This window comes from Paenibacillus sp. FSL R7-0331, from assembly GCF_000758645.1.
GTDB classification, from domain to species: domain Bacteria; phylum Bacillota; class Bacilli; order Paenibacillales; family Paenibacillaceae; genus Paenibacillus_AQ; species Paenibacillus_AQ camerounensis.
The window spans coordinates 5,250,455-5,711,827 of sequence record NZ_CP009284.1; the positions used below are offsets into that span (position 1 = coordinate 5,250,455).

Here is a 461,373-nt window from a genome sequence, read left to right on the forward strand (position 1 = left end):
TACAGTTGGTAAGCGTAAGGAGCTGCTTGTTCTGCATTAGGATCAAGGACGCGTTGCCAAGCGAAAGCAAAATCGTTAGCAGTTACAGCGTCGCCGTTGCTCCATTTGGAGTCACGAAGATGGAAAGTGTACACGAGGCCGTCAGCGGAAATATCCCAGGATTCTGCAACGCCTTCTTCAGCTTGTCCTGTTTCTGCATTTTGACGGGTAAGTCCTTCATACATCAATTTCAGAATAGCATTGGATGTGCTATCTTGAGCTTGTTGCGGGTCAAAAGTTGGAGGCTCGGAGCTCAAGTTAATTTTGAGCGTTTGGTCAGCAGCCAGCTTTTCACCACCGGTGTTACCTGTGTTCGTTCCAGCATTGTCACTTGGCGCATTAGTCGCCGCTGCGTTGCCGCTGTTTGCATTGTTGTTACCGCCGCAGCCAGCAAGCACTGTGCCGATAACAAGAACCAATGCAATCATGAGCAATAGACTTTTACTCTTCTTCATCTAGCAGTTCCCCCTAAATAGAATGTGGTATATGGTTTATGATTATACAACCAGTGGTCAAAAAAATCTAGAGCAATATTTTCTGAAAACACATTTTTTTTAAAAACAGAAAATTTTGTGACAGTGACGCTTCACCGGAGCAGCGGAACATTACATCGCTTGTGATATGTATTGTATAAGGACAATGATCTGAAAAAGAATGTACAGAACGCCTAAAAAAAAGAACGCGAGCCGCCAAACCGCCCGGAATAAGCGCCTTCCGTCAACCTTTCCCTTAAGGCGGTTCTGGGCACCGCCAATCAGTCCGGCGGATATTAATACAATAAGCAGTATAAAATAAAACCCGAATCGCGCATCAAACAGAAGATTAAATAAAGCAGAAACAGAAAGCAATAAAAATAAGGTTGTCACATCCATTGCCAGCATTAACGTTCGTTTTCTGTCCTTTTTCAGCCCTGTTCCGATAAAATAGACAATTAAAAAAGGAACAACCGGAATGACTCCCAATGTTACAAATGAATTTTGCAGCAGCTCCAATCAGCTTCACCTCTCTCTCGCACTCATGCCTTCGACAAGCTGGCAAATCCAGCGGTGCAGTGGAACCTGAATCCCCCGGCGCTCAGCCAAATCCACAATACTACCGTTAATCCAGCGGATTTCAGTCTGCCTTCCGGCAAGCACATCGGCCAGCATCGAGGAGATATTCCCCGAAGTTGCACGGCACACCTCGGTAATATGCTCCCAGGCATCCTCCTGGTAGGTAATACCGCAGGCATCATACACAGCAACTGCTTCGGCGTAGAGCTCCTTCATCAGCTGAACCCGCTGACGGGAGGCCAGCAGCTCGCCATTCTGTATGCGCCACAACGCGGTAAGCGGATTAATTACGGCATTGATCAAGAGCTTCCGGTAAATCAGGGTATTCACTTTGTTCGACATAGAGGCGGAGAATCCTGCTGTTAAGAGTGCATCCGTGAAACTTTCCGCCGCCTCCTCCAGAGACAGCTTGTCCGTTTCAGCAATAGTATGACCATCTGTTTCCTGCCCTATGTATACTTCTCCTCTGCCGGAATGAATAACCTCTGTTAATGTTTTCCGTTTGGCCGCTTCTGTAGTTACAGCCGCCCAGACTGAGGCATGCGGCAGCAGCTGCCGGAGCTTTTCTAAATGTCCGTAACCGTTTTGAAAGCAGACCGCCTGCAGCCTGCAGTCCTTCAAGGGCTTCAGCATATCCGGCAGCGCCTGGTGGAATGCCTGTTGCTTGAGCGTCACCGCTACCCAATCACCGGGCTCACACAGATATATTCCCGCAAAATCCTCTGCCGCGAAAGCAGTGAAGCTAGTTCCGGGAACAAATACAGGATCTGTTCCGTCCTCATAGCTGACAGTTAATCCATCCCTCTGGAGGGCAGCAGACTGTTCCCTGCTCCGGCACCATAATCTGACGTCATAGCCGGCATGGATAAGCTTTCCTGCAAGCAGCAAGCCCATTGATCCCGCTCCGATTATATCTATTTTCACGCCGCTTAGCCATCCTTCCAATAATTTCCCTCATTATAGCCTGCTGCTGACCCTAATTGCAAAAAAAATAAAAGCCGCTCAACGCTTGCCTTCCGGCAATCGTCTGCAGCTTCTACAGGAAAGATATTTACTCCATTCGTTCCAGATTTCCGTTTGCATCCATTTTAAATCTTGTTTTCAGCTCTTCTTCTTCTTCATTAAGGAACGCGAGTCTGCGTGCCCGGTCCATAATCTGAATTAGAGCCTTGTAATCATCGTTTACAACCCTGTAATCGCTCTGGGCCAGATTCACCTCTTTGGACAGCCGCTCATTCTCTGACCGCAGCTCCAGCAGCTCATCCTCTTTATCCCTGAGATCGCGCTCCAGCATTTTGAGCTGGCGGCCTGCCTCCTGAAAGGTACCCTTCCACTGTCTCAAAAACCGGATGACTGCATCAATGGAGAGTGAGCTTTCATTTAAGTTGTCACTTCGACCGTATTCTTCTTCAATGTCCCCCAGAATCAGGCCGGCTACCTGCGCTCCTCTGTTTACCGGCTGCTTTTTCAGATAACTCCGCTTCTGGCGCTGGCCTTTAGCGATACCGATGGCATCCTCATAGCTTTTCCGGACACAGCTGTTCCAGCGGAAACCGCAGGCTGCCGAGGTTCTGCCGATCTTTTCCCCTACCTCTTCAAAAGCAGCAAGCTGAGTACTGCCCTCCCGGATATGACGCAGTGTTATTTCGGCCAATATCAAATCATCTTCCGCACTCCAAGCATCCTGTCTAACGGCTGTCATAAAGCCTAACCCTCCTAACAACATCTTAAAATAACCATCCTCATAACCGGCAGCTCCGCCGGATAGTGAATAGGATAAAAGCTGCTTACTCCATTTCTATGCCTCTGCTAGAGTTCATAGAATCTATTTGATACTAAATTGTATTTCCATTTTGTTTACACCTCATACGCAGAACGCTATATTTTTCCATCGAAAGAATATGTCAATTGCAAAAATCATAATTATTATAAAAATGTACATTTTTTTCAATGAATTCGTTTACAGTTTTTTATGCGGCAGGTATAATAGATCCAAAGAAGCACTTTTCGGGAATCATTTCTAAGAAGGGGGATACTCTCTTGGACCGTATGTTCCGCGTATTGGGATTCTTCACGCTTACCATCGGGCTTATGGCCTTCGCTGGCGGCTTAACGGAAATGGCTCTGCTCTTCTTTTTACAAACCGCATTCTTTGTTGTACTGGGTTATATGAAATTTACGGAGAAGACGTATATTCTGCTCTTCTGGGGCTATATGATCGTAACCTTCACGGGCTTTAGCTACTGGACGGTCTTCCAGATGGGGCTGCCGCTGTAACTTTTGCAACAGATCATACTGAGGTGCTCCTTTATAAAGGAACACCTCCTCTTTTTGAGGGTCCGTTCGGGGTTCCTGCAAGGGACCTGAGCCAACTTCCACGCCAAGGCCCCACTTTGTGGGGTTATTTTGTGTGCGGCTGCAGGAAAACAGGGTATGATATTTTAACAGGACAAAACATAGTAATAGTACATACGGGTCTATTCTGCAAAAGGTGGTGGTGTAGTGCTCTCCCGCAACAAGGCAATCCGAAGGTTCGTATTCCTGATCATCCTCATCTCAGTTACTGTACTTCTGCCTCCCCGGGCAGCTTACCCTTCAGCAGGCAACGGCACCGCAGCCGCCCCTCCTCTCTCCTTCCCGGATAATGAAGAGACACGCAGGCTGCTGGAAAAGACACTGTCATCTGCCGAAATCGAAAAAGAAATCGCCAGAATTACTGCTGAGCAAGCCGTTCTGGAGGAGAAAGCAGCAGAGCTGACAAAACAGGCTGCTGTCAAACAAGCTGCAATATCCGGCCAGCAGGAGCGTGCAGGTGCCATTGTCCGTTCTTATTATATGGGTGAAAGGGACGGGCTGCTCTCGGCTGTGCTGTCAGCCAAAAGCATCGGCCGGGTGCTCGCCCTGTATGATTATTACGAGATTATTATCAGGCAGGACCATGATATTCTAAGGCAGTATGAAGGGGAGTACAAGGATCTGAAGGCCACACTTTCGGCTGCAGAGCGCAGCTCAAGAGAGCTGGAGGAACTAAAAAGCGCGCTTGTGGAGCAGCAGGTACGGGTGGCCGCATTGAACGAGGAGATAGAAGGCGGCATCAGGGCAAGCAGTGATCCTGAAAGCATGAGTGCGCTCCTGAATGAATTCACGAAATACTGGGAGAACATCGGCCTGCACGAGGTAAAAACTTATTTCAAGGCGCTCTCTTCGGCCATGAACCGGCTGCCCCAGTTCATACAGGGGCGTGACGGTATTCTCACCCGCAAGGGAATGACCTATAATCTGGCCCTGAAGGAAGAGGATCTGAACGAATTCCTGGTTTCACAAAACAAACTATTTGAAGGTTTTAGCTTCAGGTTCGAAAACGGCAGTGTTATCGCCTCCGGCTCAAGCGGCGGCTTGACGCTTACCCTAACCGGCCGTTACAGCATACAGGAGGAGCCGGTTAACGGCCTGATGTTCCACATCGACAGTGTAGTGTTTAACGGTCTCGAGCTGCCGGAAACGACCCGCCGGGACCTTGAGGATGAATTCGACCTCGGCTTCTATCCCGGCAAAATAGTCTCTTTCCTGCATGCTACCGAGGTAGAAAGCAAAGACGGCGTGCTGTATGTGAAGCTGTCCATTTCATTCTGAGTCCAGTCCCGTTGCTGCTGTATACTCTGCTGCGTCCAGCTTGCCGGTCAGCAGCAGGGTAACCGCATCGGAAACGGCATCCCAGCTGAGCCCGTCCGGCTGTGCAGTAACATCCTCCTCCGCTATGAGGAGGTTTATGTCAAACGGAAGGCCGGCAATCTCCGGCTGCGCCGGGTTGTACAGCTCCTCCAGCGCCGGCAGCCGGTTCGTATTCTCCAACCATTCCAGCTGTGCCGTAGCAGAGGTTATATAGGCCAGCCAGTTGACTGCGGTTTCCGGGTTCGCCGAGCCTGCAGGGAGTGCAAAAAAACGGCTTTGCATCGCTTCATATATGGTGCCGGACTTAGCCGGCGCCTTGACCGACAGCGAAGCATTGCCGTTCTTCTGCCATTCGGACAAGGGAAGGACTGCCAGCGCCAGCTTACCGCTCTGAAGCATATCCCATAGTTCCGTATTGAAGCGGCTGCTTAGATAAAAATAACTGCGGGCCACCTGTACCCAGTCCAGCGCAGGGGTATAGTCCCCATTCATGCTTAGCCCCATACTTTCCAGCAGAGCAGAGAAACCGTAAGCATTGCGGCTGTCCATGGCCAGCAGGTACTTCTCAGTGCCCGGCTCCTCCTCCTGTTCCTGCTGCCCCCGCAGCTGATTCAGCAGCCCGCCCCATTCTTCCAGACTTTCCGGCGGTTCGGCAAAGCCCAATTCAGCCAGCCTTTGCGGTGAATACACCAGTACATAAGGATCTATATCCAGCGGAATTCCCCAGTTATAACCGTTCCACTGCATTTGCGGAATCAGCACCGTCAGCGGCACACTGCCCGGCACACTCTGATATACATCTACCGGCAGCAGATATCCGCGCGTTGCCAGGTCTGCAATATTCCGCCCGTCGGTCATAATAATGTCGGGGCTCTCCATAGTCGCCAGCTCCGTTTTGAGCATAGCAGCATTTTCTTCATTGTCCACATTGCTGATAAACACCTGGATTCCGGTTGAAAGTGTAAAGTTGCTGCTGATCCGCTGCAGCGCCTTAAGCTCCCCGCTGCTCATGGATACCCGGATGTTCAGGCTGGTTACATTATTTTTGTCTCCGGAATCCGGCTGCTCGGACAGCCTCTGTGGCTGTCTCGGCGGGTAGTCCCCTTCGGCGGTATCCAGCTCCATGCTTGGCGACAAGCTTGTCAGCGCCAGCAGCAATACCGCGAACAGCAGCCAATAGTTTTTGCGTTTAAGCATGTTTCTGTCCCTCCCGGCTAATCGTTCCTTCCCCATTTTACCAGATGTTGCGGTGGTTGTCTTTCGGCTTTGAAAACGTTCTCTTTCTATTATATATGTTATGGGGCGGAGGTACCGTTTAAACCTGAACACCCTCTTTCGGGATTGGCCGTGACTCCGGAGAATGTTTGGACTTCCGGCCGCTGTTGTCTGCAGATTTCTTCATTTAACCGCTGTCCGCAGTGGAAATCCGCAGACAAAGGCGGACGCTTCCGCTCCTCAAGTTCCAAAATTCCCCTCCGCCACTTTTCCCTTATAGTATTTTCAAGTCCAAACCGGAACCCCGCCCCGTGCGGGGGCGGGCAGGCAAAAGCCGGGAGGAAAGTTTCCTCCCGGCTTTTGTGTATGCAGTCACGGGCTTTGGCCCGGGGGCTGCATGTATTTACAGCAGATCGGCAGCCAGCTGGGCCAGGCGGGAACGCTCGCCCTTTTCAAGAGTAATATGGCCGCTGATGCCCTCCTGCTTGAACTTTTCAACGATATAGCTGAGACCGTTGCTGGCCGCATCCAGATACGGATGGTCAATCTGCTCAGGGTCACCCATCAGGATAACTTTACTGCCTTCACCGGCACGGGAGACGATGGTCTTCACCTCATGGCGGGAGAGATTCTGCGCCTCATCGATAATGATGAACTGCGACGGGATGGAACGTCCGCGGATATAGGTGAGCGCCTCGACCTGGATACTGCCCAGGCCCATCAGGATTTTATCTATATCCCCGGCTTTTTTGGTATCGAACAGGAATTCAAGGTTATCATAAATCGGCTGCATCCATGGCCGGAGCTTCTCATCCTTCTCACCGGGCAGATAACCGATATCCTTCCCCATCGGAACTACGGGACGGGCGATCAGCAGCTTTTTGTAGCGGTGCTCATCTTCTACCTTAAACAGTCCGGCCGCCAGGGCCAGCAGCGTCTTGCCTGTACCCGCCTTGCCGGTAATAGTAACGAGCGGGATGTCCTCATTCAAGAGCAGTTCAAGCGCCATCCGCTGCTGGGCGTTACGGGCGCTGATGCCCCACACTGCGTCGTTGCCGAGATATAGCGGCTCAAGCCTTGAAGCATCTCCGTTTACTTTTAGTAAAGCTGACTTGCCGCTGCCGATCTCATCCTTCAGAATAACAAATTCATGCGGATACAGCTTAAACGATAAGTTCAGCTGCTTCACGGACAAGGAGCGGTTGCTGTAATATTCATCAATCAGTGAAGGATGAACCAGCAGGGACTGATAGCCGGAATAGAGCTCATTCAGATCACCCGTGCGGTCGGACAGATAGTCCTCCGGCGTTATTCCAAGCACATCCGCTTTTATGCGGACGAGTACATCTTTACTGACGAGTACCACAGGACGTGGTTCAGCTTTTTCATTCTCCTCCAGGAGATAATTAAGCGCCACAGCCAATATCCGGTTATCATTCGAGACTTCCCCGAACATCTCCTGTACCTTTACGAAGCTGCGGTGGTTCAGTTCCACCTTCAGCGTGCCTCCATGCTCAAGCACTACACCACTGTGTAAGTGACCCAGCTCACGGAGTCCGTCTAACAAGCGTGACACGGTGCGGGCGTTGCGGCCGATTTCATCGGCGTTGCGCTTCTTGGAGTCGATTTCTTCCAGAACTACAGCCGGAATGACTACTTCATTCTCCTTAAACGCAAAAATCGAATTGGGGTCGTGCAAGAGCACGTTAGTGTCCAGTACAAATATCTTTTTCATGATATCCCCTCCACAGCGCCTGGTTTGATTGATCATACATAACTCTTTTCAGCAAGGGCAACATAAGGTAAAGTACTGATTTTGGACTGAAAGGAGTATTTCATATGAGAAAATCAATGTGTCTGTTGCTGGTACTGCTGCTGCTGACAAGCTGCGGTATCGCTAATAAAGAGTCATCACCCTCTCCTCAGAGTAAACAATCGCCTGAAGCGTTAAGCAGCCAGGGGAAGCATGAGGTGCAGAAGCTGTCAAATGACAACGGCACAAGCCTCAATAACAGCGGACAACCTTCTGACGTACAGGACAGCGGTGATGTTGCACTGAAGGATCACTTCGAGCAGCTGGCCAAAAGAGTTCCAGGTGTAAACGGAGCCCACTGTGTCGTAATGAACAAACTTGCCGTAGTCGGCATTGATGTTGACGGGGCACTTACGCGCTCCCGGGTAGGAAGCATTAAATATTCAGTAGCCGAGGCAATCCGCAAGGACCCCCGCGGCGTCAAGGCACTGGTCACAGCCGATATGGATCTGTCGGGCCGGCTGAAGGATATGAGCCGGCATATCTCGCAGGGCAACCCTATTTCCGGCTTCGCCTCAGAAATGGCGGACATCATCGGCCGGATTATCCCGCAGCTTCCCGAGGATACTAAACCCCAGAACAACAATCAGTAGAAGCTTCGCCGCTGAATCACTCCCTTATATTGGTATAAAGAGTGGACAAAAAAAGCCTAGTGAGGTTATCACTGGGCTTTTTGCATGGCGGCAAACACTTGTCCGTCCAGCTTCTCAGCCGCACGCGCGTCGTATACCTTTGCATATCTCGGGGCGGACTCAAGCATTGCGCCGTAGAACAGCGCATTACGGACCGCTTCAATTTCAATGTCAAAGCAGCACATCTTAAAAGGCACATCCTGCAGCGGATCCTGTCTCACAGCAGCACGCCCGTTAATCGCATGAACGGTACCCTCGCCAAATACTGTGATTGTCACAAGCGGATTGACCTTCATGTTATTTACCAGTCTAGAGCGGTGATCGACCGCCAGGCGCACGACAGAAGGGCTCACGGCATAAATCCAGGATATGGCCGTAGACGTAGGCCCTCCGGATTCCGCATCTACTGTGTTAAGAAGAACAAATGTTTCCGATTGCAGCATGGATAGCAGGGTTTCATTGAGCTGAGCAACGGCTTCGGACATAAGTACAGGCCCCCTATGCGGCAAATGTGCATTCAATTTATTATATTATAGCACACGCGCAAACTTGCATTCAATTTCGAGATGTTACCATACCGTGCTCAGGGTGTCCCGGATGGATCTGCAACTCCCGCCAGCGTACTCTGCAGGCTTTTCTTCGCATTCTCCAGCTCTGTATCGTTAATATATACATACGGGCTGCGCCAGGTTCCTGTCACCGGCACGAAAGCAATATTCTCTTTGGAAATCTTCCAGTAAGTAGCAATCATGCTCTTGATCTGCTCATTCTCAATATCGGTTGTCAGATTGCTGCCGACGGCATCCATTACATTGCCGATTTTGAGCACACCGCCCAGCGACTGCATCTGTCCGACCAGACCGTTCAGCACCTCGTTCTGGCGCTTGTTACGGTCAAAGTCATCTGAAGCCGCCGTCTTAGGGCTGCAGTTGGATTTGCGGTAGCGTACATAATCGAGCGCGTCATCGCCGTTCAGCTGGGCCGGACCTTTTGTAAGATTGATATCCGTGCCGTCTACACTGTCGGTATAACACATATCCGCACTGATGTTCACATCTACCCCGCCAAGCTCATCAACAATATCGCGGAAGCCCTGAAAATCAAGCACCGTGACATAGTCGATATCAATATCCAGATATTTGCCCATCATCGTCTTCATCTCATCCTTGGCAGAGATACCTGAGCTATCCTCTTTACCCTTAAACCGGGCGTAATACGCATTGATTTTATTCTTCTTATAGCCGCTAAGCTCCACATAGGTATCCCGGGGCAGTGAAACAACGGTTGCTGACTCTGTCTTCGGATTAAGTGCGACCACCATAATCACATCCGTCAGATTGGAGGGATGCTGCGGACGGTTGTCAGTGCCAAGCAGCAGCATGGTCAGCGGCTTTGCGGAGGCAAGCTGTCCGCTGTCAACAGCCTGGTCCGTCCCAAAGCCGCCCTTCTCAAACTTATAGTACAGATATCCGGCGTACCCGAGTCCGCCAACCACTACAACCAGCAGCAGCATCAGAAGCATTCTGGTTAGTCTTGCAAAAAAGCCGCGTTTTTTAGTTTTTTTCTTATTTGTTTTGGTTTGCGGGGCAGTCCGGTTCTGTTGTCCTCTGTTCCCCTGTGGTCCGTTTGATCTTGGAGGCAGGCTTCCCTTGCTGTTATTCATAATGGAGTAAAGTCCTTTTCAGTTCACATGGATTTTGGTTCAAGCTACTAAATAGACGAGATACGGATGCAAAAGTTGCGGTTACCGGAGTTTGTCACCTGCTGCAGCCTTCTTCCGTTTCTGCCGGGCTTCCACCAGATAGCGGACCCGTACCAGCAGCATAAGCCCCACTGCGACCAGCAGGCACTGAATAATTGGCAGCTTGTCGTGCTGAAAGATCAGCAGCATGCCGGAGCCAAGGGCCATCATCAGATAGAGCACGATTTCCTTGCCGAACGGGAGCTTCTGATTAACACGGAAGACACGGTTATACACATAAGTCAGCAAAACAAAAATGACGATATAAGCGACTATCGGATGATCAGCGAACCAGCTCTGCATAGCCTGTCACTCCTCTTCGGATCTAAAGATCGCTTACATTATATCATCCCTGCCCATATTAATCCTAAAATTTGAGCAATTGCCAAAGGACATAACAAAGCCGCCGGATTAATCATCCGGCGGCATGAATGGTCAGCTTAAGCCTGGCTTGCTTGAGCCTGCTTACGCTGTTTTTCTACACGCTCGCGCTCACCCTTGTTCAGGATCTTTTTACGAAGGCGAACAGATTTAGGAGTGATTTCACAATATTCATCATCGTTCAGGTACTCAAGTGCACCTTCCAGCGAGAACATACGTGGAGTTTTCATTTTTACCGTTTCATCCTTTGTAGCGGAGCGCACGTTAGTCAGTGCTTTTTCCTTACAAATATTAACGATAATATCATTATCGCGGGTATGCTCACCGACGATCATACCTTCATAAATGTCAGTCCCCGGCTCCAGGAAGAGGATACCGCGGTCTTCAACACCCATCATGCCGTAGAATGTCGTTGTTCCGGTTTCGCTGGATACCAGCACACCCTGGTGACGTCCGCCAACCTGGCCGCCGATCAGCGGAGCATAGCTGTCGAACGCATGGTTCATTACGCCGTATCCGCGGGTCAGTGTCAGGAAGTGTGTATTGTAGCCGATCAGGCCGCGTGCAGGGATCAGGAATTCCAGACGTACCTGGCCAGTACCGTTGTTGATCATGTTAACCATTTCGGCTTTGCGTGTTCCAAGACTTTCCATAACGGAACCCATGCTCTCTTCCGGAATATCAATCAGCAGGCGCTCAAGCGGCTCCATCTTGGCCCCGTCGATTTCCTTCACGATAACTTCAGGCTTGGAAACCTGCATCTCATAGCCTTCACGGCGCATATTCTCAATCAGAATCCCGAGGTGAAGCTCACCGCGTCCGGATACGATAAAGGCATCAGGGCTGTCAGTTTCATCTACGCGCAAGCTGACATCCGTTTCAAGCTCTTTGAACAGACGCTCGCGAAGTTTACGGGAAGTTACCCATTTACCTTCTTTACCTGCGAACGGGCTGTTGTTCACGAGGAAGGTCATTTGCATAGTAGGCTCATCGATCTTCAGAACCGGCAATGCTTCCGGGTTAGCCGGATCGGCAATCGTTTCACCGATGTTGATGTCCTTGATACCGGCAATCGCAACGATATCACCTGCGCCGGCTTCTTCGGTTTCAACACGCTTCAGGCCCTGGAAGCCAAACAGCTTCTCAATACGGGCAGTCTTACTCTTGCCGTCACGCATAATTACCGTTACGGACTGGCCTTGCTTAATCACGCCGCGGTTAACACGTCCAACAGCAATACGTCCCAGATATTCATTGTAATCCATCAGGGTTACGAGGAACTGCAGCGGCTCGTCAACTTTTTCGGTTGGTGACGGGATGTACTTAGTGATGGTGTCGTAAAGAGCCTGCATGTTATCGTCCTGCTTCTCAGGATCAAGGCTTGATGTACCGTTAAGTGCGGATGCATACACAACCGGGAATTCCAGCTGTTCATCATTTGCTTCAAGCTCAATAAACAGATCCAGAACTTCGTCGATAACTTCCTTCGGACGGGCAGCCGGACGGTCAATTTTGTTCACAACAACGATTGGAGTCAGATTCTGCTCCAGCGCTTTGCGCAGAACGAACTTCGTCTGTGGCATGCAGCCTTCATAAGCATCAACAACGAGCAGTACGCCGTCAACCATCTTCATAATCCGTTCCACTTCGCCGCCGAAGTCAGCATGTCCCGGGGTATCTACGATGTTGATCAGAAATTCTTTATAGGTAATGGCAGTATTTTTGGCAAGGATAGTGATTCCGCGTTCCCGCTCCAGATCGTTGGAGTCCATTGCACGTTCCTGCAGGGTTTCGTGGGCGCTGAAAATACCGGATTGCTGCAGCAGCTGATCGACAAGTGTTGTTTTACCATGGTCAACGTGGGCAATAATCGCGATATTGCGGATTTCTGTTCTTGAATGCATGATTTGTATCCAAATCCTCTCATTTATCAAATTAAAAATGTTTAAATTCATGACTTCTCACGGCAATCTCACAAAAGAAGCGCCTGGCAGAAAGCCGACGCTCCAACATTTCTTAATTCTATAGTGAAAGTACCATGAAAAGCAAGTCTTTTTATGAAAAAACGATTTCCAGCTCCGTGTAAATTTTCTAATTTGATTTGCTTGATTACCAGCCGCCATTCCATTTTTTACGGCTTCCCTGCTTCCTGCGGCCAAGCATCAGCCAGATTCCGGCAGCAACCAGTAAAATGCCGAGCAGATAGAACACTCCAGTGCCAATCATACTGAACACCAGCAGCACCAGGCTCAGCACACCGAGAATGACTGCAGCTGCTGTAATGCCGCCGTTCCGGGCGGGAGAATAAAAAGCATATTCATAGAGACCGACAGCTACGCCAAGCAGAAGCACCGGCCACAGATGGCGCATGTATCCCCAGCCCCAAGTATTGCAGAAGCCCAGCAGAAGCCCGTACACCGTCAGGATACCGGCGGGAATCAGCACAGCAGCTGAGGCGCGGCGGCTGAAGAATAGCACATGCAGGAACAGGCCTGGAATCAGAATTACGAGCGGCCACAGGGCCCGTCCGAGAAATCCGAATACCCCCAGCTTTCCAAACAAGATGATCAGGCCGGCGGCGGCAATGAATATCCCCAGTTTCATGTCTTTATTTGATGACAATGTTCACCCATCCCTTCAAAGTTCACTTCTTTACGCTGGATTCCAATTATATTTTAGCTGAAACAGCCATAAAACGCCATCATTCCGCAGCTTTTTCCCGGCGGAAAACCGCGCTTCCCTAAGAAAAGCAAAAAGGCTGCACCCAAGCTTATCCAGCTTCAGGCACAGCCTCCATTATTCCCGCTTCCGTTCAGGCCGATACCAGCCTTTTCCTGAATACGCCTGTCAAAACAACAATGATGCCCAGCGCAACCGGCAGAAGCGTATGATAGGACGGCAGGAAGAACGAGACCACCAGCCCAAACTTGGCATCCTGCAGCAGCATGTCCCCCGCCGTATGGGCGAGAATAAATGCACCGATGTAGACCAGAACCGGAAAACGGTGCAGCCAATTGACGATAATTCCGCTTCCCCAGACGACAATCGGAATACTAAGCATGATTCCGATGACAATCAGGGAAAGATCCCCCTTAGCAACTCCGGCAATGGCCAATACATTATCGAGGCTCATGATGAAGTCTGCGAGCAGAATCGTACGGATCGATTTCCATACACTTGAGCCCTCATCGCGTACAGTGACCTCGTCCTCCTCATCCAGCAGCAGCTTGAAGGCAATCCACAGCAGCAGAATCCCCCCGCCCGCCTGAATAAAGGGGATTTTGAGCAGCAGTACAGCCGCGAACGTCAGCACGCATCGCAGAGCCACTGCTCCTGCCGCCCCCCACCAGACCGCCATTTTCCGGTGCTTCTCCGGCAGATTTTTGCTGGCCATCGCGATCACCATCGCATTGTCTCCGCTCAGCACAAGATTGATCATCAGAATTTCCCCAAGTAAAACTATTGAATCCATAAGCTTCTTACCTCCCCGGACTACATGTATTACATGTATGTCCACAGCGGGCAAGCTATGCTTCCTGTCCTATTATTTCTGCTTATCCGGATTAGAGCCTAGAACCATTCCTCCTGCAGCCCCGGCTGGGCGGGCACAAGATCATGCGGCTTCTCGTCACCATAAGGTGTGATGATAACCGTCTCGGTTCCTGCAACCGCTTCATCCAGCCGTGCTGCATATCCGGGCAGTGTAGCCTCAATTTTATCAATAATCCGCAGGTTGGGATTGGTTGTGGGCGATTTCGGAACAAACAGGGTGCAGCAGTCCTCATAAGGCAGAATCGACAGGTCATAGGTTCCGATTCTCTGCGAAAGCCCCACAATATCGCTCTTATCCATCATCACAAGCGGACGGAGCAGCGGAAGTGCGGTGGCCCTGCCGATAACATTCATGCTGGACAAGGTCTGGCTGGCCACCTGCCCCAGGCTGTCTCCCGTTACAATAGCCAGCGCACTCTCGCGCTCAGCCAGCCGGGTGGTAATTCTCAGCATCGCCCGCCGCATCAGCGTAATGATCAGGTTGTCCTGCCCGATTCCGGTAAAAGAGGTCTGCACCTCGGTGAACGGCACCAGATGCAGCTTTATGACGCCGGCGTAACGCGACAGTACACGCGCCAGATCCACCACCTTCTGGCGGGCCAGCTCGCTTGTGTAAGGATAGCTGTAGAAGTGGACACACTCGACCTCAAGCCCCCGGCGCATTGAGGACCAGGCAGCTACCGGACTGTCGATTCCGCCGGAGAGTAGCAGCATAGCCTTGCCGTTCGTTCCCAGCGGAAATCCGCCGACTCCGTCAATCTGGTCACAGAATATATAGGTTGCCCCCTCACGGATCTCCAGCTTCAGCTCAAGCTCCGGCGACTTCACATCAACCAGCAGCCCGGGATAACCCTGCAGCAGCGGTGTGGCAATCAGCTTATTCATTTCAATCGAGCCGTGCGGGAAGTCTTTCCATACACGGCGCGCGCTAACCTTGAAGGTTGTCCCCTGCGGCGGGGCAATAATCTCAAGGAATTCCCGGCTGGCTTCCAGAATCTCATTGAAATCCGAACGGGCAACCTTGACCGGGCTGATTGAAGCAATGCCGAACACGTTCTTCAGCGCCTCTGCCAGCTCATGTGCCGGCTCTCCGTTCAGCGTGACATAGATCCGCCCGAATTCTTTGCTTAGTACAGCCTCCGGATAAGGCTTCACCATTTCTTTAACATGACGCAGCACCGTCTTTTCAAACCGGTTGCGGTTTTTACCCTTCAGCATAAACTCCCCGAAGCGCAGCAGCAGCATATCGGCATAATCTATACTGCTTCCGCGGCCTGCCCCGGAAGCAGTTCCATTCTCTCTCATTATTTATTCCTGCCTCTCTCCACTAGCTTTAATGCTTGCACTGCAGCCAGCAGCGCCTGTTCCAGAGCTGCGATATCCGCAGCTGTATGAGTGTCGCCCAGACTGATCCGTACCCCGCCGAGCGCGGCAGAGGAATCCCTGCCCATAGCAAGCAGAATGCGGCTCGGCTCGGCCAGCCTTGAAGAGCAGGCAGACCGGGTTGAGACGGTCATCCCCAGCTCTTCCAGCTTGCGGGCCATTACTTCACCGTTAACAGCCGGATAGGAAAAATGCACGATATGCGGCGCCCCGCTATATGTGCTGTTCACCGTAAACTCCGGAATACCGGACACAAAATCCAGCAGCCGGTTCCGCAGCGGTGTAACCTGCTTACTATACGTTACTCTATTTTCTGCACTCATCCGTACTGCTTTGGCAGAAGCGACGATTGCGGCTGTGTTCTCCGTTCCCGCCCGGTACCCCAGCTCCTGCGATCCGCCGGTTAGCAGCGGAAACAGTGCAACGCCCTCTCTGACATACAGTATGCCTACACCGCGCGGACCGCGGAGCTTATGGGCAGACAGGCTGTACAGGTCGGCCTGCCATTCCTTCAGCTCTGTTGCCAGCTTACCAAAGCCCTGCACGCCATCCACATGGAACAGCGTGCGGTGGTTGGCTGCCTTAACCAGCCGCCCGATTTCCGCAAGCGGCTGTACAGCGCCGGTCTCATTGTTGACATGCATCACGCTGACCAGGACGGTATCCCGCCGGACAGCAGCGGCAATCCCGGCCGGATCTGCTACGCCATTGCTGTCAGGAGCCACAAAAGTAACCTCCCAGCCCAGTGCCTGCAGCTGCAGGCAGCTTTCGTACACAGAAGGATGCTCGATCTGCGTGGTAACAATGTGGCGCCCCCGGCCCTGATACTGCAGGGCCGCTCCTTTTACCGCCAGGTTGTTGCTTTCGGTTGCTCCCGAAGTGAACAGAATCTCCTGCGGCGTTACCCCAAGAGCAGCTGCACAGACCTCTCTGGAACGTGTCAGCAGCCTCGCGGCTTCTGTCCCGGCCCGGTGCAGCGAGGATGGATTCGCATAAATAAGCCTCATGATCTGCTCCATCGTCTGTACAACCTCCTCATACGGCGGGCTTGCAGCAGCATAATCCCAATACAGCATATATTTAAGTTCTCCTTTGTTAGGGTCGGTTAATCCATTCATGCGGTACATAGAGACCTATAGAATACCTTATTGTGTAATTCTTATAAAGCCTGTAAGCAAAAAAAGGACCAAACGTCAGGCCCGCCAGTGAGTTCCGGCAGCTTTCGTTTGATCCTGTTATTATAGCGCGTATTCAGCACGGGCGCGTTCAATTTTAGCGATATAGGCCTGAGTTTCCTTCGGAAGCTGGCCCAGCTTCTCCATCAGCTCTTCATCATTACTTACACCGAGCTTATTTACCCGGCCCGGACCTGCATTATAAGCGGCCAGCGCCATCTTCTCTTCTCCGTCATAACGCTTCAGCTGGTAGGATAAGTAACGCACGCCTCCGTCGATATTCTGGGCAGGGTCAAAGGGGTCAGAGACACCCAGCCCGTTCGCGGTTCCATCCATCAGCTGCATTAGCCCTTTGGCTCCCGCCGACGAAACGACATTCGGATTAAAGGAGGACTCGGTATCAATAACCGCCTTAATCAGATCGGCCGGCACGCCGTATTTGGCGCTTGCCGTCTGTATCAGCTCCTCATAGTCCGTTGGCACAGTCTCTTCGGTTCCTGAGGAGATACTGCTGTAGCCTATGCCAGTCGCCCCAAGCTGCTGCCAGATCAGGCTGCTCATTGCTGTAGCACCGGCTTCCAGGGTACTGCTGCCCCCCGCAGACTGCCGGGCAGCCTGGCTGAGCATCGCGGCAAATTCGGCTTTTGTGGAGCCCGAGGCTTCTGCTGTGCTATTGCTGCCTGACTGGCCAATTGCTGAGCTGCTGCGCAGATTCACCCATTTCAGCTGTCCAAGCCCGTTTGCTGCCGCTGATTCTATACTCATGCTGTACAACCTTCTTTCCGGTTCAATCTTTATATGATCTCCTGGTATATAGAGGCTCTATTTAAAATTTTAGATACGCCTATATTTTACAATTCATTTTCAGTAAATGCTATATACAGACCGCAAAAAACAGACTTCCGACCCTTATAGATAGGTCTAAAAGCCTGTTTCGATTTGGACTATTGAGGTTCAGAGCAGCTATCTGGCAAAGGGAATCATTACAAAATAGCTTAGAGCAGATACAATTCCCAGCCCCATTGCCCAGGCCCCTGCTGTCTTCTGCCCGCGGGAATAGGCATAATAACCAAGCACAGCAGCGATCGGGCCCGCTATAATGGACCAGATGAACAGCGAAACAATTCCAAAACCGAGGGCAACATAGCCCATTTGCTTACTGTCACTATGCTCACCAGCTGTGTCCCGGACCTCTGTGCTGCTGTCAGCCGTTCTCTGCGGACGCACAAGCGGCGGGCTCACTTCGGCAGCATATTCTTCCTGATGAGAAGGATCCATTCTGGGGTAATCTACCCTGCTGCGCGGACGGAGAATCACCTTTCTGCGCACAGCCCGCTCCTGCTTGCTTTCTTCTTTGTTCGAGTCCATCGGATGTCCTCCTATTCGCCCGGCTTAAAGGTCAGACAGCAGGTTGCGGATGAAGTACCGGCATTGTCCTGATGATTCTGAAAGGTCATCTCCTCGGCAAACTCCTCCTTGAAGCTGCTCCCTGCATGCTTGTCGATCTCAATGACGATTTCCTCGGCCCTGCATTCATTTTGAGAGCCCCAATAATGGCAATTGCTGACGCTGCATCTTACAAGCGGTTTGGCGTTTGACATTTTATCATCACCTCAGGATCATTATGTCCGCGCGTCCTGATCTGTATGCGGCTGATCACCAGCAAAAAGAGACCGTCCCTGCCATATTTTCTATGGCAGACACAGTCCCATGCTCTGTTAAATATTCAGTTAAAATGTAGCTCCGACCGCTCAGGCTACACCTGATTTTTATACCTGATTTTGCATCCGCTTTTCAGTCAGGTAATCATTCTCATAGTAGCTGAGATCGTCCCGAAGCTCTTCATATACCTTGGTAATTTCCATGATGATATCGCGCGCTTGACGGACTGGCTTTTTACGGAAACGGATGGCATCCTGGCCTGTGTAGGCGTAGCGTCCGTCTTCGGAGTAGCTTTCATTTTTAGGATAAAAGAAGTTGTTCACTCCATAGTGATATACGTTGTAAAGCGCTTTTTGCGCAAATTCCTCATCAAACGTAGCACGGCGCAAAGCAACCCCGAGCTTCTCGTAAGACATTTCGGAGAAGACCAGCAGATGGCGGAGATCAGACAGGAAACCTTGATAGAATGCCGCTGCTTCCTCATCTTCTTCGGTTACGAGCTGAGGCAATGCATGAGTATTCAGGAATAGCTCCATTTTTCCGATTACGGATTTAAGTTTGTCTCTCGTCGATTCACATAATTTCTGCACATTAGCTGCTGACATGGCGGTTGCTCCCCCTTATTAGTCCTTGCTGTTATGTTAGTCCTTTTTGATATTATAACAAAATCTTTACCGATGCACCTCAACGATGACCGGACCGCTCCTTAGCGGGAGATTTTGTTGCAATATCAAAAAGCTGTTCAAGCGGTTTATTCCTTTTGATATTATAACAAAATCTTTACCGATGCACCTCAATGATGACCGGACCGCTCCTTAGCGGGCGATTTTGTTGCAATATCAAGAAGCTGTTCAAGCGGTTTAGTCCTTTTTGATATTATAACAAAATCTTTACCGATGCACCTCAACGATGACCGGACCGCTCCTTAGCGGGTGATTTTGTTGCAATATCAAGAAGCTGTTCAAGCGGTTTATTCCTTTTGATATTATCACAAAAACATGGGACACGTCATCCTTTTCTCCGATGCATAAAAGCGGCGCGCTCTTCTAAACCTACAGCTATACGATACCTTGAAGGAGCGCAAAATATGTCACGAAAAAATGTAACAGTTGCCGGTCTGCTGACCGCTGCGTTTACCGTCGTCCTGCTTACCTTTCTGCTGCGCCCGTCTGAGGAAGCAAAGCTGAAGCAGGCTGCAATTCCTGCCGTTCCCAATCCCGCACAGGAAAAAACGGTTAAAAAAGCCTCACTCGTGCAGGATGTCAGCGCTACCGATCATTTAAACCGGACGGATGTAAGTAAACATCTGCGGACGATGCTGTCCGAGACCCATGGTGCTTCCCCTCATGATATTTCAGCATATGCCAAGCGCCTGCAGCAGGGACACGGGCATATCACCATGCTGATGTGGATCGATTACCGGACCCGGAAGACCAGCACCTTTAAATCCGGTCTGCCGGAAGGCACCGATCAGGAGAATAAGCAGCTGCTGAAATACCTGGATACAGCAAAAGCCGCAATCAAAGGGCACCAGTCGTACGAATCCCCTTCCTTTATTATCGGCGATAAAAAGTATTACTTTACGGCTCAGCGTGACCGGGAAGGCAATATCGGCGTCATCGCCCTGATCAGCCAGAATATTCTGAACCGTGTAGCCGATCATCAGCTCAAAAACCTGCGGCTGATTCCTTATCCGAAGGAAGGCAAATACCGGGTGGAATCGGTCCATGCCGACACCTTGCAGGATATTACGGTCAAGACCGGACATGACAATGAGAACGCCAGCCATTTTTACGAGAATGAAATTGTTGTGCGGTTCAAGAATGGCCATCCCACCCCTGCACAGCTGCAGACCATAACAGCCGACATCCGCTGCAAAGAGCCGCGTAAGCTGGGTTATGCCTATATTTTCCGTTCAGAAAAAATGAACTACTCGCAGCTCAAAACTTATTTTTCATCCAAATGGAGTCCTGAGTATACTGAGCCGCACTATATGTATTTAACCAATGATACTGTATACGAAAATAACAGCGACGGGGTAATTACGCCGAATGATCTGCTGTTCTCCACCTACCAGTGGAATCTGCCGGCTATTGAAACCGAACAGGGCTGGAAGTTATCCAAGGGCAGCAAGGAAGTGATTGTCGCTGTGGTGGATACCGGTGTCCAGGCTGCACATCCTGATCTGCAGGGCCAGCTGCTGGCCGGATACAACGCCATCTCGAGCGGTTCTGCACCGGACGACGATGTGGGACACGGAACGCATGTAACCGGCATTATAGGGGCTATTATCAACAATGAGGAGGGTGTGGCCGGCATCAGCTGGTACAACAAGATTCTTCCGGTAAAAGCGCTAGACAACTCAGGGGCAGGAACCACCTATTCCGTTGCCGAAGGCATCATCTGGGCTGCCGACAACGGTGCTAAGGTAATCAACCTGAGCCTGGGCAACTATGCCGATTCGCAGTTTTTGCATGATGCCATTAAGTATGCTTATGACCGCGATGTGGTCATTGTCTCAGCTGCGGGGAACGATAATACAGAACGCCCCGGTTATCCGGCTGCCTACGAGGAGGTTATCGCTGTCGCTGCCACCAATTCATACGGCGAGAGAGCGTCTTTCTCCAATTACGGCGATTACATTGATGTTGCCGCTCCCGGTGAAAGCATAGCAAGCACATATCCGGACAACCAGTACGCCGCCCTTTCAGGGACGTCCATGGCTAGTCCGCATGTAGCCGCGCTGGCCGGGCTCATCCGTTCGCTGAATCCGGCTCTAAGCAACAAGGAGGTCATGGAGCTGATGACCGCAAATAGCGTTGACCTTGGAGATGCCGGCCATGACAAATATTACGGCTGGGGCCAGGTTGATATTTATAAGACACTGCAGGCTGCAGGCGGACAGGATGTCCCGCTGCAGCTGTACCCCCAGCATGTCGGCCGGGAGCTGAAGAACATGCAGCAGCACACAGGTACAGCAGATTGAATAATACCGCATCCCGGCAGCTGCCCAGATCATGCTTTGGGGTCAGCTCTAAGATGCTCTGTCAGCAGCTGCAGAAACAGCCTTAGCCCCTGCTCCATATCGTCCTCCGTCATCTGCGAATAGCAGAGCCGGATATGGTGGGAGGCAACCTCGCCGGAGTAACAGACATCGCCCGGCAGAAAAGAAACGCCCGCTTGCTCAGCCTGTGTGCGCAGCTTAACGATTCCCTCTGCCGCAGGCAGCTGCAGCCACAGGTTCAGGCCGCCCTCCGGCACATTCCAGGTCACTCCCGGCGGGGCGTATTGCCGCAGCAGTCTTACTGCCTTCTCCATCCGGCTGCGGAGGGATATCCGCAGCTGCGCTGCATAAGCATCATACCTGCGGGCAATGAACGGCAGCACCGCCCGCTGGTTCAGCAGGGGACTGCCCAGATCGCTGGCCGATTTGGCGGCAATCAGCCTGGAGAGGATATTGCCTCCGGCGGCTACACAGGCAATCCGGCAGCCGGGCGCAATGACTTTGCTGAAGCTTTTCATATAGACTACATGCCCCTCGGTGTCCATTGATTTGATTGGCGGCGGAGGCGGCTTGCGGAAATACAGGTCACTGAACGGATCATCCTCGACAATCAGACAGCGGTAGCTTCTGGCCAATTCCAGCAGCCGCTGTCTTCTTGTCATGCTCATTGTCACACCGCTCGGGTTTTGAAAAGCCGGATTTGTATAAATCACCTTCGGCGGGTGCCTGTCACAAAGTCTTGTCAGCACATCCACCCTCATACCCTCACCGTCCATCGGCACGAAGATCATCTCTGCTCCCCGTCCGGCAAACACATCGATTGCTCCTGTATAGCTTGGAGCCTCCAGGTATACGGTATCTCCGGGACCGACGAAGGTCCTGGCCACCAGATCAATTCCCTGCTGGGAACCGCTCGTAATCATGATATCGGAGGAATGCACGTCTACTCCCCGGCTGTGCAGATGCCGGTGCATGACTTCACGGAGCTCGGCATCCCCCTGAAAATTACCGTACGAAGCCATTAACTCAGGCTGGTCCGTTACAAGTCTGGACATTGTTTTCCCGATAAAGTCCAGCGGAAGCAGCTCTGCGTGAATGGCTGCAAGATGAAACGGATATTTCACGCCTGAGAAGTCAAAATTCCGCCAAAGCTGGGCCCGCGGCAAAAAATCATCATATCCGTCCTGCCACTCCGTGCCGGATTGCTGCCCGAGATGCGGCCTGCGGGCGACAAAGCAGCCTTGTCCCTGGCTGCAGATGATATGGCCGCGGCTTTCCAGATCGTCATAGGCTTTGCTTACCGTAACCTGGCTGACTTTCAGGGAAGCCGCCAGACCGCGGACGGAAGGAAGCCGCGCTCCCGGCTGCAGAAGACCGGAGGTGATACGCTGAGCCAGCGTCTCGCTGATCTGCTGCGGCAGGGATTTGCTGCTGCTGCGGATTAAATCGATATGCATCTGCCTGCCTCCCAACTGTTATATTCGTCGCTTTACTGTTATACCGCTATGCCGTTATGATACAACAAAATTCAACTGCGGGGAGATATATTTCTATGAAGATCCGTTACGCCGGGATGACTCATCATCTCGGATCATCAGCCGTTCGCGACATCCTTAAGGTTACTCAAGGCAAAGATATTATTTCGCTGGCCGGCGGGCTGCCGGCAGAAGAGCTTTTCCCGCTGGAAGCGGTGCGTGATGCTTATAACCGTGCCCTCTCGGGCAGCGCTTCCTCGCTGCAGTACGGGCTTACCGAAGGCTATGCTCCGCTGCGTGAAGCGGTAGCTGCAAGACTTGGGCGTCAGGGCATTCCGGTTCAGGCCGGCGATATGCTGCTTACCACAGGCTCCCAGCAGGCAATCGACCTGTTCTGCAAGGTGCTGCTTGATCCGGGGGATAAGGTGCTGGTTGAAGCTCCGACTTATCTGGCTGCCCTGCAGGTGCTCCACTCCTACCAGGCTGAGCTCATTACAGTAGATAGCGATGAATCGGGGATGCTGCCCGATCATCTGGAGGAGCTGCTGAAGCTGCACCAGCCTAAGGTGCTCTATACCGTTCCTACCTTTAACAATCCATCCGGAAGCAGCTGGAGCAGAGAGCGCCGGGAGCGGACTGTTGAATTATGCCGGCGTTATAATGTACTGATCCTTGAAGATAATCCTTACGGAGAGATTGCATTCGACGAAACTCCCGGCGCCTATCCACCCGCAATGGCAGCCATCGACAGAAATTCCGGTGAAGACCCGTGTGTAGTATACACCGGAACCTTTTCCAAAATTGTCGCACCGGCTCTGCGCACCGGCTGGATCACCGGTCCTTCCGGGCTAATCAGCGTCATCGCCAAAGCTAAACAGGCTGCCGACCTGCACTCCAGCGCTATTGATCAGCGCGCCCTGCATGAACTGCTTCTGCACTTCGACATCGAGGCTCATATCCGCCTCATCTCACGCGAGTACAACGCGCGGATGAAGCTGCTGGCAGGTGAGCTCAGCGGAGAGTGCTGGAAGAATGTCAGCTTCCACGAGCCGCGCGGCGGGATGTTCCTGTGGCTGAAGCTGTCTGAGGGCATAGATACCGCCAAGCTGCTGCCTTTCGCGGTAGAACAGGGCGTTGCCTTCGTGCCGGGAGAGGTGTTCTATGCCGCATCCCCGCTGAGAAATGCCATGCGCCTCAACTTCACCCACACACCGCCTGAGCTGCTGCCGTCTGCTGTACGGCGGCTGGAGAAGGCGCTGGAGAACTACCGGATGTCGGTAGCCGGGGCAGTCGGCACACTGGCTTAAACAGGCTCTGGAGAGGTACTGCTGCTGAGATACTAAGCTGACCTTGAGACACAGCAAGACGGACTTCAATGACACCTTTAACCTCAGTATGCCCCCCGCACGCATATCAAAGAACATAGAAAAGCGGCCCTCCACAGGAGGGCCGCTAGCTTGTCGTATATAAGCTTCATAAGTAGCTATATCAGTCACAATAGGTTGTCAGTTAGGAAAGTTTGCCGTAAGCCGGGTTCTGTGCTCGTTGTGGTTCGTACGGGAACAACCCTCCCACCATAAGCGACAATCATCTATCTAGGCCGTACATTACTGCACAGCTCCAGCGACCAACCTAGACACGCCTCAGGCGAAGGCTGCCCTTCCGGTTAAGGAAGTGCTGTGTCTCATTAGGTCTTGCTCCAGATGGGGTTTACCAGGAACGAAGTCACCAGCGTTCCTCGGGGTCTCTTACACCTCGGTTCCATCCTTGCCTGTGCCGCCCGAAAGCGGCCATCGGCGGTCCATTTCTGTGGCACTATCCTTCGGCTCGCGCCGACTGGACGTTATCCAGCACCCTGCCTTGTGGAGCCCGGACTTTCCTCCCGCGGCAAGCCGCCGGCGATTGTCTGTCAAACTTCCCGAACAACATTGTATATTATACAGACTTGCACCAGCCTGCACAAGTACAAATAAAAGGATTCTAGAGGAATCTGAACGGCTCTGTGCCGATTTCCGAAGCAAAGACTGTTGTATCATACTTATGCCCGGTCAGCTTGCCGCTCATAAACTCCGCTACCTTGAGCTTCATAATCTTCTCGGCATTATGGCCCGGATCAATCAGTGTAATCCCGGCCAGGTAAGCGTCCTGTGCGGTATGGTAATCAATATCACCCGTTACCAGCACATCGGCTCCTTTAAAAATAGCACTGTTATAATACTTAGCCCCCGAGCCGCCCATTACAGCGGCCTTGCGGATTTTGCGGTTCAAGTCGCCGACAACACGGACATGCTCCACGTCCAGTCCTTTTTTGACCGTTTCGATGAATTCCCCGAGTGTTACCGGCTCCTCAAGCTTGCCTACCCGGCCAAGCCCAAAGCTGCGGCCTTTAAGATCCATCGAATAGAGATCATAAGCAACCTCTTCATAAGGATGCGCCTTCAGCATCGCCTGCACCACCTTGTTGCGGACAGACAGCGGCACAATCGTTTCGATGCGGATTTCCTCGGCCCGCTCCATTTTGCCGGCTTCACCGATATAAGGGTCCGAGCCTTCGCGCGGCACAAACGTACCATAGCCCTCTATGTTGAAGCTGCAGTGGCTGTAATTGCCGATCCAGCCCGCACCTGCGTTCAGGATCGCATCCAGTACCTTCTGATGATGGTCCTTTGGAACGAACACGACCAGCTTGGACAGCTGATCCGTATGAATATCCTTGATCGGCGCACCGCCTACAATACCCAGCGCTTCAGCCATCCAGTCATTCATCCCGCCTTCAGCCACATCAAGGTTGGTGTGGCTGATATAGACGGCAATATCGTTTTTAATCAGCTTTTCGTATAGTTTACCCATAGGGGTGTCAGTCTGAATTCCTTTGATCGGCCGGAAAATAATCGCATGATGCGCAATAATCAGATTGCAGCCTTTGGCAACCGCTTCGTCCACGACTGCATCGTTTACATCAAGCGCAACCAGTACACCGGTAATTTCCTTTTGCAGGCTGCCAAGCTGCAAGCCCACATTATCCCATTCCTCTGCCAGATGCTTCGGGGCAAGCTGCTCCATATAGCTGATTACCGTCTGTCCTTTGGCAAACATTCCAGCACCTCCGAAATTCTCTTGATCTGCGTCCGGATTGCATTCCGCTTCTCTTCTGCCGATTCCAGCTCAGAACGGGACAGTGAAGCCAATATTCCCTCCAGCTTGGTGATCTCACCCTGCCATTTGGAAAAGAACACCGCATTCGGTCTCTCCAGCAGCCAAGGACCCATCTGCAGCAGCAGCTCCGGACTCAACACGGCGCCGCCCGGCAGCACACGCTCAAGATACAGCTGCTCATTTGTCAGTCCGAAGGCCTGTCCTTCAGGCAGCGCAGTCAGCACTTCATACGTTTTTCCATCCTCCTCGAGGATATGCTCGGTAGTGACCACCCAGCCGTTATTCAGCAGCCAGCGGCGCAGAATATCCTCGCCGACATTCGGCTGCAGCGCCAGGGTCTTAACACCCTCCAGCTTACCGAGCACCCGGCCGCGTTCAAGAATGGCTGCGATCAGCGATCCGCCCATGCCGGCGATTGTGATACAGTCCGCTTCACCGGGTTCCAGCACTTCCAGGCCGTCACCTCGGCGGACGGCTATTCTTGCGCCTAATCCGGCTTCTGCAACGCCTTTGCGCGCCGCATCATACGGACCGGGATTTACTTCACCGGCAATTGCAGAGACAGCTTTGCCGCTCTCGACAGCAGCTACCGGAAGCAGTGCGTGATCAGAGCCGATATCGGCGAGTCTGCTTCCTTCCGGCACCTGTTCCAGCAGAAGCTGCAGCCGGTCTGATAATTTTACTTTGTTCATGATGCCACCCACGTTATCCATTTTTTTCGGAAAATAAACAGCAGAGCCAGCCCCGCCGCAATCTTCACTATCAGTAACAGCGATACCCAGTCCGGAAAGCCCTCTCTTAGCCACAGCGCATCAACTTCCGGCATTAACCACAATGAAACCCCGACACCCAGATAGACGCCTGACACGCCGCTCACCTTGTGATAGAGCAGCCAGCTCAGCCACACCATGATTACACACAGCGGCAGCCAGAGCAGCTCAAGCTCCAGCATGGACGCCTCAGGACGCATCTGTCCGGAGAATCCGGCATACAGGAGTGCCCAGAAGGCTATTCCGCAGTAATGCAGCAATCCGATCCGCAGCATGAAGCCCAGCGCACTCCAGAGCAGCCCGCACGCGGCTATCAGCAGAGGCCGCCAGAAATCAGGATCAAGGTTATGCAGGGCAATCAGCCACAAGCCGAAGCCGAGTGTCAGGATGCTGCCGACTCCGGCCAGCAGCAGGCTGATGCTCTGGTTCCGGTCCCGGTAAATAGCCGAATACCCGTAACAGACGACTAAGACACATAGTGCCGTTGCAAGTTGCAAAGGCCAGGGAAAAACGCTAAAATAAAGACTAATCATGAAAATCAAGGAAATTATTCCAAAACCAAACAGCCATATTTTGATGCTTCCCTGCTGCAGATTTTGCAGTGACACCGGATTACTGTCCTTGATTTTATCCTCGTCATTATAAAGGTTACTCAGGAAATCACAGTATTGCTCCGGCAGCAGCTTGCTTCTTCTCCAGTATTGAATCTCTTTAATAATGGTCTCACGTTTTTCCAGATTCAACGCCCGATCCCCCATTTCCCCCTGGTGCTTAGGCTGTTCTTAAGCGCAAAGGACCTCCTGCCGCCGTGCAGCAGAAGGTCCGGGTATAGTACATCTATTCGAGGAAATCCTTAAGCCGTTTGCTGCGGCTCGGATGACGCAGCTTGCGCAGCGCCTTGGCTTCGATCTGACGAATCCGCTCACGGGTTACGCCAAATACCTTGCCTACTTCCTCTAGTGTTCTTGTCCGTCCGTCATCCAGACCGAAACGGAGTCTAAGCACGTTCTCTTCACGCTCGGTGAGCGTGTCCAGTACATCCTCCAGCTGTTCCTTCAGCAGCTCATAAGCAGCTGCATCCGCAGGCGCCAGCGCCTCCTGATCCTCAATGAAATCGCCCAGATGCGAGTCATCCTCTTCCCCGATCGGTGTTTCCAGCGATACCGGCTCTTGAGCAATCTTCATGATTTCTCTGACCTTCTCCACGGTCAGTTCCATCTCTGCAGCAATTTCCTCCGGCGACGGCTCGCGTCCCAGTTCCTGCAGCAGCTGGCGGGAGACACGGATCAGCTTGTTGATCGTCTCAACCATATGCACCGGAATACGGATCGTGCGGGCCTGGTCGGCAATTGCACGGGTGATCGCCTGGCGGATCCACCATGTGGCATAGGTACTGAATTTGAAGCCTTTGTTGTGGTCGAACTTTTCAACCGCTTTGATCAGACCCATGTTGCCCTCCTGAATCAGATCCAGGAACAGCATGCCGCGTCCGACATAACGCTTGGCGATACTTACAACGAGACGGAGGTTGGCTTCCGCCAGACGGCGCTTCGCTTCCTCGTCACCGTTCTTGATGCGCATGGCCAGCTCTACTTCATCATCCGCAGAGAGCAGGGGCACACGGCCGATTTCCTTCAGATACATCCGGACAGGGTCGTTAATTTTGATTCCTGGCGGAAGCGACAAGTCGTCGTCAAAGCTGAAATCATCACTATCGTTATTCTCACTGTCCTCCCCCTGACGCAGCGGAGAGCCTTCATCCTCGTTATCATTAACCACTTCAATCCCGTGATCGCTGAGCTGCTCGTAGAACTCCTCCATCTGCTCGGGGTCCTGATCAAACGGCGACAGTTTCTCCATGATATCTTTGTAATTCAGAGATGATCTTTTTTTACCTTGTTCAATAAGCTGGTCCTTAACCTGATCCAGAGTAAATTCTGCTTCCAGTTCAGTATGCTGATCGTTCGCCATAATTCGACTCCCTCCTCCCTAGGTACATCCTGTCAGTTCCTCATTGTCTCTCTAGGGTTATAATCTCACTTGCTATTTGTGCCGCACGCAAAAAGTCACCGGATTTCTCCGCTTGAATCATCTCTTCACGCTTCTGCTCCATCTTGCGCTGTACAGGGTATTTTCTCACTTCACGGATGCAGTCATCCAGAACCTGCGTGTTCCAGTCCGGAGGGGTGTCCATCATGGATATTGCCGTAGCGGTTTTCTCCAGACGGTCATCCTGAAGCGATGATAGAAACCGGCTGATGCCGGGTGGTTTGCCTTGCGCGTAGTAGGCATATAGATAAGCGGCAATTGCCGCATGATCATCGATGTTGAACTCTTCTCCGAGGCGTTCGCCCACATAGGCGGCAGCATCCGGGTCCTGTATCATTAATGACAGCAGTCTCCGTTCTGCAGCATGATAAGCGGGGAGCAAAGCCGGTGTTTGCACCTGCCCTTTTTTATGCCTACCATTATTCCACCTTTTGTCGTTATTATCCCCTTCAGGCATGTTTTTTTGCATCGATGCCCGGAGTAAGTTGCAGTCCTGCTTCAGGCTGTCATAGGACAGCTCCAGCTCGGAGGATATTTCCCGCAAATATACTTCCCGCTCGGTTGAGGATTGCAGGGTGGCAATAATCTGCAGCGCCTCCTTGACATAGGCGATTTTGCCGTCTTCCTCTAGGAGTATATGGTTTTTTTTCAGATATATAAGCTTAAATTTTATGGCTGAGACCGCTGAATCAATGATCCGCTCCATGAAGCTCTCCCCGCCGTGACGGGAGATAAATTCATCAGGGTCCATTCCGCCCGGCAGTACGGCCACCTTCACACGCAGCCCGCTTTCCTCCAGCATCGGGATTGCTTTCAGCGCTGCTGCTTGTCCCGCCTTGTCGCCGTCATAGGAGAGCACAATCTCGTCTCCCAGACTTTTCATCAGTGCTACATGGCTTTCTGTAAGAGACGTGCCCATAGTAGCCACACCGTTATGCACCCCTGCTTCCCAGGCCGAAATGACATCGCCGTATCCTTCAAACAGGACAATTTGCCGCGTTTTGCGGATGGATGCTTTGGACTGGTGCAGATTGTACAAAATCCGGCTTTTGTTAAATATTCTGCTCTCCGCGGAATTCAGATACTTTGGCTGTCCGTCTCCGAGGATTCTTCCGGCAAAAGCAACCACCTTGCCCATCCGGTTCGCAATCGGAAAAATGATCCGTCCGCGGAAGCGGTCAATGTAGCCTTTGCCTTCACCTCTGGCAGACAGCAGCCCGCCCTTTTCCATTTCAGCAAGATCAAACCCGCGTTTTTCCAGGAATTGCAGCAGCGTATCCCAGCGGTCCGGAGCAAACCCGATCTGAAACTGGTCAATCATTTTGTCGCTGAAGTTCCGGGATCTCAAATAATTCATTGCGGCTGTGCCGTATTCCGTATTCTTCAGCAGAAAATGATAAAACTTTGCCGACAATTCATAAGCTGAAATCAGCCGGTCCCGTTCAGGATCCGGGGGAGACAGTGTTCCGCCCTTACCCTCGGGAACAGCAATATCACTTTCTTCCGCCATTATTCTGACTGCTTCGGGGAAGGAGAGTCCTTCGATTTCCATCCTGAATTTGATGGCATTTCCGCCCATGCCGCAGCCAAAGCAATGAAATACTCCCCGGTCAGGGGTTACTGTGAAGGAAGGGGATTTCTCCGAGTGGAACGGGCAGAGGCCCCATAAATATTTCCCCTGCTTGGTGAGATGGACAACCTTGCTGACGGTTTCTACAATATCATGCCGCGCCAGCACGCTCTCGATAACTTCTTCCGGAATATTACCGTGTCCGCTTGCCACTTTTAGCCACCTTCATCTCTTATACAAATAAATATAATTCGCTATAGCTGCACATTCTCCTGCAAAAGTGTTAAAAGTTTTGTCAGTTTATGTTGAAAAAGATTTTTCTCCTCGGCGGTGATCGCTTTTGGCCCTTTGGAATACTGTCCGCGCCTGCGTTCCACTGCTCTGGCATGCCTGCCTTCCAGCATAAAATCCATCTTGGAATCCTCATATTCCTGTCCGCGGTTCGACAGCACCCGGCAGCGTTTGCCCAGCGCCAATGCAGCCAGACCGTAATCCTGGGTAACCACGATATCCCCGGCAATAATATGATTGGCGATATAAAGATCGGCGCTGTCTGCTCCGCGGTCAACCTGAACTACCGTAACACCCTCTTCCGCCTGAAGCACATGATCATAGGAAGAGACCATGAGAACAGGTACGCCAAAGGTATGGGCGCAGGCGATAATTTCTTTTTTGACCGGACAAGCGTCCCCGTCGACTACAATTTTCATTCTTTGGGACTTTTCCATTGCCACCACCAGGTTCCTGTGTAATATATATACGCTTTACGCAAACCGAAATCCTTCTTTCGATAAAGCATAAATACGGAACGGATGTCAACTTACGCATTGGCACCGTTCCGTATATTTATACCCCAAACCATCGATCTATACCATAGTTCACACAAAATCACAACATTTTTTAGGCGAACGGCTTAAAAAAGTGATTCTACAGCAAATGAATTACCACACCAGCTTGCCGAAATCGGCAAAGGACCGGGAGTCCGCATCCACACCTGCCAGCAGCGCAAGACGGTTCGAACGGATTTGCTCGTCCTCAGCCATGACCATTACGGAATCAAAGAATCCGGTGACGGCATCCTTCAGACCGGACAGAATCCGGAGTGCTTCAGCGGCATCACGGGCTGATAGTGCTTGCTGGTACGGCTCATGAATACCCTGCCATGTCTCATACAGCTTCACTTCGGCATTTTCCTTCAGCAGAGAAGGCTGGATAGCGACACCCTCTGCAGCTTTGGCTGCCAAATTACTGACGCGGGTCAGGGAATCAACGGTAATTTTAAAATCATCCTGAGTACTTACAGCTTCTGTAAGCGCACGGCTTCTGCCGACAACATCTACGATATCGTCAAATCCTGCAGCCGTCACAGCTTCTACGACATCGTAGCGGATATTGTCGTCAGACAACAGGCGCTTCACACGAAGGCCGAAGAACTCGTACAGGTTATTACGCAGTTCAGGGGCAAAATGTTTCTCTCCGCGCAAACTTTCATGTACTTCCACTGCCGCAGTGAAAATTTCCTGCAAGCTGACAGGCAGCTTATGCTCCAGCAGCATCTGCACAATTCCTGCTGCCTGACGGCGCAGTGCGTAAGGGTCCTGGGAGCCGGTCGGGATTACTCCAATGGAAAAGCTTCCGACGATCGTATCAATTTTATCGGCCAGGCTGACCACCAGCCCTGCTTCAGTCGATGGCACGCTGTCTCCGGCAAAACGCGGCTGGTAGTGCTCGAAGATTCCTTTTGCCACATTCTCGGCTTCTCCGGCTTTGCGGGCGTAGTCCTCACCCATCGTACCCTGCAGCTCAGGGAATTCACCTACCATTTGCGTTACCAGATCGAATTTGCAGATGTCTGCAGTACGGCTGACTTCTGCAGCAGCAGCGGGAGAGAGTCCAAGTTTAGCGGCAAGACGGTCAGCAATAGCCCGTATTCTGCGTACTTTGTCGCCGATGCTTCCCAGCTCCACCTGATAGACGATCGATTCCAGCTTAGCCAGAGCATCGCTGATCTGCAGCTTCTGGTCTTCCTCATAGAAGAACTTGGCATCCGACAGGCGGGCGCGCAGTACCTTCTCATTTCCTTTTGCAATGACATCAAGCGACTCGGCATTACCGTTACGCACCGTTACAAAGAACGGAAGCAGCTTGCCCGCACTGTCCAGTACAGGGAAATAACGCTGATGCTCACGCATCGAGGTAATCAGCACATCCTGGGGAATATTGAGGAAAGATTCATCGAAGGTGCCGAACAGGACCGTCGGTGTCTCCACCAGGAACAGAACCTCCTCCAGCAGATCTTCTTTAATCGCGATAGTCCATTCTTTGTCTGCCGCCAGCTTGTTGATCTGGTTCAGAATCAGCTCTTCGCGTTCCTTCACATCCACCAGTACATGCTGCGCACGCAGCGCTTCAACATAATCTGCCGGCTGGGCAATGACGGTCTCTGTACCCAGGAAACGGTGTCCGCGGCTCACATTACCTGCTTTAACACCGGTAATTTCCAGATTAATAATCTCCTGGCCGAACAATGCTACCAGCCAGCGGATCGGACGGACAAATTTGAAATCATACGCGCCCCAGCGCATATTTTTTGGAAATGTCATCGCGTTCACAATACCGGTAAGCCCCTCACTAAGCAGGGAGGAAGTTTCAACACCGTCACTGTTCTTGGTCGCATAGATGTATTCAACGCCTGCCAGCTCTTTGAAGGTAAATTGTTCAGGCTCTACTCCCTGGCTGCGGGCAAAACCAAGCGCCGCCTTGCTCCAGTCACCGTTTGCATCAAGTGCGATTTTACGCGAAGGGCCTTTTACCTCTTCACTGACATCGGCCTGCTTCTCGGCAGCATCCTTTACCAGTACAGACAGTCTGCGCGGTGTGGCATAAGCCGTTACTCCGCCGTGCTCAATGCGTGAAGCTTCCAGCCATTTGGCCGTTCTCTCCTGAAGCTGCTCCATCGCCGCCCGGATAAAGCGGGCCGGAATTTCCTCAAGTCCGATCTCGAACAAAATATCTTTAGACATGCTCAGCACCCTCTTTCTTCAGCAGCGGGAAGCCCAGCTTCTCGCGTTCCTCCATATACGTCGCAGCAACGGTACGGGCCAGATTGCGCACTCTTGTAATAAAGCCGGTCCGTTCCGTTACACTGATCGCTCCGCGCGCATCCAAAAGGTTGAAGGTATGCGAGCATTTCAGCACATAATCATAGGCCGGGAATACCAGATGGTCATCCATCGCTCTGCGCGCTTCCTGTTCGTAAGTGTTAAACAGGGTAAAGAGCATCTGCACATCCGATACTTCAAAAGTATACGTGGAATGCTCGACCTCGGGCTGATGGAACACATCCCCGTAAGTCACTCCGTCTACCCACTCCAGGTCGAACACATTTTCCTTTTCCTGAATGTAGGAAGCCAGACGCTCCATACCGTAAGTAATTTCAACAGCTACCGGACTGGTCTCAATTCCGCCGACCTGCTGGAAGTAAGTGAACTGCGTGATTTCCATTCCGTCCAGCCACACTTCCCAGCCAAGGCCTGCACAGCCCAGCGACGGATTCTCCCAGTTATCTTCAACAAAACGGATGTCATGCAAAAGAGGATCTACTCCCAGCGCCTTCAGACTGTCCAGATATAGCTCCTGAATGTTGTCCGGCGAAGGCTTGATAATGACCTGGAACTGGTGATGCTGGTACAAACGGTTTGGATTCTCGCCATAACGGCCGTCCGACGGGCGGCGGGAAGGCTCCACATAAGCTACCTTCCAAGGCTCTGGTCCCAGTGAGCGCAAAAACGTCATAGGGTTCATCGTTCCCGCCCCTTTTTCCGTATCGTACGGCTGGACGAGAATACAATTCTGTTCTGCCCAGAACTGCTGCAGCGTTAAGATCATCTGCTGAAAATTCATACTACCGACTCCTTCGCTTTACAAGTTTGTTGGCATTGCTGCCGTAAGGCTTTTTACTGTGCCGCGATGGAGGCGGCGTTCTTCTATGCTGCAGTACCGGGACAGATCCCTGATACTGCATGCAAAAAAGCTCCCGCCCCCATGCCTGATAATCCAGACATAGGGACGAGAGCTTAACATATACTCCCGCGGTTCCACCCTACTTGATTACGTACCGCATTGCCGGCTGCTATATGCACCGCTGCAACACGAATAGACGAAACCCACTTTTCATTCTGCCGAATCCGTACTCCCGGGTGCCTTGTTCATGAACCTTGTGCTACCGGGCTTCCACTCCCCCCGGCTCGCTTAAGCAGCAAATGCGTTCATTACTTTCCCGATCCCTGCACGTCTCTGAGGCTTCAGAGCTACACCGGCATCTAATTACAAAAGAAACTGTTCCCATAGTAACGGAAAATTCGGGATTCGTCAAATATTGTATTTATCCAGCTGGTCGAGGAAGCCCTGTGACTTCAGCCTCAGCCCGAGCTGGGCATCCATAAAGGCGCGCATTACGGTCTTCAGCTCGCTGCGGGTCGCTTCCTTTACATCGACATTGCCGAGGCGTGTCAGGTCAAGGGCAGCGAACAGGCGCAGGAGCTTCAGGGCACGCGGAGAAATTTCCATCGCCGGCGGATCATTGTGCCTGCAGCTGCGGCATAAGACGCCGCCGAGCCGCGGACTGATCCGCAGCTCTTCATCAGGCTTTTCCCGCCCGCAGACGATACACTGATCCAGCTCCGGTCCGTACCCTGCGGCCTGCAGTATTTTCATCTCGAATACATTAATAATGATGCCCGGTTCCTTGTCTTCCTCCAGTGCACTAAGACATGCCGACAGCTGGCGGAACCAGAAGCTGCCGGTCTCCTCGTCATGCAATACACGGTCCAGCAGCTCGCAGGCGTATGAAGCATACGCCGCTTTGATCAGGTCTGTCCGCAGCCCGTGACGGGACTGAATAATTTCCCCTGCGTTCAGGGTACCCAGTCCCCCGTTGTTGCGGAAAAATACAAATTCGCCGGTTGTAAACAGCTGGATCAGCGCAGCATGGCGGCTCTTGACCTTTTTGGCGCCGCGAACGAGAACGCCTACTTTGCCGGCGTTCTCGGTGCAAAGCGTAATGATGGCGTTCCCTTCGCCGTAATCCATACTGCGGATGACGATCCCTTCCACCCTGTGTAGCATGCCTCTTCCCCCAACCATCCGGCAAGCAACCAGTCTTTACTCTGCTTCTTCATCAAGAACCTGCTCTTCCTCCGCAATCAGCGGTCCGCCCGCCTCCAGCGGATCTGCGGCTTGCCTATACAGCAGATATGCATCGACATCTCCAGTCATTGCAAAATACTTCCACGAAAAGTCTCGCATTCGTATTCATCCTTTCTTCGGAAACACGATGTCTCTTCAGAACTAGGATGTGCGCTGTGCTGAGGTTTATCCTTGCAATTCCTGCCATAACAGCCGCGGATACAGAATTATAGGTCTTTGTGGAAGCCTAAATCGCGCAGAACGCGGTCCTGGTTGCGCCAGTCTTTTTTCACTTTTACCCATAGCTCCAAGAAAATCTTCGATCCCAGCAGGTTCTGGATATCCGTGCGGGCCCGTCTGCCGACTTCCTTCAGAAGCGCCCCCTGCTTGCCGATAATAATTCCCTTCTGCGAATCGCGCTCTACAAAAATAATTGCACTGATATGCACTACCCCGTTCGGCTCAACACGCATATCCTCTATACCTACCGCAATGGAATGCGGCACCTCTTCGCGGGTCATGTGAAGGATCTTCTCACGAATCAGCTCGGCGCAGACGAATTGCTCCGGATGGTCTGTTACCTGATCCTCAGGATAATACTGCGGCCCTTCCGGCAGATACTTAGAAATCTGTTCCAGCAGGGTGTTTACGTTGCTGCCAACCTTAGCGGAAATCGGAACGATTTCAGCAAACGTATGCAGCTTGTTGTATTCCGTAATCAGCGGAAGCAGTACTTCAGGCTCGATTTTGTCAATCTTGTTCATAACCAAAATTACAGGTGTCTTAACCTCTTTCAATTGCTCAGCGATAAAACGGTCACCGCCGCCCATCCCTTCCGAAGCATCCACCAGGAACAGCACAGCCTCTACTTCATGCAGGGTGCTGAGCGCCGTCTGGTTCATGTAGTCACCCAGCTTGGACTGTCTTTTATGAATACCCGGCGTGTCCAGGAACACAATCTGCGAATTGTTCGCTGTGTACACCCCGTGGATTTTGTTGCGCGTTGTCTGGGGCTTGTCCGACATAATGGCGATTTTTTGCCCAATCACCTGGTTCATTAGTGTTGATTTACCTACATTTGGTCTGCCGATAATAGCGACAAATCCTGATTTGAATTTCATATGATCTTCCCTTTCGTGTTAAAACAAAAATTAAAAAGCTTGAAACCTTTTTTCGATCCCCTAAATCCCCCTTACCCAAGGGGGACCCCAAGGGCCCCGGCCCTCTGGACACCCGGAAATAGGCGTTTTAGCAGTTATCGGCGCTTCGAACAGACATTTAGCGCTATGAGCGCTTTCGTTCCCTGCGGGAACACGCTGGACTGTTGGTGCTCGGGATAGTGAGTGAGCAGATTTGAGCGTTTAGAGCAGACACTTGTGCTTGCATCACTTTCGTTCCCTGCGGGAACACGCTGGATAGCGGTGCTCGGGATATTAGTTAACTAATCAAACCTTTTGTCCTCCCATCCTACTCAAGGGAGCACTCAGCGATACCAGGATATTAGTCAACTAACATAACGGTTTTTTGTGTGCTTTTTAGCTAGGCCGGGATTAGTGTAAATGGCAAGCCGAACAACACAGCTTTAACTGTATTTTGTACAATTATTTAAGCCCGAACCAGGTGTTTTACCGGTTTAGCTGTATTCTGTGCAGTTATTTTTGGACATTTGAGCGTTTTCGGTCAAAAAACAGCAATATAGTTGCACAAACTGCAGTTAATCTCAGCTGCAGGCAAATATAACTTGGTTTAGTTGTACAAAGTGCAGCTAAACTGGAATGTCAGCGATCCGGCAGGCAGCAGTTGCCCAGATAATAATAACCAGCCAGATAATAACCGGCCAGGCAGCAACTAGCGGGGTAATAACCAGCCAGCAACCGGCCAGTCTATTCGGGCGCCTGCCCCTGCTCCAGATCGGCGGTCGTAAACGCGCCAGGCAGCAAATCACGCACGGTTGTCTCCACAATGTCACCTTTCAGGTTGCCGAGGATCACCTTCATATCAGGGCCGCAGAGCTCTACCATTACCTGGCGGCAGACGCCGCAAGGGGAGACAGGCCCGTCTGTATCTGCAACAACTGCGATCGCCTGGAAGGTGCCCGGCTTGTGGCCGTCCGCGACAGCACGGAACAGCGCGGTCCGTTCGCCGCAGTTAGTCGGGCCGTAGGCGGCATTCTCAATATTACAGCCGTGGTGGACATGACCGTCCTGATCCAGCAGGGCTGCGCCGACGCCAAAACGGGAATACGGTATATATGCATTGGTTCTGGCCTTAATCGCTTCCTGGAGAAGTAGAGCAGATTCCATAGTGGCCCTCCTAAAGGTTTGTTCAGCATATGACACTTTTTCATGTTCAATTATATAGTTTTGCCGGCGTTAACGATTTGCATTATATTACGGGTTAATCCCGCTTCGTAAGCCTTCACTTACCTTGTGATCAGCAAGGCGCTGCCGGTCTACACACCATGAAATTCCGGCACACCCGCAATAATGCTGCACAGCGGCCTCATGCAAGATGGCGGAGGGCACATATGCCGGTCCGCCTCAGGCTTTGGCTGAAGTTGTAAACTGATTATGACATAAATCCTGTGATCCAGTCCATCACCGGATGATAAAAAACGTAGATTCCCACAATAACGGCAAAAACCGCCGTAAGCAGCACAGCTCCTGCGGCGGTATCTTTGGCGGTCTTAGCCAGGGGATGAATATCCGGCGACACCAGATCAATCGTCGCTTCAATTGCTGTATTCAGCAGTTCTGTGCTCAGTACAAGCGTTATTGCCAGCAGCAGCAGTATCCAGCTTAAAGGAGGAAGCCTGAAAAACGCCGCAGCGGCAAGCACCGCTACAGCCAGAACGCTATGCACCTTCATATTCAGCTCAGATTTGAACGCGGAGGCAATGCCGTGCGCTGCAAACCGGAATGAATGCCAGAATTTTTTGTGGCCTACCGCCGTATTTTTGGCCATTAGCGGGTTAACCCAACCTGCGCCAGTACATGCTCCTGTTTGGACATCATTTCAGCCTCTGATTCGGCATCCTGATGGTCATAGCCCAGCAGATGCAGGAAGCCGTGAACGAACAGGAAGCCAAGCTCCCGCTCCAGGGAATGGCCGTATTCCTCAGCCTGCTCCTTAGCCCGTGTAACAGAGATAATAATGTCCCCCAGCGAATTCGGAACCTCCCCGTATTCATCATCATCAAAAGCATATATAATCTCCGGCTCGTCCTCTCCCGCCTCGTTCATGGCAAAGGACAGCACGTCTGTCGGACGGTCGATTCCCCGGTACTCCCGGTTCAGCTCATGTATCCGCTCATTGTCAACAAAAGTGAGATCTACCTCACCCTTTTCAACCCCTTCGGCTTCGCCTGCTTTTTGCAGAATGCTGTCCAGGAGCGCTATCAGAGCATCCGTTATCTCGTATTCTTCCTGCTCGTTGTTCCAGTTGATGGCCAGACTCATGTTGTAGCCGCCCCTTCCTCTTTCTTCGGTTTTTTCACTTCTTCAGGATATTCGATCCGCGAGTGAAAAATCCCCATGACCGTCTCTTTGAGCGTCCGGGCAATAATGTCCAGCTCTTTGATCGTCAGGTCACATTCATCAAACTGGTGGTCGTCCAGCCTGCTTTTAATTATCTTTTCAATCATCGTTTCTACCTGAACAACAGTAGGCTTGCGGAGTGAGCGGACCGCTGCTTCCACACTGTCGGCGATACCAACCACAGCGGCTTCCTTGGATTGCGCCTTCGGCCCAGGATAACGGAAATCCTCTTCGGTGAAGTCAGGCGTGACACCCTTTTCCTCCGCGATCTTAAGCGCCTTATGATAAAAATAATGCAGGAACGTCGTGCCGTGATGCTGCTCGGCTATGTCGCGGATCGGCTTGGGCAGCTTGTACTCCTTCTGCATCTCCACCCCGTCACGGGCATGCGCTACAATGATGGATTTGCTGAGCGCCGGCTCAATCGAATCATGCGGATTCTCCATATTGTTCTGATTCTCAATAAAATAAAACGGCCGCTTCGTCTTGCCGATGTCGTGGTAATAGGAGCCTACCCTGCACAGCAGACCGTCTGCTCCAATTGCTTCCGCCGCCGCTTCCGACAGATTGCCGACCATTACGCTGTGATGATAGGTTCCCGGCGTTTCTGTAAGCAGCTTGCGCAGCAGCGGATGATTCGGATTAGACAGCTCAACCAGCTTCAGCGCTGACAAGATCCCGAAGGTGGCCTCGAAGAACGGCATCAGCCCGATTACAAGCACTGCTGTCAGCAGCCCGCCGGCAAAAGCAAAGCCAAGCGAATACAAGGTCTGCGTATCATTCCAGCCCCCCCCGCCGAGCAGCTTCAGCATAAACACAGTGACTGTGCCGAATAAGGAAACCATGATTCCGCCCTTAAGCAGTGTGGAACGCTGGCCTGCGCGGTGGGTGGCAAATATAGCAACATACGATACTACCAGGGCAAAGAAGCCGAAGTTAAAATCAAATACGGTATTCTGCTGCACATTCAGAATAATGCTCGCCAGCACACTGAACAGGATGGAGCAGAAATAGGCCAGGGTCATATCCAGCAGCATGGCTATCAGCATTGCCCCGATGGCGACCGGAGCCAGGAAACCTACGTAGTAGCGGACATCGGTCTGCAGGAAGGCAGCCAGCTTCATAGTAATCATGGTGATAACAAAAACAAGCACCAGCATCAGGAGCTGCGAGTTGTTGTACTTGAATCCCGAGCTGGCTGCGCCTCCGGAGTACCGGATAAACACCATCAGCCCCGCTGAGAGCATGACCGACAGCAGCAGCAGGCCGAACTGCGGCCAGTAATTGACCTCATTGCTCAGCAGTCCGTTCTCGTCCAGCAGTGTGTACAGCTCAGGGGTAATCGTCTCGCCTTTGGCTACCAGCACATCGCCCTGTTCAATAAATACATCCGGCGTGTTCTCACGGGCTTCGACCTTGGCTTCTTTCGTCGCTTCCTCATCAAAAAATTTATTAGGCATAATAACCAGCCGGACCAGCTCCTGAGTCACCTCGCGGGCTGTGCGCTGGCTGAGCGAGCTGACGCTGACCTGCTCCGCCACCTTGGCGCGGGCGGTCTGGGCATCGACAATCTGGTCATTCATCAGCTTGATGACAATCTCCCGGGCAACCTGCTTCATCTCAATGATATCCTGGGTAGTCAGCCGCGGAATTTTGATATAAGTCTCTTCAGGAATAGTGTAAGCCTGTTCAGCAATGCCGGTCTGGATCTCCTCCAGGAGCGTATCTGAATAGGTACCGGCGTTGCGGCTGGAATTAATAAAGCTCTGTACAAAATCATTGGCCCGCTGCGGGATAACATCCTTGTAAATGCCGATCTTGTCACTTTGCGAGATCAGATCATCCTGATTCAGGCTGTCGATCCGGTCCAGCAGCAAAGTAACCAGGCTGTCCGCCCTGATCGGTATGATGGCATATTTGTTCTGTACACCCTCTGCCGCAGCTTCCTGGGCCTTAAGCTTGGCTTTGTTATCCAAGATCTGCTTGGGAGCCGTAATCTCTTTGGCGCTGGTAGTATTCACTTTGATATCATAACGTTTCGGCAGCAGGTCAGACGACAGGCTGAAGTAGAAGACCAGCCCCAGGAACAGGAAAAGAGCATAGCGCGTCAACGCGCTATACTTCCATCCGGTATTGCTGTATACGAATCCGCTTAGTTTCGATGGTTGCTTTGAAGCCATGAGGACAGTCCCCTTTGTTAGTCGAGGTTTTCGGCAGAGCGGTCATAGGCTACGATAATCTTCTGCACCAGAGAATGCCTTACAACATCCTGTTCCGCAAAATAGACAAAGCCGAGTTCTTCAATGCCGGATAAAATCGCCTTAGCTTCGATTAATCCTGATTTCTTGCCGCGCGGCAGGTCGATCTGGGTAACGTCACCGGTGATGACCATCTTAGAGCCAAAGCCGAGCCGGGTCAGGAACATCTTCATTTGTTCAGGCGTCGTATTCTGGGCTTCATCCAGGATGATGAAAGAATCGTCGAGTGTACGTCCGCGCATATAAGCAAGCGGTGCAATCTCAATTAGTCCCCGCTCAAGCGCCTTAGCCACCTGATCAGGCCCCATAACGTCGTATAACGCGTCGTAGAGCGGCCGGAGGTACGGATCAACCTTCTCCTGCAGATCGCCCGGCAGAAAGCCCAGGCTTTCGCCTGCTTCTACAGCTGGGCGGGTGAGCACGATCCGCTTGACAGAGCCTTCTTTGAGGGCCGAAACGGCCAGCACTACCGCGAGGTAGGTCTTACCTGTTCCCGCAGGGCCGATGCCGAAGACGATGTCGCGTTTCTTGATCGTAGTCACGTAATGCTTCTGGCCGATGGTCTTGACACGGATCGGCTTGCCGCGGAAGGTGGTTGTAATTTCACCTTTGAACAGATCCAGCAGCTGGTCGGCGCGGAATTCCTTCGCCAGCTCCACAGCATACTGAATATCGCGTTCGCTGAGGATGTAACCGCTGCGGATCAGCGACAGCAGAACATTGAACAGCTGCTCCAGCATGTCCACCTCACGCTCTGCCCCGCGGATCGTAATTTCTGCTTCCCGAGAGTCAATCACTGCCGGAATTTCACTTTCGATGATCTTGAGAAATCCATCCTGCGGGCCGAACAGCGATTGCGCTTCTCCCGCATTTTGCAAAGATATACGTATGCTTGCAGTCTGTTCTGACAAGTAGCCTCATTCTCCTCAGTTGTTTACTATCGGAAGTTCTTCCGCAATTCTCTCTTCCACCTCAAACAGCACTTTCATATAAACTTTACCATTGTCTTTCTTCTCATGCAAAATTTTTTGACTTTTAATGGTGCTGTCGGTGCCGTAACGGGCTAAAATATCGCTTTTTGCCCTTGCAATTCCTTCCGCTCTAGCTTCTTCCGCCGTCTTTACCGCAGACGTATACTCCACTTCCAGCTCCTTCTCTGTCATAACCCCGAGAGGCAGCTGCAGAGATCTCCAGGACAGCATATTGCTCTCAGTCAGCGTGCGGGATTTACTGAAGCCCGAGCTGCCGTAGCCCCATAGCTGAACCGCCCAGTCTCCGAGGACAAGATAAGTCCGGTCCTTCCGCTCTCCTGTATAGGAGCTGCCGCTGGTCTTAAGCGGAACCTCGATATTATATTCATGCCAGACAAGGCCCTTCACCTCGCCCTTGGCGACAACGTATTCTATGTTTTCCTCATCACCCAATGCGCCGGAAATGAGGATTTGCCCTTTTTTGACCCGGGAATTGATGCCGACGACCGGCCGGCCCTGCTCGGCATAAATCCCTGTAACGACCGCATCTGTCCTGCTGATCAGATGCCGCTGGCTCAGCAGCGGGCGGTTTTCCGGCTGATCCGCCTCTACAATATGGATCGTGATGCTCGTCCCGGTCCGCTCCACACCGATCCAGGAAATACCCGGCACCCGGGAGATTAGCCTCTTGGAGAGCTTGTCCGGCTCATCCATGCGCCAGATCCACTGGAACGGATAAATCCCCTCCTGCCGCGCGGCTGCCAGCAGATCATCTGAGGCGATACGCTGGTTCCCATCGACCCGGACCGTCCATACCATTGAGCAGAACAGCAGAATCATCACCCCGAACAGCAGGATGCCTGCAGAAAAAAGCTTGCGTCTCCACAGCCTCGCCAGCCGGAAGGGGAGACCGTTTCTGGCGGTAACGTGCATACGGCAGCCTGTACTTTTCAAAATCGGCCGGAGGCGGAAAAAGTCATCCAGCAGCAAATTCAGGGAAGCGCCGTCCCCTGCAGGCTTCACTTCCCAGATGACGATGCCTTCTGCGGCTACGGCATTGATAAATTTCTCCACCGCAGGTCCCGTCACATGCAGTGTAACGAACCCCCGCAGCACTGACAGAGGCGGCTCTTTCATGTTTTCTCCTCGCTTCCCTTGTATCTGATTTCTCCGATAACGCCTTCTACGGCCAGCTCCTGGCCGAGAATGTTGCGGATTTTCAGCTCACGGCCGGAAATTTCAAGCGCCCCTTTGGCTAAAGCGATAGTCAGCAGGGCGGACGAAAAATGCAGCACACCGCGGTGATTCTCAATATACAGCTCTTTATTGCCGATCAGGGTGATCCGGGGCAGCTCCTGCAGTACATCCTGCGGAAGATCCAGTACCCCGTTTGTCCATCCCCGCAGCCTGCGGCCAATACGGGTCATATGTAGACTTCTCCCCCTTCCTGCCTTCTGTACACCTTATGCGGCACTGCAGCTTTTTATGAGAATTACTCACACGGATGTTTAGAAATACGGTCCGGTAATCCTGGCGAGACCCAATATATGCAAAAAGCCTCCAGACCCTGTGAGTAGGGTCCGAAGGCTTAGCTTCATGCACTATGGCTCTTACCGCCCGATAGCGGCTATGTTTACTGCAGCTTATTATCTTCTGGTTGAATGCGGCCTCCGCGAGCGCGGGGGACCGAGAATTTCTGCCCAGACGAGTCCGTTACGCAGCGCCTGGCGGCTGCCGCCAGCACTGCCCGGAAGCGGAGAAGCAGCAGCCATGCCATGCTCCAGGGACGCTACAGGCCCTTCTGCGCCCTTTTCCAGCCCGTAAGCCGCTATTCCATCATAAGCAGCCTGAAGACGCTCCAGCTCGCGCTGCATCCGTTCTGTACGGACCTGCACGCTGTCCTCCTGGTCTCCCGGCTGCTCGTAAGACATTCCCTCACCCGTCTCATAATCAGGAGTAGGTACATGCGGAGGCTCCTGCCAGGCTGGTGCAAGCTCATGCTCATGCTGCTCTGACGAAGCGCTGGCCGCCGGGCCGTTGTCCGGTGAAGGGAAGCCGCTGCCGGTTGCGGCAGGACGCGCCGCACTGCCGTCAGGCTCTGGACGCCGGCCTCTGCGCATCGGCTGGTCATCACCCCTGCCGCCAAAGGTCGGCATTCCGCCGCTTGCATTAGGTTTTTTCTTGTTTTTGGCCGCTTTATTCACATTGGTGAAGATTGCGACCAGAATAATCACGGCAATATAAATCAGACTGCCCATGGGATCTCACATCCCCTTATTTATTGGTCGGACGGTTGTGATCGTCCCCGTCATTCGTTTTACCGAGTGAGCCGCGCATCTGCGTGTCCGCTTCGATATTCTTGAGATTCATATAATCCATAACACCAAGCTGTCCGGAACGCAGCGCTTCCGCCATAGCCAGCGGTACCCGGGATTCCGATTCGACAACGAGCGCCTTCATTTCGACAACCTTTGCCTTCATCTCCTGCTCATGGGCAACAGCCATCGCTCTGCGTTCCTCGGCTTTCGCCTGGGCGATGCGTTTATCCGCTTCAGCCTGCTCAGTCTGCAGGTATGCCCCGATATTTTTGCCGACATCAACGTCCGCAATATCAATCGAGAGAATTTCAAAAGCCGTACCGGAGTCAAGCCCCTTCGACAAAACAGTCCGGGAAATCGAGTCCGGGTTCTCCAGCACGTCTTTGTGTGAATTACTGGAGCCTACTGTTGTAACGATACCTTCCCCGACACGGGCAATAATCGTTTCCTCACCCGCACCGCCGACCAGCCGGTCGATGTTGGCCCGGACCGTTACCCGTGCTTTTACCTTTACCTCAATCCCGTTCCGGGCTACTGCAGCAACAATCGGCGTTTCAATGACACGCGGGTTAACACTCATCTGCACCGCCAGCAGCACGTCACGTCCGGCCAGGTCAATAGCCGCTGCGCGTGTAAACTCAAGCGGAATATTGGCCCGCTGCGCCGCGATCAGCGCATTAACGACCCGGTCAACGTTACCTCCGGCGAGGTAATGGCTTTCGAGCTGATTAATATTGAGCCCCAGTCCGGCTTTGATAGCCTTAATCAGAGGATTAACAATCCGGCTCGGCGTAACCCGGCGCAGTCTCATCGCCACCAGCGTAATAATGCTGATTTTCACGCCGGATGCCCATGCAGAAATCCATAGCATAACCGGGAAGAAGCTGAAGAACACACTCAACACAATGATCACAACAACCGCGATCAGCAAAATAGGAATCAAAGAAGCTTCACCCATACCTGTTCCCAACCTCCGTTAACATTTTTTCAAAACCAAATCAAGAGCCATTCATTGCCGTCTAACGGACAGCAAGGTTATTCAATCATTTCCTTGACGACCACACGCCCGCCCTCCACCTTCACGACGGAAACGGGGCGTTCAGAGCTGATAAAGCTGCCTTCGGTGACTACATCCACCCGTTCTCCGCTGAATACCGCAGTTCCCGCCGGCCGGAGCGGAGTGACGCTCATTCCCGCTGCGCCGATAAGGTTTAGCCTTTCCATTGCAGGTACAAAACCTTCTTCTTTGGTCAGACTCTCATGGAGAATAAACCGGTTCCAGATGCCGCGTTCCTTAAATATTACCACCACGACCGCAATGACTACCGCCGCAGCGGCAAATGCGATCCCGAGATTCAAGAGGGCATGCGTGTAGCTGAAGGCTGCCCGTACAACCCCCGCAATCAGACAGATGGAACCAAGCAATCCGAGAATCCCAAAGCTGGGGACAAAGAGCTCCAGGACAAGCATGACCAGCCCGAGAATGAACAGCAGCCATGTCTCCGCTCCCGCAAAGCCTGCCACATAGTTACCGAAGAAATACAGGGCGAAGGCCAAAGTCCCGATGATACCCGGAACGCCGAAGCCCGGCACTAGCAGCTCGATGACAATGCCGGCAATCCCGACAAAGAGCAGAATGGTCATTACAACCGGATTGGTCAGAAAATGCGACATTTTCTCAGCGCCTGTCTGCTGAACGTGAAAGATGTCGTCAGTCGAGTAGCCCAGCCAGGCCACCGCCTCTTCCGGTGTTGCCGCCAGATGCTCGGCATATCCCGCCTTCAGCGCCTCATCACTGGTCAGTGCAATAATCTGCCCTGCCGTTTTGCTCACGCCAAGCTCAGGCTTGTTCACCACCAGGTTCACATCCATCATTCCTGCAGCAATGTCAGGATCACGGCCGTTCAGCGCGGCTGCCCCCACCATTTTCGATTTCCAATAAGAATTCATCTTGGCGTCATCCACGCTGTTCCCGTTCATATCCACCAGCGAAGCCGCACCGATCATGCTCCCGGGCTTCATAATAATGGTGTCCGCGTTCAGCGCTATGTAACTTCCTGCCGACGCAGCGTCGCCTTTAATATAGGCGGTAACCGGAATCTCACTGTCTCTGACCATTGTTCCAATCTGCTCGGCCGAGTTCACCAGACCTCCCGGCGTATCAATCGTAAGCACGATCAGAACAGCGCCGTAGTTCGCCGCCTCTGCAAATCCGCGCTCCAGAAAGCTCTGCAGGCCGCGTTCAATCTCCTGGTCTACCGGAATAATAAAAACGGGGCCGCTTTTGGCAACTCCGGCCTGCCTGTCTGTTGTTCCGGATGCTCCGGCCATAACCGGTATGCACAGCAACAGCAGCAGCATAGCGGCAGTGCAGGATACAATCATTTTCCGGAATCTGCTCATATTTGAACCTCCCCTCACTCATGATAACCCAATTCATACTCCTAGTACGCCTTTTTCAGGCAATCCGTTTCAAAATATGACTCCACGCTGCCGGATATAAAAAAAGGGACAACGGTAAGCATATGCTTAGCCTTTGTCCCCTGAAAATGAAAAACACCCCTTATACAAGGGGTGTCAGCGCTATATTATTGCAGAAATTGCAGAACCGCCTGGTTCACAAGTTTACCATCGGCGCGACCTTTGACTTTAGGCATCAGTGCGCTCATGACCTTACCCATATCACTTTTCGAAGAAGCACCGGTTTCCTGGACGGTCTGCTGTACAATTACTTTAATTTCTTCTTCGGAAAGCTGCGCAGGAAGATACTTAATGATAATCTCGATTTCTGCCTTCGTATTCGCGGCAAGCTCTTCACGACCCGCTGATTCAAATTCTTGGAGGGCATCTTTGCGCTGTTTGATTTCACGACTAAGGATATCAAGCACTTCGTTGTCGTCTAATGTTCTCTTTAATTCTATTTCAGAATAATTTATCGTAGAACGAACCATTCGAATGGTGGAGAGTCTGAACTTGTCCTTACTCTTCATCGCTTGCTTCATATCTTCGTTCAATCGTTCGCTAAGATTCATGACTCGGTAATCCTCCTAAAACTTTCTCTTACGAGCAGCCTCAGACTTCTTCTTGCGCTTAACGCTTGGCTTCTCATAATGCTTGCGTTTCTTCACCTCAGCCAAGACACCATCTTTAGCGATGGAACGTTTAAAGCGACGAAGTGCAGCATCAATTGTCTCGTTTTTACGAACTTTCGTTTCAGACACCAGTTTTCCCTCCCTCCGACCAGACCGTCCAAGAGCATAACACGGTTCATCAACTTTCATTATAGGTCAAACCGAAATAAGGTGTCAACCTTCGTGTTATTCTTTTTTCTGGCAGGCGGTCTGTTATTGGATACAGCACTATGCGTGTGAATCCGAAATACCGACGAGGGCGCCCAGCTTGGCACCGCCAATCAGGTGGTAATGAAGATGCGGCACTGCCTGTCCGCTATCGGGTCCGCAGTTGTTAATCAAGCGGTATCCGGTCTCAGCAACGCCAAGCTCTACAGCGATCTGCTGGGCCACCGCATGAATCTCGCCGATCAGCGGAAGATCCTCTGCAGTCACATCATTCATCGAAGCAATGAACTTCTTGGGAATGATAAGCACATGCACCGGTGCCGCAGGCTGAATGTCATGAAATGCCAGAATGCGTTCGTTCTCAAACACTTTTTTTGAAGGTATGGTGCCCTCAATGATTTTGCTAAAAACAGTTTCCAATACAACACCTCCTTCTAAAGGTTGTGTAGAGCGGCGATGCTTGAATAAGCAGCAAAACCTGTTACCGTACAGGCGAATGATCACGATGGATACAGGCCTGCCCGGTCGGAATGTCCGGCCTTCTCCGCTATATTATTTTATGTGTCTTATCATACAGGATTTTTGGGCAATACGAAAGCTGCTGTAAACCAGTTTACAGGAGGTCATTCCGGCAGGGATTGCCGATGATGATAATGAGGGGGGCTTAGCAGATGCGGATCATCCATTTTTCTATAATAACGCATCATTTAGACGGGTTTAGCCCGATACGCTAACACCTCCTACTGGCACGCCTGCTGCCTTGCTGCTGAAGGACAACTGTATTAGGTACAGTACAGCATCCAGGCCACAAGCAAACTGTATTAGGTACAGCGGAAGATAATCCGTTAATGGCCGGTAGACAAAAAAAAAGAAACACCCTATCAGCTGAAAGGCTGATTCGGCGGCGAACGTATGAAAAGGAGTACATCCCGGTCATACGTCCGCCGAGGTGTTTCTAAATGATGTCGGCTTAGCTGTATTATAACAGGGGCATGATGGTGTCTCTGTGATCGACATCACATCAAACCCCCGGTTTCACATTTTTTCCAAAAGAATGTGCGATCCCCCGCCTCCCTGCTCGGCAGGCACCACAATCAGCTTACGCGGCAGCCTGGCCCGGAGCTCCGGAACATGGCTGATAATGCCGACGGACAGCTGGTCATTGTGCAGCTTTTCAAGGGATGTAATCACCGTATCCAGCAGGTCAGGGTCCAGAGTGCCGAAGCCCTCGTCCAGGAAAAAGAACTGCAGCGGATACTGTCCGCGGAGCTGAATCTGCGCCGATAGGGCAAGCGCCAGAGACAGTGAGGTCAGGAAGGTCTCTCCCCCGGACAGAGTCGAGACCGGACGGCGGACGCCCCCGTTCCCGTCGTCACGGATCACAAAGCCTCCGCCGGAGTCCACTTCCAGCGCGTAACGCTGCTTGGACAGAAACCGCAGCCGCTGCGACGCTGCCTGGCAGACCTGCATCAGCTGCTCCTCGGCAATATACTCGACAAAGGCATTGCCGCGCAGGACCGTCTGCAGCTTCGACAGGCGGTCCTGCAGCGCAGCGTGGCCGATCCGCTGTCCCTCAAGCTCCATCCAGCGAATATGGCGCTGCTGCAGATCCTCCAGATCCCGCTCGGCCCGTGCCCGGCTGCGCAGCGCTTCCTCATCGTCCTCCCTGCACTGGCGAAGTACAGCCTGGCTCTCCTGCCACTCCTCCGTACTGAGGGCTGCACCCTGCAGCTTCCCGGCTATGCTCCGCAGCTGCAGGTTCACTTCAGCCTCTTCCTCGCGGTGTCTACGCACGCTCATCATCGCAGCATTCCGCTCCTCAGGCGGCAGTGCCGCAGCCTCAACCTCAGCTGCTGAAGCAAAAGGCGATGACCCCAGGCTCTCTTGCCAGCGTGCAGATGCTTCATTGTAATGCTCCCCGGCTGACTCAGCCGCCTGACGGGCAATCGCCGCTTCCTTGAGCTCATGCTGCGCCTTCTCGGCTGCCTGACGGTGGCTCAGCCTGCTCCGTTCAAGCGCAGCCTGCAGCTCCTGCAGCTGCCGCTCACATTCAGCAAGCAGCTCCGCAGCAGCACGGCCGCCTGTCCACTGCTGCAGGCGCTCCGCCTTCTCGCGCTCCAGCGCTTCCTTGCCTTCCAGCTGGGCGTGTAAGTGAGCCAGCTCCTTATCCAGACCGGAGATTTCCTCCTGCAGTGCTTGAACGGCAACGCTTTTGTCATCCAGAAATTTCACGCTGATCTCCAGACGGCCCCGGATCTCCTCCGCCTGCTCATCCTTAAGCAGCACCGCACGGTAAGCAGCCTCCGCCTCATCCACCGCCAGTCCGGGAAACAGCTCGGCCCACTCCCGGTGCAGACTGTCCGCCTGACCTGCCAGCTCCCGAGCTTTACTCACCAGCCCGCCCAGCCAGGCTGCTTCTGCTTCTACGGCAGCCTCCTCCTTATGGCACAGTTGCTGCTGCTCCTGCATGGCCCGCTGCCACTGCGCAGCATCGCTGCGCAGACTGCCGGAGCGGGCTTTGCAGCCGGCCAGCCTGTCTTCCAGCTCTGTCAGCAGGCTGGCCTGCAGCGTCTCGTCTGCCCCCGGCGCGGAATGCAGACTAGCAGCGCTAAGCTGCTCCAGACCGGCTGCAGCCGGAAGCTCCGGCATGCTCTCGCCGTACACCTGCGCGAGCCACGCTCCGTCCTGTTCCAGCAGGCTGCGGAACAGGTGGCGTGTATCCAGCGCCTGTCTGGCCAGCAGGCGCACATGCTCCAGCCGGCCGGCCAGCTCATCGTCCCCGCCGCCGTCCTGGACGGACGCAGGCGAGGGGTGATGTTCGCTGCCGCAGACCGGGCAAGGCAGCCCGCTTTGGAGTTCACCGGCGAGTGCCAGAGAGAGCCGGTGAACCTCCTGCTCTTTGCGCGCGGCTTCCAGCGCGCCGCCGTGCTGCTCCAGGCGCACGGCGGCCTCTCCTGCGGCGGCTTCCGCAGCCCGCAGGTCCTCCAGGTGCAGCGCGGCTGCGGCGACCAGCCCGCCGCGCTGCACGGCCAGCTCTTGCCGCCGGCCTCCGGCTGCGGCAAGGCGCGCCTCTGCGGCGGCGAGCACCGCCGCGCGGCCCTGGCGCTCGCGCTCAGCCGAGTCCCGCTGGGTCTCGGCTGAGCGCAGCCCCTGCAGTCTCTGCATCGCTTCCTGCAGAGACTGCCGTTCCTGGGAGCGGACCGCCAGCGGCAGCAGGCTCTGCTGCAGCTCCTGCTGCTTCTTTTGGCCGCGGGCCAAAAGCTCCCGCTCCCGGTTCATCCGCTCCTGCGCGGCAGCAAGCCCGCTGGAGACCGCCTCGCGGCGCTCCAGCACGGCGGCGCGCTCCCGGCGAAGCCCCCCGAGCTCGGCTTCGAGCTCGAGGGCACGCCGGTAGGTGCCGGCGTACTCGCGCAGGGCCGGCTCCTCCGCCTGCAGCGCAGCCTGTGCAGCCGCTTCAGCCGCAGCAAGCTCTGCCGCTGCCCGTTCGGCGGAAGCGGCCTGTACCTCCTGGCCCTCCGCACGGGCCAGCCGGCTCTTCCAGGCGGCTTCCGCGCTGCGCCAGGCAGTCAGCACAGGCAGCCGCTGTCCGGCCTCGTCAGCCTGGCCGAGCTTCTGCTCCAGGAGGAGAATGCCCTCCTCCCGGGCAGCCAGCTCCTGCCGCTTGGCCTCACGGCGGGTACGCTCCTCCTGCAGCTCGCGGATCTTCGCGAAGCGTTCAGAACGCTCCTGCGCCTGCTCCAGCAGCTTGCGGCACTCTTCTGCGCGGCGGCCTGCTTCCTGCAGCCTCGCTTCAGCCGCCTCAATATCCGCTTTGCCGGCGCTGCCGAGCCCCTGCTGCTCAGCCTCCAGCGCGCGCAGCGCCGCTTCATTATCCTTGACCCTGCGGCTGAGCTTCAGAGCCAGCTGGTCCCCGTACTGCTCCAGGTGGAAGAGCCGCTGAAGCATCTGCCTGCGGTCGACACCCCGCAGGGACAGGAACTCGGCGAATTTCCCCTGCGGCAGCACAACAGCCCGGGTGAAATCATCCATCTTGAGCCCGATATGCTCCTCCACACAGCGCGTAACATCAGCCAGCTTGTCAGCCAGGACATGATCCCCGTCTTCAGTAAGCTCGACAAAGCGGCTGATCGTATTGCTGACCGACTGCTCGCCGGTGCGTTTGAACTTCCGCTCCACCCTGAAGCGGCGTGGACCGGCTGAGGATACAAGCTCAAAGGTAAAAGCAACGCTGAGCTGGTCCTCCGAATGGTTCATAATGCCCTGTGTCCCGTTCACGGCACGCTCCACCTTGCCGTACATCGCCAGCGTAATGGCATCCAGCAGGCTGGACTTCCCGCTGCCGGTCGGGCCGAAAATCCCGAACAGCCCCGTTTCAGTCAGGCTGGCAAAATCAATCTCCTGCTGCTCCCTGTAGCTCTGCAGCCCGGACAGCTTCAATAGAATCGGCTTCACGTCAGCCCACCTCGCCTTCCTCCGGCTGGCGCCGGTCCTCTTCTTCCGCCAGCTCCAGGAACAGCCGGACCAGACTGTCGTCCGGCTCGGCCCCTCCGGTCTGGCGCTGGTAGAACTTACGGAACAGCTCCTGCACCGGCATGCGCGAGCGGGCGGACTGCTCCAGCTCCAGCTCCATCTGCGGGTACACCGGCCGGATGTGAATAATGCCTTCCCGCGCCTTGCGCAGCCGCTGGATATCATTCAGGGACATTGCCTCAGTCAACTTGAGCTCCAGATCAATAAAAGCATTGGCATCGCGCCCTTCATCCAGCCAGCTGTATACCTCCTCCAGTCCCCCGGATGACTTCCAGTTGACCAGCGGACGGCCACAGCTCAGATAAATCTCCTTAAATTCAGGCTCTCCCCCGGGTGCAACATCCACCATTGTTACTGACTTGGCCTGTCCCGCTTCGGAAAAGCTGTACGCCAGCGGAGACCCGCTGTAACGGATCATGCCGTCGCCCTTCACGCGCTGGGCGCGGTGCAGATGCCCAAGCGCTGTATATTGTGCGCCGCAGGACAGCGCAGACGGATCTACTGTATAAGCGCCGCCAACCTGGATCGGGCGCTCCGAATCACTCTCAACGCCGCCCAGCACATAAATATGGCTCATCGCAAGATTGACGGTCTGGGGAGTGAACTCTCTGCCCAGCAGCTGCATCAGCCTGCCGACTCTGGCGCTGTAAGCCAGCCGCAGCTCATCCTCTCCGCTCTCTCCGGCCAGCAGCTCGCCAAGCCGGGCCTCCGAGGGGTAGGGGAGGGCGGCGATTTTGGCAATTTCGCCTGTCCGCACCGCATGCACTGTAACCGGCTCCGATGTAGGCATACCAACCAGTGTAATTCCCTGCCGGCGCACGAGCGGGGAGACAGAGGCTACACGCTCAGGCTGATCATGGTTGCCCGAGATGACCACAAGCGGCCGGCCGCCTGCCGTCAGTCTTGCCGCCGCATCGTAGAACAGCTGCTCTGCCGCTGCAGGAGGATTAACTGAGTCATAGACATCTCCCGCCATCATTATAAGATCAGCCTGCTCGGAATCGGCAATGTCTACCAGCTCATCAATGAACTGCTCCTGCTCCTTCTGCCTGCTCCGTCCTTCCAGCGTACGGCCCAAGTGCCAGTCGCCTGTATGCAAAATGCGCATTTTACGCCTCTTTCCCCGCCAACCTGCGGTAATCATAGATTAATAGAGTCACAACTAGTTGTTATACCCTTCGAAAACTACAGCCTGACAGCATGCCCGCCGTCAAAAAAGTATAACCAGACCTCACTGACCGGCTCGCCGGTTATGTCATACAGCGCTTTGCTGTACAGCTCAAGCTGGAACCGGTATTTCTCCTTCAGGCTGCCGAGTCCGCCCTGATGCTCCAGAACGGCATCTGTTTTGTAATCGATCAGAATCAGCCGCCCGTCCTCGCGGAACAGGCAGTCGATAACCCCTTGGATCAGCACAGCTTCCGCAAGTGCACCGGCACCGGATTCCGGAGCTTCCAGCGCCGTCCGGTCATAATAATCAAGTCCCTCATAAGCCTCGCCGGCCGGAACCATATAGCTGAACGGCTGCTCTCTGCGTGTCCATTCCGCCCCGGACAGTCTCTTTCCGAGTTCACTGGAATAAAAGCTTTCCACTTCGCCCAGCTCCACCGCTTCCGCCTGCTCCCCGCTTAGAACAGCTATCCGGACAAGGCGAGCCAGCACCGCTTCAAGAACCGTACGGTCAACAGGCCCATCCAGCGGAACATGCTGCATGACTGTATGGTAGGCTGTACCGCGCTCCGCGCCGGTCAGTCCCCGTTTCTCCATAAACTTGGGACGGCGCAGCTGCAGGCTGTCCGTACGTGCAGTCTGTCCCTTGCCCCGGACGGTTCCGGCTGCAGCCCGTTCCTCCAGCAGATCGAAAGACGGCTGATCCTGTAAGGACAGCATGGATTTGAGCTCCGTGACTGAGGTCTTCGCCGGAATGGCGGAAGCGGCGGCCAGCGGATACTCCCACTGCAGCCTGGCGGCGATCTCGCCGGCGGCCGGTGTACTATAAGCCGTAACCGTCTTGCCTTTGCGCAGCGCTTCGAGCACCTGCCGCTTCTCTTCATTCTTGGCTGAATCTTCTTCTCCAGCCGTATAAGTGCTTGAGCTTAATGCCGCGGCGTTCTGCACAGAAATGCTCCAGTTGGAGCTGTCACTGTGCAAGACCGTTGATCCGGCCCCCTCTACGCCTGCCAGCTTACGCAAAACCGCTGCAGCGGGGTGACGGATCAGCGCCGGACCGACCCAATCCAGATAGCTGCGGCCTCTGGCCAGCAGATGGTCGGCCAGCAGCAGCTCCCCGCGGCTCTGCGTACCCGCCCATGAGGATACGGTCCGGGGGACATCACGCAATGTGCCGACGAGAATCATCTTGTCTCTCGGCCGGGTCAGGCCCACATAGAGCACACGCATCTCCTCGGCCAGCAGCTCAAGCCGGGAGCGCCGGTTGATTGCCAGAAAAGGGAGCGTCGGGTAGCTGACTCTCGTCTCCCGCTCCACAAAACGCGGTCCAAAGCCAAGCTCCTTGTGCATCAGGAACGGGGAATGCAGATCCTGGCGGTTGAACTGCTTGGCCATCCCTGCAATGAAAACAACCGGGAATTCCAGACCCTTGGACTTGTGTATGGTCATGATGCTCACCCCGCCGGCCTCTTCTCCGCTTCCTCCGGCAACCCCGAGATCACCCCCGTTGTCCCGCAGCCGGTTGATAAAGACGAGGAAGCGGAACAAACCGCGCGCCGTGGTATCCTTCTCGAACTGTACAGCCCGGTCATACAGCGCCTTAAGGTTATTCTGGCGCTGGAAGCCGCCGGGCAATCCGCCGGCCCACTCCAGATATCCGCTTTCCCCGTAGATGCGCCAGATCAGGGCACTCAGGCTGCCCTGCCGGGCGGCATCACGCCAGCCTTCCAGCTGCATGAGGAAATGCTTCAGCTTCGCATGCAGCCCCGGTGCAATCTGCATAACTGCCTCCGCAGCAGCATCTCCATGGACAGACTGCTGCTGCGCAGCTGCTGTCTCCGCCTGCACTCGTCCGGCATCTGACCGTTCCATTTGCCCGCCATATCCCACCTCTGCGAATTCCTCATCCGGCGCAAGGCCAGTGTAATCAAGTACAGGCTTACCTGTATTCCCTATACCAGTTGCCGCCAAAAGCGCATCATAGAATGTTCCGTTGCTGCACAGACGCACCTCCGCCAGCTGCTCCTCGGTCAGGCCGACAACCGGCGAGCGCAGGACACCGGCGAGCGGAATATCCTGGCTCGGATTATCCACAATCTGCAGCAGCGCAAGAGCGATCTCCACCTCGGTGGCCTGGAAATAACCCTTGTTCTGGTCACCGAAGGCCGGAATACCTTCCAGGCGCAGTTCCTCGATCAGGAGCGGCGTCCAGATCCGGGCAGAGCGCAGCAGAATCACAATGTCGCCGTATACGACCGGACGCATCAGCTTCTGCGATTTATCATAGATCAGGAGCGGTGCGCCTCCGGCCATTCCGGTCATCTGCTGGATGCGCCGGGCAATGGCCCGCGCCTCAAGCTGGGCTGTCTCACTTTCGGCCGCTTCATTCTCCTGTGCCGGGAGCTCCCCGTCCTCACCAGACTCCCCGGCATGTGCGCCGGAAGAAGTCCCCCGGTCAATCAGCAGCAGCTCCGGAGCAAAGTACGTGTCGGGTCCCTTATCGGCAGCTCCGGGAAAGTTAGCCCCGTACACCAGCTCGGCACGCTCATCATAGCTGATCTCGGCAACGGTCTTGTCCATAATCTGCCGGAAAATCATATTGACCGCACTCACGACCTCCATCCGGCTGCGGAAATTCCGGGCCAGGTCAATGACCATCCCGCCGGCGCCGCTTGTTGCTCCGGTTCTGTTACCGCCTGCGGTATCCTCAATACCCTTCTTCCTGCCTTCACCGCCCGCGTCTCCCGCAGAGCTGTAGCTGTTGTACTTGTCCAGGAACAGCCCCGGCTCCGCCAGCCGGAAGCGGTAAATGCTCTGCTTCATATCACCGACCATAAAGCGGTTGCCCGGCGCTTCACGCGAGATCAGCCGCACAATTTCTTCCTGTACACTGTTCGTATCCTGATATTCGTCAAGCAGCACTTCATCAAACTGCGCCCGGTACTCCATTGCTGCATCGGAAGGCAAGGAGCTGCCCGGCCTGGAATCCGAATGGCGCAGGATCTGCAGGCAGTAGTGCTCCAGATCGCTGAAATCAACAAGTCCCCGTCCGGCCTTCTCTATACGGTAGCGCTCGCCGAAGGTGATCACCGTCTCTGCCAGCTCATTCATCAGCGGAGCCGCTGTATGCAGCTCTGCCAGAAAGGCATCCGCCGGACGCCCGAACAGGGATTTCTGCAAATCAAGCAGACTCTTCTTCACGTTGTCGCGCAGCTCCTTGACCATCTCCTGCAGAGCCGGATCGGTTGAATCCTTACGGCAGGCCTTCAGCTTGCCGAAATAGACTTCTACAAAGACATCATACAGCTCTGCCCAGGGCCGTGAGGCTACAGCCTCCTGCATCCCGCGTACCATTGCCAGATCCTCGGCCAGATTATCCGCATACGGCGCCGGACCGCCGGGCTGCAGGGAAATCTCCTGTGCCTGGACCAGCTGGCTTACAGCTCCGTCCAGCGTCAGCCTGGCTTCCGCCAGAATGCTCTGCACCCATTGCGTCTGTCCAAGGCTTGCGGTATCCGGGAGCGCAAACTCAGCCGCAGTGTCCCGCAGCCATTGATCAGGCCACGGATGGCTGCGTGAAAAATCATGCAGCCGCTGCACCAGCGCATGCACCGCATCGTCACTGCGCTCCCCGCTGAACCAGTCGGCCAGCTGAACAAACACACTGTCTTCTCCGTCCTCCGTCATTTCACCGTACTTCTCCTCCAGCAGCTCTTCCAGCAGCTCCTGGCGCATCATCTCCGCTTCATGCTCATTGAGAATCCGGAAGCCGGGATCAATCGGGATCAGCTGATAATAGCGACGGATGACCTCAAGGCAAAAGGAGTGCAGAGTCGTAATCGAAGCTCTGCCTAGCAGGGCAAGCTGGCGCCGCAGATGGCCTTCGTCCCCGCGTTCCTCATCTGCTGCGGATTCTGTCTCCTCCAGCTTCTTTTCCAATGCTTCACGGATCCGCTGGCGCATTTCTGACGCTGCCGCTTTGGTAAACGTAGCCACCAGCAGACGGTCCACACTGAAGCCGGTCTGCGCGCTGCTGATTTTGCGGATAATCCGCTCTACCAGCACAGCCGTTTTGCCGGAGCCTGCCGCCGCCGCTACCAGTATATCGTCGCCGCTCTCAGCAATGGCCCGCCACTGGTCATCGCTCCAAAAGCTGCCCTCGGGCTTGGGTTCCAGTTCGGTTCTGTTTCTCACGCGTTTTCTCCTCCTTTGCGGGACAGCAGGTCCCAGACGGCATCCTTGGCCGGTTTGCCCAGATTGTTGTAGCCGTTCCCTTCAACCGCTTCATCGAACTGGCACACAGGGCGGAACGAACAGAAGGTGCAGGCAGTCTCCTGCTGAATCCGGTACGGCTGGATGGCAACATCCCCTTCCGTAATACGTGTTCCGATCTCGGTAATGTTGCTGCGTACAGCCGACAAAAGATGTCCCCACTGCTCAGGCGTTGCAACAGACGCACTGCTGTAGAAGCTCCCGTCACTTTTCAGCGCTACCGGCACTATGGACGAATGCCCTTTATCCAGTGTTGTATCCATCAGGGACACGACCTCACGGTCTGCTGTCAATAGCCCCTTCATTTTGAAGCGTTTGAGCAGCTCCTGCGCTGCCTGTTCGGAATTTAGCCCGTTCGGCGATGACAGCAGCGGATCATGCACATGAAAATATAAAGTTCCCGCAGGGAGGGCTGCCTTGCCAAGCCACTGCTCAGAATACGTAAGCAGCACGTCGAGATAGGTCAGCATCTGCAGCGACAGCCCGTAATAAACCTCATGCAGCTTAAGATCCTTCTGGCTGGACTTGTAATCAATGACCCGCAGCAGCACACCCTGCTCGCTGTCCGCCATATCCACCCGGTCAATCCTGCCCACGACTTCCATAATGCAGCCGTTAGGCAGTGTAATTCTCAGCGGAGGCAGCTCCTTGCCCGGTCCAAAATCAAGCTCCAGCCCGGCCAGCTCAAAGCTGCCCCGGCGGGCATGCTCACCGAGAATAACGGAGGCCCGTCCTACAATATTCTTCAGCTTGCGGGAAATATAGCCGTACCGCTTAGTGCTCATCAGAATCTCACCCTGCAGCAGCGGAGACAGCTTATCCACTGTCGCTCCCGCCTCACGGCGGCATTCCTCTGCAGACATACTGCCCCAGCCTCTGCCCTGCTCCTGCAGCCGTTTGGCCATGTCACTCAGCGCAGCATGGAATAGCTGGCCGATATCAGGAGCCTGCAGCTTGTACAGCTGGCGCTCCCTCAGCCTTAAACCGTATGAGGCAAAATGGGAGAACGAGCAGGCGACAAACTTTTCCATCCGCGAGACACTCCCGCGCAGTGTGGAGCCGCCATACAGCCTCAGGCTGGTCTCACGCCGCAGCGGAATCCCGCTGTTGCGGTAGAACAATGATCCGAGCAGACGCTCTAGCGGCAGCCGGCGCTCCTCACTGCCGCTGATGTACCAGTTATAGACATCCCACCACATCCCGGGAATCTCAACACCCTGTTTCCAGTGCCGCAGCTGCATTATCAGCATGCGCAGTGTCTGCTCCCGCTGTCCGATGAAGCCGAGGTGACGTGCTTCTCCCCGCGGATCGTCCGGGTGAAGCCCTGAAGGAAAGCCGGACATGACCTGTTCGCTCAAAGCATCAGGGAACAGGACGTGAAGCTGGCGGATAATCTCAGAAGGCAACAACGCTTTGCCCTCTTCATCCGCAGTGGCATAGCTGATCCACAGCCTGCAGCTGGCTGTCGTAAGTGCATTATAAATAAGAAACCGCTCGTCAAGCAGCTTGCGTGAAGCTCCGGGAGCCAGCTCCATTCCGGCATTCTCCAGCAGCATCCGTTCGCCCTCAGACAGAATTCCGTCCTCTTTGAACTGCGCAGGAACGACACCTTCATTGAATCCAAGCAAAAAGGCGTACTTCACGCCTGTAGTCCGGGTCCGGTCCATCGTTCCGACCAGCACCTGATCCAGAGACGGCGGAACAAGCCCCATCTTGAGTTCGGTAAGGCCGGTTTCCAGCACTCCGGCGAACAGCTCAAACTCCAGCCGCTCGTCGCCCATCATCTCGGCAATCTGGTCCAGCAGTTCAAGCACCGCATCCCACAGCTGGCTGTGCTCACGGGCAAGGGCGGGCTCCCCCCGTTCCAGAGCAGCGGCACTACGCTGCTCCAGCTTGCGGGCAATGTCCGCCTCCTGCAGAAGAAGATATACCGCAGTACACAGCTCAAGCCCGCTGCGGCTTTTCTTCACTCTTTTCTCAAAAGCATAGAGCGGTCCCGTAATGGCCTCCCGGCAGGCTTCCATCTTCGCCAGCAGCGCCTCATCCACAGCTCTGGCCCCTTCCAGCGTGAGGCTCGGTATTCCCTTCCACGGTTTGCCGTTAGTCCAGCGGTAGCCCTGGATGCCGCAGGCAAGCACATAGTTCTCAAGCCGGTCCATATCCTCCCGGGTCAGGCTGCCGTCAGCCGGCAGCAGCAGCTCCGTCTTCACGCAGCGGAATACATCCTCGTAACGCCAGCGGCGGCGCACGATATCAAGTGCGGAGCGGACAAATTCCGCCAGCGGATGATGCAGCTCGCTGGCCTTCTGGTCAAGGAAAAACGGAATGCCGTAATCATTAAACAAAGGGGCAATCAGCGACTCATAGTCGCTGATGCTCCGCATGAATACAGCCATCTCTCCATACCTGGCCCCTTCCTCGCGGGCAAGCCTGAGCATTTCGCGCAGCGCGCCCTCAACCTCTGTCCGGCGGGAGGAGGCTGCACTTAGAGACAGCTCACTGCTTACTTGTTCAGCGCCGCCGGTCCACTTCCATCGCCGTCCGTAGCCGCGTTCCAGATGGGCAAGGGCGGGGCTGCCTGCAAACCGCGGCAGCACAGGCGGGGCAAGCAGCTCGTCCCACACTTCAAGGCCGGCCTCCTCCGCCATTCCGCGCAGCTTGATATACGTAACAGCCGGGGGATGGAACAGCTCCAGCTCATGCGGCTGCAGCCCCGGCGGATAAATTTTATCTAAGGTCAGCGCTACTGTTACACTAGAGGCATGGAGCATAATCTCCCGCAGCACTACTAATTCCTGCGGGGTAAAGCCATGGAAGCTATCCACCCAGACTTCGGCTCCGCGGATATAGGAGGAGTCCTGAATATGGGCGGCAAGCTCAGCCAGCCTGTCCTCTTCGTCGATGTACAGTCCTGCCATCTCCCGTTCGAGATCGCTGAATACAAGCTGGAGATCATCCAGCTTGCCTGCCAGTATCGGACTGCCCGGCGAGGAGTCCCGCATTCTGGACAGCTGCTCCTCCAAGTCACTGGTCCCGAGGCAGCAACGCTTCAGCTCTGTATGCAGGCTGCTCAGCCGCTCGATGAAGCCGGGCCGGTCGCCGGAAGCGCCAAACAGCTTGAGCTCCTCCTTGCGGCGGCTGATAATTTTGTAGAGCAGCATTTTTTTGCCCTCTTCACTGATCGGCAGGCCGGCGCTGCCTCCGGTCTCCTGCTTCACCCGGTAAGCCAGGCGTGAGAAGCTGAGTGTCTGTGCCCGCAGGCTGCCCTTTGCCTTTCCCGTATCCAGCAGTCCGCGCTCTGCACTGAATGAGCCCTGCTCCGGAACCAGCATAATCAGCGGAGCACCCAGCGGCTCCTTCTCCAGCCTGGAGGAAATCTCCTCCCGGATTTTTGTTGTCTTGCCGCTGCCCGAGCGGCCTAGCAAAAAGCGTACCGTCATTGCAGTAGACTCCTTCCGTTTCACAGATTCAGCGCATCCGCACAAATCCAAGTTACATTCGTCCCAACATTATAGCATATTTACCCCCTGCATAACAGAACGTACGTTTGCCATTGTTTTCAAATCTTCATTGTCCCCTGCGGATAACACAACAAATACCCCTGCATAGCAGAGCCGTAACATGGGTGCTGAATTAGGTAATTTGAAGAAAATCCCGAGAACTTATACATCCTTTACGATCCAAAAAGACTGCACGCCATGCCGGCGGCAGTCTCCTGATTTCATTATTCTAAACTAATAATATAAAAGGCTTGAATTTGCTAGTTTTTCTGCAGTAAGGCGCCCAGCCACTCCTGTGCCTCCGCTTCTTCAGCGAATACATTGCCCGGACAGCCGTACACCTTTTTGGTGGAAAGAGCCGTTACCGGTTTATACAGGGCGAGCAGCTTCGAGCTGGCAGTTACAACCGCGATTCCGGCACAGCTGCGCGCAATCAGCCCCTTATGCGACTTGCACCAGTCCATATACAGCCTGGTCACCTCACGCTCAGGGCGTTCCCCGCGCTCTCCCTTCTGAATCATGATCAGCGCGAACCTGGAATTTCCTGCCAGAAGCTTTTCCCAGTATGCAATATATTCATCGACAGTCTCCCGGTCGAACTGATCTCCCAGATTAATCGTAACCAGCGGCCATGCGGATTCATCCAAAACAATTGCCATTGCTGTACCCTCCCGTAGTTAAGATGAGATGCGGAACCCTGCCGTGTCCTGCTGCAGTCTCCACAGCCGCGCGTACAGCCCGTCTGCTGCCAGCAGCTCCTCATGTCTGCCCTGCTGCACCATTACTCCTTGCTCAAGCACGATGATATTATCCGCCCCGCGGATAGTCTTCAGGCGGTGGGCAATAACAATTACTGTCCGTCCCAGGATCAGCGAGTTGACAGCCTTTTGAATTTCCGCCTCGTTCTGCGGATCAAGCGAAGCTGTGGCTTCATCCAGCAGAACAATCGGCGCATCCTTCAATATTGCCCGGGCAATGGACAGCCGCTGCTTCTCACCGCCGGAGAGCGTGCTTCCTCCCTCACCAACCGGCGTTTCATAGCCCTGCGGCAGCTTACTGATAAAATCATGGCAGCGTGCCTTTGTAGCCGCCCGGATAATGTCCTCGCGCGTTGCGCCCGGCCGTCCGAACGCGATATTATTAGCGATCGTATCCTGGAAGAGGTACACATCCTGAAAGACAACCGATACCGCCTTGAGCAGATGCTCCGGATCAATGCCGCTCAGCTTACGGCCGCCCAGGTAAACAGCACCTTCATCCGGGTCATAGAACCTTGAGATCAGCCGCAGAACGGTGCTTTTTCCGCTGCCTGAAGGACCAACAATTGCTGTCAATGCCCCCTGCGGCAGGACAAAGCTCAGATTATTAAGCACCTTCGTCTCTCCATAGCCGAAGGATACATTCTCGAAGGTAACCGTGCTGTCTGAGGGAAGCGGCCCGGTGTCCCCAGTCATCACCGGCTCCTGCAGCAGCTTGACAATCCTTTCCCCGGCCTGCTCGTTATAACGAAATTCCGCATAATTGGTCAGTGCGGAGGTCAGCGGATCATAGATGCGCGTACCAACAATAAGGAACACGGCAAACTGCAGGACACCAAGACTTCCGCCCAGCAGCAGCTGGACGCCGGCATACACCAGAAGCGGCAGCCCGGCCCGGAGCAGACCGACTGCCGTTAGTACGACAGGACCAAAAATCCCCTCCAGCCGGATGCTCTCCTTCATCAACCTCCTGAATGCCGTATCCAACCTGGCGAAACGCTCCCCGGTCAGATTATAAGCCTTCATAACGCGGATACCGTTCAAGTATTCCTGCAGCCGGTTGGCTGCGTTCAGCTTGGCCCGCATATGTGAGCTGCCGAGCCTGCGCTGCAGTCTGGATGTCAGGAGTATCAGCAGCAGGGCAACCGGCAGCGCTGCGAACATGGAGAGAGCCATCCGCCAGTCCAGAAGCAGCATGCCGGCCAGCGCAAAGACCGGAAGTACAAAAGCGCCGGCCAGCTGCGGCAGCAGATGGGAGATTCCTGTCTCAACCAGAGTATAGTCACCCATCATCATGTTGGCCAGATCACCCGGATCGCGGCGGTACAGAACTCCAAGCGGCAGCTTGCGCAGATGCTCGGCCAGTCCGGCCCTGCCCTCGGCAGCGACATTGTAGGCGCCGCGGTAAGCAGCACGGTAAGCAGGAATTTCGCTCAAGAATATGAGCAGGGCCGTTCCTGCCAGTCCGGCACAGAGCCACCACAGCCGCTCAATCTGCAGTACGGCTCCCGGTGTTATGTATGGCTCAAATATCAGCCGGACCGCTTCAATTACAAGTGCAAACGGAAATACGGCAACCAGATTGCCCAATAGTGAAAACAGCACCGGCTTCAGCAGCTGCCGGGGCTTGCCGGCTGTAATATTATGCAGTACCTTCATGCTCTGCCCCTCCCCGTTCCATCTGCCACTCATCAGCGCCCAGATAAGCCTGCCACATCCCCGCATACAGGCCGTTCCGGGCGACGAGTGCCCCATGATCACCGCGCTCGGCAATTTCTCCGTCCTGCAGCACAAGAATCTGCCCGGCATCACGTATGGAAGACAGCCTGTGCGCAATAACCAGCACGGTTTTGCCGCGCATCAGCTCACTCAGGGCAAGCTGCATCTTATGCTCGTTCTCCGGATCGGCAAAAGCAGTCGCCTCATCAAGCACGAGCACCGGCGCATTCCGCAGAATCGCCCTGGCTACGGCAACCCGCTGCTCTTCGCCGCCGGACAGATAAACGCCGCCCTCGCCGATCAGCGTCTGGTAGCCCTGCGGCAGCCGGCTGATAAAATCATCGCACTGGGCTGCACGCGCTGCGGCTTCAACCTCCGCCTGGGTAGCTCCGGGGCGGCCTACCGCAATATTTTCATACAGCGTATCGTAGAAAAGAAACGTTTCCTGGAATACAAAAGCCACGGTATCCATCAGCTCATGGATTGCCATATTGCGGATATCCACCCCTCCGATGAAAATGGCCCCCGCACCCGGGTCCCAGAAGCGCGGCACCAGACTGGCGACAGTCGACTTGCCTGAGCCGGAAGGGCCGACAAGCGCGGTAACCTTTCCCTGCTCGGCAAGGAATGAAATATGCTTCAGTGCTTCTCCGCCCTTCCCGTCCTCATGATAGGAAAAGCTTACATCAGCGAATTCAATGCTATAGCCCTGTGGCGACTGTGGGGCCGTTGTCTCCGGTACAGGCCGGCGGGACAGCAGATCATCCATCCGCCGCACCCCTTCACCGATATCCCGGGTGCTGGAGGCCAGCATCAGCAGCTTGTACAGCGGCCCGGAAACGCCCGGCGCCATCACCAGGAAGAACAGAAGCAGCAAAGCAACGGACTGTGAATCCGGCTCACGCCGCAGAAGCAGGATTCCTGCCGGCAGAATGAACACGAACAGGGAGGCCAGCAGTGTTTTGAACGCAATATAACCATTCTGGAAGCGGTCTGTGAACGCCAGGCAATTATCGCGGTAGCTGGCCATATCCCCATAGAATTTACGGAACGAGTGTACTGTCTGCCCGAACACCTTGACTGCTGGCATTCCCCGCACATACTGTACGGCAGAGGTATTAATCTGCTCCAGTGCTTCATGATACGCTCTGACCCTGTCCCGGCCCTTGCCGCCTGCCATCAGCGAAGCCTGAATGATAAAGCCGAGTACAATCGGCAGCAGACAGGCAACGGCCAGCAGCGGGCTCAGCCAGAACATGATGCCGATCATCAGCACGGTAGTCACCGCCGCACTGATCAGATCGGGAAGCTGGTGGGCGATAAAGGTTTCCACCTTTTCCACATTCTGCTCCAGCGTTTTTTTGACAGCTCCGGTGGAGGTGCCGTTCAGGTAACCGAGCGGCAGCCTGCCCAGATGCTCCGTCATCCTGATGCGCAAATTGTACTGAATCCGGAAAGCTGCAAGATGTGAGCACATAATGCCGCAGTAAGAGGTAATTAGGCCTAGAACAAGTCCCGACAGCGCTACACCTCCCCACCAGATCATCGTTTTCCCGTCTATTCCGCCTGGTGCCGCAGCATGGCGCAGCAGCTCGGCGAGAATGAAATATACCGAGATAAAAGGCACAAGCATCAGCACAGCGCTGGCAGATGAGAACAGCCCGGAGCAGAGCAGCAGCCCTCTTTTCTCACCGGCAATTTCCAGCAGCCTCAGCAGGCCTGTTTTGGTTCTGGTCTTGCCCACAGCTTCTCCCCCCATTCTTCAGAAATACATCCGCAAGAAGTGCATTGAGAATTATTCTCTGTGAACAAGTGTAGGCCAGCCGCTCCCTCCGGTACTACCCATTACGGGAGCTTTAACGCTCAAATCAGGAGTATTTCGGCGCATTACGCCGGCTGCTGACTGCATATTCACCAGGGCTTGTCCCGAATCTTTTACGGAAGGCTGCTGCAAAATGGCTGATATTCCCATATCCGACCTGTGCCGCTGCCTCACTCACGCTCATTCTCCCCTGCTCCAGCAGGCGGTGGGCATGCTGCAGCCGCTGCTCAATTACATAGGCATGCACCGTTGAGCCGAACATTTCCTTAAAGCCCTTTTTGAGCTTGAATTCATTAAGGCAGACCAGGCGGGACAAGCCGGCTAATGTAGGAGGCTGGGCGTAATCGCGCTGCAGCAGCTCTTTTGCCAGATGAAGGCTCCGGATATCCTCCCTGGACAGCTTGATCCCCGCAGGAATCCGCTCAGCTTCATACAACGATTCATTCAGGTATACAGCGAACAGCTCAAGCATCTTCCCCTCCAGATACAGTTTCCGCACCCCGCCGCTGTACGAACAGTCCGCAATCTGCGCCAGAAGCTGGCGGACCGCCGGTGTGATTTTATTTTTGGCAAAAAGAGCGCCGTCACTGCCCCCGAGCCCCAGCCGCCCGTCCCCGCTCATTCCCTCTGTCATCCGGCCGTAATGCTCCGGACTCATATCAATGCTGAGAAACCGGTAGCGTGCATCCCGCACATATCGGCAGCTCTCCGTTCTCCCGCCCCCGTTCAGCAGCGCAATCTCATCCTGCTCAATAGCGAAGGCGTCCCCCGTCAGCGAGGTTCCCCATTCAATTCCGTCCCCCAGGCAAAAAACCAGCTCCGTGCGCGGAGTCTTGAACTCACCGTTCGCCTCCATGTTGCGGTTAAACATAAGGTTAAAATCCGTCATCTGGATATGCCCCTGGCTGAGCAGGCTTTTGCAGCTTCCGCTTCCCAGCTCTTCAGGCGGGATGATCTCAAAATGGCTTCCGTCCAGACGGTACGTATGCTCGTAGCCATCGCAGAGCAGCGTTTTGTGCGCATCTATCCGTTCGTGGCCGCTGATGCTGCTGCCGGTTTGGTTCAACATGTTGTTCGCCTCCTTTTGTTAGGGCTAATTATATATGATAGTGAGAATGATTATCAATTGGATGATGGACGGATTGCTGTAAAAGAAAAAGAGTACCCTGGGGTACTCTCATGTAAAGTGGTCATATTCCAGCTTCCCCCGCCTTTTACAGGGGTACGCTGAATCAAAGGCATTTTTCCCTTTGATTTCTCCCTTTAGCCCGCGGCAGCCGGAAATCAGCGCCGTCCGCATCAGCTCATTATTTCTTGCTGCGCACCTCAAAGATCGCAAACTTCAGATAGTGGCCCTCGTCCACGCCGAGAATCTGCGGATGGTCCTTGCCGGCAGCCCGCCACTCGATCAGTCTCAGCACCTTGCCGGCATCCTTCGCCGCTTCGGCGATGGTGTCCAGGAACAGCTGCGGCTGCATGTGGTATGAGCAGCTTGCGGTTACCAGGTAGCCGCCCTCGTTAACCAGCTTCATGCCGTGCAGGTTGATGTCTTTGTATCCGCGGCAGGCTCCGGCAACGGCGCTTTTCGTTTTGGCAAAAGCAGGCGGGTCCAGGATGACGACATCCCAGGTGCGTCCGCCACCCGCTGTCATCGGCTTAGCCGTATCTGTCTTGACAGCCGGCTTGCCTCCAGGAACAGCCTCCGTTTTACCCGTTGCCCGCTCCGAACGCTCCTCCAGCCCTTTTACCTGATTACGCAGGAACGCAAACGCATCGTCCACAACGAACTCTACACGGTCCGTGAATCCGTTAATTTCAACGTTGGCCTTGGCGCTTTCAATCGCATGGGCAGAAACGTCAAGACAGGTCACCTTCTTCGCCCCGTATTTGCAGGCATGCAGCGTGAAGCTGCCCGTATGGGCGAAGCATTCCAGCACGGTCGCGCCGTCCCAGTAAGGGAAGGTAACCGGCTTGCCGCTCTTGTTCACCGGCAAGGTCTGCGTAGAACCGTCCTCTGCCTGTACTTCCTGCAGCGTAATCCCGCTGCGTCCGCCCCAGCCGTTCATCAGCGGAGCAATTGACGCACGGTTCTCGCGCTGGTCGAAGAAATAGCCGGTCTTCTGGCCTTCTTCAATATCGACAATGACCTTCAGTCCGTTCTCGCTAACTGTGATATGACGCGGGCACTCACCATACAGTACGCCGGTTCTCTGTTCAAGCCCTTCCAGCTCGCGGACCGAGACATCGCTGCGCTCATAGATGCCCTGCGGCTGCATAACCTGCACGAGCGCTTCAACAATCTCGTCCCGGCACTTGTCCATCCCCAGCGTGAGCAGCTGCACCACCAGCACATCTCCGAAGCGGTCGATGATCAGGCCTGGCAGAAAATCCGCCTCCCCGTAGACGAAGCGGTATGCATCCGCTCCCGGCAGGAACCGTTCCCGGTGCTGCAGGCAGCCCGTAAAGCGTTCGACGAAGAAGGCCGTGTCCATTGCAGCCAGCGGGGACTGCGACACAATCCTCACCCGGATCTGCGATGCCGGATTGTAATATCCGGTAGCCAGATATCTTCCCTGATGATTAAGCACATCCACCAGACTGCCGGCCTGCGGCTCCCCGTCCACTGAAGCTACTTCGCTGGCGAATACCCACGGGTGGGCCTGCTCCAGTCTTTTTTTGCGGTTTCGTTCCAGAATAACCGATGCCAATGACTTCAACTCCCTGTTCCTCTTGTAAATTTCATACATGTCCACTGCATTGCTTTCATATATTGGTGTACAACCCCCGTCCAAAGGAGCATGTCCTTATGATCCGTGACCTGCTGTTCCCTGTCATATACGGTCTTGTCATTTTTCTTGCCGGCATGAAGCTGATGGAAGCTGCGCTGGCCAAGCTCGCCGGCCCGCTGCTTACACGGAGCCTGCATAAGGCTACATCTACGCCGCTAAAAGGCCTTATCGCCAGCAGCCTGCTGTCGGCGCTGCTGCAGAGCAGCACCGCTGTAACCGTGCTGACCATCGGCATGGTCAATGCCGGGCTGCTCACCTATGCGCGTACGCTCGGCATTATTCTCGGCAGCAACATCGGCACCTGCCTGACCACCGAGCTGATCGGACTGCAGATCAGCTCGGCTGCCGCGCCGCTGCTCACGGCGGCGCTCTGCCTGTGGGCCGCTGCCGTCATCCTTGGCGAGCTGCCGCCCTTCGCCTGGCGTGCAGCCGAGGCCTGCCGCGCCGCCTCCGGCCCGCTTCAGTTCATCAGCCTGGCCGTAGCCGGCTTTGCACTGGTGCTATGGGGCATCGCCGTCATGCAGTCGGTCGGCCCCGCGCTTGAAACCAGCGGCCTGTTCCGCTGGTTCCTGAACCATGCGGCAACCAGCGCCCTGTGGGGGCTTGCCGCCGGAGCCTGCCTGACCGCGATGCTGCACAGCAGCGCTGCGGTCATCGGGATGGCAATGGGCCTGGCTTCCGCCAGCACCATGCCGCCCGAGATCGGGATCGCCATTGTGCTGGGCGCGAATGTCGGCACCTGTGTCACCGCCGTCATCGCCTCCATCGGCGGCTCAGCCTCCGGCAAGTTCGTCGCCGGCTCGCATGTGGCGCTCAACGTCGGCGGCGCCCTGCTGTTCCTGCCGTTTATCGGCCCGCTGCAGAGCATATCCGCTTCTTTCGGCGGCGGCCCCGCCTCCCAACTCGCTCATGCGCAGACGATCTTTAATGTCGTCTGCTCACTGGCCGTCCTGCCGCTGTGCTATCTGCCCCTCTGGTCCAGAGTCGAGCAGCGGCTCAGCCGCACTTAAGGCTTAGTCTGCCGAATCAGGCAGACTGAAAAGCAGCGGTTCTCCCACAACAGGAGAATCGCTGTATTATTATACTTCAAACTGCCCTGCGATACTAATTCATTCTCTTATCTTCTGACCCACGATACTAATCTATTCTCTTCTATTCTCTACCCGCAGTCATCAGAAGATACTATAGAACCTCGATCCGTCATAAAACGTAACGATCAGCGTTACCGCAGCCAGTGACAGCAGCAGCCCCATTGCGATATAATCGCTCCGGCTAAACGGCCTGCCTGTGTACCAGGTCCGCTTCCTGCCGCTGCCGAAGCCGCGCAGCTCCATAGCGGTGCTGATCTTCTCAATCCGCTCAATGCTTGAGAGAATTAGCGGCAGCAGGATGGACACGATATTCTTCAGGCGCTGTGACAGCTTCTCCTTGCGGGACAGATCGATCCCCCTGGCCTGTGCGGAGAACGAAATATTCTCGTAATCCCGCTGGATGTCGGGAATGTAGCGCAGTGCCAGTGATACCGAATACGCAATTTTATAGTTAACACCAATCCGGTTCAAGGATGCCGCGAACTCACTTGGATCTGTCGCCAGCAGGAACAGCAGCGCCATGGGAATGACTACAGCGTATTTCAGTGCAATGTTAAACTGGTAGAATAATTGCTCCGCCGTGACGGTGTAACGCCCGCCCAAATGGAACAGATCATGGCGTGTACCGTAAACCTGTGTTCCTTCCAAGGGAGAGAAGAGAAAGATCGCCAGATGGTTGAGCAGGAAAAAGATCAGAATAAAATACAGTACAAAAGCATAATCCGCAAACTTCACTTTTGAGATCCGGAAAACGGCTAGACTGACCAGCAGCATCACTATCAGGCATCTCGTATCATAAGTAATCATTGCCGACAGCGACCAGACGATAAAGCAGATCAGCTTGGCTGCTCCGCTCAGACGGTGCACCGGCGAATCCTGCCGGGTAAAGGTTAGCATCCGGGCTCTCATCCGCGGCGCACCCCCCTGTCAAAAGCAATAAAGGTACGCACCAGCTCCTCCGGCTTCCGCAGCCCTGCCTTCAGCGCCAGGGTATACAGCGACGTCTCCCGCAGATTGGCCTTTTCTACTATAGACCGGTCCGTCAAAATCCGCTCGGGACGGTCATCAGCCAGCTTCTTCCCGTCCGCCAGCACAACCGTCCGCTGCGCATACTCCAGCATCAGATGCATGTCGTGCGTAATCATAATTACGGTTATCCCCCGGCTGCCAAGGCCCTGCAGAAACTCCATCATCTCATTATAATGCCGGTAGTCCTGGCCGGCGGTAGGCTCATCCAGAATGATAATTTCCGGCTCCAGCACCAGAATGGAAGCGATTGTAACCCGCTTCTTCTGTCCGTAGCTCAATGCTGACACCGGCCATTCGCGGAATTCATGCAGGCCGCAGATTTTAAGTACATTATAGACCCGTTCCCGGATTCTTTCCTCCGGCACTCCCCTCAGCTTAAGACCGAAGGCCACCTCATCGTACAGCAGCGTCTTTGAGATCATGTGGTTTGGATTCTGCATCACAAACCCGATGCGCTCCGCCCGCTCCCGGATTGAATCCCGGCTGATATCCCGGCCGTTCAGCCGGATGCTGCCTGACGCCGGCTTATAGAAGCCGCAGATCAGCTTGGAAACCGTTGATTTCCCTGCCCCGTTCCTGCCGGCGATGGCGAGCATCTCGCCCCGGTTAACAGTCAGCGACAGCCGGTGCAGAACCTCTGCCTTCTCATCATAGCCGAAGGAAATCTCCTTAAGCTCAAGCAGCGGTTCGGCTGCAGCGCTCTCCGGCTGCTTCCCGCGCCCGTCCATCCAGCGCTGGAGCGGCCCGGCCGCCCCCTCCATCTGCAGAAGCTCCAGATGCTCAGGCCTCATCTCAGGCGTAACGGTTACTCCGGAATACCGGAGCGCCGTCAGATACAGCGGCTCGCGCAGACCTGCTTCGCCCAGCAGGCGTGAGCTTAACAGCTCGGCAGGCGGCAGATCGGCAACAATGGCCCCGTCGTTCATGACGATAATCCGGTCAACTGCCCGGTGCAGCACTTCCTCCAGCCGGTGTTCGATAATAATGACGGTTTTGCCGGTTTCCTGCTGCAGCCGGTGTATCAGTTCAATGGTCTTGGTGCCGGTATACGGGTCCAGGCTGGCAAGAGGCTCATCAAACAGCAAAATATCCACATTACCTGCCAGCACTCCGGCCAGCATCGTCTTCTGCTTCTGCCCGCCGGAGAGCTCCTGCGGCGACGCCAGCAGCAGCTCTCCAATGCCTACAGCATCCGCTGCAGCTGTCACCCGTTCATTCATTTCTGCCGGAGATACCGCTCCGTTCTCCAGCACAAAAGCGATATCCTCCCCTACAGTCAGCCCGACAAATTGCCCGTCCGGGTCCTGCAGTACTGTGCCTACTGCTTGTGACATCGCAGCAATACTCCGCTCTCCGGGTGCTTGCCCAGCAATACGCAGGCTACCCTCCGACTCCCCGGGATAATAGAAGGGGATCAGCCCGTTGATGCAGTGGGCCAGCGTGCTCTTCCCGCAGCCGGAAGGCCCGACGATAAGTACCTTCTCCCCCTCCCTGATGCTCAGATTAATGCCGCGCAGCGTAGGCTCCTGCTGGGTACGGTAAGTGAAGCTGAAATCTGTAAACTCAATAACGGTATTATTCATATCTGTAATCTTCCTCTTCAGCTGATTCATGTATGCCTGCTTCTGTCTTCTCTTATTTCAACAGAAAAGCCGGTGATTGTCACCGGCTTTTCTGTCAGCTCTTCAATTAGCTCAGCTTGCGCAGGCTTCCCTGCTTGGTCCGCGTCTTGGCATAGGCCACTGCGAGCAGTGTACCGATAACCGCTACCGTAACGATATTTGCCGCTCCCGCAGCCAGTCCTTGCGTATATACCTTATTTGCCGGCTCAGCATAGATCAGAATATCCAGCGTCGGCGCAACTGCGAACCAGGCAATAGCATTGGCAACAATCTGGGCCAGATTGAAGCGGATGATTTCTCTTTTACCGAATACACCGTCCTGAATGGAAATACCGGCAACCAGCAGGCCGATAATCAGTCCAACCAGCCCCGAAGAGATGACCCAGCTGAACCAGGGCGAGCCGTAGAAAATAAAATCCTTCAGCGTGTGCCCGATCAGTCCGATCAACAGCCCCGCTACAGGTCCATATAGGAGCGAGAACACTGCAAGCAGCGCGTAGGTAGTCTCAATGTTCGTATTCGGAATACCGGTAGGAATCGAGCCAAATCTTCCCAAAATCACGAACAAGGCTGAACCAATCCCGACCGCTACAATGGATCTGATAGATAATAATTCTTTTTTCGCCATTTGCTTCATCTCCCTGAATTGGATTTGTATCATTTGTTATGTATTTTTTAGAATTATACATCGGATTACTTGGTTTTACTATGGCTTTAAGCAAAAAAAATCTGCAAAGCGCTGTAACAGCAGCTCTGCAGATTTGCGTGAGGGTTTATTTTACAGTGACCGATACTGTTATGGTCTTGTTATTCCATTTTCCTTTGATGGACGTTGTTCCTTTGCCCACCGCTGTAATCATACCGGAAGCATTCACCTTCGCTACAGAAGGCTTCGAGCTGGTCCAGACTACGCTGCCGGTAACAATAGCTGTTCTTCCGGTATCATAAAGCGCTGTTGCAACAACGCTCTGTGAAGCGCCGGCGGCAAGCGTCAGCTTCGTTTCATTCACAGTCAGCTTAGTCAGCTTAGGTACCACATTAACCTTTACAGTAGCAGCAATGCCCTGATAGGAGCCGGTCATAGTTGCCGTACCTTCAGCCACGGCCTTGACGGTTGTTCCCTTCACAGTTGCCACCGCCGGATTTGAGGACTCCCAGTTCATTGCACCGGAGAAGTTCGCCGACTTGCCGTTTGCAAAATATCCGGTTACTTTGATCGCCTTGGAGGCTTTGAGGTTCAGGTCCACTGTGGCAGGCTCAACGACCAGCTTCACAACCTTCTGCTCAATGGTCACCGGAATGCTGATTGTTTTGTTGGAATACGTTCCTTTAAGTGTAGCCGAGCCTTTGGTCAGGCCTTTAATGACCTTGCCGTTTGCAGTCTGCCTGATGACCGCATTGGTTCCGCTAACCTCCCAGGTAATCGTGCTTGTAACATCAACCTCGTCACCGTTCTCAAGCACAGCATTTACTGAAGGAAGCGGCTGCTCTTCACCGATTACGAGACCCAGCGCATCCTCAGGCCCGATCAGCACCAGCACTTTATTTTGTACAGTAACCTTTACTTCAACACTTTTACCGCGGATCGGGGAAACCGTCCCGGAGGAGACATTACCCTCCTTAATCTTACCTGTAAGAGTAACGGTACCCGCTTTGACAGCGGCAAGCTTGCCATCCTTGATCTCTGCTACCTCTTCATTGGCTGAGGTCCATTCGATTTCCTGGCTAATCTCAAGCTTCGTGCCGTCCAGCTTCGTTCCGCTGACCTTCGGCAGGCTGACGCTGTCCGCTGTATAGATTTCCAGTTCGGACTTATCGAGACTCAGCTCCGTAAGGGTTGGCAGTACGGTCACCTTCAGGGTCTTGCTGACACCGAGGTTCTCCGCCTTAATAACCGCCGAGCCCACCGCTTTACCGGTAACTGTAGCAGCCGAAGCATCCTTCGTTACGGTTGCCGCCAGCAGGTTATCAGACGTCCAGGTTGCACCTGCAGACTGGTTTTGCGTGGAATTCACAGCATTTCGCATTTCTGCTTTTATTTGCAGGCTCTCCCCCATGAAAAGCGTCTGATCCTCGGAAGGAGTCAGCAGAATCGCTTCATAAGGTGCACGCACATACACATCCACAGATTTGGATACACCAAGGTATTTCGCTGTAATTACAGCCTTACCTGTTCCCACTACCGTGATTGTACCGGCATCTACTGTTGCAACACTTTCGCTGGAGCTGGTCCATTCCGCCAGGTCGGCAATATCCTTTTCAGGACTATTTTCAGTCGCCTTGGTTGCAGCAGTCAATTCTACCGGGCTGTCGCCGACCAGCAGCTCAAGCTCCTTGACAACCACCTTATTTTCTTTCAAGACAATTGCCGAATAAGGCAGCTCTACCTTAGCTTTAAAAGTAGCGGTCAAGCCCTTGTACTTGGCGGTAACCGTCGCTGTTCCTTCACCAACCAGAGTAATCTGGCCGTCATCAACGGTCAGAACACCTGTATTGGAGCTGCTCCAGTCTGCATCCTGCGAGACATCTTTAACCGTTGTAGCGGATTGTCCGCCTGTTGCTTTGGCTTTGACGAGCAGTGTTTCTTCACTGTCACCTAATTTATAGTTCCCGTCGGAGCTGCGCTCCAGAGTGAGATCTTTGAAAGGATGGGTAACGGACACCTCAAGGGTGGCTACCGCATTAAGATACGTAGCAGTAATCATTGCCGTACCTGTATCTACCGGTGTCAACAGCCCGTTAACTACCTTGACTGCATTTGTATTTGAGGATACCCAGGTTGAAGCTGCGGTCACATCCTTTTTGGAGGAAGACCCTTCAATGTTGGCATACACTTTAAGCTGTTTCGGGGTTTGTCCAACCGTAAGTTCCACTTTGGCCGAGCTGTCAAAATCAATTGAGTTGGTATCGCCTGCAGCCGCAAAGACGTTTACCGGAAAAGCTGCGGCAGTCAGCAATATCATAATGAGGAGCATCTTTGTCATTTTCCTGTACACAGTCATCTGTTCTCTCCTTAGGCAGTAAGATTATCGGTGGTCATTACCACACTCTTCCACTATATCGACAATTACGCCTGAAGTGTTTACCCTAATTTCAGTTAATTTTCAGAATGGAGGTAATTCAGGACTTTATAACTAGATAGCTTATGCGGTAAAAAAATGTTCCAGCATCGACATCGCCTTTTGTAAAATAGGCACATTATTTGCGTACAGCCTGCTCTTTCCCCGCTCCCAGGCAGCATCTGCATCATGCCATTCCACCGCATTGATCTCTTCAGCTTGGGCTTTGGTGGTCCCGCCTACCGCCTCTACCAGAAAGTAATGCACCTCTTTATCCACTGTTCCATAGGTGCGGTGCTCATACGTATATTTGATAATATCAATCGGGGCTCTGATTATGCCGACAGCGCCGGTCTCCTCGCGGATCTCCCGCAGAGCTGTGTCCTCTACCGTCTCGCCGTCCTCCATCTTCCCCTTTGGCAGCGCCACCTTGCCGTAACGGTCCACGATCAGCTGTATCTCCAGACCCTCTCTGCCCCGCCGGTACACCACGCCGCCCGCCGAAATTTGCTTATGCGCCATGTTCATAGCTCCTTAACATTGTAATCGCCTACTATCCTATGAGATGTTCCTGTGAAAGCGCTCCGGGGCCAATCCGCCCTTATCACTTCTTACCCTTTTTTCGGAATTCGGGCGCAGGCTCTCTGTTAAATCCGCCCTCACCGTTGTTCCTTGGCATCCCGTCCCAAACAGCAACAAGGACTTCACCTCCGGCGGGAAATGAAATCCTTGCTTGATAGGATACGTTATGTTAGCAGACGATATATGCGGAATAATTATAGTCTGTACAACAGAATGCATAGTACACGGGTTTAAAATCAAGCACAAAATACAGTAGAATCCAATATCCGGCCCGATTGAACAATATCTATTACACATTGATGATCCTGTCAGCCCGGTCAGTCTAGTTCGCAGTCTGGTGCAGCGCAGTCCGGCTGATGCTAACCAGCTCGCCCTTGCATTCGTTAATGCCCGCTTCAGTAATCTTTACCTGGCAGAGCTCACCCTGCAGCGAATCATCGCCGCCGAAGAACACCTGCAGGTAGTTGTCGCTGAAGCCGTGCTGGATGCTGCGTCCCGGCGCATCCTTGGCTGAGCGTTCGGCGATGACCGATACCGTCTTGCCGACGAACTTGCGGGCGTAGTCCAGCTGCATCTCCTCGGAGAGATCAATCAGCTGCTGTACGCGGACGTTCTTGATCTCCTCGTCGATCTGGTTAAGCATCCGCGCAGCTGGAGTACCAGTCCGCTTGGAGTAAGGGAATACATGCATTTCGGAGTAATTCACAGCCTTCATGAAGTCATATCCGGCGCGGAACATTTCGTCCGTCTCGCCCGGGAAGCCGACGATAACGTCCGTAGTGATGCCTACGTCCGGCATCGCCTGGCGGATCAGCTGCATTTTGGCATAATACTCTTCCGTAGTGTATTTACGGCGCATCGTCTTGAGCACCTCATTATGGCCGGCCTGCAGCGGAATATGCAGATGACGGCACATTTTGGTGCTGCGGTTCAGCACCTCCAGCAGCTTCTCATCGATCTGGCTGGCTTCAATCGAGCTGATGCGTACGCGTTCCAGCCCATCCACCTTATCCAGCTCCCAGAGCAGGTCGGCCAGGCGGTAGTTGTCCAGATCATCGCCGTAGCCGCCGGTGTGAATACCGGTCAGTACGAACTCCTTGTAGCCAGCCTCAACCAGCTGATGCGCCTGAGCGACAATCGATTTCGGATCACGGCTGCGTGACAGCCCGCGCGACCACGGAATGATGCAGAAGGTGCAGAAGTTGTTGCAGCCGTCCTGAATTTTCATGAACGCACGTGTCCGGTCAGCAAAGCCCGGCACATCCAGCTCTTCAAATTCACGGGTCTTCATGATGTTGCGTACCGCATTTACCGGCTGGCGCGACTCCTGAATATTCTTAACGTGGGTCATGATATGCTCACGGTCCTGGTTGCCGATGACCAGATCGACGCCGGGAATATCCAGAATCTCACCCGGTGAAGTCTGCGCATAGCAGCCCGTTACAGCGACAATTGCTTCCGGGTTGCGGCGTACGGCGCGGCGGATCATCTGGCGGCTCTTTTTGTCACCTGTGTTCGTCACCGTACAGGTGTTAATCAGGTATACATCGGCATTCCCCTCGAAATCCACCTGCTCGTAGCCTTCATTTTTGAACAGCTGCCAGATGGCTTCAGTGTCATAGAAATTAACCTTACAACCTAAAGTATAAAATGCTACGGATGGCATTGCTTAAGCTCCCCCCATTTCTCCGGATTCATATAAAATACAGGCTGCAGCAACCATGCCGGCTGTCTCGCAGCGCAGGATACGGCGTCCTAGTCCTACAGATACTGCCCCGGCAGCTTCAGCCGCCTGGCATTCCTCCGGACTGAACCCGCCTTCAGGGCCGACCACGACCATCACTTTGCCCTGGGAATCCGGAGATAATCCGGCAACCCAAGGTGCTGCGGCGCTGCGCAGCTGCAAGCCTTCTTCTTTTTCATAGCAGAAGTAGACGGCATCATATCCGCTGAAGCTCTGAAGCAGCTGCTTCCAGCTAAGCGGAGACAGAACGTCCGGAACGATATTGCGGTGTGCCTGCTCGGCAGCCTCTTTACAAATCTTGCGCCAGCGTTCGAGCCGCTTGCCCTCCTTGCGTTCATCGTATTGTACGATCGTGCGCTCTGAGTGGAAGGGAGCAAAGGCTACGGCACCGATCTCGGTGCATTTCTGGATCACGGTCTCCAGCTTGTCGCCTTTGGGCAGGCTCTGTGCCACCGTGATCTGGATGCGCGGCTCATGGGTCATTTCCAGCGCCTCTACAATATTCACGACAATCTCGCCGATTTCAATGGAAGCAATCTCCGTCAGAGCTTCACGGGACACTCCGTCACTGACAATCAGCTTGTCTCCGGCCTTGCCGCGCATCACCTTGGCAATGTGGCGTGCGTCCTCGCCGCCGATGCTCACCTGCTCTGCGCCGAACTGCTCCGGGCTTACAAAATAACGCTGCATAGTTTAGCCTCATTCTATTAATATTCAGTAAAATGCTGTTACCCAAAAAAACATATTCCATCATACAACGTTTGCCCGGCTGTGACCAGCCCTGTTAAACTCCGGAGTACCCGAACAGACCGGTAAACATCCGGAAAAAGTCACTTCCCATTTGCGAGGCCCAGGCAAACAACGGTTCAATCGTATATCCGCGCAGTCCGGGAATAAAGATGATCAGCAGAAAGAGAAAAACAGTCCACTGCTCATACTGCTGCAGCTTGCCGCGTATCGGACGCGGTGCGATATCCTCCACGATCCGGTAACCGTCCAGCGGCGGCAGCGGAATCAGGTTAAACAGGAAAAGGAAAAAGTTAAACGGAATAAACATATTGAAGAAAATATATATCGCTTTCAGTAATTGATCATTGGTAATGGACTCCATAACACCTGTAGCAAAAAGAACTGCATAGATCAGCGCGCCCAAAATACCAAGCAAAAAGTTACTCAGCGGACCGGCAGCCGATACAACTACGCCCATCAGCCGCGGACGGCTGAAGTTATCCCGGTTCACCGGAACCGGACGCGCCCAGCCGAAGCCGGCAATAAGCAGCAGAATAATCCCGAACAGATCGAAATGCACCGCAGGGTTCAGCGTCATACGGCCCAGCAGCCTCGCGGTCGGATCGCCAAATTTGTTGGCAAAATAAGCGTGGGCAAATTCATGCACCGTAAATGCGATCACAATGGTAATCAGAAAAAACGGAAGCTGCTGCAGGGGATAAATTAGTATCTGATCCAGAAAATCCATCTCTACCTCTTTCCGGCTGTAATGGCCACCCAGTCTTCTTCACGGGTAATTTCAATAATCTCAAAACCGGAGGCCTCAAGCGCCTGTGACACCAGGCCTTCCTTATCCTTATAAATACCGGAGGTGATATAGATCCCGCCCGGCTGAAGCGCACGGTATACATCATCCGTGAACAGCACCAGAATTTCTGCCAGGATATTGGCGACGATAAGCTTCACAGGCAATGTAACGCCAAGGCTTGCATCCGCCGGTCCGGCCTTCTCTGCTGCTCCGGTATAGCCGGGTCTCGCCGCAGGCCACATATCCCCGGCAGCCGTATCAGCTGCACCTTCGCCTCCAAGCAGCGTAAGCAGATCGCTCTCTTTTACCGTTACCGAGGACTGCAGCCTGTTCAGCTCCACATTCTCCCGCGCACTTTCGACAGCAACCGGATCAAGATCAAGGGCCAGCACATTCCCCGCACCGAGCAGAACTGCGCCTACCGCAAGAATCCCTGAGCCGGTCCCTACGTCAATGACCTCCTCGCCGCCGCTGATATGCTTCTCCAGCGCACGCAGGCACAGCGCCGTAGTCGGATGCGTTCCTGTTCCGAAGGCCATGCCGGGATCAATTTCGATAATCTTTTCATCCGGGCCCGCTGGTGTATACTCCTCCCAGGTCGGCTTGATCGTCAGACGGTCCGACACACGAAGCGGCTTGAAGTAAGCCTTCCAGGCGTGCGCCCATTCCTCATCGTCTACCGTTTTCCAGGAGATCAGCGCTTTGCCGGGATCAATCCCGAATTCACGCAGCTCCTCAACCCGCGGTGCCACCTCATTAATAACGTCATCCATAGATACATTTTCAGCGTAATAGCCTTTGATTACAGCCTCGCCAGGAGGAATATCGTTCAGCGGCTCATCGTATAATTCACCGTACCGGGTATTTCTGACTTTATCAAGTGTTCCCGATTCCTCGATCGAAACACCGCCTGCTCCGGCCTCATACAGCAGATTGGAAATCATCTCCTGTGCCTCTTCTGTTGTATGTACCGTCAGTTCATGCCATAACATGTGTGTGGGTCCTCCTAAAATATGATCCAGTTATTCAACATTATTCAGTATACCATTTCTACCGCAGGAAGCGCCAAAACTGCGTAAGCAATACAAATGCACATTCTATTCTTTCCGGCAAAAGCAGTCCATAGTATGATCATTTACCATCCCGGAAGCCTGCATAAAAGCATAACAGATCGTAGAGCCGACGAACTTCATGCCCTTTTTTGTCAGCGCCTTACTCATAGCATCAGAGTGCGCCGTGGTTGCCGGCACCTCAGCCCGCGTCTTCCAGCCGTTAACAACCGGTTCTCCGCCAACAAAGCTCCACAGATAATCCGAAAAACTGCCCTCTTCGCGGCAAATCTCATGATAGACCTTAGCATTCTGCACAATAGCATTAACCTTAAGGCGGTTGCGGATGATTCCGGTGTCCTGCAGCAGCGCTTCTATTTTTGAATCGTCATAATGGATAATCCGGTGCGGGTCAAAACTGTCGAATACCTTGCGGCAGTGCTCCCGCTTCTTCAGCACCGTGTACCAGCTAAGCCCGGCCTGCATGCCTTCCAGCATCAGCAGCTCGAACAGCTTCTGGTCATCGTGCAGGGGACTGCCCCATTCGTTATCATGATAGTCAATATACAGCGGATCTTCATTGACCCAGGCACAGCGAGTTTTTTCCAATCGGTTTCTCCCCTTTTTGCCCCGACAGGCGATAGTTCGGCAATGCGTACTGGTCCAACGATAATGGATCGGGCTGAAAAAAGCTACCCTGCAGCTTTTAATTTATATGCGCAAAAAAGCCGCCCGTCCCTGCTGCCAGGGTAGCGAACGGCTTTAATTTGATTGTGTATATCTTTTCTTGGATGTCGGTATAAGATTAAGGCTGCAGCTGCACCCGGGTCTCCCGCTCGGGCTCATCTGTGGTGTAATAGAACATGTATATGGAGGCTTCTGTTCCTTTGAAATCCTTATACACATCAATCGCCTTGTTATTTCCGTCGGCCGCAAAGTTGATTGTAACCGGCCTGCCTATAATCCGGTCTTTGCCAAGATTAATGTGAGTCTGATTGACTCCGCCAAAGCGGGCATTCTCGCTCTCCGTTTCAACGTAGAGATCATTACCTTCCATGTAATACGTCCACTTCACTGGATAGCCGCCGGTGTCACGGATTATGGACTGCTTCTCAGCCGAAATATCTGTCAGCTGAAGTGGTGTCTTATCCTCAGAGTGAGTAGTAACCTTGTAGCTGCCGACGAAGGTAACCGGCGTTTCCGGTGTCACCTCAAGATCTGCAGGCCGCTCAAAGCGCATTGTCATGAGCTTGGGCTCATCCTTGGGTGACCTGTATTGACTTCCCTCCAGCGTCCTGCCGTCAACTTCAAGCGCATATTTATAATACGGAATTTGCGGATAGTCTCCGTTTACCCGGATGGAGACACGGATCTGCGTCGGCGTAATGATCATGTTCTCAATCGTATTCGCCGTATCACCCGGCTCCAGCGGCTGATTCAGATCGATTTTGACCGTACCGCTCTCCATCTGCTGCTTACTCAGCTTCAGGTCGAAGGACCACGGACCGGTAATATTCTGCGCAAGCTTGGTATATTGCAGTTTATAGGCGGTATCTCCGGCGGGAACGGCTGCCGTGTTGAACGTCTGCCTCATCGTGTACTCGCCGTTATCGCCCGGTGTGCCGAAGGTACCTCCAGGGAGTGAGCGAATCTCATTTCCGTTCCGGTAAGCAATAATCTGCGGAAACGTCCAGTCCTTTGCTTCCGGCTGATCAAAAATCACTGCAGAGGACAGCAGCAGCTTATCTTCACTCTGTACAAAGGGCTGAACCTCAAGTGTCTGCATTCCTTCTTGTCCGACCGGGAAGCGCTGAAGCGCCTGTGATCCGATGTCCAGCTGAATGTCCTGCTCCGCGTAAGTAAAGGACTGTACAGCAGTGGCTGTCAATGTAACGGCAGCCTCCGATTTTTGCGGCGTCCAGTCACTTTCGAAGTAACCATTATAACGGCTATTTACATCATCCCACTGCAGATAGGTATATTCCCCTTCACTGCTTTTTCCATGTTCATCTTTTAATGAGAGCTCCTGCAAATTCCAGAACTGCCCATCCGCTTCAGCTCCTGCCTCCAGACTATAGAGAATGACCGTCCGGTTATCATCCACAATTGCGGTGCGCAGTGTCATTGTCACTCCATCAATAGTGACTGACTGCCCAAGCTGCTGGCCCAGATTCTGCGAAAGCGCCGTTTGAATCCCTTCCTTACCGTGCAGCAGATTTCCCCAGTCATGCTGAATGGCAGCATATACCGGGGCGGCAGCGAGCAGCAAGCCGAGCGAAGCGGCAACCGTAACTTTGCGCCAGCTTCTCCTCCTGTACGAGCCTGCGGACTCAGCCGAGCTGATACCCTGAGGCATAGCATGATCCGCCTGCTCTATCCGGCTCCACATTCCCTCAAAATCCGGGTAGCTTATCATATCCTCATCACTTAACTGACGCTCGAGCATAACTTCCAGCTTCTTCATGGCGTACACCTCTCCATTCGTCATTTTTAAATCCTGCTTCAAGCAGAATTCCCCTCATCATTTTAATGCCCTTGTGCTGCCTAGATTTTGCCGTCCCTACTGGTATGGACAGGGCTTCCGCGATTTCAGCCAGACTGAAATCATGCATATACCTCAGTGTCAGCACCGCCCGGATCTTGGCTGGAAGCCTGGACATATAGCCCGCCCATTCCTGCGCCGTCTCCTTCTGTTCGACCAGCCTTTCTACCGGCTCTTCACTTTTCGCGCTGCCCCACAAATGCAGATTCTGCGCAATTTTCTGCCGCAGGCTTTGTGAACGTTTCAAGTGGTTAAGGCAGGTATTGACTGTAATTTTCATGATCCATGCCTTGAGATGCTCCACACACTGCCAATCGCTGCGGAAGAGGGTAATAAATATCTCCTGGCACAGGTCTTCAGCATCTGACGCATCCTGTACCATATAGTAGCAGGTACGGTATACCGTCTTGCTGTAGGCTTCGAATAATTCACGGTTGCTTTGCACCCTTAATCCTCCCTTCTTGAATAAGTCTGTCTAATAGACAATCCGTCCGCCTGAAAGGTTCATTTCTTGAGCATAAATAATCAGCGTCAGGCTGATCAAAAAAAGCGCGGCCCCTGCGGACCGCGCTTCTCTTTATCCATTATTCAGCCGGCCGCTTCCACCGGCCACAGGTATTTCCGCTCCAGTTCTTCAGCAGCTAAAGGCTTGCTGTAATAATACCCCTGAATATCCCGGCAGCCGCTGTCCACCAGAATATCCAGCTGCTCCTTCGTCTCAATGCCTTCGGCAATCACCTGCATTCTGAGATGCTCCGCCATAGTCAGGATAGTCGCCACAATGGCCCGGTCATGGCTGCTGTCCGTGATGCCGCTGATAAACGAACGGTCAATCTTCACCTTATGGATAGGATAAAGCTTCAGATAACCCAGCGAGCTGTAGCCGGTTCCGAAATCATCCAGACTGATCCGAACCCCGCTCTTTACCAGATCATTCAGAATGGCGCTCGCTCTTGAAGCATCCATCATCATGCTCTCGGTTATTTCCAGCTCAAGATACTCGGGAGCCAGCCCCGTTTCCCGGAGAATATCGCGAATATCCTCAAGAAGATTATATTGAAGAAACTGCTGCGACGATAAATTGACGGCTACCGGAATGAGCGGGCCACCCGCATCATGCCACTGCCGCATCTGCCGGCAGGCCTCCCGCAGGACAAAGTTCCCAAGCTCAACGATCCGCCCGGTCACTTCAGCTGCGGAAATGAACATGCCGGGTCCGAGCAGGCCTTTTACCGGATGATTCCAGCGCACAAGCGCCTCAACCCCGATAATCTGCTCATTATCCGCCGTACGGATCTGCGGCTGATAATGCACCGTAAACTCACCGCGCTCCAGCCCTTTACGAAGGTCCGATTCCAGCTCCAGCTGCTCCATAATTTGTCCGTTCAGATCGTCCGAGAAAAACTGGTAATCGTTTCTGCCGTTTTTTTTCACCTCATACATGGCTGTCCCCGCATTTTTGAGCAGTTCTTCCGCATTCTGGCCATGACTGGGATAAAAGGAAATGCCGATGCTCGCTGTAACGTAAATATCCCGCCCCTTGAGATGCATCGGCTGTTTGATTGCGGCCATCATCTGTTCGGTAATATCGGTCACATTCATTTTTTCCCGCGAGAAGCGGCAGAGTAGTGCGAACTCATCGCCCTCCAGCCTTGCCAGCGTCATCCGCTCATTGAGCACATTGTCCAGAATCCGGCTGCTCATCTCCTGCAGGAACAGATCGCCGTACAGATGACCAAGGGTATCATTAATCAGCTTGAAGCGGTCAAAATCCATAACAAGCACGGCAAAAGGCTGCTGCCCTTCCTGATGATCCTCAATCGTCTGTGTCACCAGCTGGTCGAACATCCGGCGGTTCGGAAGCCCGGTCAGCTCATCATGAAAGATAAGATACCGGGTCTGCTCCTTGGCCTGCTTTTCCTCCGTGATGTCCCGGGCGATGACATATATACCTGCGACCTGCCCGTCAACCATAACCGGAGATATATTGATACTGATGTCCACCTTCTGTCCGCTTCTGTGTGTTATCGCTGTCTCATAGCTGACCTGCTCACCGGCAAGGGACTGGATGAACATATCCCGGATCGGCTGCTGATCCTCTGCTGTAATAATATTCAGCATGGAGGTGAGGGGCCGCTCTTTAAATTCCTTGCTGCTGATTCCCGTAATTGCAGTAGCTGCAGGATTGGAGCCGATAATACGCAGATTGAGATCAATCGAGACAATAGCATCCTGGTTATTTTCGTAGAGTGATCTGTACCATTTTTCATTGATCAGCAGCTCTGTGTCTTTTCTTGAGAAGCGTCGTGAAATATAAACTCCGATAATAGACATACCCAGAGTAAACAGCGTGCCTCCGGCAATGACGTAGGCAAGCCATTTCTGGTCCAGCACCACCCCGGTGTTAAGCCACGACCGGTTCTCCGGCTCAAAGGTTGCCCCAAGCATGCCCGTATAGTGCATCCCGACAATAGCGAGGCCCATGACCAGGGCACTGAGGAGCTTTTTCCTCTGGCCTACTGCTTTACGGTTCATCATGATTTGTGAAGACAGCCCCAGCGCAACAACTGATGCTATCAGGGCAACGGCAAAGGACAGGATAACATAATCTGCCCGATAAGATATGCCGATCTGCATGGCGAACATGCCAATGTAATGCATACCGAATATACCGCAAGCAAGCAATAGCCCGCTCATCAATAGCGGAATCAGCCCCCGCCTGAAGTGGCTGATAACAATCAGGGCAACCAGCGAGGCAACAACTGCCACCAGAACGGACAGCAGAACCACCATCAGGTTATAAGCAACCGCTACAGGCAGCTTCAGAGCCAGCATGCCGACAAAATGCATAGACCAGATGCCCATTCCCATGATGACCGCGCCAAATACAATCCAAAATGCACGCCGCCGGCCTTTGGATATCCCCACTATGCCGGCTAACTCCAATACCGTGTAGGAGGCTGCAACAGCAATTAAATATGAAAAAAACACAAGCAGCTTGTCATGACTTCCATGCATATGCATGTGCTCCATGACCTCATCCCCCTTCAAACCATTCCAACCAGACTGGCAATATTCTAGAATTTATACAATTTAATATTATATCGGTTAATTTGACCGGAAACCTGATAACTTCCCTGTAAATTAGCAACAAATAGAAGCTGCTGTATCCTGCGGCAAGGGACAGCAGCTTTATATGAAAGCGCGGTAAGGCTGATTTATTACGCAGGGGATAGTTTTCCGTGAAAAAAGCAGCATGGTTTCCCCGCTCCGGAGGCTCCCACGCTGCCGTATCTTTGTACTCAGATAATATTCATAACTTCACGGGCCTGTGTATCGAGCTCGCTGGCCGAGGCTGCAATAGCTGTGAACTCCTGCAGGGCTACTTCAATCTGCTTCTGGCTCTCTTTTACACTTTCCTGAACATGCTCCAATCCGTCAGACATCCGGCTGATTTCATCGGTGATGGCCTTCACGCTCTCGCGCACCTCGCCTATGGAATCCTGCACCAGACCCGAAAGCTTCCGGACCTCCTTGGCGACTACATCGAAGCCCCGGCCGAATTCTCCGGCATGGGCTGCTTCAATTGCCGCATTAAGCGCCAGCAGATGTGTCTGCGAGGCAATGTCGCGGATCGTCTGCACGACACCTTGAATATCAACGGCTTTATTCTGCAGATTCAACAGGATATTGGTGTTTTCATCCGATACACCTGCGATATTGTTGATGCTGAGCAGCATTTCCCGGCTGCGTTCAATTCCCTGCTCCGCCCGCCGGTTCAGACCGTCTGCCATACCCTGCATCTGCTCAACCACGCTGTTCACATTGGTCTGCCGGTGAGTAATATTGGTCGCAACCTTGGTTACTCCAATAACATGCTGATTGGCATCGTCAAAAATAGGCATATATGTTGCTTCGAGCCACACTGTGTTCCCTTCAGAATCCATTCGTTCAATCTTATCCTGAAAGCTGGTACCGGAAAGCAGGTTCTGCCAGAAATGTTCATAGTCCGGACTGTCCACAAATTCGGGAAAGCACAGCTCACGGTGATACATCCCGTACATATCCTCAGATCTGTACTTCATCGAACCGGCAAACACTTCGTTAACATACGCCACTCTGCGATCCAGACCAAAGCGGATCAGGGCGAGATTTTTTTCCAGCGCTTTAACGACCAGCGCATCTGTAACTGCCTGGACTGATACATTCTCCATTATACTATCTCCCCGTGCGGCTCAAATTAAACTATACAGCTTTCTTAATTTCGTCAGGTATATTCCATATTAACAGCAAAATGGACATCATGGATTACAAGTTTGCTGAAACAGAGGTTGAATTGAAAATACACCTTACTTCTTAGGCCCGTAGTCTCCCAGCTTAAGTCCCCACACCGAATCTTTCACGTAAGCCGCCGCCTCCTGCAGGCCGGGAAGCCGCCGATCTTGCGGATAATGCTGCTCCAGATACATAACGAATACACGTCGCAGGCCGATTTCAGCATCGAGCTTGTTATATTCGTTCGGCTGCTTCTCCAGCTCCTCAATAGCCTGCTCCCATTTCTCCAATTCTTCAGGAACAGAGCGGCCTTCCGAGACGCTTTCCGCAAGCCCCCGAAGTTCACGGTATGCGCGTTTAACTTTGGACGAATAGATCTGCTTGTGATTCAAAAAGGTGAGCAGCCCCACCAGCAGCACCAGCCCTGCCCATAAAATAAAGGTGTTCATTACAATCCCTCCGGCTCCTGCATGTCCCTTTCATTATACACGCCGGAACAGCAAAAAACCCCACAATCTGCGGGGTTTTTTGCTCTTAGCCTGAAACGCCATTTGCTACATCTTTTTAATGATTTTATTCAGCTGCCGTTTGTCAGCCTCCTGCGAGCGTTCCAGCGCTTCCAGATCATCATGGTCAGCTTCCGCAGCCGCAAACTGGACATCCTCCAGCTTAGCTTCGTAAAGCATTTTCTGCTTGTCGGTTTTGGAGACAATATTGGAATTCTCTCTGTCCATAACAGATACCGCCCTTCTGGTACTTAAGTATTGGATTACTGCACGTTCAAATCATACCGCCGGCCTCTTCAATGATAGATAATGCCTGGTGGTAAGAATCCGCGTCTACAATCACAGTCAGCAGAATATTTCTGCCGGTCGGTCCTCCGTCTCCGCCATGACTCATTCCGCTTGCGCTGGTATGTGCAGCCGACAAAATACCCGAGTGAGCGCTTACTGCAGTCATAGAATCCATGCTGGCCAGATTGCCTGTTACCGGGTTAACGGCATTTTGCAGGCTGCCTCCGTCAAACCGGGTGAACCGGTCGATGGACATCTCAGTCACACGTAATGCCGCAAGCTTACGAGAGACCCCTTCAGCCTCTTCAGGAGCTTTAAAATAGGCGAGTATATTTTTTTCATACAAGGGAAATCCCTGCTTTCCTCCTGATATGCCAAGCTGGCTTTTTTATTTTGGATAAAAGCTTTCTGATTTATGCGTGATGTTTATGTTTAATCTTTAGCAGCAGGAAAAATATGTTTGCGACTGGTTGCACTTTTTTCCTACTAGCACTCTCGGATTTTTCTTCTTATATTAACCATTAATTACATAAAAGCGAAAAGGAGGTTCACATAATTACATAAAAATACATTTTCATTACTTTTGACTCATTAGAATAGTCGCTTTTTTGTAATTCACTATGTTATAAAACCTCACTCACCTATCTCATATTAAAACATTCATTTGCACCTTATAGTTCTTTTTACCGATTTTTCGGTCTGATTCCGCATGCACACATATCATATTTCACATCATCCGTGAGATTCTATTTTATGATCATCATAATTTTTAACTGGATTTTACATTTTACCAATGGTAGAATCTTCTTAATATTTTTCCTACCTGCTTGGACGGAAATAAATAATAGGTTACTAGAAAGGAGAATCCTACTACTGTCTTTGGCGGGAAAAATGTAATTGTATCAGTACACATACACATCTGGAGGGGATTACTTTTGGAGTGGAATAAACTACCTCGCAAGCTGTCAATCATCACCTTGTCACTGGGAGTGACAGCAGGCATGATTCCAGGAGCGGCCTTTGCCGCCCGCGGCTCGCAGACGCTATCATCGACTGATTCTTTTACCTCTATTACACAGACATCCAATCAGACGTATATTTCACCACAGATTAACACCAAATCTTCTAATGATGTCCGCGTTATCGTGCAATTGAGCGGCCAGCCTGCAGCAGTAGGCAAATATGCAGCCAAGCAAGGAATCTCCGCCCTCTCCAAGACAGCTACGGAAGCTGCCGTAAAGAGCCAGCAATCCGAGGTACTTGATAAAGCCGATGCTCTCGGCATTGACCTTACCGTTAACTACCAGTACAACACCGTACTGAACGGCTTCGAGATTTCCGTTCCGGCTAATGAAATTCCGAAGCTGGCCAAAATCTCCGGCGTCACCTCCATTTATCCGAACAGCACCTGGTATGCACTGCCTGATGAGACTGTTACAGAGGCCACTTACAGAAATGATAACGCTCCGCTGGAGCAGATTCATGCTGATTGGGCTGCTAATCAGGGGATTACAGGCGCAGGGCTGAAAGTCGGCGTTATTGACACCGGTGTTGACTACCTTCATCCGGATATTGCCCCTGCCTATAAAGGCGGTTATGACTCCTTTTATCAGGATGAAGATCCATATGAAGAAGTGCCCTTGACGAAGGAAGAAGACCCGTATGAGACGGGATATGCCGGAACCTCTCACGGTACACATGTCTCGGGAACGATCATCGGACAATATGCCGCAAAAGGCGATGTTGCCCAAAAAGGAGTAGCACCTGGCGCAGAGCTCTACGCATATAAGGTTCTGGGACGCAATCTTGACGATCCAAGCACTTCTTCCGGTTCATCCGCTCAGGTTATTGACGGAATTGAGCATGCGGTGAAGGACGGCATGGATGTCATCAACCTTTCTCTCGGCTCGGACTCCGAAAAGGATGTGAATTCTCCCGATTCAATCGCGATTAATAACGCAGTGCTCTCGGGAGTTGTAGCCGTTATTGCCAACGGTAACAACGGGGAAGCGGGCTATTTCTCGCTTGGATCTCCTGCAGCTGCGCAGCTGGCTATCTCGGTTGGTGCTGTAACCAGTCCAATCAAAGCCTTCTCAGGCGGATTTAAAGCGGAAATTGCAAATTCGGTAACTACTGTTACCTATTCTGAGTATTACGATTTCCATGTAATGGCTTACGAGCTCGGAAATTATAATTTTACCGATATTATCGGCACCGAGCCGGTTGAAGTCGTATACGCTGACCTGGGTACGGAAGACGATTATCCGGAACGTGACATCTCCGGCTCTATTGTCCTGCTGTCCCGCGGTGATCTGGCCTTTGTCGATAAAATCGCTATCGCTAAAGAGCACGGGGCTAAGGCTGTTGTAATCTTTAACGGTAATGCTGCTAACTCAGAGGCTATTCTTTCTGAGAGCATCAAAGACCGTGACGGATTCATCGGCAGCAACCTCGGTGACGGATATGACTATATTCCAACCTTTGATATCGAAGGCTCCAAGGGTCGTGCACTGGCCAAAGCCATCCTTGCGAATGACGGTAAGCCTGTCTACTTCACCGTCGGGGATGAGTATAAGCAGACGATGACTGCAGGTGATGAAATAACCTACTTCTCCTCCATGGGTCCTAACGTGGACGGAAACCTCAGCATCAAGCCTGATATTGTCGCTCCTGGTGACGGTGTATTGTCGACCTATCCGGCCTATGGCGGAGATTACACCCAAGCATACCACCGCAGCAGCGGTACCAGTATGGCTACTCCGCACGTTGCGGGCTTGTCACTTCTGATCAAACAGGCACATCCGGATTACACACCGTTTGATGTCCGTGCCGCTCTGGCCAATACTGCAGACCAGCTCCTTTACAAAGGCGCTCCAGAGGATCTGTATATTCAAGGTCCAGGCCGGGCAAATGTTGAGAATGCCATCAAGACACCGGCACTGCTTCTGGCCGTAGAACCCATTACGATCCTTGACAAAAATTACGCGGCACAGAATATTACCAATTATAATCCTTCCACCAGCTTTGGAACTCTGTTGCCTGGTGCAACTGCTTCCAGAGAACTGCAGCTTAAGAACGTCAGCAACAGCGGAGTTGATTACACCGCCTCTGTAGTCTGGAACTACGACGATCTTGAGAATGTAACTGCAACACTGGATAAAGCAACCGTGACAGCTGCTGCCTACGGCACTTCCAATTTCAATCTGACCGTTAACGTTGCAGCTGATACTGAACCGCAGATGCTGCAAGGTAATGTTGTTCTGGAAGCACCGGGACAGCCTACCCTGCACTTGCCGTTCGCTATTAACGTTGATGAAACTACAGAGCAGCCTGACTGGGGTACAGGTATCCAGGAAGCTGAGATCACAACACCGGTTGTTTATAACAACTCCGGTACTGTCCTCAACTACAAGCTGAAGGCAGAAGACATCAACTATTATGAAGTAGATCTGGTTGGCATGGACGATAAGACCAAAGGCTACTACCAGATTGCCGCTACCGACTCCCATGACAAATATTTCGAACCGGGTGATTATTCCACTGTTATCACTGCCACATATCATCCTTATGATAGCGAAGGAGATCCAATTGTTGATGCAAACGGCAATCCGGCTGTTGCTTATCTGACAGAAGGGGTGTACAAGCTCCAGGTGCTGGGTATCAACGCTGAGGATAATTCCAAGCTGCCTATCAAGATTGACCAGTACAATGATGATTTCTACACTACCTACACCTCATTCCGCTTTATTAACCAGCCGGCTCCAAGCTCAGGAAACGGAGGCAATAACGGCGGCGGTGGAGGTATAGTAACACCAGTAACTCCGGCTGCTCCGGCTGCTGCTGCACTGATTGAAGAAGGCACAACTTCGGTTACTCTGACTCCGACGACAACATCCAAGGACAGTGTAACAACAGTAACAGTGACTGACTCAGCCCTGACTGCAGCGCTGGCTAATGCTGCTGCTTCCAAAACAGCTGTAGTGCTCTCATTGCCTGCCACAACAGACACAGCAGTTGAACTGAGCCTGACTGCAGCACAGGTAACCCAGCTGGCAGGTATTCATGCCGACAGTACCTTTGTAGTTACAGCCAACGGTTCAGCTGTCGCTCTGCCGGTATCCCTGCTGAAGTCAGCACCTGCAGGCCAGAACTTCAAGCTTGACATCAAGCAGGCTCCTGAAGCCGCAAGCAGATTGACTTCCGGCATTGCCGGTTCAACAGTAATCGGAACTCCGGTTACGTATGAAGCATCTTGGTCTACTGCTACAGGCAGCACCTACTTGAATACACCAACCAACCTCTTCATTAAGAGATCCTTTACTGTACCAGGCGCCATTCAGCCGAATACTGCAGGTGTTCTCTTTGAAGATAACGGCGTTGTAACGCCAGTTGCTTCGGTGTTCACACCACAGGCAGACGGAAAAACAATTGTTACCGTAAGCCGTCCAGGTTTCTCAACGTATGCCGCAGTCAGCAAGCCTGCCGCAGCATTCACAGATATCGCTGCTTCATCATCAGCTGAAGCTATTCAGACTCTGGCTAACAAGCTGATCATCCAGGGCACTTCGGCAACAACCTTCTCACCGAAGAGCAGCCTGACCCGTGCGGAATTCACCGCTCTCTTGACCCGTGCACTCGGACTGCGTACAGATGCCAGTGTTACCTTCACTGATGTAAGCTCCACTGCATGGTATGCCCAGGATGTGGCTGCCGCTTCCAAAGCCGGTCTGATTCTTGGCATCGGCAACGGAAAATTTGCGCCAACCCAGAATGTAACCCGCCAGGAGCTGGCAGTAATTCTGGATAGAGCACTCAAATTAACCGGAACTGAATTGAAGAGCACAAATCCTTCCTTCACAACGTATACAGACAGCGCAAAAGTTGCTCCTTACGCGAAGGATAGCCTGCAAACCCTGTCTGCAGCCGGCATCGTCGGCAGCGATACAGGCTCCAGCTTCAACCCGGTTGCTCCGGCAACCCGTGAAGCAGCTGCTGGCGCTCTGTACCAGCTTCTTAACAAGATCGGCCTGATCGAGTAGAAGAGTAGCACTTAAATCTATACAGGCCGCTACCAGCCTCTAAAGAGGCTGGTAGCGGCCTGCAATGCAAAAGGATCGTGCAGAGGCCAACTGGCCCTGCACGATCCTTTTTGTATGCACTTCTATCAAAAAATCCCCGGCTCCGCGTCAATAAGCGGGGCCGGGGATTAATTCAAGCTCATGTGAAAAACTTAGTCACCGCGAAAGGCACGCTTCACACGGTCAAAGAAGGACTGCTCCTGCTCGTGCGTGTTCTCCCCGTTGTAGGAGGCGAACTGGCGGAGCAGGTCCTTCTGCTCCTCACTCAGCTTGCTTGGCGTCACCACAACGACCCTCACATGCTGGTCGCCTGTGCCGCTGCCGCGCAGATGTGGAACTCCCTTGCCTCTCAGGCGGAAGAAGGTACCTGTCTGTGTTCCTGCAGGAATCTTCAGCTTCACCTTTTCAGTCAGGGTAGGAATTTCAATCTCATCACCAAGCGCCGCCTGGGCGAAGGTCAACGGAACCTCGCACATGATATCATCGTTCTCGCGCACGAAGAACTCATGGTTCTTCACGCGGATAACAATATACAGGTCTCCGGCAGGGCCGCCGCGTGTACCGCCCTCTCCTTCACCGGTCATGCGCAGCTGTGCGCCGTCATCTACGCCGGCTGGAATACGTACGTGAATCTTGCGCTGCTTCTTAACCTTGCCCTGGCCTGCGCAGGTCGAACATTTCTCTTTAATAATTTTGCCTGTGCCGCTGCAATGGGAGCAGGGACGGCGGTTGCGCATCTGTCCAAGCGGGGTATTCTGTACGAATTCCTGCTGGCCGCTGCCGTGGCAGACGGAGCAGGTCTCCGGCTTCGTGCCCGGCTTAGCCCCGGAGCCAAAGCAGGTATCGCAGGACTCCGTACGCGGAATCGTAATATCGGTTTCTTTGCCGAATACCGCTTCCTTGAATTCAATGGTCATTGTGTACTGCAAATCGCCGCCGCGCTGCGGGGCATTCGGATCACGGCGTCCGCCGCCTCCGCCGAAGAACATATCGAAGATATCTCCAAGTCCGCCGCCGAAATCTCCGCCGCCAAAGCCGCCGCCCATACCCTGATTAGGATCGATATGACCGTACTGGTCATAACGGGCCCGCTGCTGGCCGTCGCTCAGCACGTCGTAAGCTTCCTTCACTTCCTTGAACTTGGCTTCAGCATCACTGGCCTTGTTAACGTCCGGGTGATACTGGCGCGCCAGCTTACGGTAGGCCTTCTTTATTTCATCGTCAGATGCATCTCTTCCGAGACCCAGCACCTCATAAAAATCGCGTTTATCTGCCACTGCTTTCACCTCCGTACATCAGTACTCAATTCCCCTGTAACATGTTAAAAGGAAAGCCAAAACACGGGATGCCCCGGTCTTGACCTTCCCTTCGTACAGAATAAACTTATCGTTTAAGGTTACCCTTGATTCTTCTCGTCGTCAACAACCTCATAGTCAGCGTCAACAACATTATCCTTTTTAGCGCCTTCCGGAGCCCCTTCAGCACCTTGCTGCTCTTGTGCAGCCTGTTCATACAGCTTCACAGACAGCTGCTGTACAATCTCGTTAAGTGCTTCTGTAGCTGCGTTGATTTCTTCGAGGTTGTCGGTTTCCAGAACCGCTTTTACCTTGTCCTTAGCAGCATTAGCTTTTTCGATTTCGGAAGCATCTACTTTATCGCCAAGATCCTTGATGACTTTATCTGTGGAATACACGAGCTGGTCAGCGTTGTTCTTCGCTTCAACCAGTTCTTTACGCTTGCGGTCTTCCTCAGCGTGCAGCTCGGCATCCTTCATCATCTGTTCAACTTCAGCATCACTCAGGCCGCTCGAAGAAGTGATCGTGATCTTCTGGCTCTTGTTCGTGCCTTTGTCTGTTGCCGATACGTTAACGATACCGTTGGCATCGATGTCAAAAGTAACCTCGATCTGCGGTACACCGCGCGGTGCCGGCGGAATCTCGTTCAGCATAAAGCGTCCGAGTGTCTTATTGCCGTTCGCCATTTGGCGCTCACCCTGCAATACGTGAATTTCCACGCTTGGCTGGTTGTCGGCAAAGGTCGAGAAGACCTGGGATTTGCTTGTAGGAATAGTAGTGTTACGCTCAATCATCTTGGTGAACACGCCGCCTGCAGTTTCGATACCGAGGGACAGCGGAGTTACGTCGAGCAGTACCACGTCTTTTACATCACCGGTCAATACGCCTGCTTGAACAGCAGCACCCAGGGCTACTACTTCGTCCGGGTTAACACCTTTGTGCGGGTCTTTGCCTGTAAGCTTCTTAATCGCATCCTGTACGGCAGGAATACGCGTGGAACCGCCGACCAGTACGATTCTGTTCAGGTCAGCAGGAGTCATGCCTGCATCGCTAAGCGCCTGGCGTGTTGGTCCCAGTGTGCGTTCTACCAGAACTGCTGTCAGCTCGTCGAACTTAGCACGGGTAAGGTTAACTTCCAAGTGCTGAGGCACGCCGTCAACAACCGTGATAAACGGAAGTGATACAGTTGTAGTCAGGACACCTGACAATTCTTTTTTCGCTTTTTCTGCAGCATCCTTCAGACGTTGTACAGCAGCTTTGTCCTTGCTCAGGTCAATGCCCTGCTCCTTCTTGAATTCAGCAACAAGGTAATCCATAACAAGCTGGTCGAAATCATCGCCGCCCAGACGGTTGTCACCGCTGGTAGCTTTAACTTCGAAGAAACCGTCGCCCAGCTCAAGGATCGATACGTCAAATGTACCGCCGCCCAGGTCATATACGAGGATGGTCTGGTCTTCGGATTTCTCAAGGCCGTATGCCAGAGCTGCTGCAGTCGGCTCGTTCACGATACGCAGCACTTCAAGGCCTGCAATTTTACCTGCGTCCTTAGTCGCTTGACGCTGGCTGTCATTGAAGTATGCCGGAACTGTAATAACCGCCTGGGTAACAGTCTGTCCCAGATAAGCTTCAGCATCGGATTTCAGCTTCTGCAGAATCATCGCCGAGATCTCTTGTGCAGAGTAGTCTTTACCGTCGATGCTTTCTTTGTGGCTCGTACCCATATGACGCTTAATAGAAGCGATGGTACGGTCAGGATTCGTAATAGCCTGGCGTTTTGCTGTTTCGCCGACGATGCGCTCGCCGTCTTTCTTGAAGCCTACAACCGATGGGGTTGTACGCGCGCCTTCCGGATTCGGAATAACGACGGCTTCGCCGCCTTCCATAACGGCAACGCAAGAGTTGGTGGTTCCAAGGTCAATCCCGATAACTTTACTCACTGTAATGTGCCTCCTCAAAAATGGTTATGGAGCTCATGCTCCAGCATATTAATCATTAGGTTGGTTGTACTTAAATTTAGAAGAAATATATAGACAGACTACATGCTGACTTTGACCATGGCCGGACGAAGAACCTTATCCTTCAGGAGATAGCCCTTCTGGACCTCTTCCGTCACGATGCCTTCCTCGTACTCCTCGCTCTCAACCTGCATAATCGCCTGATGATATTCAGGGTTGAATGGCTGCCCTACTGTTTCCATCGCTGTGAGGCCCTCAGACTTCAATACACCTTCAAGCTGACGGAAAATCATGTTGATGCCTTTGGTAAAAGCCTCGGATTCGGCATTGCCCGGAGCAGTAACCAGTGCACGCTCAAAATTGTCGAGTACCGGAAGCAACTCAGTAACGAGCTTGGAGGTAGCATACTGTGCCAGCTCTTCCTTCTCCTTCTGCGTACGGCGGCGGAAGTTATCGAAATCAGCCTGTACACGCAATGTGCGGGCCTGGGCCTCTTCTGCCAGCTCCTGGAGGCGCTTCACAGCTTCACCGCCGCCTGAAGCCTCCTCGAAGTCCGCCGTGTTCTCTACTGCGGCTTCAGCCTCATCGGCTGCCAGTGTTTCATTTACCGCTTCGTCTTTCAGTTCATTCGGTTCTTGCATCTGTTCCTCTTTCAAGTTGTCTTCACCTCCTTCATATTATTCACGCAAATCAATTACACTCTGTTCACTTATACCAGTGTGCCAGCATCGCTGTCAAATCCCGGGATAAAATCCCGAGGATGCCCATCACACGGGCGTATTCCATCCGGGTCGGACCCAGAATGCCGATACTGCCCAGTGCCTTGCCGTCCAGTGAATAAGTAGCTGTGATCAAGCTGCAGTGGGCAAAGGCCTCATGCTTATTCTCCGTCCCGATACGGACCTGTATTCCGGTCCCGCCGGATACGGGGGACAGCATCTTCAGCAGAGTCGGCGTCTCTTCGAGCAGATCAAGGATCGTCTTGACCTTGTCGACATCCTTGAACTCCGGCTGGGTCAGCATATTCGCTGCCCCGCTCAGATAGATGCGCTGGTCATGATCGCTTTCGAGCGCCTGGTCAAGCACCTGCATTAATTCTTCATAGTGAGAGATATGACGCTGCATTTCCTCACCCAGCTCGGAATAGAGCTGGCTCTTCAGCTTATAGAGCGGTACATTCACCAGCTTGCTGTTAAGCAGATTGACAACCTTCTCCATTTCGGAGAGCGAAATCTCCGGCGGAATCTGAACTGTACGGTTCTCTACCTGACCGGTGCTGGTAACGATAATGGCCACGGCATTATTGCCGTCAAGCGGAAGCAGCTGAAAATGGCGCAATGAAGTATGAAAAACCTCCGGTCCCAGAAGGATGGAAGTGTAATTCGTCATATTGGAAAGAATCATGGCCGCATGCTGGATAACCTGCTCGGTAGCATTCAGCTTCTCAGCGAAAAAAGCGCGAATCGTGCCCATTTCTGCTGTTCCTGCGGAATTCCACGGCACCAGATGGTCCACATAATAACGGTAGCCTTTATGAGAAGGAATTCTTCCAGCCGATGTATGCGGCTGCTCCAGATAACCTAACTCCTCCAGATCGGCCATTTCATTACGGATGGTTGCCGGGCTATAGCCCACATCGCCCCGTTTGGAGATGCTGCGTGAGCCTACCGGCTCAGCAGAAGATATATAATCATCTACAATAGCATTGAGGATCATTCTCTGGCGTTCAGTTAACATGTTATTCCCTCCTATCGGCTGCGGCTCCGATTCGTTAGCACTCTACTCAGATGAGTGCTAACCACTAATACAAAAATACCAAACTGACCTCAGCATTGTCAAGTCAGTTTCACTGCGGATTTGGATTATAGGCGCAGCCTTATTTAAATCCCATATTCCGTTAATAACTGCAACCTCCATCTTCAACTTCCGTCTGAATATAGTAGGAAAGGGGTTAAACCACATGAAATGGAAAATCTCCATATTGATTATCCTGCCGGTTATGCTGCTTCTTGCCGGTGCTGCTTTGTTTTATGAGAGAGAGACTGGCAGAGAGGACAACTGCTTTTACGGTGAAGTGGATTATATCTCTGTATTGCAGTGGGATGGTGTTGTCTATCAGGAGGATTATGCCAATCCGGCCAAGGAGCAGATCAAAGGTAACCGGCTGGGGGAAATCTCTTACCGTAAAGCCGATCATCAGTGTCCACGGGATGAGATGCTTGACGGCGATTCCACGCTGCTTGAGGCCGGTACAGCGCTGTATGAGGTAACCGGGTATAAGGCATCCGCCCGCTTATGGGCAGGCGACAGGCTGTTTATAGCCCACAGCAATCCGGAAGCCGTTACCCTGAACGATCTGCTTGATATCTCTGGTAAAATTACAGCGGTCCGCTTCATCAGCGGAATGGACGGAACCACCCGTCTGATGGACTTCACACCGGAGGCTGCCGGGCTTTTTATACAAGAGTATCCCAAATCGGAATACATTTCGTTTGATCAGCTATATAAGGATACTAAAGGCTGGGTCGGCGATAAATACTGGCTCGAAATCGAGCTGAAGGACGGCTCCTCCTTGACCATCGTTTATAATACGCTATCCCGATCCTTTAATCCTCCAGCTTACGCTACCCCGGAGCTTGCCGGGCTTATAGAGCAGCAGCGCAAGCTGATCTATGCCAAGTAAACTTAAAAAAAGCCGCTGCTCCCAGGAATAGATCTCCTGACGGACAGCGGCTTATATTGTTACACGGCAGAATTCGGCTGCCTGATTAATCCAGTCTCTTCATCACTGCAATTTCATCGCAGGCATGCTGCTTCTTGCAGTTAACACAATCCGTCCAGACCTTCTCCGGAAAAATCTCCTTCTCCACCACAGTGAATCCGTTTCTGAGAAAGAAATCGACTGCATACGTCAGCGCCATAATCTTAGGAATGCCTTGACGTCTTGCTTCTTCAGTCAGCTTCTCCAGAATCATCGAACCGACACCCTTACCCTTGCCTTCATCGCGCAAGCCGATGGAACGGACTTCAACGAGATCATTTCCGAGTCTAAACAACGAGCCACAGCCCACGAACATACCGTCAATTTCAGCGATGACGAACTGGTCGATCTGGCGGGTCAGTGCCTGCCTGGAACGGGGGAGCATAATTCCGCGCTGGGCGTACTCCTCTATCATTAAATACAGCGGCTCCACATCCTCCACCGTAGCAATTCTGCATATTACCTTAGATTCTCCCGCAGGAGCCGACTGGCGGATCATTTCCGTCTTGACAAGCACTATAACTCACCCCTCGTTGTTAATATGAATAAATATACAACATGGTGAATTACAATTCAAGGGGTATTATAAAATTAAACCTCTGTTAAAAGTCCGACAAATTCTCCAAAAACATCATTGCCGAACAGGATTCCCTGCTTGCTCAGCCGGTAGGTGCCATCCGTATGCTCCAGCAGCCCGGCATGCAGCAATTTATGCAGCGACGCACCAAAAATATCCTCCAGTGTCTTGCCGAACTGGGCCTGGAATGCACTGCCTGATACCCCGGCGCGCATGCGCAGGCCGACCATCATAAAGTCCTCCATCGCCTCCTGCTCCGTGATTTCAAAGGAGTCCAGACGCGGCAGCCCGCTGCGCGAAGCTTCATTATAGGGATTCACACCCTTGATATTGATATGCCGCTGACGCTTAACATATCCGTGTGCCCCTGCACCAAGGCCGTAATAATCTTCGTTACGCCAGTACGTTACATTATGACGGCTCTCCATGCCCGGCTTGGCAAAATTACTGATCTCATACTGGATATAACCCGCTTTCTCCATTTCAGACATGAGCAGCAGGTACATTTCCAGCTCATCCTCTTCGCTGGGCAGAGGCAACTTATTTTTATTGAATAAGGTATGGAAAAGCGTATTCTCCTCTACCTTCAGGCTATAGATTGAATAATGCGGCAGATTCAGCTCCAGCGCTTTGCGGATACTCTCTTTAAGCATGTCTACGGTCTGGTTCGGCAGCCCGAACATCAGATCAACCGACAGGTTATCAAGCCCAACACTGCGCGCATTCTCCAGACTGCGGTAGACATCATCAACATTATGAATACGTCCAATCCCGCTCAGCAGTTCATTCTGGAATGCCTGAACGCCGAAGCTGACCCGGTTAACCCCGCCTTCTTTCATTATTGTAAGCTTCTCAATGTCCGTTGTGCCCGGGTTAGCCTCCATCGAGAATTCAATATTGTCATCCCACAGCGGGAAATGCCGGCGGACCGACGCCAGGAAATAGGCCATTTCATCGGGCTTGAGCACAGTCGGCGTTCCCCCGCCGACAAAGATCGTCTTAATCACACCCGGCGGAGTCTGCTGTACGGTCAGCTCCATTTCGCGGTCAAGCGCATGCAGATACTCCATCACCGGCTGGTCCTTCAGGACATAGGAATTGAAATCACAGTAAAAGCATTTATTCGTGCAAAACGGAATATGAATATACACGGCCTCAGGGGGACGGCCATTGTTATGAGCTGTCATAGCTGTCTCCTTTAAATGTTAATAGTGTCTGCATATATAGCCAGAAAAGGGAAGCCGTCAGGCTTCCCTACAGTGTCTCATTACTGATTCATTGGTGCACTCCGCAGCAGGGAGTCCCTATAACCTATTTACTCGTCGATCTTCAGAACCGCCATGAACGCTTCCTGCGGCACCTCTACACTGCCGACCTGCTTCATGCGCTTCTTCCCTTCCTTCTGCTTCTCCAGCAGCTTCCGCTTACGGGAAATGTCACCGCCGTAGCATTTGGCCAGGACGTTCTTACGCATCGCCTTAACGGTCTCACGGGCCACAACCTTTGTTCCGACCGATGCCTGGATCGGCACCTCGAACATTTGCCGTGGAATGATACCGCGCAGCTTTTCACAGATAATGCGGCCGCGGTTGTAGGCACGGTCACGGTGGACAATGAACGACAGGGCATCAACCTGCTCGTTGTTCAAGAGAATATCCATTTTCACCAGATTGGACTGGCGGTAGCCGGAAATCTCATAGTCGAAGGAAGCATAGCCCTTTGTGCCTGATTTCAGCTGGTCAAAGAAATCATATACGATTTCCGATAGTGGAATCTGGTAAGTAATGGTTACCCGGTTGGTATCCAGATACTCCATATTCACGAATTCCCCGCGCTTGTTCTGACAAAGCTCCATTACGGTACCTACGTAATCATTCGGGACAATTACTGCAGCTTTGACATAAGGCTCTTCTACATAATCGATGGTACCGATCTCCGGATAGTTCGACGGGTTGTCAATCTGCAGCATTTCGCCGTTGGTCAGCATAATCCGGTAAATAACGCTTGGTGCAGTCGTAATCAGCGGGAGATTGAACTCGCGCTCAATGCGCTCCTGAATAATCTCCATGTGCAGCAGCCCAAGGAATCCGCAGCGGAAGCCGAAGCCCAGGGCGCTTGAACTCTCCGGCTCGAAGCTTAGCGAGGCGTCATTCAGCTGGAGCTTCTCAAGCGCTTCACGCAGATCATTGTAATCCGAGGTTTCAATCGGATACAGACCGCAATATACCATCGGATTGATCTTGCGGTAACCCGGCAGCGGCTCCGGTGTCGGATTCTTAGCATCTGTTACCGTATCCCCGACGCGGGTATCGCCGACATGCTTGATACCGGCAACGATGAAGCCTACATCCCCGATGTTAAGCTCGTCCACAATCGTCATACGCGGCATGAAGGAACCGACTTCGATAACCTCGAATACTTTTTCAGTAGCCATCATTTTGATCTTTGATCCGGCGCGGATCTTACCGTCGATAACGCGGACATAGACGATAACGCCCTTGTACGGATCGTAATGGGAGTCAAATATCAGCGCCTTCAGCGGATCTTCGGCAGTACCGGTAGGAGCCGGAACTTGTTTCACTACCTGCTCCAGGATTTCCTTAATCCCGATGCCCGCTTTGGCTGAAGCAAGCACAGCCTCACTGGCGTCTAGTCCGATTACATCCTCAATCTCCTGCTTGACCCGCTCCGGGTCGGCACTCGGCAGGTCAATCTTGTTAATGACCGGCAGAATCTCCAGATTGTTATCCAGCGCAAGGTATACGTTAGCCAGTGTCTGCGCTTCAATCCCCTGGGCAGCATCAACAACCAGCAGTGCTCCTTCACAGGCAGCAAGGCTTCGGGAGACCTCATAAGTGAAGTCGACGTGTCCCGGAGTATCAATCAGGTTGAGCAAATACTCCTGGCCGTCATCAGCCTTGTAAGTCAGGCGTACAGCCTGCAGCTTAATGGTGATCCCGCGTTCACGCTCCAGATCCATCTGATCCAGCACCTGCTCCTGCATTTCGCGTGAGCTGAGTGCGCCCGTATATTCAAGAATACGGTCGGCCAGAGTCGATTTACCATGGTCTATATGTGCAATAATCGAGAAATTGCGGATTTGTTGTTGTCTTTTCTGAACGTCAGTCATTCCTTACCCCCACAGACAGCCTTATGTTAATCCACTCATTATACCAGTACGCGCTTCCCCCATCAATCCCGTTCAGCCGGGAAAGTAAAGAAAGCAGCGCACAGCCCCGCAATAAGCATTGCGGTTATGCAACAAATGACAAGTAGAAACGGCTATGCCGTCCTTCTGAGAAGGCGGTAACCGTTCCTGCGAGAAATATAAGGATTATTGATAGCGTAAAACATATAAATTCTTATATTTCAAAAAAGCCCCTTCTGAGGCCTTTCGTCCTTGCAGCGTAACTAATCGGCAGAGTCGAACAGGGAGACAATCCAGCGGATGCTTTTCTGCGAAGCCTGCTGGAGCAGACCGGCTGTCTTATCCGCAAGCACATCAATGCCCGGCTGCTGATCTCCGGGGATCAGCAGCTGTTCCGGGGTCAGCGTATTATAGTCCTGCACCTCCTGCTGCGGCAGTGTACTGCCGCCGGCAGAAGTCTGGGCTGTAGACTGCGGCTGGACCGCAGGAAGTGCCGTATAGGCGCCGGTCACCGGATCAACGGCAACCGGCACATAGACATAGGCCGGGCTGCTCTGCACGTTCACGGTGCCAGCAGCAGCAGCTTGCCCCGCCTGCTGCCCCCCTATTGCTCCGTTCCAGCCCGGAGCTACCGTCTCCGTCCTAGCTGTGCCGCTGCCGCCGAACTGCAGACCTATCAATATGCCGATACCCGCCCACACGCCGATCACAACCAGTTTTTTGCCGAAACGGGACATGTCCAGCCCACTCCTTTCTCCCTCTCTTGTTAATAAGGTTCTATGTTACTCAGTGCTATCTTCCGAACCGCCGCTCTTGTCAGGTGCAGCAGCTTTTTCCGCATCATGGCTGCTCCAGTATACATCAGCAATCGCATCAGCCAGAACATCAGCCGTCCGCTTCAGCTCCTCAGCACTATTGTCGATTCCGCCGACTTCTATTAATACACTGTTAGGTGAAAGAGACTGGTTATACTCTCCATTATTGCCGTTGCCGGAGGACTTCCCCCAGATGCCGCGCGAGAGGCCCGGATAATTTTTTTCCAGCAGCTGATGAATGGAATTGGCGAAGGCTTCGTTTTTCTTCCAGTCCTTATTGGCATGCCCGAGAATAAAGTACACCTGTGCATAACTTTTTCCATCAATAACTGCTGTCGTTTTGCCGTGCCGCTGTGAGTCACGGTGGATATCGATCAGCTCGGTCATTTCCTGGTTAGCTGCCATTGCCGCCTTAATAGTGATCCGGGAATATTTATAAGAAAAGTTCCAGTTGTAATCCGGTACTTCGGTTGCATAATCATCCTTTGCATGAACCGTTCCGATCCCGCGCTGCTCCAGCCTGTCAGTGATATAGGAGCCTACCAGCAGCACATTTTTGGCTGGGGAGGCGGAGCTGGGATTTTCACTTTCTGCTCCCAGCAGCGGATTATAGGCTTCACGCGGATGGGAATGGTAGACGAGCACCCGTTTAATAGAGGTATCCTCCGTCGCACCGCTGTCCCGGCCGGCTCCGCCGCTGCTGCCCTGTTCTGCAGAAATACCGTTATCCGGCGCAGCTGTCGGCTGAGGCTGTACCACAGAGTCACCGGCAGGCTTGTCCGGCTCCGGATCAGCATCAGTATCCTTGGCAGGATCAGCAGTGCCGGCTCCGGGATCATCCGACTCCCCGCCGGCCAGCTCATCCGTACCAGGATGATAATCGGCAGGAGCACCTGCCGTTCCGCCTGAACCTTCCCGCAGCAGGAAGGGGTCATCGGCGGCAAGGCCCGGCACCTCGCGCGACAGCAGGCTTTTTGGATTGCCGGGATCAACGCTTGTCAGCATCCGGAATACAAAGGAAGTTACTTTGGGCGCTGAGAAGGCTGATGCCTCTCCGTTTTTCGGCAAATGCGGCACCTCCATCCCCAGCAGTTCCATAAAGAATCCGCTGGACAATGAAGACGCCAGCCCTTTCATAGAAGGAACAGGTGATGTATTCAGCTTCGTTCCGGCCAGTCCGCCGGCGCCAAGCAGCATGAAAAAAACAAGTGAACCTCCGGCCAGCAGCAGCATTGTTCTCCCCAGCGACAGAACGTCCAGCAGTTTTCCGCGCAGCCTGCCGATATTCCATAGCTGAAACCATTTTCTGTTCATTATTGTTATGTCCTCCTCCAGCCCTCTGTAATCTCTTATATTTCAAATCTATGAGCAGGAAGAGAATAGTAGAACTCAAAGAGATGGATTAATAGAGCATAACGCCAAGCCAGCCGTTGTCTCCTGTCCGGGCAGACATAGAAACCGGCACATAAAAGCCCGGACAAGCTGCCGCCGTGGCTGCTTATCCGGGCCGTCCGTTGTACACCGGGTCAGTGGGTATATGCGCCGACATTTCCAGGGTCAACTGCATCATGCAGCGCAGCATTCAGGCCGCTGGCAACAATGTTGGCAATTTCTTCAATGAATTCATCAATTTCCTTCGGGGTGACAATGAGGTCATGCCCGAGGGGCTCCAGCACCTCTTTTACCAGCTGCAGCCGTTCCTGCTCCGAGATATCGTCCAGCATGCCCATGATCTCCTTGGTGTGTGCTCCTCCATCGCCCATCTGGCCGAAATGATTGCTCATCATCTCCAGTACGTTATTAACAATCGTCGAAGCATAGCAGACTGTAGGCACGCCGATAGCAATGCATGGAACTCCCAGAATCTCTTTGGTCAGCCCGCGGCGCTTGTTGCCGATGCCTGAACCGGGGTGAATGCCGATATCGGCAATCTGAATCGTCGTGTTAATCCGTTCAAGCGAGCGGGAGGCCAGTGCATCAATAGCAATGATCAGATCAGGCTTGGTGCGGTCTACAATTCCCTGAACAACCTCACTGGACTCAATGCCGGTCAGGCCTAGCACCCCCGGAGCGATTGCGCTGACATTACGGTACCCCGGAGAGACCTGGTCAGGTACAAGCTCATAGAATTGGCGGGTAATCAGTGCATTCTCCACTACCAGCGGTCCCAAGGAATCGGGCGTTACATTCCAGTTGCCGAGACCGACAATCAATACGGAAGAATCCTTGTTGATGCCGATCCGGGTAAGGAACTGCTCGAATTCGCGGGCGAATACAACCGATACCTTCTGCTGAAGCCCGGTATCCCCGCCGCGCAGCGCCGGAACCTCCAGTGTTACATAGTTCCCGAGCGCCCGCCCGATCGCCTGGGAGCCTGCAGCAGTAGCCACGCCAAGCCGTGTGACCTTAATACCGCCCGCTTCTTCTACCTCTTCATTCACACCTGGTATAGGCGTTTTCTGCGGCCCCTGGGCAATTTCCTTGGCTTCTACCGCAAGGTCCGTGCGTACTGAATACAGCTGAAGATCCAGTTCCATCCTAGTTCAGCCTCCTAAAAGTTTTGTGAGCATACGCTTCATTGAGGGAGCCTCGTTCAAAACTCACTTCGGAAGCATATGCTTAAGTTTTGTGAGCATAGTGTGCGGGAGAAGCGCGGTGTTTATGCAAAAGGGTATGGATAAATCGTACAGCCAAGCAAACTTTAGGCTGTTATATGCCGCAAGACACACAGCATAGCCTTCTTCCTGTATCGTGCGGGGTAGCCGCAGGCTTTTTCAATAGCTTTTAGTGTTGCATTTTGCCCCCCGGCATGCTAAGATATTTTAAGTTGTGAATCATTTGTTGATTTCGAATGTCTTCCAGGAGGTGAATGCAATGCCAAATATCAAATCCGCGGTTAAACGCGTCAAGACGATCGAGAAACGTCGTGCTTTGAACGCTTCCCAGAAGTCCGCGCTTCGTACAGCTGTGAAAACTGCTGATGTAGCTCTGACTGGAACGGAAGTTGAAACTGCTCAAGCTGCTATCCAAGCTGCTTCCAAAAAGCTGGACAAGGCCGTAACTAAAGGTCTGGTTCATAAAAATGCGGCTGCCCGCAAAAAATCCCGCTTGGCGAAGAAATTGAACGCTCTTAAGGCTCAAGCCTAATTAGCGACTTTCATAGTGAGCACTATAAGAACCTGACCGATATGCTGCATACGGTTAGGTTTTTTTGTGTCTTCTATCCATCGTGCTTACCTGCAAAAAAACAGAGCCTGCCTTACCCGCTGAACAGGCGGATAAAGTCAGGCTCTTGGGTTGCCCCTGGGCCGGACACCGTATTGAACGGCAACATACCGGCATTATGCCCCAAGGCGCAGCATAAACATCTCCAGCCCGAGCACCTTGTCGATGGCTCCGGTCTTCATCTGGTAATCAAGGTCAGCCAGGCCGCTCAAAATCTGCCGCAGCCGCCGGCTGTCGAACTTGCGGGCCTGCTCACCGGCCAGCTTGACAGCATAAGGGTGTACTCCGATTTGTGAAGCAATCTGCGCCTGCGAATAGCTGAGTGCAGAAAGGTCCTTAACCTGCAGAATAATCCGGAACTGCCGGGCAATCAGTGCGGCAATCTTGATCGGCTCCTCGCGCTGCTTCAGCAGCTCATACAGCGTACCAAGCGCCTTATCCAGGCGCAGATTCGCAATATCCTCCACCAGCGTGAATACATTCTGTTCCGTGCCGCGGTGAACCAGGCTTTCCACCGCTGCGGCATCCACTGTTCCGCCGGCTCCGGCGAACAGTGACAGCTTGTCCATCTCCGCAGAAAGGCCCTGCAGACCGGTGCCTGCACTGGCTACCAATATCTCAGCAGTTCCCGGCGCGACCGAACAGCCGCGGTCCTTGAAGCCCTTCTCAACCCAGCGCAGCAGCTCTTCCGCACCGAGCGGGTTGAATGCCAGCACTGTCCCGGCGGCTTTCGCCGCCTTGACGATCTTTTTGCGCTCATCCAGCTTATCATTATTCACAAGGAACACAATGACGCTAAAGTCGGCAGGAGACTGTATATAATCGCTTAGCAGCTCAACGCGGTGCTCAATCTTGGCACTCTCCTTACCGGCAGTGAACAGCGAGCCATCCCGCACCAGCAGCAGCTTGCGCTCCACCATGAACGGAACAGTCTCCGCCTCCTCCACTACCGCCTGAACAGGCGTCTCTGACAGATCAAAGGGAATTACTGCAAAGTCACGGTCCTCTTTGGCGATCAGATGATCCTCCAGGAAGGCCGCAAATTCATTCATCCGGAATTTTTCACTGCCGTAAAGCACGTATAGCGGTGAAATTTTTCCTTGTTTAATGTCCTTGGCCGCCGCTTTGGCATCCATCCTGCCACTTCCTTTTCCAATTCAATTCAGTAAAATCATCAGATGCATACGTTTCTTTAGTTTAACAGAAAATGCGCTGCATAGGTTGTGCATAATGCTTTTAGCAGCTACCTGAATGTTCATGACCCCACCCTGGCATCCGTGAAAGTTCACAGGCGGGCGGCCGGCGCAAAAATACAAAAACGGAGCAACCTCGGCAGCCAGGGCCAAAGTTGCTCCGTTTCAGCGGCGCATCTATATAAACGACGAAAGGAAAAGGCTCTAGAAACCCCGCTTCCGCCGGTCATACCGATGAATCTCGCAAATCCTGTAATTCCTGTCCTCATACCATAGCATATTCGGGGTACCCCCAAAACGTTCCAATCCACAATTATTTATTGGCCGGAGCCGTGCTGGCCGGTGACGGGCCCGCACTCGCCGGACTGGCCGGCGAAGCAGACGGCAGGGCAGATGCCGGAGCAGCAGGCGCTGAATACACCTCAGTAACCTCTGTACCGTCCTGCATAGTCACATAAGTGAATTGCAGGCTGTCCCCCGACCAGGAACCAGATACCCAGGCCCCATCCAGCGGCAGCGAAGTCACCGCTGTCCGTTCTTCCGCCTGTCCTCCGGCGGGCAGGCTGTAGATTACCAGCTGCTGTCCGGCAAGCTCGGCAGCATAACGCCCGTCCGGAGAGCTCCATGACCCGTGAGGTGATACAAGCGCCGGCAGAATCCCCATAACACCTGCCTCCTGAGCAGCAGGAGGCTGCTGCGGATCCTGCGCAGGTGTGTCAGCCGTATCTGCAGGTGCATTAGCAGCACTGCCGCCGAATATCCGGGCGTCCTGCGCGTTATTGTTATTGCCGTTATTGCCACTTCCCCCTCTGGCATCAGCCCTTGGAGCAGGCGTTGCCGCTTGCGTGCTGCGAGTAACCGGAGTGTCCCGCTTGGCTGAAGCAGCTTTATCCGTAGCAGCAGGCGCACTTGCCTCTGCTGCCGGTACCGTGTCAGCCGCAGCCGGAGCAGCGGTATCTGCCGCCCCGCCGTCGGCGGCATCTGCAGATTCAGTAGCCTGAATCTCCATCTGGTACAGTGACGCACCTCCGGCTTCATCTCCGGTTGCAGCCGTATCCGCGTTTTCCGTTGCCATCTTGCTCAGCGGCTCACTGCTTGAGGCTGTATCAGCCGCCTGATTCAGCGACATCTCCACATCAGCCGACGGCAGGCTGTCCGGCATTTTAAACACTGCGAACAGCAATATAATGGCCGCAGCAACTGCACCTATGCCTGTCCGCGTTGCCATGGAAGCTGCTCTGGAGGTACCTTTTGCAGCTTTACCGTGCATATTCTTGCGTGTCATCGGAATGACCTTGCCTTCTTCCGGGGCTTCTGCACTTGAACTCTTAACTCCGGAGTCTATTCTCTCAAGCTGAGGCAGAATCGAGTCAACCAGACTAAAAGGAGGCTTAATATCCGGCAGCTGCTCCAGTTGCTCAGAGAGCATAGTCAGCCGGTCAAAGACTTCCGCGCAGGAAGGACAATTATCGATATGGCGGTACATTTCCACAGTCTCTTCGGGACTGAGATCATGATCCAGATAGCGGTGCATCCATTCCGTCACCTCCGTACACTTCATCCTGATACACCACCTTTCTGATACTCCTGAAGTCTATTTTGCAGCTGTTGCCTGGCCCTGAACAGGTAAGATTTCACCGTGTTGAGCGGCAGGTCGAGGCAGTCTGCAATCTCGTTGTAAGAAAAATCCTGCAAATACCTTAGTACAATCACCGTCCGGTGATGCTCTGGGAGCTGGTCAATGGCCTCGCGGATATCCTCCGCCAGATAACCGGACATGACCTCGCGCTCTACATTATGTTTATTATCCTGGAACACCATTTCGTGCTCATCGATAGAAACAGTAGGCTTCGATCTCCTGAATTTGTCAATACAGATGTTGGTTACGATCCGCTGAACCCATGTTTTGAACTGGGCCTTTTCCTCATAGGAATTGATTTTGGTATACACTCTGATAAGCGCTTCCTGTGATGCATCCAAAGCATCCTGTTCATTATGCAAAATGTAGAAAGCCGTCTTATACACATGTCCTTCAATTTCCCGCAATAGGGTGATTAGAGCGTCGCGATCGCCCGCTTGAGCGGCTCTGATGAGTCCCTGCTCCACCACGAAGGTTCCCCCTCTCTATGCAATCTTACTGACGCGCAAGACTGCTGATTTGTTGCAAGCCTGTAATCATTATTTTAAAGATGCCAAACTTTACATAATACGTCTTGAACCTCCACCGGTTCCGTTCCGGGGCAAGTCCGTAAACCGCCCATAATCCTTACTAAGCATACAAGGGAAGCGCTGAATCTTCAAATACTCTTTTACAGAAGTTTATGACAAAAATGAAATCAAACAGGCTGCCCGTCAGGTACGCTTACCCGGAGACAGCCTGATTTATTTATACATTATAGTAGTGCACAGCATCAGTACAGCGTAGTTGTCCTTGCCGTCGTCATCCACCACATAGATTTCCCCCTGTTCAAAAAGCTGCGGATTACTATGGTTACGGTGCAATCTGTACAATAGTCCTGCTGTCACCCTGCAGCCCCGGACCGCAGAGATAATCTGCACATACTCAGCCTCTTCTTCATTATTCGTACGGTACAGCGTCCTGTGCTTGTCATTCCCGGGCATAGCGGCCCCCTCCGTCTTCAGGGACATTCTCCTGATCATCAGCAGACTGCCTGCTGCTGTCTTTGTAAGTATTGCCCGGAATCGGAGGAAAGCATCACTATTTCATTTAGATGTAGGGAAAAAATAAAACTGCCCCACCTTATAGAGAGGCGGGACAGTTCAAGTGATTATTTGTTACAGGCCTTTTACCTCTTTGTACTTAGCTACATACTGCGCAGCCAGCTCCGTAATCTGGTCGTAGCGGCCTTCTTTGGCCGGAGCAGTCAGGTTGCCGCCGATTCCCACAGCGATACAGCCGTTCGCGATCCATTTGCCCATGTTGTTCAGATCTACACCGCCGGTAGGCATGATGTTAACATGCGGCATCGGGCCTTTGACTGCCTTAACATAATCCGGTCCGAAGGCGCTGCCAGGGAACAGCTTCAGCACATCCACGCCAAGCTTCAGTGCTTCCTTCATTTCGTTAAGCGTCATACAGCCCGGCATGTAAGGAATACCATAGAGATTACACATCTTAGCCGTTTCTTCTTCAAAAGAAGGGCTGACCACAAATTCGGACCCTGCCAGAATCGCAATCCGGGCTGTCAGCGGATCAAGTACAGTACCTGCGCCGATTACAGCACGGCTGCCATACTCAGCCACCAGGCGTTTGATCGCCACATCCGCATCCGGAGTCGTAAAGGTAACCTCGATATTCGTCAATCCGCCCTCGATACAGGCAGCCGACATTTTAAAGGCATCATCAGCGTTGTCAGCACGGATAACCGCTACTACACCGACAGAGGTAAGGTTTTGCAATACTTTTATTTTCTTCATCTTAAACGTCCTCTCTTAATAAATACGTAATATAAAACAGGTGTACATCATAGAACATTTATTTAGATAAACTATTTTATCTCATTTACTAACACACTTACGAAAGCTTCTATGGAAATAGTAATAATAATCCTGCAAACAGTCAATACGTTTTTTATTCAAACGGAGGATAGCCGCTTTAAATCTAAGAAAAACCCTTATAAATAAAGGTTTTTTTCTTTTGTTACATTTTTGCGCCGAAAATTCATACCGTTAAATGAGCGTTGGCTTATTGAACAAAACCGATTTATGTGATAATTTCAAGTTACTAATCATTATACAGGGAATCTCAGGATTGCCCTGGGGAGGAATATGAAGATGAGCAAACAACTAAGCGCCGTCACTTTTGGCGAGCCGATGGCGATGTTTTATGCGAATGAAGCAGGACCGCTGCATGAGGCAACCTCGTTCTCAAAGGCGCTGGCCGGAGCAGAAAGCAATGTAGCAACCGGTCTGTCCCGCCTCGAACACACAACAGGATATGTTACCAAGCTGGGCGAAGACAATTTCGGGCAATTCATTGCCATGGCCCTGAACAAAGAAAATATTGATACAGACAGCATCACCTATACCAAGGAAGCTCCTACCGGAATGCTGATCAAATCCAAGGTGCTGACCGGAGACCCTAAGGTTGAATATTTCCGCAAAAACTCCGCCGCGTCCAAGCTGAGCCTGGCAGACTTCGATGAGGCTTATTTTGCTTCCGCCGGCCATCTGCATGTAACCAGCATTTCTTCCGCACTCTCGAAGACCTGTCATGAGTTCTCTCTGCATGCTATGGAATTTATGAAAAAGAACGGTAAAACCGTCTCTCTCGATCCGAACCTGCGCCCGACCCTGTGGCCTGACAAGGAAACTATGGTAGCTACCATCAATGATCTCGCCACCCGCTGTGACTGGTTCCTGCCGGGCCTGGGTGAAGGCAAAATTTTGACCGGCCTTGAAACACCGGAGGAAATTGCCGCCTACTATCTGGAACGCGGGGTATCCCTCGTAGTAATTAAGCTGGGCCCTGAAGGCGCTTACTACAAAACCTCTGCCGGAGCAGAAGGCTATGTGGACGGCTTCAAGGTAGAAGAGGTTGTCGATACAGTAGGTGCGGGTGACGGCTTCGCCGTTGGCGTAATCAGTGCCATGCTGGAAAAGCTTACTGTAGCTGAAGCCGTACGCCGCGGTAATGCCATCGGCGCGCTGGCCGTAATGTCTCCCGGAGACATGGACGGACTGCCGACCCGCGGCAAGCTGGAGAGCTTCATGGGCGCCGGCGTATAAAGGTTACTGCTGACGGCACGCAGAAGAGCAATCATTCATTTGTAAAAACAGGAGTGTTCCAGCGGCGTTATGCCGGGAGCACTCCTGTTTGTTTATGGCTTTTACAGCGATAGTTAGTTGAGCGGATGGACTGCAGTTAGTGGGATTTTTCCCTCTATTCACCCGCAAACTGACCATCTGCTGCTCACTTAAAGGGATTTTTCCCTTTATTCACTCACAAACTGACCATCTACCGCTTACTTAGTGGGATTTTTCCCTCTATTCACCCGCAAACTGACCATCTGCTGCTCACTTAAAGGGATTTTTCCCTCTATTCACTCGCAGACTGGCCATCTGCCGCTCACTTAAAGGGATTTTTCCCTTTATTCACACGCAAACTGACCATCTGCTGCTCACTTAAAGGGATTTTTCCCTTTATTCACCCGCAAACTGGCCATCTGCTGCTCACTTAAAGGGATTTTCCCCTCTATTCACCCGCAAACTGGCCATCTACCGCTTACTTAGTGGGATTTTTCCCTTTATTCACTCACAAACTGGCCATCTACCGCTTACTTAGTGGGATTTTTCCCTTTATTCACACGCAAACTGACCATCTACCGCTTACTTAGTGGGATTTTTCCCTCTATTCACCCGCAAACTGGCCATCTACCGCTTACTTAGTGGGATTTTTCCCTCTATTCAAGCCAAGCTACTCCATACACCCCGTACTCACGCAGCGTTCTCACAGGTATGTAGCCTGCCCAAGCAACACTACTCCACGCAAACTTCCGAATCGCAAGAGTCATAGAACTCAAAAAAGAAGGAAGCTACGCTCCCCTCCATAAGCAACCTCTAAACTTGTCCAGCGCAACCTTTGGCACAGGCAGTTCAGCTCGAAAATCCAGGCCTAGCCTGGCACTGGGAGAATAAACCGTTTTACTCCAACTTCTTTACACCGGAGGCTGTACAGACTGTCCCTGCTGAAGCGCAGGCGGAAAGCGGTACGTAATCGGAACCGCAGCATCCTGATCCTCGATCAGCGATAACATGATCTTCGCGGCCTGCATGCCCATTTCGTAAGCCGGCTGGCGGATCGTTGTAATCGCCGGATTGTAGATCAGGGCAAACTCGGCATCATCAATGCCGATAACAGACAGACGGCCGGGAATGGCGACAGCGTGGCGGTTCGCATATTTCAGAATCTCGCCCAGCACAAGGTCATTGGCGGCAATCAGCGCCGTCGGCGGCTGCGGACCGTTCAACAGCTCATCCAGCGCAGCCGAGATCTGCTCTCTGGGTACGCTGCACATATAACGCTCATTCAGCGGCAGACCGGCCTCCTCCATCGCCTTCTTATAGCCGCTCATCCGTTCCTTGCGCGGGGTAATTGCGTTCTCCCCGAGCGGCAGGGACAGGATGGCGATAGCCTCATGACCGTTACGGGTCAGCTCCTTGACCGCTGTCTTGACGGCCATTTCATTGTCCAGTAGCAGGCTCTGGGTCGTTACCCCTTCAACCAGCCGGTCCATGAACACAAGCGGATACTCCGCCTCTATCAGCCGTGTATAAGCCGCAGACTGGTGACCCGTCGGAAAAATAATCAGCCCGTCCACCTGACGAGCCACCAGCGTCTCCACGTATGTGTTTTCCTTATCCGAGTTCTCGTCGGCATTGCAGATAATGACCTGGATGCCGCGGCGCTGCAGCTCATTCTCTATCGCCCGGATGCACTGGATTGACAGCGAATAGTCGATATTGGCGACAATGATGCCGACCATGTGCGTACGGTTCTGCTTGAGGCTGCGGGCCAGGCCGTTCGGCTGATAATTCAGTTCCTCGATCACATCGGCAATCCGGTTCTTGGTTGCTTCGCTCATGTATTTAAACCGTTTATTCAAAAATTGTGAGACTGTGCTCTTTGAGACTCCCGCCTTCTGGGCAACATCCTCAATCGTCAGTTTTTTCATCTTTTCCGCTCCACTCCGCATAAAAAAGCCATACCTTTGATATTATCAAAAGTATAGCTTTTTTTTAGTAAATTATCCAGATGAAATGAACTAAAGTTTTTTCTTTATTGTGGAGGCATCGATCTTCTCCCCGTGTTCATCATACCACCAGTCATAAAACCATTGCTCACCTGTGGCCATACTGATATCCACTGTCCGTTTTTCACCGTTAACCTCATAATGAGCCACATAATAATCTTCCTCAGTAGTAATGGACAGCTCACCGTAATGCACTTTGGTTGGCCGCTTTTTCTTTTCTGTAGTAACTGTTTCTGGAAGCACATCACTCTTCCCGGTTGTTATTTCGTACAGCTTGCTGTGCTGAATAAAACCGCCATTCCCGTCCTCTTTATAATCAACCAGCAGCAGCTCATTCCGATCCGGATCAGCAGCAATAAATGCATGATCAAGACTATAATCAGAGGAATTGAATGTAAAGAGATCAAACGGAACAGTCACTTCTCCTGCAGAGGCTTTTCTGAGATCCAGTGCAGATATTTTACCGGGACTATGCTGTTTTACCTCCCCGACCGTATAAGCCCCATTTGTAAATACCAGATAATCTCCCGCACTGAAAAGATATCCCAGGGCAAAATAGGTCTGTGCACCGCCCGCATACAAAGGAAATGTATATAGTCTTTGGGCGGATTCTGCAGACAGATCGGTATGGCCCTTAGGAGTCAGATAGAGAGCATAAGGCTCTGTATTCCGGGTATATCCGGGTCTGAGGTAATCGGCCTTAGGGGGCGGCGGTGACCAGACAATCCCCAGTGGAGTCTCCACTGCCTGTGCGGATCTCTCGTCCCTGTCGATTGGCAGTGACATCACATACTTCAATCCGCCAAGCTCAAAATTCACCTTGCTGAAGTATCCCGAACTCCTCTGCGCAGCAGGTGAAGGAGAAGGAGCGGCCGGTACAGATGGCTGGACTGCAGCACCACTTTTGTTGTTCCAAATGGCCAGCGGACCATCCCCGCTTTCTTTCCCGCCGCCCGCAAGCGGCCACAGCAGCACACCAAGCAGCAGCACTGCTGTCACTCCAGCAATACCAATGCGCCTGCGCATAATAACCTTTCCCGCCCCGTTACGGCGCTCAGCGGCAAGCTCGATCCGGGCCATCAGCTGCGGGGTGAACCCGTCTTCCGCGAACGGACTGCGTCCGGCCTCCCGGTACCATTCAGGCTGTTCTGTCATTACTTTTCCTGCGTTTTCTGCCTGTCTGTGCTTCATCGCTCATCCTCCTCCAGCGCTTTTCTCATTTTCTCCCTGGCCCGGGACAGCCGGGATTTTACAGTTCCTTCCGCTACTCCGAGCAGAGCCGCCATTTCTGCAGTGGACAATCCCTGCTGAATCTCCAGCACCAGCACCTCCCTGTGCTTATCCGGCAGCTCCATAATCAGCTCCCAGATGCGGTTAACATACTGCTTGCTCAGCGCTTCTTTTTCTGCAGACCCTGCTTGTCCGGGAGTATGGCGTTTCCCCAGCGGAATAAAACGGTGCCAGAAGCTGTTGCGTCTCCAGCTGAATGCACTGTTGCGGGTAATCGTCAGCAGCCAGGTTTTCAGGGTGGCACTGCCCCGGTATTTGGCGATATTGCGGTGCGCCTTCAGGAACACCTCCTGGCTGATGTCATTCGCCTGCTCCCGGCTGCCGGTCAGAAAATATGCATAATTCCACACATCCCGCCCGTAAGTCTCCATCATTTCCCGCAGCGTCATGGACGGCGCATAGGCTACGGCGTAAGGCAATTCTTCACTGTGCATCTTCACTCTCACCTCTTTGGTCAATAAGACTCTCCGGCCTGCATTTGGTTCCCTCAATCTTCCAAAAATATATTTAGTCCTTAAACACCGAAAAAAAATTGTAATTAAAACTTAAAATAAATTGTTTTTTAAGTTAATTCTAACGTTTTCTTGCGTTGTATCCTGTGTAATACAGGAATATAATAACAGTATTCAGGCATAAGCTGCTGTGTTGTACAGCAAAAACGGGGGATTATTGTGGCAAACAAAAAAGTAACACTGACCCATATCGCCAAGGCGCTCGGGCTGTCTCCGGTATCAGTCAGCAGGGCGCTGGCGGATCAGGGAGGCATCAGCGAGGAAATGAAGGCCAAGATTGTGGAAAAAGCAGCGGAGATGGGCTATATCCGTCCCCGTAAAGCCGCTCCTCCGAAAATTTTGGTGCTGCACCAGAAGCCCTACCAGCATGACAACAGCAATTTTAGCTATAAGGTTCAGGGGATCGAGAAGGCGCTGCAGCAGGCCGATACGGATTACAGCATTGAATTTGTCGATAAGGAGCACCAGAGCAGGCTGGCCTTGCCCTACCGTTTAAGTAAAGGCTACAAGTTCGACGGGGTTATTTTTATCGGCAGATTTAACAGTGACTATATTTCCTTTATTCATAAGCAGATTCCGGCGCTGATTCTGTATGTGGGGTACTCACCGGCCTATGATTTCGACAGTGTGTGGTTCAGCTTCCTCCATGCCGGATACAAGCAGTGCCAGTATCTGATTGACCGTGGACACCGCAATATCGGTTTTGTTGGAAACCTTAGCGCATACCGCAACAAGGAAAAGAAAACAGGCATCACCTCCGCACTGGAGGAGCATGGCCTGCCGGCTGGCGGGGCGATTTTTTGGGAGCGTGATGATGCACTTGGGAGCAGGCTGTCCGGGCTGATTGCCGGAGGCGGGCTGCCGACCGCTTTTATCTGTGAGCATGACTTCGCGGCTATAGAGCTGATCCGTCTGCTGCAGGAGCGCGGGATTAAGGTGCCGGAGGACGTTTCCATTCTCAGCAGCGGCAACACGGAGATATCCGCTCTTTCAACCCCTCCGCTTACTACAATGGATCTCAATATCGGTTACTCCTGCCAGAGGGTGGTAGCCACACTGCTCAGCCGGATTGCCGATCCGCAGAAGCCTGCGGAGAATATTGCTGTGCTTAGCACTTTTGTGGAAAGAGAATCCGTAAGGAGCATCTGAGACAGGCAGGTGTATTTTCAAAAGGTGGGATGCCAAATGAACTCCTCTATATTGCTGCGTTTCTTCAAAGCCCGCAAGACTGATTATCTGATCGGATTTTCTTTTATGTTCGCCGCCTCCTTCATTCAGACGCTTTTTCCTAAAGTGCTGGGCCACGCAGTGGATTTAATGAAGGTCAGCGGCTTTGACACCCGGGAGGTGCTGCAGCAGGTGCTGTGGATGGTGCTGATTGCCGCCGGTGTGTTCACCTGCACTTTTTTATGGAGAAATATCATTATCAAAAGCGCGCGCAACCTCGAATGTTACCTGCGTGAAGAGCTGGTCCGGCACTATCTGAAGCTCTCTCCCTCTTTTTATAACAGCCGCAAGACAGGCGACCTGATCGCTTATGCCATCAATGACATCTCTGCGGTACGGATGACGTTCGGTCCTGCTACGGCGATGTCGTTCAACGGCATTGTGATCTGCTGCTCCTCCATTTACTTCATGTTCGCTACAGTTGATCCCCGCCTGACCCTGGCTACGCTTGCCCCATTGCCTTTTATCATTGTGATTATGCTGTTCAGCAGCCGTAAGGTTCAGACCCGGTTCAGAGTGGTCCAGCAGCAGTTCGGTGCCGTGTCCGGTAAGGTTCAGGAGAATATCTCCGGTATCCGTGTCATCAAAGCTTATGTGCAGGAACGTTCGGAGATGGAGCGCTTCAGTCAGCTGAGCAGCCGGATGAAGCAGGCTAATCTGGATCTGATCCGTGTCTCTGCTGCGCTGCCGGCGATGATTGAATTCGGCTTTGCCGTCTGTTTTGTCATTAATTTAGTCTATGGCAGCCGTCTGGTCATGCGCGGGGACATCAGTGTTGGTGATTTCGTCGCTTTTAACGGGTATTTGAGCCTGATCATCAGCCCCATCGTATCCATCGGCAAAATCGTCACTACCATTCAGCGCGGCATTGCTTCTCTTGGCAGATTGTATGAAGTGCTGCGGGTGCAGCCTGACATTACGGATAAGCCGCTGGCGATCCAGAATCAGCTTCAAGGTGAAGTTGAGCTTCGTAATCTGACCTTCTGTTACGATGGCTCGGATACGCCGGCCCTGCGCAACATCTCGTTCAGACTCCCTAAGGGACATAGTCTGGGCATCATCGGCCGGACCGGCTCAGGCAAAAGCACACTCGCCTCGCTGCTCTTCCGCTTCTACAATGTGGAGCCCGGGCAGATCAGCCTGGACTGCAAGGATATCAACGATTACAGGGTTGAGGCGCTGCGCGGAGGAATGGGATACGTGCCGCAGGACAGCTTTGTTTTTGCCGCTACCGTTAAGGATAACATCGCCTTTTTCAAGGATAGCTATAGTGATGCCCAGGTCAGGCAGGCGGCTAAATCCGCACTGATTGCGGACAGTATTAACAGCTTTCCTGACGGCTATGATACGATTCTCGGGGAACGCGGCGTCAATCTGTCCGGCGGACAAAAGCAGCGGCTGGCCATCGCCCGCGCCCTGGTCAGTGATCCGGCCATTCTGATTCTAGATGATGCGCTGTCGGCAGTGGATAGCGTGACGGAAGGGCAGATTCTGGCGAACCTTAAGCAGATCCGTGCAGGCAAAACCAATATTCTGATCTCGCACCGTATCTCGTCGATTAAGGAAGCCGATGAGATTATTGTGCTCGACAAAGGGATTATCGCCGAACGCGGGACGCATGAACAGCTGCTTACGAAAGGAGGCCTGTACTTTGATATCTACACCGAACAGCATGAAGAAGGAGATCACTCCGCGCCCCAAAAAGCCTGAATCAGGCGCAGCTAAGCTGCTGATGCGGCTATCCGCCCCTTATACATTCCAGCTCCTCCTGGCCTGTGTCTGCGTCATTATTGTCAATGCGGCTTTTCTGGTCCAGCCGTTGCTGCTGCAGCGGGTCATTGACCATTTTCTGATCGGCGGTGCGGCAGAGCATGGTCTTGACTCCATTCTTGGCCTGGCTTTGCTGTATCTGCTGGTGTCGGCGGCAGGCTCCGGCTTTGCTTATCTGCAGGCGCTGATTGTCGCCAAAGCAGGTCAGAGCCTGATCCATGATCTGCGGGTCAGAGTGTTCGGCATTATCGAGCGGCTGCCGCTGTCCTTTCTGGACCGGACCTCGTCCGGCCGGCTCATTACCCGTGCGACGAATGACACCGCAGAGGTCAGCGACCTGTATACCGATGTCATCATTTCACTCGTTAAGGATGTCCTGCTGCTGATCGGCATCATCTACGCCATGCTGATGCTCAGCCCGCAGCTTACACTTGTTTCTTTTACCGTTATTCCAGTGATCGTGTTACTGGTCCTGTTTATCAAAAACAAAATCAAAAAGAACTTCTTCCACATGAAGCATTACATCGGCCAGATTAACGGCTTTATTGCCGAAAGTGTTGCAGGAATGCGGGTCATCCAGATATTCCGTGCGGAAAAAGAGAAGGAGGAGCAGTTCCTGAAGCTGAACGGGGATTACTTCCGGACCACGCTGATCCAGGTGCGGCTCAACAGCATCCTGAAGCCCGCATCAGATATGTTCCAGAGTCTGGCGATTGCCATCCTCGTCTGGTTCAGTGTCGGCCAAATCTCCGGAGGTGTGCTGCAAATCGGTGTGCTGTATGCGTTCACGACCTATATCAGGCAGTTTTTTGCCCCGATTTCTGATCTGGCTGACAAATATACCTCCATTCAATCGGCACTGGTGTCTACGGAGCGCATTGAGGAGCTGATCCGCGAGGAGGAACGGCTGGAGCAGCCTGAGAGCGGAGTCGCTGTAGAGCGGCTGGACGGAACCATTGAATTCCGCCATGTCTGGTTTGCCTACAACGATACCGACTGGGTGCTGAAGGACGTAAGCTTTATAATCCGCAAAGGGCAGACGGCAGCATTCATCGGCGAGACCGGTGCGGGCAAGACAACCATCATCAGTCTGATTAACGGCTTTTACCAGGTGCAAAAGGGAGAAATCCTCATCGACGGCGTCAATGTGGATGCTATGCGGCTGGATGATCTGCGGCGGAACATTTCCGTCGTGCTGCAGGATGTTTTCCTGTTCTCCGGCACGATCCGCGATAATATTACGCTGGGGGATGAGATCGCGGAAGAGACCGTGCAGCATGCGCTGCAGGCCTCCTGCGCCATTGAGTTCGTGCAGGATTACCCCGGCGGCATCAACGAGCCGGTTACCGAGCGGGGCGGGACACTGTCTGCCGGTCAGCGGCAGCTGATCTCCTTCGCCCGGGCGATTGCCCATGATCCGGCGATCTTCGTGCTGGATGAAGCTACCGCGAACATCGATACCCGCACGGAAAAGCTGATCCAGCAGGCCATTGACAACGTGGCCCGCGAGCGCACCACGCTAATCATCGCCCACCGGCTGTCCACCATCGCCGGAGCCGACCTGATCATCGCGATGAAGAACGGTCGGGTCGCCGAATCCGGGCCGCCGCGCAAGCTGCTGGAGCAGGAGGGCTATTATGCCCGGCTGCTGAGGGAGAGCCGGTCGCATGTGGCGAGTTCTTGAGGCTCGCAGCAGCTTCATAGCTGGCGGTACAGAGAGCGAAGCGCTCTCTGTATGTGGGTGGTTCACCGACATTAACGGGATATATACCGTTAATAGGCTGAAGGCGGATGGTTCAACCGGCATTAACACGTCCTTAAATTGTTCTCCCATCTAGTTCCTCTAATAAATCCAGTCTATTTCTAGCCTGTAACGGTTACTCCTCTACCTATGCACATAGTCTCCTTGTCTCCCTGTGTAGCACCCGCCTATCCCTGTAGGTTCGGAGTAGCCAGATTTATTCCTCCCCCTCCCCAACCAGCTTATGCCGCACTCTAATCCCATCCTCCTCCACCCTAAGCTGCACCTCCCCGTGCAGATCCGTCCGGAACACCTCTGCCTCTGCTTCCTCCAGCCGCTCCAGCACCCCGGCATTCGGATGCCCGTACAGATTGTTGACTCCTGCTGAGATTACTGCGGTAGCAGGTTTCCAGAACTCCAGCCAGGCTGCGCCTGTTGAGGTTTTACTGCCGTGATGGGCGACTTTCAGCATATCAACAGGTCCGGCTTCCCGGATACCTGCCTGCTGTGCAGCCTGAATAATATCCTCTTCCGCTTCTTCATCCATATCTCCAGTAAAAAGAAAGCTGCGGCCGCTCATCTCCAGCCGGAACACTACCGACTCATGATTCTGCTCCTTAACTACCGGAAGCAGCGGCTGCTCCTCCTCTGGTTCCGGCCGGAGAAAATAAAGCTTCGTCGCCTTATCCGGAGCCAGCACCATTCCCTGCTGCACAGCGTACAGCCGGACGCCCTTGGCAAGGGCCGTGCTCATCAGCTTGCTGTAAGGCTCCGTATCTGCCAAGGTTCCGTTGAACAGCAGCGCCGACACCGGGATTCCCTCCAGTACGGCCTGCAGCCCGCCCGCATGATCCTGGTCGCCGTGGGTCAGGATTACGGCGTCCAGCCGGTGTATACCCCTTTGCTTCAGTAAGGGTAGCAGCGTTTTGGCTCCTACCTCGAACGGGCTGCGGCGGATACGCCACTCTTCCTTGTTCCCGAAGCTTACCGTTCCGCCGCCGTCGACCAGGATGTGAGCCCCTTGCGGTGTAGTGATCAGGATACTGTCACCCTGCCCTACATCCAGATAGCTTATGGCTCCGGCACCATTCAGCTTTTCTGCGTAATAGCCCTTATACAGCAGCAAAGCCAGCGCAGCTGCGCACAGCATGGCTGCGTAACGGCTGCCGCGCAGCCCGGCTTGGACTCCGACTTGAGACGGATGCGCAGAGGCATCGCGGACTCCCCCTGCTCCCGGCTGCTCCAGCTCTGCCAGGGGTCTGGTCTCGTCCTCCATATATTGCGGGGCAAACCTCGCCTCTCTCCGCTGCTTAAGTACATACAGCAGGCCATAGAGCAGCGCGTAATAGACACATATCCATAGCAGGGACGGTGAGGCCCAGATCAGCACACCTGCCGTAAATCCGTTCACCCATTCCACTGCCCTAAACGTCCAATTGTTTAGCAGCTCCGCAGCTCCTGCAACCGTAACCGCCGCAGTATTCCAGATCCGGCCAAGCAGCAGGGCCAGCGTTCCAAGCGGCAGCACTAGAAAAGTAATAAAGGGCACAAGCAGCAGATTAGCGATAAAGGAGAGCAGTGAGAACTGGTTAAAGTAATACACCGTCAGCGGAAAAGACACCAGCTGTGCAATCAGTGTTACTGTTACAGAACTGCCAAGCCATTTGGGCAGCCTGCTGAATAACGGCGTTGCCAGCGGCGTGTAGATCATAAGCCCGGCCGTAACCAGAAATGACAGCTGGAAGCTGACGCTGAGCAGCATATACGGATTCCAGACCAGCATCATCAGCGCCGATGCAGCCAGAATATTCAGTCCGTCCTTGAGCAGGCCGAGCCTTGCAGCGAGCAGGGCAATCATACTCATGATTCCTGCTCGCACAATGGACGGCCCCGCGCCGGACAGCAGCACATATACCGGAACCAGAAGCAGGGTGACCGTTAGCGCGGTTTCCCTTGTAACACGCAGGCGCCGCAGCAGAAACAGAATCACTCCTACATACACAGCAACATGCATACCGGAAATGGCCAGAATATGCGTCAGCCCCAGCTGTGAGAACTGCTTAAACGTCTCGGGATCGAGATCGTCCTGTATACCGATTACAAGCCCCTTCATATATCCGGCATGCGGCTCCTGAAACAAGCGGTCCATTTCAGCACCAAGCGCAGCCCGCGCGGCATCATTCCAGCGTAAAATGCTGGAGAGCTCCCATGACACGGGAGCTACAGCCGTCACACTAGCCGTGCCTTCCCCTTTCAGCAGCCAGTGAACCTGCTGCGTCTGCAGATATGCACGATAGTCGAATCCGCCAAAATTCCGCGCAATTGCAGGCAGGCCCAGTTCCCCCTGAACGGTTACCCGGTCGCCTCGCTGCCACTGTGCCGCCAGTGCAATTTCACTCTCCGCCTGGAGCTTGATCTGCACAGCAATAAGTTCGCCCGCCGGATTAGTGCCTACATTGTCCCCGTGGCCAATATCTCCCTGGGCATCGCTGCCTTCTCTTGCCTGCTCTATAACGGATTCTCCATCGTCTTGTCCCAGCTTCTCCCCTCCAATCTGCGCCAGCTTCAGCGTAAAATCCACCCGGTCCCCGTCCCGCTCCACCGGGGATACAATCACACCTTCAGCTGTTAGATATGTCTCGTTCAGCCCGGCTTCCGGCCGGCCCAGCGCCGCCGGCAGCAGGCTGACATTCCGTGCCTCTGTCCATTCCCAATACAGCGCTGCTGCAGCCAGAGCCAGTACAAACACAGCCGCCGTCCGCCAGCTGATCCCCCCGCTGACCGCCCAGATCACAAGCAGCAGCAGGCAGGCGGATATACCGGCCAGAAGACTGTAGCCTGAAAACAGGCAGCCTGCCGCACTGCCGGCAACCCAACAGACGGTGAAGCCCAAAAGCGGCCTTCTATTCATTTCCTTCCCTCCCTATGTAATCTGCAGACAGCAAAAAGAACCCCCGCTGCGCAATTCATGCGCGAGCAGAGGTTCTTCCCCTGTTGCTTGCCTTATTCAGTTACCTTATCCGGTACTCCCGGGTTACTCCGATACCGTAATCATCGTTTCCTTCGGCGGCTCGTAGTTCTCCAATTGACGGAATATAATCCCTTTGGAGCCCAGCATCGCCTCGACCTTTTTCATATCCTTGCGGTAAGGACGCAGATAGACAATCTCAACAATACCGCTGTTGGCCAGCATATTGGCACAGGTCCAGCACGGCTCATCCGTCACGTACACGGTACTGCCCTCCCGGTCACTCCGGTCGGTGAAGAGCAACAGGTTCTGCTCGGCATGAATCGTGCGGATGCAGCGCTGCTTCATAACCATCGTTTCCACGCCTCCGACAAGCTCCCGTTCATACTGCTCAGAGACCATACACCCGGCTTCGGAGCAATCCGGCACACCCATCGGCGCCCCGTTATATGCCGTTCCCAGCAGCTTCTTGCCCTGCACCAGCACAGCACCGACATGCCGGCGGGGGCAGCGTGAACGGGTGGAGACCATGCAGGCAATGTCCATGAAATATGTATCCCAGTTTTTGCGGTAGGCCACAGTCATCAGTGTTTCTCCACTTTCTCTTCTTAGTTGTTCACTATTGTAACACACTGTGGCACTGTTTCAATATGATAAAGCGGGTTCCTTACCTGCTCTGCTGAAAAGGCTGTCTTCTCAGCTCCTTCGGCCGCAATCCGTTCTTCTTCGCCTGAGCGTGCCAGAAGGAATGGGTGGCAGCCAGACGCCAGGCGATGCGCGGAAAGTTGGGCTGGATGAACAGGGATTCTGCGCTGCTTCGCGCATGAATAGCGGCTGAGAGCTGATGCATGGCCTTGCCGAGATTCTTGAGCGGGCCTTTACCGAGCGGTACCTGGCTCAAGGATTTGAACATCTCACCGGCTCCGTGCCCGACAGCCATCCCGAAGCGGAAGCCTGAGCGGCTGCACCAGTTACGTACAATATCGGCAGCAATCTTGCACTGATGCCCTTCATAGAATCCATTATTAATCAATGCATAGACGATAAGGTCCGGATTGCCCTGCTTAGACTGCCGGTACTGTTCGAATTCAACCAGCATCCGCAGCAGGTGCGAGGGGATTGCGTCAAAATAAAGCGGAAACGCCAGCACCAGCACATCCGCCTCATTCAGCTCATCGTATTGCTCAGGCTTCAGCGGCTTTACATTAACGCGGTACACACTAAGCTCATTGCCTTCAGCAATGAGCGGCTTCAGCTTTTCCAGCAGAATGCCGGAGTTGCTCACCCCGCCCTTGGGACTCCCGTTAACCAGCGCAATTCTCATCACTGTACCTCCTTAAGGCTGACAAGCGTGTCGTGAAAAGAAACAGTGTAGCCGGACGCATCCAGATTAAGCGCATTGGCCCCTACCAGAGACTGTGCCGTCTCGCGCTCTGCCCCGGTCATCCCTTCCCCGTAAAAATGAACCGTGAATCTGATCTGGCGCTCATACCGCTGCTGATGATGGGTTTCTCCGTTTTTGGTCGTGAAATAGGGCAGAACATACGGCAGTGTGCGGTTCAAAACATTGCTGACAAACGGGCTGTATCCCCCGTACACGTTACGGCTGATTAAGACAAACTCTTCACAGGCAGCGAGCCGTTCGCCCATATGCTTATAAGAATCCTTCAGCACACAGGTGCCCGGAGTGCGGACCCAGCAGCCGAAGCAGCCTACACAATGACGGATGTCCCCCTCCATTCCGATCACTTCATCGGTTTCACTGCAGAACCCGCTAAGCCATGCATCATATTCCGGTTCCGCCAGATCATGAACGATTAATCTCATCTTCAGTTCCTCCTGATTGAAGAATGACTTGCCATACCTCCTGCCAATTCCCCGAATAACGGATGCCGCTGCTGGACTGCAGGGATGCCACCCCGTGGACAAGCGACCAGTAGGCCATCAGCATTTGGCCGTCCCGCTCAGGCGGCAGCCCTAGGCTACGGAACAGCCGGCAGCCGGTCGTCCTGAACACCGCAAATGGCGGATACGCCGGAGCATCCGCTTCTCCTCCGTCCACCTGAATCGTGATACCCGACTGAAAGAACAGGAAAGGAAGATAAGCCGGATGCTGCCCGAAAAAAGCAATATAGGCTGTCCCCAGCTTTTCCATCGCTGACATCGGCTCTGCCTGCCCTTCGACTGAAGCTTGCAGAGAGGCTGTAAACTGCGCAGTGACATGCTCCCCCATGGCTGCCAGAAGCTGCTGAACATCCTTGAAGTGACCATACGGAGCTGCGTGGCTGACCCCGCATTTAGCTGCAACCTTACGCAGGGAAAATCCGCCCAGACCCTCCTCATTAATTAACTCAATACCGGTTTCAATCAATGTGTTTCTTAAATCGCCATGATGATAGGGTCTCTGCTTCAAAGGTAAAACTCCTTTTTCTAAACTTTACACTGTAAATATACCCTTTCCATCTTTCCAGTGTCAAGATTAAATTTTCCACTATATTCCACACATCCCGGGGAAACGCAGTATGGCTCCTCTGTTCTACTGGGAGGCCGGCATCCTATCTGCAAGAAACATCAGACCTGTATAAGCCCGTAACTGTATACTTTCTAATCGGTTAAAAAACAACCAGCGCCTCCAGCTTCTCCAGCATCTTCGGACCGATCCCCTTCACCTTGCCCAAGTCAGTTAAGCTGTGAAACGCTCCCTTGCTGTTCCGGTAATCGATGATCGCCTGTGCCTTCTTCTCCCCGACCCCGGGCAAGTCCATCAGCGCAGCAGCATCAGCAGTATTCACATTAATTCTGCCGTCAGCGGCTACAGCACTACTCGCTGCCCCGCCTGCTGCCGCAGCTCCAGCCACTCCGTCATCTCCCGCTGCTTCGCCTGCCGCCGCAGCTCCAGTTACTCCGTCATCTCCCGCTGCCCCACCTACTACCGCAGTTCCAGTTACTCCGTCATCTCCCGCTGCCCCGCTTGGCGCCACAGCCCCGGCCACTCCGTCATCTACCGCTGTTACCGGTCCGGCCGTAGTCTCATTGGCCCTCCCTGCAGAAGCCATGCCGGCGGTTCCGTTCTCCACACCCAGCGCCTGCGCCATTCCGGCATTCAGCGTTTCCCAGCCGGCTATGCCTTCAGCCTGCCTGTGATCTGCAGACCAGACTAATCCGCCGCCCAGCAGCACCGCAGCAATTATACTGCCGATCATTCTTTTACTCATCAAAAGCCCTCCTTCAATTAGAGCTGAATATAGCTACTGCTCTTTTGCTCAGCATGCATTCACAAGGCTAAATGGAAATTCTCCACCTGATTCTTGCTTATGATCGCAAAAGGAGGCATTAGCGGGAAAAAGTCCAATTATTGCTCCAGATTCTCCCTGTGAGAGGTATATCGTTCAATATAGATGGTGTTCTTCCAGCTAATTATCAGAAATGTTAACGTTTGATCAGATTAGGTGGAGGAAATCTAACTAATATTCGGAGCCGCATGTCCAATTCAGCTTATACGTTCCGTGCAAGATCATATCAGCTTCAACCATCTGCAATATTATTCAATAACTTGTTGAAAACCTGTCATTTGTCCAAGACTCGCATGCATACATTTAACGAAGAGTATTCCTGTAAGCCCAGCAACATAAGAAAGGAGGTTACCACAGGATGAAAGTGGGATTTATCGGAACAGGCAGCATGGGCGGTCTGCTCATCGACACCTTTCTTCGTTCGGGAGCACTTGATCCCTGCGATGTGCTGGCCAGCAACCGCAGCCCCGGCAAGCTGCTGGAACTTCAGAAGCTTCATCCCGGAATCAGCATATGTGAAAGTAATACAGAGACCGCAGCAGGCAGCGATATCGTCTTTTTATGCGTTAAACCCCTGCAGTTCAAAATGCTTGCTGAAGAAATTGCCCCCAGTCTGCGCAGAGAGCAGATCATCGTCTCTATCACAAGCCCCGTCCAGCTTCATCATCTGGAATCCGTGCTGCCGTCCAAAATTGCCAAGATTATTCCCAGCATCACCCATTCCGTCAAGAGCGGGACTTCTCTTTGCATCTTCGGAAGCAGATTAAATAAAAAAGACAGGCTGTCCCTGCTCCGGCTTTTCTCTTGCATTAGCGTGCCGGCGGAAATCCCTGAGAGCCATACCCGGATTGCCTCTGATTTCTCCAGCTGCGGTCCGGCGTTTCTAAGCTACTTTTTGGAACGGTGGATTGAAGCGGCTGTTGAAGCGACCGGCATTGACGAGGCACTGGTCAGCCGGCTGGCCGGTGAAATGCTGCTCGGCACCGGCAGGCTGCTGACAGAAGGCTCGTTCACTCCCCAGGAGCTGCAGGAGCGGGTCGCCGTCCGCGGCGGCATTACAGCAGAAGCGCTGAACCATCTGCGAATCAGCCTTGAAGGTGTGTTTGAGCGGCTGATTACAACTACACATGACAAGTATGATGAGGATGTGCTCCGGCTGGATGATCTGTTCGGCCGCAGCGGGATTACCCAGGGCCCGCTGGACCGGTAAACTTATTGCAGTAAGCGGAAATACTAGACAAAAACCCGCAGCACGGATTGCTCCGTAGCTGCGGGTAGAGTTGCGTTCTTCGCTTAACCCACTACAATATTTACAAGCTTGCCCGGCACCGCAATAATTTTGCGGACGGTTTTGCCTTCTACAGCAGACTGCACGTTCGGCAGAGCCAGTGCATGCTCTTCCATCTCTTGCTTGCCCATCTCTGCGGCTACCAGTGCGCGCTGTACAATCTTGCCGTTCACCTGTACAACAATTTCCACTTCGGCATCCACTGTCCAGGCTTCGTCATAAGACGGCCAAGGCACATAGCTGATGCTTCCCTCGTGACCCAGCAGCTGCCACAGCTCTTCAGCAATATGCGGTGCCAGCGGCGCCAGCATCTGCACGAAGTGCTCTGCCGCTTCTTTGGACAAGGTATCCTGCTTATAAGCATCGTTGGTGAAGATCATCAGCTGGCTGATCGCTGTGTTGAAGCGCAAGCCTTCGAAGTCCTCCCCAACTTTTTTCAGCGTCTTGTGCCAGGTCCGTTTGAACTCGTCGCTTCCGCCATCCGGTGTAATTTTGCTGCTCAGGCTGCCGTCTTCATTAACGAACAGGCGCCATACACGGGACAGGAAGCGGTGAACGCCTTCCACACCTTTTTCATTCCAAGGCTTGGTGGCTTCCAGCGGTCCCATGAACATTTCATACACACGCAGGGTGTCCGCACCATAAGCCTCGACGATTTCGTCAGGGTTAATAACGTTGCCGCGCGATTTACTCATTTTCTCGTTGTTGTTGCCCAGGATCATGCCCTGGTTCACCAGCTTGTGGAACGGTTCTTTGGTGTCTACTACACCGATATCGTACAGCACCTTGTGCCAGAAGCGGGCATACAGCAGATGAAGCACCGCATGCTCGGCACCGCCGATATACAGGTCAACCGGCAGCCACTCTTTCTGCAGCTCAGGCGAACACAGCTCTTTATCATTATGCGGATCGATATACCGCAGGTAGTACCAGCAGCTGCCGGCCCATTGCGGCATCGTGTTGGTCTCGCGGCGGGCCTTCATGCCAGTCTCCGGATCAACGGTTTCCACCCATTCGGTAACATTAGCCAGCGGGGATTCACCTGTGCCTGAAGGCTTGATGGCATCTACATCCGGCAGCATCAGCGGCAGCTGGTCCACAGGCACAGTTTTCATTGTGCCGTCCTCCAGATGGAGAATCGGAATCGGCTCGCCCCAGTAGCGCTGGCGGCTGAACAGCCAGTCGCGCAGGCGATAGGTTACCTTGCCCTTGCCGCTGCCCTGTTCTTCCAGCCAGGAGATCATCTTAGCCATAGCTTCTTTATTGTCCAGGCCGTTCAGGAAATCAGAGTTCACATGCGGGCCGTCGCCGCTGAATGCTTCTTCCTGGACATTGCCGCCCTGCACAACTTCAATGATATCGAGGCCGAACTGCTTCGCGAATTCCCAGTCACGGGTGTCATGGCCCGGAACAGCCATAATCGCCCCGGTTCCGTATCCGGCAAGTACATAATCAGCAATCCAGACAGGCACCTTAGCACCATTAACCGGATTAATAGCATAAGCGCCGGTAAATACGCCGCTCTTCTCTTTTGCCAGATCCGTACGCTCCAGATCGCTCTTGCGGGCTGCTTTGTCACGGTATTCCGCTACGGCAGCAGCCTGCGCTTCCGTGGTAATCACATCCACCAGCTTATGCTCTGGTGCCAGTACACAATAGCTTGCGCCGAACAGTGTATCCGGGCGGGTGGTGAACACTTCCAGGCTTGCATCATGGCCGTCGATCGCAAAGTTGACTTCCGCACCGGTCGATTTGCCGATCCAGTTGCGCTGCATATCCTTGATGCTCTCTTCCCAGTCCAGCTCATCCAGGTCCTCGAGCAGGCGTTCCGCATACTCGGTAATTTTCAGAATCCACTGACGCATCGGTCTGCGCACAACAGGGTGGCCGCCGCGCTCGCTTTTGCCGTCGATAACCTCTTCATTTGCCAGTACCGTTCCCAGCGCCTCACACCAGTTCACCGATACCTCAGCCACATAAGCCAGACCGCGGTTATACAGCTGGATGAATATCCACTGGGTCCATTTATAGTATTCCGGATCGGTGGTGCTGATCTCGCGGTCCCAGTCATAGGAGAAGCCCAATGACTTGATCTGGCGGCGGAAATTGTCAATATTCTTGAAGGTGATGTCACGCGGATGCTGACCGGTATCCATGGCGTACTGCTCTGCCGGAAGGCCAAAGGCATCCCAGCCCATCGGATGAAGCACATTATAACCGCGCATCCGTTTGTAACGGGAGATAATATCGGTTGCTGTGTAGCCTTCAGGATGCCCTACATGCAGGCCCGCACCTGATGGATACGGGAACATATCCAGTGCGTAGAATTTCGGTTTATCCGCATCTTTACCTGTCTTGAAGGTTTTGTTCTCATCCCAGAACTTTTGCCATTTCGGCTCAATGGTCTGGGCGCGGTAGCCGGCTCCGGCCACCGTAGTTGTCTGGTTCTCACTCATCTTGTTCTCCTCCTTGGAGTTACAGCTGCTGTACTTTTCAAACAAAAAAACCTCCCATCCCCAGCGTATTAACGCTAGGGACGAGAGGTCTGAATTCCCGTGGTACCACCCTAGTTAGCGGCCGGACATGCTATGTCTGCCACTCACTTTGACACCCTTTACCGGGGGTGAGGCGACGGCGGTTCACTCGCGGACCTGCAATTCTTGCAGAAGCCTGCGGCTTGCGCCATTACTCCGAGGTGAGTTCATCCGCTCCGTTAACCGGCTTGCACCTGTACACCGGCTCTCTGAGCTAACGTTCTGCGAACTAATACTCCTCATCATCGACAGCTATTTCGTAATGCTAATCGTAATATTACACAATATTATATACAACTTTCTTGTCTATAGTCAACGTTTTTGCCGCCTATGCCGCCTTCCGGCGGATATAATAGGTAAAGAGGTGTTGAATAACCACCTTTCCGGCGGCAAAAACAGGCACTGCAAGAATTAACCCGATCATACCGGCCACCTCCCCGCCGACCAGCAGGGCAAAAATAATCAGCAGCGGATGCAAATGCAGCCTCCGGCCCACCACCTGCGGAGATATCACATTGCTCTCCAGCATCTGACACAGCGTATTTACAACCGCTACCAGCAGCACCAGCCGCAGCGAGATCGTCGTCGCCATGACAATGGCGGGCGCAGCCCCGAGAAACGGCCCCATATACGGGACAATGTTAAACACAGCAACCACACAGGCAAACAGAAGGGCGTAAGGCATACCCACAATCACGTAGCCTATATACGCCAGCACGCCGATAATCAGGCAGACGAGAATCTGGCCGCGGATGTAATTCCCGAGCGCATCATCGATATCCTTCAGCAGCTTCACAATCGACCTGCGGCGGGAGCGGGGCAGACAGGATACCACCGTCCGTTCGAACACGTCGAAGTCTTTTAGAATATAGAACACCAGGAACGGTACGATAAAAGCGTTGAACAGCAGACCGATTGTAGATCCGATATTATCGAGAAAATGGGAAATCCCGCCGGCCAGCCTGTTCTCCAGCTGAAAAAACCAGTTGTTCATCCCTGTCTCCACTCCCGGCGGAATCAGCTTCGTATTCATGCTGCGCATCAGCCCCTGGGCATGCAGAGTCATTTCCGGCAGATGCTCATTCAGCTCCTCAAGCTGCTCGATGAACATCGGAATCAGGTTGATGGCGATAACAACGATTGTGGTCAAGAATACGGTATAGATCAGCAGCACCGCGACACTTCGCGGCATTTTCCGTCCGGCCAGCATACTGACCACCGGATTCAGAACGTAAGATATAATCATCGCAGCCAGAAACGGCGCTAGAATGGCTTTTAAAAATACAAAAATCCCCTGCAGCATCGGACGGAGCAGCCAGACAAAATATAGGATAATCAGCCCAAGCAGCACACCAGTCATCCAGCGGAACCACTTGCTCTGCGACCATTGCTCCAAGATAAACACCTCCTTAGTACACACCCTACATTAAAAAGCCCGCCATTATCCGGACAGGCTTCGTAGATAAGTATATGTACACGGAGATAAAAATAACCGCCGCTCCAGTCAAACCGAAGATAAGCATAATACTATGAAAAAAAGCGCCAAAAACCCTCAGCATTCTGTATGCTGAAAGGAAATTGACGCTTAAAAAGCACGTAAAATCAGGAGGATGCGTGGATTTGCGGGAAATCCTGAGCAATTTCTTCGCCTGAGAACAGATCGTCAAGCGAGCTGAGCGTGCCGTCTTCTTCAACCTGATAAACCGACATTTTTTCACCATTGACCGTTAGTTCAATAAAACAGCCCCAGCAATAGAACTGGTGTGAACCAATCTTGCCGATATCCTTGGAGTTGCAGTTTGGACACTTCATATCATACATTCCACCTATCCGTTAACAATATTAATGGCTTTCTGTAGCCGTTCTTCGCTCATCGCGGGAACCAGTACGGCATTCTCCCCAATGGACATCTCTTCAGAACAAGGCAGCCATTTGCGGCCTTCGATCAAATCCGTTACAAGCCCGTCACTGATTTCCAGCGCTACTATTGTATTTCCCAACTTCTGGTCAAAATAAACATCGGATATTCGCCCAAGATTACTTCCTGATGTAGTCAGGACCTTCAGATCCTTCAGTTTGTTCTTTCCCAAAAGAAAAGTATATGGTATATGGTCAGTGTCGGCCTTAATAATCGACTCTTTACTGCGAATCATGACAGCATCTTCGCCATAAGCGACAATATCTTCCCATGCCACAACTTTCACATGACTGGAAAAAAATGATTTGCTTTCCAGTTCAATACCCGTAATATTCCATTTTGAATCCAGTGCACAATCGACAAGCTTGCCGACTTCGTTACCTTCTTCAACTTCATATACAGTGAGGCCGATCAAATCCTGAAGTTTCAATGCCAAGGCCTCCTATTATGTACCAAAACAGCGTAGAGCTGAAGCAAACCCTAGCTCTATTTACGCAGCCGTTTCAGAATGGTTTCAACTTTTTGGGCAACGTAATCCATTTCTTCCTTAGTATTACCCAAACCAGAGCTAAATCGAATCGCCGAGTTCAAAAGTTCTGAAGGAAGTTTCATAGCCTGCAGAACATGTGAAATTTCCAGTGAACCGGAAGTACAGGCCGACCCGCTCGCAGCGGCAATCCGTTCCATATCCAGGTTCATCAGCATCACATCTGTCCCTGCCCCGGGGAAGCTGATATTCAGTATGCCCGGCAAAAAATGCTGCGGATTGCCGTTGACCGTATAGCTGTCTTGTCCAATCCGCTTGTCCAGCTCACCGAGCAGTGTGCTGCGCAGCTGCAGCGCCTTCCCCCGGCGCTCCTCAAGCCCCTGCACCGCCAGCTCAACCGCCTTGGCAAAGCCGGCCGCACCGGCCAGGCTTTCGGTACCGGCCCGCCTGCCGCGCTCTTGCAGGCCCCCGTGCTGCCTTGGATGCAGCGGCGCCCCGCGCCGCACATACAGGCCGCCGATACCCTGCGGACCGTTGATTTTGTGTGCAGTGAAGCTCATGTAATCCACCGGCAGCTCACGCAGATTAAACGGCACCATGCCGAGGGCTTGTACAGCATCAACATGGAACAGGGCTCCCCGTTCAGCTGCCAGCCTGCCGATTTCCTCAATCGGCTGAACCGTTCCAACCTCATTATTGGCGAACATCACACTAATTAGTACCGTGTCTTCCCTCAGGGCCGCCTCAACATCCGAAGCCGACACCCTTCCTGTGGAATCTGCCGGAAGATAGGTGATGGAGTAGCCCTGCCGCTCCAGTTGCTCGCAGGTATGCAGGACCGCATGATGCTCTATAGCAGTAGTTATGATATGTTTACCTTTGTGCGCTGTGGCAGCCGCAGCCCCCAGTAGGGCGAGGTTATCACTTTCCGTACCTCCGCTGGTAAACACCCATTCATCCGGCGCACAGCCCAAAAAGCCCGCGATAGTATCGCGCGCGCCGTTAACAATTCTTTTGGCGGAACGTCCGGAATGATGAACACTGGACGCATTACCGTATTCTTCAGTCAGTATATGGTACATGACCTTGGCCACCTCCGGATGAACCGGCGTTGAGGCGGCGTGGTCCAAATAGATGGATTTCATACTGTTTTCTCCGCTTCTTATATTAGAATTCAGGATTTCTTAAGGCTTCTCGATTATACTGCTGAATGCGGTCTTTTACCACCCGGTAAAGAACACAATATTGTAACATGTATCAACGGGCATATCCCCTAAAAACACTGGTTTGATGTATAGAAATATATGGGTCCGCTAATAGTATTTAAAAGCTTATTTTAGAGCCCTAATTCTTCCAGCCTGTCCGCAAGCTCCTGCTCGGAAATGACCTCAATACCGTTTCTCCGCAGCAGGGCGGCGGTAACACCCTCACCGGGGATTTTTACACCTGTAAATTCGCCGTTATAGATCATGACACTTCCGCAGGATGGGCTGTTTGATTTGAGCACTACGGTGGACACGCCGAATTGGAGCGCAGTATCCAGAGTAATACGTGCTCCCTCCAGATACATCGCGGTAACCTCTTTTCCTGAGCGGTCTATTACCTTGGCTCTGCCGTCCAGCACATCCCTGCCAGTCCCGCCGACAATTTCGGCCGGTTCCCGCGGCGTTGCGAACCCGCCCAGCAGCTCGGGGCAGACTGCAACCGCCTGTCCGCCGTCAAAGAGCGTCTTCAGACTCTTTTCCAGACAATCTGTACCATTATATCTGACTTTCATTCCTGCCAGACAGGAGCTTACCAGAATCACAGTATTTCCCCCTTCTCTTATCTGCACTTCACGTATACATACAGCATGAATTATAATAACAAATAGTTTTGGCGTAAATAGGAGGCTGATCGGACATGTGCGGAAGATATACCATTACTGTAACCTTGGACGAATTGATGCTGCGTTATTTTATAGAGGGTAGTCCGCTGATTAACTACTCGCCCAAGTATAATGCCGCACCGGTACAGCAGATTCCTGCAGTTATTCATGACGGCAGGCGCAACAGGCTGGGCGAGCTCCGCTGGGGACTGGTCCCTTCATGGGCTAAAGATGACCGTATCGGCAGCAAGATGATCAATGCGCGCGCTGAAACGTTGCTGGAGAAACCTGCATTTAAAGGACTGATTCCTTCGCGGCGCTGCATCATTCCTGTAGACGGCTTCTATGAATGGAAGCAGCTTCAGGGCGGCAAGCAGCCGATGCGGATTACGCTGCGGGACCGCAGTATTTTTTCACTGGCAGGATTGTATGATATACGGGTCGATGCTGACGGCAACCGGCTCAGCACCTGCACCATTATCACGACCGAAGCGAACAGTCTTATGGCTGACATTCATAATAGGATGCCGGTTATTCTTTCACCCGGGGCTGAAGCGTTTTGGCTTGACCGCAGCAACAAGGATATCCCTTCCCTGCTTCGGCTGCTTAAGCCTTACGATGCCGCTCAAATGACGGCTTACCCCGTATCCGCGGCAGTAGGCAATGTAAGAAATGATTACCCGGAGCTTGTTAAGGAAGCCTGAGCGTATACCCGCGGCTGCATAATTTTTCAGGGAGTGCTCTTTTGGAGAGTTTCAATTTTTACGCATTATGTACTAAACTACATAGATACCATTATGACTTACTGGTCATGTACAATCTGATACCCTATCAGCAGAAACATTACAACTTTGTCAAATATCATTTTTCGCGAGTAAACAGCAAAGCGTTGGTTTAATAAAACTCATAGTATTTCTTTCAAACAGCGTATAGTAAGGAGACCTTATTTTGCAAAATTCAAAACTTCAACAGGCGATCTCTGAAGGAGCTCTGCTTGAGATTCATCTGATTAGCGGTGAAACATACAAAGGCACAGGCGAAAAAGGCCACACAGCAAACTCCTTCGAGTTCAAGACTGATGCGGGTCTGTTAACGCTGCCGTTCTGGACCATTAAGCGATACAAAAGATTATAATCCCGGATCCTGCATCTCTGCAGCCATACCCTCCACACATCCTTCCTCCTAAATATTACGCCTCAAGTGACCCATGCATCTCCTCCCGAGCTTTCAGCAGACAAAAAATACCCCGCCGACAACGGCAGGGCTTCAAGAGGGACATGAACGAACGTTACATACTTTTGGGGATATTCATAGTTTAGCAGCGGTTTGTTTCCGGAATGTCACGTACAGGTAAGAACACGGTAAATTTCCTATTAAGAAGCCCAGGATAAATATTGATGTGGGCATTTACAAGGGGCTGCCGTTCTTCTTTTTGTGCTGCCTTGCTCTGGCTAATGTTGTCCCTTGCGAAAAGGACCAGAGCGGACTTTTGGAAATGCCGATCTGCTGGGAAGTGTAAATCCCCGTATGTCCTGAGAATAAATAACTCACAAGACAGGCAATAAAGAAGTATACCGCCCCGTCTCCCCCAAATAATTCAATGCCCATCAGAAAGCAGGCAATTGGCGTATTGGCGGCACCGCAAAACACGGCGATGAACCCGAGCGCGGCCAGAAAAGGGCCGTAGAGGTGCAGCAGCCCTGCTAACGAATGCCCCAATGTGGCTCCAATTGCAAATAAAGGAGTAACCTCCCCGCCCTGAAAGCCGGCTCCAAGCGTCAATGAAGTAAAGACCAGCTTACCCATAAAAGCAAACGGCGTGACCTCCCCGGTAAACGAATCCTCAATCAGAGGCAGCCCCAGCCCGAGATAATCTCTTGTTCCCAGAGCATATACCAGAATAATGATCACTATACCGCCGGCGGCGCTTTTCAGCACAGGATTACGGAACAGGTAGGTGTACCCCTTTTTCAGCGCATGCGTCAGTTCACTGAACAGTACGCTTGCCAGCCCGAACAGGACAGAGGCCAGCACTACCTTGAGCAGCACAGGCACAGAAAGCGCTGGTATCTCGCCGATCGGATAGTGCAGATGTGTAACACCCCAGAGTGAAGCTGCCGTGAGATTTCCGGTAAAGCTGGCAATAAACGCCGGAATAAGCGCCTCCTGGCTGATCAGCCCGATTGCAAGCACCTCAAGGCCGAATACGGTTCCTGCCAATGGTGTCCCAAAAATCGAACCAAATCCGCCGCTGATCCCGAGAATAAGCAGAATTCTCCGGTCGGCAGGCTTCACCCTGAGCATTCTTCCGAACCACTCGGCCAGACTTCCGCCCATCTGCACCGCTGTCCCCTCCCGCCCGGCAGAGCCGCCGAACAGATGGGTGATCAGTGTGCCGATCAATACAAGCGGAGCCATTCTCAGCGGTATGGCCTCACTTGCGTTATGCACCTGCTCCAGAATCAGGTTATTCCCCTTCGCGCTGCTGCCCCCGTACTTGGAATAGAGCAGGCTGACCAGCGCCCCTCCAAGCGGAAGCAGGAACAGCAGCCATGGATTAGCGATCCTGACTCCGCTCACGTAATCCAGACTTTTCAGAAAAAAAGCAGATGCTGTACCGGCGAGCACTCCCACTCCGCTGCCCAGTATCACCCATTTGAGCAGAGTGCTTATTGCTGCGGCAAACCACCATTTTTCAGTTCTATCAGACCATCGTTGCTTCCACCGGGCCATTGCCTTTCTTCCCTCCATGGTAAAATTAAGGATATAAAAAAATAGACTCCTACCAGGAAAAGTGCTTCGCTGGTAGGAGTCATTAGCCTCGCGGCAGTTAATGGCGAACTCCATCGCCCTTATCTTCGTGTACTATTGTAATATTTTGTTAGGGAAACGTCAACGCTCAAGACTTAGCGTGAGCGCCTCCCTGGCCAACTTGCGAAACTTCTAAGCTGTTTTTTCGTAATTCATTACAGTGAGGTGTTTATCACAACTTAAAGGAGTTGGAGAATATGGTAATCTTCGCTTTTCTTTTTGTGCTCCTTGCACTACTGAATATATTCTTTCCGGCATTAGGGTGGCACATGCGTTATGGTTGGATGATAAAAGGGGACAGCGAACCCAGTGATGCTTACCTTATGATGAGTAGAATAAGCAGTGTTATCGTCCTTATCATTTTTTTAATCTTCTTTTTGCCGTCAATGTTTAGTTAACAGATTATCTAAATGAATGGTGTATCTCCATATAACAAAGCAACCTCACCATGCAGCAGATCTTAGCTCCTGTTAAATATAGAACATGTAATTATCAGCTTTACTCTCTTCTTTATAATTAATCAGGTCAGACAATGTAGTCGAATCAAGCACGTCTGCGATGCTGTCACGGATACGCAGCCAGAGGTTGCGTTTGGCCGGGTCGTCCTCTTCTGTGAAATCGACCGGTGAAATCGGCCCTTCCAGCACCCGGATAATATCTCCGGCGGTGATGGTAGCTGAATCGCGGGACAGAATATATCCGCCGTAGGCTCCGCGGATGCTTTTTACCAGTCCGGCATTGCGCAGCGGCGCAATCAGCTGCTCCAGATAATGCTCGGACAGGCCGTTTTTCTCGGCAATGCTTTTCAGGGAGGTTGGGCCCTCGCCGAATTTCAGGGCAAGCTCCATCATAATGGTTAATCCGTAACGTCCTTTTGTTGATATTTTCAAAGGGGCACCTCTTTCGGTTTAATTGCTGCAGTTGTAGTTCACAATAAGCTAAGAAGACATTATGAGAAATGTCATATCAACGTATTCCGATGTTTGCTCTATGCTTATGTTATCATATCTGCGGACACATTTGCAGCGTAAAAGTCTTTTTTTTGGCGGAATGTTCGCCAGTGGTGGACAAATTGTCAAAATCTCCGCTGTTTCTGTACCAAATTCCTCTGTTCCCAGGCAGTTTTAGGGTAGACAGGTATGTTATAATACGAAATGAGCCGGGTGTTCAGTTTAGATAACCGGTATTTTGTGCATAGAAAATGGTGATTGGAATGACAAAGGCTAAACAGGATACACGTGTCGTCGTCGGCATGTCCGGGGGAGTCGATTCCTCCGTTACGGCGCTTCTGCTCAAACAGCAGGGTTATGACGTCATCGGCATCTTTATGAAAAACTGGGATGATACCGACGAATTCGGAGTATGTACTGCCGAGACCGACGCTGAGGATGTGCGCCGTGTGTGTGAGCAGATTGATATTCCTTACTATACCGTTAATTTTGAAAAGGAATACTTCGATAAAGTTTTTTCCTATTTCCTTGATGAATATAAGGCTGGCCGGACACCTAACCCGGATGTCATGTGCAACCGGGAGATCAAGTTCGGGGAATTCCTGAACAAGGCGCTCCAGCTCGGTGCGGATTATGTGGCAACCGGCCACTACGCGCGTGTAGTTGAAGAAGACGGTCTGTTCAAGCTGCTGCGCGGCGTAGACAACAATAAGGATCAGACCTATTTCCTGAACGCGCTGAACCAGAGCCAGCTGTCGAAGGCCATGTTCCCGATTGGCCATCTGCCGAAGCCGGAAGTACGGAGAATTGCTGAAGGAGCCGGCCTGTATACTGCTAAGAAAAAAGACAGCACCGGCGTCTGCTTCATCGGCGAACGTAACTTCCGCGAATTCCTCAGCCAGTATCTGCCGGCACAGTCCGGCGATATGGTCGATATTGCCACCGGCGAAGTCAAAGGCCGACATGACGGCCTGATGTACTACACATTGGGACAGCGGCAGGGGCTGGGAATCGGAGGCTCCGGTAACGGTGAGCCCTGGTTCGTTGCCGAGAAGGACCTTGAGAAGAATATTCTGTACGTTGTACAGGGAGACAAGCACCACAGCCTGTACTCCACCAGCCTGATTGCTTCGGGCATCAACTGGATTGACGGACAGGTACTTTCGCCTGGTGATGCTCCGCTGAAATGCTCAGCCAAATTCCGCTACCGCCAGCCCGACCAGGGTGTTACATTGACTGCACGGGAAGACGGCAGCCTGGATGTTCTGTTTGATGTGCCGCAGAAGGCTATCACTCCAGGGCAGGCGGTTGTATTCTACCAGGGCGAGCAGTGTCTGGGCGGCGGAACGATTGAAGCAGCGAAGAAGGTTGTGCCGCAGCCGCAGGGGTAATCCTTGCCCTGTAGCTATAGTCTGCATAAGCTGCAATATCAGCAAGAGCACAAAAATCCCTTTGGCGTATGCCAAAGGGATTTTTGTTATTGAATCTGCTCAATACAGACTACTGCTGGAATGACTTATTTTGCTGCAATCCCTTTATCAGCGGATACGGCAAGTTCATTAAGATAGATTCCGGTTCCATCACCGATAGCGTAGTTCAGGACACGGTTGTTAACCGGTACAAGCGCAGCGCGGTACAGGGTTGGGAACACAGGAATTTCTTCAACCATCAGCGCCTGCCATTCTTTGTAGATTTCTTTACGTTTCTCTACATCAAATGCCGCTTCAGATACACCCTCTGCCATCAGACGGTCACTCTCATCATTCGCATAACGCGGGAAGTTATAAATAGCATCGCGGCCGTAGAGTCCTTGCGGATCAACGTCGATACCCACTGTCCAAGCACCCTGGTAGACGTCAACCGAAGGATCATCTTCACCATTACTGCCTACACGGTCATAGAAAGTATTGAACTCAACCATTTCCAGCGTGACATTCAGGCCGATTGCTTTCCAGGATTGCACATAATATTGGGCCAGCGGCTCAGCAATATCCGAACCGGTCATAGAAATGAAATTGATAGTCAACGGAGTACCGTCCGGATTGGTCCGGAATTCACCGTTCATTTTGAAGCCTGCATCCTCAAGTGTCTTCTTTGCTGCTTCCGGATCATAAGGCATACCAGGATTGCTGTCATCATGGAATTCAGGATGGGATGGCGGAATCAGTGTTGTTGCATTCCAGCGCAGGCCATGGTAGAAGTTTTTGCCGACAGCATCATTATCAACTGCCTGCCACATTGCTTTACGCAGAGCTACATTTCCCATTTTGGCATTTGGATCAGGTGCAACTACACTTTTCGCTGCGTCCCATTTACCAAGCTTGAAGCCGATATACGTATAAGCGCGGTCAACTGCACCAAGATATTCCACGTTAGACAGACCCGAGTTATCAGGGAACTGGTCAATCGGGAAGCTGTCGACCAGATCGATGTTTCCAGCTTTAAGCTCCTGCACAACTGTAGTTGGAGGAACAACCTTCAACACAACTTTATCCAGCTTAGGAGCACCGCGCCAGTAGTCTTCATTCTTAACATAGACAACAGATTCACCCGGTACAATGCTTTCCACTTTAAACGGACCGAAGCCGATTGGCTTCTGACGGACCTCAGGGGAAGCAGAGATTTTGGCTACATCCATATTTCCAAAGATGTGCTTAGCCAGCGGATAAGACCAGATACTGCCTGTCAGCAGGGAAGGCGTAGATTTGACATAAGTGATTTCCAGTTGCTTCTCGTTAAGAACCTTAATCCCGGAGATCGTTTTTGCAGTGCCGGCATGATACTCTTCCATTCCGACAATGTTGGTGAAGTCAGAGCCGTAACGCGGACCGTCATAAGCCGGATTACCGATGACTTCATGGGCAAACAGCCAGTCTTCAGCGGTCACAGGCTGGCCGTCATGCCAGTTCACATTGTCCCGGATAGTAAAGGTAAAGGTACGACCGTCTTCGGAGACTTCATAGGTTGCTGCTCCGTCATTGGTGTATACATAGTTCTTATCCCAAGTCAGCAGGCCTTCATCAAACCATTCAAGAACCTTGGAATCCGGATTCCCGGAATAGAAGTTAAAGTTCAGCGTTCCTTCAAAAGGAGTATCAGATACAAGGCCATAGTTGAGTGTTCCGCCTTCAATCGCTTCACCCTGATTCGTCTTAACATTACTGAAATCTGCGATGTTGTACAGCCCGTCCTCTGATGCAGGTGCAGTTGTAGGAGCGGCAGTAGCAGCAGCATCTGTAGCGGCAGTGGTTGCTGAAGGCTTAGCAGCCTCATTGTTGCCGGAGCCGCAGGCAGTTACTGCGAGCGACAGGACCAGCATCAGGCTGACCAGCATGGTCTTTGCGGTTTTTCTTTTTGTCATACTTGTTTCTTCCTCCCTTATATTTATCCTTTTCTTTGTCTTGCGTCCGTCGCACGCTTCAGCGCCTGACCGACATTATTTATACTCAACATCAACACCAGGATCAGCAGTGATGCGGGTAACCAAATCCACCATCTGGACTGCAGAGTCTGCGGGTTGCGGGCATAGCTGACAAGCGTACCCAGACTCGGTGTGCTTTCGGGAAATCCGAAGCCAAGGAAGGATAACCCCGACTCAAGCCCGATGTTAGCTGCAAGATTCAGCGTCATCGTTACGATGATAATCGAACTGAGGTTCGGCATCACCTGCTTAAAGATAATCTTAAGATGGGAAGAGCCGAGTGTACGGGAAGCCTGGACATATTCGAGCTCTTTCTCCTGCAGTGTCTTGGAACGGATCAGCCTGGCGATCCCCATCCACAGGAATGCTGTCATAATGAGCGAAAAGGTCAATGTGTTGTATTTCGGAACGGCTGTTACAAAAGCAATGACCATCATCAGCATCGGCAGAATCATGAAAAAGTCGACCAGACGCATGAACAGATTATCAATAATGCCGCCGAAGTATCCGGAAACCAGCCCGACCGTAATTCCGATAGCCCCGGTCATCAGGGTGACCATAATACCGATACTCAGCGAGTTGCGTGTGCCGATAATAAGCTGTCCGAATACATCACGGCCGCCGTAATCGGTACCCAGCCAGAACTTGGCGGAAGGCTTTTTATATAGAGAGAACAGATCAACCTTTACAATTTCCTGCTGGTTGAGGAACAGGGCAGTCCCGAACACTCCGAGAAAGACCAGAGCCAGAAAGATCAGGGAAGTCAGTGCCAGCTTATCTCTAAAAATTTCCCGCCAGATAATGCTCCAGCCTGACGGGCTTTTTTCGATATTGTGCGGGAGCGGGAGCTCAGCGCTTGAGTTTGCCATTTCATTTCACCTCAGTATAGGTTCTGATCCTTATTTAATCCGGATGCGCGGATCAACAATGCTTAATATGATGTCAGACAGCAGGGAACCGACGATGGTAGCAATCCCATACAGCAGCACTATCGCCGTCACCACGGTGAAATCGCGGATGACGATCGAGCCCAGGAACAGCTGTCCCATGCCGGGATAACTGAAGATGCTCTCTACAAAGATGGTTCCTCCGATGAGCCCTGTCAGCTCATATCCGAAAAAGGCGGCTATCGGCAGCAGTGAGTTCCGCAGAATGTGGCGGTTATACACCCGCGATTCAGAAGCTCCCTTTGCTCTGGCGGTAAGAATGAAATCCTTCTGCTTCGTATCAATAATCTCGTTACGCAGATACTGGACCGTACCTACAGTCGTAATTAAAGCGATAGATAAGGCCGGCAGCAGCAAATGATAAATTTTGTCGAGTACATAGCTGAAGCTTCCTGGAACCGCACCTGGCGATACGCTTCCCCCGGTCGGAAACCAGGAGAAATAGAAGCCGAACATCCAGAGCATTACAAGCGCTACAATAAACAGGGGAGCAGCGAATCCGATATAGGTATAGCCGGTAATCAGGCGGTCACCCCATGTATCATTGAAGCGTCCGCTGAGGATGCCAAGCGGGATGGCAATCAGATATGTAAGAATCAGTGTAGCCAGCGACAGCCACAGGGTGTTCATCATCCGCTGGCCGATCAGCTCGGTCACCGGCATTTTGAAGTTGAAGGACTGGCCCAGATCGCCTTGGACAGCATTGCTGATCCAGTTCCAGTATTGGATGTGCCAAGGATCATTCAGACCCAGCCTTTCCCGCATTGCCTCAATCGCTGCCGGATCAATATTCGGATCAAGCATCCCGGTAAGTGCATCGCCCGGCATAGCTTTGGCCATCAGGAATACAAGAATACTCAACAGAAATACCTGGGGAATCATAATTAACAATCTTCGTACAATAATCTTCCACATACGTCTCAACCTTTCTCGGGCATAGCCACCATATGGGTATCGGAAATGGATCGTAACGGGTAAGCCAGGCCGCCCTGATCAAAGTGGCTCCGGTAGGCGTTGTCGTACTCTTCACTTACGGACCGGCGGAAAACATTCCGTTCCTCACGCTGTAGAGGATCGATGTCCGGAATTGCGGCGATGAGACGCTTGGTATAAATATGCCGGGGATTGTCAAAAATATCCTCAGGGGTCCCTTCCTCAACATGGCGCCCCTTGTACATAATGCCGATACGGTCACACATATGCCGGATAATACCGAGATCGTGGCTGATGAACAAATACGTCAAATTCAGCTCCTTCTGTATATCCCGCAGGAAGTTCAGCACCTGCGCCTGAACCGATACGTCAAGTGCCGAGACAGGCTCATCGGCAATAATCAGCTTGGGCTTCAAGGCAATCGCCCGGGCTATTCCGATACGCTGGCGCTGGCCGCCGGAGAATTCATGCGGATATTTAAGAACATTGTCCGCACTAAGTCCGACCTGCTCCAGCAGCTCCTGCACCTTCCGCATTTCCTCCTGCGGGGACAGCTTCTCGAAATTGCGCAGCGGCTCGGCGATAATATCCATTACGCGTTTCTTTGGATTGAGTGAGGAGTACGGATCCTGGAAGATCATTTGCACATCGCGGCGGACATTGTTCTGCTTGCGTACACCTTTGGAAGCCAGATCTGCACCTTCGAACAAAATGCTGCCGCCTGTAATCTGATTAAGGCCGATAATAGCGCGGCCGGTAGTTGTTTTGCCTGAACCGGATTCACCGACAAGACCGTAGGTCTGGCCGGCCTCAATTGAAAGGTTGACACGGTCAACCGCCTTAACCTCGCCAACCTGGCGGCTGAACAGCCCGCCCCTGATCGGAAAGTGAACCTGCAGATCTTTAACTTCAAGCAATGCCATCGGTGCCTACCTCCTCCGCGCTCTCCGGGAAATGAAAATGTCTGTAGCAGGTGCAGCGGACAAAGTGGCCCGGAGCAATTTCGTGAAGCTGCGGATTCTCCTCATGCGCAGAAGCATCAATCCAAGGCGTTCTTCCAGCAAAGCGGCAGCCAGTGCGCGGCAGGTTCTTGAGCGAAGGCACAATCCCCTGAATAACGTGCAGCCTTGACTTCACTTCTTTTACAGTAGGAATGGAATTGAACAGGGATCTTGTGTACGGATGCTGCGGATTAGAGGTAAGTGTGTAAATATCGGCAATCTCTACGATTTGGCCTGCGTACATAACGGCCACACGGTCGGCCATTTCACTGACAACCCCGAGATCATGGGTGATAAGGATAATGCCTGCCTGCATATCCTCCTTAAGCTTTTTGATCAGCTCAAGAATCTGCAGTTGAATGGTTACATCCAATGCCGTTGTAGGTTCGTCGGCAAGCAGCAGCTGCGGTCCGTTTGCAATCGCGATAGCGATGATAACCCGCTGGCGCATACCGCCGGATAATTCATAAGGGTATTGATGGTATGTATGTTCAGGGCGGGGGATGCCCACTTTGGTCAACAGATCAAGCACCTTTTCTTTTCTCTGTTTCTTGGAGAGGCCTGTATCATGAAGCAGCAGGACTTCATCGATCTGGCTGCCTATAATCATCAGCGGATTCAATGCAGCCAAAGGGTCCTGAAAAATCATCGACATTTCCTTGCCGCGGACCTTATTCAGCATGCCGGGGGACATTTGGACAATATCCTGTCCTTTGTAATTTACTTTCCCTTCAATTCTTGCCTTTGTGTGCAGCCCCATTATAGAGAAAGCAAGGGCGCTCTTGCCCGACCCCGATTCTCCTACGATAGCCAGAATCTCATTCTTCTTCACCGTGAGCGTCACATCATCAACTGCAGCGTAATAATGATCTGCAATTCTGAAGGATGTCGTTAAATTCTCAATCCGAAGTAAGTCTTCACTCAAATTCATCACCCTAACACCAGGATTTTTAGTTGGACGGGACATTTATGTTACATACAGTAACCCCACCAAAGAACTATAGATTATAATTTAGGATTATTATGGAAGCAATCCCTGAATGTTAGAGTTTATTCTAATTGACTCATGGTAAATTATCAATCTTTTTTCTATAAAAAAATATTTTCATGTCAATTAATATGACAAATACGACAAAATCCGACTTCAGAGTCAGGGTATTTCGTCATTTTTTTCATTTATTTTGCATATCAGCATGAGGTAAAGATAAGCAGTAGAGCAAAAGCCGCAAGCCCGAATGTACCGGAACCTGCGGCTTTTGGTTCTAAGACTTAGACAGCATTAAGGCTCCAGCCCCCATGCCAGTGTACCGTTCAAGTACAGCGGCACGCGTTCCCAGTCTGTGAACGAGGTTTTGGACGGATCATATGAATAGTCGCCGGCTTCGTTATAATTACTCCAGTCGGTTTTATTGATGCGGAGCTGGATTTCCCCGGTGTTGGCTCCCGGAGCCAGGCTTCCCGCACCTGCTGTAAAAGATATTTCCACATAATAATCCGCTCCCGTTGCCGCAGGAGTAAGCTTCACAAAACTTCCGAGCACATTGCTTCCGCCCAGTGTCGCATAATCCACATTAAACTGCTGGTCTTTCTCGCCGTCGATCGTGTAATAATAGCGCAGCTTCACATCCTTGAGCGCCACCGAAGTTGTTCCGTTGTTCACGATCCGCAGTTGCGGCCGGAACTGGCTATCCCCCGGATTCATATCACTGGTCTTGTACTGTACCACCAGATCTCCTACGGTCGGAATAGGTACCGCTGCCGGCTTGACGCTCACCTCCGGAGAATCCGGGCTCGTTCCGACACTGTTAGAGGCACTGATGACGTAATAATAAGTCGTTCCGTTCACTACAGTATTGTCACTGTAAGTAGCCTGCGTAACCGAAGCCACATTCGTGTAGGGGCCTCCGCTCGTAACCGCACGTTTCACAGTATAGCTGTCCGCACCGTTTACCTTATTCCAGCTGAGCAGAGCGCTGTTGTCACCTGCAGCCGCATTAGGCTTGGACGGAGCTTTGGGAGCTGCCGGCTCTACCGGTCCGTTACTTTTGTTAATCAGCCGGTCATATTCGGCATAGGCTGTTGCCATATCTACCTGCGACCAGAAACGGTGGTAGGTAAATTCGGGTGCTCCGTTATCCCATTGCTTGGTAACGGTGTTGTAAGAGGTATTGTATTTATCCAGCAGATACTGCCAATCGGGATCATTCACAATATCCGGACGGATATCTGTATAGCTGGCATAGACTCCGCTTCCACCCTTGGCAGGGTCAGAAGGTACTGTAGCACTGCCCGGAATCGTATTACCCTGTCCGAACGTCCCTGTCCAGCCGCTTGGGAAATAGACTTCCTTGGTGAAGTAACGGAAATAATCGCCGCGGCTCTCCGTTGTCGCAATACCTACACCGTCGTTATAGCCCCAGGCGGTATCCAGCAGGGATTTAGCCAGCTGCTGCGCCTGCCCGCCAAGAGCGGTATAGCTGCCGTGCTCAGCCTGTGTACCGGCTGCAAAGAAGGTAAGCGCCTTAATATAACTGCCAAGCACACCGGTATCCTGGCTTGGGTTCTTCGTAACGGCCTTTAAATTACTGTTGCCGTCGCTGCCCGCGAAGCTTGTCCAAGTATCCGGCTGGCCCGTCCACTCCACATTTCCGGGAATCCAGAACTCTCCCGGAGCAGCCACTGTAGCTACCTGCGGATTGTCTCCGCCGAGAATGCGGTTGCCCGCACTGTCCAGATAATAACCCTCTGCATCTGTCACCGGTCTGCTTCCGGCAAAAGCATAATCCGAAGACCAGTCCACCCAGTTCTCTATAACCTGTTTGGCCATCTGGAAGTTCTCAGAGGAAGTATCTCCGCTTGAAGCGAGAATATAATACAGCTCTGCTACGCGCTCAACACTCCACGCCTGCATCCCGAACCAGTTGTTGGACGGGGGATCATGATAGACCGGAGCATCGTCATAGGCCATGCCGTAGAAAGTGCTCGTACCGGCAGGATAAGCTTTATAAGCGCCGTCATAGCTGTTGGTTGCACCGCCGGCGATTGCACCTTCGGCAGATTGCAGCCAGGTATAGAATTCCAGCTGGCGCTTCAGGGAATTGCTCCAATCCTGTCCGGCCGTGGCCGAGGACGGAACAAGTCCTCCATCCGGATCAGAAAGCGCATAGGCGGCAACTACATTCTGATAGCCCTGATGCGCATGGCTGGCACCGATTCTCCAGGCCCAGTTCCCGGTTGAGCCGAGTCCGCCGCCCCAGGCTGTGTACCAGGCGAGCAGGTATTGGTTGGAGTCCTTGCCGGTTCCCGCTTCGGGAGTTCCGTCAGCGGCGCTGCCAACCTTCTGGAAATATTTATCGTACATGCCATACCGGAGATAATCGCCCATCTTCTTAGCCTTATTCAGATAAACGGTATTGTTGTAGCCGAGCTCCTTGGCCCAGTACATCGCCTGCACAGCCCGCGCATCAGCATCAGTGGCATTGGTGTAGCGCCACTGGGCGGAAGGCACGCTGCTCTCTTTGGTGAACAGGCTCATGAAGCCTTCATTCGTTTTACCGAATGCTTTGTTGTCCTGGGATGGATGCGGGACTGCTTCCCACACGGATTCCTGCTCGCCCCGCTGAAAAGTATTTACATAGGCAGCAGTATGGGACGGATTGAGCAGGTTACCAAATCCGTACCAGTTGTCCACGTCCACCAGCCAATGCATCAGGTAGGTCTGATTGTTGCCGTAAGCCGCCTTCAGCTCGGCATCAAGCGGGTCCTTCCCTGCCGTATACTTGCCGCTTAGCAGGCTGGGATACTGATCCGGCTGGGCATATTCAGAGGCATATGTGGCCGGGCTGTTCGGATTGTAAAAGCTCATTGTCGGCTGCTCCTGCACGCCATCGCCTTCATTTACCGGGATAATATACTTCTCCATATTGTCCCAGGCTTCTTCCAGATTGCCCCAGTCCCCGGTATGGTAGCCATACAGAACTTCGAGCCACATCCAGTAGCTGTAGGCTTCCGAGGTCGTCATATGCCCGTAATCGGGTGCTTCGCTCATCAGCGTCTCTACTGCATGGTAGGGGATACCCTCTGCTGAGAAGTACCCGTTAACCGGATCCTTCAGTTGGGCGTACAATTGCAGAAACCGTGTCTCTTCCGCCGAAGCGGCTTTGACGGTTTGAGGACCCACGGTAATCAGACCGCTGACAAGGGAGAGAAACAGAATCGAGGACATGATAAAGGAAATAGGCTTTTTACATAAGCTCAATTTCATCATTGTAGGCAAGCTTCCTCTCTTAGATAAATTATGGTTCTAGTCCCCAGACAAGTGCTCCGTCACGGTACAATGTCACCTTGCTCCATTCAGCAAAAGCTTGCTGTGTACCGCTGTAGGAATAATCATCACTTTCGTTATAGCTGCTCCAGTCCGTCTTATTGGTACGCGCCTGAATTTCTCCGCTGTTGCCTCCGGCAGCAATACTTCCCGCACCCGCGCCAAAAGATATTTCCAGATAAGAATCCGCCCCGCTCTTGGACGGCTCCAGCTTGACAAACGTTCCGTTCACATTACCGCTCCCAACCACCGCATAATCACAATGAAATTGCTGGGGCTTGTCCCCGTCAACGGTGAAATAGTAGCGGAGCTTCAGCCCGCTCAGCGGCACTGCTGTAGTGCCCGTGTTCACGATACGCAATTGCGGACGCATCTGTCCGTCTCCGGTATTCGTATCGTTGTTACGGTACTCCACCCGCAAATCACCGGTTGCCGGAGGCGGTACATCCTGCGGTGTGGCACTGACTTGAAGAGATGATACGCTCTCTCCTACGTTGTTAGATGCAGTAATTACGTAATAATAAGTCGTTCCGGTAACCACACTGCTGTCTGTGTAGGTGCCTCCTGCCACATTAGCAATAGCAGTATACGGTCCGCCATTTACCTCTGCCCGCTTGATTACGTATCCGGTTGCACTGCCGACCGTATTCCAGGACAGGCTGACGCTGGCATTCCCGGCCGTAGCTGCAACATTCGAAGGACGTGCCGGCACCTGCGGTTCACCCGGCTGACCGCCTCCGGGCGGCAGTTCGCCAAATACACGAACTCCGGCATCAAATACTGGAATATTGGCCATTTTAACCGGTAAAGCTCCTGTGCCCGCTATTCCCTGATAAGAGAAGTCATTCGAATTATTCCAGAACGCCGTATTCAGCGGTCCGGCAATCCGGAACTGAACTTCCTTGCGGTAAGCAGATTGGCCTCCCGGATAAATCAGAGTTCCGGTAAAATCCACCTTGGTGTAATAAATATGATTCGCCTCATCGTACGGAAGGAGTGCAGATACCGTTGCCCCCTGATTATATCCGCCAGCTGTAACTGTAATGTCCCCAGGTCCATACCCGGCTGCAACTGCTTCACTAAGATCCAGGTAGTAATGGAATGACATTGATTTACTGGCCCGGGCAGGCCAGCCGGAACGGTTGTTAATGACTGCACGGATTTCCACAAAATTGCTTCCGCTGGCATTCACAGAGGCCTCAACGAACATTTCATCCTCCGGTGTTTCAGCTGCAGGAAAGGAGGAAAGCGGCTGCTGTCCCTGGCCGTGCAGTGTCATCATTTTGGCTAAGGCTCCTGTAAATGCTGCATTGTAATCGGTTGCAACTTCATTGGAGACATAGTCGCTGATGGTATCGGTATAGGCATCCGTCTTGGATGGGCCCCCACCAAAGCACCATAAAGGATATGACGGTGATTGGCCGGAGTCGACTGGCTGTCGTTCCACGAGCCATGGGAAGTCCGGTGATGCGGATGCTCAGGCGCATTATCGCCAAAGCCGATTACATAGCTGCTATTACGCGGGTTGTCGCCCAGCATATAGGTAATCTGCCGTTCAGCAAATGTGCGTGCCTGCTCCGCTTTTATAGGGTCGCTGACCCAATCCGCGTAGACAAATGCCAGAAAAGCATGGTTGGCCGCATATCTAAGTGCTCCCCACTGATCAAGATGTGCAAGTCCGCCGGGGGTGTATGCTACGCGGTCGCTTGTTCCGTTTACGCCGGTAGTCCAGTACTGCATGTTGCGTTCGGTGGATTGAATAAACTTCGTGTCCCCGGTTATCCGCGACAGCAGCAGCTGTGCTCCGTAATGCTTATCATCCCAGGACTGTGTCCACTGATAGCCCCATTGCCCTGACTGATTCGTGCCCCACAGATTGCTGGCGGCCACGGCCTTATCCAAATACGTCTGCTCACCGGTCGCCAGATACAGCCACACCCCGCCCCAGCTCAATTCGTCGGCATAGCCGCTCCATGAATTGTAATACTGTTTGGCATCGGTAATGCTGTCCGAATAGGAGCCGCGGTAGGTATCCGCAAACGTATAGAGCTGTCTTGCATGCAGCAGCAGTTCGTCCGCATATGCGGCATCCGAATCCCTGAAGATGATCGAGGCTGAGGCTAGCGCTGCAGCCGTTTCTGCTGCCAGATCAGAGCCGGGATGAGCAGCGTCAATTTTGTAGGAAGGACGCTGCATCTGCATTACTTCTGCCGCTCCCCACCAATTATGATCCGCCGTCCCGTTGCCAACCTGCCCCCATAGCTCATTCGGAGCGGTATGCGCCTTCATGAAATAGTCGGTCGCCCAGCGGATATTATCCAGGATTTCCTCCAGTTGACCAGCTTGTGTATAGCCGTCCTTGTACTCATAGACCGACCATGCCAGCATCGTTGCCGTATAGGCCATTGGAAATCCGAACTTTACATGATCTCCGGCATCATACCAGCCGCCGGTCAGATCATGACCGACATCAGCACCATCCAGAAGCCCGGAGTCTCCCCGCCACTCTACACGGTTGTTCTCCGGAAGCTCGCCGGAACGCTGCGTTTCGTAAAAATAAATAGATTTCTGTAGTGCCTCTGCATAATTATAGCCGGTTGCCGCCGCTGTTCCCACAGCCGGATGAACGGCAGTTCCGGTTAATGTAACCGCTAACATAAAGCTCAAGGATAAAGCCCAGCCTTTCCTGATCCCTTTGCCCATCTTAGCCCTGCTCCCTCCAATTCATATTTTCCCTTCTGTTCAATAGCATATCTGCACAGCGCCTCCCCAGATGGACCATCCATTACAGCGAATAAATTGTCAGAAGAAGTCTTCCACCTCTCTTTCAACTTGCTCTTCTTGGAGAATTTCTTAGGATGTTTTTCTTTCTATGTAAATATATACCATAAATAAGAATGTTTTTCTATATGACTATAGTAGTATTTTAGAAAATTATAGTAACTTTTGTAATTATGCGCAAATCATGCGAACCGCTGCTGAATTCAATTTGACTTTCTTATCTTTCAAAAAAAACCGCTCCTTGTGCCAAAGGAATACCAGCCTCCTCCGGCCAAGCAGCGGTTCTTTTTCATTAGTCTATTCTCCAGCGGAAGCAAGGATTGATCTCCTTCTTATTGCCCTCGCCGCAGCCCCTGATTATGCCGGATCTTTGCTTCGTTTCCCTGCTCGGTTGCCTCATAGAACACCTTGCCGGCAATCGGCTTCGGCAGGTATTCCTGCCGGACATAATGGCCGGGGAAATGATGCGGGTACTGATAGCCCTCGTGTCCGAGCTTTACCGCGCCTTTATAGTGGGTATCGCGCAGATGAAGCGGTACCTCAGCGGATTTGAGCTCTTCAATGGTATCCATAACCTTCGCAATAGCCGTAACTACCGCATCGGACTTTGGACTTTCCACCGCAAACAGAATGGCCTGTGTTACATTAAGCCGCGCTTCCGGCCAGCCGTTATTGCGGTAGGCGTCCAGCGCACTGACAGCCTGGACCATGGCCTGCGGGTTCGCCAGGCCGATATCCTCGCTGCAGGCGGCAATCAGCCTGCGGATAAAGGTCATCGGGTCCATCCCGAGCTTCTCCACGGCATATAAGAACCAGAACAGCGCGGCGTCGCTGGAGCCGCGGATACTCTTATGAAAGGCGGACAGCACGTCGTATTGGGTAGACTCGTCCGCCTTGACAATCGGCCGGCGGATTGATTCCTCCGCCACGGCCAGCGTGATATGCACGCTGCCGTCAGGCTCCGGCGCCGTAGTCATCGCCGCCAGCTCCAGTGCGTTGAGCGCCCGGCGGATATCACCGTTCGCCATCGCTGCAATATGCAGCAGTGCATCTTCGTCAGCCTGCAGCCGCATAAAGCCAAGCCCGCGCTGCTCATCAGCAAGCGCCCGCTGCATGGCCTGCATGCTGTGTCCGCTGGTCAGCGATTCCAGCTGGAATAGTGTAGAACGGCTCATCAGGGCCCCGTTCACATAATGGAACGGGTTCTCTGTCGTTGCGCCGATAAAAATAATCGTGCCCTTCTCGACGGCCGGCAGCAGCGCATCCTGACGCGAGCTGTTAAAGCGGTGCACCTCGTCCAGAAACAGGATTGTCTTCGTGCCGTACAGCGCCTTGTTGCTCTGGGCCCGCTCGATGACCTCGCGCACATCCTTGACAGAGGCTTCAACCGCATTCAGCCGCACGAATTCCCCTTGCGTATGATTAGAAATGATGTGGGCGAGCGTCGTTTTGCCGCAGCCCGGAGGCCCATATAAGAGAATCGACGAGACCTGATCGGCCTGGATCGCCCGGCGAAGCAGCCGGCCCGGCCCGATGATATGCTCTTGGCCGATATATTCATCAAGACTCTGCGGACGCATACGGTCTGCCAGCAGCCGGCCGCCTCCGGTATTGTCTCCGAGTGAGAATAAGTCCATAAATCCACTTCCTTGCTGTTAACTTTCAGGCTAGCCGCACCTGAATACCTCTCCCTATCATACCACAAAACATAGAAAGAGCATGACCTCGCTAAGCTAAGCGGGCGTCATGCTCTTTGTTCAAATTTCAGGCTAGCGGTTCATCGCCAGCCGCATTTTTGAAATAATTTTGCGGATGCTTTCCTCCGAGAGGTGGTATCTCTTCTGCAGCTCGTTCACCGAGCAGCCGCTGCTGTGACTGCAGAAAATCTCCTTATTCCGGCTGGCAATCTCCTGCCTGGAGCCGCTGTTCTCACCCCATCTTACCCGTTGCTCCGTCTTCTTCGGGATGTAGAGCAATTCACCTTGAATGTATCCCTGAAGCTCTTCGAGCAGGCCCGGGGGGAGCACATCCTTCCCATTTACATAACTCACGTTGTGTTTCCTCCTTCAACAGGTGTGTCCCTTTGTGTCCGTCAATTGCCGCATCTAAAGTAATAATCATTGCACCTGCCTCCTTTCTTCAGCTCATATTTGGTAAATACCGTAAGTTCATTATATAAAACCCTATGGTTAGCGTCTACATTCGTTCTCATTTTTATTTCCAGTTCCCCTCTGAGGGGTACACCTGCACCGCTGTCAGGTGGTATAAGTAGGGAGGCCTTGCGGCCTCCCCGTAAACAGGATTTCCGCCCTTAGACGGAAACCACCTCGTATACTGAAATCATTTCACTCAGCCTCCTTCCAGAAGTAATCTTGCCCGGCCGGACACTTATTATTAAGCCATAGCTGCCCGGGGGATACAAGATCAAGAACAGTTATAATCGTTCTTCACCAGAACCGGAAAATGATTTATGTAGAAAAACTAATTATTGGGTCGATTAATGTCGAAATAAGTATTTAAATATGCATTTCTTCATGATTATAAAAGCTTATGCTCATACAACTTTTAGGGGGAATATACTATGGCGGCAATATGGCGCGTATTCAAGCGTATTTTTCAATTAAAAAAACTCCGGACTGAACTGATGCTGTTTATGATTACTGCTATTCTTCTGCCCTCGCTGGCTCTGACGGTGATCTCCACATCAACCTCTGAAACGGAGCTGCGCTCCAAAATGGAGGAGACGACAAATTCAAGCATCCATCTGCTGGATAAAACACTGTCCCAGCTTGTCCGGCTGGAAATTGCGAATGTAAACAGCCTGGCTTATCAGCTTCCGTCAAGTGATATGAACACCGGTGCAAATGCGGATTCGATCCGGGAGCATATTGACCAGTTCAAGTCTGAGCATCCTGAAATCGATATCGTAGCAGTCGGAAACAGCATCGGCCAATACATGTTCTCCCCTGACTCACGGCTTGAGGATTACGATCCTCGTGAAAGGGACTGGTATATCCAATCACTGAAGACTCCGGAAAAAGCCTCGCTGATCGATCCGATTTTCTCCCGGGTTACGGACAGTTTTATCCTGCCGATCTCAAGGGCCCTGCCTGACGGCCGGGGGGCTATTACAATAAGCCTTAGTCTTTCAGAGCTCATGGAGCTTGCCCAGAATGTAAGTGTCGGTTCCAGGGGATACGTGTATATCTTGGACAGCCAGAATAAGGTTATTTATCACCCTTCCCTGGAGGCGGGCACAACCATAGGTGAAGTACAGACAGCTGCACTGGCCGGCGGGCTTGCAGGTGAAATCGCTTATAAGGATGACATCACCGGGACTGAAATGGCCGGTTATTATATCACCAACGATCTGAGCGGATTCAAGATGATTGCCGTGCTGCCTGAGGATGAATATGCACATGCTGTCTATCCGATTCTGCTGAAGTCAGCAGTTGTACTTGCTGTTGCCCTTATTCTGGCTGCAGCCGCCACCTTTATCATCATCCGCAACATTACCGCCCCGCTCATCCAGCTGAATCTTTCGGCAAAAAGAGTCAGTGAAGGTTATCTGGATGAAGCAGTGCACACCCGCCGTGCAGATGAAATCGGCGAGCTGGCTGCCAATTATAACAAGATGGTCGCCTCCCTCCGGACCATGGTCCAGGAGGTTGCCGAGACCTCGGGGCACCTGGCTGCCGCCAGTGAGCAGCTTACCGCCAGCACCAGCGAGAACAGCCGGGCTGTCGAATATGTTACCGAGCTGGTGGAGGAATCCACCCGCGGCGTTGAAACCCAGGCGTACGCTTCCTCAGAGGTTGCCACAACAATGGATGAGATGTCAGCAGCTATCCAAAAAATCGCCGCCGCCTCCCAGTCCATCGTCAGCTCTGCTGTACTGACAGAACAGGATGTTAACACAGGCAGCAGAAAGGTACAGCATGTCGGCGAGCAGATGCAGACGATCCGTGATTCCGTTCATCAATCCGGCAGTCTGATTGCCCAGCTCAATACACTGAGCACTAAGGTGGCTGAGACGAGCACCGCGATATCCGCCATAGCCAAGCAGACCAATCTGCTGTCGCTGAACGCAGGCATTGAAGCAGCCCGGGCAGGGGAGCACGGCAGAGGGTTTGCCGTTGTCGCCGGGGAAGTCCGGAAGCTATCGGAAGCTACAAGGACAAGTGCGGGAGATATCCAGGAGACCATCTCCGAAATGGTCGGGCTGATCTCCAGTGCATATGATCTGATGAGATTCAAAGTGGCCGCAGACGTGGAGCAGGGAATGAATCTTACTCTGGAAGCCAATGAAGCCTTCGTACAGATTGAGCAGTCTACCCGCCATGTCGGTGAACAGATCCATGAAGTCTCGGCAATTACCGAGCAGATGTCCGCCAGTTCGGCTGAAGTAGCCGCTTCCGTGCAGGAAATGGCTGTCATTGCCAAAGCTGCACTGGATTCATTCCAGAGCGTGACAGCAGCTACAGAGGAGCAGCTTGCTTCGATGGAGGAGATCACCTCATCGGCCACTGCCCTGTCCGGCATGGCAGCGGATATGCAGCAGCAGGTGGAGCAGTTCCGCTTCAGCGGAAAGAATGACAGCAGCAAAGGATTATAAAGGCCAACCAGATACAAAGTTTCCCGTAAGATTGGCTTTAGCCCTTAAAGGTTACCCGGGTCCTTCTAGGGGACCCAAGAATAGAAAAGGACCGCACCTGTACATTATGTTCAGGGCGGTCCTTTTCTATATATCTTTATTGATCTGCGGCGGTTTCCGGCCAGCCGGAAACCGTCTCTTCTCCTGCCGTCTGTACATAGACAGGCAGGTCCCCGCCATGCAGCAGCCACAATTCATGCAGCGCACGGGTACAGCCGACATACATCAGCTTCGCGTCCCAGGCCGCAGCACCGTAATGGCCGGTATCGGCATCGGCCAGGATAACAGCATCGAACTCAAGTCCCTTCGACAGATAGACCGGCAGCACCGACAGCCCGCCGTGATAATGTGTCATGCTCCCGTCAATGAGGTGCAGATCTGCAAATTGGCCGGCCAGTTCCGTGTACAGCTCCTCTGCTTCGCGCAGGCTGCGGGTCAACACAGCCACTGTGCGGTACTCACGCCCGGAGAGCGATTCCAGCGCGCTTCTTACTGCATGCAGCCGCTGAGAGGCGCCAGAGACAGCCTTAGGCGCTTCACCGCTGTAATCGATCAGCCGGACCGGGTTACCGCTGCGGAACACCGGTACAGCCAGCAGCGGGCTCTGTACACCGGCTGACAGGATGCCGTTGGCGAATTCAATGATCTCCATCGTTGAGCGGTAGCTTCGCGTCAGTGCATGATAAGCTGTATGTTCCGGGGCGAATAGAGTCTGCATTTCAGACCATTCGTGCACCCCTTTATAAGCATGGATTCCCTGCGACAGATCCCCGAGGATTGTGAACGAATGTCCCTTCACATATAAATCCAGTACGGCAATCTGGAAAGGCGAGAAGTCCTGTGCTTCATCAATTACGATGTGGTCAAAGCGCTCGGTGCCCTCATTGCCGCTGAGGAGATAATGGATATAGAGGAGCGGCGGCAGATCTTCTTCGCGCAGGATACCTTTTTTGAGATCCTTTGCGGTTTCCTTCAGCACGCTCCGCGGAATAAGCTCCGAGGCTTCCGCAGGCCAGTCCACAGGCACCTTGGCTGCCCGGAAGATCTGTTTATAGATCATAAGCGGGTCATATTTCGGCCATTTGCCGCCATAGGTCTTTTCGCGGGCAGCCGCCTTCTTCTTCCGTTCCTTCAGCGCTGCTGCTGACGGGCTTTTCTTCAGCTCCATCTCAATCCAGCGGTGAATCCGCGCCATTACCCGTTCCTTGCGCTTCAGCGGCGGATAAGGAGCGTACTCCTCATCATGCCAGCGCAGGATCATAGAACGGCGCAGCACAGCGCCTTCCCACGGGATGAAATCCCCTTCGGGAACCGCTCCGCTCTCCAGCAGCCGGACAGATGACTCAATGATCCCCATAAGGGCTGTTGAGCCTTTAAAGCGGCCCGGTGTTTCCTCTGTGATAGCCGGCATGCCGCCCTCAGCTTCAAACCAGCGGTTCAGCGTCTCTGCCGTGTTCTGTTCAGGCAGCTCCAGGTTCAGCACATCTGCAGCCCAGTCCGGGAAGGTGCTCTGGGCAATGTTGCCCACACCGAGCTCAGGCAGCACATCAGAAATATAGTCCAGAAACATCCGGTTAGGCGCAAATATAATCATTTTCTCTGCAGAGACCTGGTCTTTGTATTGATACAGCAGGAACGCCAGCCGGTGCAGGGCAACCGTAGTCTTTCCGCTGCCTGCTACCCCCTGGATAATCAGCGCTGTATTCTTCACTGCGCGGATAATTCTGTCCTGCTCCTCCTGGATCGTTGAGACGATATCACGCAGCCGGTTGTCCTTGTTCTCACCCAGCCGGTAGACAAGGAATTCATCGGACACGGCTGGCGCGTCGCTGTTCCGGTTGTATGTATCCGCAACCCGTTCCAGAATCTGCTTACGGATCACTACGTTGCGCTTAAGATACACGAGCCCTTCAATCAGCCCCTCCGGCGCTTCATATGAGGCCGGGTCGGTTCCCCCGGTAAAAGAATAGAACAGGCTTGCTACCGGTGCACGCCAGTCGATGACCAGCGGACGGTCGCTTACCTGCTCGCTGTCCACGCCGATTTTGCCGATATAGAGCGGCTGCGCCTCTCCCTCACCGCTGCCCTGAAAGTCAAGGCGTCCGAAATAAGGCTCGTGTACGAGCTTGGCCAGATCCTTGCGCCGCTGCTCCCTGGAATCCTCCAGCACCTGCTCCGTATAATCGTGTCCTGTGTACACCGGAGTGTTCCTCAGCCTTGTAAGAATTGAGTCAATTTCGGTAAGCGTGCTGTTCAGCCTGTCTTCTTCCTCTTGATAGGCACTTTGAAAGTTGTCCTCCATTTTCAGTTACCTCCTAAAAGTTTTGATTTACCCCGTGCAAGGCTGATATCACTTACACAAAAAGGATTCCCATCATAGCACATCAACTTCAGGAAATCCAGAATAATCCTCAACCCATAAGTGCGTGCAGCACAAAGTTGGCTACGAACAGTCCCGCAATACCGTACAGTGCCGGAGGAACCTCCTTGCCTTTCCCCATTGCCAGCTTCACAATCGGATAGGTAATGAAGCCAAAGGCCATTCCGTCCACAATGCTGTACGTAAAGGGAATCATCACCATAATTAAAAAGGCCGGAAACAGCTCGGTCATGTCGCTGAGGTCCATTTCCCGCACACTCTGCACCATCAGGCCGCCAATAACAATCAGGATCGGGGCAATAGCGCTGTCCGGCACGTAAGCCAGCAGCGGAATGAACAGGAAGGTCGTCCCGAACAGCAGCCCGGTAACCAGCGAGGTCAAGCCGGATTTGCCGCCCGCCGCGATGCCTGCCGTCGATTCTGCGGCCGCGACCACAGGACTGCTGCCGAACAGGCCGGCTGCAATATTGGCAAGGGAGAGCGCCCGCAGGCTGCTCTTGAACCGTTCCGGCCGTCCGGCCATAAGGGTCTGGGAGGAGATCAGCCCGATATTTTCAAATACGACAATCAGGAGCAGCAGGAACACGGCAATCCAGAACACGAGGCTGATGACTCCGCTCCAGTCCATGCCGGCAAACACATCACCGTAACCGGTGAACACATGGCCTGCTTCCGCCGTTTCCGGCTTATGTGCCGCTCCAAGCAGATAGGCCAGCCCCGTGCCGGCGATCATACTGATCAGCAGCCCGCCGCGCGTTCCGCGGATGAACAGCACCAATGCCAGAACCAGCGTCACGCAGGAGGTAATAACCGCCGGATCACTAAAGTGCCCGATAGCGACGAAGGTCGTGCGGTGGGCGATGACGATTCCGCTTTTTTGCAGGCCGATAAAGGTCAGGAACAATCCGATCCCGACAGTAATCGCATGCTGGAGGTTATGGGGTATGGCTTCACTGAGAATCCGGTACAGCGATGTGAACGCCACAACGGCAAACAGCACCCCGGTCAGCACAACAACCGCCAGCGCTTCGCGCCAGTCCAGCTTCATTGAATGGACCAGTGTATAGGTGAAGAACGCGTTAATCCCCATGCCCGGCACAACTATAATCGGCGTTTTGCCGCCGAAGGCCATCAGCAGACAGCCAGTAACCGCCGTCAGCAGTGTCGCCACCATTCCCGCACGCAGCGGCATGCCTGCATCATGCAGAATCGCCGCATTAACCATAACAATATATACAGAGGCAAAATAAGATAGGATTCCAGCAGCCCATTCCCGTTTCCAGTCATCTCCAGGCTCAAGACCCACGCTATTCCGCCAAAAATTCGAATTCATGTAAAAACCTCCACTGATAGTTAAGTTCCGCCCGCTATTACCCGGTTTAGCAGTCCCGTAATCGTAATGAGCGGAAAACCGCAATAAAAGGGCGCGCAGCCGGATAACCGGCTGCTTGCGCCCTTCGTCCACATTCATTTATTTGTAGTCTGAATCTTAATTATACGCTGGCTCCGCCGGCTTTCAGCAGATCATCCACAGCCACACTGACCATAATGAGGCCGACAACCGGCGGTACGAACGAATTGCTCGCCGGCGGCTGCTTGGCCTTACGGCGGTCCGGCGCATCGGCGGGAACAATTTGTTCCGTTACATCCACACGCGGCTTCACCGGCACTTCAGTTGAGAAGACAACCTTCACACCTTTTTTGATGCCTTCCTTGCGGAGCTTGGTGCGGATTACGCGGGCAATCGGGTCCATCTCGGTTTTGGAAATATCGGCCACTTTAAAGCGTGTAGGGTCCATCTTGTTCGCTGCGCCCATACTGGAAACCATAGGGATTTTCCGGGACAGGCACTCCTTAATCAGATGGATTTTGTAGATAATCGTGTCTGAAGCATCAATTACAAAATCCGGCTTAAGCTTGAACAGCTCCTCATATGTTTCATCCGTGTAGAACATGTTCAGGGCAATTGCTTCAATCTCCGGATTGATCAGCTTGACGCGCTCGACCATCAGATCAGCTTTTTTCTGGCCGATCGTAGTCGTAAGCGCATGAATCTGGCGGTTGATATTGGTGATATCCACCGCATCCTTGTCGATCAGGATAATCCGGCCGACACCCATCCGGGCCAGCGCTTCAACAGACATCGCTCCAACGCCGCCGATCCCCAGCACAGCTACTGTACTGTTCTTCAGAATCTCCAGACCCTCCGGCCCGATGGCCAGCTCTGTACGCGAGAACTGATGCAGCATAAGGTTCACGCCTCCTTTAATATGCAGCCTGCGGGGCAGGTCTCATTCCACTCTCCGCAGGCACAGGTTTAGTTAGTTTTTCACTTTTTCCGGCTTAGGCGCCAGCTTGATGTGCAGCTGTTCCAATTGTACGGCATCTACCGGGGAAGGTGCATCCATCAGGAGGTCGGTTGCACTTGCCGTTTTCGGGAAGGCAATCGTCTCACGCAGGTTGGTGCGTCCGGCCAGCAGCATTACCAGACGGTCAAAGCCAAAGGCAATTCCGCCGTGCGGAGGCGTGCCGTATTCAAAGGCATCCATCAGATAGCCGAATTTTTCGTAAGCCACTTCAGGCGAGAAGCCCAGTGCTTCGAACATTTTCTCCTGAACATCACGCTTGTAGATACGCTGGGAGCCGCCGCCTACTTCATAGCCGTTAAGCACGATATCGTAGGCCTGCGCACGGATCGCACCAGGATCAGTGTCGAACAGGTGCAGGTCCTCGTCCATCGGACGGGTAAACGGATGATGCTCGGCTACATAACGTTTCTGTTCTTCATCATAGCCCAGCAGGGGGAATTCAGTAACCCAGGCAAATTTGAACACACTGTCATCAATCAGGCCAAGCTGGCGGCCGATTTTCAGGCGCAGGGCACCCAGTACATCAGCAACAACCTTCTTGGTGTCTGCGGAGAAGAGCAGAAGGTCGCCTTCTTCAGCCCCAGTACGTTCTTTTACAGCTGCAATCTCTTCTTCAGTGAAGAACTTGACGATCGGGCCCTTGAACTCTCCGTCTTTCACTTGAATCCAAGCCAGTCCCTTCGCGCCGTAACGTGCAGCATAAGGTCCGAGATCATCGATTTCCTTACGGGTCCATGTTCCGCAGCCTTTGGCGTTGAGAACCTTCACTTCTCCGCCCTTTTCAATAACGGAAGCGAATACCTTGACACCGCTGCCGGCAACGATATCGTTCATTTCAACAAGCTCCAGGCCAAAGCGCAGGTCCGGCTTATCCGAGCCGTATTTGCCGATCGCTTCGGCGTAGGTCAGGCGCTGGAACGGCACTGCCACATCCACACCAATGGTTTCCTTCAGCAGACGCTGCATCAGTGTCTCCATCATGCCAAGCAGCTCATCCTGCGGCACGAAGGAGGTCTCGATGTCGACCTGGGTGAATTCCGGCTGGCGGTCAGCGCGCAGATCCTCATCGCGGAAGCAGCGGGCGATCTGGTAGTAACGCTCGATGCCACCGACCATAAGCAGCTGCTTGTAAATCTGCGGTGACTGCGGCAGCGCGAAGAATTCGCCTTCATGCACCCGGCTTGGTACCAGATAGTCGCGTGCGCCTTCCGGGGAGCTTTTGGTCAGAATCGGTGTTTCAACATCAATGAAGCCTTCACCGTCAAGGAAGTCACGGAAAATCTTCGCCGCCTTAGAACGCAGCAGCAGCGTCTTGTGCATTTCCGGACGGCGCAGGTCGAGGTAACGGTATTTCATCCGCAGGGACTCATCTACTTCCACGCCGTCTTCGATGAAGAACGGAGGCGTTTTGGCGGCATTCAGCACTTCAATTTCTGTAATCTGCACTTCGATTTCACCGGTAGGCAGGTTACGGTTCACTGTTTCTTCGTCTCTCTTAACAACTGTACCCTTAACGGAAAGTACATATTCACTGCGTACCTTATCGGCAATCTGCAGCGCTTCACCGGAATAATCCGGGTTAAATACGATTTGCACAATACCTGAACGGTCACGCAGATCAATAAACAGCACGCCTCCAAGGTCGCGGCGGGTCTGAACCCAGCCGTTCAGTGTTACAGTCTGGCCGATCTGCTCTGGCGTCAATTGTCCGCAATGGTGACTTCTACTCATAATTTATCCTACCCTTTCGTGGTTAAAATACATGGTTCCCCTAGCTTGTGTTCAATAATGCATCAACCAGCCCAGCCTACACCAGCGCCTGCGCCAGCTCTTCCAGCTTGACCGTCTTCTGCTCACCGGTCTCCATTGATTTCAGGGCAATGACTCCGCTGTTCAGCTCATCTTCACCAAGAATCGCCGTATACCGCGCCGACATGCGGTCGGCCGACTTCATCTGCGCCTTCATCTTGCGGCCGAGATAATCGCGTTCTGCGGAGAACCCCTGGCTGCGCAGCTGGAACAGCTGCTTAGTAATTTCCTGATCCGCAGCCTCGCCAAGCGCTACGAAATATACATCCAGCGGCTTCATTGTCTCAAGTTCTACGCCCTGGCTCTCCAGAATCAGCAGGATACGCTCCAGCCCGATCCCGAAACCGATGCCCGGCTGATCCGGTCCGCCGATTTCCTCCACCAGCCCGTTGTAGCGGCCGCCGCCGCCGACAGTATCAATCGAGCCGATACCGGCTGCCTTATACTCAAACGCGGTATGCGTATAATAATCCAGTCCGCGGACGAGACGCGGGTTAATGCTATACTCCACACCCATCGTATCGAGATGCATCTTAACCTTTTCGAAGTGGGTAGTGCACTCTTCATCAAGACTGTCCAGAATGGACGGCGCCCCGCCGAATTTATCCTGATCGACCTTACAGTCGAGCACCCGCAGCGGATTGCGCTCCATCCGGCGCTGACAGTCACTGCAAAGACGATCCCGCATCGGTCTCAGGAAATCCAGCAGCTTCTCACGGTAAGCGGCCCGGCTCGGCGCATTGCCGACAGAGTTCAGCTCAACTCTGACATCCTTAAGCCCAAGATCCTTGTAGAACTGATATCCCAGTGAGATGACTTCCGCATCAATTGCCGGATCTACCGCACCGAACGCCTCAATGCCAAACTGGTGAAACTGGCGGTATCTGCCTGCCTGCGGACGCTCATAGCGGAACATCGGACCGATATAATACAGCTTGCTGACATCCGGCTCGCCGTACAGCTTGTTCTGCACATAAGCACGCACAACACCGGCCGTCCCTTCCGGACGGAGCGCCAGATCACGGTCTCCCTTATCCTTGAAGGTGTACATTTCGCCTTCCACAATATCCGTTGTTTCACCTACGCCGCGCTCGAACAGCCCGGTGTGCTCGAACATCGGAGTGCGGATTTCCCGATAATTAAACCGGCGGCACAAATCTCTGGCCTTGCCTTCAACATACTGCCATTTCTCTACGGCACCCGGAAGCACGTCCTGTGTACCTGTTGGTTTCTCGAATCTTTCTTTAGCCACAGCCTATCCCTCCTGAAAATAACCCCTCTTACCTGACAAAGCATGCACCTTAGTCTGCACCATTTCAAAAAAAAGCAAAAAATCCCTCGCCTCTGTTTGTAACAAACAGGGACGAGGGATTATCATAAATGATTATTCACCCGTGGTACCACCCACATTCCGGATTCATTCACCATAACCGAATCCGCTCTAAGCGGTTAACGCCCGCCTACGCGCACCGGCTACTGACCCTCGGCAACTTCTGTTGCCTTGCGTTCGCCGTGCGTTCTCGGGGAAGTCATTCATCCGTTCATCAACAGAATCCTTACAGCCATACTGAATCGGTTACTCCTAAGTCCTAAGGATGATAGCCGGTTCTGCGGGGATTCCTCTCTGGGGTTGTGGGTTACGGATTACTTGGTCCCGTCATCAAAGCATTATAAACATTTCGTATATTGTTAGATTCTACTGAACCACTGCGCTAAAGTCAAGGAAGGAAATGAAAATTTGTACAGAAATATGTCGTCACAAAAAAAGTGACCTGCAGCCGATTGCTGCAGGTCCAGTTCATATATTATAAAAAAGGGGGTCATGCTTCTATTATAAGCACCCTATATTAAGGAATCATTTTAGAATTATTACGTTTGCATTACAGAAAAGAAAGCGTTTCAATTATTGGGACATTCCCCGTCCTCATTAGCACAAGCATACTTTACACTACAGTACCTAAGCTGTAAAGTGAATTTTTGTCCAAAAGCACAAACCGCCCCGGCGGTCCATGTGACCGGCCGGGGCGGGAGGGTATCAGAGGGTATGCAGCCTGCTCAGCAGCAGGCAGCTGTCATCCTATCTTAATCAAAGACCTCTACGTAGGCATGCTTGCCGCGAAGTGTCTCTACAACCTCATTGTAATGCTCCTCAGTAGTCTTCAGCGACATCACAATATGCACCTCACTCAGATCCACATCGTCATTGATGTTCGTATCCTGGACAATATCATTGTCTCTGTCAACGTCAGAGCGCTTCAGTCCTTCATCATCAATGTCGGATACTGCGGGAACCACCGCTGCGCCGCTCAAGGCGCCTGCTGTTCCTGCCACACCCATAGTACCGCCGGTGATTGCTGAATTATTATACGGAACAAGCGGCAATAGAAGATTCGGTCTGCGGTCTCTCCCGCTGTCCAATGGATCGGTCAGCGGAGAAATCTCCAGAGCCTCCACACTGTATGGAATCAATGCAGTCTTAGCGCCTTCCGCTTCACTTTCCGTCCTGAAATAAGCCTGAATTCTTCTGGTCATAATTGTTCCCTCCTTCAGTAATGGTTGCTATGGATTACAGGACCCTCAGCAGCTCACGCACAAAGGCCAGCTCATCTTCCGGGGTGCGCGAAGTTATATAATTGCCGTCAACGACGACCTCTTCGTCCTTGAACTCCGCTCCTGCATTCACAATATCATCCTTGAGCGGCGGGTAGGAGGTTATGGTTCGTCCTTGAAGCAGGTCTGCACTGATCAGAATCTGCGGTCCGTGGCAGATGGATGCAATCGGCGTTCCGGAAGCGTCAGCTTCTTTTACAAAAGCAAGAACATCCTCATTCAGCCGCAGATTTTCCGGTGACGAACCGCCTGGAATGACGATCGCATGATAGTCCCCGGCCTTTACCTCGCTGATTGCTTTGTCTGCGGCATAAGAGACCTTTCCCTTTTTGCCGAGCAGCGTTTCATTTTTCTTCAGACCGATAATATCCGCCTGATGTCCTGCCTTTATTACTTCATCGTAAGGTACCTGCATTTCGGAATCTTCAAAACCGCTGGCGAGCAGAAAAGCTACTTTACTCATTTAGATAAGTTCTCCTCTCCGCTATTTTGTTCTCGCTTTCTTATTACCCGCAATAACTGGATTTCTAACGACACGGGATATACTAAATCAGCTGAATTTGTAATTAACTTCTAAGTTCTCGGCAAAAGACCGCGGCTTCTCCCCTTCAGCATCACCGGATCATCCTGCTGTCCTGCCTCTTTTGCTGCTGCGGCTGCTTCCGCAGAGCTGCCTGCCGTACAGGCCTGAATACGGCTCCATGCCCACGACTTTGGTGAGTATCTCATCTTTGGATTACCTGCCCCTGACAAAATTTCAATCCCCCTTAGTTTATCCTGGACAGGCTGGCTCTATCCCCGCGGTCCGTACAGACTGACAGGTGCAGACATAAAAATACCGCAGGCTGCTCCTCAAAGGAACAATCTGCGGTATGCTTGATACCAGGTTATAAGTCTGCCAAGATCTAATCCCTGCTGTCCAGAATCAGCGTAACCGGCCCCCAGTTAGTAAAAGAAACGTCCATCATCGCCCCGAACACGCCCGTCTCCACCTGGAGTCCGCCGCCCCTCAGCTCCTGGTTAAAATAATCATAGAGCCGTCCAGCCTCATCAGGAGCCGCTGCAGCCATAAAATTCGGGCGGCGGCCCTTACGGCAATCCCCGTAAAGCGTAAACTGTGATACCGACAGGATCGCCCCTCCGGTATCCGTAACACTGAAGTTCATTTTGCCGGCTTCATCCTCGAAGATGCGTAGTCCGGCTATTTTACCGGCCAGATATTCCGCATCCTTCTCGGTATCCCCGTGAGTGACGCCGATCAGCAGCATCAGGCCTTCGTTAATGGCTCCTGTCACCGTCCCATCAACTGTAACCTTCGCTTCCTTGCAGCGTTGTACTACTGCTCTCATTGGCGTCTGTCAGCTCCTTGCCCTATTGCATAATCCGGTTAACCGTATATACATCCTTCACACGCTTCACACGGTCGACAACCGACTGCAGATGATCCGTATTGCGGATGAGAATCGTCATGTGAATCATTGCCATCTTGTTCTTGTCGGAGCGCCCGGTGACTGCGGAAATGTTCGTCTTGCTCTCTGACACCGCCTGCAGCACCTCATTAAGCAGACCGTTGCGGTCATGACCTGTAATCTCAATATCGACGCTGTAGTTGGCCTCCATGCTGCCTTCCCATTCGACTTCGATCACCCGCGCCGACTCTTCCCCGTCACCGTCGGTCGGAATATTCGGACAGTCCTCACGGTGCACAGACACGCCGCGCCCGCGTGTTACATATCCGACAATATCGTCCCCCGGTACGGGGTTACAACATCGCGCGAAGCGGACAAGCAGGTTGTCAATGCCTTTGACACGCACGCCGTTAGTAGGCTGATTGCGGTTCCCGCCGCTGGATTTGATCTCCTTCATCTCAGTAGACAATTCCAGGTGGTTGGCAGCCTCTTCCTGCTCTCTCCGGAGCTTCTCAGTCAGCTTGTTGGCGATCTGCGAAGCGGTAATGCCCCCGAATCCGACAGCGGAGAGCATATCCTCGACGTCGCCGAAGGCGAACTTCTTGGCTACGTCGCTGAGCTTATCCTCTGTCAGGAAATCAGAAACCTCCATATTAAGCCTTTTCAGCTCCCGTTCCACTGCTTCCCGGCCTTTTTCCACATTCTCTTCACGTTTTTCTTTCTTGAACCACTGTTTGATCTTGCTTCGCGCATGCGAGGATTGGGCGATCTTTAGCCAGTCACGGCTCGGCCCGTAGGAATTCTTCGAGGTCAGAATCTCTACGATGTCCCCCGTCTTCAGCTTATGGTCAAGCGGTACAATCCGCCCGTTCACTTTGGAGCCAATGGTCCGGTTCCCGACCTCGGTATGAATGCGAAAAGCGAAATCCAGCGGAACTGAGCCCGCCGGCAGCTCCACTACCTCGCCCTTCGGCGTAAAGACGAACACAAGGTCAGAGAAAAAGTCCATTTTGAGCGATTCCACGAACTCTTCGGCATCCTTGGCCTCATGCTGCAGCTCGAGAATTTCCCGGAAAAACGGCATGCGGTTCTCCGGGTTCCCGGTATTGCTTGAGCCCTCTTTGTATGCCCAGTGTGCAGCAATCCCGAACTCTGCTGTACGGTGCATCTCCCAAGTACGGATCTGCACTTCTGTCGGCTCTCCGCCGGGACCTACCACTGTGGTGTGCAGTGACTGATACATATTCGCCTTGGGCATGGCAATATAATCCTTGAACCTGCCGGGCATCGGCTTCCAAAGAGTATGAATAATCCCTAATGTAGCATAACAATCCTTGATATTATCAACGATGATCCGGATTGCGAGCAAATCATAGATCTCGTTGAACTGCTTGTTTTTGGTGCTCATTTTGTTGTAGACACTATAAATATGCTTGGGACGTCCGGAGAGGTCTCCTTCAATTCCCATTTCGTCCAGCTTGGCCCGGATTCTGCCGATAACGCTGTCGATGAACTGTTCACGCTCTGCCCGCTTCTTATGCATCAGGTTCGCAATCCGGTAGTATTGCTGCGGATTCAGGTAACGGAGAGCAATGTCCTCCATCTCCCATTTAATCGCAGAAATACCCAGGCGGTCCGCAATTGGACAAAAGATCTCCAGCGTCTCATAGGAAATACGCCGCTGGCTATCCTCAGACTGATACTTCAGAGTCCGCATATTATGCAGACGGTCCGCAAGCTTAATAACGATGACCCGGATATCCTGAGCCATGGCGATGAACATTTTGCGGTAATTTTCGTTCTGCTGCTCTTCCTTGGAGCGGAAGCGGATACGTTCCAGCTTGGTCAGGCCATCCACCAGCATGGCGCAGGTATCCCCGAATTTCTCGCGGATCTGCTCCAGCGATACCGTTGTATCCTCGACGACATCATGCAGCAGCGCTGCAATAATGGAGATGACATCCATCTGCATATTGACGACAATATCTGCAACCGCCAGCGGATGCAGAATATACGGCTCTCCCGATTTGCGCACCTGGCCGTGGTGAGCCTGATCGGCAAACTCATAAGCTTCGCGGATGCGGAGAAGATCTTTTTCTTTTATATAGGCGCCGGCCTTTTCAACTAATTGCTCTATGCCCATTCTCGTCGTATCCGTTTCCCTTCTATTAGAAAAATTCCGTAAAGGAGTTTCTCGAAGATGTAGTCGAATTGCTCGTTAAATGTAAATAAAAAAGGTAATCCCTACCGAATTAATAAAATAAACCCGCAAGTGAAACCCTATTTGCAGGCCTTCAGCTCATCTGAGCTGTACTGAACGCAGTCTAAAGTTGTTTATAATTATGACGCTTAGGATGCATTACGTCAACACTTCCCACCGGATGGCATTCTGCCGCTTTTACCAACAATTAAAGGATAATTTATGACATAAACAAATAAAGACTTACATTGTTCATAAAATGTTGTTGTCAAACGCCGTCGGACTATTTAATCTAGTAAAGGCGGTTTTCGCCAGGCTAACCCAAAACTACATATGAGAAAGAGAAGTGAACTCCATTGCAACGCGAAATTCAAGTTAACGAGAAACTCCCTTTTGGCCCGGGCTTTCTGCTGAGCCTGCAGCATTTGTTCGCCATGTTCGGCAGCACCGTGCTTGTTCCTAACCTGTTCGGGGTAGACCCCGGCATGATCCTGCTGATGAACGGTATCGGCACACTGCTCTATATTCTGATCTGCCGCGGTAAAATTCCGGCCTACCTTGGGTCAAGTTTTGCTTTTATCTCACCGGTGCTGAGTGTGCTCGGCAAATATGAGGGGGATCATCAGCATGGATATTCGCTTGCACTCGGCGCGTTTATTGTTACCGGCGTTATCTTTATTCTTGTCGCTTTAATCGTCCGTTATGCCGGAACAAGCTGGATTGATGTTGTTTTCCCTCCCGCAGCCATGGGGGCTATCGTAGCAACAATTGGGCTTGAGCTTGTACCGGTAGCTGCACGTATGGCGGGACTGATCGCGCCTGAAGGCGTTACGGACTGGACACCGGACGGTAAAGCCATTACATTGTCTTTGGTTACACTGGGAGTAACCGTTATCGGTTCCGTTATGTTCCGCGGCTTCCCCAAAATCATCCATATCCTCATCGGTATCGTTACCGGTTATGTGCTGGCCTATATTATGGGACAGGTAAATACCGGAGCTATTGCTGACGCCAGCTTCCTGTCCCATCCGACTATTACCACTCCTTCCTTCGATTTACAGGTTATTTTGACCATTATTCCTGTATCACTCGTTGTTATCGTTGAGCATATCGGCCATCTGCTTGTAACCAGCAACATTGTTGGTAAAGATCTGACCAAGGACCCGGGGCTTGACCGCTCCCTGTTCAGTAATGGGATTTCGACCGTTCTTTCCGGTTTCGTAGGCTCTACACCTAACACCACTTATGGTGAAAATATCGGCGTTATGGCTTTGACAAAAGTGTACTCTGTTTTCGTAATCGGCGGAGCGGCTGTCATTGCTATCCTGCTGTCATTCTCAGGAACCTTCTCCTCCGTTATTGCCAACATCCCGCTGCCGGTTATGGGCGGTGTATCCCTGCTCCTGTTCGGAGTAATTGCAGCGTCCGGCCTGCGCATTTTTGTAGAACAGAAGGTTGATTTCTCCAAAGCAAGCAACATGATTCTTGCCACCCTGGTTCTGGTTGTCGGCATCAGCGGCATCTCGCTTAATATCGCCGGCGTACAGCTCAAAGGTATGGCACTGGCTACTATCGTTGGTATCGTTCTGTCCCTGTTCTTCAAGCTGATCGAAGTTCTTGGCTTGTCTAACGAACAGGAGTCGGAGAAATCCGCACACTAAGCTAATATCCATTCGTTAAGCAAGCGTGGTATATATTGGATTGTTAAACAAGAGCTGTCCCAACGCAGGCCTATCGCTGCCGGGGCAGCTCTTGCTGCATTTTTCAGCTAACATGCATCCTCGCAGCTCCAGCAAAGGGATTTCTCCCTTTATTCCACGCCAAACTGCCTTCTCGCAGCTCCAGCAAAGGGATTTTTCCCTTTATTCCATGCCAAACTGCCTACTCGCAGCTCCAGCAAAGGGATTTTTCCCTTTATTTCAAGCCAAACAGCCTTCTCGCAGCTCCAGCAAAGGGATTTTTCCCTTTATTTCACGCCAAACAGCCTTCTCGCAGCTCCAGCAAAGGGATTTTTCCCTTTATTTCATGCCAAACTGCCTACTCGCAGCTCCAGCAAAGGGATTTTTCCCTTTATTCCATGCCAAACTGCCTACTCGCAGCTCCAGCAAGGGGATTTTTCCCTTTATTCTGGACTAATCGCACCTCAGAGTGTCGGCCACATCCATCTTTCTTTTATCCTTTGTCTTAAAACTGATATTAGCTTGAAACTTATCCTGCAGATTGTTCCATTTGTCTGGTTCTGTTGCAAAAAGATAAATGAGTAGAAACAACTTAGAAAATAATAAAAAAAGCGGACAGCTGTCGCAATTCGACAACGGTCCGCTTTTTATTTCCCGGGAAAAGCTATGCAGGGAATTTATTTAGTCTTCGTAAGTCAGCAAGGATACAACTTCGATGTCAGACAGCTTGTTACGGCCGGCCAGCTGAACCAGCTCAATCAGGAAAGCAGCACCGACAACCTTGCCGCCCAGCTGTTCAACCAGGCTGACAGAGGTGGCAATCGTTCCGCCGGTTGCCAGGAGGTCATCTGCGATCAGCACATTTTGGCCTGGCTTGATGGCATCCGTGTGAACAGCAAGCGTATCCTTGCCGTATTCCAGATCATAGCCTACTTCAATAGTTTCGTAAGGAAGCTTGCCGCTTTTACGGATCGGCACAAATCCTACACCCAGCGCGTAGGCCAGCGGAGCGCCTACTACAAAGCCGCGCGCTTCCGGTCCGGCAATAACGTCAATCTGCAGATGGGACACCAGTGCTTTAAGCTCGTCGATCGCGGAGCGGTAAGCCTCTCCGTCCTTGAGCAGGGTAGTAATATCTTTAAAGCTGATTCCCGGCTGCGGGAAATCTTCAATTACACGAATATTATTTTTGAAATCCAATAGTATCATCTCCTGAAAGTTTTGTGAGCCTTAGCCCACTTTAATCGCTTCGTACAAAACTCACTTCGGAAGCATATGCTTAGTTTTGTGAGCTTCAGCCCACTTTAATTGCTTCGTACAAAACTTACTTCGGAAGCATCTGCCAACCGGCCTACGATACACCCTGCCGGCGGGCCTGCATCCAGCTTTCCAGCTCATGGGCGCTGCCGTCCATGAAATACTGCTCCATCTCTGCTGTCTGGCCCAAACGCACAAAGTGATGTGAGGCGGACAGACTCTTTGCAGCCGGTGCAGATACAAAGGTAATCATTCCGCCGGTCCGCTCGATAAAATCAAGCTCCTCAAACACATCGAGCATCCGCCCCAGCATCCGCACGCCTAACGAGGACTGGCGGCTGAGACGCAGCAGCACTTCACGCTCCGGCACTGCCGAAGCGGCAATGGAGGCCAGTAATTTATATAGTATTTTAAAGTGATCCCGGGTTGGAACCTGCAGCCTGTCGCGCCCGTCACGCAGGGCATGCAGCAGCGCAATATTATCTGCCTGGGGAAAGGCGGCCAGCAGAGCATCAAGCTGTTCTGGCGTCTCCGGCATATCCAGCAGGCAGAGCAGGGATACGCTCCCGTTATGCTCAGCTTGTCCATGAGGAAGCGCCGTAATTCCGCCGTCCTCATCATAAGTCCACAGTGACATGCCGTTCAGCTCGCTAAGCGGCGACTGCCGGCTGTTCTGAAAAACGGCCGCCACTGTAAAAGGTGTGCTGCCGCTATACGGCTGCAGCAGCTCCTTGAGGCGAACCGCCCGCTTCACAGCATCAGTTGAACCGCGCAGATCCAGCAGCTGCGCTTCAGGGACAGCCAGATCCTGCAGCATCAGCTGGGGCTTGCGAGAACCATTCCACTCGTTGACCGACAGCTCAGCGAGCACGTCAACCCGGGTTCCTCCAGGCAGCAGCTCAGCAAGTGCCCCTTTACCAAAAGCAACTGCTTCGATGGTGTGCCTGCCCTGCTGCAGAACAAGCTTCAGGTGCTTGCCGTCCTGGCCCATAGTGCGGGTCTCCTTCACTGCCGCTCCGCGCACAATAAATTTGGGCAGCGGATTAGACATGCCGAACGGGGCCAGCCGCTCCAGCTCCAGTGCAGCCTGCAGTGTGAGATCTGCGACCTCCGTTTCCCCGTCTGCAGCGGTTACCGGAATCAGATCCTCCGGTGTCAGCACACCAGCAGCATATTCATTTAAAGCAGCGGCAAAGGCGTCAAGATTATCGCGGTGCAGGCTCATCCCGGCAGCCGCCGGATGGCCGCCGTAGTGATCCATCAAGCTGCTGCAGGAAGTCAATGCCTCATAAATATCCAGGCCGGGAATTGAGCGGGCCGAGCCTTTGCACATGCCTGTCTCCGGATGAATATCAAGGATAATAACGGGACGGTAGTACCGTTCCAGCAGCTTGGAGGCTACAATCCCGACAACGCCGACATTCCAGCCCTGGTTAGCCAGCACAATAATATCCGGCGGCTGGCCGTCTCCAATCTGCCCGGCCAGCTTATCCGAAGCTTCAGCTACAATCCGTTCAACGACCATCTGACGTTCCTTATTGAGCAGATCAAGCTCACCCGCCAGCTGTCCGGCCTCCACACTGTCAGTGGTAGTCAGCAGGGCTACAGCCCGGCCTGCATGATCCAGGCGGCCGCTGGCGTTGATCCGCGGAGCCACACCAAAGGCAATATTGACCGCACCTACTGTACTCATCGTTACCCCGCTGACCTCAAGCAGCGCACGAACGCCGGGAAACGGCGAATTCCGCATACTGGCAAGCCCTTTGCGCACCAGGCTGCGGTTCTCATCCAGCAGCGGCATCAGATCCGCTATGGTGCCGATTGCCACAATCTCACTCCACTCCTCAGGCACTCTGCCGTCGAGCAGAGCTTGAGCAAGCTTATAGGCTACGCCAACTCCGGCCAGCCCTTTGAAGGGATAAGAACAATCATGCTGCTTGGGGTTAATTAAAGCAAACGCTTCCGGTAACAGCCCGGGCGGTTCATGATGATCCGTGACAATAACATCAATTCCCAGCTGGGATGCATAAGCAATCTGATGGACTGCGCTAATTCCGGTATCGACCGTTATGACGAGTGTAACGCCCTGCTGAACCGCCCAGTCCAGGGCATGATTATGCAGGCCGTAGCCTTCGTTGGAGCGGTGCGGAATATAAATATCAAAGGAAGCGCCCATATGGCGCAGCAGATAGATCATGAGCGACGTGCTGGATACGCCGTCAGCATCATAATCACCGTACACCAGGATATGCTCCTCTTCCTCCAAAGCCTTTCTGATCCGTGGTACAGCTTGAGCCATCCCTTTAAGCAGAAACGGATCATAGCTGTCATCCGTTCCTCCGTCCATGAACAGCAGCGCCTCATCCGGCGCAGTAAAGCCCCTTGTGACTAGCAAGGAGGAAAGGAGCGGTGAAATAGAAAGGCTCCGGGCCAGATCACGAACTTGATCGGGATCGGCTGCCGGAGAATGCCATCTTGTTTTTGAATGAAGCAATAGAGCTCACCTTTCTCTCGCCATGCGGTTTACTGTAGCAGTGTCGGTATATCATTGTCCGCAAGCTGATGATTGGTTTTGTAAGGGTAACCCGGATCATAAGGTACAACATCCATATGCACCTCACCCACATGGACGAAACGATGCTGCAGCAGTTTTCTGGCACATTCTGAGATATCCTGGGCCTCCATGACTGTAATCCGCGGATTGACGCTGATTTTAACCTGAAGATTAACGTACCTGCCCTGTTCCACCGCCTGAAGATGCTCAACCCTGATCACACCATGCACCCGTCCTACCGTTTCAATAAAATTGGCCGCTTCCGCAGAAGGAAGCTCCTGACTGGTCTTACCGTATATTGAAGCTGCAATCATCGTATAGCCTTTGCGTAGAATCAGGAAGCTTGTAAGCAGGGCTGCTACCGGGTCCATGTATAAGAGCGGACTCCAGCTGATATATCCCCCGATCATAGACAGTGTAATCCCCATCAAAGCGGCTACCGAGCTATAAAGACTGAAACGGTGGCTGTCTGCATAAGCAGCGTGGCTGCCGTCGCCGATTTTTTTGAAATAACGGTATTGATACTGGAAGATGCCCTCTTTAACTAAAATAGAAATCAGAACCGTAACAAGCGCAGCAGGCGGAACCGTAGACAAATGTCCTCTGGTCAAATCACGGATGGCTGAAAAAGTCATCTGCAGTCCGGCCATTAGAATCAGCACAGAAAAAAGAATCGTAATAATCGGTTCCTTGCCGTTTGTCCCGGCAGCGGCACGGCGGGCTGCCCTCTGCTTCTTCCCCTTTTCCGGGCGCCAAGGGAGAGCCTCCGCCAGCCTTGCAGCTGCGTCTGCTCCCGAATATAAGGCATCGCCCAGCAATGCCTTGCTGCCCGTGAAATAACCGACACTGCCTTTAGCCAGAGCCAGTACAGTATCACTGACGATCCCGTTCCAGGCAACCGTCTCACTTTGCGGTGATTGTTTGTCATTCATAACGAGCCCTCCTTACCTGGTAGCAAGTAATCTCATGTTGAGGCATACGCCTGTCAGCCGGTTCCAAAGATTCCGAAAAGCCGCGTCGTCATTGACGCGGCTTTTCGGGACAGTGCAGCTTTGCAGCTTAGGCCGGATTGTTCTTCACAGCAGGCTTCTGGCGCTTTTTGAGCAGCAGCCAGAGCGGGCTGGCAATAAAGATGGAGGAGTACGCTCCGAAGAGCAGACCGATTACCATGGCAAGGGAGAACATTTTAATGGATTCTCCGCCCATCACCAGCAGGAAGAAAGCGGCAATGAACACCGTAAAGGCTGTATACAGGGACCGCATAAGCGTCTGGCTGATACTCTTGTTAACCAGCACTTTGAGATCCTCATACGTTTTCTGTTTGCCGAAGCGCAGATTTTCACGGATCCGGTCAAAGATAACGATCGTATCATTGATGGAGTAACCGATAATGGTAAGCACTGCGACAATGAAGGTTATATCAACCTCCAGACGGAAGATTGAGAAGACAGCTACAACCATAAACGCATCGTGGAGCAGTGCTACAATCGATGCCAGTGCAAAACGCCATTCAAAACGGATACTTACATAAATAATAATCCCTAAGCTTGAGAGAAGCACCGAATAGATCGCGTTACGCGCAAGTTCTCTGGCCATTTCCGTATCAACAGTGTTGATCTCAAAAGAAGCCTGGGCATCAAGCTTGCTGATCTCTGCTTTGAGGGCTTCACTCTGCTCATTTTCCAGTACTTCATCATAACGGATATTGACGCGGTTTTCACCGAACGTGATGCTCGGAGCGTGCTCAAAATTCAGACTATCCAGAGCAGGCTGAAGTTCAGCCTGTGTAATGCTCTTAGTTAATGACACATCGACGTTCGAACCCGCCTTGAAATCTACGCTGTAGTTAAGCCCCATAAAACCCAGGAATACTACACCAAGTACTGTAAGTACAATGGAGAAACTAAAGAAGTATTTACTCCAATGCACGTAATCCATATCTTTATTAAAGCGCACTGATGTCACTCTCCTTTACCCCAAATTGCTTAGGTTTCTTCAAAGCGCCGGCTTTAACGAGCACCGTTAGCAGCCAATGGGTAAAATAGAGGTTGGTCAAGATACTAAGCACAATTTCTACAATCAGTATCAGTGCAAAGCCCTTAACCGCACCTGTACCGAAAGCGAACATTACAGCCGCAACGATAATAGTCGTCACGTTGGCGTCCATAACCGTACGGAAGGAGGTTTTGTTCCCTGCTTTGACGGAGGACATAATGCCCTTGCCGCTGCGTATCTCTTCTCTTATCCGTTCATTGGTAATGATATTGGCATCGACCGCCATCCCTATACCTAGAATAAATGCGGCGATACCCGGAAGGGTCAGGGTGAAATCAGCTACTACAAATACAAGAATCAGCAGCCAGGTATGCAGGATCAGCGCGAAGCTGGCCAGAATACCGGGAAGCCGGTACATTCCGATCATAAAGATCAAAATAATCAGCGAGCCTACGAGACCTGCTCTGACCGTCTGATCAAGAGACTGTTTACCAAGGGTTGCACCGACACTTTGGGAATATTTCTCGGTCAGCTTCAGCGGCAGTGCGCCGAGGTTAATAGTATCTGCCAGTTCACGTGCTTCATCTAACGTATAGTTACCGGAGATGGATGCTTTACCGTCAGTCAGCTCTGCTCTTACAAATGGTGCCGACAGCAGGTTTTCATCCAAATAAATAGCAAGCTCTTTCCCAAGCAGGCGCTTGGTAATTTCAGCGAATTTAGCCTTATCTTTAATGCTGATGCTGATTTCCGGCTGATTCAGGTTACTGCGTTGAACCTCTGCCGCACCTTCAACAAAATCACTGCCCACGAGCTCAATCTTACTGTATACTCCGGCTGCATCACCTTCGGCAGCACTGCGGAATGTCAATACAGCAGGTTCTTTCATCTTCTCGCGGACTTCAGCCTCGTCGGTAACACCGGCAATCTTCAGACGTATGCGGTCTGTTCCCTCCGTTGTCACTTCAGGCTCGCTTGTGCCCAGCGCATTAGCGCGTTTCTCCAGGCTTTTTGCAGTTTGCTGCAGAGAAGCTCTGGTTAGCTCGCCGCCGTTATCCATTGGCGAGGCCTGATACAGAATCTCGAATCCGCCTTTCAGGTCAAGACCCAGACGGACCTTGTCCAGCAGACCGGGGGTTGTAAACGCCATGACGCCGGTTAAAACGAGCACGGTAATGATAAAGCTCAACAGTCTCTTCATGCTCTTGCTAGTTCCCCTTTCATTACTCAATATTCCTATTATAGCTACGTGCGAAATCACCGTCAATTCAGGGTAGAATGACGGTGCTCTAATCACACAAAGAAACGGCCGGCTATGCTCTGGTGGCAAGCCATCCGTTTGGATAGGCAGTACTTAGTTATCCTCTCTTACTTTACCGCTTCCTCTATCAGTTTGCAAAAGAAATTCGTTCCTGCTAATCAAGTAATCCCCCTATAAGCTGCAAGCATCAGATAATTCATATAGGTTGTGGCTTTCAGCGAATAAATATCATTCACCAGCTTATACAGGGGCGGGTGGCCTTCCTTCTCATGCTTACGGCTGATGCACTCCCATATATCCTTGCCCGTTACGTATTCATAGCCCAGAAGGCGGAATTCCTCCGCTTTGCTTGCGCACATGGCCTCGATCACATCACTAAGCTCGTCGTACTTCCACGGTTCAGATTCCACGTGATAAACACCTCCCAAGGTTTGCTCGCTGAAGCAGGCTACCGGATATATATTCGACCTCCCCGTCCAACTATCCTTCTTCCCGTAAAAAGATATCGCACTTAAAGCTTGTCATGGATTGGACAGGGTCAAGCATATCAATATACAAGCCCCGCAGCCTCGCGGACCGGCATGCTCTACCTGCGTTTCATTTCATTTCAGGAAGAAGGAGTGTCCTTTGAGGAGACCCGCAAAACAGACCTTTATACAAGGAACGATGATCCTGCTGGCTGCAGGTATCATTAACCGTATGCTGGGCTTTATCCCCAGAATTGCCTTACCGCGGATTATTGGTGCCGAGGGCGTCGGCTTATACCAGCTGGGATACCCTTTTTTCATCGTGCTGATTACAGTCATTACCGGCGGGTTACCGCTGGCCATTGCAAAAATGGTCGCTGAAGCAGAGGGTGAAAACCGCCCTGAGCAGTCACGCCGTATTCTGCGTACCGGGCTTACCCTGAGCTTTTCGCTGGGCCTGCTGTTCACCCTGGTGGCACTGCTCAGCGCATCCTGGGTATCTAACGTTATTTTAACGGACAGCCGGGTGTATTATACCTTTGTCAGCATGACGCCGATGATTTCAATCGTTGCTGTCTCTTCGGTGTACCGGGGATATTTCCAGGGCAGGCAGAACATGATTCCCTCTGCGCTTTCATCGGTGCTGGAGTCGGTAATCCGGATATTCTTCATGCTGTGGTTCTCCTATCTGCTGCTTCCCAAGGGAATGGCTTTTGCTGCGGCAGGAGCGATGCTCGGTGTCACTGTCGGTGAAATTTTCGGGATGCTCGCGCTGCTGGTACAATATTTCTTTATTGCAAAAGCTGACCGGCTGGAAAGCAACCCGGATACAGCTGCACCGGATACCGGGCTGCAGCAGGATAAGGATCGGCAAGGGGGCACTCTGCTCAGACGGATGCTGGGTATTGCTGTTCCAGTTACGGCTGGCCGGCTGGTCGGCTCCTTTTCCTATCTGCTGGAGTCGATCATAACCGCCCGCAGCCTGGCACTCGCCGGGCTTGCAACTGCCGCTGCCACTGCACAATACGGCTCTCTGCAGGGGATGGTCATTCCGCTGCTGCTGCTGCCGGGCGTGCTCAGCTCCTCTCTTGCAGTGTCGTTAGTCCCTTCGCTGTCAGAAGCGGCGGCCCGCCGCGATCTGCCTTCCATTCATAAGCGGATGCATCAGGCCCTCCGGCTTGCGATGGTTTCAGGTGCCCCTTTTGCCGCTATCATGTATGTACTTGCCGTACCGCTGTGTACGCTGATGTACGGCAATGCGGATACCGCTCCAATGCTGCGGTTGATGGCCCCGTTCGCCCTGTTTCTCTATGTCCAGGCTCCCCTCCAGGCTGCCCTGCAGGCCATGGACCGTCCGGGCCGGGCCCTTATTAATACTCTGGCCGGTGCAGTGATAAAGATCCTGCTTATTCTCATGCTGGCCTCCCGGCCGGAATACGGAATTTACGGTGCGATTATTGCGATTATCGTTAACAGCGTTCTGGTTACGCTGCTGCATTATTCAAGTGTGGTGAAGCTGATTCAGCTTTCACTGAGAATTACCGATCCGCTCAAAACCATAACAGCCATGATTATCATGGCTGCCGGCACATCTTATGTCTTTTATTCTGTCCCGCTCTCCGGCACCATGTGGCTGCAGTTTCTGTTCGCCGCCGCCAGCGGTATGGCGCTGTACCTCGGCATCTGCCTTCTTACGGGCCTGATCTCTGTCAGGGATCTTGACCGGGTTCCCTTTTTCAGACGGCGGCGCTAGACATTTAACGGCTACGCAGCCGGTCTACATATATTTTACCTGTATGATCGATTGAACACAGAAACACATCACGGAAATCAGAAACCCCTTTCTGGCGGATTTGTGTCCGCAGCCAAAAACGGTTTTTCCCGATCATCTCCAGGTTATCATCCTGCACCTTTCCGTCCATAATCAGCGGAACGGGCAAGCCTTCATACCGGATTTTGCTTTTGGACAGATTTACACCCGCGGAGCCCCCGGATTTCCCTGAGCCGCCCGATCCGCCGCCTGAGTTCTGTTCCTGATTCTCGGCAGTATCGCTGCTGTTACCAGACTGGTTGGATGACGAGACATTTTTGTTCTTTTCAATAACCGTCAGCTGTCCGCTGGTTTCGAGAATGGCAAACTCCACATCAGCCGGACTGACAATATTCTGGCCGCGCAGCTGCAGCAGCAGGTCATCCATATTGTACCGCTGCCTGCGCATTTCGCTCCGGTGCAGTTTGCCGTTCGAGATAAGCACACTGGGCCTGCCATCAATCAGCAGCCGCAGCTTTCTGCTTTTGAGACTGATCTGTGCGACAAGAATCTGGATTGCAACTAAAGTAACCATAGGAATGACCCCGTCGGAAATCGGACGTTCAATATCATCAATGACAAAAACGGCTATTTCCGCAATCATTATCGAGATTGTCAGGTCAAACACGGACAGCTTGCCGATTTCACGCTTCCCCATGATCCGCATACACAGGAAAATGAAGAAATACATCAGCACGGTCAGAAAGACATGGCTGGTAATATGCTGGAGCATATTCGCTTCGCTCCCCTTTCCGCTTCTCACCCGCAGCCGCTGCGCCGTGGGTGGATGAATGTAACCCTATTCTGACCTCCCTGCCAAGGGAACATTCGGAAGCTGCCATATAAATTACTGGTAAATAAACTGCCGTATCCAATCTTGTACTATTGGGGCAAGCCTGCCCATAGAATGATTAGTAACCAAAAACCAAAACTGCTAACTAAATTAGGTACATGCTTTCGAAACGAATGAATTCGGAGCTGGTTCGAAGGAAGTAACGCTAAAAAGACTAAGCATATGCTTCCGAAGGCAGTTTTTTTCGAAGCCAAACCGGGGGAAGTCACGCTTAAAAAAACTAAGCATATGCTTCCGAAGGCAGTTTTTTTTCGAAGCCAAACCGGGGGAAGTCACGCTTAAAAAAACTTTTAGGAGGTTCTATCATGTACTTAATCCGGCGTCTGTTCTCGTGGAGAATATCAAGTCCTGTGCTTTCGGGGTTATGCCGCTCTTTTATGTGGATGCTGCTGGGGGCTGTGGTCCTTTCACTTCTGCTGTGGAGCAGCGGAATGAAGGAGCAGGATCTTGCGATGTATACCTACATAGTCCACGGTATTGCTGCTGCCTTCGGTGGACTTACTGCCGGGCGGAGAGCGGAAAGCAGAGGCTGGTATCAGGGTGCATTAACGGGAATACTGTATGGGGTAATTGTGCTGCTGGTCGGTTTTCTCGCTCTCGACAGCACGCCTGCCGGCATTGACGGCTTGTGGGTTCTCGCTGCGGCAGCGATCAGCGCATTCGGTGGAATATTTGGTGTAAATTTACAAAAATCCTAGAAAATTTAATCTTTTAGAAGCTTAAATCTTTTATCGAAAATATGTTACACTGGGTTCATCTGATTAACGCAAACGTTCAAGGAGGCTTTGATTATTTTGCTTTACCAATCGATGAATCATGTAGTGCTGTTCACTATCATAACTGTAGTCCTTTTAATCTGGCTCGGCTCAAGGCGCAACCCTTTGCTTGCATTTCTGGAGCTCGGGAAGGAGCTGCTGCGCTCATACAAATTTCTTCTGATTGTCGCCGGCATGATCAGCGTCCTGACCTTTAATAAATATGAACTGCAGATTGAGAAAAAAATGCATCTCGGCTCAAACTTTACCTCATTCATCTTCGGGCTTGAAGGGCATTTCGTCCAGCAGATCCAGCAGCTGTTCTATGCTCCCTGGCTAACGCCTGTAATCGTTTTTTTCTATATTTTCATGCTCCAGTCCGTACTAGGTGCTTCGCTGGGTGTGTATTTGCTGGATAAGAACCGGGTCATGCTTTATGCAACATGCTATACGATTATGCTGGTCTATGCAGTCGCAATTCCGTTTTATCTCTACTTCCCCGTCAACGAGGTCTGGTCCTATGCCCCGGCAGGCGTGCGCTTCGTGATGCTAGACGTATTTCCGAGGTTTGAACAGGAGTACCGGCCGCTTTCCGGTTTAAACAACTGCTTTCCCAGCCTGCACACTGCCATCTCAGTCTCTACGGCAATTCTGGCTTATCGCTCCGGCAACAGGCGCTGGATGGCTATTACGACCGTTTCAGCCGCATTGATTGTATTTGGAATCTTCTATCTCGGCATCCACTGGCTTACCGATATGATCGGAGGTACTGTACTGGCCGTGGCCTCCACTTCAGTGGCTGTCCAACTGGCTAAGCTGACTCTGCGCAGCGGACAGGATACCCTTGCGGTTCCGAGCAGGGTCACGAATTCGTGATTGCCCAACAATACTGCCTGTTACTAAAAAAAGCGGCGCTTCTCTTATACAGAGAACGCCGCTTTTATGTACGTATAACCGGAATTATTCTTTCTCTTCTGCTACAGTGACTGCATGGCTGATCGACCCGCGGTCAAAGGTCAGCTTGGTTACATCATTAACGCGCAGAACAACGATATCGTCAGACAACTCAACAATTGTCCCGTGCAGGCCGCCGATCGTAACGATCTTGTCGCCCTTCTTCAGTGCTTTCAACATGGAATTACGTGTTTTGGTCTTCTTCTGCTGCGGACGGATCAGCAGGAAGTAGAATACCACGAACATGAGCACAAACGGGCCTACCAGACCCAGAATGCTGCCGCTTCCAGTCGTAGATGCTAATTGAAACATATTTCTCCCCCCCTTCAATATGCATGTAAGCACAATCTAGTTCTCTAGTACGCTTAAATTGCAATTGTAAACATAACTGTTCATGCTGCAATAAGGCCATATGGTAAATACACAGTTGTACTAGAAGCCCTTGAGATTATCATACAAACCGTACTGTGCAAAAAACTCATCGCGGAAATCAAGCAGACGGTCTTCTCTGATCGCTTCACGTACTTTACGCATCAAATCCAGCAGGAACTGCAGGTTGTGGTAGGTCGTTAAGCGTAAGCCGAAGGTTTCATCAGCTTTGATCAGATGACGTAAATAAGCACGGGAGTAATTCCGGCAGGTGTAGCAGCTGCACTCCGGATCAAGCGGTCCGAAATCACGGGCATATTGCGCATTGCGTACAACAAGCCTTCCCTGGCTGGTCATTGTGGTTCCGTTGCGGGCGATGCGGGTAGGCAGGACGCAGTCGAACATGTCCACTCCGCGGATTGCCCCCTCAAGCAGCGCATCCGGTGAACCGACGCCCATCAAATAACGGGGTTTATTCTGCGGCAGGAGCGGAACGGTATAATCCAGCACATCATACATAATCTGCTTGGACTCACCGACGCTAAGCCCCCCAATAGCATACCCCGGGAAATCCATGGAAGTCAAATCAGCAGCGCTCTGACGGCGAAGGTCTTCATGCATGCCGCCTTGCACGATCGCGAACAACCCCTGATCCTCAGGACGGGCGTGGGCTTTGAGGCATCTTTCTGCCCAGCGTGTTGTGCGCTCCAGTGATTTTTTGACATAATCATATTCCGCAGGGTAGGGCGGGCACTCATCGAATGCCATCATAATATCGGAACCGAGCGCATTCTGAATCTCCATCGCCACTTCCGGCGACAGGAACTTCTTGTCTCCGTTAAGGTGGGAGCGGAAATGAACGCCTTCCTCGGTGATTTTGCGCATCTCACTTAGCGAGAACACCTGAAAACCGCCGCTGTCCGTCAGAATCGGACGGTCCCAGTTCATAAATTTATGCAGTCCGCCGGCTTCACGTACAATATCGTGACCGGGACGCAGGAACAGGTGATAGGTATTACTCAGAATAATCTGGGCATCCATCTGCTTAAGCTCTTCAGGTGCCATCGTTTTGACGGTTGCCTGTGTGCCCACCGGCATAAAGGTTGGGGTCTCAATAATTCCGTGCGGTGTGTGGACTCTGCCTAGCCGGGCTCCGGATTGCTTACAGGTCTTAATGTGTTCATACGTAATTGCTGCCATTTGTTTAACCCTTTCTCTTGCTTAATAAATAAACATTGCATCGCCGAAGCTGAAGAACCGGTAGTTCTCCTTGATGGCTTCTTCATAAGCGGCTAGGATATGCTCCCGGCCGGCCAGTGCGCTGACCAGCATCACCAGCGTAGATTTCGGCAGATGGAAATTTGTGATGAGCGCGTTAACTACAGTAAAGGTATAACCCGGATAAATGAAAATATCCGTCCAGCCGCTGCTTGCTGTGAGCGGTCCGCCGTCAGCCTGTCTACCGGCTGTTTCAAGTGTCCGGCAGGAGGTGGTGCCGACAGCGATAATCCGGCCGCCTCTTGACCTTGCTTCATTGAGCAGATCTGCCGTCTCCTGGGACAGCATGTAATACTCGGCATGCATGACATGCTCTTCTACCGTCTCTACCGACATAGGACGGAAAGTGCCTAATCCGACGTGGAGAGTAATATAGGCGATGTTAACACCTTTGGCGGCAATTTGATCCAGCAGCTCTTTGGTAAAATGCAGCCCTGCCGTCGGAGCAGCCGCCGATCCTTCATGACGGGCATACACTGTCTGATACCGTTCACGGTCGTCCAGTGTCTCTTTGATATAAGGAGGTAGGGGCATGGAGCCCAGCCGGTCGAGAATTTCCTGAAAAATCCCTGTATAGATGAACCGGAGTGTCCGCCCGCCCATATCAGCTTCTTCTTCAATAACCGCCTTCAGCTCCTCGCTGAACACTATAACCGCACCGCTCTTCAGCTTCTTGCCGGGCTTCACCAGTGCTTCCCAGCGGTCTTCTCCCAGATTCTTCAGCAGCAGTACTTCCGCTTTGGCGCCGGTATCTTCCTTGACTCCAAACAGCCTTGCCGGAATAACCCGGGTATCATTAAGCACCAGCGTGTCTCCCGGCTGAAATTGCTCTAATATATCCGTAAAATGCCGGTGCTGTGTCTGCCCGTTCTCCCTGTTTACCATCAGCAGTCTTGATGCGCTGCGGTCAAGCAGCGGAGTCTGGGCAATCAGCTCCTCCGGCAGATGAAAATCATAATCTTCTACATTCATATGCTGTCTTCATTCCTTAACTATAGTAACGTTATTAAAATAGTGTTGCAATATTTGCTTATAATCATACCCGTTGTCCGCCATACCCTTCACGCCCCATTGGGACATGCCGAGGCCGTGGCCGTTCCCCCAGCCGACAAAATAGAATCCGCTTGTACCGGTTACGACACGCGCAGCAGTATCTGCCCCCATGACAACCGTTCCGCTGGTTTTGGCTGACACTTTGCTGGAAGCGGACAGCACGCCTGCAGTCTGCGAGCCGCTGACTGTTGCTGTTTTGCCGTCAGCGCCTAATACAGTATAACTGCCGGCAGGTACAATATCAAACAAAGTGCTGGGCAATCCGCCGAAGGAAGAACGGAACAAATCCGGGTATTTGACCTGCAGAATTTCACCGTTTGCCTTCACCTGTGTAGCTCTGCCCGATGGTCCGCGCTGCGTAACCTGCAGGCTAATAATTGAAGATGGCAGTGAATTACTGGTCTTGCCGCTCAGGCTCTTGAGCAGCTCGGCTGAAGTATACGGCCCCTTGATCCAGCTGTAGCTGCCGTTCTCATAAACCTGGTCCAGCACGATAGCGTTCTCGCCGGGATTCAGCTTGCCTACGGGAGTTGCACTGCTCTCAATTACCGGCAGAGGCCGGACATTCACATCTTTGGTCGTTGCTGTTGCAATGCTCAGTCCGGCGGCATTCTTGTCTCCGGTCAGTTTAATATTATCTTCACGGGCATAACCGGCCGCCCCGCTCGGCAGCAGCAGATAATACCACTGCTTCGAAGACCCTACCGCCGCCTTATCATCCGCGCTAAGGACGCTGACGAAGGTGTCGCCGCCATTATTCCATACCTCGGAGGGATCGGCTGTCTTGCCGCCGCTGTTGGAGGAGAAGACCGCTTCGACCACCTTGCCGCCGCTCATCAGCACCTCGCCTGCAGTATCATTAACAGCCTTGGTAATTACCGGCGCCTCAGCGCCAATCCCGTTATATACCTGGCTAAGCGTTGTATCCACTACATTGGCTACATCGAACCTGTTGCCCTGGGCCCGCGCATAGCTGCGTGCAGCCACAGCCTGGGCTTTTAGCGCTTCGGCCGGCCAGCCTGAGGAGACTTCCCCGCCAACTACAGCATACAGGTATTGCTCCATCGGAACCACATTGATGACGGCAAGTGAACCGGCTAGTCCGCTCAGCTCCAGATCGCCGCGGTAAGTCCGTTTGGACCTTTCGGTAATCTGAATACCGGAAGCATTACCGGAGGCTGTAAATTTGGCTCCGCTGCCGGAGACGACATAATGGTAAGCCTGTCCCTGGCTGGTCCAGTCCATCCCGGCATCCGTGCGGACGATCAAGCCCGGGGTACTGACAGCTGCCGTACCTAAGGAGAGCTGCGGCAGTACTGCCGCAGCCTGCGTCTGCAGTACTGCCAGTTCACTGTCACTCACAGCTTCTCCAGCCCATACCTGGTACCGGGTACTGCCGTCAGCACCCGATGCCAGCACCTGCCAGGCATCCATTCCGATGCCTGTTATGCTGCTGAGCACAGTCTCCGCTTCCTGCGAAGTAGCGAAGTCGCCTGCAAGCAGATGCTTGTTGCCTTTTACCGCTGCAGCCTGTCCATCCGGAATAGACAGACCGGCCTTATTAACGCGGGCAAGTCCCTCCTTGGCCGCCGCTTCACTTGCATAAGGAGCCGTGTACAGCTGGTATACGCTGGCACCGCCGCGTGAGGTCACGAAGAGCTGCGGCTTATCCGATGTTGCCTGCAGCTTCTTAGCAGCATCAGCTGCTGTCTGCCAGGACGGGGTTTCCATTACTTTAACTTTGTATAGATCGAGGCTGACGCGGATTGTGTTATTGCCGGGGACCGGCAGCAAGGCTGCTCCGCTGCCCGACGTCAGAGTGAACGCTTCTGCAGACTGCAGTGTAACGAACGGGACAGTCGATTTATATTTGCTGCCGATATCGGCATATAGGGCAACCCGGATCGGTGCGGATTCGGCGTAAGTGTCACCTGCAGGAACAAGCAAACTGCCGGCGGTCAGCACCGCTGCCAGCAGCGCCCGGCTTAGCAGCCTGGCAAACTTCATCATGTGATCCCCCTTAGATGTTAGTTATAAATGATAGGATTACTATTCCGGTGTATCGTTAATTCTGCGGCGGAAGAGGAAGACCCAGGTGATGATAGGCCGCAGGCGTTACAATCCGCCCTCTTGGCGTCCGCTGCAGAAATCCGATCTGCAGCAAATACGGCTCATATACATCTTCGATCGTCTGGCTCTCCTCGCCAATTGTAGCAGCAATCGTATCCAGCCCGACAGGGCCTCCGCGGAAAGAAGTAATCATGGCATTCAGCATTTTGTGGTCGATGCTGTCGAGTCCGCGCGGATCTACCTGCAGCATCTTCAGGGATTCTGCAGCAATCTCAGGGGTAATAATCCCGTCCCCGCGCACCTGTGCGAAGTCACGGACCCGTTTCAGCAGGCGGTTCGCGATCCGCGGTGTTCCCCGGGAACGCAGGGCTACCGCCTCGGCAGCATCGCCGATAATCTCAATTCCGAGCATTTCGGCACTGCGGGACACAATGAAGCTTAGCTCATCCATTGTGTAATATTCCAGCCGGCTGACCACTCCGAAGCGGTCACGCAGCGGGGCAGACAGCAGACCGGCACGGGTCGTCGCCCCGATCAGCGTAAATGGCGGCAGGTCCAGCCGGACCGAACGGGCACTCGGCCCCTTGCCGATCATAATATCAAGAGCGAAGTCCTCCATCGCCGGATACATAACCTCCTCCACCGTACGGTGGAGCCGGTGAATCTCGTCAATGAACAGCACATCGCCCTCCTGCAGGTTAGTCAAAAGGGCCGCCAGATCGCCGGGACGTTCAATCGCCGGTCCTGACGTGGTCCGCAGATTAACACCTAGCTCGTTGGCGATGATATTAGCCAGCGTTGTTTTTCCGAGTCCCGGAGGCCCGTACAGCAGCACATGATCCAGCGCCTCACTGCGCATTTTGGCTGCTTCAATATATATTTTAAGATTTTCCTTAACTTGATTCTGTCCGATGTACTCGCCTAAATAACGCGGACGCAGGCTGAATTCCACCGCCTGCTCGTCCATCATCAGATTAGCCGATATAATCCGGTCGTCCATCTGTCATTCACTCCGTTCTTCAAGCCTTACTTGGCGATATACAGCAGCCCAAGCGCTTTTTTCATCAGCACATCGACAGTTCCTGTATCCGAGCCTTCCTTCTTCATTGTCAGCCACACGCGGTCCAGCTCAGCATCCGTATAACCCAGCGCCTTCAGCCCTTCCCGTGCTTCTTCCCAAGGCAGAGCGGCAGCCTTGGCATCCGCTTCAGCCGCTACTGCGAACAATCCGGTCTGGATCGGCACGGAGCTGAGCCCGTCCAGCTTGTCGCGCAGATCAAGAATCATGCGCTGCGCAGTCTTTTTACCGATGCCCGGCAGCTTGGTCAGGAAAGTAACATTCTCCTGGTAAATAGCCGAAATCAGCTGATCCGGCGTACCGCCGGTCAGAATGCCGAGCGCAACCCGCGGCCCGATGCCGGATACCTCAATCAGCTTGCGGAACAGCTTCTGCTCCTCCCGGGTCGGGAACCCGAACAGCAGCGTGGCGTCCTCACGTGTCTGATAATGGATATAGACCATTACCGGCCCGTCCGTCTTGGCAAAGGCATAAGGATTCGGGCAGAATACCCGGTAGCCTACTCCCTGGATATCAAGCACAATATATTCGGATTCCAGATACACAACCGGTCCTCTTAAGAAATCTATCATTTTCGCAATACCTCATTTAATTTGGAATTAAGGCTTACAGAATGGGCATGACATACAGCTACTGCCAGGGCATCTGCCACATCATCCGGCTTCGGGACAGCAGACAGCTTCAAGAGCAGCTTTACCATTTCCTGCACCTGCTTCTTCTCAGCCTTGCCGTATCCGACGACCGCCTGCTTCACCATCATCGGTGTATATTCGGATACCGGCAGCCCCTTCTGGACAGCCGCCAGAATCAGCACGCCGCGGGCCTGTGCCACCGGGAGCGCTGTCGTTACGTTCCGGGCAAAAAACAGCTTCTCTATAGCAACCATATCCGGCTTATACCGGTCTATCAGCTGAACCATCCCCTCATAGACATGCAGAAGCCGCTCTTCCTCCGGCGTGTGCGCCTCTGTCTGGATGGAGCCATATTGAACCGGTGTCAGTTTATTACCTGTCTTATCAACAAATCCGAAGCCGACAATCGCCAGACCCGGGTCAATTCCTAAAATGCGCAAATCCAATCTCTCCTCTGCTACAGGCAGGATACTCCCATGACGGCTCCATTGTCCGGCACTTAAGCGAACATATGTATTCCTTCTAACCATTATAACAAAAAACATTACCGCCGGAGGAAAAACTTTAACCTCTCATTATAATAGGAACTTTAGTCCCACACAGCCCCTGAATTCTGCCGCTTCTCCCCTCAGTCACCGTCATTCCAGCTGCTGGACATAACAAAAAAAAGCCGCCCCGGCCATTATTCGTGGCAGGGACAGCTTAGTAAACTGTATATAAATGGATATGCATTTTTCGAAAATTAAACGCTATATGCAGTTTTTTAAAATTCAAACTTTATCCCGGCTTTTCTATAGTGTTACTGGCCGCGGCCATTTAGCGCTGCATAACCTGCTCAGCTGAATCCCGCGCATAATCGCTGAAGGTCGAAAGCACACTGTTGTATTCCCCGATATCCTGCACCCGGATGCCTTCATGCAGCTGCTGCCACACCTCTTCGGGGAGAGAGGATTTCATCGAGCCCATATCCATCTGAAAAAAGGTCTTCAGCACCTCTTCCCCTTCCGGCCGGCCCTTGAACAGGCTAAGATTTCCTTCCTCGTCGATCCCGATATAAGCATTCTGTTTGGTCAGCGGCGACAGATCATTCACCCGCTTCTCCAGCCACAGGTCGCCCTCTGCGCTGATCCATCCGCTCCAGCCGGGCCGGTCCTTGATCAGTGCTTTTTGCTCCCCGGGAGCTCTCAGGCCGGACAACGTCTGGATCTCCTCACCCGAAACGTAGACTGTCTTGAGATGAACAATCCGGCTGATTCCCTCACTGCTTACCGTCTCCAGTAATTTGGCACGTTCAAGCGTGATACCGCCGTCTTTCCCGGTGTCACCGGCATTATGATGAACAGCTGCCAGCGCCGCTACGCTGCTGTCCGGATCTCCGCCATGCAGCGGGTCATAGAATGTGCTTGCCGCTGCCGGCATATTCCATTCGTTCGTGGTGAGCAGTCTGCTGAGTTGTTCCGGTACCTGCATCCCCCGCCAGGCCAGCAACGTCAGAGCAATACAGGCCGCTCCAACCCAAGGGGCTTTCTTCCAACGTCTCCATCGCCGCCATAGTTGTTGTTTCAAGCGAAAAGCGTTCACTGTAATCCCTTCATTCTGCTTTTTTGGCTATTGTGGCCTGCAGAGGTAGGGATTATGCGCCTCTGGCGGAAAAAGTTTGCTTCACATGCTAATGAGCCGTGCGACGAGCCGTACGAGACCCGTGCGAGACCCGTGCGGACAAGCCATGCGACGAGCCTGCCCGGATCCGTTTAGTTGGATTTTAGTTACCTAATATTTATAAATCCCGGCATTTACGCCAAATAGCTGGAAAAAAGACATCTATTTCGGTCTATTTCTGCTCTGAAGCTGATTTCTGTGAAATTAACTGCCTATTTTCCAACTAATGTTCCGGTAACGGTGTTGAACAGAGAATTAACTGCCGAATTTCCACTTAATCTGCGGAGCATACCGTATTTCCCCCTCTGCGTCACTCACATAAGGTTATTCCGCCGGCTGCGGATTCCCCACAGCCCCGAGGAACAGCCATAATCCGGTCTGCCTGTCTTCAATAATGAAGATAAACGGCCGGTCGGCAGTAAGCTCAAAGGGTAAGTCGGCAGCCGGAGCCGCTCCGGCATCCATTGCAACGAGTGTTGAGGCAGCAGCTTCTGTTCCGGCTTCATTCACCTCGATATACGTCTTATGAATAATCGAGCCGATAAAGACCGGCATATCTGCATCTGCAAGTGCAGAGAAATCCGCCTTTGCCGGATCAAACGGAGTCTTTACGCCCAGCGCCTGTACAGCCTCCTTCAGATCAGCGCCGTATTCGGCAGTGAACCGCGGAAGACCGACGGTTCCGAACCTCTCCGCGAACAGGTCTCCGGCAGGCAATCCGCCCTGAAGCACCTCATCCACCGAAGAATGGCCGGACGGCAGAATAACCAGCATATCCATCTGGCCCTCCCCGTAAGGAAGCCGTACAGCCTGCCAGTCTTCGGACTCTGCATAAGCAAAGTTACCAGACTGCTTCATCATCATCACTTCTGCAGTGGTATTATTACCCGTGCGAAATTCCGCCAGCTCAGTACGCTCCACCGGAAACTTCTCTTGCCATGCTCCTTTAAAATACAAGGCGTTGACCAGCAGCGCCACCGTATTGCCTCCGGGCGGCTGTTCAAGCATCCTGTCTATCTTACCCGCCGTATGGTCTGCAACCCACTGGTTCACCTTGGCTACAGTCTTCTCCGCAGACAGGTCTGTTGTGCGAACCTGCGCCCCATAGCCGGTTTCGGCTGCTTCCAGATAATTCTTGCGCAGCTTTATGCCGTTCTCTACCCACACCGAATTGGCCAGCTCAAGCTGAATGCCGGGTCCGGCATCGTTCAGCAGCGGCAGTAATGCCTTGTTGCCGGCATTCAGCTGCTCCAGCTCCCCGGGAGCATAGCCCAGCAGCCCGCCAAGCTCCGCCGCCGTCTCACTGCTGCTGCCATTGTAAGCAAGCGCCAGCGCAGCCGAAATACTGTAGGGTGAAATCGTCAGATTCCCTTCATCCCCGCCCTGTTCCCTCAGCTTGGCAAGCAGCCGCAGGCCGAGCTCATTGCTCTGCCGGGCAAGCCCGGCATCCAGCTTCGCCGCTGACGCTGCACGTTCACTGTAGTTCATCCCTGAGCTGGCGGCAGAGTCACCAGTAACGTCACCAGAGCTGCCTAAACCGCAGCCAGCCAGCAGGACACACGGAAGCAGCAGGACACACAAAGGCAGTACCGTTCTTTTTTTCATGAACATTTCCCCCTTATCTCTCAATCATGTCAGGCAAATGCTGATATACCTTACTGACGGAGCATAAATGGAAAATGTTTCAAACCCCCTTAAATGTTAGGTATCACCGGAAGCAGAATATGGCTCGGATGCTTCAGGTTATGGCAGATCGTCTGATGAACAATCACTGCTTCGGTATCCTCATATGGATCATTGCCGGTATTTGTATTCGGGAAGGCGACAAATTTGCTGGATGAGGTAACTGTGAAGCGGATGCGGTGTCCGGCGGCGAAGGTATGGGCAATATTTTGCAGGAAAATATCATATTTCTCCACCTGGCCCTGCACCAGCAGCTGCGGATTGTCCAGCCCGTGACGGTACTTGGCCCGCACAATATAGTTGGACAGCCGGATCGAGTCGCCGTTCTCATGCACATCGCTGAGCGTCACAACCCAGTCTGTATCAAGGCCTGTGCTTGCCGCATACAGAATGCAGGACAGTTCCCCCGCAACCGTCAGCTTATCCGCCAAAGGCTCGCTGGTATACACGACAATATCGCTACGCAGCTCATGCTTACGCATATTTTCCGGCTCCCGCTCCCCGCTGTCCGCAATAGGGTCCGCAGGATTGTAGATAAACGTATCCGGGGCGGAGTCCGCTTCCGGTGCAGATACCAGTCTGCCGTCGCCCAGCGACGAATTCGCCCGGCCTTCACCGGCGAGATAGAACGGCGTAACCACCGCTTCAGCAGGCGTCCAGTCTTCGGAGGTTCTCCAGCGGTTTTCACCGACTACATAATAGGAAGCCCGCGGCTCCCCGTCGATACCGTTCGGAATCTCCTTCAGGAAGCGGTCAAACCAGCGCAGCACAGAGACATCATAATCGTAGACAACCGCATCCTCGCCAAAAGCAACGCCCTGCAGATCTCTGGCACGGTTCGGCCCGTGCTCCCAGGCGCCTAGACGGATTTTGCGGTTCGGTACATCATGCTCAGTGAGCATCCGCCAGGTCTCCGATACACCGGGACTGTCGCCGTCATACCAGCCGGAAATCACATACATCGGAACCTTAACCTGATGGCCCAGCTCGGTGAAGGTGCAGTTCCGCCAGAAATCATCGTATTCCGGATGCTGGCTCCACAGCTCCCACGGGCCTGAGGTCTTCCCGATCATCTGCTGCGGAATATCCCGGATCGGCCTTGCATCAACTGCCGCTTCCGGATTTACCGTAATCCCGCCAAAAACATCAAAATCCGTCCGCGTCCCCACCGACTGCGCCAAGGTCCACGACAGCAGCGGCCAGGAGCATAGCGTCCCGCCTTTGCGTGCGGTATCAATAAACGGTGAGCCTACATTTACTTCATTTACAACTGCCTTAAGATTCGGATGCCCGCTGGTCGCTGCTGCCACAACAACATACCCGAGGTAGGATGCGCCCCACATGCCGACCTTGCCGTCCGACCAGTCCTGGGCGATAATCCAGTCAATCGTGTCGTAGCCGTCATCCCGTTCATTATAAAAAGGGATCAGCTCTCCCTCAGAATCCGCCCGGCCCCGCACATCCTGGGAGACTACGGCATAGCCTTTGTTCGCCCAGCGCATAAAAATCTCTTTTTTCCCGTTCCGGTCATAACAGGTACGCACAAGAATCGTCGGCAGCTTCGTCCCCGGCTGAATGCCCTCCGGCAGAAACACATCGGTCGCCAGCTTGATACCGTCACGCATAGGAATCAGGAACGTACCAAGATCATTAACGCCATATTCCGGCTTGGATAAAAGCGGCTCATCATACACCGTCAGCGGAGTTAGCGCTTCATAGCCTGCCTTGACGATCAGCTCAATTCCGTAGCGGTTAGGGGTAAGAAAAGCGATAACCTCCCCGTCCAGCGTCACCACATCCAGCGCCGTATCGCCCCGCAGTGCCCAGACCTGTGAAGCCAGCAGCTTTCCGCCAATCTCCGCCTCATAGCAGATATGCTTGTGGTATACCTCGCCGGTGTCCAGAACGACCTTTTCACCCGTCCAGCCAGCGGTTTCGTAAGCAGAGAGCTGGCGGGCGATTCTGGCAAAAGGAAGCACATATTTCGCGTTCGGTTCAAGCACATTGTCCTGCATTTGCGTGCGGCGGCGGACGTCTACCCTGGCATGCATAATTGCTTTTTCCGTAAAATGAATCTTTCCGTGATAGATGCCCGAACAGTAGAAATGGAACTCCGTTGTATGTAAATAAGTAGTCATCCGTACATCATTCCTTATCCGCAGATTTGTTCAAACACCCGGAGCCAGTTGCCGCCCATGATCTTCGCAATGTCATCATCGCTATAGCCGCGTGCTACCAGGCCCCTTGTGAAGTTAATAAAATAGCTGTACTTCTCAAGTCCCTTCACCGTTTCAACCGAAGGCCCGTCCCCCGGAGCAAAGCCCAGCTTGGGCGCAATATGCTCTTTAAAATAAACCAGGGACCAGTCCAGATCACTCATCGGCCAGTCTGTGCCAATGCCCACATGATCCACGCCAGCCAGACGGATCACGTACTCCATATGATCCAGCACATGGTCGATCGTCGTGTGGTCAGGATCTTCATGAACGAACCATGGCATGGCAAAAATCCCGATGACGCCGCCGGTTCCGGCAATGGCGAGAATCTCCTCATCGCTTTTACAGCGCATATGCGGATATATCGCTTCTACTCCGGTGTGTGAGGCAATGACCGGTGTGCTTGAAACCTTGCAGGCATCCAGGGTCGTCTGTTTGCCGCAGTGTCCGGTATCGACAATGATGCCCAGCTCGTTCATCCGCTGCACGAACCGGACCCCGAAATTCGACAGCCCGCCGTTTGCCTGCTCTGCACAGCCGGAGCCAATCAGATTCTGCTTATTGTAGGTCAGCTGCAGAATACGCAGGCCAAAGTTATGCAGCACCTCCAGCAGCTCAAGATTGGTGCCGAGGGCATCCGTCTCCTGTGCCGTCACAATGCCCGCTACCTTGCCGGACTGCTTGGCGCTGCGAATATCTCCGGCGGTCAGTGCCTTGATCAGCCAGTCATTGGCATCAAACTGCAGCTGCACCTCGCCCATACTCGTAATCAGGCTGTCCATATCGTTCAGGTGCAGCTCCCGGTTGCCGGCCGTAATGCCGGATTTGAACCACTCCTCTTTATACTGGGGAATATCACCGCCGGCAGCCAGCTTGGTTACCCATTTGGCCGGTATGGAGCTGTAGACCATCGGTTCATCCCTATACGGTTCGCTGAGCGCCCTGATTCTCTCTGAGACCGAAGCGGGAATTGCACTTGGTGACAACGGCCCCTGGAACAGCAGATCAACGTTGATATTCTGCTCATGCAGCCGCTGTGCGCGGAGCTCCTGCTCCTCCGTTAATTTAAAATCATATAATCCTGCCTGTAAGCTCATCTGTCTAACCTCCCAAGTATATTAAACTTGTAATTTTACTACTCAGGTATGGCCGTGACTCCAGAGAATGTTTGGACTTCCGGCCGCTGCCCTTCTGCAGATTTCTTGATTTAACCGCTGTTCGCAGTGGAAATCCGCAGACTGCTTATGCTTCCGTAGCGAGCTTTTCTGCGAAAAGCTTTAAGGCGGTCGCTACCGCTCCTACAGTTCCAAAATTCCCCTCCGCCACTTTTCCCTGTTTGTGTTTTTCCAAGTTACAATTGTGGTTACATATCAACCTCAACACCCTTATGCAAAAGCACAGCCTGATTGTAAATATAATGCGCCGCAGCCAAATCCTCAATCGCCAGGCCAAGACCCTTGAACAGGGTGATCTGCTCGGGACTTGTCCTGCCCTGCACGCTTTGCAGGAGCAGCCCGCCCAGCTCGCCGGCGATATGGCCTTCGGCTATGGCGCCCTCAGCCAGCGGAATGAGGTAGTCACCTGCTTCGTGGACAGCGGATTCCAGCCGGTCCACGTAGAGCCTGGACGCCGCCACCAGCGCCGAGTCCAGCTCCCGCTCATGCGGCCGGCAGGCGCCGACGGCGTTGATATGGGCTCCCTGCGGGACCCATTCGCCGTTCAGGACCGGCACACCAGAAGCCGTCACGGTACAGATAATGTCCGCAGCCTGTACGGCCTCGCGAACTGTCGCCGCTGCCGTTATCTTTATGCCGTATCTGGCGGCCATCCCGGCGGAAAAACGCTGCACCTTGTCCGGCGTTCTCCCCCAGACGCGGACCTCGCGGATGCTGCGTACCAGCAGCATCGCCTCCAAGTGGCTGGCCGCCTGCTCGCCGGTGCCGAGGATCGCCAGCACGCCGGCATCCTCCCGGGCCAGCAGCTTCGTTGCTGCCGCACTGACAGCCGCTGTGCGGACCGCCGTAATCTGCCGCCCATCCACGATGGCGTTCAGCCTGCCGGTCTCTGCATCGAACAGTGCAACCGCTCCCTGATGGGAGGGCAATCCTCTGTCATGATTGTACGGGAACACACTGATCAGCTTGGCTCCCGCCGCCGCTTCCTGCCGCAGATAACCCGGCATCAGCCCGAACAGATTCCCGTCCGCGAGCGGCATAACCTGCCTCAGGCTCTGGACCGCATCTCCTGAAGACAGTGCGGCCAGCACCTTCTCCATAACACCGATGCAGGCCTGCATCGTCAGTATTTCCGCCGTTTCTCTTCCGTTAATCACCAGCATGATGTACGGCCTCCAGTCTTCTCTGCTCTATTTTCTTCTATTTATCATAGCGTTATCTGGGCTGTTTGCGAAATACCGGAGAGAAAATAACCGGGGGGCTTATCTTTCTGAGCCATCATTTGCTATACTCTATAACAGTGGTTGTAAACTTAAAATTCAAAACAAAGGGGATTTCCTATATGATTATCCAGCCCAAAACACGCGGCTTCATCTGCACCACGGCGCATCCCGAGGGCTGTGCCCATCAGGTACAGCAGCAGATCGACTATGTAAAAGCACACAAAAAACTGAGCGGACCCGTTAATGTTCTGGTTGTCGGAGCCTCCACCGGATATGGACTGGCTTCGCGCATTACCGCTGCCTTTGGTGCGGGAGCGAATACGATCGGCGTCTTCTTCGACAAGCCGGCTGAAGGTGCACGTACGGCTTCGGCCGGCTGGTATAACTCCGCTGCGCTGGAGAAGGCTGCTGCCGAACAGGGCCTGAAGTCGTTCAGCATCGTCGGTGACGCTTTCTCTGACAGCATCAAGACTAAGACGATCGACCTGATCAAGGCCGAGTTCGGTAATGTTGACCTCGTAGTGTACAGCGTGGCTTCCCCGCGCCGCACACATCCGGTTACTGGTGAGGTTTTCTCTTCCGTCATCAAGCCTGTCGGCAATGCCTATACCAACAAAACAATGAACTTCCATTCCGGCGAAGTAACAAACGTAACCATCGAGCCTGCAACGGACGATGAAGTGCGTCAGACCATTGCCGTTATGGGCGGTGAGGACTGGGGCATGTGGATCGACCAGCTCCAGGCAGCAGGCGCGCTTGCTGACGGTGCAACAACAGTAGCCTACTCCTACATCGGACCTGAGGTTACTCACCCGATTTATAAGGACGGAACAATCGGTCAGGCCAAAAATGACCTGGAGAAAACAGCAATCGCGCTGAACGGGAAGCTGAGCGCTTCGAACGGACGTGCCTTTGTATCGGTGAACAAGGCGCTGGTAACCCAGTCCAGCTCGGCCATTCCGGTTGTGCCGCTTTATATTTCTGCCCTGTACAGAGTGATGAAGGACAAAGAGCTGCATGAAAACTGCATCCAGCAGATGTACCGCCTGTTCGCCGAGCACCTGTATAACAGCGATGCCGGCAGCAGCCACCTGATCCGCATCGACGACTGGGAAATGCGCGAAGACGTTCAGACTGAGGTCATGAAGCGCTGGAGCGAAATCGAAACCGCGAATGTACCTGATCTGGCGGATCTGCCAGGCTACCAGGATGATTTCTTTAACCTGTTCGGCTTCCGCACGGAAGGTGTCGATTATGAAGCAGACACCGATCCGACGGTAGACATCCCGAACCTGGTGTAATATCCAAGAACAGCAAAGAGGCCCTTCCCTAACCGGGATGCGGCCTCTTTTTATATCAATCTACTGCCTAAGCGCCAATTTCACCTGTCTTGTATAGAACAGCCGCACGATAAGGAAATAAACCAGCTGGATAATGAAGAACAAACCCAGCACAAGCGCGGATTCCTTAAGCAATGAATACTGGAACATATGCGACAGGGTCGTAAGTGCCACAGCTCCATGCACCAGCGCTACAATAATAGGCGCAAAAAACAGCAGGCTGATCTGGCGGTTCAATATCCTGCCCAGCTCCTTTTCACTGAGGCCAAGCTTCGATATCGCTTTGAACTTGTGCTTATCCTCATCCAGATCGCTGTACAGCCGGAAATACAGAAAGCTGCCTGCCGATACAAAGAACACAATGCCGACAAAGAAACCGACGAACATCATCGGCCCGAAGTTTTTAACCGTCATGTTCATCTGATAATCCAACGCTTCGAACTGATAAGCCTCGGCATAAGGCAGCTTGTTCAGCAGTTGCCCCCCGGCAGCCTCTGCTCCCTTCTGACCGGCCGGTCCGTGCCAGGTATAGTAGTGTTCCACGCTGGACGGATTGCCGAGGCTTGCCGCCAGCCCGTCCGGGACAATCAAATAATGGCTGACCACACTGATTACCGGAGAAAGAATGGCCCGGTCCGCTTCTACCACGGTTCCAGTCTGCAGCTGTAAAGGCTGGTTCAGCATACCCTCTCCGTTGCGGGACAGCCCGAAATCAACAGCCACTGCCTGCCCTTCCTCCAGTTCAATTGTTTCAAGCTCCATCAGCTCCGCAATATGGTTATATTGACTTTGCTTCACTAGCAGCAGCATTTCGTTCCCTGCCGCAAGCGGATAATAACTAAGCTCAAGCTCAGCCGGCTCAGCTGTAAGCCCCGATTCACTGAGCTGCTGATTGACCAGCTGCACATGCGCCTGCTCCATACTGTCGCTTTCCCTGGCCAGATAAGTAAACAAATACGGATTATGCTTGGGCAGCGAACCGTACAGCATCGACTGGAAGCCGTACAACGCTCCAATGGCACAGAAGGAGACTGTTGAAATAATTGCCACCAGAAAAAACGTGCGCGCATTATCCTTCATCCGGTAAGACAGGTCAGAGAACAGCAGCATGTTGGTCCTGAACCAGAAAAAACGCTCCCGGCTCTTCAGCCTCCGGATGATATAGACGCTGAGCTGGGTGAACAGCAGATAGGTCGCTATAGTAATCATAATCACCACAGGCAGGAGCAGGAGTATAGCCTCCAGCCCTTCCGCCCGCAGCGACAGGAAGTAGCTGATCCCGATTAGGGCTACGACAAGCAGGGACAGCAGCAGCGAGGCCTTCGGCTCTTTTTTCGGCTGACGGTCTGACTTGATGAGGGTAATCAGCTTGCCGCTGCGCAGCACCGCCGAAATGAACAGGGAGATCAGCACGAACAGCAGCAGAAAGGAGGCCAGTGTCAGACTAATTGCCTGCAGCGGAAAATAAAAATCCAGCCGTTCGTTGAGCGCGATCACATTCTCCCCGGCCAGCAGAATCCCCTTTGCGAACACCAGTCCGAGGCCGATGCCGAGGGTAGTGGCGCTGAAGCCGATCAGCATATTTTCCGTAAAAATCATCTTACGCAGCTGTCCCGTGGTCATGCCCTGCAGGATCATCAGGCCAAATTCCTTTTTGCGTGACTGCAGAAAGGCGCTCATCGAATACAGCACGAAGAAAAAGGAGAACACATAAATAATCCATTTCGAGACGTTCAGCGCAACCACGGTACCCGAATTCAGCCTGTCTGCACTGAGCATGGGGTGGAAGGTAAAGATGGAGAACGTAAAGAACACCATTACCATGAACATGCTGCTGAGAAAATAGGCGGTATACAGCCGTTTGTTACGGGTGACATTACGGAATGCGAATTGACGGAACGTCATTGCCGTATCCCCCCAGCAGCGAAAGTGTATCTATGATTTTCTGGAAAAAGCTCTGGCGGTTGTCACCGCGGTGAATCTCGGTATAAAACCGCCCGTCCTTAATGAACACCACCCGATGGCAGTAGCTGGCGGCTACAGCATCATGGGTAACGAGCAGCATCGTCGTTTTTTGCTCCTGGTTGATGGTCATCAGCAAATCAAGGACATCCTTGGCCGCTTTGGAATCCAGGTTGCCGGTAGGCTCGTCTGCCAGCAGCAGCCTGGGTGAATGAATCATGGCTCTGGCGATAGCCGTGCGCTGGGACTGGCCTCCTGAGATTTCATAAGTACGCTTTTTCATAATAGAGGCTATTCCCAGCTTGTCCGCTATCCGCTGCGCCTTCTCCTTCATCTCACGGACCGGAGCCCCGTCCAGCGTCAGCGGCAGCACCATATTCTCCTCCACCGTCAGCGTGTTCAGCAGATTGAAGTCCTGGAAGACGAAGCCGAGCTGACGGCGGCGGAAGATGGCCAGCTCATTTTTTCCCATAGTGCCTATGCTCCTGCCGTCAATCAGAATCTCTCCGGTAGTCGGGCTGTCGACGGTGGCGATCAGGTTCAGGAGTGTTGTTTTCCCGCTTCCGGACGGCCCCATGATCCCTATAAATTCTCCTTCTTCCACCGTCAGATCAATATCTGTCAGTGCCCGGTATGCGATGTTTCCTTCGTATATTTTATTGACTTGTTTTACCTGCAGCATCTTAGCTCTTGTCTCCTCTCTATAGCCGGCTGGTTCTGTACCCAATATACAGGTCAGGCGGAAGCGCCGCTATCGAATAAGGTTTCACTTTTCTTACATGCATGTAAGCTAAGCCTGGGCAGCAAAAATAAGCCGGACCGCCGTTCCCTTCCCGGCCTCAGATTCCAGTTCAATTACATGCCCGAGACGGTCGGCAGATTCTTTGGTCAGATAGAGTCCCATTCCAGTAGATTCGCGCAGCCCCCGCCCGTTCTCCCCGGTGAAAAAGGGATCAAATACCCGCTTAAGGTCGGACGCCTGAATGCCGATCCCCTCGTCCCTGACCTCTATAACAGCCTCGCTGTTCCGCAAATAACAGGAAACCTTGATTTTTTTATCACCGGACGCTTTGGCCGCTGTGTATTTGATCGCATTGTTAATGATCTGCGACAGCATGAAGAACAGCCATTTCTCGTCCGTCTGGACGGAAATGCCCGGATCAGCGGCTTCCACCACCGGAAAGATCCGGTTGCGGATAAACTGGCGTTTATGCTCGTGCAGAACCTCGTGGATCAGCTGCGGAAGAACAACCTGTCTGATGTTAAAATCCTTCTCGAACGCCCGCAGCCTGGCCATGTACAGCACTGTATGCAGGCCGCTGCGCATCCGCTCCAGCTCCTCCCGGATGCTGGCAAACTCAGGCTCGTCCATATTCTGGACTGTAAGCTCGATAACCGAAAGCGGGGTTTTCATCTGGTGCACCCACTGGTCGATGAAGCTCAGATGCTGCTCCTGCTGCTTTTTCATTGTGGTAAGCTGCTGCATGGTATGGCGGTAGTGGGAATGCAGCAGCTCCTCCAGGGCTTTGGATACGGGGGCCTCCTCTATTCGCTGATAGGCTTCATCCAGTGAATCCAGCGGCCGGCTGAGACGCAGATAAAAACGGCGACGGGTCACGTACTGGTGGACCAAATAACAGGAGAGGAAGAAAAAGCCTATAAAAACCGCGTACAAGACAACCGGCAGCCGGCGGTATCCGTCCAGCCAGTAGATGGAGATGATCGCCCCGAACTGGACCAGCTGCACGGCAATCAGCAGCAGATGCTCGCGTATAAACAGCTTCATAGCTCCTTCTCCCCCCAGGTAACATTCAGCCGGTAGCCCGTTCCCCTGACCGTCATCACGGCTTCCTCGATTTCAAGCTCCTGCAGCTTCTTGCGGACCCGGGTGATATTGACATTCAGCGTATTCTCATCGACAAAAGCCTGCGGCTGATCCCACAGCTTCTCAAGCAGGGCTTCCCTGCTGGCCACCCGCGGGTAACGCTCCATCAGGCTCTCCAGAATATCCGTTTCCTTCTGCGTCAGGCTGACCATGTCTTTCCCAAGCTGCAGCTCAAGCCTCTCGGGATACAGGATAAGCCCCTCCTGCTCAAGCACGGCTTCCTGGCGTACTCCGGCATATTCCCCGAATGCCCGCCTCAGGTGGCTGCGGATTTTGGCCAGCACAACCCCGGAATGAAACGGCTTGGTGATATAATCATCCCCGCCGTTCTCCAGCGCCATAATCTGGTCCATCTCCCCCTCCCGTGCTGAAATAAACAGAATGGGGCAGGTCGAGATACGGCGGATCTGCCGGCACCAGTAATAGCCGTCGTAGCTCGGCAGGTTCACGTCAAGCAGCACCAGCTCCGGCTGCGCATGACGGAATTCCTCCAGCACCTGCTCGAAATTCTTGACCACCACCGCCTCATACCCGTACTTCCGGATGGCAATCTGCAGCAGCTCCGCAATCTTGATGTCATCCTCCACGATCATTATTTTGGACATAAGAACAGCTCTCCTTAACCTCTTCAATCCGGGGCAACATCAATAAATTGGATACCTCCATACGAACAGCGCCAGATACAGCAGGCTCCCTGCTATACATAATACCGTTATTGCAGTGTCCTTAGCCTTATCCTTCGTAAGCAGCACAACGGCAAAGGCCAGCGGAAAGGCAGCGGCCAGATAACGCGGTGCAGACAGCAGCCAGGTCGGCCCGGTCACAAATACAAAATATACAATCATATAAGCGGTATAGGAGGGATGGAGCTTCTTAGCGCTTCTGAGCATCACATAAAGTGTCGTGAAAATAGCGAGCAGATTCGGCAGCCAGAGCCCGAATAAGCTGCGGCTGTCCCCTTCCTTGAACTTGCCGACCGCATACTCCATCTGATACCTTACTGTATCAAAAAACAGATACTGCCGCTGGAACCAGTGCTCCCGCTGGTAAATGCTGAACTGCAGCGCATTCCCGTACACAGCGTAATTAATGTATAGATAGGCCAGCAGGCCAAGCGGCACAATTGCCAGGCATCCGGCGGCGGCTGCAAGCTTGCGCTTAAAGGCTTTTTTATGGGCAGATTTGTAGGTTTCAGCAAGGCCGCGCCACAGTTCAATAACAATCGGGACCGCCAGCAGCACCCCGGGTGAGCGCGTAAATCCGGCCAGGGCGGCACATAGACAGGCGAGCAGCCATTTCTTTTGACGGATCAGATAGATGGACAACAGCGATAACAGCAGGAATAAGGACTCGGTCATCGGCAGCAGGAAGAAAAAGGCGGCAGGGAAAATAAACATATATTTTACCACCCGGAGCGCGTCTTTCCTGTCCATGTCGAGCGCCGCAAGCTCATAAGCAACCAGTGCAAATGCAACAGTACAGAGATTGGCTACGGTATAGCCTGCAGCAAGATAATTATTGGTGAAGAAGTGAACCACCTTAATCAGGATCGGAAAAAAGGGCAGGAACACGATATGGAACCGGGGATCCCCCTCCGTCACATACCCGTTCTCGGCAATGCCCAGATAGGAAGGCGCATCGATTCCCGTAACATGCCAGGCCTGATTTAAATAATCATCCAGACTTCCGGTATACCCGTTTTTTATTATTAGAAAAGCATAGGCGGCGATCAGCATCAGCCCCCGGCTAATCAGCACCCAGACGATAATTGTGGTCCATGTCTTCTTCCGCAGATCCTTTGTATCCTCCAGTCTGGAATGCTGCGGGTTCCTCCCGGCTGTAATATATCCGGTTAATGCCGGGATTGCACGAAGCCCGGTCATTATGAACAATCCGTAACAGGCGACTGCGCCTGCAGTGCCCATAACCGTCCAGCTGGTGGCATGCGTTACCCAGTACACTCCCGCCGCTAACATGATGGCTGCAAAAATTATAGAGATGCTTCGATTAACCTTCTCCATCTGCTCCCCCTTGTGGCTAATAACATTATGTAGGTCAGCTCTATCAGCATAAGTAATTTTTACCATAAGACAAAGGGATTGTCTTCACAATCTTTAGTCAGGGAATGCTCAAACCGCAATATACCTAATCAAGTACACAACAAACCGATACCACATCAGATTTATAATGAGGGTAAGAACAATATAGCGATACTAGGAGGTTATTCTAGCATGAACCGGAAATCCGTAATTGAACAGACGCTGGCCACCACCCGCCTTAACATTGAGCGTTTCGGTAACCGCTTTCCTATTGTCAGTATGGAGGGCGGCAAATATCATCTGACTGAGCAGACCAACTGGACGGAGGGCTTCTGGTCCGGTATTTTGTGGCTGAGCTATGAATACAGCAAGGATCCCGCGCTTTATTATGCAGCGATCCAGACGGTGGATTCCTTCCGCGAGCGTATGGAAGCAGGCCAAGAGCTGGATCATCATGATATCGGCTTCCTCTACTCCCTGTCCGCCAAGGCGCGGTGGATCGTGGATAACGATGAAGCCTCCCGCCTGCTGGCGCTGCAGGCCGCCGATGTGCTGATGAAGCGCTGGCGTTCTGCGCCGCAGGTATTCCAGGCCTGGGGACCGGAAGGCGATGCCGACAACGGCGGGCGGATTATTATCGACTGCCTGATGAATCTCCCGCTGCTCTACTGGGCAGCTGAACAGACCGGAGACCGCAGGTATGCTGAGTGTGCAACCCTTCAAGCCGACCAAAGCCGCCGGTTCCTGGTGCGGGGGGATGACTCCTCGTACCATACCTTTTATTTTGACCAGGAGAATGGAAATGCCATCCGCGGCGGAACGGCGCAGGGCTACCAGGACGGCTCGACCTGGACGCGGGGCCAGGCCTGGGGTGTTTACGGCTTCGCCTTGGCTTACCGCTATACGCGGGAGGAGCGTTTTCTTGAAACCTCACGGAGACTAGCCGGCTACTTCCTGGAGCATCTCCCTGAGGACCATATCGCCTATTGGGATTTCGATGCCCCGCAGGAGGAAGGCACAGCGCGTGACAGCTCGGCCTCAGCCATCTTTGTGTGCGGTGTGCTTGAGCTGCTGGACCACCTGCCGGAGAACGACCCGGACCGGTCTTTGCTAAGCGAAGCAGTGAACCAGTCGATGGACTCGCTGATCAGCAGCTACTTCACCGCCGGGAAGCCGGACGAGGAGGGCTTCCTGCGCCACGGCTCCTATTCCGTCAGAGGCAACTCCTCCCCCGACGATTTCATGATCTGGGGCGACTATTTCTTCCTGGAGGCACTGCTGCGCCTGGAGCAAGGCATTCCGGGGTATTGGTACGGCCGGCAGGTGTAGGTGGAGTGGTAGGCAGGAGTAAGATGCAGGGACCTGGCTAGGGATTGGTTGGGGGGATTGGTGATTGAATTTGGTGGGAGAGTATGGTAAGTGCGTCGGACGGAGTACTGAGCGGGTGCGTTTGGTGAGTTCGTCGGGCGGAGTGCTGAGCGGGTGCGTTTGTTGAGTTCGTCGGGCGGAGTGTTGAGCGGGTGCGTTGGGCGAGTGCGTCGGGCGGAGTGTTGAGCGGGTGCGTTGGGCGAGTGCGTCGGGCGGAGTGCTGAGCGGGTGCGTTAGGCGAGTGCGTCGGGCGGAGTACTGAGCGGGTGCGTTGGGCGAATGCGTCGGGCATAGTGCTGAGCGGGTGCGTTTGGTGAGTTCGTCGGGCGGAGTGTTGAGCGGGTGCGTCGGGCGAGTGCGTCGGGCGGAGTACTGAGCGGGTGCGTTGGGCGAGTGCGTCGGGCGGAGTGCTGAGCGGGTGAGTATTCTGGATGAGTATGTGGGGCGGTAGGCGACAAAGTCAGAGTTTAGCTGAGAGGTAGGCCCGATACTTAGTTAGGAGTAACTAGTCTTGGGGATGGGAGCAGCACGCTCCCTCATCCGCCAGATTCAAAAGGGGGTTCCGTTCATTTGGCCCATTCTTCCTCATCTATCGCAATCATAGGGATTTTTCCCTCTATTGCGGCGTTCAGCGGGCTGACTGGGCTATTTTATGGGATTTTTCCCTCTATTGTGGCGGTCAACGGGCTGAACTGGGCTACTTTATGGGATTTTTCCCTCTATTGCGGCTGTCAGCGGGCTGAACTGGGCTACTTTATGGGATTTTTCCCTCTATTGCGGCTGTCCACGGGCTGAACTGGGCTACTTTATGGGATTTTTCCCTCTATTGCGGCTGTCCACGAGCTGAATTGGGCTACTTTATGGGATTTTTCCCTCTATTGTGGCTGTCCACGGGCTGAACTGGGCTACTTTATGGGATTTTTCCCTCTATTGCGGCTATCAGCGGGCTGAACTGGGCTACTTTATGGGATTTTTCCCTCTATTGCGGCTGTCAGCGGGCTGAACCGGGCTACTTTATGGGATTTTTCCCTCTATTGTGGCGTTCAGAGGGCTGAATTGGGCTACTTTATGGGATTTTTCCCTCTATTGCGGCTGTCCACGGGCTGAACTGGGCTACTTTATGGGATTTTTCCCTCTATTGCGGCTGTCAGCGGGCTGAACCGGGCTACTTTATGGGATTTTTCCCTCTATTGCGGCGTTCAGCGGGCTGAACTGGGCTACTTTATGGGATTTTCCCCTCTATTGCGGCTGTCCACGGGCTGAACTGGGCTACTTTATGGGATTTATCCCTCTATTGTAGCTCTCATCAGGCTAAACAGGGTTACTTAATGGGATTTTCCCCTCTAAGTGTTTACCTGGTTACTTGGAGCTGCACAGTTACTTAAGCGCGGAGATGAAACGGTTTCTTTTTGCCGGACGGCTATTTATACTAAAAGTAATACTGGTCGATGAGGGAGCGCTGCATGAACAGGAATAATTACCTGCCCCAGGGGCTGGAGCCCGGGTTGTTTATGTACAAATATAAGTATGAGGATGCGGAAGCCCATTGGTTTCATGCGCACAGGGGAATCGAGATGCTGTATATTTATAGCGGCCACGGTGAGATTATGGCAGAGAATCAGACGTATCCGATCCAGGATCACACACTTGTCTGGTTTCAGCCCTATCAGCTGCACCGTGTGCTTGTTCCTGCGGCTGAGGGCCATTCGTATATCCGGACCAATCTGACCTTTGATCCCGGTTTTTTGGAGCGTTACCTTGCGGCTTTTCCTTTACTGGAGAAGTTTTTCCGCAGCCTGTGGAGGGGGAGCCTGCAGCGGCCGGTTGTATATGACATGCAAAATACGCCGATTGCCGCTGTGCTGGAGGAACTTCATTACGCCGGCAATAGCTCCGCTGCGGATAGAGAAGAAAATACGGGACTCCTGATGCTCCAGTTAATCGGGCTGCTGCAAAAGAACATGTCCGGCGTGTTGCCCGAGGCTTTCAATAACCAGTCACGCGGAGGTTCGCATGTAGAACGAATTACCGGCTGGCTGGACGGACACTATAAAGAGCCCTTCAGCCTGGAGACGCTGGCCGCCGCGATGCACCTGTCACCGTACCATATTTCACATTTGTTTAAGGATTTTGCAGGAGTCACCCTGTCTGAATATGTGATACAGCGGCGAGTGCGGGAGGCCAGTATTCTGCTCGCCAATACTTCCATGTCTGTTCAGGAGATTGCAGCGGAGGTGGGCGGCTATTCTCCGTCGTATTTTAGCCAAATGTTCAAAAAGCAAAAGGGAATTTCACCCGAGAAATACAGAAAGAGCATACGTTGAAGCTGATTAGCACAGGCTTGAGTTCACAGCTCTACCTTCAGCCAGCTTCTCCATAGCTTGGCATTGTCCGAATCGGGCATTATTCCGGATACAGGGCTGTCCATGAAGGGGATCAGCTGCCAGTCCTCACATCCAACACAGCCAATTTTACTCCACTTGTCCATGAAATCCGTGAAATTATGCCCCAAAATATATCCGTGTCCATTACCGCCATCATGCGACAAATAGACGATCGGCGGATCGGCAGGCACAGAAAGATCGAATGCTACAAAGTCCCCGTTTCCCACAGCCATGAAACCCAGCTTGTTATGCCATACCCGGTCATATTCATCATCCAGATCCGAAAAAACCTGCTGCTCCCAGCCCCTCCGTTCCTCCTCAGCAGCAATAATATCCTTAATGCTCCAGATGAAATCTCCGGCAAAAATCCCCTTCAGCTCTACTGGCAGCGGCAGTTCCAGCTCTTCATCATCAGGTAAAGACCAGCTCAGTTCCATCCCTCCACAAAACCCGGTAGCCACCTTTACTAATGATTCGGGTAATGGAATACCCAAGTGCTCCTCAACCTTTTTTACTTCCGATAAACGGACCGGAGGCTTCAATGAGCACCCCTCTGCCTCTCCGCCAATTGCCTCGATAGCATTCAGGAATGTCCTTAGGTTGTGCTCCCATGTTTGAGTTTGATTCATTTATGTATTCCTCCTCCCTTCTATTACTGGTTTATTGATCATTACAAATGGGATAACGATACCTCAACCGCATTATCGACAAAAGAACGGTCGGGCCGGGACTTCAGCAATACCGTGATACCGATTAACGATATAACGAGACTTTGAGCCAGAGCCTTGGCGCCCGTCTCTTGATTAAGCTCGCCTGACCGGATTCCGCGCTCGATCGTTTCCTGAAACAGGACGGCAAGGTACATCTGGTGCTCCCGCGTAATAATTTCGAATTTCTCATCATGAGGCGACAGCTCGACCATTGTATTGATGCAAAAGCACCCCATGCTCCCCTCCCCCTCGTACGCCTCGTCAACTAGACCTTTGAAGTAAGCACGAATGGCTTCCCGGACGGAGCTGTTACTTTCAAGCTTCTTCCGTATACCCGCCGCGTGCCATTGAGTGTACTTGCGCAGAGTGGTTTCGAACAGCTGTTTTTTATCGCCAAAAGCTAAATAAAGACTGGGCCGCTGAATCGCCATGGCCGAGGTTAAATCGTTAATTGAAGCCGCCTCATAGCCCTTCTCCCAAAAAACACGCATCGCCGCTTGAAGCACCTTCTCCTCGTCAAACTCCCTGAGCCGGACCATTGTTCACCCTCCATATCATACTGCTTGGTATATTAAAAATTCTATAATCACGCCCTCTGATTGTCAAATTCCTCTTGAGAATTGCCTTGACTATATTTATCAAAGGGGTTATTTTTATTCCATGCTTTTTGTACTGTTTAGTATATTATACTGTAAAGTACATATTAGAATGAGAGGTGTGTGAATACAATTGGGTAAGCTGCAAACTAACGGAAAGACAGAAACGGGGACTGGAAGGGGAGCGGGTAAACCTGGTGAAATTGCCGGCCAGCCGGATTTAATGCCGCGTAGTGTAACTTTATTAATCGCCATAGCCTGCGGGCTGTCTGTTGCAAATGTGTATTACGCCCAGCCGCTGCTGGATGTCATCGCGGAGGAGTTCGCTATAGCCCCTTCATCCGTTGGTATTGTTATCACGGTTACACAGGTTTGTTATGCGGTTGGCCTTTTTTTGCTGGTGCCCCTTGGCGATATTCTTAACAAGCGGCTGCTGATTCCCGGTCAGATGCTTTTATCCGTGCTGGCTTTAACCGCGATCTCCTTCGCGCCGAACGTCAGCGTATTTTTTTCGGGCCTGGCCATTGTGGGGTTATTGGCGGTAGTTACACAAACCTTAGTTGCTTATGCCGCAACATTAGCCGCACCCTCCGAAAGGGGGCGTACGGTTGGAATTGTAACTGGCGGGGTTGTCATTGGTATTTTGCTGGCGAGAACCGCTGCAGGAGTGCTGACGGACGCAGCAGGCTGGCGCGCGGTCTATCTTCTGTCCGCAGTCTGTATTCTTTCAATTGCATTAACGCTGCTGCGGATCATGCCTCAGGAGGAACGAAAAGCCTCACTTAACTATTTCCAGCTGCTGCGTTCCGTACTGGGCATGTATAAGGAAGAGCGTATTTTGCGTATCCGCTCCTTGCTCTGCATGTTCATTTTTGCTGCATTCAGCATCTTGTGGACTTCGCTTGTATTGCCGCTCAGCCAGCCTCCGCTGTCACTTTCTCACTCTGCCATCGGAGCGTTCGGCTTAGCCGGAGTTGCCGGAGCGTTAGGGGCAACCCGTGCCGGACGGCTGGCCGACCGCGGATATGGACAGATTACAACCGGAATTGCGCTCGTGCTGCTCCTCTTTTCCTGGCTGCCTATCAGCTATACGGAGCGCTCCCTGGCCGCACTTGTTATCGGAATCCTCCTTCTGGACCTGGCCGTTCAGGCGGTGCATGTTACGAATCAAAGTATGATTTTGAATGTGCGTCCCGAGGCCCGCAGCCGTCTCACCGCCGCTTATATGATCTTCTATTCAATCGGCAGCTCCGCCGGCTCTATTGCCGCAACAAGTATGTACGTATTTGCCGGGTGGAAAGGAGTATGCTGGCTTGGAGCCGGTGTAAGTGCGCTTGCTCTATTATTTTGGGCTGGAACCAGGCGTAAATGTTGAGCAAGCAGCAACCGCAAAGAACCGCCCTTAGGCAAATGGAAGGGTTGAACAGCCATTTTGCTTAAGGACGGTGGATGTGCCTATTACTCCTGAAGGAAGTAGAGTAAAAGGTATTTAATGAACGCTGGCGCAGTCGGGTATGTTTAACACCGAATATAGTCCGCCTAATGAGAAGCCTATTTTTTCTACAGAACGACTTCGACCTTGACGGATGAGCGTCCGGTATATGCGGGAAGAATGTTACCTTCTATGGGCTCGCCGTCAACGGTAATGCTTTTAACACCTTTGCAGACCTTATTAGCATTGGTAACAGTAATATCATAAACGCAGCCCCGGAAACGCCGCTTGACCGTAAACCCTTCCCAGTCCGCCGGAATGCACGGGTCGATGGACAGACCATTCAAAACCGGCTTTACCCCGAGAATATACTGGGTAACGGCCAAGTACATCCAGGCAGCAGTACCGGTCAGCCACGATACATTAGCCAATCCGAACTTGTCGGACTCCGGTCCGAACAGGTTGGAAGCATAGACGTAAGGCTCGGCTTTATAGCGCCACAAGCCCGCTTTGTCCATGGCAACATTCGGCAGCAGCTGACGGTAATATTTATAAGCCAGATCCCCGCGGCCCAGCAGGCATTCCGCGATAATCGCCCAGGTGTTAGCGTGGCAGAAAACCGCTCCGTTCTCTCCTGTTCCCTTGTTGTAATTGGTCAGAGGGTCGGCAGGATCAGGGAAGGTGGTGATGGACGGGTGGATTTTTTTGATGCCGAGCTCGGTGTCCAGCATATCACGCACACTGTCCATCGCCTGCAGCCCCTTATCCGCGTCTGCCATACCGGAGATGGTGGCCCAGGTCTGGGCGTTGAGCCAGATTTTGGCCTCGTCATGTTCATCGCTGCCGAGGAACCGGCCGTCATCCATGATCGCCCGGCGGAACCAGCGGCCGTCCCAGCCGATGCTGTTGACCAGCTCACGCTGGCGCTCATACATCTCCTCATACCGGGCGGCATCTTCCGCATGCCCGGCTGCCGCAGCAAGATCAGTCATCCGCAGCAGCACGGTTCCGAACTGCATCGACGTCCAGATGCTCTCACCCCGACCCTCGCGGCAGACCCGGAACAGCTGGTCATTCCAGTCCGAGCGCAGCATCAGCGGAAAGCCGCGGGAGCCCAGCTGTGAGGCCGTAAAATCGATGGCTGCCCGCAAATGCTCATACACCGTACCCTCACCGCCGTCATAATAAGGCACATTTGCCTGCAGGAATGCAGCATCCCCTGTCTCCGCCAGCAGGTCCCAGGCCGAAAGCGCCGTCCATAGATGATCATCCGAGTGAATGCTAGTTACCGGCTCCCAGCCCTCGTTCGGGAAGAAGTAATGGTTCACATGCCCGTCCCTGTACTGCTGGCCGAGCAGCAGCTTCAGCTTGTCAAAAGCAAGCTCCGTATCAAAGGGCACCACCGAGAGTATATCCTGAGCCGTATCCCGGTAGCCTACCCCGCGGAACGTTCCGGTGGCGTAAAAGGAAATATTGCGTGAAAATAAAAAGTTACGGTGCGCCTGATACGGATTCCAGATGTTGATCATCCGTTCGGCATCCTGATCCGGCAGCCTGCTCTCCCAGGCGCCTAAGTAGTCTGACCAGTTCTCTTTTAGCGCCTGGAAGGAGGCTTCTACAAAGCCCTTTTCCCTGGAATGGAATATTACCCGCGATACCTCCGCCTCATCTGCTGCCGTACCGAGAAACACATTAATCGTCCGGCACTCTCCCGGCTGAAGCGTAACACTGAACTGCAGCACGCCGCACGGGTCGCCGCCCAGCAGCGTTGATCCTGTACAGCCTCCATTTTCGATTGCCGCCGGATTGGTTTCACTGCGGTAGCTGCCGATGAACTCCTCGCGGTCACCGTCATAGCCGGCAAGCGGCGTATCCGCAGCCAGATAGACAAGCGGCGTCTCCTCAGGCTTCGGCTGGTTCTCTACCCCGTACCGGTAGACCAGCGCCTCAGCCTCATGATACTGCACGGACACCTGATGCTTGTTGTAGCACTGCCACTGCAGCTCACGCATAAATTCCATCATCCCGAATTCGGCGTAGGCGTAGACCTTCAGCTCTCTCGCTTCGGTCCCTTCATTGGTCAAGGTCAGATTCCAGATCAGCGAATTCTCATGCGGTCCGACAAAATACACCGTCCGGGCCGCGATACCGCCGCGCTTTGCCTCAAAGCGGGTGTAGCCCATTCCGTGGGCGCTTTTCCATTCCTCGGGCTTATCCAGGGCAGGCTCGCTTGTTGGGCACCAGTAGCTGCCTGTCATGGCATCCTGCACATAAATATACGGGCCGGAACGGTCCATCGGCAGATGGAAGAAACGGTAGCGTGTAATCCGCCAGATCTGGGGCGACTTATAAAAAGCCACGCCGCCGCCGGCATGTGACAGCATCGTATGGAAGGTTCCGTTCGACAGATAGTTCATCCACGGCGTCGGCATGTCATGCCGCTTGAATTCGATCTCTTTTTCATCGTCCCTGAAGGTATAGTATGCTTTCGGGTCGTTATTTCTGGTAAGCTCCGCATTCACCGGGCTTCAGCTCCTTTGTGATGTTATGGGATTATTTCGGTTCGACCTCATCCAGGGTCAGACGGTATTCAAGACCCTTCATATAGGTGCCGTCCAGATTTAAAAAGGTCAGGCCAAACGCCAGGTCTCCGCCTGTTCCCTGCAGGATGGCGATCAGCCGGTTGAGCCCGGTCTGCAGCGTAAGCTCCCGTTCGGGCTCAGCTGCAAGCTCACCGTTCAGGTAAATTTCATAGGGTACGTCCGTGTTGATCCGCAGCCGGCCCGGGTATTGGCGAGCGGCTTCCCCTGCCTTTTCTGGGACATCCACAAAACAGCTCAGAAACCAGCGGTTATTCCCTGCATTTGCTATGCGCAGGGTACCGTCACCGGGGCGGCGCTCTTTTTTCTGCATCCAGCCGTACAGGCCCTCGCCCAGGTTATTTAATGAGAATTCCGGGTCGATATAGTACGCCTTCATCTCTTCATAATGAATGTGGGGCAGGCATGGCAGGGCCATCATCGTTTCCACAGCCCATTCCCCGTCTCCCTTCACGCTGTCCAGCAGGCCGTCATCAAAGGACGCGCCCAGATTGGCCAGCAGCCGGGTATACAGGCGGACCGCCTTGTCATTGCCGGGATCAGATAGCAGCTGTGAGCAGATGACTGAACCTTCGCCAAGCTTGACTTCAGCCATAAACGTTCCTGCAGGACGGGCCCTTCTGCGGTTCAGCTCCACCAGCGCGAGCCGGCTGTATTCAGCCGTGTAGCCATGCACAAAGTAGTCCTTCCAGGCTGTTCCCTCAACGCTTGTGCATAATGCGTCCGCACCGGCAATGTCCAGACTATGCGCAGCCAGCACATGGTTCCTGACCTCGCGCGGCGATAGAAACACCTTGTCGAAGCCGAACAGGTCGACAGGGCTGAACCCCTGCACGGCGGCGTAATCATATTCCGCCGCCAGGTGGTACGCCTCGCGCGGCTGTACGCGCACGGGCCGGTCCAGCAGGCTGCCGAGCGCCGCCTGCTGCCCTGGCTCGGCCGGCAGCAGCACCAGCTGCCCGCCGGCCTCGGCGTAGTGCCGGAGCGCCGCGGCTGTGCCCGGCGCTTCAAGCATGCAGGCTTCGGCTATAATTAGGCCGAAGTCCTGCAGGTTCTGGCGCGCCGCTGTGCCAGGCGCGCCAGGCAATGCCGGCGCTGGGGCCTCCAGCGCCGTATACCGCAGCCGCAGCCCCGCCAGGAGGGCTCCGGCTTCCCCGCCGGCGCGGACCAGCGCGGCGGCGGACCCCTCGGGGCGCGCCAGCGGCGCCCCGGGGAGGGGCTGGCCTGCGCCGGCGGGGCCCCCGGCGTAGGCCAGCAGGTTCCGCAGCAGCAGGCAGGCCTGCGGGATCTGCTCCAGATTGGCCATCAGCTCCAGCTGATTGGCCAGGAGCAGGCCCGCTCCGCTGCGGTATTCCAGGAGCGGCGTCCACAGATCGCCGCCGTCGCCGAAATCGCCCGAGCTGCATTCCAGCAGCAGGGTGAAATCGCCCGTCACCGGCTTCTCGAAGGCCGCGCGGATGATCGGCAGCGGCCCTTCTTCACGCAGCTCCGCATGCCAGAACATAAGGCTGCTGTCGTCGAAGCCCTCCAGCACCGGATGCCGATAGCTGCCGGCATGGGCGCGGAGGAACGGCCGCCGCGAGAGCGGCAGCCTGCCGGGCGACAAGCTGCTCTGCTCCAGCAGCAGCACCCGGCCGCCCCGCGCGGCGAAGGCCTGCAGCCCGGCCTCAAGCGTGCCGTCCGCATCCTCCGCATAGCTGCCGATAACCAGCAGCGAACCGGATGCAAGGCCGGCCACCTCAGCGGAGTCCACCCGCTTACAGCGTGGAACAAGCCTGCTGATATAGGATAAATCACGGTCCGCTCCGTAATAAGCAGCCTGCCGCCGCAGGTTCACCGGCTGCTTCAGCAGGCTTGCGGACACTATTGTATATTCAAGACGCAGCTCATGTACTTGCTGTCCGCCATGGAATAGCAGAGCAGTCAGCTCTGCCTGCTCCCCGTCAACAGCCGGCAGAGGCGTCCACTCCAGCCCGATAACCTTATGTTCAGCAGGCCGCTGAACGAACTGGAAGGTCTGCTCATGGATTTTCTTGCCGCCCTGGCGGATTACGGCCTCAACCCGGACATCCTGACCTGAATACGTATCGTTATAGACATCAAAACTGCGGACAACCGGCTTATCATCATAAAACCAGCTGTTGTATTCAGCTGCCATAATCGTTACGGGCTTGAAAGCTTCAGCCATAATGGCAAAGGCCGGGTTGGGAAGATACAGCGGATAATCCTCAGGCAGCATGCCGTTGTTAATGGTCAGTGAGTATGCAGGAATGCGCTTAGGCTTCACTCCTGGTATGGCCGGATCGGCAAGCGGCAGTACCAGTTCCCGTTCTGGCATCGCCCGCATGAAATAATGGGCGAAATTAAAGGTGGAGATGCCTGACACCCCTTGCCGTCTGGCATACTCCACAAACAGCCGCTCCTTCTGGGCCAGCCCCGCAGTGCTCTCATCCGTTCCCCGGTAGACTTCAAGGCCGGTGTACATGCTGCTGTTCTGCGGGCTGATATACCACCAGCCGCCGTGCTCCCCGAAGGTCAGCGGAGCCGTCCGGTCCCACTGGCTGATGGTTCCGTCGATATTATAGTGACGGCTCTCCACCTCCGTATGCTCCTTGGACAGCAGCCGGTTGTCTCCATCGGCGATGATCAGCCGGGTAGGATCAAGCCTGCGGATCTCCTCCATCAGACCGGGCATGTGCAGCTTGAAGCCGTCCCGCCCGTCTACCCAGCGCATTTCATTCTGCAGGCTCCAGAGGATAACGGACGGATGGTTTTTGTCGCGCTGCACCAGCCGCCGCACATGCTTCCGGCAGTTCTCCACATATGCCGGATGGTCAGCCAGCATCGATTTGCCCGAACCGTAAATCGCTGTCTCGTCAACAATCAGCATGCCTTCCTCATCGGCAATCCGCAGATAATCAGCCGGATAAGGCTCGGCATGCAGCCGGATGCTGTTGATGCCAACGCTCCGGCAGATCCGGTACCAGTTGCGGATATAAGCCTCTGTCATCTGCAGCCCGCCCTGAAAATGCCAGGAGTCACCACGCAGATTGACCGGAATGCCGTTCAGCATAAACTGCGGCCCTTCGCTCCAGAATTCGCGAAAACCAAAATCTTCAGTATGACGGTCAATAACCATATCGCCCTCCAGAAGCTCCAGCACCGCAGTGTAGAGAAACGGCTGATCCGGACTCCACAGTCTGGCACTGTCCCAATCCAAGTGGAAGGAGGCGCAGTATACCGCTCCATCCGGGGCATTCTCGCATAGCCTAAGCTTCTCGGCAGATGCGGCAGCTACCGGCTCAGCAATACCTTCTGCTGACAGGACCGGTCCGGAAGATATAGGGGCTGCACCGCCTGGTTCTCCCGGATCAGACAGCCCTATCGCACCGGTTCCATCAGGAACCGCAGCAACTCCCGGTACTCCCCCGATTATTCTAAGCACCCTCTGTTCTTTCAGCTCTTCCTGCTCTTCCTGCTCTTCTTGTTCTTCCGTCTTTCTCAACTCTTCTTCCAACTCTTTTAGCTCTTCCGATTTTTCCAGCTCTTTAAGCCCTTCCGGCTCCCCAGTATCCTCATCTATTCCCCGTACATCCGGCCCATCCGCTCCATCTTCACCCCGCCGCAGCACACCCTTCTCCCAGATGCTCAGCCTTACCCTTAACGGACCCCGGCCAGCGATGGCCGCTTCTGTCCCGGCTGCCAGCGCCTGAACCTCTAACCGTCCTTCCCTGACAGAAGTGCGGATTGTTACATCCTCCAGCGCAAGCACAGGATAGCCTTCCAGATACACGTCCTGCCAAATGCCCCTGCTGATTCTGCCGTACCAGGAGCCCATCAGTCCTGTGATCTTGGACGTTCCATTCGGCAGGAGGACCGTATCAAAGCTGCTGCACACCACATGCAGCTGATGCTCCCGCCCTTGCTCCACCATCGAAGTGATGTCGAGCCTGAGCGGCAGATAGCCGTCTTCCCATAGGCCGGCTTCCTGGCCGTCTATATAGATGACCGCTTTCTGCATAATACCGTCCAGCCGCAGCACGATCCGCTGGCCCGCCATACTCTCCGGAACCCGGAAGCAGCGGTGCAGCACTCCTGCCTCCGCGGCATCCCACTCCTCCGGGTAACCGTACAGGTCAAACGGTGCATAATCATATTCCGGGATTTTCCCGAAGGTTTTGCCGTCCGGCTGCGGATAGGTCCGCCTCCAGCTGGAGGGTACCAGCACCTTACATTCTTCGTACACGATGGTTTCCGGCAGGCTGCGGCATTGCTGCTGATCGTACAGGGGCATGAAATCCCACTCCCCGTTCAGGCAAAATAAATTACACATGCCGCACCCCCTGCTTTCCGCTCAGAGCGCGCAGCTCAAGCAGCAGCTCCATGTTCTTCCACAGCTCCTGCCCCGCCGGGGCACCCTCCCATTTCATAAAATGCGGCTCCATCACTTCCGCCCAGTTATCGGGACGCAGCGAGGTTTTCAGCTTTCCTTCATATGGCGCAGCCTCCCGGGTGTCGGGCTGCTCGGCATAAAAAAACAGCACATTCTCATGCAGCCCGATAATCCCGTACTTATCCCCGTCCCCCGGCCGCTCCTCCTGATATTGATAATGGTAGTAAATATAGCTCGCCGCCGCTTCCGGCTTTAGCATAGCCAGGCGGCCATAGGGCCTGCCAGCAGCGTTCCGCCGCTGCCAATGCTCCGCTGAGATAGGCTGCTGATAATGAAAAATATCGGTCAACGATGCCCAGCGCCGTCCCGGCTCCCCTCCCGGCCAGACTTCGAGCCGCTGTGAGGCATCCGGCAGCAGCTGCTCCGGTGTAACCGGCTCTGCCAGGCATTCATAATACAGAAACAGCTGTTTACCGGCGGCAAACAGGCTCAAATGATCTACGCGCAGACGTACCATCGCTTCTTTAAATGAAGCAATGAGCTCACCGCTCCCGAAAAAAGCAGCAGCCTCCTTCTCTTCCCCGAGCCATTCGGCCCTATACAAACAGCGCTTCATGCTGCACCTCCTAAACGTTGTGTTCTCTTTCATGTTACCGCATACAACCCTGCATCGCCTTGACGATACTGCCCTTGTTTAGCATGATAACGACATCCACTACTGAAGTTTTACCGGGACAATTCAGCGCCTGGCCGCTCGTTGTTAATCGCACTTTCTTCAAATTTATGTACCTTGATATGTTCGTAAATCCTGCAAATTGTCAGAGGTATCCGATATGTCAAAATGTACAATATTCTTGCCGTTGTTTCGGCCCACATTCAGCCTCGGCAGCCTAATTCAACGGGATTTCTACCGTTAATTCCGCCCGCTCTAGCCCGAATAGCCCATTTCAACGGGATTTCTACCGTTAATTCGGCCCGCTCCAGCCTCGGCAGCCCATTTCAACGGGATTTCTACCGTTGATTCAGCCCGCTCTAGCCCGAATAGCCCATTTCAACGGGATTTCTACCGTTAATTCGGCCCGCTCCAGCCTCGGCAGCCCATTTCAACGGGATTTCTACCGTTGATTCCGCCCACTCCAGCCCGAATAGCCCATTTCAACGGGATTTCTACCGTTGATTCGGCCCGCTCTAGCCTCGGCAGCCTAATTCAACGGGATTTCTACCGTTGATTCAGCCCGCTCTAGCCCGAATAGCCCTTTTCAACGGGATTTCTACCGTTGATTCCGCCCACTCCAGCCTCGGCAGCCCATTTCAACGGGATTTCTGCCGTTGATTCCAACCACTCCAGCCCGAATAGCCCATTTCAACGGGATTTCTACCGTTGATTCCGCCCACTCCAGCCTCGGCAGCCCATTTCAACGGGATTTCTACCGTTGATTCCGCCCACTCCAGCCTCGGCAGCCCATTTCAACGGGATTTCTACCGTTAATTCCGCCCACTCCAGCCTCGGCAGCCCATTTCAACGGGATTTCTACCGTTAATTCCGCCCGCTCTAGCCTCGGCAGTCCATTTCAACGGGATTTCTACCGTTGATTCGGTCACTCTTCCCGGGTCTGCCCGCTCCTTCTCGATTCTGCTCCTTCTCCCGGGTCTGCCCTTCTCTCCCAGCTCCTCCTGCTCTCCAGAAACCAAAAGCCCTCCCCGCAGGGAGGGCTCACCAGCCTCAACTACTCAAGGCATAACCGAGAACACAATGTCGTCAAACAGCATATACTCGAAGCCGCTGGTGTAGAAGCCGACCTTGCCCGAAGGCCGGTGGCCCGGATCGCTGCCGGTCAGTCTTAGCGCGCCGTCTACATATACGCTGATATCGCCGTCCTTGGCCGTCAGCTTCACCGTATATTCCGTATCCGGCTGCAGGTCATGACCCGGCAGGACGGACTCGGTCAGCTTCAGCCAGGCTGTATTGTACAGGATCCAGGCCGAGGTGCCGTCAGCCCGGGTACGGTAGCCGATCCGGGTTGAGCCGGAGCTGTCCTGACGGTCAAAGAGATACAGAATCCCGTTATCCGGCATCACGGACGGTGTCTTCAGCGTGAACCCCAGCTGGTAGGACGTAAAGCTGCGCTCAAGCAGCGCAGTAGCCCCGTTCAGCAGCTTGTAGCGCCGGTTCCCGTCCGGGTCGGCTGAGATGCTGCGGTTGGGGTCAACCGGCCAGCCATTGCCGCCGTTCTCAAAGGTAGTCTCATGCATGATATTGGAGACAGTTACGGCAATGTCAGCCTTAATCAGCGGATTTACGGCCGATACAGCTGTAATTACTGTACTTCCTTCGTATACAGCACTGACGACTCCAGTCTGATCCACGGCAGCTACAGCCGGGTTGGCCGACTGCCAGGTAACTTCAGTGTCAGGCGTATCCGAAGGATCAAAGGACAAATGCAGCTGCTGCTGTTCCCCGGCGGCAAGCCGTACCTCCCTCTCTGCCGGAATGATTCCGGCCAGCTCCGTGGTCGGGGCCTTGAACTGAATGTCATCGAATAGCATGTGGCTGACATTATTGACATAGAAGCCGACCTTCCCCGCCGCATTATGTCCGGGGTCATTGCCCTTCAGGCGGAATTCCCCATCCAGGTAGAGGCTGATGTCTCCGCCTTTTACTAGCATTTTGACGTTATATTCCGTATTCGGCAGCAGGTCATGCCCCGGCAGCTTCACTTCCTTCAGCACCGTCCAGGCTGAGTTGTAGAGCAGCCAAGCCGAGCTGCCGTCAGCCCTTGTCTTATAACCGATCCGGCTGGAGCCGCTGCCGGCCTGCCGGTCAAACACATACAGGGTCACATTGTCGCCCAGCACCGCCGGCGTTTTCAGCCGGAAGCTCAGCTCATATTCGGAGAAGCTTTTGGAGCTGAGTGAAGAAGCCCCGTTCAGCACCTTGTACCAGCGGTTTGCGCCGATTTTCTCGATGCTGCGGTAGGCGTCCTGGCTCCAGCCATTCGCCCCCGACTCGAAATCGGTGTAATCCATTACGCCGTCGCCCGCCTCCACAGTCACGCTAACCTGGGCTGTAAGCAGCGGATTCTCCGCTGAAGCCACCGTAATCACCGTGCTGCCGACTGCAGCGCCGGTAACAACACCAGCTCCATCTACAGTTGCGATCCCCGGATCAGCAGAGGTAAAGGTCAGCGCAGGATGATCCGCATTCCACGGCAGGACTGCCGTGCGCAGCTTGACTGTTTTCCAGCGGTCTACGGTAATGGCCTGGTCATAAACCACTACCTCCTGTACCGGATAGCTGTCCGGTCCTGCGGTTGTCCCGGCTGTGCCATTGATGCCGATGTCGGCAAACGGAATGTCCGGGAAACCGGGAATGGCATTAAACACCTCTGCATCCGGACGCAGGGACAGATCCCCGCCGGCCAGATCGGTGAAGCCCGGGTCTGCTGTGGTCACCCAGTTATCTGCATATTGCACGAGGCCGAATTTGTCATATGCCCCGTACACATTGGTTGTTACACTGCGCGTTACCACCGGATTGTAAATGACATTCCTCTGGAACGTGTTGGTTTCAGGATAATAACGGTTTTCCGTGAAAAAGTCCGCCAGCTCGGGATACTTCGCCATGTACGGCGTACCCGTAAAATTGTTGTTCGCTGCGAACAGCGCCTGCCACTTCGGCATGTAATTTAACGGCACCTGGTCATCCGGCTCGTCGCCGAGGTACAGGTCGGCATAATCGTACGGAATTTTGCTGTCGATAAAAATATTGTTCCGGGTCTGGATATGCGCGCCGCCATTATTTTTAATAGCCGAATTGCCCATTTTGTAGAAAATATTCTCGTCAATCGTCAGCCCCATCGTGAAGTTGTCGGGATAGACGCCCTCTACCCCCGCCTTGCTCTCCCCGATGTTATGGAAGTAGTTCCGCTTAATGACGGTGCCCCGCTCATGGGGCTGTTCGCCCGCATTCATGTAGATCGCACCGAGGTCGGAGAAGGTGGTGCATACATCATAAATCTCGTTGTAGTCCACGGTATGGTCATTGCCGAAGATCAGCACGCCAGGATGGGGCGCGTCATGCAGCTCGTTATGCGACATGCGGTTGCCGACACCGGACAGCAGAACCCCCGGATTATAGGCTTTGTGGTAATAAGCAAAATCATGGATATGCGAGTTCTCCACGGCGTTGTTTCCCGGCTGCAGTGTTGTTTTGTTGCCGCCTGTCAGCGTAACGGCCGTGCCGCCGATATGGTGGATATGGGTGCTGATAATGTCGTGATCCGTTCCGGGTGCGCCTTCAAAGTTGTTATAGTAGAAACGGCTCTGCGTATTGATCAGCACGCCGCTGTTGGTGAAATTGCGGATCTCGCTGTTCAGGATACGCATATGGCTGCCGCCCATGAATACCGCAGCCGAATCGCGGCCGTTCTCCAGCACCAGCTCCGAGAAGTCGATATAAGAGGCGTTGAGCGCGTTGATCATCGGTGTCTTGAGCATGGTGACTTCAATATCCGGGTCTGCTGAAGCCGCAAAGCCGGCATTGGGCAGGAAATAGAGCTTGCCCGCAGTGCGGTCGATGTAATACTCGCCGGGCATGTCAATCTCTTCAAGCAGATTTTGCGCAAAATGGAAATCCGGATACCAGTTCTTGAACAGCCCGCTCATCTCCCCGTAACGGAGGGTAATCGTTTTGGCGGCTGTGTCGATAGAGGCAATTTTGTTGTACGACCATTCCCAGCTGTAGCCAAAAATCCCGTCCAGCCAGATATCCTCCGCCTGTGTCCAGTACTGGGGCCGGTCATACGTGTAGGTAAAGGTGCCACCGCGCGTGTGAACCTCCCCGTTCGGATCGCGCCGCGTCGGACCCGGATCAATAATTTCATCCATCTGGACAGTGGATTCGTTCGGCCAGCGGGCCAGCGTCATCCCTTCCCCGGCCACATACAGCTCCATCGGCGGTACCTCGCTCAGATCATTCGCCAGATAATAGCCGTGGCGGCTGAGCTGGCCGTAATCGGTAATCCCCAGCGCTGCCAGATCGGCAGCCAGCACCTTAGTTCTCGCCTCCGGGCTGATAATACGGCTGAGTATAGAGGAATCCGTAACCGGCACGAACGCAGACTTGGCCAGATGCCTGGAGCCGGATAACGTTACGGACTCTCCCGGATAAGCCGTATAAATGATGGGCTTGTCTGCTTCACCTGAATCCTGCTGGCGCAGCTCGAAGCTTGTGGTCCGTTCATAACGCCCTTCGCGCAGCATGACCGTAACCCCGCCCTCCGGCAGCCCGTCCTCCGCTTTCAGCGTACGGATGGCGTCACGCGCTTTTTCCAGCGTCAGAAACGGGGCATTCAGCGTCCCACCATTGGAATCGCTTCCATTTGTAGCTACATACAATGTCATTCCAGGGTTTGTGCCTTCCGCCGACACAGAAGACGTTACGGCCGGAACGGTAATCGTCATGAACAGCAGACCAGCCATAAGTGCTGCAAGCAACCTTTTTTTCACCAAAGCTCCTCTTCCTTTCGGATTAAAATAAGACGGCCTTGCCAGTATACTTGAATGGGCAAAGCCGTCATTGAGCAGCAGGTTTCTCCGGTATTGCAGTGTATATAGATTGAACTTATAAATTTCGATTTGGGATTAGCCGTGACTCCAGAGAATGTTTGGACTTCCGGCCGCTGCCCTTCTGCAGATTTCTTGATTTATACGTTTTAACAGTTGAAATCCGCAGACAGCTTATGCTTCCGTAGCGAGCTTTTCTGCGAAAAGCTTTCAGGCGGTCGCTATCGCTCCTACAGTTCCAAAATTCCCCTCCGCCACTTTTCCCCTTAATTTCGCTTTAAGTTCAATCTCTCTAGTCTTACTTCTTCAAGCCTTTGTCCTTCAGGAACTGCTCGAATTGCTTCGTTACTTCCGCCACGTACTTCTCTTCGCCGGCTTCCTTCAGCTTGCCGTACAGCACAGGCCAGGTTTCTTCGAAATCCAGTGTGCCTGTAACCAGCCCGCGCTTATATTCGCCCCATACGGCGTTCAGGTTAGCGATCTCCGTATTGACCGGCTCGGAATTGAACTTGAAGGCGCCGACAGGATTAACCTCGGAATCGGAATTGATCTTCTTGGTCTCTTCCCAGACATTCTCCGGCTGCCCTTCCTTCAGGTAGGAATTGAAGACGCTACCAAAAACCCAGTCCATATTCGGCATATAACGCGAATCCGGCAGTGCCTTGATGTAATCGCCTGTTGTCTTCTCATAGTGGACTCCGGCTACGCCATTGCAGAGCAGATTGTACAGGTCCTTGTCGGTATTCACCAGATTCAGCAGCATCATGGCCCGCTCAGGGTTCGCAGCCGTGCGGCTGATCGACTGGTTTGTGGTTGCCGAATACCCGTTGGAGAACCAGTCACTGAGGGGAACTGTAATGACCTCGTTGCCGCCGTTTTTGGCTTTCACCTCCGCTTCAACACCCGGCTTGAGCGTAACGTTGAAATCAACAGCAATCTGGCCTTTAGTGAGATAATCGTTCATTTTTTCCGTAGCAGCATCTTTGTAGATATAGCCTTCCTTATACCATTTGCTGGCCAGCCGGAAATTGTCGAGCTCCTCTTCCGGGTAACGGTGCAGCGTATAGCTTGGATCATCGGTTTTGATATAGAAATGGTCATCCAGACCCGGAACTACCCAGTACTGATCATCATGCGACTGCGGATTAATAAAGGAGGTGCCGAATACGCCGAATGGAATAATGTCCGGCTCGTTCTGCTTGATCTGGGCCAGGAACGGCTCGATATCGGCGAGCTTTTTGATGGAAGCGGTATCAAGATTGTACTTGTCGGCAAAACGCTTCTGGATAATGAACCCGTAACGCGATCCGTTAATCTGCTGATTCGGAATACCGTAAATCTCCCCGTCTACCGAGAGACCATCCCACATCACCTGCGGCACATCGGCCTTCAGCTCAGGGGCATATTGCTCCAGCAGATCATCCATCGGCTGAATGGCGCCTTTGCGGACCAGCTCCTCCGGCTTCAGCATGTACCCGGTCCAGAGAATGTCGAACTTCTCGCCTGCAGCCAGCACCGTGTTCATCTTCTGCACATAGTCCCCGACAGCGACCGGCATCAGCTTGACTGTGGCATTGATTTTTCCCTTCACAATCTTGTTGACTTCCTCCTGCACCTTGGCCTGGTCGGCCTGCAGCTGTGACAGCGGATAATACCAGGTCAGCTCGACCGGCTTCAGCTCCTCTGTACCCGAATCCGTAGCCGGAGCCGCTGTCTGTGCGCCTTCCGTGGCAGTGCCCCCTGCACTGTTCCCGTTGTTTCCATTGTTGCCGTTACCGCCGCAGGCGCTAAGCACCGATGCTGCCAGCAATACGAGCGCCAGAACTCCAAACAGCCTTTTTTTCATGTGTGTGACCTCCTGTACTTTGTACATGATTGTATGTTAACCCTTTAGGGAGCCAACCGTAAGCCCTTTGACAAAAAACCGCTGGAAAAACGGGAAGATCACCAGCATCGGACCGCCGGCCAGCACCGCAATCGCCATCCGCGCCGAGCTGTTCGGGAAGCTGGACAAATCAATGCCGAGCTGTCCGGTAAACTCTGAATTGGTTGTGAGAAACTCAATACTGTTGAGCGTCCGGACCAGCAGCAGCTGCAGCGGCACCTTATTCGGATCATCGATGTAGAGCATCGCGTTAAACCATTCGTTCCAGTAGGTGAAGGAAATCAGCAGACCGAGTGTCGCCAGCGCCGGAGTGGAGAGCGGCAGAATGATCCGGAAAAAGATGCGGAACTCCCGCGCCCCGTCGATTTTGGCCGATTCAATGATCTCCAGCGGAATCTTGGACATGAACCCTTTCATGACCATGATGTTGAACGGCGACAGGAGAATCGGCAGAATCAGTGCCCACAGACTGTCCTTCAGATGCAGATATTGCGTAATGAGGATGTAGGAGGGAACAAGCCCGCCGCTGAACAGCATCGTAAAGAACACATAAAAGGTGGTCACCCGGTTATACCGGTAATCCTGCCGGGAAATGACGTAAGCGGTCATTGCAGTCAGCAGCAGGCCTAACAGCGCTCCGGCTATGGTTATGGTGATGGTCACCCCGTAAGCACGGAACAGGATATCCGGGGCATCCAGCAGATAGCGGTAGGCGTCCAGACTGAATGTTTCCGGGATGAACTGGTATCCGTTGGCAGTCAGCGACTTTTCATCCGTGAGAGACACGGCCACAACTAGGAGAAACGGCAGAATCACCACAAGCGAGAGTACCGTAAACAGCAGGTTAATAAACAGTTTGGAGAATTCGAATTTTTTTCGGGCCACTGTCTGGCACCTCCTTACCATAGAGAGTTATCGGGATCGACCTTGCGCACAATGCCGTTGGCCGTCAGCACCAGCACCAGACCGACAACCGACTGGTAGAAGCCTGTAGCCGCAGACATGCTCACATTGCCGACTTCACGCAGCGCACGGTACACATAAGTATCAATTATATCTGTAGAGCCGTAGAGAAAGCCTGAATTGTTCGGGATAAAATAGTGCAGGCCGAAGTCGCCGCGGAACATGTTGCCGATGGACAGGATCAGCATAATGATGATGATCGGAGCCATGAGCGGAATGGTGATTTTGAACGCCATCTGCCGTTTGGTTGCCCCGTCGATCCGCGCCGCCTCGTAATATTCACTGTTAATGCCAATAATGCCGGCAAAATAAATCAGCGTGTTGAAGCCTACTACCTTCCATAATTGCACCAGGATGAGAATGACCGGCCACGGGGCGGCATTCTGGTACCAGCTGACCGGATCAAGCCCGAACGATTCCAGCGTACGGTTGATGAAGCCGTCGGAATGGTTCAGAAAGGCGTAAGCGACATATCCGACCAGCACCCACGACAGAAAATGGGGCAGAAACAGCGCCGTCTGGTAGAACTTGCTTACCTTGGCCTTGATTTCATTCATCAGGATCGCCAGCAGCAGCGCTGCAGAGGTCCCCACCAGGATATAAGCGGTATTATAAAGAACGGTGTTGCGGGTAATCCGCCATGCTGTATCGGTGGTGAACAAATAACGGAAATTATCCAGCCCTACCCACTTGCTGCCGAAGATGCCCAGATCATAGCGGTAGTTTTTGAAGGCGATAATCAGGCCGATCATGGGAATATAGGCAAAAATCAATTTGTACAAAATCCCCGGCAGGGATAGCAGAAACAGCTCACGGTTGTTCTTAAAATGATGCAGCTCTCTTCCGGCCCATGATTTCCTGCGTTTTCCCGGCGGCGCACCCGCATTCGCCCCCTGCCCGGTGAGTGAAATGTTCTTCTGCATAACCAAAGCCCCTTCCTTTCTTCGTTAACGGCTGCCTGTGTGTCAGGCTTTGCATGGCCTTAGAATAGCGCAGCAGCAAGCATATTCGGTACTGTACAATCGCAAGAATGCTGTAAATCCGGGCTGTACAGTTCCCTGATTCCTGTTCCGGGCAGAGGCGTGCTGCGGCTGTGCGGCAAAAGGCCAAAAAGGCCCGCTGAATGAAAAAATCTCACTCGCGGGCCCGGCATTCTGTACATTACAGTTGCGCTATTTGCTGCGGTCAATTGCTGATTTCAGGCGGTATTCCTTCGGGGTCGTCCCGTAGCGGCGTTTGAACAGCCGGTAAAAATAGCTTTCGTTGCCGAAGCCGACCTTCTCCATAATCTCTGTCACGGTCAAATCCTTCTGCTCCAGGTAGTCCCTGGCATAGGCCAGGCGCGCCGCATTGATCTGGTCAACAACTGTTATGCCCTCCTGCGCCTTGAACACCTGGCCCAGATAAACGGAGCTCATCTTCAGCATGTCGGCGATCCGCTGCACATTGAGGTCGGGGTCGGCATAGTGCCGGCCGATAATCTCCTTCACGGTCTCAGCCAGAAGGCGGCTCTTGTCCTCGCGCCCGCTCCGCCGCTGTTCTGCCACCTCGCGCACGACCTCCAGCAGGACGGCCTCAATTTCATCAAGCGTTTCTTTCTCCAGTATCCGCCGGTTAATGGCCTGCAGGTTGACGGATACCGGATTAACGTTATGGCTGTTCATCTCACCCAGCGTGTTGCTCAGCGTGACCGCCAGATGCAGCACCGCCGAGAACATATTCTCGTAGCTGAAGCCGCCGAGCAGCTCCCGCCAGCTGCGGATCGCCTGCTCCGTCTCCTGCAGATCGCCGCCCTTCAGCCCCTCGGTCAGCTGGCGCTCCAGCTCCTGCGGGATGCGCAGCGTCTCATTCTGTTCATTCTTCAGCAGCTGCTCCGGCTCAAGCACCGCCCCCTTGCCGTAAATCATCCGGTAATTGGAGTGGCGGACTGCCAGATTATAATGCCGGGTGAGGCTGCGGTAGTCTGTGAACACCTCACTGAGCGTAACTGTAAAGGTAATGCGGTAATAAGCCTGAACGGTTTGCTGAAGCGCTCTGAATTTCTCGTTCAGCTGCTCCAGCGTCCCTGTTCCAGGGCTTCCGTCTGCCGCAGCTGCTCCGCTTCCGGCGATAAAGACGAGATGCCCGCTTTTCATATCTACAGCCTCGCACGAGCCGTTCTGGCGCAGCAGCTCCTGGCCGATATTGGCAATGGCAAAATACAGCAGGGACTCCATCGCAGCACCCTGGCCGGCGGCAAGGCCCTGAAGATCGTCAATCTGCACCAGGGCCAGCCGCAGCGGAGCCGGATAAGCAATATCTATGCCATACTGCTCCCTGATCTGCAGGAATGCGCGCTCGTCTACACTCCCGCTTGCCCCTACCAGGCTGCGCAGCTGGTATACCTTGGCGATATTCGACTGTGAGGCCCGTTCCTGCTCAAGCCCCTTCAGCTTGCCGATCATCTCGGTCACATTAGCCGCAATCAGCGACAGCTCATCCTGGCCCTGCGGGGCACCGCGTTCATTCTGCGGCACCAGCGTCAGCAGCTGGCCCACCGGCTTATACAGCCGCAGCGAAAAGAAAACGGACAGCATGACCGCAAGCAGAACCACAGACAGCGTGACCGCCACCTCAGTCCACTTCATCTGCCGCACGCTGCCCAGCACTACATCATAATCCTGCAGGCTGACAATCTGCCAGTTATTCAGCGCCTTGCTTAAATAAGTGACCTTGTATTTCCGGTCTTCATGATTATAGATAAAGGAATCCACCGGCTTATCCGACGGTGTGAGCCGCGGCAGCAGGTCCTGCTTAATGTTAAGCCCTGCGGGCAGCAGCCCGTCGGTCGAAATCAGCACCTCGCCTTCGCTGTCGGTAATGAACAGCACATCATTTTGCCGCTCCGCGACCAGATTAAGCGCTTTCACATTATCCAGCATCCAGTCCGGCTTCACCGTCAGAATCAGCACATTGTCATTAATGGAGCCCAGCGCCTCCCCGTCGTAGAGAAAGAAGGCAAATACGTCGATTCCGTCGTTCTTGCCGTCAAGATCCAGGGGAATCAGCTGCAGCTTCGGCAGATCGGACCTTGAAGCCATATAGCTCTCCAAAGCTCCATACAGGGTACTGTTATTGATGTTATGGTTAAGGGACGAGAAGAACCGCTGCTGGGCACCGTTATAAAAGACTGCGGCGTGCAGATACGGCGATGAGGCAACGGTATGATTCAGACGTTCAATTTTGAGAATACTCTGCCTGTAATCTGCACCTGACTTCAGCGCGAGCAGCTCTTCGTCGTTGTACAGCGATACGGCCAGATCCCTCACGATGCCGTTCATATTCTCAACGTTATAGTTGATCTGGGTCAGCAGCTTCCGGTCAGCTTCATTCTGCAGGCTGAGCACCCGGCTGCGGGCACTGGCATTCAAAAAAAGCGAGGCAACAGCAAGTGTGGCAACCACCAGCATAAAGCTGAGCAAAATCCGCTGCAGATACTTGCGTGACCGGATCGTCTGGAGTACATTCATGGGTTCACTCCCCCTGCGCTTAGGTGACCTAACTATAATCCCGGCTGATTTTGCCTGTCAATCGGCCCTTTGGGGCACCTTCTGTTATTCCCGGTATGCATCCTGCCATGGTCACGGCTCTGTACCAAAGAGCTCCTGTAAAAGCGTGTGCGCTATAACCCGGTGGCCCGGGGCATCCGGATGAATCCCGTCACCGTAACGGTAAGCAGCGTTAAGCGACCTCTCCTGCCTGATGTGCTGCAGCAGCGGCGTGCGCAGGTCGATGACCTGATCAGCCGGACAGCCCCCGGATAACAGCCAGTCCGCGTAATGCTCCAGCACCCGGTCGTAATCCCTGTAGGGCGCAAGATAACTGAAATCGTCCGCCTCCGCCGGCAGCAGCAGGCCGTTCATGGAAAGGGCATCGAACGGCGGCGGGGTCAGCAGGACCACGCTGGCTCCGGCTTCATGGATTTGTGCGCTCAGCCGCCTCATTCCGTCCTGATAGGCCGCAAACCGATCGGCAGAGAAAGGATGGTAGATCCCGTCATTCATCCCGTAGCAGGCAACGACTACATCCGGGGAGGCTTCGGCAAGCTCCTCTGTGAGCCGTTCATGGATACATGGACGCGGGAACGGATGTGCCGCCTCGCTGAGTCCCGAGGCTGTCTCGCTCGGCACTCCCCGTGCCGTCAGCCGGACTCCTGAGTGCGGCTGGTGCATCTTCAGCCCTTCTCCGGCCAGCCGGATATATTGACCGTCAGCCGTGATGCTGTCCCCAAGAAACAGGACGTGCGGCTGCACGGAATTGTGGTTCTCCGTTTTTTTAGCCGTGAATAAAGGCAGCATGCTTTCCCCTCCTGACTAGTACGCCAAGGGGTATAGCTTCCCTTAACGGCGGTTTGCCCGCAACCTAATGGTAGCGCCGCCCGCCCGTTTCCGCCTTGACGATATCGCCCTTCCTTAGCATAATATTGCCATGACAACCAAATTATTAGCGCAGGACATCGGACTTGAGCCCGGTTTTACCTTTCGGATCCAGAAATGTCCGCTGAACCATGATTATTATGTACACAGCCATGACTTCTCTGAGCTGGTCGTCATTCTGTCGGGAAGCGCCGTGCATATCATCGAGGGGAGAGAGTATCCGGTTACGGCCGGCCAGGTTTTTCTGATTCACAGCGGTGTTTCCCATGGTTACAAGCATGTCGAGGACATTGAGTATGTGAACGTGATGTTTCAGCCCGAGGAGCTGCTGCAGCAGTCTGAGCTCAGACTGCTGCCCGGATTTCAGGCCTTGTTCTACATCGAGCCCTTTTACCGCCAGGAGATGTATTTCAGGGGCATGCTTTCGCTGGATGCAGGGCAGCTCATGGAGGCTACACGGCTGCTTGATCTCATTCTCAGTGAGCATGAGCGACAGGAGGACGGCTACCGGCTGATGGTCCGCACCTATTTTACCGCGCTGGTAGGTATGCTCTCCCGTTATTATCAGAACAGCAGCGGCCGCGAGGACAACAAGGCGCTGCGGATCGGTGAGGCGGTTACCTATATCGAGGAGCATTTCCTTCAGCCGGTTACCCTGCAATCCATGGCAGATATGGCTTATATGTCAACCCGCCAGTTTCTGAGGGTCTTTACCAGGAACTACAAAACCACGCCCATGGACTATGTCATCCGCAAGCGGCTGGATTATTCCTGCACGCTGCTGCGGAATCCGGATCTTCCCGTATCCAGGGTGGCCATGGACAGCGGCTTCCATGACCAGAACTATTACGCCCGCCAGTTCCGCAAATTATATAACTGCACGCCAACCGAATACCGTGAACGGATCAGCGGCTCCGGGGAGCAGGGATAATCACTCCCTGCCCTCTCCGGCGGCGGCGGCTTCATCCCGCAGGCGCTGCCGCCGCCGGTAGGCTGCTGGAGTCATGCCGAATCTTGCGCTGAACAGCCGGGTCAGGTAATTCACATCACGGATGCCTATCCGTTCAGCAATATCAGATACGCTGAGTACAGTACCGCTGAGCAGCTTCTTGGCTTCCTCCAGCCGCCGCTGCAGCACATACTGCAGCGGCGTTGTGCCGATATGCTGCTTCATGCACCGCGTAATATAATCCGCCTGAAAATGGAGCTCCTCCTGCAGCCCCGTTACCTGAAACGGCTCCTTCCAATGCCTGTCGAGATAAGCCGCCGCTGCCCGGGCCAGCCGGACCGCCGGCTCCGGCAGCGCCGTGCGGGCGCATTCCGCCTGAAGCGCCGCCATCAGCTCAGCCAGGAGAACGTGGAGCCGCAGGGCATTTTCGGCATTCAGCCGGCTGTGAATCTCGTTCATCTCATCCAGAATCGGCTCCAGCGACTCTACGTCTACGGCAGCAAATTTCGGCATGTACAGCCGCTGCTGCGCAGAGGGCTCCTCATCCTCAACCGTTCCTTTGGCCAGCAGTGCAGACCAGGGAATCTCCTCCTGCCGGATATAGGACGGCTTCCCCTCATGAATGAAGTGCACCCAGTAAATCTCCGTATCCTCTTCACAGACCCGGTAGCCCTCGTGCGGCAGCCCTGCCTCAAGCACCAGCAGCTTACCCGGACCGATCGCATATTCCTTTCCCTGTTCAGCCATATACATCGTTCCGCGCTTAACCAGCAGCAGATCATATACCCCGAAGGTACGGGCAAAATGCCGGTCACCCGGCGACCAGACGGCCAGCCCCACCGTGACGAATTTTGGCAGCGGCGGGATCGTAAATTCCAGACAGAGCACCTTATCCCCTCCTGTATTGAAGTCGGTTTTGTGCTAGTTCAAGTCTATAATATCACTGGTAGCGCTTGCAGAAAAGAGGTACATTGACTGGGAATCGCTTTATATCCAAATTCTATAAGGGGCTGTTCACCTATGCGTTTCCGTCAGGTTCATCTCGACTTTCATACCTCCGAGGCCATTCCCGGCATCGGAAAGGATTTCAGTAAAGCCCAGTTCCAGTCCATGCTGCGTGCGGGTCATGTTGATTCCATCACCGTGTTCTCCAAATGCCATCACGGCTGGGCCTACCATCCCAGTGAAGCCAATGAGATTCACCCGCATCTTGAGTTCGATCTGCTGGGGGAGATGATTGAGGCTGCCCACGAAATCGGCGTCCGCACACCGGTGTATCTGTCTGCCGGCCTTGATGAAAAGCTGGCCCGCCGCCATCCTGAGTGGCTTATCCGCGACGCGGAGGACCGTACGCGCTGGGTGAAGGATTTCATGACGCCCGGCTATCACGAATTCTGCCTGGGCACGCCTTATCTGGATATTCTGCTGGCCCAGCTTCATGAAGTGGTCAGCCGTTATGACGCGGACGGCATCTTCCTCGACATCGTCGGTGCCCGCAAATGCCGCTGCCAGTACTGCGTCGCCGCCCTGCTTGCAGAGGGCAAGGACCCGCGTGACGAAGATGCCGTCGTCTGCCTCGGCGAGCAAACTTACCTCAACTATGCACGCCGCGTCCGCGAGACCATCGACGCCGTGAAGCCCGGCCTGCCGGTCTATCACAACAACGGCCATCAGCAGCGGGGCCGGCGTGACCTCGTCCATGTCAACACCCATCTCGAGCTGGAATCGCTCCCCACGGGAGGCTGGGGCTACGACCATTTCCCGCTGTCCGCCCGTTATGCCCAGCCGCTCGGCCTGGAATTTCTCGGCATGACCGGCAAATTCCATACCTCCTGGGGCGAATTCGGCGGCTACAAGCATCCGAACGCGCTCCGCTATGAAGCCGCGCTCAGCCTCGCCCACGGCGCCAAATGCTCAATCGGCGACCAGCTTCACCCGTCCGGCCTGATGGATGAAGCCACTTATGCCCTGATCGGAGCCGCCTATGCCGAGGTCGAGGAGAAGGAGCCGTGGTGCAGCGGCGTTACCTCCGTCGCCGACATCGCCGTCCTGTCCCTGGAGGCGGCGCGCGAAGCCTGTCCCGGCGGCCAGGCGCTAAAGGGCGCGCGCAATCAGGCCGATGCCGGGGCAGTGCGTATCCTGACCGAAGGCCATTATCTGTATGACATCGTCGATACAGATAGTGACTGGTCAGCCTACAAGGTGCTGGTGCTGCCGGATGAGGTGCCGGTGTGGCCGGAGTTGGGGGCAGCTATTGCCGCCTTTACAGCCGCAGGGGGCAAGGTGCTGGCTACAGGCAGGTCCGGCCTGAACCCGGCCGGGGATGCTTTTGCGCTGGAGCTGGGAGTGAGCTGGCTGGGAACGAATACGTACCGTCCGTCCTATTTCCATCCGCACTTCACCCCCGGTGCGCTGCAGCCCGCTTCCTTTGTCATGTATGGCGAGGGGCAGCTGGTGGAGTTGAGCGGCGGTAACACACTGGGCCATCTGGAGAATCCGTATTTCAACCGCGATGTCTTCACCTTCTGCTCGCACCAGCACACACCGGGTGCCCGCGAGGACAACGGGCCGGCTATGGTCGAAAATGATAGCGGAATCTACATCGCCTGGGATGTATTCAGCGAATATGCAGACGGCGGCCACCTCATTCTGAAGGAGATGGTGCTCTATGCGCTGTCCCGGCTGCTGCCGCAGCCTGTCCTCAGCACCAGCCTCCCGGCGCGGGGCATCGCCACCCTGCAGTATCAGCAGGCTGAGCGCCGCTATGTGAACCATCTGCTCTATGCGGCTCCGGCGCTGAAGGGCCGCATCGAGGTAATCGAGGACATCGTGCCGCTGCAGGATGTCTCCGTCAGTCTGCGGCTCCCGTCCGCTGCAGCCGTCAAGCGGGTCTACCTGGCCCCGGCGATGAGTGAGCTGCCGTTCACGGCAGACCAGGACGGCGGAATTACGTACACTGTCCCGCATCTTGAGAATCACCAGATGGCTGTGATCGAGCTAGCTTAGGGGAGCACAGGGATTACACTGCAGCACAAGCTATCCTCTCCTTGCATGCAAAAAGCAGCAGCCCGAGACTAAATAGTCTAAGGCTGCTGCTTTTGCTTACTATGTGTTTCTAATATCACCCGGAGGAGGATGCTCCCAGCAACATTTAGTTTGATTTTCGCCACCTAATTCTCTCATTCCACCGAATCTGCAGCGATTAGTTGTAAAAACGCCAGTTAAATCGGGCAATTTACCGCTCCACCAGCATTTCCGGCGAAATTAAGTAACCTTTTTCCAGCTAGATGTCCGTTATCAGCGTTTACCGGAGAATTAACTGACTATTTTCCAGTTAATCTGCTGAGCATTTCCTGCTTATCAGTCCCCGCAGAGAATATTAACGGGAAACCTGCCGGATGATCTGCCTATTTGCCGCACATTCACTCTATACGTACACTCTATCCTGATCCCTTAATAAATCGTCGGCACCATTCCCCCGTCCATCCGGACAGCCGAGCCTCTGAACGCCGCTCCATAAGGGCTGCAGATAAAAGCCGCCAGCTTCCCGATCTCAGATGGTCTGATAAAGCGCTGAAGCTCCGACTGCGGCAGGTTCCCCGCCATGAATTTCTTTTCTTTTTCCTCGAAGGGGATATTGTCAGCGGCGTAGATTCCCTCAATGATCTGCTGCACATTTTCAGACAGTGTCGGTCCCGGCATGATTGTGTTGACTGTCACTTCGGTCCCTGCGGTCAATCTGGACAAGCTTCTGGAAAGGGAGAGCAGCGCCGATTTGGTCACTGCATATTGCGGCATCTGGCCTGAAGGCATGACCGCCTCCTCGCTCGCAATAAAGATTACGCGGCCATTGTTATTTTCCAGCATTTTTGGCAGATAGAATCTGCATAATGCGTTAGCGGCAAGCACATTCGTACGGAAATACTTTTCCCAGATTTCATCGGTTGCGTCGGCATAGCGCATGATTTCATAGATGCCCATATTGTTCACCAGAATGTCCACCTGCGGGTATTGTTCAAACAAGGCTTCTCTCTGTGTAATATCTATAAGGTCTGCAGCAGCAGCCTGCGGAGAAGTGGCAGGAAAGGCCCGGCGGATCTCGTCCACAGTCCGTTCTGCTTCCTCCCGGCTTCTGCTGTTAATCAGTACATTCACGCCTTCTCCTGCCAGTTCCAGGGCAACCGCTTTGCCGATTCCCTTCGTTGATCCTGTTACTAAGGCCGTTTTTCCCTGCAAATTCATATCCATAGCGCATGTCTCCCCAATGATGTCATTCAGAACCTCAAGCATAGCCTTGCGTTCCGTCAGGGATAATCATACTTTACCGGGAATGCCGGGTAACTAGCCTGCCGTGCCAATCTACTTGCAGAACACGCCATCTTCCTGCTGAACCGTATGCTCCAGACGCCAGCGGGCCGGCGTAGCCCCTTCCCATATCCTGAATGCCCGGTAAAAAGAATTCTGATCCTCATAGCCGACCAGACAGGCGACTTCTTTAATTTCGAGCGAAGGATCAGACAGGTACTCTCTAGCCTGCTCATGCCTGGCCTGCGTCAGCAGCTGCTTGAAGCTTGCCCCTTCCTCTCTAAGCCGGCGCTGCAGCGTCCGGTCACTCATGTTGAGCTCCCGGGCCACAGCCTGGATATCATAATGTCCGCCCATGAGGCTCCGCCTGATGATCCATTTTACCGTCTCTGCAACAGTGGGGCTGCCCTGCTGCTCATTCAACGTCCGGTCCAGAGCGGGTGTCAGTATAGCCAGCAGTTCTTCATTATAGGTGGTAAAAGGAAGGTCCAGGTCGCTGCGCCGCAGAATGAGCCGGTTCCTTCCCGTTCCGGTCTGGACAATACACCCGAAATACGCCTCCAGCGCTGCTACATCAACAGCCGGATGTGAGAACTCCACTGCGCGGGCTTTTATAGCCTGTCCTGTCCCCCTCCGGCCCAGCTCCAGAAGATATGCCAGCGTAACGCCGACCAGAATCTGCGGGACGGGTACCTCTGAATGCTGCCACTCCAGCCCGATAATACAGTCTGCACCTTCCTCCGCAATATTCAGCCTCTCGGGCGGGCACATTTGTTTATATCTGGCCATGCGGTGAAGCGCATCGCGGTAATCACGGGCATGATATGTAGCCAGCACATCCGGCGGATAATGTACCGTTTCAAAAGACGTTACAAGTCCGGTGATCCCCTCCGCAATATCCGGAGCCAGCGCTTCAAAAGCCTGCCAGACCGCAAAATACTCTGCAGCACTAACCTTAGGCTCTTTAATGATCGAAAGCGGAAGCCGGGCTTGCCGGGCTATCTCTGCGGGGGCAATTCCCAATTGCTGTACCCCGGACCAGAAGCCAAACGGGAATTTTATATATTTTGCGGAATTCAGCATCATACGGGATTCTCCTTATACAGCATTGCTATGCGGGCTTTTACACACAAGCATACTCTTTAACCTGTTCTAAAGTCTAACTTTGCCGGGAGGCTCTGCATAATTAAAAAAGGCCACAGCACATGTACATGTTCGCTGTAGCCTCCCTTTTCTCATACGGCTTCCCTTTTTTTCTGCTGTGGCCCGGATGAAATGCTCAGCGGCCCTCTGCTGTAACGACACCCTTTTTAATAATGATATTGCCGTAAAGCGCCTCTTCCCCCGTAACCACAATAGCGTAGCTCTGCCTGGAGCGGCTGTAAAAGTCAAAGCGTTCCTCATATTCAACCGTCGCCGCCCCGTCATGCTTCGCCAGTATAGCTTCATACACGGACCAGATTTCCGGAACAGACGGATCACCCTCCACTACAGCCATAAAAGCCGCCTGATGCGGCACATAATGATCTAGGGGCAGCAGCTCAAGGATCGCATCAAGCAGCGCAGGGATTTCCACCCCGTCGTATCTCAGCACTCTGTTATGCAGGGAATGACCCGGAAAATGGGCATCTGCCAGCACCAGCTCATCCCCGTGGCCCATCTCCATCAGCACGCGGACTAGTTCCGGGGACAGCAGCTTAGGAATTTTCTTCAGCATGCTGTACCTCCTTGGACAACCCTACATCCCATAAAAAGACCTCAGGGCAACCAGCTCATCAATCCGGTTCTGCGGCAGCTCACGCTCTCCCTTGATCATCCGGGTAATGAACGTCAGCTTTGCTGTATATTCGAGCCGCTCCATATTCATGTAGGCGCTCATAACATCCTTGCCCCAGGTCAGGGCGCCGTGGCTCTCCAGCAGGACGGCCGTTTTCTTGCCCAGGAACGGGATCAGCGAGTCCGGGATTTCTTCCGTAGAAGGTGTCCCGTATGCCGCCAGCGGAATGTCTCCCATCGCAATGACCGACTCCGGCATCATCATTTTGTCCAGCGGCTCACCCTTGATCGCAAAAGCTGTCGCATAAGGCGGATGGGCATGCACCACCCCGTTCATTTCGGGCAGCTCATTATAGATCCGCAGATGCATCTTCACCTCTGTGGAAGGGCGGTAGCCCTCGGCTGCTTCAAGGATCTCTCCCTGCAGATTGACCTTAACGAGCATATGCGGCTGCAGATAGCCTTTGCTGACCCCGGTCGGTGAAGCAAGAACTTCGGTTTCAGACAGACGTGCCGAGATATTGCCGTCATTGGCGGCGATAAAATCCTTATTAAACAAATTTCTGCCGATATCACAGATCAGCAGGCGCAGCTCCTTTTCTTTCTGGTTCATGGTAACTCTCCTTTATTTAGACGGATAATAACGGACAAGCGTACAAGACTGTGCTACAAGCTCTCTGAGCGCAGCGGCTTCAGCTATTCCCAGGGCAGCTAACTGGACAGCTATATTACCAGTCGCACTGGCCTCGGCAGGCCCGGCGATAATCTCTTTTCCGGTGGCCTCAGCCGTAAGCTGGCACAGCAGCTCATTGCGGATGCCTCCGCCCACCATATGGATTGCGCGGAGGTTCTGTCCGGTCAGCGTCTCCAGCTCACTGATTGTATCGGCATAAGCCGAGGCAAGGCTCTGCAGAATGGTCAGAATCACCTCGCCCTTACTTACTGGCGGCTGCTGCCCGGTCCGGTCACAATAGGCTACGATCCGGCCAGGCATATCGCCCGGAGTGCTGAACAGGACATCATCCGGATCTATGACGGCGGCAGTGTAACCTTCATTTCGGACTTCTGCGGCAAGCCGGACCGCCTCCTGGTGAGACACGGGTTCACCCGCCTGCGCCCATCCTCTTTGCATCTCCTGTAGAATCCACAGTCCTGTAATATTCTTCAGCAGCCGGTTTCCGCCGCCGAAGCAGCCCTCATTGGTAAAGCCGTATTCACGGGCCTGATCTGTCAGCACCGGCTGCTCTGTCTCCATACCTGCAAGAGACCATGTTCCACAGCTGATAAAGGCTGCAGCCGCCTCCGGCCCGTAAGGAATGGAAGCAACCGCAGATGCAGTGTCGTGTGAAGCCCCGGCGATTACCTGCAGCGGACCTGCGCTAAGCTCCTCCTGCAGCGATGGAAGCAGTTGTCCAATCACCGTTCCGGCCGGCACAAGCTTCGGAACCAGGTTAAGCGGAAGCCGCAGCCTGTTCATCACCTTCGCGGAAGGAGCAGATAATCCGGCGGCCAGCAGACCGCCGGTACTCCAGATCGTCTGCTCCCCGGCAGCAGTGCCGGAGAGCAGATAATGGAAAAGATCCGGCATCAGCAGCATCATATCTGCGGTCTCCCTGAGCCAGGGACTCTCCTCCAGATCCGCGAACAGCTGATACACCGTGTTAATGCGGGCTGACTGATTGCCTGTCAGCCTAAATTGCTCATCCGGCGGCAGCAGCTCCTCAAGAATAGGAGCGCAGGCTGCTGTACGCTGATCCCGGTAATGATGCGGGGCGTACAGCAGTTGCCCTTTCCGGTCAAGAAAACCGTAGTCCACGCCCCAGGTATCTACGCTGACAGACGTCAAAGTCCCGTGCTCCCTGGCCGCCTTGCGTATACCCCGCTTTATTTCATGAAACAGCTGCAGCACATCCCAGTACAAATGCCCGTGCAGCTCAACCGGCTGATTAGCAAACCGGTGAACCTCCTCCACCTCTATACGCTTTCCGTCGTACAGGCCCAGCATGACTCTGCCGGAGCTGGCCCCCAGGTCCACTGCCAGCAGCTTGATCACTTCATCCATATCCCGCACCTGCTTCGCCTTGAGTTTTAGTACAGCGGTCCAAAGTTGCGGCAAGCCCGGTAATCCGCACTTTCCAGATCCTCTGTTCCGAACAGGGACCACACGCGCGGTCTAAAAATCCGCGACTCCTCGACATTGTGCATACTGACCGGAATCCGCAGAATGGAGGCCAGCGTAATCAGATCAGCGCCGATATGCCCGTAGCTGATGGCACCATGGTTGGCTCCCCAGTTATTCATGACATCATAGACCGTTTTGAACGAACCCTGATCCGTTAGCTTAGGAGCAAACCAGGTCGTCGGCCAGGTCGGATCAGTCCGCTCATCCAGCGTCTTATGAACCTCTTCCGGCAGCTCAACAGTATACCCTTCTACCAGTTGCAGCACGGGACCCAGCCCCTTAACCAGATTAAGCCGGGCCATCGTTACAGGCATTCCGCCTTTTGTTAAATAATCGGTGGAGAAGCCGCCCCCGCGGAAATATTCCTGCGAAGCCGGGCGGAACTGGGTCTCAGCAATACAGCGCTCCGCTTCTTCATCCGTAATCTCCCAGAACGGCTTAATAGCAGGCTTCCCGTCCACACTCTGCTGTCCCGTTCCATCCAGTGCTGCTGAGCCCGAGTTGATCAGATGCAGCAGCCCGTGCGCCGCCTCTCCTTCCAGCTTATATCCGGTCACCCGTTCAATGGCAGCAGGACTCCAGAACGTACGGACATCAGCAAAAATCTGCGCCGTATTCGTAAGCAGATAGTTGAACAGCATCGTTACACCGTTCAGGCTGTCATTCTCTGTAGCCACGATATACGGGGCACGCCGTCCGTTCCAGTCAAAGGAGGAGTTCAGAATCGTCTCCATGAAATCTCCATTTGGAAAATGGTCCGTCCACTGCCGCTGGCCCTGGAAGCCCCCGACAATGGCGTTATGCCCGTTAGCCTCCTCCTCAAAGCCAAGCTCAGCCAGCCGCGGGTTACCGATCATGAGGTCACGCGCGATTAGCGTCATTTTGACACAGGTCTCCCACTGCTGCTCCTTCAATTCATCGCTGATCTGCAGTTGCTGCGGGTTGTTATCTGCTCCGGCAATGCATTTTTCCTTAACCCAGGCCAGCGCCTGTGCAAATTCATCTTTATCATAAATTTCTTCCTCGAACCGGCGCACGTATTCGGACATATCGATATATTCATTCCGCATGCCCAGATAGTCCTGGAAGAACTGTTCGTTCACAATTGAGCCGGCAATCCCCATTGAGACTGAGCCCATGGACAGGTAAGATTTCCCCTTCATAAGAGCTACTGCCATAGCCGATTTGGCGAACTGCAACAGCTTTGCCTGCACATCTGCAGGGATCTCCTCACTGCTGGATTCCTGTACATCCTCCCCGTAAATCCCGAATGCCGGAATTCCCTTTTGCGCATAAGCAGACAGAACCGCAGCCAGATATACTGCCCCCGGGCGCTCTGTTCCGTTAAATCCCCATACAGCATGTGGAATAGTTGCATCCATATCCATCGTTTCCGAGCCATAACACCAGCACGGGGTTACGGTAATCGATACGCCCACATTCTGTCCGGCAAATTTCTGTGCGGCAGCCGCCGCTTCCTTCACACCGCCAATCGTCGAATCAGCGATAACACACTCTATAGGAGACCCGTCCGGATAAAAAAGATTTTCCGCAAGAAACTTAGCCACCCGCTCGGCCATGCCCATAGTCTGGGCTTCCAGCGATTCACGTACACCGCGTCTTCTTCCATCAATCGTAGGCCGGATTCCAATCTTCGGATAATTTGTTGCCACTGCTGTTCCTCCTCAAATGAATTGGTTGGATATTGCGGCAGATCCTTGCAGACGTGAATCCAGTCCCCTTTTAAAGCGCTATCATGAAGGTGTTGTGAGACTGCCCCATCCCGTGCCGCCTGATCCCGTACTAGATATAATAATTAAGTTCATGTTTATCATAGAGTCGAAGCGATGCAAAGTCAACAACAAACCACAACTTTATATTAAATTTATGTGGTATTATGTGATATTTTAATAATTAATTGTGGATTCACGTGTGAGTTCTGACTATCTTGCAGTCAAATGTAGTACACTATGAATAATATATGATTTTGTAGACAAGGGTGGGTAAGCATGAAGGCATTTGAACGGAGAGATTTGATCATTAACGAGCTGTACCGGCATAAAAAAGTGCATGTCGCTGACCTCGCGCAGAAATTTCAGGTGTCCGAGGAAACCATCCGCCGCGATCTGGACAAGCTGGACAAGGAGGGCCTTGCCAAAAAAAATTACGGAGGCGCCATACTAAATGCCCATACCAACGAAGACCCCTCCTACGCAAGCAGACATCAGGTCAACCTGGAGGCTAAAAGCATTATCGCATCGAATGTGCTGGATCTGATTAATGACGGGGACAGCCTAATGACGGATACGAGCACAACGGCTTTTGAAGCCTTGCGCAAAATCACCGAATCCAAGCACAATCTAACCATCATCACCAATTCACTCGCTGTTCTATCCGAATTCCAGCATTCCGGCCATAAGCTGATTTCCACCGGCGGTACACTGGGACCCGAGACCAGCTCCTTCGTCGGCCCCACCGCCTCCCAGACCATCCAGAAGTACAATGTGGACGTCGCCCTGTTCAGCTGTAAAGCACTGTCGATGACCGGAGGGCTCAGTGATTCCAATGAGGAGGAGAGCGAGCTGAAGATTCTGATGCAAAAGCAGGCCAGCAAGGTCGTACTGCTCGTCGACCATTCAAAGTTCGACCGGATTGCCTTCATCAAGCTCTTCAGCTTTGATAAAGTGGATTACATCGTGACTGATCAGAAGCCGTCGGATGAATGGATCCATTTTTTGAACAGCTATCAGGTGTCTGTACTATACAGTGTACCTACTGATGAAACACAACCAGCAAAACAATAAAAACGATGCTCAGCAGGCCGAACAGTTCTGCCACATCTTCCCTTGACCATTTCCTCCGGACGAAGATAACCGATGGATGAGCAAGACCAGCCGCCAGGTACAGGAGGGACAGCAGTAGGCCAAAGCTCATCAGCGAAAATAAGGGATTCTCTGCGCGGGGTACCCCGAGGAAGACCACAATTAATATCAAGACAGTCAAAAGCCGCAGCATCCAGCGGAAAAACCGGATCACCAGTGGGGCTTTAACCGGTGTAACGTTATCACTGACCTTCTCTGCTCTGCCACGCTCCTCTAATGCCCGCTCCAATGTCTCAGGGTTTTCGTTGCGTATTTTATGCATTTGATTAGCATTGTTGATACGCTGCTTTATGCTTTTGAACATACAAATGCCTCCTCTTCTGCTTTTTCGGCAGCTCCCGCTTTAATGTTCCTTTTCTATCTATTTAAACTAATATTATAGGCTGATATATAAAAAGAACGGAATGGTAAAATTACTTCAAAAGTAATTCACCATTCCGTTTTGCTTAAACCGGTTACGGAGCAACTAAATCGGCTCTTAATAAAAAGGGCTGATCCTCTTTCCTGCCCACCGGCATTCTTAGGTTATCCAGACAAAAAAAATAGCCTCTCCGGAGAGATGCTTCTTTGAAGTAAATATGGCGCGCCCTGAGAGATTCGAACTCCCGACCTTTTGATTCGTAGTCAAACGCTCTATCCAGCTGAGCTAAGGGCGCAAATATTGGAGCGGACGACGGGAATCGAACCCGCGACCCTCGCCTTGGCAAGGCGATGCTCTACCGCTGAGCCACGTCCGCACACGGTATGTATTTCAATTCTATGGGCTTGTTACACCCTATAACAAAGTACTAATGGCGGAACCGACGGGATTCGAACCCGCGATCTCCTGCGTGACAGGCAGGCATGTTAGGCCAACTACACCACGGTTCCAAATTATTGCGGGGGCAGGATTTGAACCTGCGGCCTTCGGGTTATGAGCCCGACGAGCTACCGGGCTGCTCCACCCCGCGTCAGTAAAAAATATATATGGTGGAGGCTGAGGGGATCGAACCCCCGACCCTCTGCTTGTAAGGCAGATGCTCTCCCAGCTGAGCTAAGCCTCCATGGAAGAAGCAACTTAATTATCATACCATACATTGGTTATAAAAGCAAACTCTTTTTGAAAATAAATGGTGACCCGTAGGGGATTCGAACCCCTGTTACCTCCGTGAAAGGGAGGTGTCTTAACCCCTTGACCAACGGGCCATATCAATGATGTTGTTTTCAGCAACAAAAAATATTATATCATAAATAAATAGGAAGTGCAATAGAGTATTTACTACCTTTATGCTTCCCTGTCTTACTCATCTGCAGCACCGGTCCATCTGCCAATTTAAGCAGCCCCTCAGGCCCCCTACCTCCTCAAATGGTCTAACGGATATCAGAGCCCTTATTTCCTAGCACGGGTTACTTGCCCGTGCTAACGGACCGTACCGCGCTTATTGTCACTGCAGCAGCGGAAATGAGCTATATTACCGTACATATGAGCACTGGTGTCCGTTAGAACTCAAAAACATCGATTTTGCTGAAAATAAAGGCTGCTCAGTCCGTTAGAGATTAGAGGGCAGCTACAGAATCTTTCTAGCATTAATTATGTTAGACACTTAAAATCTGTTTAGACACTAACTAACCCTAAGACAGCTTATATATAGCCTGGAGCCATTACCGAGCAGAATCATAATAATAGCTTAATTTATAATGCAAACAAAAAACCACCGCTGTTAATCAGCAGTGGTCTTAAGTGCTTGGCGGCGTCCTACTCTCCCAGGACCCTTCGGTCCAAGTACCATCGGCGCTGGAAGGCTTAACGGTCGTGTTCGGGATGGGTACGCGTGGAACCCTTCCGCTATCGCCACCAAACGGGCATTTGCAGTACAAATGCATATTACAGGTATCAGCATCGCCAAATGCTGAATAACCAATCTTCATCATCAGGCCGCTTGTGCCCTCTGAATCAGAACTTGATTCCTGAAAACTGAATCCGAAACGAAGATGCGTTTGCCCTTGTTATGGGGCCCCCGGAAAGTATTCGGAATCGGCTTCGTCAGCCTCTTCTTCACTTTTTGGGGTAGTTTGTTGGATAAGCCCTCGACCGATTAGTATTGGTCAGCTCCATGCATTGCTGCACTTCCACCTCCAACCTATCTACCTCGTCGTCTTCAAGGGGTCTTACTAATTGGGAAATCTCATCTTGAGGGGGGCTTCACGCTTAGATGCTTTCAGCGCTTATCCCGTCCGTACGTAGCTACCCAGCCATGCTCCTGGCGGAACAACTGGTGCACCAGCGGTACGTCCATCCCGGTCCTCTCGTACTAAGGACAGCTCCTCTCAAATTTCCTGCGCCCACGACAGATAGGGACCGAACTGTCTCACGACGTTCTGAACCCAGCTCGCGTACCGCTTTAATGGGCGAACAGCCCAACCCTTGGGACCTACTTCAGCCCCAGGATGCGATGAGCCGACATCGAGGTGCCAAACCTCCCCGTCGATGTGGACTCTTGGGGGAGATAAGCCTGTTATCCCCAGGGTAGCTTTTATCCGTTGAGCGATGGCCCTTCCATGCGGTACCACCGGATCACTAAGTCCGACTTTCGTCCCTGCTCGACTTGTTGGTCTCGCAGTCAAGCTCCCTTATGCCTTTGCACTCTTCGAATGATTTCCAACCATTCTGAGGGAACCTTTGAACGCCTCCGTTACTCTTTAGGAGGCGACCGCCCCAGTCAAACTGCCCGCCTGACACGGTCCCCGTACCCGTTAAGGGCACCAGGTTAGAACCTAGATACGATCAGGGTGGTATCCCAACGGCGCCTCCACAGAAGCTTGCGCTCCTGTTTCTACGGCTCCCACCTATCCTGTACAGATCGTACCCAAATTCAATATCAAGCTGCAGTAAAGCTCCATGGGGTCTTTCCGTCTTGTCGCGGGTAACCTGCATCTTCACAGGTATTAAAATTTCACCGGATCTCTCGTTGAGACAGCGCCCAAGTCGTTACGCCATTCGTGCGGGTCAGAATTTACCTGACAAGGAATTTCGCTACCTTAGGACCGTTATAGTTACGGCCGCCGTTTACTGGGGCTTCGGTTCATAGCTTCGGGTTACCCCTAACCACTCCCCTTAACCTTCCAGCACCGGGCAGGCGTCAGCCCGTATACTTCGCCTTGCGGCTTCGCACAGACCTGTGTTTTTGCTAAACAGTCGCTTGGGCCTTTTCACTGCGGCCCCCTCGGGCTATTCACCCTACCGAGGCACCCCTTCTCCCGAAGTTACGGGGTCATTTTGCCGAGTTCCTTAACGAGAGTTCTTCCGCGCGCCTTAGAATTCTCTTCTCGCCTACCTGTGTCGGTTTGCGGTACGGGCACCTTCTCCTGGCTAGAGGCTTTTCTTGGCAGTGTGAGATCATGACCTTCGCTACTACAATTTTCGCTCCCCATCACAGCCTGGCCTTAACAGTGTGCGGATTTGCCTACACACCAGCCTCACTGCTTAGACGGACATCCATCAGTCCGCGTCACTACCCTCCTGCGTCACCCCATCGCTCATAGCGGATTACGGTGGTACAGTAATTTCAAACTGTTGTCCTTCGACTACGCCTATCGGCCTCGCCTTAGGTCCCGACTTACCCTGAGCGGACGAGCCTTCCTCAGGAAACCTTGGGCTTTCGGCGGATCAGATTCTCACTGATCTTTTCGTTACTCATACCGGCATTCTCACTTGTATGCTGTCCAGCGCTCCTTACGGTACACCTTCAACCCACATACAACGCTCCCCTACCCCAGATACATACGTATCTAGCCATAGCTTCGGTGGTGTGTTTAGCCCCGTTACATTTTCGGCGCAGAGTCACTCGACCAGTGAGCTATTACGCACTCTTTAAATGGTGGCTGCTTCTAAGCCAACATCCTGGTTGTCTGTGCAACTCCACATCCTTTCCCACTTAACACACACTTGGGGACCTTAGCTGATGGTCTGGGCTGTTTCCCTTTTGACAATGGATCTTAGCACTCACTGTCTGACTCCCGGCAAGAAGTTAATGGCATTCGGAGTTTGACTGAGCTTGGTAACCCTTGCGGGCCCCGCACCCAATCAGTGCTCTACCTCCATCACTCCATTCACCGAGGCTAGCCCTAAAGCTATTTCGGGGAGAACCAGCTATCTCCGAGTTCGATTGGAATTTCTCCGCTACCCCCACCTCATCCCCGCACTTTTCAACGTACGTGGGTTCGGGCCTCCAGTGCGTGTTACCGCACCTTCACCCTGGACAGGGGTAGATCACACGGTTTCGGGTCTACGTCCACATACTAAATCGCCCTATTCAGACTCGCTTTCGCTGCGGCTCCGGCTTCTCACCTTAACCTTGCATGTTAAACGTAACTCGCCGGTTCATTCTACAAAAGGCACGCCATCACCCATAGATCGGGCTCTGACTTTTTGTAAGCACACGGTTTCAGGTTCTATTTCACTCCCCTTCCGGGGTGCTTTTCACCTTTCCCTCACGGTACTGTTTCACTATCGGTCGCCAGGTAGTATTTAGCCTTGACAGATGGTCCTGCCGGATTCATACGGGGTTTCACGTGCCCCGCACTACTCGGGATCCGTCTCGGAGAGAACACAGTTTAGGCTACAGGGCTTTTACCTCTATCGCGGGCCTTTCCAGACCTCTTCGCCTACCATATTCCTTTGTAACTCCATGTGAGACGTCCCACAACCCCAAGGAGCAAGCTCCTTGGTTTAGGCTGTTCCGCGTTCGCTCGCCGCTACTGACGGAATCACTATTGTTTTCTCTTCCTCAGGGTACTTAGATGTTTCAGTTCCCCTGGTCTGCCTCTACGCATCCTATGTATTCAGATACGAGTAACTGCGAATTACCACAGCTGGGTTTCCCCATTCGGACACCCCCGGATCAAAGCTTGCTTACAGCTCCCCGAGGCAGTTTCGTTGTTCGCCACGTCCTTCGTCGGCTCCTGGCGCCTAGGCATCCTCCGTGTGCTCTTATTAGCTTAACCTCGATTTTCTCCGGAGGAGAAATATCGGACCATTGAATAAATTCAAGATCTTCATTTCCTTCACAGAAAAATTCGTATCAACTAATAACTATTTCAACTTGCTTACACAAGTTTCAGCTAAAAGATGTTCTAAAACGCAAATTCGTTTCGGTATCCAGTTTTCAAGGATCAAGGTACTTACTTGAGAGCTTAAACTCTCAAAACTGACCAACGAGTGAGTAACTAACCGACCGGTTAGATTTTAGATTTGAATGTCCTCATTGCAGAGAACGATTCTCCATAGAAAGGAGGTGATCCAGCCGCACCTTCCGATACGGCTACCTTGTTACGACTTCACCCCAATCATCTACCCCACCTTCGGCGGCTGGCTCCCTTGCGGGTTACCCCACCGACTTCGGGTGTTGTAAACTCTCGTGGTGTGACGGGCGGTGTGTACAAGACCCGGGAACGTATTCACCGCGGCATGCTGATCCGCGATTACTAGCAATTCCGACTTCATGCAGGCGAGTTGCAGCCTGCAATCCGAACTGAGACCAGCTTTGCTGGGATTGGCTCCACCTCGCGGCTTCGCTTCCCGTTGTACTGGCCATTGTAGTACGTGTGTAGCCCAGGTCATAAGGGGCATGATGATTTGACGTCATCCCCACCTTCCTCCGGTTTGTCACCGGCAGTCACTCTAGAGTGCCCAGCTTAACCTGCTGGCAACTAAAGTCAAGGGTTGCGCTCGTTGCGGGACTTAACCCAACATCTCACGACACGAGCTGACGACAACCATGCACCACCTGTCTCCGATGCTCCGAAGAGGGGCACTATCTCTAATGCTTTCACCGGGATGTCAAGACCTGGTAAGGTTCTTCGCGTTGCTTCGAATTAAACCACATACTCCACTGCTTGTGCGGGTCCCCGTCAATTCCTTTGAGTTTCAGTCTTGCGACCGTACTCCCCAGGCGGAGTGCTTACTGTGTTAACTTCGGCACCAAGGGTATCGAAACCCCTAACACCTAGCACTCATCGTTTACGGCGTGGACTACCAGGGTATCTAATCCTGTTTGCTCCCCACGCTTTCGCGCCTCAGCGTCAGTTACAGCCCAGAAAGTCGCCTTCGCCACTGGTGTTCCTCCACATCTCTACGCATTTCACCGCTACACGTGGAATTCCACTTTCCTCTTCTGTACTCAAGCCACCCAGTTTCCAGTGCGACCTCAGGTTGAGCCCAAGGTTTAAACACCAGACTTAAATAGCCGCCTGCGCGCGCTTTACGCCCAATAATTCCGGACAACGCTTGCCCCCTACGTATTACCGCGGCTGCTGGCACGTAGTTAGCCGGGGCTTTCTTCTCAGGTACCGTCACTCCGGTAGCAGTTACTCTACCGGACGTTCTTCCCTGGCAACAGAGCTTTACGATCCGAAAACCTTCATCACTCACGCGGCGTTGCTCCGTCAGGCTTTCGCCCATTGCGGAAGATTCCCTACTGCTGCCTCCCGTAGGAGTCTGGGCCGTGTCTCAGTCCCAGTGTGGCCGTTCACCCTCTCAGGTCGGCTACGCATCGTCGCCTTGGTGAGCCGTTACCCCACCAACTAGCTAATGCGCCGCAGGCCCATCCCTTAATGACAGATTACTCCGCCTTTCATTCTCTTTTCAGGAGAAAAAAGAAATTATCCGGTATTAGCTACCGTTTCCGGTAGTTATCCCAGGTTAAGGGGCAGGTTGCCTACGTGTTACTCACCCGTCCGCCGCTAAGCTTACCCCGAAGGATAAACTCCGCTCGACTTGCATGTATTAGGCACGCCGCCAGCGTTCGTCCTGAGCCAGGATCAAACTCTCCAAATTGGTATTTAGAAAGAGCGATTGCTCATTTTGAAACATCTGACGAGAATTTACATTCTCTACTTTTGGATCTCACCGAAGTGATCTCCAGATACTCACTCGTTGTTCAGTTTTCAAAGATCAAGCTCGTCGTCGCCTTCGATTATCTCGTCAGCAGCAACTCTTATAATATATCATGTTCTTCAATTTAATGCAACACTTTTTTTCGAAAGAAATTTACATTTTAGAACGAAAGAACATTTCCAATCACCATATTTTTCTTGTTGTTCGCGACTGGATTTATAATATAACATGACTTGTCCTATAAAAACAACCCACAATATTTCCCATTTATAAAATTATTGCATTAGCGCAAAAGAGCCCCCCTGCTGCCAGCTGCTCTGTATACATCAGAAAAGCGTGCAGGCATCATATAAATCCGCCTACACGCTTTCATATCAAGCTATAACTTTAAAGCTGGTTAATTCGAAATCCATGGATTTTTACTTTTTTTACTGCTCCCCTGACGGCCGCTCCGGCCGGCTCCCTGCCTGGATGCTGCTTTGCCGGTTTTTCCTTCAGTGTTGCCCGAGACTTTTACCTTAGCCCCTCCGGTTTTACTGCTGCGGGCTTTAGCCTTCGCTGCTGTATCCTTTAGTTCAGCCGCTGCCTGGGGAATCTCCTGCACAGCAGGCTCCGGCTCCAGGATTTCCGGTACCCGGTTATGCATAGTGTTCTCCATACCCGGGTAAACCGGATATGCCGGAATACCGGACAGCACAGGATTTGAATAGGCTCCAAGAGGTGCCTCAGAATTAGCACCAGCTCCAGGCAGGGTCTCCCCCATAACTCCATATGGTGAAAATGCGCCCTGCTGAGGCATGTATGGCTGATAACCGTTATACATTGGTTGTTCATAGCTGTATGGCTGAATTACCGCTCCTCCTCCGCAGCCGCAGGACGGCCATGGCAGATTCACCGGCTGTCCGCCGTATTGCGGAACTCCGTAAGGTGAGTAATCCATAGCCGGGCTTACAGGGGTAAACGGCGCCGCCTGATATTCCGGGGCCATATTCGGATACCAGGCTCCCTGAGCCTCGGCAGCCGGGTACATATTGCCGGGATAACCGTACGGAGGTATGCATTCATTCGTAAACATTGCCGGTTGAATCATATTTTCTGCCGGATTCATACCCATTAACGGCATAGCCTGCTCATGATATGGATATACCGGAGGGCATTCATAGAAATACGGATTCTCATTCAGTCCGGGATAGCCAGCTGCAGGATTACAATGGTTTTCCTTTGTTACAGGGGCCAAGGCTGCCGGTTCAACCGCTGATTTCCCCTTTTCTTTTGGCTCATGGACTATAGCTTCCTGGGCAGGGACCGAAATCTGTACAAATAGGCTTTGTGATTCATGAACCATTTGGACCGGAGCAATCTCAGGCGCTTTATTCACCACCGGAGCTATATTCACCTCTGGGGCTATGTTCACTTCAGGGGCTTTATTAACCACAGGCTCAGGAACAATGTCAGTTATCGGGGCTGTTTGCATTTCCTTTGCAGGCTTCTCAATCGGTCCGGTATAGGTTTTTCCGCCAACCTTTGTTTTATCAACAACAGCCGGTGAAACAGCATCTGCCGGAATGGGAACAGCATTATTCTGAATGGACTGGGGCTGGATTGTAGTCGTATTTGATTTTTTAGGTATATTGACGATCTCCCCGGTCAAGAGTGCATTCGGATTTTTGAGCTGCGGATTGGCATCAATGATTTCTTTAAGCGTAATGCCCCAGGCCTTAGATAATTTCCAGAGGGTATCCCCTTGCTTGACTGTATGCTTATAAAAAAGCTCGCTGCTCTCCGGCACCGATGCCGGAGCTGCCGGAATTTTAACCTTATCCCCTACGTTTAGAGCCTCCGGATTGCTGATTTGCGGATTAGCCTCAATGATCTTTTGCAGCGGTACCCCGTACTTTTGCGATAATGCATAGAGCGTATCGCCTTGCTTAACAATGTGTATTTTCACGCAGCATTAACCTCCTAGAAAATGCGTAATTGTTGGAGCGCGTTGCATGCTTTACAGCCGTCTCATCTTTTATCCGGCTGCAAATTCCGGCTCTCAGAGCATCCTTCCCCACTCCCGGGTAACTGCTCCCTGAGCATCGTTATATGCAGTACTGCTGCCTCCTTCGTTACTACATCTTATGCAGCCCATGGGCGATTGACATCCCCGGAGCAAAAAAAATCCCCCATACCGGGCGGGACTGCCCTCTGTCTTATAGACAAAGGCCAATCCCGCCGGGATGGAGGGATTCCGAAATCTGGTTTAGAGTGTGTACTCGGCTCCGGGATCTATTACTCCCAGACCTTATAGCCGTCTTTATCCACGGCATTGCGGAACTCTTCCAGCAGCTGCAGGGTGATCGGGCCGGCATGGCCTTCACCGATAATCCGTCCGTCGATTTCGCGGGCGGCAATAACCTCGGCAGCGGTTCCGGTGAAGAATACCTCATCGGCGATATACACGTCATGCATAGTGAAAGGCTCTTCCTTCAGCGGCAGGCCCAGCTTCTCACACAGTTCGATGATCGCAAGACGGGTAATGCCTTCAAGCGCACCAAGGTAGCAAGGCGGTGTATAGACTACTCCTCTTTTAACGATAAAGATATTGTCGCCGGAGCCTTCTGTTACATAGCCCTGGGCATTCATCATAATGGCTTCGTCAGCTTCCGCCAGGTTAGACTGGATTTTGACGAGGATATTGTTCAGGTAGTTAAGCGACTTGATCTTCGGATTGAGTGCATCCGGAAGGTTGCGGCGCTGGGATACAGAAACGGCACGTAAGCCGTTCAGGTACGCCTGCTCCGGATAGATCGCGAGCTGCTCCACAATGATGATTACACTTGCCTTAGGACAACGCCGCGGATCAAGCCCAAGGTTGCCGGGGCCGCGGGATACGATCAGACGGATGTAGCCGTTGCGCATTTCATTCAGGCGGATGGTTTCCGCCATTGCTTCCAGCATTTCATCGTAAGTCAGCGGAATGTCCAGCATAATGGATTTGGCCGAATCATACAGCCTGTCCAGATGCTCTTTGCATTTAAAAATGTTGCCGTTATAAATACGGATGCCTTCGAAAATACCGTCACCGTAAAGAAAACCGTGATCAAATACGGATACCTTTGCATTTTCCTTATTTACGTGTTGTCCATCCAGATAGATCCATTGCTCAGCCATGAACTACTGCACCTCCGCTTTCTCTTCCTCATAGGTGTATGTGGGATACGAGCCCAGAATCCGCACCTGACAGCCCAAAGCCTTGATCTCTTCGATCGCCGCAGGCAGCAGGACCGATTCCATCGGTTCCAGCACATCAATGTAAAAATAATAAGTACCCAATTTCTTCTTCGTCGGCCGTGATTCAATACGTGATAAGTTCAGCCGGCGCCAGGCAAACGCAGCCAGCACCTGATGCAGGGCTCCCGGAAAATCCTCCGGCAGAGTCACAAGAATACTTGTTTTGTCCCCGGCACTTTTTTGCGGAAGATTCAGCTTCTCGGGTCCCACCAGGACGAAACGCGTATAGTTGTTATGGTGATCGGTAATCTTGCGCTCGACAATCTCCAGCCCGTGCGTAGCGGCTCCAAGCGCCGTACCGATGGCAGCCCAGCCTTGTCCTGGATTGTTCTTGACAATCTCTACAGCCTCAGAGGTGCTTCCTACCGATTCCAGCTCAGCCCACGGCGCGTGCTCCCGGATGAACTGCAGGCACTGAGCCATCGCAACCGGATGGGAGAGGATTTTGGAAATTCCGGCATAATCCTTTTCGCCGCCGGCATTCATGAATTCACCCGGATTTCCGATCAGATTCTGAACCGAAGGAAAAATCCATTCCGCCTGCATAGGCAGATTCACCTCATTAATGAGCCAGTCAATGTGCAGGCTTACCGAGCCGTCGATCGTATTCTCAATCGGTATGACACTATAATCCGTTGAACCGCCAGCCGTCGCAAGAAATACATCGGAGATCAGCTTGTGATGCTCAATGCTGACCGGCTCGCCGCCGAATAGATGCAGCAGCGCTTCGTGAGATACTGTGCCCTGAGGCAATACTGCTATTGACTTCATAACCGTACTTCTCCTTTTATCATATCCAAAAATGAGCCGTTTTGCATCCCGTTTCTTTCCACCAGCTCTGCCTTAACACCTTCTGTACACGGGGGCAGCCAGCAGGTCTGTGCCGGAATCCCGTGCTCAAGCATCGTCTCGTTCAGGAACAGCTCCAGCTCCTGCTTCCGGCTCTCGCCGGCGTCAACCAGACACAGCAGAGTCGGACCGGCTCCGCTCAGCGCAATGCCCAGCGCTCCATGCTGCGGCGCTTCAGCGAGCAGCTTCTCCATCCCGGGTACAAGCGGCGCTCTGTACGGCTGGTGCAGGCGGTCCTGCATGGCCCGGCCGATCAGATCAAGCCTGCCCGCAGCAAAGGCCGCTGTCAGAAGTGAGGTACGGCTGATATTATACACAGCATCGCTGACTGTAATCTCCGTAGGGAGAACCCCCCTCGCCTTGGTCGTAGCCAGCTCGAATTCCGGAATAACGACCAGTACCTCCATATCCTGAGGCGGCTCAATCCGGATGTAATCGGCATGTGTGCCGTCCCAGACTGCCGTAATGATTCCACCGAACAGGGAGGCACCCACGTTATCGGGGTGCTTTTCGAGGGAGCAGGCTATATCAAACAGCTTCGCAGCATCCAATGGTGACCCGATCAGCGTATTCGCCGCAGCCAGCGCACCGACAATGGCCGATGCACTGCTGCCGAGGCCGCGTGTCAGCGGAATATCGGAATACATGGAAATGGACAGCTCGGGAACAGAAACACCTGCCTCGGCAAACACCATCTGGGCCACCTGGTAGAGCAGATTGCTTTTATCACAAGGGAGCACGTTCATCTGGTCGCCGTAAAAGTGAAACACTGTCTCTTCGGCTTCTTCCATCTCAATCCAGGCGTACAGCGACAAGGCCATCCCCAGCGTATCAAATCCGGGTCCCAGGTTCGCCGTACTGGCCGGTACTTTTACTCTAGACCTTCCATACATACTCATAAGGGTTATGAAATCTCCTTCGTCTTTTTTGCGAGTTTACCCCTCTACACGGTAATGGCTCTTGATCCGGTGGATAACCGGAAGCTCCTCCAGATGACGCAGTACTTTATTCATACTCGCTCTGCTGGCATTATGCGTTACAATTATAATTTCCGCATCAGGATTATGCGGGTTAGCCTGCTGTACCACGGAATCGAGACTGACGTCACACTCCGCAAATACCTGGGTGATCTTGGCCAAAACCCCGGCTTTGTCATCAACATGCAGCAGCAGGAAGTTTTTGTAGAAAATATCCTCGTCACTCTTCAGCTTCTTCTGCTTATAAGGCACTATCTGCTTCAAACCGTTCACACCGAGCTTCAGGTTCTTGATTACAGCAACCAGGTCAGCCACAATTGAAGTCGCTGTCGGCATCGCACCTGCGCCAGCCCCGTAGAACATCGTTTCTCCAACCGCCTGCCCGTAGACATAAACGGCATTAAAAACTCCATTCACGGAGGCAAGCGGATGTCCGGTACGGATCATGGTCGGCTGAACGCTGATGCTGAACGCCTCATCCTCGCATTCGGCGATGCCCAGCAGCTTCATGTCATAGCCAAGCCGTTTGGCAAATGCGATATCCTCCTTGCTCACGCCGGAAATGCCGCTGACGCTGACATCATTCAGCTCTACATTAGTGCGGAAGCCGAGCGTGCCCAGGATAGCCATTTTGCGTGCTGCATCAAGGCCCTCCACATCGGAGGTGGGGTCCGATTCAGCGTATCCAAGCTCTTGCGCTTCCTTGAGCACATCATGATACGAGGCGCCTTCCTGGCTCATTTTGCTCAGTATGTAATTAGTTGTCCCGTTTACGATCCCCATAATCTTCATAATCTTATCTGAGGAAAAGCCTTCAATCAGCGTACGGATAATCGGAATCCCGCCGGCGACACTCGCTTCATAGAATACATCACACTGCTTCTCCTGCGCCTTAGCCAGAATCTCTGAGCCGTGAAGTGCCATCAGGTCCTTGTTGGCGGTGACGATGTGCTTGCCCAGCTCCAGCGCCTCCAGAATATATTCCTTCGTGCCGGCGATGCCGCCCATTACCTCAACAATGACATCAATCTCCGGATCGCGGATAACCTCCCAAGGATCGGTGGTGATCAGAGCGGCATCCACTTCGATGTCCCGCGGCTTATCTGCATTCTTCACAGCAATACGTTCAATTACAATCGGGGAACCCACCTGACTGCTCAAGTCCTCCTGATTTCCTTCTACGATACGGACTACACCCGCACCGACCGTACCCAGCCCCAAAAGTCCAACTTTAACCGGCTTCATGTGGTTCCTCCTAAAAGTTTTATGAAGCTATACTACTCTGATTTTCTACGACAAAAAAACTTGCTTCGTAAGCATCCGCTTAGTTTGATGAAGCTATACTTCCCTGATTACCCGGTGCAATCAAACTTGCTTCGTAAGCATCCGCTTAGTTTTATGAAGCTATACTACCCCTGCCCGATGATTAATGCCCGTCTGACGCCGGAGATGTCTCTCAGACCGTCCAGCATATCACCAAGCTCCTGATTCATATGCGAAATTTCAACAGAGATAACGACATTTGCACGTCCCTGCAGCGGAATACTCTGATTGATTGTCAGCACATTCGCCCCGTGGACAGCCACACAGCCAAGCACCTTGGACAGCATGCCCGACTCATGCTCGAGATCAAGCGAAATAGTGACGATCCGTTCCCGCTCCAGCTGGTGAATCAGATGAATACCGTCTTTGTACTTATAAAAGGCGCTGCGGCTAAGTCCGACCTGCTCTACACCTTCATGCACCGTCTTGGCGTCTCCCGCTTCCAGCAGCTGCTTGACCTGCATAGTCTTCAGCACAGCGTCAGGCAAAATGTCCTCGCGGACCAAATAATAGCGCTCTTTCACGAACGTCCTCACCCCAAAGACTTTTGTGTTTACATAGTGGACATTATACTTGAAAAGCTCTGAAAAAAGCAACAGATTTTCATACAGGTAAAAGAGCGGAGATGCAGCAAAGCCCCGGGACAATGCCGGGGCCTCGTTGACAGCCAGCTGCCGCAGTTAACTGTAAGGTATAGTAGTCCCGCAATAATCACAGGCTTTCGCCTGTCCCGGCAGCACGGTATTCTGTGCACCGCAGCCGGTACAGCGGATGGACTTCGCCAGCTGTGGCGGGGCTTGCCGGGATTGCTGGGCTTGCGGCACGCCGGACGTTTGTTCAGCGAACCAGCGGGCTGAACCGGGGGCCGGACCGCCCGCCCCGGCCATACCGCCCGCTGCTGCTGCCGCACCCCCCTCTTCAAATACCATGCTGAAGTCAAGAGCACCGCAGTCCTGCAGATACTGCAGATCCCGGCGCACGTCACGTTCATGCTGTCCTGTCTCCATGGACAGGCGGCTGGTCTGGCGGATGCCGCTGTCGCCGGCCAGCTGTATATATTTTGCGGCAAGCTGTGAAAAATCATGCCTGCTGACCGCTGCAACGTAGGCAAACACAGCTGCCGGCAGCAGAAAAAGCACACCGAAAGAGATCAGAAGACTAATCAGCATCCCGGTTCCGCCGAAATCATATTGCTGGTCCGACACCAAAAAGATGATAAAGATTATTATTTCAATAAAACCGCCGGCAAAGGCATGATATAACAGGCTGAAGTTAACCGGCTTGCGGTAATTCTTATAGTGCGAGGTTAGTAACCGTACCAGTGCCAGCACCAGCCCTGCCGGCATAAACAGATAGCACGCGGCAATGATGATGTAATCAAAAGCGGTCCGGGCATACTTGGGCAGCTTAACGGAATTTGCGCCGTTACTCCCAAGTGCCTGCCCTCCCATATTTCCTGCAGTTATCACGTTGTAAGCTTCCCCCTATTTGAGTGCTGCCAGCTCCCTGTTCCGGCGCTGAAGCGTGCCGGTAATACTCCCGGCCAGTTCAGCCGCCGTTCCTTCCCAGCCGCTGCCCGGGTCCTGAAGCGCCAGCAGCAGCGCAACCTGGTCATGCAGCAAAGAGATTTGCCGGGTCAGCATTTCTTCCGTATCATACAGCTCCGGCCTTGAAAGCGGATCGCTGTATCTGAACTGCTCCTCCAGCCCTCCGATAAGCTCTGCAAGCCACTCTGCTCCCGGATGCCTCCAGCCGCCGGCAAGCTCCCGTATATCACGCAGCTCCGCCTGATGCTGCCGGTGTGCCCGGACAGCATCGGCAGTCCGGCGTTCCCCGGCGGCGGCTCTGTGCCCGTACAGCACTACTGACCCAAGCAAGGCCACACTTATCAGCATGATAACCAGCTGCACCGTCATATATAGCCGCGGCGGCAGCTGCAGCCCCCAGTCGAGCATTGCTGCCGCAATACACACGGCTGCCGCATATGCCGCTGTAACCCAGGCACCGCTGATAAGCACCGGCGGAGTATGCCTGTTCTTCCCGGCCGACCTGAGCCAGAATAAGGAATAGCCGTACACCGCACTCTCCGCAGCCAGGACCGACAGCAATGAGGTGATAAAGCGTCCCCGTGATTCAGCGAAGCCCGGCAGGATAAAGGCAGCGCATGTCAGAACTGCTGCTGCAGCGTATATCAGGCTAACAAATCCGGTATAGCTTCGTTTCTTATGCATAGCTGCCCCTTTCAGCCGTTCTGTCTTCCACACTCGCCACAGAACCTTTGTCCCGCTTCCAGCTCATGACCGCAGCCGGCACATTTCAGAGTCATGCTGTTTCCGCAGTTTGTGCAAAATCTGGCTCCGGCTGCAACACGGCTGCTGCAGCTGCGGCACACGACGGTGTCCTCCGCTCCCTCTTCCGGGCCTGCCGCCCTGAAGCCCTTGCCACATCCGCTGCAAAACCGGGCGGATGGCAGGCTCATTTCCCCGCAGTCCGGACATGCCTTGCCGGAAATTCCGGTTCCGGCACCTCTGCCGCTCTGCCCTATCCCTCTGGACATCTGACTCACGATATCGGCTGCAGGTCCGGCCAGACCAAAGCCCATCCCCAGGCCAAGGCCGGCATTCATCATGCCTGCTCCCAGATTACCGGGGTTACCTGCCGATTCCTCCAGCGTATCAAAGCTCCGTTCCTGCTGGTAGGTATAGCCGATAATATCCATCTCTGCCCTTTTAGCCAAGGCTTCCTTCAAGGTAAGCACCGCCGGATCGTCTTCAGGAATGTTGATGGAGTCGATATAAAAATGATTAAGCTCAATTCCGTTCTCCAGAAAAACCGGAGCCAGCCGGCCCTGAATATGCCGCGAAATCTCTACGACGTATGCGTTAATTTCCAGAACACTGATTTTTTTCCGGATTAGATAGGAAGAGATCAGCTCATTGATGTTGGACATCAGCAGTCCGCGGAAATAGCTAACCAGGGTCTCCTGATCAAACTGCGGGAGCGAACCGACCAGCTTCAGCAGAAATTTACGCGCATCCTCGATCCGCACCCCGAATTGCCCGTAAGAGCGGAGCGAAACCATGATGTTATATTTAGGATCCTGAAGCTGCAGCGGTGAGCTGGTGCCCCATTTGACGTTCATTGAATTAAGTTTATTAACGAACCACACTTCCGCTGTAAATGGAGATTTCCCTCCAAACGGCAAGTTTACAATATGGGATAGAACCGGAATGTTCGCAGTACTGAGTGTATGCCGTCCAGCCGTAAAGGAGTCCAGCGCCTGTCCTCCCTTGAACAGAACCGCCTCTTGAGACTCGTTAACGATCAGCTGCGTCCAGGTGCCGAGCTCCTGATCCGGATGCTTCCAGGCGAACACGCCGGGAGGCCCGTCATATTTCACTACCTCGATAATAGCCATTGATCTTCCTTCTTTCCTAAGGGCAGGTATGTATTGTATATATCGGCAGTTCTTATCCGATAAAAAAGCAATCATCCGCTTATATGGTAAATCATGCATTTCCGTTACCATTGTATACGATCTTTAGACGGTTTGGATGTTCTTTATGACAAAAAAACGCCGGCAGTGTTCTCCGGATGGAGAAGGCACTGCCGGCGTTCTATAGCTGCCTGCCCGGCGGGCAGACGCATGATTTAGTAGTAGCTGCTGCTCTCTACAAATTCGAATTCAAAATCCCCGATGCGGACGATTGTGCCTTCCACAGCACCGCGTTTACGCAGCTCGGCATCTACGCCCATATGACGGAGCGTACGGGCCAGCTTCAAAATGGCATCATGGGTGCTCAACTGCATGCGCTTGAGCATCTTCTCGATGCGGGGGCTGGTGACAACGAAAGCTTCGTTATCACGTGTAATTGTAAAGCTGTCATCAGCTTCAGCTTCCAGCTTGTATACCTTACGCTCCACCGTCTCGGCGACCTCTTCGACCACCGGAGCTACCGGGATACTGTCCAGAAGATCTGCTGCGCGGTAGAGCAGCTCCTGAATCCCTTGACGGGTAAGGGAGGAAATCGGCATAATCTCAAGATCAGGACGAAGCTCAGCAATCCGTTCACGGAAGGAGATCAGATTCGCCTCCGATTCCGGCATATCCATCTTGTTCGCCGCCACGACCTGCGGGCGGTCAAGCAAGTTGGCATTATACTGCTTCAGCTCATCGTTGATAAGCACCCAATCCTCGAACGGATCGCGTCCTTCGGAGCCGGACATATCCACAACATGGATAATAATCCGCGTACGTTCAACGTGGCGCAGGAACTCATGCCCGAGGCCCACACCTTCACTGGCCCCTTCAATCAGTCCCGGCAGATCAGCCATAACAAAGCTCCGGCCGTCCCCGGCCGCAACTACTCCCAGGTTTGGTGTGATTGTCGTAAAGTGATAAGCACCGATCTTCGGCTGTGCCGCTGAGACAACTGACAGCAGGGTGGATTTGCCCACGCTCGGGAAGCCTACCAGACCCACATCTGCCATAACCTTCAGTTCCATCACAATATAACGCTCCTGGCCCTCTTCCCCGTTCTCTGCAAGCTCAGGGGCAGAATTGGCTGCCGTCGCAAACCGGACATTTCCGCGTCCGCCGCGTCCGCCGCGCGCTACAACTACTTGCTGGCCGTGGCGGGTCATGTCGGCAATGATCTCCTGAGTATCATCGTCGATCAGTACAGTTCCCGGGGGAATACGTACAATCATATGCTCGGCATTTGCACCGTGCTGGCTTTTGTTACGGCCTTTAATTCCGCGGTCAGCCTTAAAGTGACGCTGATAACGGAAATCCATCAGGGTGCGCAGGCCTTCATCCACACGGAAAATTACGTCGCCGCCCCGGCCGCCGTCGCCGCCCGCCGGACCGCCTTCCGGAACATATTTCTCGCGGCGGAACGCCACAAGACCATCGCCGCCGTCGCCGCCTTTTACATAAATCTTAGCTTTATCTACGAACATCTAAGTTCACCTTCCTTACATCTCCAGCGGTAGACGCAGCTCTACGTAAGCCTCAGCAGGCTTCCACTGCTCCGCTTTCATGATTTTGCCTTGTACTATATTATAAATTTGCCCCTGCAGCAGCTCGGGATTGCCTTGCTCTCCCTTGCTTTGAAATGAGATAAGAATGTCTCCCTTATCCTGAGTAAAGCCCAGACGGAGTATCCGCGTCTCCCCTTGGGAAGCCGTTCCGCTGTATTGGTAAGCCCTTACCGTCTGCATAATCACAGAAGTCAATTCGTCGCCCAGGCCGGGTGTCAGCTTGTCCTCCAGCTGCAGCCCCTCTTCCACCTGCACTTCCAGCTCAAGACTGCTGCTGAAGGTGCGGAACGACTGCAGATAGAATACCAGCGACGGAATGCCAAGCTTAGCGATCCGGCTGTCCAGCGCAATTCGTTCCTTTATTCTTTCCACACATTGCACGGATTTATCAGGCTTGTTCAGCTGAATATATCCGTAAAGCACTTGCAGATCATTCATCCAGTCATGACGATGATGATTCAGTGTCCGGTTCGCCGCCTGCTGCAGAGTCTTCTCCTGTATACGCAGTTCCTCTTCAAAATGACGCCGGTTGTAAAAAAAGCTGAAAGCAAGCACTGCAGCTACCCACACTCCGAGCAGCAGGCATGTGAAAAGGGTGGTGTGCCAATACAGAAGACCTAAAGGAAGCGTTACGGATAACATGACTGCCCAGACAATACCTTTCCAGGATTTCATTCTTTCTCCCCGTCCCTCAGTTCGCAAAATTCATGCCAAATTTAGTCTATCCTGCCCTTAGGCGCTTTTACCATTTTCCAGTATAACACACGCATCCGGTGCAATCACCAGCATTCAGACCGTTTCAGGGAAACCCCTGATCCCCCGCCTCACTTATCAAAAAAACCCCCGGCACTCATGCCGGAGGCTTCTACATGCAAATGTGGTTAGGAAAGCTTACGCTTCCACTGCCGCTGCTACCGGAGCGACATCAACCGGATACACGCTCACTTTTTTGCGATCGCGACCCCAACGTTCGAACTTCACTACGCCATCAACCAGAGCGAACAGCGTATCATCTTTACCGATGCCTACGTTAGTGCCCGGGTGAATTTTTGTTCCGCGTTGACGAACCAGAATGTTACCGCCGGTAACTGCCTGACCGTCAGCACGTTTCACGCCAAGACGCTTGGAGTGGGAGTCACGTCCGTTCTTTGTGGAACCTACCCCTTTTTTGGATGCGAATAACTGAAGATCCAATTTCAACATGTTGGTCAACCTCCTTCTTTAAATGATGACTTGCTGTATCTTAATATACTTCCCGTATGATTCTGCGATATCACTGAGCATTAGAACCATGGATTCCAGCAGCAGTTGAACTTTCGCGGAGGCTTCAACATCTTCAACAGAACCCAGGGTTCCGCTTAAAAAGCCGTTCTTCATGGACGTATCCATCGAAATTCCGGTCAGGCTCTCAATTGAGTTCACCGTACCCACCGTAACAGCAGATACTCCGGCACACACAATATCTTCACCGCGTTTGGCATAACCCGCATGCCCTTCCACCTCAAAACCGATAACAGTACCCATCTCTGAAGCCCGTGTAATCCGCACGTTAATCATTAACGCACCTTCTTACGCCTGAATCTTCTCGATAGTTACTTTAGTGTACGGTTGACGATGGCCTTGTTTCTTGTGGTAGTTCTTCTTCGGTTTGTATTTGTAAACTACAACCTTCTGACCCTTACCGTGTTTCTCGACCTTAGCTGTTACAGACGCGCCGCTCAAGAGCGGAGTTCCTGCAGTCAGACCGCCTTCGTTGGAAACAGCCAATACACGGTCAAACGTTACGCTTGCGCCGTCTTCAGCTTCCAGCTTCTCGATGAACAGAACATCGCCCTCTTGGACTCTGTATTGTTTACCACCAGTTTCGATAATTGCATACATTGTACTTGCACCTCCTCATGTCTCAGACTCGCCTAGTCTAGGTGGCAGATTCCCGGAGGAACCGCACTTGTGTACCCGATCGGAGCGGTTACAGCATGTGCAAGATTAGGGTAACCAAACACACACTTGAAGATATTATCATACTTATTGACTATAGTCAACGATACAAGCAGAATTCATTTATTCCAGCCAAGTTCCGACCTTGCCTGTCCCGCCGCAGCACTGGCAAATCACGGGAGCAAAGCCTGCCGAGTCATGCCTTGCTTTTTTGCGGGTCATCTCAAGCAGCCCGAGATGCGTCCAGCCCAGAATATGTGTCTTCGTGCGGTCGCTGCTGACTACGCGCTCCAGCCGCTCCTGGACCTGACGGCGGTGCTCATCAAGCTCCATATCAATAAAATCAACAATAATAATGCCACCCGTATCACGCAGCCGGATCAGCCGGCCAATCTCCTCCGCCGCGAGCAGATTCGTCTGCGTCACTGTCTCCTCCAGTGTCGATCCGCCTGTGTACTGGGCTGTGTTCACATCGACCACGGTCAGCGCTTCGGTCTCATCCCAGATTAGTGTGGCGCCGCCTGCGAGAATGATTTTGCGGCTAAAGCCCTTAAGGAGCTGCTCCTGCACGCCGTAAGCAGCAAAGATCGGCTCCGCGCCGCGGTAAAAGCCTACCGGCTTATAGCCCTCGGGAGCCATATCAGCCAGAAATGCCTCCGCCTCATGCACAGCCCTGGCTGAATCAATCATCAGCTCATCGCGCTGCGGATTAAAAGCATCACGGATGAAGCGCTGAACGATACTGAGATCAGAATGCAGCAAAGCGGGTGAGGATACTTCCTCCGCCCTGCGGACAATCATCTCCCACTGCGCACGCAGGAAGGACAGGTCGCCCTCGACTGCATCGACCTGCTCGTCCTCCGATACCGTCCGCATAATAAGCCCTTCCTCACGGCGCCGCAGCTTCTCTCCGATCGACTTCAGCCGGTTCCGCTCCGATTCGCGGCTGATCTTTTTGGATACTCCGACATACTCCGCGAACGGCATGTACACCATCCAGCGTCCAGGCAATGTATAGTGCGTGGTTACCCGCGCCCCCTTGCCGCCGCGCGGCTCTTTACGCACCTGGACGATAATCTCCTGGCCGGGCTCCAGCAGCGTATCAATGGAGGGCTTCACCTCCGGCTGCTTTTCCAAATGGGGATGAAGCACATCATCTACATATAAAAAGGCATTTTTCTTCTGTCCGATGTCGACAAAAGCAGCCTGCATGCCTGGCAGAACATTCATAACCCGGCCTTTGTAATAACTGCCGACCAGCCCTTGCTGCTGATCGCGTTCAGCCGCATACTCCACAAGCCGCCCGTTCTCCAGAAGAGCCATCCGTGTAATATGCTGCGTGCAGTGAACGATCATTTGTTTCATGGCTTCACCTCTGGTCTAAATCTTCATTTGTCGCCATCCGCTGTGCAGCCTTAAACCTGCTCTACATCCCGAAATAGGAGGAAATCAGGCGCTGCTCCGGTACAACGGCTACCACATTCTTATCATCATTCATCACATAAATAAAATGATACTGGTTACGTTTAAATAGACGCAATATATCATCCAAAGGTTTCGCGGAAAAGGCAACAATCGGCTGCGCCGCGCTGCCGAGCCGTAAATACCGTTCGTAGGCAGCCTCCCTGTTCATCAAAAAAGCGAGAAAGCGGTAAGGCAAATTCCGCTGGTCCGTAGTATTGGAATAGAGCAGAAATGCTCCGATCATAAGCAGATTCAACCGGAGTCCGGCCCCTGCTGCCAGAGGCAGCAGCGCATATAAGATGACAAGCCCGCTTGCCGCAATGCTCACTCTCCCGCTCCAGAGCAGAGTGTAGTAGTAGGGCAGAAGCGTGCTGAGCGCAGCCTGGACGATCTTGCCCCCGTCGAGCGGAAGCACCGGCAAAAAATTAAACAGCGCAATAATAGCATTGGCCTGGATAAAATAAGCAAGAAAAGCGCCGCTTCCGCTCCCCAAATGCTGAAGGGCCAGAGCCATCACAATCATGATTCCGTTCTGCAACGGTCCGGCAAATGCTATGGCAATCTCCCGGCCGGCGGTCAGCCGTCCATGGTCCTCCATAACCGCTACCCCTCCAAAGGGCAGCAGCTGGACTGACTTGACTGTAACCCCGAGCAGCAGCGCGGCGCAGACATGTCCCAATTCGTGAATAAATACAATAATAAACAATGTCAGCAGCTCCAGGAACTGTCCGGTGATGACTGAGAGCAGCATAACCAGCACGAACAGAGGATGCAGCGACAGCTGGATACCCGATACCCTAATCAAACGATACCACTTCGGCAGGATCAATATATGTTTTGTCTTTCATCACCGCAAAAAAAAGCAGCGGGGTTGCCCCGTCTCCCGTCTCCTGCATCCAGCCGACCGTATCACCGCTCTCCACCCAGTCGTCCGCCGACAGACGGGTTCCGGTGAGATGCCCGTATTCCGCAGTCAGGCTGCCGGTATGGCGGATTACGATGCGGATACCTCCCTGCGCTTCCTTGGAAACGGACAGAACCCGGCCCGTATCTACACTTTTCACCGCCACACTGCCGCTTGAATCGGCTGAAGGCATAATTTCAACACCGTATAAGGTATCGGCAAAAGAACGGAGGATACTTCCCTCCAGCGGGGCGCTCAGATTGTGTGAGGCACTCACCTTCTGCGCAGGAACCTCCTCCTCACCAAAAATCGGTATAAACGAAGGCGCTCCGTTAAAATGCGTCTCATACCATACCTGTGCAGCAGTGAAATCCATATCATTACTCAGTGCATCTGTAATAAAAGCCTGTGCCCTGACCGCCCAGGGCTCCCTGGCAAGAAATATCCCCCATACCGCACCGAACACCAGAACACTTGCTACTGCCCTGCGGACAAAGCCGGCTGTGAACCGCGGCCTGCCGCCTTCCCCACCGTCTTCCTCATCCATCCAGCCTCCGCGGTTCTGCTTCCACAGCTTCTCGGGATCCGGCTCGTTCACAGGTTCTCTGCGCTCCGGCTGGCCCCATTCCTTGAAGCCGGCTGTATCTTCATTCAGCGAATAGAGCGGCAACGGAACAGCTTCCGTCTGCTCATCCAGCAGGCTGCGGATTCGCTCCCTGCGGCGGCCTTTAATTCCTGATCCTTGTTCCATCATAATCCCTCCGGCGGGCTTGTTTTACTGATAGTTTATGAGCTGCCGGAGCCGGTTTAGAACAAGCCTTCAGGAGGTATGCACGAATACCCCAGCAGGAAAAGCGGCTTCATCTTTCCGCCGGGCGCAAAGGGACGGCTCTACTCCCCGCACCGCAAAAATCCCGCCGCAGTGTGCCCTGCAGGCGGGATTCTTTATCCAAGTATGAGTGCTGGTTACGGATCAGCCCATGCCGAAAAATTTCTTGAATTTCTTGAAAGCGCCTGTCTTCCGGTCCAGCTGCATCAGCGGAACGGCATCCCCTAGAATCCGGCGGGCAATATTGCGGTAGGCAATAGCAGCCGCTGAATCAGGATTCATGACCGTAGGCTCACCGTTGTTGGCAGCCTTAATGACCAGCTCATCATCCGGCACAATTCCGATCAGATCAATGTTCAGCACCTGCAGGATATCTTCAATATCCAGCATGTCTCCGGACTTGACCAATCCCGGACGAATCCGGTTAACTACCAGCTTCGGGGATTCTACGCTGGATTGCTCCAGCAGCCCGATAATCCGGTCTGCGTCTCTTACAGCCGCATGCTCCGGAGTAGTGACGACAATCGCCTTGTCCGCACCTGCAATAGCATTGCGGAACCCGTGCTCGATTCCGGCCGGACAGTCGATTAAGACGTATTCGTATTCTTTCTTCAGCTCAAGAATGATATCCTTGACCTGCTCCGGAGAAACCGCAGTCTTATCCTTTGTCTGAGCAGCGGGCAGCATATACAGCTCATCAAAACGTTTATCCTTAACCAGCGCCTGATTCAGGCGGCAGCGCCCCTCCGCCACATCAACGAGATCATAAATGATCCTGTTTTCCAGGCCCATAACTACATCCAGATTCCGCAGTCCGATATCCGTATCCACCAGACATACTTTTTTGCCCTGCAGCGCAAGCGCGGTTCCAATATTGGCTGTTGTGGTTGTTTTGCCAACGCCGCCTTTGCCCGAGGTTACGACAATCGCTTCTCCCATGGAGGCTACACCCCTTTAAACACATTTAAACCCTGACGTAACTTGAATATATTATGAATTTTGTCGATTTGCATAGCACCGCTGGACAAATAGGCAAATTCCATGCTGCTCTCCCGTGTCCCCCATTCATCCGGAGGCCGGCTGATTACATCTGCAATCCGCAGCTGGGTAGGGGTTAATAAAGAAGCGGCGATAATCGCCTCCTGATTACCATCCACACCGGCATGGGCTATTCCCCTGAGGGCTCCGAGAATATAAATATCACCTGTGCAGGTAACCGTCCCTCCCGGATTAACATCACCCAGATACAGAAGATTTCCGTCATGATGAAGCACTTGGCCTGAACGGACGATCCCGCTAATAATGAAAAGGGCGTCCGGGTCCGGTTCCGCAGCTTCAACAACCGCATCAATGGAACGGATCAGGAGATTCCCTTGCCCCTTTAGAATATCAAGGACGGCCGCTTTATCTTCTTCGGTAACAGAACGGCTGCCCAGCTTGATATCCACGTGCACAATCGGTCCGGTTAGAATATTTTGATGGCTGTGCTCCAGCTTGTAGCGTAGCTCATTTAAGAGATCTTCAAAGGGACACTTGTCGTCTAGCAGGAATACCAGGCCGTCCTTGATGCCCTTAATCCTCACGTGCTTGGATTTTACTGTCATATGCCTGTCCCCCCATCCTCATTCATTCGTTCCGGATCAGGTGAATTCCTGCTTGGCCTGAAAGAAAATGCAAAGCCCGGCTAGGCCGTTTCTTCATCGCGGGTCTCTTTCTTGATCAGCTCCAGCTGGCGCCTTACCGGAATGTACAGAAGCAGCCCGACAGCAAAATGGAACAGCATGGTTGGCAGCATATAATTCAGAAGCGCCCAATTGTACGGCTCCCTGTTCAGGTTGAATACACTGTAAATGCTGAACAGGATACTGTCCTCAAGCAGGCTGCCGAGTAAAACCACCGACATCATCAGGGGCAGAGGAGCACGGGGAATCTGGAATATTAGACCAATCAGATAGGCGGACAGCCCCATAGCAAAGGAGTGGGCACCGAGAATTCTTCCGTAGAAAACCACATCATGCAGTATCCCGAAGGATAAACCCAGAATAAGTGCTGTATGCCGGTGATGATAGATGGTTACAAACAAAATAACGATAAAGACAAGATTAGGGATGATTCTCATCTGCCATACATCCGGAAGCAGCCAAGGCAGAAGGGTTCCCTGAACAATAAATAAAAGAAATAACAATAGGACAAGAACTGATCTGCGCATCCTCACTATTCAACACGCTCCTCCGTGAACACCACAAACAGGTCCTTCCAGTCCTGGAAATTGGCGCTCGGCTCAATCAGGGCAGTCGATGAATATCCATACGCCCCCTCTTGAACACTCTTAACGATTCCGATGGTCAAGCCGCGCGGGTACACACCGCCGCTTCCCTTGGAAATGATGGTATCACCTGCGGCAATCGGATCACCGACCGGAATCTTATTCATCTCCAGTAGTCCCGTCTGCGGATCATAGCTCTCAATCATACCGAAGCTGTCCTGCTCTTTGTTCAGTGCGGTTCCGGCAATCGGCGGCTGGGAGTTGGGATCGTTGATATCCATCATCGTCATCAGCTTTACCGTTGAGGTGAAATTGCTCACCTGGCTGATAACGCCAACCATCCCTTCGGGAGAAATTACTGACATGTTGGGTTTAATGCCGTCCTTTAAACCGAGATCAATAACAACAGAACTGTTGTTAGGTTCTGTCGCCAGACTGATTACCTGGGCAATATGCAGCTCATAATCGTACAGTTTCTTTTGAGCTTCCTTGAAATCAAGTTCTTTTTTGTAATACTCATTCTCTGCCTTAGTGAAATTATAAATTGCCTTATCCCGCGCATACTGGGCTGCCAGAATTTTGAGCTGCTCGTTCTCTTCAGCCAGATCATGCAGATTTCCGATCTCTTGGAAGAAGCCCGCTACATATCCAGCGGGCTTGTAGAACAAACTTTGCACGAATCCGGTCGTATCGCGTAGAAAGTTCTCCGGCCAGGACAAGGATTTCCTTGTCCCCAGGCTGAAGCCCATAACCACGATGAACATCACCAGTGTAATCAGCAGGATGAACAGACGTTTGTTGTTAAACAATTTAAACAGTTTCAACACCCTCTAACAACCGTATTCCACCCGTATCAGGGGTTGATGTACACAATCAGCAGTAAGCCTTAGCGTTTCGTACGCAGTCCTGTATTGCTGCGGCTCTTGAACAAATGAATGTTCTCCAGTGCCTTGCCTGTACCGATAGCGACGCAGTCCAGCGGATTCTCGGCTACAATAACCGGCATTCCTGTCTCACGTGCCAGCAGCTTGTCCAGATTGCGCAGCAGTGCGCCACCGCCGGTCAGCACAATGCCCCGGTCCATAATGTCGGCTGCCAGCTCCGGCGGACATTTCTCAAGCGTTACTTTTACAGCTTCAACAATCGCATTTACCGTATCCGACAAAGCTTCACAAATCTCATCGGAGGTAATGGTCAGCGTCTTAGGCAGTCCGGTTACCAGGTCCCGGCCGCGGATTTCCATCGTTTCCGCTTTTTCGAGCGGCAGTGCTGAACCGACATCCATCTTCAGCTGCTCGGAGGTGCGTTCACCGATCATCAGGTTATACTGGCGTTTGATGTACTGGATAATTGACTCATCTGCTTCATCACCGGCTACACGTACAGAACGGCTGGTAACAATACCGCCAAGTGAAATAACCGCAACCTCAGTTGTTCCTCCGCCGATATCCACTACCATGCTGCCTGTAGGCTCCCACACCGGAAGATCCGCACCGATTGCCGCAGCAAAAGGCTCTTCGATAATGTAGGCTTCACGTGCGCCCGCCTGCTTAGTCGCATCCTCAACGGCACGCTGCTCCACTGCAGTAATGCCGGAAGGTACACAGACCATCACATTCGGGTGACGCTGGAACATGGAGCGCTGCTTCTGCGCCTGACGGATGAAATATTTGATCATTGTCGCCGTTGTATCAAAATCGGCAATAACGCCGTCTTTCATCGGACGGATGGCACGGATGTTGCCAGGCGTGCGGCCGATCATTTTTTTGGCGGATTCGCCCACTGCTTCAATTGTCTTCGTATCTGTATTAATAGCCACCACGGAAGGTTCTCTTACTACGATTCCCTTACCGCGAACATAGACAAGCGTATTCGCTGTCCCCAGGTCAATCCCTAAATCTTTCGTAAAACCACCTAACATGCTTGTATTCTCCTTTTCCTAATGAATCTGCACAATTATATTACATGTACCCTTTTTCTTTCAAACTTACAAACCGGCTGTCGCCGATAATCAGATGATCCAGCACGTCAATTCCAACAATCTCGCCTGCCTGAACCAGTCTGGACGTCAGGGCGATATCCTCGGGACTCGGCGCAGGGTCGCCGCTCGGATGGTTATGCGCACAGATGATAGCCGCGCTGCTGTACTTCATGGCAGCCCGGAATACCTCGCGCGGATGAACGATCGAAGCATTGAGGCTGCCCATCGACAAGGTCTCCTGCGAAATGACATGATTCTTCGTGTTAAGGAACAGACAGACAAAATGTTCCTTCTGCAGGTAACGCAGCTGCTCAGTCAGAATCTCTGCTGCGTCCTGCGGGCTGCGGATGATGACCGGCTCAGTGAGCCTGGAGTTCGCCATCCGCCTGCCCAGCTCTATGCCGGCTTTCAGTTGCACCGCCTTGGCAGGGCCGATGCCTTTGATATTTGTCAGTTCTTCTATACTGAGGTCCGCAAGCCCGCGGAGTCCGCCTGAATGACCCAGCAGCTGCTGGGCAATGTGTATGGCTGATTCCCGGCGCGTTCCCGTGCGCAAGAGTATCGCCAGCAGCTCTGCCTGGCTAAGTGATTCCGCCCCATAATGCATCATGCGCTCTCGTGGTCGTTCTTCATGGGGGAGGTCCCGCAGCATAAACGGTTGCGACTCCATCCCTATCCCTCTCTCCTGTACTATCCTTGCCGGCCCAGCACAGATATGCCAAACCGGGGCAGCATGCCGCTTAGCAGCGACAGCGGTAGTCCGACCACATTAAAATAACAGCCCTGGATCTCTTCGACCAATGTGGCACCAAGCCCTTGAATCGCATAGGAGCCGGCTTTGTCAGCAGGCTCTCCAGTCGCTATGTAGGCAGAGATTTCATCTTCGCCAAGCTCCCTCATCGTTACGGAGGTTACCCGGTGGGCTACCTCAGACCTGCCGTCCGGCAGTCCGATGCAGGCAACACCGGTGTACACCTGATGGGTACGGCCCTGAAGCATGCTCAGCATGACCCGGCTGTCCTGCTCATCCGCCGGCTTGCCGAGTACTTTTCCGTCCAGTACAACAATTGTGTCGCTGCCGACAACAACCGCATTCCGTCCTCCCGCAGCAGGCAGTACAGCCTGCGCTTTACGCAGGGCCAGGGTATGCACAATCATCTCAGGTGTATAATCTGCGGGTGTACTCTCATCCGCATCACTGACCAGCACCTCAAAGGGCAGGCCAAGATTGGATAAAAGTTCCCGGCGGCGGGGCGAGCCTGAAGCCAGGATAATGATTCGCGGGTTATCATGCTCCACTGTATAAAACGTCCCTTCTAAAATCAGCAGCTGAAGGCTACAGCCTGCGGTACAGCCACACGGCTGTAATCATGCCGGCAAGACTGAGCAGATTCAATTTCAAATGAATAGTGATATCGTAGGTTATGATGTCCAAATCGGCTTGCGGCGACCACTTGAGAACAGTCGAAGCGGTAAGCAAAGACAGGGCTTTAACAGGCTCCAGCAGCTTAGCAATCCACGCCCCGGCAAGCCAGCCCAGAATAAGAAATAACAGCAGTGTTCCTACATTTTTCTTCTTCATCCACGTCTTCCCTCGCCATTTTTTGACACCCTAATTATTATACGGTGAAACGGGGCTCAATACAAACTCAAAATCCGCAGCGGAAATGATTACCACTGGACGTGCTTCTGACGGGTATTAAGAGCACGTGTTACAAGCCCACAGATTGTCTTGAAGAGACTGTTGGGGTTGGGGTTCGGGTTCGGGTTCGGGTTGCTGAGTTGCTGAGTTGCTCGGGTGCTCAGTTGCTCGGGTGCTCAGTTGCTCGGGTGCTCAGTTGCTCGGGTGCTCAGTTGCTCGGGTGCTCAGTTGCTCGGGTGCTCAGTTGCTCGGGTGCTCAGTTGCTCGGGTGCTCAGTTGCTCGGGTGCTCAGTTGCTCGGGTGCTCAGTTGCTCGGGTGCTCAGTTGCTCGGGTGCTCAGTTGCTCGGGTGCTCAGTTGCTCGGGTGCTCAGTTGCTCGGGTGCTCAGTTGCTCGGGTGCTCAGTTGCTCGGGTGCTCAGTTGCTCGGGTGCTCAGTTGCTCGGGTGCTCAGTTGCTCGGGTGCTCAGTTGCTCGGGTGCTCAGTTGCTCGGGTGCTCGGTGCTCGGGTGCTCGGGTGCTCGGGTGCTCAGTTGCTGGGGTGCTCAGTTGCTCGGGTGCTCAGTTGCTCGGGTGCTCAGTTGCTCGGGTGCTCAATTGCTTAGTTGCTGGGTGGCTCGATAGCTGTGTGGTTGTGTAGCTCAGTTGCTGGGGTGCCCGGTGGCTCGGTTAGCGGCCCAAAAGTTCCGCAGACGTAGGCCTCTAAATTTAGTTGGATTTTCGCCAGTTAATTCCTCTAATTCTCAAATTTTCTAATCATTAGTTGGAAATTAGTCGCTTAATTTAGCCAAAAGCCCTGATTACGGCGGAATCCGGCAAATTAAGTGTCTTTTTTTCCACTAACATCCTTTTTTTGATGGCTGGTCAGGAATTAGGTGACGAATTTCCACCTAATTTATTCATCAGCCCTACATTAATCCTCTACCATCCTTCTATCCCCCTCCATCACTCATCCTCGTAGGATGAATTTCAAGCACAATGACCTCAGGACACAAAAACATCCCCCGGTACTACGCATTAGCGCAGCCAGGGGATGCTTGTTTTACACTATTCAAGTAATGACAGCAGGGTCTTCTGGCCGGAGAGGAAGCTCATCACCGATTCCTGCACCTCCCAGAGAAGGCCCTGTGCCTGATTCTTATTGTATTCGTTCAGAGCAGCAATTCCCTGGCTCGCCGATTTCTCCAGGCCGGCGCACAGGCTCTGGCCCTCCGCGCTTAATCCAGGCTCCAATGCTTTGACCGCTTCGGTCCAGCGCATATGAAGATCCGTGACAGCGGCGGTATCCGCTGCACCGCCGGCTCCGCTGAGCAGCGTCGCGGACAGGCTGCTCAGCTCATTCAGCAGCTCAGCGCTGACTGCGAAATAGCTGTTCACTGCCTCCGCCTGCCCGGCAAAAGCAGCCTGCTCCGCAGCCGGCAGCGTTACCTCCCGGACGTAGAGCTCAATGCCCTGATGCTGCAGTCCGCTGCTCAGAAGCTTGGCCTGCTCACGGTCAGGAGAAATCCCCGCATACACGCGGTTTCCCCCGTCGGGATCGGTTCCGGCGGCAAGCCCCGCTGCAAGCAGCTCCTGCTGTGCCTTCTCTGCTCCGGCAGGAGTGCTGAAAACCCCGTATTGCAGCAGATAGTAACTCTGCGCAGCAATTGCAACCGGAATACGGCCGGCGGTACTGTTCTCTCCGGCGGCCGGCAGTCCTGTAGCCGGATCAACCGGTTGTCCAGCTGCGCCTCCGGCGGCTCCGTTCTGCACAACTGCCGGCAGCGTACGTCCGTCTCCGCTGTCGTTCACGCCGCTGATAAAGTTCAAGGCTGCATAACCAAGCAGCAAGCCTGTACCAAGCGCTCCTGTAATGGATAGCGCAAATTTCCACCAGCTGGCCGGCCGGCGGGTCTGATAGGAGCCGCTGGTGCCGTAGCTGAGTCCGGAGTAGGATATATCCCCGAATTCCCGGAGCTCCCCGTTGTCCGTATCCTCATTATAACGGGCACTGTATCCGTACTCTTCCTCTTGCACATCATCCGGAATACGGCGCGTTGTTGTCTCCCGCAGGCCAGTCAACGGGTCAGGACGGAATAAGGAAGAGTCTGAGCTTCTAACAGGTCCGGGTCCATGGCTGAGATCCACCCATTCCTTGTACCGGTCAGGCTGCGGTGCAGGTTCAACCGTTCTGTTTTTATAGCCTCCATACTGATCCCCTCCGGCAGAATTGCCGGCTGCATTATACGGCCATACCTCTCCCGGAGCATCAATATTACGATGCGGCGCTGTAATATAACTCTTGCCCGGGTTATCATTTTGTTCTCGTCCGCTGTAATCACTGTCAACGCTATCAGGCCTGCCGGTACTATTATGACTGTCAGCACTATTATACCGGTTAGTGCTGTAGTCCCTGGCGGTGCCGAGATATCCGCTGCCGGAATCCAGCTCTCCGCCCTTACCTGCTTGTCCGTCCTTACCTGTGCCTGTATCAAAGCGGAACGTCATCTTCCCGTTACTCAACTTCCACACCCCACTATCTAGAGTTCGTTAATAGAAGATATGATAGAGAGGAGGGGAATATGCTATTTTGGGAGAATAAAATCTTTACACCAGGCTAAGTACCTTAGCCTTAACATTGCCGGCTTCATAATGCTTCAGCAATGTCCGGTATGCCTGGTCGGCGATAATGGCCCCCAGCTCCGGCGTCTGCAGCAGCTTCAGCACCTGGTCGGCAATTTCTCCCGTGGTGCCGGCCAGCAGGATGTTGCGTCCCGGTTCACAGGTCAGGCCTTCTGCGCTTTTCACACCGGTAACCACCGGCGTACGCAGCGCCCATGCCTCCAGAATGCGCCGCTGTCCGCCGCAGCCCTCACGCATGGAGGCGATAACCGCTTTGGAACGCCGTATGTATTCATACGCATCTCCGACATCAACAACAATCACAGACGAATCAAGCTTGGCCAGTGCGGCTACCTCAGGATGAATCTCCCGGGCGACTATATAACATTTGCAATGCGGGACCTTCTCCTTAACCAGCGGATATATCTTCTTGTAAAAAGTGAGCGCGGCATCCCTGCCCTGGCTTGTGTGCATATTCCAGTGAAGCAGAACCGCATCCTCCTTGATAGCCGGATCATCGTAAGCATAGTCGTCAAGGTCGATGAATTGCGGGATAACATGTACCTTGCCGGCATCCGCAAAGGACAGCGCCTTGAAGGATAAGGCCTCCCACTCCGATGCAGTCAGCAAAAGCCCGGTTTTGTTCATCAGCCTGCGTTCATCACGCCTGGACAGTACTGCATTAAGCATATGATAGCGTCTGCTTAAGCCGCGTTTGCCGGCAGCCTTGCTTTCAGCCTGCCTGCTCTCCTGACGCTGGGCATCCGTAATAATAACAGCATCCGGCAGCAGTGATGACAGAAGATCAATGCAGCTGCCCGGCAGGTTCCTTGTAATAAAAACATGGGTATATGCATTGGATTTACACAGGCGCCTGATCTCGGCCTGCAGATCCTTATCCGTCTCTGTATGAAAAGCGCTGCCGCGCAGCTTGTTGAGCGAATTCCTCAGAATCATATGCGGCCTCGGCGCCGGCGTGACGGCATGTATCCTTAACGCAGGATCAGGCCTCAGCTGGGTGTTGCGGCCGCTCCTGCAAAACTCCAGCAGATCAATATCAAATCGCTCCATCAGGATGCGGATCATCCCTTCGGTGCGCGCTTCTTCCTCTACATCTTCCTCCGGCCCCCGGTTCCGGGCGGACAGGTACAGCATCTTTTCTCTCATTTCTCTAACTCCTCGGTCTGTATAAATAACGGACCCCCTGCCTGTTCCGCAGAAAAAGCAAGCCGGATTCTTAATCCGGCCGCCCGTTATGAAACTTTAGTTGTAGATCAATAGTAGCGCAATTTGCCGGGGAAGACTGTCGATTTATGGGAGATTTTTTTGAAAAGTTGTAAATATGCGCAACTTCAGACCAGGCTCAGCACCTTCTTCTTGACACTCCCCGCCTCATAGTGGGTCAGCAGCGTCCGGTATGCATGATCCGCAAGCTGTTTTCCGCGCTCCCTGTCCCGGAGAAGCTGCAGCACACAGCCGGCAAAGGCAGCCGGGCTGTCAGCAATAAGAATATTATTGCCGTATTCACAGAGTAGGCCCTCCGCCCCGATGGAGATTGAGACCACAGGCGGACTCCAGTATTTTAAGCCGGCTACCGCTGCCTTCCAGCAGGGGTACAATCACAACTGCACCTTTACGCACATAGCCGGCAACAATTTCAACATAGCCGGTAATGATAATGGATCGGTCTTTTTCAGCGAGGGCAGCGACATCCGGATAAACATCCCGGCCGACAATATACCATTTGACATCCGGAAACTCCGTTTTGATCAGGGGATATATCTCGCTGATGAAATAAGATGCGGCATGAATATTCGGAAAATAGTTCATGTTACCAGCAGGTCCACCACTTATTTCGTCTTCAGTAGATTCAGAATGTTACCGGTCCTGAATTATTTAACTTTATTTAAAAATAATTTCACATTTAAAAAAAATATCGTTTGAGCAAAAAAAAGCACCCCGCTCATAAAGAGGAAGGTACTGTCTCATCTGATAAAACGCTATATTCATAGGTTCTTGCCACCCGGTTCCTGCCTTTCTGCTTGGCCTGGTATAAGGCAATATCCGTCAGCCTGTATAATCTGTTCAGGGTGATCCGCTTCTCGGAGCGGATCGTAATGACTCCGATACTGACCGTATACGGCAGGAGAGTGTCATCAATAACGGCACCAAGCACACACCGTCTAAGCCGTTCGGCAATCTCCTCGCTGTCTGCTTCATCAGCCCTGTGCAGCAGCACAGCGAATTCCTCACCGCCGAACCTGCCGAACAGGTCACTGCTGCTCAGCTGGCCTTCAATCTTGCGTGAGAAATCCCACAGCACCTTGTCTCCCGTGTCATGGCCGAAGGTATCGTTAATATGCTTGAAATGGTCAACGTCAATCAGCAGAAAGGAGAAGGGCCAGCCCTCTTTAGCTGCCGCAGCCATCATCGGGCGGGCTCTCAGCACAAAAGCCCGGCGGTTCAGGATGCCCGTAAGCTCGTCATAGGTAGCCACACGCTCTAGCTCGGCGTAGGTATGCTCCCGTGAGAGCAGCATATACCCTGCCGTACCCAGAAACATCAGCAGGTAAAGGCTGATATAGAACATGCCCTGCAGCAAGGCAGAAACCCGGGTCCCAGTCAGGGGCTCTGCCCATAATAAGCAGACTGCCTGTCCGAGCAGTGCGATAACAACTAAGCTGTAGAGTACCCCTATGAGCTTTTGCAGCGGAGTCTGCTTGAGCTTCACACAGAGCAGATAGACCGGATAGGCAATCATAGCCGCTCCGGCGGCTGCAGCCAGCGCGCCTGCCGGAGCCGCTGAAGGGAGCAGCCGTTCCAGCAGAAGAATACCTGCGCCTGATATGCCGGCAAGCCCGTAATACAGCCGCTTTATTCCTCCGGTGTATGCTCCCAGCAGCTTGAGAAGGGCAAAGGCCTCTCCCGTCCCCCCCGCCATGCATAAGAGCAAGACAGGCAGCCGGAGTCCGTGCAGTCCGGCTGCCGCCTCCAGTACAAGCAGCGGCCAGATCAGCAGCTGAAGCAGCTTGGCGCTAATATACGCCCTCAGCCTGCTTCCTTCCGAATAACGCGAGCGGTACGACAGCATGAACAGTACTGTAAACAGATTTACGATAAAAAGGCATACCAGCAATGTAGCAAAATCAAAACTGACAGCTGTCGCGATGAGACTCACCTTCCTGCCCGTAATATTCCTGATCTCTTTTATGTAGCCCCGGCATTACTAATCCCGGAAGCTGTAACGGACAACCCGGTTTCTTCCTTCCTGCTTAGCCTGGTAGAGTGCCCGGTCACACAGCTTTAAGAGCATATTTACCGAGGCCCGCGGATCGGGCAGAACCGTAATGATACCGATGCTTACCGTATACTCAATGTGTCCGCCGGCTTGTGAAGCTTCTGCCACCGCCTTGCGAAGCTGTTCTGCCTTGAGGCTGCTGTCAGCTTCATCCGGACCGTACAGCACGGCAGCAAATTCCTCTCCGCCTACCCGGCCGAATAAATCGCCGTTGCCAAGATTGTTCTCCACTGTAAAAGCAAACTCCTGCAGAACCGTATCCCCCTTATCATGCCCGTAGGTATCATTAATCCTCTTGAAATGATCAAGATCCAGCAGCAGCAGGGAATAGGCCTGTCCCTTCTTCACAGCAAGGGCAAGCTTCAGCTCCGCCTCAAGCAAAAATGCCCTGCGGCTAAGGATACCGGTGAGGGAGTCGTAGGTAGCAATTCTTTTCAGCTTTTCATAGGAATGCTCATTGGAAAGAAGGATAAAGGCTGCGGTCCCCGTTACGAGCATGAAAAACATGCCCACATAATAAAGATACTGCGCCATATTGGCCGATAACGCACCCATCTGCGGTTCAAAAAACAGCGCTACGAAGAAGCGGCCCAGCATAGTAAAGGCAATTCCATAAAAAACAAAACCGGTAATCCGCTGCAGCGGAGGCGTCTCCTTGCCTGCCGTCAGCCGGACAGCCGGATAGAGGACATAGAGCAGCACAGACAGCGAAGCTGAAGCCACACGAAGGTTGGCCTGGTTAAAGAACAGTGCAATAATGCAAAAGCTGGCCACACTTACAGCCGTCAATACCGCAAAATACAGCTTGGCCTTCCGTCCGAAAATGTCCATCATCATCATTAACGCTGTGATTTCCAGCAATCCCCCAAGCAGGATCAGGAGGTTGCTGAGCGGAATCATCAGCTTATGCGGCAAATAATCCCATAGCAGCATGGAGCTCCAAAAAAGCACCTGCACCCATTTACTGCCGATGAACAGGGCTGAAGCCATATCTTTCGGTGAATGGAAGCGGTAGAAGGTAATCAGAAGCCCCGTAAATAAATTACCAAAGATAAAAAGATACAATAAGGTTCCGATATCAAGCTGAAAATCCATAGCCACACCACCAAATGTCCGGGGATCAGTAACGTTATTATTGCGTATTCCAGCACTCCATGTTTATTATCGGCAGACACCCTCTAAGAATTGACCAGCAAATAACCCCACAAAGCAGGCATATCATGGATGCTGACCAAGGTACTTTGCGGGGAACCCGAAAACTATAAATAAAGCGTATTCCCTCTGAGTATCCAGAGGGAATACGCTTGAATTGCGTAATTACTGAAGCTGCAGGTACAGCTTGAATCAAGCTATTCTTTGGCTTTATGCTCCCGCAGGCCCTCCGCCAGAGTATAGCCTACCTTCCAGATATCGCCTGCGCCCATAGTGAGCACAAGGTCACCCGGAGCGATACGGCCCTGCAGATCGGCGAGCACCGCCTCCTTGGTCGGCAGATGCCTTGCGCTTGAATTACTATTCTGCACAATCAGCTCTACCAGCCTTGCGGAGGTTACTCCTTCAATCTGCTTTTCACCGGCCGGTGAGTAAATGTCGGTAATGATTACCTCGTCTGCTTCACTGAAGGCACGGCTGAAAGCATCCAGCAGGAAGAAGGTACGGGTATAGCGCTGCGGCTGGAACACGGCGATAATCTTTTTGCCGGTAGCCTTGGCTGCACTGATTGTAGCCTGTATTTCTGTAGGGTGATGGGCATAGTCATCAATAACGAGAATATCATTCAACTCACCCAGCACCTGGAAACGGCGCTTTGCGCCATGAAATTTCACAATAGCAGCGGCAACAGCTTCAAAGGCAATGCCGGATTTGAGGCAGGCAATTACCGCAGCCATGGAGTTATACAGATTGTATTTACCCGGGATGGACAGCTCAATCTTGCCCAGCACCTGTCCCTGATGGTTCATCGTATAGGCGACCTGTCTGTCACCCAGCACAATATCAGTCGCGGTGTAATCTGCATCCGGAGAATCAATGCCGTAGGTGATGATGCTGCCCTTCACTTCGGATAAAAGAGAGCTGGCTGTCTCATCATCAGCACATACAATCGCCGTGCCGTCTTCACGCAGCTGATTCATAAACTGGACGTAAGCAGCCTTCAGCTTGCCGAAGTCACCGCCGTAATTCTCCAGATGATCCGCTTCAATATTGGTAACAATCGCCAGCCAGGGGTGGTACTGGAGGAAGGAGCCGTCGCTTTCGTCTGCTTCCGCAACGACAAATTCCCCTTGTCCTGCCTTGGCATTCGTACCGACATTCATAATCTCCCCGCCGATAATATAGGTAGGGTCCACCCCGCAGTCCTCCATGATCAGCGCGATCATCGAGGAGGTGGTTGTTTTGCCGTGCGCCCCTGCAACGGCAACCCCCTTGCGTTCATTGAGCAGCCGTGCCAGCATCTGCGAGCGGTGCAGCACCGGGATGTTGAGGCGCTCGGCCTCTACCCATTCCACATTGTCGCTGGCCAGTGCGGTCGAATACACGACCAGATCTGCACCTTTAACCTGCTCCGCCGTATGTCCGATATAGACCTTGGCGCCTTTGGCAATCAGTTTCTCGGTCAATTCCTGGGCTGCCACATCGGAGCCCGTAACCGTATATCCCATCTCCAGCATTACCCGGGCAATCGCGCTCATTCCGTAGCCGCCGATCCCTATAAAATGCACACGTTCAGTAGTATCCAACAGTTCGTCACCAGCCTTTTTCAGAATCGGGTTGCTGCAAAAGCGTACTGCGCACATCAGAGATCAGATACAGCGTGCCGGACACGACCGCCAGATCCTTCTCCGACGTAATCGACTGCAGCAGCTGCAGCGCCTTGCCCCAATTACGTTCTACAATAATTTCCAAATTGCTCTTGGCATATTTCTCCCGCAGGCGTTCTGCGATGGCCTGTAGTTCCTCCGCGTCCATTTTCTTCCGGAAATCCGGTTCGGTCAGGATGAGCGTATCCACTATAGGCAGTATATGCTTGAAGTATGACTCATGATGCTTATTAGCCAGCATCCCCATGAGTAAATTTAATTTACCGTACTGATAAAACTGCGGCAGGCTTCTTGCCAGGCTCTCTGCACCTTCGGGATTATGCGCACCATCAAGTACAATCCGCGGCTGACTGCTTACTTCCTCCAGCCGTCCGGCCCAGAAGGTATCGCGGAAGCCCTCAAGCACAGCCTCATCATCCAGCACAAAAGCCATGTACTGGCGAAGGACCTCCAGCACCATCATTGCCCCGGCTGCGTTGCTGAGCTGATGCTCACCCTTCATGGCAATGCCAACCTCAAACGGGCGGAACGGCCCCTTGAAGCTGAAGCGCTGTACACCGTCTTCAATGCCGGTGAGCGCATAGCTGAAGTCCTCCCCGGCCAGATAAAGCGTCGAGCGGCTGGCTTCTGCCTTGGCCTTCAGGACAGAGATAACCTCCGGCTGGCTGACACAGCTGACTACAGGAACACCCGGCTTAATAATCCCCGCCTTCTCAAAGGCAATCTTCTCCAGTGTATCGCCAAGCACATCGGTATGGTCATGGCCGACATTGGTGATTACGGACACCACCGGAAGCACGATGTTCGTTACATCCAGCCTTCCCCCAAGCCCCGTCTCCCATACGACTACATCAGGGAAACAGCATTCGGCATAATAGAGGATCGCCAGCGCCGTCGCCACCTCGAACATCGTCGGTGAACCAAGCTCGCCGGCAGCAATTTCCTCTACCAGGGGGCGCAGCTTCTCAGCAAGCGCAGTGAGCGTATCTTCAGGGATATCCGTACCGTTATACTGAAAACGGTTGGTGAATTTGGTGATGTAGGGAGACGTGAACGTCCCAACACTATAGCCGCTTTTGAGCAGCACACTTGTTAAAAAAGCGCAGGTCGAGCCTTTGCCGTTCGTTCCTGCCACATGAATGAACTTCAGCCGGCGGTGCGGGTTGCCGAGCTTCTCCATTAGAAGCTCTATCCGCTCCAGCCCCGGTCGGATACCAAACGGAATCAGCCCGTTGATCCAGTCCACCGCTTCTGTATAAGAACCCAAAGGAGCGGCGTTACCGCTCCCGATCATCTCTTCCATATCCCTTATCCTCTCAGCTCTGCGATGCGGGCCAGCACTTTCTCGCGCTTAGCGGAATAATCCGCCTGCTTCGCCCGTTCCTCTTCGATGACTTTAGCCGGAGCCTTGGCAACAAAGCCCTGATTGCCAAGCTTTTTCTCAACGCGTTCCACTTCACTGTTCAGCGTCTGCACTTCTTTTTCGAGCCGGAGGATTTCCTGGTCAATATCGATCAGCCCCGACAGCGGCAGCAGCAGCTCTGCTCCGGTAACGACAGCGGACATTACTTTGTCCGGCGTCTGCGGTTCCAGTCCGGCTTCAAACGAAGACGTGTTGCAGAAGCGTCCGATGTAATTGTCATTGCGGCTGATAATGCTGAGTGTTTCTGCGCTGCCAGCCTTGATGATCAGCTCTACCTTTTTGCTCATCGGCACATTAACCTCTGCACGGATGTTGCGTACTGCACGGATGACGTCCATCAGCAGGTTCATTTCGGCCACTGCCTCAGGGCTCTCAAGCGCTGCATCGTACTTAGGCCACTCTGCCAGCGTAATGGTTGCGCCGTCATGCGGCAGATGCTGCCAGATCTCCTCGGTAATGAACGGCATGAACGGGTGAATCAGGCGCAGCGTGCGGTCGAGCACGTAGGCGAGCACCGATTGGGTTTTGGCTTTGGCAGCCGTATCGCTGCCGTACAGCGACAGCTTCGCGAACTCGATATACCAGTCACACAGGTCATCCCAGATAAAGTTGTACAGCAGACGGCCGGTCTCACCGTACTCGTACGAGTCAATTAGACGCGTAATATCGCGGGAAGTTTCGTTCAGGCGGTGCAAAATCCAGCGGTCAGCCGTTGTAAGCTCGCCTGTAATGTCAATATCTGCAAAGTTTACGCCCTCCAGATTCATCAGCGCGAAGCGCGATGCGTTCCAGATCTTGTTGGCGAAATTACGGGCCTGCTCAACCTTTTCCATCCGGAAACGAAGATCCTGGCCGGCAGTAATACCTGTTGAAATCATATAGCGCATAGCATCCGCACCGTACTGTTCAATAACATCCAGCGGGTCGATCCCGTTGCCGAGCGATTTGGACATTTTGCGGCCGTCGGCATCACGTACCAGACCATGCATGAATACATCGGCGAACGGCTTTTGGCCGGTAAATTCAAAGGCAGAGAAGATCATGCGCGCTACCCAGAAATAGATAATATCGTAACCGGTAACAAGCACGTTGTTCGGATAGTAACGCTGATAGTCACTGCTGTTCTCGTCAGGCCAGCCCATTGTGGCGAACGGCCAGAGGTTCGAGCTGAACCAGGTATCAAGCACGTCCTCATCCTGCTTCAGATCATCCAGTCCGCTTATTTCGCGGGCTTCTTCCTCGCTATAGGCTACGAATACTTCGCCTGTAGATTCCGAGTACCAGGCCGGAATACGGTGTCCCCACCACAGCTGGCGGGAGATACACCAGTCACGTACATTTTCGATCCAGTTCAGGTAGGTCTTCTCGAAACGCTCAGGAACAAAATTAACCCCGTTGCCCTCCTTTTGTGCATTGATGGCAACCTCAGCCAGCGGCTGCATTTTTACGAACCACTGGGTGGACAGATAAGGTTCAACTACGGCGCCGGAGCGCTCGCTGTGTCCTACCTGGTGTACGTGATCTTCGATCGAGATCAGGACGCCCTGCTCCTTCAGATCTGCAACGATGTTCTTGCGGCATTCGCTGCGGTCCTGGCCGTTATAAGGCCCCGCTTCCTCATTCATTACGCCGCCTTCATCCATCACGTTAATCTGCGGCAGATTGTGGCGCTGGCCTACCTCAAAGTCATTCGGATCATGAGCCGGAGTAATCTTCACCGCGCCGCTGCCGAATTCCTTCTCTACGTAATCATCAGCAATAATAGGAATTTCACGGCCGATAATCGGCAGGATCAGCGTTTTGCCGATCAGATCCTTGTAGCGCTCATCCTTCGGATGCACGGCTACCGCAGTATCGCCGAGCATCGTCTCCGGACGTGTTGTGGCTACAGTGATGTGGCCGCTGCCGTCCTTGAGCGGATAACGCAGGTGATACAGGTGTCCGTTAACCTCTTTGTACTCAACCTCGATATCCGACAGAGCCGTGCGTGCAGCCGGGTCCCAGTTGATGATACGCTTGCCGCGGTAGATCAGCCCTTTGCGGTACAGCTCTACAAAGACCTGGCGTACGCCCTTGGTCAAGCCTTCATCCAGAGTAAAGCGTTCACGGGAATAGTCCAGGGACAAACCCATCTTCGCCCATTGCTCATGGATCGTTTCGGCGTACTGGTCCTTCCAGGCCCATACCTGCTCCAGAAACTTCTCGCGTCCCAGGTCATGACGGGAAATGCCCTGCTGGCGCAGCTTCTGCTCGACCTTCGTCTGGGTAGCAATACCCGCATGATCCGTTCCCGGCAGCCAAAGGGTGTCAAAGCCCTGCATCCGCTTCGTGCGGATCAGAATATCCTGCAGGGTGAAGTCGAGCGCGTGCCCGATATGCAGCATCCCCGTTACGTTCGGCGGCGGGATTACGATGCTGTAAGGCTCTGCGTCCGGGCGCTGGCCGGCCTTGAAGAATTCATTCTCCATCCAGTAGGTGTACCATTTGTGCTCTGCCGCTTTCGGATCGTACGTAGTCGGCATGTCGTTCTTAGTGCTATTGTCAGCCGCAGCCTGCGCTGCCGCTTCCTGCGTGTCCGGCAGCATCTCTGCCGCTTTGCCTTGATCAGCCATGTTCTGAACCTCCATTAAGATACGGTTTGAGTTGAAGCCTTCTTATTCGCTTGTGAAAATACAAAAAGGCCTTTCGTCTCAAAGGACGAAAGGCCATTCTTTCGCGGTACCACCTTTGTTTCGCGCTAGCAGCAAATACACCTGTGCCCGGTCACCTGCGGTTCCCGGAGCTTAGCGCGACACTCATGCAGATAACGGCTGCGTCCGGCCGCATCCTACACTGCAGGCCGTACGAACGGCGGCAGGTTCAGAAGGGCGACTCCGGGGCGACTTCGGTGGCAAACATCCTGCGGAAAATCACAGCACTAACAATTCCGCTCTCTGAAGGGCTGACCGCCTACTCTTCCCGTTCCCAGTCTTTTAGCTAAGTTTTACTTATTCCCATAATACCTTTAGTACTATTCCTAGTCAACCAGCATACGCACAAACTGCAGCCTGCGCGGCGGTACCGCCGATTTGGCGGGACTTTTACCGTTGGCTGGAGCCCTGTACAGCGCCACAACACAAACAAGAGCAGCGCTCCCCATAACAGGAATCGCTGCTCTGTCTCATTCCGCTCCTTAAGCCTCCCGGCTTAAGGAATATACAATACCTGGCCTTCCTCCACATTCTGGCCGGCCAGCCGGTTGTACATCACCAGCTCACGTGCGCTGAGCTGATATTTCTCGGCAATTGTATCCAGCGTATCCTCCCGCTGGACAATACACATCCGGACCTTGCGGAACAGCTCCGCACCCCCGGTTCTGCTGATAAAGCGGTTCTTCCAGTCGCTGTGATTCCCCGCTTCAGGAGCTGCTTCAGGAGGCGCTTCGGCGGCTGCGACTGCACTCTCCAGCTCCTTATGGGCGCGGCTTGAGCTGAGCAGGGAGGAGAAGGTGAGATGCTCCTTTGAAGCGGAATCCGTCTCCTTCTTACTGCCAAGCCCGATCTTCAGATCCGCTTTTTCTTCCTGGGCAGGCAGCGTCTCCGGCGAGAGAAGAGATTCATTCTCCATAAAGTCCGCCGGCTCCTGCAGGACAGGCTCATCTTGAACCGGAGCCAGATCCGGCTCCTGCTCTCCGGCAGCAACAACCGGCTCCTCCCGGTTCTCCGCATAGAGCGTTCCGGAGGCGATGTCAGCAAATGCGTAGTTCTGCACTGCCGCAGGGGCGGAATCCTCTGCAGCATCGGCGGCCCCTGCACGCGCAATCTCTGCAGAAGCAGCCGGTGTCACCGCCGCTTCCTTCTCGCGTCCGCCGAAAAAGTAGCCGGATACCGGCTCTGCCGCCGCTTTGCCCTTCTGCCAGCCCTCCGCTGCTGCGCCGCTGGAGAAGCCGGACTCAATACTATGCGTACGCAGCTTCGTTTCCTTGTCCTTCTGCGGCTGGGCAGCGTGTCCGGCTGTCTGCGTATAGACGGAGCCTTCCAGTACCAGCGGATTAATAGCCCCCGCTTCCGGAATAAAGGAGGTATACTCCTGCTCCTGCTGATCCGCAGGCGATTCTGCAGCACCTTCGCCGTAGGTCCACAGCGAATTCTCGTACAGGGAGTCACCCTCCTGCTCACGGGCGCCTTCCGGGGCAGCTTCGCTCCGGTCATTCTCCTCCGGAGAATAGGCTACAGTATACTCCTCCTGCGGCCAGGCCGTACCTGCCTCCGCCCCGCCGATCCCCCGCAGGGACAGCACCCCGGTAATGTTGACGGTACGCATCGTAAGCAGGTCAATATCGAAGTTCTCGATCTCCACCCCTATGTCATCAAGTGAGCTGACCCGGGTCAGCGGGACTGTGATTTCAACAGGTATCGCATGCTCCAGGCGTTCCGTCCGGTCATTTTCTCCCCGGTAAAGCCCGGTGAGCAGCAGCTGGCCGTAGAGCTCGGCCCGGTCTTCCCGCTGAATCACCTGAATTTCCGGAATGAGTTCCACCTCTTCCAGCTCAGCGATTCCCGGAAGTTCTGCAGGCAGGTGAATGCGTTCATAAATATCAAACCGCAAGCCGTGGGACTGGTCAAACACGGGAAATTTCCTCCTTCTTGGCATCATTTAACCCTGAGACAAGCCCAGAGCATAAGCCCAAAATGTTACTCCCCACATGTATATGCTTCAATCAGGAAGGCATGACTAATTCGGACATATTGACATATCCCCGGCAACTCCCCCGCTTAACCGGATTTACTCTCAAAGAATACCCGCATCAGGCACCAGATAATCTGCCGGAAGCCTGCTGCGCAGCAGCGGCTCCAGCGGATTGCCGGGTGAGATTACGCTTAGCAGGTCTGACGGATGGAATGCACCCGGTATGGGGCCGGCGGCCCCGGCTATCGGTCCGGCGCCGCCTGACGGCAGACCCGGCAGCGGCCAGCTGCGCATTCCGGCAGCTCTGCGGTAGACCCGAAGTGTCCCTTCCGCCATTGCATCAAGCGAGCGGTTCCCGCCCGCCCACTGTCTGGCCGCACTGCCCGTCCGGGCCCGCAGGGCATCATCGCCAAGCAGCAGCTCCAGCTGGTCTGCGAGCGCGGCGGCATTCTCCGCAGGCACAATCCAGCCCGTAACCCCGTGCTGGACCATCTCCGGCATCCCGGCTGTACCCGCCACAACAGGGGCAATGCCGGCAAGCTGCGCTTCCGTGACCGAGAAAGGCTGCGTATCCTGCAGGCTTGGCTGAACATAAAGATCCGCCGCAGCCAGCGCGGAGGGGATATTGTCTATTTTACCGGTAAAAGCAATATCCTCCTGAACACCGCATTCCTGCGCCTGTAGCCTCAGCTCCTCCAGCAGGCTCCCGGTACCGGCAATGACGCAGGTCCAGTCCCGGCGCCGCTGCTTCAGCAGACCAAGTGCACTGATTAATACGTGGACTCCCTTGATATATTCAAGGCGCCCTGCATACATAATCACTTTTTTACCGGGAACAGGATTCAGGGGTGCAGGCTCTGCGGCCTTCTCCCTGTACTCCTGCAGATTAATGCCGTATGGCAGAATATGAACCCGCTCTGCTGCCACCCCATGTCCGCCTACTACCTGTCCGATCCAGCGGGATGACACCAGAATCAGATCAGCCGCATTCACGCCCAGCTGCTCCATCCGCCGGAAATAGCTCCAGATCGGCCGGCTCTCATATTCCTGCAGCGTCAGCCCCGGCTCAAGCCCCCGGTATTCATAATATGATTCGCGGGCAAGTGCCCCGTGAATACTTGCAACCAGCGGCACAGGCTGCTTCATGATCCGCCTCAGCGCATATGCCGAAATAGGGTCCTGGGCATGGATGATGTCATAATCCTCAAGCCCCAGCGCCGCGGCCCCGCCTTCAAACACGTAACGCCCCAGCTCAAAGCTGAAAATCCCGTGCTCCTGGTGCAAATGCGGAAACTGCAGCGGGTCCAGATAAGGAAGGAGCGCGGAGTAATAAGCTTTTTTATCAAAAAAAGCATTCCGGTCCAGCAGATACAGCGTATTGCTATCCACATGGCTGCCCATCAGCGTAACTGTATGCCCCTGCCCGCCCAGCTTGTCTGCAAGCTGCCTCATATACGTCCAGATCCCGCCCATATTGGTAAGTCCCCAGTAGGTAACAAGCAATATTCTCATGAATCCCTCTCCTTTTTTAATAGAATTCACTTCCGCAGATAGAAGCCTCCGGCATATGCATCAACAAAGTATTATATGTCCGGCGCGCTTTCTCCGGTATGGGTAGAGGTCATGTGAATTTTAGCGAAACTATTTTCATTAAGCCGGGGCATTTCGGGTATAATCGGTATAACTCTCGAAAGGAATGTTACCGTTATGTCAAAAGCACGATTATTCGACCTTTCCCTCTTTGCAGCTGCTGTGGGCCTGGCGTTATTTACACACCCTACGGTAGTTCTGGACGGTATCTATATAAAAGCCATGCTGCTCTACTGGGCATTCGCCAGCTTCTACTTTCAGCTGCGCATTGTGACCCGGAGCGGAAACTCCACGATTGATTACGCGATCAGCTACACTTCTTCCTTCGGTATTTTTGCCGGACCGCTCGGCACACTGATTTATGAAATCTTTTACCGGACGACCGTCTATTGTTATAAAAAGAAAACCAAAACCGCAGACCCGGGCGAATTCCTGGACACCTTCTACAATATCGGCTCCTTCACACTCGGCGGTACGGCCGCTTACTATTTGTACACGCTGCTCTATCCGCTTGCTGCCCGGCTTCCGGCCGGGTATTGGCTGCTGTTCCTGCTGGTGGTCTGTGTGACCACCTTTTTGTCATCCGGGTTTCTGGTCATTAGCTTTATCCTGTCAGGTGACATCAAGACGCGCAAAGAGGCGTTCAACCTGCTGTTCAGAAGCAGAAATCTGCTGGATTTCAGCAAAGTCGCATTAACGAACGCCCTGCTGCTGCTTCTGCTGCAGATGGAGCAATGGGAGATGCTGATCGCGCTGTTCCTGCTCAATTACATTGTCAGCCTCTCTTTTTTCACGAAATCGCAAATTGCCCAGCACAAGTTCGAGCGGGACAAGTTCGAGCAGATGGCGTATCAGGATTTTTTGACCGGAACGTTTAACAGGGCCCATATGGATAAAATGATGAACGAGCTGGACCGCAGCGGGGAATATATCGGTGTCGTCGTAGCTGATATCGACCGGTTCAAAAAAATCAACGATACCTACAATCATGCCGTCGGTGACAAGGTTATCCTGCATTTCGCCAATACGCTTAAGGCCCATCTGCCGGAGGAGGACATCCTGTTCCGCAGCGGAGGGGAGGAGTTCACCATTTTCCTGAGAAACAAGTCATTCCGCGAGTGCGGCCTGATTGTTCAGGAAATTCTTTTGGATGTTGGCAGCCATTCCGCTACCGCCGAGTATTTGGATAAGCAGATTGAAGTCAGCTATTCGGCATCCTTTGGCCTCTATTACTTTAAAGCAGACCAGAGCACGTCGATGGAAAAAGGGTACGTCCGCGCCGACCAGCTGCTGCTGGAGTCCAAAAAGCTCGGCCGCAACCGGCTCTCGTCAAAGAACGCGCTGTTGGATTAGGCTGATATGCCGGCCGCAGAGAGGGACTTTTATACAGAAGCAGGACGGACCTTTTGCAGAGACTCGGATATATATACTTGTTGATCAAAAAAAGCCGCCTCACCGGACTTTCCGGCTGAGACGGCTTTTTGGGTTGTCTGCTGTTATGTCTGCTATTGTGCTGCAAAACCGCTGTATACTTTGTGACGCCAGTTCAGGAGCTGTATGAACCGTACCGCTTCCCTCTACAGCTCGGCTGCGTTAAAAGTATCTCCTCCGGCGATTGTACCGTTATTGAAGCCTTTGTAGAACCACCGTTTGCGCTGCTCCGAGGTTCCGTGAGTGAAGCTGTCCGGTACCGCATAGCCCTGGGCCTGCTTCTGGATCGTATCATCACCGACCGCACTGGCTGCAGTCAGCGCCTCCTCCAGATCGCCTTCCTCCAGCAGATTCATTCCCTGCGCATGGTTAGCCCAGACACCGGCCAGATAATCAGCCTGCAGCTCAAAGCGGACCTGAACCTTGTTGTATTCTGTCTCGCTCAAGGTACGGCGGTATGCATCCAGCTCCTTCGTCGTCCCCAGCAGAGTCTGCACGTGATGCCCAACCTCATGGGCAATGACGTAAGCCATCGCAAAATCCCCCGGCGCCTGGAAGCGCTGCTGCAGCTCATCATAGAAGCTTAAGTCAATATACAGCTTGCTGTCACCGGGACAATAAAACGGCCCGACCGCCGAGCTCGCTGTTCCGCAGGCCGAATTCACACTGCCGCTATACAGCACCAGTGTAGGATCAGTATAAGTCAGCCCCTGCCGGGCAAAAAGCTCGCTCCACACATCCTCCGTATCCGCCAGCACTACCGAAACAAACTGCGCCAGATCCTGCTCCTCCGCCGTTTCCTGATAAGGTGTATCAGAGGTGGCGGCGGTTCCGCCTGAGGTCAGATTCCCCAGGATATCACCGACATTGCCGCCGCTCAGCAGCGTGACCACAACAACCAGTATAATACCGCCGATCCCGCCGCCAATCAGCTTACCTCCGCCGCCGCCGCTGCCTCTGCGGTCCTCCACATTCGAGCTGCCTCTTCTTCCCTGCCACTTCATGGCCCGACCCCCAGTCCGTTTACACTAATGAATGATGGTTTCCGCAAACTCCGAAACCTGCTTACTAGTGTTATACCCAAATTGAGCAGGGTTCGATTCTGCTATGGGCGGAATGAGGGAAATCCGCTGTGTGGCTGGGATGGGGCGCGGAGGCAGGCGGCGCGGGGGCGTAAGGGCGTGGGGTGCGGGGGTGCGGGGGCGCGGGGGCGCGAGGCGCGGGGGCGCGAGGCGCGGGGGCGCGAGGCGCGGGGGCGCGAGGCGCGGGGGCGCGAGGCGCGAGGCGCGGGGGCGCGAGGCGCGGGGGCGCGAGGCGCGAGGCGCGGGGGCGCGAGGCGCGGGGGCGCGAGGCGCGAGGCGCGGGGGCGCGAGGCGCGAGGCGCGAGGCGCGAGGCGCGAGGCGCGGGGGCGCGAGGCGCGGGGGCGCGAGGCGCGAGGCGCGGGGGCGCGAGGCGCGGGGGCGCGAGGCGCGAGGCGCGGGGGCGCGAGGCGCGGGGGCGCGAGGCGCGAGGCGCGAGGCGCGGGGGCGCGAGGCGCGAGGCGCGAGGCGCGAGGCGCGAGGCGCGGGGGCGCGAGGCGCGGGGGCGCGAGGCGCGGGGGCGCGAGGCGCGGGGGCGCGAGGCGCGGGGGCGCGAGGCGTGGGGCGCGGGGGCGTAAGGGCGTGGGGTGCGGGGGCGCGAGGCGTGGGGCGCGGGGGCGTAAGGGCGTGGGGTGCGGGGGCGTAAGGGCGTGGGGCGCGGGGGCGTAAGGGCGTGGGGTGCGGGGGCGCGAGGCGCGGGGCGCGGGGGCGTAAGGGCGTGGGGTGCGGGGGCGCGAGGCGCGAGGCGTGGGGCGCGAGGCGTGGGGCGCGAGGCGTGGGGCGCGAGGCGCGGGGGCTTGAGTAGGCGGCTACGCTGCATGCGGGCAGGAAATCAGCTGTATGAGAGTATAAGCTGACACAGGGGATCTATGTATACAATTAATTGGATTTTGTCCGTCTAATTTAACGAAATTCGGCTTTTTGCATGATTTAATTGGAAAAACTCCATCTAATTAATCTAATTTCCTCCTAAAGCGGAAAAACGGTATTATTAGGTGGACTTTTTCGCACTAATCTCTGTCCCAGAACTCCCGGCAGAGAATTAGATGGCGAAAATCCACTTAATTCTGAAGAACACGGGGTGAGTCCAGCTAGTGGGAGTGCTCGGATAGAGTTTAAAGTACAGACTACAGAGTACAGAATTCAGAGTACAGAGTACAGACTACAAGCAGCCGACGAAATTACATTCCCCCTGTAATTTGTACAGCAAAAAACCGCGCAGCCGCTAAGTAACAGCAGACCACGCGGTTTTCAACTGTATAACATTGCAGCAGAACAGACCGTTATACTTCAACTTAAGCCATCGCCGTACCGCCTGCTTCAATCGGTAAGCTACCTGTCTGATTCAGCTATTGCGGCGTTTTAACAAGTAAATGTTAGCGTCGCCCTTCAATGTAACATTCCCTAAATAACGTAGCATGGATGCATTTCACACCACTATACCGCACCTAAAGTACCGTTCTGGCGCCGCAATTCACAGTAATATTCCCGCCAAGCGGCTCACTTGGCGCGATTCTATTGCAAAGGCGCACCGCCCAGTGACTTGCGCAGCCGGAGCATATCTGCTGGCCACGGGTCGGCCACCACAGTCAGCTTCCGGGTCCAAGGATGGCGGAACGCCAGCTCTTCGCCGTGCAGTGCCTGACGGCCGCGTTCAGCGAGCCCCCAGCGCGGCCCGCCGTACAGCTCATCCCCGATGAGCGGATGGCCGGCATGGCTGAGGTGGACACGGATCTGATGCGTCCGTCCGGTCTCAAGCTCGACCTGCAGCGCGGTTGCGCCGCGCAGCACCTCGAGCCCGGTAATCCGCGTCACCGCCGGCTGGCTGCCGGGCGACACCCGCCGCCGGGACGCATGATGGCGGTCGCGGCCGATCGGCGCGTCGATGACCGTGAGCTGAGGCGGCACAGCGCCTTCAGCGATCGCCGCATAGCGGCGCGAAATGTCTTTGCTGCGCATATCCTCATCAAGTACAAGCTGCGCATACTCATTCTTCGCATACAGCACCGGTCCGGTCGTATCCTTATCCAGACGGTGGATATGGCGTACGGGAATTCCGCCACCGGAAGCGGCGTAATGAGCGGCTACGACATGATCCAGTGTAGTGTCCGATCCGCTGCCGTCCGGATGGACCGCCATACCCGCAGGCTTATGAACAACAAGGCAAAAGTCATCCTCATACAGCACTTTCGCCTCCTGCCACACCGGCTCTATGCCAGCCTCCCGCTCCGGCCAAAGCGCCAGCCGCAGCCGGTCTCCCCGCCACTGGATGCCGCCTTCGCGGCGCAGCCGGGCGTGGATCTTCCCCGGCATTCCGGCGGTCTCCAGCAGCCAGCGGTCAATGGCTGCCTCCTTATCTACAGCCCCGGTAATGGCCCGTCCAGGCATGACTTCGATCCATTCCCCGCGCCGTTTCCAGGCACCGCCGCCTGGGACTGCCTTGTTACCGCCAGCTTCTACCACCTTGTCTCCACCAGCTTCTGCCGCCTTATACTGAGCGTCCTTTACATCCTTGCCGCCGCTGCCTTGAGCCGCCTTATCCCAACTGCCTGTTACCGCCTTGTTCCCGGCACCCGTTACAGGCTTATCCCAGCTGCCTTTTGCTGGCTTATTCTCGCTGCGTTTTACCTCTTTGTTCCAGCTGCCTTGGGCCGCCTTATCCCAACTGCCTTTTGCTGGCTTATTCACATTGCGCTTTACATCTTTGTTCCAGCTGCCTTGAGCATTCTTACCTATTTCGTTCTTTGCAGCCTTGTTCTCTCCGCCTCTTGCGGTCTTATCCCATCTGCCTGTTACCGTCTTATCCCAGCCGCCGCTTCTCGGCTTATCCCCGCCGCCGGCCGTCACAGCGACTTCAGCGCCCGGTAGTGGGCCTCAAGCGTATCGTCGATATCCTGCTCGCTGTGCACGCCTGACACGAACATCCCCTCGAACTGGGATGGCGGCACGCTAATGCCCTGGTCGAGCATTTTGCCGAAGTAGCTGCGGAATTGCTCCAGATTGCTGGATTTGGCCGTTTCAAAGTTATAGACCGGCCCTTCCGTGAAGAATGGGCAGACCATCGAGCCGATCCGGTTGATCGTCAGCGGAATGCCGGTGTCAACGCTGTTGCGTTTAAGCCCAGCCTCCAGGCGCGCGCCCAGCGTTTCCAGACGGTCATACACTTCAGGAGTCAGCAGCTTCAATGTGCTGAAGCCGGCAGCCATTGCCAGCGGATTGCCGCTGAGCGTACCTGCCTGGTAGATCGGCCCCGCCGGAGCCATCTGCTCCATAATCTCCCTGCGGCCGCCATAAGCGCCGACCGGAAGACCGCCGCCGATGACCTTGCCGAAGCAGGTCAGGTCCGGCCGGGTCCCGAACAGGCCCTGCGCACAGCTGCGGTTCACCCGGAACCCGGTCATTACCTCATCAAAAATCAGCAGCGCCCCATAGCCCGTAGTCACCTTGCGCAAGCCCTCCAGGAAGCCCGGCTGCGGCGGCACAACGCCCATATTACCGGCAATCGGCTCGACGATGATCGCGGCAATTTCGTTGCCGTAGCGTTCAAAGGCGATTTTGACGCCTTCCAGGTCGTTGTAAGGTACAGTGATCGTGTTCACCGCTACTCCTTCAGGCACACCCGGGCTGTCCGGCAGACCCAGTGTAGCGACACCTGATCCGGCTTTGATCAGCAGGCTGTCCGCATGGCCGTGATAGGAGCCTTCGAACTTAAGGATTTTGCTGCGTCCGGTATAGCCGCGGGCCAGACGGATTGCGCTCATGGTAGCTTCCGTACCGGAGTTAACCATCCGTACGATATCAACAGACGGTACACGCTCCACGACCAGCTTAGCCATCTCCGTCTCCAGCAGTGTCGGCGCGCCGAAGCTGGTCCCTTTTACCGCAGTCTCCTGCAGTGCTTTAACCACCTCTGGATGGGCATGTCCCATAATAAGCGGCCCCCAGGAGCAGACATAGTCGATAAAGCTGTTGCCGTCGATATCATAGATGCGCGAGCCGATCCCGTGATCCACATATACCGGTGTCAGGCCGACCGATTTGAACGCCCGCACCGGGCTGTTCACCCCGCCGGGAATATACTGCTTAGCTTCTTCAAAAGCGTTCCGGGAAGCTTCTTCCCGGCGCGACAATGGCACATTGCCCATGTAATTCACTCCTGTTCTGTTCTTTATTTCAGTTTAGCCGCGCAGCCAGCGGGCCGCATCCTTGGCAAAATAAGTGATAATGATGTCCGCACCCGCACGCTTCATGCCGGTCAGCATCTCCATTACGATAGCTTTTTCATCGATCCAGCCCTGCAGCGCTGCCGCTTTGACCATCGAATACTCACCGCTCACATTGTAAGCCACCAGCGGCAGATCGAACTGGTCGCGGATCGTCCGGATCACATCGAGATAAGCCAGCGCCGGCTTAACCATCAGCATGTCGGCACCCTCCAGCACATCAGAGTCCGCTTCGCGGATTGCTTCACGCAGGTTAGCCGGGTCCATCTGATATGTTTTGCGGTTGCCGAACTGCGGCGCAGAATCAGCAGCCTCGCGGAAGGGGCCGTAGAAGGCAGAGGCGTATTTTACCGAATAGGACATAATAGGCACATGCTCAAAACCATTCTCATCCAGTCCCGTGCGGATCGCCTGCACAAAACCGTCCATCATGTTAGAAGGCGCAATAATATCCGCCCCGGCCTTGGCCTGCGATACTGCAGTACGGGTCAGCAGCTCCAGCGAAGCATCGTTGATGACATCCCCATGCACCACGCCGTCAACCACATGAGTATGAACCATGCCGCAATGGCCGTGGTCCGTGAACTCACACAGACAGGTATCAGCCACAACGAGCAGCTCGGGGTACCATTGCTTGATCAGGCGTGTTGCCTCCTGCACAATCCCGTCATCCGCAAAGCCGGACGAACCCACCGCATCCTTCGTCTCCGGAATCCCAAACAGCAGAACCGCCGGAATCCCCAGCGCCGCAATTTCGTCCACCTCGGCCTTCAGCATGTCCAGCGAAAAATGATACACGCCAGGCATCGAGCCTATCTCCGTCTTCACACCTGTCCCGTACGTTACAAAAATCGGCTGGATCAGATCCAATGTATTCAGCACGGTCTCCCGCACCATCCCGCGAATTCCGGCTGTACCGCGCAAACGGCGGTGCCGGGTAATTGGAAAGCTCATTGATGTATCCTCCTGAGTAGTTAATATGCAAGTAGAAACGGCTACACCGCCCTAAACAGGACGGCATCCGTTTCTGCGAGAAATATAAGAAACATTTATAGCGTACAACATATATATCCTTTATTTTAAAAAAAGTCCGGCAGCACTGAGCAATGTCAGCGCATGTCCGGAATACCTGTAGTGTTGGTGTGCCATACTTGTGGCAACTGGGTTGGGATAAACCAAACCATAAACATCAAACATCGCGTGGTCTTGTACGACATCGTTTCTGTTTGTTGCCTGTATAGTGTGTGGTGAGTACTATTATGCTGCTCCGGCCGAATGTCCCAGCCTCATACTAACTTTAACTGCACTCTGTACAGCTATTCCATCCGTTTTCGTCTGAGTAACCCGTTTAGCTGTACTTTGTGCAGTTATTTTGGCTGAAAAAGCGGCTTTCAGCCGAAATAGGCGACTTTAGTTGTACGGAGTGCAGCTATTCCCGCGCACCAGCCAAATATGACCGTTTTAGCTGCACAAAGTGCAGTTAAAACGTACCAGGAGAGTGTTACCTGCCTTAACGCAGACAATCGACGTATCATCTCCACACGGCGTAGCTCATCCAGCGAGCCAACTACAGACAGTAGGCGGCATCTAACAACAGGTAGCGTAACTCTTCCAGCCAGCATTCTAAAGTGTTCAACACTTCTGCAGACAGTAGGCGGTATCTAAGTACACGCAGTTTAGCTCAACAGCCCAGCAAACTAATGTGTTCAACACTCCCGCAGACAGTAGGCGGTATCTAACTACACGCAGCTTAGCTCAACAGCCCAGCAAACTAATGTGTTCAACACTTCTGCAGACAGTAGGCGGTATCTAAGTACACGCAGCTTAGCTCAACAGCCCAGCAAACTAATGTGTTCAACACTCCCGCAGACAGCCGGTGCATCTAACAAAATATAGTGTAGCTCATCCAGCTACACACCCCGTACTGCTACTTCTACAAACCGCCGGCGCAAAATGCCATAAGCCGCCTCGCCATCAAGCTGGCCGCCGGCAGAGGATCAAGCCCTACCTTACTCGTGTAGACTCGTTCCATTGACACAGCTCCTGCACGAGGCCTTCAATTGTGGCCTCGTCAGGCAGCAGGCCCGGGGTCAGGCCGGCGGCGACGGCCGTTTCTTCGGTCACCGGGCCGATGCAGGCGATCTTGACGCCGGCCAGCACGGCCACCGGATCTTCCAGACCCATGCGTGCCAGGATCTCGATGAAGTTGCGCACGGTCGAAGAGCTGGTGAAGGTAACCGCATGGATGCGTTTCTCCTCGAGCAGGCGCAGCAGCTCGATATCATCCTCTCCCGTCACCACCGTCTCGTAGGTGTCGATCTCGGTCACTTCCAGCCCAAGCCCCTGCAGCTTGGCCGGAAGCCACTCCCGCGCAAGGTCCCCGCGCGGCAGCAGCACCTTCTGGCCCGCCGCAAGCTGCGGGCCGAACGCCTCAAGCAGCCCTTCCGCCTGGAAGCGGGCGGGCAGCTCCTCAGCCACCAGCCCCCGCTCCGCCAGCGCGGCGGCTGTGGCCGGCCCTACCGCGCCGATGCGCGCGCGGTATAAACCGCGGATGTCCACCCTCAGCTCCGCCAGGTGGCGCCAAAAGAACTCCACGCCGTTCGGGCTCGTGAAGAAGACCCAGTCATAGGCTTCCAGCGCTCCCAGCGCGGAAGCTATAGCGGCCTTCTTCTCTTCGCCTGCCGGCATGACCGTCTCAATGACCGGGAACTCGTACGGCTCGCCGCCGAGCTCCTCAATGCGGTCCACCAGCTCGCTCGCCTGGCTGCGGGCGCGGGTGACAACGATGCGCTTGCCGAACAGAGGCAGCGCCTCGGCCCACATCAGCTGCTGGCGCTGGCGCACCACTTCGCCGACGACAATGACCGCCGGCGGCTTGAAGTCCGCCGCCAGCACCTTCGCCTCGATGTCGGCGAGCGTACCGGTCAGCGTATCCTGCTCCGCACGTGTACCCCAGCGCACAAGCGCTACAGGCGTCTCCGGCGGACGGCCGTGCTTAATCAGCTGGCTGCTGATGTAACCGATCTTGGCTACACCCATCAGGAAGATCAGGGTTCCGGTTGCATTCGTAACCTTGTCCCACTGGATGGAATGGTCCAGCTTGTCCGGGCTCTCATGCCCGGTAATAATCGACAGGGAGGAGGCATAGTCCCGGTGGGTAACCGGAATGCCGGCGTAGGCCGGCACGCTGATTGCCGAAGTAATGCCCGGCACAATCTCGTAGTAGATACCGTTCCGGCGCAGCAGCTCCGCTTCTTCGCCCACCCGGCCAAAAATCGTCGGGTCCCCGCCCTTAAGCCGCACCACCGTCTTGCCCTCCAGGGCCAGATCAACCAGCAGCTGGTTGATCTCCTCCTGCTTCATGGTATGGCGGTCAGGCAGCTTGCCGACATAGATTTTGTCTCCGCCGGGCTTCATTTGCTTCAGCAGCCGGGGACTGGCCAGCCGGTCATAGACCAGCACATCCGCCTTGCGGATACACTCCAGCCCCTTCACAGTGATCAGCTTCGCATCGCCCGGTCCTGCACCTACCAGATATACTTTCCCCGTCTTCTCCGCCATCTCCATCATCCCCTTGTATCTGCCAGAATCTTCTCTGCACCCCGGGCAATCAGCTTCCGGGCTACCTCTTCACCAAGCCATACCGGGTCTGTGCCCGTTAGGGTCTCTTTAAGGATCACCGAACCGTCCGGTGTCCCTACCATCCCTGTCAGAGTAATTACCCGTCCAGCGGAATGAGTTGCCCCCGTTAGTACGTCTTCTGCGGATTGGCCCGCAGCAGCTCCGGCAGCGTTCCCCTGATCCTCGGATTCCCCTCCGGTCACAGGAATCTCCTCAACCTGAGCACTCTCTTGCCCCTGAGCAACCGCTGCTGCTCCAGATCCAAGCACCGCATAAGCGCCAATCGGCACCTGGCAGCCGCCGTTCAGCGCGCCGAGGAAGGTCCGTTCCGCCGTCACCGTAAGCGCGGTCTGCTCATCGTTATAGAGCGCGAGCAGCCTGCGCAGCTCAGCGTCGTCCTCGCGGCACTCGATGCCGAGCGCGCCTTGCCCGACTGCTGGCAGACATACCTCCGGCTCAAGGTAGGAGGTAACACGGTCCTGCCAGCCCATCCGGGTCAGTCCGGCTGCGGCAAGCAGAATGGCGTCATATTCGCCGTTCTCCAGCTTCTTCAGCCGGGAGTCAATGTTGCCGCGCACCGGCTCAATGACCAGATCCGGCCGCAGCGCGGCCAGCTGGCTGGAGCGGCGCAGGCTGCTGGTGCCTACACGCGCACCCTCAGCCAGCTCCTCAAGACTTGCAGCACCAGTGGCAATCAGACAATCACGCGGGTCAACCCGCTTAGGCACAGCCCCGTTAATCAGGCCCTCCGGCAGCTCGGACGGCATATCCTTCATACTATGTACAGCCATATCGATTACTTTATCAAGCATCGCCTGCTCAATTTCCTTCACGAACAACCCTTTGCCGCCTACCTTGGATAAGGTAACATCCAGAATCCGGTCGCCTTTGGTAATGATTTTGTGCACCTCAAAGGTGAACCCGAAGCCGTGCTCCGCGCTCAGCCGGGTCAGATCATCAATGACATGCCCCGTCTGGGTCAGCGCCAGCGCGCTTTGTCTGCTGCCTACAATAATTTTGCGCATTCTTAATTCCTCCCGGTAACAATAGCTTCTTCTCCCGCCGCTCTCCCAACCATTGTACTCTTATACAGTCTGCGGCATGCAAAGATATCCATTAGACTTGTCATACCTTTGCTGTATACTTTATACCTGTAATTCTTACATTGCGGCCCGGATTGCCACCAATAAGCCCCAATAAGTCCCCAAGACTGGCCCATTCAGCCGGTACAGCCTAATGAAGCCCAAGCGCCGCCAGCCTCTGTCGCATAATATCCGTCACAGTAACCGGCGCCCAGTATCCGTCGCAAAGCCGCCGTCGTACAGTATTCAACACCCACTATCCGACACCCAGCAGCGTGCATTGGCTGGTATCCGGCATAACCAGCATTCAGAAGTCACGCCACAGCTGCCGCTATTCCTCCCGGTTCGCCGCAATCCACGCACTTACAGCCTCCGGCGTCCACTCTATAAAGGTGCCCTGCCGCAGCTCATTCAACACATCGAGCTGCCCCAGCCGGCGCAGAAGCCGGCCCCGGATCTCTGCCGCAGGCTCCTGCCGCTTAATCTCAGTCCGCATCATGTGCAGGAAATCCAGATAAGGCTCATACTCCCCCCCGAACAGCTCCGCCAGCTGCGCGGTAATCCCGGCCGCAGCAGAGGGTCCTGCACCGGAAGTCGAGACGGCCACAGTCAGCCTTCCCCGGCGCAGAACCCCAGGCGTAATGAAATTGCCCGCCTCGGCACGGCTGGCTACATTTACGGGCAATCCGAGTGCCCGGCACTCGGACGCGGCCGCTTCATTGATCTTTGGATCACTGCTCGCGGCATAGACCAGGAAAGCCCCCCGGACATCTCCCGGGGCATATCCGCGGTCCAGCCAGCGGATTCGGCCTTCCCCGGCAAGCTCCGCCAGAGCGGTGCTCAGCGCAGGGCTGATCACCGTAACCCCGGCCTTTGCATCCAGCAGTGACAGCACCTTGCGCTCCGCTACTGCCCCGCCCCCGATGACAACAATCCTCTGGCCGCTGACATCAAGCATAACCGGCAAATAATGTGTCATCCGTCTTACCTCCCGCTCCAGCCGTGAAAGTCCGAAAGCGAATTCAGCAGAAAATTAAGAATAATAAAAGCATACCCTGAAATCGCCCAGCGGGCCATAACGGTACCACTCCTGCGGCCGGTCCGCTTCAGCAGAATATACGCTATATATACCCCAAGCCCAACCATCGTGGTCAGCACCTTGGAATCCTGGAACAGCGGTGTCCGCCCCTCGGCAATAATCGACATCGCCGCCAGCACCAGTGACACGATCAGCAGCGGCACCCCCGCAAGAATTGCGGTATACGAATATTTGTCCATAGTCTCCAGGCTCGGAAGCCGGCGGATGCGGTCATCCCATTGTTTACTCTTAAGCTTCGTATGCAGGAACAGATACATTATCGCAAATACCGTCCCCAGTGTCAGTGCGCCAAAGCTCAGATTCGCCAAAATGATATGCATCGCCAGCCAGCCGTGCACCGCCCTCCAGCTCTCCAGCCCGTGATCCGCCGCCGTCAGCCACACCCGGTTCAGCAGAAAGACGCTGAAGCCCGCCCCGCTGAGCAGCAGAATGGTGAATTCACCGCCGCGAGTAAAAGCAAGGGCCAGCGACGTCAGCACAATACTGAAGGAGAACCAGAACAGGAAATCATAAGGTGTAAAAATCGGCAGCCCGCCCTCCTGCGAGAACCGGACTGCTAGCCCCGCACATTGCAGCAGGCCCGTAACAGCAAGAAGCCCTGTGCCCAGCCGCTTTCCGCCCGGATTACGCCGAAGGCAATCCGAGAAAATAAACAGCAGGCTCAGGGCATATAGCAGCAGAGCGGCATCATATATTCCGTTCAGCAGTTGCATGCTGCTCACCCGCCCAGCAGGCCTGCCGGAGCAAAAACGGTCTTAGGCACAAGGAATTCGGCAGCAGGTACACGGTCGTTCTCACTCCGCTGCGGCACAGGCACAGGTGCAGGCGCCGGGCTGCTCCCGCCGCTGCCGGCCTCAAGCTGCTCCTGCAGGGCAAAAATCTGTGTGAAATACGCAAGGGCTTCATTTCCCTTGTCACCGCCGGACATTTCCTTGATTACATTAATCGGATCATGCATCATCTGGTTGACGATGCTCTTGGTCAGCCTGCGGATCACCTTGCGCTGGTGGTCATCGAGCTCAGGCAGCTTGTTAAACAGGCTGTCCATCGTCTCATCATAAATGGAGTTTGATTTGTCCTGCAGCGCGCGGATGACCGGTCTGACGCCAAGCGTCTTCAGCCACACCTGGAATTCATCCATCTCCTCCGCAATCATCACTTCGATCTTCGCGGCTTCACTGCGGCGCATCTCCAGGTTGCTCTCCACGATGCCTTCCAGATCATCGATGTCATACAGGAAGACATCCGGTACACTAGCCGCTTCCGGATCAATGTCACGGGGAACCGCAATATCGATCATGAACAGCGGCCGCGACGGACGGCGTTTCATGCCGGCAGCTACCTGTTCCGCAGTCAGCACATAGCCTTCAGCGCCTGTCGAGCTGATCACAATATCAACCTCGTCCAGATGCTGGAGCGCTTCATCAATTGTGCTCGGCCGGCCGGCGAACTTCTCTGCCAGCTCCACCGCCCGCGACAGTGTACGGTTGGCGACGATCACCTCAGCCGCACCGCTGCTGTACAGATGCTTCACCGTCAGCTCGCTCATTTTGCCGGCGCCGAGAATCAGCACTCTTTTGCCGGTGAACATGCCGAAGATCCGTTTTCCCAGCTCCACTGCCGCATAGCTGACCGAAACCGCACTTTCGCCGATGGAGGTCTCGCTGTGTGCGCGTTTGCCGAGAGTCACCGCCTGCTTGAACAGCTGGTTGAACCACGTTCCGGTCACACCTTCGCTCTGGGCAGTCAAAAAAGAATTGCGCACCTGTCCCAGAATCTGCGTCTCACCGATCACCATCGAATCCAGGCCGCAGGTTACGCGGAACAGATGGGCAATGGCCTGCTCATCCTCGTATATATACATATGCTGAGTAAATTGCTCACTTTTCACATTGAACCACTGCTCCATGAAGCTGCGGATAAAATAACCGCACATATGAAGGCGGTCTACGACCACATAAATTTCCGTACGGTTACAGGTGGCCACGACGACCCCTTCCAGTACGCTTTTGGTCTTCATCAGCTGATGAAGCGCTGCGGGGAGATCCTTTTCCGCAAAAGCGAACTGTTCTCGCACCTCAATGGGAGCCGTACGGTAATTCAGGCCAACGACGACAATGTGCATCGCTTGTTCACCATCCTAGTCTCTATTCAGTGGTGTAGGCACTGTCTTTCACAATCTCGAAATCACGTGTGTTAAGTATATCACATCAAAATACGGCTTTTTACAAAACCTTTGAACTCTTTATGACATCCAGATAATAATGATTATAAATAAAAAGCCATAAAAGTACTATGGTTTATGATGGGTTATTTTTATTTTATTTATGAATCAGGCAAAGCGCAGCACGAGTCCGGTTTTGTCATCAGACACTTTTAACCGCAGAGTTGCCTGAAGTCTTGCATCCTCCTGCTCTGCCGCATACAGCTCATCCGCATAGCCCTTGAGCCCTTGTGCATCAATGGCTGTAAACAGGCTTGTCCAGCTCTCCGCCCCTGAATAAATCCCGTCCGTAAGCAGGTACAGACTCTCCACATTAGCCCGGTTGAATGTCCCTTTCTCCAGAAAAAGCGAAAAATCCGCACTCCCGTTCATCACACCGTAGCCCTCCAGCGTATTCGCCTTGCTCCGGTTGTCCCGCAGCAGAGGCATAAGCAGCCTGCGCAGCTCCGCCGGCTCTTCCACCCCGGACTCACGCAGCTCCGCCATCCGGTCCAGCGTCTTCTGATCGATATGCGCCACCTGTGTATGTGTAAGTGCCCTTACCGTACCGTCTTTGTATCTGCACAGCAGCATACAGTCCCCGGACTGCACATAATCGATGGAATACTCTCGAACAGCAACAACGGCATACGCAGCGGACCACAGCGCGGAAGCATCCAGCACATCCACACCTTCACTAACCATTGCCTGACGCAGACGTTCGTTGGACCGGACAGCCCTATTGTCCAAAGACAGCCCGCCCGGCTCTCCAAAACAATCAGCAGCAAGCCGCGCAGCCAGATACCCGCCTGTAAATCCCTCCGGATTCCGGTAAGGCGAAAGGGAGGTCGCCCCGTCCACAACCCCATATATGGCTGCAGGTTCATTGACGACAAGGACATCCTCATTCCATTCCCCGTCTCCCTGTAACGTATACTTCTCTACTCTACACCGGCTTAAGCTCTCCATCGCCGCCTGACCCCTTCCGTAAGCAGAACCTTTTTTTTGTGGATATCCACTGTTTTCTAATAACCATACTATTGCACATAAAGCACCGGATTACCTTTTTCCAGTAAAACAAATCAACTCCGGCTCCAATTACGTCATATATACTGACACAAAAACAAGGATTGACACATATAATCCACAATGATAGCATATATAAAAATAATCAAAGTCACAATACCTAACACGTAGTTAACAACCACATAACTCTTGTATAAGCTCATTAATTTGGTTTGAGCGTTTCTACAGGCAACCGTAAATTGCCCCAGGCTACAAGAGACACCGCATGCGAAGAGGCTTAAGGCTGAGCAGACGCAGACAACCCTGTGTTCCGCCGTCTTTTGGCCGCCTTTGTTACTGCCGGTGTCTCTTGTCGTCCGGGGTTTTTGTGCATATTCAGATAAAAGGAGTGGAAGCTATGAGCGCATCCTATGCAAGACTCAGTGAATCGATCAGCAACGCCAAGAACGTGAGGATCTACAAAAATAAAGAGACCGCCTATGATTTCAAGCTGTATCCTTTCGGCGAGCGCGGTACCTATATTCATCCGGAGCTGATCAGCGAGATTACCGATAGCCTGGCAGCCAGTGTAACGGAGCAGTTTCCCGCTTTTGATTACATTGTATCACCCGAGCCGGGCGGTCACACCTGGGGCATGCTGGCGGCCTACAAGCTGAATAAGCCGATGAACATCCTGCGGCTCAGCACGGAGCTGTACGACAATTACGAGGTATGTATTAAGCGGGAGACGGCGTATAACGAGAACTATATTTATTTTGACGGATTCACGAAGGGGGACCGGGTGCTCCTTCTGGATGATGTGATCAGCTCAGGCGCAACAATCCGCTGTATTGCCGATCAGATGAAGGTTATGGGGATCGAGCTTGTCGGAGTGCAGGGCATTCTGGCTAAAGGAGAGCATTACAAGCAGCTCGCAGCTGATTACGGCATTCCTGTGCGGGTGCTGTCGGCGGTATAACGTTAACCTAACTTCGGAGGAGTGAAAATAATGGCCTATTATTATGAGCAGCCGTCCAGAACGTTCAGCGAATTCCTGCTCGTTCCGAGTCTGACTACCAAGCAGTGCATCCCGGGTAATGTGGACCTGCGCACGCCTGTAACCAAATTTAAGCGCGGTGAGACACCGGCGCTGACGATGAACCTGCCGGTAACCTCTGCCGTCATGCAGGCGGTATCTGACCATAATATGGCGATTGCCCTGGCCAAAAGCGGCGGTATCTCCTTCATCTACGGCTCCCAGTCCGTCGAGCAGCAGGTCGAAATGGTCCGCCGGGTCAAAAAATTCAAGGCCGGCTTCGTGGTCAGCGACGCCAATCTCCGTCCCGAGGATACGCTGCAGGATGTACTCGCGCTTAAGGCGCGCAGCGGCCACTCCACCATCGCCATCACCGATAACGGGGAGCCGACGGGCAAGCTGATGGGTATCGTCACCAGCCGTGACTACCGCGAGAACCGGCTTCCGCCGGAATGCCCGATTACAGCGTTCATGACTCCGCTCTCCTCCTTAATTTATGCCCATGAGGGCATTACGCTGACCGAAGCCAATGATATGATCTGGGACCATAAGCTGAACTGTCTTCCTATTGTGAACAATGAAGGCAATCTGATGTACCTGGTGTTCCGCAAGGATTACGACAGCCATCAGGAGTACCCGTTGGAGCTGCATGACAGCAACAAGCAGCTGATCGTCGGTGCAGGCATTAACTCGCGTGATTACAAGGAGCGGGTTCCGGCTCTGGTAGAGGCGGGAGCAGATGTACTCTGTATTGATTCCTCTGACGGCTATTCGGAATGGCAGGCCGAGACAATCCGGTATATCAAGGAAACGTTCGGAGAAGCTGTAAAGGTCGGCGCAGGCAATGTTGTGGATAAGGAAGGCTTCCTCTACCTGGTGGAGGCCGGAGCGGACTTCATCAAGGTCGGCATCGGCGGCGGCTCGATCTGCATCACCCGTGAGCAGAAGGGCATTGGCCGCGGCCAGGCCTCCTCCGTCATTGAGGTGGCGGCAGCACGCCAGGAGTATTACGAGCAGACCGGAATTTACGTCCCCATCTGCTCCGACGGCGGTATCGTCCATGACTACCATATTGTGCTTGCACTTGCAATGGGGGCAGACTTCGTAATGCTGGGCCGGTATTTTGCCCGGTTCGACGAGAGCCCCGGCCGCAAGCTGCTGGTCGGCGGGAATTTCGTCAAGGAATACTGGGGCGAAGGCTCCAGCCGGGCCCGCAACTGGCAGCGGTACGACTTCGGGAATGCGGATAAGGAGTGCAAGCTGGAATTCGAAGAAGGCGTCGATTCCTTCATCCCGTATGCCGGCAGGCTCAAGGATAACCTGGATCTCAGCATCAGCAAAATCAAATCTACCATGTGCAACTGCGGCGCCTTAACCATCCCCCAGCTGCAGCAGCATGCCAAAATCACCCTTGTCTCCGCAACAACTATTTACGAAGGCGGGGCACATGATGTTATGCTTAAGGAGAAGGATCGCACATCCTGACAGATAATATCGATGCACAAGGAGCAGTGGTTATGAACGAATTACGCAAGGTACTGGTAAGCAAGGCTGAGCTTGAGAGCAAGGTACGGGAGCTGGGCGCTGTCATCTCACGCGATTATGAAGGGAAAGAGCTTGTCCTGATCGGCATTCTGAAAGGCGCGGCCGTATTCATGTCCGACCTGATGCGGGAGATTACCTTCCCTGTCGCCGTTGACTATATGTCTGTATCCAGCTACGGCAGCAGCGCCACCACCTCGGGGGTCATCACCATCAAGCAGGATATCGACACGGATATCCGCGGCAAGCATGTCCTGCTCGTCGAGGATCTGATCGATACCGGCCTGACCCTGCAGCATCTGAAGCAGCTATTCGCCCTCCGCGAAGCCGCCAGCGTCAGCATCTGCACCATCCTCAGCAAGCCGTCCCGCCGCCTGGCCGATATCCCCATCGACTATTGCGGCATCGAGATCCCCGACGAATTCGTCGTCGGCTACGGCCTCGACTATGCCGAGCAATACCGCAACCTGCCGGAGGTATGGATTGTGGAGACGGATGTTGCGCACTAAGTCATAGTACAGCCTTAGAGAAAGAGAAAGCCCGCCTGACGGCATCCGTTCTTAGATAACGGGTGCCGGGGCGGGCTTTTACTTATTAGCAGCAGATCCTTCTTCTCCTCTTACCCTTATTTTCCCGCCAGCTTGTCCCATAGTATATCAACCACAGCCGGCCCGCTTTCCTGCGGATACATGAATAGAGTAACGGCCACCGTTATGATTATGATAAGCAACCACAGCAGAACCTTGTAATGCAGCCGCTTTAATCTCAGGCTTAACGGATGGCCAATGGCTATGAAGAGCACATTTATTACGAGCGTAGTCGGAACAGTAATAATCCTCGCAAGCCCCGTATAAGGAAAATAATGAATTAAGACCATTAGCAGAATTGCTGACGGACTCATCGAGGCCACCGTTTTTAACAGTGCCTTAACAATCATCTTGAATGAGCTTCTCTCGATCATAGGACTGACGCTCCTCGTTATCCATTTTATGGTATACTACTATTTAAATTTATAATAGGGCGGTGAACACATTTGAAAAGATTAGTCTGTCTGTTACTGCTGGTGTGCACATGCGTGATTAGCGGATGCACCGGGAAGGGCAGCATTTACTCCGGCATAGAGAAGCAGGATCTGACGGGGATCGAATCGGCCAAGGAACTGGAATTCATCTATGAATATAGAGGTCATACGGACAACTGGGCTTCCTCCTATTACGTCTATCAAAAGAAAGACAGCGAATATCATATCACCAGACTTTTCCTGAAATATATCGGCGGAGAAACAGCACCGTCCGGAGAATTGCAATACGCCTACTCTACCGAAGGCGCAGCCACCGGCAGCGGAATGCTGGAAGAAGCAGCCGGACCGTCCGTCATCTACAATCTGGGCAGCAGCGGCGGAAACGGCACAATACCTGAACAGGATTCTGCCGTGAAAATGCATGTGGAGTGGAATGGCGGCACGGAGGATTTTGAGCTGGAGCCGGTGTTATAAGGATATTTAATTAGCAGCCCTGATAGAGAAGACGACCGGAGTAAGGAGCAGGAACAGGATAACCGGTTCATTCAATGATAAGTATAAGATGATAATCATAGCTGCTACCGCTCCATTAAAAACGATCATCTTTACGGAGAGCTGCCATACCGTGTTCCTAAAAATAAAATAATGCAGCAGACTAAGCACCATATGACACATGTACAGCATCAGAAAAAACAGCACAAACACAACCGCATCACCCGGACCGCTGGCATACGGTGTACCGGATACGAGACTATTATTACTATTAGTTATAATAACGGCATACAGGATACTCAAGATCAAGGAACTTACGGTAAGGTTCATCAGGAGCATCTTTTTGGCTTGTTCCATATGATCCACTCCCAGAAGATGTATTTATATCATAATAGCGTACTCTTGCAAAAAAACATAAAAAACAAGGCCGCAATGACCCCAAAGAGGATCACTGCGGCCTTACCTTTTTCATTACATCCTGCTATTTCAATTGATACAGACGGTAGATTAACGCAGCCGCCTCTGCCTTGCTCGCTGTCTGAGCCGGACGGAAGCTGTGATCCTCGAAGCCTTCAATCAGCCGGATATTCTTGGTCAGGGCTACACTTTCCGCTGCCCATGTGGAAATCTTGCCTGCATCTGTAAAGACTGCATTTACAGCTTCAGGACGGGATACAGCTTGCTCACCGTTAAAGGCCTTAAGCGCCCGGGCAAGCATCGTTGCAATCTCTTCGCGGGTAATGGTTGCTTCAGGCTCGAAGACCGTTGCCGATTTGCCGGTAATAATGCCAGCCGCATAGGCAGCTGCAATCTCATGATAATATAGATTTGCTGAGGCAATATCCTTGAACGGCAACGTCAGACCTTCACCGCTAAGTCCATAAGCCCGGGCAATCATGGCTGCAAATTCCTGGCGTGTAACTGCACTCGCCGGACGGAACTGTGCAGTCTGATCCAGAATCCCCTTATTCAGCAGATAGTTAATTTCCTGTACGGCCCAGTGGCTTGCCGCTACATCTGTGAATGCAGCCTTAGCCAGCATAACCGTGTATTTACTGAAGTGTCCTCTTGGTGCTGTCACTGTACGGGTGACAGGGTCATATTTTCCGCCGACAGCCTCCCATGTAAGACTCTCCTCATTCAATAGATACACAGTCAGATTCTCCAGGTTAGCTTCGGAGTATTTGGACGTATCGATTGCCGAAACATCAAACGTCACATCGATTGGTTTGTTGAAGCTCTTGACCTGCTCAGATCCTACAAATGCACTGAATTCCATTACCGGAATACTAGCCAGCGGATCAGCCTGGCTTGGTTTGGTCACGACAGCATTTTCAACAACCTCTGCTGCCAGTTTAATAGTCTGTCCTGCTTCCAGGGGACCGAAGGTATCTGCTTCAATAGTGAAGGCTGTCTGGTCCATCTGGATTTTCAGGCCGGAAAGATCATTCTCCTTAACCAGTGTTAAGATATCCGAAGGAAGTGAAGTGTTCAGCTTGTGAATCCCTTCTTCTACTGCCGGTACCTTAACCGTAATACCTACCTTCAGATCTGCGGCACTTCCTGCCCCCAGCTTACTGGTCAGATTCTTGGAGAGATCCGACAGGGTCTGCTTGGCAGACTCTATCTGTGCACTGATCAAGGATTGATCAAGCTGCGATGAAACGGTATTGCCTTCAACCGTTACATTCGCTTTGGCAATTGTAACCTCTCCCGCTTTATTAAGCGCTGACTGGCTTGAGGTGATGACGTTCGCCTTCAGCTTCTGTAACTCTTCTGCTGATACTCCCTGCGCATTATTCAGCACTGCCGCAGCATTCTCAATCAGCGTGTTCGCCATTGTGACCGCCTTGTCGGAGCTGTCCATTTGACTCATCAGATAAGGCGCACTTCCCACCAGCTCTGTAATCGAGTCAACAATCTTCTGTTTGGCTGCAGCATCCTGAATGGTTGCCAGCAGGTCTGATGCACTATTCATCGCCTGCGTAAGACTCTTGCTGCTCTGCTCAGCCTCTGCTGCGGTTGCGGCTAATTTGAACGAATCCGCAATGCTGCTGATGGCTGTCTGTGCTGCTGCCGCCTTATCTGCCGCTGAACCTGTGGTGCTTGTCAATAGCTCCTGCAGCTTGTCATTCTGCTTCTGTACATTTTCTGTAGTGCCCGCAGCTGTTGGAGCAGGCGACGGTGACGGTGTGACTCCGCCGGTATTGGTGCCGGGGTTTGTGCCATTTCCGTTACCATTACCGTTACCATTACCATTACCATTACCGTTTCCGTTATCAGTGCCTGTATCTGTCCCTGGCACATTTTCACCCGGCTCTACAATGGCACCTGTTGTTGACTCGATAATAATCTTCTTGTTAAACGTATATTGCTGCCCGTCGAGCGTCAGTGAAGCTTTAATAATATACGTTCCACTCGTCAGAACTTTATAACGGTCACCCGTGAAATCATAGGTGTATACAGTCAGCGGATAGCTGACAGAGGAGTTGGAATACAGCGTAACGCCAGCTTCGCTCTGAATCTCATAGGAGGCAGCCTCTGGCGTAACATATTTGTACCCGTTAGACCAGCCGCCATTGCTAAGAACCAGAATCTGCGGCTTCTTGATCTGTCCGATCTGATTACCTGCACTGTCAACGAATCCGATTTCGAGTGTGTTCTCGCCTGCAGCACGAACCAGCGTTCCATCCTTCAGCCCTACAATATCCAGCCCCTGGATGGACTGCGGAGCAAGCTCTGTAAGGGTGCCGGCCTTAAGTGTTCCCGGCGCAAAATGAATATTATATTGATATTCTGTTGCCCCAAACAATTGATCAACCTGAACCGTCACATCACCCGGAGTCAGCTGCACCTGATCTGCGTTGTGCGCATAGCTGTGAAGCTTTGACTGATACGGAGTTGAATATTCAACGCTATAGATTGTTCCGGATTCCGGTGCAACCAGTGTAGCCAGCTCGGAAGCCTGGACATCCAGCGACAGGGTATTGTCTCCAGCCCCGATCACTACGCCATCACGGTAAACAAAGGTTTCATTTGCCGTCTGTGCCAGCATGCTGTAAGTCCCTTCTGTAGCGTAAAAATAATTCTCACCCGGTGCATTGCTGTCGATAACATACGGAACATTATCTGCACCGGCCAAGTTCGATCTTACGACAGACAGATCTTCCGCCGGTCTGTCCAGCAATACCTTACTTACCTCCTGCAGCTCCTGTCTTGCATCCAGTACAAGCGAATAATCCTTACCCGGCTCCGTCTGGATCGATCCGAACATATAGTAGCCATACTTGGATTCCACGCCTGTATAGCTTCTGTTATAACGAATGAAGTCCACCCCTACAATGGAAGGTGAATCCACAACCAGAATAGCCTGAGCTTCTGATGTACTAATAAAGTAGGAGCCTCTTGTATAGCTGCCGTCCTTATTCTTGGTGATTGCCTGCACACTGGCATAATCCAGCGGTACCCCACCGGCATAGCTGCTGCCCTCGGCCTTATCCAGCCCGCGGACGCGGATAACCGCTTCAGTCTGCGGATTAATTACCGCTACTTTTACTTTTTTGAATAAAAAGGCCGGTTTCTTGAACATTAGTTCGCCAAGATAAGTGGACTGCTCCGCAGGTATCACGAATTTCCCTTGAGCATCCGTAACTCCCAGAACTTCACCGTAACGGCTGATTTCTACACCGGCCTGCAGTTCACCTTGTCCGCCGGTAACATGCTTCCGTACAGTAACTGTTACTTGCTTGGCCTGGTCAACGGTCAGATAAGGCTTGTCCACCAGATCGACCAGCTTACCGTCCTTGCCTCTGATCTCTACATCGAACTCATTCTTAGGCAGTACCTTCAGGTCCGCCTCGGCAAGCAGCTCGCCATTGATGTATTGGCCGCCGCTGTAGACATTAGGGAACAATTGGACCTTATAGCTTCCTGCATTAACAGGCTTCCAATCCCGCTGATTAATGCGGACCGGGTGACCGTTCTGTTCTTCTGTTGTCCAATACAGTGAATCATTGGACAGCACCTTTCCGCTCTCATCCACAATTGACAGCTTATACGTGCTGTTCAGATCAATAACATTTCCATATTCATCAGTCATAACAACCTGATTCTCAACACTCTCGCCTAATACAACCTCACCCCGTAATTCATCCTGGCCGTAGTAAGAGGTGTCCGGCACTACAACATCGATCCGGGCTGTATACGTACTTCCGCCCTGCAGTGAATATTCACTATCTTCAGGACTGAAAAAATCTTTCAGTACAATCCGGTTATTATTATTGCTCTGACTTGTAGCGGAAGATGCGATATTGCTGGTCAGACGATGAATCTCTTCGCCCTTGCGGACATAGACCTTACCGCCGGTTGCAGGCAGTGAAGTGCTGACCTGGCTATAGTTGAATTTGGCATTGAGATACGACAGCTGTACCTGCCCGTCACCTGAACTCTGCTTAGGCACCTGAAGGTTCAGGACACTGTAATCAGCCCGGTTCGCAGCAGTGGTTACTTCAGCCATAGCTTCCACAGGCTTAATCTGATTGCGGTATACGACTTTATCATTCGTGCCCTCGATTACGCCTACCGCAGTAATTTCGTACTCCTTATTCTTCTTAACATAAATAGCCGGTGATCTGAACACTGTATTACTCGCGTTAATCTGTTTATATTGATTGTTGTCAATGAGGGAATACGACTCCAGCCTCACCGGGTTATTATCCCAGGAATAATGAAGATTCAGGCGGCTATAATCACTGGCATCCTCAATAATCTCTTTATGCACTCCGTCAACAGACGAGTACAATGCCGATTGGCTGACCTGGAACAGATACGTTCCATCTTCGGTTACAACGTGGCTCGAATAACTTCCGGCTATAACGCCTGTTTTCATCACCAGGACATCAAGTCCTGCAACACCATAACGGTTAGCAACCCCGGAAGGCCATGAAGAGGAGCTGACATTCTGGGTATGCAGCAGCTTGCCGTCAGCACCCAGATACCGGATCGCAGCCGTGTATGTACCTGCCTGTTGAAGATCTGCCACATAGACAGGCTTAACCTCATATTGATCGCTGCCTTGCATCAGCATTACAAAAATAACAGAGCTATTGAACCTGAAGCTGTTATTTCCTTTAAGCTGAATCTGGCCATATGCGTCTGTAGTAAAGCTGGTAGAGGAATAATAGCTCCAGACACCAACCTGTTCCTGCACTGCCGGGACACCATTCTTAAGAATGGTTAGTCTTATATTGGTATCATCACTGCGGATCTCGTCATTAACGGCCTTCACATATGTATCAGAATCCTTAGCCATCCGTTCCACAACGACTTCAATCCCCGTTGCTGCAGGGACATGGATGCTCTGAGGCGCAATAACGACTGTCCCCTCCATCCCTTCGAACTCTGCGTGCAGCAAGTACTCTTCACCAGCCTTCAGTCCGTCAAAAGGAATACTGCTATATTCGAGGGAGGAGTATACAGCGTCCAGCACTGTAAGCTTCGCATCACCTCTGGACTTCACCTGACGGTTAATTTCTGCCCCATCCTTGGACAAAATAAATGTGACCTCTTGCAGAGTCTTAAGATCTTTGTAAGTAACGTCTACTACACTATTGACTGTAATTTTATGATTACCGTCCGGCTGTTTTACATTGGTAGCTACTCCCGCTTTTAGCGAAGCCGCAGATACTCCTATTACATTCACCACAGACAACATTAATATCAAAACCAGCGAAACTGCCCTGCGAAAATTCTTCGAATACATAACCCAGCTCCTAATCCCCAGTGATTTTCACTAATCTATCAAATCTAGTCACTTAGTATTCTGCTCCCCCGCTACTGCCTCCCTCTCGACAAATACGCTTTGAATTCGACCACTAGGACGCATAATACATATTTTTCTTCTAAATGTCTATTAATCCCTTAACAGACATGTAAATTTATACGATTAAATCGGGATATACCCATTATTTTGTCGAATCACATCGGTTAATAATATCATTTAAATTTTAAATATTTTTCCGTTTCCTGCCGATAAAAGACCTAGAGCTTCGGCTTAACTTACATACCGGATTAGGACTGGGGAAAGTGGGAAAGGGATGAAACTTAGAAGTATCGGAACCAAGATTAGCATGATTATGATAGGGGTGCTGCTGGTCTTTTCGGCTGCTGTGATGGTTGTCGTCATTAATGAGATGAAGAGCGGAATAACCACCTTTGCCAAGGAGAAGGCGCGAAGCGATCTGAAGCTGGCTGAAGGGTTCATAGAATATAAATACCCCGGGCCTTGGCAGATCAAGGACGGACAGCTCTATAAGGGGAACCTGCAGATTAACGGGAATTACGGGCTTGTCGATGAGATCGGCGGGATGACCGGTGATACGGTTACTATTTTCCAGGCAAATCAGCGGGTCACAACCAACGTAATGATCGATGAGCAAAGAGCGGTCGGAACACTCGTCTCGGAAGAAGTTCATGAAGCCGTGCTGATTAAAGGGGAAGCGTTCTACGGGGAAGCGAATGTGGTGGGCCAGACCTACCAGACCGCATACATGCCGATTCTGAGCGAAAATAATGAGATTATCGGGATCTTCTACGTGGGTGCACCCCAAGGGCTGATTGATGTGATTATCGCTTCCTTTATGAAGCATTTTGTGTGGATGATGATCATTGCTATTATCCTGTCTGTACTGGTTATGGTGCTGTTCATCCGCCGCATGACGAGCAGAATCAGAAGAATCTCCTCTGCGCTGCAGCGGGCGGGCGGCGGTGATTTCACCGTAACCATCCAGGATGCTGCACGCGATGAAATCGGAGACCTGGTAACCAGCTATAATCAGATGAAAAATAGTCTTCAGACCCTAATCGCTCACGGTCTTGAGACCGCAGCCCGGGTTGCTGCAACAACCGGCATGATCAAAGAGGTTACGCAGCAGACAGCCGCAGAGTCCAAGCAAATTGCCCTGGCCATCGGTGAGGTTGCGCAGGGAGCAGAGCTGCAGACCCAGAGCAGTAACGAAAATCTGCTGGCCATGGAAGAAGTCTCAATCGGTATCCAAAAGATTGCCGAAAGCGCAACCGACATCTCTGAATCTGCCCATCACTCCAAGCTGCAGGCCGAAGCCGGCGCCGGCTACGTGCACAGCACCGTCCGGCAGATGAACCAGATCAGCCGCTCTGCGCAAGAGACAGACGGAGTCATCCGCCTGCTGGACGAGCAGTCCAGGGAGATCTCGGCTATATTGACTGACATTCAGCAGATTGCCGGCCAGACGAACCTCCTCGCCCTTAACGCTTCTATAGAAGCAGCACGTGCAGGCGAGCATGGCCGGGGCTTCGGCGTTGTAGCTACGGAAGTCCGGAAGCTGGCGGAACAATCCGGACAGTCCTCAGCCCGTATCGCCGAGCTGATTCACCAGATGGAGAACGGAATGCATCAGTCCGTACAAGTTATGGCCCAGATGATCGATGAGGTCCAATCCGGCCTGCAGATCGCGAATGACACCGAGAACAACTTCCGGGAGATCCTCGTGACCAACGGCCGGATCACTTCCCAGATCGAAGAGATGGCCGCAGCCTCCGAGCAAATGTCCGCCGGCATCCAGCAAATCACCGCCTCCGTCACCAGCATCACCGAAATCGCCCGCACCACCAGCACCAGCTCCCATCAGGTCGCAGCCGCTACAGCGGTCCAGCTTGAAGGGATCGACGAGATCAGCCGCTCTGCGGCGGGTCTGGTGAAGACTTCGGAGGAGCTGCGGGGGGCGCTGGGGCGGTTTAGGGTTTAAGAGATAACCTATGCACAGAAACGAAAACGGAGGCCCTTAGGCCTCCGTTTTCGTTTCTGCTTCCTGCCGACTCAGCAGCTGCCGTCTCCTTGATCCGAACTTAACCCAGACCCGGTCATCATCATCCCGGAAAAACCGGATCTGCACCCACTTCAGCGGTGTCCAGATTTCCTTGAAATAATAATTTGGCATAGGACTTCTCTCCCGGATAAAAATCAGATTTGAATCTAATTATAGACCGGGATAACTGATTTGTTTGTCAGAACTTGTCCATGAAAACATGAAATGTTTTAAGCTTTTTTGTCATAACAAAATAAAAGTAATTATATAAAAATCTATATCAATGATGTCCTATTTATGTGCTCTTAAAATTCATAATAACATTAGTTACTTTTTTCACATCTTGTTCACTTAAATATGGATGCATAGGCAATGACAGCACCGTCTCACAGAGTTGATTTGTTACTTCAAAATCATTTTCGCTGTATACCAAATCTGAAAAAGCTTCCTGTTTATGCATCGGCTTCAGATAATATATCATGCTTGGAATACCTTCATCACGTAGATTTGTTTGTAATGCATCTCGTTCTTTTTTATTTTTGAGTTTTATCGTGTATTGAGCAAAACTTGAAACATATCCTTTTGGAATTATTGGAGTATTAACTATATTACTAAGATCCTCAGTATACATCTCATATATGTTATTGACATCTTCTAGTTCATGCTCAATAAAAGCCGTTAGCTTTACATTTAATATTGCTGCTTGTATCGTATCTAACCTTGAATTCACGCCAATTCTAATATTGTTGTACTTATTGTCACCTTTACCATGAATCTTTAGTGAAGAGATTATTTCAGCAAGTTCATTATCATTTGTAAAGATTGCACCACCATCTCCATAACAGCCCAGTGGTTTCGCTGGGAAAAATGAAGTAGTTGCAGCATCACCAAAACTTCCAGCTTTTTTTCCGTTGATACTACCACCGAATCCTTGTGCTGCATCTTCGAGAACTCTTAAATTATACTTATCCGCTATTCGCTGTATTTCAAAATGGTCAGCAGGAAGACCAAAAAGATCTACCGGAATAATTACTTTTGGCTTCAGTTTACCTTGTAATAACACATCTTTAATTGCACTCTCAAGCTTTATACTATCGATATTAAAAGTATCCTTGTCCACATCTATAAACACAGGTGTAGCCCCTCTAAAGGAAACAATTTCTCCTGTAGAAAAAAAGGTGAAGTCAGGAACAAACACTGCATCACCTTCTTTAATATCCCAAGCCATCATTATAAGTGTCATAGCTTCGGTTCCATTAGCACATGTAATGCAATGCTGGACTCCTACATATTCAGCTAGTCTTTCTTCAAGAACGTTTACTTCTTTTCCCCCAATAAAATCGGCACTATTTAAAACTTCCTGAATTTGTATGTCGATCTCATTTTTATATTTTTTATATTGAGTTTTCAAATCTCTAAACTCCAATTTCACTACCTCCAGCAAGTATTTTTATTCACTGCTTCTTAATTCTCTGATTTTTCTAGCAGGCACCCCTGCATATATACAGTAAGATTCTACATCTTTATTAACGATACTTCCCGCCCCAATAATCGAACAAGTACCTATTTTAACACCTGGTAAGATAGTTACGTTTGCACCAATCCAAACCTCATCCTGAATTATTATCTTACTCTTTTTGGATAGCTTTTCACTTACATAAGATAGACTTTTAATTTTATCACCGTTATTCGCGCTAGAATCGGGTATTAAAGTTACATTAGGAGCAATTGAAACATTATTGCCAATGAATACTAAAGCTTCACCATTAGAAGTTGACTGGAATCCTAAATTCGGAAAAGTGTTTTCCCCCATAAAAACGCCTAGCTTTCCCCAATACATTTTTCTTATTCTAGCATCAGTATAGTAATTTGCTACTAGCTTTATGAATCTTTTTGGCATTACGTCCATATTTCTTTCAAGAAACTTATATAGACTATTGTCAACAAAGCTTAATAATTTCCTCACATTTAATTTACCTTTCAGTTAAAAAATAACGTTAAGTTTTATAATTAAATTCCTTGCTAATATCAAAATATTGTTTTTGAACTGCTCCGAATTGCCTAAAAAAACTTTCGATGTTCTTTTTCATGCTTCCTTCAAAATCAAAACTTCTATTCAAAAGATGCGCCATTTTTATCCCTTCATATACAAGGAGTGTCAATGACTGGGAATCCCTGAATTCTTCATTAGATCCGCTCATTAAATAATAAACAGAATTTTTATCATAAGCAAACAAGGCAGTTGAATGTATATTATTTTCTAAATCCTTAGCATAAAAAATTTCCAAACAATTATTTTCCGCCAAATTATTAAACAACTTTTTAAACAATTCATAACTATATGGGATAATAAGTTCTTGCCGTTCATAAGTCATTCTATTAAGTTCATAAAACTCCTCAGCAGTCATTCCCTTAAAAATTCTAACATTCTTTTCTGCCTTTTTAATATTCTTTCTTATATTTCCGTTGAAATTTTTATAGATTTTATCTATATCGCTTGTATCCTCTATAACATACGTATATCTAGTAGTTTGACTGTAACCTCTCCAATAAAAGGGTAACCAATTAGTGTAATTATAATGAAAATACTGTCTGTATTTAATAATATTCAATTTTTCCAACTCGTCAATAACTTCAGAAGCAACCTTATTTTCAAATGAAAGTCTTCTGTCATATTTCAACCCATCAGGATAGAAAAAAATGATTCCGTTATTTTGCGTTAAAGGTGCTTTTCTGATTTCATAAGAACTCTCAAGCGGTATTAGGTAATACACTAATGTCCCTAGAACATTTCCGCCCTCTTTAATGATAATTACATCCCAATTATCCTCGCCACAAACTGCATCCATCCAGTAATATTGTGAAAATAACGGAATATTATTATTTTTGCAAATTTCAAAATATATTTTTTTATTATCTTTCACTATCTAAACCTTCCTTTGAAATCTAATGTACTGCATTTATCTAGTGGAAGGTTTATACTTTTCCCTTCTGCTGCTGATTTGTAAATTGCAAGTACCAATTCGAGTGCATTTCTTCCATCTAATGCTGTTACATACGGTTGTCTATCATTATTAATTGCATCAATCACATCAGCATAAAGTGGGTTATGCCCAAATCCATATACGTTAGGTGGATCTTCATGGTATTTTAACTTTACTTCTTCTGAATCATCAAGATTATCAGCAAATTGCCATTCATCAATTAGATTCACTGACTTCCCACCTACTTTAACAGTACCTTTCTCACCAAAGATATACAATGTTTCTTCTAAATTTTTCGGGTAAATATTTGTAGTTCCTTCGATAACTCCATAACCACCATTTGCAAACTTTACTAATGCCATCCCTAAATCTTCAGTCTCAATATAGTCGTGAATCATGTTATCAGTCATCCCAAATACTTCCACTATATCATTTCCCATCATCCATCTAAGTAGATCAATATTATGAATGCATTGATTTAATAGAGCTCCTCCATCTTGCTCCCACGTTCCCCTCCAAGGTGCCTGCTTATAGTAATCCTCTCCTCTATTCCATCTTATGTGAGCAGTCCCGTGTAATATTTTCCCAAACCTATTTGTTTCAATAGCTTCTCTTATTTTTTGAATCGACTTATTAAATCTATTCTGATGACATGCACTTACCTTCACGTTTTTTTCCTTTGCCCTCGCAATGATTTCATCAGCTTCTTCAAGTGATAGAGCAATGGGTTTTTCAATAATCAGGTTAACTCCCTCTTCTATACATCCTAGAGCAATACTTGCATGCTTTCCACTTTCAGTACAGATTGATACAAGATCAAGTTTTTCTTTTTCCAACATTTCTTCATAAGAAATATACATTTTAATATTTTTTGACAAACTAAATTTATCAGCCAACTTCTCCATGTTATTCCTGTCTATATCGCATATCGCCAAAATATCGAGATTATTTTCCAAAGCGGCAGCAATATGATTAGGTGCGATGCGCCCACATCCAATTAATGCATATCTTAAACTCAAATTCAGCCCACCTTTATAGTAGTTCGATATTATATCGTTGTTCTACATTCTTCATTGCATTCTTAGTGTCAAAAATAAATGGAGCATGCTTTTGTACATACTCATAATCAACATTAGTATGTGCAGTAGTAACTAGTACAAGATCAACATTTTCAAGTAGTTCAGAGGTCAGTTCATTTTCACCTATTCTTACTTTACCATCTATGTGATATTGAGGAACGAAAGGATCATAGTACACTACATTAGCGCATTCTTTTTCAAGCTCTTCTATAACTCGTGTTGCAGGGCTTTCTCTATAATCATCAATATCCTGCTTATATGCAACACCTAACACAAGTATTCTTGAACCATTCATTGCTTTTTTAAATCGATTGAGTATTTTACTTGTTCTTTCCACACAATACTCTGGCATTCTATCGTTAACCATCATAGAAGATTCAATCATCGAAGTATGAAACCCATATTCACGAGCTTTCCAAGAAAGATAGTATGGGTCTAAAGGAATACAGTGGCCTCCCAAACCTGGTCCTGGGTAAAAGGCTTGAAACCCATACGGTTTAGATTTAGCTGCGTCAATAACCTCCCATATATTTATATTCATTTTGTTACATAGAATAGCAAGTTCATTTACGAGCCCAATATTAATATTTCTATACGTGTTTTCTAAAATTTTCTCCATTTCGGCCACGGCCGGGGATGAAACACGATGTATCGGCGCTTCCAATATCCCCTCATAAAGAACTGCTGCTACATCAGTACACGTTGGTGTAATACCGCCGACAACCTTTGGTGTATTTTTAGTCTTATATATTAAATTACCTGGATCTACGCGTTCTGGTGAAAAAGCCAAATAAAAATCCTCACCGCATTTTAGACCGGATTTTTCAAGAATCGGTTTCAATAATTCTTCTGTGGTTCCAGGATATGTTGTAGATTCGAGCACTACTAACATATCTTTATGCATATATGGTACTATACTCTCTGCTGAAGCCTTGACATAACTAATATCTGGCTGTTGGTGTTCATCTAATGGGGTAGGCACACAAATACACACACAATCTGCAGAAGCAACTTGTGCAAAGTCAGTAGTTGCTGATAATAATCCTGATTTAACTATTTCTTCTAGATCCTCATTTACAACATCACCGATGTAATTTTTTCCAGAGTTGACCATTTCTACTTTAGACTCTTGAACATCAAATCCGATTGTTTTAAATCCTGCCTTTGCTTTTTCTACTGCCAGCGGAAGTCCGACATAACCTAATCCCACTACACCTAAAATTGCTTCTCTACTCAGCAGCTTTTCTTTAATTTTATTCATTAGAACTACCTCCAAATTAATCTTTCAAATCCTTGATTTTTCTTGCCGGATTACCTACAATTACAGCGTATCCATCAGGAAAACTTTTCGTGACTACCGATCCAGCTCCAACTGTTGTGTGAGGACCTAATGTAACACCTGGTAGTATTACACTATTCATACCAACCCAACATTTTTCACCTAAAATAACATTTTTAGGATTAACATGATTATCAGGATCATAAATATCGTGATTTTCTGTAATGATACCTACATTAGCAGCAATATATGTACCTCTACCAATAATAATCTTTCCACCATTGTAAGTTTGATAGTAATTACCTTGGCCCTGAAAATTATTCAAATCATCAACATGAAATTCAATGTCTTTGTAATTACCTACTTGAATCTTTGGTGATACTGGAAAAGGAATCTCTTTATTAAACCCAAATAGTAGTCGATTGATGCTATCTCTTACAACCCACTTCCAACCAATAGAAAACACTCCAAAAAACCTACCGCTAAAATACTTGCCTCGCAAGTATCTTCTCTCATAGTATAATAAAGAAAACACATTACCTAAAATATAACACATAATACCATTTATTACTCTTAGTATAAAATTAATAACCAACTCCTCCTCTAAAGTTCGTATTATTAATTAAGAGCCTTCCATGACTCCTTTATCTCATTTTTTACAAATATAAAATAAATAGAACTCCACACTAAGAAAAAAAACAATAATTTCAGATAAATATTTATATCAAAACGCAAAGTATAATTTCTTACAAAAAAGAAAATCAAACCTCCAACAATATTTATCAAACTAACTTGAAACATTTTTTTCCAAGGCATTACTGTTCTAAATGGTATTTTTATGACCTTAGCAGTAACAATAAGTTGCACTAACGCAATAATCCCCATAGAAAAAAGTGTGGCCAAAGCAGGTCCGATAAAACCAAAAATTCTATAAAGCACCAAATTCATCAAAAGGTTAATGACAAGAGATAATAATGAACTATAAAAAATAAATTTTGTATAGCCAGTGGCATTTAATATCATTGCAAAATATGTAAATCTAATTAATAAAACTAATGTGAATATTCTAAATATACTAATACCTTCTAAATATTTTTCTGAATACAACAGAGTTATAATTTCTGAAGAAAAAACAAAAATAAAAGCAACAAAAAAACAAATTATAATATATGACAGAATTGAAGCTTCTTTCCAAATACCAACAGCCTCATTCATTTTCTTTTGTTCTATTTTTTTCACAATATGTGGAAGCAAAACAGCAGTAATAGATCCCGCAATAAATGTTATAGGCAGTTCTTTAGATGAAATACTAAATACAGCCAACTGTTCAACACTATAAACCCTTCCTACTATCATCTTATCTATTTGTATACTGATAGTACCCACAGCTGTTGCTAAACCAATCGGTATTGAAAACACAAGTATCTCTTTTATCAACTTTAAATTCATTCTAATATATATTTTTTCAGAAGTTTTGAATACAATGATATAAATTATAGCTAGAAAAGCAACTTCAACTAATAAATATAGACTCATATATAGTTGAAACCCAAGATCATAAAGCATTGCTACAAGTATAGTCGCCATAAGCAAGATGCTATGAAAAAATTGATAAATCAATAGTTTATTTGTTTTATTATAGATTATGAGAAAGTTACTAATACTTGAATCAATAATTTTAGCCCATGGAAGCACAACTAAAATGTAAACAAATTTGAGAAGAAAGGTATTATTAAAGTACTTCACTATAAATGGAGCACATAATAATACAAATATGCCTGCTAGAATACCTAATAAAGTCGATAGAGTATAATAATTCGAAAAAAACTCTTGTTTTTCTTTATTGTTTTCTGTTCTTGCAGCGAAATAATTGATACTAGAAGGTAAGCCTATTCCAAATAAAGTTGATACCAAAGTAATAATTAAAATCATTTGTGAATAAGTTCCATAATCCTGTAGTGATAAATATCTAGATAAAATCATTGCTGTAATCATAGAAACTGATAAAGTTACTATTTGAGAAATAGTAATTTTCATAGCATCAAACCCAATATTTCTTTTCATAAGATTATAAGACCACCTAATATCAATAATTCTATGAAGCATAGTTTGCACTTACAAGAAAAACTTTTACGCATTTACGTTCTATATTTAATAATTTTGGCCGGATTGCCACCGACTAAAGCATATTCAGGAACATTTTTTGTGACTATACTTCCAGCCGCTATAACCGCTCCATTACCAATATGACAACCTGGCATTATCATAGCTCTTCTTCCTATCCAAACATCATCCCCAATAACAACTGGTTTTTCAATTTCAACACCTTGATTAAGTATTATTAGTTCTTTCTTTTTATAATTATGATTTCGGGTATAAATGATGCATTCTGGAGCCATGAGAACATTGTTTCCGATATAACATGTACCATATATTTCGCAATATTCCCCTATTCCTGATTTGTTTCCAATCTTTATACGTCTACTTACTATTGCTTTTTTTCCAATTGCTATCTGTTTTCCGCTTTCCTCAAAAATCAACTTTCCACAAAATGCTCTTAAAAAATGAGAAAATTTATTTATTCTCAAATAACTTTGTGGTAAGTTGGTTGCAATTAACTTATAAATTAAATACCCAATTACTAATTTTAACTTCTTCAAATAATCAACTCCTGATCACATCACTCGAACAATACTCTGATTTCCAAATCAACTCTATCATTCCAATTAAGCAGTTTTTCTTTAGAGGTTATTATTGCATTGTTTTTAATTTGCATTAAATTATCATATTTATTTTCATTTATTTCACATATAACATCGGCAGCTTCATCATCGTTTTCAACAAGAAATCCATTTTTTTGATTATCAATGAATTCACGAAGCCCATCATCATTTAATCCGACAACAATTGAGCCAGTTGAGAAGACCTCATAAAAAACACTTCCATTATTAGCGATATCACCCATCAATAATGTACACACTGAGTAATACGACATAACCTTAAGTTCTTCTCTTTTTATTGGACCTAAGAAATGAACATATTTATCAAGCTCCAATCTTTGGATCAGTTCTTTTAGATACCTGTAATAATCAGAATTAACATCGTAATGGCCTGCCAAATAGAGTTCTAAATCATTGCCATTATCTCTTGTCTTTTTTAAAATATTTATGTTTCTATCTTGTCTTTTTACTTGATCAATCCTACCAGCATGGAATATATACTTCCCTTTATTTGATGCTAGACTTTTATCTAATTTATTTATGGATTGATGGTCAACACCATTCAATAAAAAGTGGACTGGATAGTCATATAACTTAGGTTTCATCATTTCATAAACTTTATCGCCATGACTTCCATCATCAGTAATCATTAAAAATTTTTTTGGCAACTTAAATATTAATGAGTAAATAGGATTTTTGATTGCTCCTAAAAATTTTCCATATTTCATCAAATCATTATAATATGTAGATGTTCCGTATAATCTATAAGCACAAGGAACTCTCCTTATGAGTGAAACAATATTCCCCCAAATTGCAGCCTTTCCATGACAATAAATAACTTCATATTGTTTTTCTTTAGTTGCTTTCATTAATATGTTAAATAGTTGGAATGAAGATTTTAATTTTCTGTATATCTTAAAGACTTTATTCTTTGTAGACAAATCATTATTTATATTGGCTACAATATCATTCTCCGATAACCAATCTACATTTATCCTATAATTTTCATTAAAATTTGAGATTAACACAATGTCAGCTTGGTAATCATATGATTCTTGTATTTTCTTCAGAGGTAGTATGAATGACGGCAATCCTCGGCTTTCTGTTTGACCTTCTAGTATGTCTTGAAATCCAACTACTAAAGGCGCTACGTATAGAACTTTTTTCATCACTTTCTCCTTCTTTACTTGAATATCCAACTCCTGTAAGGCAATAACTGAACTGTCGGATTATAAAACTCTCTCATTAACAAAACAAAAAGAATCATACTAATAGAGTAAATTATATATTTTGCTATCATCTGATCCCTTACATTAATAAGAGTGGTTAAATTTGAAATGAAAACAATTGATACTATATTAAAATAAAAACCTACTCTAGATATTTCCGGCAACCAATACAATGCAGTATAAATTATTAAGGCTATTGCGTTTAAATTAAAATATACCATCAATTTATGATTATCTTTTATTATTTTATAGTACAGAAGCCCGTAAAATAGTACTAGTAGTGATTTCGCTATATTTAACACTGAAACTCTTCCCGCGTCATACACACTGTTTTCATACACTGGATAAATCCAAAAAGCAACTTCACGCATTGGGGCCTTAATCAAATACAAAAGCATCGCGCCAAGTACAAGGTACAAATAAGTCGACTTACTAAATTTCCTGTTAACCAATAAATATACCGGAAGGCATACTAATGCACTTTTATGAAATAAAGATGCTAAAATCACAAAAAAGATGAATTTCAAATATTTTTTTTCAAATATATATTTGAGAGAAAAGAAAACTAATGCTAAGGCAAAATAATTTCTTATTGTATTGAAGGTGAAAAAGTAATATCCCCATGTTAAAAACAAAAAAACACTCATTGTAACATTGCTACTTTGGTAATATATAGAACTAACAAAAAAATAAACCGTCAAAAATGATATAGTTACTATTACTGCTTTTGGATCATCAAAAAAGACCATAACGAATTTCGAGAGATAACGAAATCCAAATTCCATGTAATTAGGATAACCCAAAGATATTTGTTTGATATGTATCAAATAAGATGAATAGTCGATCCCTATACCATCTCGTGTTCCAGAAAAAAGCCCAAGAATACAAATAATGACAAATTGAGAAATGATTCTCTTTTTTTTGAAATTATTTACTTGATTTACTGAAATATTAACATGCATTTTTTTTTCATGTGCTACTAGAAATAAAGTTATAAAAGAAAGCAGAGCAATATATACCCCCATAACCACAAACCTCCAAAAAATAACCTATCAAATATTGGTAGAGATAAAATTATTTATAGCATAAATATAATTTTTATCTTCTTCTATTATCTTTTCTAAGTAGCTATTAGCATTTAAATTGAAGACACCTTCTTGTAATTCCATATATTTTTCATATAATATATCTGTAAAATTGCTACTTTTTACGTCAATTCCAAACCCTACTCCGTATTTCATAACAAGATCAAATTTGTAAGAATCTAATTCAACCAATTGTGGAATTTTATAAATAACACCATCATAAAATTTATTTGATATGGCATATTTTGTTTCCATATGTTTATGAGATATGTAACTATTATTTATTATATGCGCTCCCTTTATTAATTCATGTTTATCATTATTATTGTACTCTCCAGTAAACGTAACATTCTCAATATTCATATCTCTGCAATATTTGATATATGTATCATATTCTGGGCCTATACCATGATAAACTAGTTTAAACCTATCATCTTTACTAAAATGATCAATAATGTGCTTTTGATGATCAAAATATCTCAATGTCCCGTTCCAAACAACGGTAAGTGGATTTGCAACAACATCTTTTTTAAATTCGTTATCCATATTAACTTCTTTAGAATTAAAATTATGGACAATTAAATATTTACTAAAGGGCGGAAGAAAAGATTTAAAGCCTTCCGAAGAAATTGAAGTGAAGTAGGAATGTTTAATCAGCTTTTCTTCAATTAAATAAAATAATTTGTTATGTTCATAACTATAATCCCTAATATCAAATATATACTTATTTTTATACTCTTTCAGTAATAGATCATTAATTATGATCCCAGATAATGTAGATAATATAATAAGTTTTTCATATTTATTCTGTTTAATTTTTTTCACTAACCATTTCCTAAACTTATAAAAACCAAGCATTTTTTTATGAGGAGGATTAGATAAACTTGATTCCAAATAAAATGGAATGAACTTACTTGAATTATTGTTCTTATAGTGTTTAGAGTATTTCTCTCTAGCCCAATACAAAACTTCATAATCCTCATTATTTCTTATGATTTCATCTGTATATTTATCCAAATAAGGACAATACTTAATGTCTCCAATAAAAATAATACCTATCATTAAATCACTCCAACTTCCACAAATTAATCATCATTGTCTCATAATCTCTAATTCTTCACATATCATCAGCTAGCTTCACATTGAGTTTGAATAATTAAATATCTATTTTTGATTTCAATCTATCATTTATCAATAATAATAGTAAAACTATTATTCACTTTTTTTAATCTTGATTTTTTTATATTTTTTTAATGAACCAATGACATGAGTCAATGTAAAAAATACAGAACTTACTGGATTCATTCCCACAAAACGGAATACTTTATAAGTCATACTGAGAGTTTTAAACTTATTCCCTGATTTTGAGTTTCGTGATATACGATACGTAATTAACGGATCATTAAGACCATATGCATTTACTCCAGTTTTTAAAATTTTTAACCAAAATGCATAATCTTCGTGTAAATCATCTCTTTCCATCTTCATATTTTCAGTTAAGCTCTTCTTTATGATCACAGAGGAACATGAAACAACATTATGTTTCCTTAGCAATTTATAGTTGACCTTCTCAGGAATTTGAAATATTCCACTATACGGTGTTCCTTCTTCATTTATAAAGGCCGATCCCGTGAAAAGAAACTCCGCATTGTAATCTGCAGCATATGCAAGTTGTTTTTCAAGCTTGAGTTCATTCCAAATATCATCGCTATCTAGGAATGCAATCCATTCACCTTTAGCAACAGAGATCCCCCTATTTCGTGTAGCCGATACTCCACTATTTTTCGCATTTTTATATATCAGAATTCTATCATCATTTTTTGCCATACATTCGATTAAGCTTACCGTATTATCTTTTGAACAATCATCAATTATGATTAACTCCCACTTAGTGTAAGATTGATTAAGGACTGAAAAAATTGATTGTTCTATAAATTTTCCGCAATTATATGCTGGCATTACGATACTGACCAAGGGCTTTTCTATGTTTAGAACATTCATCTTAATGCCTCGCTTCACTCAAAAAAATCGATTTTTCAAAATCATATATATTATACTGCTGTCCACATTCAGAGACTTTTTTATCATATATCAAATTACCTAGAATTTTATTTACAGTTCCTCTCATAATCAATTTAATTATTGGATTAAATATTCGAACCATTACAATTTTTTTTCCGTGTGAATCAGCAACAAGCTTTACTAGGGTAGAAGTACACATGTATTCAGCATTTTGAGGAAGATAAAGCCCTTTTGATTTTTGATTAACAAGAATTTTGATAAACTCACTAAAGTTCCTTATATAAATTACGCTGCGTTTATTCTCAATATTAGGGAATATGGGGATTCTAAGTATTAACTTTTTTAATCGCACATAGTTTCCCGTGCACTCTTCACCATAAATCATTGGTGGGCGTATAATTGCCAGCATAAAATCATCACTTTCTAATCTAGAAAGCAATTTCTCAGCTTGCAGTTTTGACTTTCCATAATTACTCTTAGGATTAGGAATAGAATATTCATTAATCACACCTGACTCTATTCCATAGACACTCATTGAACTTAAAAATATAAATTGTTTTACTCCATCGGCTTTTGCCTTTTTAGCCACCTTATATGCTAAGTCACGGTTAACAGTATAGTATAATTCTTGATTTCGACTCGTTTCCTTTATATGTGCAACCCCTGCTACATGTAATACACTATCAAACTTCGAAAAATCATACCCCTGCCATTCATCATCACGGACTGAGATCATCTCAACTTCATATTGTTCCGGCCATTGTTCGACCCACTTTTTAAAACTTTTACCAACGTAGCTATTTTTTCCCGTAATCAAAATCTTTATTGGTGTATTATCCATTATGAAACAACCTCGTTATTTCTTTAAGTAACTTCATGATTTGCTCCTTCGCGGATACCTTCGGATTTCATGACACTTTTAACTGTCAACATAAATAATTTAGTATCAAACCATAATGAGATATGGCTAACATATGCTCCATCTAGCTTAGCTTTAATCTCATTTGACAGCTCATCCCGTCCATTAATCTGAGCATAACCAGTCAAGCCTGGTTTAATATTATTTGCATCATATTTGTCTCGTTCATCAATCAAGTCATACTGATTCCACAGAGCTGGGCGTGGACCAATAATACTCATTTCACCTTTAAGAATATTAATAATCTGAGGGAGTTCATCCAAGCTAGTCTTTCTTAAAATTTTACCGATTTTTGTTATAAATAAATCTGGATTTTGCAACAAATGTGTAGGCATTTCAGAAGGAGTATCCGTCCTCATTGTTCTAAATTTAAATATGTAAAATTCTTTTTTGTTTTTTCCCACTCGTTTTTGCTTGAATAAAACCGGTCCTTTTGAACTTAACTTTATGAAAATAGCAATAATCAAGAAAAAAGGCCATAAAAGGAGAATTCCAATTAGAGCCAGTAGAAAATCAATAATTGGTTTAACAATGGTATAAGGCTTCATACGCTCACCTGATCCTTTTAGAACTAGTGTTTCATTGTATGCCTCTCATCTTCAGCATTATAGATAGAGGTCGTGCAGTATAGATTAAATTAAACCTTGTTACTCCCCCATACCTTCAGCAAGTTTCATACCTTGTTGCAATTCAGCTTCAAAGGTTGCTTTGTACTGATTAATAATTTCTGTACTGTAGCCATTAGTAGTCAGTTGCTTCTCAGCGTCAGCAACTATGCTATTAAAGGTAGTCGTAGACGAAGCGAGCTGTTGTTTTCCTTGAGCCAGAAGACTGGCTTTGGTTGCTTGATCGGTTGCCTGAACATATTGAAGTGCAAGACTCATCAAAACTGAACTGCTCTGATTGCGTAATGTAGAGAGCTTCGCCTCTGTGGCACTTGTAATTTGTTCATAGGTGACTGTACCTGTTCCAGCAGAGCCACCACCAGCTGCTCCACTCGTCGGTGCTGGCGTAGCTGTTGCAGAAGGAGTGGCCCCTCCTCCTGAAGAACTATTGTTAGTTGAGCCGCTATTCTGCTCCTGATAACCTGCAGATGTAGCAGTAATGGTCTTGGTCTTCTGATCCCATGAAATCTTGTTGCCTACAGACTCAGAGAGAAAACGAAGTGGAACGTACAAAGAACCGTTCAACATATAACTAGCTTGTCCTGAAGGTACAGTTTTGGCGGCTCCATTAAAGACATAGCTTGCTTTCGTCTTACTCAGAGTAATACTCTTTGCTGCTGTTGTGGAAGTATTCATATTACCAGCATTCATAAGATATTCTTTAATAACAACAAGTTCGGAGCTGCTTGGTTCAGCAACAGTGACCTTAAGATTTTTGGCGTCCCAGCTGACACTCTTCTGTAAAGCATAAGAGACAAATCTAATCGGCACATAGGTTGTATTGTTGTGAATGAAGACATATTGAGCCGTTGGAGGCTGCATGTTAACTCCATCAAAAACCATTTTCACATCCATACTTTGCACCTTAATTGAATCTGATACAGCTGCGGCAAAAGCAGATATTGGGGCTGAAGCAGTTAAAGGTGTAGCACCAGTAAGTAATATTAATAGCAATGCTGCTGCAGGTAGTTTCACTTTTGACATATCACTTACTCCCTCCTTCTTGGGCTTTAAGTTGTTCTTCTTCAACAATAATCTGGTCTCGTGTTCTACCTTGACTTACACCATATTTTTTCGCTATTTGTGAAAGCTCATTATACTGTTCCTCTGAAACCTTACCAAGAATGATACTGCGCGCTTCCCGCTTCTCTTCATTAGTAAGTCCGCCTTTTGCTAGCTCTTGAAGTCTCTTAATATCCGAAACACTTAATTGCTGCGCCACTATAGAAGCCACGTTGGCTTTATCCTTAATAGAGACATTATCTTGAACTTCCTTGGCTTTGTCAGTTGAGATATGAGCAATCCCATCTGTTCCCTCAGGTGTTGGCACTGGAGTAGTGACAGGATTAGTAGTACTATTCGCCGTTTCTGACCCTTGTGTACTGTTATTATTGGAAGAAGTCTCAGTCACAGGTGTACTCGATGGCGATTCGGTTACTGATGGTACTGTTGATGGTGACAAGTCAGCACCATTATCCCCCGCCGCTACCACAGGCTCTACAATCTCGTCCTGTGCTACATTGTCAGCAGCATCTTCTATCTCAAACCCGCCTGCCATAGAATTCATAAGCTTGTCTACCGCATAGTTCGCAGCGAACAGTCCGCCAACTCCCAGCACCACAATTACCGACAACGTCCAAATCAATACTTTCTTCCATCTCTTCACTTCAAGTACCTCCACATACAATAGTTAGATAATTGCCACCTGGGCTACCGGCTGCATTGGCACAATCTGATTAATCACTTCACGAATCGCTTCCGGCTCTTCAGACAAGACGCGTTCCAATCTCTTGAATTCCAGCTCCAGCTGATTCTGACTGATTACATTGGGTTTACCTATAAAGATACGGTCATGCTGGGTCGAGCCCAGATTCTCTTCAGCGGTCAGCAGTTCTTCATACAGCTTCTCGCCTTCGCGAATACCTGAGAAGACTATGTTGATATCCTTGTAAGGCTCATAGCCAGACAAAGTAATCAAATCTTCTGCAAGGGTTAGGATCTTGACCGGCTCTCCCATATCTAGCACGAACACTTCGCCGCCTTTGGCGAAAGCTCCGGATTGAATGACCAATTGCACGGCTTCCGGAATAGTCATGAAATAACGAATCATCTCCGGATGAGTGACCGTCACAGGGCCACCGGCAGCAATCTGCTGCTTGAAGGCAGGAATGACGCTCCCCCGGCTACCCAATACATTACCGAAGCGAACTGCCGAGAACTTGGTGCTGCTTGTTGTATTTAGACTTTGTACATACATCTCTGCAATCCGTTTCGTCGCTCCCATAACACTGGTAGGGTTAACCGCCTTATCAGAAGAAATCATGACAAACCGTTCGGCCCCGTACTTCTCAGAACAATCGGCTACATTACGTGTACCAAACACATTATTCTTAATCGCCTCAGAGGGATTACGCTCCATCAATGGCACGTGCTTATGCGCTGCCGCATGAAAGACTACATGCGGTCTGTGACTTTCGAAGACTTCCATCATCCGGGTGCGATCCTGTACATCAGCAATAACCGTTACAATATTCAACTCAGGAAAGCTCTTGCGAAGCTCCATTTCAATTGTGTAAATACTGTTCTCTCCATGTCCGAGAATCAACAGCTTGTCGGGCGAGTAGGGAGAAATCTGCCGGCATAATTCAGAACCAATGGATCCGCCTGCTCCGGTAACCAGGACCGTCTTATTGTGAACATATCCAAGGATACTGTTCATATCTTCAACGATCGGTTCACGGCCAAGTAAATCCTCGACACTGACATCCCGCAGCTTCTTAACGGACACCTTTCCGGTAATCAAGTCACTAAGTGCAGGAATGATCTTCAGCTTCACTCCTGTTGCCTTGGACAAATTAACAATTTCGGAGATCTCACTCCGTGATACGGAAGGCATCGCAATAATAATCTCGTGAATCTCCCGTTCCTTCACGATTCTTGGAATATCATAACGGTTACCCAGAACAGGGACTCCGAGAATCTTCAAATGAAGCTTGTCGTTGCTGTCGTCAATGAAGCCAATGAGACGGGTGTTCGCAAAGGAAACACCCATCAGCTCTCTGGCAATCAATATTCCGCAATCCCCAGCTCCGACAATCAAGGTATGAACTTCAGTATCCGCATTAGTGAATCTTCCTCTGCGGAAGACTCTCCAGAATAGACGTACGCCACCCACTAATAATAGAATAGTCTCTACAGAACGTATTTCTATACTGAACGGAACCCGTGACGGAAGCATAACAAAAGCTACTGCGTATGAGATTACGGCTCCTACTACAATAGCTTTCATGACCGATACAATCTCGCCGATACTGGCATATTGCCATAATCTGCGGTACAGTCCGAAGTATATCAGACTACCGCCAAAGGACAGGGTGCAGATTAAGCCATAGAATAGCATCTGCACAACATATTCCTGCGGAATATCGCTATAGAAACGGAATAGGTAAGATGTCACAATGCTGAACCATATTATAACAAGATCTATCAGGAACAACATGAACACTCTGGTTTTCGCTGTCATTTTTAGTGCCTCCAAAAATAACAATTTATTCTATAGAACAATGTCAGTTTCCATAGTAGTAATAATAGTAGCCTTCGCTGGCTTTACGTTTGACATTATTCAGCACTACTCCAAGCATCTTCGCACCGACTCTATCCAGGTTCGCCTTAGCCTTCGCGGCGATCTCCCGCTTCACTTTACCGTAGCTGACAACCATAATGACACCGTCACTCTTCGAGGCGACAATCTGTGCATCTGTAACTGCCAGCAGAGGGGGTGTATCAAACATGATGACATCGAATTGTTGACGCAGCTCCTGCAGGACCATACTCATCCGGTTCGAAGCCATCATTTCTGCCGGATTAGGCGGAATTGGGCCTGAGGTCATAATAGACAAATTAGGAACACCGGATTCCTGAATGGCTTCATTTAAATTGGTTTGTTGAGATAACAATGAAGACAGACCATGACGGTTACTGAGTGAGAAGGTCTTATGCGCCGTCGGCTTCCGCATGTCACCATCAATTAGCAATACCTTCTTATCAGCTTGAGCATACGCCGCCGCAAGGTTGGCTGTCACTGTGGACTTTCCTTCTTCCGGTCCGGAGGAGGTAACCATAATAATCTGAATCCGCTCATCGATAGATGAGAAGTCAATGTTCGTGCGCAGTGCCCGGAAGGCTTCCGATACCGGAGAACGCGGATTGGTCACGGTAATCAGGTGGCGTTGTTTATTTGGCTGCTGTGACATGTTCGAGTTCGCCCGCCTTTCTGGTATGCTGCTGTGCCTGTGTCTCTGTTCCTCTTGTTTCTTCCTGGCCGAGTCTGGTAATCATTGCAATCGTCGGCAACCCCAGGTATTTCTCGATATCCTCTTCCGTCTTCAATGTATCATCCAGATACTCCAGCAGGAAGGCAATACCCAGACCGATCATTAACGATACGATAAAAGCAATGGCCAGGTTCATCACGACATTAGGTTCAACCGGTCCCGGTTCAACAGGCGGATTAAGCTTAGCCTCATTCAGAATCGATACGTTCTGTACATTGAACAAGGAAGGGATCTCCTGTTTGAACACAAGTGAAATGGCATTTACGAGTTCTGCTGCTCTCTGGTATGAATTATCTCGAACGACAAGTGTCATCACCTGCGTATTATTGACTGAGCTCACATTAACCTTCTTAAGCAACTCTTCGGCGTTGGTATTAAACTCCGGATAGTTATTGGCTACGACATCCAGAATGGCAGGGGTCTTAATGATCTCTTTGTACGTGTTAATCATTTGGATATTGGTATTGATCTGATTCAGGTCCAGCTCCGATGCTGCCGTCTGTACTTGCTGCGTCTGATTAACGATAATCTTGGTTGAAGCTTCATACACCGGTTTCTTGATATAAAGGCTGTAAATCCCGGCAAGAAGACATACAATGACCACAATACTGACAATCATCCACAGTCTCTTCTTAACAATCTGGAAATAATCGCGAAGATCCAATTCTTGTGCTGACAAGTGAATTTCCCTCCAAGCGGTTTCTATAATGATATAATCTGTGCTAAAAAAGTGCCCCCTCTCACATAGACGAGAGGAGGCTCTCCACTTGCTTCTTAGCTTACTTCTTACTTAAAGTTAATTGTACGATAGATGATTACAGCAGCTTCTGCACGGGTAGCAGTATCGTTAGGATTGAACTTCCCGCCGTTACCGATTACCAGGTTATTGCTTGCTGCAAAGGCAACGCCGTCTTTCAGGGAAGCGCTGATCTTAGCAGCATCCGAGAACTTGCTCAGTGCGGAAGCATCTGTAGCAGCGGCAGGGTTAATGGATTTAACTGCACGGGAGATCATTGTAGCCATCTCAGCACGTGTAATAGTTGCATTTGGATCAAAGGTCGAAGCGTTACGTCCAGTGATGATGCCCTTCTCAGCTGCTACTGCAACATAAGGAGCGTACCATGCTGTGGAGGCTACATCGCTGAAGCTTTCAGTTGCTGTGCTGTTCTCAAGGTTCAGCGCACGGATCAGCATCTTGGAGAATTCAGCGCGGGTTACATTGCTCTTAGGAGCAAATTTACCGGAGCCGATACCTTCAATTGCGCCCTTAGCAGCTACAACTTGAATCTGTCTGCCAGCCCAAGCCTGTACGTTAGCGATATCACTGAAGGTTACTTTGTTCTCAACTACTGCATATGAAGAGAAAGTATCACGAGGCTCAACGATGTGTTCACCGTCTACAACACCGCCATGGTATTGAAGGGCTCCGTATACAACTTTCGCTACAGACAGCAGTTCTTTATCAAGGCCTGTTGTGTTAACCAGTGGCAGCTTGATGGTCAGAGGTTGTTTGAAGACTGTTGTTGCTACTCCGCCTACTGTCAGGTCGAAGGAATATACCTTCGAAGCCAGCTTCTGGCTTGTCAGCGAGGTTACTGTAGAATCAGCTTCAGTAGTAACTGTCAGTGTCACAGCATCGCTGAACTGGGATACCGGGATAGTAACAGTCAAACCGTTAAATGTGATTGCAATGTTGGCAATGCCTTTAGCCTTAGCAGCTTCGATGATCGCTTTGGAGAGAGGAACTTCTACAACAGTAGCGTTCACAGTTCCCAGATTCAAGGTAAGTGTCAATCCAGTTTTTCCTGGGTTTGCTGCCAGCAGAGCGTCAAAAGCTTTCAGCACGTCAGCGTCAACCAGCTTCAGTGTTGCTTTACCGTTAACCACACTTACCAGAGAGGATACATCATAAATGCCTGGGGTTGCGGTAGGATTAGTAACTACTCCAGTTCCCGGATTAGATGTTCCTGGATTAGTGCTAGGCTGCAGGTACGCAGTGTAGTAGGCATGAGCCAGAACAAGTGCTGCTGCCTTAGCTTTGGCTGGGGAGATGGATTGCTCAAGGTTCGTTTTAACTGCGCTGAAATCAGCCTTAGTAACATTGAAATCATTCAGTCCGTACACTACATCCTTAACTGTAGAGCTGCCAACCTTTACGCCGTATACAGCTGTTTCAACTTGCTTGAACAGGTCACTGCTTGGATCAAGAAGCGCTGCTGCAATTACAGTTTCGCCTTTGCCCTTAAGAATTGGAATCAGTGTCTGTTCAACACCAGCTGTTCCGAATAGTGTGTTATAAAGATCATCTACGGTAAGGTTAGGCACACCAATGTTGGTTGCTACCTTCTTCAGCAGGTCTTTGTAGGCCTGGTAGTTCGGCGACTGCTGAATATCAGTTACTGCCGAAAGATCAGTTGTGTAGTAAGAATCTACCAGCTCACTGTAAAGCTCGTAGAAAAGGGTCTTATCCGCGCTGTCCAGGAAAGTCAGCTTGTCCACTACAGGTGCGAAATCTGCTTCCAGCTGGGCTTGGGACAGACCTTGCAGTTCTGTACGGAAATCACGTAAAATCGCTTTCTCTTCAGTGGTCAGCGATGCATACAACACGCTTGCACGGGTCTTCAGCGTATCAAAAATTGTAGTGCCAGTCGCTGCTGATGCTACGCTCACGCCAAGGTGCTTAGCCAATCCTTCGCTGCTGAATGGAAACCCTGCAACGGATGCTGCTGCCATGCTTACTGCTAGAGTTGATACTGCTAGTTTCTTCTTCAAACTCACTTGTCATCCACCTCTTTTTATGTAGTAATAACTCTTATACTGCGGTAATGCTAGAAAAGTTTCGCCCTAACGCATACTATTCTGATAATTTGTAACAATAACCCAGTAGAAACAATTCTACCATCATTCCACAGATAGGTCACCCTTTACGAGAAAAAAATCCGAACATTCTATGAAGCTTCTTGCCTGAATTGCTGTAATTAGCTCGAATTAGCTCTTCGTTGTCGATGATTTTCTGCGAATTTTGGCGGAAATTGTCGTAAGCCACAGAACCCAGTTCCTTCTCAATTACCTTGTAAGCTTCACTTAATCCAAACGGACGATGACTGTTATCGTGTGCATCCGATGCGACAACATGAACGGCGTCCCTCCGGCACAGGTCGATAGACAGCTTCTGCAGCTTGCTTCCAAAGGTTCCGGCCAGACTCTGGGCAGTGACCTGACCCACTGCTCCCAGCTCTATTAATCTCTCAAGCTTGGAAGGATTACTGGCAACCTCAGCGTTACGCTCCGGATGGGCGATGACCGGAATGTAGCCTTGGATGACCAGCTCGTGGCACGTCTCCTCCATTGTTCGGGGCACACGTGAAGAAGGCATTTCCAGCAGAATATATCTCGTATTCGCGAGCGTAAGAAGTTCACCCTGCTCCAGATCATTCAGGAGTTCCCCGTAGACACGGATCTCCTGACCGGGAAGCACAAGCAGCGGAAGTCCAGCCTGCCGGATTCTCTCATTCAGCAGCTCCACCGCTTGTCCGATAGCCAGGGCGGGGTTCATATATACTCCATTCGCGTGATGCGGTGTTGCGACTACAGCGGAAATACCGTCCTGTACAGCATCCTGAGCCATGGAGAGGGCCGCTTCCCAGTCGGCAGCACCGTCATCCATAAAAGGCAAAATGTGGCTATGAATATCTATCATATACTTTTTATCGGTCCTTTTCCAGTTCTATTGTATAGTTTCTCAAAAAAATACAACCATTTCACTAGGAAATGATTGCTAGTTATGTGATCTTATTGTAGACTATGCCTCCAGATAAAACAAACCTCGGGCTATAGACGCGAGCTCCCTATCAATATCGTGAAGCTCCTCTGCCGAGCATCCTGCGTTGCGCAAATCCAGCAATTGGTCAGCCTTGCCGCGCAGCACAGCAATCTCCCGCTCAATAGCCTCCGATTTATACACAGTCATTATCTCTGACAGGGAATGCTTGTGCTGATAGATCAGCTTGCTGCCGGAAGCCGTCAATTCTGAAATCCGGCGTACCGAGCCGCGTTCATAGTAATATACCATGGTAAAGCCTTCATAAATTCTGTTAATAGTCCCCGAGCCTTTATAGGTAATAAACAGCTTACGGATCGCATTGTTAAGATGCGGATTAACGACACGGCAGGATAGCGTACACCAGTAAATTCCCCGTCTATTCGCAACCGTGAAGCGCACTTCTTCTCCCCCGGTTTCCTCCAGAACAATCACCTGTTCACCGCCCCCGACTACTTTAACACGGTGGCTGATATAGCAGGTGTCAGCTGTAAGCAGAAACTGGTTCATCTGAAATTCTGTCATCTGCAGAGTCGCATTGACATATTCTGTAGCCAATCGCTGAGCCATAACCATCCCTCTATTCTTTGTAACAGCCTCTACAATGATTATACATGGATGAATGCGGGTTATCTCTTGAGCGGGAACAGACTGTATGCCGATAAAACATCTTATCCTTAGAGAATTCAGGATGAGCCGGAGGTATCGAATGTCATAGATCTAGGATTCCGCTTCTTCATCAGCAAGTGGACTCTGCCCGGCGGTTACATCCTCCGGCCCATCCTGATCCAACGTCTCTTCTGCCTGTTCCGCTGCTTCATGTCTGCTGTAATCCTCAATAAGAGCCCACAGCTCCTCACGGCCTAGTCCCAGCTCCGATGAGAACGGGATGAAGTTATCTCCCGGCAATACGCCGAGCTCCTGCTTCATGATCTTGATGTGCTTCGGCCAGCGTGTCTTGGGAATCTTGTCTGCCTTGGTTGCTACCACACAGAGCGGCAGGTCATAATGCTTGAGCCAGTCGAACATCATTTTATCATTGCCTGTCGGCGGATGGCGCAGATCCACTACAAGCAGGATAAGCTTCAGCGTGTCACGCTCTTCCATGTATTTCTCAACCATTTTGCCCCAAGAGGCCCGCTGCGTCTTAGATACCTTGGCATAACCGTATCCCGGGAAATCGACAAAATACATATCCTGATTAACCCGGTAATAGTTCATATGCTGTGTCTTACCCGGTGTAGAACTGGTTCGGGCAAGATTCTTGCGGTTAATCATCCGGTTGATGAGTGAAGACTTTCCGACGTTGGAGCGCCCTGCCAGAGCAATCTCCGGCAAGGCGTCCGTCGGGTACTGATCAGGACCAACGGCGCTGATAATAAATTCGGCGTTATTAACTTTCAAATAGAACTTCCTTTCTAATGCACACTACTCGGCGCTTTACTGCTGATGGCTCCCTGCCCGTCTACCAGCGCATGCTGGAGCACCTGATCCATATGGGATACCGGGATGAACTCCACATCGTTACGTACGCTCTCCGGAATATCCTTGAGATCGCGTTCGTTGTCCTTAGGGAGCAGGATTTTGGTATAGCCGGCCCGGTGGGCGGCAAGTGATTTCTCTTTGAGTCCGCCAATTGGCAGGACACGTCCGCGCAGGGTAATCTCTCCCGTCATCGCTACATCCTTGGAGACATAACGTTTGGTGAGTGCAGAGATCAGCGCGGTAGCAAGGGTAATCCCTGCAGACGGGCCATCCTTCGGTATCGCACCTTCAGGTATATGAATGTGGATATCGTTCTTCTCATGGAAGTCCGGAGCAAGACCCAGCTCCTCTGCCTTGGAGCGGGTGTAGCTGAAGGCAGCCTGTGCTGATTCCTTCATGACATCTCCCAGCTTCCCGGTCAGCGTCAGCTTCCCTGTACCCTGAACAACCGTTACTTCAATCAGCAGCGTATCACCGCCGACCTCAGTCCAGGCCAGCCCGGTTACAGTGCCGATCTGGTCCTCCAGCTCAGCCATTCCATAGCGGTACTTGGATTCACCCAGATAATCCTTAACCTCAGCAGGCAGGATGGTGACTTGCTCCTTCTCGCTCGATACAATCTTCTTCGCAGCCTTACGGCATAGCGCAGCGATCTGCTGCTCCAGATTACGCACTCCGGATTCACGGGTGTATTCACGGACAATCTTAAGCAGAGTATCGTCTTCTATAACGAGCTGTTCTTCATCAAGCCCGTGGTTCTTACGCTGCTTCGGCAGCAGGTAGCGGCTGGCAATCTGCAGCTTCTCAAGCTCCGTGTAGCCGGGAATATACAGCATTTCCATCCGGTCGAGCAGCGGACGCGGTATGTTGTGCACAGCATTCGCAGTGGTCACGAACATCACGTTCGACAGGTCGAACGGCAGCTCTACAAAGTGGTCGCTGAACGTATTATTCTGTTCCGGGTCGAGTACTTCAAGCAGAGCAGCTGACGGATCGCCGCGGAAGTCAGAAGCCATCTTGTCGATTTCGTCCAGCAGGAAGACCGGATTGATGCTTCCCGCTGTCTTCATTCCCTGGATGATCCTGCCCGGCATCGCGCCGACATAGGTGCGGCGGTGACCGCGGATCTCTGCTTCATCACGCACTCCGCCCAGCGAGATGCGCACGAACTTACGGTTCAGCGAGCGGGCGATAGAGCGGGCCAGCGAGGTTTTACCGACACCCGGAGGGCCAACAAGGCATAGAATCGGTCCCTTCAGCTGTTTGACCAGCTTCTGCACAGCCAGGTATTCCAGGACGCGTTCCTTCGGTTTCTCCAGGCCATAGTGATCGGCGTCGAGCACCTGTTCCGCTTTTTGGATATCCAGGTCATCTTCGGTCTCTTCACTCCAAGGCAGACCAAGCAGCCAATCTACATAGTTGCGGATGACACTGCCTTCGGCCGAGCTTGCCGGCATTTTCTCCAGACGGTCAATTTCCTTCTCAATCTTCTCCTGTACCCGCTCCGGCAGATTCTTCTCCTGCATCAGCGAGCGCAGCTCTTCGGCTTCCCCGGCCCGGCCTTCCTTCTCACCGAGCTCCTTCTGGATCGCCTTCATCTGCTCACGCAGATAATATTCCTTCTGGGTCTTCTCCATCTGCTTCTTCACGCGCTGGTTGATCTTACGCTCCAGCTCCAGCACTTCACGCTCATTATTGAGAATGTCGAGCAGCTTCTCCAGGCGTTTGCTGACATCGATGGTCTCCAGAATCTCCTGCTTATCCTTGATCTTCAGCGCCAGGTGGCTTGTAATGACGTCAGCCAGACGCCCCGGCTCTTCAATATCGGATACGGCAGCCAGCGTCTCTGGCGTGACCTTCTTCGATAAGGTGATGTAATGCTCGAACTGGCTAAGCACCGTACGCATTAAGGCGTCGCTCTCCTGATCGACATCCTCCTGCTCAGGCAGCTCACGCGCCATAACCTCATAGAACTCCTCATTGTCTGTATAATGAATAATCTCGGCCCGTTCCACTCCCTCAACCAGCACACGGATGGTGCCATTCGGAAGCTTCAGCATCTGCCGCACATTGGCGACCGTACCGACCCGAAAAATATCTTCTTGTCCAGGCTCCTCAATATTCACTTCCGATTGGGAGCAGAGGAGAATCAGGTTATCTTCAACCATAGCTTTTTCCAGTGCACGAACGGACTTCTCACGACCTACGTCAAGGTGCAGAACCATGCTAGGATACACAAGAAGACCTCTAAGCGGCAATAAAGGAAAACGACGACCTTTGGATTTGTTCGGCATCATCGCTTTCGCACCTCCCATGGTTCTCAAGTTATGTCATATACATCATTTTAACAAATACAGGTTGAAAACACCAACTGGCGGCACATAAAGCATCCGTTTAATTTAAGCAGCTGACAAACATTATGTATTATCCGTGTTTCTCTTATAGAATATGTTCGGGCAGCTAAATAAAAAGACGCCTCACGGCGTCCGGCTCAATCTATAGGATCTGTATGAATGCTCGCGGGCTTTCAACAGCAGCTCTTCTCTTTTGGCAGGGACGAGGCAATCGGCATAAAGAGTTTCATAATACCCGGCCAGAAATTCGTTCCATTTGCGTCTCCATTCGTGTAGCATGAGAATCCCCCTTTGCTGGATTGTTGTATTGCTTATTACCCAAATGTATGATGAATTAAGCGAAAGTAGTACAGCCAGCACAAAAAGCCGGAGAGGGTTCCTCCGGCTTTTGGGCAGCTGTTATGTATGTATGCTCTATCCGAGGATATTAGCTTTTACGGGCAGCAGTAAGGAAAGAAGAAACAGCAGGATAATCAGGAGAGCAACAATATACTTTCTATGTACAGGCTTAATCCTCATCACGTACTCCTATTCAATAGTTTACAGCACTTTTATATAATACCTGCAAATTACCAAATATGTATGTAAAATTTGTTACTTTACTACACAAATGAGGCTGCCTCCCCGAGGCAGCCTCATCCTATTATTAACTTCTGCTACGCCTGCGCACTATCTCCGGCAGCATCCGCCTTCAACAAAGAAGGCGAGGAGAACGTCTCGCCTGACACCGCCGGCAGGCGGATGTCAGCTGTGCCGGCGCCGAACAAGTGCCGGAAGACCTCATCCACTGTGTCCACTGGGATGACCTGGAGCGGGGCGACATCGGCGAACAGGGACTGCCAGTTGTCCTTGGGAATGAAGACGGTGGTGGCGCCGGCCTGGAAGGCGGCTTCGACCTTGGCAATGACGCCGCCGACCGGCTTCACGCGGCCGTGGATGCCGATCTCGCCGGTGATGGCAACGGTGTTATCCACCGGCAGCCGGCGGATGGCTGAGACGATGGCGACGGCCATCGCCACTCCGGCGGACGGCCCGTCAATCGGCGTACCGCCTGGGAAGTTCACGTGCAGGTCGAAGCGGTCCGGCTCCAGGTTCATCATGCGCAGCACGGTGAGCACATTCTCGACTGAGCCCTTGGCCATGCTCTTGCGGCGGATCGTCCGTGAGCCGCCGCCAATCTCTTCTTCATCGACTACCCCCGTGATGTTCAGCCGGCCCTGGCCGTTATTCGCTGGTGCGGCGGAGACTTCAATCTCAAGCAGGGTGCCCATGCCCGGCCCGTAGACCGCAAGCCCGTTGACGAGCCCGATCTGCGGCGAGGACGGGATCTTGCGTTCGGTGCGCAGCGGCAGCTGGCTGCTGCCTGCCACCCATTCCACCTCAGCCGCGCTTAGCGTGTCCCGCTGCTCGGTGAGCGCAAGCCCTGCGGCCAGCTGGATCATGTTCACCGCTTCACGGCCGTTAGTTGCGTACTGCTGGACTACAGCTACTGCTTCAGGACTCGGCTTCAGGCCGATCTTCTGGATCGCATCCCTGGCGATAACCTCAATCTCTTCCGGCAGCAGCGGACGGAAATAGATCTCCATGCAGCGTGAACGCAGCGCCGGGGAGAGCTCGTCCGGTGAGCGGGTGGTGGCTCCGACCAGCCGGAAATCGGCAGGCAGGCCATTTTGAAAAATATCATGGATATACGCAGGCGTATTGCTGTCCTCGGAGTTATAATACGCACTCTCCAGCAGCACCTTGCGGTCCTCCAGCACCTTGAGCAGCTTGTTCATCTGAATCGGGTGCAGCTCCCCGATCTCATCGAGGAACAGAATGCCCCCGTGTGCCTTCGTCACCGCCCCCGGCTTCGGCTGCGGCACACCGGCAATTCCCATCGCCCCGGCCCCCTGATAGATCGGGTCATGCACCGAGCCGATCAGCGGATCGGCAATCCCCCGCTCATCGAAACGCGCTGTAGTCGCATCAATCTCCGTGAACTTCGCATCATTCTTAAACGGAGACAGCGGGTTCTTCTTTGCTTCCTCCATTACGACACGGGCAGCAGCCGTCTTGCCGACTCCCGGAGGCCCGTAAATAATAACGTGCTGGGGATTCGCGCTGCACAGCGCCGCCTTGAGCGCACGCAGCCCGTCCTTCTGTCCGACGATATCTCCAATAGCGGCGGGACGCGTTTTTTCCGAGAGCGGCTTGGTCAGGGAGATCATCCGCATTTTTCGCAGCTTATCCAGCTCCTTGCGTGACTCCCGGTCCACCGCGGTCTTGTTTGTCTTTTGTCCACGCAGCAGATTCCAAAAATAAACGCCGATAACCAGCGCAAAAAAGAGCTGCACGATCATCAGCAATATACCAAGTTGCATAGGTCATCCTCCTGTTTCCTTCAGTCTATCTGTTCGGCCCTTTTGGCTACTACTAGGTAGTATAGCCGTTTCGGACATTCGTAAACGCCGCCGGGGGGATTCGCGCTGCACTATTTTTTGCATACTACTATATTCAAGCGGAAATACTGAGCGGACAGGAGGAGATGGAAATGACTGAGAAGCATGATCCGAAGAAGCGCCGGGAGCAGCTGCCCGGTTCGCAGGCGCTTTTTCTGGAGGAGATGCGCGGCCGGCTGGGGAACAGTACGGATATCATCTACCGCTTGCTGGCCCTGGGGTCCTTCTCTGCCGCCGTTGTTTTCATAGAGGGGATGGCCGAGCCCCAGGCGCTTATTGAGGCACTGCACCGGGATCAGCCGCTGTATGCGGAGATCGACGGCGCGGACCCCGGCGCTGGACTGCAGCTGTTAAAGGAACGGACGATCACGCTCGGCAAAGTAGGGGAAGTCCGGTCTCTGGAGGAGATCGAAGCGGAAATTCTCAGCGGTAACACCGTTCTGTATATAGAAAGAGCTGCAGTAGCCCTGTCCGTCGGAACCGAAAATCTGAAGCAGCGCGCCGTAGAGGACGCCACCTCCCAGTCCGTCGTCAGAGGTCCGCGCGAGGGCTTCACAGAATCGCTGCGCGAGAATACCGCCTTAGTCCGCAGACGAGTCCAGAATCCGCAGCTGCGCATTGAGGAGCGGAAGATGGGAGCGTCCACCCGGACCTCCGTATCCGTCATGTATATGGAAGACAGGGTGGATATGACGGCACTGGAGGAGCTAAGGCGCAGGCTGAATGCCGCTAAGCTCGACAGTGTGCTGGAGAGCAATTATATCGAGGAGATGATCCAGGATAAGCGCTACAGCCCATTCCCCACGGTATACAATACCGAACGGCCGGATGTAACCGCTTCTGCCCTGCTGGAGGGACGGATCGCCATTCTCGTGGACGGGACCCCCTTTGTACTGATCGTTCCGGCTCTGCTCGTCCAGTTTTTCCAGTCGAGTGAGGACTATTACCAGCGCAGTGATTTTGCCAGCCTGGTCCGGATGCTCCGTTATCTCTGCTTCCTGCTCGCCCTGCTGACACCGTCATTCTACATCGCGATTACGACCTTTCATCAGGAGATGATCCCCACCAGCCTGCTGATCAGCCTGATCGGCCAGCGTGAGGGCATTCCGTTTCCGGCTTTTCTGGAGGCCTTCATTATGGAGGTTACCTTCGAAATTCTGCGCGAAGCAGGCATCCGGCTGCCGAAGTCAATCGGCCAATCCGTATCTATTGTCGGAACGCTGGTTATCGGCCAGGCGGCTGTGGATGCCGGTCTGGTCTCTGCGGCCATGGTCATTGTTGTCGCAATCACGGCGATTGCGAACTTTGCGCTGCCGGCGTTCAATGTCGGGATTTCTGTGCGGATGCTGCGGTTTGTGCTGATGGCGATCGCCGCTTCGTTCGGCCTGTACGGTATGGTGATTGCGCTGATTATCCTGGCACTGCATCTCTGCACCCTGGAGTCGCTGGGCGTTCCTTACATGAGCTCTTTCGCCCCGCTGCGCCGGGGAGCACAGAAGGACACTCTGCTCAGGCTGTCACAGCGGATGATGAAGCGGTATTTTGGCCAGAGCTGATTACTGCTGGAAGGGGAGAACTGTCTTTTGTATACAAAATCACTTCGCTGCATCCTGCTGCTCATCAGCTTAACTTTGCTCAGTGGCTGCTGGAGCCGTAAGGAACTCAATGATCTGGCTATCGTTATGGCACTCGGCGTGGATCTCGACAAGGACGGCTACGCGGTCTCTGCACAGGTAATGAACCCCGGCCAGTCCGGCAGCCTGTCCGGCGGCTCTAACGGAAGTCTCCCGGTCGTTACCTATAAGGCTAAAGGGACCACCATACCCGAAGCCCTGCAGCGCATGCTCAGCACAACTCCGCGCAGCCTCTATCTGGCCCATGTCCGCGTGCTGGTCTTCGGTGAAGCATTCGCGAGACAGGGGGTGGGCGATGCCGTCGATTACATTACCCGCAATCATGAGCTGCGCACGGATTTCTTCCTGCTGGTAGCCAAGCATACCGATGCGTCAACGATACTGGATGTCATCACCCCCTTTGAGCAGATCCCGGCCAACTCCCTCTACTCTTCGATTCTGGTCGCGCACAAAAACTGGGCAGGCACCGGAAAAGTAACCCTGCAGCAGTTCATCGTCGAGCTGGAGCGCGGCGGCTCCAACCCGATTATGTCCGGCATACAGCTTCAGGGCGACACTTCAGAGCATGGCTCGGTCAAAAATGTGCAGAGCGTCATCCCCAGATCGCTGATTAAGCAGGCCGGCATCGCCGTGTTCAAAAAAGACAAGCTGATCGGCTGGCTGGGGGAAGCCCCGAGTAAAACCGTCAATTACGTGCTGAATGAGGTGGAATCGACGCAGGGCAGTATCACCTGTCCGGACGGCGGGGTGGCCGGATTCATCATTACCAATGCCAAGAGCAGGATTAAGATTTCCCTTAACCAAAAGGACGAGCCTGAATTCGTCATTCATCTAAAAGCGGAAGCCAATCTCACCGCACTGAACAGCAGGCTTGATCTTAGTCAAACGGCCAGCATCCGGGAGCTGGAGCAGCGGCTCGAAGCAAAGTTCGATAATCTGATGGCTGCCAATATCAGACAGGTTCAGGAGAAGTATGACTCCGATATTTATGGACTCGGCGAGGAGCTGCACAGGCAATACCCGAAGCTATGGCGCAGCTACCGTAAGCACTGGGACGAAACCTTTCGGACTGTCAAAGTAAGCGTCCAATCGGACGTAGCCATCCGGCGGATCGGCTCGGTCGTGCAGCCGCAGCAAAAGGAGATGGAAGAGAAATGAGCTGGGGCCTCTTTTTATTAATTTCCCTGATTCTGGTGCCGGTGTTCGAAACGCCGCAATTAATCAAGCTTCGTTCACCGCGGGATCTGCTGGTTTTTTTCGGGATATGGGCTATTGCATTGGCGTCTACCATCGGAGTTATGGCCGGACTGCCGCAGTGGAGAATGCTGGAGTGGGCCCGCAGCTTCATCCAGCTCTTTCCGGGCTGATTGATTAACAGGAGAGGGGAGGCGGTCCACACGTGAAGCGGACAATCGGTATCAGCGCACTTCAGTTCTTCATATTGACTTTTGGCCTGACCATTGGCACGTCCATCCTGGTCACACCCAGCGGTATGGCCCATATAGCCAGGGAGGATGCCTGGATTGCCTCTTTAATCAGCATGTTAATTAATCTGCTGATGGTTATACTGTATATCGCCCTTGCCAGGCTCTACCCCGGACAGACCTTGTATGAGATTCTGGAGTCTGTCACCGGAAAATGGCCCGGCAAGCTGCTGACACTGGCTTATCTGTTCTACTTCATTTCATTGATTGGCACTCTGCTCGGGAATCTCGGCTTCTTCGTCTCCGGTGAGGTCATGCCGGAAACGCCGCCGGAGGTAGTGCAGATTATTTTCCTGATCGCTGCTATCATCAGCGCCCGCAAAGGCATCATTATTCTAGCCCGGGTTGGGGAGCTGTTCTTCCCGTGGGTAGTGGTCCTGCTGCTCATCCTGGTTCTGGCCCTGATTCCGCAGATTGAATGGAACTACATCAAGCCGGTGCTTGAGGATGGCTGGATGCCGGTGCTGCAGGCCGGACTGCAGGCCTCTATTTTTCAGGAGGTGATCGTTCTGATGGTCTTTCTTCCGCTTGTCAGGCAGAATAAGCCCCGTGAGCGCGCCTATTTCCTCGGAATCGCTGCAGGGGATCTGGTCCTCAGTGCCATTGTACTGCTCAGTGTACTCGTGCTTGGCATTGAACAGACGGAGAACAGCACTTTTCCCGCATATGCCCTGGCTAAGACCATCAACATAGGCAACATTCTGCAGCGGGTAGAAGGCATTCTGATTACGATCTGGATCTTGACCTATTTCATTAAAATCTCTGTCCTGTTCCTGTCCATGCTCCAGGGGCTGCGCAGCATATTCGGGCTGAAGCGGCACAATCATCTGATCTATCCGTTAGCCGCACTGTTCATGATCATTGCCTGGAATACATATATCAACACCGTTTACGTCAATGACATCATCGCTACGGTGTGGATGAAATTCGCGTCTCTTTTCCTGCTTGTTATACCGGCTATCCTCTATGTCACCGCCCTGGTGCGGGTGAAGCTGCTGAAGCAGAAGAAGCCGGAGCCTTCCCCAAAAAGCAGGCAGCAGCAGGAAAACCACAAAACCCCTTAATTTCCGGAGCTACCGGAATCTAAGGGGTTTTGTTAGATTAGCGTATTGTTAGATGAGTACGTTATCGCGGGAACGGGTTCCCGGTCCTGCCAGCTTAGGCATTCCCCGGCTGCACAGCCGGAGCCAGATTGGCATGCTTACGGCCCGGGATTTCGCCCGTGCGTTCAAAATGCTCCACGATGACATCGATTTCCTTCTTCAGCTCAGACACCAGCTCCGCTTCCGGAACCTTACGGATCATCTGGCCGTAGCGGAACAGCAGTCCTTCACCGCGGGCGCCGGCAATCCCGATATCCGCTTCACGTGCTTCTCCGGGACCGTTAACGGCACAGCCTAATACGGATACCTTAATAGGCACCTTAAGCTTGGAGATGTACTCTTCCACTTCGTTGGCAATGGAGAAGAGATCGATATCCAGACGTCCGCAGGTCGGGCAGGAAATCAGTGTAGCCGCATTGGAGATCAGGCCGAAGGTCTTGAGCAGCTCACGCGCTACCTTAACCTCTTCAACCGGATCTGCACTAAGCGAGATACGCACTGTACTGCCGATACCCATCGAGAGCAGCGCACCGATACCCGCTGAGCTCTTCACCGTTCCGGCGAACAGCGTGCCGGATTCAGTGATTCCGAGATGGAGCGGATACGGAATGACTTCTGCCGCCTTGCGGTAAGCCTCAATTGCCATCGGCACATCGGAAGCCTTCAGCGAGACGATGATATCATGGAAATCCAGTTCTTCGAGAATCCCGATATGGTACAGGGCACTTTCGACCATCGCTTCCGGTGTCGGATAACCGTATTTCTCCAGGAGATGAGTCTCCAGGGAACCGGCGTTAACCCCGATGCGGATCGGAATGCCTTTATCCTTACAGGCTTTGACTACCGCCTCTACCTTGTCACGGCGGCCGATATTGCCGGGATTGATCCGCACCTTGTCGATGCCGTTCTCAATCGCCAGCAGCGCCAGCTTATGGTTGAAATGAATATCCGCCACGAGCGGAATATGAATCTGCTTCTTGATCTCTTTGATCGCTGCAGCCGCTTCTTCATTGTTGACGGTTACGCGTACGAGCTGGCAGCCTGCTTCTTCCAGACGCAGAATTTCAGCCACTGTAGCTTCTACGTCAGCGGTTTTGGTCGTACACATGCTTTGAATCGCAACCTCGTTATTACCCCCGATGATTACTCCGCCGACATTGACGGGCCGGGTCTGGTGTCTCAAGAACATGGTTTCTCTCTCCCCCATAACGATCAAAGCTCCACCCCTCCCGCTCCGCGGTGAAGCGGGATAAGCGGAAAACGGTGGAGGCTGTGATTGTGATTATTTGTAAGGACTGCGCAGCTTAGGCGCTTTCCTCTTTCTTTTTGTCTTTCTTGATGCCCAGCTCAGGCAGAGCCTTCTCCTGGACTACCTGCTCCGTAATCACGCAGTCTTTGATATCATCGCGTGACGGAACCTCGTACATCACATCGAGCATAATGCTCTCAATGATGGCACGCAGACCGCGGGCACCGGTGTTGCGTTTGATCGCTTCCTTGGCAATCGCTTCAAGGGCCTGCGGCTCAAACTTCAGCGCCACGTTATCCATCTCCAGCAGCTTAATGTACTGCTTGGTCAGTGCATTCTTCGGTTCGGACAGAATGCGTACCAAGGTCGTTTCATCAAGCGGCTCTAGTGTAGAGATAACCGGCAGACGGCCGACAAACTCAGGGATCAGACCGAATTTCAGCAGATCCTCAGGCAATACCATGGACAGGTATTCACCGGCTTTCAGATCCTTCTGGCCTTCAGCACCTGCATTGAAGCCGATAACCTTCTTACCGATACGGCGTTTGATCATCTGCTCCAGGCCGTCAAAAGCACCGCCTACGATGAACAAAATGTTCGTCGTGTCGATCTGAATAAATTCCTGATGAGGGTGCTTACGTCCGCCTTGCGGAGGAACCGAAGCGACTGTACCTTCCAGAATCTTCAGCAGCGCCTGCTGTACACCTTCACCGGAAACGTCGCGTGTAATCGACGGGTTCTCGGATTTACGGGCTACCTTATCAATTTCGTCAATATAGATAATGCCGCGTTCGGCCTTCTCAACATCATAATCTGCAGCCTGGATCAGCTTAAGCAGAATGTTCTCAACATCCTCGCCGACATAGCCCGCTTCCGTCAGGGAAGTGGCATCTGCAATGGCAAACGGCACGTTGATGATCTTCGCCATCGTCTGGGCCAGCAGGGTCTTACCGGAACCGGTCGGACCGAGAAGCAGGATGTTACTCTTAGTCAGCTCAACATCCTCAATCTTGCTCTGGCTGTTGACACGCTTATAGTGATTGTATACGGCAACGGAGAGCGATTTCTTCGCCTGCTCCTGGCCGATTACATACTGATCAAGAATGTCGCGGATTTCCTTCGGCTTCGGAATATCCTTCAGATCCAGCTCTTCCTCATGGCCGAGCTCTTCCTCCACGATCTCCGTGCACAGCTCGATGCATTCATCGCATATATAAACGCCAGGTCCTGCTACAAGCTTACGGACCTGCTCCTGTGATTTACCGCAAAAGGAGCATTTCAGCTGCCCTTTTTCATCATTGAACTTAAACATCTTACCACCCCTTTTAAGATATGATCGGTGAAGAGAGTACCTGGTCAATAAGCCCGTATTCCTTCGCTTCTTCCGCGCTCATAAAGTTATCGCGGTCCGTATCCCGTTCGATTTTATCAAGGGGTTGACCTGTGCGATCCACATAAATCTGATTCAGCTTCTGTTTCGTCTTGAGAATCCAGTCTGTATGAATCCAGATATCGGATGCCTGCCCCTGAACACCGCCGAGCGGCTGATGAATCATAACCTCGCTGTTGGTCAGTGCATATCTCTTGCCCGGCGCTCCGGCTGTAAGCAGCAGGGAACCCATACTGGCTGCCATCCCGACGCAAATGGTTGAAACATCCGGTTTGATATATTGCATCGTATCATATATACCCATGCCGGCTGTTACAGAACCACCGGGAGAGTTGATGTACAGGTGTATGTCTTTTTCCGGGTCATCCGCAGCCAGAAACAGCAGCTGGGCAATGACCAGATTGGCAACATCATCGTCAATCGCATTGCTCAGGAAGATAATGCGGTCCTTAAGCAACCGGGAATAAATATCGTATGAGCGTTCACCACGACTTGTTGATTCCACAACCATAGGTACCAGACTCATGCCACCAACCTCTTTTCTCTATACAGATTATTCTTTCCGTTTCAGAAATAGTTTAACACGTTCGCAGCGGGATGTCATTTTTTCACTTTTCAATCAGAAGCAGCTTAGCCGTCCACTCAGAAACGTCATCTGCTGCTGTGTAAAAGAGAAGGATTATTAATATGCACAGCATATAAATGCTCCTCTTTTGTAAAAAAGGAATATCCCGCGTGCCTGCCATTATAGCGCACTTCCTGGCAGAATGCCAATTGCACCTTCCGGTTATGTACACACAAACGTACGGCTCCCGATAAAAAATAAGGCACGTAACAAAACCTACGTGCCTTATTGACTGCTATTATGGAGGCCGTCTTGCCTGGCCGCTCTAAGTAAAGGTGGTTACAGAGGGATTACTCAGCGCTTGCTTCTTCAGCAGCAGCAGGTGCTTCAACTTCAACACTGCTCGATACAAGCAGTTCGATAGTTTTGCGCAGGGAAATTTCTTCATTAAGGCTGCTCAGGGAACCATTGGCTGCCAGAATGCTGCGGATCTCTTCAGGCGAACGCTTGAAGGATTCAGCCATGTTAGCAAGCTCCTGGGTTACTTCTTCTTCAGAAACCTCGATGTTCTCTTCCTTTGCAATTACTTCAAGCACCAGGTTGTTGCGAACGCGCTTCTCGGCATCGCCCTTCATCTGGCCTTCAAGATCATCACGGGTCTGGCCGGAGAAGCTGAGGAACATGTCCATGTTCATGCCCTGCTGACGAAGACGGTTGTCGAAATCACGAACCATGTTCGCTACTTCGCTCTTAATCATCGCTTCAGGAATTTCAACTTCTGCGTTAGCAGCCGCTGCATCAACTACTGCGTTCTCACGGGTACCTTTCAGCTCTTCCTGCTTACGGGATTCCAGCTGTGCCTTCAGATCCGCTTTGTATTCTTCAAGCGTGTCGAATTCACTTACATCCTTAGCGAACTCGTCATCCAGCTCAGGAAGCTGTTTGCGTTTGATTTCGTGCAGCTTCACTTTGAATACTGCAGCCTTGCCGGCAAGGTTCTCTGCATGGTAGCTCTCAGGGAAAGTAACTTCAACATCCTTGAAATCGCCAGTAGCCATACCAACAACCTGCTCTTCGAAGCCAGGGATGAAGGAGTTGCTGCCAAGCTCCAGGGAATGACGCTCAGCCGAACCGCCTTCAAAAGGAACACCGTCAACAGAACCGTCAAAGTCGATAACCGCGATATCGCCGTTAACTGCCGCATCTTCTTCAACAACAACCAGCTCAGCATGACGCTCCTGCAGGCGTGTCAGTTCAGCGTTCAGCTCATCTTCTGTAACTTCTGCCTTCTGGGCAGGAACTTCCAGGCCTTTGTACTGGCCCAGCTTCACTTCCGGCTTAACAGTAACCTTCGCTTTGAAGATGAATGCTTGGCCTTTAGCGAATTGCTCGATGTCCACTTCAGGACGGTCAACAGGGAAGATGTCAGCCTGCTCAACAGCTTCGCCGTATACTTCAGGCAGAAGGATGTCAATTGCATCCTGATAGAGGCTCTCTACGCCAAAACGGGATTCAAAGATCGGCCGCGGTACTTTACCTTTACGGAAGCCAGGTACGTTTGCTTTCTTAACCACTTTATTAAAAGCTTTGTCGAGGGCAGCAGCTACGCGCTCTGCTTCTACTTCGACTTCAAGAACTCCAAGGTTCTTCTCTATTTTTTCCCAGGTTGCTTTCATAATATACTTTTCCCTCCAAAAATAGGTTGCATGTTAATTTAAATAATCACGATTTTCACGCACAGAATAACCATTATATTATATACAACATCGCTTTATTTATCAAGTATGGAACTCTTAACAAATCCTCTCAGAGAACGGTACGCCCCTTCAAATTGAAAGCGCATGCTGTCCGTGATGCCATACATGACCCGCGTCTCTTCCTCCTGCCGGGTTCCGTTCAGGCTCTCGGATACCAGCTGATGCAGCGCCCCGGCCCAGATATCGAGTAGTTCATCGCTGCCGTCCAGCAGCTTGCGGTAATCGCCCGACCCGTAAATCGACATCATAAACTGTCCCCAGAGCTCCTGGGCAAAATAGTACAGTGTAGGCTCGTGCACCTCGGCCTGCTCCGCCACCCGCTCCATTACCTGGGCGACCTGCGGGGGGAAATCCTCATTCTGCAGCGGCACCGCTTCAATCTCAATCTGTGCCAGCTCGCTGCCGCGGGCCAGCCTGATCACGCCCTGCACCCCGCGCTTCTTCAGCGTCTGCAGCGTGCGGAACTGCAGCAGCGGATGCACCGGCGTCTTCTGCAGCCACTGGCTTAGCGTCTCATCCACCTGGCTGCCCTCCAGATAAGAGAGCTGCTCCAGCGCCAGTATCGTTCCCTCCGACAGCGGCTCATTCATTACCTTGCGCAGCAGCTTGTCCGGATAACCGGCATCCTCCTCCAGCTTCGACTTGGCCAGAATCCGGGCCATATCCTCTTCCTTCAGATCCTTCTCTTCGCCGGAATCGGCAGGGTCTGCTCCAGTGCTCCGGGCTTCGTACGGAAAAGCCGCCTCGAGCCAGTCAAGCAGCGACTGCCATTCCTCGTAGTGCCGCTCTTCCTGTCCCTGGCATTGCAGCAGAAACCGCAGCAATTCCATCGCTTCCCCGTAACGTTCACTCTCCAGCATGACCGTAAGCTGAATCTGGTAATAATCCAGTGTCTTCGGAAACAGCACGATATTCTCTTTGGCGGGGGAATTGAATTGATTAATGAGGGCACCTCCTTTTTGTCCGATCCATGATCAATTGTAGATTATAGCATATCCTGTTACGCATTCAAAAAAACAAGTTGAAAAAGTTATTCATATGTGATAATATAATTTTTGCTTGCTTTTGAGTCATCATGTCCCGGTAGCTCAGTTGGATAGAGCATGCGCCTTCTAAGCGCACGGTCGGGGGTTCGAATCCCTTCCGGGACGTCCTACAGAAACAGCCTTCCTTCGGGGAGGCTGTTTTTTTGCGTTCCGCACCACCAAAATATAATGTTACCCTAAGTTCTAACGGACACAGATGACGCTATTTGGCTACTTTTCCGCTCTAAATAATTCTAACGGACTTCACAGCCGTTATTTGGCCCCAAAAGTGGAAAATGGCTGCCGAGTTGCGCAAATAGCGCCCACTGGGACCGTTAGACTACGGAAATGCTCTGAAACTAATGGATAACGTCTCCTGAGTCCGTTTTGAATCCGGAAGCGGGTACATCACCGGGATGTCAGCTAGAACCAGACAACAGCGTGATAACCACCTAGTTGAACCAAATGGAAAGATTAGTTAGTTAAAAGCCCCAGCGCTCGCCCCTTTACTCCGACTCCATCCGCAGCTTGATCATGCGGATAGTATCCGCATCGAATGTAATATTCTCGAGCGGCGTGGTGATATCTGCGGCGTAGCGGTCGATAGTGATGCGGCCCAGATAGATTTTGCGCACGGTGATGCTGTGCTTGGCCTTGAGATAGGACTGCGCGCCGCTCTCGCCGCCGACATAATATGCGCTGATGCTGCCGCCTGCCTCCAGCCTGGAGCCCCGGCATACCGCGAACACCTTGCGGAACACAATATTGCCCGAAGAGAACAGCTCGCTCTGAACAATACCGTCCCGGTGGATAATAATGTCGCCGTTTGACTTAAGCGTGCTGTTCTGGCATTTGCCGATATTGACCTCCACCTTGTTCTCCTGCATCCGGGCCACGCCCGTGTGCAGCTCCTCAATCATGTTGATCACCCCGCTCAGCGAAGCCTCGTTCATGAAATCAATAAGCTGCACCGGCTTCAGCATCAGCTTCAAAAAATGAATGGTCTGCTCCAGATCCTGATGATACGAAGCCTGTACGGTTGCCAGCACTGAGAGGAGCTCTTTGATGAGCACGGGGATTTTTTGAAATTTGCTTTCCAGCAGCAGCACCACGGCCTGGCCGTATTTTACACTCTGCTTGCGGGCCTGGACGGCCTGAATGAGCACCCGGACCGCTTTTTTCAGCAGCATGGCCTCATCAATTAACAGCTTGGAGCCGTTAAAGATCCGGTTATACATTACGCCGAAGTAGCCGGAATACAGCTTGCTGTTAACGACATTTCCTTTTATGACAATACTCCCGGTTGCTGTGATGGTCGAGTTATATACGCTGCCTTCCACATAGACATTGCCGAGCGATTCAATAATCATGTTGTCTTCGACATTGCCGCGCACGACCACATCGCCGGAGAACAGGATATTGCCTGTCTGGATACTGACATTGCCCGGAACCGTATAAGTCGTCGTAATGTCAAAATACTTGGCCTTCTCCCCGGTCACCCGGGGCCGGCCTTCACGCAGCGCACGGATCTCGTTATTGATCAGCAGTACGGTGCTGTTCTTGGCGGCAATAGAAATATCACCCGGACGCGGCGGATACAGAATCTCACCGTATACGTCACAGCCGGGTATGCCTTCCACAGGAGGAACCTTGCGGGCAATCACCTGCCCCCTGATCACAGACGGAATGCGGAGATGGCTGCGGAAATCCACCTGGCCCTCCACTTCACTGAACTCATTCTCAATCGTCTCGGAAAAAAACAGCTCAAGCTGAGCATTCTCCCCCGGAACCGCCGCCCGCCCTTTAGCTGCCGTAATCGGCTGGTATGACGGATTCTGCAGTTCGGCATGGATCCCGGAAATGTTCAGATTCTGCAGGATCCCCCGCTGTTCGAAATCGCCAATAATCTGATTGAGGCCCAGCAGCTCAACTACAGTGTCTGTATCCATCGCCGCATCTACTTCGATCATGCTGGAGGAATAACAGTCATTCAGCTGCCACATGTAACGCCGCGTTGAGTACAGCGTGAAAAAAGCCTGCAGACGATCCTCCGACACATGAATCATATACAGCGGCGGCTCCTTAATCGACCATTCGATCTTATCCAGCGAGGTTACCTCGGCCGGACCTGTAACCGGCTGTCCGTTAATGCGGATGACAACTGGAGCAGCAGCAGTAATAACAGCAGGACTTCCGCCGGGGAGCGGGTCCTGGACAAAGATTTTGCCTGCCCGGACAAGCACACGGCCTCCGAGATCATTGTCGAACTCAGGTTCAATAAAGGCCGCATCAAGCGCCTCTTCATCCACATTCTCCGAAAGCTCCAGCATATTGATCAGCTTATTCAGTTCCTGCTCACTCATCCGGTCCGGCATCAGAATTGCACCTCCAGGTTCGTGCATAATTGTCGAAAAACGGCATTATATGCCTGTTGCTTCATTGTAGTATTATTAATAATTTTAAGCAATTGATAAACAGCCGCAGGCTGCGGAACGCAAAATAGCCCCACAAAGCGGGGCCTTTACAAGGATACTGACTTATTCAGGTACTTTAGCGGGACCCCGGAAACTTATACAATCTTTATTACCCAAAAAGCTGCCCGGTGTGCAAATAACCACCCCGGACAGCCGGCTAGCTTGAATCTAATGCCCCTTCTTACGGTTGCCCAGCCACAGCGGGAACCGGAACATGAAGTTGATCAGCAGCACGACGAAGACCAGCACCGCCGCCGATTTGTCGGCAATCTGCCTTGCATCTTCGACAATGGCCTCGGACTGCACATACCAGAGATGCACTGCGAGCGTCTCACCCGGGGAGAACAGGTTGAAGTCCCACATTTCACCCGAGGTGCTTAGGCCCGCGGTGAGAATAATAACCGCTGATTCCCCAAAGGCGCGTCCGGCTACGAGACAGATGCCGGTAACGATCGCCGGCAGGGCCACCGGCAGTACAACCTTGCGGATGACGTGGAATTTGGTCATCCCCAGCGCATAGCCGGCTTCACGGATATCGCCGGGAACGGCTCGCACCGCTTCTTCGGTTACGCGGGCCAGCATCGGCAGGTTAAGCAGGGCCAGGGAGACCCCGCCGCCGAGTATGGTCAGGCCGACGCCGAAATATTCGGCGAAGATTGCCAGCCCGAGCAGCCCGAATACAATTGAAGGCACGGAAGACAGCGACTCTACACAGATACGCAGCGCGCCGGTAAAACGGTTGTCCGGCGCATACTCCGCCATATAGATCCCTGCACCTACCCCGATCGGAATTGAAATCAGCAGGGAGATGAACAGGATATAGAAGGAGTTGAACAGGACCGGTCCGATCCCGCCGCCCGGATCAATCTCTTCCGGGAGCCTGACCAGAAACTCCGGTCTGAGCTGCGGCAGCCCTTTGCTGAGAATTGTAAAGAGCAGCCAGAAGATCAGCAGCATAACCAGCGCACCCAGTGCATAGAAGCCGAATGTAGCAATCTTATTGTTGCGCCGGGAGCGCGCAGTATGACGGTTACGTGTTAGGTTCATTACGCGTCCCCCCTTTTCCGGCCGAGCACACGGATGATAAGAATCAGGACGAAGGAGATCAGCAGCAGCAGGAAAGCCATCATATGCAGCGCATAGTTCCAGGTCGATTCAAATTCCACGTTCGAAATCTGCATCACAATGTTGCTGGTCAGAACGGAGGACGGGGTGAACAGGCTTTTAGCCAGCTGCGGCGTATTGCCGATGACCATAACCACCGCCATTGTCTCACCGACTGCACGGGTCATGCCAAGGATAACCGCCGAGATAATCCCCCGCTTGGCCGCCGGCAATACAACCCGCATAATGACCTGCAGGCGGGTAGAGCCGAGGGCATAGGCCGCATCACGGAACTTGCGCGGAACCGCCACAATCGCATCATCACTGATCCGGCAGATCGTCGGCAGGACCATCAGAGCCAGAACCAGCGCAGCCGCCAGTACGCCGTCGCCAAGCCCTTCACCGCTGACTCTGCGCAGGAAAGGCAGCAGTACGGTGAGGCCAAGATAGCCGTATACAATAGAAGGAATACCGACAAGCAGGTCGAGCACGGGGCGGATAAAGCTTTTCATCCACTTGGGGGCGATCTCCGCACAGAGCACAGCCATCCCGACAGAGACAGGCACTGCAATCAGCAGGGTAAGAGCAGTCAGTATTAATGTATTTACTATAAAGGCCGCCGCACCAAAAATCTCCTCCTCCGGTGTCCAGTTAAAGGACAGGAAGAACTCGGCCGGAGAGACATCTCCGAATAGCAGCAGCGCTGTTTTTCCGATGAATACAATGACAAGTCCAAGCACGAGACAGAGCGCCAGGATGCTAAAAAAGAAATAATAACGCGATAACCGGTTGCCAAGCAGATGTCTTCTGTGGCGTTTGTCATTAATGATGCTGTGCTCAGCCTTATTTGGCGTTTGGGATGCCAGGCTTTGGACGGGTGCCCCCATACTTTCCCTCCTGTAAGCGGCCAACCCCGAATATTCCGGAGCTGGCCGCTGTTACCGTTCAATATGATGAAGCGTTTGATTAGCCTTTCATGGCTGCAATCGGGATGAACTTAAGCTTTTTGAGTGAGCCGTTCTGGAACTTCTTGCTTTGTACATATTCGATGAATTCCTTGGTCGCGCCGGTCGGCTGGCCCTTAGTCATGTAGTAGCCGTATGCCCAGATCTTGTACGAGCCGTTAATTACGTTATCCGTAGTAGCTGCAATACCATTGTGCTTAACAGCCTTGATATCGCTGCCGGTTACGTAGACAAGGTCGATATAGCCGATAGCGTTCGGAGTAGTGGCAACCGCAGTCTTCATGTCACCGCTGGAGCCGGTTTCCTTGTAGTTCTTTTCTTTCTTCACGATGTCGCCGCCGCCAAGCGCTTTAGCCTGGTAGTTAACGCGTGTACCGGAACCGAAGGAACGGGTGATTACGACGATGTTGGCGTCCGAACCGCCCACTTCCTTCCAGTTCGTGATTTTACCGGAGAAAATACCCGCCAGCTGCTCAGTAGTCAGGTTATCTACGCCGACGTTTTTATTCACGATAGTGGCAAAAGGAATAACCGCTACCTTGTTCGCTACCTGTCCGTCAAAAGCCTTGAAGCCCGGTACGTCGATGCTGGCATCCCAGTCGCAGGCGCCGATGTCGGCGATGCCTTTTTTAACAGCCTGGGGTCCAGTTACGGAGCCTTTACCGGATGCAGCGATTTTTACCTTAGGGTGCAGCTTCTGGAATTCCTTAGCCGCCTGTAAGGTGAGCGGAAGCAGTGCAGTGGAGCCGTTGATGGTAATTTTACCCTTGAGGGTGTCGGCTGCTGATGCAATCCCCGCGAATGTTGCTGTCACAGCAATTACTGCTGTCAGAGCCGTTACCGTAAATTTTTTAAAAAGCTTCATGATCTGAATTCTCCTCCCGGCGCTATGCCGTTATATTGTGTGGGCTATGAGGGACGTGTCTTATTTAGTCAGCTGCAGCGCTTTACCGCCCTGGATCAGCAGGACTTTACCGTCCGATACTACCGCCAGCTTGCTGCCGTCATGGGACACCGCAACCTCGGATACATCTTCAGCTGTCTGGAACAGCACGGTTTTATTACCGCTTGCGTCAATGGAATAAATAGTAGTGCTTCCGTCAGCTGCCATTCCGGATACAACCAGACCCGTAGCTACGCCGGCAGACCAGGTTGCTTCCGTATCAAGGGTGATGTTAGTAATAGCTCCGTCCGCGCTGATCGATTTCAGGGTGTTAGCCGCATTTCCTTCAGCGTCTGCACTCAGATAGACCACGCCGCCGTTCGCAAGAATTTCAGGGTACAGCTTGTTGTCGAGCTCTGTAGTCAATGCTTTTGGCTTAGCATCCTTAGTTGCAATATCCAGCCTGTAGAGCTGCTCACCGGCTTTGCTGTAATCTACGGTCAGGGAATCCTCGGTGCTGTCGGCATCATTTTTGGCAACGCCGGTTACATTGACAATGTAGACTACGCTTTTTGCATCGGAAGCAAGGCGGAGTTCGGATTTGTTCTCCACTTTATCTTCGAGCACAGCTTTTACTGTTCCGGTTTCAACTGAGATCTGGGCAATCTTCTCCTGCTTGTCGCCTTGGATGAAGTAGATAGTTTTGTTGTCCTGCGACCAGACCAGATCTGTCTTCACGCTTGTATCGGTACCAAGTGAGGAGATCGCGCCGCTTGCCAGGTTGATCAGCTTCAGCTGGCCTGTCTCATCAGTGAATGCGCCCCACTGCTGATCAGCGGAAACGGCGAAATCCAGTGCACTCTCATTGGAAGAAAACACTTCATAATCGCCCGGATATGCGCTGAACTTGAGCAGCTGCGCTGTTTCGGAATCACTCTTGTTCGCAATGATGCTGCCGTCTGCTGTCCAGTGCAATGTATCAAACTGGCCTTCCGGACGGGCAAAGCTCATAATCTCAAGGCCTTCAGCCGAAAGCTCACCGCCAAGCGCGGTTACGAGCTTAGTCAGCTCTACATATACTTTTCCGTTATATACAACAGGCGCTACCGTAAACTGCTGGGCTGCACCATCTACTACATAGCTTTTGGAGCCTGTTTGAAGCTGCACCGTATGTAATCCTTTGCTGTCGTTCAGTTCAAAGCCGCCGTTTGTAAGAATCAGCTTGGCACCAAGCTCTCCGGCAACCTGGCTTAATGAATACAGCTTATAACCGCTGCTGTCGATTGTGCTGAACTGGGCCGGATTGCTGTTCACAGTCCAAGTAGCTGTTCCTGTTTTGACTGTACTGGCGACGGCTGCGGCACTAGCGCTGCCCGCTCCTGCAATACTGCCCGCCACACCTGTTACAAGAAGTGCAGAAGCCAAAGCCGCGCTGAACCATTTACTATTTCTCAATTAGATTCACCCTTTTCCTATAGGTAACTGCTACTGTTATTTTCTTCTATCAGTGTGAATTCTGTTCGAGAGGATTGTTCGGCGATTATTAACTAACGCAAAAAAACCAGCCCCGAATGACCTGGGGATAGCTCTTTGGTAAACGCTATGTAAAAACTCCCGCAAAAAATTCAATAAAGAGACATGCAGGCCTCTTCCGGCCTTGCACAGCCGCTATATTTCCATATAAAAACCTGCAATCAGGCGCCTCCTGATAGCGGTCAGTTTTCAATCCAGGTTACGATAATTTCAGCCCCTCCGGGGTTCGCTGCTGAGCTGCTGCCGATAATGGAGTAGGAGTAGCTGCCCGGCGCTTTGCCGCTGATAAGGAGGTTATTCTTGTCCATAATCTGCGTGCCGCTCTCCAGTGACTTCTCCGCAACATATTTCATATAGGTGGTCCCCAGCGCTGCTATCGTCTGCTCGGTTTCGTATATTAGCATCGAAGACTTCTTGCCGTCCACCTGTGCTCCTTCCGTATACGTAATGCCTGCACCCTCGGGAATCGGCAAATCACCCGGAAAATACTGAGGATCAGGGAGCTGCTCCTCAGCCAGTGTATGAAAATGCCGGTTCTCTGCATCCCCGCTCTCCATCCGGCTGCACGCACTCAGGCTTAAGCTGGCGGCCAGCACTATAAGCAAAGGGAACACTGGTTTCTTGATAGCCATCGGGGGAATCCTCCTGTCGGTTTTGGAGTGAAGGAAGGCAAGGCATGATCAGTTGTGCGGCTGGGTATAGTCTAGGGAATATGGTGTAGAGTATATGTAGGATATGGAGTGTACATAGGACATAGAGGTAATTAACCATTTGGGCCGTATGGCAAACGGATGTTGCAAATTTTAAATATAGGCTCAAACGGAAGTGTAAATCCAGGAAGTGTAAATCCAAAGAGCAATACACTTAAACTAATGTTACAAAGACTATCTTAAACACAGTGCTAACTTATCATTGCTGCTGCAATAATACAGCTCTGGGCGAAGGCGCCCTCTGCAAATAATAATGTACAGTTTGCGGGCAACGTAATACAATAATGAGTGAGTACTCACTCATTATATAATGAATCGAGGGGATCAATATGAATCAGGATCAGCCGGTTATTTCTGTTACCCGTGTCAGCAGGGCATTTGGCAGCAAAACCGTGCTTAAGGATATCAGCCTTCAGGTGAACCGCGCAGAGACGTTTGGGCTGCTGGGCCCGTCCGGTTCGGGCAAGACTACATTGGTTAAGCTGCTGACTGGTATCGACGAGGCCAGCTCCGGTGAGGTGCAGGTTATGGGCGTCAGGATGCCCAGGCTAACGATGCTGCAGCAGATCGGCTATATGGCCCAGTCGGATGCTTTATATACAGAGCTGAGCGCGAAGGAGAATCTGGAGTTTTTCGCAGCCCTCTACGGGCTGAAGGGAGGTAACCGCACACGGCGGATCGGCGATGTGATGGAGCTGGTCAACCTGCAGGAGCATCTGCGTAAGCGCGTGGACCAGTACTCCGGCGGGATGAAGCGCCGTTTGTCGCTGGCGATTGCCCTGCTGCATGAGCCTCCGCTGCTCATTCTGGATGAGCCTACTGTAGGGATTGACCCGCTGCTGCGCCAGTCGATCTGGAAGGAGCTGCGCTCGCTGAACAACCAGGGAACCACGATCGTCCTGACTACTCACGTTATGGATGAGGCAGAAAAATGCGACCGGCTCGGCATGATCCGGGACGGCGAGCTGCTGGCGGCAGATACTCCGGCAGGATTAATGCAGGCGACCGGCTCGGCAACGATCGAGGAAGCCTTTGTAACCTATGGAGGTGGCCGCAAATGAGAATCCGGGCCATAACTCTGCGTATTCTGCGGCAGTTCATTCATGATAAACGGACGATGGCGCTGATGTTCATCGCCCCTCTGCTCGTGCTCAGCCTGATGAGCCTTGTCTTTAACAGTGATGCCTACAAACCGAAGATCGGAGTGACCGGAGCCGCAGCTGTCTTCACCCCCGCGCTGGAGGCACAGGACACTTCTGTAACAAGCTTCACCACAGCTGAGCAAGGCGAAGCTGCGCTGCGTGGCAGCAGTATTGATGCCTTCATCACCGTTGAAGGAACCGCACCCTCCTTGATTCTGGAAGGCAGTAACCCGGCTGCTAACCGTGCAGTCATGCAGGTCATGCAGGAAGCGGTTCTGCAGCTGCAGCCGGCCGCCTCCGTTACAGGACTGATCCAGCCGTCAGTCAGCTATATGTACGGTGCTGAGGATATGACGACGATCGACCGATTCGGGCCGATTATGATCGGCGTGTTTGTGTTCTTTTTTGTCTTCCTGATTGCCGGTGTCTCCTTCCTGCGGGAGCGGACGACCGGTACGCTGGAACGCCTGCTCTCCACTCCGCTGAAGCGATGGGAGATTGTGCTCGGGTATGTCGGCGGCTTCGGGATTTTCACAGTTGTCCAGGCGCTGCTGATCTCCTGGTTCTCGGTTCAGGTGCTTGGCATTATGATGGCCGGCAGCTTCGGCTACGTCCTGCTCATTACGCTGCTACTGGCCATCACGGCGCTCACGCTTGGCACGCTGCTCTCGGCATTCGCAGGCAATGAGCTGCAGATGATCCAGTTCATTCCGCTGGTCATTGTGCCGCAGATATTTCTGAGCGGGCTCTTTCCGCTGGATACAATGCCGCTGTGGCTGCAGCGGACCGGCCTGGCGACACCTATCTACTACGGTGCCCAGGCGCTGATGGATATCATGATCCGCGGCAAAGGCTGGAGCTCCATCGCTCTGGATGCCTATGTACTGGTCGGCTTCTCCCTGCTGTTCATGGTGCTTAACGTGCTGGCCCTGCGCAAGCACCGCAGAATGTAGCTCCGGTGTCCCTTAATAAAGCGGGCATGTTACTATAGACGGAAGAGCAACCATTTTTGGAGGACCAGATGATGAAGAAAGAGAATGCGGAGCAGCGTGAAAAAGAGCAATGGATTGAAGAGTTTTTGGCCCTTAAGGATGAGGGACAGATGACGCCGAAGCAGATCTCCATTCTGGAAGCGGCTATTGAGATTTTTTCCGATAAAGGATTTTCGGCGGCATCCACCAGTGAAATCGCCCAAAAGGCCGGTGTAGCTGAAGGGACTATTTTCCGCTATTACAAAACCAAAAAAGACCTGCTCCTGTCCATAGTCGGCCCGGCAATGAGCCGGATGATCGCCCCGTTCGTGATGCGTAATTTCAAAGGGGTGCTGGATATGCCGTTTGAGAGCTATGAAGCGTTTTTGCGGGCTTTTATTGTGAACCGGCTGGATTTCGCCCGTAAGAACTTTAAGATTATCCGGATTCTTGTCCAGGAAATCCCCTTTCAGCCTGCACTGCGGGAGCAGTTTGCCGAGAATGTCCTGGGCCAGGTACTGGAGCGTGTCACTTCAATTACGGAGCATTTCAAGGCTAAAGGTGAGGTTATGGATGCCCCTACCCCGGCTATTATCCGGTTCACGATTTCCTCGGTGATCGGCTACCTGCTGGCCCGCCTGCTGCTGATGCCGGAGAAGGACTGGGATGATGAGGAAGAGATCAGTCTGCTGATCAGCTTCATGCTGCACGGGATCGGCGGTCCGGCGCTGCGTGAGCAATGATGTCTGCAGGTGCTTCCGGTGTTCAAAAATATAGCTGAAACGCGTACCCTTTAAGCCATTGCGGAAGCAAAACTTCTGTGATGGCTTTTTGGTCTGGTCTGCAGAAAAAGCCATCCCCTCCCGCCGGAGCCTGCCGCGATCCACGCTGCCCTTTCACCGCGTACACCTGTTCTGATAAGATGAGTACTATGGACATTCATGATGCGTGATCCAGAACGAAGTAAGGAAGTGAACTTAATTATGGGATATTATGTGCCTGAGCGGGTAATCCGGCTGCTGTGCGGCAATGAGGCGCTGGATAAGGGCCGTGCTTATTACGATGCCGGCAGAGTCCGGCTGACTTATATAGAGAACAATAACAAGCTTGAATACTCCATTTACCGTGCAGAGATTCAAGGACTGGAGAGCTATGAGGCAGCGCTGACCATTGATGCCGACGGGGATGTGAATGCGGAATGTACATGCCCTGCCTATTATCACGGCGGTGCCTTCTGCCGGCATATCGCAGCAGGGCTGGTAGGCATTCTCCGGCTGGAGGAAGAGGACAAGGGCGCTGAAGATGAAGACCCGGCTTCGTATGAGCCTGACCGTCCTTCTGTGGAACCCGGCATGCTCACCCCGCGCAACACTCCAGCCGGCAGCTCCGGTATTGCTGAACGTACCGGGGACCGCCAGCTGGTAAGCGGTATGCTGGAGGTGTTCGCAGACGGCAGCGGCAATAGCAGCCACCGCCGCCCCAGCGTTACGGGAAGCTACTCGGATCTCCGCACCCCGCTTCAGGTGGAGTTCATCTGCAAGCCGGTGACTATAAGCCACCGCACTCAAATGCTTGGAATTGAGCTCAAGGTCGGGCCAAAGCGCCTTTACATTGTGCAAAAGATCAGAACCTTCCTGGACCGCGTGCAGCGCCGCGAGCCCTTTGAGTTCTCCAGACATTTCAGCTATGATCCCGCCCTGCATTCGTTTGACAAAGAGGACAACGCGGTGCTGCTGAAGCTGATTGAAATATCAGCCAATGAACAGCTGTACCGGGCCGGCGTGAATCCCTATACTCCGCAATCCGGCGGAATGGGCGGAGACCGTGTGCTTGCAGTTCCGCCGGTATTCTGGGAAGCACTGCTTCCGGCATTGCTCGCAGCCCCCTCCGCCTATCTGCAGCAGGGTGATCTGATTATGGAGAAGCTGCAGCTGTCCACTGAGGCGCCGCCGCTCGACTTCGCCTTTAACCAGGCGCCCGGGGAAGGCTACCGGCTGGATATCCAGGGTATGGCAGAGATTACAGTGCTTGAGGATTACGGTCTGGTATTGTCCGGCGGCAGGCTGCTGAAGCTGGGGCCAGAGGAATGCCGCCGGCTGTCTGAGCTGAAGCGGATGCTGGCAGCCGCACGCAAGGATGGGCTTGCCATTGCTCCTGAGCAGATGGAGCCTTTCATGGAGCAGGTTATTCCCGGGCTCAAAAAGCTGGGCCGCGTGCAGATTGCCGAAGCTATTGCCGGCCGGATTGTCCAGACTCAGCTCCAGGCGCGGCTGTATCTCGACCGGGTAAGGGACCGGCTGCTTGCCGGCCTGGAGTTCCAGTATGGAGGCATTGTGATTAATCCGCTGGAGGAGGACAGCCGCAGCCGGGGCAGCGAGGTAATCCTGATGCGTGACGGGGAGGCTGAACGGCGGATTCTCGGGCTGATGGAGCATGAATCCTTTGTCCGGACAGAAGGCGGCTATATTATGAGCAATGAAGAAGGGGAATATGATTTTCTCTATCATACGATTCCGCTTCTGGAGCCGCTGCTTCAGGTATATGCCACCACCGCCGTCAAAACCAGAATTGCCGCCGACACCTACACTCCCAAGGCTGTATTGACGTGGAACGAAAAAACCGACTGGCTGGAATTCAAATTCGGGATGCAGGGCATACCGGAGAACGAGGTTGTACAAATTCTGGAGGCGCTGCGTGAAAAACGCAGATATTACCGTCTCCCGGACGGTGCGCTGCTGCCGCTGGAGAGTGCAGAGCTGCTGCAGATTATCGAGTTCATGAACGAGCTCGGGGTCAACAGTGTGCCTTTTACAAAGCCCCAGTTCTCACTGCCATTAATTCAAGGCCTGCAGCTCAATCCTGATGCTAAGCATGGCGATGCCGTTACCATCGGGCGCTCCTTCCGGCGGCTGATGGCCAATATGGCCAGTCCCGAGAATCTCGATTTCCCGCTGCCGGACAGCCTTGCCCCCGTGCTTCGTGACTATCAGCAGTTCGGCTTCCAGTGGATGAAGACGCTGGCCCACTACCGGTTCGGCGGCATACTGGCTGACGATATGGGACTCGGCAAAACACTGCAGAGCATCGCCTTCCTGCTCTCTGAGCTGCCGGATATCCGCAAGGGGGGCAAGCCGGCCCTGATCGTCGCGCCTGCTTCTCTGCTGTACAACTGGCGGAATGAGCTGCAGCGGTTCGCACCGGAGATCAAGGCGGTTATCGCTGACGGTAATCTGAGTGAGCGCAGCAGAGCGGTACGCAGCGGTTCTGACACTGACGTCATTATCACCTCGTATCCGCTGCTGCGGCGGGATGTTGAGCGTTATGCGCGGCTGTCGTTCCACACGCTGATTCTCGATGAGGCGCAAATGATCAAGAACCATGCCACCCAGACCGCGCAGGCGGTAAAAATATTGCAGGCCCGCTACCGGTTCGCCCTTACCGGAACGCCGGTAGAGAATGCGCTGGAGGATCTGTGGTCCATTTACAGTGTGGTCTTCCCCGGGCTGTTCCCCGGCAAAAAAGCGTTCCATGATCTGCCGCGCGAAACAGTCGCCAAGCGGACCCGCCCGTTCCTGCTGCGCCGTCTAAAGAGCGATGTACTCAAGGAGCTGCCGGATAAAATTGAATCGCTGCATGCCTCCGAGCTGCTGCCTGAGCAGAAAAAGCTGTACGTCGCTTATCTCGCCAGACTGCGGAAGGAGGCGCTGAAGCATCTCGACAACGAAGGCTTCGGCCATGGCCGGATCAAGGTGCTCGCCGGGATTACCCGGCTGCGCCAGCTCTGCTGCCATCCCGCCCTGTTTGTGGAGGATTATGCCGGCGGCTCAGCCAAATTTGACCAGCTGCTGGAGATTATTGAGGAATGCCGCAGCTCCGGCAAGCGGATGCTGATCTTCTCCCAGTTCACGGAGATGCTCGGCATGATTGGACGGGAGCTTGCGCTGCAGGGCGTCCGGCATTTTTATCTGGACGGCAAAACGCCGGCGGCTCAGCGTGTGGAGCTGTGCAGCCGGTTCAACGAAGGTGAAGGCGACCTGTTTCTTGTGTCATTAAAAGCCGGCGGCACCGGCCTCAACCTGACCGGAGCAGACACCGTGATCCTCTATGATCTGTGGTGGAATCCGGCCGTTGAGCAGCAGGCAGCCGACCGGGCCCACCGGATCGGACAGAAAAAGGTCGTGCAGGTCATCCGGCTGGTCGCCCAAGGAACAGTGGAGGACAAAATGTACGAGCTGCAGCAGAAGAAAAAAAATCTGATCGAAGAGGTTATCCAGCCCGGATCAGAATCTCTGTCGGCTCTGACCGAGCAGGATATCCGCGACATTCTGATGCTCTAGCTCCATTACAGGCTTGGAAGGCTGGTAGGTTTGGTAGCCGGGTGGAAAATAAAGTATAATGATAGGGATTGTTACTGCTTAAGCAGCAGTCCCTTTCGGCTGGCTGCGGGCTCTCTTAATGGTTTTATACTATTTTACCGGAGGTGCATTAACATGAGCTTTACCCTGGAACCGGGTGCTTCCGCCCCTGACTTCAGCCTGAAGGCAACAGACGGCCAGACCTATTCGCTGGACAGCTTCGCCACGGCAAAAGCACTGGTTATCTTCTTCACCTGCAATCATTGCCCGTTCGTCGTCGGCTCGGATGAGGTCACACGCCAGACAGCGGAAAAATACCGCGAGCACGGCGTAGCTTTTGCCGGCATTAATGCCAACAGTGAAGCTACCCATCCCAACGATTCCTTTGAGCACATGGTGGTGCGGATGGAAGAGCAGAAATTCCCGTGGCTCTATCTCCGCGACGAGACCCAGGATACTGCACGGGCTTACGGTGCGCTGCGCACGCCGCATTTCTTTGTTTTTGATCAGGACCGCAGGCTGGTCTACACCGGCCGCGGCGTCGATAATCCGCGTGAGACGGACAAAATGACCGTTAACGATCTGGATAATGCGCTGTCAGAGCTGCTCGCCGGACAAGCGGTAAGCACGCCGCTGACCAATCCGATTGGCTGCAACGTGAAATGGGACGGCCAGGACGCACATTGGATGCCGGCTGAGGCTTGCGATTTGGTATAGATGAGCTTAACCGGGCTGCGTAGCCCGGTTTTTGTTTGCGTTAGTGGGAATATTCCCCTTATGACGGGAGTTCGGCCATGGTTTAGGTGCGATTAGCGGGATTTTCCCCTCTTATCCGGGGGTTCGACCCCGGTTTTGCTGTGATTAGTGGGATTTTTCCCTCTAATCCGGGGGTTCGACCCCGGTTTTGCTGCGATTAGTGGGATTTTTCCCTCTAATCCAGGGGTTCGACCCCGGTTTTGCTGCGATTAGTGGGATTTTTCCCTCTAATCCGGGGGTTCGACCCCGGTTTTGCTGTGATTAGTGGGATTTTTCCCTCTAATCCGGGGGTTCAGCCCCGGTTTTGCTGTGATTAGTGGGATTTTTCCCTCTAATCGAAATTTTACCGGCATGGCTCCGCCGGCATCATCAACAAAAGAGGGACTTCTTCAGCCTGCGGCTGTGAAGTCCCTTTTGTAATATTAGTTAGTTTATAAATACCGCAGCTTAGACGATAGTCAGGCCGCCGCTGGCGTATCCTGCAACAGAAGTAGCTATATCAATGCCAGCTGTCACAGATGCCGAGAAGACCATCAGCAGACGGTCACCTGCTGCAACCGGAATGCTGAGCCCGGAAGTGAGGCCGCTGCTGATCGTACCCAGACTAAGAATACCAGTCAATGGCGGAGCCAGTGTAACCAGAGCACCCGGTACAGCAGTAAAGGTATTATTCGGCGTTGTCGAGCGGAACAGCTGAGCGGTTATAGTAACCGTAGAGCCTACCAGTGACAATGCCGCTGTTGTGCTGAAATAACCGGCCAAGGAAGTAATTGTACCCGCACGAGGTACAGAGAAGGCAAAGTTAAGCAGTGTGCCTGCCGCACCTGTGAGGTCAATGACCCCGCCGGTAATGGTTACACCGGTCGCACTGTTGCCAAAGCCGATCAAGCTGGAAGTATTGAGCAGACTGCCAAGTACAGTAGTCAGTGCAGCCGGAAGTCCGGATGCGTAAGGAATAATGGCGCCTGAGCCGGTTGGTCCTGTAACCCCAGTCGCTCCTGCCGTGCCCGTAGCTCCTGTAACCCCTGTCGCTCCTGCCGTGCCCGTAGCTCCTGTAACCCCAGTCGCTCCTGCTGTGCCCGTAGCTCCTGTAACCCCAGTCGCTCCTGCCGTGCCTGTAGCTCCTGTAACCCCTGTCGCTCCCGCCGTGCCTGTCGCACCTGTAACCCCAGTCGCTCCTGCCGTGCCCGTAGCTCCCGTAACCCCAGTCGCTCCCGCCGTGCCCGTAGCTCCTGTAACCCCAGTCGCTCCCGCCGTGCCTGTCGCACCTGTAACCCCAGTCGCTCCTGCCGTGCCCGTAGCTCCCGTAACCCCTGTCGCTCCCGCCGTGCCTGTAGCTCCCGTTACCCCAGTCGCTCCTGCCGTGCCCGTTGCTCCTGTAACCCCTGTCGCTCCCGCCGTGCCTGTAGCTCCCGTTACCCCAGTCGCTCCTGCCGTGCCCGTTGCTCCCGTTACCCCAGTCGCTCCCGCCGTGCCCGTTGCTCCCGTAACCCCGGTCGCTCCTGCCGTGCCCGTAGCTCCTGTAGCCCCTGTCGCTCCTGCCGTGCCCGTAGCTCCTGTAGCCCCTGTCGCTCCTGCCGTGCCTGCCGTGCCTGTAGCTCCTGTAACCCCAGTCGCTCCCGCCGTGCCCGTAGCTCCTGTAGCCCCTGTCGCTCCTGCCGTGCCTGTAGCTCCCGTCGCTCCCGCTGCGCCCGTTGCGCCAGTTGCACCGCCGCCTGTACCGGTCGGTCCTGTTGCCCCTGCCGGCCCGGTGGCACCTGTAACGCCGACGACTTCGCCCATAAGCTCAGCTGATACGAGACGGTGGGCAGTTACCAGTGCACCTGTGCTGCTTTTGCCCCACAAAGAGATCTGAATCGGATCATCCGGCGGGCTGGTAGGCGTAACGAACAAAAATTCAAAACCATCCAGATCCGCATAATAGTTATTCGTAATCACCTGGTTCGGGTCCACAGTGAGCGTCTCGCTGACATACAGGTTTCTTACACCGCCTAGCAGATAGTAACCCTGTACAAGCACGTTAGAAGCCACACTGCTGCTGCGGTTATCTACGCGGAGCGTAACCTGAGTCGTAGGTCTGACGCCTGCGACCATATTATTCTCTATCGGTCCGGTTGATAAAAAGCTCATCTGCATAACACTCCTTTACCCTTTGATTATTGATTAGTCTAATATTTCGTGACTGACCACCCGGTGGGCCTCAACCAGTTGCCCGTCTGTCTGCTTGCCCCACACCGAGATCCCCAGGTCATTCTCCATTATCTCGCCGGTTGTAAAGATAAACTCGTAACCGTCCAAATCTGCAAAGTAACTCCGGGTCACCGCTTCATTTGGAGCAACATTAATAACCTCACTCACATACAGATTTCTGATTGTGGTGAAATAGTAGCCTTCAATCACAACACTTGCAGCTGTCTGGGAAGAACGGTTGACGATCCGTATAGTTACAAGCTGGGTGGGTCTGACTCCGGACACAGGAGTGTTATCGATTGGTCCAGTTGATAATATTGCCATCCTGTTTCATTCCTCCTTTCCATTCTCCCATCTATGAACTTTGAGCTCTAACTCTAGCGGCGCTTCTAATGAACCGCACAATATAATACTATTCCGGCGCAACACCGGCGGTGTGGACATCAGACAGGCTCCAATCACCGATATCTCCAAATCCGCATACGCTGTTCAGAAGGGAAGAAATGCCTGCAGTGCTGCCGCTTTCCTGAAAGACTGTAAATGGAAGAAGGGAGTCCCATGCCCCCTGCCGGAAAAGGAAAGAAAACAAGTGTTAAAAAGCAGCCGCCAAACCCCAAAGCACAAAGCCCGAAGGGGCTGGAATTCGCGGTTGCAGCACTTCTGCTGACCGGTAAGCTGAAGGTAGACTCCATTCAGATGTTTACGGATGCGTCCCTGCTGGTCAGCCTGGTCGGCAAATATATATCGCTGAGCAATCTGAGCCAGAGCAATGTGGATAAGCTGGTCAGCTTCCTCGACGATAACAGCGGCCTGACGCTCCATGAGATCATGACCGCCCTGAAGCAAAAAGCGGATAACACATAGATGGCATTTTTCATACAGAGGGGGACAGCGCTAATGGGAAAAGAGAATTTTGACGGAGAACATTTCGCCGGCGGGCTTTTGCTGGTCATTGTAATTGCACTGCTGATCTACGGCTCTACAGATATAAAAGATCTGACGGCAGCACCGACCTCAGATTAATATTTCTCATGCTCCTCTCTCCCGGCCCTTGCTTTCTTCCGGAAATTCGCTATACTGATAAAAATCCATATGCAATCGATGAACGGGATAGTAGTGTGCCTGATCTAGTCTCAGCGAGCCGGGAATGGTGGAAACCGGTACAGATCAGCCCATGAAGCGCACCCGGGAGATGGACTTCTGAATCTACAGTAGGAAGCCCCGGCTGAAGACCGTTATCTTATGAGCGGCTAAACAGAGGTTTAGCAACTAGAGTGGTACCGCGAGCGCTAATCAAGCCTTCGTCTCTTTTGAGAGATGAGGGCTTTTTCTTATGCTCAGAGGTGCCGTTTCATGGCTAATGCAGAATTGCGTGTGGACGCTCTATCCATTTAGGAGGTCATATTTATGTTAAGCCAGCTTATCAAGAACGTTCTCGAACAAAGTGTACAGCGGGTATTTACGAAGCACGGGACCGCTGCTGCAGATCAGCCCCCCGTTGTGCTTGAGCAGCCGGCCAATTCCGATTTTGGTGACTACTCGACTAACATTGCCATGCAGCTGGCCAGAATACTGCGTAAAGCGCCTATGGCTATTGCAGAGCTGATAACAACAGATATCAGTCACTCGGGAGATTTGGGAGGGCTTTTCGCCAAAATCGACATCGCCGCTCCCGGCTTCATTAATCTGTATATCAACTGGCAGGAGTGGGCCGGACGAGGCTTTGAACTGCCTGCGGCAGCAGGGGAAAAAGTAATCATCGAGCATACTTCTGTGAACCCGAACAAATCCATGCACGTAGGTCACCTTAGAAACGCCTGTATCGGGGATGCGCTGGTGCGGATTTTGCGGAAAACCGGGTATAGCGTCGAGGTCCATAACTATGTGGATGATCTCGGCAACCAGCTGGCGGATACGGTGGTCGGGCTGCTTCATGTGCCGCTGGCGGGGGAGCATGTCCGTTTTGGCGATTACTGCTGGGATCTTTATGCCGGTGTGAACAGAGAATACGCCCGGCTGCCGGAGAGTGTGCACAAGCGGACAGAGATTCTGCATGCGCTGGAGGAGGGCAGCGGCAATACGGCCTGGCTGGGCAATCTGGTCGCTGAGCGGATTGTCCGCGAGCATGTCGCAGAGATGAAGGGCTTCGGCATCCGCTATGATCTGCTGGTTTGGGAGAGCAGCATTCTGAAGGAGGGCTTTTGGGCTTCGGCCTTTGCTCTCTTGGAGCAGACGGAGGTGTTCGTGCAGGAAACAGAAGGCAAGCTGGCGGGCTGCTGGATTCTCAAGCAGGCTGCGGGAGAGAATACGGACGGGTCTGATGCAGAGGAGCATCATAAGGATAAGGTGCTGGTGCGCTCCAACGGGATTTTGACCTATACAGCCAAGGATATCGCTTATCATCTCTGGAAATTCGGACTGCTGAATAAGGACTTCATCTACAGTGAGTTTAACAGCGGGGTGTGGACTACGGGCTTAACCGGGGAAAAGCGGGCTTTTGGCGCGGCAGACCGGGTCGTCAACGTTATCGACTACAGACAGGAGTATCCGCAGGCGATGGTCAAGCAGGCACTGGAGGTGCTTGGATTCACGAAGCAGGCCGACAAATTGCATCATGTGAGCTATGGCGTCGTTTCCCTAAGTCCGGCTTCGGCAGCGGAGCTTGGCATTGACATCTCAGAAGGCAAAGCCTCCTACGCCATGTCAGGCCGCCAGGGTATCGGCATCAAGGTGACCGAGCTGGTGCAGCTGATGGAGAATACGATTGAAGCCACCCGCTCTGACAAAAGCGGCCTGTCCAGCCGGCTCATCGCCACCGCTGCCATCCGTTATTATCTGCTGCGTTTTAATCTGGGGACGGAGATTATTTTTGACTTCAAGCAGGCGACCGAGATTTCCGGCAACACAGGCGTGTACCTGATGTACACCTATGCGCGTGCAGGCAGTGTGCTTAGTAAAGGCTCGGCTGCTGCGGGAGGCTCAATGGATTCGGGGGTAAAAGCTAACCTGAGTGCGGTGAATGCCAACCCTTTCGCGGACAAAGCTGACCTTTATGCGGAGAAAGCCAACACTTCTGCGGAACAAGCTAGTCTCAATGTGGTACTAGCCAATCTTAACGCAGATGCAGCACCTGTCCTCCCCGCCTTCCCGGCAGAGCTGCAAAAAGCCGAGCTCGCCCTCCTGAGGCATCTCAGTAATTGGCAGGACACACTCTACAGTGCAAGTGTTCAGCTGACGCCGAATACGGTCTGTAATTATGCGCATACGCTGGCTTCGCTGTTCAACAATTTTTATTCTGCCTGCCCGATTCTAAAAGGCGAGGCACAGTCCGTCGCCTTCCGCCTCTGGCTTACGCAAAGATTCCAGGCAACGCTAGGCGAGGTGCTGGAGGTGCTTGGCCTGCCGCAGCCGGAGCGGATGTAGCCGGTTGGCTGCTGCAAATTAAGGAGTGGCTGCCGCTGCTCAGCTGACAGCTGCTGCAAATCAAAGCCTGACTGGCGCTAGCCTACAACGGCTGCTACAGATCAAGGCCTGAACGCCCTTGCTCAGCTGACAGCTGCTGCAAATCAAAGCCTGACTGGCGCTAGCCTGCAACGGCTGCTACAGATCAAGGCCTGAACGCCCCTGCTCAGCTGACAGCTGCTGCAAATCAAGGCCTGACTGGCGCTGGCCCGCAGCGGCTGCTACAGATCAAGGCCTGACTGGCGCTGGCCTGCAACGGCTGCTACAGATCAAGGTCTGACTGGCGCTGGCCTGCAACGGCTGCTACAGATCAAGGTCTGACTGGCGCTGGCCTGCAACGGCTGCTACAGATCAAGGCCTGAACGCCCCTGCTCAGCTGGCCGCTGGATGCGTAAACAATATAACTGCATTCTGTGCAGCTAAAACCGCCGAAAAGTACACTTCATCGGGTATAAGTGTATTCCATACAACTAAAATCAGTAAAAATGCCCGATTAACCGGATTTAGGGTGTTTTAGTTGCACAAAATACAGCTAAAGTGGTTTTGAAGCGCCGAACAGCAGTTTTTATTGTACAGAGTACACTTAAAGTTGTCCTTGTCTGCGCCCGCAATCCTCATTCCCACCTGAACACAGCAAAACAGCCTTCCATACAGGAAGGCTGCTTCTGTGTTACGTCCCGGAAGGGATTCGAACCCCCGACCGTGCGCTTAGAAGGCGCATGCTCTATCCAACTGAGCTACCGGGACATATTAAGTGTAGCTTTTATATACTATGTATTAACGCAACGTTCTCTATTATAACGCATTGAAATATTTTTTCAAGATAAAATACCAAGAAAAAAACATTTCTGCCCCCGGCAACGGAATTTACGGCATGATTTGCCGTTCAGACAGCTGTCCTTCCGCTGCCGGAGCCAGAGGCACCGGCTCACCAGACGCAGGATATCAGTGCCGCTTAAGCGACACCTGACGGAAATGCTCTCCCAGCTGCTTTTTCAGGTGGCCGAAGATCAGCAGCTCCCGCTGGAATTTGGAGCGCTCATCCTCCGGGCTCATAACCGGGCTTCCGGTGAACGCGCTGACTGTCACGTCCTCAAAAGCATTATGCATATTATTATCAAACCAGTCGGTTTGGGTGTCTGCATCATTCGTCAGAATGCGCACAATTTCATAGCCTTCCTCATGCTGATCTTCCACGATGTACACCAAGAGCGCTGAATCGCCTACAGCTCCCGGCAATACGCCAACTTCGGCACATGGAGCACCGTCATATTCGGTCATTCTGCGGATTTTGGCGTCTTTAATGTAATACACTTGTCATCATCCCTCCTGGTAAATTTTCCTCTACCCTAGTGTTCGGATAAGGACATACATTTTATCCCTTCAATCGGCATATATCTGTATTACTCAATTCTTATATTTGGACAACAATCGCACAAAAGAGAGGATGAACATCATGTGCGGAATAACCGGCTTTATCCAGTGGCGCGGTGACCTTACCCAGCACTCGCAACTGCTCGTTAAAATGACTGAAACCTTATCAAACCGCGGGCCGGATGCCGCCGGAACGTGGATTTCGGGCCCCTGTGCCCTCGGACACCGCAGGCTGAGTGTAATTGACCCCGAGAACGGCGCACAGCCGATGATCGCCCGGCAGGATGAGAATGTCTATGCGCTCGTGTATAACGGTGAACTCTATAATGCTGGTGAGCTCAAAAGCGAGCTAAAGCAGCGCGGCCACCATTTCCAGACCCAGTGTGATACCGAGGTCCTTCTGCATGCCTATATGGAGTGGGGCCCTGATTGCACGGAAAAGCTCAATGGCATATTTGCTTTTGCCGTCTGGGACAGTGTGCGGGACCATCTGTTTCTGGCGCGTGACCGGCTTGGCGTTAAACCGCTGTTCTACAGTCAGATTGATGATGTGTTTGTCTTTGGCTCTGAGCCCAAAGCACTGCTGCAGCATCCCAAAGTCCAGCCGAAGGTAGGGCCCGAAGGTCTGGCAGAAATCTTTATCGTCGGTCCGGCCCGTACTCCGGGACAGGGGGTATACAAAGATATATTCGAGCTTCGTCCCGGTCATGCCATGATTTATAGCCGCAGCGGCATCCGCAAGTATGCATACTGGGAGCTGGAGAGCTATGTCCATACTGACAACGTTGATGAAACAGCGGCCAGAGTCCGGGAATTGCTGCAGGATACGCTGGAGCGGCAGCTTGTCTCCGACGTTCCGGTCTGCTCCCTGCTGTCCGGGGGACTCGATTCCAGCGCCTTAACGGCCCTCGCCGTGCAATACTACAACCGCACCGGCCAGGGCCGTGTGGACACCTATTCAGTTGATTTTGTCGATAACGATAAGCATTTTAAAAGCCACACCTTCCAGCCCGGCGCAGACGGGCCGTGGATTAAACGGATGGTGGATGAGCTGCAGACGAATCACCGTTACATTAACTTTGATACTCCGGATCTGGTGCCGGCGCTCGATAACGCCCTTTACTCCCGTGACCTGCCGGGGATGACGGATGTGGATTCGTCGCTTTATTTATTTTGCCGGGAGATTAAAAAGAATGCGACGGTCGCTATTTCCGGCGAAGCCGCAGACGAAATCTTTGGCGGATACCCTTGGTTCCACCGTGAAGAAGCGCTGTCCTCCGGCACCTTCCCCTGGTCGGTAGCCCCCAAAATGCGTGCAGGATTATTGTCGCCCGAAGTCCGCGAATGGATACGTCCTCTGGAATATTTAGGTGACCGTTACAGTGACGCAGTGGCTGAGGTGCCGAAGCTTGACGGGGAGACCGGCAAACAGGCGCAAATGCGTGTTATGTCCTACCTCAACATTACCCGGTTCATGCCTACCCTGCTGGACCGCAAGGACCGGATGAGCATGGGCGTGGGACTTGAAGTCCGCGTTCCTTACTGCGATCACCGGCTGGTACAATACGTCTTCAACATCCCGTGGGAGATCAAAACGGTGGGCAACCGTGAAAAAGGCATTCTGCGTAAAGCACTGGAAGGCGTGCTGCCGGATGATGTACTCTACCGCAAAAAAAGCCCTTATCCCAAAACACATAATCCCGCTTACCTGAACGCCGTCCGTACTCAGATGCTGAACATTCTGGATGATTCATCGTCTCCGATCCTGCCGCTGATTGATCCGGCCAAAATCCGTGAAATTGCAGCATCGCCGGAATCATCCAGCAATCTGCCCTGGTTCGGCCAGCTGATGTCCGGCCCGCAGCTGTTCGCCTATCTGGCTCAAGTAAATCTCTGGCTGCAGAAGTATAATGTATCCATTGGATAAAAGCTTCTGCAACTCTAGATAAACATATTTAGGTCAAGGGGGTGTTATCCCTGATGCCGGGCTCTGCAAAACATTCAGGCTACAAGGATCTCTTGTTTGTTCTCACAGGCACAGGACCCCGGTTTACCAGCCAAATGCATGCTTTCAGACGCAGCACAAAAAGAGCAAGCCGCGTATTACGTGCGGCTTGCTCTTTGCCCCGGCTTGCTTCTGCTTCGGCTTTGCCTCTATTCTTTTCGTAATCAGCCTGCCCGCAGCCCATTTAGAAATTAAAGTTATCCGGGTCCGGGCCAAAGCGGTGATTCCGGTTCAGCTCCTCAATTGCCTGTACATCATCGTCACTCAGCGTGAAGTCAAAGAAGCCGGCATTCTCCACAATGCGTTCAGCATGCACCGACTTAGGAATGGTGATCACGCCCTGCTGGAGGTCCCAGCGGAGCACAATTTGCGCTACCGTCTTGCCGTACCGATCAGCCAGCTCCTTGAGCAGCGGCAGATCAAGGTTCCCCTGCATCAGCGGGCTCCAGGCCTCCACCTGAATGTCATGCGCCTTGGCGAATTTCAGCACCTCGCGCTGGGTCAGCAGCGGATGGAATTCGATCTGGTTCACGGCCGGCACCACGCCGGTATCGTCGATGATATCCTGCAGATGATGCACCTGGAAGTTGCTGACGCCGATGGATTTGACGAGCCCTTCCTTCTGCAGGTGAATCAGCGCCTTCCAGGTGTCCCGGTATTTACCCTTAACCGGCCAGTGGATCAGATACAGGTCAATAACATCCAGACCAAGCTTCTTCCGGCTTACTTCAAAAGCCTTAAGTGTCGATTCATATCCCTGATCAGGGTTACGCACCTTGGTCGTGATGAACAGCTCGTCCCGCGGAACTCCGCATTCCCGGATGGCCTGCCCGACGCCCTCTTCATTATTATATCCGGCTGCCGTATCAATGCTGCGGTAGCCTGTTTCAACTGCTGTCTTCACTGCCTGGATAACCTCTTCGCCGTCCTTGGTCTGCCATACGCCCAGGCCCAGCCACGGCATGGTTGCCCCGTCATTCAGCGTCGGTCCGCCCGAAAATGGTCCATTTAATTCGCTCATTGTTAACCCTCCAAGCCTATTGGTGTGATCAAGCATCTATAACCTAAAAAATGGCTGAGGAATCAGCCCGGATTCAATAAGATTATAACAGTACACAAATTCCCCTGCAAAGCGGGCCTTAACCAGAATGCTGAATCAGGTGCTTTTGCGGAGACCCCCAAAAAATAAAAAAACAGCGTCTGCCGCAACCGCAGCAGACGCTTCTCTTGAGTAATTAATCGATCAGCTTGAAATCATCAAAGCTGAATTCCGGTGATACGATGCAGGAGACGAGCACCGGCTCATCACCGAGCGGCCGCGCGGCCTGCCAGACGCCTGCAGGAATAACGACCTGCGGCTGTTGTCCGGCTAATATGTCGGCGCCGAGCACCACTTCAGTTACGTTCTCAGGCTGTGCACCGCTGCCGCCAAGGCTCAGGACAATCGGGCTGCCGGAATGCCACAGCCAGATTTCATCGGAGAGCACGGTGTGCCATTCCGACTTTTCACCCGGGTGAAGCAGGAAGTAAATGGAGGAGGCCGATGCTCTGGCTCCTGAATAGTTACTGCCCAGTGTCTCCTGGGGAATTTCGAAGGATGAGTTCCATAATCTCTTGTACCATCCGCCCTCAACGTGGGCTTCAAGCCCCAGCGCTGCTACCAGCGGAGAAATTTCTTTTTGCGTCACAGTATCTGCTCCTTAAAGTTTGCCGCATAAGCAACCACTTAGATTTGTGTTTGCTTTTACTTTAACAAAAATGTGCCGCAATTGTAAAACCTTCTGCTGCTTACTTGCCGTCCTTGCCTGCCTTGAATACTTCGGCGATTGCTCCGAGCGCACCCAGCGTCTCAACTGTGCTGCTAGGCAGGAATATTTTGTTGGCAGGTCCTTTGGAGATTTCGGTCAGCGCATCAAAGGACTGGTACGCCAGTACCCGCTCATCCAGCCCGGCGGTGCTGATCAGCTGAATCCGCGCCTTCTCGGCCTCGGCTACCGCCTCGATCGCCTTGGCCTGGCCGAGCGCTTCCAGCTCCTGTGCCTGACGTAAGCCCTCAGCCTGACGGATACGCGCTTCCTTGTCACCTTCAGCCTTGAGGATCTTACTCTGCTTGTCACCTTCCGCGCGCAGGATCATATCCTGCTTGGCAGCTTCCGCCTCCAGAACAATCGCACGCTTGCTGCGTTCCGCCTTCATCTGCTTATCCATCGCTTCCTGAATATCCAGCGGCGGCTTGATGTCAATAACCTCAACGCGCTCAATCCGCACGCCCCACTTCTCGGTTGCTTCATCGAGGGCCAGCCGGATGTCCGCCGAAATTTTTTCACGTCCGGACAGTGTTTCGTCCAGCTCCAGCTTACCGATAATCTGACGCATAGTTGCCGTGGAGATATTGCGAACCCCGTATACATAATCAGAAATACCGTAAGTCGCCTGTTCCGGTCCGACTACCTGGTAGAAAATAATGGTATCAATCTGTACCTGAACGTTATCCTTCGTAATAACCGTCTGAGGCGGCACATTCGCCTGCTGAATCCGCAAATCATGGTACGTACGCACCTGATCAATGACCGGAATCAGAATGTTCAGCCCCGGTGTAAGCAGCCGGTGAAATTTCCCGAGCCGCTCGACTACCCCAACACGCTGCTGCGGTACGATTTTGATCGTCAGTGCCACAAAAACGACTACGACTGCAATAATAATCCCGATAATTACCCATGAATCCATCAGCTGTTTTCCTCCCATCGTTCTACTTCGATAATAGTGGAGCTTCTGCGGACAACTCTGACTAATTCATCTCTCGCCAGCACCTCGCCTGACACTGCACTCCATGTATCGCCGCCGACCTTGACCTGGCCGTAACGCCCCGGTTCAAGCGCCTCAACGACAATACCCTGACGCCCGGTAATCTCTGTCCCGATATCCTCGAACCCCCGGGCATGCTTGAACCGGGCGACCAGAGGTTTGGAGAACACGGTCAGGAGAACCGTTACTACCGCGCCTGCCGCCACCTGCAGCAGAATCGCCTCCGGCCAGATCAGCGACACAAGCAGCGCCGCCGCTGCACCGACCGTAAGCCAGAACAGATAAAAAGTAAGCGTGAACATTTCAATCACAAGCAGAACACCGGCCGCGACTAACCATAGCACCCATGGAACCATAGGTGATCTCACCACCTTCCGCTATATACTACTATAAACGAATAAAACGGCAGCGCGTTCCATCATTTTTCCCGAAAGGGACAAAAGCAGGCACTTTTATTATATTTCAAGCCACGGAAGGTTATGAATACAATTCATTTGCTCCAAAAAAGCCTGCAGAGAAGCCGTTCTTCTCTGCAGGCTTTTGATACTGACGGTTACGCTGGTGTTATTTCAGCTTCCAGAGGGCAGGGGCAGCTGCCGGCTCCCACCCGGCAAGCGAGGTGTGCGCCTGCTGGCAGATATATGCGGACCCGTTGTATGTGACTGTATCCCCTACTTTGTAAGCGATGCCTGCCGCCCAGGCACCGGCTCCCGGTGTTGCTGTAGCAGCCGGGGTAGGTACCGCCGTTGGAACAGGTGTCGCCGGCGTGGTAGGTGAAGGTGTAGCGGTCGCATTGCCGCACACCCCGGTTACCTTCCATGCCCCATAAGCGCCGCTCAGATCAGGCCGGTCGCCCTGTGTCCACCACTTGGCTTCATATACGTACCCGCCGTAGGAAACCTGCTGGCCTTGTGTGTACACACCGGCTGCGCTCCAGGCTGGTGCGGTGCATTGTCCCGGTGTTAGAGTCGGTGTCGGTGCTACTGTCGGCGTCGGAGTAGGGCTAACACTTGGTTTGGGCGTCGCGGTTGGAATAACGGTTGGAGTTGGTGCTACTGTCGGCGTAGGGCTTGTGCTCGGTTTTGGCGTCGCGGTCGGTGTAGCGGTCGGTGTAGCAGTCGGTGTAGCAGTCGGCGTTGCGGTCGGTGCTATTGTCGCGGTTGGGGTTGGTGTCGGAATGACACCGCCGCCAAGCTCAGCGCTGAGCTTATTCTGCAGCGTCCGGTTGCGGTCGCCGCTCGTCTCCCAGAACATGGCTCCGGCCAGGCCCTTAGCCTTCAGGTAGCTGATCTTGTGACCCAGGGATTCCGCATCATCGTAGCTGATATAGGTCTGAGTTGAAGGATTGTACAGATAAGGCACCTTGGCTACGTTATTCCAATAACGGGTGTAGCCGTTTTTGTTAATATAATTGGCTTCCAGATCATTGAAATCATAATTGCCCTTTTCCCAGGTGCCTGTGGAGGAAATGCCGGCGGATACCTGGTATTGCCCGTTGCCTGCAGCCGGAGCACCGCCCCAGCCTCGTCCATAGAACGGCATTCCCAGCACCAGCTTGCTTGCAGGAACTCCTGCTCCAAGATGGCTGGTTACCGCCTTGTCGATATTATAATTCTGCGGCTCAGTAAGCCCGGTGGATGCTGTAGCAGGATCATAATAGAGCGGCGCATTGTGTCCGGTCGTCGTATTCCAGCTTCCGTTGAAATCGTAGGTCATGATATTGATCCAGTCCACAACCGCTGCAATCCCGCTCAGATTATTGTTCTGGACGTATGTCGGACTGGCACCGGAGGCGATGGTGAGGAGATAGGTTTTGCCGTCGGCGGTACCTGCCGCGTTCAGCTTTTCACGAATTTTTTGCAGCAGCAGCACATAATTCTGTTTATCCTCGGGACGGTAGCTGTTGCCGGCGAGTCCGCCGCTGACCGGATATTCCCAGTCCAGATCGACGCCGTCCATCTTATATTTACGGATAAAATCAACCGCCGAATTGGCAAACACCTCACGGGTAGCAGCCGTTGCCGCCACATCAGAGAACCGGTTCGACCAGGTCCACCCGCCGATAGAGATCATCGTCTTCAGATTCGGATTCTTCTCCTTCAGCTTCCACAGCTGCTTCAGGTTGCCTTTGATCGGATCATCCCATTTGTCATCCCCGAAGCTTTTTTGGGCATCGATCCATGGATCGCCCAGTACGATTGTACCGTTCGGCACACTGATTGCCTGCCCCTGCTCATTCTGGCAGGACCAGGTGACCGGATTCGGGCCGGTCGGGTCCGGATTTCCATGCACCCCGTTCCAGCAGATATCGGCAAAAGCGTAGTTGATCACATTCATTTTGGCGGCATCAATGTCCGCTACGTTAAAAGCCCGTCCGTAAGCGGCCCAGGACGCATAATAACCGACTATTTTATAATCGTTCCCTGCGGCCTTAGCCGTCTTGACACTCCCGCCGAGTGCGGCAAAAAGCGTAATAAACAAAGCAGCCGCGAGTCCCAGCGCAACAGACTTCCGTGATTTCTTTTTCAGCATGCAAATATTACCTCCCCGTTTCATTCTCACAGCACATCGTTCTTCATGGATAAGAAATAGCGACGCCTGGCAGTTCACCCCGCTCCCGGATCTGGATTCACCCTCACTCTGCCTTTCTAGCAATGTAACGGTAGTCTTGTTAATAGATGAGATACTACAAAAAAGCGCATGAAACTGCCCTGTTGCCTGTAATTTCGCCGGCTGGCTTATGAACACGGTGGTGATACGGTTTATCCTGCTGTCAGGTAGGTGATGGATTAGAAGAGTTAGGAGTCGTTAAATTGGAGGATTCTGACATCATTAAGAGATGAAGGTAATTCTAATTTTCAGGCATCGCAGCGGGAACCGCCAGGGGTAAATTTCTGTAATCGGGGGATAAAATCATCTTATACTCAAAAAACGCTGCCACCACCCTATAAAAATATAAAAAGACCCTGGCCGCCTACCCGGCAGACAGAGTCATCTGTTTAAAGTGTACGGGGAAATCACCCGTTATTGGCCTGCTTGGCAGCAAGCTTATCCGTCAGCAGACGCAGCGCCGTTCCCCGGTGGCTGATCTTCTGCTTCTCCTCCAGCGTCAGCTCGGCCATTGTCTTCTCATGCTCGGGAAGGTAGAAAAGCGGATCATAACCGAAGCCCCCGGCGCCTGCAGGCTCTGAAGTAATCCAGCCTTCCACCGTACCTTCCGCTGTCAGCTCCGAGCCGTCCGCCGGATCATAAAGCGATAACGCACAGACAAACCGTGCCGTACTTAGCAGAGGCTGGCCGGTATCCTCACCCTGCTTCATCCGCTCCAGCTCGCTCAGCAGCTTAAGGTTATTCTCCTCATCCTGCGCACCTTCCCCGGCGTAACGGGCAGAGTACACACCGGGCTGGCCGTCCAGCGCATCGACACACAGGCCGGAGTCATCCGACAGTACGGGCAAGCCGAGGGCTTCGCCGACTGCCTTGGACTTCTTGAGCGCGTTCTCGGCAAAAGTATTGCCGTCCTCCACTACATCCGGAAGCTCCGGGTAGTCGAACATACTCTTAACGGTCAGGCCGAGCGGGGCAAAAGCATGCTGGAACTCGCGTACCTTGCCCTTGTTCTTCGTCGCAACAATCAGGATGCCGCCGCTGTTACTCATGCTACACCTCTTGGCCAGGCTGGCCGGAAGGGATTTTGAGCGCGATCGGACCTAGTACTTCCTTCTGCACCGCAATCAGCTCATGGATGCCCTTCTCACCGAGACCCAGCAGCTCGTCCAGCTCCCGGCGCGTGAACGGACGCTCTTCGCCGGTACCCTGCAGCTCGACAAAAGCGCCGCCGCCTGTCATCACCACGTTCATATCAACCTTTGCCTTGGAATCTTCCTCATAGTTCAGATCAAGCAGCGCCTTGTCCCCCACTACACCGACACTGATAGCAGCCAGGTAGTCTGTAATCGGGAATACGCTCAGCTTATGCTGTAGCGCAATTTTGTTAATGGCAAACGCCATTGCCACAAAAGCTCCCGTAATCGAGGCTGTCCGCGTACCGCCGTCCGCCTGAATCACGTCGCAGTCCAGCGTTATGCTGCGCTCGCCCAGCGCCTGCAGATTCACTACCGAGCGGAGCGCCCGGCCGATCAGCCGCTGGATCTCCATCGTCCGTCCGGTCAGCTTGCCGCGTGCAGCTTCACGCTGGTTACGGGTCTGGGTTGCCCGGGGCAGCATCGAATATTCGGCGGTTACCCAGCCTTTACCCTGGCCCTTCAGGAACGGTGGAACCTTCTCATCCACGGTTGCGGTCACTAGTACCTTTGTGTCGCCCATTTCAATCAGTACAGAGCCCTCTGCATATTTATTAGTTTGGGTTGTAATCGTAAGCGGCCGGAGCTGGTCGCTGTTACGCCCGTTTGATCTCGTCATAGTCTGCCTCCTGCATCTTAAGTAGCTAAAGCTTACATTAACGCCTTTGCGCGCGAAACGGATAACACCCGGGAAGGGCATTATCCGTTTTTTGCTTAGCAAGCTTTATTCTACCAAAGTGCAGGCACAAAAGCATCTTTTGACTAGGTAAAAACTTCTTACAGCGGCAGTGCGTTCACATATTCCGGCGCCGATACCGGCTGGCCGTAGTTGACATTATCCGTTCCGGTTACCGTCTCCTGCCCGTTCAGGCGGATCTGGACCGGAGCATCACCCGCATTTTGCGCCACTGTGAGCACGACGGATTCCAGCATTTCCTCCGGCACATTCCGGGCATCCGTGAACATATCATCAGTCAGCGACACTGTTACTACCCCGTTCTGTCCGGCTTCTACTCCTTCAAGCGCAGTTCCCCCGGTCATCACCATCTCCAGTCCGTTAGCCGATTCCGGTCCGGCAATCAGCTCATTCAGCGCAGCCTTCACCCGGTCCTCTCCGGCGGGTACAAAGCGTGTAACCGGAACATAATACTGGTGAGTGCCGTCAGGCGTTGCTGCGGAAAAATAAACGGTTACCGCAGATGAATTCATCAGCACCGGTCCGTTTCTCGGCAGGTTAATGCCAAACGAGCGGGACAGCGGATGATCCAGCGGTGTACCCTGAAGCGGCATTTCGGTCAGCTTTTTGCCGTCGACCCACAGCTGTACGCCCTCGATGCCCTCCTGTCCAGTCAATGTCCAGGTGATGGCCTCCAGAATTTTGCGTTCATCCGCCGGCTTGTAATCATTGAATGCGGCGTTGAATTCGACCACCGCCAGTTTATCTTTGTCCACAGAGACACTCTCCACCTGTGTGCCGGCGGGAAGTACACCCTCAAAGCTTTCAGGAACAGTTGAGGCATATGCCCCCTGGGTGACCAGTGCAGTTAGTGAATCTGTAAGCATGGCGTTGCTGTCCCCTTCAGGCAGCTTAAGCGAAACCGGGGTCAGCAGCCCGTTGCTGTCCTGCAGGTAGACGGTGGTGCGCTCTCCGGGTGCGATCGCTTCCGGCTGACTGGTTATCTCCCCGGCGGCTGTATCCCCTGCCACTGGTCCGAATACCCCAGCATCAAGCGTAGTGCCGTCGCTAAGCTCCAGCATCTGCGCCTCAATCTCCTCCGGCGGCGGATCCACTGCTGCCGACTCCGAACCGAACAGGCCGCAGCCGGACAGCAGAATCGGAACCGTGAGCAGGCAAGCCGCAGACAGCGCACGGACTTTTGTCATAGGTTTCATTAATCATTGCCCCTTTCAACAACTAGGATCAGTTTGTACTGCTATGTATACGAGCCCTCTCTGCAAAAAATAACAAGAGCTCATCCTAAATTTTGGACAACGTGCGGAGCTGAAGCGGGACAAGCTGCGGGTGAGGGGCACACGGGCTCGGGTAAGGGCGGATGCGGCTTAGGCTTAAGTGAAGGACAATGAGCGAATCAAGGCATTTTTGCCGGGCAGAACGAGCAAATCAGAGGCCTGCATAACCGGTAATACTAAGAAGATGCGTCCGTTGCCCGCTGCTGAGGTAATAACGTTATAAGGCTGGGGTTTTGATGATAGCCAAGAGTACATATTCTGCCGTTTACTTTAAGGTTATCGATGTTACTACTGTTAATTAGCAGCAGTATAAAGGCCAGCCTACTCCCTAGAATGAGGTGACTACGTATGAATAAAGTTAAAGCTCCTTACAGTCTTAATAGCAAGGCAGTTGCAGAAGCAACCACACACTGGATGCAGGAACGCGGCGTAAAGGTAGAAGAAATTGCTGAGCTTGTTATGTTTTTGCAGCAGAAATATTATCCGACACTGACCATGGAGGAATGCGTCCATAACGTCGAGATGGTCCTCAGTAAACGTGAAGTGCAGAACGCTGTGCTGACCGGAATTCAGCTGGACGTGCTGGCAGAGGAGGGCAAGCTTTTTACACCTTTGCAGGATATGATTGAAAATGATGAGGGACTGTACGGCGTGGATGAGATTCTCGCTTTTTCCATTGTGAATGTGTATGGCAGCATCGGGTTCACCAACTATGGTTACGTGGATAAGCTGAAGCCCGGGGTGTTGACGAGACTGAATGACAAAAGCACCGGACAGGTACATACTTACCTGGATGATATTGTCGGCGCCATTGCCGCAGCGGCCAGCAGCCGCATTGCCCACCGCAAGCAGGCAGAACGCGAGCAGGAGCTCGGCCTCCCGCATGCACCTGAGGATGTAGAGGAAGCTGCCAGAAAGACGGCCGAGGATCAGCTGGAGTAACGGCGATGTTAGCCCAAGATTACATTAGGCAGCCGACCACATAAGGTTGGCTGCCTTTTCTGCGGACGGACAGGAGGATAGTTCAAACCTTTTATCGAACAAACAAGCAATGCGGGAAATGGTAAGATTCCAAACGACAAGGAGTGCAGTTATGAGACTATTACTAACATCTGCGGGCGTCATAAATAAAAGCATACACGACGCACTGGTTGGAATGCTGGACAAGCCCATTGCCGAATCGAACGCCCTGTGCATCCCCACGGCGATGTACGGGCACCCCTGGGTCGGTCCCGGCGTCAATACCTGGGAGTTCATTAGCGGGAAATCCGGGAATCCCATGGTCGAGCTGGGCTGGAAGTCTGTGGGCATACTCGAGCTAACCGCGCTGCCAAGCATCAGCAAAGACCGCTGGGTGCCGCTGGTTCGGGAGACAGACGTCCTGCTGGTGGCCGGCGGCGATGCCCTCTATCTGTACCACTGGATGCGGGAGTCTGGACTGGCAGACCTTTTGCCGTCGCTGAAGGCGGTTTATGTGGGAATGAGTGCAGGAAGTATGGTAATGGCGCCTAGCATCGGGGAATTCTTCGTGGGCTGGACTCCGCCTGCCGGTGGTGATGAAGCGCTGGGTCTCGTTGATTTTGCAATATTCCCGCATCTGGATCACAAAATGCTGCCTGACAACACCATGGCTGGCGCCGAGAGATGGGCCGCCGGGATGAAGGGTCCGGCCTATGCGATTGATGATCAGACCGCCATTAAAGTAATCGACGGGGCAGCGGAGGTTATCTCTGAAGGGAATTGGAAGCTTTTTCACAAATCATAATTAATAGGAGAACATTACGTTGATATTACTCAGGACAAAAAAGAACAAAATAATCGTCTTGTCAATCATTTTAATATTCGCGCTAGTTGTACTGTTCTTGTATTCGATCTACACTAAGCAAACCCATGCTGTATTAATCAGCTACTCCAATATGAATGAAATTGTACATAATGTATACGTTGAACCTGAGATTACTGAGAGTGAAAAAGCAGAACTACTCCAGTACGTTCAAGCCTCTAATGTAAAAATCGATACTCTTTTTGGTCACAAAGAATCGGCTCCCGTTATAATCTATGCAACCTCTAAAGAGGCTTTAGAAAAATATGCAAATTCAGATATTGGGCAAACCTATTATTATCCGTGGAATAACTATATTGTTATCGGCCCAAGGGGCTTTAACGAAAACGTGATTACCCATGAATTGACACACTCTGAATTAAAGAAGCGGCTCAATAGCAGCAGGGTACCCATATGGTTTGATGAGGGATTAGCCGCTATGGCGGATGGCCGGTTTCCAGACAATAAAGGAACTTGGAACATCCAGACTAATGACGGTAAATTACCCATAGATTTTGATCTTTTGGACTCTCCCTCTGCATTTCAGCCTAATGCCCAAAGCCGTATGAATTATGAACTGGCGTGCTATGAGGTTTCGAGGTGGTATGGGATTGCTGGTACACCCGGTCTATTGAAGCTGATTGATGCTTTAAATAACGGTGAAGATTTTGATGATGCTTATAAAGGGATTGAGAGTGATATGAGTATGTAGTGCGGGTGGTGCGGTTAGTGCGGGAAGTGTGGGGAAGGAAGTACGTTGTACTTTGCATGATACGCAGTGTGCTGAGTATTGGGTGACAGTTAGTTGGTGATTCGCCGCACGAGTTTATAAGTATCTATTCGAGCTACATTCTGAATGTATACATACTTTAACTGCAGTTTGTGCAACTAAAAATACCAAAAAAGGCCCTTGCCCAGAAATAGTTGTATTCGGTACACTTAAAAATCGGATTTTTAGCTTATTTGGCCCTACACAGCACTTTTAGTTGCACGGAATGCAGCTATTGCTGCATTTGAGCAAATTTGCGCCAATATAAGTGTACAAACTGCAGCTAAGTTTCAGTTTATCGCAAAACAGGACAGCCGGACTACGAACCAGCGGGTTTATTCCCGCTATGTTGTTCGTGATCCGGCTGTTTCAGCTGCGCCGCCATGCCCGGCGCTGCATCCACATCGCTCGCGCTGCCGTGCCCGGCGCTGCATCCACATCGCGCTCGCCGCCATGCCCGGCGCTGTGTCCACACCGCTCGCGCCGCCATGCAAGGCGCTGCATCCACATCGCGCTCGCCGCCATGCCCGGCGCTGTGTCCACACCGCTCGCGCCAGCCATGCAAGGCGCCGGCGCTATCGCTCCGCCGCCGCGAACAGCAGCGGCCCGTCCGGCTCTGCCGCCAGCGTAGCCGCCCGGCCGCGGCGCACCAGCTCCGCCAGGTGCGCGAGCGCCTCGCTCATGGCGAAGCGCAGCTGATGCGCGCTGGTCACGCGGCCGCGGAACAGCGCTTCGCACACGGCGAACCCGCTCTGCGGTCCGCCGGCCAGCAGCTGAGCGGCGGTGTCCAGCCGCTCCTCATGGTGCCGGAGCAGGCTGTCCGCCCGCTCCGCCCACGCCGTGAACGGTTCCCGGTGCCCCGGGAACGCACGGCGCACAGGCAGGCTGCGCAGCACGCGCAGCCCCTCCAGGAACGTCTGCAGCGGCTGCGGATCGCTGCCCGGCTGCAGGCCGACATTGGGCGAAATCTGCGGCAGCACAGCATCGCCGCAGATCATCAGCCCGCTGCCGGCCTCATACAAAGACACATGACCCGGCGCATGCCCGCCGGTCAGCACGGGCGTCCACTCCCGGCCGCCCAGCACAAAAGCCCCCGCAGCGTCGATATAGCTGACCTCCGCCTGCGGTGTAACCTGGGCCAGGAAGCTCTCCAGATGCTCCCTGACCCCCTGAACCAGCTCCTCCGGCATGCCGTGCCGGAGGAACAGCAGCGGCAGCGACTCATTCAGCGTCGCTGCCGTCCCCCACGCCATCATGACCTCGTCGTGGGCCCGCTCCGACATCCAGACCCGGCTGCCGCTGCGGGCCTGCATCCAGCCCGCCAGCCCGTAGTGGTCGGGATGGTGATGGGTCACTACGATCTGCCGGACATGATCCCAGGATAGATCCAGCTCATCCAGCACCCCCTGCCAGGCCAGCTCTGCCTCCAGCGTATGCGGACCCGGGTCGATGACCGTTATGCCGCCCTCCGGCTCTGTGACAATATAGCTGTTCACCCAGCGCAACGGCGGGTCCATCGGTACGCTCACCTGCAGGATGCCGCCCTCCCAGTCCTTGATCTCCGCCTTACGCATAATGCCGTCACCGCCTCTCGGAAGTCTTCTGCCTGATACCATCTACGGACGGATGCCGACAAAGATCATTCGATTGGAATGCTCTTCGTCATATTCCTCTTCATCATAGCTGCCGTGGACGGCTTCAAGCTGCAGCCCGGCAGCGGCCAGCAGCTTTTTGAACGTATCCAGCGGGTAGAGCTTTACCCGCTCATGATATTTACGGGGCGTATCGTCCCCTTTGGAGGTGAGGACGATATCCTTTTTGACATAGCCGTCTTCGATCCGCCGGGACTCATCAATCAGAATATCCCCGTCTTCGCGGGTGGAGTGCGGCACAAGCTGACGGATCACATAGGCCGGATTTAGAAAATCTATAATAAATTGGCCGCCCGGCTTAAGCATTCTGCAGATTTCGCGCAGCACCCTAATCTGCTCCTCATCCTCCTCAAAGTAGCCAAAGGAGGTAAACAGGTTAACCACTGCATCAAAGCCGCCGTCAAGCGGCAGCTCCCGCATATCAGAGCGCAGCCAGGTCACACGCTCCGCACCCTCCTGGGCACGTGCTTCACCCAGCAAGACCTCCGACAGGTCAACGCCGGTCACCTCAAAGCCGGCTTCAGCCAGCGCCAGCGAATGGCGGCCCATGCCGCAGCACAAATCCAGCACCTTCGAACCTTCCGGCAGATTCAGCCAGCCGATCATCTTCTCTACCTCATGCCGGGCCCCGCAGAAATCCCTGTGCCGGTACACTATGAGATAATCCTCACCAAAGCTTTTTTCATACCATTCACCCATTCTGCTTCTCCTCCCCGCGTCTCCTGCACACTCTCTATGTATAATATTGTAACGATTGTACCCCCTTTTCCCGGCAAACTCAAAGAAGAGTCGCCATTCCGCCATATTTCCCGCGTCCCGGCAACTCTGCTGGCCCAGCCTAAAGGTGCTGCAAATATACCCGTGCTTCATACGGCCGGAGCTTCAGCGAGGCCAGATCATCCTCCTTGGCGGGCGGATAGTTGGAGATCAGCAGCTCCGCTGGTCCCGCCGCAAGCTCCGCTGGCAGCTCGAATACCGGCTCATGCTCAAAGAAATTCAGGATAATCAGCAGCCGCTGATCCTCAAGCGTACGGGTAAAAGCGTAAATCTCCTCATGCTCCTCAAGCGCCAGGCCATATTCGCCGTAGACGATGACCGGATGCTTTTTACGCAGCTGGATCAGCTTCTTGTAGTAGTTGTAGATCGAATCGGGTTCCTTAACCGCTGCCGCCGCATTGATCTCCTTCGAATTAGAGTTGACTCTGATCCAAGGCACGCCTGTCGTAAAACCGCCCTCGTCCGAATCATCCCACTGCATCGGGGTACGGGCGTTGTCCCGGCTTTTTTTGTGGATATTAGCCATAATCTGTTCTTCCGGCAGCCCCTGGTTGCGTTTATCCTCATAGTAATTCAGCGTCTCCACATCCCGGTAATCGTCAATCGACTCGAACGCCGCATTCGTCATACCGAGCTCTTCACCCTGATAAATATAGGGCGTACCCTCCTGCATATGGATGAAGGTAGCCAGCATTTTGGCCGACGGCACGCGGTAGAACAGGTCGTTCCCGAATCGCGACACCGAGCGCGGCTGGTCATGATTACACAGGTAATTAGCGTTCCAGCCCCGGTTGTGCAGAACCGTCTGCCAGTTGCTGATGATTTTTTTGAGATCGGTGAGCTTCCACGGCACGGTATCCCACTTTCCGCCGCCCGGAGCCGCACAATCCAGATTCATATGCTCGAACTGAAAGGTCATATTCAGCTCGCGCCGCCCGTCCCCGACATAATCCAGCGCCTGCTCAGGCCCAAGACCCGAAGTCTCCCCGACCGTCATAATGTCGTAGAAGTACAGCACCTTGTCATGCAGATTCTGCAGCATCGTGTGCACATCCTCGAGATTGGAAAACATCTCATAAGCCCGCACCGTCGCCGTTCCGCCGGGGTTAGCCGCATCCGGATATCCTTCTGCCTTGATGATATGGGCAATCGCATCGAACCGGAAGCCGTCAACGCCTTTCTTGAGCCACCACTCCACCATCTCATGCAGCTTGTCGATCACCACCTGATTTTCCCAGTTGAGATCGGGCTGATATTTGGAGTAGAGATGCAGATAATACTCATCCGTCTGGGGATCAAGCTCCCACACCGAGCCGCTGAAATACGATTCCCAGTTGTTCGGGGGACCGCCGTTTTTGCCCTTGCGCCAGATGTAATAATCGCGTTTCGGATTATCCTTCGAGCTCCTTGATTCGACGAACCAGGGATGCTGGTGGGACGTGTGGTTGAGCACTAGATCCATCATCAGCTTCATTCCCCGGGCGTGCATCTCCCTCAGCATCAGGTCAAAATCCGCCATCGTCCCGAATTCCTTCATAATGTCACAGTAATCACTGATATCGTAGCCGTTGTCATGGTTCGGCGATTTATAAATCGGACATACCCAGATGACATCCACACCCAGGTCCTGCAGATAATCCAGCTTCGATATAATACCGCGCAGATCGCCGATTCCGTCACCGTTGCTGTCCATGAAGCTGATCGGATAGATCTGGTACGCCACGCTTTCTTTCCACCATTTTGGATTCACTTGGACTCTCCTCCGCTTCTCCGGTGTTTGCCTCAGGAAGTGATATTTAATATATCTTAACCATACTGGTGGAAGACAATCACAGATTATTTGGCAAAAGCGGGCGGGGATGCGTCCGGTTTAGCTCTCCCTTAGCTTGAGCAGCCCCGGAATTACTTGCCCGATCTGCCGGAACAGCGCCTGCCCGGTCATCCCCTCATCATGAATATAAAAAATCAGCAGCGACTGCTCCTGAAACCCCTTATGCTGCACCAGATCCGCTGTAGCCGTCTGATTCTCAAAATCAGCCCAGCCCGCTTCGCGCTCCCCTTCCCCGGCAAACTGGTAGATAACCAGCTCCTCCTCATCCAGCAGAAAAACAAGCGGTTTATGCCCGTTCAGCTCCCTGTGAAAAATACTCTCCGCCCGCACCTCACTACTGCTCAGCTCAAGCCCTTTTTCTGAAAAAGCTGCTGTAATCTCATCCGCGCTAAGCTCCCTTAACTCCGCAGTATCCGTCACACTATTGCTCTGGCCGCACCCGGTAACCAGTATGCCGGTTACGAGGATCAGCAGCAGCACAGCAATCCTTTTAATCTCCGATATGAGCGCTAATATACCGGCGTTTTTGCCTATGCCAATCTTCCTGTGCATCTGTTTACTTAAAGTCACATTTACGCCTGCGTTGAAATCCATCTTAAGCCGTCCCCTCTCCGCAATTCTTATAAGTAATTGACGGCTGCGTTGCTGATATTGTTGCGGCGGGTCAGAGCGGATGGGGGTGGCAGCAGTGACAGTAGTAGTAGCGGCAGTCACAGTAGCAGGAACAGTAGCTGTGACGGCAACGGTGACTGTGTGATTGCATTTTGTACAATAGATTACACCGATTTCTCTCTGCCGGCAGCTTCTGTTGTATTTTGTGCACTTGAAAACGCTGCAGGAGTGCCTTTATCCGGTTTCTGAGCAATTCTGCTGTAAGAAATACAATAGAACGCTTTGCCCGCGCAAAAAAAGGGCATCCCTATTGCACGTTCTGCAACAGAAAGCCCTCTGATCTCCATATAGCTGTACTTGGTACAATTAAAAGCTCCAAAAATCAGCTCCTGCACCATATAGCTGTATTCCGTACAACTATATCTGCCCAAATCGGCTGAAACTGAGGTTATCCGGCCTTTTTAATTGCACAGAATGCAGCTAAAGTGATGACAGGAGGGAAATCGGCGGTTTTAGCTGCACAAAGTGCAGTTAAATACATGCGGCGCTGTTTTGGAACAACGATTAAGTCGGAGTTAGCCAAGTACCAAGTTACAACAGTCTCGCACAGTCTCACCGCTTAGACGGACATCCGACAGTCCGCGTCACTCCCCCATCGCTCAGGTTGAAAGCTGAAATCCCTCGCCTGACCGGCGCCTCTCCTAGTCCAGGCCAGCACGAATGGTCTCTTGCCTTGCCTCCTACAGCAGCCCCACCATCTTGAGCCCCTCGTAAATGCCGTCCTCGCTGACATGCTTGGTGACATAGGTCGCAGCCGCCTTCACTTCCTCCTCGGCGTTGCCCATGGCAATGCCATGGCCGACATAGCTGAGCATCTCCACATCATTCAGGCCGTCGCCGAACGCATACACTTCCGCTTTATCCACGCCGAGGATTTCGAGCATCTTGGCAATGCCGCCCGCCTTGGAGCCGTTACCCGGCAGTACGTCCATTCCCAGCGGGTGCCAGCGGACAAACTTTAGCTCCGGGTAGGCTTCTTCATAGGCCGCCTGGCTCTCCTGCGGGCAGAAGATGATCGCCTGGTAAATATCGTTCAGCAAAAAATACTCCGCATCATAGGTCGGAAAGGCCAGCTTCAACGAGCCGATGCTGGTCACGATATTCACATGCTCAGCTGTATTAACCTTCATATCCGTAGCATCGATGTAAGCAACGGGATGGTCATTTTTCTCTGCGAACAGGGTGAGCTCCTTCAGCACATCCGTCTCCAGCCGGTTAGTATAGATTACCTCGCCTTTGTGGACCACATACTGGCCGTTGAGTGAGACAAAGGAATCAATCCCCAGCTCTTCGCGCAGCTGCTTGAACATATAAGCGCCCCGGCCTGTCGCGATTACGACATTATGGCCACGCCGCTGCAGCTCGGCAATCGCCTCTCTGGCGGAAGCAGGCACCTTTTTATCTTCATCATAGATGGTTCCGTCAATATCAAAAAAAATCGTCTTCTTAACCATAGTCATCGCTCTCCAGTCTCCTTGCTGTTCTCTTTGTATGTATCCTGCCCAAATTGTAGATGCTTACTGAAAGTGATGCAAGCTTTCATTAATTCCCTACTTCTAATTTACCGCAAAAAAAAGAGGCAGTCCCCTAATCGGGACCGCCTCTGCCAAACGGTTGCAGCTTCCGTTAAATCCTCTCATCCGTCATCCGTTCGTCCATTCATCAGCTCATTCATTCATCCGTTCATCCGTCTTCGTTCATCGGTTCCGCTCAGCCCGACACCTGCTCACACCGCACTTTGTGCCCGCTGCTGCTCTTCCATCAGCCACTGGAGCAGCATAACCTCCGGCACATTGCCCTTGCGGGCCTCCGCATATTCCCGGACCCGCTCCAGCAGACGGCTTGCCGTCTCGGGGCTGACCTCAAGGCCGCGCTGCTCCAGCACATGCGCTACCCCGCCGCTGCCGGAATGCTTGCCCAGCACGAAGCGGTGGGCCCGGCCGACCTCAGCCGGATCAAACGTCTGATACGTCGCCTTCTCCTTCATCAGCCCGTCCACGTGAATGCCGGATTCATGCGTGAACGCGAGCTGTCCCACAATCGGCTTGGCGTCACCGACATTGCGCCCGGAGGCCGCAATGACCACATCCGCCAGCCCTTTGAGCAGGTCCAGCCGCACGCCGCATTCGCCGCCGTACAAATGCCGCCAGGCCATGGCGACTTCCTCCATGGCCGCATTGCCGGTCCGCTCGCCGATACCGGCTACTGTAGTGCTGGCCCACACTGCCCCTGCGGCTATGCCGCTCAGCGTATTGGCAGCGGCCAGCCCAAAATCATTGTGGCAGTGCACCTCCAGCTCCACGTCATCAGGAACGGCGCCCAGCAGACTTTGAATCCGCCCAGCCATCTGTCCCGGATGATGGGCGGACACCGTATCCGCATAACGGAAACGGCGTATGCCTTCCTTGTACAGCGTGTTCACCACTTGAATCAGAAATTGCATATCCGCCCTGGACGAGTCCTCCATACCGACCGATACCGTCATACCCGCTCTTAGCCCATACTCTGCCGTACGCAGCAGCTTGTTCAGCCCCTCAAGCGGCGTGAGCCCCAGCTTGCCCTGCAGTTGGATATCTGAGACCGGAATGGACACATGGGCCCAGTCCACCCCGGTACTCCGCGCTTTGTCAATATCACCGGGCGTGGAGCGGTTCCAGGTCATCAGCTTCATCGGCAAGCCCAGCTCAGCGATAGCCGCGATATCCTCCTGTTCCCGCCTGCCCATGGCAGGGATTCCCACCTCTGCCTGTTCTACTCCGCATTCCGACAGCAACTTTGCGATTTCCAGCTTTTCTGCCCGCGTGAAGGATACTCCAGCCGCCTGTTCACCATCCCTGAGTGTCGTGTCACATAGCTTCAGACTTTTCACGGTCTACCTCCTTCTCCGCAGCAAGCGCAATTCGGATTACGGGTAATAGTGACGCTATAACAGGCGAAGTCGAGTGAGCTGAAGCGATGCATTACGCCCGCATAAGTTGTCCCTACCCCTGTAATCCATTTTACGGCCTCCAGCGCAGCCAAACAACCCGCAATTCCGGAGGTAGCACCCAGAACTGGAAATCCGAACGGCTCCCAGTGGGGCTTCACATCCGGGTACAGGCATTCCAGGCAAGGGGTCAGGCCGGGAATCATCGTGGTAAGTGAAATCTCAAAGCCATACATCGCCGCCTCTACCATCGGGGTAGCAGTATCAACGCACAGCCGGTTCAAAGCATACCGCTCGGGAAAATCATACCGTGCATCAATTACAATATCAGCGCTCTCCACCCATGGTTTCGCCTGCTCATATTCAATTTTGGCATTGTAGCCCTCAATTTCCACATGCGGATTAAGACGTTTCAGCTGCGCTGCTGCCGTGCTGATCCGCTCCATCCCTAAAGATTCGCTGTCCATCAGAATCTGCCGGTTGAGATCCGGAGGCAGAATAATACCTTCATGCGCCAGAATCAGCTTGCCGACACCTGCCGCCGCCAGATACAGCGCAGCCGTTCCTCCTAACCCGCCGATTCCGGCCACCATGACCGTCGCTTCCTTCAATGCCCGCTGTCCGTCCTCACCCAGCAGCTTCAGCTGCCGGGCATACCGTTCAAGCTCTGCTTCTCCGGCTAGCTGCTCCATGCCTGTCGCCTCCTGTGACTGATGTTTATCTGTGCTCTAACCCTCCAGGCTCAGCAAGCCGTGCAGAGCAGTCACTTCCTTATATTTAGCCAGGAAAGCCAGCCCTTCCGTTACGCACTCCACTCCATACCGGATTACTTTCTCCTCTGACGTGAACGGGAACGGGAAGCCTGCACGCAGGCTCTTTAGTACCAGAATGACCCGGCCGCTGTAGAGCAGCCCCCGGCCGAAGCCCTCCCCGTTAATCTCAGCTGTGCTCTGAATCATCGTTCCGCTTCTTTCCTCAATCACGCCGGCGATAGCCTGAAACAGCAGCGGCACCTGCTGGCGTACCTTCGGCGAGACCGCACAATTGAATTCGGATTCACTCTGGTCCTTGGCGGAGGCCAGAAACTGCTGGGCAATCTTCTCTCCGGGAGGCAGTGCTGCATAACGGCCGAAGAAATCCTCTGCGTCGAGCAGACTGCATAGCCGCCGGACCAGAGCATCTGCCGTCTCCTGGTCAACGGCCTTACGGGCCGGCCGGCTGAGGCGTTTCAGCTGCGCAGCTTCCCGGAGCGCTCCTTCCGATATTGCCGGGCTTTCATTAGCCATGGGTTCCATCTGCTTCCTCCCCTTCTGTCAGGCCTTCTTCTTCCGCCCGCAGCACCTTAGCCAGCCACATCGGCGGCTTGCCCTGCAGCATCTCGGCAAGCCGCTTAACCTGCTCCTCAATGGGACTGCCCAGCGGAACCTTAACCGGCATAATCTTGCGCCGCGTCACCCGCGCAGCTGCCGATGCGCCGATCTGCATAATGAAGATTAGCGTACAGTCGCCTACCGCCTCAAGGCGGCTTTCAATTTTGCCGGCTTCATCCTGATTCAGCACCACCGGCAGCCTGCGCAACTCTACAAGCTCGCTGCCCTGCTTGGTTACATTGTATATTGCAAACATCGGACTTTGCCCGAAGTGGGCATTGACTCGGATTCCATCATCTGTGGCGAATGCTACTTTCACGGTGCCCAGCCTCCCTCTGCATTAACAAATTTCCTGCCTTATTGCTCCATTCCATAGCTCCCCTGTAGCCTACTGAAACGGACATATACGCCCCCAGCTCGTTCCAGACAGGAAAGCCGGCGGGCATGAATGCGGCGCCGATTCGGGCAGCTCCGGTGATGCCGTGCGAATTGCTGATCCACAGGTCTGCACCTTTGCCGAGTACCTCGGCATCATCCAGATCCCCGATCCATATTTCACGCTCCATGCTGTCTACAAGCGGTGTTTCAAAAGAAGAGATCAGCGCCTTCTGCTCCACGCCAAGCTCCTCCAGCCAGCCTGAGACAGAACACAGATGATCCGGCTCAAGCGCAGCAACGGCTGACATGCCTGCGAACTGGAAGTGCGCGTCCAGCATGCTGTCGAGCAGATTCTCCCTCTGCCAGCAATAGCGCAGCGGAACCGGCTCTCCGCTGATCTGATGCAGGAAATGCAGCAGCTCATCCGAAGCCTTCAGGCCCATCGCTCCACTGAATACCTTATAGGGTGTTCCCAGTGCATTATGCAGCCTTCTGGCCGGCCGTTCCATGCTGGCGCCGACAGCGATTGTTAAGCCGGACTGCAGGCTCTGCTGCATAGAATCCAGCGGTACCCCGCCCCGGGTCAGCGGGGAGAAGCCGGTCAGCAAGTGCCCGGACAGTGAAGTTGAGATATCCGGCACTGCAATAACATCGAATCCAAAAGCTGAGATCATTTCTTTCAGCTCCATCACATCCGCAGGTGTCAAAAACGATCCCGGCAGAAGGGTAATCTGGCGGGTGTTCATGGTTCTTGATCCCCGGTGCCCGGCCTGCTGGATCATCTCGTCAATCATCGCTTCCACGGTCGTGCTAAAGCCTGATTCAAGCGAGCCGCGGAAGTCAGGCAGTACTACGGAAAAGGCAAGCCCGCCGCGCAGGTTCCTTTCCCGTTTGTAGCTTTTGAGCATCGTTGCGTAGTCTACTCCGGCCACATCAGTCAGTTCAGTTCCGATGATGCCGATAATATCCGGACGATGCTTGCTGAGTACCATATTCAGCGCTTCCTCCAGATTGCGGTTGGCGTCAAAGATCACGTCCATCTCCTGCAGCGCGGAGGTCTGCACGGCAATCGGCTCGCGGAAATGGCGGGTCAGCAGCGCCTTCGGGAAGGCCGAGCAGCCCTGAGAGCCGTGAATCAGCGGCATCGCCCGGTAGCAACCCTGCAGGGCGAGCACGGCACCCAGTGACTGGCCGATCTTGATCGGATTGACCGAGGCAGGCTTCTTCCGGCGGTTAACGGTCATAAGGCACCTCCCTGTCCCATGGGGCGGGACTTGCCGCAAGCCTCCAGATCGGATTCGCCAGCGAATAGGTCAGCTCTTTGGCCAGCCGCAGCAGGCCTTCATAGCCGGCATATGCCTTATGCCGTTCCTGGTTAATATCGATGAACGGAATCTGCTCCTTCATCGCCACATACATGTTGCGTCCGCCGGCAATCATGATGTCAGCCTTGCGCTCCCGCACTGTCTTAAGAATCCGGGTTGCACCGCCTTCGGGTATATATTCGGTATCGTCCCCGACCCGGTCGGCAATCCGGCGTACATCATCCTCCGTGCTCTTGTTCGTTCCGACCCCGACTACCTGGACACCCAGCTCCTTAAGCGCTGAAATGACAGACCAGCTTTTGACGCCGCCGGTATACAGCACCGCTTTTTTCCCCTTTAGAATTTTGCGGTAAGGGCGCAGATCCTGGGCCAGACGGTTCTCCTCCCGTTCGGTCAGGCGGTCTACCCGCCGCTCCATTTCCCGGTCATTCATCAGATACGCCATCTGGCGCAGGGAATACGTAGTCTCCTTAGCCCCGTAAAACGAGCCTTCAAAATAAGGAATGCCATATCTGGCCTCCATCTCCTTGGCCAGGCCCAGCAGTGCACGGCTGCAGACAACCATGTTGACCTTGGCCCGGTGCGCCCAGGTAATCTCGTTATATCTGGCATCACCTGTGATGCGTGAGGTAACCGAGATACCGGCACTGTTCATCAGCTTTTCAATATCCCACATTTCACCCGCGATGTTGTATTCGCCGATCAGGTTAATACCGAGCGGAGTTTCCGGCTGCGGCTCTCCTGTGCCGATAACATACTGCAGCAGGGCATCGCCGGCCAGCCGGTTGCCTAAGTTTTTGCTGCCCACAAACCCGGGGCTGTTAACAGGAACAACCGGTATACCCAGCCGGTCCGCAGCCTCCTTGCATACGGCATCCATATCCTCGCCGATCAGCGCCGTCACGCAGGTTGAATATACAAAGATTGCCGGAGGCGCAAAACGCCCGGCAATATAGTCGATGCTCTCCTTCAATTTCTTTTCTCCGCCAAAAATAATGTCAGAATCATTCAGATCCGTGGCGAAGCCGTATTGCGACAGCGAAGGGCCGCTGGAAAGCGTGCCTCTGCTCTCCCAGCTGTTCCCGGCACAGGCAATCGGGCCATGAACAAGATGTGCAGCGTCCATAATCGGCAGCAGTGTGATTTGCGCTCCGTCGAAGGAGCAGCCTCCGGCCGCTTCACCAGGCTTCGGCCGCGGACACGGCTTGGATTTGGGAGCCTGGCTCCCGCAAGCCTCGGAATCAAAATCGACTTTTCGTACTGGGTCCATCGGCTTTCATCTCCTTCGCAAAAGGTGGATGCTAACTCTGACAACACTGACCTGCACCTGTAACGGCTTTTAGATATGACTAGCAAGAATCCCGGCCTGCCCTGCCCCGTATTTCGCACATGATACCACAGGCGAAAACGGGATATAGGGAACGCCGGGCTTGATTAAACTTTTACCGATTATTCAAAATGCTGTATTTTAAGTGTAAAATATCTTTACAGAAAGTTTCAGTAATTTCCATCACTTATCCATACTGTCAAACTGTCAAATCATGAATTGCCGTTTACCGTACCAGGTCATAATTGAATCCCGAATTGTTGCGGTCCAGCTCATCCAGTACGGTATTGACAATCAGGCTGAGCAGATTAAGCGCGCCCTGATAGCCGAGAATCGGATAACGGTGCATATGATGGCGGTCAAAAATCGGGAATCCTACCCGGATCAGCGGTACATTCGCATCCTTTGCGGCAAATTTCAGATGCGAGCTTCCGATCGCCAGGTCAACCGGATCATTCAGCAGCAGCGAGCGCATATGCCACAGGTCGTTTCCAATGTACAGCGAAGCTTCGGAGCCATACGGGCTTGAGGCGAGCAGCGCTTCCGCTTCCTCCTTGAATTTCACTTCATTGAAATCCACGTCACCGTTCGAGCAGACAATGTGCACCGGCTCTATACCGACCTCCAGGCAGAAGCCGATCAAACCGATCAAGAGGTCCGGATCGCCTACCAGCGCTACCCGCTTGCCGTGAATATAGGGATGGCTGTCTGTAAGGGCGTCCACCACACGGCCGCGTTCCTCCAGCAGCGAAGCCGGAAGCGGAAGTCCGGTCATCTCACTGACTGCTTCCAGCAGCTTATCTGTACCGGTAATTCCAAGCGGTGTAGACAGCGCAGTAACCTGCTGCTTCCAGGTTCCGCTGATGTAGTCCTGCGTCTTCTTCAGCGTATATTTCTGGAGGGACAGCGTACCAAGCGCATTGGCTGCCAGCGGCACATCCGCCAGCTTCGTTCCGCCGTAGTAGTACTCGTATTCTCCAGTAGCCGGCGAATCATAATTGCCGCTGTGATCGCCGAGCAGCGTATATTTCGTATCAAATGCCTCAAGGATTTTGCGGATTTCCGTAAAATTCCCGGTGTAAGGCTCGAAGCCGAGCATGACATTCAGCTTCTCCCCGGTCTCTTCGCCGCTGCCCGGAACCGCTTCAAGGCCGGAGCGTTCATACAGGTAGCTCAGAATGCCCTTCATCATGGCATCGTAGCCGGTGATATGCGACCCGACGAAGCTTGGCGTATTGCAGTACGCAACCGGGAAATCCTCAGTGATTACACCTTTATTGCGGGCATTGCCGATAAAGGAGGACAGGTCATCCCCGATCACCTCAGCCATGCAGGTCGTACAGATTGCTACCATCTCCGGCTTATAAAGGGCGATACTGTTCTCCAGACCGTCAATGAGGTTGCTCATACCGCCGAATACTGCTGCATCCTCAGTCATCGATGAGGAGACCGCCGGTGTAGGTTCTTTAAAATGACGGCTTAAGTGACTACGGAAATAGGAGTTGCAGCCTTGTGAGCCGTGCACGAACGGCAGGGTCTTCTCAAATCCGAGGGCGGCCATAATGGAGCCTAGCGGCTGGCAGGCCTTGTGCGGGTTAATGACAACCGCCTTGCGGTTAAAGTTCTTCTCCATGTACTCAGCAGATTGTGAATAAGCGAGTGCTTCAGCGGTTTCCTGCTCACTGCAGGGCGCTTCGAATTGCTGCTTGTTCAGCCGCTGCTCCACGAACCGGTGCTCCGAGAACAGAGTGTTGTAGTCCGGAATGTCCAGTCTGTCCTTGCTCATATGCTCGCCTCCTCTTTTTGGACTTTTTCCTTCTTCTTCATCAGATTCCATACCGGGCTGTTCACCGTCATATCCATATCCTTGGCAAAAATCTTAAAGCCGTCGAAGCCGTGATACGGGCCGCTGTAATCCCAGGAGTGCATCTGGCGGAACGGAACACCCATTTTGTGGTACACATATTTCTCTTTGATACCCGAACCTACCAGATCAATATTCATTTTCTGGGCGAGCTCTTCCAGCTCATAGGCGGTCGGATCATCCATAATGACCGCTCCTTCTTTGAGCATCGGGAACATCTTTTCGTAATCATCCTTATGGGCGAATTCATAACCGGAAGCCACGATTTCCATGCCCAGATCCTCATATGCGCCAATTGTGTGGCGGGAACGCAGGCCGCCGATCATCAGCAGCACCTTTTTATTTTCGAGACGCGGCTTGAATTTATCGATGATAATATCCATTTGCGGCTTATACTTTGCAATCAGCTTCTCACAATTCGCCTGGATGGTTTCGTCAAACAAAGCAGCGATGGCACGCAGGCTCTCGTACGTCTTGGAAGGGCCGAAGAAGTTGTATTCCATCCAAGGGATACCGTAGGCCTTCTCCATATGCTCCACCATGTAGTTCATCGAACGGTGGCAGTGAATCAGGTTCAGCTTCGCCTTATGGGCGATTTCCAGCTCATTCAGGGTGCCGTCACCAGACCACTGGGCAATAACGCGGAGTCCCATCTCTTCAAGCAGAATACGGGAAGCCCAGGCATCGCCGCCGATATTGTAGTCACCGATGATATTGACATCGTAAGGGCCGGTTTCAGCCAGATCCGCTTTGCCGAGCACAAAGTCACGGATGGCATCATTAGCGATATGATGGCCAAGCGACTGGCTGACACCGCGGAAGCCTTCACAGCGTACCGGAACGATTGGCATTTCCAGCTCTCTGGACATCTTCTTGGACACAGCTTCAATATCATCACCGATCAGCCCGACCGGACATTCGGATTGGACTGAGATTCCTTTAGCAAGCGGGAACATCTCGGTAATCTCACGCATAATAACTTCAAGCTTCTTGTCACCGCCAAAGACGATGTCCGTCTCCTGGAAATCACTTGTAACCTGCATAGCGGTAAAATTATCGATCCCAAGTGTACCGCTCGCATAGTTGCGGCGGGTTGCCCAGCTGTATTGTCCGCAGCCGATGGGGCCGTGGCTGATATGGACCATATCCTTGATCGGTCCCCAGACCACACCTTTAGAGCCTGCATAAGAGCATCCGCGCGGCGTCATAACACCGGGGCGGGATTTAATATTGGACTTCAGGGCACAAGTACCGCAGGTTTGCGCTTCCTCTGTATTGATCTGGTAATGCTTTTCCCGGTCTTTTTTCGCTTTCTTCGGGTAGGCCTCCAGCACTTCTTCAACAAGCTTTTTATTCGCTTCAATATCAAGTCCCATTGTTGACCCTCCTTATCATAAAGGGGGCGCTGAGCGCCCGCTCTCGCTTATTGTCCGGAAGCCTGCAGCTTCTTGATTGCCGCCTCTTCATCTTCAATGATCCCGAATTCCATCAGCAGTTCTTCCAGCTCTTCCATAGTAATAGGCGTTGGAATAGTCAGCATTTTGTTGTTCAGAATCTTCTCAGCGAGAATTTCATATTCCTTCGCCTGCTGGTGCTCAGGATTGTATTGTGCAACAGTCATACGGCGCAGCTCGGCATGCTGCACGACATTATCGCGCGGTACAAAGTGAATCATCTGTGTATTCAAGCGGCGGGCCAGCTCCATAATCAGCTCATCTTCACGGTCCGTATTACGGCTGTTGCAGATTAGGCCGCCTAGTCTGACACCGCCGCTGGTAGCATATTTCAGAATCCCGCGGGCGATATTGTTGGCAGCGTACATCGCCATCATTTCACCGGAACAGACAATATAGATTTCTTGTGCCTTGTTCTCACGGATCGGCATTGCGAAGCCCCCGCATACAACGTCACCAAGTACGTCATAGGACACGAAATCCAGGTCCGTATATGCGCCTTCCTGCTCCAGGAAGTTGATGGCGGTAATAATACCGCGTCCAGCACAGCCTACACCCGGTTCAGGTCCGCCGCACTCTACGTTGATAATGTCGCCAAAGCCTTTTTGCAGCACATCTTCCAGTTCCAGATCCTCTACTGAGCCAAGCTCAGCGGCCAGGTGAAGCACGGTTTGTTGAGCTTTGGTGTTCAGGATCAGACGGGTAGAGTCTGCTTTCGGGTCACAGCCGACGATCATAATGCGTTGTCCGAATTTTGTAGCCAGCTGAGCCAGGGTGTTTTGCGAAGTTGTCGATTTACCGATACCGCCTTTACCGTAGAAAGCTATTTGTCTCATAATTTCATCATCCCTTCGAAATGTTTATATTTTCAAAATATGAGCTGTATTTGACGCTTTCGAGAATGGCTTCCTGTATCCCGCCTTTACGGACGAGCGGCAATACACCGATTTTGTTCAGGCTGGCCCGGGGGCCGTCTCCAATTCCGGAGCAGAGAAGAATGCGGCAGTCACTTAAAATAGAAATGATTTCCTGCAGCGTTGCAGCTTTATCACCGTTGCAGTCTGCTTTACCATGACAGTAGGCTTGAATCTTGCGGACACCGATCAGCTTCACCTCGGCTCCGTCAGTATCATAGATCAGGAACTCTGTCGCATGGCCAAAATGCTGGTTGACCTTGTCCCCGCCTCTGGTTGCCACTGCGACTCTTGTTTTCTGTGAATCCTCCCAGCGCCCTTTGGCTCTGGCTTGTTTGGCGATGACGCGTTCACGGATCTTGGTATCCAGATCACTCTGGAACTGTGCCCTGGCTTCCTGATTAATTACCGGATCAGCTTCCATTGCCTCCAGCGGAAAATCCTGGTTGCGGTCCTGGCCCAGCAGCCCGATCGCATCGGCCCGGCATTGCCGGCAGTGGCGCATGACTTTCATTCCGTCACGCCCCAGCAGTTCCTGCAGATTGTGCAATTCCTTCGGACGCGGCGCCTTGCGGCCGTCCGCTTCATACTGGCTTCCCGGCGCGATAATCAGTGGTGTTACGTTGTGCAGCGAGGCCCCGAGTTCTTTTACTCTTTTGGACACTGCAGGCAGATGATGATCGTTGACCCCCGGAATCATAATGGAGTTAACCTTGACGAGAATTCCCAGCTTCGCCAGCATTTCCAGCCCCTGCAGTTGACGGCTGATCAGCAGCTCCGCCGCTTCCCTTCCTTCGTACCGCACTCCCTCATCGAATACCCAGGGATAAATGTGCTGTCCGACATCAGCGTCAATGGCATTGATCGTGATGGTGACATGGCGGATGCCAAGCTCAAGAATCTCATCCACATGCCGGTAGAGCGTAAGTCCGTTTGTACTGAGGCAGAGACTGACATCCGGCACATAGCGCTTCACTCTGGCAAAGGTATCAAACGTCTGCTCCGGATTCGCCAGCGGGTCACCCGGCCCGGCTATGCCGACTACGGACAGCTGCATCAGCTGTGATGCAACCCCCTTCACCTTGCGTTCCGCCTGCTCCGGCGTCAGCACTTCACTGACCACGCCCGGCCTGCTCTCGTTGACGCAGTCGAACTTACGGTTACAGTAGTTGCACTGGATGTTGCAGGCGGGAGCAACCGGAATGTGCATTCTGGCATAGAACCGGTGAGCTTCCTCGCTGTAGCAAGGGTGGCGGCTGATCTCCTCCTCTGCTTCATTTGATATACACGACGGCTGCATCATTTCCCACCTCCTAAAAGTTTTACTAGCGTTACTTCCCTGATCCATCTTCGGTAAGACTCACTTCGGAAGCATGCACTTTGTTTTGTGAGCATTAGCACCTCTGAATTGGCTTCGAGCAAAACTCACTTCGGAAGCATACGCTTTGTTTTACTAGCGTTACTTCCCTGATCCATCTTCGGTAAAACTCACTTCGGAAGCATACACTTTGTTTTACTAGCGTTACTTCCCTGGTGTTACCTCCATGACAGACTGTACGACAGTGGCAGCAGCGGCGATACGCTTTGTGTTATTTTACCTAACATAAAACTCGCTCGGCTGCTTGAATTACTCTCATCATATTTTTCTAACCCCATACCGTCAATTACATACAAGCTAAAAAAGCCTTCATTTTCCTTATGTTTGCAGTATCGACAAAAGACGTGTTAACTTTATTAACTCATACTTATCATGTTTCCGTTTCCATTTTGTCCGTTTTTCTAGTTGATATTTGTTCTCAGGACCATTGACAATCCCGCAGAGCTCATATATGATACTTTTAGGTTAATCACATGACTAAAAGTAACGTCCCAATTTCATATATATCCCGTAAAGGGGAGTAGCTGCGTAAACAGAAACATCCTGCCGGTTTCACCGTGAAATCGTGCGTTTCTGTGGATAATATAAGACAGTCTCCGGCTCTGTGCCGTAACTGCTTATATTTCAGATAAAGTCGTCAATACGAGAATATGAGGATATTCTCCGGCTTTATCGGCAATGAACTATTGCTAGCGAGACCTTTACCAATCAGGTTAGACCTTTATTCCAAAGGCTGATCTGTTTGGTAAAGGTCTTTTTTATATATATTTTGATCAAAATCAGGCAATGTGGGTATTCTTTAACAAAAGATATTTACATCCGATTGAGGAGGAAGCAGCTATGGATTGGGGATTATTATTAGAGTACGGCTGGGTATTGCTTGTTCTGGTCGCACTGGAGGGACTACTGGCTGCAGACAACGCACTTGTACTGGCCATTATGGTCAAACACCTCCCGGATGAGGAGCGCAAAAAAGCGCTGTTTTACGGTTTGGCAGGAGCCTTCGTGTTCCGGTTCGGTTCCCTTTTTGTCATCTCGTATCTGGTGGATATCTGGCAGGTACAGGCTATAGGAGCACTTTACCTGTTATTCATAGCAGGGAATCATATCTTCCGAAAGCTTCTTATTAAAAAGCCGGTCACGGATGAAGCTGTGGAAAGCGGCAGCCCGAAAGCGGTCGACAAAAAGAAAGCCGGCTTCTGGTTCACTGTACTTAAGGTTGAGGTAGCTGACATCGCATTTGCAGTCGATTCCATTCTGGCTGCGGTCGCACTTGCTGTAGCTCTTCCGCCAAGCGGCATCGGCCACATCGGCGGCCTAGACGGCGGCCAGTTCCTCGTTATCTTCGCCGGCGGATTTATCGGACTCATTATCATGCGGTTTGCGGCTTCCTTCTTCGTTAAACTGCTGCATACCCGTCCGGGTCTGGAAATCGCAGCCTTCTTCATCGTAGGCTGGGTAGGGGTTAAGCTTACTGTCATTACACTCGCCCACCCGACTTTGGGTGTTCTGTCCGAAGACTTCGCACACAGCACATGGTGGAAAACAACCTTCTACGTTGTTCTGATTATCATTGCCGCTACCGGCTGGTTCATGAGCAGCAAGGTTGAAGAAGTAAAAACCGACGAAAACCCGATCAAGGAAGTTGACCAACAGCTGGGCAAATAATTGAAATCATTGAATACCCGCTTTAGACGATAACCCGGAAGCTGTCCCCTCACAGGTGCAGCCTTCCGGGTTATTTGCTTACTGGTTCATCTGACCCTTCTTAGCAGGCTAATGCCGGCTATCACCTGACCTTTTCACACAAAATCGAACGTTGCACTATTTACCGCTGCTCCTATGAGATTATAAGCTAGGTTATAAGCAGGAACGGAGGCGCTTGCAAGACAGGCAGCCCCGTAATTCAAGAGGCAGGAGATTATACATGACTACTAATAATACCGCTCCCCTTAATCAAGAAAATTCCTTACTACACGATTTCCGGCTGGACCAGGTTACCGTGACCGATCCCTATCTGGTAAATGCCTTTTCCAAAGAAGTGCTGTATCTCAAAAGCTATGACCTTGACCGGCTGGCTGCCGGCTTCCGTGAAAACCGCGGCCTGCCTGCCAGAGGCGAGAAATATCCCGGCTGGGAAAGCACCGAAATCCGCGGCCACACGCTGGGTCATTATCTGAGTGCACTCTCCCAGGCTTATGCGACTACACGCAGCAGCCACCTGCTGCAGCGCCTGGAGTATCTGATAGATGAGCTTGCATTATGCCAATTTGACAGCGGTTACCTCTCAGCATTTCCTGAACAATTATTTGATAATGTCGAGAACCGGCAGCCCGCCTGGGTACCCTGGTATACCATGCACAAGATCATTGCGGGACTTAACGCAGCATACCGTGCTACCGGAAGCAATACTGCCTACGCACTGGTAACCGGACTTGGCAACTGGGTGCACCGGCGCAGCACGGGCTGGTCAGCAGAAATTCAGGAGCGTGTATTATCTGTCGAGTACGGCGGAATGAATGACTGCCTCTATGAGCTGTATACTATCTCCGGCGATGAGCGCCATCTGCACGTAGCCCATATGTTCGACGAGCTGAGTTTGTTCACTCCAGTGCATGAAGGCAGGGATATTCTGAAGGGCAAGCACGCCAACACAACAATCCCGAAATTCCTTGGTGCACTGAACCGGTACCGGGTGCTGGGCGAAAGTGAGCGGTTCTATCTGGAGGCGGCGCAGCAGTTCTGGGATATGGTGGTTCTCCACCACAGCTATATTACAGGCGGCAACAGTGAATGGGAGCATTTCGGCGACCCGGATATTCTGGATGCAGAGCGCTCGAACTTCACAGCAGAGACGTGCAACACCTACAATATGCTGAAGCTTAGCCGGGAGCTGTTCAAGATTACCGGTGAAACGAAATACATGGATTTTTATGAAAATACCTTTATCAACGCGATCCTGTCATCGCAGAATCCGGACACCGGGATGACAATGTATTTTCAGCCGATGGCCACCGGCTATTTCAAGGTGTACAGCTCCGCATTTGATCATTTCTGGTGCTGCACAGGAACCGGTATGGAGAGCTTCTCCAAGCTGAATGACAGCCTGTACTTCCATGGCGGCGGCAGCATCTATGTGAACCAGTATATTAGCTCCACCGTACTTGCAGAGGAATACGGAATTGAGCTAATTCAGACAGCCAATCTTCCCTATCAGGACACGGCTGAGTTCAGGATTCGTACGCTAAAAGAGCCGGCCCGGCCTGTTGCCCTGCATCTGCGTCTGCCAGACTGGCTGGCTGGCGAGGCGGAACTGACGCTTAACGGGCAGAAGCAAGCCCTTAATCTGTCAGGCCGCTACGCTGTGCTGGAGCGGACCTGGTCCAGCGGGGATACGTTTAGCCTGCGGCTGCCGATGAAGCCGTCCTGCCACACGCTGCCGGATGCCGCAAACGTCGCTGCTTTCCGGTATGGACCGGTGGTTCTGAGCGCCGCACTAGGTACAGAAGAACTGGCGGAATCGGCAACCGGCGTGGATGTCAGTGTACCGACCCGCAACATGCTGGTCAAGGATTTCATCACACCTGCCGGCCAGAGCGCGGAGAGCTGGCTGAAGGATTTCGATCAGCATTTCATCCAAAAGGACGGGGAATTGGCCTTTGTGCTCCAGGGTACGGACGAAGACGGCCGGCTGGAGTTCACTCCCCATTACAAGCAGCATGAACAGCGCTACGGAATCTACTGGAAGCTTGTAGAAGCCGATTCTGCGGAGCTGCAGGAGCATATTCTACAGGGCAAACAGCGCCAGCGTGTAGAGGATGCCACTATTGACAGCCTGCCGGTGGGCAATGACCAGTACGAGCTTGAGCATCAGATCAAAGGCGAGCACACAACTGTTGCCACCTGGGACGGCTATAACATCAGGCAGGCCGGGAATAACGGCTGGTTCAGCTACCGGCTCAAGGTTCTGCCGCGGCAGGACAACTATCTGTCGGTCACCTACTTCTCCGGCAACAACGGCAAGACCATTGACCTTTATGCAGACGGCAAGCTGCTGGCCAGCGACACGCTGATGACGGATAAACCGCGTTCCTTCTATTCTAAAAGCTATCTGCTTCCAGCTGCTGCTGTTCAGGAACGGACAGAGCTTGAGATCAAGTTCGTCGTCCCCGGTGCAATGAACGGAATCTTTGATCTGCTGCGGTTAATGAGCGGCTTCGATCAGACTGCAGCGCTGGAGCGCCTGAGCTTTGATACCGGAGCCCTTGACCAGCCGTTCAACGCAGACCGCAGCAGCTATACACTGACTGTTCCATACAACACACAGGCGGTAGCACTTACTGCCGGATTGTCGCATAAGAACGCCCTGCTCTACTGCGGCGGCATCCTGATTGATGATACACGGCCAAGAACCGTCTTCCTGCAGGAAGACAGCACTCTGCTGACGCTTACCGTTAAAGCAGAGGATCATGTTACCGCGAAGGATTACACCATCACTATCCTCAAAAATCGGGAACTGGTGTAAGGCCAGTTAAACCGGAGCATTCAGGATTCACGTACGCCAAAAAACCGTTCTGTACGCGCTGGTTGGTTCTCCTGCGCTCAGAACGGTTTTTTTTGACCGGAATACAGGACCTTCAGCTTTCCCGAAAGAAAGTACCGGTCCTGTATTCCGTTGCCGGGACAAGTGCCCCGGTTACCTTACATATATTGCTGGCCGATGGCCGTATCCGTCTTGCCCTGCAGCTCCACCAGCTTCATAATAACGGCTGCTGCCTGAGCTTTGGTTACCTGCTGCTGCGGATTGAATCTGCCGTTGTCGCCCTGGAGAAGCCCCAGCCGCACAACGAGTGCTACAGCACCCTTATCCTTAATGGATGTACTGTCGCTGAAGCTGGTAACCGTTGCGTCGTTGTCCAGGAAGGCGGCAAGCTTGCTGTATTTCAGGAAAGAAGCCAGCAGCACTGCAAGCTGCTCACGGGTAAGGCTGTCCTCCGGCTTCACCACAGCGTCCTTGTCCAGCCAGCTGCGGCTGACAGCATAGTTCACTGCACCGTAATATAAACTGTCAGGACTGACTCCGGCTACTGTATTGTTGTCCGCACTTGCGGTATATTGCGTATAATACGGTGTTGAGGCTTTGGCAATATAGTTAAGCCAGTCTCCTACCGAGATCACCTGATCCGGACTCAATTTCCCCTCCGCATCCGGTGCGATGACCCCGTATTTCAACAATTCAGCCAGCTGTTTTTCTGCGGCATGACCTTTAATATCAACCACACTGTCAGCCGGAACGCTCTGTCCGCCCAGGTTATAGTCGTACATTGCGAACCATTTGCCTGTCTGTGCATTCAGCACGTCATACGGCTTGGACACATCAATAAGTGCAGGAGAATAGACCAGGCTTACTGTAGGATCGGTATATCCGCCAGTGCTGAAATAACCTCCGCTTGTGCTGTACTGCAGCTTCAAAGAATACAGGCTCAAGTATTTCTGCAATGCCTCAGCCTTAGTGACTACCGGTGCCGGCTGCTTGGTAATTTTGCTTAAGACTGCATAATTATAATTCTGATAAGACTGCAGTTTGCCATAGAGATCCAGTGCGATTGTAATTGCATTTTCGCTTACCGGGATATTGTCATAGTAGCGCTGGAATTCAAACCGGTACCCCTTATCATTCGGCAGAACGCTCCAGGTCCCTCCATGCTCAGCCAGCTTCAGGTTGCTGCTGGCCTGATCATACACGCGGTTTATCAGCGACAGGGCCTGCTGCTTGGCTTCAGCCTGGCTCAGCTTCTTGCTTCCGGCGGGAACAGCTTCAGCCTTCTGCGTAGTGTCTAACGGGAAGGAGTACTGCTCCACCTGAAACTGCAGAACCTCACCAGTCGTGGCGTTCACTTCTGCATAAGTGCGTCCGGGCATTCCTGTCATGTTGACTTCAGAGGTATCACTCCAGACCAGCGACCATACTTTTTGCTTGCCGTTCTGGTAATTGGCGCTGAGCGTCTGCCCGATTAGCTTGCGGTTCGCCGGAATAGCGGCTACCTTCTTCACCTGCTTGACCGCTTCATCGACGGTAAGCTCTTTGCCGCCGGTTACCGGCTTGAAAATTTCTTTCCCGGCTGGTACGGCTTCATAAACGACCGGAACAGCACCTACATCACTGCCCTCATAGTCAATCCGTTTGCCGGTCTGGGCATCAATCGGGTACAACGCTTCATTCTGGGGTCTCCATCCGAGCACCCAGGTGTCCACCTCGCCCTTTTTGTAGACAGGGGTGTAATACAGCGTGACATCAAAGGTCTCCTTAAATATCTTCTCCGCCTGTTCCTTGGAAACCGCAGGCTTTGCTGACGGATACTTCAGACCGGAGGTTGTTTTATTGAACTGCATCACATTTCCGCCGCCGTCTATTGTAACCCGTACGGAATCATTGGATGACGGGAGCCCGTTAACCAGAAGATTAAAGTAAAAAGAGTACTGTACCGGTCCGAAAAGGGCCGATTCATTCATGATAATATTCTCGTCCTGCTGCAGATCGCTGCTTTTCAGTGTTGGAGCTGCCTGAGAGATGAAGCTCTTTGCTTTCTCCAATGCCTCAGCCCGCGATACCTTAGGGGGATAGAAATTGTCCGCCTGCCCCGTAAACGGAGAATACAGGTATGTAGAGATCAGATCGCCTGTCATGGCATCAACCTCACTGGAGAAGCCGAAGGTGGAGCTGCCGGTGCGGAATTCCCACTGGATATTCCAGGTCAGCTGATCCGGATTCATCGGATAAGAGTTGCCCGAGCCAAGCTGAGTGTAGGAGACGGTAGCATCCTTCAGCACAGGGAATAAGGCCTTAACCTTCGCCACCGCCTGCTCCTGGGTAACCTTGGCCTCTGCCGGATCAGGTGTCTCAGCACCTGCCTGGGCAGCGTTTGCCGGTACTGCTTGTACAGTAACACTGGAACTGGAATCTGCTGCAGCGGCTAATCCGCCAGGCAGCATTAATGCAACCGCTACGGAAGTAATCAGGGCCGCTTTGGCGGTCTGCCTGATTAAGGGTTTCCTTTTGTTACTCAAAATATCATCCTCCTAAAGTTTTGTTAGCATTAGCTTCCTGAGTATTCTTCGTACAAAACTGGCTTCGGAAGCATAAGCTTAAGTTTTGTTAGCCTGAACCCAGCAATATAGCAAGCGCTTACTTTCTATTCGGATAGAAAACGCTCCTCTCCTAAATTATAAATACAAATACATAACTTTTCCATATTTTATTTATGACAGGAAATTTCAGGAGCAACCATGAGCCGACCCGGTTCCTGTGTATCTGCTAAAAATGAACAGGATGCCCCTCCATACCCCTCAAAAAAAATAGAGTGTCTATAGGCTCTGAACCCGAAGACACTCCGTATACGTTATGAATTGTGCAGCTCTGCCCCGTTCGAGGCAATCACCTGCTTGTACCAGTAAAAGCTCTTCTTGCGCAGGCGGGCCAGTGTGCCGCCGCCTTCATCATCCTGGTCGACGTAGATGTAGCCGTACCGCTTGCGCATCTCTGAAGTGGAGGCGGAGATCAGATCGATACAGCCCCAGCTCGTGTAGCCCATCAGCTCCACACCGTCTTCGATCGCTTCGGCCATCTGTGAGATATGCTGGGCCAGATACTCAATCCGGTAGTCATCCTGAATACTTCCGTCTTCGGCAACCTCATCGGCTGCGCCAAGCCCGTTCTCCACCACAAACAGCGGGATCTGGTAGCGGTCATGCATTTCCTTCAGCACCACCCGCAGGCCGATCGGATCAATCTGCCAGCCCCAGTCTGAGGTCTGAAGATACGGATTCGCCAGCCCTGAGGACAGATTGCCTGCGGTTGTAGCGGTAATCGAGTTGTCCGTGCTTACCGCCGAGGACATGTAATAGCTGAAGGAGAGGAAATCCACGAGATTCTCCTGCAGGATCTCCTCGTCGCCGGGCAGCATATCAATGCTCACCCCATGCTTTTTCAGATGCCGCTGAATATAGGAAGGATAATAGCCTCTGACCTGAACATCGGAGCAGAATTGGGCCATCTGGTTCTCAGCCTGCGCCTGCAGCACATCCTCCGGACGGCAGGAATAAGGATAGAGCAGCTTGCGGGCCAGCATGCAGCCGATTCTAAACTCCGGGTTAATCTCCCGGCCCCGTTTCACAGCCAGGCTGCTTGCAACAAACTGGTGATGCAGCGCCTGGAAGGCCACCTGCTTCTCATTCTCCACGCCGTCCATAATGATGCCCGCACCAAGAAACGGGGCTTTTAGCGTACAGTTAATCTCGTTAAAGGTCAGCCAGTATTTCACCTTATCCTTGTAGCGGTTAAATACAGTGTCTGCATAACGGAGGAACAGCTCCACCAGCTCCCGGGACGCCCAGCCGTTATATTTGTTAACCAGATGCACCGGCATCTCATAATGGGAGATGGTGACGAGCGGCTCCATATTGTATTTGCGCAGCTCGTCGAATACCTCATCGTAGAAGCACAGTCCCGCTTCATTCGGCTCCGTCTCCTCCCCGGTCGGGAAGATACGCGGCCAGGAGATCGACAGCCGGAACACCTTGAAGCCCATCTCCGCGAACAAGGCGATATCCTCCTTGTACCGGTGGTAGAAGTCGATTCCGCGGCGTTTCGGATAATTACCGTCCCCCTCATCCGAGATGGCTTCATCCAGCGCAGCGCGGCTCATCGACAGCAGCTGCTCCAGGCTTTTGCGTTCTCCGGGCGGGCAGTATTTCACTACATCGGAGGTGGACAGCCCTTTGCCGCCCTCATTATAAGCGCCTTCGACCTGGTTGGCCGCTACTGCACCGCCCCACAGGAATTCTTTAGGAAACGGGCTGGGCATTAGGGATGCCTCCTTTTTCCTTGCCTGCTGCTGCAGCTTCAGCCTGCTGCTCCTGCTCCAGCGCTTCGGCATCCGCTTTTTTGAAGAACGGATAGTAGATCAGGAAGCTTGCGCCAATCATGACCAGCTGGAATGCGCTGACGCGCCAGCCGCCGTTCATCCAGCCGTTGACGAGCACCGGAATGCCGAGCGGCACCTGAATCCCGTGCAGTACAGGCAGGACACCGATTGTAGTCAAAAGTATCGCCAGACCGCTGCTCACAAGCGGCGTTACAATGAACGGAATCATGAACCGCACGTTCAATACAAGCGGCATCCCGAAGATGACCGGCTCGTTAACCCCGATTAAGCTTGGGACAATCGCCAGCTTGCCGAGTGTCTTATAGCGTGTGGATTTGGCGAACAGCATCGCGATAATCAGACCAAGCGTAGCGCCCGCTCCGCCAATCAGCACATACACCGGGAAGAACGGTGAGCCGATAATATGCGTACCCTCTACGCCTCTTTGGTAAGCGTCGAGATTCTCCAGACCCAGGGCGACCCAGATCGGACCGACGACCGAGTAGACAACGAGTGTACCGTGAACCCCGAAGAACCACAGCAGGTGGATTACGAAGATACAGATCAGCATGGCCCACCACGTTCCGCCGAGACTGGTCAGCGGCAGCTGGATAATCGAGAAGACAAATTCATGCATATTCCCGTATTTGGTAGCTGCAAAAATGGCGCTGAAGATCAGCATCAGAATTGCAACGATAAAGCCCGGGGTCAGCGCCGCAAAAGATTTCTCAACGGTAGGCGGAACGCCCTTTGGCATTTTAATATAGAATTTTTTCTCCAGAACAAAGGTATAGATCTTGCCGACAACCAGCGCCAGAATAATAGCGACGAACAGTCCCTTGGCTCCCAGCCAGGAATAGCCGAACGCTTTGGTAGCGCCGTCGTCAAGCAGTCCCTTCGGTGTTACGAGCAGGAAGCTCATCAGGGCCAGAATCCCCGCCGAGAAGCCCTGCTGCTTGTGCTGTGTAGCAAAGTTATAAGCAATCGAGAATACGGCATACAGCGCAATTACGTCTGTCGTTACCGTGGCCGGAATCGAAGTGTAGTCCTTCAGTCCGGTGCTCTCCAGGAAGTTCTGGTACGGCTCCAGCTTAAGCGCATTGATCAAGGAGAAGATCGCTCCCAGAATCAGGATAGGCATCAAAGCCATGAGGCCGTTGGAAATCGCGCTGATATACGTGTTTTTCTGAATCTTGGTACTGACCTTCTGAATCTTGGATCTCCATTCTGCGGCGCCTGCCATGACTTACGCCCCCTTCTCCATCAGTTCAATCGCGGTATCCAGTACTTTGTCGCCGTTCATCATACCGTAGTCCATCATATCAATGGTCGTTACGGGAATATCAGGATATTCCGCAGCCAGATCGCCTTCGGCATGGCCCATTTGCGGTCCGAGCATAATAATGTCAAAAGGCGTCTGGTCCGCAATATCACTCTCAGCCACCGCATCGATCATGACTTCAATCCCTTTGCTGCGGGCGGACTCCTTCATCCGTTCAACCAGCATACTTGTTGAGAAGCCGCCTGCACAGGCGAGCAGAATTTTTTTCATCTTAGTTCACCAATCCTTTCAATTGTTGTTCCAGCGCCTTGCGCTCCTTCACTTCTTCAATCAGTTCAACAGCCAGCTCTCTGACGGTTAAGGCATTCATCAAATGATCCTGCGCGTGAATCATCAGCAGCGTGATTTCGGTTTTCTCGCCGCGGCCTTCGGCCTGGATCAGTCCGGTTTGTACTTTATGCGCTTTGGTCAGGCTTTCTTTGGCACTTTTGATCAGTGTTCCTGCTTCCTCCAGGTTGCCTGCACGTGCGGTACGGACGGCTTTCAGGCTAAGACTGCGGGCTTCCCCGCTGCTGGCGATAATCTGCATAATCGTTTGTTCGTAATCCATGGTTTCTCTCCACTCCTGTTATCTATAGTAGGTTCTCTATCTCATGTATAAATTGCTCGTAGCTGTTCACGGACAGCAGCCGGCTGCGGCTGTCTTCCTTCTCCATCAGGACAAGCAGCAGCTTGCTGATCTCCTTATGGAGGAATAATTGGCCAGGACCCAGGTTGATCAGAAAAATCAGCTGGACCGGCTTGCCCTCGTAAACCAGCGGTTTCTTAAGTACCGTTACACTGATGCAGTCACGGATCGCACTCATCCGCATCGGATGGGGTCCTGCTACACCATTTTTATAAATGGTCGTAAATTTCTGTTCACGGAACAATACCTGCTCAGGAAAATCTTCTGCCGCATAATGATGCTCAACCATTTCCCGGCAGCGCAGCTTCAGCAGATCTGTATAGTCGTCAGGACCGGCCAGATGGAAAAGCTCGCTGCGGAACAGCTCCTTGAAATCCATCAGCTTGTAGGACGGCTTCGTCCGGTTGATCTGCAGCGACAGAATTTCCTTGATCCGCTGAATCTCCTGGTCGTCAAGCAGCTGCTTGATATGGATAACCGGCTTTTCCTTAATCTCGGTAGCCAGCGGCACCGTCGACAGGATCAGGTCCACCGGCTTGCTGCTGATCTCCTCCACCTCTGTTATGGAAGCTGTGATAACCGAAGCCTTCGGAAAAACAGCTTCCAGCTTCAGCCGGATCAGCTGCGCGCTTCCTGCTCCGGTTGAGCAGATAACGGCAATCCGCTTGAATTTCTCCAGATTACGCTGCTGCATCCGCTCCAGATGGGCTGCAAAATGCAGCGCCACATAACCCGCTTCATCCCGCGACATCCGGAAGCCGTACTGCTCCTCGATAATCTCCGCGAAGCGGAAGGAAATCACGAACACGTTGGCATATTGGCTGTAGACGTCCTCCACCAGCGGGTTGCCCAGCTGCAGATTGTAGTAGAGCCGGTTGAGCAGCGGGAACATATGCAGGAGCAGCGCTTCCCGCAGGTCATGATCCTGGTTGAAGCCGGTCAGGAACTCACGGTCCAGCCGCTCCAGAATACCGCTGATCCCTTCACGCAGATGCGATTTGGTCTCCTCGGACATCCGTTCCATGATCGTCTTGCCGGAAATATGCAGCGCCAGATAATCAACTTCATCCGCAGGCAGCGTGATTTGGTAATGGGTTCTGATCCACCCGGCAATGGCATCAGCGAGTTCACGGTACAGCGGCTCCGGATTCGATTGGACTGCTTGTCCGGCAACGATAAAATTATGTTTGGACACGCGGTACAGCAGAATGAACAAGTGAGTGACGATATTGTCCAGGAACACATCGGAAATCTTCAGTTCCCGCTCCTTTAGGATTTGCAGCAGATAGGCTTTAAGGCGCGCTATATCGAACTCGCGCTCATAAGTCCTAAAGTCTTCTGTATGCTGCAGCGTATGCCCCGGCTGAAGAATGAAATAGGAGAAGGCTTTGCGGAAATCCTTCTCATCGCCTTCAATCCGCATGCCGTAATGTGCGCGGCGGGCCAGCTTCAGACGGAACGCAGCCAGCCGCTGCTCGACCTCCTTCAGATCGGAGATGATGGTGGACCGGCTGACGCCCATCTCCTCCGCCATACGGTCCATGGACTGATGGCTGTCGCTCTGCAGGAGATAGAACAGCAGGTACTGCTGGCGCGACTGCTTGTTGTCGAGATCAACCTCATTGCTCTGCAGCATTGCTTTTTCGCGGTAAAGGTAGAATTGCTGCTCATCGCGGATCTCAAGCAGGTAGCCCTGGCCGCGGATCATACGGATCCCGAAGCCATGACGCTCAGCCGTCTTATCCAGGCTGCGCAGCACATCGCGGACCGTCCGCTCGGACAAGCCCAGCTCAGCCGTCAGCTCATTCATTTTCACCGGAACCTTGCGGGTATATAAAATATTAACGATTGTATATTCTCTCACCTTACATCCCTCATTTGTGATACTAGTATCGGGTCAAGCAACTCAGCTGGTTATGTGTCAATCATACTTGGAAGCGTTATCTTCTGAACAGTTTGGATTCTGCAGTTTGGAACGGCAGAAGTTGACGGGTGCGTGACGGCCTGTGGTCAGGGACCGGCAAGCTGTCTGCGAAACGGGCGAGCAAGGCTGCTGGACAGGGCAGAGAACCTCGGGTCGAACAGGACTGCCGGAAGGCAGAGAACTGCGGGCCGGACTGCGGCCCCCCCAACAACCGAGGGAGCTAAGCCGGCCTTGCATCAGCACGGTATATTGCCCTTAAACACACATTATATATTGTTCTATTATGCCCGGAATGAACGTCGCAGTGACTCTATAACAATAGTGACCAACATAGCCAATAGCAACAAGTAGCATGTAACAAGTAATAAGTAAAGTAATAATAAGTAAAGTAATAATAAGTAAAGTAACTATAAGACTGTTATAATGTTACTCGTTAGACAGCATTTAGTGAGGCTCGTAGTGTGGAGGAGAAGCGCCATTCCAGGCGGTATCAGAGGGATTTTTCCCTTTCCTTTCGTCCATTCCGCTACTCCCGGCGGAATCAGAGGGATTTTTCCCTTTCCTTTCGTCCATTCCGCCATTCCCGGCGGAATCAAAGGGATTTTTCCCTCTCATTTCGTCCATTCCGCCACTCCAGGCGGTATCAGAGGGATTTTTCCCTCTCATTTCGTCCATTCCGCCACTCCAGGCGGTATCAGAGGGATTTTTCCCTTTCATTTCGTACATTCCGCCACTCCCGGCGGTATCAGAGGGATTTTTCCCTCTCATTTCGTCCATTCCGCCACTCCAGGCGGAATCAGAGGCACTGTTGCCTTTCCTTTCGCCCATTCCGCCACTCTCACCCAAAATTAAAGGCACTTTTCCCCCTCCTATCGCCCATCCCGCTACTCCCCCTGCTGCCCAACACAAAAAGACGGCCCTCACCGGGCCGTCTCACTTCACACTTTACATTTACTTTTACCGCCGCCACTTCATGAACCAGTAATCCAGCAGGTCCACCAGCAGGAACAGCACAAAGCCCACTAAGCTGAACAGCATGATGCCGGCGTACATCTCCGGATAATCGAGCCGCAGCCAGGCATCCATAATGAAGAAGCCCATGCCGTGCTCCGTGCCGTAGATTTCGGTGAAGAACAGCACGGAAATGGCGGTGCCGAGCGATACCCGGATCGTGCTGAGGATGACCGACAGCGCACCGGGCAGCGTGACATTCCAGAATTTCTGCATGGAGCTTGCTCCGATGCTGGTCAGCACATCATATGTAGTCTCGGGAATTGCCTTGATCCCGTCACGCACAGAGATGATGATCTGGAACAGCAGAATCAGCATAATCATCAGCACTTTGGACGTTTCCCCAAGCCCGAAGAACAGCATCACCACCGGCAGCAGGGCGATCTTCGGAATCGGATAGGTCAGATAGACGACCGGATCGAGCAGTTTGTTCCAGAGCGGCGAGCGCCCCATTAACAATCCAATCATCAGGCCGATCAGAAGCGCCAGCAGCACACCTTCCAAAATCCGCAGCAGGCTGTATCCGACATTCAGCAATACCTCATGACCTTCCAGCTGAAGCATTGCTTTATAAACGGAGCCGGGAGACGGCAGAATCGGATGGTTCATCAGCAGGTAGACGACATACCAGACCAGATTCATACCTGCAAAAACAAACAACAGCCGCAGCACGTGGTTAATCCGCTTGTTCATCACCATTTTGCCTGCATTACCTTTCTAATCACTTTCGTCTGCTCAAAAAACTCATTGCTGTCCCGTTTCGCCTCATGCTTCATCCCGAACACTGCGGCATTATCAAGCACTTCAAGCTCTGTCCGTTTACCCGTACCTGCCGGCAGAATGATAATCTTCTGTCCCAGCAGGATCGCCTCATCCACATCGTGGGTGACAAACAGCGCCGTTGCCGGATGTGCCAGCCAGTTATTCAGAAAAATCTGCTGCAGTGCCTCGCGCGTTACGGCATCCAGCGCAGAGAACGGCTCATCCAGCAGCATGATTTTCGGTAAAATCGCAAAGGCCCGCGCGATCGCCACCCGCTGCTGCTGCCCGCCGCTCAGCGAGAGCGGATAGCGGTCCGCCAGACCGGCAATTCCCATCGCCCCAAGCCAGCTTGTGATCCGGGCATCCCGTTCACTCTTGTCCACAGCTGCGGTACCGGTAATCTTCATGGCAATCCGGATGTTGTCCCGGACCGTCTTCCACGGCAGCAGGCCGTAGTTCTGCGGTACAAGCCCGACCAGCGTCTCCTTGTCATGCACAGATCTGCCGTTGTACAGCAGCTCACCGCGACAACCCGGCAGCAGGCCGGCAACCGCCCGCAGCAGCGTAGATTTGCCGCTGCCGGAAGGCCCGATTATCGTATAAATACCATGCTCGGGCAGCGTCAGATTAACCTCTCCCAGCGCTACCTGGCCGCCCTTATACTCAACCTGCAGGTCCCGGATGCAGAGTCCGCTATTTCCCAAACTGGACATCGGAGATCACATCTTCAGGTGTAATGTCTTTGGTAAGCAGCCCGGTTTCCCGTGCCCAGGCAAAAGCCGCCTCTACTTCCTTCACGTCCACTTGAACAGCCGGCTCGTAAGCAGGCACTGTAATCTGGTCCTTTAATGTCTCGGGGTAGCCCACTTCCTTGATAATAAGATCGATATATTCCGATTGGTCATGAGATTTCATATAATCTACAGCAGCATCATAAGCGGCATACATGTCGCGGATGGCTTGCGGTTTGGCATCAATTACAGTTTGCGGAAAAGCGAACACGAACGGGTTCACGCCGGCAGTGTGGGTAGAGCTCAGCACGCGCAGCCCGGAGGTTTGCCCCATAGTCACAAACGGCTCAGGCAGCACAGCCGCATCCGCCTTCTGGTTCTTCAGCAGTTCAAGCCGGGTCGGGATCTGCGGTACTTCGCTCACTGTAACATCAGCTTCTGTCAGTCCCGCCTGCTTCAGCATCATTGCTACTGTATATTGAGTCGAGGTATTCTTGGACAAAATCACAGTTTTGCCCTTCAGGTCCTTCACATCCTGAATGTCATCATTGCCGGTCAGCAGGTCGAATTCACCGGTTGTGGTGCTGGTAATCTTCACATCGAGTCCTGCTTCGTTGTAGATCGAGATCGCTACCAGATCGGCGCTGATGCCGTCCACCTTGCCGGCCTGGAACGCCACATCGCGGTCCTTGGCGCTTTTGAAGGTCTGGATATCCAGGTTAACGTTATGCTCTTTATCGAAGCCCTGCTCATGCGCAATAATGAAGGGAATAGCATCGATCGAAGGCAGCAGACCCAGTGTCACGGTTACCGCTTCCGCCCCTGCAGCTCCGCCCGAATTAGCCGGATTCCCGGCATTGCTGCCGCTTGCTGTATTGTTATTGCCGCAGCCCGCCGCAACCATTCCCACTGCAGCGGTTAGCGTAAACAGCATCATAAGGTGTTTCCAGTTCTTTCTTTTCATCAATCTTCCTGCCTCCAAATCTCTCTATTATATTTGCTTGCGCATATTTTCACATAAGGGCATAGAAAAGCCTCTATGCTTCCCCATAAGCGTAAGTAATGCAATTTTACACCCATTGTCTCATTTTGTATATTTATAAATTTAAATACTATCCATGTAAACCACCTGTGCAGCAGCCGAAAAAGCCTCCGCTTACCCGGCTAAGGTAAGGAAGGCTTCTTCTTAATGCTACGCTAGATCGCTTCACCGCTAACCGCAGTTCCGCTCTTCGTAAGCTTGTAGCTGATAATCTGGCCGCTCCAGAAATGGAATTTCAGAATCACTTCACCGTCATTGACTTCCTTGAAGAAATTCTCCGTCAGGCTGATCTCTCCTGTGCTGTAGGAAGGGCTGAACGTGTAAGCAAACTCCTTGTAAGGGGTCCAGTTCTGCGGCCCGGCGTTGCCGCCTGCAGCATACACGGCTTCCATGGTTGCAAGGCTGTCACCGTTAAACGCGGCCGGGATTTTGAAGGATGTTGTCGTTCCAATGGCGTTGCTTAGCTTAGGCTTGGCATAAACGGTGAGCTTAAAGGTCCAGGCTGCACCTTTGTTGAACTTCGCTGTGAGGGTAGCATTCACGCCCAGCTTGCCCGACTTGGTAAGGCTCTTCAGCTTCGCCGCCTTGATCGTCAGCTTGTTGCCGCTGAGGGTATAATCACTGCCTTGCTTAAGCTTGCTGCCGGCTACGCTCAGCAATTTCAGCTTGTTGCCATTTAGGTTAAGCAGGACGGTTGTATCCTTGACCGCAGCATCCTTTTCAAGATAGATGAGATCACTTTCAGCAGTAGCAGACCGTGTAGTCCAGCTGGTCTTAATCATCGTAAACAGCTGCGGATCAGACCACTTGTAGGTCGTACGGCCGAAATGCTGCCCGTTGTCCCAGAGCATGGACGTAATCCGCTTTTCTTTCAGATAATAGCCGAGGAATTCAAAAAACTTCAGCTTCTCACCCTGCTCAATCGCAGCCGTGCTCTGGTCAAAGCCAAGCAGTCCGTATTCCCCGAGAATGACCGGAATGCCTTTGGCGGTAAAGGTAGCATGTACCTTGTCAAAGGTCTGGATGATGTCATTTTGCGTATCGGCGTCAAATTTGGTGTAGCCAGCAATATTGACGCTGAACGGCCAGAAGCCGTAGTAATGCACAGTAGCAATCAGATTAGGGTCCTTCAGCCCGGTGATCGTCTGGTACAGCACATCCATCCGCTCCTGGGTCGGAGAGGATTCCAGCGATGGCAGGACCAGCGGGCGGGCTGAATTTTTACCGCCTGAGCTTCGGACGATGCTGTGGAAGGACTTATTCAGCTCGTTCAGCATGGCTGTGGCCTTAGCTTCATCCGTCGTTCCGCCGTCGGTAAACCGCGGCTCGTTAATGCTCTCGAACATCAGCTTGTTCGGATAGTTCTTGAAGGTCGCAGCCACCTGCTTCCAGACGGCGTTATAGCGGGCCAGCACCTCGTCATGCTTCTGCTCCATCCCGCTGACCCACATCCATGAATCATGGTGGACATTGATCATGACATACAGCTTCTCAGCGAGCGCCCAGTCCACCACCTGCCGGACTCTGGCGAGATAAGCAGCCTCAATCGTATAGCTCGGAGCCGCTCCGATGTGTACGTCCCAGGTTACAGGAATGCGGATGCTACGGTAGCCTTGGTCAGCGATTTTCTTGATCAGCTCTTTGGTAACCTTGGGGTTGCCCCAGGAGGTTTCGTCGGCTCCCGTAGCATCGAGCGTATTACCGAGGTTCCAGCCCGGCTGCATGGCATCCACGTAGGTCTGCATTGCGGTCGGCTTAGGCTTCTTCGCAGCAGATGCCGCCGCGGAAATATTAGGTGTTACTAGCATTAGCAGCAGCAGTGTGGACAGCGTTACTAATAACAGCTTGGGTAAACCGCGTTGTGAGCGCTTGGACGATGTGTATGGCGAAAATGCAGGCAATGCTTGTGGCAGCAATGATTTATTCTTAGGCATGAATACGTTATTCCTCCTTATGAATGAATGATCATTGTCTTGAGATCCCCCCGGAGCCTGGTACACCTGTCACCTCCACTTTGTATGTAAACACTCCAATGTAAACGTTTATTGTAAACGCTTACCCAAAAGAATATAGCATCTTTTCCCTGCGGTAAATATCCCAATTATTAGTGGAAAAATCCCGGGGGAATTATTGATTGGCGCGTTGGACGCGCTCAGCTAGGGCGGGATGCGAACAGGGCCGCTGCGGCAGTTAAGTGGATTTTAGTACACTAATTCCCTGCGAACAGAGCTCCAGCGGTACTTAGGTGGATTTTAGTACACTAATACCTTGCGAACAGGGCCACTGCGGCAGTTAAGTGGATTTTAGTACACTAATACCTCACATGGGGGCCTAACCAGTGTTTTCACCGGAATTAAGTAACCTTTTTCCACCTAATCACCTATTTCAGGCAAAAACAGCTCAATTAGTGTACGTTTTTCCAACTAAATTCACCGGAGAAGGGGGAACCTGCCTGCCTGCCTGCCTGCCTGCCTGCCTGCCTGCCTGCCTGCCTGCCTGCCTGCCTGCCTAAAAAGCCCGAACGATCTGCCCCCTTGCCGCATCAGGCTCGTGAAGCAAATCTTTCAGGACTCATTCTCCAGTAACTCCACCTCTTCCCCCTGCTGCCGCCTCCGCTCGATGTTATCTCTGCCCCAGGAGCACATGAGGTCGATTATGCGGTTTGCTGTGATCCCGTATTCGGTTATATAGTACTCCACCTTGGGAGGCATTTGCTGATGTACGTATCTGCCGATGATTCCGTCCCGTTCAAGCTCACGCAGCTGCTGGATCAGCACCTTTTGCGAGATGCCGGGGATGCTGCGCTGTAATTCACTTGTCCTTTTTGCACCGGGAATTAACAGGCATACAATCAGTGCCTTCCACTTCCCGCCGAGGATCTCAAGCGTTGCTTCGATACCTAACTGATATTGCTTCAACAGAACTACCCCGCCCTCAGAAAAATATAATGTTGCTCTAAGCTGCCTGTCTCTATCATCGCATACATCCCTGCCGTCTCCAATGCACACTTTGAGGTAACCAGGTTACTTTATTGTGTGTATTTACATTTTTTTCAATTTGAAAAATAATAGAGGCAGCTGCAGCAAACCACACAGGTGATAAAGGAAAGGGGAATATATGAGCACACTTGTAATACTGGCACACCCAGATCTTGAGCATTCAAGGGTTAATAAAAGATGGAGACAGGCGCTGCTTGAGCATCCCGCTGAAATTACGGTTCATGAGCTGTACGAGGAATATCACAATTGGGAGATTGACGTTGCAAAGGAGCAGGGGCTGCTTGAAGCCCATGACCTTATTATTTTTCAGTTTCCGTTATATTGGTACAGCTACCCGCCCCTGCTGAAAAAATGGCTGGATGACGTGTTTACCCACGGCTGGGCGTACGGCTCTAACGGTACCAGGCTGCGCGGCAAGAAGCTGGGAATAGCAGTATCCATTGGTGATAAAAAAGAAAACTACCTCCCGGCAGGCTCCGTTTCTTTTACAGTGGATGAAGTGATTACTCCCTTTAGGGCCAGTGCCATTCATGTCGGCGCAATCGCATTACCGTATTTCGCTGTCTTCGGAGCCTCATTTCAGGCCAGTGATGATGAGATTGAGCAGAGTGCGGCGGAGTATGTTGCGTATATTACGCGGCACCGGCTTCCTACACCGTCCCCCGCTCAATAATCCGGTAATCAAGCTTACGGTATACAGGCTGCCGGTTACCTGTGCGGATCTGCTCGTGGATGATGCGGAAGGCAGCAGCGCCCATGTCATAGAGGTGGTTGTCGATGGTTGTAATGTCGAGCAGCCGGCCGATCGGCTGATTGTCGAAGCCCATGACGGCGATGTCCTCCGGGATACGCAGCCCGTGCTTGCGCGCCTCGATAATCAGGCCGGCGGCGACATGGTCTCCGGTTACAATGAATACCTCCGGCCGCTCCTCCATCTCAAGCAGCGAGCGGGCAACCGCCACCCCGTCCTCCTCCTTAAAACAGTCAAATACCATCCATTCCTGCCGGAAGGGCAGCCCGTGTTCAGCATGAAAGGCATGAAAGGCCGTCTGCCTGATGGAGGCACTACTGCCGTTCTGCCTGCCCTCGCAGTAGCCTATTTTGCGGTAGCCCTTACCTTGCAGATACTCCAGACCATGCCAAAAAGCCGCATAGTGCTCCATATAAACGGATGAAAAACGCCGCTCCCCGTTATCCTGGCAGGTGACAACCGGACCGTACTCCATATACTCCTCGATGACCTCCGGCAGCAGCGCCGTAGAGACAACGACCACGCCGTCAATCTCCTTGTTGCGCAGCATCTCCAGCACCTTCAGCTCCTCATCAGGGTCATAGTTGCTCTGGCAGAGGATCAGCCGGTATTGGGCGAGCAGCGCCTCATGGGCCAGTCCGTCCATCACGATGGCGAAATAATATAAATTGATATACGGCAGAATCACCGCAACTGTCCCCGTCCGCCCGGTACTCAGATGCACGGCATTCATATTGCGTGTATAGTTTAGCTGCTCTATTGTCTGGAGCACGGCGGCTCTCTTCGGTTCACTTACATAAGGATGATTATTCAGCACCCGCGACACAGTCGTGACGGAAACACCGGCGATGCGGGCAATTTCCTTGATATTGGCCATCAGCGCAGCTTCCTCCTGAAGTTAGGCATTTAATGTTTTTATTTTACCATACCTCCTCCTGAAATTTTTGATTGTAAAAAGCTTGCTATGGAACGCATTTCATACTCTACACTGAATGTGTAACAGCTTACCGGACTAACCCGGCGTGACCGAAAGGGCGTGACGGACCGGTTAAGCAGATATTCCCGCCGAGTGAGGAAGTTTTTTTGTTGGCTGAAGCTTAATTAGCTGCAACAAAAAACCTTCCATCATCCCGGAGGATGAAGAAAGGCTTAAGCACCGGTATACAATCCTTATTTATCTTCCAAAAAATCAGCAGATACAATATATCCATTTATGGAGACCAGATTGTTAAAAGGATTGTTTTGTTGAGACACCTGTGTGGCAAACTCGCCTCCAAAATGACTCATTTTAAACATGTCACGTATTAATTTAGATTTTTGTGAGGTTGAGCTTTGTGCAGTACCGAAATAATCACATATATCATGTACGGATACGCAAGGCTCAAAGCTATTATCAAATAAAAAGTTGACTGTACCAACGGCGTGAACGATACCTGCCGCCCAGATTTCCAGCTTGCCGCTCATAAAGGGAACCGTTCGCTTGCGTCCAAGCTTTTCGACCATTTTACACGATAGCTGCTCATAATCTTCGTCCAGATACTGCTGGCAGAACCCCGTTACCAGCTCTAGTAACCGCTCTTTCTTTTGCAGCATTTTCGGATCTTTCATGCTTCTCCTCCTTGCCATATTCTCTATCTTGTATTTTAATCACACCTTAGCACTAGCCGCAACAAAAAAACTACAATCCGCTATTCCCGCTTCTTCCCGACTGCACCAAGATAGATTACGAACTCTTCCTCGCCGTCCAAGCCCAGAATCTCATCAATCAGCTTTTGATCGTAGATTCCAATAGCGCAGGCACCGGCACCGATGGACTCACTGGATAGATACAGGTTCTGGCATACATGTCCAACATCGATGAGGATTTTTTTGTGGGCTGAGATGTCATACTTCCATTCGGAGCGGTACGGTGTAGTACTCCATGCAAACAGCACAGCAGCCTTCTTCGCAAAATTAGGGACAAACGGCTGATCCAGAGTAATCGCGTCAACCTTCTGCTCCATCTGTTCCAATTCACACATAAACAAGAGCTTATGCTCTAAGGGAAGATATCTGTAAATCCCCTGCTGAACCCCTTCTACCCGCATAATCATTAAATAGGTTTCAAAAGTATGCGTCGCTCCGCTGCAGGGTACTGTCCGCAAGGTAAGCCCATTGCTGTTCATCCCCGTAATCCCCTGGGTAGCCCATAATAAATAGGACAGCTCGCCTAAGCTGAGCGTTTCCGCAGAATAAAATCGCGTACTTCTTCTCTGGTCTATACAATCAAAAATATTGTCCTTACACACAACTTCCCTGCCGGCTTTTGGCAAATCAATAATGAGCGATTCCGGATCAAAGGGCTTAACAATAGGCGGTTGGGGCACTCCTTTGATCTTGTCTGTCCTGATATGCTTGAATTCATGAAAATTAGATTTAAGAAAATGTCTTTGCTGCTCGTATCTGGCCATAACGGACCCTCCTGAATTACATTAGTGACTTTAATTTATCACTTTACGTAAATTAGCTTGTGACAGGAATCACAATCCCGGCAGCAAAAAACCTCCCCTCATCCCGCAGGATAAAGGAAGGCTTACACACGTCACCTCTGAAGCACGGCAGCTATATTTACAGCTCCCCGAGTTTGATCAGCTGCACCAGAGTTATATCCTGAACACATAGCTACTGCTGTTGCTCCTCTTCCACGGCGGCCGAAGAAATACAGGTCAGTAGTTCACGTACAGGTGTGCGAAGACGGGGCTTAGGAATTTTATCCTGATCGAAGTAGCCAAGATGAAGTGTACCGATGATTCTCTCGCCCGGCTTCACGCCTGTCATTCTGCAGAAATCGGGATCGAAATTATATTCATTCGTCTTCCACACTACGCCAATTTTCTTCTCCCATGCGAGCAGCTGCAGGTTCTGAATAAGAGCTGAGCCTGCCCCCACAGCATCTTCCCATACCCTTTGTCTAGGATCTGCCTCGATAACAACGAGCAGATGGGCCTGAATACGCTCGCAGTAATCGCTCCGCAGCTTCTCTTCCCAGCGCTCCAGCTCATCCCTAGAGAACGTATGCAGCACCGCATCGGCAAATTGCTTCCTTCCCGCATCCTGGAATAAAATGAATCGCCACGGCTCCTTGCGTGAATGCACTGGCGCCCACACGGCTGCTTCCAGCAAATCTATAATCGTCTCTTTCGATAGCGTTTTTTCGTTAAACTGCCGAATAGTTCTTCTTGCACGAATAAGCTGCTCTATTGCAGATACTTCCATTTCGGTTGATCCCTCCGCCACATTCCCCTTATTGGGTGAGCCAATGCACCGCTTCATCAATAATTTTACTTTGTCCGATTGGGCCGCCCGGGCCTTGGAACCACAACCCGTAGTCAACAATGTACACATTGTTGTTCTTAACGGCATTCAGGCCTTTCCATACCGCAGTCTTCTGCATCTCACTTGTTTCTGCAGGATTTGATGACAGGAGGAAAATATGGTCAGGATTAATGGACGGCAACGACTCCAGAGAGATAATCTGCATAGATTCAGACGGGTCAGGTATAGAAGCGGGAGGTTGAAGCGCCAGGTCATCATAAAGAACCTCATAGTTGCGTTTACTGTAGTACCGGACTTCTTTATCAGATAAACGTAGAAACATCACCGTCTCATTGCCGATCGCTTGCTTGATTTTCTCACGGGCCTCTGCAGCATGCTTCTCGTATTCTTCAATAACCTGCTTGGCCTGCTCCGTCTTCCCTAACATTTCACCCATGTTAAGCAGGCTCGTTTTCATACGAATAATGCCTTGCTCATCCTTGATTTTTTCTGCAAACAAGGTAGGCGCAATTTTACTGAGACTCTCGAAGGAATCCCCCATGAAGTCCTGGCCAATAATGAGATCCGGCTCCGCCGCCAGGATACTTTCAAAATTCGGATCCACCTGCCAGCCCAGATTTTCTTTTCCCTCCAAACGATCGGCCAGGTAGGTAGGAAACTGATCGCTGCCTTCTTCATTGCTCGATGCCGCCTGCGGTACTACGCCGAGTGCAAGCAAATAGTCAGTAGCGGCCGGGAACAACGAGATTATGTGCTTGGGCTCACCTTTAATGACGGTTTCTCCCCATGCATGCTGAATTAACCGCTCCTGAACTGCCGGCTGTTCGGTTGGTTGTACAACAGCTGTTGGCTGCACAGTGCTGTTGTTCTGTCCATTCCCGTTTGCTGTTGAAGGATTCTGAGCGGAGGAGCAGGCAGACAATAATAGTGTAAGGCTAAGCAACAGAAGCGTCGTGACCGATTGTCTTGATTTCATAGGTGTGCGTGGCTCCCCTTTTCTTCTATATTGATAATGATTATCATCATGAATATGAATATAACCGCGGAGCTTTTGCCTGACAATGAACAATTCTGACTTTCCGGTAGTATTATCCTGACCTGTTGGCAGGCTGATGCGGTCCTGTCTGAAACGGCCTGGCGACACACCTACATGCTTTTTGAATAAGCGATTAAAATAAAGGGCATCCGGGATGCCTACACCCTCTGCAATTTCCTGCAGGGAAAGCTCTGTATGTAACAACAGCTTCTTTGCCTGGTTCAATCTAATTCCGGTAACATATGCGATCAGACTGCTTCCTGTCTCTTTCTTGAAGCTTCTTGACAGATGTCCCGCACTGCAGTCCAGAAGTTCAGCGAGCGGATCAATCATTACCGGCAGAGCATAATTTTCATGGAGATAACGAACCGCTTGAGCAACCAGATTAGGCTTGGCAGTTGTAATAACCTGTATGTTCAGCTGTCTCATCAATTCGTTAATAAACTGATAGAATAGCGTCTTAACCTGAAATTTCGCGAGCGCATCCGTCCGCCCCCAATATTGGTCTATTTTCTGGACTTTGTCGTATAGGAAGACAGGATGGCTCGGGACAAAAGCATATTGAATATGAAATGGTAAATGTCTCTTCAATAGTGCCTGAAGCTCACGGCTGCTGGACAAAGGCAAGTTCGCCCGGTAGAAAATTAAATAATATTCAAAGTAATCATCCGTAAGGCTGATATCCAGGCATACCCCCTTGCCTCCATGCAAGACTTGCATCTTCTCAACGGCGTACACGGTGTCATCCAATGCAACCTTCGCACCGCCCTGTATCGTATATAAAAAACCGCTGGCTGGTAAGGTGTAGGCATGTACTTCTTCGCCGGTACGCAGCACCCTGTGCCGTACATCCCATATCTTAATTGAGGCCTGATTCCAAAGCTTCACATGCTCTTCTACGTGCATCGCTTCACCTTCCATAAATCTTTATGCATTCAAAAGCAGGCTTGCCTCTTCACTCACACCTATTCTAACGATAATCATTCTCAACTACAACGCATTTCTTGCTGCCAGCGCCGAACAGATATTACACCCGCCGCTATCGCGGCAAACAAAAAACCTCCCCTCATCCCGCAGGATAAAAGGAGGCTTAAACGCGTCATCCCTGAAGCACGGCAGCTATATTTTCAGCTCCCCAAGCTTAATCAGCTCGACAACCGCTTGCGAACGGCCTTTTACGTTTAACTTTTGCATAACGTTTGTAACGTATTTTCAAGCACGCATATTTCAACCAAGCACCGTATGCAACTCTATGCGTCCTGCTTTATCTATTACAATTTTATCAATTAACCGTATAAGCATATTTCTTGTGCCCACGGCATCGTCGTAATTATTCTTGTTTTCAAGTGAATAAAGAGCTTCCAGAAGCCCCCGTTTCAGGGTTTCCCAATCCTTATGCTCGTCCGCTTTTTTATTAACTGATCGCAGCCTTACTTCCGCTTCTTCAATTTCCTTTTCATACATTTCTTTTTCGAATTCATATTGCTCAGAACTGATACCTTCTAGCATGTGCTGCCGGCGTATCTCGAATAATAATTTTCGACTGTCAGATATTTGTTTTTCCAGTTTTTTCAGTTGCTTACTGTGGTCCACATCATCGAATCCAGCTGAATCACCCAACTGCCTCTGAACATCTTTCATGTTAATTAGTTCATGAATACGGGAAATTGTCTTCTCGATGATTTGATCCCTCAATTCAAAATAAGGCATCCACTTGCCGTTGTTACATCCTTGTTCACCCTGGCGGCGTCTCTTGCTACACATTAGGTATCGGTACTCCTTACCTCCGTCACGGCTTTTACCCTTCATAGTTACCATAGCACATCCGCATTCCTTGCAGAATACAATTTTCGCAAATGCGTTTTGATAAGCCCTTCTCCCTCCGCGTTTGCCGCCGCCTCTAAGCAAACGCAGTTCCTGAGCAGCCTTAAAATCAGCCTCACTTATAATAAAAGGGTGGACTGGGCTCTCACTTCTGTCATATTGATCCGGATCGCGTGCGACAAGTCTTTTTGAACGGTTTTGTAAATCTTCAATATCGTCATAGAATTGCTGAGATTCATATTTACCACTAACCACATACCCAGTGTAATTTTCATTTTGCAAGATACGTTGAATGCTGGATACGCCCCATAACTTTCCTGTAGAACTGGGTACCATCTCTTCGTTTAATGTATTTACAATGGTCTTCTCGCCCATGCCTTCCCTGATGTACATATTAAAAATACGTTCAACAATCTCGGCATGTTCAGGAATGATCTCTAATGTTTTTCGGTTATCTATTTTAATCTTCTTGTAGCCGAATGGAGCAATACTTCCAGTAAAATTCCCTTTTAAAGCAGATTGCCGTATGCCGCGTTTTGAGGATACACTAATATTTTCAGACTGCTTCTGATTGACCGATGAAATAATACCAAAGATCATCTCATTATCTTCTTTTCCCGAATCATACATGTCTTCAATTGACACAACTCGGATACCTAAGGCATTTACCAGTATTCGCTTTAGTGACAGAGCATCAAGTGTGTCGCGGCTGAACCTTGAAAGCGAAGCAAACCAAATCTCATCAAATTCTCCATGCTTTGCGTCTTGAATCATCCGCTTTACATCGTCCCGCCCCATAATCGTTGTAGCGGTATCCCGGTCCAAGTATACGTGATCAACAGTGTTTCCTTCCTTTGCTACCTCTTCACGGATCAGAGCTTCTTGATGTTCAGGGCTATCTTTTTGGGACTCTTTAAGCGTAGAGACGCGGACATACGCCCGCGTCCTCCTCTTGTTCTTCTTCCGATTTCGATTTGAACTACTCTTCGCGTTCTGCATTACACGTCACACCTTCGCATGGTTTCGTAATATATCACATAAAGGCATTGTAAGATAAGCTCCATGCTTTGCCAAGACAGAACGGATATTCGGTTCCAATGCATCACTGATCGCTTGGATCGGATCTCCCTCAACTTTTACAAAGACTATATCAAATACTGGTTTAGTTTTTTCTTTTTTCTTCTTCATTCTCATCACCCACTATTAGCCTATGATGTACGGCATGGTCATGTTTCGTCATTTCTGGGCCTGTGTACCTTTTCCACCGCAACATCCAGAGCTAACGCAATCTGATATATAGCATTTCGTCTTAACTTCTTGTATTTACCGGGGCTGATAGGCGGTTTGAAGCAGAAGGTATAGACCTGATAATCGAACACATAAGGGCTCTTCATGTATCTTTCTTCAATGAGCAGCTTTTCCATGGGGTGTAGCCGGTTCACTACCCGGTCAACCTTCCTGCAGTAATCCTGCCGCTGCTTCTTTATGTCAATGTTATAGGCCGCGATATCCCCGGTCTGATCACTGGTGGTGCCTGTGTTACCCCGCGGAGTGTCTGATATTGACGATGTAGTGCTGGCCTCTCGCTCTTCGGGGTCTGTCGTCATAAATATCCGGTATTTCTCCAGCGCGGCTTCTACTGCCTCTTTGGTTCTTTTGCCGTCCAATTCCGGGAGGTCCGGATTGTCTGGAGGGTATTTCCGCATGTGTTTCACCTCGGGTTAAGAGTTCCCCGGCCGGAGCCGGGGAGTAAGTATTACTTAGAACGGCAGATCATCATCAGGGATCGTCGGACCGCCCTCACCGCTTTGACCCTCGCCTTCGTAATCCTCCAGCTTTGTCTGGTTCGGATCATCCAGATCAATGGAGCCATCAGCGTTCCGCTTCACCTGCAGGCCGTTACCCGGTGGTTTTGGATCCTCGCCGCCCTGCTGCTTACCACCAGCGCCGATAACATCTTCAATCGTTACCTGATCAGGGTTGACCTCTTTGATAGCAGCTGCCAAACGCTTTACGTCCTGCGTGGTGGTTCCGTGGCGCTTAATGACTTCCACAAAGGCTTCAATGTCAGGCGGGACTGTCTTCAGCAGCGGACGGCCATCTACAGCCTCCAGGGTGTTGCCGTCCTTATCTGACTTGGTGTCGAGAGCAAAGAGGGCATTATCCAGTACATAGCGCTGCTGAGGTTCACTCATCTTGACCCACATGTCTGCATTGAGATACAGGATAGCATCCTTGTCCCATGTGCTGCGCAGGTCCTCGCCCAGCACCTTGATTTTTCCGAACTGCTCCTTACCTTTGGACTTCCATCCGCCATGTTTCATCAGGATTAAGAAGGATGTATCTTCAAAGTAGTGGTGATGCTTACGGATCATATCGTTCAGCAAGTCATATGTTTCCTCAGTTGCTTCCCTGTGGAATTTCGGTGCCTTGATAGCCTTTGCCATTTATAATTGCTCCCCTCGGAATATAATTTGGAATAAATCCTGTTGCTTTTACTGCTCTTATATAATCAAATTCCACAATGTTTCTTCTTTAAAACAAATTGATGATGCAGGCTTCGATTCCGGTCGGGTAGACAATGACGGGCATTGGGCCTTCTTTGTGATCCTGGGTAAGTTGCAATATGGCGATGGGCATTTTTGCGTTGGTGTGATCTGAATTGTTTATAGTGGCGAGTGTTCCTCCCCAACTGGTCACGCCAGCGGTCAAACGGGTATTTCAGATATCCTTGCTCGTTAGGCCGCCAGCTGCGGTACTCAGTCCGCAGGCTCGCGGCAAACTCCGCGAATTCCTGCAGGCTTTTACTCAGTTCCTGAGCATAACCGATTAGAGGCTGCAGCAGACTGGACAGGTATTCTCCCACAATCAACATTCCCTGCCGGAGCTCGGCTACCGGATCGCGTGGTTCCGGCTGGGCCATTTGCTGATCAAAACCCATTATCATATACTTCCGTGCCAAGGACATCGTCGTTGGGTCGCCCTGCAGAACTGCCGCCATATAGAGCTGACCTGTAAGGCTCTTTGCGTAGTCGTCTATATCCATGCCGTGTGTTTCTTCCCGATCAGGCAGGGCAGCGGACCATTCTTCCAGTTCTTTAATGCGCTGCTTCCATTCCTGCACGGTCGCGTTATCGATGGGTGGCGGCCATTGGTCGTTGCTCATGATTCCTTAGCTCCTTCCCCAGTTACCATGTATGGCTTCTCACAAGGTACACACAGTCTGATGTCAGTCCTGGTTGGATGATCTATCGTGTTATTGCTGCCGCAGTCCGGACAAGGCGGATGTGCTTCTATAAGGCGGCCCAGCAGCTCATACACCACTGATGGACCAGATACATAGACATGCTTCCCACGAATTTCCTTGATCCCTTCCATCATGCGAGCTATGGTCTGCTGTGCCTCTGCCAGCTCGTCATACCATTTCATTGCTGTTCTTTGTTCCACTCTCAGACCCGTCTTCAGATCAGCGTTGAGGCGCTCTGTCTCTTCTAGAGCAGCCAGCAATTCAAGCCCCATTACTGATGCTTCATATGCAAGAGAGGAAGCTTTTTCTAAACTCCTTCTGTTGGACTCAAACGTTCTCTTAATCTCTTCTTTCCGTTCAGGTGTAATGCTCATGACTGCACTCCTTCCCAGTTCCAAATACTGAGCTGTCCCTTTGCCGGGATCGGCTGCGGCAGCTGCTGAACACCTGCCAGTTCCCATGCATAGCGTCCAGACTCAAACCAGCCGAAGGCAAACTCTTTATCAAGAGTATTGAAATGAGTTTTACGGGTATCTGCTTCTAAAGCAACCACCCCACCGAGTACATCACGCCGAATTCCGAAGCACTCTTTGAGCTCAGCAATAGCTATCACCGCCCCCGTGGGTAGGTTGTCAGCAGTGTAACCGTGCCGAGCAAGGGCCTTCTTAATCTTCGGGATCTCGCAGGCATCTCGATCCACCTGCTTCCCGGCATGTATCGCCAGTTCACCGCGATGCTTTGTCTGCCAGCCCCGGGTTTCAAAACGTTTCTCGCCGAGTGCCATCAGTGTTGCCCAGGGCTGCTTTATGGTTATAGCTTTCATGCCTTTGCTCCTTCCGGGAATTCATCCCATGTTCTGCCGTCCAGTTCCCGCCCTGCTGCCTTTTTGCCTATCCTCGCAAGCAGCACCGTATCTGGTGGGAGCATTTCATGAGGTGTTTTCATGTGGTCATTACCAGACCGGTCCATCACATGTAACTGGTGTTTCCCGACCTCGTAATTTCCGCAGGTTGCCTCTTCCCACTCTCCCCATTGTTTAAAAAAGAACGGCACTGCTGCAGCCTGGCACTGGTCTCGCAGCTCCTGCACCCACCATGGATGCATTGGCCGGGCCTTGCTACCGCTCTCACCGCCGACTGTGCACCAATTTATGTGCTCATTAGTCGGCTCAGCGTTCGGATGACCATGAATGTTGTCCGGGTCGTAATAGCTCGGTGCCCAACCGGGAGTCATTAGCCATTTACTCAGATCAACGCTGCCCAGCAACGGCTCACAGGAGAGAAACCGGATAGCAGCCGGCGTCTGCAGAAGCAGTGGTATGCGGCTATCTGCAGCCCGCTGGTTTTCAACACTGACACCGATCGAGAGATTCGGCAGCGGCCACATTTCCTCAATCGGCCATCCAGCGATATATTCCGAGTAGAACACATCTCCATCTTCCATAATCAGAATCCCATCCAAGGACTTGCTCCAGCGCTCCAGTAGCCGTTCAGGTCCTGCCGAGAAGTACTCCCGCATACGCTCCGGACGCTTGGTCAGCAGCATATAGGTGTGTTTGCCAACTCTCTCCAGCATGTGACTGGCAAGCATAATGCCAAATACTTGATCAATGTACGTCTGAGACACTTCCTGGTGGAAAAGGTCACTCATGCTGTTGACGAAGATACGCCGGGGCTTCTTCCACCGGATCGGCTGCATTAGCTTTTCCGGCCGCAGCGTCACCTTAAAGCCGGATTCAAAGTAATGGCCCGGGGTGCCCTCAAAGCGTTCCGCGAAGCTCTTGGCGTAGCAGTTCCTGCAGCCCTCGCTGACCTTCGTACAGCCGGTAATTGGATTCCACGTTGCGTCCGCCCATTCAATACCTGTTTTGTCGCTCATGCCTCTGCCACCTCTCCCCCGAGCAGTTCCGGGTTTTCGTAGATGTTGCCGATGACCTCTATTTTTCTTCCCCTTACGTAATTGATAGGCCAGCTTTGATGCTTGGCTTCAATCTCAAACGAGCCTTCAAAATACTGCACTTTACCGACCCAGCCCACTGCATGACGGGCGATGTCCCCTTCGTAAATCACGCGACCGTTGCAATCTTTCACACCTGTGTATTGCATGACCTCAATTTCATTCCACTCCCACCGACGCCGATCGCAGTCATCAACCCCGAACGGACTAATGCTAATGCAGTTCTCCATGGATTTACGTGCAGGGTCCCATGCCCGGAACTTAATTTCTCTGTTCATATTGCTTATCAAGCTCCTTTATAGAGGAGAGGGTGGTTAACCCTCTCCTTTTACAATTCAGATGTTGGTGATGGCCGGTACCCGCAGGACTCGCAATAACTTCCAGCCTCATCATGCCCGGTGTAGATTTCATCCTCACAATCTACACAGCCGAGGTCTTGACCTTCATCGGGGAAATCTTCGTCTTCAAAATCCGACAGGTCATCATCATAAGTCTCCGACAGATCATCATCGTCATACTCTTCATCCTCGACCATGATTCGAGCATCGGCCCATTCTGCTCCGCATCTGCTGCACACAATATCTCCGCCTATTTCGCCCGGCGGCATCGGGTTATCGCAATACTTGCATTCAGGGTGCATCGTTTATCTCTCCTTATAGGGGCTATGCCCTGATTAATTGCTGCGGGGTATCTTCGTACTGTGTAACTTGTTACCTATTCGCTTACATTGCCGACTTTATTCCGCGTTCAACTCTTGCCACACTCGCCCTTGCGTTGTCAGTTAGTTGCCGTTGCCATGTTCCGTTTTTTGGAGACCATTTGTAACCGTTTGATCTGAGTACTGCACGAACGCCCTCGCTCGGCTTGTCTTCAAATAAAAGCTGCAGGCGATCGATTTCCGCATTCTCTATGACCTTAAAATATTCTCTATCATATTCCGTGTTTGGCTGGCCTGTTGACTCAATCGGCTTTGAATTTTTAAGCCACTCGATTTTTTTCAGGTAGCCCTTTATCCGTTCGTATTCTTCGTAGAGACGCCCTCTTGCTTCGTTTTGCTTTTCCTTTTTTCGCGTCGGGAAGTTGCCTGCGCCACTAATCATTACGGACGGACACATTAACTCAACGCGAAACCCTTTATTAATATTTTCTGCTAATTTCTTTGCGTACATATCCGCGTAGTATAAGGCCTTTTCTTTCGCGTGATCCGGAACTGCTTCAGCATATGAATATGCCGTATCAACGCACTGCTTGTAATCCTCCGTTGCACTACCTGCAACATATTCCGTAAAGCTCCACATATTACGCGCTTGTCGTGCCTGCATTTCATTGATTTCATAATATTTACGTTCCATTTTCCCCGTCCTTTCCTAATGCGCCGTATGCGTCTACTGCGACACCTTTAGCTTTTACGGAATGTTAATGCACTCGGGTCGAGTCCTCGCTGCCGCAGCCATTGAACCCGATTCCGACCCTTTTGCTCCGCAGTTATCAGAGGGGTATTTGCTGCCCGATCCACGTCCCATCCCAGGTAAATTCGATGATAGAAAGTATCAGGCTGCACCCCGTTGGCGGCAGCACGGGCCAAAACCGCCGGCGGGTACTTTAGTTGGTACCTTTTTGCCTGCGAGACAAGCTCACGCCGTCGGTCTGTAGTGGTGAACGGCTCCGTGGCCGCACGCTCCGGGCTCCACCCGTGCTGGTTGACTCGTGCCCGAAACAGATGTTTTGAAATGCCATTACTTTCGGCAAGAGAGTGCCAAGCAGAATGATCCGCAACCCGGCGCGGCGGTGTAGTCACGGCCCTCTCTTTGTCCCAGCCCAGACAGCGCACACGAGTTTCCAAGGTGTTAGCCTTTATTCCGTTGGCCGCTGCACGAGTATAATCATCCGGCGTAATGTAGAAGTCGTACCCCATTTCAATTGTCGCCTCCTTTGCGGCGGATCCGGGAGAGCCAGAAAGACCTCACCAATCACCTTGCCGCTGTCGTTTGTAACTAAAAGGCATCATCAAAGTGCATAACTCCCTGCTCGTGCTGCAGGTATTTGAGCGCTCCCGGCAGGTTGGTGTCCGGGAATCTGCTGTAACCTGTGCCGTCCACGCTGTCACATCTGATATCCCTTGCGTACCGCAGCCGCTCCAGGCTGTTGACGCGCCCCATATGCACCCACTTCCCGCGCCACTTCGCCTCCCGGACCAACCAACGAACCTTGTCGCTGAGCTTGTATTCTGTGCTCCCGCCGATAAACACCGCCTCACAGCGCCCCCACGGCATGCACAGATCCTCCTGGCCGTCTTGTAGCACCAAGGCAACCGGCAGGCCGTGTGCATGGATAATCGGCTCCCAAGTATCAAACATTGCCATTGTCTGTGCCGCGTCCGCCACTTTATCAGGGGCAGAGACGAACAGCGGGGATGCCTCCTTGATCCTGCTGAGCATCGCCCTGAAGCGCGTCTCTGCCGGCCCGTCAAATCCCCCGAAGCAGTCATTGTCTGCTGCCCACGGCAGCCCGGTCATAGATTCAAGAGAGTTACCTGATCGGGGTGTTAACAAACAGCCGAGATTCGGCGACGCTGCGTATTTCCGGACTGTCGTTGTTGCCCCGCTAACCAGCAGCAGCATCGCTCTTTCTCGGCGACAGTTTGAGCTGCTTGCCGAGCTCTTGAAGCTTTGCGCCATGCTCGCATACCTTGTTGCAGTGGTTATCAGCCTTTGCCAGATGTCCGGGGTGCTGCCGGAGGATATCCGCAGGTATGCTGCAGATGTTGCAATGATCGTCCCGGATTTCGGTTATTTGGTGCAGCACATCAACGCGCTTCATGTCCGGTTCCTCCTAAAAAAGTGTCAGCTGCATATTGCGTATCCGATTTTCCCCGCCCGCTGCCCAATATGGATCCTTCTCAATCACCAGATAATCCCGTTGGGTCCGTGCGGCTGCTACAGCCGTTGTACAACTCCCGCCGCAGTTATCAAGCACAAGCCCCCCCCCTGTTGGTATAGGTCCGTATCAAATACTCACAGAGCGGTACGGGCTTTTGATTAGGGTGAATGCGCTCTGGGTCATCATTATTGACTACCGGGAAATAGAGCACGCTCCGCGGATAACGTTCTGTTGATCCAGCTTCTGTAAAACTGGAAACTCCCGTGCCATAGACTTTTGAATTATGATTAGAAACTGCTGAATGCATGGGCTTATGTCCCTGAGACATTTGTGGATTATAGATAGGTGGCCGCTTGTAAAAAACAAGGATATTCTCATGAGCCTGCAGGGGCATCAGTGATTTATTTAGATGACCAGTTGCCTTGTTTTTCTCCCAGATCCATTCATAACGGAATAGTTTTAGATTGCTGGCACCTAACACTTTGTCGAATGGAGCTTTTGCAAACAGCAGGATCGCCCCATTCTCCTTAATGATCCTTTCATATGAGGACCATAATAGGTCAAATGGCAGAATTGAATCCCACGGGCTTTGCGTGGTGCCATACGGCAAATCACACAGAACCATATCCACACTGGCTGTCTTGATATAAGGGAAAACATCAAAGCAATCTGCATTAATAATTTGATTCGGGTGCAGGATCATAGGCTAAACTCCATCTGCCCCACTGCTGCCTTGTACCTCTCCAGTGACAGCGCCCGGCCGGAGCCGATGCACAATTCCGGTACGCTTGCCAGAACTTTAGCTCTCGCCATTTCTGGAGATACGGAATTACCGCACTTGGCTACCTGCTGATGTTTCTGTACAGGACGACCATTAGCCCGGTAGCCATCAATGATATATGTGCCAGGAAATCCTTGAGCTGCGTAAAGCTCACGAGATGTGAGCATTCGGAAGCCGATGTCCACTACAACATATGGCTCTCCCATGACGTGGACAATTACTAAGCCAAAGCGATCATGTGTCGGAATTGTATGCAGGGGGCTGTTAAGGCTCTGCCCAATGCTCGAGCCGTAATATTCCACCAGAAACGCATATACCAAACCGTGATGATTGCCGCCGGCTGTGATGGTGTGTAGCGGTTCGTTTATAGACTGACCGATGTTTGTGCCTCGGAACTTGATGATATTAGCAGTGACCAGCCCGAATCGATTGGAAGTATCCAGCGTAAGCAGAGGACTATCAAGTGTCTGCCCTCGAGCCTCTTGGCCTTTAATCTCTCCGTGATATTTCGTAAGGAAGGGGAGCACCAGGCCATATCCGTTTTTCGATGTCATTGTTCCGAGTGGCTGGTCAATACCTTGGCCTCTAAATCCATCACCGGAATGATTAACAGTTACGATAAATGGATTGGGGTTATCGAATCCGAACTTTACAAGACCGTGAGCGATCCGCCGTTGTGTACTATCTGCCAATGGGCGCTTCACTTTCAATCCGTAAGTCCGTTTGATCTCTTTATCTGAATCAAAAATACTGGGGCATGGAAGAGACCAATCAATAATTTCAGCAGCTGTCCGCCACGGCTTCCGCTTACCCGCCTGTACCTCAAGGCTGTCGGGCGATCCGTGTGTCGGATCCGGCCAGACAATGGGTTTACCATCACGCCTCATTTCCATACAGAGCCTGTTTCGAGAGGTAGGAGCGCCGTAATCGCAAGCTACCAGTTCACGCCAATCGACTGCATATCCGAGCTGCCGCAGGCACTCCACGAACGATTCAAAAATGCGGCCCTTCTCCTCTGGAATCGGCTGTCCCTCCTCATCCAATGGCCCCCAGTCTTGAAATTCCTCAACGTTTTCAAGGATGATGACCCGCGGCTTAACTGCAATTGCCCATCGGATTACGACCCAGGCCAAGCCGCGTATTTTCTTCTCGCGGGGCTTCCCGCCGCGGGCTTTACTATGATGAGTACAGTCCGGAGAGAACCACGCCAGCCCAACAGGCCGCCCGCGTGTTGCCTTTACGGGATCCACATCCCAAACATCCTCACAATAATGTTCAGTCTCGGGGTGATTGGCCTTGTGCATAGCAATAGCTTCCGGGTCATGGTTGATAGCGATGTCCGGGCTGTAACCTAACGCAAGTTCCATCCCAGTACTCGCCCCGCCTCCGCCGGCAAACGAATCAACGATGATCTCTCTCATGAGGAGCCTCCTTTAAGTACAATTTGATAAATCCCAGCAGAAGTATGTTCGGCAGATAATGCCTTCACCTCATAACCTATCCGGTGCAGCAGCCCCCTGCTCTGTTCGCTTACCAATGCCACTGCTGGCGCTATGCCATGACCGCAGCAGGACCCAACTGTGATTACGCCTGCATTAATCAATCTCTCTACCTCCAGCCCGATACAGCGATCCACCGGGATTCCGCCGTGCTCTGCAATCCACTGAGGGTTTGCCAGTTTGGCAATATGATCTGCTGGGATGTGCTGTACTTTGACTAAGTAGACATCCTCCGTGTTTAAGGTGCCTTTGCACATGATTGGCCCTCCTTCATAATTCCGGCTTTATATTCTTCCAGCTGCTGCCGCACCCGGTCCCGCTCCTCAACAGCTGAGCTCAGCCGAGCACCGCCCGTTCCCGCTGGCAGTTCTGCTACCCTGTCCTCTGCGATCTGCAGGAGCCTTTCCAGCTGCTGCAGCCGCTTATCTGCTACAACCATAAGAGCACCAACCCGAGCAGCAGCAGCGCAAGGCTGAAATCCCAAAGCACGCCTATTGCGTCTTGCTGCTCCTCCCGGCGGGCCGTAGCAACAATGCGGCCGCTGTCGTCCCTGAAGCGAATCACTGTCTTCATCGCGGATACACCTTCTTTTCCTTGTAATTGACCTTGCCCTTTGGCCGCCGCTGGGTTTTCCTCCGGATCTCCTCTATAGCAGCTCGCTTATGTGCAGGTGAAGCACCATCATCGTTGTAGGCAATTTCATAGAGTTGGCCGAGCGTTGCTTTTTTTCCAGTTCAATGCTGCCGCCTCCTTACTGCTTCCTATCTTCCCTAATAGGTTTATCCCGCCCTTTTAAAAGAGCTTCATATGCCCAGTAGCCTTGCACCTCGCCGTCATAAGTCTCGCGAAGCTTGGATAAGCTGCTGGCTATTGCTTTACATCCGCTAAAGACATAGCATTTTTTCAAAGACTCTATGTCCTCGTAAGTAACTCTGACTAATTCCTCACCGAGCAGTTTTTCTGCTTTTTGATAACCGCCATCCCACCATTGGCCGTCACAGTGGATTACTTCGCCATTCTCAAGTGTGATATCGAACTCCCTGCCGCCAAAGGCCTTAAAACCCATTGATGGTCTTTCGTAGAAATAGCAGCTCACAAACGTGCAGGTGTCATCCAAACCGATGATTAAATCTCCTTGCTTGTAGTAAGTGAATTCCACGGGTTGAGAAAGCACATAAGCGATTCCGTCATTAAATGTGACAATAGCTTCAACTTGGTTAGACATGCCTTCCCTCCTTAAAATAAGAGCGTCTGTTCTGTATTTTGGATGTGACTGCCCGCCGCCGCAGGCTTCCCTGGGCGTTTGACGGTTTGTGATTTTCCTTTCTTCGACTTTGGCGGCTTAGCTTCAGGCTGTAGTATGGCTTGAATAATCCTTTGTTGATAAGATGTGTACAAGTCCAAGCTCGCGCCATTTTTAACCCGGTACACTGCCTGAGCAATCCTGGCAATGATATAAGCATCTGCCACGTTATCGCTGCTGTGCTCGAACCCGTAATGCTCTAACACCCCGGCAGCCACGTGCTTCTTTTTCTCTGACGATTCCACCCGCTGATTCCGGTTAACGAATCCTTTGGTTCGCTGCGGATTGACGTCAACGAATTCGAGCTCCTTTCGATAGATCATGGATCGTAATCCGCCGTGGATCATCCCGGCTGTGACGGCCATCTGAGTGTGTACTGCTGGTTCCTCTATGGCGATGATGTCGCCGGGCCGCAGCAGGTTATACACCTTGTTCTCCAGCGATACCAGCATACCGGTGCTGATCCCTCCGGGGATTCGCTTACCCTCTCCGCGGACATCGGTTGCTACCAGGACATTGCCCTCTTCGTCCAGAGCGACAAAGCCCGTGGTCGTGGCCGGGTCGATTCCTACAAACCGCATCAGGTCACCTCGATCCCAAAGTATTTGGCAGCCCGCTTTTGTACCCGTTGATAAGCCCTGCTTACAGTCATCTGGGAGCAATTCAGATGCTCTGCTATTACTTGCTGGGAAATGCCTGAAAGAGACAGTTCCAGCACAAATTTTTCCCTCTCAGTTAATATGTTTTGCTTAAAGTCGTGGACGAAAATCCTTGTGTAATCCGCCTCAGTTACGAAAGAATCTATAAGTTCACTCTTGCTATCGGAGCCCTGAAACAGTGATAGATGGATTGCTGTCTCTATCTGTTCCAACGCCTTATTTACATGATCCACTGGACACCTAAACTCTTTAGCTAGTTCATCCGGGCTCATGTCTGCTTTCTTGTGGAGAAGAATGCTGCCAGCCAAGTAATAAATATTCCTCGGAGCTCGAACAATTGGAACCTTATCCCTGATGTAATTCATAATCCTTCCGCGCATTCGTGGTACAGCGAATGTTGTGAACTCACCTCTGGCCGGATCGAAATCGGAATAAGCTCTCAGTAAGGACACGAACCCTTCCTGAGCTAAATCCTCCACATCAACTTTCAAACGGGTTCTGCGTTGGCACTTGTAGGCCACGCTGAAGACCAATGCCTTATATCTAAGAATGAACTCATCCACATCACCTAAATGCGGGTTATAATATCTCGGCCCTGCCTGCTGGAGGTCGGCTGTTACTGGCATCGCTACCCCTTCCCTCCGTTAAATTCTTGGTATTTCAATCCGGCCTCATCGTAAATCTTCCGGCGCCAGGGCTCAGTCAGCAGCAACTGGCCGCGCCTGTACTCCAACACTCTCTGCTCTACAAAATCGTAGGTGCGCTGCAGCTTTATGCGTTCTGCTTTGGAAAGAGTTAACGGGTCATCCAGCAGTTTGGCCTTCTCAACTAGCCAAGCAAGCGAACTTTCATACCCCGTCTCATCTTCGATTCGACCGCTGCTGCTCATGCTCCCTCACCTTCTCAGCAAGCTTGTATCTCTCATCCTTGGTCAAATTAATGAATCTGCTGATTCCAGGCGAGAAACCCATATCAAACGTTCCTGTTCCAATCTTTCGGCCCTTCGCGATAATGACTTCTGCGAAACCTTTTTTGGGGCTTTCAGGGTAGTAGTACTCATCCCGGTAAATAAAAGCCACGATATCCGCATCCGATTCAATATCCCCTGAATCACGCAGGTCTGACATAAGTGGCCGTTTATCTGGACGCTGTTCACAGTTCCGGCCGACAGCTGACAAGCAAACCACACTCACCTGCAGTTCCCTCGCCATGCGCTTGAGATACTTTGTGATGTAACCAATCCGTTCTTTGGTGCTATCAAAGTTCTTTTCCGTTTGTATGAACTGAAGGAAGTCGATGTGAATCACCCAACGTCTGCCGGGATGTTTCTTTTTCAAGGACTTCACCTGCCTGCGGATGTACTCAACAGTAGTCCCAGGCTTATCGTCTATGAACAGATGGCGGCCTGCGATGATCTCCAGTGCATCACCATATCTGATCCAGTCGTTATCGGACATCTGGCCGGAGGCGATTCTATCCTTTTGAATCCCCCCGATGCAGGAAGCCATCTGCTCGACAATCTCAAGAGCTCCCATTTCCAGAGAGAACACTACATCAGCCCAGCCGGAGCTTGTTACAGCATCCATGTCATTGACCATGAACAGCGTTTTCCCCATTGAGGGTCGCCCGGCCAGTATCTCCAGGTCGCCGATTTGATGACCTTTGCTTAATTGAGTAAAGCCTTCACTCGCTGTTTTGGCTCCGGTGATACCTCCGCTGTTGGCCCGCTTTGCGATGACTCTTTCATGCCCTTCGAGAAGAGAGGCCATGTGAACGGGCCCGCCGCTTTCTCCCTGCAGCAGCTCTTCCAGCTGTTCCATCTTGGCTTTAAGCTCTGCGATGTCACCGCCGCCATTGATTGCGATCTGCCGCCCCAGGTGAACCAGATCCTGCTGTATCCGCTCTGTCCGGACTGCTCGCTGGTAGTAAAGGAAGCTCTCCGTACTGGGAACGGCATCCCGCAAAGCCATGAGTCTCGTCAGCCCGCCGATCCGCTGCAGCCTGGCTCCCCATCTTGACACCAATACAATAGGGTCGAAAGGATCAGCCGCGCCGTCCGCGTTCTCTTTGGCATACTGCAGCACTTTGTACAGCAGCCGGTTGTCTTCTTCTTCTTCCGTGAAATCATCCGGACCGAGGAAGCAGTCATCCATAAGTGCATGATCTTTTAGCAGTGACCCGAGCACCGCCCGCTCTGCATCAAGATTCATCTTCAGTCACCCGCGCTTTCTTAAAGATTGCGTCGAGCTTTTCCCGTACATGGTCCGGCATCGGCCCGACCTTCTCCGTTTCGTGATACTCTTGCAGTTCCAGCATGCGCAGCTCTTGCTCCTGCTGCTGGATTTGATAGACAGTCATTTCCTTGCCACTCTGAATACAGGCCTGATAGATTTCCCCCGGAGTCGGTGCAAAGCTATTATTCTCTCGGCACAGCCTGCGGGCTGCCTGCATCACATCTTCATTAGGGATGTCGCGCAGTATGTCTTCCCATACTCCGATTACGTCCAGGACTTCATCATCGCTAATCACAAAGCTCCGGTAAGCTGCCGACAAGTACTTCAGCAGTAACGTCACGCCGACCCGATCCAATGCCCTCCACCTCCCTCTGTAAAGCCCGGTCCAGCACGCTGCCCGTCTTCTGTGATTGTTCAACTGGCTTCAGCATGCCTTCCGGGTCTACCACCGGATAATCATCAAATCGTTTCTGGTTTAAAAAGGTCGAAGGATGCGGGATGAACTTTTTGTCTGTCTCAAGCAGCTTGCAGGTCTCCGCGAAATTGCCTGTATTATGAATGGCGATATCCGGGTCGAAGTCCCCTGCTTTGCATAGCTTTTCCCATGCCTTTTTTGCAGCATCCTTCGATACCTTGCGAGGGTAGTTTTGATAGAAATCATCAAACATCGCTTTTTTTTCTTTAAAGCTTTTCTTTAAGATCTTTATTTCTTTTAATGGGGGTCGGATCTGATACCTCGAAACCTCTACTTGGGGGCTCAAATCTGATACCTCGGGGGTATCAAATCTGATACCTCGGGTTTCTGAATCCCCCGATTCTTGAGGGCTCAAATCTGATACCTCGGATGACGTAAACAAGTCATGTTCCTGTTCCATCTCATCACCGCTTTTCTGTATGATCCATTGCTCATAATGTTTATTGAATGACAGCCTTCGGGGTAACACGCTCGTTTCTTTCTGGGTGACTATGAGAACCTGCGATTTAATGAGCAGCCCCACCTCCCTCTTAACAGTGCTGGCAGGGAGGCTGGTGAGCTGCTGCAGGAACGTTAGAGCAAAGTCGTGATCCTTCCGGCGGTAACCATAGGTGTACCGCCAGATAATCATGATAATTCTCAACTGAGTGGCGTTAAACTTCCGTCTTGCCACCTGCTCTAAAATTTCATTAGCTACCCTGGTGTAACCATCTTCTAGTTGTGGCCCTTCCATAACCTCACCTGCTTTACTTTAAAAGGGCAGTTTGCCATCCTCATTCTGTAAGTAGTCGAAAATCTGATCAGTCAAACGTTCGGGATCATGCTTACCGTCTGCGGGAGGAATCGTGTTCCACCACTTTTGAATAATGCGGGTAACTTCATTCCGATATTCTTTGAGTCCATTCTTTTCCGGCACAGAAGTATATCCGTAGACCATAGCTTTCAAAATCAAATCAGGTTCGTTTGAGTCCTTGAAACAAAAATCTCGAATTTTATCCAAGGATTCTATTACAATGCGATCAAAGTCTATGAACAGTTGGTTAGTGACTGGAAGGTAAGAAATGAGCCTCGTTCCTTTCAATCCTGCTGTCGCACAAATTTGCAATGCTTCTACAATTTCTTTAGGCAGCTTTACCCTCTTCTTGCCGTTGCGCTCCACTTCGAGTTCATTACGCTGACTGACAAGTGACAATCCGGCAACCCTGAGTTCTTCTTCAAGTTGAAGAGTTCGGTTATTGCATGCTGTAATCTTCCGTGCTGCCTCAGCCAACTGTTCAATCATCCTGGTGTTCTGCATTTGCACTTCCGATGATGCAGGCAAATCAGAAGTCTTAATGTAGTCAACGTGACGAATAACTGTGCCGGCATGAGTGCCACTAACAATCTGAGCAGGCCAGCTCTTCAAGCCAGCGAAGAGAATTATTTTATTTTCGTCAATAAGTAGTCGCGCTTGATACTTCCCTGATTCAACAACCTTGCACGTATCAAAAACTTGAATTTCCATCACTACTACCATTCATAGCACCTCAGTTCCTGAGTTTTATTTTCCGGGCCTTCCTGTCTTTCCCTGATGTCAGAGCACCATAGCAGCGAGGGCAAACCCGGGTCCGGCCTAAATACTCTTCACGGTCCGGGTTGATCTCGCTGCCGCAGACCTGGCAGTCCAGCAGCCGGATGTGGATTTCAACCTGTGCCGCCTCACTCATGGGGATCAGCTCCGTTTAGGCTGCCGTACAGCCGTATGATGAACTGCTCAAACCAGATCCGACCTTCACGGGATTTGTGCGCCCAGCGGTGACAGGCCCGGCAGACCGTAACACCGTTGTCTACAGTGCCCGGCCCACCCTGTGACCGGAATACCACATGATGCGGTTTGTGTTCCAAATCACGGCCAGTTCCGCATTTCACGCACCTGTATCCATCCCGCTGAAAGATGTCTTCCATGATCTCGTCGGTGAACTTGCCGCGGGCTCCCCGCTTCTCGCTCTTCCGGCCAAATTTTGGCTTAGGGACTGGGTCAAAGCCAAAGACGCTCATTAGTACAGGCTCAATTCGGAAAAGTGTTTAATGCGTTTGATTTGTTTGGTCACCCGGCAGTACTCGCAGGATTCGCACCTAACCGGCTCAACCTCTCCGGACTTGACCTGCTTCACACGCTCAATGTGGTTGCCCACCACCCGCAGGCTTGCCGCTATCGCGTCAAAATCAAAATATAAAATCTCGTGATCCGGCGGGTCTTGCTTTGTTACGACAACCATATGAGGCAGCAGCCATTCCTCAGCAGCACGTCCTTGTGATTTGCGCTCAACCTCGGCATACACCGCCATCTGGATGCTGTACCCGTAGTGCTCAATAAAATTTTCATAGGCTTGAGATTCTTTATTCCAGTGCTTGCCGTCCATATCTTTCATTGCCTTGAGGTCCGCGAACACGACACCAGGCTGGTAACTGTCCAGCATGGCCTTCCATTGGATCCCGAACAGTTCCGCTGTCAGGATGACCTCTTTCTCTCCGGCCAGCACCTTCTTGACCATTGGGTCGGACTCCAGCACCTCGATCATAGTAAGGCATCGTTTGAAATTGGCCTTCAGCTCTCCCTTAGTAGCCCCGCGGCTGCTGTACATCTGCGGGTTGCTCTCCTTGAATTCTTCAAGCGTGCCTTCGTTCCAAGCGTGGATGAACTTGCCCTCTTCCAGCGCATCCTTCTCGGGGTCTTCCCAATCTCCGGCCAGCTTTGCCAATGCCGCCGCCTCACAGCCGCCGTAGGCAGGCACGAAGCTTTTGAACTGGCTGACACTCATATACTGCCTGCTGGCTTCCGGCGAGAAGTAATTATCCTTGGTCAGTTTCAGCAGCTCGGTCATTCTGGATCACCTCGCTTTCCTCTGGAGGATTGAACGGGCTCTGCTGCCGGGATCGTGCCGGCTGCTTTGTAAATTCAAACGCCCCGCCCGCATCGTAGACCAACCGCTGCTCTGCATCGAAGTCTGTTTCAATGGTCTTGCACAGCCGGCGCAGCACCGTCCGTTTGTACATTTCGCCTTGGCTCTTATCCCAGGCATCCCCGAGCGCTTTTCCGTAATTCTTGCGGATTTCCTCAATCTCTCCAGCCGGTATTGATTCGCACACCATCCCGCCGTCATGGAAGAAAGCCACTGCAAAGCTACCGATGATCTTGCTGGTATTGAACGGCCGGGGCGCAAAGTGTATAACCTGGCGGCCTTCAATGACCTCTTCCCTGAATTCGTCGCCTTCCCGCACGTTCTTGGCATACACATCCAGCAGCGGGCGGATACTGTATTTCTTGGTGAGCTTCATTTCACCTTTGTAGTCAGTCTGGAATTTGAGATCGACACCACCCGAGATTAGGTGACACTCTTTAGCCAGGAAGTCCAGACCCAGTACCGCGCCCTTAAACAGATTGGCTGCAATTTCATCAGCGGTATATTTATGAAGGTCTTTGTCGTCAAACACATACACCTTGCAGTTCTCTGAGAACCGCTTCTTATTGAAGTCAGAGGGAAGGGCGTCGTGCTTAGAATCAAGGATTCTATCCAGCGTCTCTTGCACTTGGGTTTCGATAGCTATAGTCACTGTTTATCCCTCCAATGGCTCAGTAGTGAGTGGCTTACCCTCTACCGTTTCAAGTACAAAATATTGATAGTCATCTGCAGCAGCTGCCGAAATGATTTCCTGCTGCCGGCTGCCGAGGTTCTGCCAACCATCAACACAGATCACCTTCAACTCCCCGGCCTGCGCTTTGGCAAGCTTGAACGCAAACTCCATTGACTCTCCTTCGCTCAACCCATCCAGCAGCGTGCCGTTAATCCGGATATTCCCCTTCTCATCAATCTCCAGCCCCTCTACTGGCAGAGCAGCTGTCTTAAGGATCTCCTTAGGCAAATCTCTGGCAGTTGTAATCTTGGCTGTCAGCGAAGCGCTGCGCTCTTCCTTAGGGGTCAACTTCTCCCGGATGATATCATTCATCCGCTCCCACTCCCGAAGGAACTCTTTCATGCGTGTGGCCTCGTCTGCCGCCGCTTTCAATGGCGCCGGATCAGACCATTCCGTTTCAGACACAATCTGCTGCGCGTTGCCAGTCTTTGTTTGCTCCAGCTCGATCTGCTGCTGCTCGTACTCATCGATACGCTCAATATCCTTCTGTTCCAGAGCACCTACATTGCTAAGCTTGGTACTGGCCTCTGAAAGCTGGCTCTGATATTCAGAGATAAAGGCCCGGGACTGATCCGCTTCCTGTTGGATCGTATCTTTCGCAAATTGCTTTTTGGCAGTGAACTGAGCTTTCAGCCGCTCAATCTCCTGCTGCAGCTGATTGTCCAACCGGATTTGCTCATCACTGATCCGGCGGTCAACGGCATCAATTTTGGCCTGCTCGTCTTCAATAGTTCGGTTGATCGTAGAGATTGATGTCTGCAGGCTGTCCCGCTGCCGGTTGTATTCCAGCCGCTTACCTTCCCGCGCTGTTGCCGCCCGTTGCCGGATATCATCTACCCGAAGGGCCAACCCATCGACAAGGCGCTGCGCCTCTTCAAGTCGCTTGTTGGAATCCTCTGCGTCGGAGAGCTTACGGTAGAGTTCCTGCAGGTTGACCCCACGCCATTGTTCACCATCATAGTTCGGAGGCAAATCCCGCTTGATCCCTTCGATGTTGGCCCGCAGCAGATTGATTTCGCCATTAATGAATTTCCGTTCCGCATAATACAGATTTTCGATCTGTTTAAGAATCTGAAGAATATGCAGCTGGTAATCAGCCTCCGGCAACTCGCCGAACCAGGCTTTAATGCTGTCTACTGTCCACTCGACCTGCAGCATGTTAAGAATGATTTCTGTTTGCTCCTTTGGATCCTTATGAATGAATTCAATTGGCCGGAAGATGTCACCGTTGATAAACTGCTTAAGGAAACCCTCAGTGCTGCTGACTGCCTTTGATGCATGTTTTACTTTGATGTAATCAGCCTTTTCAGTCCGGAGTTTTCGTGTTACTTGAAGGCCATCATCCAACTCGACGAACAATTGCGCCTCATCTTCCCCGTGACGGATAACCTCTTTGCGCCGGGAAACATTCGTCAGTGCTTTTTCCAAAGCCTCAATTAAACTGGTTTTTCCTACACCGGAATCACCTGAGATTTTCGTGATCTTTCCAGGACTGAATTCAAATTCTGTAATGCCCAGGAAGTTCTTAACTTCTAGCTTCTTGATATGCAGCATCTTTACAGCCTCCTAATTTTTGTGGTATAGTGACCGTGAATTTTAGCTAAAGCTTTGTTAACGCTCCTGGTTGCAGCCGGGAGCGTTATTTCTTTGTGGGCGGTTCCTTCTCCCACGGATCAAGCGTACGAACCATGACCGCCAGAGGGACGTCTACTGCTTCCAGCATGCAGATCAGACATTTGGGTTGAGCATCCGAATGGACCGCGTAATCTGCGATGTTACCGCAGTTGCATTTGGTGAGTTCCAATGCATTCCCTCCCAATAAAGTTAATTGCCATTGCCGCCATTGAGACCGCCCATAACACCCTGAACAGAAATGATGTGAAGGGCCTGTGCTTCCGAAAAACCCACTTTAACCAGTTCATCGAAGTAAGCCTTGAGCGCCCTTGCTACCGATGGATAAGCTCCAAGCAGCGCTGGTAAAGCCTTCATAAGAGAATCATTTGACAGTTCGAATTCCATTCTTTCGTGTGGATCCATAAGGATTTAAGACCTCGCTTTCTGACTGTATTTGCACGCAAAACCCCGTTTTTGGCAAAAAAATAATAGGGCTATGAAAAACCCGCTTTAAATCAGTGATACATTAGGACCGTGCTCAACCCAGAATTCATTGCCGTGATCGTCCTTTACCAGGACATCAACCCTACCGTTTTCCCCCAGGAAAGCTCCGGTGATTGTGATGGACTGAGTAAGTGTTCCAGTCTTCCCGACCAGCTCAGTGACTTCTTTCAACATAGTGTTCACCTCCCATCCCGCAGCAATGATTACCTCTTCTTTTTGCTTCTTGAAGTCCGCATGTCCTTCGCATGAGCCGTATTGCTTGGATACCCTGTATTCAGTGGCTTTGGCATCACGTGACGTTCTAAGTTTTTCTTCTCTGCCTGCGTGTCAAATTTGACACCTTCAGGCTTCCCGTATTTCCCGAACAGTTCCTTGCGCTCCATGTTGTGCGCTGTTCGGCAGTGCAAGGCGGTAATTACATCGCCTGTATGACCGCAATTAGGATAAGGGCATTTAACAGTGCTGCGGATAATGATGGTCATATGCTTTAGGTACTCCCTTCCACGAAATCAGTAGAGCTGCGATCTGCCAGCGACCTCTCTGGAATTCTTCCAAGAACTGCTCAAAGGTGATGTTGAAGGCATATCCAATACGGTGATCGATGAAGTAATCCCCCAGCCTGTCGAGCAGTTCATCATCTATACGCATACTGCCAGCTCTTCAGCCTTTGTAGCCCAGAGCGACAGCAGTGCGTTCGTGTGCTCCCGCCGTTCCCGGATGGCCTGCCGCACCATGTTTTCGTCCTTGGCTTCTTTGGCCTGCTGCAATGCTTGCGTCCAGTACCACATTTGCTCGCGGTGGTACCTGATCAATTCCGCTTTGTGGAGTAAGCTTTCAGATGTTCCCATTTCAACGATTCCTCCAATTCTTCGAGTCTTAATGTAAAGTGCTGAACCAGTTCCATATTTCCAGCACACTGTGCTGCATAAGCCGCTTCTTTCAGACCGTCAACTTCAAATACCAAGTCACAGTTTTCTTGTAAGAATTTCAGCAACTCAGCCATCTGGAAAACACTGAATGTGCCTTTCTTGTATTGCAGGAACAATTCCGCCAGCCGCCGGTGTGAGGAGTGAATCGCGATTGCCATCTGTACATTCCCCTTTCTTAAAACCTGAACCCAGAAGCCTGCTCGTAGCTACTCCGAGCCTTTTTAATAAGTCGCTGAACGCTGCCCGTGGTCAGCCCCATCTCCGCCGCCGCTTGCCTTTGACTATATCCAGAGCAGAGCAGTGATATCAGATGCTTTTGTTTGGCCGTCATACTTTGTATTGCGGCCATATCAACTTCAACCCGGGATAAGTCAGCTGCATACTCCCCTGCCCTTTCGTACCAATGCGGGACGGTCTCAAGGCTGATACATTGGATACTCTGCTTTCCCTTGTTTAGGTAGTCCAGCATCTGATTTACGATGCATCTGTTTGCGTATGTGGCAAACTTAAAGCCCATGTCTACCTTGAAACTGCGGGCTGCTTTGATAAGGCCGATTGATCCTTCTTGGAACAGTTCCAGGTAATCAGCTCCAGTTGTCTGGTTAACCCGCTTTGCTGCTGATCCGACAAGGCCCATATTGTTAATGATCAATTCGTCCGATGTCAGCTGCCGTGCCGGTGCTTCTAATGTGCTCATTGGGATTCCTCTTTTCCTAAGTCGTTGAAGTCAAAAAAGTTAAAAAGGTCAGGATCGTTAATAAGCTTCTCTTTTCTAGCCTTAGCCTTTTGGATCAGCTTATCTGCCCCATCACGATTCCTGACCATATTGAAAATCTGCCGATCAAGGATTTGTGTGTCATTGCAACTATCAATTACCTGATAGACCATTCGGCGAGGTTCGTTGTCAGATGACTCATCGTACGCTGCGATTAGGCGAACGCCGTCTCCGTCCTTAAAACTGCCGATTAGCTGCCGTGCCTTTGATCTGATAGCATCCCTACGCATCTTTTCTTCATCCAGAACAATCCGTTCTTCGAGGAAAGCAACAACTTCCTCAATGGTGAACTTTCTGCTCATGAAGCCCAGGATGAATTCCGTCCGATCTTCCCGGTCAAGATTTCGTTTGTCCACTTACTTCCCCACCCTTCGAGGACCTTTTAAGGCAGTCTTCATTTTGTCCTTCAGCCGCTGAAGCTCATCGATGCCACCCTGGACCTGACTCATGCCCAACTCAATTTCACTGCGGTCACGCTTAGTTTCCATCCAGTTAAGCATCCGTTCTTCAGTGACCATGCCGCGTATTTTCACTGCTGACTCAATCAAACTGTTGATGATCTTGGCATCCCTGTACTGTTCATCAATTAACTGCTTACGGAGCTCAAATTTCTTCTCATCGTCGGTCAATTTATCCAGCCTTTCCTTAGCCAATTCCGGAGGTGCCTGCCGAAGCTTCTCAGCTCCACTGATAGCAAGATCGACCGGAACTTTCGCTTCTCCAAGCTGCGGAAAGTCCTCAACTGCCTTCTGATAGGCCTCAGCCTTTTCTGGATCACGTGCTGTATAAATAGCCTCAAGCTTATTTACATGTTCTAATGCCGGATACTTTTCAACTGCATTAACATGATGCTTTGCTAAATTCAATGTTTGCTGCGGAACGCCCAGAAGATCAGATACTTTCGCTTCCGAGTCAGGTTTGCTAGGCCTTCCAGCAGTTTTTGAATTTTCACCAACGGTTGGTAAAATTTCTTCCCTCAACACTTCCTTTGCCGCTTCAGCCAATTCAGTTAGGTTTTTTGATGCTTCATATTCGGTCAATGCTTTGCGTTTTGTATTCTCCTCCAGCTCAATCAGGCGTTTTTCCTTTTCAGTCAGATCAGCGATTGTTCGGGTTTCAACTTCTTCACGGCCCAACAGCATGTGCGCCTGCAGCCTACGATGACCAGCTATGAGGTTGCCTGCTTCGTCGATTATGATTGGATGCAGTAATCCTCGGGCCTCAATGCTTTCTGCCAGCCCGGCGATGTCACCCATGTCTTCACGGATACGGGTACCGATATTGATTTTTCTAATCGGAGTTAACATGTTCAACCTCCTCTACCTGATTAGATATCTGGAAACTCACTTGCATTCCGAGCGCTTCACAAACTTCATTTATGATCGCTTCATGCCACCTGCGCTCCCCCTTCAACAAATCACTGATATACTGATAACTTCGTCCAGTAGCTCTTGCAAGGCTGGCCTTTGTCATGCCTTTTGCATCCATGGCCGCTTCAACCGCTTGTGTGAAATTCATTCGTGCTCACCTCCATGGACCAAATAATAAGCATTATGCTTACATCCGTAAACGTTCAAAAATAAGCATTTTGCTTATATAATGACCTGTTATTTCAAAATTTCATCACATTGCTTAAATTTTCTTTGTTTATCAGCATTATGTTTATTGCTATTCAGTTTCGGCAATGCTAAAATAAAATTAAGCAAAATGCTGATAAGGAGAGTTGAAGATGTCTAGCCCGAATAATCGATTAAAAGAGTTGAGAAAAGAGAGAAAGAAAAGTGGGATTGCTGTTGCGAAGGAACTAGGAATAACGCCTCAGTATTACTACGATATCGAAAAAGGGGAACGAAGACTCACCGCAGAGATTGCTGGGAAACTAACAGAAATTCTACATACGACTGTGGATTATCTAATTGGGGTTACTGACGTTAACCAATACGAGGAAGTGGGCGAAGACGCAAAAAGCCCCGATCTCCATGAGGAGTCAGAGCTTGCGGATATCCCTATCGAACGCTTAAATCAATATACACTTACATACAAAGGTCATACGCTTTCGAAGGAAGAGGCTGATGATATTATTGACTTACTGGAGGCGGCTCTGAAACGCTGGAAGAAATAATATCTTCCAGTTTTTTTTCTGTTTCTGCTGTATCCACTCCTTGATCTTTTAGTGCGGCTATGTATACTAATAGGTCTATTTCATTCATATTGGCTAGCCCCTTCCAAGCTTTTGTATGCACTCAGTTAGCACATTAATAATAACACAAAAACACGAACAAAACACGAACACTTTTCCAGAAAGGAGATTACTATGGCATTCCTGCTCGGGGAATGTCTGTTACCAGATCGACTTAAAGAGAAGGGCATAAGACCGGCTGATTTCGCAAGACATATGAAATGCTCGCGATCTTTCGTTAGCCAGCTCATATCTGGAGACGCGTTTATGTCTCTAGAGTTTGCGATAAATGCTGCTCATTATCTTAATTGTCGAGTAACTGATTTATACGTTTTGAATTGGTCTGGTGATAGGCAAGAGTAGATTTTCTACTCTACCCCGCTCAGAATGTTAATCAATACTTAACAAATTATCTATTGTGTTCATTTTACCCCTCAACAGCAAGCACTTCCCTCTAAGGCCGTCAAGGCCTTTTTATCGTGTGATATCCTCTTGTATTTATATTAAATCCCATATTTTGATGGATGTACAGAAATTATCGTCTAGACGAAAAAAGTCAACTCGACACGATAATTCGACAACAAATTACATTTGGATTGTGCTATAATTCCCACTGCACAAAAAAAGAGCTGCATTTTTCTGCAGCTCCAGTTATTATATATAGCTTTCTCTCGCAAAGACAACACCCAACCTTATTGCAATATCATCGAATTTTATCTTTGTTAAAGTACATTTTTTCGAGATTATACTTGGTAGTTGGTCGAAGTAAGCTATATGACGGATATCATCCATAAACCTGATCCGGTCAATATTAACAACATTTGTTCGATCTACTGAAATGAAATTCATATGACCGGCAGCTAAAATGGCACCATGCCAATATTGCAAAGTTCCCATGAGATAATATTTTCGGTCCGGAGTGTGTACAACGACCCGATTGATCGGCCTCTCAAACTCCATATACGCTATATCCCTCATTGGCAACTGGACTAATCCGCCAGAACCTTCAACGTCTCGGGTTACCGACAAGATATCCATGTAGTCATCCCCATTTATTTTTTCTTTTCCAGCAGCTCTTTTGGAGCTTCCTTGCCATAGACAAACAGCACACTCGCAGGAGTTACAGTTGCATCAGCTACACGAGACAAAGCGGACGATACCAGATTCCATGTTTTCATCGATTTTTCACCCCCCTTCCAGGAATTAAAAGTACAGTTTGAACAAAGAAACTAGCTGCTACAATTGAAGAACCCACGATAAAGTTACTAGCTATAATCAGCACTGAGATAGCCTTTAATTTCGGATAGTGTTCCTGAGGTATCCGAGATTGCTTGTGTATGTCAGTTGGTGCAAACCATGCTGCCAAAACTATAGCAGCTATGGTTAAACCAATTGTCCAGCCTTGAGAAAATTCTAAATGAGAAATCGTTGTTGCTCCGACAGTGGTAATTATCACGCACCATGTCCCTGATTCAAGATGGACACCCCCTGACACCATCCGAAGCGCCGCAAATGATATCAGCACAACCAATACCTCCAGCAACTTACCTGTTGCTGCACCGATGGCAATCGACAGCAGCAATA

General features: G+C 52.1%; 395 protein-coding genes, 8 tRNA genes, 3 rRNA genes, 1 other RNA gene, 3 pseudogenes, 2 riboswitches and 3 other annotated features (2 of these 415 only partly in view). Of the genes and pseudogenes, 60 read left to right on the top strand and 350 right to left on the bottom strand.

Annotated features, from left to right (window positions below; genetic code table 11):
- From R70331_RS22640 to R70331_RS22655, 4 genes are all read right to left on the bottom strand, one after another.
- Positions 1–494: the 5' portion of a peptide ABC transporter substrate-binding protein gene (locus R70331_RS22640; RefSeq protein WP_042179338.1), read on the bottom strand. The gene continues 1,222 nt to the left of window position 1, outside the view; only the first 494 of its 1,716 coding nucleotides appear in the window; it begins with the start codon at positions 492–494; the stop codon falls past the left edge of the window.
- Positions 495–644: 150 nt separating this feature from the next.
- Complete coding sequence (locus R70331_RS22645; RefSeq protein WP_042179340.1) at positions 645–1,031, bottom strand: DUF3397 domain-containing protein; 387 nt, start codon at positions 1,029–1,031, stop codon at positions 645–647.
- Between the two features lie 6 nt (positions 1,032–1,037).
- Positions 1,038–2,015 (bottom strand): ketopantoate reductase family protein, encoded by a 978-nt coding sequence (locus R70331_RS22650; protein WP_156131176.1) that lies wholly within the window; start codon positions 2,013–2,015, stop codon positions 1,038–1,040.
- 127 nt (positions 2,016–2,142) lie between these two features.
- Positions 2,143–2,793, bottom strand: coding sequence for an RsfA family transcriptional regulator (locus R70331_RS22655; RefSeq protein ID WP_042179343.1), 651 nt, complete (start codon positions 2,791–2,793; stop codon positions 2,143–2,145).
- A gap of 338 nt (positions 2,794–3,131) precedes the next feature.
- Here R70331_RS22655 and R70331_RS22660 point away from each other — a divergent pair, with 338 nt between their 5' ends.
- Positions 3,132–3,368 carry a DUF2626 family protein gene (locus tag R70331_RS22660; RefSeq protein ID WP_042179346.1) on the top strand — a complete coding sequence of 79 codons (237 nt, stop codon included), beginning with the start codon at positions 3,132–3,134 and terminating at the stop codon, positions 3,366–3,368.
- 225 nt (positions 3,369–3,593) lie between these two features.
- Positions 3,594–4,724 (top strand): coiled-coil domain-containing protein, encoded by a 1,131-nt coding sequence (locus R70331_RS22665; RefSeq protein WP_231576343.1) that lies wholly within the window; start codon positions 3,594–3,596, stop codon positions 4,722–4,724.
- Here the strand turns inward: R70331_RS22665 and R70331_RS22670 are convergent.
- Both R70331_RS22670 and R70331_RS22675 read right to left on the bottom strand, forming a co-directional pair.
- A complete protein-coding gene (locus R70331_RS22670) occupies positions 4,716–5,960 on the bottom strand; it encodes an extracellular solute-binding protein (RefSeq protein ID WP_042179347.1) in 1,245 nt (414 codons plus the stop codon). The two genes, R70331_RS22665 and R70331_RS22670, sit on opposite strands and share 9 nt — an antisense overlap.
- Before the next feature lie 421 nt (positions 5,961–6,381).
- Entirely contained in the window at positions 6,382–7,713 is a 1,332-nt protein-coding gene (locus R70331_RS22675) for a PhoH family protein (protein ID WP_039875998.1), read from the bottom strand.
- Between the two features lie 104 nt (positions 7,714–7,817).
- Here R70331_RS22675 and R70331_RS22680 point away from each other — a divergent pair, with 104 nt between their 5' ends.
- On the top strand, positions 7,818–8,384 hold the full coding sequence (locus tag R70331_RS22680) for a YhcN/YlaJ family sporulation lipoprotein (protein WP_042179350.1): 567 nt from the start codon (positions 7,818–7,820) through the stop codon (positions 8,382–8,384).
- 68 nt (positions 8,385–8,452) lie between these two features.
- Here R70331_RS22680 and R70331_RS22685 read toward each other — a convergent pair whose 3' ends face one another.
- The 12 genes from R70331_RS22685 to R70331_RS22740 form a co-directional block, all read right to left on the bottom strand.
- Positions 8,453–8,908: a PNPOx family protein gene (locus tag R70331_RS22685; RefSeq protein ID WP_042179352.1), complete on the bottom strand. Its 456-nt coding sequence runs from the start codon at positions 8,906–8,908 to the stop codon at positions 8,453–8,455.
- A gap of 98 nt (positions 8,909–9,006) precedes the next feature.
- Positions 9,007–10,086, bottom strand: coding sequence for an LCP family protein (locus R70331_RS22690; RefSeq protein WP_042179354.1), 1,080 nt, complete (start codon positions 10,084–10,086; stop codon positions 9,007–9,009).
- An 81-nt stretch (positions 10,087–10,167) separates the two neighbouring features.
- Positions 10,168–10,467 carry a YlaH-like family protein gene (locus tag R70331_RS22695; RefSeq protein WP_042179356.1) on the bottom strand — a complete coding sequence of 100 codons (300 nt, stop codon included), beginning with the start codon at positions 10,465–10,467 and terminating at the stop codon, positions 10,168–10,170.
- Between the two features lie 137 nt (positions 10,468–10,604).
- Positions 10,605–12,449, bottom strand: a complete 1,845-nt coding sequence (typA, locus tag R70331_RS22700; protein WP_042179359.1) for a translational GTPase TypA — start codon at positions 12,447–12,449, stop codon at positions 10,605–10,607.
- Positions 12,450–12,654: 205 nt separating this feature from the next.
- Entirely contained in the window at positions 12,655–13,167 is a 513-nt protein-coding gene (locus R70331_RS22705) for a hypothetical protein (protein WP_042179362.1), read from the bottom strand.
- 190 nt (positions 13,168–13,357) lie between these two features.
- Positions 13,358–14,017, bottom strand: coding sequence for a TerC family protein (locus R70331_RS22710; RefSeq protein ID WP_042179363.1), 660 nt, complete (start codon positions 14,015–14,017; stop codon positions 13,358–13,360).
- A 98-nt stretch (positions 14,018–14,115) separates the two neighbouring features.
- Complete coding sequence (gene thiI / locus R70331_RS22715; protein WP_081947720.1) at positions 14,116–15,402, bottom strand: tRNA uracil 4-sulfurtransferase ThiI; 1,287 nt, start codon at positions 15,400–15,402, stop codon at positions 14,116–14,118.
- Positions 15,402–16,556: a cysteine desulfurase family protein gene (locus R70331_RS22720; RefSeq protein WP_042179367.1), complete on the bottom strand. Its 1,155-nt coding sequence runs from the start codon at positions 16,554–16,556 to the stop codon at positions 15,402–15,404. Before R70331_RS22720 ends, thiI begins: the two co-directional genes overlap by 1 nt.
- Before the next feature lie 162 nt (positions 16,557–16,718).
- Positions 16,719–17,420, bottom strand: a complete 702-nt coding sequence (locus tag R70331_RS22725; RefSeq protein ID WP_042179370.1) for a lytic transglycosylase domain-containing protein — start codon at positions 17,418–17,420, stop codon at positions 16,719–16,721.
- A gap of 198 nt (positions 17,421–17,618) precedes the next feature.
- Positions 17,619–18,023, bottom strand: coding sequence for a hypothetical protein (locus R70331_RS22730; protein ID WP_042179374.1), 405 nt, complete (start codon positions 18,021–18,023; stop codon positions 17,619–17,621).
- 11 nt (positions 18,024–18,034) lie between these two features.
- Positions 18,035–18,256 carry a DUF1540 domain-containing protein gene (locus tag R70331_RS22735; RefSeq protein WP_042179377.1) on the bottom strand — a complete coding sequence of 74 codons (222 nt, stop codon included), beginning with the start codon at positions 18,254–18,256 and terminating at the stop codon, positions 18,035–18,037.
- Positions 18,257–18,424: 168 nt separating this feature from the next.
- Positions 18,425–18,922, bottom strand: a complete 498-nt coding sequence (locus R70331_RS22740; protein ID WP_042179379.1) for a YpuI family protein — start codon at positions 18,920–18,922, stop codon at positions 18,425–18,427.
- A 482-nt stretch (positions 18,923–19,404) separates the two neighbouring features.
- Between R70331_RS22740 and R70331_RS22745 the strand changes: the two genes are divergently transcribed.
- The gene (locus tag R70331_RS22745; RefSeq protein WP_042179381.1) at positions 19,405–21,303 is read left to right on the top strand and encodes a S8 family peptidase; all 1,899 of its coding nucleotides are present in this window, start codon (positions 19,405–19,407) and stop codon (positions 21,301–21,303) included.
- A gap of 29 nt (positions 21,304–21,332) precedes the next feature.
- Here R70331_RS22745 and pdxR read toward each other — a convergent pair whose 3' ends face one another.
- Positions 21,333–22,778 (bottom strand): MocR-like pyridoxine biosynthesis transcription factor PdxR, encoded by a 1,446-nt coding sequence (pdxR, locus tag R70331_RS22750; protein WP_042179383.1) that lies wholly within the window; start codon positions 22,776–22,778, stop codon positions 21,333–21,335.
- 95 nt (positions 22,779–22,873) lie between these two features.
- Between pdxR and R70331_RS22755 the strand changes: the two genes are divergently transcribed.
- Entirely contained in the window at positions 22,874–24,103 is a 1,230-nt protein-coding gene (locus R70331_RS22755; RefSeq protein ID WP_042179386.1) for an aminotransferase-like domain-containing protein, read from the top strand.
- Positions 24,104–24,306: 203 nt separating this feature from the next.
- Here R70331_RS22755 and rnpB read toward each other — a convergent pair.
- From rnpB to R70331_RS22915, 34 genes are all read right to left on the bottom strand, one after another.
- Positions 24,307–24,714: RNase P RNA component class A (gene rnpB / locus R70331_RS30870), an RNA gene on the bottom strand.
- 62 nt (positions 24,715–24,776) lie between these two features.
- Positions 24,777–25,892 (bottom strand): Nif3-like dinuclear metal center hexameric protein, encoded by a 1,116-nt coding sequence (locus R70331_RS22760; RefSeq protein WP_042179388.1) that lies wholly within the window; start codon positions 25,890–25,892, stop codon positions 24,777–24,779.
- Positions 25,868–26,644: a tRNA (adenine(22)-N(1))-methyltransferase gene (locus R70331_RS22765; RefSeq protein WP_042179391.1), complete on the bottom strand. Its 777-nt coding sequence runs from the start codon at positions 26,642–26,644 to the stop codon at positions 25,868–25,870. Before R70331_RS22765 ends, R70331_RS22760 begins: the two co-directional genes overlap by 25 nt.
- A complete protein-coding gene (locus tag R70331_RS22770; protein WP_042179392.1) occupies positions 26,641–27,465 on the bottom strand; it encodes a hypothetical protein in 825 nt (274 codons plus the stop codon). The genes R70331_RS22765 and R70331_RS22770 overlap by 4 nt, the downstream gene beginning before the upstream one ends.
- A 94-nt stretch (positions 27,466–27,559) precedes the next feature.
- Complete coding sequence (rpoD, locus tag R70331_RS22775; RefSeq protein ID WP_042179394.1) at positions 27,560–28,693, bottom strand: RNA polymerase sigma factor RpoD; 1,134 nt, start codon at positions 28,691–28,693, stop codon at positions 27,560–27,562.
- Between the two features lie 40 nt (positions 28,694–28,733).
- On the bottom strand, positions 28,734–30,554 hold the full coding sequence (gene dnaG, locus R70331_RS22780; RefSeq protein WP_042179396.1) for a DNA primase: 1,821 nt from the start codon (positions 30,552–30,554) through the stop codon (positions 28,734–28,736).
- Between the two features lie 41 nt (positions 30,555–30,595).
- Positions 30,596–31,069 carry a YaiI/YqxD family protein gene (locus R70331_RS22785; protein ID WP_197071359.1) on the bottom strand — a complete coding sequence of 158 codons (474 nt, stop codon included), beginning with the start codon at positions 31,067–31,069 and terminating at the stop codon, positions 30,596–30,598.
- 213 nt (positions 31,070–31,282) lie between these two features.
- Positions 31,283–33,364, bottom strand: a complete 2,082-nt coding sequence (gene glyS, locus R70331_RS22790; RefSeq protein ID WP_042179400.1) for a glycine--tRNA ligase subunit beta — start codon at positions 33,362–33,364, stop codon at positions 31,283–31,285.
- Entirely contained in the window at positions 33,357–34,244 is an 888-nt protein-coding gene (gene glyQ / locus R70331_RS22795; RefSeq protein ID WP_042179402.1) for a glycine--tRNA ligase subunit alpha, read from the bottom strand. The genes glyS and glyQ overlap by 8 nt, the downstream gene beginning before the upstream one ends.
- A 468-nt stretch (positions 34,245–34,712) precedes the next feature.
- Positions 34,713–35,468 carry a DNA repair protein RecO gene (recO, locus tag R70331_RS22800; RefSeq protein WP_042179404.1) on the bottom strand — a complete coding sequence of 252 codons (756 nt, stop codon included), beginning with the start codon at positions 35,466–35,468 and terminating at the stop codon, positions 34,713–34,715.
- A gap of 36 nt (positions 35,469–35,504) precedes the next feature.
- The gene (locus R70331_RS31235; RefSeq protein ID WP_081947721.1) at positions 35,505–35,648 is read right to left on the bottom strand and encodes a YqzL family protein; all 144 of its coding nucleotides are present in this window, start codon (positions 35,646–35,648) and stop codon (positions 35,505–35,507) included.
- A gap of 107 nt (positions 35,649–35,755) precedes the next feature.
- On the bottom strand, positions 35,756–36,649 hold the full coding sequence (gene era / locus R70331_RS22805; RefSeq protein WP_042179406.1) for a GTPase Era: 894 nt from the start codon (positions 36,647–36,649) through the stop codon (positions 35,756–35,758).
- Between the two features lie 762 nt (positions 36,650–37,411).
- Positions 37,412–37,867: a cytidine deaminase gene (locus tag R70331_RS22810; protein ID WP_269322212.1), complete on the bottom strand. Its 456-nt coding sequence runs from the start codon at positions 37,865–37,867 to the stop codon at positions 37,412–37,414.
- 229 nt (positions 37,868–38,096) lie between these two features.
- Positions 38,097–38,492, bottom strand: coding sequence for a diacylglycerol kinase family protein (locus tag R70331_RS22815; RefSeq protein WP_042179411.1), 396 nt, complete (start codon positions 38,490–38,492; stop codon positions 38,097–38,099).
- Positions 38,492–38,986, bottom strand: coding sequence for an rRNA maturation RNase YbeY (ybeY, locus tag R70331_RS22820; protein ID WP_042179412.1), 495 nt, complete (start codon positions 38,984–38,986; stop codon positions 38,492–38,494). The genes R70331_RS22815 and ybeY overlap by 1 nt, the downstream gene beginning before the upstream one ends.
- Positions 38,983–41,244, bottom strand: a complete 2,262-nt coding sequence (locus R70331_RS22825; protein ID WP_042179415.1) for an HD family phosphohydrolase — start codon at positions 41,242–41,244, stop codon at positions 38,983–38,985. Before R70331_RS22825 ends, ybeY begins: the two co-directional genes overlap by 4 nt.
- Positions 41,245–41,261: 17 nt before the next feature.
- Positions 41,262–42,233 (bottom strand): PhoH family protein, encoded by a 972-nt coding sequence (locus R70331_RS22830; RefSeq protein ID WP_042179417.1) that lies wholly within the window; start codon positions 42,231–42,233, stop codon positions 41,262–41,264.
- 15 nt (positions 42,234–42,248) lie between these two features.
- Positions 42,249–43,430, bottom strand: coding sequence for a sporulation protein YqfD (gene yqfD, locus R70331_RS22835; protein ID WP_042179419.1), 1,182 nt, complete (start codon positions 43,428–43,430; stop codon positions 42,249–42,251).
- Positions 43,427–43,720 carry a sporulation protein YqfC gene (gene yqfC / locus R70331_RS22840; protein ID WP_042179421.1) on the bottom strand — a complete coding sequence of 98 codons (294 nt, stop codon included), beginning with the start codon at positions 43,718–43,720 and terminating at the stop codon, positions 43,427–43,429. Before yqfC ends, yqfD begins: the two co-directional genes overlap by 4 nt.
- A 219-nt stretch (positions 43,721–43,939) precedes the next feature.
- On the bottom strand, positions 43,940–44,551 hold the full coding sequence (locus R70331_RS22845; protein WP_042179423.1) for a hypothetical protein: 612 nt from the start codon (positions 44,549–44,551) through the stop codon (positions 43,940–43,942).
- Positions 44,552–44,567: 16 nt separating this feature from the next.
- Positions 44,568–45,569, bottom strand: coding sequence for a flotillin-like protein FloA (gene floA / locus R70331_RS22850; protein ID WP_042179426.1), 1,002 nt, complete (start codon positions 45,567–45,569; stop codon positions 44,568–44,570).
- A 77-nt stretch (positions 45,570–45,646) separates the two neighbouring features.
- Complete coding sequence (locus R70331_RS22855; protein ID WP_042179429.1) at positions 45,647–47,014, bottom strand: NfeD family protein; 1,368 nt, start codon at positions 47,012–47,014, stop codon at positions 45,647–45,649.
- Between the two features lie 185 nt (positions 47,015–47,199).
- Positions 47,200–47,643, bottom strand: coding sequence for a GatB/YqeY domain-containing protein (locus tag R70331_RS22860; protein ID WP_042179432.1), 444 nt, complete (start codon positions 47,641–47,643; stop codon positions 47,200–47,202).
- 15 nt (positions 47,644–47,658) lie between these two features.
- On the bottom strand, positions 47,659–47,832 hold the full coding sequence (gene rpsU, locus R70331_RS22865) for a 30S ribosomal protein S21 (RefSeq protein WP_005547957.1): 174 nt from the start codon (positions 47,830–47,832) through the stop codon (positions 47,659–47,661).
- 138 nt (positions 47,833–47,970) lie between these two features.
- On the bottom strand, positions 47,971–48,330 hold the full coding sequence (locus R70331_RS22870; RefSeq protein WP_042179434.1) for a histidine triad nucleotide-binding protein: 360 nt from the start codon (positions 48,328–48,330) through the stop codon (positions 47,971–47,973).
- Between the two features lie 615 nt (positions 48,331–48,945).
- The gene (locus R70331_RS22875) at positions 48,946–52,362 is read right to left on the bottom strand and encodes an AAA family ATPase (protein WP_042179437.1); all 3,417 of its coding nucleotides are present in this window, start codon (positions 52,360–52,362) and stop codon (positions 48,946–48,948) included.
- A 1-nt stretch (position 52,363) separates the two neighbouring features.
- Positions 52,364–53,548, bottom strand: coding sequence for an exonuclease SbcCD subunit D (locus tag R70331_RS22880; RefSeq protein WP_042179439.1), 1,185 nt, complete (start codon positions 53,546–53,548; stop codon positions 52,364–52,366).
- Positions 53,549–53,625: 77 nt separating this feature from the next.
- Complete coding sequence (locus tag R70331_RS22885; RefSeq protein WP_042179442.1) at positions 53,626–57,804, bottom strand: UvrD-helicase domain-containing protein; 4,179 nt, start codon at positions 57,802–57,804, stop codon at positions 53,626–53,628.
- Positions 57,801–61,322, bottom strand: a complete 3,522-nt coding sequence (gene addB / locus R70331_RS22890) for a helicase-exonuclease AddAB subunit AddB (RefSeq protein WP_042179446.1) — start codon at positions 61,320–61,322, stop codon at positions 57,801–57,803. Before addB ends, R70331_RS22885 begins: the two co-directional genes overlap by 4 nt.
- Before the next feature lie 320 nt (positions 61,323–61,642).
- Positions 61,643–62,041 carry a hypothetical protein gene (locus R70331_RS22895; protein WP_042179449.1) on the bottom strand — a complete coding sequence of 133 codons (399 nt, stop codon included), beginning with the start codon at positions 62,039–62,041 and terminating at the stop codon, positions 61,643–61,645.
- A gap of 18 nt (positions 62,042–62,059) precedes the next feature.
- On the bottom strand, positions 62,060–63,799 hold the full coding sequence (locus R70331_RS22900; RefSeq protein ID WP_042179452.1) for an ABC transporter ATP-binding protein: 1,740 nt from the start codon (positions 63,797–63,799) through the stop codon (positions 62,060–62,062).
- Positions 63,783–65,603, bottom strand: a complete 1,821-nt coding sequence (locus R70331_RS22905) for an ABC transporter ATP-binding protein (RefSeq protein WP_231576344.1) — start codon at positions 65,601–65,603, stop codon at positions 63,783–63,785. Before R70331_RS22905 ends, R70331_RS22900 begins: the two co-directional genes overlap by 17 nt.
- A 124-nt stretch (positions 65,604–65,727) precedes the next feature.
- Positions 65,728–66,750: a helix-turn-helix transcriptional regulator gene (locus R70331_RS32190; RefSeq protein WP_052419173.1), complete on the bottom strand. Its 1,023-nt coding sequence runs from the start codon at positions 66,748–66,750 to the stop codon at positions 65,728–65,730.
- Between the two features lie 238 nt (positions 66,751–66,988).
- The gene (locus tag R70331_RS22915) at positions 66,989–68,389 is read right to left on the bottom strand and encodes a class I SAM-dependent rRNA methyltransferase (protein WP_042179458.1); all 1,401 of its coding nucleotides are present in this window, start codon (positions 68,387–68,389) and stop codon (positions 66,989–66,991) included.
- Between the two features lie 98 nt (positions 68,390–68,487).
- Here R70331_RS22915 and R70331_RS22920 point away from each other — a divergent pair, with 98 nt between their 5' ends.
- A complete protein-coding gene (locus R70331_RS22920) occupies positions 68,488–69,480 on the top strand; it encodes a Na/Pi cotransporter family protein (protein ID WP_042179460.1) in 993 nt (330 codons plus the stop codon).
- Between the two features lie 162 nt (positions 69,481–69,642).
- Here R70331_RS22920 and R70331_RS22925 read toward each other — a convergent pair whose 3' ends face one another.
- From R70331_RS22925 to R70331_RS23005, 17 genes are all read right to left on the bottom strand, one after another.
- Positions 69,643–70,470: an energy-coupling factor transporter transmembrane component T family protein gene (locus R70331_RS22925; RefSeq protein ID WP_042179463.1), complete on the bottom strand. Its 828-nt coding sequence runs from the start codon at positions 70,468–70,470 to the stop codon at positions 69,643–69,645.
- Positions 70,467–72,173: an ABC transporter ATP-binding protein gene (locus R70331_RS22930; RefSeq protein ID WP_042183111.1), complete on the bottom strand. Its 1,707-nt coding sequence runs from the start codon at positions 72,171–72,173 to the stop codon at positions 70,467–70,469. Before R70331_RS22930 ends, R70331_RS22925 begins: the two co-directional genes overlap by 4 nt.
- Before the next feature lie 106 nt (positions 72,174–72,279).
- Complete coding sequence (locus R70331_RS22935) at positions 72,280–72,840, bottom strand: ECF-type riboflavin transporter substrate-binding protein (RefSeq protein WP_042179465.1); 561 nt, start codon at positions 72,838–72,840, stop codon at positions 72,280–72,282.
- 145 nt (positions 72,841–72,985) lie between these two features.
- The gene (locus R70331_RS22940; protein WP_042179468.1) at positions 72,986–75,214 is read right to left on the bottom strand and encodes an Ig-like domain-containing protein; all 2,229 of its coding nucleotides are present in this window, start codon (positions 75,212–75,214) and stop codon (positions 72,986–72,988) included.
- A 141-nt stretch (positions 75,215–75,355) separates the two neighbouring features.
- Positions 75,356–75,793 carry an NUDIX hydrolase gene (locus tag R70331_RS22945; protein WP_042179471.1) on the bottom strand — a complete coding sequence of 146 codons (438 nt, stop codon included), beginning with the start codon at positions 75,791–75,793 and terminating at the stop codon, positions 75,356–75,358.
- 382 nt (positions 75,794–76,175) lie between these two features.
- Positions 76,176–77,519, bottom strand: coding sequence for a tRNA (N(6)-L-threonylcarbamoyladenosine(37)-C(2))-methylthiotransferase MtaB (gene mtaB, locus R70331_RS22950; protein WP_042179473.1), 1,344 nt, complete (start codon positions 77,517–77,519; stop codon positions 76,176–76,178).
- Positions 77,520–77,522: 3 nt separating this feature from the next.
- Positions 77,523–78,287 (bottom strand): RsmE family RNA methyltransferase, encoded by a 765-nt coding sequence (locus R70331_RS22955; RefSeq protein ID WP_042179475.1) that lies wholly within the window; start codon positions 78,285–78,287, stop codon positions 77,523–77,525.
- 94 nt (positions 78,288–78,381) lie between these two features.
- Positions 78,382–79,074 (bottom strand): site-2 protease family protein, encoded by a 693-nt coding sequence (locus R70331_RS22960; protein ID WP_042179478.1) that lies wholly within the window; start codon positions 79,072–79,074, stop codon positions 78,382–78,384.
- Between the two features lie 2 nt (positions 79,075–79,076).
- Positions 79,077–80,126, bottom strand: a complete 1,050-nt coding sequence (gene prmA / locus R70331_RS22965; protein WP_042179480.1) for a 50S ribosomal protein L11 methyltransferase — start codon at positions 80,124–80,126, stop codon at positions 79,077–79,079.
- A 105-nt stretch (positions 80,127–80,231) separates the two neighbouring features.
- The gene (locus R70331_RS22970; protein WP_042179483.1) at positions 80,232–80,792 is read right to left on the bottom strand and encodes a DNA-3-methyladenine glycosylase I; all 561 of its coding nucleotides are present in this window, start codon (positions 80,790–80,792) and stop codon (positions 80,232–80,234) included.
- 196 nt (positions 80,793–80,988) lie between these two features.
- Positions 80,989–82,689 (bottom strand): DUF4179 domain-containing protein, encoded by a 1,701-nt coding sequence (locus R70331_RS22975; RefSeq protein ID WP_231576345.1) that lies wholly within the window; start codon positions 82,687–82,689, stop codon positions 80,989–80,991.
- Positions 82,607–83,170, bottom strand: coding sequence for an RNA polymerase sigma factor (locus tag R70331_RS22980; RefSeq protein ID WP_042179488.1), 564 nt, complete (start codon positions 83,168–83,170; stop codon positions 82,607–82,609). The genes R70331_RS22975 and R70331_RS22980 overlap by 83 nt, the downstream gene beginning before the upstream one ends.
- Before the next feature lie 143 nt (positions 83,171–83,313).
- Positions 83,314–85,758: an EAL domain-containing protein gene (locus R70331_RS22985; RefSeq protein ID WP_042179491.1), complete on the bottom strand. Its 2,445-nt coding sequence runs from the start codon at positions 85,756–85,758 to the stop codon at positions 83,314–83,316.
- Between the two features lie 269 nt (positions 85,759–86,027).
- Entirely contained in the window at positions 86,028–86,939 is a 912-nt protein-coding gene (locus R70331_RS22990; RefSeq protein ID WP_042179494.1) for a methyl-accepting chemotaxis protein, read from the bottom strand.
- 135 nt (positions 86,940–87,074) lie between these two features.
- Positions 87,075–87,449 (bottom strand): hypothetical protein, encoded by a 375-nt coding sequence (locus tag R70331_RS22995; protein ID WP_042179496.1) that lies wholly within the window; start codon positions 87,447–87,449, stop codon positions 87,075–87,077.
- Between the two features lie 105 nt (positions 87,450–87,554).
- Complete coding sequence (locus tag R70331_RS23000) at positions 87,555–87,734, bottom strand: YfhD family protein (protein WP_042179499.1); 180 nt, start codon at positions 87,732–87,734, stop codon at positions 87,555–87,557.
- 46 nt (positions 87,735–87,780) lie between these two features.
- On the bottom strand, positions 87,781–88,140 hold the full coding sequence (locus R70331_RS23005) for a hypothetical protein (RefSeq protein ID WP_042179501.1): 360 nt from the start codon (positions 88,138–88,140) through the stop codon (positions 87,781–87,783).
- A gap of 589 nt (positions 88,141–88,729) precedes the next feature.
- Between R70331_RS23005 and R70331_RS23010 the strand changes: the two genes are divergently transcribed.
- A complete protein-coding gene (locus R70331_RS23010; RefSeq protein ID WP_042179504.1) occupies positions 88,730–92,833 on the top strand; it encodes a S8 family serine peptidase in 4,104 nt (1,367 codons plus the stop codon).
- A gap of 191 nt (positions 92,834–93,024) precedes the next feature.
- Here the strand turns inward: R70331_RS23010 and dnaJ are convergent, their stop codons facing one another.
- The 4 genes from dnaJ to hrcA form a co-directional block, all read right to left on the bottom strand.
- Positions 93,025–94,149, bottom strand: a complete 1,125-nt coding sequence (gene dnaJ, locus R70331_RS23015) for a molecular chaperone DnaJ (RefSeq protein WP_042179507.1) — start codon at positions 94,147–94,149, stop codon at positions 93,025–93,027.
- Between the two features lie 119 nt (positions 94,150–94,268).
- On the bottom strand, positions 94,269–96,104 hold the full coding sequence (dnaK, locus tag R70331_RS23020) for a molecular chaperone DnaK (protein ID WP_042179510.1): 1,836 nt from the start codon (positions 96,102–96,104) through the stop codon (positions 94,269–94,271).
- A gap of 98 nt (positions 96,105–96,202) precedes the next feature.
- Positions 96,203–96,778, bottom strand: a complete 576-nt coding sequence (grpE, locus tag R70331_RS23025; RefSeq protein ID WP_231576346.1) for a nucleotide exchange factor GrpE — start codon at positions 96,776–96,778, stop codon at positions 96,203–96,205.
- A 49-nt stretch (positions 96,779–96,827) separates the two neighbouring features.
- On the bottom strand, positions 96,828–97,859 hold the full coding sequence (gene hrcA, locus R70331_RS23030; RefSeq protein ID WP_042179513.1) for a heat-inducible transcriptional repressor HrcA: 1,032 nt from the start codon (positions 97,857–97,859) through the stop codon (positions 96,828–96,830).
- A 223-nt stretch (positions 97,860–98,082) separates the two neighbouring features.
- On the opposite strand from hrcA, the gene R70331_RS23035 reads away from it, so the two are divergent.
- Complete coding sequence (locus tag R70331_RS23035) at positions 98,083–98,805, top strand: hypothetical protein (RefSeq protein ID WP_042179516.1); 723 nt, start codon at positions 98,083–98,085, stop codon at positions 98,803–98,805.
- 85 nt (positions 98,806–98,890) lie between these two features.
- Here R70331_RS23035 and R70331_RS23040 read toward each other — a convergent pair whose 3' ends face one another.
- The 6 genes from R70331_RS23040 to gpr form a co-directional block, all read right to left on the bottom strand.
- On the bottom strand, positions 98,891–99,382 hold the full coding sequence (locus tag R70331_RS23040) for an N-acetyltransferase (protein WP_042183115.1): 492 nt from the start codon (positions 99,380–99,382) through the stop codon (positions 98,891–98,893).
- A 92-nt stretch (positions 99,383–99,474) separates the two neighbouring features.
- Complete coding sequence (hemW, locus tag R70331_RS23045) at positions 99,475–100,647, bottom strand: radical SAM family heme chaperone HemW (protein ID WP_042179519.1); 1,173 nt, start codon at positions 100,645–100,647, stop codon at positions 99,475–99,477.
- A gap of 128 nt (positions 100,648–100,775) precedes the next feature.
- Positions 100,776–102,590, bottom strand: a complete 1,815-nt coding sequence (lepA, locus tag R70331_RS23050) for a translation elongation factor 4 (RefSeq protein WP_039876177.1) — start codon at positions 102,588–102,590, stop codon at positions 100,776–100,778.
- A gap of 281 nt (positions 102,591–102,871) precedes the next feature.
- Positions 102,872–103,345, bottom strand: a complete 474-nt coding sequence (locus R70331_RS23055) for a hypothetical protein (protein WP_042179521.1) — start codon at positions 103,343–103,345, stop codon at positions 102,872–102,874.
- A 45-nt stretch (positions 103,346–103,390) separates the two neighbouring features.
- Positions 103,391–104,737, bottom strand: coding sequence for a stage II sporulation protein P (locus R70331_RS23060; protein ID WP_042179523.1), 1,347 nt, complete (start codon positions 104,735–104,737; stop codon positions 103,391–103,393).
- A 212-nt stretch (positions 104,738–104,949) separates the two neighbouring features.
- Positions 104,950–105,960 carry a GPR endopeptidase gene (gene gpr, locus R70331_RS23065; RefSeq protein WP_042179525.1) on the bottom strand — a complete coding sequence of 337 codons (1,011 nt, stop codon included), beginning with the start codon at positions 105,958–105,960 and terminating at the stop codon, positions 104,950–104,952.
- Positions 105,961–106,297: 337 nt separating this feature from the next.
- Here gpr and rpsT point away from each other — a divergent pair, with 337 nt between their 5' ends.
- Positions 106,298–106,570: a 30S ribosomal protein S20 gene (gene rpsT, locus R70331_RS23070; RefSeq protein WP_039876184.1), complete on the top strand. Its 273-nt coding sequence runs from the start codon at positions 106,298–106,300 to the stop codon at positions 106,568–106,570.
- Between the two features lie 194 nt (positions 106,571–106,764).
- On the opposite strand, the gene holA is transcribed toward rpsT, so the two are convergent.
- From holA to R70331_RS23095, 5 genes are all read right to left on the bottom strand, one after another.
- Positions 106,765–107,784, bottom strand: coding sequence for a DNA polymerase III subunit delta (gene holA, locus R70331_RS23075; protein ID WP_042179527.1), 1,020 nt, complete (start codon positions 107,782–107,784; stop codon positions 106,765–106,767).
- 370 nt (positions 107,785–108,154) lie between these two features.
- Positions 108,155–109,402: an anti-sigma factor family protein gene (locus R70331_RS23080; protein WP_042179529.1), complete on the bottom strand. Its 1,248-nt coding sequence runs from the start codon at positions 109,400–109,402 to the stop codon at positions 108,155–108,157.
- Entirely contained in the window at positions 109,399–109,950 is a 552-nt protein-coding gene (locus R70331_RS23085) for an RNA polymerase sigma factor (protein ID WP_039876188.1), read from the bottom strand. Before R70331_RS23085 ends, R70331_RS23080 begins: the two co-directional genes overlap by 4 nt.
- Before the next feature lie 273 nt (positions 109,951–110,223).
- Positions 110,224–110,502, bottom strand: a complete 279-nt coding sequence (locus R70331_RS23090) for a hypothetical protein (protein WP_042179531.1) — start codon at positions 110,500–110,502, stop codon at positions 110,224–110,226.
- A 135-nt stretch (positions 110,503–110,637) separates the two neighbouring features.
- The gene (locus R70331_RS23095; RefSeq protein WP_039876193.1) at positions 110,638–111,279 is read right to left on the bottom strand and encodes a bifunctional 2-keto-4-hydroxyglutarate aldolase/2-keto-3-deoxy-6-phosphogluconate aldolase; all 642 of its coding nucleotides are present in this window, start codon (positions 111,277–111,279) and stop codon (positions 110,638–110,640) included.
- Between the two features lie 357 nt (positions 111,280–111,636).
- Here R70331_RS23095 and R70331_RS23100 point away from each other — a divergent pair, with 357 nt between their 5' ends.
- Positions 111,637–112,590, top strand: coding sequence for a sugar kinase (locus R70331_RS23100; protein ID WP_042179533.1), 954 nt, complete (start codon positions 111,637–111,639; stop codon positions 112,588–112,590).
- Positions 112,591–113,519: 929 nt separating this feature from the next.
- Here the strand turns inward: R70331_RS23100 and R70331_RS23105 are convergent.
- The 3 genes from R70331_RS23105 to R70331_RS23115 all read right to left on the bottom strand — a co-directional run bounded on the left by R70331_RS23105 (position 113,520) and on the right by R70331_RS23115 (position 116,362).
- A complete protein-coding gene (locus R70331_RS23105) occupies positions 113,520–114,536 on the bottom strand; it encodes a LacI family DNA-binding transcriptional regulator (protein ID WP_042179536.1) in 1,017 nt (338 codons plus the stop codon).
- Between the two features lie 90 nt (positions 114,537–114,626).
- On the bottom strand, positions 114,627–115,805 hold the full coding sequence (locus R70331_RS23110; protein WP_042179538.1) for a hypothetical protein: 1,179 nt from the start codon (positions 115,803–115,805) through the stop codon (positions 114,627–114,629).
- Complete coding sequence (locus tag R70331_RS23115; protein ID WP_331281489.1) at positions 115,802–116,362, bottom strand: RNA polymerase sigma factor; 561 nt, start codon at positions 116,360–116,362, stop codon at positions 115,802–115,804. The genes R70331_RS23110 and R70331_RS23115 overlap by 4 nt, the downstream gene beginning before the upstream one ends.
- Before the next feature lie 213 nt (positions 116,363–116,575).
- Between R70331_RS23115 and R70331_RS23120 the strand changes: the two genes are divergently transcribed.
- Genes R70331_RS23120 through R70331_RS23130 form a run of 3 tightly spaced genes read left to right on the top strand, consistent with a single transcriptional unit; the run spans position 116,576 to position 121,097 of the window.
- Positions 116,576–117,565: a LacI family DNA-binding transcriptional regulator gene (locus tag R70331_RS23120; protein ID WP_042179542.1), complete on the top strand. Its 990-nt coding sequence runs from the start codon at positions 116,576–116,578 to the stop codon at positions 117,563–117,565.
- A 36-nt stretch (positions 117,566–117,601) separates the two neighbouring features.
- On the top strand, positions 117,602–119,353 hold the full coding sequence (locus tag R70331_RS23125) for an ABC transporter ATP-binding protein (RefSeq protein ID WP_042179544.1): 1,752 nt from the start codon (positions 117,602–117,604) through the stop codon (positions 119,351–119,353).
- The gene (locus R70331_RS23130; RefSeq protein ID WP_052419174.1) at positions 119,295–121,097 is read left to right on the top strand and encodes an ABC transporter ATP-binding protein; all 1,803 of its coding nucleotides are present in this window, start codon (positions 119,295–119,297) and stop codon (positions 121,095–121,097) included. The genes R70331_RS23125 and R70331_RS23130 overlap by 59 nt, the downstream gene beginning before the upstream one ends.
- Before the next feature lie 274 nt (positions 121,098–121,371).
- Here the strand turns inward: R70331_RS23130 and R70331_RS23135 are convergent, their stop codons facing one another.
- The 6 genes from R70331_RS23135 to R70331_RS30675 all read right to left on the bottom strand — a co-directional run bounded on the left by R70331_RS23135 (position 121,372) and on the right by R70331_RS30675 (position 127,337).
- A complete protein-coding gene (locus R70331_RS23135; RefSeq protein ID WP_052419175.1) occupies positions 121,372–124,065 on the bottom strand; it encodes a ComEC/Rec2 family competence protein in 2,694 nt (897 codons plus the stop codon).
- A gap of 123 nt (positions 124,066–124,188) precedes the next feature.
- On the bottom strand, positions 124,189–124,707 hold the full coding sequence (locus tag R70331_RS23140) for a deoxycytidylate deaminase (RefSeq protein WP_042179548.1): 519 nt from the start codon (positions 124,705–124,707) through the stop codon (positions 124,189–124,191).
- Positions 124,708–124,789: 82 nt separating this feature from the next.
- A complete protein-coding gene (locus R70331_RS23145; protein WP_042179550.1) occupies positions 124,790–125,446 on the bottom strand; it encodes a flavodoxin family protein in 657 nt (218 codons plus the stop codon).
- On the bottom strand, positions 125,446–125,949 hold the full coding sequence (locus tag R70331_RS23150; RefSeq protein ID WP_042179552.1) for a flavoprotein: 504 nt from the start codon (positions 125,947–125,949) through the stop codon (positions 125,446–125,448). The genes R70331_RS23145 and R70331_RS23150 overlap by 1 nt, the downstream gene beginning before the upstream one ends.
- Entirely contained in the window at positions 125,930–126,535 is a 606-nt protein-coding gene (locus R70331_RS23155) for a TetR/AcrR family transcriptional regulator (protein ID WP_042179554.1), read from the bottom strand. Before R70331_RS23155 ends, R70331_RS23150 begins: the two co-directional genes overlap by 20 nt.
- A 199-nt stretch (positions 126,536–126,734) precedes the next feature.
- Entirely contained in the window at positions 126,735–127,337 is a 603-nt protein-coding gene (locus R70331_RS30675) for a ComEA family DNA-binding protein (protein ID WP_052419176.1), read from the bottom strand.
- A gap of 436 nt (positions 127,338–127,773) precedes the next feature.
- On the opposite strand from R70331_RS30675, the gene comER reads away from it, so the two are divergent.
- A complete protein-coding gene (gene comER / locus R70331_RS23165; protein WP_042179556.1) occupies positions 127,774–128,625 on the top strand; it encodes a late competence protein ComER in 852 nt (283 codons plus the stop codon).
- A gap of 83 nt (positions 128,626–128,708) precedes the next feature.
- Here the strand turns inward: comER and leuS are convergent, their stop codons facing one another.
- The 6 genes from leuS to R70331_RS23195 all read right to left on the bottom strand — a co-directional run bounded on the left by leuS (position 128,709) and on the right by R70331_RS23195 (position 135,449).
- A complete protein-coding gene (leuS, locus tag R70331_RS23170; protein ID WP_042183121.1) occupies positions 128,709–131,159 on the bottom strand; it encodes a leucine--tRNA ligase in 2,451 nt (816 codons plus the stop codon).
- Between the two features lie 406 nt (positions 131,160–131,565).
- Positions 131,566–132,633: an AI-2E family transporter gene (locus R70331_RS23175; protein WP_042179558.1), complete on the bottom strand. Its 1,068-nt coding sequence runs from the start codon at positions 132,631–132,633 to the stop codon at positions 131,566–131,568.
- Positions 132,634–132,839: 206 nt separating this feature from the next.
- Positions 132,840–133,049 carry a hypothetical protein gene (locus tag R70331_RS23180; RefSeq protein WP_042179559.1) on the bottom strand — a complete coding sequence of 70 codons (210 nt, stop codon included), beginning with the start codon at positions 133,047–133,049 and terminating at the stop codon, positions 132,840–132,842.
- Between the two features lie 14 nt (positions 133,050–133,063).
- On the bottom strand, positions 133,064–133,585 hold the full coding sequence (locus tag R70331_RS23185) for a PRC-barrel domain-containing protein (protein ID WP_042179562.1): 522 nt from the start codon (positions 133,583–133,585) through the stop codon (positions 133,064–133,066).
- A 56-nt stretch (positions 133,586–133,641) separates the two neighbouring features.
- On the bottom strand, positions 133,642–134,787 hold the full coding sequence (locus R70331_RS23190; protein WP_042179565.1) for a cysteine desulfurase family protein: 1,146 nt from the start codon (positions 134,785–134,787) through the stop codon (positions 133,642–133,644).
- Positions 134,788–134,978: 191 nt separating this feature from the next.
- Complete coding sequence (locus R70331_RS23195) at positions 134,979–135,449, bottom strand: 2-thiouracil desulfurase family protein (protein WP_042179568.1); 471 nt, start codon at positions 135,447–135,449, stop codon at positions 134,979–134,981.
- Positions 135,450–135,544: 95 nt separating this feature from the next.
- Here R70331_RS23195 and R70331_RS23200 point away from each other — a divergent pair, with 95 nt between their 5' ends.
- Positions 135,545–136,213, top strand: coding sequence for an SOS response-associated peptidase (locus tag R70331_RS23200; protein ID WP_042179571.1), 669 nt, complete (start codon positions 135,545–135,547; stop codon positions 136,211–136,213).
- Between the two features lie 244 nt (positions 136,214–136,457).
- Entirely contained in the window at positions 136,458–136,643 is a 186-nt protein-coding gene (locus R70331_RS23205) for a hypothetical protein (RefSeq protein ID WP_042179574.1), read from the top strand.
- Positions 136,644–136,916: 273 nt separating this feature from the next.
- On the opposite strand, the gene R70331_RS23210 is transcribed toward R70331_RS23205, so the two are convergent.
- The gene (locus R70331_RS23210; protein WP_042179577.1) at positions 136,917–138,242 is read right to left on the bottom strand and encodes a voltage-gated chloride channel family protein; all 1,326 of its coding nucleotides are present in this window, start codon (positions 138,240–138,242) and stop codon (positions 136,917–136,919) included.
- Positions 138,243–138,308: 66 nt separating this feature from the next.
- Positions 138,309–138,369, bottom strand: a riboswitch (Fluoride riboswitch).
- Between the two features lie 148 nt (positions 138,370–138,517).
- Here R70331_RS23210 and R70331_RS32445 point away from each other — a divergent pair.
- Positions 138,518–138,718, top strand: coding sequence for a DUF6199 family natural product biosynthesis protein (locus tag R70331_RS32445; RefSeq protein ID WP_042179580.1), 201 nt, complete (start codon positions 138,518–138,520; stop codon positions 138,716–138,718).
- Positions 138,719–138,790: 72 nt separating this feature from the next.
- Here R70331_RS32445 and cymR read toward each other — a convergent pair whose 3' ends face one another.
- Positions 138,791–139,210 (bottom strand): cysteine metabolism transcriptional regulator CymR, encoded by a 420-nt coding sequence (cymR, locus tag R70331_RS23220; protein ID WP_042179583.1) that lies wholly within the window; start codon positions 139,208–139,210, stop codon positions 138,791–138,793.
- A gap of 323 nt (positions 139,211–139,533) precedes the next feature.
- On the opposite strand from cymR, the gene mnmA reads away from it, so the two are divergent.
- Positions 139,534–140,661: a tRNA 2-thiouridine(34) synthase MnmA gene (gene mnmA / locus R70331_RS23225; RefSeq protein ID WP_042179585.1), complete on the top strand. Its 1,128-nt coding sequence runs from the start codon at positions 139,534–139,536 to the stop codon at positions 140,659–140,661.
- Positions 140,662–140,786: 125 nt separating this feature from the next.
- Here the strand turns inward: mnmA and R70331_RS23230 are convergent, their stop codons facing one another.
- From R70331_RS23230 to R70331_RS23270, 9 genes and pseudogenes are all read right to left on the bottom strand, one after another.
- Positions 140,787–142,631: an oligopeptide ABC transporter substrate-binding protein gene (locus R70331_RS23230; protein WP_042179587.1), complete on the bottom strand. Its 1,845-nt coding sequence runs from the start codon at positions 142,629–142,631 to the stop codon at positions 140,787–140,789.
- Positions 142,632–142,654: 23 nt separating this feature from the next.
- Positions 142,655–143,560, bottom strand: a complete 906-nt coding sequence (locus R70331_RS23235) for an ABC transporter permease (RefSeq protein ID WP_042179590.1) — start codon at positions 143,558–143,560, stop codon at positions 142,655–142,657.
- A gap of 30 nt (positions 143,561–143,590) precedes the next feature.
- Positions 143,591–144,553: an oligopeptide ABC transporter permease gene (opp4B, locus tag R70331_RS23240; RefSeq protein WP_042179593.1), complete on the bottom strand. Its 963-nt coding sequence runs from the start codon at positions 144,551–144,553 to the stop codon at positions 143,591–143,593.
- A 5-nt stretch (positions 144,554–144,558) separates the two neighbouring features.
- Positions 144,559–145,494: an ABC transporter ATP-binding protein gene (locus R70331_RS23245; protein WP_042179597.1), complete on the bottom strand. Its 936-nt coding sequence runs from the start codon at positions 145,492–145,494 to the stop codon at positions 144,559–144,561.
- Positions 145,481–146,497 carry an ABC transporter ATP-binding protein gene (locus tag R70331_RS23250; protein ID WP_042183123.1) on the bottom strand — a complete coding sequence of 339 codons (1,017 nt, stop codon included), beginning with the start codon at positions 146,495–146,497 and terminating at the stop codon, positions 145,481–145,483. The genes R70331_RS23245 and R70331_RS23250 overlap by 14 nt, the downstream gene beginning before the upstream one ends.
- Positions 146,498–146,851: 354 nt before the next feature.
- Positions 146,852–149,836, bottom strand: a complete 2,985-nt coding sequence (locus R70331_RS23255) for a glycoside hydrolase family 48 protein (protein WP_081947879.1) — start codon at positions 149,834–149,836, stop codon at positions 146,852–146,854.
- Positions 149,837–149,867: 31 nt separating this feature from the next.
- Positions 149,868–152,599 (bottom strand): annotated as a pseudogene (locus R70331_RS23260) (glycoside hydrolase family 9 protein).
- A 410-nt stretch (positions 152,600–153,009) separates the two neighbouring features.
- Positions 153,010–154,314 (bottom strand): replication-associated recombination protein A, encoded by a 1,305-nt coding sequence (locus R70331_RS23265; protein WP_042179602.1) that lies wholly within the window; start codon positions 154,312–154,314, stop codon positions 153,010–153,012.
- A gap of 132 nt (positions 154,315–154,446) precedes the next feature.
- Positions 154,447–154,728, bottom strand: coding sequence for a CD3324 family protein (locus tag R70331_RS23270; RefSeq protein ID WP_039876272.1), 282 nt, complete (start codon positions 154,726–154,728; stop codon positions 154,447–154,449).
- A gap of 530 nt (positions 154,729–155,258) precedes the next feature.
- Between R70331_RS23270 and R70331_RS23275 the strand changes: the two genes are divergently transcribed.
- A complete protein-coding gene (locus tag R70331_RS23275; protein WP_042179605.1) occupies positions 155,259–157,292 on the top strand; it encodes a methyl-accepting chemotaxis protein in 2,034 nt (677 codons plus the stop codon).
- Between the two features lie 136 nt (positions 157,293–157,428).
- Here the strand turns inward: R70331_RS23275 and R70331_RS23280 are convergent, their stop codons facing one another.
- From R70331_RS23280 to R70331_RS23320, 10 genes are all read right to left on the bottom strand, one after another.
- Positions 157,429–159,633, bottom strand: coding sequence for a HelD family protein (locus R70331_RS23280; protein WP_042179608.1), 2,205 nt, complete (start codon positions 159,631–159,633; stop codon positions 157,429–157,431).
- A gap of 109 nt (positions 159,634–159,742) precedes the next feature.
- Positions 159,743–161,044 (bottom strand): NCS2 family permease, encoded by a 1,302-nt coding sequence (locus R70331_RS23285; protein ID WP_042179611.1) that lies wholly within the window; start codon positions 161,042–161,044, stop codon positions 159,743–159,745.
- Between the two features lie 160 nt (positions 161,045–161,204).
- A complete protein-coding gene (locus R70331_RS23290; protein WP_042179614.1) occupies positions 161,205–161,960 on the bottom strand; it encodes a tRNA threonylcarbamoyladenosine dehydratase in 756 nt (251 codons plus the stop codon).
- Positions 161,961–162,032: 72 nt separating this feature from the next.
- Positions 162,033–163,811 carry an aspartate--tRNA ligase gene (gene aspS, locus R70331_RS23295; protein ID WP_042179617.1) on the bottom strand — a complete coding sequence of 593 codons (1,779 nt, stop codon included), beginning with the start codon at positions 163,809–163,811 and terminating at the stop codon, positions 162,033–162,035.
- Positions 163,812–163,887: 76 nt separating this feature from the next.
- Positions 163,888–165,141, bottom strand: coding sequence for a histidine--tRNA ligase (hisS, locus tag R70331_RS23300; protein WP_042179620.1), 1,254 nt, complete (start codon positions 165,139–165,141; stop codon positions 163,888–163,890).
- An 830-nt stretch (positions 165,142–165,971) separates the two neighbouring features.
- Positions 165,972–166,421 carry a hypothetical protein gene (locus R70331_RS23305; protein ID WP_042179624.1) on the bottom strand — a complete coding sequence of 150 codons (450 nt, stop codon included), beginning with the start codon at positions 166,419–166,421 and terminating at the stop codon, positions 165,972–165,974.
- Positions 166,422–166,455: 34 nt separating this feature from the next.
- Positions 166,456–166,962 (bottom strand): type 1 glutamine amidotransferase domain-containing protein, encoded by a 507-nt coding sequence (locus R70331_RS23310; protein ID WP_042179627.1) that lies wholly within the window; start codon positions 166,960–166,962, stop codon positions 166,456–166,458.
- Positions 166,963–167,072: 110 nt separating this feature from the next.
- The gene (locus R70331_RS31680) at positions 167,073–167,228 is read right to left on the bottom strand and encodes a hypothetical protein (protein WP_156131177.1); all 156 of its coding nucleotides are present in this window, start codon (positions 167,226–167,228) and stop codon (positions 167,073–167,075) included.
- A 176-nt stretch (positions 167,229–167,404) separates the two neighbouring features.
- Positions 167,405–167,848, bottom strand: coding sequence for a D-aminoacyl-tRNA deacylase (gene dtd, locus R70331_RS23315; RefSeq protein ID WP_042179630.1), 444 nt, complete (start codon positions 167,846–167,848; stop codon positions 167,405–167,407).
- 22 nt (positions 167,849–167,870) lie between these two features.
- A complete protein-coding gene (locus tag R70331_RS23320; protein ID WP_042179633.1) occupies positions 167,871–170,051 on the bottom strand; it encodes a RelA/SpoT family protein in 2,181 nt (726 codons plus the stop codon).
- Positions 170,052–170,464: 413 nt separating this feature from the next.
- Here R70331_RS23320 and uraA point away from each other — a divergent pair, with 413 nt between their 5' ends.
- Together uraA and R70331_RS31685 are read left to right on the top strand one after the other, a co-directional pair.
- Positions 170,465–171,769, top strand: coding sequence for a uracil permease (gene uraA / locus R70331_RS23325; RefSeq protein ID WP_042179635.1), 1,305 nt, complete (start codon positions 170,465–170,467; stop codon positions 171,767–171,769).
- Between the two features lie 91 nt (positions 171,770–171,860).
- A complete protein-coding gene (locus R70331_RS31685) occupies positions 171,861–172,244 on the top strand; it encodes a hypothetical protein (protein ID WP_156131178.1) in 384 nt (127 codons plus the stop codon).
- 224 nt (positions 172,245–172,468) lie between these two features.
- Here the strand turns inward: R70331_RS31685 and R70331_RS23330 are convergent, their stop codons facing one another.
- From R70331_RS23330 to R70331_RS23355, 6 genes are all read right to left on the bottom strand, one after another.
- The gene (locus R70331_RS23330) at positions 172,469–172,987 is read right to left on the bottom strand and encodes an adenine phosphoribosyltransferase (RefSeq protein WP_042179638.1); all 519 of its coding nucleotides are present in this window, start codon (positions 172,985–172,987) and stop codon (positions 172,469–172,471) included.
- 151 nt (positions 172,988–173,138) lie between these two features.
- Entirely contained in the window at positions 173,139–175,538 is a 2,400-nt protein-coding gene (gene recJ / locus R70331_RS23335; protein ID WP_042179641.1) for a single-stranded-DNA-specific exonuclease RecJ, read from the bottom strand.
- Positions 175,539–175,567: 29 nt separating this feature from the next.
- Positions 175,568–176,530, bottom strand: coding sequence for a cation diffusion facilitator family transporter (locus tag R70331_RS23340; RefSeq protein ID WP_042179643.1), 963 nt, complete (start codon positions 176,528–176,530; stop codon positions 175,568–175,570).
- 127 nt (positions 176,531–176,657) lie between these two features.
- On the bottom strand, positions 176,658–177,554 hold the full coding sequence (gene secF / locus R70331_RS31240; protein ID WP_081947724.1) for a protein translocase subunit SecF: 897 nt from the start codon (positions 177,552–177,554) through the stop codon (positions 176,658–176,660).
- Entirely contained in the window at positions 177,544–178,794 is a 1,251-nt protein-coding gene (gene secD, locus R70331_RS31245; RefSeq protein ID WP_042179646.1) for a protein translocase subunit SecD, read from the bottom strand. Before secD ends, secF begins: the two co-directional genes overlap by 11 nt.
- Before the next feature lie 218 nt (positions 178,795–179,012).
- Complete coding sequence (locus R70331_RS23355) at positions 179,013–179,264, bottom strand: post-transcriptional regulator (protein WP_081947725.1); 252 nt, start codon at positions 179,262–179,264, stop codon at positions 179,013–179,015.
- Between the two features lie 217 nt (positions 179,265–179,481).
- Here R70331_RS23355 and spoVB point away from each other — a divergent pair, with 217 nt between their 5' ends.
- Positions 179,482–181,074 (top strand): stage V sporulation protein B, encoded by a 1,593-nt coding sequence (gene spoVB / locus R70331_RS23360; RefSeq protein ID WP_269322216.1) that lies wholly within the window; start codon positions 179,482–179,484, stop codon positions 181,072–181,074.
- 4 nt (positions 181,075–181,078) lie between these two features.
- Here the strand turns inward: spoVB and R70331_RS23365 are convergent, their stop codons facing one another.
- Positions 181,079–181,864, bottom strand: coding sequence for a YetF domain-containing protein (locus R70331_RS23365; RefSeq protein WP_042179649.1), 786 nt, complete (start codon positions 181,862–181,864; stop codon positions 181,079–181,081).
- A gap of 425 nt (positions 181,865–182,289) precedes the next feature.
- On the opposite strand from R70331_RS23365, the gene R70331_RS23370 reads away from it, so the two are divergent.
- Positions 182,290–182,682, top strand: a complete 393-nt coding sequence (locus R70331_RS23370; protein ID WP_042179651.1) for a TIGR04086 family membrane protein — start codon at positions 182,290–182,292, stop codon at positions 182,680–182,682.
- 96 nt (positions 182,683–182,778) lie between these two features.
- The gene (locus R70331_RS23375) at positions 182,779–183,615 is read left to right on the top strand and encodes a phosphatase PAP2 family protein (RefSeq protein WP_231576348.1); all 837 of its coding nucleotides are present in this window, start codon (positions 182,779–182,781) and stop codon (positions 183,613–183,615) included.
- Between the two features lie 84 nt (positions 183,616–183,699).
- On the opposite strand, the gene yajC is transcribed toward R70331_RS23375, so the two are convergent.
- From yajC to R70331_RS23435, 12 genes are all read right to left on the bottom strand, one after another.
- Positions 183,700–184,005 (bottom strand): preprotein translocase subunit YajC, encoded by a 306-nt coding sequence (gene yajC / locus R70331_RS23380; RefSeq protein ID WP_042179655.1) that lies wholly within the window; start codon positions 184,003–184,005, stop codon positions 183,700–183,702.
- A 120-nt stretch (positions 184,006–184,125) separates the two neighbouring features.
- Entirely contained in the window at positions 184,126–185,262 is a 1,137-nt protein-coding gene (gene tgt / locus R70331_RS23385) for a tRNA guanosine(34) transglycosylase Tgt (protein ID WP_042179656.1), read from the bottom strand.
- 21 nt (positions 185,263–185,283) lie between these two features.
- Positions 185,284–186,312 carry a tRNA preQ1(34) S-adenosylmethionine ribosyltransferase-isomerase QueA gene (gene queA / locus R70331_RS23390; protein WP_042179658.1) on the bottom strand — a complete coding sequence of 343 codons (1,029 nt, stop codon included), beginning with the start codon at positions 186,310–186,312 and terminating at the stop codon, positions 185,284–185,286.
- A gap of 9 nt (positions 186,313–186,321) precedes the next feature.
- Positions 186,322–188,403 (bottom strand): SpoIID/LytB domain-containing protein, encoded by a 2,082-nt coding sequence (locus tag R70331_RS23395; protein WP_042179661.1) that lies wholly within the window; start codon positions 188,401–188,403, stop codon positions 186,322–186,324.
- 55 nt (positions 188,404–188,458) lie between these two features.
- Entirely contained in the window at positions 188,459–189,463 is a 1,005-nt protein-coding gene (ruvB, locus tag R70331_RS23400) for a Holliday junction branch migration DNA helicase RuvB (protein WP_042179665.1), read from the bottom strand.
- 26 nt (positions 189,464–189,489) lie between these two features.
- Entirely contained in the window at positions 189,490–190,113 is a 624-nt protein-coding gene (ruvA, locus tag R70331_RS23405) for a Holliday junction branch migration protein RuvA (protein WP_042179668.1), read from the bottom strand.
- On the bottom strand, positions 190,110–190,613 hold the full coding sequence (gene ruvC, locus R70331_RS23410; protein WP_039876330.1) for a crossover junction endodeoxyribonuclease RuvC: 504 nt from the start codon (positions 190,611–190,613) through the stop codon (positions 190,110–190,112). The genes ruvA and ruvC overlap by 4 nt, the downstream gene beginning before the upstream one ends.
- Positions 190,614–190,989: 376 nt before the next feature.
- Positions 190,990–191,754 carry a BofC C-terminal domain-containing protein gene (locus R70331_RS23415; protein ID WP_042179672.1) on the bottom strand — a complete coding sequence of 255 codons (765 nt, stop codon included), beginning with the start codon at positions 191,752–191,754 and terminating at the stop codon, positions 190,990–190,992.
- A 402-nt stretch (positions 191,755–192,156) separates the two neighbouring features.
- A complete protein-coding gene (locus R70331_RS23420) occupies positions 192,157–193,437 on the bottom strand; it encodes a serpin family protein (RefSeq protein WP_052419178.1) in 1,281 nt (426 codons plus the stop codon).
- An 89-nt stretch (positions 193,438–193,526) separates the two neighbouring features.
- Positions 193,527–195,653: a CocE/NonD family hydrolase gene (locus R70331_RS23425; protein WP_052419179.1), complete on the bottom strand. Its 2,127-nt coding sequence runs from the start codon at positions 195,651–195,653 to the stop codon at positions 193,527–193,529.
- Positions 195,654–195,667: 14 nt separating this feature from the next.
- On the bottom strand, positions 195,668–196,828 hold the full coding sequence (locus R70331_RS23430; protein WP_052419180.1) for a dipeptidase: 1,161 nt from the start codon (positions 196,826–196,828) through the stop codon (positions 195,668–195,670).
- Between the two features lie 266 nt (positions 196,829–197,094).
- Entirely contained in the window at positions 197,095–198,069 is a 975-nt protein-coding gene (locus tag R70331_RS23435; protein WP_042179675.1) for an ornithine cyclodeaminase family protein, read from the bottom strand.
- 179 nt (positions 198,070–198,248) lie between these two features.
- Between R70331_RS23435 and fabV the strand changes: the two genes are divergently transcribed.
- Entirely contained in the window at positions 198,249–199,430 is a 1,182-nt protein-coding gene (gene fabV, locus R70331_RS23440; protein WP_042179678.1) for an enoyl-ACP reductase FabV, read from the top strand.
- A 60-nt stretch (positions 199,431–199,490) separates the two neighbouring features.
- Here fabV and R70331_RS23445 read toward each other — a convergent pair whose 3' ends face one another.
- The 5 genes from R70331_RS23445 to R70331_RS23465 form a co-directional block, all read right to left on the bottom strand.
- On the bottom strand, positions 199,491–201,374 hold the full coding sequence (locus R70331_RS23445) for an FtsX-like permease family protein (RefSeq protein WP_042179681.1): 1,884 nt from the start codon (positions 201,372–201,374) through the stop codon (positions 199,491–199,493).
- Positions 201,346–202,113, bottom strand: coding sequence for an ABC transporter ATP-binding protein (locus tag R70331_RS23450; RefSeq protein WP_042179684.1), 768 nt, complete (start codon positions 202,111–202,113; stop codon positions 201,346–201,348). Before R70331_RS23450 ends, R70331_RS23445 begins: the two co-directional genes overlap by 29 nt.
- 108 nt (positions 202,114–202,221) lie before the next feature.
- The gene (locus R70331_RS23455; RefSeq protein WP_042179686.1) at positions 202,222–203,217 is read right to left on the bottom strand and encodes a sensor histidine kinase; all 996 of its coding nucleotides are present in this window, start codon (positions 203,215–203,217) and stop codon (positions 202,222–202,224) included.
- The gene (locus tag R70331_RS23460; RefSeq protein ID WP_042179689.1) at positions 203,214–203,921 is read right to left on the bottom strand and encodes a response regulator transcription factor; all 708 of its coding nucleotides are present in this window, start codon (positions 203,919–203,921) and stop codon (positions 203,214–203,216) included. The genes R70331_RS23455 and R70331_RS23460 overlap by 4 nt, the downstream gene beginning before the upstream one ends.
- 39 nt (positions 203,922–203,960) lie before the next feature.
- Entirely contained in the window at positions 203,961–205,337 is a 1,377-nt protein-coding gene (locus tag R70331_RS23465; RefSeq protein WP_042179691.1) for a hypothetical protein, read from the bottom strand.
- Positions 205,338–205,547: 210 nt separating this feature from the next.
- Here R70331_RS23465 and R70331_RS23470 point away from each other — a divergent pair, with 210 nt between their 5' ends.
- From R70331_RS23470 to R70331_RS30685, 3 genes are all read left to right on the top strand, one after another.
- The gene (locus tag R70331_RS23470) at positions 205,548–206,684 is read left to right on the top strand and encodes a glycoside hydrolase family 88 protein (RefSeq protein ID WP_042179693.1); all 1,137 of its coding nucleotides are present in this window, start codon (positions 205,548–205,550) and stop codon (positions 206,682–206,684) included.
- Between the two features lie 609 nt (positions 206,685–207,293).
- Positions 207,294–207,518, top strand: coding sequence for a hypothetical protein (locus R70331_RS31690; RefSeq protein ID WP_156131180.1), 225 nt, complete (start codon positions 207,294–207,296; stop codon positions 207,516–207,518).
- A gap of 668 nt (positions 207,519–208,186) precedes the next feature.
- On the top strand, positions 208,187–209,047 hold the full coding sequence (locus R70331_RS30685; protein ID WP_052419181.1) for an AraC family transcriptional regulator: 861 nt from the start codon (positions 208,187–208,189) through the stop codon (positions 209,045–209,047).
- A gap of 23 nt (positions 209,048–209,070) precedes the next feature.
- Here the strand turns inward: R70331_RS30685 and R70331_RS23480 are convergent, their stop codons facing one another.
- Complete coding sequence (locus tag R70331_RS23480) at positions 209,071–209,736, bottom strand: SMI1/KNR4 family protein (RefSeq protein WP_042179696.1); 666 nt, start codon at positions 209,734–209,736, stop codon at positions 209,071–209,073.
- Between the two features lie 41 nt (positions 209,737–209,777).
- Positions 209,778–210,356 carry a TetR/AcrR family transcriptional regulator gene (locus tag R70331_RS23485; RefSeq protein WP_042179699.1) on the bottom strand — a complete coding sequence of 193 codons (579 nt, stop codon included), beginning with the start codon at positions 210,354–210,356 and terminating at the stop codon, positions 209,778–209,780.
- 280 nt (positions 210,357–210,636) lie between these two features.
- Here R70331_RS23485 and R70331_RS23490 point away from each other — a divergent pair, with 280 nt between their 5' ends.
- A complete protein-coding gene (locus R70331_RS23490) occupies positions 210,637–211,788 on the top strand; it encodes an MFS transporter (protein WP_081947880.1) in 1,152 nt (383 codons plus the stop codon).
- Positions 211,789–211,973: 185 nt separating this feature from the next.
- Here the strand turns inward: R70331_RS23490 and R70331_RS23495 are convergent, their stop codons facing one another.
- The 10 genes from R70331_RS23495 to R70331_RS23540 form a co-directional block, all read right to left on the bottom strand.
- Positions 211,974–214,367, bottom strand: coding sequence for a GH36-type glycosyl hydrolase domain-containing protein (locus R70331_RS23495; RefSeq protein ID WP_042179702.1), 2,394 nt, complete (start codon positions 214,365–214,367; stop codon positions 211,974–211,976).
- Positions 214,368–214,398: 31 nt separating this feature from the next.
- Entirely contained in the window at positions 214,399–218,778 is a 4,380-nt protein-coding gene (locus R70331_RS23500) for a glycoside hydrolase family 2 protein (RefSeq protein WP_042179705.1), read from the bottom strand.
- Positions 218,771–219,454: a hypothetical protein gene (locus R70331_RS23505; protein ID WP_042179707.1), complete on the bottom strand. Its 684-nt coding sequence runs from the start codon at positions 219,452–219,454 to the stop codon at positions 218,771–218,773. Before R70331_RS23505 ends, R70331_RS23500 begins: the two co-directional genes overlap by 8 nt.
- Positions 219,455–220,323: 869 nt before the next feature.
- Positions 220,324–220,530, bottom strand: coding sequence for a hypothetical protein (locus tag R70331_RS23510; RefSeq protein WP_042179709.1), 207 nt, complete (start codon positions 220,528–220,530; stop codon positions 220,324–220,326).
- A gap of 39 nt (positions 220,531–220,569) precedes the next feature.
- Entirely contained in the window at positions 220,570–224,346 is a 3,777-nt protein-coding gene (locus tag R70331_RS23515) for an Ig-like domain-containing protein (RefSeq protein ID WP_042179711.1), read from the bottom strand.
- 355 nt (positions 224,347–224,701) lie between these two features.
- Positions 224,702–226,249: an ABC transporter substrate-binding protein gene (locus R70331_RS23520; RefSeq protein ID WP_042179713.1), complete on the bottom strand. Its 1,548-nt coding sequence runs from the start codon at positions 226,247–226,249 to the stop codon at positions 224,702–224,704.
- A gap of 36 nt (positions 226,250–226,285) precedes the next feature.
- Positions 226,286–227,194 (bottom strand): carbohydrate ABC transporter permease, encoded by a 909-nt coding sequence (locus tag R70331_RS23525; protein ID WP_042179715.1) that lies wholly within the window; start codon positions 227,192–227,194, stop codon positions 226,286–226,288.
- Positions 227,188–228,174, bottom strand: a complete 987-nt coding sequence (locus R70331_RS23530; RefSeq protein WP_042179717.1) for an ABC transporter permease — start codon at positions 228,172–228,174, stop codon at positions 227,188–227,190. Before R70331_RS23530 ends, R70331_RS23525 begins: the two co-directional genes overlap by 7 nt.
- A 249-nt stretch (positions 228,175–228,423) precedes the next feature.
- Entirely contained in the window at positions 228,424–230,760 is a 2,337-nt protein-coding gene (locus R70331_RS23535; RefSeq protein ID WP_042179719.1) for a helix-turn-helix domain-containing protein, read from the bottom strand.
- A 111-nt stretch (positions 230,761–230,871) separates the two neighbouring features.
- Positions 230,872–231,588, bottom strand: coding sequence for a GDSL-type esterase/lipase family protein (locus R70331_RS23540; RefSeq protein WP_052419183.1), 717 nt, complete (start codon positions 231,586–231,588; stop codon positions 230,872–230,874).
- Between the two features lie 130 nt (positions 231,589–231,718).
- Here R70331_RS23540 and R70331_RS23545 point away from each other — a divergent pair, with 130 nt between their 5' ends.
- Entirely contained in the window at positions 231,719–232,597 is an 879-nt protein-coding gene (locus R70331_RS23545) for a helix-turn-helix domain-containing protein (protein WP_052419184.1), read from the top strand.
- Here R70331_RS23545 and R70331_RS23550 read toward each other — a convergent pair whose 3' ends face one another.
- A complete protein-coding gene (locus tag R70331_RS23550) occupies positions 232,598–233,503 on the bottom strand; it encodes an AraC family transcriptional regulator (RefSeq protein ID WP_042179721.1) in 906 nt (301 codons plus the stop codon).
- Between the two features lie 132 nt (positions 233,504–233,635).
- On the opposite strand from R70331_RS23550, the gene R70331_RS23555 reads away from it, so the two are divergent.
- The gene (locus R70331_RS23555) at positions 233,636–235,621 is read left to right on the top strand and encodes a beta-galactosidase trimerization domain-containing protein (protein WP_042179723.1); all 1,986 of its coding nucleotides are present in this window, start codon (positions 233,636–233,638) and stop codon (positions 235,619–235,621) included.
- Between the two features lie 447 nt (positions 235,622–236,068).
- On the opposite strand, the gene R70331_RS23560 is transcribed toward R70331_RS23555, so the two are convergent.
- The 6 genes from R70331_RS23560 to R70331_RS23585 form a co-directional block, all read right to left on the bottom strand.
- Complete coding sequence (locus R70331_RS23560; RefSeq protein ID WP_042179725.1) at positions 236,069–236,863, bottom strand: SDR family NAD(P)-dependent oxidoreductase; 795 nt, start codon at positions 236,861–236,863, stop codon at positions 236,069–236,071.
- Positions 236,864–236,974: 111 nt separating this feature from the next.
- On the bottom strand, positions 236,975–238,006 hold the full coding sequence (locus R70331_RS23565; RefSeq protein ID WP_042179727.1) for a helix-turn-helix transcriptional regulator: 1,032 nt from the start codon (positions 238,004–238,006) through the stop codon (positions 236,975–236,977).
- Positions 238,007–238,199: 193 nt separating this feature from the next.
- Positions 238,200–238,637: an L-fucose mutarotase gene (gene fucU, locus R70331_RS23570; protein WP_042179729.1), complete on the bottom strand. Its 438-nt coding sequence runs from the start codon at positions 238,635–238,637 to the stop codon at positions 238,200–238,202.
- Between the two features lie 21 nt (positions 238,638–238,658).
- Positions 238,659–239,309 (bottom strand): class II aldolase/adducin family protein, encoded by a 651-nt coding sequence (locus R70331_RS23575; RefSeq protein WP_042179732.1) that lies wholly within the window; start codon positions 239,307–239,309, stop codon positions 238,659–238,661.
- A 12-nt stretch (positions 239,310–239,321) separates the two neighbouring features.
- Positions 239,322–240,758 (bottom strand): rhamnulokinase, encoded by a 1,437-nt coding sequence (locus tag R70331_RS23580; RefSeq protein ID WP_042179734.1) that lies wholly within the window; start codon positions 240,756–240,758, stop codon positions 239,322–239,324.
- Between the two features lie 26 nt (positions 240,759–240,784).
- Complete coding sequence (locus R70331_RS23585; protein WP_042179737.1) at positions 240,785–242,551, bottom strand: L-fucose isomerase; 1,767 nt, start codon at positions 242,549–242,551, stop codon at positions 240,785–240,787.
- A 336-nt stretch (positions 242,552–242,887) separates the two neighbouring features.
- Between R70331_RS23585 and R70331_RS23590 the strand changes: the two genes are divergently transcribed.
- Positions 242,888–243,682, top strand: coding sequence for a DeoR/GlpR family DNA-binding transcription regulator (locus R70331_RS23590; protein ID WP_042179740.1), 795 nt, complete (start codon positions 242,888–242,890; stop codon positions 243,680–243,682).
- On the opposite strand, the gene R70331_RS23595 is transcribed toward R70331_RS23590, so the two are convergent.
- The 46 genes from R70331_RS23595 to R70331_RS23815 form a co-directional block, all read right to left on the bottom strand.
- Complete coding sequence (locus R70331_RS23595; protein ID WP_042179742.1) at positions 243,651–244,064, bottom strand: hypothetical protein; 414 nt, start codon at positions 244,062–244,064, stop codon at positions 243,651–243,653. The genes R70331_RS23590 and R70331_RS23595 overlap by 32 nt on opposite strands.
- A 275-nt stretch (positions 244,065–244,339) precedes the next feature.
- Positions 244,340–244,416, bottom strand: a tRNA-Arg gene (locus R70331_RS23600).
- 6 nt (positions 244,417–244,422) lie between these two features.
- A tRNA-Gly gene (locus tag R70331_RS23605) sits at positions 244,423–244,497 on the bottom strand.
- Between the two features lie 55 nt (positions 244,498–244,552).
- A tRNA-Asp gene (locus tag R70331_RS23610) sits at positions 244,553–244,630 on the bottom strand.
- Between the two features lie 6 nt (positions 244,631–244,636).
- A tRNA-Met gene (locus R70331_RS23615) sits at positions 244,637–244,710 on the bottom strand.
- A 17-nt stretch (positions 244,711–244,727) separates the two neighbouring features.
- Positions 244,728–244,803: transfer RNA gene (locus R70331_RS23620), tRNA-Val, on the bottom strand.
- A 67-nt stretch (positions 244,804–244,870) separates the two neighbouring features.
- A tRNA-Glu gene (locus R70331_RS23625) sits at positions 244,871–244,945 on the bottom strand.
- Between the two features lie 537 nt (positions 244,946–245,482).
- A 5S ribosomal RNA gene (gene rrf, locus R70331_RS23630) occupies positions 245,483–245,599 on the bottom strand.
- Between the two features lie 216 nt (positions 245,600–245,815).
- Positions 245,816–248,743, bottom strand: a 23S ribosomal RNA gene (locus R70331_RS23635).
- Between the two features lie 283 nt (positions 248,744–249,026).
- Positions 249,027–250,574: ribosomal RNA gene (locus R70331_RS23640) — 16S ribosomal RNA — on the bottom strand.
- Together the 16S, 23S and 5S rRNA genes form the textbook arrangement of a ribosomal RNA operon.
- A gap of 457 nt (positions 250,575–251,031) precedes the next feature.
- Positions 251,032–252,582 (bottom strand): LysM peptidoglycan-binding domain-containing protein, encoded by a 1,551-nt coding sequence (locus R70331_RS30690; RefSeq protein ID WP_052419185.1) that lies wholly within the window; start codon positions 252,580–252,582, stop codon positions 251,032–251,034.
- Between the two features lie 329 nt (positions 252,583–252,911).
- A complete protein-coding gene (gene ilvE, locus R70331_RS23650) occupies positions 252,912–253,793 on the bottom strand; it encodes a branched-chain-amino-acid transaminase (protein WP_039876425.1) in 882 nt (293 codons plus the stop codon).
- A gap of 3 nt (positions 253,794–253,796) precedes the next feature.
- A complete protein-coding gene (pheA, locus tag R70331_RS23655) occupies positions 253,797–254,684 on the bottom strand; it encodes a prephenate dehydratase (RefSeq protein ID WP_042179744.1) in 888 nt (295 codons plus the stop codon).
- Entirely contained in the window at positions 254,681–255,661 is a 981-nt protein-coding gene (gene thrB, locus R70331_RS23660; RefSeq protein WP_042179746.1) for a homoserine kinase, read from the bottom strand. Before thrB ends, pheA begins: the two co-directional genes overlap by 4 nt.
- Positions 255,662–255,697: 36 nt before the next feature.
- A complete protein-coding gene (locus R70331_RS23665) occupies positions 255,698–256,984 on the bottom strand; it encodes a homoserine dehydrogenase (protein ID WP_042179749.1) in 1,287 nt (428 codons plus the stop codon).
- 164 nt (positions 256,985–257,148) lie between these two features.
- Positions 257,149–257,586 carry an ACT domain-containing protein gene (locus tag R70331_RS23670; RefSeq protein ID WP_042183145.1) on the bottom strand — a complete coding sequence of 146 codons (438 nt, stop codon included), beginning with the start codon at positions 257,584–257,586 and terminating at the stop codon, positions 257,149–257,151.
- Between the two features lie 156 nt (positions 257,587–257,742).
- The gene (locus tag R70331_RS23675) at positions 257,743–258,531 is read right to left on the bottom strand and encodes a hypothetical protein (protein WP_042179751.1); all 789 of its coding nucleotides are present in this window, start codon (positions 258,529–258,531) and stop codon (positions 257,743–257,745) included.
- 15 nt (positions 258,532–258,546) lie between these two features.
- Complete coding sequence (locus tag R70331_RS23680) at positions 258,547–259,293, bottom strand: hypothetical protein (RefSeq protein WP_042179753.1); 747 nt, start codon at positions 259,291–259,293, stop codon at positions 258,547–258,549.
- A gap of 11 nt (positions 259,294–259,304) precedes the next feature.
- Positions 259,305–260,480 (bottom strand): SPFH domain-containing protein, encoded by a 1,176-nt coding sequence (locus R70331_RS23685; protein ID WP_042179755.1) that lies wholly within the window; start codon positions 260,478–260,480, stop codon positions 259,305–259,307.
- Positions 260,481–260,713: 233 nt separating this feature from the next.
- Complete coding sequence (gene obgE, locus R70331_RS23690) at positions 260,714–262,024, bottom strand: GTPase ObgE (RefSeq protein WP_042179758.1); 1,311 nt, start codon at positions 262,022–262,024, stop codon at positions 260,714–260,716.
- A 15-nt stretch (positions 262,025–262,039) separates the two neighbouring features.
- Complete coding sequence (locus R70331_RS23695; protein ID WP_042179760.1) at positions 262,040–262,780, bottom strand: Spo0B domain-containing protein; 741 nt, start codon at positions 262,778–262,780, stop codon at positions 262,040–262,042.
- A 216-nt stretch (positions 262,781–262,996) separates the two neighbouring features.
- Complete coding sequence (gene rpmA / locus R70331_RS23700; protein WP_039876443.1) at positions 262,997–263,308, bottom strand: 50S ribosomal protein L27; 312 nt, start codon at positions 263,306–263,308, stop codon at positions 262,997–262,999.
- A gap of 18 nt (positions 263,309–263,326) precedes the next feature.
- Complete coding sequence (locus R70331_RS23705; RefSeq protein WP_042179763.1) at positions 263,327–263,662, bottom strand: ribosomal-processing cysteine protease Prp; 336 nt, start codon at positions 263,660–263,662, stop codon at positions 263,327–263,329.
- A 12-nt stretch (positions 263,663–263,674) separates the two neighbouring features.
- A complete protein-coding gene (gene rplU, locus R70331_RS23710; RefSeq protein ID WP_039876447.1) occupies positions 263,675–263,986 on the bottom strand; it encodes a 50S ribosomal protein L21 in 312 nt (103 codons plus the stop codon).
- A 14-nt stretch (positions 263,987–264,000) separates the two neighbouring features.
- Positions 264,001–264,086: a sequence feature (ribosomal protein L21 leader region), on the bottom strand.
- 80 nt (positions 264,087–264,166) lie between these two features.
- Positions 264,167–265,408, bottom strand: coding sequence for an Rne/Rng family ribonuclease (locus R70331_RS23715; RefSeq protein WP_042179765.1), 1,242 nt, complete (start codon positions 265,406–265,408; stop codon positions 264,167–264,169).
- Positions 265,409–265,469: 61 nt separating this feature from the next.
- Positions 265,470–266,312: a M50 family metallopeptidase gene (locus tag R70331_RS23720; RefSeq protein ID WP_042179768.1), complete on the bottom strand. Its 843-nt coding sequence runs from the start codon at positions 266,310–266,312 to the stop codon at positions 265,470–265,472.
- Positions 266,305–267,165 (bottom strand): M23 family metallopeptidase, encoded by an 861-nt coding sequence (locus R70331_RS23725; protein ID WP_081947728.1) that lies wholly within the window; start codon positions 267,163–267,165, stop codon positions 266,305–266,307. The genes R70331_RS23720 and R70331_RS23725 overlap by 8 nt, the downstream gene beginning before the upstream one ends.
- A gap of 219 nt (positions 267,166–267,384) precedes the next feature.
- Positions 267,385–268,179: a septum site-determining protein MinD gene (gene minD, locus R70331_RS23730; RefSeq protein WP_042179773.1), complete on the bottom strand. Its 795-nt coding sequence runs from the start codon at positions 268,177–268,179 to the stop codon at positions 267,385–267,387.
- Positions 268,180–268,184: 5 nt separating this feature from the next.
- On the bottom strand, positions 268,185–268,844 hold the full coding sequence (gene minC / locus R70331_RS23735; RefSeq protein ID WP_042179776.1) for a septum site-determining protein MinC: 660 nt from the start codon (positions 268,842–268,844) through the stop codon (positions 268,185–268,187).
- 80 nt (positions 268,845–268,924) lie between these two features.
- A complete protein-coding gene (gene mreD, locus R70331_RS23740; RefSeq protein WP_042179779.1) occupies positions 268,925–269,455 on the bottom strand; it encodes a rod shape-determining protein MreD in 531 nt (176 codons plus the stop codon).
- Positions 269,455–270,333, bottom strand: a complete 879-nt coding sequence (mreC, locus tag R70331_RS23745) for a rod shape-determining protein MreC (protein ID WP_042179782.1) — start codon at positions 270,331–270,333, stop codon at positions 269,455–269,457. Before mreC ends, mreD begins: the two co-directional genes overlap by 1 nt.
- Positions 270,334–270,392: 59 nt before the next feature.
- Complete coding sequence (locus R70331_RS23750) at positions 270,393–271,427, bottom strand: rod shape-determining protein (protein WP_042179784.1); 1,035 nt, start codon at positions 271,425–271,427, stop codon at positions 270,393–270,395.
- 40 nt (positions 271,428–271,467) lie between these two features.
- Positions 271,468–272,157, bottom strand: a complete 690-nt coding sequence (radC, locus tag R70331_RS23755; RefSeq protein ID WP_042179787.1) for a RadC family protein — start codon at positions 272,155–272,157, stop codon at positions 271,468–271,470.
- Between the two features lie 20 nt (positions 272,158–272,177).
- On the bottom strand, positions 272,178–272,786 hold the full coding sequence (locus tag R70331_RS23760) for a Maf family protein (protein ID WP_042179789.1): 609 nt from the start codon (positions 272,784–272,786) through the stop codon (positions 272,178–272,180).
- 37 nt (positions 272,787–272,823) lie between these two features.
- Positions 272,824–273,069 (bottom strand): DUF4321 domain-containing protein, encoded by a 246-nt coding sequence (locus R70331_RS23765; RefSeq protein WP_042179792.1) that lies wholly within the window; start codon positions 273,067–273,069, stop codon positions 272,824–272,826.
- A 1,105-nt stretch (positions 273,070–274,174) separates the two neighbouring features.
- Positions 274,175–275,629 (bottom strand): SPOR domain-containing protein, encoded by a 1,455-nt coding sequence (locus R70331_RS23770; protein WP_052419186.1) that lies wholly within the window; start codon positions 275,627–275,629, stop codon positions 274,175–274,177.
- Positions 275,630–275,713: 84 nt separating this feature from the next.
- The gene (locus tag R70331_RS23775; RefSeq protein WP_042179795.1) at positions 275,714–276,895 is read right to left on the bottom strand and encodes a glycosyltransferase; all 1,182 of its coding nucleotides are present in this window, start codon (positions 276,893–276,895) and stop codon (positions 275,714–275,716) included.
- A 185-nt stretch (positions 276,896–277,080) separates the two neighbouring features.
- Positions 277,081–277,293, bottom strand: a complete 213-nt coding sequence (locus R70331_RS31695) for a hypothetical protein (protein ID WP_156131181.1) — start codon at positions 277,291–277,293, stop codon at positions 277,081–277,083.
- Entirely contained in the window at positions 277,253–277,558 is a 306-nt protein-coding gene (locus R70331_RS23780) for a glycosyltransferase family 4 protein (protein WP_042179797.1), read from the bottom strand. Before R70331_RS23780 ends, R70331_RS31695 begins: the two co-directional genes overlap by 41 nt.
- A 133-nt stretch (positions 277,559–277,691) precedes the next feature.
- On the bottom strand, positions 277,692–278,906 hold the full coding sequence (locus R70331_RS30695; protein ID WP_052419187.1) for a GGDEF domain-containing protein: 1,215 nt from the start codon (positions 278,904–278,906) through the stop codon (positions 277,692–277,694).
- A 48-nt stretch (positions 278,907–278,954) separates the two neighbouring features.
- A complete protein-coding gene (locus R70331_RS23790; RefSeq protein ID WP_042179800.1) occupies positions 278,955–280,121 on the bottom strand; it encodes a GGDEF domain-containing protein in 1,167 nt (388 codons plus the stop codon).
- 254 nt (positions 280,122–280,375) lie between these two features.
- Complete coding sequence (murC, locus tag R70331_RS23795; protein WP_042179803.1) at positions 280,376–281,764, bottom strand: UDP-N-acetylmuramate--L-alanine ligase; 1,389 nt, start codon at positions 281,762–281,764, stop codon at positions 280,376–280,378.
- A 7-nt stretch (positions 281,765–281,771) separates the two neighbouring features.
- Complete coding sequence (locus R70331_RS23800) at positions 281,772–283,148, bottom strand: bifunctional folylpolyglutamate synthase/dihydrofolate synthase (protein WP_042179805.1); 1,377 nt, start codon at positions 283,146–283,148, stop codon at positions 281,772–281,774.
- A gap of 5 nt (positions 283,149–283,153) precedes the next feature.
- Positions 283,154–285,853: a valine--tRNA ligase gene (locus R70331_RS23805; RefSeq protein WP_042183151.1), complete on the bottom strand. Its 2,700-nt coding sequence runs from the start codon at positions 285,851–285,853 to the stop codon at positions 283,154–283,156.
- A gap of 105 nt (positions 285,854–285,958) precedes the next feature.
- Positions 285,959–286,243 (bottom strand) — a binding site (T-box leader).
- Between the two features lie 211 nt (positions 286,244–286,454).
- Positions 286,455–287,876, bottom strand: a complete 1,422-nt coding sequence (locus R70331_RS23810) for a LysM peptidoglycan-binding domain-containing protein (protein WP_042179809.1) — start codon at positions 287,874–287,876, stop codon at positions 286,455–286,457.
- Positions 287,877–288,038: 162 nt separating this feature from the next.
- Positions 288,039–289,448: a glycosyltransferase family 4 protein gene (locus R70331_RS23815; RefSeq protein ID WP_052419188.1), complete on the bottom strand. Its 1,410-nt coding sequence runs from the start codon at positions 289,446–289,448 to the stop codon at positions 288,039–288,041.
- Between the two features lie 195 nt (positions 289,449–289,643).
- On the opposite strand from R70331_RS23815, the gene R70331_RS23820 reads away from it, so the two are divergent.
- Positions 289,644–290,879, top strand: a complete 1,236-nt coding sequence (locus R70331_RS23820; protein WP_042179812.1) for a GGDEF domain-containing protein — start codon at positions 289,644–289,646, stop codon at positions 290,877–290,879.
- 224 nt (positions 290,880–291,103) lie between these two features.
- On the opposite strand, the gene ypfJ is transcribed toward R70331_RS23820, so the two are convergent.
- From ypfJ to R70331_RS23875, 10 genes are all read right to left on the bottom strand, one after another.
- Positions 291,104–291,961, bottom strand: a complete 858-nt coding sequence (ypfJ, locus tag R70331_RS23825; RefSeq protein WP_042179814.1) for a KPN_02809 family neutral zinc metallopeptidase — start codon at positions 291,959–291,961, stop codon at positions 291,104–291,106.
- Between the two features lie 1,591 nt (positions 291,962–293,552).
- Positions 293,553–294,425, bottom strand: coding sequence for an RluA family pseudouridine synthase (locus tag R70331_RS23835; protein ID WP_042183157.1), 873 nt, complete (start codon positions 294,423–294,425; stop codon positions 293,553–293,555).
- A 455-nt stretch (positions 294,426–294,880) separates the two neighbouring features.
- On the bottom strand, positions 294,881–296,182 hold the full coding sequence (hemL, locus tag R70331_RS23840; protein WP_156131182.1) for a glutamate-1-semialdehyde 2,1-aminomutase: 1,302 nt from the start codon (positions 296,180–296,182) through the stop codon (positions 294,881–294,883).
- 33 nt (positions 296,183–296,215) lie between these two features.
- Complete coding sequence (gene hemB / locus R70331_RS23845; RefSeq protein WP_042179817.1) at positions 296,216–297,214, bottom strand: porphobilinogen synthase; 999 nt, start codon at positions 297,212–297,214, stop codon at positions 296,216–296,218.
- 1,050 nt (positions 297,215–298,264) lie between these two features.
- Positions 298,265–299,821, bottom strand: a complete 1,557-nt coding sequence (gene cobA / locus R70331_RS23850) for a uroporphyrinogen-III C-methyltransferase (RefSeq protein WP_042179819.1) — start codon at positions 299,819–299,821, stop codon at positions 298,265–298,267.
- 5 nt (positions 299,822–299,826) lie between these two features.
- Positions 299,827–300,906: a hydroxymethylbilane synthase gene (hemC, locus tag R70331_RS23855; protein WP_042179821.1), complete on the bottom strand. Its 1,080-nt coding sequence runs from the start codon at positions 300,904–300,906 to the stop codon at positions 299,827–299,829.
- A gap of 388 nt (positions 300,907–301,294) precedes the next feature.
- Entirely contained in the window at positions 301,295–301,942 is a 648-nt protein-coding gene (locus tag R70331_RS23860; protein WP_042179824.1) for a precorrin-2 dehydrogenase/sirohydrochlorin ferrochelatase family protein, read from the bottom strand.
- 5 nt (positions 301,943–301,947) lie between these two features.
- Positions 301,948–302,775 (bottom strand): cytochrome c biogenesis protein CcsA, encoded by an 828-nt coding sequence (ccsA, locus tag R70331_RS23865; protein ID WP_042179827.1) that lies wholly within the window; start codon positions 302,773–302,775, stop codon positions 301,948–301,950.
- Between the two features lie 5 nt (positions 302,776–302,780).
- Complete coding sequence (hemA, locus tag R70331_RS23870) at positions 302,781–304,187, bottom strand: glutamyl-tRNA reductase (protein WP_042179828.1); 1,407 nt, start codon at positions 304,185–304,187, stop codon at positions 302,781–302,783.
- 207 nt (positions 304,188–304,394) lie between these two features.
- Positions 304,395–305,234, bottom strand: coding sequence for a protein phosphatase 2C domain-containing protein (locus tag R70331_RS23875; RefSeq protein WP_042179830.1), 840 nt, complete (start codon positions 305,232–305,234; stop codon positions 304,395–304,397).
- 226 nt (positions 305,235–305,460) lie between these two features.
- Positions 305,461–305,563, top strand: a riboswitch (purine riboswitch).
- Positions 305,564–305,688: 125 nt separating this feature from the next.
- Here R70331_RS23875 and R70331_RS23880 point away from each other — a divergent pair.
- The 3 genes from R70331_RS23880 to hpt are packed head-to-tail and all read left to right on the top strand — an operon-like array spanning position 305,689 to position 308,357.
- Entirely contained in the window at positions 305,689–306,249 is a 561-nt protein-coding gene (locus R70331_RS23880) for a phosphoribosyltransferase (RefSeq protein WP_042179832.1), read from the top strand.
- A 30-nt stretch (positions 306,250–306,279) separates the two neighbouring features.
- The gene (locus R70331_RS23885; protein WP_042179835.1) at positions 306,280–307,791 is read left to right on the top strand and encodes an IMP dehydrogenase; all 1,512 of its coding nucleotides are present in this window, start codon (positions 306,280–306,282) and stop codon (positions 307,789–307,791) included.
- Positions 307,792–307,823: 32 nt separating this feature from the next.
- The gene (gene hpt, locus R70331_RS23890; RefSeq protein WP_042179839.1) at positions 307,824–308,357 is read left to right on the top strand and encodes a hypoxanthine phosphoribosyltransferase; all 534 of its coding nucleotides are present in this window, start codon (positions 307,824–307,826) and stop codon (positions 308,355–308,357) included.
- Between the two features lie 116 nt (positions 308,358–308,473).
- On the opposite strand, the gene R70331_RS23895 is transcribed toward hpt, so the two are convergent.
- A complete protein-coding gene (locus R70331_RS23895) occupies positions 308,474–308,809 on the bottom strand; it encodes a hypothetical protein (protein ID WP_042179841.1) in 336 nt (111 codons plus the stop codon).
- A gap of 114 nt (positions 308,810–308,923) precedes the next feature.
- On the opposite strand from R70331_RS23895, the gene R70331_RS23900 reads away from it, so the two are divergent.
- Positions 308,924–309,343, top strand: a complete 420-nt coding sequence (locus R70331_RS23900; protein ID WP_042179844.1) for a hypothetical protein — start codon at positions 308,924–308,926, stop codon at positions 309,341–309,343.
- 6 nt (positions 309,344–309,349) lie between these two features.
- Here R70331_RS23900 and R70331_RS23905 read toward each other — a convergent pair whose 3' ends face one another.
- Together R70331_RS23905 and R70331_RS23910 are read right to left on the bottom strand one after the other, a co-directional pair.
- Positions 309,350–309,718 (bottom strand): hypothetical protein, encoded by a 369-nt coding sequence (locus R70331_RS23905; protein ID WP_042179847.1) that lies wholly within the window; start codon positions 309,716–309,718, stop codon positions 309,350–309,352.
- A gap of 124 nt (positions 309,719–309,842) precedes the next feature.
- Positions 309,843–315,122, bottom strand: coding sequence for an S-layer homology domain-containing protein (locus tag R70331_RS23910; RefSeq protein ID WP_042179850.1), 5,280 nt, complete (start codon positions 315,120–315,122; stop codon positions 309,843–309,845).
- A 334-nt stretch (positions 315,123–315,456) separates the two neighbouring features.
- Between R70331_RS23910 and R70331_RS23915 the strand changes: the two genes are divergently transcribed.
- Positions 315,457–317,145: a methyl-accepting chemotaxis protein gene (locus tag R70331_RS23915; protein ID WP_042179853.1), complete on the top strand. Its 1,689-nt coding sequence runs from the start codon at positions 315,457–315,459 to the stop codon at positions 317,143–317,145.
- Positions 317,146–317,181: 36 nt separating this feature from the next.
- Here R70331_RS23915 and R70331_RS31700 read toward each other — a convergent pair whose 3' ends face one another.
- The 27 genes and pseudogenes from R70331_RS31700 to lonB form a co-directional block, all read right to left on the bottom strand.
- Positions 317,182–317,337 (bottom strand): hypothetical protein, encoded by a 156-nt coding sequence (locus tag R70331_RS31700; protein ID WP_156131183.1) that lies wholly within the window; start codon positions 317,335–317,337, stop codon positions 317,182–317,184.
- A gap of 163 nt (positions 317,338–317,500) precedes the next feature.
- Complete coding sequence (locus R70331_RS23920; RefSeq protein ID WP_231576349.1) at positions 317,501–318,637, bottom strand: DegT/DnrJ/EryC1/StrS family aminotransferase; 1,137 nt, start codon at positions 318,635–318,637, stop codon at positions 317,501–317,503.
- Positions 318,638–318,655: 18 nt separating this feature from the next.
- Positions 318,656–319,171 (bottom strand): acyltransferase, encoded by a 516-nt coding sequence (locus tag R70331_RS32360; protein ID WP_269322218.1) that lies wholly within the window; start codon positions 319,169–319,171, stop codon positions 318,656–318,658.
- Positions 319,172–319,202: 31 nt separating this feature from the next.
- A complete protein-coding gene (locus R70331_RS23930; RefSeq protein WP_042179858.1) occupies positions 319,203–320,129 on the bottom strand; it encodes a GNAT family N-acetyltransferase in 927 nt (308 codons plus the stop codon).
- Positions 320,129–321,208, bottom strand: coding sequence for a Gfo/Idh/MocA family protein (locus R70331_RS23935; RefSeq protein WP_042179860.1), 1,080 nt, complete (start codon positions 321,206–321,208; stop codon positions 320,129–320,131). Before R70331_RS23935 ends, R70331_RS23930 begins: the two co-directional genes overlap by 1 nt.
- A gap of 13 nt (positions 321,209–321,221) precedes the next feature.
- Positions 321,222–322,529, bottom strand: a complete 1,308-nt coding sequence (locus R70331_RS23940; protein ID WP_042179863.1) for a nucleotide sugar dehydrogenase — start codon at positions 322,527–322,529, stop codon at positions 321,222–321,224.
- A gap of 16 nt (positions 322,530–322,545) precedes the next feature.
- Entirely contained in the window at positions 322,546–323,142 is a 597-nt protein-coding gene (locus tag R70331_RS23945) for an acyltransferase (protein ID WP_231576350.1), read from the bottom strand.
- 23 nt (positions 323,143–323,165) lie between these two features.
- Complete coding sequence (locus R70331_RS23950) at positions 323,166–324,611, bottom strand: oligosaccharide flippase family protein (protein WP_042179866.1); 1,446 nt, start codon at positions 324,609–324,611, stop codon at positions 323,166–323,168.
- 80 nt (positions 324,612–324,691) lie between these two features.
- A pseudogene (locus R70331_RS32550) lies at positions 324,692–324,850 on the bottom strand (DapH/DapD/GlmU-related protein); the annotation flags it as partial.
- 377 nt (positions 324,851–325,227) lie between these two features.
- Positions 325,228–326,436, bottom strand: coding sequence for a glycosyltransferase family 4 protein (locus tag R70331_RS23960; protein ID WP_042179870.1), 1,209 nt, complete (start codon positions 326,434–326,436; stop codon positions 325,228–325,230).
- A gap of 14 nt (positions 326,437–326,450) precedes the next feature.
- Positions 326,451–327,521, bottom strand: a complete 1,071-nt coding sequence (locus R70331_RS23965; RefSeq protein ID WP_042179873.1) for an EpsG family protein — start codon at positions 327,519–327,521, stop codon at positions 326,451–326,453.
- A 27-nt stretch (positions 327,522–327,548) separates the two neighbouring features.
- The gene (locus R70331_RS23970; protein ID WP_042179875.1) at positions 327,549–328,643 is read right to left on the bottom strand and encodes a glycosyltransferase family protein; all 1,095 of its coding nucleotides are present in this window, start codon (positions 328,641–328,643) and stop codon (positions 327,549–327,551) included.
- A 150-nt stretch (positions 328,644–328,793) separates the two neighbouring features.
- Complete coding sequence (locus tag R70331_RS23975; RefSeq protein ID WP_042179877.1) at positions 328,794–329,582, bottom strand: glycosyltransferase family 2 protein; 789 nt, start codon at positions 329,580–329,582, stop codon at positions 328,794–328,796.
- Position 329,583: 1 nt separating this feature from the next.
- A complete protein-coding gene (locus R70331_RS23980; RefSeq protein ID WP_042179881.1) occupies positions 329,584–330,444 on the bottom strand; it encodes an NAD-dependent epimerase/dehydratase family protein in 861 nt (286 codons plus the stop codon).
- Between the two features lie 23 nt (positions 330,445–330,467).
- On the bottom strand, positions 330,468–331,070 hold the full coding sequence (locus R70331_RS23985) for a sugar transferase (RefSeq protein WP_042179883.1): 603 nt from the start codon (positions 331,068–331,070) through the stop codon (positions 330,468–330,470).
- Between the two features lie 99 nt (positions 331,071–331,169).
- Entirely contained in the window at positions 331,170–332,171 is a 1,002-nt protein-coding gene (locus R70331_RS23990; protein ID WP_042179885.1) for a copper amine oxidase N-terminal domain-containing protein, read from the bottom strand.
- A 1-nt stretch (position 332,172) separates the two neighbouring features.
- Positions 332,173–332,853, bottom strand: a complete 681-nt coding sequence (locus R70331_RS30700; RefSeq protein ID WP_052419191.1) for a hypothetical protein — start codon at positions 332,851–332,853, stop codon at positions 332,173–332,175.
- A gap of 24 nt (positions 332,854–332,877) precedes the next feature.
- Positions 332,878–334,710, bottom strand: coding sequence for a polysaccharide biosynthesis protein (locus R70331_RS24000; RefSeq protein WP_042179888.1), 1,833 nt, complete (start codon positions 334,708–334,710; stop codon positions 332,878–332,880).
- Between the two features lie 43 nt (positions 334,711–334,753).
- On the bottom strand, positions 334,754–335,440 hold the full coding sequence (locus tag R70331_RS24005; RefSeq protein WP_042179890.1) for a CpsD/CapB family tyrosine-protein kinase: 687 nt from the start codon (positions 335,438–335,440) through the stop codon (positions 334,754–334,756).
- Positions 335,421–336,200 (bottom strand): YveK family protein, encoded by a 780-nt coding sequence (locus tag R70331_RS24010; RefSeq protein WP_081947732.1) that lies wholly within the window; start codon positions 336,198–336,200, stop codon positions 335,421–335,423. The genes R70331_RS24005 and R70331_RS24010 overlap by 20 nt, the downstream gene beginning before the upstream one ends.
- A 107-nt stretch (positions 336,201–336,307) precedes the next feature.
- On the bottom strand, positions 336,308–338,293 hold the full coding sequence (locus R70331_RS24015) for an S-layer homology domain-containing protein (RefSeq protein ID WP_156131184.1): 1,986 nt from the start codon (positions 338,291–338,293) through the stop codon (positions 336,308–336,310).
- A 145-nt stretch (positions 338,294–338,438) separates the two neighbouring features.
- On the bottom strand, positions 338,439–339,221 hold the full coding sequence (locus tag R70331_RS24020; RefSeq protein WP_042179895.1) for a tyrosine-protein phosphatase: 783 nt from the start codon (positions 339,219–339,221) through the stop codon (positions 338,439–338,441).
- 102 nt (positions 339,222–339,323) lie between these two features.
- Positions 339,324–339,911: a hypothetical protein gene (locus R70331_RS24025; RefSeq protein ID WP_042179897.1), complete on the bottom strand. Its 588-nt coding sequence runs from the start codon at positions 339,909–339,911 to the stop codon at positions 339,324–339,326.
- Between the two features lie 150 nt (positions 339,912–340,061).
- A complete protein-coding gene (gene yihA / locus R70331_RS24030; protein ID WP_042179901.1) occupies positions 340,062–340,745 on the bottom strand; it encodes a ribosome biogenesis GTP-binding protein YihA/YsxC in 684 nt (227 codons plus the stop codon).
- A 14-nt stretch (positions 340,746–340,759) separates the two neighbouring features.
- On the bottom strand, positions 340,760–343,123 hold the full coding sequence (gene lon, locus R70331_RS24035) for an endopeptidase La (RefSeq protein ID WP_042179904.1): 2,364 nt from the start codon (positions 343,121–343,123) through the stop codon (positions 340,760–340,762).
- A 180-nt stretch (positions 343,124–343,303) separates the two neighbouring features.
- On the bottom strand, positions 343,304–343,459 hold the full coding sequence (locus R70331_RS31705) for a hypothetical protein (RefSeq protein ID WP_156131185.1): 156 nt from the start codon (positions 343,457–343,459) through the stop codon (positions 343,304–343,306).
- A 377-nt stretch (positions 343,460–343,836) separates the two neighbouring features.
- Positions 343,837–345,543 (bottom strand): ATP-dependent protease LonB, encoded by a 1,707-nt coding sequence (gene lonB / locus R70331_RS24040; RefSeq protein ID WP_042179907.1) that lies wholly within the window; start codon positions 345,541–345,543, stop codon positions 343,837–343,839.
- A gap of 170 nt (positions 345,544–345,713) precedes the next feature.
- Here lonB and R70331_RS24045 point away from each other — a divergent pair, with 170 nt between their 5' ends.
- Genes R70331_RS24045 through R70331_RS24060 form a run of 4 tightly spaced genes read left to right on the top strand, consistent with a single transcriptional unit; the run spans position 345,714 to position 349,803 of the window.
- On the top strand, positions 345,714–347,177 hold the full coding sequence (locus R70331_RS24045) for a spore germination protein (protein ID WP_042179910.1): 1,464 nt from the start codon (positions 345,714–345,716) through the stop codon (positions 347,175–347,177).
- A gap of 27 nt (positions 347,178–347,204) precedes the next feature.
- Positions 347,205–348,413: a Ger(x)C family spore germination protein gene (locus R70331_RS24050; RefSeq protein ID WP_042179913.1), complete on the top strand. Its 1,209-nt coding sequence runs from the start codon at positions 347,205–347,207 to the stop codon at positions 348,411–348,413.
- The gene (locus R70331_RS24055) at positions 348,410–348,622 is read left to right on the top strand and encodes a hypothetical protein (RefSeq protein WP_042179916.1); all 213 of its coding nucleotides are present in this window, start codon (positions 348,410–348,412) and stop codon (positions 348,620–348,622) included. The genes R70331_RS24050 and R70331_RS24055 overlap by 4 nt, the downstream gene beginning before the upstream one ends.
- 32 nt (positions 348,623–348,654) lie before the next feature.
- Positions 348,655–349,803: a GerAB/ArcD/ProY family transporter gene (locus R70331_RS24060; protein WP_042179919.1), complete on the top strand. Its 1,149-nt coding sequence runs from the start codon at positions 348,655–348,657 to the stop codon at positions 349,801–349,803.
- A gap of 94 nt (positions 349,804–349,897) precedes the next feature.
- On the opposite strand, the gene ispG is transcribed toward R70331_RS24060, so the two are convergent.
- From ispG to R70331_RS24085, 5 genes are all read right to left on the bottom strand, one after another.
- Positions 349,898–351,031, bottom strand: a complete 1,134-nt coding sequence (gene ispG, locus R70331_RS24065; protein ID WP_042179923.1) for a flavodoxin-dependent (E)-4-hydroxy-3-methylbut-2-enyl-diphosphate synthase — start codon at positions 351,029–351,031, stop codon at positions 349,898–349,900.
- 115 nt (positions 351,032–351,146) lie between these two features.
- Positions 351,147–352,403, bottom strand: coding sequence for an ATP-dependent protease ATP-binding subunit ClpX (gene clpX, locus R70331_RS24070; RefSeq protein ID WP_042179926.1), 1,257 nt, complete (start codon positions 352,401–352,403; stop codon positions 351,147–351,149).
- A gap of 13 nt (positions 352,404–352,416) precedes the next feature.
- Entirely contained in the window at positions 352,417–353,007 is a 591-nt protein-coding gene (gene clpP, locus R70331_RS24075) for an ATP-dependent Clp endopeptidase proteolytic subunit ClpP (RefSeq protein WP_042179928.1), read from the bottom strand.
- A 389-nt stretch (positions 353,008–353,396) separates the two neighbouring features.
- Complete coding sequence (gene tig / locus R70331_RS24080) at positions 353,397–354,722, bottom strand: trigger factor (RefSeq protein ID WP_042179930.1); 1,326 nt, start codon at positions 354,720–354,722, stop codon at positions 353,397–353,399.
- Between the two features lie 95 nt (positions 354,723–354,817).
- The gene (locus tag R70331_RS24085; protein ID WP_042183168.1) at positions 354,818–355,663 is read right to left on the bottom strand and encodes a hypothetical protein; all 846 of its coding nucleotides are present in this window, start codon (positions 355,661–355,663) and stop codon (positions 354,818–354,820) included.
- A gap of 217 nt (positions 355,664–355,880) precedes the next feature.
- On the opposite strand from R70331_RS24085, the gene R70331_RS24090 reads away from it, so the two are divergent.
- Positions 355,881–355,954, top strand: a tRNA-Arg gene (locus tag R70331_RS24090).
- 380 nt (positions 355,955–356,334) lie between these two features.
- Here R70331_RS24090 and R70331_RS24095 read toward each other — a convergent pair.
- The 6 genes from R70331_RS24095 to R70331_RS24120 form a co-directional block, all read right to left on the bottom strand.
- Positions 356,335–358,203, bottom strand: a complete 1,869-nt coding sequence (locus tag R70331_RS24095) for a FapA family protein (RefSeq protein ID WP_042179932.1) — start codon at positions 358,201–358,203, stop codon at positions 356,335–356,337.
- Positions 358,204–358,470: 267 nt separating this feature from the next.
- Entirely contained in the window at positions 358,471–359,349 is an 879-nt protein-coding gene (gene pstA / locus R70331_RS24100; RefSeq protein ID WP_042179933.1) for a phosphate ABC transporter permease PstA, read from the bottom strand.
- On the bottom strand, positions 359,349–360,293 hold the full coding sequence (gene pstC, locus R70331_RS24105; protein ID WP_042179935.1) for a phosphate ABC transporter permease subunit PstC: 945 nt from the start codon (positions 360,291–360,293) through the stop codon (positions 359,349–359,351). Before pstC ends, pstA begins: the two co-directional genes overlap by 1 nt.
- Positions 360,294–360,372: 79 nt before the next feature.
- On the bottom strand, positions 360,373–361,236 hold the full coding sequence (locus R70331_RS24110) for a phosphate ABC transporter substrate-binding protein (RefSeq protein ID WP_042179937.1): 864 nt from the start codon (positions 361,234–361,236) through the stop codon (positions 360,373–360,375).
- 60 nt (positions 361,237–361,296) lie between these two features.
- Positions 361,297–362,709, bottom strand: a complete 1,413-nt coding sequence (locus tag R70331_RS24115; protein ID WP_042179939.1) for a stalk domain-containing protein — start codon at positions 362,707–362,709, stop codon at positions 361,297–361,299.
- Between the two features lie 260 nt (positions 362,710–362,969).
- Positions 362,970–363,419 (bottom strand): hypothetical protein, encoded by a 450-nt coding sequence (locus tag R70331_RS24120; RefSeq protein WP_042179941.1) that lies wholly within the window; start codon positions 363,417–363,419, stop codon positions 362,970–362,972.
- Between the two features lie 407 nt (positions 363,420–363,826).
- Here R70331_RS24120 and R70331_RS24125 point away from each other — a divergent pair, with 407 nt between their 5' ends.
- The 5 genes from R70331_RS24125 to R70331_RS24145 all read left to right on the top strand — a co-directional run bounded on the left by R70331_RS24125 (position 363,827) and on the right by R70331_RS24145 (position 370,682).
- Complete coding sequence (locus tag R70331_RS24125) at positions 363,827–364,558, top strand: ABC transporter ATP-binding protein (RefSeq protein WP_042179943.1); 732 nt, start codon at positions 363,827–363,829, stop codon at positions 364,556–364,558.
- The gene (locus R70331_RS24130; protein ID WP_042179945.1) at positions 364,555–365,592 is read left to right on the top strand and encodes an ABC transporter permease; all 1,038 of its coding nucleotides are present in this window, start codon (positions 364,555–364,557) and stop codon (positions 365,590–365,592) included. The genes R70331_RS24125 and R70331_RS24130 overlap by 4 nt, the downstream gene beginning before the upstream one ends.
- A gap of 68 nt (positions 365,593–365,660) precedes the next feature.
- Positions 365,661–366,353, top strand: coding sequence for a TetR/AcrR family transcriptional regulator (locus R70331_RS24135; RefSeq protein ID WP_042179946.1), 693 nt, complete (start codon positions 365,661–365,663; stop codon positions 366,351–366,353).
- A 240-nt stretch (positions 366,354–366,593) separates the two neighbouring features.
- Complete coding sequence (locus R70331_RS24140) at positions 366,594–369,947, top strand: DEAD/DEAH box helicase (RefSeq protein ID WP_042179948.1); 3,354 nt, start codon at positions 366,594–366,596, stop codon at positions 369,945–369,947.
- Between the two features lie 153 nt (positions 369,948–370,100).
- Positions 370,101–370,682, top strand: a complete 582-nt coding sequence (locus R70331_RS24145) for a thioredoxin family protein (RefSeq protein WP_042179951.1) — start codon at positions 370,101–370,103, stop codon at positions 370,680–370,682.
- A gap of 486 nt (positions 370,683–371,168) precedes the next feature.
- Here the strand turns inward: R70331_RS24145 and R70331_RS24150 are convergent, their stop codons facing one another.
- Positions 371,169–372,851 carry an exosporium glycoprotein BclB-related protein gene (locus R70331_RS24150; protein WP_052419193.1) on the bottom strand — a complete coding sequence of 561 codons (1,683 nt, stop codon included), beginning with the start codon at positions 372,849–372,851 and terminating at the stop codon, positions 371,169–371,171.
- 33 nt (positions 372,852–372,884) lie between these two features.
- Positions 372,885–373,235 carry a hypothetical protein gene (locus R70331_RS24155; protein ID WP_042179953.1) on the bottom strand — a complete coding sequence of 117 codons (351 nt, stop codon included), beginning with the start codon at positions 373,233–373,235 and terminating at the stop codon, positions 372,885–372,887.
- 234 nt (positions 373,236–373,469) lie between these two features.
- Between R70331_RS24155 and R70331_RS24160 the strand changes: the two genes are divergently transcribed.
- From R70331_RS24160 to R70331_RS24165, 3 genes are all read left to right on the top strand, one after another.
- Positions 373,470–373,775 (top strand): hypothetical protein, encoded by a 306-nt coding sequence (locus R70331_RS24160; protein ID WP_042179954.1) that lies wholly within the window; start codon positions 373,470–373,472, stop codon positions 373,773–373,775.
- Positions 373,776–373,808: 33 nt separating this feature from the next.
- The gene (locus tag R70331_RS32370) at positions 373,809–373,934 is read left to right on the top strand and encodes a hypothetical protein (protein WP_269322222.1); all 126 of its coding nucleotides are present in this window, start codon (positions 373,809–373,811) and stop codon (positions 373,932–373,934) included.
- 69 nt (positions 373,935–374,003) lie between these two features.
- Positions 374,004–374,223: a binding site (T-box leader), on the top strand.
- 95 nt (positions 374,224–374,318) lie between these two features.
- Complete coding sequence (locus R70331_RS24165) at positions 374,319–376,334, top strand: arginine--tRNA ligase (protein ID WP_042179956.1); 2,016 nt, start codon at positions 374,319–374,321, stop codon at positions 376,332–376,334.
- Positions 376,335–377,046: 712 nt separating this feature from the next.
- Here the strand turns inward: R70331_RS24165 and R70331_RS24170 are convergent.
- Both R70331_RS24170 and R70331_RS24175 read right to left on the bottom strand, forming a co-directional pair.
- A tRNA-Arg gene (locus tag R70331_RS24170) sits at positions 377,047–377,120 on the bottom strand.
- Between the two features lie 198 nt (positions 377,121–377,318).
- Positions 377,319–377,687 carry a hypothetical protein gene (locus R70331_RS24175; protein WP_039876597.1) on the bottom strand — a complete coding sequence of 123 codons (369 nt, stop codon included), beginning with the start codon at positions 377,685–377,687 and terminating at the stop codon, positions 377,319–377,321.
- A 142-nt stretch (positions 377,688–377,829) separates the two neighbouring features.
- Between R70331_RS24175 and asnB the strand changes: the two genes are divergently transcribed.
- Positions 377,830–379,674, top strand: a complete 1,845-nt coding sequence (gene asnB / locus R70331_RS24180; RefSeq protein ID WP_042179958.1) for an asparagine synthase (glutamine-hydrolyzing) — start codon at positions 377,830–377,832, stop codon at positions 379,672–379,674.
- A 262-nt stretch (positions 379,675–379,936) separates the two neighbouring features.
- Here asnB and R70331_RS24190 read toward each other — a convergent pair whose 3' ends face one another.
- The 8 genes from R70331_RS24190 to R70331_RS24225 form a co-directional block, all read right to left on the bottom strand.
- Positions 379,937–380,773: an aldo/keto reductase gene (locus tag R70331_RS24190; protein WP_042179963.1), complete on the bottom strand. Its 837-nt coding sequence runs from the start codon at positions 380,771–380,773 to the stop codon at positions 379,937–379,939.
- 214 nt (positions 380,774–380,987) lie between these two features.
- Entirely contained in the window at positions 380,988–381,440 is a 453-nt protein-coding gene (locus R70331_RS24195) for a cupin domain-containing protein (protein ID WP_042179965.1), read from the bottom strand.
- 100 nt (positions 381,441–381,540) lie between these two features.
- The gene (locus tag R70331_RS24200; protein ID WP_042179967.1) at positions 381,541–382,479 is read right to left on the bottom strand and encodes an SPFH domain-containing protein; all 939 of its coding nucleotides are present in this window, start codon (positions 382,477–382,479) and stop codon (positions 381,541–381,543) included.
- Positions 382,479–382,913, bottom strand: a complete 435-nt coding sequence (locus R70331_RS24205; RefSeq protein ID WP_042179969.1) for an NfeD family protein — start codon at positions 382,911–382,913, stop codon at positions 382,479–382,481. The genes R70331_RS24200 and R70331_RS24205 overlap by 1 nt, the downstream gene beginning before the upstream one ends.
- Positions 382,914–383,121: 208 nt before the next feature.
- Complete coding sequence (locus R70331_RS24210) at positions 383,122–385,089, bottom strand: glycosyl hydrolase family 18 protein (RefSeq protein ID WP_052419194.1); 1,968 nt, start codon at positions 385,087–385,089, stop codon at positions 383,122–383,124.
- A gap of 485 nt (positions 385,090–385,574) precedes the next feature.
- Positions 385,575–386,216, bottom strand: a complete 642-nt coding sequence (locus tag R70331_RS24215) for an XTP/dITP diphosphatase (RefSeq protein WP_042179973.1) — start codon at positions 386,214–386,216, stop codon at positions 385,575–385,577.
- 1 nt (position 386,217) lies between these two features.
- The gene (gene rph / locus R70331_RS24220; RefSeq protein WP_042179975.1) at positions 386,218–386,979 is read right to left on the bottom strand and encodes a ribonuclease PH; all 762 of its coding nucleotides are present in this window, start codon (positions 386,977–386,979) and stop codon (positions 386,218–386,220) included.
- 158 nt (positions 386,980–387,137) lie between these two features.
- Entirely contained in the window at positions 387,138–388,253 is a 1,116-nt protein-coding gene (locus tag R70331_RS24225) for a GerMN domain-containing protein (RefSeq protein ID WP_042179977.1), read from the bottom strand.
- Between the two features lie 426 nt (positions 388,254–388,679).
- On the opposite strand from R70331_RS24225, the gene R70331_RS24230 reads away from it, so the two are divergent.
- The 3 genes from R70331_RS24230 to R70331_RS30705 all read left to right on the top strand — a co-directional run bounded on the left by R70331_RS24230 (position 388,680) and on the right by R70331_RS30705 (position 390,865).
- Entirely contained in the window at positions 388,680–389,273 is a 594-nt protein-coding gene (locus R70331_RS24230) for a phosphatidylglycerophosphatase A family protein (RefSeq protein ID WP_042179979.1), read from the top strand.
- A gap of 151 nt (positions 389,274–389,424) precedes the next feature.
- A complete protein-coding gene (locus R70331_RS24235) occupies positions 389,425–390,096 on the top strand; it encodes a Type 1 glutamine amidotransferase-like domain-containing protein (protein ID WP_042179981.1) in 672 nt (223 codons plus the stop codon).
- A 151-nt stretch (positions 390,097–390,247) separates the two neighbouring features.
- Positions 390,248–390,865, top strand: coding sequence for a gluzincin family metallopeptidase (locus tag R70331_RS30705; protein WP_156131186.1), 618 nt, complete (start codon positions 390,248–390,250; stop codon positions 390,863–390,865).
- A 632-nt stretch (positions 390,866–391,497) separates the two neighbouring features.
- Here R70331_RS30705 and R70331_RS24245 read toward each other — a convergent pair.
- From R70331_RS24245 to nifB, 16 genes are all read right to left on the bottom strand, one after another.
- Entirely contained in the window at positions 391,498–392,538 is a 1,041-nt protein-coding gene (locus R70331_RS24245; RefSeq protein ID WP_231576351.1) for an MBL fold metallo-hydrolase, read from the bottom strand.
- Entirely contained in the window at positions 392,539–393,273 is a 735-nt protein-coding gene (locus tag R70331_RS24250; protein ID WP_042179985.1) for a class I SAM-dependent methyltransferase, read from the bottom strand.
- Between the two features lie 139 nt (positions 393,274–393,412).
- Complete coding sequence (locus tag R70331_RS24255; protein WP_042179987.1) at positions 393,413–395,101, bottom strand: glycoside hydrolase family 13 protein; 1,689 nt, start codon at positions 395,099–395,101, stop codon at positions 393,413–393,415.
- A gap of 120 nt (positions 395,102–395,221) precedes the next feature.
- Positions 395,222–395,776 (bottom strand): hypothetical protein, encoded by a 555-nt coding sequence (locus R70331_RS24260; protein WP_042179990.1) that lies wholly within the window; start codon positions 395,774–395,776, stop codon positions 395,222–395,224.
- A 182-nt stretch (positions 395,777–395,958) separates the two neighbouring features.
- The gene (locus tag R70331_RS24265; protein WP_042179992.1) at positions 395,959–396,192 is read right to left on the bottom strand and encodes a hypothetical protein; all 234 of its coding nucleotides are present in this window, start codon (positions 396,190–396,192) and stop codon (positions 395,959–395,961) included.
- Between the two features lie 342 nt (positions 396,193–396,534).
- On the bottom strand, positions 396,535–397,314 hold the full coding sequence (locus tag R70331_RS24270) for a Cof-type HAD-IIB family hydrolase (RefSeq protein ID WP_442950558.1): 780 nt from the start codon (positions 397,312–397,314) through the stop codon (positions 396,535–396,537).
- 266 nt (positions 397,315–397,580) lie between these two features.
- Positions 397,581–398,723, bottom strand: coding sequence for a homocitrate synthase/isopropylmalate synthase family protein (locus tag R70331_RS24275; RefSeq protein ID WP_042179995.1), 1,143 nt, complete (start codon positions 398,721–398,723; stop codon positions 397,581–397,583).
- A complete protein-coding gene (locus tag R70331_RS24280; protein ID WP_042179997.1) occupies positions 398,720–399,472 on the bottom strand; it encodes a HesA/MoeB/ThiF family protein in 753 nt (250 codons plus the stop codon). The genes R70331_RS24275 and R70331_RS24280 overlap by 4 nt, the downstream gene beginning before the upstream one ends.
- Before the next feature lie 36 nt (positions 399,473–399,508).
- Positions 399,509–400,075 (bottom strand): DUF269 domain-containing protein, encoded by a 567-nt coding sequence (locus R70331_RS24285; protein ID WP_042179999.1) that lies wholly within the window; start codon positions 400,073–400,075, stop codon positions 399,509–399,511.
- Positions 400,059–400,469, bottom strand: a complete 411-nt coding sequence (gene nifX, locus R70331_RS24290; protein WP_042180001.1) for a nitrogen fixation protein NifX — start codon at positions 400,467–400,469, stop codon at positions 400,059–400,061. Before nifX ends, R70331_RS24285 begins: the two co-directional genes overlap by 17 nt.
- The gene (gene nifN / locus R70331_RS24295) at positions 400,444–401,772 is read right to left on the bottom strand and encodes a nitrogenase iron-molybdenum cofactor biosynthesis protein NifN (RefSeq protein WP_042180003.1); all 1,329 of its coding nucleotides are present in this window, start codon (positions 401,770–401,772) and stop codon (positions 400,444–400,446) included. Before nifN ends, nifX begins: the two co-directional genes overlap by 26 nt.
- Positions 401,762–403,123: a nitrogenase iron-molybdenum cofactor biosynthesis protein NifE gene (gene nifE / locus R70331_RS24300; protein ID WP_042180006.1), complete on the bottom strand. Its 1,362-nt coding sequence runs from the start codon at positions 403,121–403,123 to the stop codon at positions 401,762–401,764. Before nifE ends, nifN begins: the two co-directional genes overlap by 11 nt.
- A 283-nt stretch (positions 403,124–403,406) precedes the next feature.
- Positions 403,407–404,966, bottom strand: coding sequence for a nitrogenase molybdenum-iron protein subunit beta (gene nifK / locus R70331_RS24305; RefSeq protein WP_042180008.1), 1,560 nt, complete (start codon positions 404,964–404,966; stop codon positions 403,407–403,409).
- The gene (gene nifD, locus R70331_RS24310; RefSeq protein WP_042180011.1) at positions 404,963–406,420 is read right to left on the bottom strand and encodes a nitrogenase molybdenum-iron protein alpha chain; all 1,458 of its coding nucleotides are present in this window, start codon (positions 406,418–406,420) and stop codon (positions 404,963–404,965) included. Before nifD ends, nifK begins: the two co-directional genes overlap by 4 nt.
- A gap of 47 nt (positions 406,421–406,467) precedes the next feature.
- Positions 406,468–407,334 carry a nitrogenase iron protein gene (gene nifH / locus R70331_RS24315; RefSeq protein WP_042180014.1) on the bottom strand — a complete coding sequence of 289 codons (867 nt, stop codon included), beginning with the start codon at positions 407,332–407,334 and terminating at the stop codon, positions 406,468–406,470.
- 7 nt (positions 407,335–407,341) lie between these two features.
- Positions 407,342–408,715, bottom strand: a complete 1,374-nt coding sequence (gene nifB / locus R70331_RS24320) for a nitrogenase cofactor biosynthesis protein NifB (protein WP_042180017.1) — start codon at positions 408,713–408,715, stop codon at positions 407,342–407,344.
- Positions 408,716–409,630: 915 nt separating this feature from the next.
- Here nifB and R70331_RS24325 point away from each other — a divergent pair.
- Both R70331_RS24325 and R70331_RS24330 read left to right on the top strand, forming a co-directional pair.
- Positions 409,631–410,458 (top strand): TerC family protein, encoded by an 828-nt coding sequence (locus R70331_RS24325; protein ID WP_042180019.1) that lies wholly within the window; start codon positions 409,631–409,633, stop codon positions 410,456–410,458.
- Between the two features lie 259 nt (positions 410,459–410,717).
- A complete protein-coding gene (locus R70331_RS24330) occupies positions 410,718–413,315 on the top strand; it encodes a beta-L-arabinofuranosidase domain-containing protein (protein WP_042180022.1) in 2,598 nt (865 codons plus the stop codon).
- Positions 413,316–413,491: 176 nt separating this feature from the next.
- On the opposite strand, the gene R70331_RS24335 is transcribed toward R70331_RS24330, so the two are convergent.
- The 12 genes from R70331_RS24335 to R70331_RS24390 all read right to left on the bottom strand — a co-directional run bounded on the left by R70331_RS24335 (position 413,492) and on the right by R70331_RS24390 (position 428,072).
- A complete protein-coding gene (locus tag R70331_RS24335) occupies positions 413,492–415,858 on the bottom strand; it encodes an S-layer homology domain-containing protein (RefSeq protein ID WP_042180025.1) in 2,367 nt (788 codons plus the stop codon).
- Positions 415,859–416,190: 332 nt separating this feature from the next.
- Positions 416,191–417,654 (bottom strand): 6-phospho-beta-glucosidase, encoded by a 1,464-nt coding sequence (ascB, locus tag R70331_RS24340; RefSeq protein WP_042180028.1) that lies wholly within the window; start codon positions 417,652–417,654, stop codon positions 416,191–416,193.
- On the bottom strand, positions 417,635–418,957 hold the full coding sequence (locus R70331_RS24345) for a PTS sugar transporter subunit IIC (protein ID WP_042180031.1): 1,323 nt from the start codon (positions 418,955–418,957) through the stop codon (positions 417,635–417,637). The genes ascB and R70331_RS24345 overlap by 20 nt, the downstream gene beginning before the upstream one ends.
- Before the next feature lie 3 nt (positions 418,958–418,960).
- The gene (locus R70331_RS24350) at positions 418,961–419,266 is read right to left on the bottom strand and encodes a PTS sugar transporter subunit IIB (RefSeq protein ID WP_042180033.1); all 306 of its coding nucleotides are present in this window, start codon (positions 419,264–419,266) and stop codon (positions 418,961–418,963) included.
- Position 419,267: 1 nt separating this feature from the next.
- The gene (locus R70331_RS24355) at positions 419,268–419,606 is read right to left on the bottom strand and encodes a PTS lactose/cellobiose transporter subunit IIA (protein ID WP_042180036.1); all 339 of its coding nucleotides are present in this window, start codon (positions 419,604–419,606) and stop codon (positions 419,268–419,270) included.
- Positions 419,607–419,628: 22 nt separating this feature from the next.
- On the bottom strand, positions 419,629–421,548 hold the full coding sequence (locus R70331_RS24360; protein ID WP_042180039.1) for a BglG family transcription antiterminator: 1,920 nt from the start codon (positions 421,546–421,548) through the stop codon (positions 419,629–419,631).
- 504 nt (positions 421,549–422,052) lie between these two features.
- Entirely contained in the window at positions 422,053–422,385 is a 333-nt protein-coding gene (locus R70331_RS24365) for a hypothetical protein (RefSeq protein WP_156131187.1), read from the bottom strand.
- Between the two features lie 180 nt (positions 422,386–422,565).
- Positions 422,566–423,312, bottom strand: a complete 747-nt coding sequence (locus R70331_RS24370; RefSeq protein ID WP_042180044.1) for an ABC transporter permease — start codon at positions 423,310–423,312, stop codon at positions 422,566–422,568.
- The gene (locus R70331_RS24375; RefSeq protein WP_042180047.1) at positions 423,312–424,094 is read right to left on the bottom strand and encodes an ABC transporter ATP-binding protein; all 783 of its coding nucleotides are present in this window, start codon (positions 424,092–424,094) and stop codon (positions 423,312–423,314) included. Before R70331_RS24375 ends, R70331_RS24370 begins: the two co-directional genes overlap by 1 nt.
- Entirely contained in the window at positions 424,075–425,076 is a 1,002-nt protein-coding gene (locus R70331_RS24380) for an ABC transporter substrate-binding protein (protein WP_042180049.1), read from the bottom strand. The genes R70331_RS24375 and R70331_RS24380 overlap by 20 nt, the downstream gene beginning before the upstream one ends.
- 233 nt (positions 425,077–425,309) lie before the next feature.
- Positions 425,310–426,962, bottom strand: coding sequence for a cellulase family glycosylhydrolase (locus tag R70331_RS24385; RefSeq protein WP_042183176.1), 1,653 nt, complete (start codon positions 426,960–426,962; stop codon positions 425,310–425,312).
- Between the two features lie 756 nt (positions 426,963–427,718).
- On the bottom strand, positions 427,719–428,072 hold the full coding sequence (locus R70331_RS24390) for a winged helix-turn-helix transcriptional regulator (RefSeq protein ID WP_042180051.1): 354 nt from the start codon (positions 428,070–428,072) through the stop codon (positions 427,719–427,721).
- A 199-nt stretch (positions 428,073–428,271) separates the two neighbouring features.
- Here R70331_RS24390 and R70331_RS24395 point away from each other — a divergent pair, with 199 nt between their 5' ends.
- Entirely contained in the window at positions 428,272–428,826 is a 555-nt protein-coding gene (locus tag R70331_RS24395; protein WP_042180054.1) for an NAD(P)H-dependent oxidoreductase, read from the top strand.
- Here the strand turns inward: R70331_RS24395 and R70331_RS24400 are convergent.
- The 46 genes and pseudogenes from R70331_RS24400 to R70331_RS24615 all read right to left on the bottom strand — a co-directional run bounded on the left by R70331_RS24400 (position 428,804) and on the right by R70331_RS24615 (position 459,128).
- Positions 428,804–429,781 carry a LacI family DNA-binding transcriptional regulator gene (locus tag R70331_RS24400; protein ID WP_042180056.1) on the bottom strand — a complete coding sequence of 326 codons (978 nt, stop codon included), beginning with the start codon at positions 429,779–429,781 and terminating at the stop codon, positions 428,804–428,806. The genes R70331_RS24395 and R70331_RS24400 overlap by 23 nt on opposite strands.
- A 293-nt stretch (positions 429,782–430,074) precedes the next feature.
- Positions 430,075–430,512, bottom strand: a complete 438-nt coding sequence (locus tag R70331_RS24405) for a DUF6398 domain-containing protein (RefSeq protein WP_042180058.1) — start codon at positions 430,510–430,512, stop codon at positions 430,075–430,077.
- A gap of 80 nt (positions 430,513–430,592) precedes the next feature.
- Positions 430,593–431,354 carry a SagB/ThcOx family dehydrogenase gene (locus tag R70331_RS24410; RefSeq protein WP_042180060.1) on the bottom strand — a complete coding sequence of 254 codons (762 nt, stop codon included), beginning with the start codon at positions 431,352–431,354 and terminating at the stop codon, positions 430,593–430,595.
- Between the two features lie 211 nt (positions 431,355–431,565).
- Complete coding sequence (locus R70331_RS24415) at positions 431,566–432,159, bottom strand: nitroreductase family protein (protein WP_042180062.1); 594 nt, start codon at positions 432,157–432,159, stop codon at positions 431,566–431,568.
- A gap of 28 nt (positions 432,160–432,187) precedes the next feature.
- Positions 432,188–434,161: an AraC family transcriptional regulator gene (locus R70331_RS24420; protein WP_042183178.1), complete on the bottom strand. Its 1,974-nt coding sequence runs from the start codon at positions 434,159–434,161 to the stop codon at positions 432,188–432,190.
- A gap of 213 nt (positions 434,162–434,374) precedes the next feature.
- A pseudogene (locus R70331_RS32205) lies at positions 434,375–434,464 on the bottom strand (helix-turn-helix domain-containing protein); the annotation flags it as partial.
- Positions 434,465–434,482: 18 nt separating this feature from the next.
- Complete coding sequence (locus R70331_RS24425; RefSeq protein WP_042180064.1) at positions 434,483–436,078, bottom strand: recombinase family protein; 1,596 nt, start codon at positions 436,076–436,078, stop codon at positions 434,483–434,485.
- A 6-nt stretch (positions 436,079–436,084) separates the two neighbouring features.
- A complete protein-coding gene (locus tag R70331_RS24430) occupies positions 436,085–436,267 on the bottom strand; it encodes a hypothetical protein (protein WP_042180066.1) in 183 nt (60 codons plus the stop codon).
- A 38-nt stretch (positions 436,268–436,305) separates the two neighbouring features.
- Positions 436,306–436,785: an ArpU family phage packaging/lysis transcriptional regulator gene (locus R70331_RS24435; RefSeq protein WP_042180068.1), complete on the bottom strand. Its 480-nt coding sequence runs from the start codon at positions 436,783–436,785 to the stop codon at positions 436,306–436,308.
- A 54-nt stretch (positions 436,786–436,839) separates the two neighbouring features.
- Positions 436,840–437,526: a putative metallopeptidase gene (locus tag R70331_RS24440; protein WP_042180070.1), complete on the bottom strand. Its 687-nt coding sequence runs from the start codon at positions 437,524–437,526 to the stop codon at positions 436,840–436,842.
- 65 nt (positions 437,527–437,591) lie between these two features.
- A complete protein-coding gene (locus R70331_RS24445; RefSeq protein ID WP_042180072.1) occupies positions 437,592–438,245 on the bottom strand; it encodes a hypothetical protein in 654 nt (217 codons plus the stop codon).
- Positions 438,242–438,700 carry a hypothetical protein gene (locus tag R70331_RS24450; RefSeq protein ID WP_042180075.1) on the bottom strand — a complete coding sequence of 153 codons (459 nt, stop codon included), beginning with the start codon at positions 438,698–438,700 and terminating at the stop codon, positions 438,242–438,244. The genes R70331_RS24445 and R70331_RS24450 overlap by 4 nt, the downstream gene beginning before the upstream one ends.
- On the bottom strand, positions 438,697–439,149 hold the full coding sequence (locus R70331_RS24455) for an ASCH domain-containing protein (protein ID WP_042180078.1): 453 nt from the start codon (positions 439,147–439,149) through the stop codon (positions 438,697–438,699). Before R70331_RS24455 ends, R70331_RS24450 begins: the two co-directional genes overlap by 4 nt.
- The gene (locus R70331_RS24460) at positions 439,146–440,204 is read right to left on the bottom strand and encodes a DUF5131 family protein (protein WP_042180082.1); all 1,059 of its coding nucleotides are present in this window, start codon (positions 440,202–440,204) and stop codon (positions 439,146–439,148) included. The genes R70331_RS24455 and R70331_RS24460 overlap by 4 nt, the downstream gene beginning before the upstream one ends.
- Complete coding sequence (locus tag R70331_RS24465) at positions 440,201–440,560, bottom strand: YopX family protein (protein ID WP_052419197.1); 360 nt, start codon at positions 440,558–440,560, stop codon at positions 440,201–440,203. Before R70331_RS24465 ends, R70331_RS24460 begins: the two co-directional genes overlap by 4 nt.
- A gap of 50 nt (positions 440,561–440,610) precedes the next feature.
- Entirely contained in the window at positions 440,611–440,922 is a 312-nt protein-coding gene (locus tag R70331_RS24470; protein ID WP_042180085.1) for a hypothetical protein, read from the bottom strand.
- A gap of 82 nt (positions 440,923–441,004) precedes the next feature.
- Entirely contained in the window at positions 441,005–441,634 is a 630-nt protein-coding gene (locus R70331_RS30710) for a hypothetical protein (RefSeq protein ID WP_052419198.1), read from the bottom strand.
- 642 nt (positions 441,635–442,276) lie between these two features.
- A complete protein-coding gene (locus tag R70331_RS24485) occupies positions 442,277–442,903 on the bottom strand; it encodes a hypothetical protein (protein WP_156131188.1) in 627 nt (208 codons plus the stop codon).
- Complete coding sequence (locus R70331_RS24490; RefSeq protein ID WP_042180091.1) at positions 442,887–443,102, bottom strand: zinc-finger domain-containing protein; 216 nt, start codon at positions 443,100–443,102, stop codon at positions 442,887–442,889. The genes R70331_RS24485 and R70331_RS24490 overlap by 17 nt, the downstream gene beginning before the upstream one ends.
- A gap of 148 nt (positions 443,103–443,250) precedes the next feature.
- A complete protein-coding gene (locus R70331_RS24495; protein ID WP_231576352.1) occupies positions 443,251–443,865 on the bottom strand; it encodes a DNA methyltransferase in 615 nt (204 codons plus the stop codon).
- On the bottom strand, positions 443,862–445,364 hold the full coding sequence (locus tag R70331_RS24500) for a DNA cytosine methyltransferase (protein ID WP_042180094.1): 1,503 nt from the start codon (positions 445,362–445,364) through the stop codon (positions 443,862–443,864). The genes R70331_RS24495 and R70331_RS24500 overlap by 4 nt, the downstream gene beginning before the upstream one ends.
- Complete coding sequence (locus R70331_RS24505; protein WP_042180097.1) at positions 445,361–445,699, bottom strand: hypothetical protein; 339 nt, start codon at positions 445,697–445,699, stop codon at positions 445,361–445,363. The genes R70331_RS24500 and R70331_RS24505 overlap by 4 nt, the downstream gene beginning before the upstream one ends.
- The gene (locus R70331_RS24510) at positions 445,681–445,881 is read right to left on the bottom strand and encodes a hypothetical protein (protein WP_042180099.1); all 201 of its coding nucleotides are present in this window, start codon (positions 445,879–445,881) and stop codon (positions 445,681–445,683) included. The genes R70331_RS24505 and R70331_RS24510 overlap by 19 nt, the downstream gene beginning before the upstream one ends.
- Positions 445,872–446,015, bottom strand: coding sequence for a hypothetical protein (locus tag R70331_RS31710; RefSeq protein WP_156131189.1), 144 nt, complete (start codon positions 446,013–446,015; stop codon positions 445,872–445,874). Before R70331_RS31710 ends, R70331_RS24510 begins: the two co-directional genes overlap by 10 nt.
- A 178-nt stretch (positions 446,016–446,193) precedes the next feature.
- Positions 446,194–446,667 (bottom strand): hypothetical protein, encoded by a 474-nt coding sequence (locus tag R70331_RS24515; RefSeq protein WP_042180102.1) that lies wholly within the window; start codon positions 446,665–446,667, stop codon positions 446,194–446,196.
- Positions 446,668–446,678: 11 nt separating this feature from the next.
- Positions 446,679–447,326, bottom strand: coding sequence for a hypothetical protein (locus R70331_RS24520; RefSeq protein ID WP_052419200.1), 648 nt, complete (start codon positions 447,324–447,326; stop codon positions 446,679–446,681).
- On the bottom strand, positions 447,326–448,030 hold the full coding sequence (locus tag R70331_RS24525) for a sigma-70 family RNA polymerase sigma factor (protein ID WP_042180104.1): 705 nt from the start codon (positions 448,028–448,030) through the stop codon (positions 447,326–447,328). The genes R70331_RS24520 and R70331_RS24525 overlap by 1 nt, the downstream gene beginning before the upstream one ends.
- A gap of 2 nt (positions 448,031–448,032) precedes the next feature.
- Positions 448,033–448,293: a hypothetical protein gene (locus R70331_RS24530; protein ID WP_042180107.1), complete on the bottom strand. Its 261-nt coding sequence runs from the start codon at positions 448,291–448,293 to the stop codon at positions 448,033–448,035.
- Positions 448,265–449,614 (bottom strand): replicative DNA helicase, encoded by a 1,350-nt coding sequence (locus tag R70331_RS24535; protein ID WP_042180110.1) that lies wholly within the window; start codon positions 449,612–449,614, stop codon positions 448,265–448,267. Before R70331_RS24535 ends, R70331_RS24530 begins: the two co-directional genes overlap by 29 nt.
- Positions 449,604–449,993, bottom strand: coding sequence for a replicative helicase loader/inhibitor (locus R70331_RS24540; protein WP_197071361.1), 390 nt, complete (start codon positions 449,991–449,993; stop codon positions 449,604–449,606). Before R70331_RS24540 ends, R70331_RS24535 begins: the two co-directional genes overlap by 11 nt.
- Positions 449,926–450,846: a replication protein gene (locus R70331_RS24545; protein WP_042180116.1), complete on the bottom strand. Its 921-nt coding sequence runs from the start codon at positions 450,844–450,846 to the stop codon at positions 449,926–449,928. The genes R70331_RS24540 and R70331_RS24545 overlap by 68 nt, the downstream gene beginning before the upstream one ends.
- An 18-nt stretch (positions 450,847–450,864) precedes the next feature.
- On the bottom strand, positions 450,865–451,629 hold the full coding sequence (locus tag R70331_RS24550) for a hypothetical protein (RefSeq protein WP_042180120.1): 765 nt from the start codon (positions 451,627–451,629) through the stop codon (positions 450,865–450,867).
- 182 nt (positions 451,630–451,811) lie between these two features.
- Positions 451,812–452,150, bottom strand: a complete 339-nt coding sequence (locus R70331_RS24560) for an HNH endonuclease (RefSeq protein ID WP_052419201.1) — start codon at positions 452,148–452,150, stop codon at positions 451,812–451,814.
- A complete protein-coding gene (locus tag R70331_RS24565) occupies positions 452,150–452,977 on the bottom strand; it encodes a PD-(D/E)XK nuclease-like domain-containing protein (RefSeq protein ID WP_081947737.1) in 828 nt (275 codons plus the stop codon). Before R70331_RS24565 ends, R70331_RS24560 begins: the two co-directional genes overlap by 1 nt.
- Positions 452,946–453,707, bottom strand: a complete 762-nt coding sequence (locus R70331_RS24570) for a RecT family recombinase (protein WP_042180126.1) — start codon at positions 453,705–453,707, stop codon at positions 452,946–452,948. Before R70331_RS24570 ends, R70331_RS24565 begins: the two co-directional genes overlap by 32 nt.
- Positions 453,708–453,710: 3 nt before the next feature.
- Positions 453,711–455,342 carry an AAA family ATPase gene (locus tag R70331_RS24575; protein WP_042180129.1) on the bottom strand — a complete coding sequence of 544 codons (1,632 nt, stop codon included), beginning with the start codon at positions 455,340–455,342 and terminating at the stop codon, positions 453,711–453,713.
- A gap of 270 nt (positions 455,343–455,612) precedes the next feature.
- The gene (locus R70331_RS24580) at positions 455,613–455,807 is read right to left on the bottom strand and encodes a hypothetical protein (RefSeq protein ID WP_042180132.1); all 195 of its coding nucleotides are present in this window, start codon (positions 455,805–455,807) and stop codon (positions 455,613–455,615) included.
- 105 nt (positions 455,808–455,912) lie between these two features.
- A complete protein-coding gene (locus tag R70331_RS31715) occupies positions 455,913–456,080 on the bottom strand; it encodes a hypothetical protein (protein WP_156131190.1) in 168 nt (55 codons plus the stop codon).
- A 29-nt stretch (positions 456,081–456,109) separates the two neighbouring features.
- Positions 456,110–456,388: a hypothetical protein gene (locus tag R70331_RS31720; protein WP_156131191.1), complete on the bottom strand. Its 279-nt coding sequence runs from the start codon at positions 456,386–456,388 to the stop codon at positions 456,110–456,112.
- Complete coding sequence (locus R70331_RS24590; protein WP_042180138.1) at positions 456,360–456,554, bottom strand: hypothetical protein; 195 nt, start codon at positions 456,552–456,554, stop codon at positions 456,360–456,362. The genes R70331_RS31720 and R70331_RS24590 overlap by 29 nt, the downstream gene beginning before the upstream one ends.
- Positions 456,545–456,754 carry a hypothetical protein gene (locus R70331_RS31725; RefSeq protein ID WP_156131192.1) on the bottom strand — a complete coding sequence of 70 codons (210 nt, stop codon included), beginning with the start codon at positions 456,752–456,754 and terminating at the stop codon, positions 456,545–456,547. The genes R70331_RS24590 and R70331_RS31725 overlap by 10 nt, the downstream gene beginning before the upstream one ends.
- Positions 456,715–456,993 carry a DUF7667 family protein gene (locus R70331_RS24595; protein WP_042180141.1) on the bottom strand — a complete coding sequence of 93 codons (279 nt, stop codon included), beginning with the start codon at positions 456,991–456,993 and terminating at the stop codon, positions 456,715–456,717. The genes R70331_RS31725 and R70331_RS24595 overlap by 40 nt, the downstream gene beginning before the upstream one ends.
- A 17-nt stretch (positions 456,994–457,010) precedes the next feature.
- A complete protein-coding gene (locus R70331_RS30715) occupies positions 457,011–457,532 on the bottom strand; it encodes a sigma-70 family RNA polymerase sigma factor (protein WP_052419202.1) in 522 nt (173 codons plus the stop codon).
- Complete coding sequence (locus R70331_RS24605; protein ID WP_042180144.1) at positions 457,529–457,966, bottom strand: hypothetical protein; 438 nt, start codon at positions 457,964–457,966, stop codon at positions 457,529–457,531. Before R70331_RS24605 ends, R70331_RS30715 begins: the two co-directional genes overlap by 4 nt.
- A complete protein-coding gene (locus R70331_RS30720; RefSeq protein WP_052419203.1) occupies positions 457,967–458,917 on the bottom strand; it encodes a ParB N-terminal domain-containing protein in 951 nt (316 codons plus the stop codon). It lies immediately after the preceding gene.
- Positions 458,901–459,128 carry a helix-turn-helix domain-containing protein gene (locus R70331_RS24615; RefSeq protein WP_042180147.1) on the bottom strand — a complete coding sequence of 76 codons (228 nt, stop codon included), beginning with the start codon at positions 459,126–459,128 and terminating at the stop codon, positions 458,901–458,903. The genes R70331_RS30720 and R70331_RS24615 overlap by 17 nt, the downstream gene beginning before the upstream one ends.
- 211 nt (positions 459,129–459,339) lie before the next feature.
- On the opposite strand from R70331_RS24615, the gene R70331_RS24620 reads away from it, so the two are divergent.
- Entirely contained in the window at positions 459,340–459,732 is a 393-nt protein-coding gene (locus R70331_RS24620; RefSeq protein ID WP_042180150.1) for a helix-turn-helix domain-containing protein, read from the top strand.
- A gap of 192 nt (positions 459,733–459,924) precedes the next feature.
- Positions 459,925–460,152, top strand: coding sequence for a helix-turn-helix domain-containing protein (locus R70331_RS32555; protein ID WP_042180153.1), 228 nt, complete (start codon positions 459,925–459,927; stop codon positions 460,150–460,152).
- Between the two features lie 291 nt (positions 460,153–460,443).
- On the opposite strand, the gene R70331_RS24630 is transcribed toward R70331_RS32555, so the two are convergent.
- The 3 genes in view from R70331_RS24630 to R70331_RS24635 are tightly spaced (at most 14 nt apart) and all read right to left on the bottom strand, a layout consistent with a single transcriptional unit that may run on beyond the window.
- Positions 460,444–460,827 (bottom strand): LytTR family transcriptional regulator DNA-binding domain-containing protein, encoded by a 384-nt coding sequence (locus R70331_RS24630; protein ID WP_042180157.1) that lies wholly within the window; start codon positions 460,825–460,827, stop codon positions 460,444–460,446.
- 14 nt (positions 460,828–460,841) lie between these two features.
- Entirely contained in the window at positions 460,842–460,967 is a 126-nt protein-coding gene (locus R70331_RS32375) for a hypothetical protein (RefSeq protein WP_269322228.1), read from the bottom strand.
- A protein-coding gene (locus R70331_RS24635) for an accessory gene regulator ArgB-like protein (RefSeq protein WP_042180160.1) crosses the window boundary here: on the bottom strand, positions 460,964–461,373 show its 3' portion. Its footprint extends 118 nt past the window's final position; 410 of the gene's 528 nt are visible here — the last part of the coding sequence; its start codon lies off the right edge, out of view; its stop codon occupies positions 460,964–460,966. Before R70331_RS24635 ends, R70331_RS32375 begins: the two co-directional genes overlap by 4 nt.

Coding starts and splice junctions, on each gene's coding strand:
- R70331_RS22655 (WP_042179343.1), bottom strand. CDS start 2,793: ATGACAGCCGTTAGACAGGATGCTTGGAGTGCGGAAGATGATTTGATA.
- R70331_RS22670 (WP_042179347.1), bottom strand. CDS start 5,960: ATGCTTAAACGCAAAAACTATTGGCTGCTGTTCGCGGTATTGCTGCTG.
- R70331_RS22675 (WP_039875998.1), bottom strand. CDS start 7,713: ATGAAAAAGATATTTGTACTGGACACTAACGTGCTCTTGCACGACCCC.
- R70331_RS22680 (WP_042179350.1), top strand. CDS start 7,818: ATGAGAAAATCAATGTGTCTGTTGCTGGTACTGCTGCTGCTGACAAGC.
- R70331_RS22685 (WP_042179352.1), bottom strand. CDS start 8,908: ATGTCCGAAGCCGTTGCTCAGCTCAATGAAACCCTGCTATCCATGCTG.
- R70331_RS22690 (WP_042179354.1), bottom strand. CDS start 10,086: ATGAATAACAGCAAGGGAAGCCTGCCTCCAAGATCAAACGGACCACAG.
- R70331_RS22695 (WP_042179356.1), bottom strand. CDS start 10,467: ATGCAGAGCTGGTTCGCTGATCATCCGATAGTCGCTTATATCGTCATT.
- typA (WP_042179359.1), bottom strand. CDS start 12,449: ATGCATTCAAGAACAGAAATCCGCAATATCGCGATTATTGCCCACGTT.
- R70331_RS22710 (WP_042179363.1), bottom strand. CDS start 14,017: ATGGATTCAATAGTTTTACTTGGGGAAATTCTGATGATCAATCTTGTG.
- thiI (WP_081947720.1), bottom strand. CDS start 15,402: ATGAGAGAGAATGGAACTGCTTCCGGGGCAGGCCGCGGAAGCAGTATA.
- R70331_RS22720 (WP_042179367.1), bottom strand. CDS start 16,556: ATGCTGTATTGGGATTATGCTGCTGCAAGCCCGCCGTATGAGGAGGTT.
- R70331_RS22725 (WP_042179370.1), bottom strand. CDS start 17,420: ATGAGTATAGAATCAGCGGCAGCAAACGGGCTTGGACAGCTGAAATGG.
- R70331_RS22730 (WP_042179374.1), bottom strand. CDS start 18,023: ATGGACTCGAACAAAGAAGAAAGCAAGCAGGAGCGGGCTGTGCGCAGA.
- R70331_RS22735 (WP_042179377.1), bottom strand. CDS start 18,256: ATGTCAAACGCCAAACCGCTTGTAAGATGCAGCGTCAGCAATTGCCAT.
- R70331_RS22740 (WP_042179379.1), bottom strand. CDS start 18,922: ATGTCAGCAGCTAATGTGCAGAAATTATGTGAATCGACGAGAGACAAA.
- R70331_RS22745 (WP_042179381.1), top strand. CDS start 19,405: ATGTCACGAAAAAATGTAACAGTTGCCGGTCTGCTGACCGCTGCGTTT.
- pdxR (WP_042179383.1), bottom strand. CDS start 22,778: ATGCATATCGATTTAATCCGCAGCAGCAGCAAATCCCTGCCGCAGCAG.
- R70331_RS22755 (WP_042179386.1), top strand. CDS start 22,874: ATGAAGATCCGTTACGCCGGGATGACTCATCATCTCGGATCATCAGCC.
- R70331_RS22760 (WP_042179388.1), bottom strand. CDS start 25,892: ATGTTTGCCAAAGGACAGACGGTAATCAGCTATATGGAGCAGCTTGCC.
- R70331_RS22765 (WP_042179391.1), bottom strand. CDS start 26,644: ATGAACAAAGTAAAATTATCAGACCGGCTGCAGCTTCTGCTGGAACAG.
- rpoD (WP_042179394.1), bottom strand. CDS start 28,693: ATGGCGAACGATCAGCATACTGAACTGGAAGCAGAATTTACTCTGGAT.
- R70331_RS22785 (WP_197071359.1), bottom strand. CDS start 31,069: ATGGAAAAGTCCCAAAGAATGAAAATTGTAGTCGACGGGGACGCTTGT.
- glyS (WP_042179400.1), bottom strand. CDS start 33,364: ATGTCTAAAGATATTTTGTTCGAGATCGGACTTGAGGAAATTCCGGCC.
- glyQ (WP_042179402.1), bottom strand. CDS start 34,244: ATGAATTTTCAGCAGATGATCTTAACGCTGCAGCAGTTCTGGGCAGAA.
- recO (WP_042179404.1), bottom strand. CDS start 35,468: ATGCTACACAGGGTGGAAGGGATCGTCATCCGCAGTATGGATTACGGC.
- R70331_RS31235 (WP_081947721.1), bottom strand. CDS start 35,648: ATGCGAGACTTTTCGTGGAAGTATTTTGCAATGACTGGAGATGTCGAT.
- era (WP_042179406.1), bottom strand. CDS start 36,649: ATGAAATTCAAATCAGGATTTGTCGCTATTATCGGCAGACCAAATGTA.
- R70331_RS22815 (WP_042179411.1), bottom strand. CDS start 38,492: ATGGCCAAAAATACGGCGGTAGGCCACAAAAAATTCTGGCATTCATTC.
- ybeY (WP_042179412.1), bottom strand. CDS start 38,986: ATGAGTCTGGCCATCAACTGGAACAACGAGCAGGAAGAATACGAGATA.
- R70331_RS22825 (WP_042179415.1), bottom strand. CDS start 41,244: ATGGCTTCAAAGCAACCATCGAAACTAAGCGGATTCGTATACAGCAAT.
- yqfD (WP_042179419.1), bottom strand. CDS start 43,430: ATGAAAGAGCCGCCTCTGTCAGTGCTGCGGGGGTTCGTTACACTGCAT.
- yqfC (WP_042179421.1), bottom strand. CDS start 43,720: ATGACCCGTATTGGCCGCAGGCTGCGGGGATGGACAAACGGGGTACTG.
- R70331_RS22845 (WP_042179423.1), bottom strand. CDS start 44,551: ATGGGCAGTCTGATTTATATTGCCGTGATTATTCTGGTCGCAATCTTC.
- floA (WP_042179426.1), bottom strand. CDS start 45,569: ATGGGTGAAGCTTCTTTGATTCCTATTTTGCTGATCGCGGTTGTTGTG.
- R70331_RS22855 (WP_042179429.1), bottom strand. CDS start 47,014: ATGAGCAGATTCCGGAAAATGATTGTATCCTGCACTGCCGCTATGCTG.
- R70331_RS22860 (WP_042179432.1), bottom strand. CDS start 47,643: ATGAATCTTAGCGAACGATTGAACGAAGATATGAAGCAAGCGATGAAG.
- R70331_RS22880 (WP_042179439.1), bottom strand. CDS start 53,548: ATGCGCATTTTGCATACAGGCGACTGGCACTTGGGCCGTACGCTGGAA.
- addB (WP_042179446.1), bottom strand. CDS start 61,322: ATGACGGTACGCTTTTTGCTAGGCCGCTCGGGCAGCGGCAAGACAACA.
- R70331_RS22895 (WP_042179449.1), bottom strand. CDS start 62,041: ATGGCAATTGTTTTGGATGAATCCGCATGGCCGCTGGTTACGATTAAT.
- R70331_RS22900 (WP_042179452.1), bottom strand. CDS start 63,799: ATGAAGGTACTGCATAATATTACAGCCGGCAAGCCCCGGCAGCTGCTG.
- R70331_RS32190 (WP_052419173.1), bottom strand. CDS start 66,750: ATGTTGAACCAAACCGGCAGCAGCATCAGCGGCCACGAACGGATAGAT.
- R70331_RS22920 (WP_042179460.1), top strand. CDS start 68,488: ATGATCCGTGACCTGCTGTTCCCTGTCATATACGGTCTTGTCATTTTT.
- R70331_RS22925 (WP_042179463.1), bottom strand. CDS start 70,470: ATGAGAGCCCGGATGCTAACCTTTACCCGGCAGGATTCGCCGGTGCAC.
- R70331_RS22930 (WP_042183111.1), bottom strand. CDS start 72,173: ATGAATAATACCGTTATTGAGTTTACAGATTTCAGCTTCACTTACCGT.
- R70331_RS22935 (WP_042179465.1), bottom strand. CDS start 72,840: ATGGCGAAAAAAGAATTATTATCTATCAGATCCATTGTAGCGGTCGGG.
- R70331_RS22940 (WP_042179468.1), bottom strand. CDS start 75,214: ATGACTGTGTACAGGAAAATGACAAAGATGCTCCTCATTATGATATTG.
- R70331_RS22945 (WP_042179471.1), bottom strand. CDS start 75,793: ATGGCGCATAAGCAAATTTCGGCGGGCGGCGTGGTGTACCGGCGGGGC.
- mtaB (WP_042179473.1), bottom strand. CDS start 77,519: ATGCCATCCGTAGCATTTTATACTTTAGGTTGTAAGGTTAATTTCTAT.
- R70331_RS22955 (WP_042179475.1), bottom strand. CDS start 78,287: ATGCAGCGTTATTTTGTAAGCCCGGAGCAGTTCGGCGCAGAGCAGGTG.
- R70331_RS22960 (WP_042179478.1), bottom strand. CDS start 79,074: ATGGATTTTCTGGATCAGATACTAATTTATCCCCTGCAGCAGCTTCCG.
- prmA (WP_042179480.1), bottom strand. CDS start 80,126: ATGTTATGGCATGAACTGACGGTACATACAACAGAAGAGGCACAGGAG.
- R70331_RS22985 (WP_042179491.1), bottom strand. CDS start 85,758: ATGGAGCACATGCATATGCATGGAAGTCATGACAAGCTGCTTGTGTTT.
- R70331_RS22990 (WP_042179494.1), bottom strand. CDS start 86,939: ATGGAGAATGTATCAGTCCAGGCAGTTACAGATGCGCTGGTCGTTAAA.
- R70331_RS22995 (WP_042179496.1), bottom strand. CDS start 87,449: ATGAACACCTTTATTTTATGGGCAGGGCTGGTGCTGCTGGTGGGGCTG.
- R70331_RS23000 (WP_042179499.1), bottom strand. CDS start 87,734: ATGGACAGAGAGAATTCCAATATTGTCTCCAAAACCGACAAGCAGAAA.
- hrcA (WP_042179513.1), bottom strand. CDS start 97,859: ATGTTAACTGAACGCCAGAGAATGATCCTCAATGCTATTGTAGATGAT.
- R70331_RS23035 (WP_042179516.1), top strand. CDS start 98,083: ATGAAATGGAAAATCTCCATATTGATTATCCTGCCGGTTATGCTGCTT.
- R70331_RS23040 (WP_042183115.1), bottom strand. CDS start 99,382: ATGATCCGCCAGTCGGCTCCTGCGGGAGAATCTAAGGTAATATGCAGA.
- hemW (WP_042179519.1), bottom strand. CDS start 100,647: ATGACAGCTCATAACAATGGCCGTCCCCCTGAGGCCGTGTATATTCAT.
- lepA (WP_039876177.1), bottom strand. CDS start 102,590: ATGACTGACGTTCAGAAAAGACAACAACAAATCCGCAATTTCTCGATT.
- R70331_RS23055 (WP_042179521.1), bottom strand. CDS start 103,345: ATGTCCCGTTTCGGCAAAAAACTGGTTGTGATCGGCGTGTGGGCGGGT.
- R70331_RS23060 (WP_042179523.1), bottom strand. CDS start 104,737: ATGAACAGAAAATGGTTTCAGCTATGGAATATCGGCAGGCTGCGCGGA.
- gpr (WP_042179525.1), bottom strand. CDS start 105,960: ATGGAACTGGATCTTCAGCTGTATTCAGTACGCACGGACCTTGCGGTA.
- rpsT (WP_039876184.1), top strand. CDS start 106,298: ATGCCAAATATCAAATCCGCGGTTAAACGCGTCAAGACGATCGAGAAA.
- holA (WP_042179527.1), bottom strand. CDS start 107,784: ATGGATGCCAAAGCGGCGGCCAAGGACATTAAACAAGGAAAAATTTCA.
- R70331_RS23080 (WP_042179529.1), bottom strand. CDS start 109,402: ATGAAGTGTACGGAGGTGACGGAATGGATGCACCGCTATCTGGATCAT.
- R70331_RS23090 (WP_042179531.1), bottom strand. CDS start 110,502: ATGATCAGGAGAATGTCCCTGAAGACGGAGGGGGCCGCTATGCCCGGG.
- R70331_RS23095 (WP_039876193.1), bottom strand. CDS start 111,279: ATGAAGAAAATAAAAGTATTGCAAAACCTTACCTCTGTCGGTGTAGTA.
- R70331_RS23100 (WP_042179533.1), top strand. CDS start 111,637: ATGAGCAAACAACTAAGCGCCGTCACTTTTGGCGAGCCGATGGCGATG.
- R70331_RS23105 (WP_042179536.1), bottom strand. CDS start 114,536: ATGAAAAAACTGACGATTGAGGATGTTGCCCAGAAGGCGGGAGTCTCA.
- R70331_RS23110 (WP_042179538.1), bottom strand. CDS start 115,805: ATGAAGCACAGACAGGCAGAAAACGCAGGAAAAGTAATGACAGAACAG.
- R70331_RS23125 (WP_042179544.1), top strand. CDS start 117,602: ATGAACTCCTCTATATTGCTGCGTTTCTTCAAAGCCCGCAAGACTGAT.
- R70331_RS23135 (WP_052419175.1), bottom strand. CDS start 124,065: ATGAATAGAAGGCCGCTTTTGGGCTTCACCGTCTGTTGGGTTGCCGGC.
- R70331_RS23140 (WP_042179548.1), bottom strand. CDS start 124,707: ATGACTGTGGCCTACCGCAAAAACTGGGATACATATTTCATGGACATT.
- R70331_RS23145 (WP_042179550.1), bottom strand. CDS start 125,446: ATGAGAATTGCGCTGGTTAACGGGAGTCCCAAGGGCGGGGTGAGCAAC.
- R70331_RS23150 (WP_042179552.1), bottom strand. CDS start 125,949: ATGAGATTAATCGTTCATGATCTGGCGGAACCGGAATATGATGCATGG.
- R70331_RS30675 (WP_052419176.1), bottom strand. CDS start 127,337: ATGAGTAAAAGAATGATCGGCAGTATAATTGCTGCGGTGCTGCTGGGC.
- comER (WP_042179556.1), top strand. CDS start 127,774: ATGAAAGTGGGATTTATCGGAACAGGCAGCATGGGCGGTCTGCTCATC.
- leuS (WP_042183121.1), bottom strand. CDS start 131,159: ATGAGTGAGAACCAGACAACTACGGTGGCCGGAGCCGGCTACCGCGCC.
- R70331_RS23180 (WP_042179559.1), bottom strand. CDS start 133,049: ATGAAGTGTCCAAACTGCAACTCCAAGGATATCGGCAAGATTGGTTCA.
- R70331_RS23190 (WP_042179565.1), bottom strand. CDS start 134,787: ATGAAATCCATCTATTTGGACCACGCCGCCTCAACGCCGGTTCATCCG.
- R70331_RS23200 (WP_042179571.1), top strand. CDS start 135,545: ATGTGCGGAAGATATACCATTACTGTAACCTTGGACGAATTGATGCTG.
- R70331_RS23210 (WP_042179577.1), bottom strand. CDS start 138,242: ATGGCCCGGTGGAAGCAACGATGGTCTGATAGAACTGAAAAATGGTGG.
- R70331_RS32445 (WP_042179580.1), top strand. CDS start 138,518: ATGGTAATCTTCGCTTTTCTTTTTGTGCTCCTTGCACTACTGAATATA.
- mnmA (WP_042179585.1), top strand. CDS start 139,534: ATGACAAAGGCTAAACAGGATACACGTGTCGTCGTCGGCATGTCCGGG.
- R70331_RS23230 (WP_042179587.1), bottom strand. CDS start 142,631: ATGACAAAAAGAAAAACCGCAAAGACCATGCTGGTCAGCCTGATGCTG.
- R70331_RS23235 (WP_042179590.1), bottom strand. CDS start 143,560: ATGGCAAACTCAAGCGCTGAGCTCCCGCTCCCGCACAATATCGAAAAA.
- opp4B (WP_042179593.1), bottom strand. CDS start 144,553: ATGTGGAAGATTATTGTACGAAGATTGTTAATTATGATTCCCCAGGTA.
- R70331_RS23245 (WP_042179597.1), bottom strand. CDS start 145,494: ATGGCATTGCTTGAAGTTAAAGATCTGCAGGTTCACTTTCCGATCAGG.
- R70331_RS23255 (WP_081947879.1), bottom strand. CDS start 149,836: ATGAAATTGAGCTTATGTAAAAAGCCTATTTCCTTTATCATGTCCTCG.
- R70331_RS23265 (WP_042179602.1), bottom strand. CDS start 154,314: ATGGACTTATTCTCACTCGGAGACAATACCGGAGGCGGCCGGCTGCTG.
- R70331_RS23275 (WP_042179605.1), top strand. CDS start 155,259: ATGGCGGCAATATGGCGCGTATTCAAGCGTATTTTTCAATTAAAAAAA.
- R70331_RS23280 (WP_042179608.1), bottom strand. CDS start 159,633: ATGGAGGACAACTTTCAAAGTGCCTATCAAGAGGAAGAAGACAGGCTG.
- R70331_RS23285 (WP_042179611.1), bottom strand. CDS start 161,044: ATGAATTCGAATTTTTGGCGGAATAGCGTGGGTCTTGAGCCTGGAGAT.
- R70331_RS23290 (WP_042179614.1), bottom strand. CDS start 161,960: ATGCTGCATCAGTTCTCGCGTACAGAGCTGGCCATCGGGCCGGAGGGT.
- aspS (WP_042179617.1), bottom strand. CDS start 163,811: ATGAGTAGAAGTCACCATTGCGGACAATTGACGCCAGAGCAGATCGGC.
- R70331_RS23305 (WP_042179624.1), bottom strand. CDS start 166,421: ATGACCAGAAGAATTCAGGCTTATTTCAGGACGGAAAGTGAAGCGGAA.
- R70331_RS23310 (WP_042179627.1), bottom strand. CDS start 166,962: ATGAGTAAAGTAGCTTTTCTGCTCGCCAGCGGTTTTGAAGATTCCGAA.
- R70331_RS31680 (WP_156131177.1), bottom strand. CDS start 167,228: ATGAGATACTCACCAAAGTCGTGGGCATGGAGCCGTATTCAGGCCTGT.
- dtd (WP_042179630.1), bottom strand. CDS start 167,848: ATGAGAGCAGTAGTACAACGCTGCAAGGAAGCGAAGGTTACAGTTGAT.
- R70331_RS23320 (WP_042179633.1), bottom strand. CDS start 170,051: ATGGGCATAGAGCAATTAGTTGAAAAGGCCGGCGCCTATATAAAAGAA.
- R70331_RS23340 (WP_042179643.1), bottom strand. CDS start 176,530: ATGAATGACAAACAATCACCGCAAAGTGAGACGGTTGCCTGGAACGGG.
- secD (WP_042179646.1), bottom strand. CDS start 178,794: ATGAAGAGACTGTTGAGCTTTATCATTACCGTGCTCGTTTTAACCGGC.
- R70331_RS23365 (WP_042179649.1), bottom strand. CDS start 181,864: ATGCTCCAGCATATTACCAGCCATGTCTTTCTGACCGTGCTGATGTAT.
- R70331_RS23370 (WP_042179651.1), top strand. CDS start 182,290: ATGTACTTAATCCGGCGTCTGTTCTCGTGGAGAATATCAAGTCCTGTG.
- yajC (WP_042179655.1), bottom strand. CDS start 184,005: ATGTTTCAATTAGCATCTACGACTGGAAGCGGCAGCATTCTGGGTCTG.
- tgt (WP_042179656.1), bottom strand. CDS start 185,262: ATGGCAGCAATTACGTATGAACACATTAAGACCTGTAAGCAATCCGGA.
- queA (WP_042179658.1), bottom strand. CDS start 186,312: ATGAATGTAGAAGATTATGATTTTCATCTGCCGGAGGAGCTGATTGCC.
- R70331_RS23395 (WP_042179661.1), bottom strand. CDS start 188,403: ATGATGAAGTTTGCCAGGCTGCTAAGCCGGGCGCTGCTGGCAGCGGTG.
- ruvB (WP_042179665.1), bottom strand. CDS start 189,463: ATGGACGACCGGATTATATCGGCTAATCTGATGATGGACGAGCAGGCG.
- ruvA (WP_042179668.1), bottom strand. CDS start 190,113: ATGATAGATTTCTTAAGAGGACCGGTTGTGTATCTGGAATCCGAATAT.
- R70331_RS23420 (WP_052419178.1), bottom strand. CDS start 193,437: ATGAAAAAAAGAACGGTACTGCCTTTGTGTGTCCTGCTGCTTCCGTGT.
- R70331_RS23425 (WP_052419179.1), bottom strand. CDS start 195,653: ATGACTACTTATTTACATACAACGGAGTTCCATTTCTACTGTTCGGGC.
- R70331_RS23430 (WP_052419180.1), bottom strand. CDS start 196,828: ATGAGCTTACAGGCAGGATTATATGATTTTAAATTAACGGAGGAGCAG.
- R70331_RS23435 (WP_042179675.1), bottom strand. CDS start 198,069: ATGCTGGTGATTAACGGAAGAGAAACGGCGGAAATACTGACGATGCAG.
- fabV (WP_042179678.1), top strand. CDS start 198,249: ATGATTATCCAGCCCAAAACACGCGGCTTCATCTGCACCACGGCGCAT.
- R70331_RS23445 (WP_042179681.1), bottom strand. CDS start 201,374: ATGACGTTCCGTCAATTCGCATTCCGTAATGTCACCCGTAACAAACGG.
- R70331_RS23450 (WP_042179684.1), bottom strand. CDS start 202,113: ATGCTGCAGGTAAAACAAGTCAATAAAATATACGAAGGAAACATCGCA.
- R70331_RS23455 (WP_042179686.1), bottom strand. CDS start 203,217: ATGAAGCTGTTTATACGCGAGCATCTGCTGCTGATTGCCGTGCAGCTG.
- R70331_RS23460 (WP_042179689.1), bottom strand. CDS start 203,921: ATGTCCAAAATAATGATCGTGGAGGATGACATCAAGATTGCGGAGCTG.
- R70331_RS23465 (WP_042179691.1), bottom strand. CDS start 205,337: ATGGAGAAGGTTAATCGAAGCATCTCTATAATTTTTGCAGCCATCATG.
- R70331_RS23470 (WP_042179693.1), top strand. CDS start 205,548: ATGAACCGGAAATCCGTAATTGAACAGACGCTGGCCACCACCCGCCTT.
- R70331_RS30685 (WP_052419181.1), top strand. CDS start 208,187: ATGAACAGGAATAATTACCTGCCCCAGGGGCTGGAGCCCGGGTTGTTT.
- R70331_RS23480 (WP_042179696.1), bottom strand. CDS start 209,736: ATGAATCAAACTCAAACATGGGAGCACAACCTAAGGACATTCCTGAAT.
- R70331_RS23485 (WP_042179699.1), bottom strand. CDS start 210,356: ATGGTCCGGCTCAGGGAGTTTGACGAGGAGAAGGTGCTTCAAGCGGCG.
- R70331_RS23490 (WP_081947880.1), top strand. CDS start 210,637: ATGCCGCGTAGTGTAACTTTATTAATCGCCATAGCCTGCGGGCTGTCT.
- R70331_RS23500 (WP_042179705.1), bottom strand. CDS start 218,778: ATGTGTAATTTATTTTGCCTGAACGGGGAGTGGGATTTCATGCCCCTG.
- R70331_RS23505 (WP_042179707.1), bottom strand. CDS start 219,454: ATGAAGCGCTGTTTGTATAGGGCCGAATGGCTCGGGGAAGAGAAGGAG.
- R70331_RS23520 (WP_042179713.1), bottom strand. CDS start 226,249: ATGAAAAAAAGGCTGTTTGGAGTTCTGGCGCTCGTATTGCTGGCAGCA.
- R70331_RS23525 (WP_042179715.1), bottom strand. CDS start 227,194: ATGGTAAGGAGGTGCCAGACAGTGGCCCGAAAAAAATTCGAATTCTCC.
- R70331_RS23530 (WP_042179717.1), bottom strand. CDS start 228,174: ATGCAGAAGAACATTTCACTCACCGGGCAGGGGGCGAATGCGGGTGCG.
- R70331_RS23535 (WP_042179719.1), bottom strand. CDS start 230,760: ATGAATGTACTCCAGACGATCCGGTCACGCAAGTATCTGCAGCGGATT.
- R70331_RS23540 (WP_052419183.1), bottom strand. CDS start 231,588: ATGCTGCCTTTATTCACGGCTAAAAAAACGGAGAACCACAATTCCGTG.
- R70331_RS23545 (WP_052419184.1), top strand. CDS start 231,719: ATGACAACCAAATTATTAGCGCAGGACATCGGACTTGAGCCCGGTTTT.
- R70331_RS23555 (WP_042179723.1), top strand. CDS start 233,636: ATGCGTTTCCGTCAGGTTCATCTCGACTTTCATACCTCCGAGGCCATT.
- R70331_RS23560 (WP_042179725.1), bottom strand. CDS start 236,863: ATGGATATGAATTTGCAGGGAAAAACGGCCTTAGTAACAGGATCAACG.
- R70331_RS23565 (WP_042179727.1), bottom strand. CDS start 238,006: ATGATGCTGAATTCCGCAAAATATATAAAATTCCCGTTTGGCTTCTGG.
- fucU (WP_042179729.1), bottom strand. CDS start 238,637: ATGCTGAAGAAAATTCCTAAGCTGCTGTCCCCGGAACTAGTCCGCGTG.
- R70331_RS23575 (WP_042179732.1), bottom strand. CDS start 239,309: ATGAACCAGAAAGAAAAGGAGCTGCGCCTGCTGATCTGTGATATCGGC.
- R70331_RS23580 (WP_042179734.1), bottom strand. CDS start 240,758: ATGGATGAAGTGATCAAGCTGCTGGCAGTGGACCTGGGGGCCAGCTCC.
- R70331_RS23590 (WP_042179740.1), top strand. CDS start 242,888: ATGAAGGCATTTGAACGGAGAGATTTGATCATTAACGAGCTGTACCGG.
- R70331_RS23595 (WP_042179742.1), bottom strand. CDS start 244,064: ATGTTCAAAAGCATAAAGCAGCGTATCAACAATGCTAATCAAATGCAT.
- ilvE (WP_039876425.1), bottom strand. CDS start 253,793: ATGGCTGAGCAATGGATCTATCTGGATGGACAACACGTAAATAAGGAA.
- pheA (WP_042179744.1), bottom strand. CDS start 254,684: ATGAAGTCAATAGCAGTATTGCCTCAGGGCACAGTATCTCACGAAGCG.
- thrB (WP_042179746.1), bottom strand. CDS start 255,661: ATGAGTATGTATGGAAGGTCTAGAGTAAAAGTACCGGCCAGTACGGCG.
- R70331_RS23665 (WP_042179749.1), bottom strand. CDS start 256,984: ATGAAGCCGGTTAAAGTTGGACTTTTGGGGCTGGGTACGGTCGGTGCG.
- R70331_RS23680 (WP_042179753.1), bottom strand. CDS start 259,293: ATGCATAAGAAACGAAGCTATACCGGATTTGTTAGCCTGATATACGCT.
- R70331_RS23685 (WP_042179755.1), bottom strand. CDS start 260,480: ATGGCTATTATCGAGGTAGTGAAATATGACGGGCCTCCCGGCGTGTTC.
- obgE (WP_042179758.1), bottom strand. CDS start 262,024: ATGTTCGTAGATAAAGCTAAGATTTATGTAAAAGGCGGCGACGGCGGC.
- R70331_RS23695 (WP_042179760.1), bottom strand. CDS start 262,780: ATGAAATCCTGGAAAGGTATTGTCTGGGCAGTCATGTTATCCGTAACG.
- rpmA (WP_039876443.1), bottom strand. CDS start 263,308: ATGTTGAAATTGGATCTTCAGTTATTCGCATCCAAAAAAGGGGTAGGT.
- R70331_RS23705 (WP_042179763.1), bottom strand. CDS start 263,662: ATGATTAACGTGCGGATTACACGGGCTTCAGAGATGGGTACTGTTATC.
- rplU (WP_039876447.1), bottom strand. CDS start 263,986: ATGTATGCAATTATCGAAACTGGTGGTAAACAATACAGAGTCCAAGAG.
- R70331_RS23715 (WP_042179765.1), bottom strand. CDS start 265,408: ATGAAACAAATGATCGTTCACTGCACGCAGCATATTACACGGATGGCT.
- R70331_RS23725 (WP_081947728.1), bottom strand. CDS start 267,165: ATGATGGAACAAGGATCAGGAATTAAAGGCCGCCGCAGGGAGCGAATC.
- minD (WP_042179773.1), bottom strand. CDS start 268,179: ATGGGAGAAGCGATTGTCGTAACCTCGGGCAAAGGCGGCGTTGGCAAA.
- minC (WP_042179776.1), bottom strand. CDS start 268,844: ATGACAGTAAAATCCAAGCACGTGAGGATTAAGGGCATCAAGGACGGC.
- R70331_RS23750 (WP_042179784.1), bottom strand. CDS start 271,427: ATGTTAGGTGGTTTTACGAAAGATTTAGGGATTGACCTGGGGACAGCG.
- radC (WP_042179787.1), bottom strand. CDS start 272,157: ATGGAGTCGCAACCGTTTATGCTGCGGGACCTCCCCCATGAAGAACGA.
- R70331_RS23765 (WP_042179792.1), bottom strand. CDS start 273,069: ATGAAGAAGAAAAATGTAGGAACACTGCTGTTATTTCTTATTCTGGGC.
- R70331_RS23775 (WP_042179795.1), bottom strand. CDS start 276,895: ATGAGAGAAAAGATGCTGTACCTGTCCGCCCGGAACCGGGGGCCGGAG.
- R70331_RS23780 (WP_042179797.1), bottom strand. CDS start 277,558: ATGAACTATTTTCCGAATATTCATGCCGCATCTTATTTCATCAGCGAG.
- R70331_RS23790 (WP_042179800.1), bottom strand. CDS start 280,121: ATGGATTTTCAGCTTGATATCGGAACCTTATTGTATCTTTTTATCTTT.
- R70331_RS23800 (WP_042179805.1), bottom strand. CDS start 283,148: ATGGAAGAGATGATCGGGAGCGGTAACGCCGCTCCTTTGGGTTCTTAT.
- R70331_RS23805 (WP_042183151.1), bottom strand. CDS start 285,853: ATGCTGCCGGACACGCAGGAAGCGGCAGCGCAGGCTGCGGCTGACAAT.
- R70331_RS23815 (WP_052419188.1), bottom strand. CDS start 289,448: ATGAGAATATTGCTTGTTACCTACTGGGGACTTACCAATATGGGCGGG.
- R70331_RS23820 (WP_042179812.1), top strand. CDS start 289,644: ATGTCAAAAGCACGATTATTCGACCTTTCCCTCTTTGCAGCTGCTGTG.
- ypfJ (WP_042179814.1), bottom strand. CDS start 291,961: ATGAAGTGGCAGGGAAGAAGAGGCAGCTCGAATGTGGAGGACCGCAGA.
- R70331_RS23835 (WP_042183157.1), bottom strand. CDS start 294,425: ATGCCTGGACGGGCCATTACCGGGGCTGTAGATAAGGAGGCAGCCATT.
- hemL (WP_156131182.1), bottom strand. CDS start 296,182: ATGGGCAATGTGCCATTGTCGCGCCGGGAAGAAGCTTCCCGGAACGCT.
- hemB (WP_042179817.1), bottom strand. CDS start 297,214: ATGAGCTTTCCAATTACCCGGCACCGCCGTTTGCGCGGTACAGCCGGA.
- cobA (WP_042179819.1), bottom strand. CDS start 299,821: ATGGCGGAGAAGACGGGGAAAGTATATCTGGTAGGTGCAGGACCGGGC.
- hemC (WP_042179821.1), bottom strand. CDS start 300,906: ATGCGCAAAATTATTGTAGGCAGCAGACAAAGCGCGCTGGCGCTGACC.
- R70331_RS23860 (WP_042179824.1), bottom strand. CDS start 301,942: ATGACACATTATTTGCCGGTTATGCTTGATGTCAGCGGCCAGAGGATT.
- ccsA (WP_042179827.1), bottom strand. CDS start 302,775: ATGCAACTGCTGAACGGAATATATGATGCCGCTCTGCTGCTATATGCC.
- hemA (WP_042179828.1), bottom strand. CDS start 304,187: ATGCACATTGTCGTCGTTGGCCTGAATTACCGTACGGCTCCCATTGAG.
- R70331_RS23875 (WP_042179830.1), bottom strand. CDS start 305,234: ATGGAGAGCTTAAGCCGGTGTAGAGTAGAGAAGTATACGTTACAGGGA.
- R70331_RS23880 (WP_042179832.1), top strand. CDS start 305,689: ATGAGCGCATCCTATGCAAGACTCAGTGAATCGATCAGCAACGCCAAG.
- R70331_RS23885 (WP_042179835.1), top strand. CDS start 306,280: ATGGCCTATTATTATGAGCAGCCGTCCAGAACGTTCAGCGAATTCCTG.
- hpt (WP_042179839.1), top strand. CDS start 307,824: ATGAACGAATTACGCAAGGTACTGGTAAGCAAGGCTGAGCTTGAGAGC.
- R70331_RS23895 (WP_042179841.1), bottom strand. CDS start 308,809: ATGATCGAGAGAAGCTCATTCAAGATGATTGTTAAGGCACTGTTAAAA.
- R70331_RS23905 (WP_042179847.1), bottom strand. CDS start 309,718: ATGGAACAAGCCAAAAAGATGCTCCTGATGAACCTTACCGTAAGTTCC.
- R70331_RS23910 (WP_042179850.1), bottom strand. CDS start 315,122: ATGTATTCGAAGAATTTTCGCAGGGCAGTTTCGCTGGTTTTGATATTA.
- R70331_RS23915 (WP_042179853.1), top strand. CDS start 315,457: ATGAAACTTAGAAGTATCGGAACCAAGATTAGCATGATTATGATAGGG.
- R70331_RS31700 (WP_156131183.1), bottom strand. CDS start 317,337: ATGCCAAATTATTATTTCAAGGAAATCTGGACACCGCTGAAGTGGGTG.
- R70331_RS23940 (WP_042179863.1), bottom strand. CDS start 322,529: ATGAATAAAATTAAAGAAAAGCTGCTGAGTAGAGAAGCAATTTTAGGT.
- R70331_RS23950 (WP_042179866.1), bottom strand. CDS start 324,611: ATGAAAAGAAATATTGGGTTTGATGCTATGAAAATTACTATTTCTCAA.
- R70331_RS23960 (WP_042179870.1), bottom strand. CDS start 326,436: ATGAAAAAAGTTCTATACGTAGCGCCTTTAGTAGTTGGATTTCAAGAC.
- R70331_RS23965 (WP_042179873.1), bottom strand. CDS start 327,521: ATGGGGGTATATATTGCTCTGCTTTCTTTTATAACTTTATTTCTAGTA.
- R70331_RS23970 (WP_042179875.1), bottom strand. CDS start 328,643: ATGATAGGTATTATTTTTATTGGAGACATTAAGTATTGTCCTTATTTG.
- R70331_RS23975 (WP_042179877.1), bottom strand. CDS start 329,582: ATGAATGTTCTAAACATAGAAAAGCCCTTGGTCAGTATCGTAATGCCA.
- R70331_RS23980 (WP_042179881.1), bottom strand. CDS start 330,444: ATGGATAATACACCAATAAAGATTTTGATTACGGGAAAAAATAGCTAC.
- R70331_RS23985 (WP_042179883.1), bottom strand. CDS start 331,070: ATGAAGCCTTATACCATTGTTAAACCAATTATTGATTTTCTACTGGCT.
- R70331_RS23990 (WP_042179885.1), bottom strand. CDS start 332,171: ATGTCAAAAGTGAAACTACCTGCAGCAGCATTGCTATTAATATTACTT.
- R70331_RS24000 (WP_042179888.1), bottom strand. CDS start 334,710: ATGACAGCGAAAACCAGAGTGTTCATGTTGTTCCTGATAGATCTTGTT.
- R70331_RS24005 (WP_042179890.1), bottom strand. CDS start 335,440: ATGTCACAGCAGCCAAATAAACAACGCCACCTGATTACCGTGACCAAT.
- R70331_RS24020 (WP_042179895.1), bottom strand. CDS start 339,221: ATGATAGATATTCATAGCCACATTTTGCCTTTTATGGATGACGGTGCT.
- R70331_RS24025 (WP_042179897.1), bottom strand. CDS start 339,911: ATGGCTCAGCGATTGGCTACAGAATATGTCAATGCGACTCTGCAGATG.
- lon (WP_042179904.1), bottom strand. CDS start 343,123: ATGATGCCGAACAAATCCAAAGGTCGTCGTTTTCCTTTATTGCCGCTT.
- R70331_RS31705 (WP_156131185.1), bottom strand. CDS start 343,459: ATGCTACACGAATGGAGACGCAAATGGAACGAATTTCTGGCCGGGTAT.
- lonB (WP_042179907.1), bottom strand. CDS start 345,543: ATGCAACTTGGTATATTGCTGATGATCGTGCAGCTCTTTTTTGCGCTG.
- R70331_RS24045 (WP_042179910.1), top strand. CDS start 345,714: ATGACTGAGAAGCATGATCCGAAGAAGCGCCGGGAGCAGCTGCCCGGT.
- R70331_RS24055 (WP_042179916.1), top strand. CDS start 348,410: ATGAGCTGGGGCCTCTTTTTATTAATTTCCCTGATTCTGGTGCCGGTG.
- ispG (WP_042179923.1), bottom strand. CDS start 351,031: ATGTTCTTGAGACACCAGACCCGGCCCGTCAATGTCGGCGGAGTAATC.
- clpX (WP_042179926.1), bottom strand. CDS start 352,403: ATGTTTAAGTTCAATGATGAAAAAGGGCAGCTGAAATGCTCCTTTTGC.
- clpP (WP_042179928.1), bottom strand. CDS start 353,007: ATGAGTCTGGTACCTATGGTTGTGGAATCAACAAGTCGTGGTGAACGC.
- tig (WP_042179930.1), bottom strand. CDS start 354,722: ATGAAAGCAACCTGGGAAAAAATAGAGAAGAACCTTGGAGTTCTTGAA.
- R70331_RS24085 (WP_042183168.1), bottom strand. CDS start 355,663: ATGCTGGAGAGTGAACGTTACGGGGAAGCGATGGAATTGCTGCGGTTT.
- R70331_RS24095 (WP_042179932.1), bottom strand. CDS start 358,203: ATGCCGGACCGGATGAGTGAGCAGGAACTGAATAAGCTGATCAATATG.
- pstA (WP_042179933.1), bottom strand. CDS start 359,349: ATGAACCTAACACGTAACCGTCATACTGCGCGCTCCCGGCGCAACAAT.
- pstC (WP_042179935.1), bottom strand. CDS start 360,293: ATGGGGGCACCCGTCCAAAGCCTGGCATCCCAAACGCCAAATAAGGCT.
- R70331_RS24110 (WP_042179937.1), bottom strand. CDS start 361,236: ATGAAGCTTTTTAAAAAATTTACGGTAACGGCTCTGACAGCAGTAATT.
- R70331_RS24120 (WP_042179941.1), bottom strand. CDS start 363,419: ATGGCTATCAAGAAACCAGTGTTCCCTTTGCTTATAGTGCTGGCCGCC.
- R70331_RS24125 (WP_042179943.1), top strand. CDS start 363,827: ATGAATCAGGATCAGCCGGTTATTTCTGTTACCCGTGTCAGCAGGGCA.
- R70331_RS24130 (WP_042179945.1), top strand. CDS start 364,555: ATGAGAATCCGGGCCATAACTCTGCGTATTCTGCGGCAGTTCATTCAT.
- R70331_RS24135 (WP_042179946.1), top strand. CDS start 365,661: ATGATGAAGAAAGAGAATGCGGAGCAGCGTGAAAAAGAGCAATGGATT.
- R70331_RS24140 (WP_042179948.1), top strand. CDS start 366,594: ATGGGATATTATGTGCCTGAGCGGGTAATCCGGCTGCTGTGCGGCAAT.
- R70331_RS24145 (WP_042179951.1), top strand. CDS start 370,101: ATGAGCTTTACCCTGGAACCGGGTGCTTCCGCCCCTGACTTCAGCCTG.
- R70331_RS24150 (WP_052419193.1), bottom strand. CDS start 372,851: ATGAGCTTTTTATCAACCGGACCGATAGAGAATAATATGGTCGCAGGC.
- R70331_RS24155 (WP_042179953.1), bottom strand. CDS start 373,235: ATGGCAATATTATCAACTGGACCAATCGATAACACTCCTGTGTCCGGA.
- R70331_RS24160 (WP_042179954.1), top strand. CDS start 373,470: ATGCCCCCTGCCGGAAAAGGAAAGAAAACAAGTGTTAAAAAGCAGCCG.
- R70331_RS32370 (WP_269322222.1), top strand. CDS start 373,809: ATGGGAAAAGAGAATTTTGACGGAGAACATTTCGCCGGCGGGCTTTTG.
- R70331_RS24165 (WP_042179956.1), top strand. CDS start 374,319: ATGTTAAGCCAGCTTATCAAGAACGTTCTCGAACAAAGTGTACAGCGG.
- asnB (WP_042179958.1), top strand. CDS start 377,830: ATGTGCGGAATAACCGGCTTTATCCAGTGGCGCGGTGACCTTACCCAG.
- R70331_RS24190 (WP_042179963.1), bottom strand. CDS start 380,773: ATGAGCGAATTAAATGGACCATTTTCGGGCGGACCGACGCTGAATGAC.
- R70331_RS24200 (WP_042179967.1), bottom strand. CDS start 382,479: ATGGATTCATGGGTAATTATCGGGATTATTATTGCAGTCGTAGTCGTT.
- R70331_RS24205 (WP_042179969.1), bottom strand. CDS start 382,913: ATGGTTCCATGGGTGCTATGGTTAGTCGCGGCCGGTGTTCTGCTTGTG.
- R70331_RS24210 (WP_052419194.1), bottom strand. CDS start 385,089: ATGCTGAAAAAGAAATCACGGAAGTCTGTTGCGCTGGGACTCGCGGCT.
- R70331_RS24215 (WP_042179973.1), bottom strand. CDS start 386,216: ATGAGTAACAGCGGCGGCATCCTGATTGTTGCGACGAAGAACAAGGGC.
- rph (WP_042179975.1), bottom strand. CDS start 386,979: ATGACGAGATCAAACGGGCGTAACAGCGACCAGCTCCGGCCGCTTACG.
- R70331_RS24225 (WP_042179977.1), bottom strand. CDS start 388,253: ATGAAACCTATGACAAAAGTCCGTGCGCTGTCTGCGGCTTGCCTGCTC.
- R70331_RS24230 (WP_042179979.1), top strand. CDS start 388,680: ATGAATAAAGTTAAAGCTCCTTACAGTCTTAATAGCAAGGCAGTTGCA.
- R70331_RS24235 (WP_042179981.1), top strand. CDS start 389,425: ATGAGACTATTACTAACATCTGCGGGCGTCATAAATAAAAGCATACAC.
- R70331_RS30705 (WP_156131186.1), top strand. CDS start 390,248: ATGAATGAAATTGTACATAATGTATACGTTGAACCTGAGATTACTGAG.
- R70331_RS24245 (WP_231576351.1), bottom strand. CDS start 392,538: ATGGTATCAGGCAGAAGACTTCCGAGAGGCGGTGACGGCATTATGCGT.
- R70331_RS24250 (WP_042179985.1), bottom strand. CDS start 393,273: ATGGGTGAATGGTATGAAAAAAGCTTTGGTGAGGATTATCTCATAGTG.
- R70331_RS24260 (WP_042179990.1), bottom strand. CDS start 395,776: ATGGATTTCAACGCAGGCGTAAATGTGACTTTAAGTAAACAGATGCAC.
- R70331_RS24265 (WP_042179992.1), bottom strand. CDS start 396,192: ATGGTGCAGGAGCTGATTTTTGGAGCTTTTAATTGTACCAAGTACAGC.
- R70331_RS24270 (WP_442950558.1), bottom strand. CDS start 397,314: ATGACTATGGTTAAGAAGACGATTTTTTTTGATATTGACGGAACCATC.
- R70331_RS24280 (WP_042179997.1), bottom strand. CDS start 399,472: ATGGAGCAGCTAGCCGGAGAAGCAGAGCTTGAACGGTATGCCCGGCAG.
- R70331_RS24285 (WP_042179999.1), bottom strand. CDS start 400,075: ATGGAACCCATGGCTAATGAAAGCCCGGCAATATCGGAAGGAGCGCTC.
- nifN (WP_042180003.1), bottom strand. CDS start 401,772: ATGACCGTTAACCGCCGGAAGAAGCCTGCCTCGGTCAATCCGATCAAG.
- nifE (WP_042180006.1), bottom strand. CDS start 403,123: ATGGACCCAGTACGAAAAGTCGATTTTGATTCCGAGGCTTGCGGGAGC.
- nifK (WP_042180008.1), bottom strand. CDS start 404,966: ATGAGCAAGGACAGACTGGACATTCCGGACTACAACACTCTGTTCTCG.
- nifD (WP_042180011.1), bottom strand. CDS start 406,420: ATGGGACTTGATATTGAAGCGAATAAAAAGCTTGTTGAAGAAGTGCTG.
- nifH (WP_042180014.1), bottom strand. CDS start 407,334: ATGAGACAAATAGCTTTCTACGGTAAAGGCGGTATCGGTAAATCGACA.
- nifB (WP_042180017.1), bottom strand. CDS start 408,715: ATGATGCAGCCGTCGTGTATATCAAATGAAGCAGAGGAGGAGATCAGC.
- R70331_RS24325 (WP_042180019.1), top strand. CDS start 409,631: ATGGATTGGGGATTATTATTAGAGTACGGCTGGGTATTGCTTGTTCTG.
- R70331_RS24330 (WP_042180022.1), top strand. CDS start 410,718: ATGACTACTAATAATACCGCTCCCCTTAATCAAGAAAATTCCTTACTA.
- ascB (WP_042180028.1), bottom strand. CDS start 417,654: ATGCCCAGCCCGTTTCCTAAAGAATTCCTGTGGGGCGGTGCAGTAGCG.
- R70331_RS24345 (WP_042180031.1), bottom strand. CDS start 418,957: ATGGCAGGCGCCGCAGAATGGAGATCCAAGATTCAGAAGGTCAGTACC.
- R70331_RS24350 (WP_042180033.1), bottom strand. CDS start 419,266: ATGAAAAAAATTCTGCTCGCCTGTGCAGGCGGCTTCTCAACAAGTATG.
- R70331_RS24355 (WP_042180036.1), bottom strand. CDS start 419,606: ATGGATTACGAACAAACGATTATGCAGATTATCGCCAGCAGCGGGGAA.
- R70331_RS24365 (WP_156131187.1), bottom strand. CDS start 422,385: ATGGACGAAATGAGAGGGAAAAATCCCTCTGATACCGCCGGGAGTGGC.
- R70331_RS24370 (WP_042180044.1), bottom strand. CDS start 423,312: ATGAACAAGCGGATTAACCACGTGCTGCGGCTGTTGTTTGTTTTTGCA.
- R70331_RS24375 (WP_042180047.1), bottom strand. CDS start 424,094: ATGTCCAGTTTGGGAAATAGCGGACTCTGCATCCGGGACCTGCAGGTT.
- R70331_RS24380 (WP_042180049.1), bottom strand. CDS start 425,076: ATGAAAAGAAAGAACTGGAAACACCTTATGATGCTGTTTACGCTAACC.
- R70331_RS24385 (WP_042183176.1), bottom strand. CDS start 426,962: ATGCTAGTAACACCTAATATTTCCGCGGCGGCATCTGCTGCGAAGAAG.
- R70331_RS24395 (WP_042180054.1), top strand. CDS start 428,272: ATGAGCACACTTGTAATACTGGCACACCCAGATCTTGAGCATTCAAGG.
- R70331_RS24400 (WP_042180056.1), bottom strand. CDS start 429,781: ATGGCCAATATCAAGGAAATTGCCCGCATCGCCGGTGTTTCCGTCACG.
- R70331_RS24405 (WP_042180058.1), bottom strand. CDS start 430,512: ATGAAAGATCCGAAAATGCTGCAAAAGAAAGAGCGGTTACTAGAGCTG.
- R70331_RS24410 (WP_042180060.1), bottom strand. CDS start 431,354: ATGGCCAGATACGAGCAGCAAAGACATTTTCTTAAATCTAATTTTCAT.
- R70331_RS24415 (WP_042180062.1), bottom strand. CDS start 432,159: ATGGAAGTATCTGCAATAGAGCAGCTTATTCGTGCAAGAAGAACTATT.
- R70331_RS24420 (WP_042183178.1), bottom strand. CDS start 434,161: ATGCACGTAGAAGAGCATGTGAAGCTTTGGAATCAGGCCTCAATTAAG.
- R70331_RS24425 (WP_042180064.1), bottom strand. CDS start 436,078: ATGCAGAACGCGAAGAGTAGTTCAAATCGAAATCGGAAGAAGAACAAG.
- R70331_RS24430 (WP_042180066.1), bottom strand. CDS start 436,267: ATGAAGAAGAAAAAAGAAAAAACTAAACCAGTATTTGATATAGTCTTT.
- R70331_RS24435 (WP_042180068.1), bottom strand. CDS start 436,785: ATGCGGAAATACCCTCCAGACAATCCGGACCTCCCGGAATTGGACGGC.
- R70331_RS24440 (WP_042180070.1), bottom strand. CDS start 437,526: ATGGCAAAGGCTATCAAGGCACCGAAATTCCACAGGGAAGCAACTGAG.
- R70331_RS24445 (WP_042180072.1), bottom strand. CDS start 438,245: ATGAGCAACGACCAATGGCCGCCACCCATCGATAACGCGACCGTGCAG.
- R70331_RS24450 (WP_042180075.1), bottom strand. CDS start 438,700: ATGAGCATTACACCTGAACGGAAAGAAGAGATTAAGAGAACGTTTGAG.
- R70331_RS24455 (WP_042180078.1), bottom strand. CDS start 439,149: ATGAAAGCTATAACCATAAAGCAGCCCTGGGCAACACTGATGGCACTC.
- R70331_RS24460 (WP_042180082.1), bottom strand. CDS start 440,204: ATGAGCGACAAAACAGGTATTGAATGGGCGGACGCAACGTGGAATCCA.
- R70331_RS24465 (WP_052419197.1), bottom strand. CDS start 440,560: ATGAACAGAGAAATTAAGTTCCGGGCATGGGACCCTGCACGTAAATCC.
- R70331_RS24470 (WP_042180085.1), bottom strand. CDS start 440,922: ATGCACCCTGAATGCAAGTATTGCGATAACCCGATGCCGCCGGGCGAA.
- R70331_RS30710 (WP_052419198.1), bottom strand. CDS start 441,634: ATGGAACGTAAATATTATGAAATCAATGAAATGCAGGCACGACAAGCG.
- R70331_RS24485 (WP_156131188.1), bottom strand. CDS start 442,903: ATGCTGCTGCTGGTTAGCGGGGCAACAACGACAGTCCGGAAATACGCA.
- R70331_RS24490 (WP_042180091.1), bottom strand. CDS start 443,102: ATGAAGCGCGTTGATGTGCTGCACCAAATAACCGAAATCCGGGACGAT.
- R70331_RS24495 (WP_231576352.1), bottom strand. CDS start 443,865: ATGATCCTGCACCCGAATCAAATTATTAATGCAGATTGCTTTGATGTT.
- R70331_RS24500 (WP_042180094.1), bottom strand. CDS start 445,364: ATGAGAGAGATCATCGTTGATTCGTTTGCCGGCGGAGGCGGGGCGAGT.
- R70331_RS24505 (WP_042180097.1), bottom strand. CDS start 445,699: ATGTGCAAAGGCACCTTAAACACGGAGGATGTCTACTTAGTCAAAGTA.
- R70331_RS24510 (WP_042180099.1), bottom strand. CDS start 445,881: ATGGTTGTAGCAGATAAGCGGCTGCAGCAGCTGGAAAGGCTCCTGCAG.
- R70331_RS31710 (WP_156131189.1), bottom strand. CDS start 446,015: ATGAAGACAGTGATTCGCTTCAGGGACGACAGCGGCCGCATTGTTGCT.
- R70331_RS24515 (WP_042180102.1), bottom strand. CDS start 446,667: ATGTCTAACCAAGTTGAAGCTATTGTCACATTTAATGACGGAATCGCT.
- R70331_RS24520 (WP_052419200.1), bottom strand. CDS start 447,326: ATGCGGTTTGTAGGAATCGACCCGGCCACGACCACGGGCTTTGTCGCT.
- R70331_RS24525 (WP_042180104.1), bottom strand. CDS start 448,030: ATGCCAGTAACAGCCGACCTCCAGCAGGCAGGGCCGAGATATTATAAC.
- R70331_RS24530 (WP_042180107.1), bottom strand. CDS start 448,293: ATGAGCAGCAGCGGTCGAATCGAAGATGAGACGGGGTATGAAAGTTCG.
- R70331_RS24535 (WP_042180110.1), bottom strand. CDS start 449,614: ATGAATCTTGATGCAGAGCGGGCGGTGCTCGGGTCACTGCTAAAAGAT.
- R70331_RS24545 (WP_042180116.1), bottom strand. CDS start 450,846: ATGGAAGGGCCACAACTAGAAGATGGTTACACCAGGGTAGCTAATGAA.
- R70331_RS24550 (WP_042180120.1), bottom strand. CDS start 451,629: ATGGTAGTAGTGATGGAAATTCAAGTTTTTGATACGTGCAAGGTTGTT.
- R70331_RS24560 (WP_052419201.1), bottom strand. CDS start 452,150: ATGAGCGTCTTTGGCTTTGACCCAGTCCCTAAGCCAAAATTTGGCCGG.
- R70331_RS24565 (WP_081947737.1), bottom strand. CDS start 452,977: ATGACCGAGCTGCTGAAACTGACCAAGGATAATTACTTCTCGCCGGAA.
- R70331_RS24575 (WP_042180129.1), bottom strand. CDS start 455,342: ATGCTGCATATCAAGAAGCTAGAAGTTAAGAACTTCCTGGGCATTACA.
- R70331_RS24580 (WP_042180132.1), bottom strand. CDS start 455,807: ATGGAATTCGAACTGTCAAATGATTCTCTTATGAAGGCTTTACCAGCG.
- R70331_RS31715 (WP_156131190.1), bottom strand. CDS start 456,080: ATGTTGAAAGAAGTCACTGAGCTGGTCGGGAAGACTGGAACACTTACT.
- R70331_RS31720 (WP_156131191.1), bottom strand. CDS start 456,388: ATGACCATCATTATCCGCAGCACTGTTAAATGCCCTTATCCTAATTGC.
- R70331_RS24590 (WP_042180138.1), bottom strand. CDS start 456,554: ATGCGTATAGATGATGAACTGCTCGACAGGCTGGGGGATTACTTCATC.
- R70331_RS31725 (WP_156131192.1), bottom strand. CDS start 456,754: ATGGGAACATCTGAAAGCTTACTCCACAAAGCGGAATTGATCAGGTAC.
- R70331_RS24595 (WP_042180141.1), bottom strand. CDS start 456,993: ATGGCAATCGCGATTCACTCCTCACACCGGCGGCTGGCGGAATTGTTC.
- R70331_RS30715 (WP_052419202.1), bottom strand. CDS start 457,532: ATGAGCACATTAGAAGCACCGGCACGGCAGCTGACATCGGACGAATTG.
- R70331_RS30720 (WP_052419203.1), bottom strand. CDS start 458,917: ATGTTAACTCCGATTAGAAAAATCAATATCGGTACCCGTATCCGTGAA.
- R70331_RS24615 (WP_042180147.1), bottom strand. CDS start 459,128: ATGAATTTCACACAAGCGGTTGAAGCGGCCATGGATGCAAAAGGCATG.
- R70331_RS24620 (WP_042180150.1), top strand. CDS start 459,340: ATGTCTAGCCCGAATAATCGATTAAAAGAGTTGAGAAAAGAGAGAAAG.
- R70331_RS32555 (WP_042180153.1), top strand. CDS start 459,925: ATGGCATTCCTGCTCGGGGAATGTCTGTTACCAGATCGACTTAAAGAG.
- R70331_RS24630 (WP_042180157.1), bottom strand. CDS start 460,827: ATGGATATCTTGTCGGTAACCCGAGACGTTGAAGGTTCTGGCGGATTA.
- R70331_RS32375 (WP_269322228.1), bottom strand. CDS start 460,967: ATGAAAACATGGAATCTGGTATCGTCCGCTTTGTCTCGTGTAGCTGAT.